The organism is Gilvimarinus xylanilyticus, assembly GCF_024195295.1.
GTDB classification, from domain to species: Bacteria; Pseudomonadota; Gammaproteobacteria; order Pseudomonadales; family Cellvibrionaceae; genus Gilvimarinus; species Gilvimarinus xylanilyticus.
Window position 1 is genome coordinate 1,729,428 of sequence record NZ_JAMFTH010000001.1, and the last position, 324,011, is coordinate 2,053,438.

The following is a 324,011-nucleotide window of genomic DNA, read 5'->3' on the forward strand; positions in this document are numbered from 1 at the left end:
TCCAGCCCTGTGCTTAGGCTTTCGCTCACCGCAATCACCTGCGGGGCAACCTGATCTATCACATCGATATCGCTAACTGATAAGGTGCCAGTGGCGGTAAGCTCGGTATTGCTCTCGGTAAGCGATGCACTGTCGCTATCGCCATTAGTTGTATCCAGCGAAATCACCGGAGCATCATTGGTGCCTATGATGTCTACGCTTATAATGTGGCGAGTTCCGTCAACAGTAGTAACCCAGAAGTGCTCCTGCCTGACTTCATCTCTTGCCAGGTATTGCACATCGGCATTGAGAACCTCGTAGGTCCAGGCGCCGCTCGCATTGATATCAAGATTACCCAAGACCTCGCCTTCGGGCTCTGGGGCAATTGTGTCGTCAATGGCGGTTTCATTTTCATCCAGATCAAAGCCTGTTAACTGGCCATCGTAAGTCAAAACCGGATCAGCGGTATCTTCGATAACCGTGCCTTCATCCCCACCGGTAATCACTGCGCCATCGTTGGTACCATTAATTGTAATAGTCACCACATGCTCACCAGTGGCTCCCTGTGAGTCTGTGACCACCACGGTGTAATCCAGAATTAATTGGTGCCCTTCTTCCAAGTAGTCGAAGGTTTCAATACCGCTGTCAAACGACCAGTTGATGGTGCCTTCGGTCTCACCACCTGCGATAACTTCACCAGCGTCCACCGAGAACATCGCCAAAATAGCCGCCACACTAAAAGTGCCCGACTGGCCGGTAATACTGACACCATTAACACTCGCCTCGTCGGCGTCGGTGACATCGACATCAGAGGCAGAGAGAGTGCCACTGGCTAAAAGAGGATCGTTAGTTTCGGTCAGCTCAGCCGAATCTGAATCTCCCTGTTCTACGGTTATAATCGGCGCATCGTTGACCCCGGTAATCGTTACCGTGACTTGTGCCCTTGTTCCATCAACAGTTGCAACTGAGAAAATCTCGACACGCTGCTCGTCAACGGCCAGATACTGGGTTTCAGCATTGGCAATGGTGTACTGCCACTGACCATTTTCATCCAAGCTCAAGCTACCCAGGTTATCACTCACGCTTTCGATAGAATTAGGGTCAAAAGCCGCTTCCCCAGCATCTGGATCTACCACGTCAAGCTTGCCACTATCAGTTAACTCTGGATCACTGTCATCCTCGGTAACATCACCAAGGTCGTCGCCAGTGATAACTGCAGGGTCTGATTCAGGAGTAACGGTAATATACACATGTGCAATGGCAGTTCCGCCATTGCCATCGTCTACTTCTACGGTAAACTCATCTTCTCCCACGTAATCCGGGCCAGGCTGGTAAGTAAACTGACCAGTGTCCGAATTAAATTCTACCTCACCAAACTCCGCAGGCTCGGTAATTGAGAAACTGAGAGTATCGCCGTCAATATCACTAGCGGTGATCCTCCCAGGAACCGGTGTATCCTCGGGTGTGGTCAGATATAAATCCTGGGTCACCGGCGGGTCGTTAACGGGGGTAACGTCAATATAAACCACAGCCTCGGCCGTGCCGCCATTACCGTCATCTACCAACACGGTAAACTGATCTTGCCCAACATAATCCGGACCCGGTTGATAATCAAAGCTGCCGGTGGTGTTATCAAAACTAACACTGCCATGATCCGGGGCATCGATCACAGTGTAGGTGAGCGTATCGCCGTCAAGATCACCGGCGGTAATACCACCGGGAATAGGCGTATCCTCAGGCGTAGTGAGATATAAATCCTGAGCAACCGGGGGATCGTTTACCGGGGTGACATCGATATAGGTCGTCTGGGTAACTGTCTGGCGACCATCACTGACACTGACCTGAAACTGATCCGGGCCGTGATAGTCTTCATCCGGCGTATAGACAAAAGCGCCAGTAGCCGGGTCGAGACTTACGGAACCGTGTTCAGGCTGAGTCAGTAACTCATAGGTCAAGGGCTCGCGATCGGGATCAAAGCCCGGGATATCACTATCGATGGAAGTATCTTCCGGGATAGTGAAATATAAATCTTCTGTCTCTGGGGGACGGTTGGGAATGATAGGATCTGGATCGGGGTCAGGATCGGGGTCTGGATCTGGATCTGGATCAGGGTCTGGATCGGGATCCGGGTCCGGCGTCTCATTAAAGTAATGACTTGCCTGCTGGGTGAGGTAACTGGAATCCAGCATTTGTATCGACACTGACGGGCGGAAACCGTCAAGATCTTCACCCACCCGCTTTAGAACAACAAGGTAATGTGCGCCATCAGAGGAAACTTGTTCATCGTTCTCGGGAGAATTATCCGAGGTACTGCGGGCAATTAAGGGGACACCGGCCAAATCCAAAATACGCGGAGCGTCATCAGAATCCTCGTTCGAATCTGCCCAGACCAGATGAACATTACCTGGGCCTCCGAACTCCCGGCCAATGCCGTCGCCAAAGTCAACATTTAAGATCGCATTGCGATCGAGAACAATCCGCCCCGGCTCTGTTAAAAGTTGTTCGGATTGCAATACGATGACACGCCCGTCTCCCGTGCGAAACCAAGCCTTACCATCAAGCTGCTTAATTTCCGCCTGAATTCCTTCCGCTGGCATACCTACCTCACCTTGGTTACCGTTTTTTCCGTAACCAATATCTTAATAGGTTTTACTGCTGAGCGCGAATAAGAGGACGCAAATAAACGGTTAACTGAACCCGATCTCTTACCTGGAGCTTTTCAAAGCACGCCCCCAGGTGCGCTTTAACGGTGCGTTCGGTAATATCTAATTGACGCGCCACTTCTTTATTACTGAATCCCTGAGCCACTAGCTCGGCGACGACGCGTTCACGATTGCTTAAATTACTAACATCCGGCAAGGGCGCTGGCACGGGTTTGGCGGGAGCTACCAGCTGCTGCATGAGTTCGCGTCCCAGCCATAAACCATCGTACTCGACCGCCGTTTTTACCTTAAACAGCAACTCTGGCGCGGCCATCGCATGGACATAACCGCGCGCGCCCAAGGAAATCAACTGGCGCGCTTCGCTGGCGGATTCGTTTAAGGTTAAAGCGACTACCTTCGCACCCAGATTACTGGTTAGGGTCAAGTGCTCGCGCCATGGACCATCTAACACCAACCAAACGAGAGTATCGGTGTTGACAGCAATGCTGCCGGGCTCGGCATTGGTATAAACCTTGGCATCGGTGAAGCCCGCCGTCCAACGCGCCGAGTGAATGGCAGATGTAGTGATAAATAGCGAATGCATTATCGTTCTGTTAGCGCGTTCTGCTTAGCTCGTAAAATAGGTTTGAGTAGGTACGAAAGAATGGTTTTCTTACCCGTTAAAATATCTACTTGCGCCGTCATACCGGGAATAATGGGCAGCGCTTGGTCAAAGCCGGCCTCTTTGGTCCTCACTCGCACAAGATAGTAAGTCTGATCATCTTCATCGGTAATGGTATCGGCGCTGATGTGCTCCAGTTCGCCGTCAAGACCGCCGTAAACGGTAAAATCGTAAGCGGTAAATTTCACCATTGCCTCTTGCCCAGGACGCAAAAACGCAATGTCTTTAGGGGGAATTTTCGCTTCAATTAATAACTGATCGTCCAAGGGCGTCATTTCTAACACTTCACTGCCAGGCTGTACCACGCCACCTTCAGTATTAATAAACAAACGCTGAACCGTACCGCGCACTGGCGCGCGAATATCGGCATACTTTAGCTTATCCGCCAAGCCGGTACTGGTCTCTGACAAGGTGGAAAGCTTAGCCAAAACTTCCGATAGCTCCACCCGCCATTCATTTTTAGCGGCCAGAGTAACCTGCTGAATTTTATTTTCCGCCTCGCTGATAGCTGCTAAGATTCGCTCGCGCTGGGCACGGGCTTGGTTAATTTCGCCCTGGGTATTAGCGACATCACGCTCCAGGCGAATAATTTCCACCTCGGAAATAGCTCCGCTGCCCAACAAGGGCCGAGTCACTTCAAGCTCGCGAGATGAAAGCTCGTAATCGCGCTCAAACTGAACCAAGCGCGCCTCAATTTCTCTCAACTCTTGCTGGCGTTGCGCCAATTGCGCTTGCGCCTGAGACAGCTGTTGCTGCAACTCCTCCAGATTGGATTGAAATAGCGTCTGCTCGTTCTCCACCAGTGCGGGCTCAGCCTCCAACACCTCTTGCGGTATTTTTAGGGGCTCGCCGCTGACCAAAGCGTTCAAACGCGCGGACTTTGCCCGCAAAGATAAATATTGCGCCTGATTTTCGCGCAGCGACGATAAAAATCGCGTGGAGTCGATACGCATAAGCACGGCGCCTTCCTCTACCACCTGCCCCTCTTCGACCAAAATCTCCTGCACCACGCCGCCGTCAAACGATTGCACAATTTGAGTTTGCCTGGAGGGAATGACTTTACCCTGGCCGCGCGCAACCTCATCAATTTCGGCAAAGGCCGCCCAGACAATAAGCGCAACAATGACCAGCAACATGCCATACAGTAAACCGCGAGCGCGCACCGGCGCCTGCTGAACCTGCGCCCAATCGGCATCCTCGATCCAATCGTTCGAGTGATCGCCGGTGGGAGACATCCACTTGGCCCATACCCGATCCACCAATCGACTAAAGGGCTGCCCCAATCGCCTAATCGAGCGACCGATAAAGTTAAAACGCTTTTGTTCGGAAGTGGCGCTCATCAGCTCGCTCTCCCGATTCGGCCCTGCTTGAGCGCTTCTACCACTTTTTCTTTGGGGCCATCAGCGACAATTTTTCCCGCATCCAAAACAATTATGCGATCCACTAAAGTCAGTAATGATGTGCGGTGTGTAATGACCAACATAGTTCGTCCCTGACTGTATTCGGCCAGGCGTTTTTTCAAGGACTCTTCGCTGGTATGGTCCATGGCCCCTGAGGGCTCATCCAGCAATAAAATTGACGGATCGTTAACCAGTGCGCGTGCTACCGCAACACTTTGACGCTGCCCGCCGGACAGTAACGAACCGCGCTCTCCCACCGGCATAGCCAAACCCTGTGGGTGGTTATTGATAAACTCCCCCAGACCACTGATATTGATCGCCTCCATCAGTCGCTCGTCACTGGCATTAGGGTCACCCATGGTAATATTGTCGCGCAGTGTTCCCAAAAACAAATGGGTATCTTGCGGGACATAACCGATGTTGTGTCGCAACTGGGCCGGATCGATTTGCCCCTGCTCGATATTGTCGATCAACACACTGCCAGAGGTAGGCGAGTAAAGCCCGGCAATGATTTTTTCAATCGTGGTTTTCCCTGAACCATTGCGCCCCAAAATGGCAACACGCTCACCCGGTTGCAAAACAAATGACACATCGCGCAATACGTCGCGCTCATCGTTAGGGTAACGAAAAGACACTTTATTGAACTCAACCCGCCCCTCAATGCTGGGCAGGCTAATCCACTGGGCCTCAGGAGGGCGCTCAATGGGCTTGTTCATCACCATATCGACACTCTCAAGGGCCGTGGCGGCCTGATGGTACTGCATCATCAGCGCAGCGCTCTGCCCCACCGGCGCCATAATCCGTGAAGACAACATATACGCGGCAATCAAACCACCCTGAGTCAGCTCGCCCTCGGTAATGAGATAAACGCCGACGATAATAATAGAGACCGCGACCAGCTGTTGCGCCCAGAGCGCACCGGATGTGACCGACCCCGAGAGAATGCGCATTTTCGTTGTAGTGCGAGACAGATAGACCGTGGCTCGCTCCCACAAATGCTGCATTTTGCCCTCGGCACTTAAAGACTTTAACGATTCCAGGCCATCCAAACTTTCCACCAGTACCGCGTTGCGATAGGCGCTGGCCTCCATACTGGACAAAGAAAGCTCGTGCATTTTTGCCTGTACGCTAGCGGCATACAATAGACAGAAGAGAACACCAATGGCAATGGGAACGACAAGCCACCAGGACGTAAGCAGACCAATGACGAGGGAAAATACGATAACAAAGGGTAAATCGACAAAGGCGATAATTGTGCTTGAGCCGATAAAAGCTCGCACCGACTCAAAGGCCTGCAGACCTGCTGCAAACGACCCCACCGAGGTCGGCTTTTCGGTCATTCGCATGCCCAATACCCGCGACATAATATTCGCCGACAAGGTGATATCAATCCGGCTGGCCGCTAAATCCACAAACCAGGCGCGCACCATTTTCATGGCGAAATCTGCACAGAGTACCAATCCCACGCCAGCGGCCAAGACCCACAGGGTTTCAATAGCAAAGTTGGGCACTACCCGATCGTAAACATTCATCACGAACAAAGGCATTGCCAAAGCAAACAGGTTAATCATAAAAGCGGCGAACAATACATCGCGGTACAACTTGCGATGCTCTTTAATCACCGCCCAAAACCAGTGGCCCTGAGGCGTTTTATGAATATCGGCGTTGCGCGATGAGAACTTGACCTTGGGGCGGCAATAGATAACTCGCCCGGTGTAGTCAGCCTCAAGCGACTCGATAGATTCTTCCACCGGTGATTGGGTCAGTTCTGGGTACACCACCTGAGCCGTACCTGACTCGGCATCCAGCGACAACAATAAGCAGGCCGTATTATTTTCCAACAGTAAAATGGCGGGCAGCAATGCCGTATTGAGCCTATCGAGCGGACGCCCCAGCAACTGACAACTCAAACCCGCCCTGGAGGCTGCGCGGGGTAGCAGAGAAGGCGTTAACTGCTCGTGCTGGAGCGGTAATCCCGCCAACAGTGTGGTAGCGGAAGCATTAATACCATGGGCTTTGGCCAGTGCCACTAAGCAAGCCAAAAGCGGTCCGCCCCGGCCTGAGGCACCCAGGCTTTCGCCTGAAACATCACTCATAAACGCGTAAATTCCTTAACGCGCCGCGGAGCATAAGCCGCGGCGCCAATCACAAAAGCTTTACTGACCGATAAACCTTACTTCGATTTCCATCAAATCGGTAGCCGGCTGTATACGACGATCTCCCGGTAAAGGTTGCTTTACTTTTGCGACTTCAATGCCATTGAGCAGCAGATAATCTTTAACCGCCGCCGCGCGGGCATTCGCCAAAGATTGATTAACCGCCGATGACGATGGGGACAAACTATAAGACACCCAAGCATCAGATACCGAGCCGCCCACTTGGAAGTCGGCTAAAAATTCGTCCAACCGCATTTTGCCCGAATCTGACAAAACACTGCTACCAGACGCAAACAGATCGGCCATCTCCATACTCACCACTTCGGTGGTCAGATTGGCATTGTATCCCTCGCTTGGCGAGATAGCCGGGCAAGCAGCAGAAGGTTCCACCGAGATACTGGCCAAGTCTTCGTCCAACTCGCTATTAAGCGGCATGGCTTCGTCGACAATGTCTAAGCTCTGGAGCAACTCGCCCGTTGACTCTAACACCTCGGCGTAAGCAATGTTTAAATCATGCTCACCGTTAACCAACGCGCGACTGGATTGAAAGTACTCATTCTCCGCGTCCAGCAAGTCCAACAAGGTACGCTGGCCAATCTGAAACTGCTCGTTATAGGCGGCTCGCACTCGGTTACTGGCATCGCGATGTTCGCGCAGTGATACCAGCTGCTCATTCAACTGCACCGTGTCGTTATAGGCAATTTGGGCCGTCTGACGCAGGTTGATACAGGCCTGATCACGCTGATCTTTCGCCGATGAGACTTCGGCAAGCGAGCGCTTTACCGCCGCGCGATCACTGCCGCCGCGAAACAGGTTGTAGGTAAGAGCCAGCTCTACCGCCGCTTCATCACCGAAATCGTCCGGGTCATAGCGATCATCGAATACCCCCAGGTTTTGCTCAGTGCCATAACGAGCGCGCAATTCAAGCTTGGGATAGTAGTTCGAACGCTCAACTGTAACCGCTGACTGGGCCGCCGAGATATTTTTAATCGCCGCATGGAAACCAGGATTACCCTGATAAGCGCTGTAGAGCACCTCTTTAATCGACGGCGGCAAAGGCTCATCGGTCAGACTGACAGGCACCAGGTATTCTGGAGGCAGTTCGCCCACTAAACGCAGATATTTGGCCGTTACATCATGCAAATTAGCCGCCTCGGTAATTAAGTTGGATTCGGCTAACGCAACCCGCGCCTGCACCTGGTCCAAGTCGGCGCGACGCCCTACGCCCTGATCGACGCGGTCTTGAATTTGGGTTTGAACATCCAGATGTTCTTGGTAGTTGGAGCGAGCCAAGTCAAGCAATTTGCGATAGCGCACCAGATGCTCGGCAATGGTAAAAGACTCAAGCGCTGTCTCGTTAACAGTATTTAGGAACTCCAGGTATCTCACCTGGCGAGTGTCGTCCAGCTCTGAGACCTGTCCCATGGTGCGAAAACCATTAAACAACAACTGTGTCACAGAAATTTCGGCGCGATTGGTCGTATAATCGTCTCGGTCGTCATAGTCGCGCTCCATTTTGCCAGTGCCAGCTGACAAATCGACCGACGGGAAATACCCCCCCCGAGCAGTGCCAACGTTGTGATCAGCCGCTTGGAAGGAGTGCAACGCTTCCCGAACTACCGGGTTAGTATCCAGCGCCTTGATAACCGCATCGCGGCTGCTGTAAGGGTTTTCATAGGCGTATGCCAATACCCCATCATAGTCATTAGTTGAAGCCTCTTGAGCCGAAGCCTGTAAAACTGTAACACTGGCCACAGCGGTACAGAGACAGACAGCAAACGTCCCTTTAAGTCGCGATATAGAAAAGAGCATGTTGAATTTCCCTCGTTAACGATCTCTTTTGATAATAGTATTGCATTATAAATGTAGCACTCTGGATTTCATTTGCGCTCAGACACCTGCAGTTTGACCGCGACTGCCCTACCTGAACTTTTGATTCAGTGGGTAAACAGATCGTCCGAATCTGCTTATTGATCCCTCTTAAAACGGGCGAACCCGTGAGGAAACCCGACTTTTAAGGGCTCCCACGAACCTCAATTCACGGCGGCGCATCCACACACCACCCACTAACCCGACAATCGTGGTGCCAGATTAATCGTTAGAAGGATTGGGTCGGAAAACAGCGCCGCCTTATAAGCTTAAAATCATAATATACGAATTGATATTACCAAACTACTACATAAGTGCAAATTACGTGCAATTACACGCCACAGAAACCCTAATAGGAAATAATAATGCCCCATCAGAGATGGGGCAGAAAGGAAGGCTTAATTTAGCTCATAACGGTCAATAATATCCCGCACTAAGCCGCTGCGGACAATGTCATCCCGCTCGAAGCGGTGTACAAACACCGATTGGAGGTCACTGAGCTTTTCAATCGCGTCCGATAAGCCGTTGGGGCCGCGGATATCGCTTTGCTCAACATCGCCGTTAATTACTACCTTGCAGTCCTCGCCGATGCGCGTCAAAAACATCTTCATTTGCGCGATGGAGGTATTCTGCGCCTCATCCAACACCACGAAAGTGCGATTATTAAAGGTTTTACCCCGCATAAACGCCAGCGGCGCTGCCACAATACGGCCGTGACGCAAACAGTAATCGACTGTGCCCGCGCCCAGGCGCTCGTTAAGAATATCCCGAAACGCGTCAATATAGACCGAGAACTTCTCATCCAGGGCACCCGGCAAGAAGCCTAACTGCTCACCTGCCTCGACGGCCGGACGGGTAAGGATAATACGTTCGATACGCCCCGACTCTAAGGCCTCGGCGGCCAGCGCTCCAGCGCAATAGCTTTTACCGGTACCGGCAGGACCAATACCAAAGGTTAGGTTGTGAGATTTGATTGCGTCGATGTATTGCTGCTGGGCGGAGGTTTGTGGTCGGAGAGGTTGGTTGGCACGCTGGGGGGCGTAGGCAGTTTCGAGTTGGCGGGAGGGGGATTTCATTTCGACGATGTTGCCGTCTTCCCGTCGCTGTTTGCGGCCCGATTTTCCCCGAGCCTTGTTGGCCTTGAAGCCGTTGTCATCCAGATCGTAGTGGTTGTTGCGTCGTGCGTGAGATCTTTTCGCCATGGAATTTGTCCCTTTCGGTGCAAAGTTAACAGTGGCGCATCGCGTGTGATGTAAAACTGTCTGTGCCCCGCGACGAGCCTTGCCAGATTACGCGAAGAAAAATCACTCCTTTGGTTGGATGCATGGATTATCCGGACATTAAAAACACAATATATGCCCTCGAAATCCATACTAAGCCCCATTTATTGTGTTGGTCAACGGTTTTTTAGCAAAACAACAACAGCGCGAAAAAAGGCACCAACAAATGTCATAAAGTTTTATTGTTAGTGTCATACGCCCTAAATAAACGCACCGAGCAAGCCCCTAATTGAGGCGTTTTGAGGGGTCCTGGCGATAAAAGCTGACATAGTTGCGATAGACGTCGGGATATTCGGCCCGCAGACGCACTGGCAACTCAAAAAACACCTCCGAGGTCACAGCGACAAATTCGGCGGCATTGGTGGCGGCGTAGCGGTCAATCGCACTGGTCTCGCCCCGCGAGAGCTTAGCGGTTAAATCATCAAAAGCCTGGCTAAAGCTTGCGGTCCAGTCTCGGCCCGACATCTCCGGCGGTAGAGGAAAGAAGCCATCGGCGGCGCCATTTAACATATCCAGCTTATGTACGAATTCGTGAATCACCAGGTTGTGGCCATCGATAACGCCCGCATCTGCGGTATCGTCCCAGGCCAACACCACCCCGCCGTGACTCCAGGCCTCGCCCAGCAAGTCGTGCTCGACCTCATGGGCAATACCATATTGATCGACCTGGGTACGCTTGGCGCGAAAGGCGGCCGGATACACCAGAACCGACGACCAACCCCGATACCAATCAATACCCAAGTGCAAAATAGGTAAACACGCCTGCAGGGCGATCAACAGCGCCATGTTGCCAGTCAGCACCTGCCCCTTAATGCCGATAAAATCTTTCTCGTGCATAAACACAATCGCCAACTCGCGCAGTTTATGCAATTCCGCATCGCTCAAGCCTTTTAACACCGGCAACTGAGATAGCACTTGCTGCCAATCGCGGGGGTCAATCGGGTTCTGGCGGATGATCCGCTTGCGCTTCCAGCGCTTGTACCATTGCAGCACGGGCTACTCCTTATTTATTTGACGGTGCAGGTTTGCGCCGCTTGCCGAGGTTTTTCTGGTCGCGCGCGCGTTTTTTTAGCTTAGGCTTATCGGCTTTTTTAGCGCTTTTTTTCTTTTTGGCTGCCTTAGCGCCCTGGCCACCGGCGGCCTTACCGCTGGATTTTACTTTTTTGGGGCCTTTGTAGTGAGCCTCGAATCCAGGCACAGTCATCAACTTGGCCGGCGCACCCAGGTGTTGCTCAATACTCGCCATTAAGTCCCAGGTATGAGCCGATACCAGCGATACGACCGTGCCCTCGCGCCCCGCGCGCGCGGTGCGTCCGGCGCGATGAATAAAACTGGGGACATTAAAGGGCAACTCGGCATTCACCACCAGTTCCACAGCGGGGATATCCAATCCACGCGCGGCCAGATCAGTACTGAGCAGCACCTTAGCTCTGCCCTGATTAAACGCCTGCAGTGTGAGCTTGCGCCGACGGGCATCAATATCGCCATGCAACAAAGCCACGTCAAAGCCAGCTGACTGCAAGACGCCGGCGAGGGTTTGGGCTCGCTCCTTTTTGTTGACGAAGACAATCGCCTGCCGGTATTCCACTTGTTGCAATAACGCCGGGAGTAGACGGGCAACATGGTCCGGATCATCCACCAGCACCTTGCGCTGCTCGCGCTGATCCGACTGAGACTCAATGGTGACAGTCTCTAACGTCTCAGGGTTGGTAATAACCTGGATAAAATCCAACACTTGCCGACCGCGAACCGTAGCCGAATAAATTAAGGTTTGCCGCTCGGGATTACAGGCCAAGGCAATTTGGGTCAGCGCCTCGGAAAAGCCCATGTCCAAGGTACGATCGGCCTCGTCGACCACCAGAAACTCCAGCCCCGATAAGTCCACCTCGCCCTTGGCCACATACTCGGCCAGACGACCGGGGGTCGCCACCAGAAAGTCCGCCGCCTGCATGTACTGACTCTGGGTCTGCTTGTGATCGCCACCCGTAACCGCCACCACATTCACCTGATCTTGCTCGCAGAGTTTGCGCGCCTCGCCCACAATCTGACGCGCCAACTCTCGCGTCGGGGTTAGCACCAAAGCCCGTACCTGTTTCTTCGCCTTGCGAGCCTGTAAAAGCTCCAACACAGGCAGCACAAACGCCAGAGTCTTGCCCGACCCCGTGGGGGCGCTCACCAAAACATCAGCCCCGTCCAAAACCGGCTCAATCGCTGCCTGTTGCACGGGAGTAGGCTCGATAATTCGTCTGGAGGACAGAGCCGCTAACAGAGGCGCGTACTCAATACCGGCAAATGAGGTTAACTCGGACATTTTTAAGACCACATAAAAAAGCGCCACACTCAGGGTGTGGCGCGGGATTGTGACAACATTAAACCGTTGCTTAAGGCTTTACGTCAAAGACGAGACAATCGAAATCATTACCCCCGCCGCCACGGCCGAGCCAATCACACCGGCCACATTGGGGCCCATAGCGTGCATCAGCAGGTAGTTTTGCGGGTTGGCTTCCAGACCGACTTTGTTGGAAACCCGGGCCGCCATTGGCACCGCCGATACCCCAGCCGAGCCAATCAGCGGATTGATCTTTTGTTTGACGAACATATTCATAAACTTGGCGGTCAATACCCCCATGGCGGTACCGATTGCAAAGGCGACAATCCCCAAAATCAGAATGCCCAAGGTTTTGGGGTCCAGGAATTTGTCGGCCGCCAACTTGGAACCCACCGACAGGCCCAAGAAAATCGTGGTGATATTGATCAGTGCATTCTGCGCCGTATCGCTCAAGCGCTCTACCACACCACATTCGCGCATCAGGTTACCGAAGCAGAACATGCCCAGCAGGGGCGCGGCACTGGGTAGAATCAACGCCACCAGAATCAGCAGAATCAGCGGGAATACGATTTTTTCCCGGCGCGATACTACGCGCAGTTGCTCCATGCGAATCACGCGCTCTTCCTGGGTGGTCAAAAGACGCATGATCGGCGGCTGAATCATAGGCACCAGCGCCATGTATGAATAGGCCGCAACGGCAATCGCACCCAGCAGCTCCGGCGAGAGAATGCTGGCCACGTAGATGGCGGTTGGACCATCGGCGCCGCCGATAATCCCGATGGCGGCGGCATCGGCGATGGAAAAATCAATCACCCCGGTCACCGACAGGCCCACAGCGCCCATCACTGTGGCAAAAATACCAAACTGCGCGGCGGCCCCCAAAAACAGAGTTTTGGGGTTGGCGAGCAAGGGGCCAAAGTCGGTCATGGCACCCACACCCATAAAGATCACCAGCGGAGCAACACCACTGCCAATGGCCACGCTGTAAAAGTTGTACAGCATGCCGTTGGCGTACCCCAAATCGGTGGCCAGGCGGTAAGCGTCGGCCTGAACCGCAGCGGGAGCCTGGTTATAGGCGGCGGTTAGCGCTTTGATACCGGCATCGGCCTGTTCGCCCAGCAATTGCGCCAACGGGCCCACCACCTCGGGGTAACCGGAGTAAAAGGCGTTTTCCACTGCAGACATTGCCAGGCCGCCGCCGGGTATATTGGCCAAAATACAGCCAAAACCGATGGGTACCAGCAATAGGGGCTCAAAACCTTTGCGAATCGCAAGGAACAACAGGCCCAACCCGATAAGCATCATAAAGGCCTGGCCCATATCCATATGATACAGGCCCGAGTCGTGCCAAAGACGTAAGAAATTCTGCATAGTCTTCTCTCAAATCCTCAGGCCGTTAGCTGATGCTCAGAAGGTTATCGCCGGCGGCCACTGCGTCGCCCGCCTGTACGTTAATGGAAGCCACGGTGCCGGCGCGGGGCGCACTGACTTCGGATTCCATTTTCATAGCTTCCAGGGTCAGCAGGGTATCGCCCTCGGCAACCAGGTCGCCGGGCTGCACCGCCAAACGCACAATAGTGCCGCCCAGGGGCGCGGGAACCGGTTCACCAGAACCACCGCCCGCGGGCGCTGCGGCAGGCGAAGCACCCGAACCACCGACCGGAGCCAGACCGGTAATGTCGCCGCCATTGTTGACAGTCACCGTGTATTTTTTACCTTCCACCTCTACGGTGTAGATCTCATCGCCACCGTCGGTGGTGGGCACAGAGCCTTCTTTGCCGGTCGGCGCCGGCTCAAAAGCATCCGGGTTGCCGCGATTTTGCAGAAACTTCAGGCCAACCTGGGGAAAGAGTGCGTAAGTAAGAACATCATCCACCTGGCCCTCGCCCTCGGTCAGGCTGATGCCCTTGTCTTTGGCCTCGGCCAGCAGCTCGTCGGTCAGCTTGCTAAACTCCGGCTCAATCAAATCGGCCGGGCGACAGGTAATCGGGTCTTTATCGCCCAATACCCGCTGCTGCAACTCTTTATTCACCTCCGCCGGGGCCGAGCCATACTCGCCCTTTAACACGCCTTCGGTCTCGCGGGTAATGGTTTTATAGCGCTCACCGGTTAATACGTTCATAACCGCTTGCGAGCCCACAATTTGCGAGGTGGGGGTTACCAAAGGGATATACCCCAAATCTTCACGCACGCGGGGTATCTCGGCCAGCACATCGTCCAGTTTGTCGGTGGCATTTTGCTCGCGCAGCTGATTTTCCATATTGGTCAGCATGCCGCCCGGCACCTGGGCTACCAGAATGCGTGAATCTACGCCTTTCAACGCACCCTCAAACTGGGCGTACTTTTTCCGCACTTCGCGGAAGTAGCCGGCGATATCTTCCAGCAGGTGAATGTCCAAGCCGGTATCGCGATCGGTACCTTCCAAGCTCGCCACCAGGGTCTCGGTGGGACTGTGGCCGTAGGTCATGGACATAGAGGAGATAGCGGTGTCGACATTGTCGATACCCGCTTCCACGCACTTGAGGTTAGTGGCGTGAGCCAGGCCGGTGGTGGCATGGCTTTGCATATGAATGGGGATAGAACAGCTTTCTTTTAAGCGCTTAACCAGCTCGTAACCCACATAGGGCTTGAGCAAGCCGGCCATGTCTTTAATGGCAATGGAGTCGGCGCCCATGTCTTCGATGCGCTTACCCTGTTCGACCCAGCCTTCCAATGTATGTACCGGGCTCAGGGTGTAGGCGATGGTCCCTTGAGCGTGTTTGCCCTGGTTTTTAACCGCCTTTAGCGCCGCTTCGATATTGCGCATATCGTTCATGGCATCGAATACGCGGAACACATCGACACCGTTGGTAGCAGCGCGCTCGACAAATTTTTCCACCACATCGTCGGCATAGTGACGATAGCCCAGCAGGTTTTGCCCACGCAGCAGCATTTGCATTTGCGTTTTGGGCATGGCCTTTTTCAGCTCGCGAATGCGGTGCCAGGGGTCTTCCCCCAAATAGCGGATACAACTGTCAAAGGTGGCGCCGCCCCATGTTTCGAGGGACCAAAAGCCTACGGAATCCAGCTTTTCGGCAATTGGCAGCATGTCATCCAGACGCATGCGGGTGGCAAATAATGACTGGTGCGCATCGCGCAGAACCACGTCGGTAATACCCAGTGGTTTTTTAGCCTCGCTCATGGCGTTTCTACCCCAAATTAATCTGTCTTAAACTTGTACATAGAGCGCAGTGCGCTATCACTTATGCGATTGTCGGTGTTGGCGAAGGGCCTGTTCAATCACCTTTTGAATACGCGGCTCCACCTGAGCGCCGCTGCTCGGACGCTCTTTCTTCTTCGGCTCGATAACAACCGGATCGGGAAAGTAGCGAAGCATCAGGCGGGACATAATGCCTGTAGCAATGACCAGTACGGTAAGGAACACGAGAACGGTTCCCATGCCATAAATCATCAGGTCCATGCCCTGCTGCAACAGTGTTTCTTGCATAGCGACTACCTTCTGCAAAGTTAAGCAGCCGGGCACCAGCGCCCAACTGCCCGCGAAAAACGGCCGTGCATTTTCTCTTATCTTTCATAAACTTACAAGACAAGCGCATAAGCACACTTTGCCACGGGGGAGCTTTAGGGGTAATTTTAGCGAAATTATCCGACTTTCACCCCAAATAAGCGCCACTTTACTGCAATATTTGGCACACCTAGCATCGAGCACATTCTCGTGTAAAATGCCGCCCCATTAACCAAGCTCGGCAAACAACTCCCCTATGCGCATTCATTTAGCCCCGATGGAAGGGGTCGTCGATTATTTAGTTCGCGATATGCTCACTCAGGTGGGCGGCATTGACCAGTGCGTAACCGAGTTTGTCCGGGTGGTGGACCAGCCCTTGCCGCGCCGGGTATTTCGCCGCATCTGTCCCGAACTGGAAAACGGCTGCCGGACGCCCGCGCGAACCCCCGTCAAATTGCAACTGCTGGGCGGCCAGCCGGATCCTGTGGCCGAGAATGCCAGGCGGGCCGTGCGAGCGGGGGCTCTATCAATCGACCTCAACTTTGGCTGCCCAGCCAAAACCGTTAACAAAAGCGATGGTGGAGCCTGCCTACTGCAAACCCCCAGCCGGGTGTTCGCTATTGTCGAGGCAGTGCGCCAGGCTGTGCCCGACGACATTCCCGTCAGTGCCAAAATTCGCCTGGGCTTCGCCGATCGCTCCAGCTATCTGGAAAATGCCATGGCCTGCCAGGAGGGCGGCGCCGACGAGCTAGTAGTGCACGCGCGCTCCAAGGTGGACGGCTACAAACCTCCCGCCTACTGGGACTATATAGGACGCATCAAACAGCGCCTGAGCATCCCGGTTATTGCCAACGGGGAAATCTGGTCGGTGGCCGACTACCTGAACTGCCGCACACAGTCAGGCTGCGATGACGTTATGCTGGGGCGCGGTCTGCTGGCCTGCCCTGACCTACCCCTGCAGATTAAAGCCCATTTGCGCGGTGAGAGCTATCGCGCCATGAGCTGGCTTGAGGCCTGCGAACTTCTGCACGATTACTATCGCACCAGCTTCCCCATTTATCCGCTCAAGCACGCAGGCAACCGTATTAAGCAGTGGCTGATGTACCTGCAATTCCACTACCCGCAAGCAAAAGCATTTTTTGAAGCCATTAAGCGCGAACGCGACCCGGATGCGCTAGAGCAAGCTTTTGTACGCCAACTTAGCGGTGATTGCGCTGCTCCAGACGCGGCTCTGACACTGCCGTAAACTGCCCATCGCGCCACTCAATCGCCTGGGTCGAGCCGTAGGGGCCCAGGGTTTTCATTTCATGCCCCAACTCAGCCAATCCCTTGCGCAACGATTCTGCCGCACTCTTTTCCAGGTACAAAGCATTAGGGCGCCATTGGTGATGAATTCTGGGGGTCGCCAAGGCCTCGTACAGGGGCAACCCCAAATCGATATGGTTAATAATACCCTGCACAACCTGGGTGATGATGGTGGGCCCACCGGCCGCCCCCAACGTCATAACCGGCTTGCCCTCACGCAGCACTAAAGTGGGACTCATACTCGACAGGGGGCGCTTACCCGGCGCAATGGCATTGGCCTCGCTGCCGACCAACCCGTAAATATTGGGCACGCCGGGCCGGGCAACAAAGTCATCCATCTGATTATTCATCACCACACCCGTACCGGGAATAACCACCTTAGAGCCAAAATCGGTATTGACCGTGGTGGTAATAGCCACCCAATTGCCCTCGCTGTCGGCGGTGGCGATATGAGTGGTGTGCTTATCAAATAAATCCACCTCGGCATTGGCCGGGGTGCCATGCCCGGTATCCGCGAGAGTCTTTTTAAGACTGATTAGCTTGGCCCGCTCGCGCGCATAGCGCTCGCTGATCAAACCTTTGGGAACATCCACAAAAGCCGGGTCCCCCAACCAGTAGGCACGGTCGGCAAAAGCGAGTTTCATCGCCTCGGCGATCAGGTGATAGCGACTGACGTTATCCAGCTTACGCAAATCAAAGGGCTTGAGGGTATTGAGAATCTCGGCCACGTGCACCCCGCCCGAACTGGGGGGACCGAAGCCGACAATTTCATAACCGCGATAATCGCTGCGCACTGGCTCGCGGCGGTGCATCTGATAGGCGGCAAAATCCTTGGCGTCGATCATACCGCCATTGTCATTCATCCACTTCTCAACCGCCCGAGCAAAGTCTCCGCGATAAAAGTAGTCCGCTCCCTGCTTGGCAAGCTGGCGGTAGGTTTGCGCCAAATCTTTTTGTATCAGTTTATGGCCTGCAGGCCAGGGCTCACCTTGAGGGCTAAGCAATACCTTAGCTGAACCCGAAAAACCGGCCAGTACCTCTCGGTGGCGCGCCAAGCGCTCGGCATAAATCGCATCAATGGCAAACCCCTGCTCCGCCAGATCAATCGCAGGCTGATATACTTTTGCACGCTCTAACGCGCCGCCTTTTTTGAGCATATAATCGTAGACGGCTACCGATCCCGGTACGCCAGAGGCCAAAGCTCCGGTGCGACTGAGCGACTTCACCACTTCGCCATCACGCACATACATCGCCCGCGACGCCTTTGCGGGCGCCATTTCACGGCCATCTAGCGCCTCTACCGAGCCATCGGCCCAGCGAACTATGGCGAAGCAACCACCTCCGATTCCCGAGTTATGGCCATCCACAACCCCCAGTGCCAGGGCCGCTGCCACAGCGGCATCCACCGCATTACCCCCCTTTTCCAGAACCTGCATGGCGGCCTCGGTGGCCCGGGGCTGCACAGTAGCCACGGCCACTTTACCGTCAGCACTGACCCGGGCATAACCCTCCATTGCCCCGTAAGCATTCAGCCCCAATGCCAGCCACAGCGCTATTAAGGTCGATCCAAAAACCTTCATGTTTTCTCCCACCTTGCCCCCAAAAGTCCAGAGTAACAAATGGCCAATACCAAAAAGCCCCCGCCGACAGCGAGGGCTTTTAACGCCAAACACGAGACAGGGGCCAGATCATTTAAACCCAAAAATGGTTGCCGCGCACACCCTCTAAGCCCATAAATGCGCTCAGCTTGCCGCGGCGCACCACGCGAAAACTGATAACCGAGAATAACAAGTACTGCTTAACCTTGCCCATAAATACCTCTACCACTTAGCTTTTTCACAAACAAAAAAAGCCCACCGGTTTAGGGTGAGCTTTTTATTATTGTTTGCTTTGGTAGTCGCTATTATAACGCACTTTTGTACGCTTAGTGATCGACCCTCCCAATTTGTCAGGCAAGAATATTTATCGATCAAACACTACTTATAAATATCAATTGATTTACGCAGATAGCGTCTGCCCCCAGCACACCAACAACCGATCTAACGATTAAAATTTTTCTGATATTTATAGCGTACTCGGGAGAATTGCATGGCGCGACCTCTAGCTCCCCTACAGGCATAAAAAAAGCCCAACCTTACGGTTGAGCTTTTCTTTATATGGCGCACTCGGGAGGATTCGAACCTCCGACCGCTCGGTTCGTAGCCGAGTACTCTATCCAGCTGAGCTACGAGTGCGTCGTTAGGAGGCGCGTATAGTAGGGTTTTAACCCCAGGCCGTCAAGCACTTCTGTAAAAAAATGCCACTTTTTTTAATCTCTTTTGCCCGGGAGATCAACAGGCAAACAACTTGTTGAGCAGTCGCACAAGACGAACAATTTATACGCAACTTACCCGGCTGACATAATCCGTCGAGGGTGTTTAACCTTCGGCGGTTCTTTATGTAGGGTGGTGAGGGAGGGATTAACTGGCGCACATCCATGTGCGCCACCCTTCGGGCGCCTCCGGCGGTGCCATTTGCTCCCGGCAAATGGTCGAACCCTCTTTCGGGCTCGAACGCCTCCCGCACAACCTTTTGCGCAATAAAAAACCGCCGGAGGTAATTCTACCTACGGCGGTTTCTATATATGGCGGTGAGGGAGGGATTCGAACCCTCGAACGGTTGCCCGTTACACACTTTCCAGGCGTGCGCCTTCGACCACTCGGCCACCTCACCATCAGCTTGGGTAACACGACAAACTGACGTTTATCGAAATACCGCTAGCACCTCTTACATCAAGTTTGCCCTGATTTAAGAGGGTCGCAATCCTACACAAACGCTTGTGTAAACGCAACGAGTTTAGGGCCAGTCTTGCAACAATGGTTCAGTCGCGAGGGGCTTGGGCGCGGGAATTTTATTCACTGGCGTTCCCAAATATAAATAGCCCACCAGCTCTTCGCTTTCGGCAAGCCCCAGCGCGCTGCGAACTTCGGGATGGTAGGCCATGTCGCCGGTGCGCCACATGGCCCCTAAGCCCAGAGCGAAGGCGGCGTTAATAATATTCTGGGCCGCCGCGCCTGCGGAGATGATTTGCTCTTGGGCGGGCACCTTGGGATGATCCTGCACACGGGCGATCACCAGCAGCAGGCAGGGTGCGCGCAAGGGCATCTTGCCCAGTTTTTCGCGCTGGGGTTGCCCCAGATCGGGCTTATCCTTCTCACCGGCGCGAATAAATACTTGTCCCAGCCTTTCTCGCCCCTCCCCTTCGATTCGCACAAAGCGCCAGGGGCGAATTAATCCATGATCAGCCGCTCGCACAGCCGCGTTTAACAGTATCTTCAGCTGCTCATCGGTGGGTCCCGGAGCCTGCAGCTTGGCAACCGAGGCACGCTGAGTTAGTGCGGCAATAGCATCCATAATTTTTCCACTTAGGTCATAATCAGGCGACAAGTTTAACAGCTAGAAGAGGCTGGGTTATAGCTAAGAGCGTCTATTTTCGAATAGCCTATAGCGAAGTGTTCTTTAGTGCCGAACCTGACATAGACGACTATAGGCAGTACTATATAAGATGTTGCACCGGATTCAGCCGGACGCGGTACTACCAGGCCCAGAACGACAATGATGACAGCCGATAACTCAAAAGCGTTTAATTCGAACTTACAACAGTACTATTTTCGCACCCTAATGTGTTTTGCCACTGGCGGCACTCTGGCAGCGATGATGGACTGGAAAGCCGTTAATTGGGTTTATATCGCAGCCATTGTTTTTTTACTCGGCTATGCCTACGGCAGCTACGCCTACACCAACCGCCAGGAAGGCGAAACCCAAATCAAAGCGCAGCGCTGGTTCTCCTACGCCGATGCGGCCATTATCGGCATTATCCTCAACCTGATTAACTTTTCTCTGCTACCCAGCATCTTGTTCTTGGCGATGATTCAATTCAACGCTCTGCTCCACGGTGGTTTGCGGCGCTGGCTGGAAGACAACACCGCGCTGGCCTGTGGCGTGGGCTTAAGCTTGCTGGTCCACAAGCCACAACTGATTTTTAACAGCAGCTTTCAAATCAGTGCGGTCAGCCTTATCGGTATTCTGACCTATTTTTTGGCTTATGCGCTTTATATGCATCAGCGCTTTCACCGTTTAAAGCTAAACAGCGAGAAATTACTCAACGAGCAAAAGTGGCATAAGATTCGTGCCTACAAGCTATCTCGCTATTTAGCCCCCGCTGTATGGCAAGCAGTCAACCAAGGGCGCGACGAAACCCTGCAGGCCGAACGCAAAAAGATCACCGTATTCTTTTCCGATATTAAAGACTTCAGTCAGCTGTCAGAAGAAATGGAGGCGGAAGCTCTCACCGAGCTTCTCAACCAGTACCTGACCGAAATGACCAAAATCGTCGCCCATTTTGGCGGCACTATCGATAAATTCATGGGCGATGCGGTTATGGTGCTGTTTGGTGATAGCACCAGCAAAGGGGTGAAAGATGACTGCCTGCGCTGCGTGCACATGGCCATTGCCATGAAAAAACGCATGAAATCACTTCAGCTAGAATGGTGGAACCAGGGCATTAAAAAACCTTTGCAGATTCGCATGGGCATCAATACCGGCTTTTGCACCGTGGGCACCTTTGGCACCTCAAGCCATCTGGACTACACCGTTCTCGGAACCCACGTGAACCTGGCCAGCCGCCTGGAATCAGCGGCCGACCCGGACGAAATTTTAATTTCCCACGAAACCTGGTCGCTGGTGAAAGACTCGGTACTGTGCCGCGATAAAGGGGAAATTACCGTTAAGGGCTTTAGCGCCCCGGTGAAGGTTTATCAGGTGGCCGGGCTTCGCAAAGATATGGGGCGCAACCAAACCTACTTCGAAGACCGCACCGAAGGCTTCTCAATGTACCTGGACCTGGATAAGGTCAAAAATTACGATAAAGATCGGGTAATCACCGCCCTGAAAAAAGCCGCCGACAAGCTCAACGACAAAATTATTGTCTAACCAGTCTTACCCGGGGCGCACTACCCGCCTCGCTACTGCGATAGGGGTTAATATCCAAGCCACCGCGCCGCGTGTAGCGTGCGTAAACCTCAAGTTTTTGGGGCCTGCAGCGGGCCATCAAGTCGCAGTAGATGCGCTCGACACAGTGCTCGTGAAAGTCCTGATGCTCGCGGAACGAGACGATATAGCGCAGCAAACCCGCAGGATCAATCTCGGCGCCGGTATAGCGAACCCAAACACTGGCCCAATCAGGCTGCCCCGTTACCGGGCAATTGGACTTTAACAGATCACTCTTCCAGCTGCGGCTGACCTCTTGCTCACTGCGCAGAGTTAACAAGCTCGAATTCGGCTGGTACTGACTCACCTCAATCTCTTGCTCATCCAGGCTTTGGGCCGCACTGAAAACCCCGGCGCTCACCGCGAACCCCGAGCCTAACGAAAACACCCGAACATCCACCCGAGCACCGGCGGCGGCGGATAAATCCCGCGCGATCAGCGCCTCCACCTCTGCCCGCGATTCAAATCGCGTCTGATTAAACGAGTTTAAATACAACTTAATAGATTTAGATTCGACGATATGAGGGCTCTGACAGGGCAGCACGAACTCTAGCAAAGCCACCTGGGGCAAGCCTTTGGGGTTTAACCAAGATAGCTCGTAGCCGGTCCAGACGTCCTCACCCATAAAGGGAAGCGCATCGCCCGACAAGCCTAAAAGCGAGCGCGAGTCGGCGCGGGCGATAGGAAACAACAGCGACGCGTCATACTCCGACACATAGGCAGAGGTTTTACCCAGAGGGCTATTGCTGATAGTCGCCATACAGATACCTTTTAATACCTAACCCTTAATTTTCTACGACCCACTAAGCGCGCAGGCGTTTACCGGATTTTAATAAGTGCAAACCCACCGCAAACAGCACCCCGGTAAAAAGTATTAACCCGATAAAAGCGTAGACAACATACTCCCCCCCGGCACCCAGCATGCCGTAGCGAAAAGCGCTTACCATATGCAAGATGGGATTCAACTGCGACACGCCCTGCCAAAAGTCGGGCAATAAATTAATGGAGTAAAACACCCCGCCCAGATAGGTAAGTGGCGTGAGAATAAATGTCGGCACAATCGAAATATCGTCAAAGGTGTTGGCGTAAACGGCATTAATAAAACCCGCCAGCGAGAAAAACAGCGAGGTTAAAATAATAATACTCACGGTCAGCGGCCAACTGTGCACCTGAATATCCGTAAAGAACAAGGCCACCGCCGTCACTAAAACGCCCACCATCAGGCCGCGGGCCATACCTCCGGCGCAATAACCCAGCAAAATAATTACATTGGGTGTGGGCGAAACCAACAACTCTTCAATCGAGCGCTGAAACTTGGCACTGAAAAACGACGACACCACATTGGAATATGAGTTGGTCAGTACCGACATCATAATTAAACCTGGCACCACAAACTGCATATAACTAATGCCGTCCATGGTTCCCACGCGCGAACCGATTAATTTACCGAAAATCACAAAATACAGTGACATGGTGATCACCGGCGGCAAAAGGGTCTGCACCCAGATGCGCGAGAATCGCTTTATTTCTTTGCGCACAATGGTGCTGAGCGCAACCCACTGAGCATTAATTTCCATGAGATACCTCCGCACGACTACTGGCAACCAGCGAGACAAACAACTCTTCCAGACGGTTGGCTTTATTGCGCATACTCACAATCTCATACCCTTGGCGGGTCAGCTCGGCAAACAAGTGGTTCAAACTCTGCCCCTTCTCTACCTCGACTTCAAAGGAATGCTCATCAATCCACTGCACATCGTGCCCTTCAAGCGTTGGCGCGCTCTGCAAATCACCGGCGACATCAAAAATAAACACCTCTTTATTTAAGCGCTTAAGTAAAGACTTCATGCTGGTGTTCTGAACTATTTCACCGTGGTCAATAATCGCCACATTGCGGCACAGGCTCTCGGCCTCTTCCAGGTAGTGGGTGGTGAGAATAATGGTCGTGCCTTCGGCGTTGATTTCGCGCAAAAACTCCCACATGGAGCGGCGCAGCTCAATATCCACACCGGCGGTGGGCTCGTCCAGAATCAAAACTCGCGGTTCATGCACCAACGCCCGGGCAATCATCAAGCGCCTTTTCATGCCGCCCGACAGCATACGGGCGGGCGTATCGCGCTTGTCCCACAACCCGAGTTTGCGCAGGTATTTATCCGCGCGCTCGGCCGCCTGGGCGCGGGGCATGCCGTAGTAACCACCCTGCTGCAGCACAATATCGCGGACTTTTTCAAACTGGCTGAAGTTAAACTCCTGCGGCACAATACCCAGCTCTTGCTTGGCAGCGGAGAAGTCGGTATCGATGTCGTGACCAAACACCTTTACCTCGCCCGAGGTTTTGCGCACCAGCGAGCAAATAATCCCAATAGTGGTGGACTTGCCTGCGCCGTTAGGCCCCAGCACCGCAAAAAAATCTCCGGCCTGCACCTCGAGGGAAACCCCTTTAAGCGCCTCAAAATTATTGCCGTAAGTTTTGCGCAGATTTTTTATCGAGAGCGCAGCTGTCATAATGACCCCTGAATTACCCACATTAACTGTGGCTTAACAAACATTTTGGAGAGAAGATGTCACTCACCCCGGCCGAAACCCAATACCGCGACGTTCAACGGCAACTGCTGGCACGCTTTATTCAAGCGGCGCAGCAACAACCGCCGTTTATTGACGATGACTGCGACGCCGAGTCACTGCACTATTTAAAGCAGCTTGAGTCCCTCCCTCAGCTAACGGGTACTGAATACGCCGAAACTGGCCAATGGGTTGTATGCCGCACCATTGCTGCCTACGCCCACCTGGTCCCTCTGCTGCCGCGCGACCTGCTGTGGCACTTTGGCGGCGACTGCTTACACTACATGCCCGACGAAGAAATCGATAAGTTCCAGCGCCTGGATGAACGGTTACATGAGGCCATTGGCAACGGACAAGATTTTAACTACGAGCAGGAGCGAGCAAAAATACTGGGCTTGCATTAAAGCCGCGAGAGTATAGCAGCTGAACGCTGAACAGTTTGGCGCTCGGCGCGGCCCCATTAAAGAAGCAAACGGGAAAATTCAGCCGCTTAAACCAAAAAAGGGCCAGCGCAAGCGCTGACCCTTTGAATTTGGAGCGGAAAAGGAGGCTCGAACTCCCGACCCCAACCTTGGCAAGGTTGTGCTCTACCAACTGAGCTATTTCCGCAATGGCGTCCCCTAGGGGAGTCGAACCCCTGTTACCGCCGTGAAAGGGCGGTGTCCTAGGCCTCTAGACGAAGGGGACTTAGGACTTAACCTATAACCTCTTTTAACATTGACACTACCTGCCCCAAAAAGGGGAAAGTGGAGCGGAAAAGGAGGCTCGAACTCCCGACCCCAACCTTGGCAAGGTTGTGCTCTACCAACTGAGCTATTTCCGCAATGGCGTCCCCTAGGGGAGTCGAACCCCTGTTACCGCCGTGAAAGGGCGGTGTCCTAGGCCTCTAGACGAAGGGGACAGCGTCTCGTCAAAAGAGGGGCGCATTCTAAGTACAGCTTGGCCACCTGTCAACACTTTCCGCTGTATTTTTTTAATGAGGCTAAACAACAACTTACAGCCGCTCAAGTAATCGCCAAAACGGCTAATGGGCAATCAACAGACAGGGTGCTGAGCCCCACACCCGTCGCGACCGGGCTGCAATAATAGCAAAAATGCTATACTCTCAAGGCTTTATACGCCAAACGGAATCTAATAATGACGCCCGTATATCTGATTGCCGGCCTGATTATTCTGCTTACAGCCCTGGCCTGCTACGTCTTTATTAGTCAGCACCTGACTAAAAAGCGCAAACAACAGCAGCGTGTGCTCAATGCCCTGCAAAAACGCCAACAACTGTTTAAACAACTGGTGGCCGGTTTTCCTCCCGGCTACCTCACCACTGAGCTCAATCAGTTTCTATACCGATCGCTGCTCAACAACTGCGAACAGCTGGCCAAACTGGCCCCCAAAGAAGATTACGATCAGCAGTTTCAGCACTACAGTAAGCAATTAGAAACTCAGCAAGCGTCTCTTTCAGGCAAAGTAAAGTTGGCCCCAGAGCAGCTCAACCAGGTACGCCCTCTACTGCAAGAACTGGGACGCTACATCGCCAGCCAAGCCGAAAAGAACCGCCTTGCCCCACCCCAAGCAGCCACTTATAGCCAGCAAATTCGCCGTCTGCTTCTGCAAAGCACCATTGAAAATTACAGCCAGCAAGCGAAACAGGCACTAAACGATCAAAAGCCCCGCCTGGCCATCCATTACTACACCTTGGCTCGTAAGCTTTTATTAAAAGAGGCGTCGCGGCAAAACGTGAAAAAGCAGGTCGAGCAGCTGAGCGCGATCATCAACAAGCTTGAAGCGCAGCAACCCGAACTCGCGGGCGGCACCGCCGCCGAGGCCGAAGACGAAGAACAAACCCGCAAGCAGTGGGAAGCGTTTGAAGAATCCGAAGACTGGAAGAAAAAACAGATTTACGATTGATCCTTATCAGCCAAATCGATAGACGCTGAGTTAATGCAGTAGCGCAGCCCAGTGGGTGCCGGACCATCGGGAAACACATGCCCCAAGTGGCTGCCGCAACGCTTGCACAACACCTCGGTGCGTCGCATACCGTGGCTGCTGTCAAAGGCCTCTGCTACCGCCTGCTCATTGGCGGGCGCGTAAAAGCTGGGCCAACCGCACCCGGCATCAAACTTGGTATCCGACGCAAACAATTTTTCGCCGCAGGCGCGACATAAATACTCGCCCTCGCGAAACACATCCCAGTACTCTCCGGTAAAGGGCCGCTCGGTGCCTTTTTCCCGCAGCACATGGTATTGCTCGGGGGACAAACGCTCGCGAAAGTATTGTTCGGTAAACTTATCGGATTCAGACATAACGATTTCCTTGACACAGGCGCCCGGCAAACCGGATGATTACCGGTTTCCAAACTAAAAAGCCTCACCCTCGGCGCCACATTCAATATTGGCAAGGCAGTTTACTGTAAATGAAGACGATTCAAAAATCCGACAAACTCAACGGCGTATGCTACGACATACGCGGGCCCGTGCTAGAGCACGCCTACCGGTTAGAAGAAGAAGGCCACCGCATTCTCAAACTGAACATCGGTAACCCCGCCGCCTTCGGTTTTGCCGCCCCGGATGAAATTATTCAAGACGTTATTTACAACCTGCCCAACGCCGAGGGCTATGTGGCCTCGCGCGGCCTGTTTGCCGCGCGCAAAGCGATTATGCAAGAGTGCCAAAAACTGCGCATTCCCAATGTGGATATCGACGATATTTACCTGGGTAATGGCGTCAGCGAATTAATTGTCATGTCCATGCAGGCGCTGCTGAACAATGGCGATGAAATGCTGATTCCCGCCCCCGACTACCCGCTGTGGACCGCCGCGGTCAACCTCGCGGGTGGTAAAGCTGTGCACTACTTGTGCGACGAGCAATCGGACTGGTACCCGGATATTGACGACATTAAGTCGAAAATTACCGACAAAACCCGGGGCCTGGTGCTGATCAACCCCAACAATCCTACCGGGGCGGTCTACAGCCAAGAGATTCTCGAGCAGCTGGTAAAACTGGCCGAAGAAAAAGGCCTGATTATTTTTGCCGACGAGATTTACAGCAAGATTCTCTATGACGACACCGAGTTTGTCCCCCTGGGGCGGCTGGTGCGCGACACCTTGTGCATTAGCTTTAACGGCTTGTCCAAGTCTTACCGGCTGGCGGGTTTTCGCGCCGGCTGGATGATTGTGAGCGGTGCCAAGCACAAGGCCAAAAACTACCTTGAGGGCATTGAGATGCTCGCCTCAATGCGGTTGTGCGCCAATGTGCCCGCCATGTACGCCGTACAGACAGCGCTGGGTGGTTATCAGAGCATTAACGAGCTGATTATCCCCGGCGGCCGCCTGCGCGATCAGCGAGATGCGGCGCTGGCGGCGCTGGCGGAATTACCTGGCGTGAGCTGCGTCAAACCCAAAGGGGCCATGTACTTATTCCCCAAGATCGACCTCAATCGCCACAAGATCAAAGACGATCAGCAGATGGTACTGGACTTTTTAATTCAGGAAAAAATCCTATTAGTTCAGGGCACAGCTTTTAACTGGCCCGATCGGGACCATTTGCGAATTGTCTTTTTGCCCCGCGAGGACGAGCTAACCCGCGCCATTGAGCGCTTGGGCGAATTTTTGGAACGCTACACACAGTAAGGGAGCGGGCATGGCCGATATCCATATCAGCGATTTTCACAAAGACGCCGCCCGCGCGCTCAACATGCTATACAGCAGTTTTCCGCGCAAGCTGACGATGTTTGTGGAAGATATTGCCGGACCCGACGCGCCGGATGAGTTCGGCCTGCACAGCCCCCGTCATATGGCGTGTTTGTCCTGCTTAATGTGGTTGGCGGACGAAGGCTATATTCGCTATGAGGACACCGTGCGCCAGGAGGCGGTGGACCAGGCCACTCTCACCCACAAGGGCTTTACCCTACTAAGCGCCTTAATTAGCTGTCGCTCGCGACTCGCTAATCACGCTACCCAGATTAACGCTCAACTTGAGCCGGTGTTAGAGCAAAGCGACATTGAGGGGGATTTTGCCCCTGCCATCGACTTGGTCAGAGCCGCGCTGCGCGGCGGCTCGTCCAACGCCGTGGACGCAATTATGCAGATCCTGTTGAATCGCTAAAGCCTGGCCCCGGGTAGTTATAGTGCAAGAGTTTTAGCTGGCGCTCGGGCTGGGCGTCGGGAAAGTCCGGGGAGCCCGGCAAGCGCTGAACAAATCGCGCTTCGGGGCACTCAGCAGCAAACAGCTCGCTCATAAACTCGGGGCCGAGCTCGGGAGCATTTAAACAGGCCAGCACCTCTCCACCTTCGGTCATTAGCTCGGGCACACGGCGCAGCAACTTGGCGTAGTCCCGGGTGGCCACAAAACTCCCCTTTTGGAAGCTGGGCGGATCGAAAATCACAATATCATAGGGGCCGGGGCGGCGAATCCGACTCCAGGACTTTAAGATTTGCTCGGGCAAAAACTGGCTGCGGGCTTTGTCCAGACCATTCAAATGGTGATTGTCTCGCCCGCGCCCCAGGGCCGACTTGCTCATATCCACGTTCACCACTTTGGTCGCACCGGCGGCCACCGCCACCACCGAAAACGCGCAGGTGTAGGCGAACAGATTGAGCACGCGCTTATCTTTCGCATGGGACTCTAACCACTGACGTCCCGGCTCCATATCCAGAAAAAAACCGGGGTTCTGCTGCCCCTGAAGGGCAAGTTTAAACACCAGCTCGCCCCGCCGGGCATACCAGGTCTCGGGCACTGAGCCCACCAGTTCGCGGGTGGGGGCCCCTTCGAGGTAGCGCTCTTGCAGCAGCACACAATTGGCCGCGCCCGCCAAAAGAGGCTGCAGCTCTGCCACCAGCTGGGCTACCACACCTTCCGATGGCTCGGCAAACAAGGTGATTAAAATGACCGGCTGGAAGTAATCCACCACCAGGGTTTCATAGCCCGGATAACATTGGCCCCGACCGTGAAACAGACGGCGGCTGTCCACCGCCGCATCGCGCTCAAAATCGGCCAATAAGCGTTCTATGCGCGCCTTATCGAGTATCACTAAATTTCTCCCACGGGGTAAATAACTTGCTGGCGGTAGCCGGTAGTGACAGGCAGTGCGCCGCTTAAGGCGCGATCGAGCGAGGGATTGTTGGTATCCACCAGCAGCGGCCTACCCTCTAGGGCTTTGAGTTTTTCCGGCGTAGCCACCAGCCAAATATTGTCGCGCCCGACCTGCTCGATAATATCCCACGCGATCTGCTGATTGCCGCGCCCGAAGATATGCCCCTGGCCGCCGATCGCAGTGACCATAATTCTGACCGGCCCAGCATGCGCCGCCAGAGCCTCGCGGATTTGTGCGGCGTTGACGTCCTTTTGCCGCAGCTGGTTGTCCAGCAGTAAATCCACCCCCAAAAGTGTGCCCTCGAGACCGAGCTGCTGCAAAATAACGTAGGTGGTGGAGCCCGGCCCGACCACATAAAGGGTTCCGGGGTCCAACTGCTCGATCACCCCGTCGGCGAGATCCAGCTGCGACAGTTCATCCACCTCGGCGCCGGCGTTTTTAACCTGCTGCAGGGCCTCGGGCACCTCGGGCACTAACAGCTCGCTGTAATGGCGAGCCCTGACCACTCCGCGCGCAAATGCCTGCTCGTCAATATCGCGCACTTCGCGCTCGATTAAAGGCGCCCAAAGCCCGTCGGCCAGGCGTTTTAACACCCGTCCGGCAGCCTCGGGACTGGTGGTGTAGACGCCCGAGTGAATTTTTACCCCGGCGGGCACCCCCAAACAGGGCACGGACAGGCCCACCGCATCGGCGATGTTGCGCGCCGTGCCGTCACCACCGGCCAACACCAGCAAGTCTATCCCCGCCGAGTGCATGGCCCGCGCCGCCCGAGCGGTATCCGCCGCCGTGCTTTGATCGGCTTGGGGAGCGCCCAGTATCTGTGGGTTAAAACCCAACTCGCGCAGCAAATTTGCACCCATGGAGCCGTCGAAAGCGAAAAAATCCAGTGTGTCCGAGTGCTCTTGCAAAGGCGCAAGCGCTCGAGCCATGCGCGCGGGAGCGTGGGGTTGCAGCCCACCGTGCCCGGCGCGTTCACGCACCAAAGCCAGATCGTCACTGCCTTTTAGTCCCAAGCTACCGCCCAGGCCCGCAAAAGGGTTAACAATAATGCCGAGTTTTAGCCGCGTCATACAAACGTCATACTTTAAGGTTAGGGTGGTCGCCAGATATGCGCTTTGCGCCTCTGTCAGTCATTTTCATTTGTTGAAATGAAATCCTAGGGCCGCTAGCGACTTCGCCAGCGGCTCTTTTTTTACCTTTCCCGCGACCTGATAATTGTGAAATTCGCGCCGGATGGCGTAGTGTTTGCGCAGCAAATCAAACCCCGCACCCAAATCGACTCCATGGTCCAAGTGCTGGCGGGCGAGTTTGCGCATGGCGCGGTCATCGTCTTCAATATCGTAAACTTGCGCCACTAAGTCACAGATCGCGGTCCAGTCGTCGCCCTCTAACTCGGCACTAAGGGTGTTATTAGCCACCTTGGGAGTCACCTGCGCCAGGCTGATCTGCTCGCTTAACCCGAAGTGACGGCAAAAGGCCTGATAAATCATCGAGGTGCCTGCCAATTTACCGTCAAAGCTGTAGCCGGCGATATGAGGTGAGCCCAGAGTGACCCTTTCGAGTAAGTCGGTGGAAAAATTGGGTTCTGTTTCCCAGACATCCAGCACCACCTGCAAGTCATCGCGCGCACGCAGTACCTGCAGCAGCGCCTGATTATCCACTACCGGCCCCCGCCCCGCGTTTAGCAGTACCGCCCCCGGGGGCAAGAGCTGGAGCTGCTCTTTACTTAGCAAATGCCGGCTGGGGTGAGGCCCGGAGGTGGTTAAAGGGGTGTGCATGCTGACAATATCCGCCTGCAGCACATCATCCAGCTCGGCCAAATCCGGGTTGTCGGCGGCGGTTAAAAACGGATCGTAGCAACGGCACTCTACCCCCTGGGCTTTAAGCGCCCGATAGAGCGCGCCGCCCACATTACCGCAGCCAATAATACCCACTGTGCGCTGGCGCCAGTCGATATTCATATAACAGAGCGCGGCGTAGACATACTCCACCACCGAATTGGCGTTACAGCCGGGCGCATTGGTAAAGGCAATATTCTGCTTGGTTAAATAATCCTGCTGCAGATGGTCCATGCCGATGGTGCAGGTACCCACAAACTTAACCTGAGAGCCCGCCAACAGAGCCTCATTAACCTTGGTGACCGAGCGCACCAAGAGCGCATCGGCATCGCGTACCTGCTCGGCGGTCATATTCCGCCCAGGCAAACGGACAATCTCGGCGTGGGGGGCAAAGAACTCTTCTACCAGGGGAATATTTTCGTCGGCGATGATTTTCATGCACTCAGTGTCCTGTATTCGTTGATTGTTCGGGCCCTGGCAATAAAGCTCGCGGGCCAGCCCATCGACCGACTAAACTCGGCAAAGGCCTCTAATTGGATGGGGCGCGCGACAAGCTCGCGTCGGTGATCGATTAATGGGACAGTATCCACCAGGGTCACCAGCTTCCGGGCCAGGAGGATTTGCGCCTGATAATCGATTAATTTTTGTCCTAAAGACCGGGCGCCGCGAATGGGATAAGACGCCACCGCTTCGGGATTTTGCAAAAGCGCGTCCAGACTGCCGGCAGCGGTTAGCAATGCGGCGGCGGTTTTTGGGCCCACGCCGGGCACACCGTCGATATCGTCAGAGCTGTCCCCCACCAGAGCCTGGAAATCGGCCATTTGTTCAGGGGGTACCCCAAAACGGCGTTCAATATCGTCCGGGTAGTGACGTTTATCGGCGCTGTAATCCCATAAAAAATCCTGAGGCCGGGCAATAATCTGGCTTAAGTCTTTATCGCGACTCAGCACGGCCACAGGCTCGGGGCCTGCGGCGCGGCAGACTCGCGACAAACTGGCCAACAAATCATCCGCCTCGTATTCCGCACTGGCAAAACTTGCCACCCCCAAAAGCTCGGTCACCTGGCGGCAGGCGTTTAACTGATAAGCCAGCGTCTCGTCGGGCAGCGCGCGCGAACTTTTATAAACAGGCGATAGCTGATGCCGAAACCCACTTTGTAAACTCTCGTCAAAGCAGGCCGCTACCCAGGGCGGGCTTTGCTCCTGCAATAATTTCAGCAAGAAACCCGTGTAGCCATAAGCCGCTTCGGTAGAAAAGCCTGTTTTAGCGCAAATCCAATTGGGCGGCAGGGAAAAATAATAGCGGAAAATATAGATGGAAGCGTCGATCAGACACACGGGGGCCGGGCTCAAAGACTCTCTCCCCGGAAATGCTGCTCATCCAGCAACCAGTTTCTATCTCGCTCAGGTCGATAATACTCCAGCAGCGCCTCAGCGAAGTTCCTCGCACGCGGGGCCAGCCCGTTATGACAGATAGCGATGGCCTGGTTAGCCACCGCCAGCTTAAACGCCCTGGAAGGGCCCAGGTTTTGCGTCAGGTTATCGGCACTGACTCTAAACCGCCAAGCAGCGGCGCGCGAAAAAATCCACTCCAGCGCCTGAGGCCGAGCCTCGACCCGCTCAAATTCCGCCTGCTGGTCGGCGCTGCGACCATCGGGAGCATACCAATAACCGTAATCCTCTTGGGCGCGACGCTGGGGGCCTGCCACACACCAGTGAGCCACCTCGTGCAGGGCGCTGGCGAAATAATTCTGGGTAAACGCTATTACTGCGGGTTGGTCACCCCGCGCCGGGGCATATAAAGGCTCGCTCGCGCCCCCACGCAACACGGTATTTTCGCTTGAGGCAAAGCAGCGATTAAATAGATGCTCCAAATCACGGCAATTATGGGTTATCTGTGGGGAAAAAGCGGTCAAAATCAGTAACTCGTTTAAACATTTACAAACTCTGGGGGTTTGCCAAGCAGAGCCAGAGCAAAAATTTACAGCATAGGTATTGTGTGCGGGCGTTTTAGCATATACCTTATGTAGTGATGGCGCGAAATATTTTCCGGTTAGCCTTCCCGACGACGCTTTCGGCGATGTCATGGCCTCATTCAGGAGGTGTATTATGAAGACCCCCGCTAAAAGCCACAATGACAATGTGGTCGACTTTTTCTCTGGCAAATCCTACCGCGAGCTGCACGACGAGCGTTTTATTCGCCTGTCGCCCGAGCTGGACGGTTTGGAGATGCTCTACTCCAACGAAAGCAATCCGGACAAGCTGTTCAGCTTAAAAATCCTCGCCTGGGGCCTGCGCGCCAACGGCGAAGTGGTGGGCCTGGTGCCCTGGCTTAATGACATTGTCGCCTGCACCGAAGTGTTTGACCCGTTAAACGGTCAGTGGGAAGGCTACTATGACGTGGGAATCGACGAAGTCTTCTTTGACGCTCCCATACACAAAATCATCGAGCTTGAAACCGCGGCCGAGTACTACGAGCTTGAGTGCGATAACGACGATGATGTGGTGCAAGAGCTGCCCGACACCATCGGCACCCACGCGGTTCTGGCCAACGAGACCACTCACCAGCTCACGCTGGTAGAAGTCGTTAGCTGGCGACTGCTGCACGACGGCAATATTTACGGCATGTTAACCGATGCCGATAAAGTCAGCAGTACACCGGTATTACCCGGCGACAAATGCCTGTACCCGGCGCAACTTAACGACGAGTTTCGCTACTTTTTTCAGCATCAGATCGCCAACAAGATCAAAGCCGAGGACCCCGAAGCTTTGGCCGCCATTTCCATTTTGGTCGAGGAAAATTAACCGCTTTTTGCCGGTGCCCTACTCACCTTCCTGTAGCCGAAGGGTGTAATAAAACACTCCTTCGGTCTCGCTTTGCTCCAACAACTCGTGCCCTAAAAACAGACAAAATTTGGGTATATCCCGGGTTGTTGAAGGATCGGTCGCTTTAACCTGAATAATTTGTCCCGCCTGCATATCCCGCACGGCCTGATGCAGCATCATGACCGGCTCGGGGCACAATAACCCGCTGGTGTCTAAAAGATTATCAATCTGGTGATTCATAGCGTTAGATCATCTATTAATTCTAAGTGGGCCGCTCAAGGTATTGCTAAACTGCATAGTAACAGGCAGCCCTAAGTTTACACGGTGCTCACAGCGATTCCCACGCCACCAACACCCCAGCCCGTTACTTTGCCAACCGCCTGTAGGCCTCACGCTCTATTGCCGAATTGGCGAACCAATACCGACAACCAAAGCACAGGGGCGACACTACTTTTGGGTTTTATGGCGTAGCGCACTGCGTGCGGGAGTTTGTCAGATGCCATCGTTGTACCTAAGTTCTCCACCCTCGGGCCCCGCGCCGACTGAGCTAAACGGCGACTGTCTGGCATTAACCGCGACTTTACTGCGCCCGCACCTGCCGGGGCTTGCCGATACGCTGTTAGCGCTGAGTCAAAAGGCGCGCAAAGAAAGGCACAAAGCCCTAACCAACCAGACGCTATACCAACACCTGGGGGCGGAAGGCATCAGCCAGGTGATCGCGCAACTGACTCATATGGGCAATCAATGGCTGGCCCAAGGTCGCAACCAAGCCAATTCTACCCAAGCTTTGCAGCAGGTTTTACGTCAGTGGATCGCCGTGGGCGAATGGTTGATAGAGCAGGCCCAACAATAACCCGGGCACGCCCGGCGTTTTGGATCTCCCACTGCGTTGCAGAATTTCCAGCTTGCGCGCCTTTAAACTCATGCGGCAAGGCTTCCCCCTCTGCGGTTTTGCGTTACAATAAAAATACACGGGCGCCGTTATTATAAAGGTACGCCTAGTTAAACCGGTAGAAAGGTTCGCAATGATTTACGTATTGGTTGAAAGACATATCGCCGACGGCATGGAAGGCAACTACGACCTGGCCGCGCAACAAGCATTAGAGGCCGCCCACCGGGCGCCGGGCTTTATTAACGGCGAGACATTGGAAGATATTCAGCGGCCCAACCATCGCTATTTACTCTCCAAGTGGCGTTCACTGCACGACTGGAAACAGTGGTATTACAGTGACGAACGCCACGAAACCCTCAATCAACTTAACCCTACCCTGGCGGATTTTGAGAAGATTACCCTGCTGAAAAAGTAATCAGCCGAGCAGACGCAAGTGCCCGGTAACCTCTTCGCGATCGTGATAGAGTTGCTTAAAAGCCAGCTCGGCTTTTAGGTCGTGCTCGGCGAATAAATCCAACAAACGATCGCGCAACTTAACCACCTCGGCATAGCGCTGTTTCATGGGCAGCTTTAAATTAAACACCGCCTCTTTAAACTGTCCGTCCAGCGCGCGCTCGCCAATCATATTCGCCACCCGAGCAGGCTTATCGGCAATATCGCACACCAGCCAGTACACCGGCTTTTTGGGCTGATAGATAAAACCATCCTCTAAGTGGTGGGTCACCTGCCCGGTTTCCATTAACGACTCGGCCATCGGGCCATTGTCCACCGCATCCACAAACATACCGCGGTTGACCAACTGCCAGGTCCAGCCACCGGGTGCCGCGCCCAAATCAATACCGCGCAAACCGCCTGTCAAGCGGGTATCCCAATCCTCTGCGGGAATAAAATGATGCCAGGCCTCTTCCAGTTTTAACGTGGCGCGGCTGGGGGCTTGCGACGGCTGACGCAAACGGGCAATCCCCATAGGCCACTGGGCGCTGTTCGCTACTGGCGCGACGCCTAAAAGCGCGTAATTGCCGGAAATAAACACCAGGTGCAGGCGCCAAGGGCTACCGGGTTTTAACAAGCCGCGTTTTTTTAACCCGGCGGCGAACGGCCTAGCGAACTTTTTGCTGAGCGCCGACATGGCTTTGCCGTCGTTGGTATCCAGAGTCTCTGTCCACCAATCACAGGCATTGGGTAAGGCCTCGGCCGCTGCCAGCAAAGGCGTCAGCCGATCGCTGGGGTCGGGTAGCTCTACCGCTGTGCCCGCAAACCACTGACGCACAAAAATAAGCTTGTAAAAAGCCAGTTTACGGATCAAGTCCAATGCCCCCTCGGGCTCGTGAGTCACATAAGTGACCAGAGCCGATCCTGCTTCGGCCTTGGGGTAACCGTATATCCCCAAGTCATTGGCGATGTCAGTAATCTCGGCGGCGCACTCCTTTTCAAAACCGGGCCGACAGTGCATATATAGGTGATTCAAAGTGTTTCTCCGGCGTGAATAGAGTGAATAAAGCGGGCCGCTTTGTTTGCCGCGGTATGAATATGCTGGGCGTGGGTAAAACCGCTTTTGACTCGCGGCTTTAAATCATGGTCACCATCTTCCAGCCATTCAATCTGTAAGTGTTGCGGCAGAGAATACGAGGCAGCATCGTCGCGACTGCCCAGTTTGTCCCGTGTGCCCTGAACAATCAATAAAGGGCATGGGGATTGCGCCAAAGGCTCCAGGCGCAATTTTTCCAGTTTGGCTGGCGGATGAAACGGATAGCCAAAACAAATCACGCCTTTAACCTTTTGCTCTGCGCTGGTAATGGCAGCCATTCGCCCGCCCATCGACTTGCCACCGATAAACACGTCGCCCTCCCCCGTGGCATCAAATTGCTGCAGCACCTGACGCCAGGTATCTATCAGCACCGGCTGGCGATCGGGAGGCCGCTTACTTCCGCCCTCGCGGCGCTGACGCATATAGGGGAACTCAAACCTGGCGACGCTCACCTGCAAAGCCACCAACTCAGTCGTTATCTGCTCCATGAAAACGCTGTCCATGGGGGCGCCGGCGCCGTGGGCCAGTACCAGTAAAGGAGCGTTATCGCCAGCGCGGTTAAATATCAGTTGGGGCTCAGTCATTCAGTAGCCCCGCCTCTTGGGCATCGCGTTTGGGCACCAGCGAGGTGGTCTCCAAAGCAGGATCAAATACAATAAAAATATCGCCGCGCTTTAACTGTTGCTGTAACTGCTGCACTTTGGTTTGCAGCTCAACTTCTTCAAAGCCGTACTCGGTCCCCTCGCGGGTCACGAATTCTTCTAAAAGAGCCTGTAAGGTATCGGCGGGCAAGGTTTGATAAGGTATGATCATAGCTATCTATACGGGGTTAGCCCGTGCAACAAGAATAAGGACTGGCCAATGAATCAGTATTTAGTGCTCACTGTCATCAGCGACGATCGTCCGGGGGTGGTACAAAAGCTCGCGCAAACCATTAGCGCCCACGGCGGTAACTGGCAAGAGAGCCGCATGTCGCACCTGGCCGGTAAATTTGCCGGTATTCTACAGGTTGCGGTGGCCGAGGAACATCACGCCGAGCTTCGCAGCGCACTTCTGGCCTTAGCCGGTGATGGCTTTCAGGTAGTGGTGGAAAACGCCAACCAGGGGAGCGACTCGTCTCTGCCCGCCTATCACTTTAGCGTGGTGGGGCCGGATCGCACCGGTATTGTGGCGGAAATCTCCAATGCCTTTGCCGAGCGCCACATTAGCGTGGACGAGCTGGAAACCGACTGCTCCAGCATGCCCTGGTCGGGCGAGCCGATGTTCGAGGCCACGGGCATTATCCATGTTCCCGCCCAAGTTGATTTGGACAATTTGCACGACCAGTTGGATGTAATTGCCGATGAGCTGGCGGTGGATATTCGCCTGGAGCAGCCCCCGGCGTCATAAACCGCTGATTAGCGCCCCTACCCAATAGGCCAGGCCAGCGGCAGCGCCACCTATGGCCAGGGTTTCAAGTGCCGAAATCCAGGCTGAACTGCCCACTTGGCGACCCTTAGCGGCGCCGACCAAGGCAAAGCCCACAAAGGTAAGAACAAGGCTAAAACGATAGGGGTGAGCCAGATCAACGCCCACCAGGCCCAACAAAAAAGGCAGCAGCGGCAAAGCTCCCAACAAAACAAACGCGCTTAAAGTGGCCAGCCCTGCTTTTAGGGGCGAGGCCTGCTGCAGGCTAAACCCGTGCTCGTCTTGCAGCATGGTGTCCACCCAGAGCTTTTTGTCATCGGTAATGGTGGCAACAATATCCTCAAGCTGCGCGCCAGAGAACCCTTTGGCCGCAAAAATCTGCCGTATTTCTTCGCGTTCGCCTTCGGGGTAGAGCTCGACTTCCAAGTGCTCTTGTCGTCGGGTTTTCTCTATGCGTTGATTATCGGCGCGTACCCCCAGAAAATTGCTGGCGCCCATACTAAAGCCATCGGCCAATAAATTCGCCAGCCCCAGCACCACCACAACCGACACCGAAAGCCCGGCACCGGCCACGCCCGCGACAATCGCAAAGGTCGTGATTAAACCGTCGATGGCACCGTAAATAAAATCGCGCAAATAGCTGTTGCCCGGCCCCTGAGAAAGTCGCCGGGCGATACGCTGAGGTTGATGAGACTGCACCAGTTGCTGGCGCAGCTTTGCCGATTTGGATTGAGCCATGCCCCGAGTATAGCGCAAGAGGACTGACAATAATTAACGCAATAGTGCCTTTAACTCGGGAATGCACGAACCGCAGTTGGTGCCGCATTTAAGTTTTTCACCCAGGGCCTCAACGCTGGCACAACCCCCTTTAATGGCCTTGGCAATCGTATTCTGCCCCACCTGATAACAGGAACACACCATGGCGCCTTCGTCTTCAACACCGCCACCGGGTATCCCCGCCAAAATGGCAAATCGAGTATTGGCATCAATCTCTTGTCCCAGCTGCTGTTCCAACCAGCGCATTTCGCGGGCCGAGGTTTTATCCGTGGCCGCACTGAAAACGACCTGCAAACGCCCACCGGTGAAGCCCGCCGCGCGGAAAAACTGTTGGCCAGAATCGCACACATCCACCCAATCATCGATATGGGGGAACTGATTTTTTACCCAGCTGGCCCAGTTATCCGGACACTCGCCATCCGCCAGACGGAATTTATAACCGCCATCAAGAGTAATTTTGGCCCAGTATTCACACGCCGGTGTAATGTCGTCAGCGCACACCAAAAAGCCATTCCAGGCCTGTTTAAATGGGCTGATGCGAACCGGGCTGTGTTTAAATTCGGGCTGCCCACAAATGGGGTCCACTACCGCGTTAACCAATGCATCGGCGCAGCTAGAGGCGGCGTATTTGCCGTTCCAGTGCATGGGGACAAACACCTCGCCCTCGCGCTGATCCGCGCTTTTTTTAACCCGCCCAAAATAGCGCTGCCCCTGATTGGCCAAAACGGCCAAATCGCCCTCAATTAACCCAAATCGTTCAATGTCCTCGGGGTGAATATCAATATAGGGTTCATCCACATGGCCCAGCAATTTGGCCGCCGTGCCCGTGCGCGACATGGTGTGCCACTGATCGCGTATGCGACCGGTGTTCAAAATTACCTGATCGGCCGCCGGGGTATTAACAGGCAGTCGCGCTTCAATAGGAATAAAACGCGCGCGACCGTCGGGGGTATAAAATCGGCCATCAGTAAATAAACGATCGGTGCCCTCAGGCGACTGGTCGGTTACCGGCCAACGCAAAGGGGCAAAGTTCTCGTAATCTTTTTTGTCGATTTCTTCCAGCGCCGAGATATTAAAACCCCGGCTATGGTTATTATCCAATCCGGACAGCGCAGCGTGCTCGCGAAAAATGTCGACTTGGTGGGAGTAACTAAAATGCTCGCCATAGCCCAGCTTTTGCGCAAACTGGCAGATAATCTCCCAGTCGTGTCGCGCCTCACCCGGCGCATTTAAAAAGCCTTTTTGCAGAGAAATACAGCGCTCGGAATTGGTTACCGTACCGTGCTTTTCACTCCAGGTGGTAGCGGGCAGGACTAAATCTGCCAGTTTGGCGGTATCGGTATTGCCAATACAATCGCTCACCATTACCAGGTCGCACTTTTCTAAGGCTTTGCGCACGCGACCCGCCTCGGGCATGGTAACCGCCGGGTTGGTGGCCATAATCCAGACGGCTTTAATCTTGCCCTCTTCAATAGCGCGGAACATATCCACGGCCTTCAGGCCCTCTTTGCGGGCCATATTCGGAGCCTGCCAAAACTGCTCCACCCGATGAATATCCTCGGGCTTATCAAAGCCCATATGGGCGGCCAGTTGATTCGCCAAGCCGCCCACTTCACGTCCGCCCATGGCATTGGGCTGGCCGGTAATGGAAAACGGTGTCGCGCCTGGCTTGCCGATTTTTCCCGAGGCCAGATGGCAATTGATTAACGCATTGCCTTTATCCACCCCCGACGAGGACTGATTAACCCCCTGAGAGAAAACCGTGACCACCTTGTCGTTTTGCGCAAACAACTGGTACACCTTTTCGACATCGGCGCGCTCTAGCTGACACAGATGGGCGGCGGCGGTGATATCCGGCACCTGTCCGCGCGCGGCCGCCAAGCTGTCGTCAAAGCCATTGGTGTGCGTATCCACAAAGTCCTGGTCTATGCCATTATGATCCGCCAGATAAGTTAACAAGCCGTTAAAAAAGTAGGCATCGGTGCCCGGACGCAAAGGCAAGTGAATATCGGCAATTTCACAGGTGGCGGTGCGGCGCGGGTCCAGCACCACAATTTTCATATCGGGCCGTTCTTCTTTGGCCTTGGCAATACGCTGGTACACCACTGGGTGGGCATAAGCAGTATTGGACCCCACCATTATCAACACATCGGTTTGTTCTAAATCTTCATAGCAACCGGGTACGGCATCTGAACCGAAGGCGCGCTTATGAGCCACCACCGCCGAGGCCATACACAGGCGCGAGTTGGTGTCTATGTTCGCGGTGCCCACAAAGCCTTTCATTAGCTTGTTGGCCACATAGTAGTCTTCGGTTAGCAGTTGGCCGGACAAATAAAATGCCACTGCATCCGGGCCGTGCTGCTCGATAATATCGCGAAACTTCGCGGCGCCATAATCAAGCGCCGTATCCCAATCCACCGGTTTGCCGTGCAGCATTGGGCTCAGCAAGCGGTCGGGCGAGCTCTGGGTTTCGTGCAGCGAAGAGCCTTTAATACACAGACGGCCTTTATTGGCCGGGTGCTGGTTATCCCCCGCTACCGCCACCACTTGGTTATCCGCCACAGCCGCCGTTACGCCGCAACCGACGCCACAATAGCAACAGGTGGTATTGACCGTATCGGATGCTATTAACTTCTCAGGCAAATTCATTAAGCGGCCTCTGTCTCGTCACTGCTATCTGGCTGTTCATTGGTTTGGTAAAAGGCGCGTCCCATCAACAAAAAGGGCGCGATCTCGGTCACGTCTTTTTTCTCGGTCAGCATAGAAAAGTAATCTTGACCGTCGCGGGCATCACCAATCAGTACCGCGCCTACAATGCGGTTATCGCGCAGCAGTAATTTGCGGTAAATGCCGGCCTTATCGTCTTGATAGACAAGCTCGCGGTGCTCATCAGTGGTTAGGAATTCGCCGGCGGAAAACAAATTAACCCCCGAGACTTTTAACTTAGTGGGCACCGGATTATTTTCAAAAGGGAGCTTGATGTTATTACACAGGCGCTCGGCCAGCGTCGTGCACTGCTGCCAGATTGGCTCTACCAAACCAAAAGTATCGCCTTTAAATTCCACGCATTCGCCTAGGGCGCTAATACTCTCATCAGAGGTGGCCATAAACGCATTGACCGCCACGCCGCGCTCACCTTTTAACCCTGCAGCCAGCCCCAACTCTTTGTTGGGAGTAATACCCGTAGCGATCACACACAATTTACAACTTAAGTGCTTGCCTGACTTAAACTCCGCGGCTTTTAACTCGTGGGTGCCGGTAAAGCGCGCGACCTCATCACTTAGCATAAACTCGATGTTTTTGGCTTCTAATGCACGCTTTAAGTAACCCGCCGCGATGGGGTCTAGCTGACGATTTAACAACCAGCCCGAGCGGTGTACCAGAGTCACCCGCAAGCCTTTTAACGCCAAACCGTAGGCGGCCTCTAGCCCCAACAGGCCACCGCCAATCACCAACGCATCGGTATCGGTTTTGCGGCCATGCATTTCGTGAAAGCGCGCCTTATTCAGCAGGCGGTCAACATCGCGTAAGGTTCGAAAACTGTAAATATTATCCAGCTGCTGATTTTCGGCGGGAATTTTCGCGGGGCGCGACCCCACCGCCAACACCAAGTGGTCGTAGCGCAAGCGATTGCCCTCGGTGGTTAACACACACTTTTGCGCGCGCTCGATCGCTTTCACCTGAACACCGCTAACAAAGCGAATACCCTGGTCCCGATACCAGCTGCTGGGTTTGCCGATAATCGCAGGCACATCGGTCTCCCCCGCGAGCACGGGCGAGAGCATAATGCGGTTGTAACTGCCCTGGCGCTCATCGCCAATCACGGTCACTTCAAAGCCGGAAATACCCCGCTTGATCAGCTCGTCTAAAAAACGACCTGCGGCCATACCATTGCCGACAATCAGTAATTTTTGCTTAGCCTTACTCAAATCTGCCACCTTTTGCTACCGGACGCACCAGAACTACCGACCCGAGCGCACCTTATTGGCGCCACCTGCAACCCACAAAACGCACCCCAATGGAGAGCAATAGCGTGCAAACGCACCCTAATCGTGCTCAGATTGCGCCATTACGGGGGTCCAATGGGTTTATGGGGGCAGCAGCAAAAGCCAGGCCAATCAACATAGACACTGACGACCGGGCACAGAGAAAAGAACCACGGCCTTAACCATCAACACTGGTAGAATACAAGCCTGTATCTAATGACGACCGAGAAAAGACATGTTTCATATCGTCCTGTTTGAACCCGAAATCCCCCCCAACACCGGCAACATTATCCGTCTGGCGGCCAATACCGATTGCCAAGTGCATCTGATAGAACCTTTAGGGTTTGTGCTGGACGACAAACGGCTGCGGCGCGCCGGATTGGATTATGGCGAGTGGCGCGACCTTAAAACCTATCCCAGCTGGGAGGCCTTTTTAGAGCGCGCACGGCCGGAGCGCATCTTCGCGCTAAGCACCAAGGGCCGTGCCCGTCCGGATCAAACCCCCTTCCGCACCGGAGATTATCTGCTGTTCGGCCCCGAGACCCGAGGCCTACCGGCGGAGATTCGCGAGTCGCTGCCCGCCGAACAGGTGCTGCGCATCCCCATGTGCCCGAACAGTCGCAGCATGAACTTGTCCAATGCCGTGTCGGTGATTGTCTACGAGGCCTGGCGCCAGCTGGATTTTGCCGGCGCCGCACTGCCTTAACGAACCGAATTAAAACCATTATCATGGGCGCCTTTTACAAGAGAGACGCTTTATGACCCGCATCCAAATTCTGGTGGGCTCGGAAATGGGCACCGCGGAAATGGTCGCTGCCAGCGCCAAGGATTACCTGGAAGGCGCAGGCTTTGACGCTGTGGTTAATCCACTGCCTGAGATTTCCGACATTACCGACCACCCGGACGATCTGCTGCTGGTGTGTACCTCTAACACCGGTGCCGGTGATCTGCCGGGCAATATCCAACCGCTGTACCTATCGCTCGTGCGCGAGTTTCCCGCCATCGCCGGGCGCCGCTACGGGGTGATTAACTTGGGCGACAGCAGCTACACCACGTTCGGTGAAGCTGGACGAGCCATTGACCACGCGCTCAGCGAGTTGGGCGCTGAACGCGTAGGCGAGCCTTTGGTTTTGGATGCCTGCAGTGGCGAAGACCCCGAGCAAGAGGCCCTGGACTGGCTACCCCAATGGGTCGCGCAACTATGAGTCGGGCCCCCATCGCGCTGTTTTACGGCAGCTCCACTTGCTACACCGAGATGGCCGGCGAAAAAATTCGCCAGGTATTGGGCGAGTCGCAAGTGGATATTTTCAGCATTACCGAGACCCCGATTATTGAGGCCGGCTTTTACTCGCGGGTGATTTTAGGCATACCCACCTGGGACTACGGCGAACTACAGGAAGATTGGGAAGACATCTGGGACGAGATTGACCAGGTAAACTGGCAGGGCAAGCGCGTGGCTTTGTACGGCTTGGGCGATCAGGTGGGCTACCCCGAGTGGTTTCTGGATGCCATGGGCTACTTGCACGCTAAAGTGGTCGCCCTGGGCGCCTCTGCCTGCGGTTACTGGAGCATAGAAGGTTACGAATACGAAGCCTCTAAAGCGCTTACCAGTGAGGGCACCCAGTTTGTGGGGCTGGCACTGGATGAAGAAAACGAATTTGACCTGACAGATGAGCGCATCCAAGCGTGGTGCGCACAAATAAGCCGCGAATTTGAGCTGTGAGTGACCGCCCCACTCTGGCAAACATAGAATGGGACGAGCAGGGTCAGCCTCTGTCCGCTGCTTTTGCCGATGTCTACTTCTCTCGTCACAACGGCTTGGCGGAAACCCGGCATGTGTTTATTCAGCACAACCATCTCGCTGCACGGTTTGCCGCCCTCGCCCCCGGAGCCCATTTTAGTATTGCCGAAACTGGCTTTGGCACTGGCTTAAATTTTTTGGCCGCCTGGCAGATGTGGCAAGAAACAGCGCCTGCCAATACGCGACTGCACTTTATCTCCTGCGAAAAGTTTCCCCTAACACGCGGTGACCTGGAGCGGGCCTTAAGCCTATGGCCCGAGCTGGCCACGCTAAGCCAGGCACTTATTGACGCCTACCCGGAACACCTGGGACCAGGCATACAAAGACTGCATTTCGGGGCGGTCAGTCTGACCCTGATTATCGACGATGCCGCTGCGGGACTTGCGCAACTGCTGCCCTGCCGTGATGAACGCTACCAAGAGACAAGCGCCAAAATCGACGCTTGGTTTCTGGATGGCTTTGCCCCGAGTAAAAACCCCGACATGTGGTCAGAGGCGTTGTTTAAGACCATAGGGGATTTATCCCACGCCGACACCACCGCCGCTACATTTAGCGCAGCCGGCGTGGTTAAGCGGGGTCTGCAAGCGGCGGGCTTTAGTATTGCAAAAGTTGCGGGTTTTGGCCGCAAACGGGAAATGATTCGCGCCCGGCGTGAACCACCACCCACCCCAATCGAACACTCGCGTCGTCCCTTCGAGCTGTTTCAATGCGCGACTCAGCCGCCCGATCTCAAGCAAGCCATGGTCATTGGTGCTGGCTTAGCGGGCTGCCATATCGCCCGCGCCCTGGCCGAACGTGGCTGGCAGGTGGCGGTGCTGGACACTCACACGCAACCGGCCAGCGGCGGTTCGGGTAACGCTCAGGGGGTGCTCTACAGTAAGCTGAGCCATAAAAACGACACCCTGCCGCGATTTAACTTAAGCGCCCTGCTCTACGCCCAGCGACACTACCAACCCTTTTGGCAACAAGGGGCAGGCATTGGCGAGGCCTGCGGCGTTTTACAGCTCGCATACAGCGCCAAAACTGGGCAGCAATACCGCGCCATTGCCGATCCCTGGCAACAGGAGCCTTGGCTAGAGTGGCTGGACGAAAAACAGGCGAGCGCGGCCGCAGGCGTTCAACTGGAACACGGTGGGCTCTTTTTCCCCCACAGCGGCTGGCTAAATCCGCCGGCAGTGTGTGGCGAATTACTTAACCACCCGCAAATTGACTATCTTGGCGGGCAAGCGGTCGCCACCTGCGACCGCATCAATGGCCAATGGCAGGCGCGCGACAGCGAGGGCGAACTTATCAACCAGGCACCCACCGCGGTCATCGCCTGTGCCCACTACAGTCGCGGGTTTGCGACCCTCGAGCATCTGCCCCTAAAAGCCATTCGCGGCCAGGTCAACTATTTGCCGCAAACCGGCGCCAGTGGCGAGCTAAAAACCGTACTCTGCGCCAAAGGTTATCTGGCCCCGGCAAGCGATGGACAGCACAGCCTGGGGGCAACGTTTAATCTGGGCGAGACCGACCTGACGCTGACACCCGCCGATCAAAGCAAAAACCTGGAGCATTTACAGGATTTTAGCGGCGCACTTGCCCAAGCGTTCGCCCCCTTTAGTGACCGCGACCTGCCCGGCCGCGCCGCCTTTCGCTGTACGACTCCGGATTATTTGCCCATCGTGGGCCCCGCCCCAGACGCTCAGGCGTTTGCGCGCGAATTGGCACCACTGGGTAAAAACGCTAGAGCCTATTTGGATAAATCAGCGCCCTACCACCCGGGGCTGTATGTAATGACCGGCTTCGGCTCGCGCGGGCTGGCCTACACGCCTTTGTGCGCGGAGTTTCTCGCAAGCTTAATGGCGCGCGAGCCCTGGCCGCTGGACCGCGAGCTGAGTAAAGCTCTGCACCCGGCACGCTTTTTATTGCGGCAAATGATTCGCGGTTGACTAGACTAGAGATAAAACCGCGCGAAGGAGTAAAGTATGCTCAGCAATCGACCCGCCCGCCCAACCGAGCAAGACGACAGCGGCGGTATTCACAATTATTACGAAAGGCCCGTGCTTGAAGAGATCCATAAGCAAAGTGAGCGGGCTCGCAATGGCGACCGGGATTTTATCGCCGATGTTGCCTGCGTGGCCCTCAACCATTTACCGCCGCGCTATATTCGCCACGACGTGGACATGAGCTTTTTTATGTCGCCGCTGGAATTTGATGAAATGAACGCGAAGGTAACCCAGGCCGTAAAAGAGGCCCTGGCCTTTGTAGGAACGCGCAGTGAGCCGCAAGCCTCCACCGGCGATAAAACCTAACGACCCGTTAAGTGCGCTCGGAAGATTCAACCGCCGCCGGATACATAATCTGCGAGCCACTGCCGCAGGCGATCACGGTGCGCATCGCGGTCTCGACGCTGACGTCGGGGGTTAACACCACACAATCGGCAGGCAAATGATAGACAAACCCCGAGGTGGGCACAGGCGCGGTTGGGACATACACCGTGTACTCGCCGGTGCCATGCTCGGCGGTGACAATACCCGTCACGCAAACCGGGCTCTGGGCACCCATAATGTAGGCGCGGCAGACCTTGCCGTTCAGAAGCGACGCATTTCCCTCACCGCCCATAATTTGTGACACCATTTCTCTGATGGTGCTGTAGCCCGGTGCGAGGCGCGATAACAAAGCATCCACCTTGCGGTGCAACCAGCGCCCCACCCCGGTTTTAACCAAAAGCCCAATGCAAAAGCATACCCCCAATACCAGGGCGACGCCCAATACATCGGCAGTGCGCGCGTTGACGGTCACATAATCGGCAAGCCAGGCACTTAAAGGCGCCACCAAGTCCACCACCAAGCGCACCAACCACTGCAGCAAAAAAATAAAAATGGTGATGGGCAGCACCACCGCCAAGCCGCCGAGCAGGGTTAAAATGACAAATGATCGCAAACGTCTCATGGACTAGCCTTGTTAATTGAGTACCGGGCGGTATTATGGCCAAACCGCGTTAATCATACTAGCTACCTATGCCGCATCCAGCTTTCTACCGCCTTCCCCAACTCAGCTTTATCGCGCTGCTGCTAAGCGCCAGTGCTTTGTGTGCCGAGCCTTTGAAATACACCGTGCTGCAAAAACTCGAGCGCCCCTCACCCGCCTTTACTCAGGGGCTGGAGTTTGACGGCGAGCATTTACTGGAAAGCAGCGGCTTGCGCGGCCAGTCTTTTGTTCGCAAAAGCGCTGCGCCGGGTTCTGACACCAAGCTCTGGCGGACGGACTTGGCCGACGCCTATTTTGGCGAGGGGTTAACGCTTTATGGCGACCGGCTTTACGTGCTTAGCTGGCAGGGAGAAACCGGCTGGATAATCGATAACCGAGACGGAACCATTCTGGAACAATTTCACTACCGCGGACAGGGCTGGGGTTTGTGCCAATCCCAGGATCACTTAATCCGCAGCGACGGCTCGGAGCATTTGTATTTTCATCACCCTAATGATTTCGCCCTGCAAAAAAGCTTAGCGGTGACCTGGAACAACAAACCGGTCAAACGCCTTAACGAACTTGAGTGCGCCGGGGGGCTGATTTGGGCCAATATTTGGCAAACCCCCTATCTTGTCGCCATCGACCCCGCCAGCGGTGACGTCGTACACCACTTGGATTTAACCGCCCAGGTCGAAGCCGAGGCGCGGCGCAACCGGGACGACGTACTAAACGGTATTGCCTACCACCGCGAGAGCAATAGCTTTTGGATAACCGGCAAGCGCTGGCGGTATATTTATCAGCTCGATATTGCACTGCCCGAGGCGTCTCCCTGACAGACGCATAAAATAGCACCAACGACCCTAACAGGGATAAACCTTAAATCCGGCGCCAAATTACCGTAGAATTGCGCCCTTAACCCATGCCAGCGCGAGCTATTATGGACAACACTACCGCCCAGTGTCCCAATCACCACCCCAAACGCGACTACAGTCACTGCAGTAACTGTCGGCTCAGCGGCATCTGCTTGCCTTTGGCCCTTGAGGTGTCAGATATCGAGCGCCTGGACTCAATCGTTCAACGCGGCAAACCTCTGCAGCGCGGCGAAGTGCTTTACCGAGCAGGCGATCCGTTTACGGCTATCTATGCCATCCGCTCGGGGGCGGTTAAAACCTCCCACAGCGACCGCGAAGGCCAGGAGCAGATTACCGGCTTTCACCTGCCGGGCGAGGTTATCGGTCTGGATGGCCCCGCTAACAACCGCTATCGCAATACCGCAATAGCGCTGCAGACGACATCAGTGTGCGCCATTCCCTTCCCTGAACTGGAAACCTTAAGCCGCCAGGTGCCCGGCCTGCAGCGCAACCTGCTGCAGCTGCTAAGCCGCGAAATCACCACCGAACAGCGCCAGTTTGGCCTGTTAGGCCATGCCAACGCCGATGGACGGGTAGCCGCACTACTATTAAGCTTTTCGGTTCGGCACGAACGCCATAAATTATCCCCCAGTGAATTTACCTTACCCATGGCGCGCGGCGATATTGCCAACTTTTTGGGGCTGACGCTGGAAACCGTCAGCCGGGTTTTTACCCGCCTGCAAAAGCAGAATGTGATTCACGCAAAAGGAAAAGACATCGACATACGCGACCTGGACGCCCTGCGCCAGCTCGCCCACAACCCCGAGGATTTGTAATGAGCACGCAAGCCGATTTAGCCGGTGCCTTCGCCGACATTGACGCCGCCAACCGCCAAGATCCCAACCTTGAACACGGCGAACCCAAAGAGCTGCTCTATTCCCGACGCATGAGCGAAACCCTGGCCGAGTTTGCTCCCCAGGCCTCGGCCAATCTGCAGCTGGCAGCCCGGGCGCAGCATATTGAACGCTGGATTTTGCCGCGCAGCGACTACCCTATGGATCGCGCTGGTTATAAAAAATGGCGCACCGAACTGGGCCGCCACCACGCGCAAAAAACCGCCGAGATTATGGCCGCGCGAGGCTTTAGCCAGGAGGACTGTGACCAAGTCTCTGATATGTTGCAGAAAAAACGACTAAAACGTGACCCCGAGGTTCAGGCTCTAGAGGACGTTATCTGCCTGGTATTCTTGCAACACTACCTGGATGACTTTGCCCGCAAACACGATAAAGCCAAACTGATCGATATTATTCGTAAAACCTGGAAAAAAATGTCGGAAGACGGCCATAAGGCCGCCCTAAAGCTGAGCTTTAGCCCCGAATCGGGCGCCCTAGTACAAAAAGCGCTGCAAGGTGACTAAAGTCGCCTTGCCACGGGCCAGCACAACAAGTGGAAAAGCATAGAAATTGAGCACCAAACGAAATAATAATTTTAAAATCTAGTCTGTATTGCAATAACATTGCCGAAATGAGGCCCAACGCTTGACCTGAAGGCGAAAGTCCTTTATACAAAAAGTGTGATTTAAATAACAAAAAAGATAATAAAAGGTGATGCTTTTATGAGAATTCTAACAATCCCACTCGCCTTGGCAGCGCTGGCCTTTTTTGCCGCTCCAATCTACGCCTGCGACGAAGACTGCAAAAAAGCAAATGCCGAGCAAGAACACGGAGTAAAGTTTGCCAGCTACCTAAACCAAGACTTTTGCCGCTCCACCCGGGCCGACTTTCTGATTCAGGACTATAAAAGTCTGGCGAAATATCGCGCCGATCAACTGCCGGGGGGACACAAAGGCGGGATGAACAATATTCGTAAAATGCTGGACCAGCGCGTCGACTGGTTGCGCGAATGCGACGACTACCTGCGTTTAACGGATCAGGGCCGGATATTTCGCGACCGCGACACCACCGATAAAATCTTCAAGGCCATGAAAGGCGTAAGCGAAGAGCTTAATAACCTAGTCTATAACGGTAGCCAAGACGTCATCGTGACCAATGGCCTGGATATTGCCGAACAGGACTTTGACCAAATGCTGCAATTGCTGGATCAGCATCGCACGCAAATGCAACTTCGCGGACAACTGGTTAATCTGTAGCGGCAGGAGTCGAGCGCTTTTTAAGCGACAAAACCGCCCGCTTGGGCTTGTCCGGATTGTCGGCAAACAGCCGTGCCTTGCGCTCCAGCTCTTGCGCAGTGCGGCTTTTCACTTTCACACTGGCTTCGCGCGCTTGGGCACCGGCGCCCGAATAACCGCCATTGCGAGCCGCATTGGCCAGAGCCTCAACGCCGCCACGCAGCAGGCGCGCCTGATCCACAAAGCTCATATCTTTAGGGAAATTACTGGGGTCTACCGACATGGGGTTTTGCGGATCGCCTTCAACGCGAACCACGCAGCCGCATTCATGCCGCGCTTCACCGGATGCCAGGTCGACATCCCAGGATTCAAAGTCCATTACTCTGACCTATATTTGAGTAAAAGATAACCCGCACCAGGGTGGTGATTACCGGTTGTCCGGCACGGGGGGGGAGAGATTACGCCCCTATTATGACACCTTTACGACACGGGGCGTCAAATTCGTCTATTGACCAAGCGCCTTTTCTTTGCGTTGACGCGCCGGCGGTTCGGCTCCAATATGCACCTCGTTGCGCTGGTTCGCCAGTTCAATTTGCTTTTGGCGCTCAGCAAAGCGGGTCTTTTGTTCGTCGGTCAAGGTATCGAAGCAGCGGGGGCAACAAACTCCTTTCATGTATTGCTCCGAGCGCTTCTCCTCTTCGGTAATCGGGTGCCGACAGCCAAAGCACTGATCGTAGGAACCTTTCTCCAGGCTGTGATTCACCGCTACCCGGTTATCAAACACAAAGCACTCGCCGCGCCACAAGCTGTCTTGCTCGGGCACCTCTTCCAGGTATTTTAAAATTCCGCCCTCCAGGTGGTAAACCTCGTCAAACCCCTGCTCTTTCATATAGGCAGTGGCTTTTTCGCAGCGAATCCCACCGGTGCAGAACATGGCAACCTTTTTGTGCTTTTGCGGGTCCAGGTTTTTCTCAACATAGTCGGGAAACTCACGGAAGGTCTCGGTTTCCGGGTCCACCGCACGCTCAAATGAGCCAATGGCGTACTCATAGCGGTTGCGGGTATCGACCACCAGCACCTCGGGGTCGCTGATCAGGTCGTTCCACTGGGCGGGTTTTACATAAGTGCCCACCACTTCTTTCGGGTCTATCCCTTCAACGCCCATGGTGACAATCTCTTTTTTCAGCTTTACCTTCATCCGGTAGAAGGGTTTGTCCTGGTGCAGAGATTCTTTATGCTCTAAATCCGCAAAGCGCGGATCTTTTTTAAGATAGGAAAGAAGACCATCGATGCCTTCGCGGGTGCCAGAGACTGTACCGTTAATACCCTCGGCCGCTAACAGCAAAGTGCCCTTGAGCCCCAGGCGCTCACATTCACGCAACAACGGCTCGCGCAGCCTCTCGTACTCGGGCAGTAAAACGAATTTATACAGGGCGGCAACAACAATTTCACTCATAGCGGTACAAATATCCGGTCGATCGGGTCATATTTCGGGGGCGGGATTATAGCCGGTTGTTTTTTATACAGCCAGCCCCTGCCTTGATCTGGCTCAAGAAAAGGTTACTTACCCCCACCCAGACAATTGGGCGATTCTGGCACCTGGGCCTCCTGCCACTCGGCGGGGGCGTAGGTATGCAAAGCCAGGGCGTGCACCGGGCCTGCCAGCTGCTCGCGCAATTCGCCGTAGACATTCTGATGGCGCTGCACCTGACGCTTACCGGCAAAGGCCTCACTCACCAGGGTGATTTTAAAGTGAGTTTCGGAATTGGCGGGCACATTGTGTTTATGGCTTTCGTTTTCTACGACCAAAACCTCGGGGGCAAAAGCCTTTTGCAGGGCTTGCTCAATGCTTTGCTGGACACTGTTCATAGAATTCTCCTGAACCTGAAGTAATGCGGGGCGGCATTGTACAACACCCTGACGGGGCTATTCGCCCCGATCGGGTATGGCGCGCGCCTGTTCCAGCTCCTGCTCCAAGCGCTGCCCTTCTTCGGCCCGGGGTTTGGCCCAGCGGGCCACCAACAAATACACCACCGGCGTCAGGTAAAGGGTAAAGACCGCCGCCAGACCCAGGCCGCCAAACACCACCCAACCGATGGAATAGCGCGCCTCGGCACCTGGACCGGTACTAAGTATAAGCGGCAGGCCCCCGAGCACGGTCGACATCATGGTCATCACAATGGGGCGCAAACGCACGGACGCGGCATGTTTGACCGCATCGATTACGCTCTCGCCCTTATCGCGCAGCTGATCGGCAAACTCCACCAGCAAAATACCGTTTTTGGCCATTAGGCCAATTAGCATTACCAGACCAATTTGCGAATATACATTGATACTGGTGCCTGTCAGCAGGAGCGCGAAAATAGCGGCTGCGACACCGAAAGGCACGGTGAGCATTACAATCAGCGCGCTGGTAAAGCTTTCAAACTGGGCGCAGAGCACCAAAAACACCACCACCAGGGCAATGATGTAAGTCATCATGACCTCTTGCGAGGTTTCATCCAGGGTCTCGGCCTCGCCCAAAAAGATTAAACCAATTCCCGGCGGCAGCTCTGTCTCTGCCAGATCGCGCAAATCGTTAACGGCCGATTGCAACGCATAGCCAGAGGCCAGATCAACGTCGACTTCAATGGCGCGGCGCTGTTTATGCCTGTCTAATTCCGCGGCTACTGCCTCTTCGCTTAACGAGACCACCGTCGACAGAGGTAGGAGCTTTCCGTCACGGGTACTCACGAACAGATTCACCAAGTCACCTGGATCGTTAATTTGATCACCGGAAGATTCCAAAATAATGGGAATGGCTTCATCGCCCACGGATAAATCCACTAAATCATAGCCATCCACCATCGCCCGGAGGGTTGTAGAGATGTTGTCCAAAGGAATATCCAAATCCGAGGCCCGGCGTCTATCAATAGTCACGGCCAATTGCGGCTGAGTGGGCTGAAAATTGATATCGGGCTGAGACAACCCCGGCAGCTGCTCTTCAATCTTGGCCACAAACGCTTCTACGGCGGTGAAAATACTATTATAGTCCGGCCCCACCAGAGCAAATTCTAGGCCGCCGCCCCCACCGTTAAGATCTAAACTATTCGTGGATCTGACACGCACATAGGAACCCGGGATTTCATTCATGGGACCGCTCAACTGTGCCATCATTTCCTGCTGGGAGCGCTCGCGTTCTTCCCAATCGACCAGGGGCAAGATGACCCGCCCCCGGTTGGGGTCATAGCGTCCCACGATACTAAACAGCTGCTTGGCCTCCCCGGATTCAAGCAGCGGCTGGACACGCTCTTCCATGGCCGCCACCTGGCGCTCGGTGTACTCTAACCCTGTCCCATCCGGGCCTGTGGCATCCACATAAATAACGCCGCGATCTTCCTCGGGCAGTAGCACTTGGTCGACATTGTGATACACCATCACAGCCCCCAGAATCACCAGCGCTGCCGCCACTAGTGCCAGCCACTTAAGCCTTAGCACAGCATCCAGCGAATCACTGTACCAACCGGCCAAACATCCGCCTACCGCTTGTAAACGGTCGCGAATAGCGTGAGGTTTATCACTGCGTTCGGGCACGATACGAGCCGCCATAGCCGGCACCAGCGAAAGTGCGACAAACGACGAAATGGCCACCGCAAAAGCCAATACAAACCCAAATTCACGAAACAGACGTCCGGCGGTACTCGGCAACATGGCAATGGGCACAAATACCGACACCAGCACGGCGGTGGTGGCAATAACCGCAAAAAATACCTGGCGGGTTCCCAATACCGCCGCCGCCCGAGCACCCAAGCCCTGATGCCGACGCCGCTGAATGTTCTCTAGCACCACAATGGCATCATCCACGACCAAGCCGGTGGCCAAAACGAGCGCGAGTAAAGTGAGAATATTGAGCGAGAACCCCATGGCCCAGATAGCTGCGACCGTACCGATCAAGGCGACCGGAATGGCAACACTGGGGATGAGAGTGACCCGCAACGAACCGATAAACAGCCAGATCGTCACCACGACTATGCCTACGGTCAGCATCAAGCTGACCAGTACTTCTTTCATCGCGCCGGTGATAAATTTAGCGCTGTCTTCGGTGACCACCATAGTGGAGTCGGTAAATCGCGTATTGAGACGGGCAACGGCTTTGTGCACCCGCTCGGCAATATCCAAAGTATTGGATTGCGATTGCCTCACAACCCCCAACCCCACCACGGGCAAGCCATCCAGGCGAACATACGAGCTGGCGTCTTCCGGGGCAAAAAACACTTGCGCCACATCGGACAGACGAATATCACCCCGGACGATCATCGACCTCAACTCGTCTTCTTCGACCGCCGAGGCATCGGCGCGTACCAACAGCTCCAAATCTCCCGAGCGGAAGCTGCCCGAGGGCACATCAAAGGGTGCCTCACGCAGAGCGTCAGCCACATCCCCCACCGATAAACCAAAGCTTGCCAAGCGGATAGGGTCCATGACCACCCGAAGCACTTTTTGGCGCTCACCAAACAGCACGACGTCGGCCACGCCATCAATGGAAATTAACTCTGGAATAAGATCCTGTTCGGCCCGGCGGGTAAGTTCAAGCTCGTCCAAGGTTTCACTCACCAACGCCAGGTTAATAATGGGGTTAGCATCCGGGTCTGCTTTCACCACAGTTAACGATTCCATATCCGGCGGCAGATCCCGCTCTACCTGGCTCACCGCCTCGCGCACATCCGACGCGGCGGCGTGCAGGTCCGAGTCTGGAGAAAACTCCACATGCAACCGCATGTTATTTTCTTCGCTGGACGAACGAATATTGCGTATACCCGAGACCCGAGCCACGGCCCCTTCCACGATGCTGGTCACCTCGGCGTCCATAGTTTCCGGCGAAGCCCCCGGGTAGACACCTCGCACCGATACCACCGGGCGATCTACATCGGGCAGCTCGCGCACTTCTACCGCCACCACGGCGGCAATGCCGGCAATCGCAACCAGTAGATTGAGCACCAGCACCAAGATGGGCCGGCGAATACTCAGACTCGGCAAATCCTCTTTGTGCAGTTGTTCGTGTTGATCACTCACCGGACACCTCTTTTGCGTCGGATTCCGATGCAGAAGCAACTTCTAATTCGACCACCTCAGCGATCTCTACCGGCTGGCCCTGGCGCACTTTTTGAATCCCTTCAAGCACCACCAGATCGCCTTCCTCCAGTTCCGTGTCAACCAGCACCCGACCGGCGCGGCGCTGCACAATAGTAGCGATCACCCGCTCGGCTTTGCCGTCAATCACGGCCCACACATAAGAGCCGCGCGCGCCCCACTGCAGAGAAATTTCGGGCACCAACACAAAGCGATTGCCCTGTAAGGTTAAATCGATACGAAAGCTCATCCCTGGGCGAAGGGCATCATCGGGGTTATCGACTTTTGCTCGCACCCGAAAAGTGCGCTCGGTATTGTCCACCCGACTATCAATTTCGATAATCTCCCCCGCTACGGCGACAGCATCGTTACGCCAAGCCGACAATTCGATGGCCTGACCTGGCTGAATTTGTCCGAGCAAAAGCTCGGGCAAGTTAAAGGTCACTAATAAGCGACTGCGATCATCCAAGGTGGTGACGACCGTGGAAGTGTCCACCCAGGCGCCCGGATCAAGATCGGTAAAACCAACATAGCCCGAAAAAGGCGCGCGAATCTCTTGATACTGTAGATCCACCGACGCCTGATCAACCGCAATCTCTGCCCGCGCCACCGCACTTTCAGCATCGTCCAAGGTGGACTTGGTAACCGCACCACTGTCTTTGGTTTGCTGGTAGCGAGTGAGCAAGCGGCGGGCGTCTTCTAGCTCTACTTCCGCGTTGCGCAACGTTAAGCGTTCGTTGCGGCTATCCAGCTCGAGCAGAAGCTGCCCCTTCTCGACCCACTGCCCAGGTTGAATGTGAACCTCTTCTACCTGCCCTGAGACTCGGGGACGCACGGATACAGAGCGAAAGGCACGGGAAGTTCCCACGGCTTGAACTTCCTGCATTTCGGGGGAATAAACCACTTTAGCGGCAATCACCGGCTGAGCGGAGCGTTTAACAGCAGAAGGGGTAACGTCAGAGTCCTGGCAGGCCACCACACTAAAGATCATTCCGAGGTAAAGGCTCAAGCGCACGATCAACGCATAGCGACTAGACACAGGCATACTGAACATCTTGTATTTGTTCTCCAGAGCAGACTAAAAACGGCTTTCGATTCTAAGGATTGCTTACCCACACTGCAGCAGCAGCTCCGTAAGGAACTGTTAACAGTGAATAGAAGTGAAAAACTCGGGTTGGTCGACCAATTTTCGTATAGGCTCGCCAATTAGCCCGGATCAATTGCTGGGCTCAGCCTCCACAGAAGGTGACGCGACCTGTCCTGACTTAGCCGGCCCGCCAATACGTTCGCGCAGATGCTGAACGCCGAGATAAAAGACCGGAATCAATAACGGCCCTAAAAATGAAGCAGCCAACATACCGCCAAAGGCCGTGCTACCCAACGCAATGCGAGACGCGGCCCCGGCGCCCGAAGAAAACATTAACGGCATAACGCCCAACACAAAAGATAACGCCGTCATCAGGACCGCGCGAAAGCGCAAATGCGCCGCGGTAAGTGCCGCATCAAAAATGCTCTTGCCTTCGCGCCTTTGTTCCATGGCAAATTCCACAATCAAAATCGCGGTTTTAGCGGACATAGCAATCAACAACACCAACCCTATTTGCGCGTAAATATTATTGTCCAACCCTACTAACTTTAAGGTCGCGAGCGCTCCGAAAAGAGAAATAGGCACCGACAACAACACCGCCACGGGGATGGTCCAGCTTTCGTACAGTGCTACCAGAAATAAATACACAAACAACAGCGCCAACGACATCAAGATGGGGGCTAAATTTCCCGCCTCCAACTCCTGACGCGACTGCCCCGCCCACTCGTATATAAACCCTTCGGGCAATTGTTCAGCCTGCTGGGTCATGGCGGCAATCGCCTGCCCCGAACTCAATCCGGGCGCGGCAGAACCACTGATTTTGGCGGAGCGATACAAATTAAAGTGATTAATTGTGGTGGGCCCCAAAATCGGCTCGATTGAGACCAAGGTCATTAAAGGTACCATTTCGCCTTTGGCATTGCGCACAAAGTAGTGTTGTAAATCATCGGGGCTCAGGCGAAATTCGCTGTCGGCCTGAATCATGACTCGGTAGGTACGTGAAAATTGGTTAAAATCGTTGATATAGAGCGAGCCCAAATTTGCTTGCAGTGTCATAAACACATCGCTAATCGCCACCCCCTGAGTTTTCGCCTTTAAGCGGTCCACTTCGACAAAAAACTGGGGAACATTCGCGCGATACGTGGAATAAACCTGACTCAGTTCAGGCGAGCTATTGGCCTGGTAAATTAGAGCGCCCATGGCCTGGGCCAATTCTGCCGGCGTTCGTCCCTGCATGTCCTGCAGCTGGAATTCAAAACCACTGGAAACCCCCAGACCGGGAATCGCCGGAAGGTTAAAAATCATCGCCTGGGCTTCAGACACTTGCCACAACTGCCCCTGCAAACGCTGCTGGATGGCCTCTACGCTAAGATCGTCAGACGTACGCTTGTCCCAGTCGTCCAGTACCGCAATTGCAAAGCCGGTATTAGACCCCACCCCACTTTGGATACTAAAGCCCGCGACGGTAATAACGTCTACCACCCCCGGGTCTTTACGAACGATATCGGTTACTTTCTCCATCACTTTTTCCGAGCGGGCGCTGGAGGCGGCATCGGGCAGCTGCACATCGACAAACAGATACCCCTGATCCTCCGAGGGCACAAACCCCGTGGGCACACTGGTAAACAGCCAACCCAAGGCCACCACAATAGTCATCAGGGCCAAACCGGCACGTCCGGCGCGCCGTAAAATAGCCCCGACCGTGCGCTGATAAATCGCAATGGTTTTGTTTAATCCGCGCTCGAAAGGCCGCAGCCAGCCAATAGACTGAGAATCCTTTTTTAACAGAACCGCGCACAACGCCGGACTGAGGGTTAGCGCATTAATTGAAGAAATAACCACCGCGCAGGAAATGGTCACCGCGAACTGTTTATACAAAACCCCGGTCATGCCCGGCATAAACCCCACGGGTACAAACACCGCCAGAAGCACTAGGGTGGTGGCGATAACCGGCCCGGTCACCTGCTTCATGCTTTTAACCGTGGCCTCTTGGATTGACAGGTCACCTTCTTTGAGAATGCGCTCGGTGTTTTCGATCACGATAATGGCATCGTCCACCACCACACCAATCGCCAACACCAAGCCGAACAAGGTAATGGTGTTAATCGAAAAACCCAGCGCCAGCATACAGGCGAAGGTACCGATCAAGGAAACGGGAATAGCCACCGTGGGCACAATGGTGGCCCGCCAATTCTGCAAGAAAGCGAATACCACCAGTACTACAAGCACTACGGCCTGCAACAAGGTTACCACCACTTCGTGGATCGAGCGCTCGATAAACCGCGTTGAATCATAGAGTACACTGAACTCTAAAGAATCGGGCATGGTCTGCGCCAACTCTTCCATCTTGGCATTCACTGCCTGCGCCACCTGGGTAGCATTGGCCTCGGGCAGCTGGTAAATCACCACAAACCCTGTGGCCTTATTATTCAGCTTGGCTTTAATGCCGTAGGTTTTAGAGCCCAACTCCAGACGCGCCACATCGCGCATGCGCACCATGGCGCCTTGCGCATCGGCGCGCAGTACGATATTGCCAAACTCTTCAGTTTCAATCAGCCGGCCCTGAGCCTGAATACTGTACTCAAAGGGCTGAGAGTCGGGAATGGGTGCCTGACCAAACTTACCCGCCGCGACAATCACATTCTGTTCTTGCAAGGCTGCGGCAACATCGGACACCGTTATATTGAGCGCGCTCATGCGCTCCGGGTTTAACCATATCCGCATGGCATAGGCTTTATCGCCCATGACATTCACATTAGAGACACCCGGCACCCGGGATAAGGGCTCGCGCAAAAAATTGGTGGCGTAATTACTTAAGTACAAGTCATCGATATGCGGGTGGCCTTCTTTGGCCAAAAGGTTAATACCCATCAACATATCGCTCGCCTGCTTGCGAACGTTAATGCCCTGGCGCCTTACCTCTTCGGGCAAAAATGGCTCAGCCAGTGACACCCGGTTTTGTACATTCACCTGGGCCATATCAATATCGGTGCCCGTGGCGAAGGTAATGGTTATATTGGCCGAGCCGTTATTCGAGGCGGAGGATTCAATATAAATCATATCCTCAACGCCGTTAATCTGCTCCTCCAGTGGCCTTAGTACCGAGTCTTCGACAACCTGGGCACTGGCACCCGGGTAAACGGCGTTCACCTGAACCTTGGGTGGCTTGATATCCGGGTACATGTTGACCGGCAGGTTGGCAATGGCCAGTAACCCCACCAGGGTAATCACAATAGAGATGACAAACGCAAACTTGGGACGATAGATAAACGTTTTGCTGATCATGGCCGAATCCCTTACTGACCGTTTTCAAGTGGCGCTATAGCGCCGGTGGTCGGATCTACCGCCCCCGCTATAGGCTTTACCTCTATCCCTACTCTTACTTTTTGTAAGCCGTCGATAATAATGCGATCGCCCGAGCTTAACCCCGCATCGACCGCCCACATGGGACCGATTCGCCGCCCCATTTCCACTACTTTTTGCGCAACAGTGTTGCCGTCATCGACCACTAATACGGTGTATCCCTCTTGGGTTGATTGCACCGCTGACTGGGGTATGACCACCTTATTCACTTTTTCGCGCCCCTCGACCAACAAGGTGACATACATACCAGGCACCACTAAACCATCGGGGTTGGGAAACTGAGCCCGCAAATTCACCGCCCCCATGGTGGGATCGATCTGGGTATCGGCAAAGGTTAAACTTCCCTCCTGAGCATAGACCTCATTGTTGGGCAGACGCAGAGAGATATCCAGTGCGGGCGCGGCACTGGCGGCACCCTCGCGTTGACGCTTTTGTAAATACGAAATATAGGCGCTCTCTTCGAGCTGAAAGTTCACGTAGATTGGATCGGCAGCCGACAACTCCACCAAGGTTCCACTGGAAGGCCCCACCACTGTTCCCACGTTGTAGTGGGTTTTACCCACCAACCCCGCAAAAGGTGCAGCAATTTTGGTGTAACCCAAGTTGATGCGGGCGGCCGCCAGCTGTGACTCGGCCGCTTTTACCGCTGATTGTGCCTGACTGGCAGCCGCTTTAAGTTTTTCCAGATCCTGAGCGCTCAAAAAACCTTCGGGCGCCAACTGTTGGCCCCGTTCAAACTCACCGGTCGTGCGCTCTACTTCACTTCGGGCGCGTTCAAGCTCGGCCTCGGCGCCCTGCACAGTGGCCACATAGGGTGCATCGTCAATGGTATAAAGTATTTGCCCCTCGGACACCATGGCCCCTTCGGTGAAGCCTCGGCGGGTCAGCTCACCTTCGACTCGGGCGGTAATTTGAACTGTGCGATGGGCTTGGGTACGTCCCACGAACTCGCGATAACTGCCCACGGGTTTTTCAGTCACCGTATAAACAGTCACTGCCGGCGGCGGCGCCGACGGAATTGACGCATTATCAGACTTAGAGCATCCACCCAGCCCCGCCAATAACAGTGCAATAGCCGCGATATACCCTCGATACGACATCCCCTCCGGTGCCAACAACTTTTTCATGGTATCCCTGTCCTTTAATTAACCCGCCGGTTATGACTCTATGCCTAGCCTGCATTATAGCTGGTTAAGCGTTGCCTCAACTGCCGACAAAGCGGTGATAGGCGACAATCCCCCAGACCACCACCAGCAAAATTAAGCTTAGTAGCACGACCGCCGAGGCGATATCCTTCGCTCGCCCGGACAGTTCATGCATTTCCGACCCGGTGCGATCCACCACCGCCTCGACCGCGGAATTAACCAGCTCGGCAATCAAAACCCAGAATACACTGGAAATGAGCAGTGCCAGCTCGATATGGTTTTGCGCCAATAAAAAAGCGCCGGGAATCAATACCAGCGCCATGGTGACCTCTTGACGAAAGGCCGCTTCAAACTTCCAGGCCGCACCCAACCCCTGTACTGAATAACCGAACGCATGAATCAATCGCGTCAGGCCCCGCTTACCTGGCTTCATTTGTCACAACTCCATCAAATATCTGTCACATAAGCGTCATGCAGCGGTGGTATCACTAAGCCGTCCCCACCGGTAACGCACAAACGGGTGAAACTATGAATGCTTTTTTGCAAAGAGTCCACCAGCTAGACACCCTGGCTTTTATGTGGCTCCACGTCACCAAGCAGTTTCCCTACCGGCGCACGGTACGCTGGATTTCGCGCTGCGGCGATGGCCCTTTGTATATTGCGATAGCGCTGGGACTGATCGCCGCTGACATTCCCCACAGCGATACATTTTTGTTTATGGGGCTCACCTGTTACACGTTGGATGTAGGCCTGTATTTGGTGTTAAAAAACGCCATCAAACGGGATCGCCCCGCCGTTAAAATTGACGTATTTGAAAGCTGGATTACTCCCTCGGATCAATTCAGCTTCCCCTCGGGACACACCGCCGCCGCCTTTGTGTTCGCCTACTTGGTGTTGCTGTTTTTCCCCGCCTTTGCGTTGGCCGCCTATGTCATGGCGTGTTTAATTGGCAGCTCGCGGGTGCTACTCGGGGTGCACTACCCCACCGATATTCTGGCCGGTGCCGCCCTGGGTACAGGCTGCGCTATGCTCGGTAGCGTGGCTTACGCAGGATTATGGGGATGAAAATACTCTACGGTGTACAAGGCACCGGCAATGGTCACCTTACCCGGGCGCGCTCGATGGCAAAGGCCCTGGCGCCGCACAATGTAACGGTAGACTGGTTAGTTTCCGGACGCCCCCGCGAGGCGTTATTTGATATGGACGCCTTCGGCGATTTTCGCTGTTTTAAAGGCCTGACTTTGCAAACCTTTAAGGGCAAGGTCAATATGGGAAAGACCATCGTTAAAAGCGATTTGTTACAACTTAAGCGCGACATCAACGCTCTGGATTTGAGCCATTACGACCTGGTGGTAAGTGACTTTGAGCCGGTCTCGGCTTGGGCGGCGCGCAAACAGGGCGTTCGCTCTATCGGCATCTCCCATCAAAATGCGTTTTTATACCCGATCCCCAAGCGCGCCAATAATATTTTTACCGACCTTTTTATGCGCTGGTTTGCCCCCACCGATGTCCCGGTGGGAACTCACTGGCACCACTTTGATCAACCCTTGGTGCCTCCCATTGTCGAGCCCTCGAGCCACCCGGTAACGCTTCGGGAAAAGCACATTTTAGTGTATCTACCCTTTGCCGAGCTGGATGATATTCTCGCGCTAATTAAACCTTTTTTGGGTTACCAGTTTTACGTGTACCACAAAGTCGCTCAGGCCGAGACCCGGGGGCACATTCACCTGTGCCCATTTTCTCGGGAGGGATTTCAGAACCATTTGCACAGCTGCGAGGGTGTTATCTCCAGCGCCGGGTTTGAGCTGCCAAGCGAAGCTATCAGTCTGGGTAAAAAGCTATTGGTGGAACCGGTGGCGGGGCAAATGGAGCAACAATCTAATGCCGTAGCGCTGCAATCACTGGGCTACGCCAGCACCGCGATGCGTCTAAGCGCGGCAAGTATCGCCCGCTGGTTGGAATTACCCGGATCTCAAGCCATTCATTATCCCAACGTTGCGGCGGCGCTGGCACAATGGTTCGTGGAAGATAAGGCGGAAAATCTGACAACATTGAGCGAGAAATTGTGGCGCCAAGTGCCTGGGGTCAGCGCACCGGAGCAAGCGCAGGAATATCAAGCCAGCCTAAGCCGCTGCTGATCATCGATAAGTACCGGTTGTAAACGGCTATCATGGCGGGTGACATGAGCGCGCCAGCGCACCAAGGCCCCGCCCAGCACTAAGCCGGCAATACCGGCAAGGGTAGTCAAACCCTCACCCGCCGCCAGAGCATCCGCGCCCAGGGTAAACAGCACCATCGCCACCAAAGGCAGTAAATACACCAGCATCGAGCCGTGGGCCACCACTTGTTCAGGCACTCCCAGCTCTATATTGTCGCCAATGCTGTAATTTTCGGCCGGGCGCCCACCGAGCGACACCCAAATAAAAGTGGTGTGGCCCGAGACTTTTTCCAATAGGCTTTGGCCGCAGCCTTTTTGGGCCGCGCAGCTGCCGCAGGTCGACTTGGCTATGGTTTCTACCCATAGGCCGTCCGTTTCTACGGCCACCACTTTTCCGGATTCAATCAGCATAACCTAAGGCCTGCAGTTACGTTTTCGGTGATATGGATTGACCAATGCGCTCGGCCACATCCGCTGGCACTTCGCCAATCACCGTTAACTGGAATAAATCGGCGCCCTGCTTTACCCCACCCAGATAAAAATTGGTAGCGCCGCGGCGGGCGCGCGCCTCTATGGCGACATCCTGCGCCGCCGGATCGAGAAACACCGAAAAGGTCGACAAACCATCGGTGTACATTAACATTTGAATCTTGTTGTTAACCTGACGCTGCCCCGCAAACTCAAAGCCTTCAGGCATCCAACCGAGTTGCCAGGTGGCCGGCTCGCGCTCACTCAACTCGCCACAACCAATCCAGCTGGCCGCCGAAACTTGATGGGAAATCGCCACATCAGCGCGCTCGGCAAACTGTTCGGGCGCCACATTGGTTTCCAGCTCCACATACTGAAACTGCTCCAGCGGGCGCTGTTTTTCATCCAACAAAATAGACTTGGTCACTAGCCCGGTTTCGCGGTCAATACCGAACAAAAACCCAAAGCGGAAAGGGTCGCGCGGCACAATGTGCAACATGGTTGTAGGCCTACCGGCAATCCGATCCAGTCCCAATAGGCGAAAATTGTAGAGCTTTTCCAACTCGGGGCGCTGGGCTTCCAGGTTTTTGGCGCGATTGGCCAAAAGCATTTCTCCGGTACTGCGACAATCGAGAGGTTTGTCGATCAGCGCCTCGCGCTCGGGCCCCTGCAGATAGTAAACCCGCTGATGCTCGACCCCATCGCGCACCCAATGCTCCAGACGAAAGCTATCGGTGCCGTTAGTGTCCTGGTGGGTAAAGGTGCCGCGATAATTGAGGTGGCGATGGTGCTCGGCCATGGTGGCCAGCAACTCGCTGACCGAACGAATGGATGCCTGCGCCGGATCGGCATTGTCGCCCGGCGAGGCGTCGGAGTTAGGCTGCGCTTGCACCGCGCTGAGGGAAAAACACCACAGCAGCAAAGCGCCGGTAAACCGGTTCATGTTTTACTCTTCGTCGATAAGGGGAACCCGCGCGTGTGGCGCCATCCCCGAAACACCATTAATAGCGGCCTGGTCAGTGTGCTGCTCAAGCAGCTGCTGTAAGTATACCCGAACCTGCTCGGCGGGAATTTGCACATCGGCGCGGCGTGGCTCTACCACCACTTGGCGACGGGGCACAGTCTGATACCCGGATTGAGCGCTCACCGGGCGAGCCGATAGCGCCGGGGCATTAAAGCCCACCGGCAAGGAAACATCCACCGGGGCGTGCTGATCGGCACTTGCGGTAGTCGCGCCAGCAGCACCAGAACTGGCACCTGCATCGGCCACCATAGCGCCTGCCTCAAGGGAGTCTTGCTGATACAGCTGGGCACCGATAATCACGGCGCCCGCCACGGAGGCGGCTACCGCAGCCCGGCCCAGCCCCAGCAGCCACTTGCTTTGCCCCGCCGAAGCTCGCAGCGGCGGCTCTTGCTCCAGGGCACTGGAAATACTGTCGGCAAAACCTGTGGGAGCCATTTGCTCTGGCAACTCTTTGCGCATAGCGGCGCTGGCAAGTTGGTAACGGGACCAGGTCTCGCGCACCGCCCGATTACTGCCGGAAGATTTAAGCACACGGGCCAGTTCTAGCTCGGACGCTTGATTATCAACCGCTGCCGACACGGATTCGGCCAATTGCTCTTCGAACTTGTCTGTCATGTTCGTCGTTACCTTTACCTGAAAGCTGCCTAGTGAGCGCACAAACCTAGAGGCGCGTGGCACTTTCTTATTGCCTAAATTGCGAGTGTTGAATGCTTTGTCATTACTGCAATCCGTCGCTTTGCAAATCCAAGTCTGAGCCCTAAAACCTTGGGGTAAATTCTGGCAGTGGCGCATTAAGCGTTGGCTAACATAGCGCAGCCCGCCGAGAATTACAAAGATTTACAAGCATCTGGGCTCTCTGACAGGCCGCTATGCAAAAGGTTCAGCTGGGGTTCAGTTTTTATGGACTATTTTCCAGCAACGGCTGAATATTTTTGTCGATTGCCTCGCGGGCCCGGAAAATACGCGAGCGAACGGTACCCACCGGGCAATCCATAATCGCAGCGATATCTTCGTAGCTCAGCCCTTCCATCTCCCGCAAGGTCACCGCCGAACGCAAATCCTCGGGCAGCTCGCTGATGGATTTATCCACCGCCCGTTGAATCTCTTCGCACATTAGGGCACTTTCCGGGGTGTCGGCGTCTTTGAGCAAATCCGAACCCGAGTAGAACTCCGCCTCGTCCACCTCGACATCGGATGAAGGCGGGCGACGCGAGCGCGAGACCAGATGATTTTTGGCGGTATTGATCGCAATGCGATACAGCCAAGTATAAAAGGCGCTGTCACCACGGAATTTCGCCAGCGCCCGGTAGGCTTTAATGAAAGCCTCCTGGGCGACGTCTTGCACCTCGGCCTGATCGCGGACATAGCGGCCGATAATGGAATAAATTTTATGCTGATACTTAATTACCAGCAGATCGAAGGCGCGCTTATCACCCTTTTGGACTCGCTCAACCAATTGCTGATCGGTATCCGGCGCCGATTGCGCAGTCATTCGTTAACCCCCAAAACGCCCGATTGGGTCGGGCGACACTCTTGTTCGCGCGTACTTTTCAGTAGCAGTCCGGCCCCAAGGCCTGTTGATAGCCCTTACATCGGGGCTTAGTACGCCATTTGCAATGGCCCATAGACAGATAGCACTTATAAGAAGTTCCGCTTTAATTATACGGTTTTATAACACTGATGGCTCCGGCGGGCCTCACAGGCGCGCGCAAAGCTCTTATTATCGATTCAGCTCTTGCTATACTGCGCGCTCAAACACGGCGAATTGGCTCTATGACTCAACACTATCATCACGACGTTCTTATTATCGGCTCGGGCGCTGCCGGGCTGACTCTGGCTCTCAGCCTGGCGCAGACCGCCCGAGTGGCGGTGCTCAGCAAAAATGCGGTCAATACCGGCTCCACCTGGTATGCTCAGGGCGGGATTGCAGCGGTGCTGGACGACCACGACTCCATTGAAGCCCATGTGGCCGACACATTGGTGGCGGGCTCGGGGCTGTGCCATGAAGACGCGGTGCGCTTTACCGTCGAGCGCTCCAAAGCCGCCATCGGCTGGCTGATCAATCAGGGGGTAGATTTTACCCGCGAACAAAACTCCGATGACTACCACCTGACCAAAGAGGGTGGCCACAGCCATCGCCGAATTATTCACAGCGCTGACGCCACGGGTAAAGCGGTGCATAGCACCCTTATCGAGCGAGTGCAGCAGCATCCCTCGATTGAAATTTTCGAGCACCACGTCGCGCTCAACCTGATCACTCAGGCCGACGCTGACTCTAAAAAGCTGCGCTGCACCGGCGCCTACGCCTTCGACAGCGCCGCCGACCATGTGCAAGTGTTTCAAGCCAAAACCGTGGTACTGGCCACCGGTGGCGCGAGCAAGGTGTACCTGTACAGCAGCAACCCTGACAGCGCCTCGGGCGATGGTATTGCCATGGCGTGGCGGGCAGGTTGCCGGGTGGCCAATATGGAATTTAACCAGTTCCACCCCACATGCCTGTACCACCCCAAAGCCAAAAGCTTTTTAATGACCGAAGCTTTGCGCGGCGAAGGCGCCTACCTGCGCCTGCCCAATGGCGAGCGCTTTATGCCCCGCTTTGACGAGCGAGCCGAGCTGGCCCCGCGCGATATTGTCGCCCGCGCGATTGACCACGAAATTAAGCGCTTGGGCTGCGACTGCGTCTACCTGGATATTTCCCACAAATCGGAAGCGTTTATCAGCGAGCACTTTCCCACGGTAAAAGCCCGCTGCCTGGAATATGGGATTGATATCACCCGCGATCCGATTCCGGTGGTACCTGCGGCTCACTACACCTGCGGTGGCGTGGTGGTGGATCGCAACGGCCAGACCGACTTAAAAAATCTGTACGCCATCGGCGAAACCTCGTTCACGGGCCTGCACGGCGCCAACCGTATGGCGTCAAACTCGCTGCTCGAATGCATTGTCTACGCGCAATCGGCTGCCGAGCATATTACCGCCCGCCTGGCGCAGGTGAACGAGCCTCAGCAATCCCCCAAGTGGGATGAATCGCGAGTGACCAACTCCGATGAGGACGTGGTTATCTCCCACAACTGGGACGAGCTGCGCCGCTTTATGTGGGACTATGTGGGCATTGTGCGCACCCACAAACGCCTGGAACGGGCCACCCACCGAATTAAACTGCTGCAAAAAGAAATTGCCGAGTACTACAGCAACTACAAAGTCAGCGGCGATTTGATTGAGCTGCGCAATCTGGCCACGGTGGCCGAATTGATTATTCGCTCGGCCATGGAGCGTAAAGAAAGCCGCGGCCTGCACTATTCGCTGGACCATCCGCAAGTGAGCGAGATCGCCCGCGATACCATACTGGTGCCCACCAACTTCGCCGCCCAGGACGTGATCGTCAATGCTTGAGACTCTGCCGCTGAGTCACTAACCACACCCGCAGCCGATGATAATCATCGGCTGCCATGGTATCGGGCAACACCAGCAGCCGGTAGCGCTTGCCGTCCCGGCCACAGAACTCCATGACGACCAAATGGGGCCAAAGCCTGGCCTCGGGCCGTGGCGTTACCGGGACTAACTCGCCCCCAGCCACAGCCAAGTGCCAACCGCGCTGATCCAGACGCAGCCGGGTCACCGCAACACCACCGAGCGCCCAGCGCGCACTGGCGTAGACGCCCGCAAGCAATAGCAACATAAAAAGACTGGCGGGGTTGAGCTGAATCAGTGAAGGGATATAGGCAATGACAATGGCTAAAACGATAGCCAGTGCAATAGCGGATACCAGACGCCGATAGATCGCGGAAGGATAAACATCGGCATCCAGATAAACGCGGCCGTGAAAGTGCCGCGGCAAATAGTGATTAGCTGTCGCGGCGCATACCGGTGTTGTCGCGGACAATTTGCACAATCCTTAGCAGCTCGGGGTCCTCGGGGTCGGAGCGGCGCATAAACCAGGCAAACAAATCCTGATCTTCGCAGGTTAATAGCTGCCAGTAGCGCTCTTTATCGGCCTGTTCCAATGTCGGATACACGTTTTCCAAAAAAGGCAGCAGCACCAAATCCAACTCCAACATGCCACGGCGGCTACCCCAAAACAGTCGATTGCGTTCCACTCGGTTCTCCGGATCGATTCAAACGCCGCCAGTATACAGCCATAGCGCTGGTCTCGACAGACCCGGAAAATCCGCAATAAAAACGGGGATCCGTGGCCAATTAGCAATTAGACACAGAACCCCGCCCTAGCAGGGGTTACTCGGCCTCAATCTTAATGGTACGAATCAGAGACTGACCGCGACGGTAAAACCGGATGGGAAGCAACTTATCTTCGGGCATCTCAGCTTCCAGGGCGTCATAGTCCGACAAATCGGACACCTCTTCATAGCCCAGCTGGACAATCACATCACCCGGGCGCAGGCCGGTGGCCGCCGCTGGCGAGTTAGGTTCGACCTGGCGCACCAATACACCGCCATCCAGATTCCAGCGTTCGCGGTAACGATCGTCAATTTCATCCAGCTTCAGCCCCAGGCGATCGGCACCCGAGGCGCCATTGCGCTTGCCTTTGCGTTCGCTGTCTTGTTCCGACTCGCGCTCACCCAAAGTGACATCCACGGTTTGTTTTTCGCCGCTGCGCATAATGGTCAGTTCTACCTCAGTACCGGGAGCGACCCGGCCCACCATCTGCGGCAGCATACCGTCATCGGAGACCTCTTCACCGTCAAAGGCGATAATCACATCACTGGGCTTTAACCCGGCCTGATCAGCGGGGCTGTCGGGCTCTACGTCGTTCACCAGAGCGCCGATGGGCTTTTTCAGACCAAACGAAATCGCCAGATCGCGATCTACACCCGAGATCATCACCCCCAGCCAGCCGCGCTCGACCCGGCCATCGTTCATCAGCTGCGCCACCACATCTTCGGCGACTTCCGAGGGAATTGAGAACGACAGGCCATTTGACCCACCCGAACGGCTGTAAATTTGCGAGTTAATACCGACGACTTCGCCGTCCATATTAAACAGCGGGCCGCCGGAGTTGCCGGGGTTAATCGCCACATCGGTTTGAATAAAGGGGATGTACTGGCTTTTATTCGAAGCAATAGAACGCCCCATAGCGCTGACAATACCGGCGCTGGCAGAGTAATCCAGCCCAAAGGGCGAGCCGATGGCCAGCACCCACTGCCCCACTTTCAGACTGTCTGCCTTGGCAAAGGTCAACTTGGGTAAATCCTCGGCTTCAATTTTAAGTAGCGCGAGGTCAGAAAGCGGGTCACTGCCAATCTCTTTGGCGATAAACTCACGCTTGTCGTGCAGGCGCACGGTCACCTCATCGGCGTTTTCAACCACGTGATTGTTAGTAAGAATATAACCGTCACTGGAGATCAAAAAACCCGACCCCATCGACTGAGCGTGACGCTCCTGAGGTGAAGGCTGAGGGAACCACGGCGGCAGCTGGCGCTGTTGTTCCGGCGAAAGCTGTCCGAAAGGAGAGGCCTGCGCGGTGACAGTTTTGCTGGTGGTGATTTTGACCACCGCCGGGGCATTTTTTTCAATTAAGTCGGTAAATTCGGGCAACGCTGCCTTTGCCATAACGGCTGACATCATAACGACAAACGCAACCAGGGTTTTACTCATCAACACTCTGCACTGCATGCACTTACTACCTCTGTGTTGTTAATACCAATTGCCGCCGCGAAACGGGCGGCTCGCAAAGTGGCATTTTTGACACAGTTAACAGACAAAAATTCCGCGCAGAGCAAAAAATTAAGGTTGAGCAAAGCCTGCTACTTGGCCCTAAGGTGACTGAGCCAGAGTCTCGCTCGGCGGCTCAAAGCGATCTACCCGCAGGGTGACCCGGCGATTTTGGGCCCGGCCCGCAGCGGATTGGTTTGAGGCGACCGGGTAGCGCTCGCCGTGCCAGCGAACTTGCAGCATGTCCTCGTGAATGCCCCGAGTGGTGAGATAATCCACCACAAACTCAGCGCGGCGCTGGGACAGTTCGAGGTTGTCAGCGCGAAGGCCCGAACCATCGGTATGACCATCGACCACAATGGTAGTGACATAGGGGTCCGCCAATACATAGCGAATCAAATTATCCAGCATCTCGCGATCGGCGTCGTTAAACTCGTCCGAGGCGCCATCAAAATGTACCGCGCTGCGACTAATTTGATCGTAATTGGCGGGCAATAAAGAGCTCAAGCAGGTTTGAAACTCGGCCAGCGCGCCGCGAAATCCCACCGGCTCGATGACAATATCGGCAAACTCACCGGTCTGATCCGGGCTCTGCTCAGGCCAGGGCTCACCGCGCAATAACAGTTGCTTACCCTCGCGCAGCTGGTTGAGTAAAAGCTGCGACTGCTGCCAGGGGTGAATGACGGGCTCGGCCCCCTCGGTTACCCGAGCGCTCATTAATGTCTGATGCTGACCAAAGGCCTGCCACGAGGGCGTCAAGGCGAACCACTGAGCCTCGCCCGGTGCCAATTGTCGATTGAACTGATCGAGGTAAAAGCGCTGCGTCTCGCCCGCGCGGCGCTCAAACACCGCCTGCCCCCACAGAGGCACGCGCTGATACAAACTACAGGCAAACATACTGGTATCGGCACGCCAGCGCGTTGTCTCTATGGGCCCGCTATAGGTTGCCGCCAGCGCGTGGGGCGCTGCTATTGTCCACAGCAATAGACACCAAAAGGTAGTAACTACGCGAGCAAAAAGGGCGCGCCGAAACAAAAACATAATAACCTCAACCAATATCTCCCAAAGCTTATCGGCCTCTAGCGGCTGCGCTTTAACGGCAATTTTGCTAGGATGCAGGGCTTTATCAGACAGTGATTATCCATGAGCCGAGAAATTACCCTCACCCGCCCCGATGACTGGCACATTCACCTGCGCGATGGCGACTCGCTGGCGCGCACCGTGGCCGACGCCAAGCGGCAGTTCCAGCGCACTATTGTGATGCCCAACCTGGTACCGCCCGTGCTTAACGCCGAGCAGGCGGTGGCCTATCGCGAGCGTATTCTGGCCCACAGCCGGGGCGAATACGAGCCGCTAATGGTGCTGTATTTAACCGATAACACCAGTGCCCAGGATATTCGCGACGCCAAGGCCGCGGGCGTCGTAGCCTGTAAAATGTACCCCGCCGGAGCCACCACCAACTCCGACTCCGGGGTAACGGATATCGCCAACATCTACCCCACCTTGGAGGAGATGCAGGCGCAGGGGCTCAAGTTTTTGGTGCACGGCGAGGTAACAGACACCGCCATTGATATTTTCGACCGCGAGAAAGTGTTTCTGGACAACATTCTCGCGCCAGTGGTGCGGGATTTTCCTGCGCTGAAACTGGTGCTGGAACATATCACCACGGCCGATGCCGCCGATTTTGTGCGCACCGCCTCCGCCAATGTCGCCGCGACCATTACCGCGCATCACCTACTTTACAACCGCAATCACATGCTGGTGGGCGGCATTAAACCACACTACTACTGCCTGCCGATCTTAAAGCGCAACACCCACCAGCAGGCACTCATTGAAGCGGCCACCAGCGGTAACCCCAAATTCTTTTTGGGCACCGACTCGGCCCCTCACGCTAAAAGTAAAAAAGAGGCGGCCTGCGGCTGCGCGGGAAGCTATACCGCCTACAGCGCCATCGAGCTTTACGCCGAGGCGTTTGATCGTGCGGGCCAACTGGACAAGCTGGAGGGTTTTGCCAGCCACTTCGGGGCCGACTTTTACGGTCTGGCACGCAATACCGACACCATCACCCTGACTAACACCCCCTGGCAGCTGCCCGAAACCCTGCCCTACCTGGACGAAACCATTGTGCCCTTGTGCGCCGGTGAAACGCTTAACTGGCAGCTAAAGTAAGGATTATTTGTGAAGCCCCAGCCCCCCGAGTTCGAAAAAGACAACGCCTCACCCATGGCTCAACGCTTTCGCGGCTTTTTGCCCGTGGTGGTCGACGTGGAAACCGGCGGCTTTAACAGCGCCCGTGACGCCCTGCTGGAAGTAGCCGCTGTGACCCTCGCCATGGACGACGACGGCCTATTGCGCCCGGACCAAACCCTCGCTTTTCACATCGAGCCGTTTGACGGCGCCAATATTGAACAATCGGCGCTGGATTTTACCGGCATCGATCTCGAGAGCAGCGAGCGCATGGCCGACCCGGAGCCCATGGCCATGACCGAGCTGTTGCAGGGCATCCGCCGCGCCGTGCGCCACAGCGGCTGCACCCGCGCGGTGATGGTGGGCCACAATGCCCACTTTGACTTGGGCTTTGTCAACGCCGCGATTGATCGCTGCGAGATCAAACGCAACCCATTTCACCCTTTCTCCTGCTTTGATACGGCAACCTTATCGGGTCTGGCCTTCGGACACACAGTACTGGCCAAAACCTGCCAGATCGCGGGCATTGAGTTTTCTAACAGCGCCGCTCACTCGGCCGCCTACGACGCCGAAAAAACCGCCGAGCTGTTTTGCCTGATCGTCAACCGCTGGCAGGACTTGGGCGGCTGGCCGCCACCCCTAACCTGAACACCGCCCCTAAACTGAAAGCAAGGGGCTAACCCTCTAGCGGTTAACACTTACCTCGGGCAGCGCTGGCGCCGTCAGGCTGCCACCCTCAGCCGGGGCAATCACCTCGGCTTCGCCCTTAGCCAGCAGCACGCCGTCTTGGTTGTGAACCTCGCAACCAAGGGTCGCCAACCGGATTCGAGCCTTTAATCCGATAACGGTCAGGGTAACTGTTGCCGTATCCCCCACCTTAATCGGCTGTTTAAACTGCAAGGTCTGGCTGCGATAGACCGAACCCGGCCCCGGTAGGCGCGTCGCTATAGCCGCCGATACCAGCGCGCCCAACCACATACCGTGGCCAATAGGCTCGCCAAAGGGGGTGGCCGCGGCGTATTCGGCGTCCAGGTGCACCGGGTTTACATCGCCGCTGGTAGCGGCAAACAGGGCGATATCGTCCGCGGTTAAGGTTTTTTGATAGCTGGCGGTCTGCTCCAGGGTCAAATCGGCAAAGGCGGTGGTGTGTAACTGACTCATAACTCTTGCTCTATCTCAAAAAGTCCTCATTGTACCCTTAAGCAAGCAAAAGCACGCTACCCACACCGGCTGCAAGTTGCTATGCTTGGCGACTCATAAAAAAGAGCCACAGGCTCATTCATTAACAGGGATACGCAGGAGAACCCATGTCCAAACAACAGAAGATGTTTGTCGTTGTCGATCCGAACGATGAACAGCATGTCGCCCTGGAACGCGTAAAAATGACCTCTCAGCTGCAAGAGGTTAAGCCTTTTGTCCATGTTTTCGTGGCCGTAGACGGCGATGCGGTCGACACCCGCGCCTACAACGCCAACCTGGTACGCGACCAAAGCTGGTTTGAAGACAATATCCGCGCGGTACTGACCGAGGCTGGGGTGGAGCACTTAATTGAGGTTTCCTGGTCATCGGAGTGGCAAGAATCCATTATGCAATCGGCCAAACGCGCCGATGCCGACCTGATTTATCTGCCGGTACACGCCAAAACCGCCAGCACCCGCCGCTTTTTGTTTACCGAATCCAAGTGGGAGCTGCTTAAAGGTGCCTACTGCCCCGTAGTACTGATTCGCCCCGACGCGCGCGACCAGCGCAAAACCGTATTGGCAGCGGTTAACTTCCAGGCCACCCGCGATGTGCAAATCGAGCTGAATGAAAAGATTCTGAACGCGGCGCGCTACATCAGCGGTGTGTACAACGCCGATCTGCATGTGGTTAACGGCTATATGGATTCACTCAACTACCCCGATCGCGGCCGTCTGGTCAAAGAGACGGGTCTGGCCGCCGACCACATCCACGTAGACCACGGCTACACCTCTGATGTGGTGTCGCAAATCGCCGAAGAGATTAACGCCGACTTGGTGATTATGGGGACCCTGGGGCAAAACGGCATGACCAAAACCCGTCGCGGTAACACTGCCGAGCGCTTAATTGACGCGCTGGATACTGACGTAATGGTGATTAACCACGGTTAATCCAGTCGACCACAAAAAAGCCCGGCGTGTCGCAACACGCCGGGCTTTTTGTGGCAATTATATTCAGCTTAAATAAAGCTGCGTACAAACGCTTCGATCTCGGCATCCTGGCAGCCGTCAAAGAAACATTTCTGGAAGCGCTCGCCACCCACGGCCTGTTTTACCAACTCAGGGTCCAGGGCTTTTAAACCGTCCAGATAGTTTTTCGCGGTTGCCTCTTTAACGCCATTCAAAATACCGGCGTTCTCCACCTGGCTCGCGCGACGCTCGGGCGGATACCCCAGCCCCGTTTCGCCAGTAAAGGCTTTCTCGAACATATAACGGATGTTCAGCTCGGCGCCCCAGCCAAAACCTTTAGCAAAAGGTATCGCCAGCGCATTACCGTTATTGATCTGGGCAAACAAATAGGCATCCGCCGGATCAATGCAGTAGCCGCAGCATACACCTGGGTAGGCGTTCAGCGACATCAGTGCGCCCTGACCGGTACCGCAACCACTGACCACAAAGTCCACCGCTTTGGAGTTGAGCAGCAAACTGGCGATAATCCCTAGGTGAATATAAGTCAGGCGATGGTCGTTATCGCCGTCCATACCCACGTTAAATACCTCGTGGTTTCGCTCCGCGCCTACCGCTTGCAGCTCTTTCAGGATAATCGGGTTTTTACCCGCCTGACTGAATTCGTTCATCAACGCAATTTTCATAACATCTCTCTCACGTAGTGCCTGGGAAAATAGGCCAACACCTTAACGGCCTGACAGGCTTTGGTCAACCATGTTGGCCTTACCACCTTGCAATAACGACAAATAAAGGCTGATTGCAAATTAGCCCCGGTGGGCTGATAATATAGGGCAGAACGCAGAACGCAGAACGCAGAACGCAGAACGCAGAACGCAGAACGCAGAACGCAGAACGCAGAACGCAGAACAGCTTACAGGCCATTGTTATGCAACAGTTACTGACCGGCGCCCGTATTTTTACCGGCGATCGTTTTCTCGACAACACGGCATTGGTTATCGACGACGACACCATTTTTTCTCTGCCCGAAAATGACAACGTTGTCCAAGACTTTCCCGAGGCCAGCCGCATCAATCTGAACGGCGGCATTCTGGCGCCGGGGTTTATCGATTTGCAGGTAAACGGCGGCGGCGGCGCTTTTTTTACCAACGACCCCAGCGTCCAGGCGCTGCGCACCATGCTGGACGGCCATCGCCCCACCGGTACCACCAGTATGTTGCCCACGCTTATCAGCAATACCCGCCCCACTCATCAAGCGGGGGTAAAAGCCGTTCGCGACGCGCAAGACCAGGGCTATAAAGGCATTTTAGGGGTGCATATAGAGGGGCCGTTTTTCGATCTGGACAAACGCGGTGCCCACAATGCCGACTATATTCGCCCTCTGGATCAAGGCGATCTTGATTGGCTGACCGATATTAACGACACACGTGTCATGCTGACCCTGGCGCCAGAGCACACTCAAGCGGGGCAAATCAGACAGCTGACAGAAGCCGGTATTATCGTCTGCGCAGGGCACACCAACGCCCATTACCAGCAGGTCACCCAGGCAATTAAGGAGGGCCTATCGGGTTTTACTCACCTGTTTAACGCTATGCGTCCGCAAACCGGCCGTGAGCCGGGCGTAGTGGGTGCGGCCCTGGACAGCGCGGATACCTGGTGCGGCATTATCTGCGACAACCACCATGTTCACCCGGCGTCAGTTCGCGTGGCGCTCAATGCCAAAACACCGGGCAAGGTGTATCTGGTCACCGACGCCATGTCTACTGTCGGCAGCGACACCAAGTCTTTTACTATTTACGGCGAAGAAATTTTCGAAAAAGACGGTGCCTTAGTCAATGCCGAGGGTCGCCTGGCGGGCAGCGCCATCGGCATGATCGACGCCGTGCGCATCGCCTATCGGGATATGAACGTGCCCCTGGAGGAAAGCCTGCGTATGGCTTCGCTCTATCCGGCCGAGTATTTAAAAATGGATCAAACCCTGGGGCGCATCGCCTCCAATTACCGGGCCGACCTGGTCCACTTTAACGAGCAATTTAATGTAACCGCCACCTGGGTGGCCGGCAGCATGCAATCACATCTACCAGCGGAGCAATAATGAAAGTCGTCATTTTAGAAAATGCCGCCCAAGTGGCCACTTACGGCGCCGGGTTATTTCAGCGGCAACTGCAAAGCAAGCCCGACTCGGTACTGGGGCTGGCCACAGGCTCGACCCCCGTAGCCCTTTATAATGAACTCATCGCCCTTAACCGCGACGGCGAGATCAGCTTTCAACATTCGCGCACTTTTAATCTGGATGAGTACCTGGGCCTGGCTGGCGACCACCCGCAAAGCTATCGTTACTTTATGAACGATAAGCTGTTTAACCATGTGGATATCGACAAGGCCAACACCCAGGTACCACCGGGCAATGCCGACGACCCTCTGGCCGCCTGCGCCGAGTACGAGCAAGACATCGCGCAGGCCGGGGGCATTGATATCCAGCTGTTGGGTATTGGGCGCAACGGCCATATCGGTTTTAACGAACCGTCCAGCTCACTGGCCTCGCGCACTCGCGTTAAAACCCTGACCCAGGCGACCATTGACGATAACGCCCGCTTTTTTAAGGCCGATGAATATCAGCCTCACCTATCCATTACCATGGGGATAGGTACCATTTTAGAGTCGCGCCAAGTCGTACTGCTGGCCACAGGCGCCGCTAAAGCGGCCGCCATTAAAGCCACGGTAGAAGGCCCCGTCAGTGCCGCCTGCCCCGCCTCGGCACTGCAGCTGCATCGCGATGCGGTACTTATTATCGACGAGGCGGCGGCCGCCGAACTGGATGACCCGGAATTCTTTAAACACATTGAGCGGGAAAATCAGAAGTTAAAAGCGGCGTTAGAAGCGAAGGGATAAACGCAGAACGCAGAACGCAGAACGCAGAACGCAGAACGCAGATAAAGTGTGTTAAAGCCTAAGCAAATTGCGATCTTTGTCACTAACTTAACACCTGGGGAGCCTCTGATTAAGTCCTCAGCAGCCTCTGGCTTACAGAGCTTTTCGAGGTCAAGGCGGCGAGCCGATGGCGTGCTGACGGCCCGGTGAGGTGAGCCAACGCAGAGATCGGAAAGCTCTGTAAGCCCCGAAGGGCGCGGCCAAAACGTCCATCCGCTGTGTTGCACTTCTTGCCAAGGGCTATGGCCATTGCCAGCGAAGCACGCCTTGCGGAGTGAACGTTTTGGACTCGCGCAGAGACTGCTGAGGACTTAATCAGAGGTTCCCTAGCATTAGAGCGCTTGTTCGATAAGTTTTCTGGTATTTGAATCAGGCATGTGAGTTCGTAGTAACATAGCAATGAAATTCACCAGAAAGTAAACGCCATGTCCGTTGTCGTTATCAGCCATCCGAGCTGTCTGGAACATCTAACCCCCGAGGGGCACCCCGAGTGCCCCGCTCGGCTGGAGGCGATTCACAACCAGCTGCTGACCAGTGGGTTAGAGTTTGCCGTGAGTGAGCGCGACGCCCTACCCGCCACCGACGCCCAGTTGCGCTCGGTGCACGATACCGACTATCTGAACAGCCTGGAAGGAATGCCCCCCGCCCGTGGCGTGCGCGTGTTCGGCGACGATATCTGGATGAGCCCCCACACTCTTACCGCTGCCCGCCACGCCGCCGGCGCGGGTGCCCAGGGCGTCGACCTGATTATGGCGGGCCAGGCGCAAACCGTGTTTTGTAACGTGCGGCCTCCGGGGCATCATGCCGAGCGCAACCACGCCATGGGTTTTTGCTTTTACAACAATATTGCCATTGCCGCGCGCCACGCGCTGGACCATTACCATTTGCAAAGAGTCGCCATTGTGGATTTTGATATCCACCACGGCAACGGCACTCAGGATATTTTTGTCGACGAGCCGCGGGTGCTGTTTTGCTCAAGTTTTCAACATCCGTTCTATCCGGGCACCGACGTAACCCCCAACCGCCGTCACATTGTTAATACACCGCTTAAGGCCACCGCCTCGGGGCCAGAATTTCGCGCCGCCGTCAGCGAGCACTGGCTGCCTGCCCTCGACGCCTTTGCCCCTGAAATGCTGTTTATCTCGGCGGGGTTTGACGGACACCTGCTGGATGACATGTCGTCGACCGGTTTGGTCGAGCAGGACTACCAGTGGGTCACCCAACAGCTGCGGGATTTTATGGATCGCCATAACGCTTGCCGGGGCATTGTCTCGATGCTTGAAGGCGGTTACGAACTGGGCGCCCTGGGCCGAAGTGTGGTGGCCCATATCAAAGCCTTGGGAAAACTCTAACGCCCGCCTGTCTGTAAAGCCTACAAAACGATTAGAAACTCGAATATTCGGCGCGCCCAAAAGAGCAGAGTGAAATTCACAATCGCGACTTTTGTCTGCAACATTCACGAACTTAGCCCAGTTAACCGCCACAAAATACAGCTGGCAAATTATTTGCAAATCTCCCGGTATTCTAGAGTCACTAACCCGGGAAACCTCCATGAATCAATCATCGCGCAAATTTCGCGACGCTCAGCCCAGTGCGCGCCCCACACTGGCGAGTGGCGTTTTGTACGCCCTGTTGTTTTTCACCTGTTTAATCCTCAGTGCGGTGTCGCTGCCGGGGGCGGCGCAAACGACCAGCAAAGACGCCCCTAATGTGGTGTTTGCGATTGTCAAAGAGCGCGCTGCCAAACTCGCCGAACAAGCCTATCAACAACCGAACTATCAAGTTCCTCAGGCTCTCAGCGAAATGAACTACGAGCAGTATCGCTCTATTCACTTTCGCCGCGAAGCCGGGCTTTGGCAGCACGACTCGCTGTTTGAAGTGCAATTTTTTCACCCGGGTTTTTACTACAACGAGCCGGTTAACATCACCACCGTCGATCGCTCGGGCACCCATGCACGCATTCCCTTTAAACCGGAGTTTTTTCGCTACGGCGATCAGGCCAAATCCGTTGCTGACGCCGTTAACAAAGATTTAGGCTATGCTGGCTTTCGCGTGCACTACCCCCTAAACGAAGCCGACCGCAAAAGCGAATTCATGGTCTTTCAAGGCGCCACCTATTTTCGTATCGTCGGCCCCGGCCAAGTGTATGGTATATCCGCCCGCGGCCTCGCGATCGATACCGCCGAAACCAGCGGCGAGGAGTTTCCGGTATTTCGCGACTTTTGGCTGATTCAACCCGACGAGAAACAAACCAACCTCACCGTCATTGCGCTGATGGACAGCCCGTCAATCAGCGGCGCCTACCGCTTCACCCTCAAGCCCGGCGCCCCCACTAAAGTGGACGTCGATGCCGCCCTCTACCCGCGCACCGATATTCACAAAGTCGGCGTCGCGCCTCTGACCAGCATGTTTTTTCACGGCGAGAACAGCACCACCTATGTTGACGATATTCGCCCCGAAATTCATGACTCGGATGGCTTGCTGTTACAAAGTGCCGACGACAGCTGGGTATGGCGTCCGCTCAGTAACCCCAAAACGCTGCGGGTATCCTCCCTGCAACAAACCAACCCCAAGGGCTTTGGTCTGTTACAGCGCGATCGCGACTTTAACAGCTACCTGGATGCCGAAGCTCACTACGCCGAACGCCCCAGCTTGTGGGTAACCCCCAAAGGCGACTGGGGCGAGGGCCGGGTGGAGATAGTAGAAATTCCCACCGATTCGGAAACCAACGACAACATCGTCGCTTACTGGGTGCCGGGCCAGCCCCTAAAACCCAAGCGCGAACATTTGTTTTCATACCAGCTGCGTACCTTTGAAGATCGCCTACCCGAACAAACCCTGGCGCAAGTTGAACGCACTCGTATCGGCTGGGCGGCGATTCCCGGCCAAGAGGAAGGCCCTCCGCGCGCGCATCGAAAATTTGCCATCGACTTTAGTGGCGGCGAGCTGACTAACATTTCTGCCGAGGCAGAGCTTGAGGCTCAAACAACCGTCAGCGGCGGCGAGATTACCGATGTCGTGGTGCAGTCGCTGCCCGCCCTCGGCACTTGGCGTATCGCTTTTACCTTAATACCCGAGGGTGAGACCCCGGCCGATATGCAAGTGTCCCTGTCCATGCGCGACCAACAGCTGAGCGAGGTTTGGAGCTATGTCTGGTATTCCGATGCTATCGAGTAAAATCTCTCCGCGCACCGATAGCCGCGCGATCCACATGCCGGGCACCACAGCGCGCCGGATATTGTTTTTTACCCTGGTCACCCTACAGGGCATTGTGGGTGTGGGAATGATGTTTGAAATACTGCGCCCTAACGATATCACCTGGCTTGAGATCAGCCTGTTAGGGTTGTTCAGCATCACGTTTTTATGGATTGTATTTGCCTTTACCAGTGGCGCTCTGGGCTTTGTGTTACAGCTGTTCAAGCGAGATCCACTGACTTTAAGCAAGCACACGGCTGTTCCCGAACCCCATGGCAAAGTCACCACCCGCACGGCGGTGGTGATGCCGGTGTACAACGAAGACACCGGCCGGGTCATCGCCGGGTTTGAGGCCAGCCTGCGTTCGCTGCACGCCACCGGCCAGCTAGAGGCTTTTGATTTCTATTTAATCAGCGACACACAAGACGCAGATATTGCCCGCGCCGAGGCCGGGGCCTGGCAACAGCTGTGTCAACGTCTGGGCCCCTTAAGCGAAAAAGTCTACTATCGCCGCCGGGTAGACAACACAGGGCGCAAGGTCGGTAACGTGAGCGATTTCTGCAGCCGCTGGGGCGATCGGTATGAATCCATGATTGTGCTGGATGCCGACAGTGTAATGAGCGGCGAATGTATGCTGTCTTTAGTGCACGCCATGGAACAAAACCCGAGTGCTGCGCTAGTTCAAACCGTACCCATCCCAGTGCGCCAAAACACCATGTTCGGCCGCTTTTTGCAATATGCCGCCGACTTGTACAGCCCTATGCTCGCCACCGGGCTCGCCTTTTGGCAAACCGACACCGCCAACTACTGGGGCCACAACGCGATTATCCGAATTGACCCCTTTATGCAGCATTGCGGTTTGCCAGAGTTAAAAGGCCGGGGGCCGTTTGGCGGCGACATCCTCAGCCATGATTTTGTCGAGGCCGCCATGCTGCGGCGCGCCGGGTGGGAAGTCATATTGCTGGCCGATTTGCGCGGTAGCTACGAAGAAGTACCCAGCAATATGCTGGACTACGCCACCCGCGACCGCCGCTGGGTGCAGGGCAATATTCAGCATATGGCTATTTTGGGTGGCAAAGGGCTGCACGGATTAAGCCGTCTGCACTTTTTGCAGGGCGCCATTGCCTATGTATCCTCGCTGTTGTGGCTGTGCATGCTTGCCCTTAGCAGCATTGACGCGGTGATGCGGGCCACGACCAGCAACCAGTTCTTTACCTCGGGGTTTCAGTTATTTCCCAACTGGCCCATCGCTAAAACGGGGCTTATTTTTTCGCTGCTTAGCCTGACCATCGCGATGCTGATACTCCCTAAAGTCTTCGGCGTGATTATCGCGCTGGTGCATCGCCGGGGCGAATTCGGCGGCGCCTTTAAATTAATGGGCGGCGCCCTGGTCGAGACAGCCTTCGCAATATTAATTGCCCCATTGATGATGGTGTTTCACGCCTACTTTGTGATTTCGGTGCTCGTCGGTCACAAAGTCAGTTGGAATGCCCAAGCCCGCGAGGGCCGTATGGTCCCTTGGCGCGAAGCCTTTGCTCACACCTTGCCCGCCACCGTGGTGGCATTGATATGGGGTGGCGTAACCTATGTGCTGACGCCGGTGTTTTTCTGGTGGATGACGCCGGTGCTGGCAGGCTTGGTGTTAGCCGCACCCATCGTGCGCTATAGCAGCAGCCTGCGTTTAGGCCAATGGTTGCGCTCTAAAGGAATTTTTATGACGCCGCCAGAAACGCACGAGCCCCAGGTATTGACCGAAGTAGCACGATTGCTCAACGAAGATAAAGGAAACTATCCAGACTGCCCCGAGCCCGCGCTACCCGCCTCACGGTGGAGGGAAATGCCTATTCAAAGTTTTTGATAGGAAATAGATAGTAGAGAGGTGGCGGTACCGTCACCTCTCTAGACCACGCGAGATAGACGACACATAGCGATACCGTTATGACAAATAGAGCTTTTGCTTGATCATCACATACGCCAGTCCTAAAAACGCACTGGCGGCCAACAAATAAAGACAGGCTGCAATCAGGCTGTAATGGGGAAGAACAATACTTGCGCCAACTAATGCTAGTAAAGCACTAATTATTAATAACCAAAGCCGCGTTTTACTCATCGTAAAACACTCCATCTCTGAAAGCCCATTAACCCGTCCAGATGCAGTATAGCCGGAATTTCAACATAATTATTGTGTCGGCTATTTCGGCGCCCAACGCACCCACAATCAAAAATTACCGATAACCCTACGCATTCTTGCGCCGGCGCTTGCGACGCGCGGCCTTGTCTTTCTCTTTTTGTTCGGCCTTGCGCTCGGCCTCTTCTTTGGCCTCGGCCACTTCGCGCGCAACCACCTCGGGGGTTTCCAAACTAATACGCCCCAGGTTGCCGCTACGAAAATCGTTTACCAATAACTGCGAGACTTTATTTAAATCGGCGCGACCACCGGCGCCCAGGCAACCTCGGCGGGCGGCGATCAGCTCTAGCACTTCCAGCTCGGAGTCCGGCAACTCGGTTAACCCATAGCGTTCGATTAATGCCTGAGGATAGGCCTGGCGCAGATAGTCCGCACCAAAGAAAGCGACGTCCACATAATCCAGCGCCGTATCTTTTATGGCGCCGGTAAAGGCTAAGCGGTAACTGCAGTTACGCACCAATTGCTTGGGCCAGAGGATGCCGGGTGTGTCCAAAAGCGCAAAATGCTCTTCAATCTCAATCGTCTGTTGGCGTTTGGTCACCGCCGGTTCATTGCCAGTTTTGGCTACCGCACGCCCCGCCAGGGTGTTGATTAAAGTGGACTTACCCACATTGGGAATCCCCAAAATCATCGCCTTTAATTTTTTTAAGCCCCGGGTTTTCTCGGGCACCAGTTTGCGGCATAAATCCGGCAGGGTGTGAATACGGGCGGGCTCCAGAGTGCTTACGGCGAGGGTTTTGGTTTGCTTTTGCTCATCCAAATACGCCTGCCACAGGGCAATATTTTCGGGGTCCGCCAAATCCGATTTAGTCAGTACCTTCACTACCGGTTTGTCACCGCGCAAACCGGCAATCAACGGATTTTCACTGCTAAAGGGAATGCGTGCGTCCAGCACTTCAATTACTAAATCGACTTTGGGCAAGACTTCGCGCATTTCCTTTTGCGCTTTGTGCATATGCCCCGGGTACCACTGCAAGGTCATGCCGCTACTCCGCTACCGTAATGCTTTCGCCGTTAAACGACACTTCTTGTCCGGCGGTGATTTTGCAGCGTTTACGGGTTTCAATAACTCCGTCCACGCTTACCATACCGGCATCAATCACCTGCTTGGCAACTGCGCCGCTTTCGACCCAGCCTTCGACTTTAAGCAGATTGTTGAGGGTAATAAATTCACTGCCCTCTAAGTGAAAGGTGTTACTCATAAATGGTTACCTTGGGAATAAAAATCGCGTTTGAGTTGCGAGAGTAATTGCGGCCAGAGCTCGCGCCAGGAGTTCCAGTTATGGCCGCCCTCTACCCGCACGGTATGCTCCGGCGCCAGCATATCGGCCAACAGGGCATTGGCGGTATAAAACTCGTCCTCGCGCGCCATGCCTAAATACCAGTGTTCGCGCATACGCGGGGTCTGTTGTTCCAGCCAGGGCCAGAGGTTCTTTTCTTCGTCCAGTGCCTGTGGCCTTGCGCTGGGTTCGAGCCGATGCTGATAGTATTCGGGCTCCCCCAAATACGGAGTCAGCAGCAGCGCCGAATCCAGCGGCGCTTTATCGCGCCAGTATAACAGAGTCCCAAAGCCGCCCAGAGACACGCCTGCCAAGTGAATATGACGGTAACCGGCATTTTTTGCGGGCGCAATCACATCCGCCTGTAAGCGGGTGAGCAAACTGCGCGAGCGATAGTAGTTAAAATGGGCATTGACCACCACCACATCCAGCGGCAGCTGCGCCTGCTTGACTTGCTCGATCAATCCCTCCCGCGCAAAGCGGTCTATTCCATCGCCCATACCGGGGAGCATAATCAGCAAATCAGGCGCGCGTGTCGTAGGCGCACTCGGCTGGTAAACATAGCCAGCCTCCGCCGGATAATGGGCTTGCTCGATAGGCGCTATCGGCCGCTGTAGATAGTAACAACCGGATAAGAAAGTCAGTAGACTCAGCCAAAAAAGGCGCTTAACCATAGATAATTTTCGCCCGCCGCATCTGGCGCGCCGCCCCCCATAGCGCCAGCGCAGTAACCGGTATCGCACTCAGCCAAAAGGCCAAATAGGCCCAGAACGGCGGCGCCTCGCCCAGCAACAATCCCTTCAACACGGTTTGCTGCCCCAGCATAGGCACCCACAAATGCCAGCCTTGATACAGGCCGGGGTTCGTCATCATAATAAAAAAGGGCACCATGGGCAGAATAATTAAAAAACCCATATAGGTTTGCGCGTCTTTAAACGAGCGCGACAATATCCCCAGCATTAACTGCAAACTACCGGCAATGCAGGCCACAGGCATAAGTGCCATAAATACCCCGAAAAGCGCCCCCGGCCCCACTGCAACCCGCAGTCCGATTTGATTAAAAGGGAGAAAATAGAGCGCCACCGCCAGCAATAATAAACACAACAGAACCACCGCCAAAGTTAGCAAGAGCGCTGCGGCCCACTTTCCGGCAATAAGTGTGGGAGCCGACACAGGGTTAATCAATAAGGCCTCCAGCGAGCGGCGCTCGCGCTCACCCGCAGTCATATCGGCGGCAAAACCCATACTGCCCATCATGGCGCACATTAACAGTAGCAGCGGCACACCGCTTAAGATCAAACCGCCCATTTGCTGATCCGTTGCGACATTGGCCTCGCGAATGCTTAAAGGATTTATCAGTTTGGGGCTTAAACCGCGCGCCAGCACGTTAAGCGCTGCCTGGGTGCCATTGTATTGGTACAGCAACTGCCTCACCTGTCCCACGGGCCCGTGTACATTTTGGTTGGAGGCGTTGTACACCAAAGTAGCGCTGCGGGGTTGGCGCGGGTTGGCGCTTTTGCTCGGGCTATCCAATATCAGCGCGTAGTCCACCTCCCCCTTTTCCACCTTCGGGTAGGGGTCGGCGTCTACCGGGTTAACGGTGATTTTATTTTCTCTTAACCAGGCAATCAGGGCCGGGTTATTACCGTAAGCGGTAATCTCTATATTGCGCTCTTCGGTGTTTTGAAAATGAATCGCCAAACCAATGCCCAACGCAAAAAAAGCGACCATATACACCGGCGGTAAAAAAGCGAGTTTCATGGCGCGTTTATCGCGCACCGCGTCTTTGATTTCTTTTAACCAAACCTGCAAAAATTGTTTACGCCACATGAGTCGCCTCCGACAAGCGCACAAACGCCTCTTCTAAACTCTGGGTTTGGGCCTGTTGTACCACCTGCTCTACACGCCCCTCAGCCACCAACTTTCCTCCGGCAATAATAAGCACCCGGTCACAGAGGTTTTCCACCTCGTACATTAAATGACTGGAAAACAACACCGAACGCCCGGCCGCTTTTTGCTCGCGCAACAAGGTGCGCACCGCGCGGGTGGTAATCACATCCAGGCCATTGGTGGGCTCATCCAATAAAATATACTTAGGCCGGTGCACAATGGCCCGGGCGAGTACCGTTTTCATACGCTCGCCCAACGAAAAACCATCGGCGTAGCGTCCGGCAATGCTGTTCATTCCCAGTATGTCGATTAACTCATCGCAGGATTCGGCCAATTCCGTTTCGCTCAGCCCCTGCAAACGGCCGAAGTACTCAATATTTTCGCGTGCACTTAAACGCTTGTACAAACCGGCGTTATCGGGCAACACCCCCAAAAGGCTACGGGCTTTTTCGGGGTGCTCTACAACGCTGGTGCCGTTAATCACAATATCGCCTGCGGTGGGTTCAACCAAGCCGTAAATCATCCGCATTAAGGTGGATTTACCCGCGCCGTTCAAGCCCAGCAGGCCGACAATTTCCCCCTCGCCCACGCATGCCGATAGATTATCCAGCGCCCTAAGCGAACCGAAGGTTTTGCTAACGTTATTAATTTCAATCATCGCGGTTTTCTCCGGTCCAAACTCCGTCACGGTAAGCAGGCATGGGGCGAATGGACTCTATGCACTGGCGCGATTTATCGCTCACCGCTAAATCGCGAATAAAATCGGTAACCACCCCCGCAGCGCAACTTTGCGTTGTGATGCCGTGATGCCCACCGGGGGCTACCAAATGGGTTGCCTGAGTTAAGCTTGCGGCTACTTGCTCACCCCACTTGGGTGGGGTAACCGGGTCGGCGGCGCCGGACAACAAGAGCGCGGGCACCGACGAGGCGACCGGCTGGTAATAGTCAGCGGGTAGCGGAGCGCGGGGCCAGAACTCGCAGGCCTGCAACATTACCTCAGCCAAATCCACGGTTAAAAATGTCGCGCGCTCGGGCAGCGGCCGTACGCCCGTATCTTCATTACACAAAATACTTAAGTGCATACCCATGGCGATATTCATGGTGTGCTCGGGGGCTAAAAACTGACTGACCAGCGAAGCCAGGGGCTGATAATCACCCTGCCCCGCCGCAAAGAGCGTGTAAGGTATCAAGCGGGCGCTTAAGCGGTCGTAAAGCGCGAGGCGCACAATGGCAGCCAGCTTATCCGCGTCCAGTAAAACCTGCTGAGGCGACCCGGTCAGCGGGTGCTCGATACTAAGCTCTACCGGTTGACGGGATAAGGTTTGTGCTAGATTCTCAGCGATTGCTTCTATATTGCCGTAACGACCGCCGCACTTTGCGTCCGCCAAACACTGGTCAGCCAGAGTTTGCAAGGCAGCGTTGGCGCTCTCGCCCATTCGGTAGGGCACCGAAAGGCTTACCGGTGCAAGCCCATCTAACACCACCGAACGTAAGGCTTGCGGATAGCGCGCCATATAACGAAGTGCCACCCGGGTGCCGTAAGAGCCGCCCCACAAATTAATGTGCGCGTACCCAAGCGCTTGGCGCACGGACTCCAGATCGTCAATAGCGTAGGGGGTGAGCACAAAAGGCGCCCGCTGCTTATGCGTCTCGGCGCACTGCTTTAGCTGCTTTAAGGTATGCGCTTCGGTATCGGCCGAGAGCTGACTGAGCGATAAATTCTGCTCCAGCTCGCAATTTAAGGGGGCCGACTGCCCGGTACCCCGTTGATCGACAAAGACAATATCGCGCTTTTTACGCAAATTAAAAAAGCTGGGGCCCAGTCGATCGGAAACCTCGATGGCGGACTGGCCGGGGCCACCGGCAATCACAAACACCGGATCCGGCTCGGCCACGGCACTGATGGCGGGCCAGCGTTTGATCGCCAGGGTTATGGTTTCGCCATCTGGGTGGTTCGGGTCTAGGGGCACCTCAAGCTCACCGCACTCGGCGCCGTTTACAACCGGTGGCGGAGCACCGACGTCTCGTGGGCACAGCGAAAGTTGAAGCGTTTCTTGGGTCCTAGTCGGGGAGTCGTTATCGCAGCCCGCCAATACCAAAGCGGCGATCAACAGACTTCCTTTTAATAATTGCGTCACTTGATATTCCTGTAGTGTTTTTCAATGAGTACTTTTAACTCGGGCAGCTTCACCCCCAGCTGTCGGGCCGAGCGTATCAACTCGGTTAACGGTTCCACCAATAAATCCTCGGTCGATGCTTCTCCATCACGCCAAGGCGCGACCTCCATGGGGCGGCCGCGTCTTCGCAGCAGCACCCCTTCCAGCTCCAACTGATTATACGCTTTGGAGACTGTCATGGGGTTGACCGCGTGAGTACCCGCCAATTCGCGCACCGAGGGTAGGCTATCGCCTGGGCGCAACTGCCCCCCGGCTACCAGCCTTTTAACCTGTTCCACCAACTGGCGGTAAATAGGCACCCCGGAACCCGGGTTTAAAATAAACACAGCGTCTCCTATAACGGCCAGCGGGTGCGCAGCTCTGTTAAATCAATACTCTGCCAGCGTTTGATACCGAAATATCGCAGACATAGGCAGGCAGGGGTTGAGATGGCCACAAACAGTAGAAATATTGGGTTACCAATTCCGTCCAAGGAACTGGATATACTGAAGTAGACACTCACCACAATTAACAGTACAAGCGACCCCAGTTTACTTAGCATACTATCCTGGCCATAAACCAAAAACAGCCAATAGCACACCAGCAGAGCAATGAGTAACGCGCTAACTGTCATCAGAATGACATTACTCATCGGTACAAGTCCCACCATAGCGAGAAATGTGTATACCACTGCAGCGGGTAGTAACGCTAAAGGTGATAAAAGCCATATCGAACGGTCCATAAAGCGGGCAAGCTGCGCACGACTATCGGGTAACAATAACCAATAGGCACGATAGCGACGACACATATTGGTGATAAGCCCAGCCACTATAAATGCCGGTATAAGAAAAATAACCGGCGTGTTGGTCACCAATTCGGCGTGCAATATATTTTCAATGGATCCGTCACCATTAACGTATTCCAGTACCCCAAAAAGAAGTACACCCGCTACGACCACTGCGCTCCCTGCTAGCACCACACCCGAGAACGGGCGATTGGTGTGCATTACTGTTTTGATGAAGTTGTAGAAACTATTGTTGTTAATACGAACATCGGGAAACAGTACAAAAGTCTGGCGCGACCGAAACAGCTGCAGTTTATCTTCCGGTTTCATTGTGATTCGGCCCTGCGTCGCAAACTTGTAAATAGCGACCCAACTACATAGCGACACGACTACAGCCGCCACTTCAAGCCCGGACACACCACCTGAAATCTGCAGAGACACCTGTTCCCAGGAGACAAAGTTACTCACCCCCATAAACACTAGCCAAGTCAATACAACAGCGACCTGGAAAAAAGCAATTAAGAAAAAGGTGCAAAGGCTGACTAGCGCCGACACCAGCAGCGCGATGCGTACAACCTCTACACTCAACTGCTGCTGAAAAAATGCCGTGGCCGTTAACGTCCACAAAGCCAATACCGTAGCGGCGATCTGCAACAGCATTTTTGCCGAGTCGCCACAAAGCATAAAGGCCCGGGCACTCAATAAGATGCGCATTCGCATTGGTACGATAAACAGCCCCATGCTGTAGGCCATAATTAAAAACCCCAAGCCATGGTATAGGGCTTTGTCAGCGCCCTTTGCCTGAAACACCGCACAAACCGAGAGCACCAATACAGATCCGACAAATATAAACCACTGCCAAGCACGGGGTGGCACCAGCAGATAACGTCCTATACCGAGGTAGCGTGCTAAATTAGTTTGCATAGGTTCCCCCGTGCCAATAGAGAAAGATATCCTCCAAAGACAAACCCGAGGCCTTTACCTGACTGGCGCCCAAGCTCAGCAACTGCTCCCGCTTGGCATCATTCCAGTCCTTAATCACCAGCTGACCACCGTGGGGTGAGTTCTGTGAAAAGAGTATCTGATCAATACCGATAACCGCTTTATCAGTCAGCGCGCCACTATAATCAACCCGAACCACAGTCTCATACAATGTATCCAGAGGCTGGTCACAAGTGAGTGTGCCGTTTTGCAGACACCACACCCGGCTTACAATACGCTCCATATCCGACACGATATGCGAGGAAAAAATAATCGCGGTATGTTCGCGACAGGCATAGTCCATTAGCTGCTGAAAAAACTGGCGCCGGGCAATAGGGTCTAGCGAGGCGACCGGTTCGTCCAGCACCAGCAGATCCGGGTTGTGGGCCACGGCTAGCACAATTGCAAGTTTTTGTTTTTGCCCTTCGGACATACGCCGGATGCGTTTCCCCTCAGACAGCTCCCATTCGGGCATCAGCTGTTTTAGTAAATCGTCATTCCATTCGGGGCGCAGCTGACGGTATAAATCAAACAACTGCTTAGGCGTCATTTCGCCGGGCAGCTCATCGCGCTGGGGCACATAGCCAATGCGCTGTTTGGTGGCGGGCGCAAGCTCGGTTGATTTTTCGCCCCACAACTGACATTGCCCAAACGCGGGCGCGCCAAAGCCCAAGAGCGTTTCCAGCAAGGTGGTTTTACCCGAGCCGTTTTTACCCAGCAGTCCAACCACATCCCCGGGCCGAACCTGGGTGGTAATATCCTGTAAGATCGTTTGCCCACCCAGCTGGCGCTGCAGGTTAGTAATTTGCACAGGAATTTTTAGAGTGTTGACCGAATTCATAGCGACGCCCCCAAGAATAGTAAGGCGACGTAAGACACCAGATTATTGACCGCGTGTAGTAACCAAGGGGTAAAGATTGATCCGGTACACTCGCGGGCCAAGCCCAAAATAACAGAGAATACCGCCAGTTGAATCAGCAACCAAAGGTTGTACTGCCCCACATGCAAAAGCACAAATAGCACGCTGGTAACCAGTAAGGTTCCCGCGAGCCCCAACCAACTGTGGCGCAAGGCTTTAAACATATAGCCGCGAAATATCAGCTCTTCCAGCAGTGGCGCGAGCAACACAATCACTAAAAACATGGGCCAGTGGAAGCGCTCCCCCATCGCCTGGGTAAAGGCATCCGCAGGCACATCGACCAGAGTGTGCATCACGCCGGCCAGCAACTGGTACACGGCCCAAATACCCAGCCATAATCCCACTTGGCGCCCGGTGACGCGCGTAAAAGCAAGGGTCTTGTCCCAGCGCTGGTCAGTAAAATTAGCGGCCCAGAAGATAATCGGCAACAAAAAAACAAATTGTGTGACATACACACCCGCCAAAACATCCGGGTTGTAAGCCTGGGAAGAAATCATTGCTTCAATATCGGCGGGGCTTAACTCGGGCTGGGCAGCCGCCATAAAAACGCCATAGCAAAAGAAAAACAGCAGCGCCGCCAAGGCGCCCACCGCTGCCATTAACAACAGCCAGCCAATAGCCCGGCCAGCGCGGGGGTAGTATTTCTCAGCCGCCTCGTGCGACGGTTCGACTTGATCCAAGGTTTGCATATCGCCCTCCATAGAGTGTTTTCTTATGTGTATTATACAAACAATACACCAATACACATGAGAGGGCAAAATAATATTTGTTCGGCGAAGGAATAAAATCAGGAGAAAGGAGAGAGAAGAGAGGGGAGCGCCCGCGATGAGCGCCCCTTTAGGCCTAGAGTGGCAGGCTTAGAATAATAGACCTAATCGATGGAGCCACAACAGTAACGCGGCTAGGGCTCCTTACCAAATGGCTTGGTAATTAACACCAGCTTGGGCAACAAAGTCAATGAACCCAAAATAGCGGCAAACATCGCCAGAGCCGTGAGCGAGCCGAAGTAGATAGACGGAATAAACTGTGACAGGGTCAGTATCAAAAACCCGACAATAATAATCACCGCCGTGTAAAACATCGCCCGCCCGATGGAGGCGTGGGAGTTATGCATGGCCTCTACATAATTGCCCGCCCGGGAAAACTCGTCGCGAAAGCGGTACAAATAGTGAATCGCGTGGTCCACCCCTACCCCCACGGTAATCGCGGCGATGGTGATGGTCATCATATCCAGCGGAATTCCCGCCAGGCCCATCCCCCCCAAAACCACGCCCGCGGCCAAGAGGTTGGGCAGCAACGAAATAATGGCAATGGTAAGCGAGCGGAACAGAATCAGGAACATCAGCATAATGCCCAGAAACACCGCGCCCAGGGTGACAATTTGTGACTTAAACAGGCTTTGCAACATGTTGTTGTAAAGCACCAGCATGCCGGTAAAGTGCACTTGCTCAGGCTTAAAGCCCACATCGTTTTGTGCATAGGCGCGAATTTGTTCTACCAGTTCCGCGCGCTGTAAATCGGGGCTGGTTTCTATCACCCGCAGGGTTAAACGCGTCTGACCATGCTCATCCGACAAATAAGGCGCCACCAAAAAGCTGCGAATATCGTCCGATAACATATTGCGCACCACGCCCAACTCAAAGTTATTCAAGCTGCCGCCGTTAATATCCTGCGCCACCTGATACATGGTGCACAGTGATTGCACCTTGCCCACCTCGGGCAAGGATTCTAAATACCGGTGCAGCTGGCATACATTGTCGAGCCCCACAGGGTTAAACCAGGCGCTCTCGATATTGCTTTGCGACTCGCTTTGCTCGCCAAAAGGGTCGCCGCCAAAGGGATCATCAAACTCATCACCGGCTGTGCTATCGCTTTGCTCGGCAAAGGGGTCGTCAAAACCAAACTCGTCGTCTTGGGCGGGCTCAGCGCTTTCATTTTTCGCTGCCGGCTCGGGTTCTGGCTCGGCGGGAGCGTCCAGCACAATATCCAGACTAATAGTGCCGCCCAGCTGCTGATCGATGACCGACATGCCCTGGTAAATTTCCGTGTCTTTGTGGAAATAGTCGATAAATTTATTTTCCACCTTCAGCTGGCTCATGCCGTAAACGCTAATACCACCAATTAACAGCGCGAGTATGACCACCAGTGCACCATGGCGCTCGGCAATGCGGGAAAAACGCAAGGTGGTTGCCGCCGACTGATCGCCTTTATCTTTAGGCTCGCCTTTTGACAACAGCATAAGCGCACTGGGCAAGAGCAAAAACGCCAGCACCAAGGCGTAACTAAGGCCGATGGTCATCATCCAGCCAAAGTCGATCACCGGGCGAATATCGCTGACCACTAACGAGACAAAAGCAACAATAGTGGTGAGCGCGGTATACAGGCAGGGTTTGGCCATTTGCCCGGCGGTTGCCATAACCAGCTCGGCCTGGGGCCAATCGGGATGGCGGGCGTGGAGTTCGCGGTAACGCACCACCAGGTGGATGGTAATCGCCAGAGTCATAATCAGCAGCAAGGCGACAAAATTAGACGAGATAACCGTCAGGCGCCAATCTACCCAACTCAGCAAGCCCAGCACCGTTACCACCGCCATGACACAGACGGCTAAAGGCAGTACCACAAAGCGCGTTTGGCGAAAAATAACCGCCAGCATCAGAATAATAAAAACAATAATCGCCGAGCCAAACACCACCAGATCACTGCGAATAAAGTCGATCATATCGGCGGTAATCATACTGACCCCACCCAGGAATACCTCGGCCCGGTCATCGTATTGGCTGAGGATATGGCGAATGGTTTCGACCCGTTGATGATCTTGCGCCATCAGCTCGGTACGGTAGGCGAGAAATTCGGCGCTCACGGTGTCCAGCCGTTGCTGTTCGGTCTCGCTCAATCCCTCGGATTTGCTTTTAGCGCGCAGGGCATCGCGCTCGCGCACCATCTCAATGTAGCGGTTATTGACCTCCAGGTTTAATTGTATCGCCGTGGTTTTTTCATCCGGTGAGAGTAAGGTGTCGCGATAAATAGGGCTTTGCAAAAACTCTTTTTTGGCCATTTCCATATCCACGCCCGGGCTTAGCAGCGTGCGGGTGGATTCCTGCTGCTCGGCCAGCGAGCGCATGGGGCTGTACAGCAAGGGCACGGTCAAAATAGAGTTTATGCTATTAACCCCCTGCACCTCGGCCAACTCGCCCTGCAGCTGTTGCAAGGTATCGAGTGATTGCTCAGAAAACATCGGCTGGTGGGGGGTGTAGGTCACCACCAGAAAATCGCCGCTTTGGTAGCGCTTATTTATCTGGCGAAAGTAATCCAGCGAGTTGTCGCTCTCTAATGTCAGCGAGTCGGCCGAGGCATCCAGTTTAAAATTGGGTAAGCCCATGGCGGCGACAATGGTCAGAGCGATAATGCACAACAATACCCAGCGCGGGTATTGGGTAATCAGGGTTCGGTAGGCAGAGGTGAGTAGCTTCATGCGTTCGAGCGGCTCCTTGGGATCAGACCTGTTGGCAAAGGCGTATTATGCGGTAAGTCGCGGTGTTTAGCGATCCGAGTGTCCCAAATCTCGCTCGGGGCTAAGCTGATCGCGAATCCGTTGTTTAAGCACTTTCGCCTCGGGGAACCCGCCGTCGCGCTGACGCTCCCACACCAACGTATCATCCAGCCAGATGGCAAACACACCACCAGAGCCCGGCTGCAAGCTCACCCGATCCAGCTCGTCCGGAAAAGTGCTTAATAGCTCCTGCTGCATCCATGCTGCGCGCAGCATCCAGCGGCACAGATTACAGTAATGAATAATGACCTGATTGCGAGCCTCGGGGGGCGCACTAAAATCGTTAAATGCCATGTCTATCTCCTTGTCGTCCACACCGCGAGGCAGGCGTAATCGGACGTAATCGCGTATTTATTGATTTTGCCGCAATATGGGCGAATCTGTGGGTTTTATCCGCAAACATTAACCCTCGGTTCATCGCGGCGCGTCGTATACCTCGTATTAGCGCGGCCCCATAAATGGCCGATTTATTCGCGCTGCGGCCGATAAATGTGCTGTATATCCACCCCTATTATTGTCGGGCGGGTTACTATTAAAGCCGTAGCAACTAGACCCGTAGCAAGAAGGTAACGGCAGGTAAAACGCTGACAATGACACCACCTTTCACCGCTGCCATCCCCAGGGCCCTCACTTACCCATCACCAAGCGGGCCCACTGGCGAGCAGGCGGTGGTCGCTCGCATGGGTAGACCGCGTAGGAGTCACTATGGTTCAAACGACGAAACACGCTATAGTAGAAAGGCAGGCGGTGCCAGTGCGCCTTCAATTGCTACTTTGATGCAATAAACAAGACTTTACCCATGGGCAGTGCAGAATCTACCGTGCAAGCTTCCGACTCATCGCAAATTGCCGCTCCCGCTTCAGAGCCCGCCTGGCAACTGGTGGCCGAGGGCAGCTGGTTGGCGGGCCAGATATTTACCATTGAGCCGAATAAACGCTACACCATTGGTCGCGCCAGCGACTGTGATATTGCCATTAACGGCTCGCACCTGTCGCGCCGTCACGCCGAAATTTCTCTGGTAGGCAGCGCCCTGCGCATTCACGATTTACACTCGGCCAATGGCACCTACCTGAACGAGAAACCCGTCGAGGACGACCTGGCCCATCACGGCGACCAGATGCGTCTGGATGTCTATCGTTTCCGAATTGTAAACCCGGCTTACGAGCCCCCGAAACCCCGCACTCCCACAATCACCGCCGGGGCACTGCCCCAGGTAGATCGCAAACCCCTGCCCTCGGCCCACAAGCGCTGGAAAACCAAACCCACCTCGCCCGGCAACCGCATTGAGCCTACCACAGAGAACAACTCGCCCGCGGCATTATGGCTAGTGCTGGGGGCTTGCCTGGCCGCAGCGGTAGTTGTGGGCGCCCTGCTGTTTGCCTGACACGAGTGTGGTAGAATCCCCGCCGCTAATGACAACCACACCGGAATATCTGCTATGAGCTTTGACAAGGTCCCCTCTGGCAAAAGCCTGCCAGACGATATGAACGTCATCATCGAAATCCCCATGAATGGCGAGCCCATTAAATACGAAGTGGATAAAGACAGCGACTGCGTGTTTGTCGACCGCGTACTGGGCACCTCAATGCACTACCCCTGCAACTATGGTTACGTGCCTCACACGCTGTGCGGCGACGGTGACCCGGTTGATGTACTGGTACTGTTAAATCACGCGCTGATGCCAGGCTCAGTCATCCGCTGCCGCCCCATCGGCGTGCTGAAAATGACCGATGAATCCGGCGAAGACGCGAAAGTACTGGCCGTACCCGTCGACAAAGTGACCCCGCTGTACACCAAAGTAAAATCCGTTGACGATGTACCGGAAATCACCCTGAAATCCATTGAGCACTTCTTTGAGCGCTACAAAGATCTGGAAGATGGCAAATGGGTGAAAGTCGACGGCTGGGAAGGTGTTGAAGCCGCCCGCGCCGAAATTAGCGACTCGGTAGAGCGTTACAATAAAGGCTAATCTCGAAAGGCTAATCTCGATGTCTCTTTGGGATTAGAATGAAGGCGGCTGCGGCCGCCTTTTTTGTGCCTGGAGTTTTGTGCGGACGACTACTGCAAACTCAGCCCACTGATATCCGGTTGGACCGGCGTTTTCTCATCTTTTAGCTGTCCCAAATCAGCACCGGCGGGGGCTAACTCTGCCTCTAACTCGGCTACCGCCACAGACGGCGCCTCCCGGCGCTCTTGGGGCGAGAGCAAATCCGCGCCTGGCTCCGAAAGTCCCCAATCATCCACCTCAAGCTCGGGCAGGGGCAGATCGTGGCGGGCGTCCTCGGGCAACATATTCTCGCCCGCTGGCGCCACGTCAAAACTAGGCACAGCTACCTCAGGCGCCGCCTGGGTGCGCCGCTCGGCTTGATCCAACAGCGGCCCTTCCGCCGGGCGCAAGGTGTAAGCCGCCAAATCAAGATCGACCGGCTCAGTGCGGCTTCGCTCGGTAGCGCGCAGCAAACTTACCCCTACAGGCGCCAGGGATAATCCGCGCTGCCGTGGTGCAGCGGCTTTAGGCTTAGCACGGTCTGCTGCCGAAACCACGGCCACCTCGGCCCCGGCCTTGCGCAATACTTGTTGGTACTTTTGCGCGGTGGGCTTATCCAGACCGCGCTTTACCGCTACTGGACGACCGCTAAACAGCGCTTCTATTTTCTGCGCATCGGCCTTAAACAGCTGCTGCAGACGCTGTTTGACCTCAACCAAGTTGGCGCCCAATACAATATCGCCGCGAAAAACCAGATCGAATTGTGGGTTGTTATCATCCATCGCCTTCCCTCGGGTCGCTACGAATAGGGTTGCTTTTACCTATCTTAGCACGAGCTTACACCGCAACGCTTAGTGCCAGAGCCCGGCAACTCTGGCTCATACCAAAATCACAAGCTCGCACCGAGTTAATGTGACAAAACGATCTGGATAGCGACCCCACCTAGGGCCATACTGAATGGCCCCAATAAGAGCAATCAGGAAGCGAGGGCAGCATATGCAACAAGCGGCCAAAACTCTGCCACAAGACCCCATCCGGGTTTCGGTGCTACAGCGAGTGGAGCGGGATATTGCCCATTTGACCGATAAAATCCACGCCCTTGAGCAACAACCCCACGCCAATGACCAACTGCTTGCGGCTTACCGTTTAATGCTCCAAACCCGTACCGAGGTGCTCGCCTGCCTGACCGGCAGCGATGATCACTACCACTGAATACTCAGTCGATTGAGTGATTCATATCCGCCGCCGGCTTGCTGGATTGGGCGCGACCGATCACGACAGCTGGCACCCCCACCGCCGTCGAGTGGGGCGGCACCGCCTCTAACACCACACTGCCAGCGCCAATCTTGGCGTACTCGCCTATCTCAATATTACCCAGTATTTTGGCCCCGGCGCTGATTAGCACGCCGCGCCCAATTTTAGGGTGACGATCGCCTTTGCTGTTGCCACTGCCCCCCAAACTTACCGCGTGCAGCATGGAAACATCGTCGCCCACCACCGCCGTTTCGCCAATCACCACACCCGTGGCATGGTCGATCATAATGCCGCAGCCAATGCGCGCGGCCGGATGAATATCCACACCAAAGGTCTGGGAAATGCGGTTTTGTAAATACAGTGCCAGACAGTGCCGCCCCTGGCCCCACAGCCAGTGGGCAAAGCGATAAGATTGCAGCGCGTGAAAGCCCTTAAAATACAACAGGGGCATCAGATACTGATTACAGGCGGGGTCGCGCTCGCAATAGGCTTCGATATCACGACACAGCGATAGCTCGATATGCGCATCCGCCGCCATGGCCGCACTGAACACTTCGCGCAACGACATCGCCGGCAGCGCCTGGGAATCCAGCAAGCTTGCCAGATGATAACTAATGGTATCGGCCAAACTGCGGTGATTGAGAATACTGGCGTGATAAAAACTGGCGAGCGCAGGCTCACCTTGCGCCAGCGCCTGGGCCTCTTGGCGAATGGTTTGCCAAATAATGTGGGGGGCTTCTACCGGTTCGGGCAAGAACTGTCTCCCATTCAAGGAATCAACGAAGCGCGCATATTCTCATATTTTATCGCACAGTTCATGCATCTGCCCGATCAGTTCGGCCCCCTCGCGGGCCAGCGCCTGACGGGTGCGCGAATCGGTCTCGGGCGGGCAATAGGCAAACAATTGCATGCCCGCTAAACGCGCCGCGCGTGCGCCGCTGGGTGAATCCTCGACGACGACACATTCACTTGGCGCATAGCCTAAAGTTTTGGCGGCCAGCAAAAAAAGATCCGGCGCCGGCTTGCCCTCGCTGACATCGGTAGCGCTAAAACGGTGACGCGGGAAAAATTCTATCAGGCCGGATTGAGTCAGCGATAACTGCATTTTCTCGTGGCGGCCGTTAGAGGCGACACAAAATTCAGTCCCTGTATTTTGCAAATGCTCAAGCACTGGTTTAATACCGGGAATGGGCTCCACGCCGCGCTCAAAAGCGCGCAGGGTTTCATCCTGCACCCGGGCCCAAAACTGTTCGGCAAAATCTAACCGCTCGGCCTCGGGCCAGCTGCAATAGGGCTCGTTATCGGCAATCAGTGCCGCTACCTGCTCGGCGCACACCGCAATGGATTTGCCGCGAAACAGGGCAAACACCTCTGCCACATTCACCTGCACCCCTAAAGGCGCCAGGCAATCGCGTAATACTTCGGCGCCCAGGGTTTCGGTTTCCACCAGCACGCCATCGCAATCAAAAATAACCAACATAACGACCGACTCTATAGTTTGCGTTTTACCCCAACTCGCTCTCGCAAGCGCTGTAAAAATACCGGCTCAAACACCAGTAGCAAAACTATTATGACCGAGTGCAAAACAGTCGTTAGGAGAAAAAAGTGTGGAATTGTAAAGTCCAGCTTACCCAGAAAAACAATCGCACTGACGGCAGAAGCCATCATAAATAAAGCATTCATAACATTGTTAACCCCGATAATCTGACCGCGATACTCAGGAAGCGACTGCTGTTGCATCATGGCCTGCAGGGGAACCGAATAGAGCCCCCCGGCCACGCCTAACAGCAACACATCCAGAACGATCCGCCCAAACAGGGGCCGCTGCAGCTGCTCTGCCAAGCCGAAAAGCTCGCCACCGGCAGAATACTGCGCGGCAAACTGTTGGCCGGCAAACGCCAAATCGGCGGAGAACACAGCAATTAAAGCTCCACCCAACAGGACCACTGCGGGATCAACTTTTGCCCGACTAAGACGATGACAAGCCAGCGCCCCGCTGCACACCCCCAGCAAGAAAGCCACCAGCAAACAGGTCACCACACTGCCCTCGCCCGCGAGCAATTCGCGGGTAAAATTGGGCAGCTGGGTCAGATAAACCGAGCCCAAAAACCAATACCACGAAAAGGCCAAAATGCTGGAAAACACGACCCGGGATTCGCGCGCGTAAACAAAGCTGCGTGCAAACTGACGCAGCGGATTACGCATTAGCGGCGGCGCATTGAGCGCCGCCGGGGCCGGCTCAATAAAACGGCTGCTGTACCAACCGCCCAGGGCGATTAGCACGCCCCCGACTCCGACCACCACGCCACCACTGTCAAATTGCATAACCACGGTGCCGGCAATTAAACCGCAAAAGACCGCCAGCGAGGTGCCCGAATGCAGCACGCCATTGGCAGCGGTTAACTGGGCGGGCTGTACCAGCTGGGGCACCAGTGAATATTTAACCGGACTAAAACAGGCTGACTGAATCCCCGTGCCCAACACCACCAGCAGCAAAAGCGCGGGGCTTTGCAGATAAAAAGCGACGCCCCCCAATAGCATAACGGCCACCTCGCCCAACTTGATCAGTCGCGCCAGCATGGCTTTATCCAGGCGATCGGCAAACTGCCCCACTAGGGGTGCAAAAAACAAAAAGGGCACGATCAAACAGGCCGCCACTACATTGTTGAGGACGTCTACCCCCTGCCCCCAGAGGCTCACGCCACTGTAGGTAAACAGCATCATCAAAGCGCTTTTATAAAAATTATCGTTAAAGGCGCCGCCAAACTGGGTCCAGAAAAGGGGGTAAAAGTGGCGATCAGTCAGCAGGGCTAACTGCTTGGGTTTAGCGGACGACATGAGCGGGCTCCAAGAGTACGTACTGACGGTAAATATCGTCCAGGTAATTCAGCACGACCGCTTTAAGCGCTATATCTGTCTTACTGAGACAATCACCTAACAGATCCCGAGTTAACACCTGGGCGTAGCGACGGGCTAAAGGGCGATAGCTGAGATGCCAGGGCTCGGGGGCGATGGCACCGTAATCGAACTGATAGGGGCGGTAAAACTCGGTGTCCGGCAAATCGATGTCCAACTGAGCGTGTAACCGCCCGAATACCCCCTCGGGCACGCACTCGGCGGGGGTTAGCTGCAAGCGGTAATCTTCGGGCATAGCGGCAGGGTCAAAGACATCCATATCAGTGCCCCAATGATGGCGCGAGGCACCGGGTAGCGCCGAATAGCGCAGTATCGCAAATAATTGCTCACGCTGGGATAAAGCCTGCATATCCACTTTACAGCCCCGATCATCCAGCACCGCGCGCTCGCCTCGGGCCTTGGCATTAAAAATCGCCAACTGACGATCAAAGCTGCGATAACCACTGGCCACCGCTAGGTCACAGCCGGTGCGAACACAAGCCTCGCGCAGACGCGTAAACGCGGTCAGCGTCTGGGGATGCAATTTTACGCTCCCCGCCAAGGTCACCAGATGAGCATCGTCCAAGCCCAGGGCTTGACGCTCGGTTACCGGTGGATCTTCGCTCATAAACCCTCTTTAGCCTCGCGCCAATGTGCGCTGGTGCATGTTTAGCTCGGGTCGCCCACAAAATGACCAGCAAGTGTTTGCAGTATCGAGTTAAGACTGTAATATAACCCGTGGCTATAAACGGACGCCAATTATAGCCCTCGAACAATAATAAGCCGTAACATAACAACAAATGGAGTCTTAAGGTATGGGTATTGAGCAAAGTGAATTGCTGCAGCTAAAAAACCTTGGGATGGCCTCGGTCAATATTCTTCGCGCCATCGGAATCAACAATTATCAAGACCTCAAAACCATTGGCGCCGTGGGTGCTTACCAGCGCATTAAAGAACGCGACATCAATGTTTCAAAAGTGATGCTTTACGCCCTGCAGGGCGCGCTTATGGATGTGCATTGGAACGACTTGCCTCCAGATATGAAAGCCGAGCTGGTGGCCGAAGCCGAAAGATCGGTAACCCAAAGCGCCTGACAAGTGGGCGTTGCTCGGGCGCCTCTGAGAATTCGCTCAGAGGCTCGCTAAAATAATAAGTAAAGCCGTAGAGTCGCAATTGCCCATCCTGCTATAGTAGTGACGGCGTCGAAGCATTGCAGTCGGCGCCCTGATCGATCAATGGCCCCGTCGGCCTTATAACAGAGATAGGCACAATGCATTTAGCCTCGAATGAATTTGAGGCCCTGGCGGAGCTGGGGCAAAAAATCACCCAAATCAGTCACAGTCTGACAGAGGATTTCACTCCCGAAGGCGAGCCTATTACCCTCGCAGGCAGCGACGATTTATTTGCCGGCACCTCGCCCACCCAGCTACTGCAAGTAACCAGCGGCCAGGTGCATTACCGTATTTCCGGAAAGCTGACACTGATCTATGGTCCGGGCGACATTCTGGGTTTGTCGCGCATGCTCAGCTTACCCGATGGAACCTATTCCAGTACCGACGCGCTCACCCTTCAGCCCCTTGAGCGCGATACCTTTATTGCCCATGTCTGTCGCGACGAAAAACGCCAGAAACTGTGGAGCTATTTTTTACTTTCGCAAACAAGCTGGCTCCAGCAAGCGCTGGCGCAGGAAATGCGCCAGGAGTATCAACCCCACGCCGGCTTCCTGCGCTTTGCCCCCGGCGAGACCATTATTGCCGAAGGGGACGAGGCCGACTTGGTGTACACCCTGCTGGAAGGCCGCGCCCACGCCGTATGCAATGGCGTGGTGGTAGGCGAAATTCACAGCGATGAAATCTTCGGCGCCCTGGCCGTGTTTACGGGGCAAAAGCGCATCGCCAGCGTCGTAGCCAACACTGACTGCACGGTGCTGACGGTACATAAAGAAGAGTTTATTGAGCTGGTCGAGCACCAACCGCACATTTGCATCGGCCTGATCGAGGAGATGGCGCAAAAAATCAAACAGCTAAACGAACAACTGGCAAGCCACGAAGCCTAACTCTCTCCTAACGACGGGCGTTTGCAGCACGGCTGCGCAAACGTCTGGCAAACAGCAGCTCCGTTTACAACGCCCCGTATCACACGCAACGGTTTGTCAGACCACCCGCCTGAGCTCGGGTGGCGATATGGCGTTGTTTAAACGCCAATTCCCACTTACCCGCAAGAAAAACCCAAGTCACTGTTGACAACCGTAATGATAATAATTATCGTTACATCACTGGCGACATTTGCTGCGGCAAGTGCCCAGGGGTCGGTCAATTTTCCTGCAAGTCAATTGTCTGATCTTCTCCTCCGGTTTTGCCCCACAAGGGTAAAACCAAAGGCACCTCGGTGCCTTGGCTAATCACGGTTGCTTGGGCCGCCTGCGGGCGGCCATTTTTCTTTTGCTCTCCTCCCCTATTGAAATATCGCCAACCGATGGCATATATCGGTCGATACAGCGGTAAACCTGAGGAGTCCCTAACCGTGATGCGAATTGGCCTGTTTTTACTAACCAACCTGGGCGTGCTGGCCCTGGCGAGCTTAACCCTTAATCTGCTGGGCGTTGACCAGATTCTCAATGAGTCTGGCACCGGACTGAATCTAACCAGCCTGCTGATTTTCTGCGCCGTATTCGGCTTCTCCGGCGCCTTTATTTCGCTGTTTTTGTCCAAGTTTATGGCCAAGCGCACCACCGGTGTTCAGCTGATTACCAATCCGCGCACCGCCGACGAACGCTGGCTGATGGAAACCGTTAAAGACTTGTCGCAAAAAGCCGGTATCGGTATGCCCGAGGTGGGAATTTTTCCCGCTAATCAAGCCAATGCGTTTGCCACTGGCTGGAACAAAAACAATGCACTGGTCGCAGTAAGTGCAGGGTTACTGCAACGCTTTGACCGCGAAGAAGCCCGGGCGGTGATGGCGCACGAGATCGGCCATGTGGCCAATGGCGATATGGTAACCCTGACCCTGATTCAAGGGGTGGTGAACACCTTTGTGATGTTCCTGGCCCGTATTATTGGCCACACCGTGGACAAGGTGGTGTTTAAAACCGAACGCGGTGTGGGCATTGGCTACTATATTGTCACGATTGTCGCCGAAATTATCCTGGGTTTTCTCGCCACCATGATCGTCATGGCCTTTTCGCGCTATCGCGAATACCGGGCTGATGCCGCCGGCGCTACCCTCGCCAGCCGCGAGGGGATGATTCGCGCTCTGCAACGGCTGCAAGCCGAAAGTCAGGCCGGCGCTCCCAGCCCCATGCCCAAAAGTATGCAGGCGTTTGGCATCTCCAGCGGTTTCCAGCAGTCGCTGGGTAAGCTGTTTGCCAGCCACCCGCCGCTAGAACAACGAATCAACACGCTGCGTCAGGGCCTATGAGAAAAGCTTTACCCGCAAGTGTGTTACTGGCCGGACTGCTGGCATGGGCGCTCACCCTGGGCGCCCATGCCGCCGTCCCTGAGTTTGCCACTGACGATGAACGCAACACCATTGAGATCTTCGAGTTTGCCAGCCCCTCGGTGGTCTACGTCAATCGCCTGCAGGTGGTGCGCGACCGCCGTTCGTTTGATCTGCTTTCTATTCCCAACGGGGCAGGCACTGGTTTTATCTGGAGCGAGGATGGCCATGTGGTCACCAACTTCCATGTGGTCGAAGGGGCGCAGCAGGTCTCTATTACCCTGCCCGATCAATCCAGCTGGCCCGCCGAGGTGGTGGGCTTGGCGCCCGACAAAGACTTGGCGGTGTTAAAGATTAAGGCACCCAAAAACAAGCTTCACGCCCTGCCCATGGGCGACTCGGATCAATTGGCGGTGGGCCGAAAGGTGCTGGCCATTGGCAATCCTTTTGGTCTGGACGCCACTCTTACCACCGGTGTGGTCAGCGCCCTGGGACGCGAAATAGAGGCGCCCAACCAGCGTAAAATCCGCAATGTGATTCAAACCGATGCCGCGATTAACCCGGGCAACTCTGGCGGCCCGCTGCTTAATTCCAAGGGCGAGCTGATCGGCGTCAACACCATGATTTACAGCCCCAGTGGCGCCAGTGCCGGTATTGGCTTTGCTATTCCGGTGAACATAGTCAAAGAGATTGTGCCCCAGCTAATCGAGCACGGCCGCCTGATTCGCCCGGTATTTGGGGTAGAGTTTGCCCCCGCCTACTGGGCCAGACGCGCCGGCGTAGATGGCGTACCCCTGTTGCATGTGGCGCCAGGGCTGCCCGCGGCGAAAGCAGGGCTAATTGGCGCACGCCGAGGCTCTTGGGGACGGGTAGAACTAGGGGATATTATTATCGCCCTCAACGAGACTCCTACCCCCAATCAGGATGAATTTCTAACCCTGTTAGAGCAGCACGAGCCGGGCGATACGCTCACCGTTCAATATGTGCGCAACGGCCGGGTTAAGCAGACTCAAGTCACCCTGGCCGAGCCGCAGCTATGACCGAACCCACTTATATTTGCGCGAGCAGTGACCTCACCGACGACACCAGTCGAGGCTATCGCTTAGAGGCCGTTAACCTATTGCTGGTGCGCAAAAAAGGGCAGGTATACGCCTATCGCAATCTATGCCCCCATGTTGCCATCCCGCTAGAGTGGCGCGAGCACGATTTTTTAACCGCCGACACCAGCCTAATCCAGTGCGCCAACCACGGCGCCCTGTTTACCATCGAAGACGGCCTGTGCATCAGCGGGCCCTGTAACGGCCAATCGCTGATACCCATAGCGGTGACGGAACGTGACGGCGGTATTTACCTGAAACCCTAAAGCAACACCGGCAGGGCGCGATCCAGAGCAATTTCACTGTTTTCGGGATCGATTCGGGCGCCGTAGGCGAGTACCTCTACCCCGGCATGAGCGGCCTCACGCAGGGTCTTACCGTAGGCCGGGTCAAGGTGATCCGCCGGGCTAACGCGCTCGATACCTGTGTGCTGCACGCAAAACAACAATACCGCCCGGTGGCCCTGCTCTACCATGCTTATCAGCTCGCGCAGGTGCTTGGTGCCGCGCGCACTCACCGCATCGGGAAACAGCCCCTCTCCCGGCGCCTCCATTAGCGTTACGCTCTTAACCTCGACATAACAGTCGGGACCATTGCCGGAGAGCAAAAAATCAATGCGCGATTTTTCGGCGCCGTATTTCACCTCGGCCTGTATTTGCGAATAGTCCGCCAGAGGTTCAATCAGCCCGGCATCCAGGGCTTCGCGCACCAAATGATTGGCGCGCCCGGTATTGATACCCGCCCAGTGACCGCTGGGCGTGGTGGCTACCTCCCAGGTGTGGGGGTATTTACGGGTTTTGCTGTCAGAGTGGGAATACCAGCAGGGCGAGCCCTCGCTGATGCACTCGCGCATCGAGCCGGTATTGGGGCAGTGAATCGTCAACGCCTGTCCCTCGGCATCGATAATATCCGCCAAAAAACGCTTATAACGTTTGACCAAAACACCCTTTTGCCAGGGTTTAACTGCTTTCATAAGCCTTTTCTGCCCCCAAATGGATCATTATAAAGCCCACAGGCCAACCACCGGACACAAATCTGCAAAAAATACTGGAACGGCTTTAACGAATCTGGTAGCTTCGCTTTCCTTCCGCCGGTACCGACCTTAGGCGGCACAGGAAAATTGGCGAAGCGTCGTGACGACGCGACAGTAACCAGTAAGCTGTCAGACAAAGTCTGCCAGGTTCTTCAGGAGATGAGAGGCGTTTCCCTATGCCCAACAGTTCAGCTCAAGCCGAAAGCTATACGCTGCGCACCTTTGCACCCTACAAAGAAAAGAAGGGTGAGGAGTACATGAATGAAAATCAGCTGGAGCATTTCCAAAAGCTGCTATTAGCCTGGCGTAGAGAGTTGATGGAAGAAGTCGACCGCACCGTAACGCACATGAAAGACGAAGCGGCCAACTTCCCCGACCCAGCAGACCGCGCCAGCCAGGAGGAAGAGTTTAGCCTGGAGCTGCGCACCCGCGATCGTGAGCGCAAGCTGATTAAAAAAATTGACAGCACCCTAGAGCTGATCGAAAACGAAGACTACGGCTTTTGCGACGCCTGCGGCGTAGAAATCGGCATTCGTCGTCTGGAAGCGCGTCCCACCGCCACCCTGTGCGTGGACTGCAAAACCCTGGACGAAATTAAAGAAAAACAAATCGGCGGCTAATCGCTCCCGATTAACGGCCGGGCTCGCCCCGGCCCGTTTTCCCTGTGGTGTTACCAACCTCCCCCTACACCGGCCGCTTTGCGCCCTCGCCGTCCGGCCCTTTGCACTTTGGCTCTCTCGTCGCCGCCCTGGCGAGCTACCTGGATGCCCGCCACCACAACGGCCGCTGGCTGGTGCGCATTGACGATATCGACCCGCCGCGCGAACAGCCGGGCGCCGACCGCCTTATTCTGCAAACCTTGGAAGCCCACGGCTTGCTCTGGGATGGCGAGGCCTTGTGGCAGAGTACACGCTCTCAAGCTTACCGAGAGCTGTTGGAACAATTGGCCCAGCAAGCGCTGATATACCCCTGCAACTGCACCCGCAAAGACATTAAGGCCATGGGCGGGGTTTACAACGGCCATTGCCGCCTACATTCGCCGGCAAGCACCTCCGATTGCGCTTGGCGCTTAAAGCTGTACGACCTGCCAGGCGCCCGTGGACAACTGCCCGACACCCTGACCTTTAAAGACCTACTGGCGGGCGAACAAACGCAAAACCTGGCGCGCGAGGTGGGCGATGCCGTGGTCAGACGCAAAGACGGCTTGTTTGGCTACCAGCTTGCGGTGGTGGCGGACGATATTCACCAGGGCGTTACCCATGTAGTGCGCGGCAGCGATCTTTTGCCTGTGACCGCGCGCCAGATTCGTTTTTTTGAGATACTGCAGCAAACACCACCGCAATACGCCCATGTACCCATCGCCTGCGGGCCGGACGGGCGCAAGTTCAGTAAGCAGAACCAGGCGCCGGCGTTAAATAACGACGCCGCGGGGGCAAACCTGTGGCAGGCACTGGTGTTTCTAAGGCAAAATCCCCCTCGGGAGCTGGCCCATAGCCCTCCCACTGAAATTTTGCCTTGGGCCGTTCAACACTGGCGACGCGACCTATTGGTCGGCGCCTCTTTATCAAAAACTGTGGAAGATTCATGAACAACCAGCGCCTGGTGATCCTGTTGTTGCTGATCGCCTATATTTTTTCTCCCACCCTGTTTACCTGGATTGTGAATCCCGAGGGCGCCTGGTACCGCCCCTACATTATGTGGGTGCTGGTGATTGTCATCGCCTACGCCGTGCAGGCACGTAAGAAGCCCTCATGACATTTGAACTGACCCACGTCGCCCTCATCTGCCTGGGCTATCTGCTGCTGATTTTCGGTATTGCCACCATTACCGAGCGGGGCTGGCTGCCCAAGCGACTCACCGAACACCCACTTACCTATATTCTGTCGCTGGGCATTTTTGCCAGTGCCTGGGCCTTTTATGGGGTAATCGACCTGGCCTTTCAGTTTGGCTATGGCGCCCTGGCTTACTACCTGGGCACCGGGGCGCTGTTTTTGTTTGCCCCGGTGGCGCTGGAGCCTATCACCGAGCTGGCGCGCCGTCACCAGGTGCACTCGCTCGCCGATTTATTGGTGTTTCGCTACCACAGCCACGGCATAGGCGCGCTGACCACCCTGTGTATGCTGCTGGGCATTTTGCCGCTCATGGCCCTGCAGATTCAGGCCATTGCCGATACCATGCATATTCTCACGGTCAGCCGCGATCCGGCGATTCCCTTAGTGGGCACCGGGCTCACCTTTAAAGACCTAATGGCCCTCACCTACTGCGGCATTCTGGCACTGTTTACGGTTTTATTTGGGTCTAACCGCGAACGCCACCGCGGCCTGATTACCGCCATGGCCTTCGAATCGCTGCTCAAGGTGTTTGCCCTGTGCGCCATCGGCCTGGTGGCGGTCTACGGCGTTTTCGATGGCTTTAGCGGCCTGGACCAGTGGCTGGAGCGCAACCCGGAAAACCTCGCCCTGCTGCACTCGCCGATTCGCGACGGCGCCTCGCACACCTTGCTGTTAGTGTTTGTCGCCACGGCGGTCACCATGCCCCATATTTTTCATATGGGTGTGGCAGAGAACCCCATTTTGCGTAACACCCGCACGGTAACCTGGGCATTTCCGCTGTTTTTGTTGTTTTTGGCGCTGCCCATATTCCCTATTCTGTGGGCCGGGTTTGAGCTGTCTGTACCCTTGCCCGCACAATACTTCACTCTGGGCGTACCCATTCTGACCGAGTCCCCCAGCCTCACGGTGCTGGCGTTTATCGGGGGCCTGTCGGCCTCTACCGGCGCCATGGTGGTGATCACCCTGGCCCTGTCCACCATGGTGATGAACCACTGGCTGCTGCCGTTTTTACGCCTGCGCCGCCGTCAGGATATTTACTCGCAGCTGGTGTGGCTCAGGCGTGCGGTGATCGCCGCGCTCTTTGTGGGGAGCTACTTCTTTTACTGGATGCTCGACAATCGCCAGAGCCTGTTTCACCTGGCCCTGGTGGCGTTTATCGAAACCCTGCAATTTGTACCGGGTATTTTTGCCATCGTCTTCTGGGCGCGTGGCAACCGCCGCGGGGTGATTGCGGGGCTGACCGCCGGAACTTTAGTTTGGATGGTGGGGCTGTTAATTCCGCTACTCACGGGGCTTGAGCAAATTTCCGTACCCTTTGGCGATGGCTCACTCAGCGTGGGCATCAGTCGCTGGAGTGAAATTACGGTCATTTCTCTGGGGCTCAACACCCTGATTTTTATCGGCGTATCGCTTTTGACCCGGCAAACCGAAGAGGAGGCCTACAGCGCCGAGCTGTGCGCGGCCGATGAACTCTCCCACCCGGTACGCCAGGCGCTGGATGTGCACTCGGCATCCGAGTTTAAAACCCGCCTGTCTAAGCCCCTGGGCAAGGTCACCGCCAGCCGCGAGGTCGACCTGGCGCTGCGTCAATTGGGCCTTAGAGTGTCCGAGCGCCGCCCCTATGCGCTGCGACGCCTGCGCGACCAACTGGAGGCCAACCTCTCGGGGCTGATGGGGATTCACGTGGCGGGCGAAATTATGGACAACCACCTGCCCTACAAGCTGGCCGAGGCCCGCGACACGGTGGACATCAACCTGATTGAAAACCGCCTATCGCAATATCGCAGCCACCTGACTGGTCTGTCAGCTGAGCTGAACAACCTGCGCCTGTACCACCGCAAAACCCTGCAGGAGCTGCCGATGGCGGTTTGCTCACTGGGTCGCGACAAAGAGATTTTGATGTGGAACCGCGCGATGGAAAAATTAACCGGGATTGCCGCCGACGACATACTCGGCTCGCACCTGGACAATCTGGTCGAGCCCTGGTGCGAGCTGCTGGGGAATTTCTCGGGCGGTGAAGACGCCCACCTATATCGCCACGAAATCACCCTGAATAACCGCCCCCACTGGATCAGCCTGCACAAGGCGGCCATTGAGGGTCCCATCAGCGGCCGACGCGGCTCCACCGCCAGCCAGGAGGATCAGGTTATTTTGCTGGAAGACGTGACCGAAACCCAGCTGCTGGAACAAGAGCTAATCCACTCCGAACGCCTCGCGTCGGTAGGCCGGTTGGCGGCGGGGGTCGCCCACGAAATCGGCAACCCCATTACCGGGATCGCCTGTCTGTGTCAAAACCTGCGCTACGAGTCGGAAAACCCCGACGTACTGGAAACCGCCGAGCAGATTCTCAGCCAGACCGACCGGGTTACCCGCATTGTTCACTCTCTGGTCAGCTACTCCCATAGTGGGCGCAATAAAAAAAGCGCCTATGAAGCAGTGGCCCTGCGCGACTGCGCCGCCGAGGCCATCGCCCTGCTGTCGCTGCAAAAAGACAAAACCGAGGTATTCTTCGACAACGACATCGCCCCCAACGCGATTGTCGCGGGCGATTTACAGCAGCTTATCCAAGTGTTTATCAACCTCTTGTCTAACGCCCGGGATGCCAGCGAGCCCAAAGGTCGTGTTATGCTAGCAAGCGACGAGGACGACAACGACATCACCCTCACGGTCACCGATGAGGGCGAAGGCATAGACCCGGAATACCTAGACCAAATTCTAGAGCCCTTTTTCACCACCAAGGATCCCGGCGAAGGCACGGGCCTGGGGCTTGCCATGGTGTACAGCATTATCGACGATCACGGCGGCAATCTGGATATTATCAGCCCCGCCAACCCGTCGACCCAGCGCGGAGCGCAAATCGTAATCAAATTGCCGCGTCACCTCGACTCTGTGATCACTCACACGGTCAGCGACGCTCCAGAGAAGGCCGATTGACGAGTTATGACCAAAATACTGGTAGTTGAAGACGAAGCCATTATTCGCACCGCCCTGCGCAAGTTGCTCGAGCGCAATAAATACGATGTCAGCGAGGCCCCATCGGTGCGCGAGGCCACCTCCAAGTTCACCCTGAGCGATTTTCAATTAATCATCAGTGACTTGCGTCTGCCGGGTGCGCCAGGGACCGACTTGATTAAACTCGCCGGCGATGTGCCCGTACTGATAATGACCAGCTACGCCAGCCTGCGCTCGGCGGTGGATTCTATGCGCATGGGGGCCGTGGACTATATCGCCAAACCCTTTGACCACGACGAGATGGTCAGCGCGGTTAAGCGGGTGATCGGCAAAGCCTCCCTGAAAGCTCAATCCCAGGCCAACCCCGAAAACAGCAAGGTCACCGGCATGATCGGCTCGTCCGAGGTAATGCAAAAGCTTTACTCACGCATTGCCAAGGTAGCCCCCACCGACGCCACCGTGTTAATTCACGGCGAAACCGGTACGGGGAAAGAGTTGGTGGCCCGCTCGCTACACGAGCAAAGCAAACGTCACAAAGAGCTGATGATTTCGGTCAACTGCGCCGCAATTCCCGAAACCCTGATCGAGTCGGAGCTGTTTGGTCACGAAAAAGGCGCCTTTACCGGCGCCGCCAGCACCCGCGAGGGCTTAGTCGCGGCCGCCGACGGCGGCACCCTGTTTCTGGATGAAATCGGCGAGCTGCCTTTGGAGGCCCAGGCGCGCCTGCTGCGGGTGCTGCAAGAGGGCGAGGTACGGCCTTTGGGGTCGGTGGAATCGCGCAAAGTCGATGTGCGCCTGGTGGCGGCCACTCACCGCGACTTGCGGGCATTGGCGCGCGAAGGCAAATTCCGCGAAGACCTTTACTTTCGGATTCACGTGGTCCAGCTGGAGCTACCGCCTCTACGCGAGCGCGGCAAAGACATACTCGCGCTGGCCGAAAGCCTGCTGACGCGTTACTGCCAACAATTTAACAAAGACAATCTCAAGCTCTCTCCCGAAGCCATACAGGCGATTACTACCTACACCTGGCCCGGCAATGTGCGCGAGCTGGAAAACGCTATGCAGCGCGCGGTCATCCTGTGTGAAGACGAACGGGAAATCAGCCACGATCTATTGGCCATTGATCTGGATCTGGTGCGCCTGGACGATGAAGAGGACGACGATCCCTACGCTCAGGCGGCCCGCGAAGCGAGTCGCAGCAAGCCCCGGCATATCGATCCCTCAGAAGATTTATCGCTGGAAGATTATTTCCAACGCTTTGTACTCGAGCATCAGGACACCATGAGCGAGACCGAGCTGGCCAAAAAGCTGGGCGTTAGCCGCAAGTGCCTATGGGAGCGGCGCCAGCGTTTTGGCATCCCCCGGCGTAAAGCGGGCAGCAAATAACCACTCCCCCCCTTTAATCACCCACCTCTCAGGCGGCCTTCGGTGCCGCCATTTGCGTTCCGCAGGCGCCACTAGCTGCACAATCCCCCTTTTTCATGTCACCCAACCAATCACACCTGGCGCCCAAATAAACTTCCCGGTTCACTCTTACGCCAAGGCGCTACCCTCACCCCCAAAATTGTTACGTCGCACAAGTTGTTACCCAATTCTCTAAGGCGTAACAAATACCCCTCAGAACTGTAACCGCTGGAAATAACAAAAAGTAATATACCCTAAAGTGAAAATACTAACCCTTTGATTTTATTGTATTTTACAACCTTGGCACGAGCAGTGCTTTATACTGCGCACATAACAACAACAAACAATAAAAACGCTCAACCAATAACAACAACAAACAATAAGAAACGAACAAGCTTTAATAACAACAATAAACAATTAGAAAAGAGATAAGTTCAATAATAAGAACAACAAATAATAAGAAACGTAGAATTTATAAAAACAACAACAAACAATAAGAAACGGAATAGCAAGAATAACAACAAACAATAAAAACGAACGTCTAATAAAAACAACAAGACGATAATAAAAACAAAGCGGAATGACTGACTAGGCACCGTAAAGGATCGCAAGTGATTTGGATTGGGCAAGGACGCAATGCTCTTCCTCAAGAGCTGACATTGTGCCGCCCACTCCTACGGGAAAGCTTCGGCTTTCCCGTTTTACTTTCCACTCCCAGCCATTTATCCCCTAATTGATATCCTCCTGATTTTGCGCAACTTTCACGCCATACATGGGCATGCTAAACTCTGAGCTTTACAGGACGACAAGCGCCTTAGGCGCCACTACCTCACACTTGCAGATCTCTCTATGCTAAAACGGCTGTTTAAACTCATTACCCCCAAAAGCTCATCCGCTCGCGCCAACCAACAGCCGCTTATTATTCCCCGCGACCAGCACAATGTGTCGCGCAAGCTGATCAGCCACGCCGCTATCAAGGTAATGAAACAGCTCAACCAGCACGGCTACGAGGCCTACCTAGTGGGCGGCGGGGTGCGCGATCTGCTGCTGGGCGGGCAACCCAAAGATTTTGACGTGGCCACCAACGCCAAGCCCGAGCAGGTCAAAAGCCTGTTTCGCGGCGCCCGTATTGTGGGCCGTCGCTTTAAAATTGTTCACGTGCGCTTTGGCCGCGAAATCATTGAGGTAACCACCTTCCGCGGCCACCATGAGGCGGCCCGCAACGAGCATGGCATGGTACTGCGCGACAATGTCTACGGCAGTGTTCACTCGGATGCGGTGCGCCGCGACTTTACCGTCAATGCGCTCTACTACTCGCTGGACGGCTTTGTCGTACACGACTACACGGGCGGCATCCAAGATCTGGAACATCGCTTACTGCGAATTATCGGCGACCCAGATACCCGCTACCAGGAAGACCCAGTACGCATGCTGCGCGCGGTACGCTTTGCCGCCAAGCTGGGCTTTACCCTGGAGGACAAAACCGCCGCACCGATTCGCCCACAGGCTAATTTGCTGGCTAATATTCCTCCGGCACGGCTGTTTGAAGAAGTGTTAAAGCTGTTTTTGGCGGGCTCAGCCACCGCTACTTTCCATTTGTTGCGTGAGTACAATCTATTCGGCCAACTGTTTCCCGGCACGGAAGAGATTCTCGCCACGGGCGACCCCATTGCCCTGGCACTGGTCGAGCAGTGCATGACCAATACCGATAAACGCATTCGCGCCGGAAAGTCGGTAACACCAGCCTTTATTTACGCCGCTTTGTTGTGGCCCGTACAACAGGCCCGCCTGGCCGAGCTGCAAAAAAACATGCCCAAAGGGCAGGCCTTTGCCGAAGCCGCCAGTCAGGCGGTGGGGCAGCAACTGGCGCGCACCTCCATTCCCAAACGCTTTTTAATCCCCATGCGCGAAATCTGGGATATGCAGCACCGCCTGACTCTGCGTGGCGGCAATCGCGCCTTTACCCTGGTAGAGCACCCGCGGTTTCGCGCCGCCTACGACTTTACTTTGCTGCGCGAAGACGCCGGCGAAAAACTGGGCGGCCTGGGCAACTGGTGGACTCAATTTCAGGCCGCCGACCAGGACGAGCGCCAGCGTATGGTGAGCGCGATTAAGCTGCCCAACGCCAAACGTCGACGCCGCGGGGGCCGTAAAAAAGGCGCAAAACCCCAGGGCGACTCATGACCCCCAGCGTGTTTTGCTACCTGGGGCTCGGTAGTAATATGGATGACCCCGAACAGCATATTCGCCGCGCCATCGACGAGCTGGAAACCCTGCCCGGAACACAGCTTATCAACGTCTCGCCCCTTTACCGCTCCAAACCTGTGGGACCGCAAGACCAGGACGACTTTATCAACGCCGTCGCTTGCATCAGCACGACTCTGGCCCCGCACGATTTGCTGCACGCGTTGCAGGCCCTGGAGCAAGCCCACCAGCGCCAACGCTTGCGCCACTGGGGGCCGCGCACCCTGGATTTGGATATATTGCTCTACGGTGAGCAAACCCTAAACGACGCCGACCTGAGCATTCCCCACACCCATATGTATGAACGCACCTTTGTGCTTATCCCTCTGGCCGATATTGCTCCGGGGTTAACCCTGCCCGATGGCCGTAATCTGGACCAGTTGGCCGGGGAGTGCGACCGCTCAGAGCTGGTAGTTCTGGAAACGGCACTATAGAATGAGCCCAGCCAAGTAGAGGAGCATAAGCGTGGCCGAGCTGTTTGAAAAACTGGCGCTTGATTTAAGCAATATCGACCTCCCCCGCTATATCGCCATTGAAGGACCGATTGGAGTAGGCAAAACAACCTTAAGCCGCAATCTGGCCCAGCTTTTTAACTACGACCTACTGTTGGAGCTACCCCAGCAAAATCCCTTTTTAGAACGCTTTTACCAAGACCCCAAGTCGGTTGCCCTGCAAACCCAACTGTTTTTCCTGTTTCAACGCGCGGGACAAATTCAGCAGTTGCGTCAGAGCGACATGTTCAGCCAGGCCCGGGTGGCGGATTTTTTAATGGAAAAAGATCAACTGTTCGCCCAGGTAACGCTGGACGACGACGAGCTGGCGATCTACCAACAGGTATACGAAAAACTCACTCTGGATGCCCCCCAACCCGACTTGGTGATTTACCTGCAAGCGCCCCAAGACGTCCTGCAAGCGCGCGTTAAACAGCGCGGTGTCACCTACGAGCAAAGTATTAGCGATGAATACTTGCAGGTACTCAACGAGGCCTACACGTCTTTTTTCCACTACTATGACGCTGCCCCGCTTTTAATTGTCAACGCACAGGATTTAAACTTGGCCGACAATCGCGATCACTTTCGCCAACTGGTGGAATACATCACCACCATCAAAAGCGGACGTCACTACTACAACCCCACCCCCGTGCTGTAACCGTGGAGCTACCCCATGCCCTATGTGCAAGCCGATAATTCCGGCGGACTGGAAAAGAAAGTCACTGTACAAACCCTGCACGCTATGCGCGGGCGAGAGAAGTTCGTCATGGTGTCACTTTACGATGCCCCCATGGCGGCGATGGCACAAAAGTGCTCGGTAGAGGTGGTTTTGATTGGCGATTCGCTGGGTATGACCGTACTCGGCTACGACAGCGTTATCCCGGTGACCATGGAGCAGATGATTTACCACGTAGAGGCCGTAGCGCGGGGCAATAATAAATCGCTGATTATTGGCGATTTACCCTTTATGACCTACGCCACCCCCGAGCAGGCGCTAACCAATGCCACCCGCATCATGCAGGCCGGCGCCCACATGGTAAAACTCGAAGGCGGTGTCTGGCTGGCGGACACCATTCGCATACTGACCGACCGCGGTATTCCGGTGTGCGCTCACATCGGTCTCACCCCTCAGTCGGTTCACAAGTTTGGTGGTTTTCGGGTTCAGGGTCGCGATCAGGCGCGGGCCGACACCCTATTAAACGATACCGAACTGCTGAGCGACTCGGGCGCCGACCTGCTACTGGTTGAGTGTGTGCCCGCCGAGCTCGGGAAAGCCATTACCGCCGCCTCTCGTATTCCGGTGGTGGGGATTGGCGCGGGCGCCGACACCGACGCTCAGGTGCTGGTTATTAACGACATCCTGGGCCTTACGCCGCAACCCCCTAAGTTTTCGAAAAACTTTCTGGAGCAAACCGGCAATATCCCCGCCGCCCTTAAGCAGTACCGCGACGATGTTAAAGCCGGCGCCTTTCCGGCGGTTGAGCATCAGTTTCAATAGCGCTTACCGCTATCAACGCCGTTTTAGTCCCGCGCCAGCTTGGCTATAGCGCCGGCCCCGGCGCAGTGCGGGTAAGTTTTTACGACATACAAGGCCACAGCGCGAGCTTTTTGCGGCTGCTTTAAGGGCCCGGCGAGTGCTTTGGCGACCCGGGTATAGACATCAGCCACCCGCTCATCTCGCGCCACCCGGCGATGTAGATTACCTACCAGGGATACCATTAATTCGTACTTGCCGGCTTTCTCCAGCGCTTGGCTTAACGGCGCCGCCAGCTCGAGATCATTTATCCGGTACTCAGAATCGTGTTTTCGGGCTTGCTCTACGAGCGTGACCGCCTCTTTGCTTTGTCCCTGGCGCAGTAACAAATCGGCAAAGTAATCGGTGTGTCCGGCAAGGGCATCACCATCATCCAACTGATACAACAACTTCTGATACTGCCGATGCAGGTCAATGTCGTCCCGACAGATATCCAGTAAGCCCCGCAAAGACTGGCGGGCGCGATCAAGTTCGCCAGCAGCCTCCAGCACCTTTACCTCCCCCAACGCCTTGGCCCGGGCAAAGGCGCTATCGCCGAGCGGGGCTTTTGCTGACTGCTCGCTCACACCGCCCAATCCGTACTGAAACATGGCGTAACCCAACAGGGCATGAACCACCAGAGCAATATACCCCAGGCCCAACAGCGCTGTGGGCCAGAGCCATTGCCCGGCGTAAGGCATCAGCACCCCGTAACCCAGTGCCCCTAAGCCACCCACGACAAAGGCAAGCATAGCGACAAGTGCGACATAAGGCCCGAGCCCCATAGATGCGACCAGGCTTCCGAAGAGCAGTGGGTTAAGCGCTTTAAGCAGATTCTTGTGCGCGGCCAAAGCCATGGTTATCGCAGGATATAACAAGCCCAATAGAAGCCCCACCCCAATGGCGGCGCGAACATCCACCCAGTACGCCAGGGCCCAAATCCCCGCCGCAAACAAGGCCAAAAGCCCCAAAAGCTGCCAAAACAGTCCCCGGGAATCCGGCTTTAGCATGTCCAATAAACTCGGCGGCTCCACCTGCCCCATAGCACGGGCATCCATTACCTGAAAGCAATAGCGCACCAGCAGCGAAGCGTAAACCCCACTGAAAACAGCGGCGGCCATACCAGCCCCCACCAGGTAGACCCCACCGGCTCCCAACAGCAACAGCAAAAGCGCACGCCAATAGAGTGGATAAACCAGCAAATAGGGCAATACCTGCCAAAACGGCAACTGCAGATGGGGCGCACGGGCGTCAATCAGCGGGGCATGGCAAAGAATACAAACGGGGCCGGCCTTGCCCCAGCGCGGATCATAACCTTCGGGAATGCAGCTATCGCTAAAGCACGCATCACAGTGCTCGCAAAACCAAGCGGCTTTAGCCCCTTTTATAAAATCGCATTTTTTTCGGGCCATAGTCCTTATTGGAATAATATGGTCGGAGCGAGAGGATTCGAACCTCCGACCCCCTCGTCCCGAACGAGGTGCGCTACCAGGCTGCGCTACGCTCCGACTGCCAAGCGGCCACAGGCAGGCCGCCGAGGAAAGAGGCGCGATTATAACGCAAGGTTTTTTCCTGTGTAAATGGCGCCAACAGCGCCTTTACCACCGGAAAATAAGCGTCAAGCAAGCCGCAAAACAACCCGGCATAAAAAAGCCGACGCCTTGGGGGAAGCGTCGGCAAACAAGACCATTCTAGGAGTAACTAAAAGGAAAGAACCTAGTGACCCTCAGGTCACTGCGGAGCTGAATCGGGATATTTCTAACTCCGGTATATTCAGTATTGCCCAAAATGGGGAAACTTCCACCCCGAGCGCACTCCCCATTTAAACCAATTAGAGATAGCCGCTCTAACATGAAGACGATAAAGCTATATACCCAACTTTTGGTAAGTCCAATTAAAAATAACCGACATACCACTTTATAATTAAACAGTCGGTCGTTCTCTTTATTCCAGCCTGAAACATCGTGCCAACTGTTTATAAAAATATTATATTTTGCGCCAAAAGGTTATTTTTTACGACAAATAGATATAAAAACCAAAAACTCATCTCATTTCTTAATGATCTGGCTTTACAGAATAGCTAACCAGAACTATTCTGCCTTACCAATCAGGCTTTACCAATAATAATTGCCTGACTGAGACCGTATCGGATACTTCTCGAATGTGCAGCCGCACATCCGTAAAAGTCAGATGTTCTCGGGTGTTGTACAGCGGACTCGCTAAGGACGTACTTCACACCGGATGGGCTTTTACCACTCCGCAACAATGCGATTCACGCAATCGGTCGGCAAACCTTGCCAGCTGGTAACTGATTGCGACATCAACCCATAACATAACAATGGTAATGTCCAATGAAAGTCTCTATGCGTAATATGCTCACACCCAGTGCCTTGGCGCTAGCGGTCGCGGCAACCAGTGCTCCGGCGCTGGCAGTCGACGGCTTTGCCACCCAGAACGGCGGTACTACAGGCGGCGCCGGCGGCAATATTGTCTACGCCACTACCGGCACCGAAATTCACGCGGCGCTGTGCAACCGCCCCTCCAGCGATACCCCGGTTATTATTCATGTGGAAGGCACCATCGACCACGGCAACACCAGCAAGGTGTCGGGCGATAGCTGTAACACTGCCGATGATAAAATCGAAATTAAAGAAGTCAGTAACGTCTCGATTATCGGCGTAGGCTCGGGCGCGCTTTTTGACGAGCTGGGGATTCACCTGCGCAGCGCCTCCAATATCATTTTGCAAAACCTGCACGTGCGCAATGTGAAAAAATCCGGCTCACCCACCTCGAATGGCGGTGACGCCATCGGTATGGAGAGTGGAGTCTCCAATGTCTGGGCTGACCACTTGACCCTGGAAGCCACCGGTGGGGAAGACGACGGTTACGATGCCCTGTTCGACATGAAAAATGACACCAAGTACGTCACCTTGTCTTACAGCACCTTGCGCAACTCAGGTCGCGGCGGCCTGATCGGTTCCAGCAGTGGTGATACCGGCAACGGCCCGGTAACCTTCCACCACAATCTGTACGAGAACATCGGCTCGCGCACGCCACTGTTACGCGGCGGCACCGCACACTCGTACAACAACTACTTTAAAGGCCTGGAGAAATCCGGTATGAACCCGCGCGTAGGCGGGCAAATTAAAGTTGAACACAACTATATTCAAGACTCTAAAGACCCGCTGGGCACTTTCTACACTAACGATATGGGCTACTGGGAAGTCAACGGTAACATCTGGGACAACATTGAGTGGACCGACGATGACGATGACAACCATCCCGCTGGTCCCAACCCCACATCGACTACCAGTATCAGCATCCCCTACAGCTACAGCCTGGATGCGGCCAGTTGCGTACCGCAAATTATTCAGGCTACTGCGGGCGCCTATACTGGGCTAGCGGTTTCCAATCCCGACGATGACTGTGACGTTACCAGCAGCAGTAGCTCCAGCCAATCCAGTGTACCCAGCTCCAGTTCCAGCTCATCAGAGCAGAGCAGCTCGGATGGCGGCGGTGGCAACCCAGGCGTCAACCTGTCTATCGGTGCGGGCTCGGACGGTTCCAGCAAAGGTTCAGGTACCAGCTACGGCAATGTTCGCGATGGTGACACATCCAGCTATTGGCAGCCCGAGGGCTCCTCGGGTGAGCGCATTTCAGTCAAGTGGGATAGCGCCACCAGCTTTAACACTGTCGTGATTCGCGAACTGAATAACGCCACCAACGCCTGGCGCCTAGTCAATGATGATACCGGTGCTGAGCTGGCCTCGGGCAACGGTCTCGGCAGCGACGCGGTCATTAACTTCGCCGACACCACCGCTACCAAGGTAAACCTGTACATTGACAGCGCCAGCGGTGCTCCGCAAATTGGCGAATTTGAAGTGTATAACGGCACTGTGGCGAGCAGTTCTAGCTCGCAGGAGTCATCGTCTTCGTCGTCGGCAGCGCCCGGCGAAGTTAACCTGAACGTTACTGCTTCGGGAGACACCGCGCAGCTAAGCTGGAACATCGAAAACATTGATGTTCGCAACCAAGAAGTTTATCGCGACACCGACCCTGACCCATCGGGCCGTTTGCGTATTGCCACCGGCATTAGCGGCAATACCTACACCGATGCCGGGCTGACTGATGGAACTTACTACTACTGGGTTAAATTGACCGATCAAAACCTAGAGACATACAACTCTAACGGCGATGACGCAGTAATCAGCACCCAGGCCTCCACCCTGACTCTGGAAGAGTCTGAAGGCTTTTGCGGTGTGGACGGCTCGGTTGATAACAATCACGCCGGCTACAATGGTGACGGCTTTTCCAACACCGAGAACACCCAGGGCACCGGTATTGAATGGTCTGTGGTAGTTCCTTCCGCGGGCAACTACCAGCTTAACTGGCGCTACGCCAACGGTGGCGATGATCGCCCCGGAAACCTGATGGTGAACGGTGTAACACAAACCAATGTCAGCATGCCCGCCACCAGCAATTGGGACGATTACACCGGCACGGGCACTGTCAACGTCTATCTGGACGCGGGCTACAACGATTTACGTTTGCAGGCTACTGGCAGTTCGGGTCTCGCGAACGTGGACAGCCTGAGCATCACCGGCAATTCGCCGCAAGCGGGCGACTGTAATGGCGGCGGCGCAAGCTCCAGTAGCGAGGCCAGCTCGTCGGAGGCCTCAAGCTCTTCCGAGTCCAGTGCTTCCAGCGAGCCAGTTGAGCTGGGTGACAACAAAGCCTCCGATGCCGACGGCAGCAGTAAAGGTGACGGCTCAAGCTACGGTAATGTGGTCGACGGTAACAGTGGTTCTTACTGGCAGCCGGAATCCAGCAGCAACGAAACCATTTCTGTGAAGGGCATTTCGGGCAGCTTTAACACCGTAGTGGTGCGCGAGCTGAACAATGCCACTACCAGCTGGTCGCTGGTTAATCACGACAATGGCCAAGTGCTTGCCACTGGCGGCAGTCTGGGCAGCGAAGCGGTTATTACCGGCTTCGGCGATGTCTCAGCCAGCAAAGTTAGCCTGGAAATTCACAGTGCCACTACGGCGCCACAGATTGGCGAAATTGAAGTCTACAGCGCGAGCGGCCACTACGATGGCTCTAGCAGCTCATCTGAGTCCAGCGAGCAAAGCTCCAGTAGCTCGTCTGTAGTGTCCAGCTCATCTTCATCGTCTAGCTCTTCGGACGTACCACCCCCCGAAACAGAGTTGTCCGATGACTGTGTTGCCATTGCCACCGATCCCAACGTCAACTGGCGCTCCACCTCACTGCAAAGTGACCAGGAAATCGTCGAGTGCTTGTCCAACTCGCTGGGTCGTGCGGTCGGTTACGGTGAAAACGCTTTGGGCGGTTACGATCCTAACGGCAACAGCCAGCTGACCGTGATCACCAAAAACGACTCACAAGGTCGCAGCGTTGAACAGCAGCTGTTAGATGCCGTTACCGGTGATAACCACAACTGGATTGTGTTCGATAAATACGACTTCGCCAACGAGACCGAAATCTCGATGCATCGCAACCACTGCTCTAACCCAGATGTACTGGATGCGATTGACGGCAATGAAGCGCAATGTATCGACTACCGTCAGTGGTGTGACGACAAAGGCATTTCCAATGCGAACTGTGCGGTTGAGTTTTATAACGATCGCCTGAACGATAAAGATCTGCCGATCCGCAACACTAAAATCGGTTCCAACAAGACGCTGGACGGTCGTCTGAGCAATGGTTACTTCCGCTTTAACGGTTTTGCCATTGGTAGCGACAGCTCGGGTCAGCCGGTGCAAACCGCCGAGAGCGTGATTCTGACTCACCTGGACTTCCGCGGTGCGGGCCATACCGAAGACCATGGTCTGGACCCCGACATGATCCGCAACACAGGTGCGTCCCACGACATCTGGATTCACAAAAACACCTTCGACACCACCGGTGACGCAGCGTTTGATGTGAAAGTGGGTGCCTATGACATCACCATCTCGTTCAACAAGCTGATCAACGTCAAGCGAGCCGCGCTGCATGGTTCCAGTGACAGCCGCGAAATCAATTCGCAAATCACCACCACCATGCACCACAATGCGTTTATCACCACCGATGATCACTATGACGATCTGGGTAACACATTGCGCCGTATCCCACTGATCCGTCGCGGCACCTCGCACATGTTTGAAAACTTCTTTATGAACTATCGCAAAGACATTTTAAGTGTACGTGTCGGAGCTACCGTTCTGTGGGAAGACAACATGGTGTTGATGAACCGGATCCATCAGGAGAAAGACGATGTGTATCGCGCTCTGGAAGAACGCGTTGAAGAACTGGCTCGCGATGTAGACGACGGCAACTTCCGCTCAGAAAACACCCGCGTATGGTTCTCGGATGCCAACTGTAACCTGGACCCGTCACTGGAGTTTTTGATTACTGACTCATCCGGCAGCGTGTCCGACCTTGCGCAAAACTATTCGCAAGCCTCGCGCGACGCCATCAGTGCTAACCACTTGGGATCGGGTCAAGAGCTGGCTGATTACGTCACCGCCACCGCGGGTAAAGAGGGCCGCGTGCCGTTTAACTCGCCGCTGGGTTACGACCCACTCTACGTACTGGGGTTAGGCAAGGTCGCTTGCCAATAAAACCATAGCGTTGTAAAAAATCCTCTTGTTGCCGGCCCATAGGGCCGGCTTTTTTTGCGACACTTAAAGTGGCAACCGAACACTGCAAAAATAATGAGAACAGTAATGGCTAAAAGATTACATCCACCCACACCAAAAGGTGGTCAGAGCTGGTACGGCGATCAGCCACCAACGCAGCCTTCGGTTCGTTTTGCGCGGGCCAAAATACCCCGGACTCCGCCACCACTAAATCAGAAGACGGCAACACATAATCCGCACGCATTCCCCAAACGGCGGTATGATGCCGACTGTGAGGGTTATCCGAACGCGCCTCGACACCACCGGCGCTTCCCGGGTTTGGATCGGTAACGCGAGGATGATGCAACAAAGCTTTTATCGCGTCTTTATGCCCATCGCCTTCGTGAGGCGAGGCGTTTAAATCGCCCACAATAACAAAACTCGAATCTGGGCTCAGCCCACCCGTGGCGCCACTATCGTCATACAGATAATTGGCCTCGGCGGAAATATAATCCACCCAAAGGCGCACTTCATCGTGATTGCGCTTGCCGTTGCGATCCTCCGGGCCATCAAATACCGGCGGTGTAGGATGGCTGGCTAGCAAATGCAAGGTCTTGTCTTCGATTTTTACCGGAATATCCCAATGGGATTTAGACGATAAGCGAAATTCATCCCAGGCTTCGGGGGAATAATAAGGCGAACCCTCGAGATTACGGGGCTCTAACGCACCGGGTAAATCTTTCCATTTAAAGCGCTGAAAGCTTCTCACCGCCGCCGTATCAATCGGGTAGCGACTGAGCAATAGCATCCCGTACTGCCCAGGGTAATAGCCGAACCCGTAGGTATCGGCGGGCGTTGACACCTTGCCGTCGCCATTTAAATCAAATGGAAAAGCCACCCCCGTATTGACACTGGCACTGTAAAAGTAAGGGTACTCAATCGCCTCTGCGCCCTGCTGGGGCCGCGCCAGGTAGTTATCTTGAAACCACTTCACAGAGTGTTCGGGGTTAGCGGTATAGTCGAATTCGTTTAGCAACACAATGTCGGGCCGTACCGTCTGAATAATCGCGGCAATGTTGCTAATCTGGGCATTATCGCCTCGCTGCAACTGGTCCAACAATACGTCCGCCGAGTTGGCTGAAGGCTTAGTGCCCTCTGGCAGATAATTGCTGGCATCCATACTGACATTAAATGTCGCTATGCGTATTGGCGTTTGCGTCATTGTAGAATCTTCGCTCACTTTTTGACTATGGCAGCCAGCTAACCCCAAGACTGCGCAAAGTAGTAGTGCTCTTTTTAAAGCCATGGCATATCGCTCTTGCAAAAGCGGCGGAGTTTACCTGAGCCAGATGACATCTGTGTGATTCGCCCTCGCTCCAAGTCTGTCACATTAGTGTCAGCAAGTCGTCACGAATCGGTCACTTAACTTTCGCATTCTTACGCTAACGTCCAGTGGCCTTATAACAAACACCGCTAATAATTCCAAAAAACACAGACGCGAAGCCCTTCAGCCAATGCCTGCAGGGCGAATAATCGTGCGCCCAGTTTGTATACAGGCCTACAGACCATGGAGCAACCAAACGGGAAACTATGCCATGAAAACAACATTTACTAAGCACACTTTAACACTCGCTGTCGCAGCCGCACTGGGGGGCTCACTGCCTGCTGTTGCACAGCAAACCAGTTCTTCTATCCAGGGCATCGTCCTGGACGGTAGTGGCGCACCGGTAGACAACGCCAATATTGTCATTGTTCACGAGCCTTCTAACAGCCGCAGCGAACTGGATGCGGGTGACTCGGGTCGCTTTAACGCCCGCGGCCTGCGCGTGGGTGGCCCCTACACGGTAGAGGTAACCTCAGAAGACGGCAACCGCATCATTCAAGATGTTTACCTGACCCTGGGCGATGCCTATCAACTGGAGATTGTTGTGGGCGGCATGCAAACCGAAGAAATTCTGGTCATGGGTAGTCTGCAAGAGCAAAACTACACTGTGGTCGGTCCCAACGCCGAGTTCAGCCTGCACGATCTGGAAACCGCCCCGGCCATTAACCGCGACCTGAAAGACGTGGTGCGTATTGATCCGCGCATCTATGTCGATGAAGCCTTTAACGACTCCATTCAGTGTGCCGGCGCCAACCCACGCTTTAACAGTCTGACCGTAGACGGCGTGCGTATGAACGATGCCTTCGGTTTAAACAGCAATGGCTACCCCACCGAGCGCATGCCTTTCTCTTACGATGCTATTGAGCAGGTTGCGGTTGAGCTGGCGCCTTTCGATGTTCAATACGGCGGCTTCAGCGCCTGTAACATCAACGCCGTTACCAAATCCGGTGACAATGAGTTCCACGGTTCTTTCTTCTACGACTACACCGATGACTCCATGCAGGGCGACTCGCTGGAAGGCGACGACATTGACGTGGCGCCTTTTGACGAACAGCGTTACGGTTTTACCTTTGGCGGCCCCATTTTGCAGGATAAGCTGTACTTCTTTACCGCCTATGAAAAACTCGAAGGTGTCGACACCTTTGGTCGCGGCAGCGCCGACGCCAATGTCGCCACTCCGGTTCAAGGCGTATCAGCCGAACAACTCGCCGAAATCGACCGCATTGCGCGCGACGTTTACGGCTACGATCCAGGTGGCTTCCCTTCTAGCCTGCCGGTAGAAGATGAAAAACTGCTGGTTAAAGTGGACTGGAACATTACTCACAATCAGCGCGCCTCTTTTACTTACAACTACAACGACGGTTTCTCTATCGCCCAGTCTGACGGCGACTCCAACGAGTTGGAATTCTCCAACCACTACTACGAGCGCGGCGCCGAGCTTAACTCGTACGTAGGCCAGCTGTTCTCTGACTGGACCGACAATCTGTCGACCGAAGTTAAAATTGGCTATCAGGAACTGGACAACCGCCAGCTGTCGCTGGGCGGCACCGAATTCGGTGAAGTGCAAATCAGCACCGAATACGATCACGACAACGACGGCAGCCCTTCCAGTGCCACCGTCTACATGGGTTCAGACGATTCGCGTCACGCCAACAAGCTGACCTACGAAAACCTGAACATGAAGTTCGCCGCCACCTACCGTCTGGATCACCAAACCCTGACCGTGGGCTATGAGCGCGAAAGCTTCGATGTATTCAACATGTTCGTACAAGAATCCGAAGGTGAATACCGCTTTAGCTCAATCGAAGACTTCGAGGCGGGCACGCCCAACACCATTATCTACGAGAACGCTGCCGGCACCAATGTCAAAACCGATGCCGCCGCCTCGTTCGAGTACGCCATCAATACCCTTTACCTGCAGGATGAAATATTCCTGGACGGTGGCGATTTACAAGTGATCGCCGGTTTGCGCTACGACTGGTACGAAAGCGATGACGAACCCGCGCAAAACTACGACATTTTGGCCACTTACAACATCGACAACCGCCAAAACCTGGACGGCCTGGATTTGATTCAACCGCGCCTGGGTTTTAACTGGAACCTGACCGACGCCTTCGAGGTACACGGCGGCATCGGCCTGTATTCAGGCGGCAACCCCAACGTTTGGATTTCCAACAATTACTCCAACGACGGCGTAACCCAAATTGAAGTCCAGGACACCAGCGGCACCTCAGTGTTTGATATGGACTTTAATGGTGAAGGTCGTCCCATCTACGATATTCCGCAAGACTTGTACGACGCTGTGGCCAATAACCAAGGCAGAAACGGCGGCGTAAACCTGATGGACCCCGACTTTGAAATTCCATCGTCCTGGAAGTACGCTCTGGGCACCAGCTACGCCTTTGATAACGACTTGGTTCTTTCGGCCGATCTGCTCTATAGCCAGTTTGAAGATGCCGCGATTATCTCGGATATCTCACGCGTACAAACCGGTACCGCCGTTGACGGTCGCCCCGTTTACGGCAGTATTGACGGTCGCAGCGAAGACTTTATGCTGACCAATGTTCAAGACTCCTACGACTCGCTAACCCTGTCCATGGGCGTTAGCAAGTACTGGGACTTTGGTTTAGAAGCGGCCTTTGGTTACGCCTACTCAGACGCCCAAGACGTAAACCCCATGACCAGCTCAGTGGCCTATTCCAACTACACCAACCTGGCCACGGCTGACCCGGAAAACCCTGGCGCCTATACGTCTAACTACAACATTCCCCATCGCTTTACCTTGAAGCTCGCTTACGAGCACGCCTTCTTTGGCGATTACGATACCCGCTTTACCCTATTCGGTAGCGCCAACGAGGGTCGCCCCTACAGCTATACCTTCAACAACGGTTTTGCGTTTGGCGACTCAACCGGCTGGGTATCGCGTCATATGTTGTACGTGCCCACCGGTATAGATGATCCCAACGTCGTGTTCGGCGAAAACTTTGACGTCGATGCCTTCTACGACTGGGTGGACGAGCAAGATCTGGATCGCGGCGAGATTATGGAGCGCAACGAAATCTACAGCGATTGGTGGGTTAAATTCGACTTTAAGATCGAGCAGCAACTGCCGGGTATTATGGATGGCCACAAGTCGTCGCTGTACATGGTGTTTGAAAACATCGGCAACATGCTTAACGACGACTGGGGCGTGCAATACGAAGCCAGCTTCCCACGCTCGCAAGCCGCCGTTGACATGAGCACCGACGACCAGGGCCGCTATGTTTACAACGAGTTCCTGGACCCCGCCGGCACAACCCGTGTTGGCGATGCGTCGCTTTGGAAAATGCGCGTAGGCGTTCGCTACGAGTTCTAAAGATCACCAATTGATTGGCTCGTCTGACGTCTGACGTCTGACGTCTGACGAAAAAATCTCAAGCCTAAAGGAAAAGCCTGTCACATGAGTGGCAGGCTTTTCCTTTTCATCAAACCTGAATGGCACTTACTTAACACCAAGTCCCGGTTTTTGTAACTCGCACGAAAGCATTACTGCCCGGAAAATGCCCGATAGATTGGGTTCTCTAAGCACATTGAGGGCTAATGACAACTGTAAACGGGTCTGAAGTAAAACCAGGGTTATCTACAAAGGCAAAAGCGTGGAGTCAATTGGGGTTTTCGCCCGTTTGCGACTGAGCCGAGTGCAAGCCTATTTTAGAGGGTAAGCAAACAGGACGTTTGCGTAAGTATCGCCAGGCCACGAAAGGCCTGTCGATACGGCCCGCTAAAATAGGCTGGATCGAGGGAACCCCGCAGGGGCCAGTTGTTGGGCGAGGTTTTTGGTTACTTTTTGCCGAAAAAAGTAACTCGCACCGCCCGGCGACACGGGCATATTGAAAGGAAAATGGCCATTTTAGCTAAGTGTTCTTGACAATAATGCGCGAAGGCAGGACTCCAAAGATCCCAGCACTTAAAATCACTAGCCCCCCGCTTTCGCGGGGATGACGAGACTTAAGTAAGAGCCATTCGCATCAGACCTCAGTCGTCAGACATCAAGCGTTTTCCCCTCCACAACAAGTACAGCGCCGGCAACACCATCAGCGTTAATACCAAAGTCGATAGCGCGCCGCCAATCATCGGCGCGGCAATACGCTGCATAATTTCCGAGCCCGCGCCATCGCTGAACATAATAGGCAGCAGACCCGCGAAAAGCGTACAGGCCGTCATCACAATGGGGCGCAAACGACGTCCGGCATTGTCGCGTATTGATTCCAGCAACTCGGCTTTGCTGGGCGTGGGCGTTTTTTGCAGCAGGCTTTGCCAGCCCTGCTCTAGGTACACCAGCATTAGCACGCCGATTTCCACCGCCACCCCCGCCAGGGCAATAAACCCCATGGCCACCGCCACCGACCAGTTGTAACCCAGTGCCAGCATTAACCAAACCCCGCCCAGTAAACCAAAGGGCAGGCTCGCGAGAATAAACAGCACTGGCACAAAGCGGCGAAAGTTAAGATACAACAGCAGAACAATCAGCATTAAGGTCACAGGCACTACCAGTGTTAAACGTTCGGCGGCGCGCTGCATATATTCGTACTGCCCGCCCCAACTCATCGCGTAACCCGGCGGCAAATCCAATTGCTCATCCAGCAATTGCTGGGCGCGTTTTACATACCCACCCAAATCTTTCGCCTGGGTATCCACAAACACCCAACCGTTTAAGCGCGCGTTCTCGCTTTTGATCATGGGTGGGCCGTCTTCAACTCGCACATCCGCGACATCGCCCAAGGTAATATTAGCGCCCTGGGCGGCCACCAGCGGCAAGCGCGCTATGGCATCCACCGAATTTCGGTAGCGCTCGGGAAACCGCAAACTCACCGGGTAGCGTGCCTCGCCGTCCACGGTTTGGATAATTTGCTCGCCGCCGATGGCGGTGCGCACCACCTGTTGCACATCGGCAATATTTAACCCGAAACGCGCCGCCTGGCGTCGGTTAATATCCACGGTAATATAGCGCCCCCCGGCCACCCGCTCGGCGTACACCGATGCGGTTCCCTCCACCGGCTCGAGCAGGGCCTCTATCTGCTCGCCCAGTTGATTGATAACGCTTAAGTCCGGCCCCGCAATCTTAATCCCCACCGGGGTTTTTATACCGGTGGACAACATGTCGATGCGGGTTTTAATCGGCATCACCCAGGCATTGCTTAAGCCCGGAAACTGAATGCGCTGATTCAGCTCGCGCTTGATCTCCTCCATGGTTATACCCGCACGCCACTCGCTTTGCGGTTTAAACTGAATAACCGTTTCAATCATCGTCAGTGGCGCGGGATCGGTGGCTGTGTCGGCGCGACCGATTTTGCCAAACACCGTATCCACCTCGGGAATGGTTTTAATCAGCTTATCGGTTTGCTGAAGCAGCTGGCGGGCCTCGCCGATAGACAGGCCCGCATAGGTGGTGGGCATGTACATTAAATCGCCCTCATCCAAAGGCGGCATAAACTCACTGCCAATCTGCTTGGCCGGGTAAAGGCCCGCCAGCATTATCACCGCCGCCAGCAACACGGTGGTTTTGGGAAAGCGCAGCACAGCCCCCAGCGCGGGCCGATAGACCGCCACCAGCAATCGGTTAAGCGGGTTTTTAGTTTCACTGACAATTTTACCGCGCACGAAAACGCCCAGCAGCACCGGCACCAGGGTAATGGCCAAGCCGGCCGCGGCGGCCATCGCGTAGGTTTTGGTGTAGGCCAAGGGGCTAAATAACTTGCCCTCTTGCGCCTCAAGCGCAAAAACCGGCAAAAAACTAACGGTAATAATCAGCAGCGAGAAGAACAGCGCCGGTCCTACCTCGCTGGCGGCGCGAGCGACTAATTGCCAACGCGCTTCGCCTTTGGGATTTTGCTTTACCAGATGACGATGTAAGTTTTCGATCATTACCACCGCGCCGTCGACCATGGCACCAATGGCAATCACCACCCCACCTAACGACATAATATTGGCGTTGATCCCCTGCGCATTCATAATGCTAAACGCGGCCAACAACCCCAAAGGCAAGCTCACAACCACCACCAGCGCCGAGCGCAAGTGGAATAAAAATACCGCGCAGACCAGGGCAACCACCAAAAACTCTTCGCCCAGCTTTTGGTATAAATTATTCACCGCGCGGTAAATCAGTTGGGAGCGATCGTAGGTGGTAACCACCTCCACCCCATCGGGCAAACTTGCGGCCAGATCATCCAATCGCGCTTTAACCCGCTCGATCACCTGGGCGGCATTTTCGCCACTTCGCATCACTACAATACCGCCCACCACTTCACCCTTGCCATTCAGCTCGGCAATACCGCGACGCATACTGGGCATTAAAGTAATCTCGGCAACATCGTCCAGGGTGAGCGCGGTACCCTGCTCACTCACCCCCAAAGGTACCTGGCGCAAGTCCTCCAGCGACTTTATGTAGCCGGTGGTACGTACCATATACTCGGCCTCGGCCATTTCAATGACCGAGGCCCCCGCCTCGCCGTTGGCTCGGGCAATCGCGGTGTGCACCTGCGCCAGCGGAACCTGGTAGGCACGTAGGCGCGCCGGGTCCACCTGAACCTGATACTGGCGATCCATGCCGCCAATGGTAGCGACCTCGCTCACGCCACTGACCGCCTGCAGCTCGTATTTCAAAAACCAGTTTTGCAGGCGGGTTAAGGCTTCCAAATCCTGTTGTCCGGTTTTGTCGACCAGGGCGTAGTTAAATACCCACCCCACGCCGGTGGCGTCCGGTCCCAACTCGATTGAGGCCGACTCGGGCAGTTCGCCGCTGACCTGGTTAACATACTCCAGCACTCGCGAGCGCGCCCAATATAAATCCGTACCTTCATCGAACAACACGTACACATAGGAGTCACCAAAAAACGAAAAACCGCGTACGGTTTTGGCACCGGGCACCGCCAGCATGGCGGTAGTCATAGGGTAGGTAATTTGGTCTTGTACCACTTGCGGGGCCTGCCCCGGATAGCGGGTTTTAATAATCACCTGCACATCGGACAAATCGGGAATCGCATCCACTGGCGTTTGGCGCAGTGAATACACACCCCCCGCAAACAGCATGGCGCTTAGTAATAACACCAGCGCCCGATTGGCAATAGACCAATGGATAATCGCTTTAATCATGATCCGCTTCCCCCTCGCCCACTGCAGGCGCCGAGTGGCCGCCATAATCCATAGTCTCGGCCTTGGCGCCCGAGGAATTCATGGTCGAATGATCCATGTGGGCGTGACTCATCGATTTATGCTCAGTGGCATTGTGATTCCTCTCGCCGTGCTGCATTGCACTGTGATCCATACCCGCGTGACTCCCCGCTTTCTCTGGCGGAACCGCATCTGCATTTAAGCGATCGAGCTCGACATGCACGCTGGATTCGGAATCAATTAAAAACTGCGCCCGGGTCACCACCCGGTCACCCTCGCTAAGCCCGTTTAGTATTTGCGTGTAGCCGCTGGCACTGGCGCCGGCCCTGACCGCCTGGGTGCGAAACACACCGGGACTTATTTCGCGCACCACGCGATCACCACGGCCGGTGCGAATAACCGCATCGCGCGGCACCACCAGCGCGGGCGCAAGGCTCGCGGCGTCAATTTGTACATCCACCAGCATATTGGGTTTTAGGCGTTCATCTTGATTGGCCACCACAATGCGGGCACGAGTAGTGCGGTTACCCACATCCAACACCGGGTACACGTAATCAATCTCGCCGCGCCATTGCTCGCCAGGATAGGCACGACTGGTTAAACGCACCGACTGCCCTTTTTGCAGCAACCCGGCCTGGCGCTCGAACACCTCGGCAATCACCCACACTTGCTCCAGCGGACCAATCGACATAGCGTTTTGCTGCAAGGTCACATAGCTGCCGTTGGCGACGCTCAGGCTGGCAACCACACCCGCCTGGGGCGCGTAGTAGCTGATGTCGGATTTGATCTTACCCGTGCGCTCAATCACCTCAATTTCACTGTCGGGGACGCCCTGGGCGCGCAGTTTTTCCCGCGAAGCATAGGTTAAACGCGAGTTATCGCCGGCCAGCGCCTGCAAAAATTCCTGCTGGGTATTGCGAATATCCGGCGAGTAAAAATCGAATAGCTTTTGCCCCCGGCTCACCGGGTCGCCCACCGAGTTAACGGCCAACCCCGACACCCAACCGGTGGCGCGCAAGTGCATATGCATAAGCGCCTGCTCGTCAAAGCTGACAAACCCTACCGCGTCTAGCGCGGGTGTTAACGCGCGCCTTTCGACCGCCACGGTTTTTACACCCAGCTGCTGCTGAACATGGGGCGAAATAGACACATCACCCGGCTCGGCAGACGTGTCGTCGGCATAGACCGGTACCAAGTCCATCCCCATGGGCGACTTACCCGGCCCGTCGCGCCGATAACTGGAATCCATGGGTGCCACCCAGTAAAGCGGTTGCGGTTCAGACGCCTGGTTACTTGCCGGTGCTGGGGCACTGGATTTTTCGGCAAACAATAGCCAACCGGCCGCTAAGCCGATAACCGCCGCCAGGGCGGCCGAAAACAAAATTTTCATAACACAAAACCTGATCAGTAAACGTTAAAGCTACCCAAATTTGGGGCGCAACTGTCCTGTATCAGGCGTGTATGGGGGGACGATAGAGAGGAGAAACCTCAGCAGCTCGGGCCATAACAGCTCGGGCGACAGGTTTTAATGAGTGCAATTGAATGGGGGGATAAAACGCCGCAGGCAGCACCGCCACACCACCGCAAACGCCGGGACAGCAGCACTGCTGAGTGCAGTGCTCGCTGTTCATATCGGCTGAGGCATCGACCAACTCCATGGAGTCGTGGCAATCTTGCATCGCCATCGAATCCATGGATTCGGGGGAGTGAGACATTTCGGACACAGGCACAGGCGCCGCAAAGCTAAACAGCCCCTGCGCCACCAAAACCATAATGATTAATGCCCGTAACATCATCTGCTTTTACCGTTCTGCGTTCTGCGTTCTGCGTTCTGCGTTCTGCGTTCTGCGTTCTGCGTTCTGCGTTCTGCGTTCTGCGTTCTGCGTTCTGCGTTCTGCGTTCTGCGTTCTGCGTAACAGTATAACCCCTACTCGCCCTCAGGCTTTACAAACTTTAGAGTCATACGATCACTTTCGCCGATCTCAGTATACTTATCCCGGTCTTTATCGCCGCCGCGCAGCGAGGGCGGCAAAGTCCAAACGCCGTGCTCATGTTTAGCGGTATCTTGGGGGTTGGCGTTTACCTCGCTTTCAGCGGCCAACACAAACCCGGCCTTCTCAGCCGCATTAACCACCACACTCTGCTTAATATAGCCGCTTTCTTCCTGGACTTTGTCCGAGCGCTCTTCGGGTAAGCGGTGATCCACTACACCTAAAATGCCGCCGGGTTTCAGGGCACGATAAAACGCCGAAAACGCCGCCAGCAGCTTTTCTTCACCGCCGCCGCGCATATACCAGTTGTGAGCGTTGCGGAAGGTCAGCACCATATCGGCGCTGCCAGCGGGGGCAATGTCGTACTGCTCTGGTGGGTTAAACACCGACACTTTGGTTTGATCATAAAGCTCGGGGTTAGCGGCCAGCTTTTCGCCGTAGTTTTCCCGCGAGCGCTTAAAGTAGCCAATTTCACTGTCGGGGTTAAAATGCGCGGCGTAAAACACGCCCTCGTCGCGCAGATAGGGGGCCAGAATTTCAGTGTACCAGCCACCGCCGGGCCATATCTCTACCACGGTCATGTCCGGCTCGATACCAAAAAACGCCAGAGTTTCACCCGGGTGACGGTATTCGTCGCGGGCGCTGCTTTCCGCGCGGTGCTCACCCGCCAGTACATCTTGCAGGGCTTCATCGTCTGCGGCCGCCCAGCTACTGGCGGTTACCGTCAATACGGCCAGGGCCGTTTTTATACTGTTTGCTACACCCATGCTTAACTCCTTTGTGTGGTCTTTGCGTTAACCTACCACAGCCGTGGCGGGCAACGAATGCTTTTTCAGTGAATAATAGTTAATCGGCACCCGGTCGTTGTGCTCGTCCAGGCAAAACCCGGCCTGCGCGAACAGCGCCTGTTTATCCAGCCCGTGCCAGGCCTTAATAAAAGGCTCGTGTACCCGCGCGGCCATGCGCTTAAAATAAACATGGCGCCAGCCCGCCCGGCGCATTAAAAGGCGCCAGGGTATGGGCCCCAACTGCCGCGCCGAGGGCTCTGCCACCAACAACCGCCCTCCCGGACGAAGCACGCGATCTATTTCAGCCAAAGCCTTGGCTATGTATTTTGGGGGCATTTCGTGAAATAAAAAGCATACCGTCACCGCATCAAAGCGCTGCTCGCAAAAGGGTAAGCGCTCGGCCGCTGCCTGGTAGAAGTTTACCGCCGGAAAATCCGTCGCCGCATGCTTGAGCATATAGGGCGATACATCTACCCCCCAGACGTCTTTAACCCCCGCATCCACCAGCGCTGCCGCCAGCTTGCCCCCACCGGTGCCCACATCCAACACCGCATCGCAATCCGCCAGCTGCTGCGCCATTACCCGGCGCTGCCTGGCCATATGCCCCAGCATCATCCGATCAAAACCAGTAATATAGCCGCGCGAGATACGGTGGGAGTAGTTGCCATTGGGCAGGTTGTGAAACTCCTGCAAGGCGTATTTGGGGATGCCCGCGCGCAGAGGGTCATCGGGCGCCAGCTGCACCGGCTGGGGCTTACCCAAAATAGAGCGCGCAAACTGCAACCAGCCTCTGGGGCGGGTAAAGTTGATCTCATCGGCCCAGGTGGATGCCAGCGACAGGTTAGCCCAGTCGGGTGTGACAGGATCGATAGAATGTTCGGTTGTCATGTTAGGGTTAGTTCTCCACAATAGCCCCTAGGAAAGGGAGCTGCCCTGTCCGTCGAGACAAGACATTTGCACGTTTCAGCCCGTACTGAACATGCAAAGGGTTTTGCAATAGCCTGCCAAGCAGGCAGGATAAAAGCCGAATAGGCAAAAATCCAGCACTGGACTTATTACCACCCGAGAAGGAGACTCTTATGAAACAATTCCGCCTAGCGCTCACCCTAAGCGCCTTGCTTGTCGCCCCCCTTACCCTCGCCGATGAAATAACCGATGCGGTAGACGAAGCCGTGAGCGCCTACGAGAATGGCCAGCTGTCCGAGGCCGTCAGCCAGCTGGACTATGCCGCCGATCTGATTCGCCAACAAAAAGCCGAGGCCATTAAAGCCGTATTCCCTGAGCCGTTAAGCGGTTGGGACGCCTCTGACATTGAAAGCGAAGCCGCCGGCGGCATGATGATGGGCGGCGGCATCAGTGCCGAGCGCGAATACAACAAGGGTGATGCCTATATCACCATCGACCTGGTCACCGACTCCCCCATGCTGCAAAGCATGATGGGCATGCTCAACAACCCCTCACTCATCACCATGAACGGCGGCAAACTGATCAAAATTCAGGGCCACAAAGCCATTTTGAACGCCCAAGACCCGGAGATCATCCTGATCATCAACTCCAACGCTATGTTCACCCTAAGCGCCAACGGCGACAGCGTGGATGAGCTGAAAGCTTATGGCGAGGCGTTGGATTTGGATGCTCTTTAAACGGGGAATGGTTAACGGAGGACGGAGAACGACGGAAAACACCAATGACCCGCTCCTCGTTCTCCGTCAACCGCACCCCGCACTCCGTTTCACCCCTTGTATCCAGCCCTCCCCGGCCCTACAATAGCCGGCCCTGTGGAACTTGGCTGTCATAGCCTTGTCATACAGGTGAGTGTCGCGGCTACCGCCGCACCCAGTTTTTGGGGGCGATTTGGATTCGACGCCGGTGACAAAACTCAAGGTGCATGTCGTGATGGTAGCGAATCACGTTAATCCCAAGCTGCATTTTATTAGTTGCCAACGACGACAACTACGGTGCCCAATTAGCTGCGTAAGCAGTTGATGAAGCACTTCTAGCGGTACGCCGCTAGCGGTCTGTAACAAGGTGCCAGTACCGCGTTGCAGACTGTCATACAGAACTGGATAGCTTTACTGTTCGGATCGTGGCAGTAATGCGAAACCTAAAGCGAACTCGCTCGCCGCACCCTGCCCGTTGGGTCGCGGATGAGTTAAATTAATTAACGGAATCTAAGCATGTAGATCCGCGAGCGGAGTGCCGGCGGACGGGGGTTCAACTCCCCCCGCCTCCACCACACACCAATCCTAGGGCATCCTAGGAAGTTCACGAAAGCCGCTACCCACAAGGGTTAGCGGCTTTTTTATGCCCTTTCCTATCCTATTCGATCCGTTGACATCCGGGGGCAACAGGGGGCAACATTGGGGGCATCTTGTAAAAGCTGATACCTAGGTACCCCCAGATGCCCCTAACAGTCATTACTGTTCGTAATGCTAAGCCTGGCGTGAAGCCAGACGGCACCAGTGTTTCCGGCCCATACCGCATAAGTGATGCTGGGGGCATGTATTTAGAAGTTGCCCCCAATGGCAGTAAGCGTTGGCGTTTAAAGTATCGCTTTGCTGGTAAAGAGAAACGTATCTCGCTGGGCGTGTATCCAGATGTGTCGCTGGCCGATGCCCGCAACGCTCGGGACGACGCCAAACGACTTCTCAAGCAAGGGGTCGACCCTAGCGCAGAACGCAAGGCCCAAAAGCGGTCCTTGCTTCAAGAGCACACCAACAGCTTTGAGAAAATTACCCAACTGTGGCTGGAACGCCGCGGCCAAAAGTCGGATAGTGGTGATAAACGTTTAAAGTCACTGCTAGAGCGCGATATTCTGCCCTACCTTGGCAACCGCCCCATTACAGACATCACCCCCAAAGAATTACTGACCGTACTGCAAAAAATTGAACAGCGCGGTGCAATTGAAACGGCGCACCGCGCCAAGCAATACGTAGGGCAAATCTACCGCTTCGCCATAGCCTCAGACCTGGCAAATTCTGACCCAAGCCTCACGTTGGCAGACGCACTAAAAAGCCCTAAAGAGCAACATTTTGCCGCCATTACTAACTCGAAAGACCTAGCACCACTGATTCGGGCCATTAACCACTACAGTGGCGGGCCCGTGGTGTCAGCGGCGCTCAAGCTCACCCCCAAGCTTTTCTGCCGGCCGGGCGAACTGCGGCAAATGCTTTGGAAAGACGTGGATTTCGACAACGCCATTGCACAGGTAACAGTCAACAAAGACAAAGCCCACGAAGATACCCACCTAATCCCCTTGTGCACTCAGGCTATTGAGATTTTAAAAGAACTCCAGCTACTCACAGGAAAGGGTGACTACGTCTTCCCCAGTGCTCGTGGCCGCAGCCGCCCCATGAGCGAAAACGGTGTGCGTACCGCCTTGCGGTCACTGGGCTATACCAACGAACAACAAAGCGTGCATGGTTTTAGAGCCACAGCCCGCACTATTTTGGATGAAGAGCTGGAATACCCCGAAAAGTGGATTGAGGCCCAACTAGGCCACGCCGTAAAAGACCACAATGGCCGCGCCTACAACCGCACAGGGTTCCTAAAGCAGCGCCGCGAAATGATGCAGGCCTGGGCAGATCATCTTGAGAACATGAATTACAATAGGAGCGTAAAGTGAGTCATTACACGCTTAAAGAACTATTGGCATTTCCGATAGCTCAAACTGAAAGTGAACTTGAGTCTTTATTCGGCGACGAGCTGTTCGAGCAATATGAATACTATAGAGAAATCACAGACCTTATTGATCACTTGCGCTGCACTGAATATTCGAGACAACGAGATGCAGATATTGAGAAATTGCAGAAAAAAATAGCGCTATTCGATTCCCTCGCTGAACATCTATTTACCGGGGTGGCATCTGAGGATCATTCAGCCCCTAGAAACCTTATCGCCCGAAGGAAGAAAAAAGTTGACTTGAGCTCCGACCACGCTATTGAAAAAGTATATGCCATAGCGGATCACATTGCTGCCATACCAGGGGCTCTCACACTCCCACAATTCAAGAATCAAAAAAGCTTAACGACTGCCGCCCAATACATAACCGAGGCCTCTGTAATACTCACAAAAAAAGCAGCTAGCAATCCTCACGGGAGGGCTGAAACTCTCATCAACCTCTACAACAAACATTTTCCCGACTCTGAAGACGGCCGTATGGTTTTTCGGTCCAGACGCTTAGCTGCTTACCTTCAAGAACTTTTCTACCTACAAAAAAACTAATTTTGTCAAAAATGTCATTTTTGCAAAATTGACACCCCGTCATCACTAGGATATGTCCAAACCCATCACATAGGACTTATCCATGTTTGATCACGAAAGCAATAAACCTCGCAAGCCCCACGGCTTCTACCGCCTACCTGAAGTTCTGGAAATAATTCCCGTTAGCAAATCCACTTGGTGGGCCGGAATTAAGGCAGGACGTTACCCTAAGCCCGTAAAACTCTCCCCCGGAACCACTGCATGGCATTGCGAGGCCATTCATAGGCTCGAGGCATCACTTACTCAGTCAGAGGGGGAGTTCAAATGAAACGCTACCACTTCGAAGTTGTTCAGATCACCCGCACCCCTGTTTCTGAGCTTGCCGATGACAAGCATGAGGCCGAGCTTAGCATTCGCTATGGCCTGGGGGACTTTGGCCAACCGACGACAGAATCGACCATTCAATTCGTGAAAGCTGTGGAGGATGAAAAGAATGCTGTTTCGTAAACTCTTCACTCTATCGAGCGCGCCCCTTAGGGGCGCTAAAGCCGCTTATAAAGCACTACGCCGTGCAGGTTACTCACGTATTGAGCTGGTACTGGGGCTTATCATCCTAAGCCCCTATCCACTGTTTTGGATGAGCACCTGGCCAGTCTTTCAACCGTAGGGGGCCACATGGCAACATTTATTGCATTCACCGAAAAGAGCCGGTTTTGTGGCGGCTTTCACAAGTGCCAACGATGGGCGCTTGAGCAAGCCTGTAAACACCAAACTCTTGTAAAAATCGCCAAGGCCCGTTCCGGCGAGAAGCACGCCCACATAGTGGGCGAAGCATCTACCACAGGCATACGGTACCTTATTTCACGTCACACCATCGCGGTTAAAAAGCTCAGGTTACTCAATGAGCAAAAAGAAGCCTAATCAAACTGAGCGGCCTGGGCGGTTTATTCGTCGCCACCATGAATGGCTGAAAAGCCCCGCCTACAGAGACTTAGACTGCAGGGCGCGCTGCTTACTGGAAGAGCTCCAAATGATATATGCACCCAGTAAGAACGGGCAACTCACTCTAAGTCATAAGCAAGCCAGAGAGCGGCTGAAAATCAGCAAGGAAGCGACAACCAAAGCCTTTAAGGCGCTAGCGGAACACGGTTTTATTGAATTAATGGAATGCGAATACTGGACCCAAAGAAAAGCACGCGAGTGGCGGCTCACCTTTGAAGGTATGAACGGGAAAATGCCTACTGATGACTGGCAACGCTGGGAGGAAGACAAGCCAGTATTTCTATTACCCAAAGGCCGCAAAAAATCATAGTGCGGCTTTTACCCTTGACAAAACCTTGACTGAGTCTTGCAAACTGCAACAAATCGTAACCTCGGGGCCTCGCGAGACCGCCCGAGAGACGCTAGCCTATAAGGCTCTCCTCCGTACGCCAAAGGACCCTTTCAGAAAAGCCGACAACACACGTATCGTACACACTCAAAATCTGATCAACACTCAAATTTAGCTGTTCCCCAACGGGTTGCTTTTCCAGTATTTGCTGTAGTTCTTCGACACAAAAAACAAAGCGCTTACAGTCACCCTCAACGGCCGCCTCTAACGCTTGTTCCCACTGCTCACAAGCAATAGGGTTGGTGCTTCTGCAATAATAAGCCGTGTTGAGAAAATCGCTTCCCTCGAGCTTGCTACCCACTGCCTCCCGAAGGACATCGCCCAGCTGTTTAACCTCGGCGGAAATTGCCTGCTCCACCAGCACCTGGCTCATGCCTGACAAGCTCAATCCACAATTATCTTGCGTGGCGCGCATAAAGATTGTTCGGGCAAGCTCTTGATACTCATCGCGTATAAGCGCCTCTACCACGTCATCATGAAGGGCTAACCCGAGTGCTTGCATTTGATCCTTGGGTTCAAGTGACTGCATCGCTCGTGGCCCTAGCGTACAACGTCCATCAAGCGTTCATAGCTGTCCACTACGTCGTATTTCACTTTATCTTGCTGGGTGTGGTTTTCCAATTCGGCAAAGAACTTTTTGGCGCAGTCGATTTTGGTCTGTTCTAGATCACGCAGTTTGAGTGAGTCCAGGGTGCCCTTGGTTTCGGCCACAAAGTAAATGTGCTTTACGCTGCCCTCTTTAAACGATATAGCCCAATCCGGGTTGTAGTCACCCACTGGGGTGGGAATAGTAAAGCCCCTGGGCAGTTTGGCGTACACCACCACTTCGCTACTGGTATCCAACTGGGTAACAAAGTCGTGCTCTACTTGCGAATCCACCACGGCACGGTCGTATACATGGCGCTGCAGTAAGTCCGTCGCACGGCTAAAGTCCTGGCCGGTTTGCGCTTTGGTGAATATATCGGTTTCGTAGTGATCATCCACTGCGTTGTAGCTGAGCTTTTCAATAATCACTGCCGCTTTTTGGGTTTTAATCAGGCGGCTGGCTTCGCTGATAAACTGCTCGGGGTTTTGTTTGAATTGGTCAAAGGTTGCTTTGTAAATACCCGTGAGTATTTCTGCCACCGTGCGCCGGGTAAGCTCGGCCTCTTCGCTGATTTTACCTAGTAAGTCGTATTTCACCTTGGAGTGAACAGAGTGTCCCTGCTCGGTGGTAGTTTCGGATACTTTAAACCCTTTGCCTGCCGTTAAGCTGCTAGCAGTCAGGTCATTCGTTTGCGCGCCTGTTTGCACCACATACTGCAGCGGCGTTACGCGAAGCTCCTTGTTTAAGTAATCAATACATTTGGCAATAAGCTCTGCAGAGTCGAAATCCACCCGGTACACCGCCTTGCGGTTGATGCGGGCCCATAGCTCTTTAAACGCTTTTTTATCGAAATTGGCGTTCAGATTATTGCTCTTTATTTTGCGGCCGTCGGTGGTATCTGGCAGGTTGCGGCTGCTAAATACGCTGTCAATCAACTCAAACACACTGGCTTGATAGGCCTGCAAGTCATCGGGCAGCTTTGCCAGCTCGCCCTTATCTTTGGCCTCGTGATAAGTCTCGCTGATTTGATCCTGGTCGTCCGTATAGTCATTCTTGACCAGATAACGGTAAATCTGCCTTGCCAGGTTATCTGACACCTCCAGCTCGACCTCATCAATTCTCAACACCTTGCCGACAAAGTAATCCATATCGGCTTTCTTGGGCCGAGATGTTAGAGTGTCGGCAATCTCTTTTTGCAGGCCGGCGACAAAGTCGTTGTAGCTTTCGCTGGCAATCACGGTGAGTACATTCACCTCATGCACTATAGCAGGGTGGTCGATACGTTCGCCGGTTTTGTCCACCGCCAGGCGCAGGCCACGGCCCACCTCTTGCCGGCGGCTGATGGTGTTGTCGCTGTGTTTGAGCATGCACATAACAAACACATTGGGGTTATCCCACCCCTCACGCAAGGCGGAGTGAGAGAAGATAAACCGAGTATCCTCCTCTAAGGACAGCAACCGCTCTTTGTCCTTCAGAATAAGGTCGTAGGCGTCTACGTCATCCGACAGGCCTTTCATCTCCCCTGACTTTTTCACCGCCGGGTCTATCAAGCGTTTTTTCTTGTCGATAGAGAAGTAACCATTATGGGTTCTATCTGGGGCGATACGTTCCAGGTACTCACGGTAGGCGTGGTTATCCAGGGGTAATTCCGACAGTACCTCTTTGCGCAGCAGGTCGTATTCTTCTTCAAAAATACGGGCGTATTCGCCTTTCTCGTCTTCCGCGCTGTAGTCGCGGTATTTGGCCACTTCGTCAATAAAAAACAGTGAGAGCACCTTTACGCCCTGCTCATACAGCTGCTTTTCTTTGTCAAAATGGGCGCGTATGGTCTCGCGTATTTGAATACGGCGCATGTCGTGTTCGGATATATCGCCGCTGGCATTGCCCGCCACCAGCTCCAGGCCGTTGCTGAACTCTATGGCATCTTTGTTGTAATCAATCTGGCTGACGCTAAAGCCCTTGTACTGCTCCAGCCCGCCGCTTAACTCCAGCAGATTATCCCGAAAGCGCACCTTCTTTACCTGGCGCTTGATGTCGCCGCTTTTTATCTTTACCTCCATATCCAACCGGGCGACAGGCGCTTGCGGGGATATATCGATTCCTTCAAGGTACAGGTAGGCATTGGTACCCGACAACCCACGAGCCTGAACGCCCTTTACCGCAATTTTCTTAACCAGCTTTTGGTTGTAGGCGTCCACCGCATCTAGCCGGTGTACCTTTAGGTGGTTGGTTTTATGGGTAGCGGAATAGCGCAAAATTATCAGCGGGTTAAACTTGGGCAAGGCCTCAAGCGTCGCCTTACCTTCCATTTTTTGCGGCTCGTCCAGTATTAAAATGGGCCGATTGCCGGCGATTACATCAATCGGCCTGCGGCTTTGAAAGTCATCCAGCTCGTCGTAAATGCGGCGGTTATCTTTGCCGCTGGCATTAAACGCCTGAATATTAATTACCATTACGTTAATTCCGGCATCGGAGCTAAAGCTTTCCAGCTCGTGCAGGCGCTTGGAATTGTAGGTAAAAAAACGTGCCTTTTTGCCGTAGCTTTGGCTAAAGTGATCGGCGGTAATGCTCAGCGTTTTCTGCACCCCTTCACGAATGGCAATGCTGGGCACCATGACAATAAACTTGCTCCAGCCGTAACGGCGGTTCATCTCAAAAATGGTTTTAACGTAGCAATAGGTTTTGCCCGTGCCCGTTTCCATTTCTACATCCAGGTTTATCGGTGCCCCTGGTTTGTAGCTCTTTTTAACAGGCTTTCCCTTGTCGTCGGTAAAGTCTGTCAGGCTTTTCGATACCGCCAGGTTTTGCTCACGCTGTACCTTTTGGATTCGCGCCAACAAGGTTTCGCTACTTAGCTGAATGTCGGCATTTTTAAAGCCACTGTCATCGGCAGGCTCAGTTTGTTGGTACAGGTCCGACTGCTCCGGCCCTTGGGCAGGCCGAGCCGTGCCTTTATCGAGGGTATAGCTAATACCATCTACTCGGGGCTGGCCGGTAAAGCATTCCACCACGGCATCCACCGCAGCGGTTTGGTAAGGTTGTACTTTAAATTTCAGCTTCATAATCTACTCAGTGTTTACAGTGCGTAAAGGCTATTCCATTCCTAAATCAAGGCTAAATAACCTTGACCTCGGTATGGGGCGAATACTGCTTAAACAACTGAGTGACATTGATTTTTTGACTGTCCGAGCTAAAGGATAGATCCCGGAACACTGCGCGTATTGGCTGGCATTTAGCCAGCTCTTCAATGAGGCTTTCGCTTATATCTGAATCAAAACACGCAACTAAGGCATTTTCGTCAACATAGAAAACATTGTACTCACCCACTTTGTCGGCACGAACTGGAAGAGCTAAATCTACCCCCGAATCTATCAGAACTTGAAATAGCAAATCTTCACCTGAACGGTCAACATTGATGTTATCAAGCGCATCAAAAAGGCCTTTCTGAGAAACTGAACCGGGTGAATGAAACACATTTTTAAAACTTGACGAGTCGATAAAAAATGATCGATACCCCAGGTACTCACTATCCTTTAATTCTAGATCTCCCTTTATGAGATTCTCCTCAAAAGCATTAATTCTTGAACGACAAATATCTGCTATGGAAACTCCCTCTTGAGCACGCTCAGGGAGCTGTACTAGAATCCACTTTCTATCACCACCATCTTCTAAGTTTCTCTCTCCAACAGCTTGAGCCGTAGTCCCAGAACCAGCAAAAAAATCCATAACAATTGCTGATTCATCTTTGTTTGTAGAAATTTCTATCATTCGACTTATAAGTTTTACCGGCTTAGGTGTAACAAAAATCTGGTCTCCTGACTCAGCCGACATCAACTTGCTTAGTTGCTGTTTGGCGTTTCGGGTACTTCCTACCTCTTTCCAGTGCCAGTAAGTCTGAGGAATAACACCATTCCTAACTTCCGACAAAAACTTCTTTACGCCAGGACGATTTGTGCCATCCTTACCCCACCAAATTCTATTATCGTTATTTAACTCGTCAAATTTATCTCTTGATACCCTCCAGTAACTTCCTGCTGGAGGTCCAGGTATCACATTTCCAGAGGGGGTAGTTATTTCATAGATTCCTTTACTATAAAAGTTCCGCGCAGCCAGATCCCCTAACAGCCAAGGTCCTCTAGGGTCATTATCCGGATTTTGATACCTATCTACCATCTTTCCACTTCGAGGAAGAAGATTTGGCCTCCAAATTTCAGAATTTTTTGAATAGAGAAGAATGTAATCGTGATCCTCACTCAAATATTTCGCTGAATTTTTTGGACTATCCATTTTGTGCCAAATGATGGTCGCAATGAAGTTCTCCGATCCAAATATTTCATCACATATAGACCTAAGGTTATGATTTTCATTATCATCAATACTGATGAATATCGCTCCATCATCAGATAATAGTTTTCGAGCCACCTTAAGCCTCGAGTACATCATAGAAATCCAATCGGAGTGAAATCTTCCATTTGACTCTGTATTGGAAACAAGCTTTTTATTCAGCTCATCTTCTTGCCCGGTCAGCTCTAAGTACTCAGAACCAGAAATCTTGTAGTCATCGTCGTAAATAAAATCACGCCCGGTGTTATAGGGCGGATCGATATAGATCATCTTTACCTTACCGAGGTAGGTTTCCTGGAGTAGCTTTAATGCCTCCAGATTATCACCTTCGATAAATAAGTTCTGGGTAGTATCAAAATTAACACTTTTCTCCCGACAAGGGCGCAAGGTTTTGGTAATAGGCGCATTGGCGGCCAACAGCGCCTCCCGTTTGCCCGGCCAGTTTAGGTGATACCGCTCTTGCGGCCCCTCCACAACGGAATCACTCAACTCCTGACGCAATTGATCAAAATCCACCGCCAGGCGCAGCTTGCCGTTGTTGTCTTTGGCTTCGGTGACGCAGCCCGGAAACAGTTCGCGAATTTTCTCAATATTGCCTTGGGTTAAATCGGGGCTGTGCATTTTGAGTTTTTCGTTATCGTGGCTGTCCGCCATGGTAGTGCTCCTAACGAGGCTGCAAGGTTTAGGCTTTGCTGCCACCTTTTAATGTTTGAAGGTATTGAACCAGTGTATGAATATGGGTACTGGGGTTGTCTGTGTTATTCCCTTCGGCCTGACGTAAAGCCCGCTCGGCATTCGCTATGGCAAAAGGAAGCTGATCGATTAACTCGGCAAATACACCCCGCGTACCTTTGGTGTAAGCTGGCATATAGTTTTGCAACTGTTTGAGCACTTGCGCCCCTGCACTGTTGCCTGGCAGATTGGCATAAGGCCGGGTGTTGGGCCCAAAGTGCAGCAACAACCAGTACTCAAAACATGGGACTGAGGTTACCGCTTGCAACGCCCCTTTGGGCGTGAACTGCTTAATTTGGTTGAGTGCACCCTGGTAATTAGGGTGTGCGTCTTTATCAAACACGCAAAAGACTTTATCGAACGGGTCACCCGCATCGCGCTCTTCACGGTAACGTTGCTTGGCGTGGCTAACAACGCTAAGCGGGTCTGAACCGCACTCGCCGGTTATTTCGACATTAGCGCCGTTTAGGCCATAGTAATCTTTTACGCCATTAAAGTAGTGGGGCTCGGTTTTCTCGCCTTCGCAGACAATCAACACCTTATCGTAAGGGTCGCGGCGTGCACGGCGGCGCGAGACCTGTTTGGCCGAGCGCGCCCTGCGTTTATGAAAAAGATCATCCGTACCCATATCAGCCTTGAACATCCAGCGGGCGAATATAGGGCAAAGCACCATAACGGCCTGAAAAGTACGCCAGCTCTAGATTCTCGCGCCCTTTGCGGGGGTTAAAATCGGTTAACGGATACAGGTGCGAGGCTTGCTGGTCGTCTTTCTCGCAAAACCAGATTTGATCACGCCGGAAAACCTCTTGATTTAAAATTGAGGTTTCATGGGTGGTAAACACCAGTTGCGCGTTTTTAGGGTTGGTTTTATCGCTATGGAATAACTGCACCAAAAACTGCACCAGCTTTGGGTGAAGGTTATCGTGCAGCTCATCAATAAACAGCACATAGCCATTTTTAAGACTGTCTAACCAGGGGCCGGCAAAAGCAAAAAGCTTTTGTGTGCCGTCGGATTCGTCTTCAAAATCAAAGATAACATTGTCGCCTTCGGCTGTTTTATGCACCGTGCGAATATTAATAATCTCCTTGTCCTGCATCTCGTTAAGTAGCGCTTTTTTCATATACTCCGGCATTTCTTCCGGCAGTGTTTTAGGATCTAACGGATTACTTTCGACAAGTACATCGTCAATATTTAAGTCCGCGGCGCGCAAAAACTCCATCACTTTGGACTTTTCTTCTTTTTCACACAGGGAAACACTAAAAGCGGCATTCCATCCTTGTACGTTGGTCATACGCAGCGTACTGCGGAACCAGTCGTAAATGGGCTGCAATTGTTTGCTGTTGAGTTGCACTGCTGAAGATAGAAACAAAGCATTATCGCGGGTGCTACGCTGCCATAGCTGCTTTTCGCCGGTTAGGTTATTGCCCAAGTCCCACTCGTGTTGGCCCGCCTCGTCATTCCAGGCGCGGGCAAACCAGCGTTGCGCTCGGCCTTTGGGGTAAGCAAACAGCCATTCTTCGTCAATACGCTTTTCGGTGGCGGTAAAGCCGTATTGATACCGTACGCCGTCTACCAGAAAGATGACTTCAAACTCGCACGGGGCAGACAGTGTGGCGCGACTAAGCCGATAAGGCGCTACGGGCAGTTTATCGCCGCGTTTCAGGTTAGTGGCCGAATTAACCACAATATCCTTCATGGCCCGAATGGCCTTTAGGAAGTTGGATTTACCGCTGGCATTGGGGCCGTAGATAGCCGCCGAGCGCAGTAGCTCAAACTCGTTGGCCGCTTTAGCGGTAAAGCTGTTGGTGGCGGCCATTTCGTCGCCATTGCCCCGGGCGAGGGTGAAGGTTTGCTTGTCGCGTAAAGACCGGTAGTTGGTTACGCTAAACTCGATGAGCATCAGAATCTCTCTGGCATTGTATTTGGGGGAATTTTGTCAAAAATAGCAAACAAAAGCTTACACTTCCATATTAAACCGCCATTTTTGACAATATTTACCATAAATAATCCTGTAGAACCGATAGAGCCCGTTTTAAGTTGCTCTAAGCGCCACTAACGACTCTTGCCTGGTGCGAAGTTCGCGGTTTAGCTCCACCTTGCGATTAAACTGCACCTGGCGCTGCAGCTGCCCCTGTAAGCGCTCTATTTGCCGCTCCAGCGCTGCTATTTGCTCAAACCGCTCTGCTGCTTGCCATAGGGTTTCGCCCGCCTGTAAAGGCTCTGGCAGTATGGGGGCCAGCATTTGCTGGTACAGGCCGCCCAAATTAACGGCAACCGGTAGCGGCTGGCGCGGGGCGTCAGCCGCCAGCCAGTCGCTTTGGTAGTAAATAGCCGGCGCTTTGAGCTTACTTTCGCTTACCTTAGCCGTTGATTTTATGGCCGCCATTACTTGCCGACCCCGCGCACCGCGTACCTCAAAAATCAGCGGAAAGCTGATGGCTTTATCGATACAGGCCAACACGGCCTCGGATACCTCTGCCCCTTTGGGGTGAAGCTCCAGTATTTGCACCTCACTCACCCGACGGCTGGCGGGTAAATTCAGGGTGTCGGGCGACAGCTTATGCCGCCAGATGATTTTATCCACTTCATCCACCAACGCCTGGCGCAATGCCGTTTTGGGTTTGGCGTACTGGTATATTTTGGTTTTAGGTAACACCCGGCCGAAATAAGTGGTTTTGGGGTAGTCGAATAACACCGCAGCTACTCCTTAGTCGCCTGCCGCAATATCAACTGCCTGCACCGCAATAAATGCCACTAACTCAAAATCATCTTGCCCCTGCACGGCATTCACCAAAGCTGTAGTGCTACCGCTGGTGAACAGGCTATCCAGGTCTTTGTCAGCTTTCAGTTCGACCATAGAGTTAATGGCGTGGTTGAGCAGCTCGGTACAGTGCTCCATTTGCCGACCATCCTCAGTCAGCTGATTAAAGGGCCTATAGGCGCTGGGTACGGGTTTATCTTGGCCTTTGCAAGCGCTGCGCATTAAATCTAGCAAGCGCTTGGCATCAAAGTGACTGGCGAGAATGTCGCCCTGCTCATTGATATAAATTAAATAATACGGATGCAGGCGGTTGTGCTGATCCGCCACGGGGGCTTTTTTGCGGCTTTTCAAAGCGAACATTAACCCCGGCTGTAGCCCTAACTGTGGATTAGCCGGCACTACGGCATGTAACCCTTTGGGTACGCCTGATAAATCACCATTGGCTTTGACGTAGTTAAGTAAATCCATGCGAAAGTCGTTGAGGCCCAGGTCGGTAATGGATATGCCGGTGCGCACGTCTTCCAGCTCTATCACTTCATCTTGCAGCTTACGCAACTGTTCGCGGCGGTAATTTACATCGTTAGCTTGAGCGGTCAGTACGTTGTCGTCGCCGGTAGCGGTAACGTCCAAAATAGTCATGCGGCTTTCGACGCGGTCTTTTAGATTGATGTACTCATCCAAGGTAATGTCGGGCCAGTAATTCACCAACTGGATGCTGGCATTGGGGGAACCTATCCGGTCGATCCGGCCAAAGCGCTGAACAATGCGCACCGGGTTCCAGTGAATATCGTAGTTGATTAGATAATCGCAATCCTGCAGGTTTTGCCCTTCAGATATGCAATCGGTAGCGATAAGAATATCAATTTCGGCGGGCTCGTCCGGCAATATTTGTGCTTTATTTTTTGACTTAGGGCTAAACAACGTTAGCACCTCTTGCAGATCGTAACCCTTGCGGCCAGACTTTAACGTTGAACGCGGGTTACCGGTACCCGTCACCTCGGCTAGGTGTAACCCCTGCTCTACGGTAGGCAAACTTTGGGCGAGCTGCTCGTAAAGGTAATCGGCGGTATCGGCAAAGGCCGTAAAAATAAGCACCTTGCGATTGCCAGGGTTAATGGGGTTTTGCAATTTATCACGTACGTGCTGCTGCAGGTGCTGGAGCTTTGCGTCTTCGTCTGGGGTAACCTTCTGCATGTTGCTATACAGCGCTTGAATAATTTCCCGGTCGGCGCGAAGCTCTTGGCCCCAGCTGAGTAAGTCCATGTCTGCCAAATTGATTTTTACCTTACCACCCACGGTTAAACCATCTGGCATGGCAATGTCGTCGTCATCGCCTTCCAGATCATCCAGAAGGCCACTCCAATCCCCCACACCGGTATTGCCAGGCTGATCACCGCCGGCCTCAAAGGCATCAATTTTATCCAGCGTGGATTCAATAATGCCAAGCAGCTTACCTAAGGTTAACCGGAAAGCATGTACGGAGCTTTCCAGGCGCTTCAATAGATTGGTGGTCATCAGTGCCTGCAGGCTTTTTTCCCGATCTACTTGCTTGAGCTTACCGCGGCCATCATCTACCTCAGTATCGTAAAGCTTTTCGTACTTTTTGATGCGGCTAGGCAATATGTAGCTAATAGGCGCGTAAACCGCGAGTTTAAGCAGCACCAATTGTTCGACGATTTGATTCAAATTCATTACGTCGCCGCGGCTGGTAATGGGACGGTTGAATGAGAGAGGGATACGTCGCTCTGGAAATTGGCCTATTTCACTGGTGTCGTAAAAGGTTTGTATATGCTTGCGTGAGCGCGCAATGGTGACACTATCCAACAGTTCAAAAAAATCAAAACTGAGTTCATCCAATATAGCCTGAGCCGTGCGGTGCTCAGGCTCTAACTCTTGCCAACGGTTAAAAGCGGCTTGAGCGTTTTTAAAGATAGTGTCAATTGAATTGCCTGAGTGCAGGTGTTTGCTAAAGGCTTCTGTATCGCCCTCGTAGGCCAAGGCAAGCTGGTTTTTTAAGTCGGTAAAGCGGTTATTAACCGGGGTCGCTGAAAGCATTAGCACCTTGGTTTTAACACCTTCACGCACCACTTGGCGCATCAGGCGCTCGTAGCGGGTTTCACGCTCTTTTACCGCTGGGTTGTTACGGAAGTTGTGGGATTCATCAATCACCACCAAGTCGTAGTTACCCCAGTTAATCTGGTTGAGCTTCATACCGAAAGATTCGCCCGAGTGGCGGCTTAAATCGGTATGGCAGAGAACATCGAAGTTGAAGCGGTCTTTGAATAAGATATTGGTTTTCAGGTTACCCTTAAAAGCCAACCAGTTGTCAGCCAGCTTTTTGGGGCACAACACCAATACGGAGCGGTTGCGCAGTTCGTAATATTTAATAACCGCCAGGGCACTAAAAGTTTTACCTAAACCAACGCTGTCGGCCAATATGCAGCCATTGTAGGTTTCCAGCTTGTTAATAATACCGGTAGCGGCATCGCGCTGAAAATTAAACAGCTTATTCCAGATAACCGTATCCTGATAACCGGTACGGTCATTAGGCAGCACGTCATCGTCAAGCTCTTGCAGGAATTCGTGAAAAATATTGAATAGAATTATAAAGTAAACCCGCTCGGGGGAATTCTCTTGATAGACAGATTCAATATGCTCGCAAATGGCCTCAGTAACGTCCTGAAGCTTTTCTTGGTCGTTCCATAATTGGTCAAACAAGGCCATGTACTGCTGTGTCATAGCCGAGTCGGTTACTTTATGCACAAAATTAGAGACGGCATCACCTTTTTTGTACCCCAAGTCGACCGCGGTAAAGCCATGTAGCGGCATATAAACCGTGCTGGCGCTTGGGCTTTGCGCGTAGATGTACTGCTGCATTGGAGCACTTCCCACACTCGACTTAAACCGCGCTTTCTGGCGCAGCCACTGTGCGCACTCTCGGGCAACCGCGCGCTGGGTTAGTTGATTTTTAAGGTGAATTTCAAATTCACTACCGTACAGACTGCTCTCGCGTCCTTGCTTGGGAATATAGAATTCGCGGCGCTGCTTGCTGATTTTGTCGGTTACCGCCTCGGGCACAAAAGTTGGGGCAGTGAAAATAAACTCGAGGCTTTCCACCCCCGCCAGCTCTTTTTTGAGTGCTTCGTAGGCATAAATAGAAAAGCTCGAGGCGGCAATTTTTAGTTTGCTCCCCCTCCCTAATACCCGTTTTAGATCAGTGCCCAACAGGGTGTTGATGTTGTCGATCATTGTATCCACTGACATTGCTCCGTACCTGGTGCCTACCCGTTGGCGCAGCTTTGGCGCCCGAACCTACTTAGATCAAGTGAGGCATTGTAGCGCGTATTGGATGGGAATGGATGAGATGTGACCGATCACACAACTGGTCAAATATTGCACAAAGCTCTTTGTTATTCGATTTTCTCGGTCCTATATTCAGGACAGTGTGTACCCTATTTCAGGACACTTGCAATGTATCTCGCCAAAAAAACGGCTATCACTGGCGTTACTAAAAACATAAAAATGATTACAATTCAAAGACTTATAGATAGCTATGACTCCTGAATACAGGACACTTTTGACGCAAAAGCGTCCTAAATCGCGGCACTCCTATAATTTACCAAGGGGTGGAATCCTATTCTCAATGGCTTATAAAGCGATTCTGGTCTGAACGGCCTATTAAACTTCCAGGTCAGCCAGCATGTTATAAAGGCTCCTCTGACCAATCTGTGTCATGTTCAAATTGAATTTTTACGAAGACAGGCTCATCAGATGCTCGCTGACCTACCAAAAGCCGCTCGAATTATTTCGAATGCCGATAGTTTAATAATTTGTGCTGGTGCTGGCATGGGCGTGGATTCCGGTTTACCAGACTTCCGCGGCAATAGCGGCTTCTGGAAGACATACCCGGGGCTCGCAGCCAAAGGTGTACGATTTGAGGAGATTGCCAACCCTTCCGCTTTTTTAGAGTACCCGGAGCTTGCATGGGAGTTTTACGGCCATCGTATTCGGCTATACCAAAATACGCAGCCACATAGGGGCTTCAGCATTCTTAAACGCTGGTGCGACGAGAAAGCCGGAGGTGGCTTTGTGTATACCAGCAACGTAGACGGACACTTTCAAAAGGCCGGCTTTAGCGACCACCAGGTAAACGAATGCCATGGCTCTTTAGAGTATCTCCATTGCTCTGTACCTTGCGGTAATCACTTGTGGGACACACCTGATTCTATCGATACAAAGAAACCTCCCGCCTGCCCCAAGTGCGGCGAGGGGGCACGACCTAATGTACTCATGTTTAACGATTGGGGCGCAATACACAACCGTATCGAGGACAAATACGAAGCCTTTGAGCAATGGTATGGTTCGGCAAGTGAGCCGGTAGTGATTGAGTTGGGGGCTGGTACGGCCATCCCCAGTGTTCGGCGCTTTGCCGCTTCCCTAGAAATACCGATTGTGCGCATCAACCCACAAGATCACCGAATTCACGCACCACACATAGGGTTAAAGTTGGGCGCACTTGAAGGCCTGAAACTAATCGATCGCACAATAAGAAAATGGAATTAATTGATATGAAAAGTACATTCGAAAAGCCTCACGAAATACCTGGTTATTGTCGCGAGGGCTCCACCTTACTATGGAACGGTAGTATAACTGTCAACGCCAAGGCGCTGCGCTATTTAGTAGAGGACGCAAAGGTGGGAATCCGTGTATTCGAACTTCTATCAATAGCGCGACCTGGTGAACTATTAAACTATTTACTTCTCAGCTTTGACGAAAGTAATCCAAGTTTACTGGCGAACATCAAAAGCTCTCTGAAGCAGTATTCAAGCGGTCTTTACACTGAGGTTCGCGATCAAAATCAGAATTTATATCTGCCTCTCACAGCTCTAGACAAAAGGTTTGGTCTTGAACTATCTAGCTCTAGCGACCTGCACAGAGACTGGCAAAACTCCAGAACACTCACGCCTTTTTGGAATGATTACTTAACCGATCTCTTTCAGTTGATTAAAGCGGAGCAAAATAGCATATATAAAAGTCCCGACCCGCTTATACGGGCCGAAATATCACTTATTGAGGCAATCGCTCACCCCCAACAGTTTGTTCGGGCCCTAGACAGGCAGCCGATACTAAGAACGAATCAACCTTACATAAGAATGCCAGAATCACTTGTTGAACGGCTCATTGAGTTAGTTGATCAATATAGTATCCAATCGGTGTCGGCTGAGGAGGGCGGCTATGTTTTTTGGCATGAGCTTCTAAAACGACAGATAAGCCTTGGCACTGAAAATTTAGAGCTTCGCTGCGGATGTGATCACCCAAAACCTCCTTTCATCGCGAGCCACGTTGGTGGCGCAATTGACAATGGTGTTGAGGCCGAGCTAATGGTTCGCCCCAGCTGGAAGGCAGTAACCGCTGAGCAATGCGAAAAGAAACAACAACTCCCTTACCCCGCAAAAGTCTTAGTGACAGAGCAGGACTGGCCAGGCATGACATTTGTAGACCACGAGCGTATCGAGGGGTGGAATATTTATATTGATAGGGCCTGGCGAATCAAAAAGGAAAATAAGGATTTAGTAAGCGAAACGAATCACTAAGGTAGTAATTTCAAAGCAATGAAACACACGGGAGGGTTCCGCCCGCCCTCGTAGCCCATCAGGAGGCTGCCACCTTTGCGCAATTCTGCCGTTTTAAAGACCTGATCTCGGCAGAAAAACCGAACGTAAAGCGCCGTGCGCTTCACTATTTTATGCCAACACCATATATTTGACCAAGCCCCGCCTTCGTTCTAAACTGCATGTGGTACTGCCAAGCGCTAGGGTTTATTCAATGGCTGAGAATTGGGTAAGACACCGTAAAAGGCAGTGGGTAGCCAAACCCAGCGGCGTAATGCGCGACGCCGAGCCTATGGTCCAATTGGGTTGGGGGCTTACCGTGGGGGTCGACTCGCCGGCTTAGGAGTTGGATCTGCAAAGCCCGTTGCGCCGGACGCATTAGCAGGAACGGGGTACCTGCTCCAACCTATTTAGAACATTTAGCGCTTCAAAGAATTCCGCTCTGCCCTTGTGCTATTGGGCAAAACTTGGATGCCTTATTACTGGCTAAGTTTTGCTAAGGCTAAATACCCTTAGCAAAACCTTAGTACCTCACCCAAAACCAGATAAAATCGGATATACGAGCCAAACTAAAAACCGGACTTATCTGGACTTTTTTAGCGGTCACTTTTTCACCCTGGGGGCAACTATGGGGGCATCACTTGAGAACACCAGACACATAGTTTTTATTAATCAATTGGTTACACCCACTTTTCAGTAGACCCCGCCTCCACCAAAAAGCAAAAAGGCCCCACCCCGAAAGGAGTGGGGCCTTTTTCTTTTTCGGCGGGTAGAGTTCAAAGTACCCCCGTAGGGGGTTCACTAATTCGTCGGGAACGAATTAGGGCAGCTTCAGCTGCTGCGAAGCAGAGAGGGCCAGGGAAGGCCCAAATCCACTCCCCGCCTCGGCAACTGCCCCTGCGCTGCTCTACCTCCCGCATCCTTGCAATCTCGACCACATTAAGAGATCTCGGCTTTATTGGGGGTATTTTTGGGGGTATCCTGAAATTCTTTCCTCAAGATACCCCCAAGCGGTAGCAACAAAGGTAATCACAATGGACATCAAACCCATTAAAGCTGATGCCGACTACCAAACGGTATTAAAAGAAATCGAAAGTCTGATAATGGCAGGTCATAACACTCCCAAAGGTGAAAAGCTGGATGTAATGGTCACGCTGATTGAGGCTTATCTATAAAGCTAAGCACTCTCCTATGGATTTGCCTGCCCCCGTGGAGGCCATCAAGTTTGAAATGGAACGTAAAGGCTTAACCGCCAAAGACCTAGAGGCCATAATTGGTAAAAGCAATCGCGTTTACGAAATCCATAACCACAAGCGCCCCCTCACACTGAAAATGATTTGGAAATTGCATACAGGATTGGGCATTCTGGCAGAATGCCTTGATTAAACCACCGCAGGTGCGCGCGTCTTAGTTGATACTAACTAAAAGCGCCCACGCCTAAACATGAATTCGCTCACGCTCAACATAAAGCCGAAGTTCTGCACGCAGTGCCTGTTGTGTGACCAAATCTACCGAACAACCAAGCAAATCTTCCAAGTAGAACTGAACCCCAAAATAGCGCTTGGCGGTCGCCGGCCCATCGAAGTTGACTACAATATCACTGTTCTCGTGAGCATCATCGCGGGCGGTAGAGCCAAACAGATAAAGCTCGCTTACACCAAACTGGCTTTGCAACTCAGTCTTACAAGAAGTTAGCAATTACAACGCTTTTTCACTGTTCATAGAGTAATCCTATGAACAATGCGATCACTTTATTGAAAGACACTAATCCACATCGCACTTTACCGCGTGTTGGAACAGGTTGTTGTCTTGAATCTTTTTCGCCACCACCTTTGGCACCATGGTTTCCCAGCCGGGCTGATGACACACAATTTTCTTGAGCACATCGGGTGAGAAAATCGAAAGGTATTCCTCGTTGTAACCCTCAATCTGGGCTATACAACCTCGATTGACCAGATAGTCATACAAAGGGCTCTGCTTCTCTGGAACTCGCAAGTTGTTTACCTTAGCCAGCGTGCCCGTTTCCGGGGCTTTGAAGGGGTAAATATACAATTTAAGGTTGTTTTTAAACAGTCGGCCAAAGCCTTCTAATATGCCACCGGCCAAGTGGTCGTAATAATGCTCCTCGAACAGCTCACACAAACTATGCGCGCCCATGGTTAAACCAATGCGGCGGTTGGTGTAACGAGCCAAATACGCCGCCAGGCGATAATACTCTGGAAAGTCAGATATCAGCACGGTGTAGCCCGTCGCCTCTAACACCTCGGCGCGGCTGATAAAGTCTTGCAGGTCAATTTCATCGCCGGTGTGCAAATTGTTCATGGTGATTTCCATAATCGCCAAAGTCTCACCCGGCTCTATGTCCTCCTCTTTTTCAAAATCCTGCAGCGCAGCATTTAACATATCCAGGTTTACGTGTGTCACCGGCCTAAAGCGCCCGCGCTCAACCAGCAACGGCCGCTTACGCAAATGCTCGGACGGCTGTAAAACACTGCCATCGGCGGCAAACATGGCCGCGCCGCTTAGGCCGAGCTGCACTAAGCGCAAACTGATAATTCTATTATCCACCTCCGCAAACGCATCCCCCACAAACTCCACCATGTCAATTTCAATGCGGTCGGTACTTAAGCCATCCAGCAGAGACTTTACTAATTTTTCCGGGTCGTCACTTAAAAAACAGGCACCGTATATTAAATTAACGCCCACAATACCCAGGGCCTCCTGCTGTAATGAGTTTTCGTTATCCAGCATGCGCACATGAATAATAATTTCACTGGGCGGCGCGAGCGGGCTTGCCTGAAAACGAATACCCAGCCAGCCATGACATTCGTTGGTGCCGTGAAAGTTGCGGGCCGAAACGGTGTCGGCAAACGAAAAAAAGGCCGTTGATTCACCCCGGTCGGCGCTCAAACGCTCCAGGTTTAAATCGTATTCATAGCGCAGCATGGCCTCTAAGCGTTCACGGCACACATAGCGGGCGCATTTACCGTAAATCGCATCGCTCACTTTCATGTCGTAGGCCGATATGCTCTTGGCGATCGTACCGGCGGCACCACCGGCCTGGAAAAACCAGCGCACCACCTCCTGGCCGGCGCCAATCTCGGCAAAGGAGCCATAGCGAGAATCGTCGAGGTTCACCTCTAAGGCTTTACTTCTAGGCTGTGTGGGGCGTTGTGTCATTGGGTCACCTTTTAGGGCATGAATTTTAGATAGCACCTTTTGCGAGCATAGGACTTTAAGAGTTCTTTTACCTACCTGAGCAAATAAGCGTAGCCGAAAACCTCTCCCGCCACCGCTTTGGGGTTATGACCAGAGTCAAGAACCACTCAGGGCACCTTAAATTCAGAATTTCGACGAGGTTCACGCCTTAAAGAACCAACAAACGTGCCAATCCGCACCCATTAGCTGGCCCAGATTTCTGCGGCAGGGCCAAGAGCAACGGTACCGATGTTTGCTCCGCGAGGTGGAGCTAACAGGCGGATGGTCCCCGGCAAACAAGCCCAGAGCTTTTTTATGGCGTGAATTTTTAGCATAGCGCTATCAGATTAATGAGGTTAACCAGCGGTGATACTGCACTGGGTCTTAGGACAACGCGCGACACTGGCGCTACCCAATCCGAATGCGATTGCGCCCCTCGCCTTTCGCGCGATAAAGCGCCTGATCGGCGTGGCGCAAAATAGTATCTATGCTTTCGCCCGGCTTGCAGTGATAGGCGCCGATGCTGACACTGAGCGGCGAGCCGGTGGCGGCACTTTCGGTGGCGATGGTACTGCGAATCCGCTCCGCCACCTGTTTTAAGGTGTCTTGATCGCTGGGATCCATAATCACCACGAATTCATCGCCACCCCAGCGTCCGGCCTGGTCATAGGGGCGGATGGTCGCGCGCAGCCACAGCGCTATACGACGCAGTACATCGTCGCCGTATTGGTGGCCGTGTTTATCGTTAATGGTTTTAAAGTGGTCAATGTCCAGCCACAACAGACCAAAGTTTTGCTGTTCGCGCTCGGCCCGGGCAATCATATCGTGCAGGGATTCATCTAAGCCGCGGCGGTTTTTAAGTTCGGTAAGCGGGTCGATGCGGGCCTGACGGTGCAGCTGCTCGGTGCGGTGAGCCACTCGGCCTTCCAGCTCTTGGGTGTTGTGGCGTACGCGCTCGGCCATTTTTTCAAAGTGGTCGGCCAGCTGGCCAATTTCGTTGTCGGGCTTAGGCAAATACGGCAAATCGTAGCGGCCATCACGCACCCGCTTAACGGCGTGCTCCAACACCGCTACCGGACGCAGTACCCGCGCCTGAATTACCCAGTAAAATACGCCCAAAGTCACCAGCAAGGCCACGATAAATACCACCACCAACGGCCAGAACTCGCGCTTGGGCAGCAGTACACTTAAATCCAGCAAGGTAATTTCAAACCAGCCTATAGTAGGCAAGTAAGCAACCCCCGCCAGGTGCTTTTTACCGTCTACCATCACGAAGCCACTTTCAACCATCCCGGGGGCGCTGCCCTGTTTTTTGAGCATGGCGAGCATACCCAGCATTTGTTGTTTATCCTGTGGGTCTTCAAACAGCAAATCGACGGTTTTCTTTTGTCCCTCGGGCTTGATAATGCTGCCAAAGTCGATGTAATTGCGGTCGCGGTATAACTGAATGGCGCCGTTGTAGTCGGCAAACAAGGTGGTAATCCCATCCTGGCCGATGTCGACAATATCCTGCAGAAAGTTGTCCAGATTAAGCCCGGTACCCACCATGGCGATGATATCGCCCCCGGCATCGCGCACCAGCACGTCAATCCAGAGCTTGGTGACGCCCAGCTGGGTGTCGGGGTTAACGTTTAGATGAAAGTCTCGCCCCTCTTCAACTAGCTGAAAAAACCAGGCATCGTCGGGCTTTTCGGGGTCCAGCACATAGCGAAACTGCTCGCCCGCGTAGTCGTTTTGAGCGTTGTTAAAATAGTAGCGGCGATTTTCGATAAGCGCGACAAAATAACTTTTATCGCTAAAGCCCCCGCGAAAGTTTTCCAATTCATGCAAGGCTTTATTTTGCAGGGTTTGGTTATCGGGCTGGGCGGCCCACTGAATTAAACTGGGCGATCGGGCCAGCTGCTTGGCCAAGCCTATTTCGCGCTCCAGCGAGCTGAGCAGACGGGCGCTGTCGTAGCGCACTTGTATTTCGGTGACCTGGCGGCCCCAGCGCTCGATGATCGAATCGGTCAGCTTCTGGTAAGCCAGCCACGAACCAACCCCCGCCGCTATAATCAGGGTGGTGGCGAGGGACAAAATTCGGGTACTGAGACTCAACGATGACTTCCTGCAATGATCATTTAAACGCCATTACACCAGAGTACGCGCCATTATTCTATGGTCTTTTATAGCACAGGGCGGCCCCCTTGGCCCACTCGGGCTTTACCGCTACCATGGGTCTTTTCTTTTAGGAACCTACCTCATGGCCGAGTTTCGCACTGTTAAGTCGTCGCAGAATGTACTCAAAGAACTGATGATTCCCTCCTACGCCAATTTTGGCGGCAAGGTCCATGGGGGCATTATTTTGTCGCTGATGGATAAAATTGCCTACACCACCGCCGCCAGCCACTCGCGCAGCTACTGCGTAACGGCTTCGGTGGATTCGGTGAATTTTATGAGTGCGGTGGAGGTGGGCGAGCTGGTGACCCTAATGGCCTCGGTGAATTATGTGGGGCGTTCGTCCATGGAAATTGGCATTAAGGTGGTCACCGAAGACTTTAAGCGCGGGGTAAACAAACACACCAACACCTCTTACTTTACGATGGTGGCGGTGGACGAACAGACCCGCAAACCGGTGCAGGTGCCCGGCTTAATTTTGCAGGAAAAAATTGAAGTGCGACGCTTTATTTGGGGCAAACTGCGCAAGCGCCTCAAAACCCAGTACCGCGAAGCATTTCACTCCATGCCTAGCGAAGCTGACATCGAGCGCGAGCTGGACCAGCTTACCGATGACAATTGTAAGCTAGCGCTCGACCCCAGCGCCCTTAACGCGCGCGATTAAGACATTAGTGAGCCGGCGGCACACGGTCTTTAAGCGCCTCAGAAAAGGCCCTGGACAAAGCCGCCGTGGTCACACCCACCATCAACACTCCGTTTAACGCCTCAAGCGGGCCCAACAGCTCGTGCTTGGGCGACATAACAATATCGCCATAACCCAAGGTGGCAAAATTAACCGCCGAGTGATACACCGCGACCGAGAACTCTTCGAACTCACCCAGGCCATAAAACAAAGTGCCCCAGGCGATCACCTGAATTATATTGCCCGCAATAAGAATCGCCATCATACCCGCAGTCACACGCATGGACGACGCAAAAGAGGCTGTCACCATATGTTCGCGTTTGGCAAAAAAACGCAGCGCCACTAACACCAACAGCCCCTGTAAAAACAGGCAGACCACCATCATGGAAATACCCAGCGCAAAGTTCATTAACATACCGACTCCTTAACGTGTTTTCGCGTACCGCGCCAATGTTCCAGCAGTGCCATAGAAAGTGATGCGTAAACCGCCACGGCTAAAAACAATGCAATGCGCACCCAAAAGGCTTGGTAAACATCTTTACCATTAGCGCTGTCCTGTACCGCCGCACCCAATAAAATAATCATGGTGGTCATGCTGGCCACCCAAAACGACGATTTAAAACGCGTGCGCCTCACGCCATAGGCGCCGCTGGCGAAGAGTAAACACGCCAGCAACATCCAGGCAAAATAAAACCACAGCGATACCGCCAAACTCAGGCAGCTCCACACCACCACAGCAAACAATCCGCCCAACAAGGTGGAGCCAATCATTTCACGGCTGGACTCGCGCAAGCGCGATTGCGATACCTCGCGACCCAATAAAATACTTTTAATAGTCAGCGGTAAATACAGGGCCGGATTGGTCAGTGTTAAAACGAACGCGGGCATAACAATCGCCGTGGCGCGCCATGCCAACCAGCGCAATTCGGCGGGGGAATCGGGCGCAGGCGCGGGCGACGGGCTGGGGTCTTCGGGGAAAAACGGGTACACCAGCCACTGCCCCACTACCGCCATAGCAATACCCACCACCAGCGTCGAAATAAGGGCCGAGGCCAAGGCGGTGCTGATGCTGCTGGCCGCCGGGATAACGGTTAAGCCCATGGCCAGCAAAGTGCCAATGGCCGCCTTGCCCGGCAGCATGGCGATGCGGTTACTGACAAAAAGCCCAGCGACAATAATCATCAGCGCGGGCAGCGGAGCGTGCTGCAATAGCGGCCCGATAAAGATCCCCACCCCCAAGCTGACCATGACTGCGATCAGTAACATCAGCAATTGCTTGGGCCCAGGGGGCGGTGCAGGCTTGGCCGATAGAATGACTACAAATAACGGGGCCAAAAACGGAAGCGCCAGGCCCCAACCATAAGCGGCGGCCAGCACCACACTAGTGGTAATGGCTAAACGGTAAGTGCGCCGCGCCGCCAAGGGCATGGGCGGCCTGTGCGAGCGGGCGAAAAAACGGGCCAAAGCGCGCATGGTTTACGCCCGATTAATACGCAAAAGACAGCAAGCTAAGCAGGCGAATGTACAACTTGCCCAGCAACCCCAAAAATCCGTGCCCCTCGGTGTAGGCAATAACCGACGCCTGCCCACCAATACGCAACTGCTTAATGGCATCGGCTGAAAGCGAGCCGTCAAACTCGACCTGCACCGGAAAGCGCTGAGCCTGGCGCAGCCAGTCGCGATTGTTCTGCACACTGGGCAGAGCACCGGCGTGGGTGGGTTGCCCGGCACTAATGCCTACCCCAATACTGCGAATGCGCCCTTTTAGTACCCGCCCGGGCATTGAATCCAATAGAATTTCTACCTTAGTGCCGGGCGTTAAATGGCCCAGATTGTTTTCGGTGAAATCGGCGTTAATCCAGACATCTTCAATCGCGACTAACGTAAGTACCGGGTTACCAGTGCCGGCAAACTGCCCCACTTCGGCGCGCAGGTCGGTGACCACGCCACCGGCTTCAGCGGTTACGGTGGTGTTGTTTAAATCCAGAGTGGCTTTGTCGACCGCCGTTTGCGCGGTTTGCAATAACGTATTCGATTCTGCCGAGTCGCCGCCTTTTTGTTCAATGGCGCGCTGAATATCGGCGCGCGCGGCTGCGACCTGGGCTTTGGCTTGCTCCAGACTCGCCTCGGACATTTCCAAGCGGCGCGCGGAAATGGTGCCGGGATCAGTCTCGCGCAGACGTTTTAAACGCTTATAGTCTTGCTCGGCTTTTAACTGGCCCGCCTCGGCGGCACGCAAACCGGCGCGCGCTTTTTCTACCCCGGCATCGCCCGCAGCCACCTGGTTTTGGGTATTGTTTAAATTCGATTGCGCCTGCTGCAGGGCTATTCGGTACTGCGACTGATCAATGGCAAACAGCTTTTGCCCGGCTTCGACGCGTTCATTGTTGCTCACCCAGACATCGGTAAGCACCCCGGCCACTTTGGGCGCCACGCCCACCACGTAACCCTGCACCCGCGCCTGCGAGGTATAGGGGGTAAATCGATCGGCCAGTAAATGCCACACCAGTAGCAAGATCACCACGGCTAAAAAAATCAGCGCGCCGCGCGACACTGCTTTAGCACTGCTGGACTGATCGGAAGAAGCGGGCTGGTTCATTGTGTATGTCCTTGTTCGGGTTCGGGCGGTTGGGCCAGCGAGTCTTGCAGCAAATCGCCCCAATCGGTGCGCTGCTCCATAGTCTCGCGCATTGCGTCGGGAATTAGGGTTTCGATACTGGCCTCTTGCCAGCCGCCACCCAAGGCCTGATACAAATTGATAATGGCCGCGATATGATCGCCGCGATTACTGACCGCGCGGTCGGCCTGACGAAAGGTGCTGGCCTGGGCGTCGAGCACGCGTTGAAAGTCCGAGTAACCTTCCTGGTAACGCCGCGAAGCAATGGCCAACGAGCGCTGGGACGCGTTGAGGGCGTCGTCCAAAATTTGCTGGCTCGCCTGGGTTTGTGCCACCCGGCTGGCGGCATCGTCAATTTCACGGGCAGCGTTTAAAACACTCGCGCGGTAGGCTTCCAGAGCCTGCTGTAAGCGGGCATCCTGAATGCGGACATTATTTTTAATGCGCCCATAATTAAAAATATTCCAGCTTAACGAGGGGCCAGCGGCCACGCTGATCACATCGTCGACAATATCAATGTCGTTACCGGACCAACCCACGGTGCCAAACAGCGACAGCGACGGATATAAATCCGCCTGGGCAATGCCTATTTGCGCCGACTGAGCCGCCGCCTGCCAGGCAGCGGCACGCACATCGGGGCGCCGCAGAATAAGCTGGGCCGGAATACCCGCCACCGAATGGGCATCTACCTGGGGTAGAGTGCTGTCAATGTTGTCCAGCTCGGGCAGATCGCCGGGCGCACGGTTGAGCAGTGCACTCAGAGCATTGCGCTGTTGCTGCAACGCCAGCCGCAAGCCGGGAATAGTCGCCTTGGTGGATAAATACTGGGATTTGGCTTGCTGTAAATCCAGCTCGGAGTCCTGTCCCTCGCTGAACAGCTGTTCGGTTATGTCGTAGCTGCGCTCTTGCAGGGTTAGATTATTCTGCGCAATTTCAATGCGCTGCATAGTGGCCTTAATACCATAGTAAAGGCTAGCCACCTGAGCGGCGAGTAAAACCTGAGCATCGCGCTGGTTGGTTATTGACGCAAAATAAGCGGCGTCGGCCGACTCCACCCCGCGGCGGAAGCGCCCCCAAAAATCCATTTCCCAGCCAATATTAAACGCCGCCTGGCTGGTGGTGAAATCGCGGTACTCACCGCCACCGCGTTTTTTCCCCGCGTAAGCGCCCTGGGCAGTCAGCTGCTGAACCTGGGGGTATTGCGCCCCACTGGCCACGCCCGCCAAAGCCCGACTTTCGAGGATACGCAAACCGGCGATTTTCAGGCCCGGACTTTCGGTCCGCGCTTTAACAATCAAATCATTCAGCACCGGATCGTTAAAGCGCGTCCACCACTGGCTTAAATCCGCATTCACCGAGCTGCCGGTGGGTGACGGGTAAAGCTCGGGCTGCCACTGGGCCAGCCAGTCGACCTGGGGTTCTTTGTAGTCAGGGCCCAAGGGGGCGCAGGCGCTTAGGGTTAGCAAAGCACCTGCGGCAAGCGCACAGGCGTTAAAGCGCCCGCAGCGCAAAAAGTTAATCACTGACTGTGTTTGATTCTGGCTCGACACTGTGCCCCTCGTTAACCCAGGCCATAAACACTTGATAGCTGACCGCTAAAATTACGGCCCCAATAAACAAACCAATTAGGCCACTGACAAACATACCGCCCAGCGCTCCCAGCAAAATCACCGGCATAGGTGCGGCAACGCCACGCCCTAACAACATGGGTTTTAGGACATTGTCCGCCAGACCACTGACAATTAAATAGAGGGTTAGCAGAATGTTGGCGATAAGGCCGCCATCACCCGCCATCCACAGCCAGGCGACCACCGGAATCACGAATATGGCGGCGGGCAACTGAATGATTCCGCACACCAAGACTGCCAACGCCAAAAGGCCCGCAGCGGGTATACCCGCAAGCATAAAGCCCACCCCCAGCAACAGCGCCTGAATAAAGGCGACGCCAATAACCCCAACTGCTACCGAGCGCACGGTGGCCACGCTAAGCACATGCAATTCTGCACCGATTGTAGGGCCGCAGATGCGATTAAAAATTTTACCCGTGGTAGCACCGCCTGGGCGCGAGTACGCCAGCATGATACCCGCCACAATAAAGGCTGCTAAAAATGCCAGCGAAGTCGTCAAGACGCCACCTAAAATCGACATCGCCTTGTGGGCATATTCGCGAATTTGGGCTTCGTACTGCACCACAAAACCGCGCAAATTTTCTGAAGCGGCGCGCCAGGCAGCGTCCAATTTTTCCCCCACGACAGGCCAGCCTACGACGTTGTCGGGCGGCTCGGCGATCTGCAAGGTTCCGCTCACCGCCTGCTGGTAAAGATTGTGCAAATGATCCATAAAAGACATGGTCAGCATTACCGTCGGAGCGCCGATCACCAGAACGATACCCAACACCAAAAGTGTGGCGGCGCGGCCTTCACGGCCGCCCACTCTGGGCAAAATTTTGCTGTAAACGGGAAACAGGGCAATGGCCAAAATCATGCCCCAGAGCAATAGCGCCAGAAAAGGCTGCAAAACAGCAATTGCCAAATACGCCATAAAAACAATAAGCCCCAGGCGGATGGCTGTATCAATCAGCGGGGGAGAAGAGGGTTTCATAGAAATTTTACATCCGTATTTGAGTGATTAAGGGTCCTTTATGCCAAGGCGGCACTGAAGACTTGTATGATAACCGGCGAAGGCCGCTTAGCGGAAGCGGCGAGCGCTACTTACTCTAAAGCGGTAAAGCATAGACCAGTTGGGCGGCAGTCGCTATCGCGTTACTGCTATGAAATAAAACGGAAGCTATGTGGACTGCGGTGAGAAAAGCAACAACCCCGGACATTAACCCGGGGCTGTCATGTTGGGTTACTCGGGGTGAACAACTTCCACGGCCACCATGCTGCTTATGGTGGCCACCAGGGCATCGCCCACTTGCGCGGCCTTTAAATTTGCGGGGTTGCGGGCGACAAATTCACGCACCTGACCTTCGACGTTGCGCAGCTTGAAGGTGTTATCTTCAAGGTCTATGGCCTCAACCATAAACACGCGCACCTGGGTTTTACCCGCCAACATGCCAGGCAATTGCCCCTGCTCGGCGCGCTCGGCAATTTCCAGCAGTCCTTCACCGGCATCTAAACCTTCACCGTCAATCAACTCCAGAGTCAACTGTTCGGTGTAGGCCGCCAGAACCTCATCGCCCTTTTGCACCTGATCTAGGTTTTGCACCTGCTCACCGATGACCAGCGTCATTTCCTGATCGGCGGTGGCCAAGGTAACCTCGCGGCTTTCTTGATCAATGGAAACCACCGTAGCGCTTAGCTCGGCCTCTTCGGTCAGCACAATAAAGGGCTTTTCACCATAGGCGGCATCCATTTCAGCCTCGGCTTCTTCCATCTCGGCTTCGACTTCGGCGGCGGCTTGGGCCACGGCGGCTTCAGCCTCTTCGACCGCTTGCGCGGTGGGCTCGACCACTTCTTTTTCCACAGTCTCTTGTGCCTGTTCAACACTGGAGGTTTCGTTTTGTTCGCTACAGGCGGTTAAAACGCCCAGGGCAAGAAGGGTGGCAATACTGGTGGCAGTGCGTAATGACTTCATACAATCCTCTCCGATGGATAACAGTGAGCCCGGTAAGCTCGGTCACGACTGAGTATAAAGAGATTACTCATGCAAGAAAAGCGACAGCCAGAGGCTAGCGCGATAAGCACAAAAACTGAGAAACGGTCATCATCCTTGCCCGCGGGGCGAGGCCGCCACCCTGAGCAAGACGAACTCCCGCGCAGGGCGAAACCCGTGAATCTAAGGAGCCCGCTCCAGACGGATTAAGATGCACACAGTGAGTAGGACTAGCAGCAACTGTGTTCTAAGTCGTCGTGGGCTAGTAAGGCACAGAGCGATTATCGCCTTTAAACTGCGAGCAACCAATCGGCGGCACCCGGCCCTACCTCAACGCCTTAACTCAGGGCCTGAAAAGCCTGAACTTCGGCCCCTGAGCCTAAAATCACCGGCACCCGCTGGTGCAGGCTCTCAGGGTCGACATCTAAAATGGCCTGCTCCCCAACGACAGCGCTGCCACCGGCCTGCTCGACCAACATCGCCATAGGATTGGCCTCGTACAACAATCGCAATTTGCCGTTGTGAACCTTACTTTGCGTATTAGCCGGATACAAAAAGATTCCGCCGCGCATTAGCACCCGGTGCACGTCGCCCACCATGGCGCCGTTCCAACGCATATTAAAGTCTTTGCCCCGGGGGCCGTCCGCGCCCGCCTGCAAATTCGCAATATACCCCTGAACCACAGGCGACCAATGACGCTGATTGGCCATATTGATCGCAAACTCATTGCATTCGGGCGCAATACGCAACTCGGCTTCGGTTAACTGGTACTTCTGCTGGTCGGGCACAAGGGTGTATAAACGCGAGGGGCCGCCCGTAGTTAACGCCATTTGCGTGGACGGACCGTAAAGCATGTAGCCGGCGCACACTTGCTTGCGACCGGGCTGGGCAAACTGGGCATCGCTGTCGCAGGCGACGTCATCGCGAGCGGGATAGACGGTAAATATAGTGCCAATTTGGCCATTGATATCAATATTGGACGAACCGTCCAACGGATCAAACGCCACAATATAGGCACCACCGTGATTGGCGCCAACAACATCATCCTCTTCTTCAGAGGCAACCGCTCGCACCTGAGGCAGACGAAGCAAGGCCTCTTTAAGCAGGTCATTGGCAATCACATCCAGCTTTTTCTGGGTTTCGCCCTGAACGTTTTGTTCGCCGGCACTGCCCAGCACTCCGGCGAGTGCCCCTAAACGCACCTTGGCCGAAATACTCTGGCTTACCTCAGCCAGGGTTTGCACCAGCTGGGCCAGCTCACTGGGCACCTTGTCGTCGGCCAATTGTTGGGCTAAATCAGTCACTACTTTTATCCTTATCTTTGCGGGTTTAAACCCTATAACTTACGCGGGCACAGCGTCGTTGGCAATGGCGCAAATTTGCGCAAAGTGCTCGGGGTCCAAACTGGCGCCCCCTACCAGCAAACCATCCACGTGGGGTTTGGCCAACAGCTCGGCGGCGTTATCTTTTTTCACGCTGCCACCGTATAAGATTTGTACCGAATCGGCAGCCTCGGTACCTAAAATGGCGATTAACTCCTGGTGGATATACTCGTGTACCTCCTGCACCTGTTCGGCAGTCGCCGCCTTACCGGTACCAATCGCCCAAATTGGCTCGTAGGCAACACACAGGCGCTTACCACTTAGCTCTAATCCGGGCAGCGCTTGGTGCAGCTGACGGTAGAGAATATCGTGGGTTAGTCCCAACTCGTGCTGCTGATTATTTTCCCCCACACACAGAATAGGCATAACCCCGGCAGCCAGAGCGCGTTCAATTTTGGTGTGACAGGAAGCATCGTTTTCCAGAAACATCTGGCGGCGTTCGGAGTGGCCGATCAGGCAAAAGTCGGCCCCCACCTCTTTAAGCATTTGCGCCGAAGTTTCGCCGGTAAAAGCGCCCGAGGCGAATTTACTGACATTCTGACTGCCCACCATGATTTTGGAGTTGCGCAAAAAGCTGACCATATCGCTGATATACACATAGGGTGGCGCAATACCAATTTCCGCCTTAAAGCTTTGATTTAAAAATGACGCCACCGAGGTACAGATTAGATCGGTGCCCCCATTTAACTTCCAGTTCGCTACCACGAGCGGAGCGCGTTTTTTCATCGAGCAGGTTCCTCAGTTCTTTATTGTCAAACCACAAAACAAAATTGGGCTTACCAATTTATTCTATATTATTTTATTGGCCTATCCAAACCAATTTTAAATCTGTGCCGCATGATAGGGCAAAATTGGTCGACAATCAGGTACTTTTAGCCAGAAAAGCACCACTTTCTATTAAAAACAGGATTAATATTTCCGGTGCCAGTGATTTTCGCGAGGGATTACAAAGCGTTCGCCCGTCAACACCCACGAAACCGATTACAGTATTTATCACACAATTTGGTCTTACCAATAGTCAAAGGGACCACAGCCTTCGAAACTGAGCCGCCTGACGCTTAGAAATGGCTACCTCAAGGCCGTTACCCAAGGTCACCGCAAACCCACCGCTTACAGCGGGATCAATAGTCGTGATATAGGCCGTGTTGATTACCCAACTGCGGCTGGCACGAAAAAACTGATCCTCGGCCAAGCGTTCAGCAATGGCACTGATGGGCCGGTAGACACAGGGGCTCGCACTGGCCAGATGCACTTTGGTGTAATTCCCCATAGCCTCAAAGGCGAAGACTTCGGCCAGGCTAACAAAAAAACAGCGTTCGCCGTCTTTAATGAAGATACGCTGATGGGTGGATAGTGGGCGTGCCTCGGGCGCATTTTGTACCTTACTTAACGCAGCGCGCAGCCGTTCTTGGCGCACGGGTTTGAGCAAGTAGTCCAGAGCGTTAACCTCAAACGAGCGCACGGCAAACTCATCAAAAGCCGTTACAAAAATAACCGCAGGAACGTTAGACACCTGCTGCAAAACATCAAAACCAGTACCGTCGGGTAAATCAATATCCAACAGCAAAAGGTCAACAGCTTCGCGCGCCAATAAATCCACAGCCTCGGCAACACTGGCCGCCTCTAAAATCGTATGCGGGTCGGTTATATCAACTAATTGCTGCTTTAATTCCAGACGTGCCAAACGACTGTCATCCACAATCGCTATGCGCATTGAGACGGGTCCTGTTCAATGGGCAAGGATAATCTTACCTGAACGCTATCAGTGCCCTGCCCTCCTGTGCGTTGAAAATTTAACCAGGCTGATTTCGGTGGATACATAAGCGCTAAGCGTTTTTCAATATTGCGCAAACCGATCCCAGGCTCAGCATCGACATTATCGCTATTTTGCGAGGGACAGGGGTTTTGCAATTCAATCATTAATGTCGCGCCCTGTAATGCCACGTTCAAATAAACGGTTCCGCCCTTTTCCAGCTTACTGATGCCGTGCTTGATGGCGTTTTCTACACAAAGTTGCAGCAACATACGCGGAATTAATAAAGTGTTGGCCTCGGGGTCTACCTTCGCTTGGAATATCAGTCGCTCTTCAAAATGTAGCTGACACAGCGCGATGTATTCTTGTACCACATCCAACTCTTCGCCCAGACTGACCTTACTGTTGTTATCCCGCTGTAAATTATAGCGCAGCATGTCGGCCAATTGCGCCAAAGCCTCGCGGGCTTTGGCGGGGTCGTCCAAAATCATGGCACGGATATTATTGAGAACGTTAAATAAAAAGTGAGGGCTTAGCTGTTGGACCAGTACATCCATTTGGCTGGAGGCAAGCGCCTGGTTGCTGTCGCGAAGCTGACGAGCTTTCACAATGGTGAGGTAACAGGCGCTCCATAACAGCAAGGCGGTAATCATATTGATCGCGTTGCCCCAAAACACCATTTTAAAAACCAAGGCCTCCTGCCCCGGTGCAACCGGATCGGTAATACCCGCCTTTGCCAGCGCGAGGACAAAAGCGACCAGGGCGAGGCCTGCCGCCATACCCCCCAGCAGCGACTGCAATGCCAGATAGAGCATTTGCCAATAAATGGCACGCTCTTTCAACCAGCGCTTGAAGCCTGCGCGCATCAAATGTGAAAAGCCCGCCGCCGCGCCAATCAGAACTGCGCCGTACAAATACTCAAACGGAGTAAAAAAGGGCCTAAAAGAAATCGCGAAGGTGAGGCCAATGTATAAAGCAAGCCAACCAACCGCCTGATAAATCGGATAAAAAATACTGTTCATAAATCAGTTAAACATAGGCTCAAGATTTTTTTGACTCAAGGCAATTGACTGATTGTTTAACAGCACCATTGCTCGCGAACCGTCCAGATAAAATCCGATGACACTGCTAAACCCCGCGGTCATCCCGCCGTGCCAGGCATAGTCGCGCCCTTTGGAGTCCTGCTCTATCATCCAGCCCAGCGGGTGCGGGCAACACTCACCGAGGGTCTGCGCGGGGTTGAGCATGGTGGCCAGCAGCGGACTATCATCGCAGGCAAGCTTGAGCATTGCCTGCAAGTATTTCACCATATCATCCAAATTAGAGATCACCGCGCCGGCACCTGCCAAAGCATCAAAATGCCAGGGCGCGACCGGTTCATCCATCACATTGTATCCCTGGGCTAACCTGGGCTTATCACGCTGTGCACTTAGGGCCACATAGGTGTTGCTCATACCCAGAGGAGCAAATACCCGGCCCTGGAGCAATTGTTCAAAACTGACTTTTTCTTCGCGGGCCAGAGCCTGACCTAAAACACCATAGCCAAAATTGGAATACAGATACCCTTCCCGATTAAGGCTGACGTTTTGCAAGGCACTTTGCAGCAGCTGATCATCATAAAGAGCATAGGGGTCGGTAAAAGATTCGGCACTGGAAAGCATATTTTCAGGAAGACGGGGCAAGCCACTGTGGTGGCTCGCCAAATCAACCAATGTTATTGGGTCTTTGACCTCTGGCCAGTAATCGCCAACTTGACTGGCGGGGGTGATCCGACCGTCACGTAACATTTGCGCGAGGGTATAGGCCACCATGGTTTTGGTGTTAGAGCCAATCTCGTACAGGGTATCGGCATTGTGATCGGCAAAAAACTCGGTGTCGACATGATCGCGGGTAATCACGGCCTGCGCGCCGCCGTGCTTACCCGCCTGTGGCTTTGGGATGGCGGACTGCGCCTCCTCGCCCGGCTTTTCTTTGCGTAAGTTAAGGGGCCGCTCCAAGCCCTGCACAAACGTGCCGCGGTAGGCACCGTCTTTAAAATCGCCCTTGTAGCTCGCGTGAATCATGGGCGATTCAAAGCTTACACGATTTTGATCAATATTCAGGTTGGTCAAAGGGATGGTGTAAGACTGCTGGGCTGGGCTGTCCAACGTGCCTACAAAGCCCTCGGGTAGCACGGCAACATTGAGCACCAGCGGCAAGCTGGCACTGCCGTCAATGACCAAATCTCCGGTATAGCGCCCCTCTAATGCCATTCTTTCACGATCACTCGCACCCAGCTTTTGTAAGCTAATAGGAACCGCTTTGCCTTGCTTAAAAGTGCCGTGCAACTGACCATTTTTTAGTTGACCGCGAAAGCTGGCATTGAGCTCTTTTTTACTAAAGCTGACCTCGGTGCCCGCTAAACGATACTCGGTGGGCGCCATGTCGTAGCTACCCTGATTGGGACTGTCCAGAGTGATGTGACCATTATTGATATTGACCCCAAGCGCCAAATGCACGCCCTGAGGAAACTCCAGCAAGCCGCGCCAGCTACCGTTCAGCTCGGAGGCATAGTCATCGGTTTGCGCCTGAACACTGGCACATGCAAAAACGCCAAGGCCGATCAATATTAAACTCTTTTTAAGTAATGCGTTCATCATCTATCTCCTTGATTTCATCCCGTTCAGAGTAACGTGTCTGGGCCTTATATTGAGCGACTCTATGTCCAGCGGGCGCTGCGCGTGTTGAACGGCTAGCGCACATGACGGGTTTCTGGTAAGGTTCGCCGCTTTTTTGACCACCTCCAATTGCGGGTAGTGCGCCGATTCCCTATGACCTTTCCGGAACTGAATATCGCCCAAGCGGTGGGCTTTGTCAGCTTTTTATTGGGCATTGCCTGTTTTTATCAGCGCGATGACCGCCACCTTAAACGGGTGATGGTGGCCATGAACCTCAATCACGCCCTGCACTTCGCGCTTTTGGGCGCGACCACAGCCGTTTTGAGCGCCCTGCTTTCGCTCGTTCGCACCTCTCTGGCGCTGCATACCAGCTCGCGTGTGGTCGCCTATGCTTTTATCGGCATCACCCTGGGCTGGGGGCTATACTTGGCCGACGCCTGGTACGACCTGTTCCCCATTATCGGCAGCTGTATTGGCACCTACACGGTGTTTTGCTTGCGCGGTATCGCCATGCGGTTTGGTTTTTTACTGGGCGCCTGCTGCTGGCTAACCAACAATATTATTGTGGGCTCGATTGGCTTAACGCTATTGGAGATGACTTTGATTGCGGTCAATCTTAACACCATCCGGCGTCTGTACCGCGAACGAGCGCTCGCCCAAAAGCTGGAGCATGGGTGCAGTGACTGAGTCCATGGCTACACCACTCTTACTGTTTGGTTTACTGAGCTTGCCTTTGATCGGTTTGTGTTGGCGCCAACTGAGCAACCCCCGTTGCCACGGCTTTTATCGTTTTTTTGCCTTTGAGACTTTACTGGCATTGGCACTGCTTAACCTGCACCCCCAAAATATCCAACTGTTCACCCCCCTGGGTATTGCCGCCGGTTTTTGTATGAGCGGCTCACTGGCCATGGTTTTAGTGGGGTTAAAACAATTGCAACAAGGCGGACGCGACGAGCGCCAAAAGCCGGAAAACTTTGCTTTTGAGAACACCCGTATACTCGTGACCTGGGGCATCTACCGCTATATTCGCCACCCGATGTACTCATCGCTTTTACTGTTAGGCGTGGGAATATTCTTGCAGGGCGTCGGGCTCGTTTCCTCAGCTTTGCTGCTGGTGTTAGTGATTTTTGTGGGGTTGACCGTGCGGGTGGAAGAGGCCGAGAATCTCGCGTTCTTTGGTGACAGCTACCGCGATTACAAACGCCGCAGCAAAATATTGATTCCGGGAGTGCTTTAGCAGGCCGTTTTTCTGGCAAGCATTAACTGCGCATCACCCATTCGCGAGCTTGGGCGGGGCGGTAGCATCAGCCGATACCACCCGGTTACGGCCCGAGGCTTTTGCTTGGTAGAGCGCATCATCGGCCTGGCGGAACAGCTCATCCAAATTGTTATCGCTCAGGGTAGAGACACCAAAGCTCGCGGTAATATGCACCGCACCACCAACCAAGGTGTTCGCTAAGCGACCGCGAAGATTTTCGGCCACCGACTGCGCCTGCAGCAACTCGGTGTTAGGGCAAATCACAATAAACTCTTCCCCGCCCCAACGGGCCACCAAATCCGTTTGTCGTACGCTATGGGTAAAGGTTTCGGCAACCACCTGTAGGACTTTGTCGCCCATATCGTGGCCGTGTTTATCGTTGATGGTTTTAAAGTGGTCAATGTCCACCATAATCAACGACAAGGGAGTGCGCTTGGCCCGCCAGTCGTTCAAGCTGCGGTAAAGCACTTCGCGCACCCCCAGGCGATTTGCTACACCGGTTAGAGCGTCAGTTTTGGCCAACTCTTCAAATTTTCGATTTTTAACATTGAGTAGGCCGTTAATCTTTTGTAGCTCAGACTGATAGCGAGCGTGTCGCTGCAATTGCAGATTAAGCGTCACCACGCGTATCAATAACACCAGTACAATGGCTGCACTCCAGATAACCACCAAGGCTCGGTACAGTGTTGACTGCCGAACAATAGGACCACTCCAAGAAATACTCTCTAGCTCAAAGCGATGCTCGCCAGAGCGCACATCAGAACCGGTTTGTATTTCAATAAACAACACATCATTAAAATCGGGGTGGGACAGCGCCATGGGGATGCTTTTAGAAGTGATCCACCAATCGGCCACCGAAAAATCTTTGAGTCTGAAGGTATAAGCCCCTCTGTTGAGGCTGTCGACATCCAACTCAGCGCCATTGTATTTTGTCGTGGTTAAATCACCGACTACGTAGTAGTGAGGGTGGCGATTACGCAAGTACAAACGCACGCCGTTAGCGCTCCCCTCATAACGCAAGTTAAGTGTCATAGATTCGTAGATCGATAAATCCAATCCCTTGCCATCGGGTCCGACTAACGCAATTTGAAAACTGCAAAACGGGTCTTCAAATCCCGCGCGCAAACTGCACTCCCATGCATTGGCCTTTTCGAGCATAGTCGCGCGACTGTTGCCACCAATGACCGCATCGCTAAACACCGCGGTTTGAAACTCAGATAAAGGCAATTGATACTCACGAGTAATCCACTGCTTCGGCATCATCAAAATCGCCACTGACAAAATCGCCAGTAACGCCAGCCCAAGGTCGGTCGGTGATAAATAGTCGCGCAGCTTAGATGCCATTCAGCGGAAGCCTTTGGTGAATACCCTTTGTTGATTTGAGCTTAGCTTAAACAACTCGCATTATAATGGATAATGCGCCACCCTCTTTATACGTTTTAACTATAAGTTTCATGTGTGGGGTTTACTTGGTTATAAAGCGCCCCGACCCACAGGGCGCTTGAGTATTAATCCCTAAGCTCGGTAAGGGTTTTCTTAAAGAAAGCGCCCTGCTCGGAGGGGGTAAAATCCCAGTCGTTGATTAGGGTGGGTGACCAATCGGGGTCAAACACCCAGGCGGTCCAGCCGATGTCCCGCGCCTCCATAAACTCCACCACGCGGGGGCCGTAGGTACCCTCGTTATGAATAACCGGCACATGGGCGCCATAGCCGTCTTCTTTTACCCAACCCAGCTCGGTGGCAAGCACCGGGTAGCTATCGGCGACAAAACCCCACTGCTGCTGCCAGGCATCAAAGTAGTCTTGCTTGGTATCCTGCGCGGGCTTGGCCTTTTGCGGATAGGGATGAATGGCATAGGCAATGCCCTCGCGGCGCACGGGCTGGTCGGGAATAAAGCTTAGATCGTAGGCCCAGTTAAAACCGCTGACCAGGGGGATAATGTTTTGATCGTAGACGTGTACCAAATCAATCAGCTCTTCATGAATGGCACGCAACCCTTCCCAGCTGGCTTTACCCAGGGACTCGGCGCCATTGCCAATAAAATCGTGGGTGGGCTCGTTATACAGCTCATACACGGCCATGGTGGGCACCCCGCGATAGCGCAAGGCCACCTGCTGCCAGAATTTGCGGGTTTCATCCATGGTGGTTTCGTACATAGGGTGCTGGTATAGATTGGCCTGGATATTACCAATCAGGTGCCAGTCGAGAATAATGTACAGCTCGTGCTGGTTGGCCCAGCGCACGGCTTCATCCAGGCGGGCAAAGTACCAGTCTTGCCCTTGCCGCCGCCACGCCATGGGGTGAATGGGAATGCGCACGGCATTGGCACCCCAGTCGGCCACTTCGGCAAATAGGCGCTCGGACCACTGGTCGTCGTAGTCCAGTTTGGCCGGGTCGGCAATATTCACGCCGCGCAGATTTACAGTGTCACCCGCCGGGTTGACGATTTTATTGCCCTGCACACTTAGCAAGGCCTGCGGTTTACTCAGGCTATCGGCATCAAACGCCGTGGGATAGGGGATATTCCAAAACTCGGCCTCGGATACCTGGGCATCGGTAAAGCCGTGGTTTTGATCCAGGCTTTTATCACTGGGGTTAGAGGTCTGGCTGGCGCAGGCCACCAGCAAGCAGGAGCATATCCCTGCAAGGGTCATCTTAGATAGTGTCATGGTCTCGTCCGTTTTTTTATTGTCTGTGTGTGACGGCAATGGGCGTGCCGCCGCCAGATCGAATATAGGTAAGATTCCCCTGGGCCGCAAGCGGGACTTGCTTCGAGCGATAGAGTCGCCCCCAGCGCCCCGCATCCTACAACCTGGCAATCATAGTTGCCGGGGTAATAGGGCGCGGGCACTAACTGGGCGAGAAATATGGTCGTTTGCTTATTGTACCGAGGTGCTGTCGCTGATTTGTTCTGCCTCGGCGGTTACCTGAATAGCGGCTAAATTTTCTGCGGTATCCTGCTCGTAGCGTTTGGCCGCCGCGGCTATGCGGCTGACTGTACCATCGGTAATCCAGCGCTTAGCCCGCCCGGCATCGCCCAACGGGGTGCGCTTGCCAAAGGAATTTAGGAACACCATCGCCGTTGGCTCGCCCTCGATTTCGGTCACCATCACCAGACAGCGGCCGGCGTCGGACAGATAACCGGTTTTGCTCAGTTGCACATCCCAGCGACTGCTGCGCACCAGAGGGTTGGTGTTAGCGTAGTAAAGCGAATAGCCGGGTCGGGTGAACCAGACGTCCTTTTTAGCGCTGGTGGAAGCCTCGCGAATGCGGGGATATTGATAGGCCGCCTGCAGCATTTTCAGCAGATCATCGGCGCTGGAAACATTGTCGCTGGATAAACCGCTGGAGTCGACAAACCGGGTATCGGTCATCCCCAGCTCGCGGGCCTTGGCGTTCATGGCGGCAATAAAGGCATCGTAACCGTCGGGGTGATGCCGGGCCAGTAAATAAGCCGCGTAGTTTTCGGATGACATTAAAGCGATATCCAATAAATCGCCCCGCCGGGCCGCCGACCCCGGACGTATGCGCGAATAGGCGTTGGCGGCAGCGGGAAAGTGGCGATCTTCGACACTGACCCGCTCATCGAGCGACGCCTTAGAATCCAAAACGACCATCGCGGTCATCACTTTAGTGACCGAGGCAATGGGCATGACCCAATCGGCCCGCTTACTGTAGGCGACAGAGTCGCCCGACAGGGGCGCCACCTTGGCACTCACCGAGGCCAATTCAAGCTCCGAGGCCCAGCCCCCCAGCGACACACCCAATAAAAACACGGCAGTAACAATTTTGACGATTCGGTTGCTCATAATGCTTACAGTGACTCAGCTCATAAAAGCGACAGGTTAACATGATTAATCCGCCAATTCCGGCTCTGACGCACACCCCGCGCTTGCCCAACCCGGACCCAGCCCGCAAAATAGTCGCGCGGGCAACGGCTGCTCCTACCGGGACACCACAACTTAACGCCCCACCCCTCACTTAATGGAGTATGAGTATGAATAAATTATTAATCGCCGCCCTGACCCTGTTTTTTGCCGTATCGGCACACGGGTTTGATTTAAACGACGTCGATAAAGCCCTGGGCTCGAATTCCGAGTCGGCCATGCCCAGCGGGCTTGTAAACAACCTGACCGAATCTTTAGGGGTTAGCTCGGATCAGGCCGCGGGCGGTACTTCGGCCCTGTTGGCTCTGGCGGCGAATCAGTTGTCGGGCGAGAATGCCGCGGCGCTGGGCGATATTCTTCCCACCGGCGGCAGCGGCGGCTTAAGCTCGCAGCTGATCGGCCAGATCACCAGTATGGATAGCGTAAAGTCGGTGTTTAATACTCTGGGCATGGACCCGACCATGGTGAATCAGTTTGCACCGATTGTGCTGGATTATGTGGGCAATAATGGCGGTAAAGAACTGCTGGGCTCGCTGAGCTCTCTGTGGGGCCAATAGAAACACCGGGGCTGCACTCGCGGCCCCGCTTGCGATAAAACTAGCGACTGACAGTCTGAGGTTGGGCCGATGCACTGGCGGGCGTAAAAGTCACTTCCACCCGACGGTTCTGAGCCCGCCCCGACTCTTCATCATTACTGGCCACAGGCTGGGATTCGCCCAAGCCATCAACTTGCCACTGGGTGGCCCCAGCGCGCTGCATTTGCAAATATTCCACCACACTCTCAGCGCGCTGACGGGATAGCGTCTGGTTGTACCACTCGGGCCCTTGCGCGTCGGTGTGACCTTTGACCCCGGCGGTATATTCCACGCCCAGTTCTCTCGCGTCGTCGATCACCCCCAACAACTGAGTCTTAGCCAGCGGCTGCAAGTCGGCGGAATCAAACTCAAAGTGCACGGCAACTATTTGCGGACCCAGTTCTGCCGAAGAGTCCGACGCCGGCTCGGTTGTATCGGGTTCCGCCTGAGCAAAAGGAACGACACAGGCGAGAAAAAAACACCAAACGATAGGTTTACATTTTGCCATTACACACTCCTCAATTATTTTACCCATTGAGCAATGCGAAGCCTGTGCCAACCGATAAAAGCCTCAGAGCAAGGGTAAACAGGCTTACCAATCGGACAATAGAAGCAGGGACCGAGTAAAGTTTACGCCCAGGTGTAAATTTGTCCGGCGCGGACTACCAATCCAAAAACACATCTTTAGGATCGAAACGATAATCCACCGCCGAATCGGATTTGATATGGCGCATGGCGTTAATATCGCGCTGAGCCCGCAGCGACCACATGGGATGCTCATCGCTTAAGTATTCATATCCCTGGTTCTGTAACTGCCGCGCCACAGCCCGGCGCGCGCCTATGGCTTGCTCCAGCCGCTGGTAGGGCCCTTGCAGGCTACTTTTGTCGGGCTGCGGGCCACTGCCGGCGTAGGCCAGCAGCGTGGCAATGTCGTCGTCATCGCGGCGCAGGTGAAGCTCCACCCGCCGCTCCCGATACTGTAAAACCAATGGGTCAGGGGTGTCGGGGATATCGGACATTAAACGAGCCCTCGTCTGGCGTTACAGATGCTCTTGCAGAAACGGCAAGATGTCTTGTTTTAGCACAGGCACGGCATGGGTATCAAAGCAGCTGCCCAAGACTTCGATACAGCCGGTATCCATATAAGCGTGATTATTCCCTTTATAGATTTTAAGGCTCGCACTTTGCCCGGCGGCCTGTAGCTTATCGACATAGGCCTTTACCGCTTCGGGTGGTGTGGTGGTGTCCACGCTACCCACGTGATGGAATTGCGGCGGTAAACGGTACTCATCGCTTGGGGGAATATTGTAAAGCGGCGAGACGGCGCGGTAGTGCTCGGGGTGGTCGTCGGGATTAACCTCGTCGCCAAAAATACCGCGGGCCTCGGCGTTGGCAAATTGCCAAAACATATTTTGCGATGATTCAAATCCATTTTGCGCGGCGGCATACAAATCAAAGGCGCCGTAACTCACCACCGCCGCCTGTACTTTTAAGCCATCGGCCGCGGCCACCTGTTCGGCGGTTTTACCCTCGGGCAACCAAGTGGGGTTAAAACCCAAACTGTCACCGGCAAAACCGTCGCTTTCCAGGTTGCGCCCGGCGGCTAAGATCATACTGGTTAAATGCCCGCCTGCACTGTCGCCGGTAATGGCAACACGATTGGGGTCACCACCATAGTTGCCAATATGCGCTTTTACCCACAGCAAGCCGCCGAATACGTCTTCGACGATTTCATTCATGGTGGTGGTATTGCCATTATCCGGCAGCAGGCGATAGTTCATATTCGCGACCACATAACCGCCGTGTTCGGCCAAATACTGGCTCATGGCGTCCATCACGCTTTCGTCATTAACCAGCCAGCCACCGCCGTGGTAAATCACCACCACCGGCCGGCTCTCGGCATCGGTTTTAGGGGTATAGATATCCAGTTTTAATGAGCGATCGCCAGCGACAGCCCACTCAATATCATCGTGCTTTTCAACCGAATAAGTGTCGCCATAAACCAGTGTGCTACAACTTAGCAGTATGGCGGTTAACAGATAAAAACGGTTTTTCATGGCAAACTCCTGAGCGCGTTATTATGTTTGTGAATGGCTTTTACCATAGCGAGGCGATCGATCTCTCGCCAGAATTTTTGCACCTCTTTACCCGTCTTGCTGGTTTGCCATCTGCATAAAAGCCGCCACATAATCGGTGTTTTTATCGGCCTCGCGAACGCCCAGGTAAATATGCTTGGCCACGCCGTCGCGCCCCAGGCTTATGGGTACTATCGGTAGATTCTCGGCATATTCCTCTACCAACCAGCGCGGCAAAGCCGCCACCCCGCGCCCGGCAGCCACGGTATGCAGCATAATATCGGTGGTTTCAATGGTTTTGTGGCGTCTGGGGGCCAAGCCCGCCGGCATTAAGAAGTGGCTGTAAACGTCCAGCCGCTCCAAAGGCACAGGGTAGGAAATCAATACTTCATCAACCAGCTGTTCGGGTAGCACATAATTATTCGCTGCCAGGGGGTGCTCGGCGCCAACCACCAACACCTGCTCGTAGGCAAATACCGGGGTAAAGGACACACCGGGCTTGTGCAGCGGATCGGGGGTGACCAGCAGATCGATATCATGGCCAAACAGCGCCGCCATACCGCCAAACTGAAACTGCTGTTTAACATCCACATCCACCCCAGGCCAGGCTTTTAAGTAAGGGCCCACTATCTTTAATAGCCACTGATAACAAGGGTGACACTCCATACCGATACGCAGGGCGCCCCGCTCCCCCGCTGCCATTTGGCGCAACACCTGTTCGGCGTGTTCAAACTGGGGTAACAGGCGATTGGCCAGCGACAGCAGGTATTCACCAGCGGCGGTCAGACGCAGCCTGCGCCCCTCCTTCTCCCACAGCTCAATTCCCAGGCGCTGTTCCAGCTTTTTGACTGAGTGGCTCAGCGCCGACTGCGTCAGGTGCAAGCGCTCGGCCGCACCGGTTAAAGTCCCTTCGCGCTCAACCGCGCGCAGCAAAGCCAGGTGGTGTCGCTCTAACATTTCATGAACTCAGGTAATCATTTGATACCAATACTACCACTTTTGGTCATAATTCGTGGTCAGCTCATTAACTAGATTCTGCCAGATAGTCGTAGCTCCTTCGATCGGTGCAGCTAATACTAAACGAGTAACAATTGCCGTCTATACTTAGCGGCTCCGCTATTTATTCGAGGTGTTCGTGAGGTTTTCCGCCACTTTTTTTCTGCTTGCGACTGCAAGCTCACCTGTTCCCGCCGATTGGTCCATTGATCCTTCACTGATCGCCTTTGGCGATGTATACGCTATACCCGAGCACCATCTGGAGGCTGCTGATAATGATGCGGACTTGTGGCTGCGCAGGCTCTATTTAACCCTGGACTTAACACCCGCCGAGTTACCCGTTAGCCTTCGCTTGCGCAGTGAAACCAACGGCCCGGATCATATTGCCGAGGGCGATGACTTCAGCAACCAGTTAAAGGATGCCTACCTTGCATGGGACATCCATAGGCATCAGGTTATCTTCGGTAAACAGAGCGCGCTAACGTTCCAACGCATCGAATCATTTTGGCAATTCCGTTCGCTGGAGAAAACCGCGCCGGATTTACAGGGCATTACCAGCCGAATTTTTGGTCTGGGCGTTAATGGCCCGCTGTTTAGCGATAAGATTCGCTATGCGATTGCAACCTCTACCAGCGCCACCCTGGGTGTAGACCACGCCCAACAAGCCAAATACCAAGCATCGCTCGACGTAAAACTAACGGAGCGGCTATCGCTAGAACTGTATGCCGATGGGCTAAAAAGCGAGCATGAAACCCCCAGCGCCAATACCGAGCAAGTGTTTATTCGCTGGCAGGACGACAAAACCCGTATCGGTGCGCACTATACCCACCGCGACTCACGCGGCGGCAACAATACCCCCGGCGATGTCGAGCTCTTCTCAGTATTTGCCTCAACCTCGGCAACGCCCTGGCCACTCATTGCCCGTGTAGACCGCTTGCTTAAGCCCAGCGCGCGCGGCGAAAACATCGACTATATGCCGTTTTCTCCCGAGTCCAAGTCCACCCTGTATATTCTGGGAAGCGAGTACCGGCTCTCACCTGAATTTCGCTTACTGCCCAATATTGAGTATGTGGATTACGACGGGGATATAACGAGCGATTGGTATCTAAAACTCACACTGGAATTTTCCCTTTAAGGAAAGAACAGTTCGGGTTTAGCCTTGCCAGAGATCAAGACATTGTCGCTAACTAACGGCAAGACAACGGCCACACTGCTGACGAAAAACTCGGTATACGAATGTATCAAACTGTAAAGTTAGTACACGCACACGAACTTCACTCCGACTTTTGCCTCCAACTCCGCACTCTGGAATCGCCAACAATAAGTGGAGTGCATCCTATGCTTGTAAAACCGAAAACCGATTTAAACCTTACACAAACCAGCCGTCGTCACCTACTAATGGGATTAGGTGCAAGCCTGGCTGGTGCGGGGCTGGCCGGATGCGGCTCTGGCAGCAGTAACGACACGGGGGCCGCAAATGCAAGCAGCTCATCCAGTATAAGCACGGGGCAAGGCAGTTGTGTGCTAATTCCACAAGAAACTGAAGGCCCCTATCCACTGTCAGCAATCCTCAGCAACTCGGCTTATGTTCGCGGCACTATTCACGAAGACAAACCAGGCATTCCGCTCACGTTAAAATTTAATTTAGTAGACATCAATAACGGATGCGAAGCTTTTCCCTATGCGTCTATTTATGTCTGGCACTGCGACAAAGACGGGCTTTACTCCGGCTATTCTCAGCCGGGCGCCAATACCATCGGCGAAACTTTCTGCCGAGGCGTGCAAGACGTAAATCAAAACGGCGAAGTGACTTTCCACACCATTTTCCCCGGTTGGTATGCGGGGCGACTAACGCACATTCACTTTCAAGTATTTCTCTACAATGATACGGCCTCGGTCGCTACCGCCACCTCTCAACTGGCGTTTCCCGATGACGTAGTTGAAGCCGTTTATAACTCTGATCTCTATCGTGAGAAAGGACAAAACACGTCGGTGCGATCATACGCTGAAGACGGCATTTTTGCCGATGGCATTGAGAGCCAGCTTGTCAGCATCAACGGTTCGGTAAGCGATGGATACACTGCGACACTGACCATAGGCGTCGCAGTAAATTAGCGGCAATTGTATTGAAAGCCATAGCGAGCGGCCTATTCGCGGGCCGCTCGCATAATAACTCTTCGAGAGTTACATTGCCGCCTGACGGCTGGAGCAGTGCGAAAAAGAAAAAACCAATCGAAACCACACTTACCACCGCCAAACCATGGGCCATGGTCAAGCCCCACAGAACAGTGATATCGCTTGACGCATATTCTGCACTTCTAACATCCAGGGAAGCTGTCTAACGGCGCCCACTCGGGAAAGTTGGCACGAAAACCACAAGCACTGCCATGACCAATGCCGTACTCAACTTTAATTAAGTTCCAAGCTCCAAACTCCAAGTTTCAATGCCAAGACCAACATTCAAACCAAGCCCCGCCAACGCTCCCTCAACGCCAGCGCTTTAACCACAGCGCGACCACGCTTAACAAAAAGGTGGTTGGGAACGTACATAGCGACAGAGTACCTTTAACGTCCACTAATCGCAGCTGTTAACCACCTCACCCGAAAACTCTACCGGGGTATCGGAAGCCTCAATCGCGATAAAACAATAGGGGTAAGTGAGTGCGCCATCGGCGCCGCAGGTTTGCGGTTCGCCTTCGCGGTAGTTCACCTGAAGTTTCTCACCCCGGTCTTCGATGTTAATCACATCAATGCTGTGGCCGCTAGAGGACTTTACCCCAGCGTGAAGTACGACCACACGATGGGTTTCAAAGTTAACCTCGGGCGCCTCGTCTTGCGCGTTCAAATCGGTTGCCAAGTATCTTTCACGGTAGGCGTGGGGGTCAGTTAACACGTCAAAATAGGGTTCGGTATAGCTTGTATGCGAAGCCACCGCGGGGCAATCAAGTCGCGTAAAGTTTACCTCGGGCGATTCATCAGAACCGGAACCACACCCAACCAGCAATGCCAATAACAAACCACCGATTAAAAAATTGTACAAAGACCTTTTACGACTCATAAATCCCTTTCTCCATTCATTAAAAAATCCATCCAAGAATGCAACGGTAAAATTAAAACCTGAACGGTTAAATCTTCTTGTTAAAAACACTACCCACCAGAGCCAATAAAAACATCGCGAGCAATCCGGCGCTTACCAGGGCCAAACCATGGGCCATGGTCAAACCCAAAAACACTGGCGGCGTGGCCTGACACATATCCTGCACTTCGAACATCCAGGGCATCCAGGTATCCAGCGGCGCCCAGGTGGGGAAGTTGGCTTTAAAACCGCAGGCGCTGCCGTGGCCGATATTGTATTCGACTTTTATCAGGTTCCAGGTCTCCAGCGCCAGGCCCAGACTTAACCCCAAACCGGCCAGCGAGCTGATCACCCGCCCCCAATGCCTGCGGGTTAAGCCTAGCGCCAGTAGGCTTAACAAAAACAGTGCTGCCACCCAGACGCGCACATAAATGCAAAGCTCGCAGGGGTAATAGTGTTTGACATGCTGAAAATACAATGCCCCAGCCTCAAGGCCGAGCATTAGCAGCGCGACAGCGAGCCAAAACTTACGGCAGGCTGCCGCACTCAATAATCTGCTTACCAACCTTCTACTCATACTTTAGTATCCATTTATTTGATAACCCCACCTCAATCGAGCAGCGTCCGGTAGGTGGTGACCTGCTTTATGCTCTGGCCTTTGGCATTGGTGAAATCAAATATATCGCACTGGCGATACTGTGTATTTCCAATGTTAAGTCGGGCATTAACCGCCCCACTTTTGCCGAGGGTAATAACATGGGTAATCGTCACTGAACCGGGCGGCTGTCGCTGTGTTAGATAAACGTGGATATCTTCGCCGGTTAGGGTTTGCCCGTCCGCCAAATGCCACACACAATCGTGGCTCAACAAAGTTGAAGCCGCCTTGGTATCCCCCACCAGCAAGGCTACGGCGATAGTTTCCACCCGCTGGTTTTTGGGTGAATTTTTACACTGACCACTGAGAATAATTTCGAGTTTCATTCACTGGTCTCCCGCACAATTACGGCCCTGACGCAGCGCAGAATGCCGTAATCATAGGCGCCGTCCAGCGCTTCATAGACGGGTTTGAGTTTAAAAGGTTCATCGTCGTGGGCGAGCATGGCATCAAAGATGGCGTCCAGCTCCTGCTCGGGCAGCTCCACCACCTCGGCCACATCCAGCTGCCCCTGCTCTATCAGCCCCGCCAAATGGCCGTAGACCGTAGTTTCGGTAATGTCGCGCTGGCGGGCGATATCCGCCACCCCCATGCCCGCTTTAAACAGGGCAAAGGTCTCGTGTTCGGTGGCTTTAACATTGGCGGCACTGCCGGCGTACTCGGCCAGGTTTTCCACATGTTCGGTAATCGCGGCGACAAAGTCCTCGCCATAGTGCTCAAGCTTGCTCGCCCCAACCCCCGAAATGCGCCCCAGGGCTTCGTTGCTTTGGGGCTGGTGGCTCACCATTTCCATTAAGCTGGCATCGTGAAAAATCATGTAGGGCGGTATGCCCTGCTCGTCCGCCAAAGTTTTACGCAGGCTGCGCAGCTTGTCCCACAGAGCTTTATCGGGACCACTCAGATTAGCCCCGCCACTGCTGCGGGCGGCCTTGCGTTCACCGGCGACTTTAATATCTTTGCGCAGCTGAATACTCTGCTCGCCCTTTAGAAGCGGACGGCACTTTTCCGTGAGCAGCAACCCGCCGAAACCGCCCACATCTACCTGCATATGGCCGCGAGCCACCAGCTGGCGAAACACCGAGCGCCATTGGTTGGCATCCAGCTCTTCACCGATACCAAAGGTGCTGAGTTTTTGGTGATTAAACTGGGTGACTTTGGCATTGTCTTTACCCAGCAGCACATCAATCAGATGGTTCACCCCAAAACGTTGGCCGGTGCGGTAGCAGACACTTAGGGCTTTCTGCGCCGCCACAGTCCCCTCGAAAGTTTCCGGCGGCGTCAGGCAGGTGTCGCAATTACCACATGATTGATGATCGGTCTCACCAAAGTAAGACAGCAGCGCCTGGCGACGACAACTGGTGATTTCACACAAGCCCAGCATGGCATCCAGCTTGTGGTGCTCTACCCGCTTGTGTTCGTCGGTACCCTGGGACTGACTGAGCATTTGCTTCAGCTTAATCACATCTTGTACACCATAGGCCATCCAGGCGGTAGCGGGCTGACCATCGCGCCCGGCACGGCCGGTTTCCTGATAGTAAGATTCAATGCTTTTGGGCAAATCCAGGTGAGCCACAAAGCGCACATCGGGTTTATCAATACCCATCCCAAAGGCGATGGTGGCCACTACAATCACACCGTCTTCGCGCAGGAACCGCTCCTGGTTCTGCTGGCGGGTGGCCGAGGGCAACCCCGCGTGATAGGGCAAGGCGGTATAACCCTGGGCGCTTAACCAGGCGGCGGTTTCCTCGACTTTGCGCCGGGACAGACAATACACAATACCGGCATCTGTGGGGTGCTCATTGTGCAAAAAACGCAGTAACTGCTGGCGCGCATTCTGCTTTTGCTCAATGCGGTACTGAATATTCGGCCGGTCAAAACCGCTGACAAACTGCGCCGCCTGCTCTAACTGCAAGCGGCTGACAATTTCCGCGCGGGTGCGATCATCGGCGGTTGCGGTAAGAGCAATACGGGGTATTTGCGGAAACTGCTGGTGCAGCAGGCTCAGCTGTAAATAGTCGGAACGAAAGTCGTGCCCCCACTGCGACACACAGTGAGCCTCGTCAATCGCGAACAGCGACACCGGCAGGCGCTGCAGTAGCTCCAGGGTGCGCGGCTGAATCAGACGCTCGGGGGCGACATAGAGGATTTTTATATCCCCCGCCTGCAGGCCCTGCTCCACCGAGCGCACCTCATCCATACTGAGGCTGGAATTTAAATAAGCCGCACTGACCCCCAGCTGCCCCAGGGCGTCCACTTGATCTTGCATCAGCGCGATCAGCGGCGATACCACCACCGCCACGCCGTCCCGCACCAGCGCCGGAATTTGATAGCACAGGGATTTACCGCCCCCCGTAGGCATTAACACCAGGGCGTCGCGCCCGGCAATGAGGGTATCGATAATCTCGGCCTGCTGACCGCGAAATGCGTCATAGCCGAAGGTATTTTGCAGGGTATCTAGAGCAGCTGAATTCATCCGTGAGAGTCTACCAGTTTGCTAGGCAAAAATCGGCAAGTCCTGCACCTACCGGTGTCCTGTCCGAGAAGTTAGCTCAATTATGTAACCCACGCAAAGATGGCTAGCCCCAGTCCAACCCCGGCTTTCGGCCATGACATTTGTATGACACGCCCCCGATACGCTTTCAATCACCACAGTGGCACCGTAATATGACACGTGAATTAGCCGCGCCCTGGGCGGCCTTATAAAACTCAACCGGAGCCCGGCATGGTGTTAACCCCGGCCATTACCGACAACCTGCACTTTCTGATCGCCGAGGTCAAAACCCACCTGGGACATTTGCAGAGCTTTTTTGCCCACGGCACGGTTGCCAACGCCCACCGCTTGCTGGAGCGCAGCGGCCACGCCTACAACCTTAACTTGCGGGTACAGAACGCGTGCATGAAGCACATTGCCCTGCAAAGCAATGAGCACTCCATGAGTTACCGCGCCGTGGGCCGCATTGCCAACGAGCTGGAGCGCATTGCCGAACTCGCGCGCGAGTGTCTGCAACAAATGAACTTTTTGCATACAGGCGCCCGGCTGGACTTAAGCGTTTTCACCCCGCTGCTGGAAAAGGTTGATAAAAGCATCGACTTAATCTCCCGCGCCCTCAAGGACCGGGACACCCAGCTGGCGTTAAAACTGGGTAAAACCGAGCGCAAACTGGAAAAGTCTTACAAAAAACTCGTCAGCCAGTACACCCGCCAACTCAAAAAGAAAAAACATACGGAAGATCTGGTCAGCGGATTGTTTATTGCCCACGCCATTGAACAAATGGGCGATGCTTTGCTCAACATCAGCGATTCAATTATCTCGGGGCATATGGGCCAGCCCTTGGATTTACAGCGCTACAGTTCGCTGCGCGATACCATTAACAACTGGTTAGAGGAAGACCTGGCCACGCAATTGCGCGTAACCCCTCTGGCCGAGACCCGCTCGGGCAGCGGCATCAGCACCATCGACAACCCCAGCGACGAAAAATGGCAGCGATTGGTGTACAAAGACGGCAGCAAGCGCAAGCTAAAAGAAGAGCTGCAAGGCGTCAACCGCTGGCACGACGTCTATCCAGGCGTCGCCCCGCATATTCACACCTATCAAAAACAGGGTGACAATGCCGCCCTGATTATCGAGCACTTAAACGGCGAGACTTTTGAACAACTGGTGATTAACTCACCGCAAAAGCGCCGCAAAAAAGCAATGACCTGCTTAAAGAAAACCCTTAACAATATTTGGCAACAAACCTATACCGCCGAATCTCACCCGGCGCATTTTATGGCGCAAACGCTCAAGCGCTTACCCGATGTGTACAGCGTGCATCCCCAGTTCAAACAACAGCGCCAATACCTGGGCGCGCACCCCATAGAAAGTTTCGATGCGTTGGTAAAAAAGGCACAAAAAAAAGAAGAAAAGCTAATCGCGCCTTTCAGTGTTTTTATTCACGGCGATTTCAACGTCGACAATATTATTTATGACCCAGAGGCGGGGAAAATTAACTTTATCGACCTGCACCGCTCCTGCCATATGGACTATGTGCAAGACGCCTCGGTATTTATGGTGTCCAATTATCGTTTGCAGGTATTGGACGAGCCAGTGCGCCGCCGCATTCGCGACCAGGTAGAACAGTTTTACGTCATCGTGCGCGGCTTTGCCGATAAACACAACGATGACACTTTTGAAATTCGCTTAGCTCTGGGGCTGGCGCGCTCATTTGTCACCTCCACCCGCTTTATTCTGGACCACACCATGGCGACGCGAATGTTTTTAAAAGCTCGCTATCTGCTGGAACAAATTAATCAATTGTCGCGCAAGCAAATACGCGACTACCGTGTGCCACTCAGGGAGTTGTTTAGTGACTGATTCACGCACGCTAAAAATTGCTGTGGTGGGCCTGCCCGGCAAATGGTCCACCGAAGTGCTGGCGGACGCCATTGAGGCGCGCACCGGATTCCGCCTGGTGGTGGATATGCAAGCGGTGACCCTGGATTTAGCCCAACAGCGGCTGAATTACCGGGACACCAACCTGTGCCAGCTGGACGGTATTGTGGTAAAAAAAATCAGCGCCGAGTACAGCCCTCACACACTCGACAGGCTGGAGCTTTTGCGGGTCGCCGAAGCGGCGGGAGTTAACGTTTTTAGCCCGGCCGAGAACATTCTGCGTCTTATCGACCGACTCAGTTGTACCGTTACCCTGAGCAACCACAATATACCTATGCCCCCCACCATTCTTACCGAGTCTACCCAGCAGGCGTTGGCGGCGGTGGAAGAATACGGCGAAGCGGTGTTTAAACCCCTTTATTCCACCAAAGCGCGGGGAATGGAAATAATCAAAGCCGCAGAGGCCGACAAAGAAAACGCCATCGCCCGCTTTGCCGCGCAAAACCCGATGATGTACATTCAACAAAAGCTGAATTTAAGTGGGCGGGATTTGGGCATGGTGTTTTTAGGCGGCGAATATCTGGGCAGCTACGCCCGCCAAGGGGCGGGAGATAGCTGGAATACCACTATTCACAGTGGCGGCAAGTATGCGCCTGCCACCCCAGACGCCGAGATTATTCAGCTGGCCCAACGCGCCCAAAAACCGTTTAACATGGACTTTACCACTGTGGATATTGCCGAGACCGACACCGGCCCCGTGGTCTTTGAAGTCTCCGCCTTTGGCGGGTTTCGCGGCGCCAAAGAGGGCATAGGCATTGATGCCGCCAGCCTCTACACCGACTATGTAATAGGAAAGCTTTATGGGTGAGGCCAAACATCAGCCGCAAGACACAACGCAGGATTTTTTAGGCTGGCTGCAAAACACCAAGGGTGCCGCCGAGCACTCACTAAGCCTTGCCCTACCCGGCGCCCAGCTACAGGTAAACTGCTCAGACGCCTTCACCGCGAGTACCCTGCGGGCGTATTTTCAGCCCTGGCTCACGGCACCCAGCGCTTTACCCGCAACCACGGTGACCATTATCGAAAGCCAGCCGGTGGGCCAAGAGTTACCCTGGCTTGACTGGACTCGCGAGGCGGGCAAGACAGGCCGGAAAGATACGTTTATTGATGCACCGGGCGTTCGCCTGATTCGCAAATACCGCACTGGCATGGTGTTTTTACAAGCCCCACGCAATCCCATCGCAATAGGCCCGGCGGCAAAGAATATAAACCAGGTCGTTAACTTTATTAACAATCAAGCCATAAACGCCCTGCAGCAAGACGACTGGCTGATTGGCCACGCCGCAGCGGCCAGCTATAACCGCCAGGCTATTGCTATTGCCGGGTTCTCCGGGGGCGGAAAATCTACCAGTATGCTGCAGCTGCTGGAGCACCCGGCGGTTAACTTTGTCAGCAATGACCGAATATTTATCCAGCCCCAGGCGCAACAGCTGATGCTAACGGGAGTGGCCAAAATGCCCCGGGTCAACCCGGGGACTTTGCTGCACAACCCTCGCTTACTGGCACTGCTAAGTCCCGCACAACAACACCGCTATAAAACGCTCGCACCCGAGCAATTGTGGGAGCTGGAAGAAAAGCACGACGTTATGATTCCCGCCCTCTACGGTAAAGCGGATAACCCCCGCATAGACAATAGCGCTACCCTGGGTGCGATCATGTTGCTAAACTGGAATCGCGCCGAACAATCAGCTTGCCGCATTCAGTCAGTGGATATCGAAGCCCGGCAAGATTTACTCCCCGCGCTGATGAAATCGCCTGGCCCTTTCTACCAAGACCGCCAGGGTAACTTTCACCCCAACGCCCAGGCGCCTCAACCTTACCTTGAGCGGCTGAAACACACCCAGGTGTATGAAGTCAGCGGTGGTGTGGATTTTACCGAACTACGGGATTTTTGCTGGCAGCTGTGGGGCATACCCAGGAGCGCACCGTAATGCGCGCTTTTGCCCTGATCCGCCACGGCGACTACCGGCAAAAAGCCAATACGCCCAGTGCACACCAGCCCTATCCACTCACCCCCGCCGGAGAAAATCAGGCGGAGGCCTGCGCCGAGCAACTAAACGCTCTGGCGGCGGAACTGGAACTAAACATAAGCTCCTGCATTCATACCTCCCCCCTGCTGCGCGCCTGGCAAACCGGCGACATTATTCGGCGCCGCTGGGGCGACCCTAATATTCAGCTGCAGCAAACCCAGGCCTTAAGCGAACGCTGTGTGGGCAGTGTGGCCAACTTAACCATTGCCGAAATAGAACAACTGCTGCGCGCCGACCCGCGCTACCCCCGCCCGCCGCTAAACTGGAAAGCCCGCAGTGACTACTGCCTGCCCTTCCCCGGGGCGGAATCCTTAAACCAGGCGGGCAAGCGCGTGGCCGACTATATTAATCAATTGTGCGAAACAGCCCCGGCCCATAGCCTGACCCCGCTGGTGGGCCACGGTGCGGCCTTTCGCCACGGTGCCTGTGCGCTGGGCATATTAAGCCCAGAGGATGTTGCCCGCCTCAGCATGTTCCACGCCCAAGCGGTTATCATTGCCCAAACGGACGCCGGTTGGATTCATTTGGCGGGCCAGTGGAAGCCGCGTCCCTCACCACGGGAGTTTACCGACTGAGCATGAAAGCTATACCGTCCAATACGCGCAAAGCTTGCGCCACGCTAAACCGCTACCAAGGGGAAAAGTGGCTGCCTATGTCATTACCTGACGAATGCCGGCCCTGGCTGGACGAAGGGAAACACGCTTTTCGCCAGCATAAAAAGGGCCGCCGTCGGGCTCGTCACGCTATTGATCAGCTGGTGTCGCAGTACCCTTGGCGCTGGCCCAAGCGGCGGATCATTTTTATCTCAGACTTGCACGCCGATGCCGATGCCCTGCTGGCTTCTCTAACCGCCAGTGGCGGGGTAAAGCGAACCGGCAAAGGTGATAAACACTTCAAGCTGACCGCGCGAGGTAAAAAATCCGTTTTCATTTTTGGCGGCGACTTTTTCGATAAAGGGCCCAGTAATTTGCGCCTGTTGCGAGTGCTAAAGCGTTTAATGGATCAAAAGGCGAAGGTGAAACTCCTGGCGGGCAACCACGATGTACGGGTACTGTTTGGCATGCGCACAGCGGGTCAGGCCGCCGACGTAGAAAACGGCCATTTTTTTGTCCGGATGGGCGCCAAAGCCATTCCACTTCTCAAAGAAATTCGCGATCAGTACCTGAGCGGCAAGAATGCTCTGGACAAAACCCCCGATACAAAACAGTGTCGTCTGCTGTTATTGCCCCAACAAACCTGGTTTGCGGGCTTTAAAGAGACAGCTCAAGTGCGTTTATCACCTCAGGCCTGCGAGCGCGAGCTGGTTAAAATAGAGAAAAAATCGGCCGAGTTTGAAGACCAGTGCCACAAGGCCGGGTTAACTCTGCGCGAGGTATACGCCAGCGCCCTGCTCTGGAAAAAGTTGTTTCTAAAACCCAAAGGGGAGTTTTACTGGTTTTACCAGAACCTAAAGCTCGCATTAAAACGCGGCAGTTTTCTGTTTGTTCACGCCGGGCTTGACGACAACCTCGCCACGTTAATCAGTCAAAGTGGCCTACGGCCTTTAAACAAAGCCTTTCAAAAACAGCTAAACGGTGCTCCCTTTGACTTTTACTATGGCTCGCTCGCCAACAGCATTCGCACCAAATACCGCGCGGTCGACCACCCGCTAAGTAAACATGGCGCCCGGCGCGCTCACACCGCGGGCATTCACGCCATTGTGCACGGTCACCGTAATTTGCACCGGGGCCAGCGCTTGGCGCTGCGCCGCGAACTGCTGCATATTGAATGCGACATTACTCTGGATAAACACTCGCGCCAAAAAGAGTCTTTGCGGGGGTTGGGTGCGGGTGCGACGATTATTGACCCTCGGGGTTTTGTCGCCGGGATCAGCACGGACTGGCCGGTTATTAAAGTGTTTCACCCGCAAATGGAATCACAAGCATGAGCCGAGAGAAGAACAGCTTCCGTCACGAGTCACTGCAAGACACACAATCGATTCGCAACTTACTACAGGCATTAATGGATGGTATAGACGCCGGCGAGCTTTCGTTTAGCGAAGGCAAGGACACCTTAACGTTAACCCCTCAAGGGTTAATGCAAGTTAAAGTCACCGCCCAACGCGAAGACGCCTACAATCGAGTTAACCTGCGCGTTAGCTGGCACGAACAGAGCGACACCGACAGCAAGCAAAAAAACTTGAAGATTAACGGCAAAAGTATCCGCAAGTGACCGCTCGACGCTGCGCAGGACAGACTATTAACCCCACCTCTTATTGACCCCATAAATGCCGTATGGCAGTGCGAAAAGACGGCTCGGTAATCTTGCCATGAGTGGTTTGATAGCGTTCGCGCTCAACCGATAAACCGCTAAAATCGCGCTCGGCCAGCAAAGCTGCAAACTGACTGACAAACTCGTCGTTTCCCTCGGGCAGCGCGCTGGATAAGAATAGCTTAGCGTCAAGTTCATCACTTGCAAGATAGCGGTTGTCTAGCAACTGCTGGGTTTCGTGGGGATGCTGATAGAAACTGGCATCAAAGGCGAGAAGGTTATAAAAAGCAGGGTCTACCACATCGTCCATCAACATCGCTAAACCGCTAAACACGCCGCCAAAAGACGTCCCTAGCAAAGTGCGCTGGCCCGGCTCAACCCGTAAACCGGACTCGGCAAAGGGAATCAGCTCGTGCACTAAAAACCGGAAATAATCGCGCGCGCCCGGCAACAAATAGTCAATTCGGCGACGATCTTCCGGCCCTTCTGCGATGGCCACCACAATGGCCTCTACCCCCTCGTCTTCCAGTAAATAGGGAATACCTGGAAACAGTACCTGACCATCCAGTACATAGATAACGGGGTAAGTATGCTCAGCGCCCTCATAACCCGGCGGCAGGTAAATATGAATCGGATATTCAATACCGGTAATCGCCGAGGTAAACAGAGCCTCGCGATGCACATTACCGCGCAGCAAGCTGTAATTTTCATCGCCGCCGTCAAAGTCTTGAACCGTCGACTCATCCTGCGGATCCAAGGGCGATGCACTGGCCATGGATGAGCTGCTTGATTCATCCACAGGTGTCGTCGGTGCAGACGAACCCCCAGCGCCCGATGACGACCCACTACCGCCACAGGCGGTCAATAGGAGTATTAGAGTGGTTACAAGCCATGGCTGTATGTATTTCATTAATGCCTCAGAGAGTTCAAACACCACCGGATGTGGCACCTTGATTATTCCCAGACCTAACATCGAGCAACTCGCCTGCTTACGCAAAAAAAATGATTAATGCGCCACATTGGTGCGAAGGCTGTCCCAAGCCATACTCTAAGCCTGCCTTAAAAAATATGATTTATGCGCCAAAAATGGGCCGCAGAGGTTCGCGATCAAATCGCAGACCGGTACGAGTCCTTCCTGATTGACTGAAGACGTTTAACTGAAACGCGGAGGGGGGCTCTTAACCCTGTGATATTCCATCAACCCACTGGAATTACAGTCGAATAGCTCCGATATCTCTAAGCAGAGATTGGTAGGAATAATAAAGCATAAAAAACTGATCGTAAAATAACCAATCTGGATAGTTGTCACTCAAAACAACATTATCAGATATAAGACCTTTTGGACTTTAAAGCGAGGACTGACTCGTAGAGACGCAAAAGCCCCATCGCGGGGCTAGAGAAAAAACGGAAAATAACCCAGGGCAGCTCCATCTGCCCTGGGTTATCGCTATTGGGCAGCGGGCGCGACACACATACTGTGAACTCGCAGGCTACTAAGTGCTCCGACTACCGCACCCTTAGAAATCTCTACCCTGTCGAATTCCTGACTGGTAGACATCATCAATAGATGCTGGTCGGGGTTATTAAACAAGCCCAGCAACTGCAAGCCCAGCAAGCCGCTAGCCCCGCCTGATTCCTGCTCGGAACCGTTGAGGTAAGTGGTTACGGTAACGTTGCTTAGAACGTCCGCCTCCAGCAATGTGTCTGCAGATGAAACCACTACCCCTACTCGACGATTACCGGGATACGACGTGGCGGTATCCTCCGCCGCCAGATGCACCGCCGCCGCAACGGCCACAGGTGTGGACATAGTCGCATAGTTATTCAGGTCGCTGTCTTCGATGTTACTGCTGTTGTTTACTCCGCAGCCAACACACGCGAGTCCGGACACACCAGTGTGCACAGTAATGTTCGGATCAACCATCGGCTCATAGAGCTTGCCAGGTGCGCAGGCAACATTCTCGGTAGCGTCACATACATCCCCGATACCGTCGCCATCAATGTCGGATTGATCGGCGTTGGGGGTAGCCGGGCAGTTATCCGAGCCGTTATCAACACCGTCATCATCCAGGTCATTATCGCAGGCATCGCCAATACCATCACCGTCGGTATCCAGCTGGGACGGATTGGCCACCAGGGGACAGTTATCGGCATCATCATCGGTGCCGTCGCCATCCTGGTCATCATCGCAGGCATCGCCCATACCATCGCTATCCATATCCGCTTGGTCGGGGTTGCTGACCAGTGGACAGTTATCACCACTGTTCATAATGCCGTCGTTATCGCGGTCATTGTCGCAGACATCCCCCACGCCATCACCGTCAGCATCCGCCTGGTCAGCGTTAGCGATTAGCGGACAGTTATCGGCTGCATCGGCAATACCGTCGCTATCACTATCGGTAAGGCTGTCACAAGCATCGCCTATACCATCACTGTCGGCATCCGCTTGGTCACTGTTGGCCGTATCGGGGCAGTTATCGGCACCATTGTTAACACCGTCACCATCTCGATCACTGTCACAGACATCGCCGAGCGTATCAGCGTCACTATCCAACTGATCGGCGTTGGCAATGGATGGGCAATTATCCGAACCATCGTCGATACCATCGCCGTCGCTGTCGGTGTTGGTATCACACGCATCGCCAATACCGTCGGCATCAGTATCCTGCTGATCGTCATTGGGAGCTTCGGGGCAGTTATCCGCGCCGTTGGCGATTCCGTCACCATCCAGGTCACTGTCGCAGGCATCACCTACGCCATCGCTATCCCAATCGCTTTGATTGGTGTTGGCGGTGCGGGGGCAGTTATCACTTTCATTGGCGATGGTGTCGCCATCCAGATCACTGTCGCAGGCATCGCCCACGCCATCACCGTCCAAATCATTTTGGTTGACGTTAGCCTGAGCGGGGCAGTTATCCGCACCATTGTCGATACCGTCATCGTCGCGATCGTTATCACACACATCACCCACGCCATCACCGTCTAAATCAGACTGATCGGTATTAGCAATGAGCGGGCAGTTGTCAACATCATCTTGTATACCGTCATTATCGGTATCGGAGTCGTCGACTCCGTCACAGGCATCGCCTGTGCCGTCATTGTCACTGTCGACTTGGTTTGCGTTAGCAGTTATCGGGCAATTGTCCTGATCGTTGTCAACGCCGTCACCATCGACATCGGAGTCGCACACATCGCCAGTGCCATCGCCATCGCGGTCTTGCTGATCAATGTTGGCAATCGCCGGGCAATTATCCTGATCGTCATTGACTCCATCACCGTCGGTATCTGTGTCGTCCTGGCTGTCGCAGGCGTCACCGGCACCATCACCATCGGAGTCGGCTTGACCGGCGTTGGCAGTTGCAGGGCAATTGTCTGAGCCGTTATCAACACCGTCGCCATCGGTATCATTGTCACAGACGTCACCAATGCCGTCGCCGTCACTGTCCTGCTGTGAGGCGTTAGCATTAACCGGACAGTTATCATTTTCGTCATCGATGCCGTCGCCATCTGTGTCAACCGGATCATCGTTGGGTGTGCTGTCACAGGCATCGCCAATGCCGTCACCGTCACTGTCGGTCTGATTGGGGTTGGCAATGAAAGGGCAGTTATCCGCAGGGTTATCGGTACCATCCCCGTCGCGATCTGAATCGCAGGCATCACCTATACCATCGCTGTCCTGATCGAGCTGATCAACATTGGCATTGAGCGGACAGTTGTCTTGCCCATTGGGTATCCCGTCACTGTCCCTGTCGAGGTCACAAACATCCCCGACACCATCACCATCGGCATCCAGTTGATCGGGGTTGGCATCGGCCGGGCAATTATCTACAGAGTCGTTGACATTGTCGCCATCGTCATCGCTGTCACAGCTGTTTCCCAAACCATCTGTATCGCTATCAAGCTGTAGCGTATTGGGTGTGAGCGGACAGTTATCACCCGAGTCAGACACCCCGTCATTATCAGCATCGATGTCGCATACATCGCCGACCCAATCATTGTCGCTATCGGCTTGTTCGGGGTTACTGTCAAATGGGCAGTTATCAGTACCATCGTCAAAGCCGTCACCATCAGCATCGGCGTTTTGATCGCACGCATCGCCTATACCGTCAGAGTCAGCGTCACCTTGGTCAGCGTTATTGTCGCGCGGACAGTTATCCTGCGTATTGTCGATACCATCGTTATCAATATCGGTATCGCACAGATCTCCCGCCGCATCGGAATCCATATCACTCTGCGAGGTGTTAGCCAACGAGGGACAGTTGTCGTTATCATTTTGTACACCGTCGCCATCACTGTCGCCATCGCAAGCATCACCCACCCGATCGCCGTCGGAGTCCTGTTGATTCACGTTAATCAATAAGGGGCAGTTATCTTCTCCATCGTCAATACCATCGCCGTCATCGTCTTGATCACATGCATCACCGATATTGTTTTGATCGGTATCGCGCTGATTCATGTTGGCAATGGCCGGGCAGTTATCCAAAATATCGTTGACACCATCACCGTCTGAATCGACACCCGTTTCGTTATTACAGGCATCACCCCGACCGTCGTTATCAGAATCGTTCTGATTGGGATTAGCTACGTCGGGGCAGTTGTCATCTTCATCGACAATTCCATCGTCATCGGAATCACTGGGAATATCTATGGGATCTGGCTCTTCAAAGCCTTGAGAGCTACTGGAGGAAGACTGATTGCTTGGCGGAGGATTTGAGGTTCCACCCCCACCTCCACCGCAGCCGTTTAGGAATAGACAAATAATGCTTATTAGAATCGCAGACCTAGTCATATTTAATCCCTCAAATCATTTTTTCTTCACTAACCACCCGTGAAGCAATAGTAACCACTGATAATTGTGCGGCTGAATTAAGCGACAACACTCATTGGATTTTAGTAGAGATCTGGAAATTCAAGACAAGAGGGATAGATAAAAAGCGCATTAACAGATAAAAGGCTATAGCCTGAAGGAAAAACAGGAGAAAGTAAGGGAAGGTTTCGTGGTTTTAATAAGTTTTACGAATATTCAAAAATTACTAAATAAAAAAAAGTCTAAAAACAGACCCGTAAAAGCGGGCCTGCTTCACATTTTATTTACCAAACATACCCTTAAAAGCATTGGCCAAATCGGCGGGGTAAACCACTGTCTTGCTGTTGTCCGAGGTGGACAGCTCACCGATCGATTCAATGTATTTCTCACCCAACAGATACATAACGGGTAACTCATCGCCCCCTTTCACCGAGTCGGTCACCAGTTGAATGGATTTTGCCGAAGCATTGGCCAGGACGATCTTAGCCTCACCGTCGCGCTTTGAGGCCTCAAGACGGCCGTCGGCTTCCAAAATAGCCGCTTGCTTTTCACCCTCGGCTTTGGTCACTGCGGCGCGACGTTGTCGTTCAGCGGCGGCTTGCTCTTCCATGGCCTGCTGCATGGTGGGCGATGGGTTAATATCCTGAATTTCCACGGTCTTTAAAATAATGCCCCAATCGGCAATATCATCGGAGATGGAAGCTTTGAGCTTCGCTTTAATTTGATCACGCGATGACAGCGCCGAATCCAATGCCATCTCCCCGATAATCGAGCGCAGCGATGTCTGAATTAAATTTTGAATGGCGATAATATAATTCTCTACGCCGTAAACGGATTTTTCGGGGCTGACAATATTAATGTAAGCCACGGCGTTAGCAATGATGACCGCATTGTCCTGGGTAATCACATCCTGAGACGGAATATCCAGTACGATATCTTTGGTGGTGACTTTATAAGCCACAGTGTCGAAAAACGGAATAATAAGATTTAAGCCAGGGGTTAAGGTGGTGTGGTAGCGGCCTAAACGCTGCACCACATCTTTGCGCCCCTGGGGCACAATACGAACCCCGCGGGTGATAACAACAAGCGCTAAGACGACAATTGCGCCGACAGTAATTAATGCATCCATGATTTTATCCTTATACTTTAGGTGTAACGATCAGATCGTTGCCGGAGAAGTCCATCACCATAACGCGATCGCCCGGCTGCAATTCGCTGGTACAAATAAAGCGCCACTCGTCCTCGCCCAGCACCGGGGCTGAAAAACGCAAAGTGCCACGCTGATTAGAGGCAGTGTAATTGAGCACAGTGCCAATTTGGCCCACGGCTTTTTCCATAGCCATGCCCGACAGGGTTTTGTCTTTCATGCGCGGGGCGACCCATTTAAACCAGGCCAGCAGAGAGAGCAGGGACAGAATGCCCCAAAGAAGTAATTGTACCGCCAGAGAGAGCGGCACCAGCCAGGTTACCAGCCCCACCACAATGGCACTGACACCCAACCAGAGCATAAAGAAACTGGGTAAGAGTATTTCTAACGCCGCCAGGGCGATACCCAGCACCATCCAGATCCAGGGCGCGAGCCCGGTTTGCAGCCATTCACCCATAGGGTATCTCCTTGCTTATTTTGACAAGGAGTATACCCCAGGGCTAAACCAAACCCCTACTCCGGGCGTAAAATTATTGCTCGCTGCCGGCGTGTAATTCGAACCATACCCAGCGTGGTTGCACATGGCAGACATCCTCGGACACCACGATGCCAGTCTGAGTCTGAGAGGCATAGCCATCGAGCGTCGCGGTAATGGAATAAGTCCCGGCCCGCTCGGGCACGCCGTCAAAAGTACACCCTCCCGGCCAAGCTTGGCGGGTGTTAGGCGCCAGGGTTTCGCTATAGTCGCCATCGGTAGCCACCACTTGGGCGGCACAGGCATCGGTCTCACCCTCGCCGGTCCACAGCTCTACCCACAAGCCGTCGCGGATCTTCTCGGTACAGGCAATGGGCTCGCCGCCAATGGGGCCACTGGGTGCATCGGCCGCGCCCCATTGGGTATACCAAATATGATTATCGTGGGCATAGTAAACGGCATCATTGTGTAAGAGTCCGCGCCTCACCCCGCCACCGTAATCGTATCGGTCATTACCCGCCGCCTCGGCAATTAAGGTGCCCTGATCCAGCATCACACCCTCGGCGCCATCCAAGCCTTGCAAAGACAACATCTGCAAGCCACTGTACTGCCAGCCATTCTCCGCGCTGTTTACGCTGACCGGAAAAGAAACACGCATATCACCCTCGCCTACCGGCAAGAAGTTAAGCGCGCGCAAGTCGTAAAGGGCTTCGCTGTGGCTGCCCCGCTCGCCGATTAGCATTTCGCCCACAAGCTTGGGTGTGCCACCGGCCACCTTCACCAACTGCGCCTTGAGCCCTTGGGTCCAACCGGTCTGGTTATCGGCGTCCTGCCCCAGGGTAAACAGATAGTCATCGTTAAGCGGATGAATATAAGTCGCAAAACCCGGCACTTCTAACTCACCGCTGATTTTAGGATCGGCGCTGTCGGACAAATCCAGCACATAGAGCGGGTCGACTTGCCGAAAGGTCACCACATAGGCGGTGGAGCCGGCAAAACGCACGGCATAAATATCTTCCCCCGGCTTGCCAATAGGATCGGGGCGAGCGCTGTTGGGTAATTCCGCCAGAGTGTCAAAACCCGAACCCGACTGACGTAGAATGCTGAGGTGATGGGTGGGCTGATTCCAGTCGCCCCGCGTGGTCACCACCCGCAGGTCGCCTTGGTATTCATTAACCCGGTAAGGTGCGTCGCTGCGAATACTGCCCGGCACACCGCCAGTGGCGCTGTAGCTGGCGCCGGAATCGGTTAAATCAAACTTGTGGATAATGGTGCGGCGTTCACTCTGGCGCCAGTCATAAGACGTTAAGTAGAGTGCATTGGTGCTCATGGTCATGGAATCAACGCCGGTGCTCAAGCATTCACTGGACACAATCTGCTGAGCGTTCAAATCAATGGCGGTAATATTCACCATGGAAAAAAAGCCGTGCTCGGGCTGGGTATCACTCGAGGCATAACAATCGTCACTTAACGGAGCTTCCAGATCGCCCTGCCGGTACTGAGGCAGCAACTCGGTAAATTCCACCCGACTTAAAGCGGTCTCATTTTCGCTGCGAGCTTGGCCTTCAACCTCTTCAAACTGCAGGGTTTCCAGCCAGGGGTCATAGCGGGTAATCACATAAAGGGTGTCCCCCAGACGACGACTGTCGATTAAAGAGCCATCTAAAGAGATAGCCGTCGCGAGCATAGGCGCTGAGGGCTGATTGACATCGACAAACTCAATTTTTAACTCACTGTTTCTGGGGCCTGGCCAAATAGCGCTATCCGCGGCTGAAAACTCAATACCCCAGCCCGGCAGCACAGGCTCCACCTGTCTGCGCTGGCTGCGCATAGCTACCAGGTGCGAGGCAAGCCCATTGTCCTTTTGCAAATAAAGCGAGTAAGCCGGGCCCCACGAAGAGTCATCAAAACTGTAGGTTCCAACAATGGTCGCATCGGGGATGTCCGGGTCGGTCGAGACAATTTGCACACCTGGCAACTCGCCGTTGTAACTGCTGGGCTGATAAGCGACAAACCAGTGCTGGCCGTCATACTTGGCGACGTCGGACTCGCCTACCCCGTCGATATGGACATTGGTATCGGAGTAATTATCGTTGCCAGTATCCGCCTCAGGGGGGCCGGCGGAGAAGTCCACCGTGCCGTCACCGTTCTCGCCCTCGTCCCTCACTCCGGTCTGCAATCGCAGACCGTTTTTCACCAAGCGTTCAAAATCTTCACCCGCTAAAAGCGTCAAAGGCGCCTCGCTGGGCTCGCTGAGCTTGAGCTGGGTATAATCGACAGGTTGATCCGGCCCTCCCGGATCAATAGGGCTAGTGGTATCCGTGCTGGATGACGAGCCACCACAGGCCGTTAAAGCCCCAGCAATGAGTGTGGGAAAAAGTATTGAGCGCATGTTACACCTTCCTGGTATTTGTTTATCTTCCCAGCATAACCAAAAAACGACAAGATTCTGTGTGATTTTGTAATCACAAACGAGAGCTGAAGAGCACAGGCTCAGGCCTTTGAGTGAGCACTGCGCCGCTTGCAAAACCAATAAATGCGCATGCCCAACAGTGTCAGGGTAATCAAGCCGTAAATTACCGCTTCAAAGTAGCTGGAACGAACCTGCCAGAGCACATGCACCCAGCCGAGAGCAAGGGCTAAATAAACCAGCCGATGCAGTTTGACCCAGTTTTTCCCCAGTCGCCGCATCATCCCCTTGGTGGAGGTCACACCCAAGGCGATTAAAATCAGCACCGCCGGCATGCCCGCGGTGATATAGGGGCGTTTGACCATTTCAGAGAAGAAGCGGGACAAATCCAGCCCGAGAATAAACGTTAGATAAGCCGCCACATGACAGAGCGCGTAAAACAGCGCAAACAAACCCAGCATCCGCCGGTGCACCATTAGCCAACGCCATTTGGCCAACTTAACCAGCGGGCTAACCGACAGGGTGGTAAACAAAAAGTAAATTGTCCACTCGCCGGTAAACAGGACAATCGTTTTCGCCGGGTCCGCCCCCAACTGCTGCGTCGCAGTGCGATAGACAAGCAAAGCAAAAGGCGTGAGCGAGAGGGTAAAAACAAGCAGTCTACGCCATAAGACCGGCATCAATAGAATCTCCTGATTTCGCGTCGGACGTCCGACGTCTGACGTCCGACGCTTTTCGTTCACCGTAAACCGTCCGCCGTCCTCCGGCTCAAAACTGTTTCCGCAAATCCATCCCACGATAAAGCTGCGCCACTTCATCCCCATACCCATTAAACATCTGGGTATCGATAATATTGGGGCTAAACAAGCCGCTGGGCAGGCGCCGTTCGGTAGCTTGGGACCAGCGCGGGTGGTCGACATTGGGGTTCACATTGGCGTAAAAGCCATATTCGTTCGGCGCCCGAACATTCCAGCTGGTGGCGGGCTCTTTTTCGGTAAACTCGATTTTGACGATGGACTTAATACTTTTAAAGCCGTACTTCCAGGGTACGACTAGGCGCAATGGCGCACCGTTTTGATTGGGCAGTACCTTGCCGTATAACCCCACGGCCAAAATAGTGAGCGGGTGCATAGCCTCGTCCATACGCAGCCCCTCGCGGTAAGGCCAATCGATGGTGCTAAAGCGGCTGGCCTGCTCCGGCATCTGCTCTTTATCCATCAAAGTGGTAAAGGCGACGTATTTGGCACGGCTGGTGGGCTTAAACTGTTTGAGCAATTCACCCAGCTCAAAACCGACCCAGGGGATGACCATAGACCAAGCCTCCACGCAGCGCAGGCGATAAACGCGCTCCTGTAAGGTCACCTTCGCCAGTAAATCCTCTAAATTTACACTGCCGGTTTTTTCGGCGTGCCCGGCAATCTCTACCGACCAGGGGTGTGGCTTGAGGCTTCCACTGTGCTTGGCGGGGTCTGATTTATCATACCCAAACTCGTAAAAGTTATTGTAGCTGGTGACATGCTCGTAGGGCGTGAGTTCGTCAGCCACCGGATCGGGGGAAGCTTTGGCTTCGGCAATTCGCCGGGACAGCCATTCGGGGCCCTGACGCACGGGCGAGTCAGTAACAAAACCGGGCTTAGCAACTGCCACCGGAGCTGCCGCCAGCGCCCCAGCCCCCAGGGCAAGCCCCATAAAACGCCGCCTATCACGGTAGACGGACTCGGGGGTGATTTCACTTTCTTTAATATCGGATGACGATTTAATTAACATAAGCATTCACTGCGTTTATTCAATGTCAGTTTGTAGACTGCGAAGCAGCGCAATTGTTACACGCCGTTATTGGTTATACGATACTGGCCGTTAAATCGATGCATTCGGGACCTGCGAATATGTGTACGGAAACCACCATAGCGCACATTTACCAACAACACTCCAGGCAGGTGCTGGCAACCTTAATTCGGCTGTTAAACGACTTTGATTTAGCCGAGGAGGCGCTGCACGACGCCTTCGCCAGCGCCCTTAAACAATGGCCAGCAGAGGGCATGCCCGAGAACCCCACCGCCTGGCTGGTTTCAACGGGACGCTTTAAAGCCATCGACAAGCTGCGCAAATTCAACCGCGAAGCGGCCTTGCCACCAGAAATCATCGAGCTTGAGGCGCAAGAGGGAAACACCGATGAGCCACACCTGGCGGATGATCGTCTGCGATTGATATTTACCTGCTGCCATCCGAGCCTTAGTCCCGAGGCGGCTACCGCTCTGACCTTGCGCGAAATATGCGATTTGTCCACCGAAGAGATAGCCCGCGCCTACCTGACCAAACCCGCCACCATTGCCCAGCGCATTGTGCGCGCCAAACGCAAAATTCAAACAGCGGGGATCCCCTACGAAGTACCGGGCAAACAGGCGTTACCCGAGCGTTTGCCCCGGGTGCTGCAAGTGGTTTATCTGATTTTTAACGAAGGCTATCACACCAGCGGCGGCGCTGAGTTGCTCTGTCAGCAGCTGGCAGAAGAGGCGATTCGCCTGGGGCGCCTGATCGCTGAGCTATTGCCCGAGCCAGAAGTGCTGGGCCTTTTAGCCCTGATGCTACTGCAACACAGCCGCCGCGATGCCCGCTGCGATGCCCAGGGAGATATTGTGTTGCTGCAAGATCAAAATCGCCAGCTGTGGCATCAAAACCTTATCGCCGAAGCGCTCACCTTGGTGCCCCGTACTCTGGTTGGCCGAGCCACCGGCCCCTATGCGCTGCAAGCTGCGATAGCAGCGCTGCATGCCCAGGCTAGCAGCACCGAAGCAACCGACTGGCAGGAAATTCACGGTCTGTACCACGTTCTCTACTCACGCAACCCCACCCCAGTGGTTGCCCTAAACCTTGCGGTGGCACAAGCCATGGCCGGAGAGACAGAGCAAGCCCTGACGACGATGACCCAACTGGCCGAGAATCAGCTAACCGACTACTGTCCTGCCCACGCCGCCCGCGCTGAGTTATTGCTGCGCTTAGGTCATATCCGTGAGGCAGCCGCCAGCTATCGCCGGGCTCTGCAACTCTCTACCCAAACACCAGAGCGGCGCCATCTACAAAAGCGTTTGCAAGAGTGCGAAGAAAAATAAAGCTCTCGTGTCGATCAGACCACAGGTAAAACGACTAGAGTCTGTAAAAGCGTCATAACCCGATAAGCTGAAGGACCCAATCATGAAATACCTCTGCCTGGTATACAGCGACGAGCAAGACCTGCACAGCCTGCCCGATAGCCCCGAAGATCGCGAATGCGCCGCCTACGCCCAGTCTTTAGTCGGCAGCGGGCACTTGCTCGCCGGCGAGGCGCTGCAAAGTGTCAATAACGCCACCACTGTGCGTGTGCGCGGTGGTGAAGTGCATATAACCGACGGCCCCTTTGCCGAAACCAAAGAGCAACTGGCGGGCTTTTATATGATTGACGCCAAGGATTTAAACGAAGCGCTGCGTATCGCCCAGGGCATTCCTCCCGCCCGGGTGGGCAGTATAGAAGTGCGACCCGTGCGCCAACTGCAAGTTGATTAACGGCCTTTAAGCGACAAATAAAAGCCTGGCTCGGGTCGAATGAGCATTCGCTCAACCGACTATTAACCAGGTAATTGAGATTGCTCGCGCTCGCCTTCGGCGAGGTCAGCGCATCCTGCGCCGCTGTTAACCCGACAATCATAATTGCCGGATGAATAGTTGAGGCTTTCCACACATTTAAACGGAGGTAAGCGCAATGCCCGATAAAATTTTTGTTAACTTCCCGGTCAAAAGCCTGCCCACCAGCATCGAGTTTTTTCGCGGCCTGGGCTTTGATTTCGACCCGCAGTTTACCGACGACAACGCCACCTGCATGATTGTCAGTGACAATATTTATGTGATGCTACTGACCGACAGCTACTTTAAAACCTTCACCCCTAAACAGCTGTGCAATACCCGCGACCAGATAGAAACACTGGTGGCGCTTTCCTGCGCGAGCCGTGAGGAAGTGGATCATTTAGTGGAGCGAGGCATTGCGCTGGGTGGGCGAGAGCCGCGCGCAGCCATGGATCACGGCTTTATGTTCCAGCGCACCCTGGAGGATTTAGACGGCCACACCTGGGAGCTGTTTTATATGGACCCTGAACATCTGCAAAAACAATAGGAGCCTGCCATTATGCAAAGCCTAACCCCCTATGTTTTTTACAACGGCGACTGTCGCGCGGCGTTTGAGTTTTATCGCGATATTCTGCAAACCCCCATCGACGCCATAATGACCTATGGCGAAGCCCCGGGCGGATCGCCTGTCGCCGATGACTACAAAAATAAAATTATGCACGCCAGTATGAAGATAGGCGCCTCGACGCTTATGGCCTCGGATGCGCCGCCGGGCAACTATCAAAAACCCCAGGGTGTATCCATCTGCCTGCAAACCGATACCGCCGCCGAGGCCGAAACGCTCTATGGGGCATTAAGTGCGGGCGGCGAGATTCAAATGCCCATAGAAAAAACGTTTTGGGCGGAGCGCTTTGGCGCTTTTACCGATAAGTTTGGTATTAAATGGATGATCAACTGCGACCCGGTTGAGTAAGCTCAGTCCCAGTACGGCAAATTTTGCTCGCGCTTGCCGACGTGTAAAAACACTTCCGGTTTACCGTCGGCGCCCGAGTATTGCGCCATAACACCAAACTTACCGCTGTCGGGGTATTCGGCTAACTCGGGGGTTAAGCGGGTACTTACCGCTAAAAAGCGCAGCGATGATTTGCCAGTATTTATGATTTGATGGGCCGTTTCTGGCCCGCCGGCGGGGCAGGCGATTATATCGCCGGTTTTTATGGGGTGGCGCTCCGCGCCCAAGCGAACAACGCCTTCGCCTTCGAGGATAAAAAACATTTCCTCATTCACTCTGTGGCAGTGATAGGGAAATGCGCTTTTACCGGATTCAACCTCGGTGAGGTTATAGCCGAGCTGTTTGGCTCCCAGCTGAGGCCCAAGGTGGGCCATAGTCGCTCCATAGCGGTTACAGGTCTCGCCTTCGGGAGCCATTCCCGGCGGCATAGCACGAGTGGTGATATCAGCAATGTTAATAATGTTTGGCATATTCTGGTTCCTTCGCGATATGCGAGTCGATGGCTGTGGAAGCGTTTAAAGTTGATCCGCCTAGGCTATCGACAATGGCACGCGCCTTATCCCGCACTAAGGTGATTAACTCAGGCGGGCTTTCCAGCTGCGCGCCGGGCAAAAAACCCATCACCCGGCTGGCGGCCATAGACAGATCGGCGCTTTTAAAGGTGACGGTCACGGCGCCGTCGGCGTGTTCCATCAGCGAATCCCAGCAGCAGGGGTGGTCTTTGGCCACCAGCGCCTGGGCGGGGGGAAATGACAAGACCACATCGAAGGACTCGGCATCCAGGGCATTCGGGTTGAAATGCTCATCGGCATCAAAATCGGCGGGCCTTACGAAGGTCTCGGCTAAGGTTTTTACCGCTTCGATTCGATCTACCCGGAATGACCGCAGCGCGCCGCGCAAGTGGCAAAAAGCCAGGCAATACTGTTGCCCCCAGCTGTACACCAGCGCGTAGGGATTAATCGTGCGCCGCTCCGTGCTGAGCTGACCGCGTCCGCGATAGGCGATTTGTATACGGTTTTGTTCGTGCACTGCCCTGTACACCGTTTGCAGCGTATCGTCGTCAACGCTGGGGTTAATCCGCGGCATACCCCGGGTTAGCAGACTTTCCTTGGCCCAGTTGATATCCGCCAACTGGGCCTCGGGCAAAACATTGGCAATTTTGGTCAGGGCACTCTGGGCCGACGGGCGAAACAGCTTACCCCAGGCGCGGGCGACCATTTCGGCGCCCAGGCAAACCGCCACTGCCTCGTCGGCCGAGAACATAAGCGGCGGCATTCGATAGCCCCGCACCAGCGAATACCCCCCGTGGGTGCCACGCTCGGCGTACACGGGCACGCCCATCTCCTCCAGCATGCCAATATAGCGCTGGATGGTGCGGACCGACACCTCAAGCTCTTCGGCGAGCTTAGAGGCGGGCAAATTAGGCTGGCGCTGCAGCGCCATAATCAAGTGGATTAAACGGGTCGCGGTGTTGGCCATGAAAAATCCCTAAATAAGTTTTTTAACCTTACCCAGTATATACGTCAGATTATGACGTATATCGGATTTAACTTAGGGCGGAAGGATTACCTTGAACCAAAGGATGTAAAATATGCCAGCTCAGCCACAGATACCGAACCTAAGAGACGTTGAAGCACAGACCATGCGGGCCGAGTTGTTTGCCCTGGCTTTGCAACTGGGAGATCCCAGCGCATCGTCGGCCAGGCTAAACGCCACGTTTATCTGGCTACACGAGCGGTTGTTAAAACACCTACACACCCTCAACGACAAGCTGGAAACGGCGCTGCGCGATTATGACCCAGTGCTGGCCAACCGACTGGAGGACGGCGCTTTGCGCCTAACGGCACTGTTGCAAAAACTAACGCCACGGTTTGCCGAGCTACAGGCCGGCGAAGGTGCAGACCTAAGGCAGGAGCGCTATAGTCTGCATCTCGACTGGAATCTGCTGCTGGCGGAGTACTTGGTGCACCTGGACCTACAGGCGCGTGTGTCCCACTTACTCCAGCCCGGTACCGAGTACTGCCTCTCAAGCTTGGCACTGCCCGACCCACTGGCCCACTGCCGTGAGCGAGTGCGCCAGTATCAGGCCTGCCGGTAACCCTACTTAAGGAGAAACTGTGAACCCCATTATCGAGATACGCGGTATCCAAAAAACCTATGCGTCCGGGTTTCAAGCCCTGCAACCGATTGACTTAAGTATCGAGCGCGGAGAGATCTTCGCCCTCTTGGGCCCCAACGGCGCGGGCAAGACGACCCTGATCAGCATTATCTGCGGCATTGTTAATGCCTCGGGCGGTCAGATCACAGCTGACGGCCTGGACATCCAGCGCGATTACCGCCAAGCGCGCCAACGCATCGGCCTGGTGCCACAAGAGTTGGCGGTGAATATTTTCGAAACCGTCTGGAACACCGTCAAATTCAGCCGTGGTCTGTTTGGTTGCGCGCCCGACGATGACTACCTGGAACAACTGCTCCGTCAGCTGTCTCTGTGGGATAAAAAAGACAACCCCATTATGGCGTTATCCGGCGGCATGAAACGCCGAGTGCTGATTGCCAAGGCTCTCGCCCACGAGCCGCGCATTTTATTTTTGGATGAACCCACCGCCGGGGTCGACGTAGAACTGCGCCGGGATATGTGGGCCATGATCCGTCGTCTGCGCGAAGACGGCGTGACCATTATTCTGACCACCCATTACATTGAAGAGGCCGAGGACATGGCCGACCGCATAGGCGTCATTAATAAAGGCCAATTAATGCTGGTTAAAGAAAAACACGCGCTCATGCGCGACCTGGGCCGCAAGAGTTTGACCGTGCATTTAAATGCCCCGCTTGCTCAACTGCCGCAAGCACTAGACCCAGCAGAAGTGGAGTTGAGCGCAGACGGCACCGAACTCACGTACCAATACAATACCGCCCGCGAAAACACGGGCGTGGCCCCCTTGCTACAACAACTGGCCGAGGCGGGCATCGGTTACTCCGACCTGTCGACCAAACAGAGTTCGCTGGAAGAAATTTTCGTCTCGCTGGTGGAGGAAAAAGCGTGAATACATATGGAGTTAAAGCTATTTACTTGTTTGAGCTGGCGCGTACCTGGCGCACCTTAATGCAATCCATCGCCTCGCCGGTATTGTCTACCTCGCTGTATTTTATTGTGTTTGGCTCGGCCATCGGCTCACAGATTGTGTCCATTGACGGTATCAGTTACGGCGCTTTTATTATTCCGGGCTTGGTCATGCTGACCATTCTGACCGAGAGCACATCTAATGCCTCGTTCGGCATTTATATGCCGAAATTCAGCGGCACCATTTACGAAATTTTATCGGCGCCGGTATCCGCGTTTGAAATTGTGGCGGGTTATGTGGGCGCGGCCGCCACCAAGTCCATTATTCTGGGGCTGATCATTTTGCTCACGGCGCGGTTATTTGTGGATTATTCGATTGCTTACCCGTTGCTGATGCTGCTGTTTCTGGTGCTTACCTGTGTCACCTTTGCGCTGTTGGGCTTTTTAATCGGTTTGTGGGCCAATAGTTTTGAGCAGCTGCAAATTATCCCCATGATGGTCATTGCCCCGCTCACCTTTTTGGGCGGCACCTTTTACTCCATCAGCATGCTGCCGGAGTTTTGGCAAAAGGTCACCCTGTTAAACCCGGTGGTTTACTTGGTCAGCGGCTTTCGCTGGAGCTTTTACGGCAGCGCCGATGTTCACATTGGTGTCAGCCTGGCGATGATCACCCTGTTTATCGCCATCTGCAGCGGCCTGATTGCCTGGGTTTTTCACACCGGGTACAAGTTAAAAAGCTAAGGTCTTCCGCTTATTTTTTCGAATAGGAAAAGTATAAAAAATGCAGTTTGGTGGCGACCTGTAAACACGATAAAGATCAGAACACGCGGTAAATACCTCCCTGTAGCTCTGCTCCAGCGTCCATGCTGGAGAAGGTTCTGATCTTTACCGCGCTTACAGGCCTTCGCGTGTACATTTGGCTTAAAGCCCGAAACTTTTTATCCTGCATACGTATTCATAAAAATGAATACGTATGCAAATTTCTGCCTGGGATTTCCTGGCGTAATCTCTCCCACTCCAATAACCATAAAATACGGAGAGTTTATCCATGCGCTCTATTACGCTTGGCGTTTTTATCAGCGCCGCTATGCTCAGTGCCTGTGGTGGCAGTGACAGCGACGACCACTCGGTCTCATCCAGCAGTATCGAATCTTCAAGTTCCTCCAGTGTATCTTCCTCCAGCGTGTCCAGTTCTTCCAGCTCGGTGCCGAGCATGGAGTTGCCGGTCGCGCTCAACGATACCCAGGCCATCGTGTTTTATTCCCGCGAGGATGGAAACTACGACAACTGGGGCTTGCACTTGTGGAATAACGCCGCCTGCGACGCACTGGCGGAATCAGCGGTAGAAGGTGTCACCTGGGACACCCCCATGGCCCCCACAGGTATCGATGACACCTACGGCGCTTACTATGTTTTGGACCTGGCGCAAGCGGCGAGCGATGGCGGCTGCGTAAACTTTATTGTGCATCAAGGTGACAATAAAGCATTGGGCGAAAGCGACTTAACACTCGATTTAGAACGCGGCAATATTGCCCTTACCCAGCACGGTTTAGCCAGCATTGAATACCCGCAAGACGACAGTGGCGAAGCGCCTTTGCCCTTTACCTTAACCGACACCCAGGCCGCTATTTTTTACACCCGCGCCGATGGCGAATACGACGGCTGGGGCCTGCACTTGTGGAACGGCGGCGACTGTAACGCCCTGGCGGACAACAGCGTTAACGGCATCACCTGGGATAACCCCATGCCCGCCAGCGGCGTCGATGTCGAGCGCGGCGCGTACTTTATATTGGATTTAAACAACCCCGGCGGTTGCATCAACTTTATTTTGCACAAGGGCGACGAAAAAGCGCTAGGCGACGCCGATTTGGCGATGGATTTAACCCAAGGCAATATCGCCTACACCGAGCACGGCTCCAGCGCTATTGTTTACCAAGGCGAAGAAGGCCCTGCGCAAATTACTCTTTCAGGTTACGCCGCCCACTGGGTAGACGCCGACACCCTGGTCTGGGATGCCCCCGCTAATGCCAGCCGCATTATGTTGCACGCCGACAGCGCGGGCGACATTAACGTAAGCAATAATGAACTCAATGGCGGTACAGGCATTGAATTAACCGCGGGCGAACTCAGCCCCGCCAGCGCGGAAAAGTTTCCTCATATTTCCAGCTGGCAAGCATTTAAAATTCCGGTTAACGACATCAACACCCAGGATTGGCTGGCCGGTGAACTGGTAGCCAGCGCCTACGACAGCGACGGCAATTTACTCAAAGCCACCAGCGTACAAACACCGGGGGCGCTGGATGCCTACTTTATCACCGACGCCAAACTGGGCAGTTGGATTGAAGGCGGTAATACGCACTTTGCCGTTTGGGCACCCACCGCGCACAACATGACACTGGAGATTTTTGCCACGGTAAGCGATGATCCCAGCGCAACCCACACTATGGTCAAAACCGATGGAGGCGTGTGGGAAACGACGGTAGAAGGCGACCTGCACGGTCAGTATTACCGCTACCGGTTCGATGTCTACCACTACTTAACCGATGCGGTAGAAAACCTGACCACCACCGACCCTTACGCCCTTAACCTGTCCAGCAACAGCACTCTGGCGCAGGTGGTGGATTTAGACCGCGCCGACACCCAGCCCAGCGGTTGGAGCAATCACAGCGTGCCGCCACTGGCCGCGCCTGAAGACTCAGTGATTTACGAGGTGCACATTCGCGACTTCTCGGCGCTCGATACCAGCACCCCCGAAGCCCATCGCGGTAAATACCTCGCCTTTAGCGCTGCCGACAGCGCGCCGGTTAATCACTTGCGCGATTTACAGCAAGCGGGGCTGAACACCATTCACCTGCTACCCACCTTTGATATCGCCACCGTCAATGAAGACGAAAGTATGCGGGTGGACATCACCGATACCGTGGGCGACTTATGTGCGCTGAATACCAACGCGGCTATCTGCGGTTCCGCCGACAACAGTGCAACCATAGAGTCGGTGCTAGCGGGCTTTGACCCCACCGGCGCCGAGGCGCAAGCGCTGATGAATGATCTGCGCGGGCTGGACTCGTTTAACTGGGGCTACGACCCCTACCACTACACCGCCCCCGAAGGCAGCTACGCCACGGCAAGTGAAGGTTTTGCACGCATCGTAGAGTTTCGTCAGATGGTGCAATCGCTGCACGAGATGGGCCTGCGCGTGGTCATGGACGTGGTCTACAACCACACCAACGCCTCAGGCTTGGGTGAAAAATCCGTGTTGGATAAGTTAGTGCCCGGCTACTATCACCGCCGCAACGAATTATCCGGCGCGGTAGAAATGTCATCGTGCTGCGACAACACCGCCAGCGAACACGAGATGATGGAAAAGCTGATGGTGGACTCGCTGGTGGTCTGGGCCGATGCCTACAAAATTGACGGCTTCCGCTTTGATTTAATGGGCCACCATATGCGCGAGGATATTCTCGCCGCCCGCGATGCCGTGCAAGCAGTGGATGCCGACAGCTACTTTTACGGCGAGGGCTGGAACTTCGGCGAAGTAGCCAACAGACGCCGGGGTGTTAACGCCATTCAGAACAATATGGCGGGTACTGGCGTAGGCAGCTTTAACGACCGCATTCGCGATGCAGTACGCGGCGGCGGTCCCTTCGACGGCGGCGATGACATTCGCCGCAACCAGGGCTATGGCACCGGGCTGTTCCACTACCCCAACAACTTAAATTCGGGCGCCGAGAGCGAGCGAAATGCATTAACGGATTTAACCGACCGTTTGCGGGTAAACCTGGCAGGCAGCCTAAAAAGCTACCCACTGGTGGATCGCAACGGCAACCCAACCACCGGCGGCGAGGTGCCCTACTTTGACCTGAAAGCCGGCTACACCGAAGACCCGCAGGAGAGCATTAACTATATCTCCAAGCACGACAACCAAACCCTGTGGGATAACCTGCAATACAAAGCGCCCAGCGCGTTAACCGCGGCCGAGCGTGTGCGTATGCAGAACTTCTCGCTCAGCGTGCCTATGCTGGCTCAGGGCATTCCGTTTATCCATATGGGGGTTGACCTGCTGCGCTCTAAATCCATGCAGCGCGACAGCTACGATTCCGGCGACTGGTTTAACCGCGTGGATTTTACCGGCCAAAGCAACAACTGGAACGTGGGCCTGCCCCGCGAGGACAAAGACGGCAGCAACTGGCCCCTAATTGGTGAGATTATCGCGGATGAACAGGCCGCGCCCTCGGCGGAGCATATCGACACCGCGCGCCAACTGTTTCAAGAGTGGCTCGCCATTCGCGCCAGCTCGCCACTGTTTCGGTTGCGTAACGCCAGCGAAGTTGAGCAAGTGCTTGCATTTCACAACACTGGCAGCGATCAGCTACCGGGAGTCATTGTTATGGCCCTCACGGACGAGCTGGAACGCGACCCTAACTACGATGCAATAGTCGTGGTATTCAACCCGAGCTCGCAGCCGGTGAGCATTGCCAATCCTTTAACGGGTGATTTCACCTTGCACCCGGTCCAGCGTAACTCTGTAGACGCCGTTACCAGCGGCGCATCAGTTATAGGATCAGAGCTTTCAGTACCCGCCTTGACCACCGCCGTATTTACTAACCCCTAGTAGTTACTCGCAGCGCTGGGCTGAACCTTCATTGAGTTCAGCCCAGTTGGTGTGATTCCATTTTATTAGACATTCACACTTTTACGCTATAATTGCTAAAACTCATAAGCACTTAGCGCGTACTCATGCGAGATTCCTCTATTCCCACAGGTACCACCAGTCGGCGGTTGTCCATCTCCCGCACCTACTATCTCATCATCTCCCTAGTTGTAGGCGTTACGGCCCTCGCAAGCGGCTACTATATAGATCGGCTTAATTATGAAAACCATCTGCATCAAGTCAGGGCTCAAACCCAAGACGATTTGGCACTGCTAAGGGCCAGGCTCGAAGGCAATATCAGCGCGAGCGTACAAACGGTGCAAGGGTTAGTCGCCGCCATCCAGGTTAACCCAGAGATGTCGCAAGACGTCTTCAGCCACTACGCGGAGCATCTATTTGGCAGTAACAGCTTACTCAGAAATATTGGTGGCGCTCCCGGTTTAACCCTCTCGCTTATTTACCCCTACGAAGACAACAAAGCAGCGCTGGGACTGCGTTATTTAGACCACCCTCAGCAAAAGCTAGCCGTACAAAAAGCCATAGCCTCCGGAAAAATGATCATTGACGGCCCGTTAGAGCTGTTACAAGGCGGCCAAGGTCTCATCGGCCGCATTCCCGTTTACGATGACAAGGACCAGTTCTGGGGCATCGTCTCGGCGGTTATTGATCTTAACGCACTCTATCGCCACAGCAATTTAGACCAACAACAGGGGATAGACATTAGCATCCGGCGGGAGGAATCAACTGCCGCTTTTTGGGGGTCCGACACCATTGCCCAAAATGATCCGGTTACGGCCTATGTGGATTTACCCGGAGATCGCTGGCATTTGGCGGCGATTCCCACTGGCGGTTGGCCAGAGCAAGCCCCCAACAGTACCGCCTTGCGCCTCGCTATATTCTTAGTGGCCTGCTTAATTCTTGCACCGCTCTTGTGGGTTATTTATTTGCATGAACTGCGCCGCGGCGCCGAACAGCGATTACACACCTTATTCAACTTCTCGCCACTCGCATTATCGCTGCACGACTATCAAAGCGGCGAGCTCTTAGACGCCAATCCAGCGTTACTCCAATACTGTGGATACACTCACGACGATTTGCGGCAATTGACCGTGTACGATCTAATCACCGAGTCTGACGCCGACAAACTACAACAATTGCGCACTCGTTTACGTGACAAAGGAAAGTTCGGCCCCGCCCAACTTCAATATCGACGCAGTGATGGTCAAGTATTAACGGTACAGTTAAGTAGCGTGCTGGTAACAGATCAACAAGGAAACCAACTGGTCTGGAGCATTGCCGAAGATATTAGCGAGCAACTGGAGCAAGCGCGAAAACTTGAAGAGCAGCGCCGACAACTGGAACTTGTGATCGACAGTACCGAAGTGGGCATTTGGGACTGGGATATTCCCAGCGGCAAAGTAGCCTTTAACGAGCGCTGGGCCAACATTATTGGCTATAAGCTTAAAGAGCTAGAGCCGATTAGCATTCAAACCTGGCATAAAAATGTCCATCCGGACGATTTGTTAACGTCAACAAAAAACTTAAAGCTCCACTGGAATGGGCACAAAAGAAAATATACCTGTGAATGTCGTATGCGTCATAAAGATGGTCATTGGGTATGGGTAAATGATACTGGCGAAGTGGTCGAGTGGAGTGACGACGGAAGCCCCAAACGCATGGTTGGAACACACTTGGACATCACAGAACACAAAGAAGCACTTCACGCCATCGAGTTGTCACAACGGGAGCTAAACCAATACTTTGAAAACGCCAACTCGTTTCTTTGCATCGCAAACACTGAGGGCATGTTCGAACGAGTAAACCGGCACTTTACCAAAGCACTCGGCTACTCTGAAAAAGAGTTTCTACTCACTCCCATTGTTGATTTTTTACATCCAGACGATATCCAACCCACCACCGATGCGTTACAGAATCTGATCAGCGGAAAGGTTATTAATTCATTTAAAAATCGTTACCGTCACCGCAACGGACATTACATTTCACTGCTGTGGAGCTCAAACGCGGACTCAGAAACTGGCAAGCTATACGCGTCCGCGATTGACATTACCGAGCAGGAAAAATACGCCAAAAAAATCGAGCGACAAAGCGAAATGCTTGGAGCCATGAGCGAGCTGGGCAAGATTGGTGCCTGGGAAGTCGACTTAATAAAAGGAACCGTTTACTGGTCTGAGATGACCAAAAAAATCCACGAGGTCCCTGAAGAGTATCAACCAAACATGGAGACAAGCATAGAATTTTACAAGGCCGGGGAAAATCGAGAACGAATTAAACAACTGGTTGAAGTCGCTATTCAACAAGGCACACAGTTTCAGGACGAATTAATTCTTGTCACTGCCAACAACCGGGAAAAATGGATTTCCACCACGGGAAAGGCAGTAATAGAAAATGGCCAATGTGTGCGTATGTTTGGCTCGTTTCAGGACATACACGAACGAAAGCTAGCCGAGTTCGCCTTACAAAGCGCCAAAGTAGAAGCAGAATCTGCAGCGCGTTCCAAAAGCGAATTCCTGGCAATGATGAGCCACGAAATACGCACTCCGATGAACGGGGTTCTGGGAATGCTCAATCTCTTGCGAAACTCTAACTTGGATGAGCCCGACCTGCACAAAATACATATCGCAACTACCAGTGCAGAATCATTGCTGTCTATTATCAATGACATACTGGACTTCTCGAAAGTTGAAGCGGGAAAGCTAGAGCTAGAACAAACGGATTTTGAACTGAATCAGTTTCTTGATGGTTTCTGCCACACCATGGCCATGAGAGCGCAAAATAAAGGTTTAGAGCTGGTAATCGACAAAGCAGATTTAACCCACACAAGTGCTAAAGGAGATTGTGGGCGTTTACAACAAATACTGACCAACTTAGTTGGCAATGCCATTAAGTTCACACATCAAGGCAGCATTTACATACAGTGCCAAAGCTACATGAATAATGGCCACTTGCACTTTTCAACGCGAATCCATGACACCGGCATAGGCATTCCGGAAGATAAAATTCAACAACTTTTTGACCCTTTCTCTCAGCTTGATGCGTCCACTACCAGACGATTCGGCGGCTCTGGCCTAGGTCTGGCAATTTGCCGTCAGTTAACGCACTTAATGCATGGCGATATCACTGCTCGAAGTGTCGAAGGAAAGGGTTCTACCTTTGAGTTTACCGTGCGCCTTGGGCTTGCGTCGAAAGCGTTATTCCGCGCACCCGATTTATCCGTTAGCCCGCCGAAGGTATTGATTCATACCCCAAGCGCCCTGCTCGCCGATAGCCTCAAACGACAATTTCAAACTTGGGGGGTATCGGTATGTTTAAGCAACGACAGTGAAGACCTTCCACAAGTCCCCGAAGGAGGATTTGATCTCGGCCTGATAGACAGCAAATGCTCAGACAGGGTTTTAGCCCAGCTAATTGAGTGGCGAGAGAAAAAGTCCATATCACTCCTCACCTCGATGATTGGCCTTAGCGAGGCCTTCAAAAGACACCACTTTGACCGCTACTTGTACAAACCTGTCAGCACCGCAAGCCTGATGCAGCTGGTCGGTGACATATGCCCACACCGAGGTTTTCTAGATGCGGAGCCCCTGACAAAAGACCCACAAAACAGCAAACCTGCAGATGATTGGCCAGAAAACACACGCATCCTGTTGGTGGAAGACAACTCTATCAATCAGCAGGTGGCAAAGCTCATGCTGGAAGAGCTTAATTTGAGCGCCGACTGTGCCGGCAATGGCCAGGAGGCCTTAGTGGCCCTGCGCCAATCGCCCGCTCAACACCCCTACACGCTAATCCTCATGGACTGCCAGATGCCGGAAATGGACGGTTTTGAAGCCACCGAAGCCATCCGCAGGGGCGATGCCGGTGAACGCTATCGCAGTACACCAATCGTTGCTCTGACCGCCAATGCCATGCAGGGGGATCGGGAGCTGTGCCTGCAAAAAGGTATGAACGACTACCTGAGCAAACCCATTCAGGCGCAATCACTTAACTCGACATTGCAGCACTGGTTGCAACACCAAAGCCAGCAGCAATCGCCCCCCACCTTACCCGAAAAAAACGCCGGAGTTGCCATTTGGGATCAGGGTGATGCGCTAAAAAGTGTATTTAATAAGAAGGATTTTTTACAGAATTTGCTCAGCCAGTTCATTCACACAGCACCTGATAAACTCCGCACTTTTGAGGGAGCATTGAATGAAGACGACACTGATGCGATTAATCGACTGGCTCACAGCTTAAAAGGCAGCGCCGGTCAGCTTAAGGCCCATCGTTTACAGGATATATGCCAGCGGATCGAATTCGCTGCACAAGAGCAAGATGTAAAGCTCATTAACTCCTTGAAATCTGAGTTCACCTCGACCTTAGAAAGAACACTGGATGCCTTTCAAGAGTTTATTGAACCCGATCCAGAATAAAAAAGGCGGCCGATTGGCCGCCTTTTTATCCTAAAATATTCACGACATTGTTATGACTCACGCTTTTTGCTGGGTGAGATCCATTCGCCCAACTTCACCACGACGACATAAAATAACGGCACGAAAAAGATCGCTAAAAAGGTTGCCGAAATAATCCCGCCGAGAACCGCGGTACCAATGGCGTTCTGTGCCCCGGAACCGGCACCGGTGCTAATTGCCAGTGGCGTAACACCCAAGCCAAACGCCAGCGAGGTCATAATGATGGGACGCAAACGCATCCGCACCGCTTCCATCGTTGCCTTAATCAGATCCATACCGTCTTCGTACAAATCTTTGGCAAACTCCACAATCAAAATTGCGTTTTTCGCCGACAAGCCTACGGTGGTTAGCAGCCCCACCTGGAAGTAAACGTCGTTAGACAAGCCGCGACCCATGGCAAACAACAGCGCACCGAGAACACCCAACGGCACTACCAGCATCACCGAGAAAGGCACTGACCAACTCTCGTACAACGCGGCCAGACACAGGAACACCACCAGAATCGATAAAGCGTAAAGCAGTGGCGCCTGATCGCCAGATTCGCGCTCTTGCAATGACATACCGGTCCACTCAAAACCAAAGCCCGGAGGTAATTGCGCCATCAGCCCTTCCATCACCTCCATTGCCCGACCCGAGCTAACACCGGGAGCACCCTGGCCCTGAATATTCACCGAAGATACGCCGTTATAACGCTCTAAGCGCGGCGAACCGTACACCCAACGCCCGGTAGAAAAAGCCGAGAAAGGCACCATGTCGCCTTCGTTGTTGCGCACATACCAGTTGCTGACATCCTCGGGCATCATCCGAAACGGCGCATCGCCCTGCACGTAAACACGCTTGATACGACCATTGTCGATAAAGTCATTCACATAGGATGCCGCCCAGGCTGTGGAGAACACACTGTTAATCTGGTTGATTGACACACCCAGAGCCGAGGCCTTTTCAAAGTCGATATCCAGCTTAAATTGCGGGGTATCCTCCTGACCATTGGGGCGCACGCCCACCAACTCTTGCTCCTGACTGGCCATACCCAGCAGTTGGTTGCGCGCGTTCATTAAGGCTTCGTGGCCCTGCCCGCCCAAATCTTTCAGCTGCAGGTTAAAACCCGTCGAGGTCCCCAACTGAGTGATTGCCGGCGGCGCAAACGCAAACACCATGGCCTCTTTAATGGTCGAGAAATATCCCATGGCGCGACCGGCCAGTGATTGCACATCCTGACCATCGTCGGTGCGCTCATCCCAATCGCGCAGCTTCACAAAGGCAATACCATTGTTCTGACCGCGGCCACTAAAGCTAAACCCGATAACCGAGAACACCGACTCCACTACTGCCTCTTCCTGGTGCAAGTAGTAATCTTCAACCCGGTTCATCACATCAATCGAGCGTTCTTTGGTCGCGTTTACCGGCAGAGTCATTTGGGTAAACATAATGCCCTGATCTTCGTCGGGCAGGAACGAGCCCGGCAGACGCCCGAACAATAGCCCCAGGACTACCACAATGGCCAGATACACCACCATAAAACGGCTTTTACGCCCCAGAATACCTTTTACACTGTTCTGGTAACCGGTGGAGGAGCGATCAAAAAAGCGGTTAAACCACCCAAAGAAGCCTTTTTTGTCGTAGTGCCCGTCGCTGGTGGGTTTAAGCATGACGGCACACAGCGCAGGTGTCAGCGTCAGAGCCACCACCACCGACAGCACCATGGCCGAGACAATGGTAATGGAGAACTGACGGTAAATAACCCCGGTGGAGCCGCCAAAGAAGGCCATGGGGACAAACACCGCCGACAGCACCAAGGCGATACCAATCAGTGCGCCGGTAATCTGATCCATGGATTTTCGCGTGGCCTCACGCGGGGGTAATTTATCCTCGTGCATCACCCGCTCGACGTTTTCCACCACCACAATGGCATCGTCCACCAACAGCCCGATGGCCAGCACCATAGCGAACATGGTCAAGGTGTTAATGCTAAAGCCAAAGGCCTCCAAAATCGCAAAGGTCCCCAGCAGCACCACGGGAATAGCAATGGTGGGAATCAAAGTGGCGCGGAAGTTCTGCAAGAACAGATACATCACCAAGAATACCAGCACCACCGCTTCAATCAGGGTGTGTACCACCCCTTCAATGGACAGCTTTACAAAAGGCGTGGTGTCATAGGGGTAAACCACCTCAACCGAATCGGGAAAGAATGGTTCGAGCTCGGCAATACGCTCGCGTACACCCTCGGCCGTTTGCAGCGCATTGGCGCCCGAGGCCAGAGTAACCGCCAGCCCCGTAGCCGATTGGCCGTTGTACTCGGTTTCAAACTGGTAGTTTTCGCCCCCCAGTTCTACCCGGGCCACATCGCCCATCCGCACCTGCGAGCCGTCTTCGTTTACCCGCAATAAAATATTGCGAAACTGCTCGGGTGTTTCCAGACGCGACTGCACCACAATGCTGGCGTTTACGTCTTGCCCCGGTAGCGCTGGCGCCCCGCCCAGCTCACCGGCGGCAATCTGCACATTTTGCGCGCGAATAGCGGTGACCACATCCTCGGTGGTCAGTTTGTAGGTAGCCAATTTGTCGGCGTTCAGCCAAATACGCATGGCGTACTGAGAACCAAAAATGGTGATGTCACCTACCCCGCCCACACGGCTTAAGGGCTCACGAACGTTGGCCGCCACATAGTCGGCCAAATCGTACTTATCCAGACTGTTGTCATTAGAAACAAAGCCCAATACTAACAGGAAGCCAGCCGAAGACTTATTAACGCGGATGCCCTGCTGCTGCACTTCCTGCGGCAACAAAGTCATAGCGCCTTGCAGCTTATTCTGCACTTGCACCTGGGCAATATCTGGATCGGTACCGGCATCAAAGGTAATGGTAATTTGACCCACGCCCGATGAATCGCTGGTGGATGACATATATTGAACGTTATCAATACCCGTCATATTCTGCTCGATGATCTGCACCACCGAGTCCTCTACCACCTTGGCCGAAGCGCCCGGGTAAGTAGTGCGAATCTCCACCGATGGCGGCGCCACCTCGGGGTACTGCGAGATAGGCAGAGTGTTGATCGCCAACAACCCCGCGAGCATAATAATAATCGAGATCACCCAGGCGAATACCGGGCGATCGATAAAGAACTTCGCCATGATTTACTCCCCTTGTGCGCTGCCCGCTTCGACAGTGGTTACCGGCGCACCCGGACGAATTTTCTGCAAGCCGGCGACAATCACTTTGTCACCCGCACTCAAACCACTCTCTACCAACCAATCGCTGCCTACCGAGCGGCTCGCCTCTATCGGGCGCGGCTCAACCACACCCTCGGCATTAACGGTCATAACGCTGGCATTGCCTTCGCGATCACGTCGCACGGCGCGCTGAGGTACCAACACCGCGTTACTACGCTCACCCTCGGCCAAGTGAGCCCGCACAAACATACCGGGCATCAACATACTGTCGGGGTTGGGGAAGAGTGCGCGCACCACCACCGTGCCCGTGCTTTCATTTACGCTGACATCGGAAAACTGCATTTCGCCCTGATGGGGATACTCGGTGCCATCTTCCATCACCAGTTGAACCTTGGGGGTTTCGTCGCGAGAAATAACGCCGTTTTGCACATCGCGGCGAATTTGCAAAATTCGGCCCGCCGACTGAGACACATCCACATAAATCGGGTCGAGCTGGTTAATGGTGGTCAACACCGCCGCCTGCTGCGCCGACACCAGTGCGCCCTCGGTAACACTGGAAATACCAATGCGACCGCTGATCGGCGCATTCACCTCGGTGTAGCGCAAATCAATTTCAGCGGTGCGCAGGGCCGCCTCGGCCACGGCCAAATCGGCCTGTGCCGATTCGTAGCTGAACAGTGCGTCGTCGTAATCCTGCTGACTCACCGCTTTTTCGGAGAGCAAGTTTTCGTAACGCTTTTGGCGCGCTTCAGTAGTAGACAAGTTAGCTTTAGCGCGGGTTACCTGCGCCTTGGCGTTGGCGACAGCCGCTTCATAGCGTGCGGCATCAATCTGATACAACTGCTGCCCTGCCTCTACATAGGCACCCTCGGTAAACAAACGCTTTTCAATAATCCCGGTTACCTGGGGACGAACCTCCGCTTTACGATAGGCGACGGCGCGCCCAGGCAGCTCTGCGCTTAGGTCAACCGCTTGTTCTTTAAGCGTGACCACGGTCACTTCCTGCGGCGGCGCTGATCCGGCACCACCCGCGCCGGCGGGGGCGTCTGACGATTTTCCGCAAGCACTGAGTAAAGCCATAGACAAGGCCAAGGCAATCACAGACCGGCTTGCCCGCGTCGCCTCCGTTCCGAATAAATGTGACAACATTTGCTGCTCCTTTGTGGCGGGACCTGACACGCCCGCAAATAAAACCATTAAAATCTGAAGCCAGAGTGAACAATCGTTCATTATCAGGCAAATTGAGGTGGGCTGGTAAGCCCGTTTAACAAAACTTTAGTGATGCTGCCTAATCGCGTCCCACCCGGCATCAATTACCGCTGCCAGCTCGCTAGGCCCCACACTGACAATACCCAGGTGATGGCCCCGCGCCAACGCACACAGGGGGTCAATACACAGCGCCGATAACAACTCATCCGCCAGGGGTTTGAGTATCCCGCGCTCGCGGCCTACTTGGTAAAAATCACACAGCGGCTGAAATACCGCCAAGACTTGATCGCGACGCTGAGATAGAGGCTGTTGTTCGCCCTCGCGGTGAGGGAACAGCAAATCCGGAGGCATGGTGTCAAACTGGGCTTTACTCAGCATAATTTCGGGACAGCCTCGGTGAAATTCCCACAAATTTTCCATCATCCGGCGGTACTGGTCGTACAAGGGTAGCGAGGGGTCGTAATTAACAAAAAGGCGCCGCGCCACCTCGGCGATAATATCCTGATGAAGCTGCCGAATGAGGTCATTCTTATCTTCAAAATAGAGATAAACCGTGCCCGCCGCGACGCCGGCCTTTTCTGCCAACTGCTTGATCGAAAAACCATGCAAACCTCGCTCGGCCAAGAGGCACAAGGTCGCGTGAAGAATAGCGCGGCGTTTACATTCAGCCATAGTAAGGATAACCCGGGACAAAAATGAACAATCATTCATTCTAACGCTCAAAGCGGCCCAGGTAAAGGATAAGCGTGCGGTCAATTAGGGTGAAAAGCAGCGGGAAGAGCGTGCAGCCCCGTTGGGGCTGCCTCGCAGACACTTACAACGGCTTGTACTTGAATTTTTGGCCACTCAGTGCGGCCTCGTACATCAAACCGCCCTTGGCGTGAGTGAACACCGCCATACCATTGCTGTATGCGGCCTTTTGCATACCGGCATCGTCTGAGGTGCCCGATGCGCCCACACCGGCACCAGTCGTACCGGCCGTGGCATTCGCACTGGCCGTAATGGCGACTGCGCTGGCCTGGGCACCAAATTCAAAGTTACCCGACTGAAAGTTTTCCAGATCTTCTTTCGTTTCAAAGAAAATTACTTCGCTGAACGCCTGTCCGCCTAATTGGGCACCAATACTCAGCTGCGTCATACTGGCATTACCCACATGCGTTCCCTGCGAGTACACCCGCCCCTTGCCGTGGGCGCCCCCAATACCGATACCGGCCTTGCCAATCGTTGGGAAGAGCGCGTAGCCATAGGCACTGCTAAAAAAATCATTCACCTGAGCGGATTCTTTAAACGCAGCCATTGCATCGGCGTACTTTTCCTCGTCTTCGGCGTTTACCACCGAAACCGTCAACCCCATTAAAACCGCCACAAACCACGTCATATACTGTTTCATGCTTAAGCCTCCAAATTGCTTCTCATAAAAGTGCACAAACGATTTTGTGCACCACCAATCATTGACGAAACAAAAGTCGTTTACAAGGACACAGTGCATAAAATATCTTAATAATAATGACAAAGGTATTTATTGACGACAAAGCCATTGACTGGCCCACCCAGCAACCCTTACTGGACGTTTTGCGCCAGCAAGGTTATCCGGTGGCCTTTAGCTGTCGCTCGGGGGTGTGCCAATCCTGCCAGGTGCGTATTACCCAAGGCACACCACCGGCGGCGGCGCAAGCGGGGCTGACCGTGGCGCAAAAAGAAAAACAACTGGTATTAAGCTGTTGCTGCTACAGCGAGCAGGATTTGGGCGTTAGTCTTTATGATCCGCGTGAGGAACAAGTCACTGCCGAGGTCCTATCGGTAACGTCCCTGGCAGACGATATTATTGAACTGCGCCTGCGCGCGCCGGTAGCGTTTCACGGCGGCCAATATATGACCCTGTGGCGCGACGCCCAAACCCCACGCAACTACTCCATTGCCAGCGCCGCGGACGATGACCACTTAAGCTTCCATATTCAAGTACGCCCCGACGGCCAGTTTAGCCGTTGGGCGAAACAGCTTAGCCCCACCGACCACTTGTCTATTTACGGCCCCCTGGGGGATTGCCACTACCAACCGGAACACAGTGAGCGCCCTCTGTTACTAGCCGCTTGCGGTACGGGTATCGCTCCACTGTATGCCGTTGCTCGCGAGGCGCTCGCTAAAGGTCACTCGCATAATATTCATATTCTCTACGCCGCCCGTTCGGCCGCGCGTCTGTATTGGCGAAAACCGCTAGAACAGCTCGCCCAAAACCATGCGCAAGTGCGTCTTGACTGCCTTATTTTAGAAGACCCGAGCGAGGGCAAACGTAAACCAGCTAACGTGTACGAGTTTGTTCGCTCAGAGCTGACCGGGCTGCAGAACCACCAAATATTTCTATGCGGCGCACCTTCGTTTGTCCAGAAAATGCGCAAGCAATGTTTTATGGCCGGCGCACGTCCCCGCCAGGTTTGCTTTGACGCGTTCGAGGCGGGCCGCTAAAGCATCTCCGCCACGCACGATTATGCTAAGTACATTTCCGACGGCAATAAGGCTTAAGAGCGGTTGCCCTCAAGCAACTAAAAACGAGCTGACGACCTCTGACTGAGACCGTCGTGGCAGCGCTTTACACTCGCCTATCCCCTGCAAAACCTGTAGAATTGTCAGACGAAACTTGATGCAACGGCAGAGCACTCATGTCGTTTGTTCACCAACCTTACAGGGGCTGCGGGATTGACTGCTGCTATGAAACCTACGATAAAAGACGTTGCCAAACTCGCCGACGTATCTTTTAAAACCGTATCCCGCGTCATCAATAACGAAGGGTCGGTTGGCAAGGAATTGCAAGACCGGGTCTGGAAAGCGGTTAAACAGTTAAATTACCGCCCCAATCTGTCCGCGCGCGGTCTGCGCGGTGCAGCGTCATCCATCGGTTTTATCTACGACAACCCCAACAGCAACTACGTCATCTCGATGCAAAAAGGGATTTTGGATGAATGCCGCGAGCAGGGCTACGAACTGGTTATTCACCCCTGTGACGCCACCAGCCCCAAGCTGGTGCAAGAAGTACTGGAGATGATCGACCGCAGTCGGGTCGGCGGTCTGGTATTGACGCCGCCTATTTCTGAAAATGCCGAGGTCTTGGCGGCTGTTACCGAGCGCAAAGTAAAAATAGTGCGAATCGTCTCTGGCTCAAGCGCCCCGGATAATAAATCCCCCTGCATTTACATCGATGACCGCAATGCCGCCTACGCGATTACCGATCACCTGATCAAACTGGGCCATACCGATATCGCCTTTTTGGGCGGTGACGAAGAACACCAATCGAGCGGTGAACGTAAAGCGGGATACCAAGCCGCTTTGCAAGACAATGGTATAAAGTACAACGCTAAACGCTTTATTCCCGGCAGTTATTCATTTGAATCGGGCGTAGAGCGCACCCGCAAACTACTAACCGGACGGGGCGCCAACCCCACGGCTATTTTCGCCTGTAACGATGAAATTGCCGCTGGGACACTGTTTGCCGCACGCATTGAGGGTATTGATGTGCCCCGCGAGCTGTCCATCGCCGGTTTCGAAAACAGCCCTTTTTCGCGCCAAGCCTGGCCCAACCTCACCACCGCAGCACAGCCCACCAGCACCATTGCGCAAAAAGCGGCCTCGCTATTGGTAAAATCGCTGCGCGCCAGCAAAAAAGTGGAAAGCGAAGGCTTTTACCCCGAGTTAATAGTACGCGAATCGAGCTGCCCACCGCCGAAATAAACATAGCGGGGTACGGGGTACGGGGTACGGGGTACGGGGTACAAAATTAAATTCGTTCCGCTACCCGTCAACCATTCCCCGCTCGCCCATCAAATTGAAATTACAATTTTGCGTCTATCCAACCACCAAGCAATTGCCCACAAAACTGCCACGTGCAGCAACGCAAATACTAGCGAGGCATTGTAAGGGTTTAAAAAACCATTAAAAAATTCAAAAATAGCCTGATACAAAGACACGCCATCGACGCTGAATAAATAATAGGTTTTCACCCAGACAATACTCAGCACATAAATAAACAGCGGGTTCTTCCCCAGCAGGGTAAAGCTTTTTAAGACAGGCACGGCGGGCGGTAACTTTTCCAGCCACACCAACGCCAATAGCGTGAGAATGCCGGCGCCCGAGGTAAGCAAAACAAACGAGCTGGTCCATAAGGACTTATTAATCGGAAATACCTGATGCCAGAGTAGAGCCCCTAGGATAGCCGCCACCCCCAAGCCGAATAACGCAAGCTGCGCGCGCTGTTTGTTATCACTGGCAATAAGAATCCGCGCGGCCTCAAAACCCATTAAAACATTCACGATAGCGGGCAAGGTACTCAACAACCCCTCAGGGTCAAAAGCTACGCTCTTGCCTTGCCATAGGTGTTCAGCACCCAAGAGCGCCAAATCAATCTGCCGAACCAGGTTTCCCGTTAAAGAATAGGGGTCGGCGGCTATGTTGAGCAGCCCCCAGTAACCCACCAGCAAAACAGCACTCACCGCCAAACGCCAGGCACCGGGCAACCACACAAAAAACGCAGCCGCGCAATATGCCAGCGCTATGCGCTGCAACACACCCAATATACGCAACTCATCCAACGCGCCCGTAAAAGGGTAAGCATTAAGCAACAGACCGATTAAAAACATCAGTGCCGTACGCTTGAAAATTTTCACCGCTCTTACGGATTTGGCCACCGCTTGCTGAGAGCGGTTAGAGAAGAACATGGCCGAGCCGACGATAAACAAAAAGAACGGAAAGATATAATCGGTAAAGGTGGCGCCATGCCAATCGGCGTGCAGCAGTGGCGAGTACACGTAAGACCAGGAGCCGGGTGTATTCACTAAAATCATTAAAGCCAAGGTCAGGCCACGCATCGCATCGAGCGCTATGTAACGCTGTTTTGCCATATACGCCTCATTATTGTTGGAATTCGCAGAAAGCCCAGGCGACACCCGGGCCAATAGGAATGGAAAGAAACCGCTAAGGCGCCGCCGCCACTTGCTCAGCGTTAAAACGACTGCGCGCAAAATGGGCTGCACCGAATTCGGGCTGGTTTAGGGGCTCGGACATGCGCGCCGCTAAATCTTGATCCATCCAGTCGACAATACGTGTGGAAACACCGCCCAACATCGCCATGCGCGGCGGGTTCAAGGCCCACAGTTTGCGTGCCACCTGGTTCAGGTATTCCGCGCCCGTGTGGACAATATTCAGCGCAACGGTATCCCCTTGCTCAGCGGCGGCGAATACCAGCGGAGCAAGCTTGGCATAATCACTGGATTTGGCGCCGTTCAAGCGCTCGACAATCATAATACCGCGCGCCTGTAACTGTTCAGCCACCAACTCGGTCATCGCGGTGGCGGGGCCCAACTCATCCGAATCGAGCAGCACGGCCTTTACGCACTCCAATCCCATCCAGGCGCCACTGCCCACATCACCACAAGGAAAACCGTGCGCACCCAGGGTTAGCGACTTACCGTCGACATAGGCAAAACCGCACGATCCGGTGCCCGAAACAATGACTGCGCCATTGTCTTGCTCGTGAGCGGCAATACAGGCGATATGTAAATCGGTCGTTAGGTACTGGGCTTTATAGGGATGCTCCCACTGCTCCACCACCTGAAATAAGCTGGGTAGATTCACTCCCGCAAGACCGAGACCGGCAACCACCCGCGATTTATCTTGCGCCGTGAGGCCCGCATTACGCAGCGCATTATCCGAGGCATTCACAATCGACTCCAGCGCGCGCGCTACCCCGTGGTAGGGATTAGACGGACCACCATTGCCAACGCCTAGCACCTGGTTATCGGCGTTCAGTAATACCGCGCGACATTTGGTGCCACCACCGTCAATCCCCAAATACAAAGTTTCGCCGCTACCAGGCTGATTGCCCATGTTTACCCTCTTTTATTTTGATCGACTCCCGAGAGTCAAACCCCGGCTTAAAACGCCCAGGCTAACCGTCAATTCTAAAACGCTTTAGGCTCTGGAAAAAGGCGGTTGGTGCCGCGTGTGCACCAACCGCAAGGAGAGCCATGATAGATGATACTTACAGTCCCTGCGTATCGCGCGATGCCATCCCTATCATCGCGATTTAGGGTGGGCCTCCAAAATGCCCATAATGAAAGCCCACCACCAAATTCGGCACGATCAACATTGCCTGGACGACACCCGGACAACGTTGTCAATATGAAAAACTTTAGCCACACCAGACAACGTTGTCAAGCGTATAGTGAAATAAAAGTTTCTGATGACGCCACTAGGGGGCGAATTGGCGGGTCAGGTGGGGCAAATACAAGTAAACCCGCCCCACGCTGAATATCGATTACAGGGTAAACGCCTGGACACTGTCACTGTAAAAGGTAGGCACATACACAATATGGGTATCCGGATCATAGCCGATATCGGCGGTATTGACCTGAGGATCGCGAGTATCGCGTAGTTGGGTAATGGCACCGTCTTCAGACACGCGGTAAATTAACCCGGCCCAGCAAGACACTAAATAACCGCCATCAGCCAATGGCTCTACCCCGTCGGCCTTTTCCGCAAAGCCCTGGGCAACCACCTGGGGCTCGCCATCACTCACCTGATAAAGCGTATCGCCAGCACCGATCAAGAGGCTGTCGCCATCAAACGTTAGGCCATTGGCATTGTCGATCTCTTCCAGGTAGAGCTCCATTTGCCCATCGAGCAGCCGGTGCACCTTGCCCGTGCGCGTGTCCGAGACAAATACCTGCCCGGCGTCATTCGCCGCCACATCATTAAGAAACACCGCGCCCTCTACAGGGTAAGAGGCCTTGAGCTCTCCTTTTTGCAGGTCTATAGCCCGCAACTGGGTAATATCCGCCACATACAGAGTATTTTCCACCACAGCCATGCCCTTGGGGGCATCCAAACCGCGAACAAAATTCTGATCCACAATCTCGCCATCTAAGCTCAACAAAGCGATACCGCCCTGGCCATCAGCCTCGGTAGAATCACCTTCAATTTCTGAAACCAGCAGCTGCTTTCCCTGGGGACTGTGCCACAAGAGCACGGACTCTGGAGTACGAAGGCCTTCGGTCTCCCACGCGGGCGCACCCAGCTGATCACCCGCCACTGCCGACAATGGCAGTAAACTTATTGCCAAGGGTAAAAGTTGACGCATAGCACTCTCCTTTTCGTTGTTTAGCGTTCAATTGTAACCAATTTCCATTAAAAAACCCGCCGGAGCGGGTTTTTATGCTTTGTCGTTGGGGCTATACGTTATTACCGTCCGGTTCAGATGACTATTCCGTCTGATCGGCCTGCTCGGTCTCATCTTGCCCATCGGTATCGTCCCGCTCCTCTCCATCGTCCGGGTTGTCTCCATCTGCCGTATCATCCATGCCGCTTTCAGGGGGCATATAGGCGACACACTCTTCCACCAAGTTAACCTCCTGAACCACCGGGTGCACCTTCACCTCAGAATCGGTCACTTCAAAGTCAATGGTTGTGGCGTCAAAGGCATATTCCCAGCGAACCACGGTTAAGGCATCTTCGCACACTTCAATCTGATCGAAGAACTTCAAACCTTCCTCTTCCAAATCGGCCGATTCAGGCAACTCAAAGCTGATGCTGCGACCTTCGGCATCGGTAGCCACAATCGGCTGGAGCATCAAGCGCACCTGATCCAGCTCACCGGCGGGCACTCTTACAGGGGGAAGCATCATGGTCTGAACCACTTCGCCCGTTTCTTCATCTTCTAACTGACGTTCCTCTTCCAGTAAATCGATGTCGTAGGCCTCGGCTAACACACTCACCTGCCCTATTCCCTGGTCATGCACACGAATATCATCGAGTGTGGTGATCAGTGAGTCGAACAACTCCGTCTCTACGGCGGGCACGACAAAGGCCAACCAGCCTGTAGGCCCGGTATAGGTTTCAACCGCTTCGGAATCACCCTCTTGTTCGTCGCCAGCCTCCGCGGGGCAATCCGACTCCACGCTGTCAATTTTAACCACCGGACGTAGCATAAATTCGTCTTTGCCCTTGTTATAGCGCAGTGACTTGAGGGCATCAAAGTCGAACACCAAATCCGTTTCGCCCCCGGCACATAAGTCAAACGGGCGGTTAACCTTCACCGACCCGCTGGGCACAAACACATCGTACTCTTCGCCCTCGCTCACAACGACACCGTCCGATACCGACAGTCGCAACTGAGTGTACTTGCCCGCCGGCAACTCCAGCTCGCCCATCAGAGTCGTAAGACCATTTTGATAATCCAGTAAATCTAGGGTGCGCGGCTCGTTCAGCACGGTGAAAGGAGCCTCTCCGGTGGTGTGAACGGTGATGTTATCAATAGTGACCACAGCCGATTCAATGGCCGGATTAGGGGCGTCGGTCAGATGGATTCGCAGCTGAGTCATATCATTGCTTATCGATTCTCCCGCCTCAGGGACCACCACAGCCTGAGTATCCGGCGCATCCACGGCAGCCGATTCGGTAACCACCGACTCATCCGGCGAACCTTCCGACCCCGCTGGAGCGGTTGTATCGCTGCTGCCGGAACCTCCGCAGGCAGTCAATACCGTGGCAGAACTTATCAGTAGCGCAAAAAGCGAACGATTCATGACTAATCTCCGTTGTTAATTATGGATAGTGCTGCAGCCTAGCTTAAGAACACCTTCTTCAATGCCCATTAGGTCGCGGAACTCACAATCACTCATGAGAACGTTATCAGAGCGTGACATTGATCACGCGACTCTCCACCAAGCGAGGCCCCTCCCTCCAAGAAACGCCTCATATTCGCTTACCCGGATGCCGCAGTGATGCAGCACCAGTGGTACACTCGCTCACCTTCGTTTCAACTCAACAGATAAGCAATCTATGTGGTATAAAAATTTACGTATTTTTCGTCTCGGCGAAGCCTTTGAACTCACCCCCGAACAACTGGCCGAGAAACTGGAGCCCGCGAGCTTTATCCCCTGCGGAAAAATGGAGGTCTCGCGCTACGGCTGGGTTTCCCCCCTAGGGCCGGAGGGCGTCAGCCTGACCCACGGCGCGGGCGGTTATATTGCCCTGTGCGCCAAAAAACAGGACAAAATCTTGCCCGCGGGAGTGATTAAGGAGCAGCTGGAAGAAAAAGTGCGGGACATACGCGCTAAAGAGCATCGCCCGGTAGGCCGCAAAGAGCGTGACACCTTAAAAGATGAAATAACCTTTTCACTGCTGCCCCAGGCCTTTACCAAATCCAGTCTGTGCCACGGTTTTATCGACACCCGCAACCACTTGTTGGTGGTAGATTGCGCCAGCGCCAACAAAGCCGAAGAGTTTACCAGCGCCCTGCGCGACGCGTTGGGCTCGCTGCAGGCCACGCCGCTTAACCCCAAACAGCCTGCCAGCAGCGTAATGACCAACTGGCTAAAAACCGGACAACCCGAAGGAGAATTTACCCTGGGGGACGAGTGCGAGCTGATTGCCAGCAAAGACGAGCGGGTGATTCGCGGTAAAAAGCTGGACTTGCTCGACGATCAGATTACCCAGCATTTGGACACTGGCATGTTTGCCAGCAAACTCGCCGTTAGCTGGAAAGAGACGGTAAACTGTGTAATTGATGACCAATTCACCTTTAAACGTGTTAAATTTTCTGACGAGCTGCTAGAGCGCGCCGGGGATCGCAACCCCGAAACCTTAGCCGAGCAGTTTGACAACGAGTTTGCCATTATGACGCTGGAGCTAAGCGCGTTTATTCAAGCCGCCCTGAACGCCTTTGGCGGCGAAGACACGGTATAGGAGTTAATCATGCAACTGTACGGAAGCTACACCTCACCCTTTGTGCGCCACTGTCGCATTGTGTTGTTAGAAACCGAACTTAAATGCGAGTTCGTAGAAACCGACGCGGCCGCCAGCGCGCAAAAATCGCCCAGCAAAAAAGTGCCCTTTTTACACGACGGCGATATTCAGCTAACCGATTCCACCTCAATCTTAAAATACCTTCGCGAAAAGTCTGGCGACACTTATTTTAGCGATATTGCCGCCTATGACGTGTTCTGCTTGGTCAATACCGCTATGGATGCGTGTGTCAACTTGTTCTTTTTGGAAAAAGAGGGGCTTACTCCAGCGCGCAGCGATTATTTAAAACGCCAACAGGCAAGAGTAGACTCTATTTTCACCGAGCTCGAACAAATACCGCTGCCTCACAATGCCCCCTACAATGATATGGAACTGCGCTTAGGCTGCTTTCTCGCGTGGGGTATTTACCGGCAGCGCTTTAGCCTGGGAGAATACCCCAAGCTTGCCCACTTTTTAGAAGCCTTAAACAACTACCAACCGTTTCGCGACACTGCACCACCGTCACTGTAGAAAGCCTTTGCGCATCGCCAAACATGTAGCGGTGCTGGACGCCTTCGGACACATTCGTTATTCTCGTTCTACATTTTTCGTGCAGGTTAATAATGTGTCCCACAGCCAAATAAAACACCTGATCATTGTCGGAGGAGGCACTGCCGGATGGATGGCGGCGGCCTCGATCAGCTGTCAACTGTCCAGCTTTAATATACAAGTTACGCTGATTGAATCAGAGGACATTGGTACCGTGGGTGTGGGGGAAGCTACGATTCCCAGCATTCGCAGCTACAACGACTCGCTGGGCATTGATGAATTGGATTTTATTAAAGCCACCCAGGCCACTTTTAAACTCGGCATAGAGTTTCGCGACTGGCGCGAAAAAGGCAGCCGTTTTTTTCACCCGTTTGCCGATTACGGAATCGATTTAAACGGCGTCGCCTTTCACCACTACCTGAGTCGAGCCCGCCAGTGCGGGCTTGAGGCCGATCCGGCAGTCTACTCCTTTGCCACTCAGCTGGCCTGGCAAAACCGGTTTGCGCAACCCCATGCCAATCCGCCTTCGCCCCTGGCCGAATACGGCTACGCCTATCACTTTGATGCTGGACGCTACGCGCAGTTTTTGCGGGCCTACGCCGAAAAACGTGGGGTTACTCGCGTAGAGGGGAAAATTGCCACCACGCAATTACACCCCTACAACGGCGACATTGACTCGGTGACCCTTGAGGACGGCAAAGTGATTGACGGCGACTTCTTTGTCGACTGCTCGGGCTTTCGCGGTTTATTGATTGAACAGGCCCTGCATACCGGCTACGACGACTGGCGCCAGTGGCTACCCTGCGACAGCGCCATTGCTGTACAGAGCGACAAAGCCGATACATTAACCCCTTACACCCGCACCACTGCCAAAGACGCGGGCTGGCAATGGCGCATCCCGTTGCAGTACCGCACCGGCAATGGTTATGTATATGCCAGTGCGTTTTGCGATCTAGACGAAGCAGAGTCGACACTGTTCGAAGGATTGGATACGGCCGCCCTGACCGAGCCGCGGCGGTTTCAATTTGTGACGGGTAAGCGTAAAAAAATCTGGCACAAAAACTGTTTCGCTCTCGGTTTGGCCTCGGGCTTTTTGGAACCCCTGGAGTCTACCAGTATTTCGCTGATCCAAACCGGCATCAGTAAACTGTTAGAGTTTTTTCCTCACAATGGTATTGTCCCCGCCGACCAGAACGAGGTAAACCGCCAGCACAGTCACGAGTTCGAACGCATTCGCGATTTTTTAATTTTGCACTACAAGGCCACGGCGCGGCGCGACACACCCTTTTGGCAGCACTGCCAGCAAATGCCCGTACCCGATTCGCTGCAGCATAAAATGGATGTTTTTCGCAGCCGAGGCAAAGTGGTCATGCTGGACCCCGAGGCCTTTGAGCGCGACAGCTGGGTCACTATGTACCTGGGGTTTCACAAATTTCCCGCCGATTACGACCGCCGCGCCGATGCATTAAGCCAAGAACAACTTATTGAGCAGCTGAAAAAAATGCGTCAGGTCGTTACCCAAGCTGCCACTCAGCCATTAAGCCATGAAGAGTTTATTGAGCGTCACTGCGCAGCCCTCGACCCTGACTAGGGTTTTTCGGCGGCGCAGTTGGCGGCAATAAATTCATCGTGGCTGGACACACCGGCCACTGCCTCGGCCACCGAGCGGCGCATGCCTGCCAGAGCTTTTTGTAAATACGCCGGGTCCAGCTGTTTCACCCGCTCATCGTATTGCTTGGGGTAAACATTAAAGCCACTGTAAATGGCCAGCCAGCTGGGTGGGCCAAAGATCTCTATAGGATAGCGGATCAAATCGCCCTTGTTTTTAAAGGCTTCTAACTTGTCCGCCAGAGTTTCGGGGATCTCCATGTCGCGGCACTTGCGCCAAAACTCTCCGTCATCTCGCTGGTTAAGCTTATAATGGAGGATAATAAAGTCCCGCACTCGCTCGTACTCCTGGGCGGTTAGGTCATTAAACTCTTGCACCAGAGCGTCGGTAAAAAAAGGGCCGCGAAACACCCGGCGGATTTTTTCAATCGCGGTTTCGACTAACGCAATACTGGTGGACTCCAGAGGTTCCAGAAAGCCTGCCGCCAAACCAACAGCCACCACATTTTTATTCCAGGCCTTTTTCCGGCGCCCTGCAACAAACTGAAAAGGTTTAGGCTGGGTGATAAGCTCGCCTTTTATATTATCAACCAAAGTCGCGGCCGCCTCGTCGTCACTGATGTAATCACTGCAATAAACGTGGCCATTGCCTTGGCGATGCTGCAGGGGGATTTTCCACTGCCAACCGGCAAGGTGGGCCTGGCTAACGGTATAGGGTGCAGCTTCTCCGTCACGAACACTCTGCACGGCGACGGCGCGGTCACATTTAAGCCACTGGCTCCAACCCTCATAGCCTGTGCGCTGGGCCTGCTCGATCAACAAACCCGAAAAACCAGAACAATCCACATATAAGTCGGCGCTTACTTGCTGACCGTTATGCAAATGCAGAGCCTTGACGCTAGCGTCGCTATTTATTTCTACGCGCTCGATTTTCTGATCGATATGAGCAACGCCATTTTCCGTGGCATAATCGCGCATTAATCGAGCAAAAAGCGCGGCATCAAAGTGCAAGGCCCAATCAAAGACCGACAACTCCGACGGAGGCTTGGGGGACGGCTCGATAAATTTATGATGTTTCGCCAGCTGCACGCCCAAAGAATAGTCCGACAGGTCTCCGGCTTCGCCCAGTTCGCGCAAGCGCATCCAATAGTGGTGAAAGTCGATGCCATTAGCCTTCTGACCGTACAAGCCAAACGGATGAATAAACCGGCTACCGGCCTTGTGCCAATCGCGAAATTCGATACCCAGCTTACAAGTCGCCTGACAAGCGCGCATCACTTCCAGATCATTCATCCCCAACTCAGCGTAAAAACGTCGCAGGGTGGGAATGGTTGCCTCGCCCACCCCCACGGTGCCAATATCAGAGGAATCGATCAGCGTAATAGCGATATCGGTTTTACTAAAGTGCTTAGCCAACCGCGCCGCGGTCATCCAACCTGCAGTGCCACCGCCGACAATGGCGAGGGATTTAACATTATTATGTGCCAAAAGCGCAGCCTCACATTACAAATTCAACTACAGCATAAATAAAAAAACCGCCGCTAAAAACCCTAAGGTTTTACGCGGCGGCCAAAAAGCTCAAGGTGCCCCATGGGGCACCGTTAAACCAACCTAACGTTAGAAGTTTACGCGAGCACCCAGTGCCCAGCGCGCTTCGTAGATATTCTGGAAGGCTTTCTGATCAGAGAACTCAACATAAGTCTGTTGATACTCTTCCAGAATGTTAGACCCGTTAACATAAACGTCAATATTGTCCGTGACATACCAGGTAACGTTCATATCCAACTGACCATAATCGTCTTGATACAACGCTTGCGCGCCAGTTGCGTCATTACCCTGCGCGATCAAGCGAGGCGAACGGAAGTTGTAAGCCAAACGTGCCGCCAGCGTATCATTCTCGAACCAGCCCACAACGTTATACGTATCTTCCGAGTTATTCACGAAAGGCAGCTCTTTGCCGTTCACGCCTGTCGCGTCTTGCGAACTATCAGAGTAGGTGTAGTTAACGTCGAAGCCGAAGTTAGACATAAAGCCGTCGGTAATATCACTGAAGGCCATTTTTGCCTGCAGCTCCACACCGCTTACGCTACCGCCCGAGCCCTGAGTGGGACCCTGGAAGGGCCAAGGACCACGATTGATACCATCGGCATCTGGCTCATCCAGGTAGGTTGTCCCCGTCTGAACAAAGCTATCGATATCGATATCAAACAAAGATGCACCCAGCATAGACGCGCTGCCCAGGTACCATTCAATCGCCAAGTCCATATTTGTGGCGCGGGTTGGATCCAGAGTCGGGTTACCGTTCAGGTCACCACCGTTAACGCGCATACAGTTACAGTCTTCGTTAAATACGCGACCTACTGATTTGGCGCCACCCCAGGTCAACAGGTCCAGAGGCTGCATAGTTTCACCGTATGACGCGCGCAAGATCAAGTTTTCGCTAAGGTCATACGCCAGGTTCAGGCTAGGCAGAACATCAGTGTAGCTACGCTCGGTAACCACATCGCCTGCGTCATAGCTAACGCCCGAATGCGGTACGGCGTCGCCAGTCACATTCTGGATAACGGTCAGATCGGTTTCGATCACTTTAACACCTAGGTTACCGTGCAGGTTACCCATCGCAAAGTTCACATTACCAAAGTAGCTGAATTCATCCAGCGCCACTTTGTACGACTGGCCGGGTTGAATGTATTTGGTCTGCTCGCCAAACGCCTTGGTTTGGAAAGCCAAGGTATCATCCAGGGCTTTCGGATCTACCGCCCATACACCGGGAATGCCTTCGACCGGACCGAAATCATCAATCCAAACGACATCACTATACTGATCGATACGAGTCGGCATCAGCAAGGTATAAGGCTCGAAACGATCTTCGTAACCGATAATGTTTTCATCCTCATCCAAGATTGGATCTTGAACGCGATTGCCGTCTTCATCCAGTACAAATTCGCCTTGCTGCAAACTCATATCACAGTCAGTGTCATTGGCAAACTGATCCACAGCTTTCCACTGTGCCATACAGCCGGTATCGGGGAAGGTGGCAAAATATGAAAACACATCGTGGTCAACCGTGCGCTCGCTTTGACGCAAACCGAAGTCAACGCTTGTTACAAACGGCGTATCATCAAACTCGTAGTTCCACTTGGTGCTGAAAGTATTGATTTCGCCTTCATCATCAGTGTTGTTTTCTGAAGACATAGCGCCCACGTGGTAGGAATCAACGCTGGCCATGTACTCGGCCACAGTCATTTGCCCCTGGCCACCGTCAACCACTTGATCAAACCCACTGAATACTGGGTGCTCACCCGAGGCATCGTATTTGATCAGGAAGTCATCGTCTTCGATGCCGCCGGGGGCATACTGAATAAAACAACCACCGTCTTCACCCACATAGGCGCCTTCGATAGCATTGGTGCCATCACAATACTTTCCGGGAACCAAGCCGCCGGGGCCGGTTACCAGAGTGCCCTGATCAATGCTCAGCATGTCACCTTCAGCATAGCCGTGACGCATGCTGGCGGTGGCTTCGGCGCGAGTCACGCGAACCTGACCGGTTAACGGGCCACCATTGTCAAAGTTTAATTCTACGCTGGCGTTCTGAGACTCCTCGGTGTTGCGGTTAACCTGCGAGAAAGACTGCAAACGGTAGGGGTTAGCGTAAAAAGAGTTAATAGTATTCCAAGACTGGGGCTCACCCTCCTCTGGAGTGCCTTCGTTGGGGATAAAAGTAAACTCATCGCCCAATAAACCAGCTTCAGTTTCGTATGCGTAACCGGTAAAAGTCTGCCAGCGGTTATTGTGAGAGAAGCCCGCACGACGGTTAAAGCGGTCCTGCTTGCTGTAGAAGTAATCCGCTACCAACTCAACACCATCGGTCAGCTGCGCCTGAAAAGACACATTGGCGCCATCGCGGTTACGCTCTTCTTCTTTGTGGAAAGCAGCGAAACCCTGAGGCACGACGTGATAGGTGTTGGGATTAACCGCTGGAGTGCTCCAGGTATGGTTGCTGTTAGTCGCACCAATACCGCCGTTTTCAGAGGTATCAAAGTAACCGTTAAAGTCGGTTGCCAAGTTTTTCTCGGTAGTAACGCCACTGACCAACACACCCCAGTTTTGCGCGTTGTAGGCAATCAAGCCATTAACGGTGGGGTCGTACTCTTCACTGATTGAGCCGTGATCCAATTCGGCGCCACCGGAGAAGGTCCAGCCTTCGTCCAGATCAAACGGACGGCGGGTTTTCAGGTCGATAACACCGGAAATACCCTGAGCGCTAACATCGGCACGGGGCGACTTATAAACTTCAGCGCCAGAGAACAGCTGCGAAGGCAAGTCACCAAAATCGGCGCTGGACGAGTCAATCGTAGTTGCACTCAAAAACACTTCGCCGTTAAGCATGGTGCCGACGTTGTCCAAACCGCGAATCTGTACCGGGCCACCCTCACCAGCCGTGCGCTCTACCTGAATACCGGGAATACGCTGCAGCGAGTCAGAAATGGTTACGTCGGGGAGCTTGCCGATATCTTCAGCAGAAATGGCGTCAACGACCGAAGTGGCGTCGCGCTTGGTGTTAATCGCATTTTGCTGCGATGCGTAAACACCTGTTACCACAACTTCTTCAAGCATTGGCTCAGACTCTTGCGCCTGTGCCGTATAAGCGGATGCTAACAGGCAGGATGAAATACTGGTTGCCAGTAAACTTCTGCGAAACTTGCCTTGGTTAGATTCCATAACTGTCTCCTCACTATCGTTGTTTTGTTGTATTGCGAAGCCTAATTGGGAGCATAAAATTATTGGCGCTAACGCCTGTCCCAGCCAGCCATTTTTTTGTTGCTTTAACCTCAAACTAGAGCCAGCAGCTTAAACGCTACTTTTGTTCTGCGAGCACCCCAGGCGACATTTTTATTGACTTAACACTGCATCCGGGCCCGCCAGTGTAGTTTTACACCCACCTGGACAACGTTGTCAACCCTGTTGGTATCGTGAAAAACACAGCCACAATCTCTCCCTAAAAACTTCAAAGAATCAGATATTACCTTTAAACATCAATACATTAGAGTGACGAACTGGTCAGAAAATGATGTTTTTAGGGACAAATAAAAAGGCAATTAATGACAACGTTGTTTAAACAATTTTAGGAAATGCGCCCTATGGCAGGCGCATTTATCGATTAATCTCTTAGGGTGCCGGCACACTCGTGGGACGACTAAACTGCTCGCCCAGCCGTGCGCGTACCCAAATGCCTTCATCCGGCTTGGAGGGCGACTTGGACACCCAGGTATCTCCGCCATCCTGGCTGTACTCGTGGCTCACCCCCGGTAGCGCATTGTTAACCCGAAGCTCATCACCTTGCCATTGCGCCCCCGGCGGCGGCAGATAAACCCCCACACCGGCGCGCTGCATACGGGGCAATTCACGATAGATGAGAGCCGCCAAGAAACTCGTGTAATCGGCGCGGCGGGCTTGACTATCGCCGGTTTCTTCCCAATCGGCTTGGTGCCAAGCGCGCTCAGCCAGCGCCAGCAAACGCGGATAAAGCATCGGCTCTAACTGATCGGCTGAGCGTATGGTTTCACTCCACACCGCGCCTTGCATACCGATAATATTCTCCGGCTTTTGCAGCGCTGGTAACGGCCTGCCCACCAGTGCCTCCAGGTTTTTAATGGCAACACCATCGCGGGTGTAGTCGGCATTGGCGTATAAGTCGTCAGGCAGATAAGAAAAAACTTTATTCAGGCTAGTGGCGCGGGCAGCCCAGTAGTAGCCGCGTTCGGCCGGGTGCACCTCGTAGGGGTGATCGAAATACAAGTGCGTGGCTGAGGTTAGCACCACTTGGTAGCCGTTATTGGCCAAACGGTAGGCCCGGTCGGCAACGCCCCACTCCCAGATATTATCCCAGGCGTTGGCAATGACCTTGTCATTCACAAACTGCTCGCGATTAAAGGTGTTGGTGCGGTCGTACATCAGGCCGTCTTCCCACCCCATTAAGTCCATACCGCGCTGCTCGGCCAGCTGAGATACGCGACTGACAAAATAAGGCTTTAAGTCCGCGGGCCCGGCCACCCCCAGTTGCTGCGTAAACAGCTGTTCACATACGGGCGAGCGGGTCCATGAGCCTTTCCCTACTTCGTCACCGCCCATATGAAAAGTGTCCAGCTTTAGCCCCGCCTCGCGGTACATTTGCTGCAGCTCGTACATGACCTTATCGATAAAGGCGTAGGTGGATTCTAAACAGACATTCACCGAGTTATCGGTATAGTTTTGCACGGTTAAGTACTCGGATTGATCTTCCGGGTCCGACAGCAAATACTGGCGCGCGGCCTGTTCCTTGCCGGCCTCCAGCAGCTGCTGGTAACGCGCCTCCATGGATTTAATCGCGGCGCGGGCGTGCCCCGGCATATCGATTTCGGGGATCACCTCGATGTGGCGCGCCGCCGCATAGCGCAAAATCTCGATAAAGTCCGCGCGCTTGTAATATCCATTACCCGAACCCGAGGTATGGGGGCCGGTACCCAGCTGGGTAAGCAGGCAGCGCTGTTCACTTAAATCAAAGCAACGCTGCGCGCCGATATCGGTCAGCTGGGGCAAACCCGGTATCTGCAGGCGCCAGCCTTCATCTTCGGTTAAATGCAGGTGCAGCTTATTCAGCTTGTAACGCCCCATTTGCTCAATCAGACGCAAGGTAACCGCTTTGCCGTGAAAGTTGCGCCCCATGTCGTAGTGCATTCCGCGCCAGGCGGTTCGCGGGCTGTCACTGATAAGCGTATTATCCACCCGCACGTCGCCGTCGTCGCGGTACATCAACGCCAGTAAGCTCTGCGCACCGTAAAAGGCACCCGCGGCATCCCGACCGGCAATCACAATGTGCTCGTCGTCTACCTGCAAGTGGTAAGACTCGGGAGCCACGGGAAGCGAAGAATTTTTATCAGCTTGGGTCGCGACACGCAGGTAAATCGTCGGCCCCTCGGCCGCCAGATGATCGGCCGCCATGGGCAATGAGAACCCAAAGTGCGCCTGCAGTCGCTGGTTAAAATATTCGGCCTCGGACTTTAATCCACCCGCGTAACGCAGCTGCCAGGCACTAGACAGCTCTGCGCTGCCGCGGCGGGTTTTGACCGATTGCGGGGCGGGGATAATACGGTTTTTTGCTGCCTCTGGGTCTAATTCAGGCAAATCGGCATTGGCCTGAAACCGGCTTTGCGCCGAGGCAATGGCAAACTGATCGCGCGCACTGCGTTTTTGCTGTGGGGCGGTGGCGATGGGCTCGACAAACGCCTGGATATTTTCGGTATCGGTGTTGGTAAAGACCTCGGGCTTTAAACCTTCCATCACCAAAAAGGCCCGTGGCATAAAATCGGTATAACTCACCATATGGGCGGCGGCGAGATAGTCCACTTCCAGCGCTTCACCCGCTCCCAACCCATCAAAAGATGGCCCAGGTAGAAGTCGGTGCAAATCGCCCTGAACATGCTCTATCGTCACGTTCTGCCCGGCGACGGCTTCCAACTTTCGCACCGAGTGAAAGTACACCGCCCAATCGCTGGCGGGCAGTGCCAGCTGGCTATGGTTATGCAAAGTAAGACGCATATGCTTACCCCGCTCGTCTACATTGGAGACTACCGCAAACCGGACACTGGTAGCCTGGGTAAAATCGGCCAGCTGGGCCTGCGTCCAATCCACCGCCTGAGCGACTAACGCCCCGCACAACAGTAAAGAAGCCATTAGATAACGCATACACAATTCCTCTGCGGCCAAACCATCACCGCGCTGTTTTTATTGAAATGACAACGTTGTCCACTCTAGCAGAATTAAAGTAAAAGACCAGCCCCGAACTCAGAGCATGACAGATCGACACTCAATGGCGTATGTGTCCGGCCAGAGGCAAGAATTGAGTAAATCCGAGGCGGAAATGGAGTGGCGGGCACGCGGGTTCAGAACCTTCTCCGGTCAAGCCCCGGAGAAGGCACACCGGCAAGACGGTGAAACACATGTCGTTGCTAGCAAGGCCGAAGCCGAAAGATCGCACTGAGGCGATTAAACCTGAAAAAACTTCGCCAGAGCTTTACCGGGGTCTTGCTGGCGCATAAAAGCCTCGCCCACCAAAAAGGCATTCACGTTTTGAGCACGCATGGCCTGTACATCCGCTGGGGCTAAAATGCCGCTTTCAGTCACCACCAAGCGATCGTCGCCGATGTGCTCCAGCAAGTCGTAGGTGGTGTTAAGGGTTACCTCAAAGGTGTGCAGGTTGCGGTTGTTAATGCCAATTAAACGGTTGGGCAGCGCCAATGCCTGATCCAGCTCGGCGCGATCGTGCACCTCGACCAATACATCCAACCCTAAATCCAGGGCAAACTGGTTTAGCTCGCGTAGCCGGGCTTCAGACAGCGCCGCGACAATTAACAGCACGCAATCAGCGCCCATGGCGCGAGCCTCCAGCAGCTGGTATTCATCCACCAGAAAGTCTTTGCGAATGACCGGCAAAGATACCGCCGCGCGGGCTTGCTGCAGATAGGCATCGGCGCCCTGGAAGAAATCCACATCGGTCAGCACCGACAAACAGGCCGCGCCCCCGGCCTCGTAACTTTGCGCCAGCTCGGCGGGCACAAAGTCTTCGCGAATCACACCTTTGCTGGGCGAAGCTTTCTTAATTTCGGCGATTACGCCGGACTGACCAGCATTAATTTTATCTTCCAGTGCTTTGACAAACCCGCGGGTCGGCCCCTGCTCCGAGGCACTTTTCTCTAAACTCGCGGTACCAAGCTGCGCCTTGCGCTCGGCAATTTCTTCCCATTTGCGGGCAATAATCTTCTTTAAAATGGTCGGCGTATCGGTCACGGTTACAAATCCTGATTACATTAAAAGCACTGGGTAAAGGCTACCAGCTCTTGCAGCTTTTCTCCGGCAAGGCCCGAGCCTATGGCGTCCTGCGCCATAGCCACACCCTCGGCCAGGGTATCGGCCACACCACTCACATAAATAGCCGCGCCCGCATTTAAGGCGATAATATCGCCAGCTTTTGCGCCGGTTTCATTGGGCTTGCGCCCCAGGGCGCTGCGGATAATATCCAGCGATTGTTCGGCGCTCTCGACCCCCAAGCCAATCAGGCTTTGGCTGGCAATGCCAAAGTCCTCGGGCTTAATTTGGTATTCGGTTACCTTGCCTGCCTTAAGTTCAGCGACATGGGTTTCCCGGGCCAGTGAAATTTCATCCAGGCCGTCGGCGGCATGCACCACCATGACATGCTCGCTGCCCAGACGGCCCAACACCTCGGCCATGGGGGCGCAGAGCTTATCGCTAAACACACCAATGACCTGACGCTTCACCCCAGCGGGGTTGGTCATGGGCCCCAGCATGTTAAAGATTGTACGCAGCCCCAGCTCTTTGCGCGGGCCAATAGCGTGCTTCATGGCGCTGTGATGGGCGGGGGCAAACATAAAACCCACCCCTAACTCTTGTACGCAGCGGGCCACTTGCTCGGCCGACAAATTTAAATTCACCCCGGCGCTTTCCAGCACATCGGCGCTGCCGGTAGAGCTGGAAACCGAGCGATTGCCGTGCTTGGCCACACTGGCCCCGGCCGCCGCCACCACAAAGGCGCTGGCGGTGGAAACATTAAACAGATTGGCGCCATCGCCCCCGGTGCCGCAGGTATCCACCAAGTGCTCCGCCTGAATCTCTACCCCGGTGGCCAGTTCGCGCATCACCGTGGCCGCGCCGGTAATTTCATCCAGGGTCTCGCCCTTCATGCGCAAGCCCATCAGCAAGGCGCCAATTTGCGCTTCGGTGGCTTCGCCGGTCATCACCTGGCGCATCACCTGAATCATGTCATCGGTGTTTAGGTCTATCTGCTCGACGATTTGCGCGAGCGCCTGCTTAATATCCACATTATTCCCCTCTGTTTGATGCTTGCCCCGAATGTAAAAAGTTGCGCAGCAGTGCGTGGCCCTGAGCGGTTTTAACGGACTCGGGATGAAACTGCACCCCTTCCAGCGCCCACGAGCGGTGCCGAATGCCCATAATCTCGGGCGTTCCACTGGGGGCGTTCGCCGTCGCGGTTATCTCAAAGGCATTGGGCAGCGACTCGGGTTGCACCACCAACGAATGATAGCGGATGACCTCAAGCGGTTGACTCAGGCCCACGAACACCCCGGCTCCAGAGTGAGAAACGGCGCACGCCTTGCCATGCATCACGCGCTCGGCCTTTACCACCCGGGCACCAAAAGCCTCGGCAATGCTCTGGTGGCCCAAACACACCCCCAAAAGCGGAATTTTACCAGAAAACCGCCGAATAACCTCGAGGGAGATGCCCGCATCCACGGGTTTTCCAGGCCCCGGGGATATCACCAGATACTGTGGCGCCCAATCGGCAATCTGCTGAAGGGTAATGGCATCATTGCGATGCACCGATACCGGAACCCCTAACGCCTCAAAGTAGTGAACCAAGTTGTAGGTAAAGGAGTCGTAATTGTCGATCATCAAGAGCATGACGAGGCCACTGCGGTTGGGATCAGCGAATGCTAGGCGCTCGGGCGGGCAAATTCAATAGAAGGTGATGCCCTTACAGTCTATTACTACTTTCACCCCGCCCGTTCGGGTATCATGGCGGGCTAATTTACGACAGGAAACATGCGCGCAAAATGAAGATATTGGTTACCGGCGGAGCAGGCTTTATCGGGTCTGCGGTTATAAGGCACTTGATTGAGAATACGCCCCACCAGGTGGTTAACCTGGACAAGCTGACCTATGCGGGCAACCTGGCATCAATCGCCGATGCCGCCCTAAGCGAGCGCTATACATTCGAGCAAGTGGATATTTGCGATAGCGAGGCCATCGCGGCCGTGTTTACCCAACACCAGCCCGACTCCATTATGCACCTGGCGGCCGAAAGCCATGTGGATCGCTCCATCAATAGCGCAGGCGAGTTTATCCACACCAATATGGTCGGCACCTACACTCTGCTGGAACAAGCGCGACGCTACTACACCAGCTTAAATACTGAGCGCCAGGCGGTGTTTCGTTTTCATCACATCTCTACCGATGAAGTCTATGGTGACCTTGAGGGCACCGACGACCTGTTTACCGAACAGACAGCCTATGCGCCCAGCTCGCCCTATTCGGCGAGTAAAGCCAGCTCGGATCATTTAGTGCGCGCCTGGCAGCGTACCTACGGCCTGCCCACGCTGGTGACTAACTGCTCCAACAACTACGGCCCCTACCACTTTCCGGAAAAACTGATTCCCCACATGATTCTCAACGCCCTGGCGGGCAAGCCCTTACCCGTTTATGGCGACGGCCACCAAGTACGCGATTGGCTGTATGTAGAAGACCACGCTCGGGCACTGGTGAAAGTCTTGCTGGAGGGTGAGATCGGCGAAACCTATAATATTGGCGGCCATAACGAAAAACGCAATATTGAGGTGGTGAACCTGGTCTGTGAATTATTGGAAGAATTGGCCGGGGAACAAAAACCCCAGGGCGTTAACCAATACCGCGACCTGATTACCTTTGTAAAAGACCGCCCGGGGCACGATTTACGCTACGCCATTGATGCCAGCAAAATCGAACGCGAACTGGGCTGGGCGCCCGCCGAGACTTTTGAAACCGGGATGCGTAAAACCGTGACCTGGTACTTGGACAATAAAACCTGGTGGGAAAGCGTATTAAACGGCTCCTACCAACTGGAACGTATAGGATTAAATCCATGAAAGGCATTGTATTGGCCGGCGGCAGTGGCACCCGCCTGTACCCCATCACCCAGGGTGTTTCCAAGCAGCTGATTCCGGTGTACGACAAACCGATGATTTACTATCCGCTGTCTATTTTAATGCTGGCGGGTATTCGCGATATTTTGATTATTACCACCCCCGAGGATCAATCCAGCTTTAAGCGATTGCTCGGCGATGGCTCGCACCTGGGCGTGAACTTTGAATATATTGTTCAACCCAGCCCCGACGGTTTGGCACAGGCGTTTATTCTGGGGGAAGAATTTATCGGCGATGATTCGGTGTGCCTGGTACTGGGCGATAACATTTATTACGGCCACCACCTTAGTGAAACCCTGCAAAGCGCCGCGGCCAATGCTGACAATAATCAGGCCACGGTCTTTGGCTACCATGTGAATGACCCCGAGCGGTATGGCGTGGTGGAGTTTGATAAACAGGGCAACGCCATCAGCATTGAAGAAAAGCCCGAGCAGGCAAAATCCAATTACGCCGTCACCGGGCTCTATTTTTATCCCAATGATGTCATCGCCAAAGCCAAAGCGGTAACCCCCTCCAAACGCGGTGAACTGGAAATCACCAGTGTCAACCAAATGTATTTGGACGAGAACCGTTTAAAAGTGGAGTTAATGGGGCGCGGCTACGCCTGGCTGGACACGGGAACCCACGAAAGCTTACTGGAAGCGGCGCAATTTATTGAAACCATTGAGAAACGTCAGGGCTTAAAAGTCGCGTGTATTGAAGAAATCGCCTACGAGTTGGGCTACATCAGCCGCGACCAACTCTTGCAACTGGCTACACCTTTGGCCAAAAACCAATACGGCCAGTACTTAATCCAGCGCGCCAACGAGGAGCAACAACTGTGAAGATTACCCCGCAGGCAATCCCCGAGGTCCTGCTGATTGAGCCCAAGGTGTTCGGCGATGAACGCGGCTATTTTTTTGAATCTTTCCGTCAGGATATTTTTGAGCAGGCCACCGGCTACCCGGTTAATTTTATCCAGGACAACGAATCGTTTTCCGCCCGCGGCGTACTGCGCGGATTGCATTACCAACAAGCGCCCTATGCCCAAAGCAAACTGGTACGAGTCATAGCCGGTGAAGTGATTGACGTAGCGGTAGACATCCGTGTGGGCAGTCCCACCTTTGGCCAGCATGTAACGGCCAGATTAAGCGGCGAAAATAAACACCAGCTATTTGTGCCGCGCGGCTTTGCCCACGGATTTGCGGTATTAAGCGAAACCGCGATCTTTGCCTACAAGGTGGATAACCTATACGCTCCCGAGCACGACAGCGGAATCCATTTTGCTGACCCACGTATCGACATCAACTGGAATCTTGAGAGCGACGAGATTCAAACCTCGGAGAAAGACCGGGTACTGCCCAGCCTGGAGCAAAAGCTGGCCAGTGCGCCGCAAACGCTGTTTAACTACCGCGACAATTTGTACGAGTAACTTATGCGAACTTTGGTGATTGGCGCTAACGGGCAATTGGGCCTGGAATTAGCCTACCTAATCGGCACGGGCAACTCAGACTGGACCTTTTGGCGACGCGAGCAACTGGATTTAACCCAGACAGACGCTATTGCCAATGCCATAACAGAACACCGGCCCGAACTTATCATCAACTGCAGCGCCTACACCGCCGTAGACAAAGCCGAAAGCGAATCCGAGCAGGCAGATACCATTAATCATTTGGCGGTTGCGCAAATGGCCCAAGCCGCCAAGGCTTTGGATGCAACGCTGATACACGTATCGACCGATTATGTGTTCGACGGCACACATTACAAACCTTATACACCCGACCATCCCACCAACCCTCAGGGCCAATACGGCGCCAGCAAGCTCGCGGGTGAGCAAGCCTTTATCGCCAGCGGCGCACGGGGCATTATTATTCGTACCAGCTGGGTGTATAGCGCCTTTGGCAATAACTTTGTTGGTACCATGCTGCGCCTCGGGCGCGAGCGGAATTCACTGAATGTGGTCGCCGATCAAGTAGGCAGCCCCACCTGGGCGCGCGATTTGGCCCGTGCGGTTTTGCACGTTCGCCAACACCCCACGATTACCGAAAAACGCGGCGCAATCTATCACTACAGCAATGCCGGTGTATGCAGCTGGTACGATTTTGCCACCAGTATTATGGATATTGCTGGGCTTGATTGCGCCGTCAGCCCCATTCCATCAGAGGCCTACCCCACCCCGACCCAGCGCCCCCATTTCAGTGTTTTGGACAGTCGCGCGATCGTAGAGGATTTTGACGTAACACAACCCCACTGGCTGGCGTCGTTCAAGCTGGCCTTACCCGAGTTTGCGCGTTAACCGATGATCAGTGTCTGCATGGCAAGCTGCGATGGCGAGCGGTTTATTGCCGAGCAAATCGATTCCATATTATCGCAGCTGAGCACGCGCGATGAACTGATTATCGTAGATGACTGTTCGCAAGACCAAACGCTAAAAGTGATTAACAGTTTCAACCGCGACCCGCGCCTTAGGCTGCAACAAACCCCGCAACGTACAGGCCATGTGGATAGCTTTGCGCAAGCCATCAGCCTGGCACAGGGCGAGTTTATTTTTTTAGCAGATCAAGACGATGTTTGGCCCGAGGGCCGACTCGAGCGAATGGTTAAGGCCTTTACTGAGCCTGATGTTAATGTCGTAGCAGGCAACTTTTCGATGATTGATGAAAACCGACGCCCGCTAGGACCACCGCAGGTTCGGCTGCTCGCGCGCTACAATGTTGCCCCCTGGCGCAATATACTGGGAATTTTGCTAGGTCGTCGGGCCTACTACGGCTGCTGCATGGCCTTTAGGCGGCCTCTTTGCCGTGAGCTTTTACCCATCCCCCGGTCTATTGAATCTCACGATTTATGGATCGCCATGGTGGGCAATAGGCAAAACTCGGTAAAACACCTGGAAGAGTCTGTACTGCTTAAGCGCGAGCATGAAACCAATGTCTCAAGCCCAATCAGACGCCCGTGGCCGGTGATTATTCGCTCGCGACTGGGAATGCTAAAAGCGCTGCTTACGGCTTTACAACGCGCCAGGAAGCCAGCAACAAATAACGCAGGGTAAAGTACAACGAAGAGCCAAAAGAAAACTGCTCTTGCTCACGGTAGATGCGCCAAAAGAAAGGAATCACTTTAAGCTTATTGGCCGACAGTGAATTTTTGTGCATGCGATAGCTCACCAGCACTTTGGGCATGACGGCGGCGCGGGCCCCGGCACGAATCAAGCCCAGCCAATAGGCGTAGTCCTCGTGACCCATTGATGGAAAGCGCTGCTCTTGGGCCCAGCGAGCCCTCATCAGTACACTGGAGCACACCAACGTATTATGAATCAATAGTGACTCAAAGGTTACTCGCGAAGTCGGTCTTCGGTAACCGGTTTGTTCGCCATCTGCGTTAATCACCTTCACCCAGGTGCCACATAAATCCAGCTGTTGCTCAATTAAATATGCCAGCTGATGCTCCAGCTTGTTAGGGGACCAGACGTCATCGGCATCCAAAAACGCAATAAACTCACCCCGTGCGCTGTCTAACCCCAAATTGCGGGGCGCGGCCGGGTTGCCGGTATGATCAGTCGTTGACAATAACCTTATGCGCGCATCAGACTGGGCGTACTCACGGGCTAACTCTCGGGTGCGGTCGCTGGAGCCGTCATCGACGATGAAAAGCTCCCAACGTACGAAGGTTTGCTGTCGTACAGAATCCACCGCCTCGCCCAGAGTATTGCGACTGTTATAGGCCGGCATAATCACGCTGATCAGAGGTGTTTCCTCTTGCTGTCGCGCTGTCTCTGCCGACACGCCAGTGCTCCTAGTCCGATAAGATTCGTTGAATTGCCGGTCGGGCTGCCTCGGGAGAAAAGTGAGCCTCCAGATTGGCGACTCCGCCAGCGGAAATCACGCGCCATAGTGTAGCATTTTTATAAACTTTCGCGATAGCAAGGGCGAATTCCTCGCCATTTTCTGCTATCAAACAGTCTTTACCGTCTTCGGCATGCATACCCTCTACGGCACAGGTTGTGGCAACGACGGGAATAGCATAGTTCATTGCCTCATTGACCTTGCCTTTCACCCCTGCTCCGTAGCGTAGCGGTGCAATCGACACTCTCGCCCGGGTTAATTCGGGCTCAATGTCTTCCACAAACCCCAAAACCCGTAGCGATGGATGCGCCTCTAAGGCTTTAATAGAATCGGGCATATGGCTGCCGATAATCGTGGTTTGCACACCGGGCAGTAGCGTTTCCAAATGAGGTAACACTTCGGTGCTGTACCACTGCATCGCATCAATATTGGGGGGGTGGCGGAAACCGCCTACAAATAAAATGCCCTCGCGCTCGGTGTAGTCGGGGCGCGGCGGCTTGATTGAATGAATATTAGAGACAATTTCAACCCGTGCGTCCGGGGCAATCTCAGCCAATAGCTGTTTTTCAAACTCGGACACCACTAAAGTAATGTCACTGTCGCGAATTAAACCAAGCTCTTTACGCTTGGTCTGGGTCGCCTGCGCAAGCAACGCCTTATCTTGGTTGAGCGTACCTTCGCGCTCTTCACGCACAAAGTGTAAATCCACTGTGTCAAAAATCAGCTTAGCCTGGGGCGCAACCGTGCGCACTAAAGACGCATACTGCGAGGCGATATAATGCCGACTGATAAACACCGCGTCTAAATCAGCGCCGCGCTGACGCAACACCCGCCGCACTGAACCGGCCCAGTCGCCAAACAGGACCTCCACCCCCAGCGCATTCAATTGGCGTACAACTTTTTCGCGGTATTCCAGATTATCGGCAATAAACGTTACATGGTAGCCCTCACCGCACAATATTTGCAGCAGGTTCAGCATACGAATAGAACCAGAGTCCTGATCGGGAGTAATCATGCAGGCCTCTATCACCAGCACATTGCCCTTACAGTAGCGGCGACTCTGATTCTCTGGATCTACGGCATTGTCGTTGTGCGTATCCAGTACACTTTGCCAGCGCTGATAGAATTTTTTACCGTTACTCACCTGATAGGCTTTTACCCCACTGGACTCATCGGTACCGTGACTAACGCCTTCTAAGTGAAACACCTCGGCTGCTGGCTGATAAAGCACCCGCAGGCCCTGTTGGCGAATCTTAAACGCCAAGTCAGTGTCTTCGTAGTAGGCGGGTTTGTAATACTCATCAAAGCCCCCCAGCTGAGTAAATAAATTGCGTTTTAGCGCGAGCACCGCCCCCGAGCAGTAGTCCACCTCACGCACATAGTTAAAGCGCGGGTCATCGGCGCGCTGATTTCGGCCCCAGTTCCAGCCGCTACCATCACGCCAGATAATACCTCCCGCCTCTTGCAGGCTGCCATCGGCGTTCAACAGCTTTGCCCCCACCATGCCGACATTCCCATGCTGGTCGAAGGTATTGACCAAGGCATCCAGAGCACCCGTCGTCAAAAGCGTATCGTTATTCAACAACACCAGATACTCACCGCGCGCGGCCTGGGCGCCCATATTGCTGTTGCCCACAAAACCTTGATTTTGCTCGGCACGTACAATACGCACTCCCTCCACCATTGCGAGGGCCTTGGCAGCAGGCTCGGGGGAACAATCGTCCGCGAGAATTACCTCAAAGGTCTGCGTCGGAGGGTTTTCAGCAATACTTTTCAAACACTGATAAGTCGTCTGGTGTTGTCCATAAACGGGAATAACAACTGATACCACGGGCTGCTGCGAGGTCGCCAGCGTCAGAGATGGCAACTCGCCCAAGGGCTCCAACGCCTTCTGTACGGCCTGCACCCGCTCCTCGGCCTCTTGGTTTAGCTGCCCCAAGCCTTGCTGTTGAGTTAATTGCTCGCGGGCCTGATAGCCCAACATGCCCGCGATGTCGCGCCACTGCCCCCTCCGCAACATGGAGAACAAACGCTGATAGGATGCTGGGCGGAATAAGTGACGCAGCACCACCTTTAACACGATTAACGCCTTTTTAAGCCCGCGCTTTAGCACGCGTAAAGGTCGGGTAACCTTCCAGGAAAAACTGTTAAGCAGCGCGTCTCGCTCACCAATAGCGTTCTGAATATCGGCGCGAGCGCGACTTAGCTGTGCTTCTAAATGGTCAATATAGCCCTGAGCCTGACGCCCCTGCTCCTGAAAATGCTCGATACTATCTTTGGCTTGCTCCAGGTTATCCCGATACAAGGCGAGTGATTCATCGGCCGCATTTTTTTCCACCTGAAAGCGGTGATCCAAAGCTTTATAGTCTTCTTGGGCGTCCAACAAATCCACTTTCAAACGATCCAGCTCTGCCAAAGACGCCCGAAATTGCTGCATCCCCGCCACTTCTTCTTCGCTATCGGGAACCACCTGTAATCTTCGAGCAACTTCTTGTAGCACGCCAAAATGGTGGGTCTGTAAACCAAAATGCAAGAGCGATTTTATGGGCTTGTCTGGCGCCGGCGCCGGCGCGGGGAAGGTTTGCAAAAGCTCGATAAGCGCTAAGACATCGGTTAAAGGGGTTACCTGATCGTTTTGGATAGGCTTTAAGTACCACTTGCCATAGGCGTCAACGGTATCGATAAAATCTTCAGGCTCTTCAGACCGGTAACCCACCGATTGCTTTAATACAGCCAACCACTCATCCGCAGGGGCTGTTGGGGGCAGCAGATGATGGGCCGGATAGTAGCGCAAACGCTCTCCGAGAGCACCAATATTCGCGCTGACAATGGGTGCACCAGATGCCATGGCCTGGCTTAATGTAAAGCTATAGGTTTCAGGCACTTGGGCCGGAAACCAGATAGTATCGGCTTTTTCCAATGCCAATAATTCTGATAACTTTTCGGCTTGGTAGTTGCCCCGAATAATCACCGGGGCCTGCGTAGGCTCGGTGGGATAACCCAGTAACACTATATGCAACCAGGGCGCCTGCTTTTGCGCCAACAGGGCCAACTGCTCAACCAGCTCTAACCCCTTCTCTGCAGATAGCGCCCCTAGCACCACCACCTTATAAGTACGCGGTGCACAAGTCACCCGTTCAGGGTGCGCTTGGATAACGGTATGCGCTTGTGGGTAAGCGTCTTTTAGACTAGATTCTAAAAAAGCCGAAGGCAAGATAACCCGCTCTGCAGCATCGACCAAGGGCCTTATAATAGCTTGACGCTCAGCGTCGTTTTGCGGCCAGCTGGGGTCATTACAATAAGGGCCGGTTTCAGCCTGATGATAAAAGCGCGATGTTAAATAAGCGTCGTGAACTGTGATATCCAAGGGACACCCCAGCCTCTGGATTAACGCAAGAATATCCACCGACCAGCCATGTAAATGATGGAGGTGAACACGACATATGGGCAAAGCCGTGAGCCACAGATGCCAGGCATTTAATGTTTTAGCACCGAAACCCGCCGTGTGAATAAGAGCAGGCGTGGCATTTGCTGGGTATAAAGCCACATCCACCCGGCCTTCGCCCAAACCATGTAGCACCACCACATTTAGCCCTGCTAGAGCAATCAACTGCTGAACGTGTTGCTCAACACCGCCCCCCCAGCCGTGGGTGACAAACAAGACGGTTGCCGCCTCCGAACGGAGTATTGAGTCTAAAGCCTGCGCGGCCTGGGCGGGAATATCGGTGGTTGTGTCCATTAATAGCCAAATTAGTTACTGCGCGAGCGGTACTCTTGCGCGCGCAGCGCCCAAAGCGCTGCGGCCGCCTCACCGCCCCGACGATAAATTTCGGCATCTATTCTATCGCGAAAAGGGCGAATGGGGTCTTGCTGAATAAACTTTTTAACATCATCAAAATAACCGGGGTAGCGCTCGGCAATAACCTTTTCTGCATTAGCAACCAAAGCCTGCTTCTGGTCACTAAAACTAACGCCACCCTCGTGATACACAAAACAATCAGGAGCCAGAAGGTGCTTCCACCCGTTCGCACTGGCCCTTAAGCAAAAGTCGTTTTCTTCGCCATAGCCTTTACCAAAGGCCTCTTCGTCAAAGTAACCGACATCATCAAGACAATCGCGGCGGATGTACATACAAAAACCTACGCCGGTGGGAAGCTCTGGGCAATCTCCACTGGCCACTTCAGCACAAATACCCTGCATAGACATGACACTCAAACCGGGCAACAATGCATTATCGCCTTTGCTTAGCGGGTAGGAGCATACAGTAGCGTTATTAGAAAACGGGGTTACAGTTCCCACCTGGGGACTGCGGTACGCTGCCTGCCTTAATGCGCTAAGCCAACCTGCACTCACAATAGTATCGCTGTTCAACAGCACGACGTCCTTTGCGCCAGCCAACTGCATCCCTTTATTCACGGACCCTACAAAACCAAGATTACGATCATTCTCACTCAGGATAATCAAATCATGAGAAGCCAATTGGCGACAATAATCTCGAACAGATGAATTGGGTGAACTATCGTTTATCAGAACAATATTCGCTCCCACCAATCCATTTAAAAGCACCGACTCAAGACACTTTTTTGTTTGCTTCAGCCCTTGATAAACCGGTACGATAATGGAAATCTCTCGCTCACTTGCCATCAGAGCTTCCTAAGCTTCAAAGTGGCATTATCATCCCAAGCCCATGTTTTATTAACATTCCACAGCTGTTCCGTTCTTTCAACCAACTGTGTATTTAATATTCTTTGCTCCAACAAGGCTCTTTGTAGCTCACTGACATGCTCAGTTGTCGCAACCCCCAGAGTAGCCAAGGCTTTTTGCCACCAGGATAGCTTAAACTCGACCGCAACACTCTGCGCGTCAATTGAAGGCGGGGAAATTGGAAAAGGATAAACATCATGCGGCTTATCGTCGTAACTGGACCACTCTACGCTCAACCCCTGCGCTCGAGCCATGTTCGCTATAAGCTCCGGGTGATAAAAACGGACATGCTCCGGGTCACGCCAAAAACCCAACAACTGCGATCGGATTGATTCTGGATCGGGAAACGTAAAAACAGCAACGCCACCAGACATCAACAACCGTGATACGCCAGCCAAAAGCTTTTCTACCTGCTCTATCGGTAAATGCTCGACAAAATGGGAGCAATAAACTCCGTCAAAATTACCGGCATATTGTTCAACCAGCTCAACAGCATCAACCTGATGAAACTTCAGGCCGAGAGCCTCTCCATATTTCACCAAACCGGCATTGCGCTCGACACCAACGGCGGGAATATTTTGAGCGCGCAAAACATCCAAAAAAATCCCCACTCCCGCACCTAAATCCAACACATTAGTACAGCCAGAAAAGTGCTTGGCATCAACACTTTGCATCTGCCATAAAAGTGGATGATCCCGTAGAACCATCTCGTAAACCGTGTAATCAAAGGCCCCGCCGGCTTTAACCGGCGAACTAGAGGCTTCTACAGCCTCATAAAATTCGGCTTGCGATGAATATAGCTTTGTAGAGGGAATTTCTAGGAGAGACGACAGTTCTTGTAGCCGCTGCGTTGGGGACTTACACAAAACGCCTTCACAGGCCCCAAAGCACGCTCGAGCCCAACTCAATTCATTACCCGTAAGGCTGAGGAGTTGAGAAACACATTCATCGCTTAGATCAAACCAAGCCGACACATTCAATAGCGCCGCCACCCTAGGTAAGTCTAGGGTGGCGCCAGAGACTTCATGTACTACCAACGCTTTGAACGCGTTGGAAACCAGTTTTTGTGCAACAGGGTAGTTTAACGCCTGGACAGAAAAGCTGCTTTGAATCAACCGACAACCTTCCTTGACAAAATAACCCTGCCCCTCGCTGAAAGACCAAGCACAAAACGCCGATGGACTCGGATCAGACGAGTACTGAAAATACATTCTCGTGTCAAGACTAGAAAAAGCCTGATGAATCAAAGGCCGCACATGCAAAACTGTCTCTGTAGGCATTTCTACGACCTCGCCACAACTCCAAGCAACTAAACTACAACACAGAATCAATTAACATGAGCAACCTAAGGCACAAAATTCGCCTTAAAGCGCCTTTGAGAGATCACTGAGGATAATACCACCACTCACCACCAATATAGATCCACTTTTCTTTAAACGGTCGGGTATTCTTCAGCTTAATGCGTTGCATTTGATAGGTAACTTTCGTTGTAACCACACAAGACTCTTCCGATTCACAAGAGACGTCATCAACTGCAGCCTCTAGCCAGTTACTTGCTCCGGCAATTTTCGGGCGATAAGCATGAAATGGAACACTACCCCGGTATCCCGGAGACAAATAGGCGTACGCTTCCTCGAAATCGCCCCCTACCAGTGCATCTAACCTCTCCTGAGCTCGTGCGGCAACCCGGTCCTCCTTGGGCTTTGGATTAAGAGCACTGCAACCTATTGCAAGAAACAAAAACCAAATAACTAATATATTACTAAATTTATTCACCTAAACCCCTATTTCAAATTTCAGGATCAACCAACTTCGAATCATCTATCAGCTGCTGAAAAGCTTCCAGCCCTTTCATACGACTTCGCATTTCTGCTGTCACATCACGCATATCCTGGTCTGTCTTCATTACATGTGGGGTAATAATGACAAGCAGCTCCTGTCGCTCATCATCAATTGTTGTCCCTCCAAACATCCAGCCAATCACAGGCAAATCGCTAAAGAAAGGTAACCCAGCTTTCTTACTATTCTTTGAGTCGCTAATCAACCCCCCCAATACAACTGACTCCCCTGAACGAACCGCAACCTTGCTACTTATAGAGCGCTCAAAAAAAGTTGGAGTTTGAGTCTCTCCTTCTGATCCATTATCCGTGACAGACTGCTGAAGCTCCATAGTCACCAATCCGCCAGCGTTTACCGATGGTCTTACATCCAGCTGCACCCCGGTATCGCGATAAGAGATGTTTTGCGTAGACCCGTAGTTACCTTCGGTTGTGCTGGAAAGCACCGGTGTAGAATCACCCACCTGAATTGAAGCAGACTGATTATCCATTACCATCAACGAAGGCGTGGATAAAACCCGGATCAAATCTTTATCGGCTAATGCACTCAGAACACCTTGCACCTGCCCCATTGCCTCGCTAAAAACATAACCAAAGTTAGGCAATGCCGCCGATACGGCTCCGTCAGCACCTACCGACAGACCAACATTACCTTGTCCACTGAACCCTCCTCCAAGTTCGTTTTCAAAATACCACTCCAAGCCGTACTGAAGCCTATCTGTTAATCGCACTTCAATAATACTGGCCTCGATCAGAACCTGTGATGGCATAACGTCTAGACGCTTGAGGGCGCCTTCTATTTTTCGATACTGAGGACCTGAAGCATAAACCAATAGTGAGTTATTAACCTCATCCGCGACAATGCGGGCATCATCTCCCAGCGAGTAGCTAGAAGCCCCAGAGCGAGCCGACCGGTTGCTATTTGACCTCGAAGCACCAGTACTTTCGCCCTTATCACCTGAAGAAATAGTAGATGGGGTTAACCCAGGCGCAATACCAGAGTTGCCAGAGCTACCACTGCCGCCACCGCCACCAAATACACTACTAATTAGCTGAGCCAGATGACTCGCCTGAGTATTCTGCACGGCATAGACGTAAAGTTGGGGCTCGGCGCCTTGTGCCGGAGCGCGGTCTAATCGCTCAATCCAAGTTTGCACTTGGGCAAGTAAGTCCTTTCTCGGAGTAACGACTAAAATAGCCCCTAAAGACTCCAGTGATGCCGTGCGAATTAAACCGCTTAGCGGGCTAGTTTTGTCTCCTGTAGAGGTAGCCATCAAAGTCGCTAGCGCGGCCTCGACTTCATCTACAGTGGTGTATTCTATAGGAAACACCCCTACGGACATGCCCGCCAAGTAGTCAACATCGAACGTATCGATAATATCGAGCCATCCCTGCAGCTGTGAACTCATCCCTCCAAGCACCAATAGATTACGAACTGAATCTACCCGAACAAATGCCGTGGGCGGAGCAACCGGCTGAAGAATCTCCGCCATTTGTGCAGCGCCAATGTATTGCAATGGCACAATGACATTACTATAGCCAGGCTGCAGTGTTTTACTATTCTTGTAGGCAGGGTTTGTGGTATTAAAACTCTGGCGCGCAGTAACCAAATAAAGACCATCCTCGCGCTGAACCAGGGTTACTCCATTAGCGGCCAGCATGCTTTCCAGAATACCCATCAACTGCGTTCTTGCTATTGGAGACTGCGTTCTTAATGTAACCGCTCCGGGGATTTTTCCGTCTACAATGTACTCCTGACCAAGTATATCGCCTAAAACACCATGGACGACATCCTCCAAGGGAGTACTTTCAAAGTTTAGCGACACCTTATCACCAGCTAAAGGTACAATCTCTGTCGCCAAAGGCATCGAGACAGTTTGATCAGTTCCCTGATAAACTTCTGAAAGCCATACTTCTGGGGAATCACTTTGTTCGTCTTCCGTTCCCCCAAAGACGGGCTCTTCACTCTTTGCTTTATTCACATCTTGTTGCTCTTTGATGTCAGCATCATCGGCATCAACTGGCTCATTACTCACCTGAGCGCAAGACGAAAGCAATACCAAGACAACCGCCACGGAAATCTGAGATACGTGTTTTGATCCGTTAGAGACGGGTAATTTGAACCTATTAATCATTCTATCTCCGAAAATCGGCCATTATCACCAAGCCAATCACTGGGCAATGGTGCCCGCTGTTTAAACTGAATTTCCTTAACATTTTCTTGCTCTTTAGAGGTCTGCTCCAAAACAAACTTAGCTCGATCAGAAGTCACTTCGACTAGCCGCCATCCACTAAAAACCTCATTGAGAGCTAACCGCGAAACACTGCCGTCAACTTTAATCACAACACTAGACGCGTCACCCGCCGCCCACAAACCTAAAACTTGAGCTTTTTCTAAAGCATTGTTAGGCTTTTCTTGTACAGGCTCTTCTTTTGGCTCTTGAGGTGGAACATAAGGGGTTCTCCCAGCCCAGAACAGTGGGCGACCTATAATCGGCTCATATGAAGCGTCTTGACTCACACTAACTACTTCTATCGGAGTCAAATAGGAAAGGCGAGGAGTTTCCGGCAGAATATCAACACTTTTGAAGCTTGACAGCTTCGTAACACCTGTCACTAAGCCGACAAACACCCAAAAAGCCACCATACATCGCTTAATGATTTGATACCTCAAAGCCCACTCACCCCTGCAACATTACGAAGCTACTAAGCACAATCGAAACGTCCAGCTCCTGATCATCCTCATTGCGGCGACGCTCAGGGGCAAGATCGACTGTATCAATCACCACTAAAGGCCTATGGCTCTCCAAGCTTGCCAGTAAATCCACCAATGGCTCCATTCGGCTTTTGGCTATTAATCTTACCCTTATGCGAACCAGCCCCTCCTCTTCTAAGGCGGGCATCACCTGACTTCCACTCACCTCTACCCCCGCGCGCTCAAATAACTGCCGCATAGACTGCTGCATATTATTGCCTTCCGCAGACGGGTCTCCAGATGCGGCATAAATCAACTCCGAAAGCTCACGTTTTGCCGATCGTGCCGCCATAGAAATCTGATCTTCAGCTTCTATCAACCCTTTAAGCCTTGCAATTTGAGGCTCAATGCGAGACACATCCTGCCGAGTGGCTACTGCGGCCGAAAGGAAGCTAAAGCCAATCAGAATCACACAAAAAACTACAACTCCCAAAACACCCACTATTATCCATTGTGAGGGGGTAAGGCGCTTATGAAACATCATCTAGAACCCCCAGCATCGCCTGATAACTTCAACTCTAAACGCACGCGATCAATATCATTTCGCCCCACCTGACGGATGGCTGAGGTAGGCTTAACCGACGTAAACTCATCTCCGTCGGTTAATTGCTTAATAAGGTTAGCCGCATTATCAGAATAAGCATCAATTTTCACGGTCGATCCAAAGTGCTCGTAGCCTGCCAACCATGAATCATCGCCAAACCCAACACTCAACGCTTTGAGAGGCATAAGAGGTTGAGCCGCCATTCGGAGCTGATCCTGCAAATACCTCAAGCGAGAGTTACTTTCTAACAACTCAGCCCGGTGCGTCATGACGGTAACCGCCTCTTGGCGACTTGAGTTTAACAATTCCTCCGTCTTTTCCAAACGATCGTACTGGTAAACCATTGGCAAAGCCATCAAAACAACGAGCGATGCTATGCTAGCGACAGACATACCAAGGACGGCCATTAAACGCTTTTTGTACAATAAGTTTCGCTTATGTTCACCAAATCCCTCAAAAACCAGCGTGTCCGCCTCTACTTCAGCCCATACTTCATAATCATCAACAGAGGCGCTGGGCGAAACTTGGTGAATCTTCGACATTACTATTGTACGGCTAGCTATTGCCAACCATAACTCTATTGCCTTTTCGCCCTCATCATTTACCCGGATGGCTCTAACCGTATCTTCGGGTAAAAATGGGCTAGAGGCTAACATTTCAGACTGTACTATTTGGCCTATATTGAACAATGCTGCTCTCGGCAACACTACTTTTTTTACAAGTATTTGTGACTCTGGAAACACCAGAGCATCAACCTGATGGTCCAATTCAGAACCTTCAAAGGACTTGCAAGGGCTAAGCCTAAGCACACTTACATCCACATCGAGGAATTTACGGACAGGCGAATGATAGTCCAAGAACACCGATCGCCAAGCTCCGCTAATAGCTTGAGCGAGGTAACGCAGGTCAAAGCCAAAAAGCTCCCATTGATTGCGACTTGCCAAGGTTACCCCCTTTGAAACTCTATGCTAGACACCTCAAAAGGAGTCCAACTTCGATCAACATTACCATTACCTAACACCCACATGCTGCGTTGATAAATCTTTCCATCGGGAAGCTTAACCCTTACATCTACACGCCCCCCACCACGCATATCGAACCGCTCTGCCGTATCCACCGCCCCTCCATCATTATCTATATACTCTGCTCCGCTACTGCTCAAAAACAAAGAGGCTGCGTTTCCGGCATTTGGCTGACTTCGATTACAGCCAAGACATGAGAACCACTTGATTTTTTCATATACAAGCCTAGAAACACCCTCCGCAGCCATCACGTCTTCCATAACGAAAGCGACGGGGCCTGATTCTCTGCTATTCTGTCCCTCGCTTGGTGCTCTCCACTTCAGAATCGACTCAACCAAGGGCTGCGCTCTTGCCTGGAGCCCAACTGAATTAAAAAGCTCTTCAAGCAGAATTTGATCAGCATTGAGCAAATCGACAAATACACGACTCGGGATAAACCTCACCCTTCCGGTAAACCCTGCCAATTCAACCCAACCTTCAATACTTGCCTCAGCAGAGGTATCCCTCTTGACCGAACCTGCAGTAATAAGTCGAACCACTCCCTGAGCTGTGCTGTTGACCTGAGCCTGTGCATGATAAAGCCTAACTGTCAGCATATCTTGCTTAGATAGCCCCATAACTCCAGCCACCAGAAGAGCTAAAGCAGCTACAAACCAAAGTAACATCGCCAAAGCTAAACCACGCTGTCCACCACGGGGGTTCACGATTTTACCCTCCCGAAAGGTACGATAATCTCCGGCCAATACTTCTCTTTCACCTTGATAGTTATACGAACCGCCTCAGGTACAGAGTTAGCATCATTTTGCTTGAAATCACTCCAATCTTGGACCCATGGAGAAAAGGGGCTTTCTCTATAAGCCAACGAGAACTCGTTTACGCCCTCAAGCAAAACATAACTTAAATCATCCTTATTCCACGCGGGCCTATCAGTTCCAGACCGAAACTGGATCAATAGCTTTTTCTGATCTTGAAGCAATCTAGCAGCCCATAAACCTTCGCCATCAGACGCAAATGCAGGCATCGGCATCAACCATTGGATATCTGTTTGACTCCCATAAAAAAACCGTCCGACTGGCCTACCAAACTGAACAACCTCTATAGGCTCCGCGCTTTCTAAAGCTCTCCGTATAAACTGACTAAACCCCACAAGACTTGCGGTTCCTTCCACCCTATCTTGTAGCTTCATCTGTGTGTCCGCCAATGTTCTCATACCTGTAATGGTAGCTAGCACAATCAGCGATAAAATGCTTATTGCAACAACTACCTCTACAAGAGTAAAACCCCGACTCTTTGAGATCATCTGTGAGGTTCCTTTACTGGCACAACTGATGAGAGGTGGACGTCTTTCTCCTTGCCCCATCTTACCCAGATATCAATATATTTATATGTGACTTCACGGCCATTCAGATCAAACACAGGCTTTGTAGATACCTGCCAACGATAACCATCTTCTGTAGAACCACTAGCACTAACTCCTTCCGGGTCTACAACACTGTAATTCGCCAATAACGACTGGGCCATGGTAACGGCGTAAGCGTAATCCTCTGTCGTACTGATACTGCGCGTAGCGCCACCAGCGGCTTGGTACAGCATGCCTAGGCTAATACCCAAAATGGCTACTGCCACGACCATTTCAAGCAACGAGAAGCCGATTTGCCGTGGTAAATTATTCATGGCTCAACAACCGATTGCTCCACTTTGCCTAGCAACCACCCCACATGCAGGCGTATCCAACGGTCATTACGGCCAATGTTGATTGTACCACCGGTAGAGCTGCCATCGCCGTAGTACTGGATCACCGCTTGGGTGTCATCCTCCGACAACTCCGCGGCGGTTTCCGTTTCCAGGTCAATAAATTCCGGCAGCTCGAGCAAAGGTTTGTCGCTGTACAGGACGGTTTTATCGCGCGGTGAAATGACCACATTGACCGGCTTCCCCGTCACCATGGCGCTGTATCGGGCTGAATCAAGCGCACGCCTGACGTCACGCACCGCCTCGCGGTACTGCATCGATTGGTACATTTTATACGAGGCGGGACCAGATACGGCTAACAACAAACCCGCTATACTCAAAGCGATTAGCAGCTCTAACAGAGTAAATCCAAGAGCCCTGTTACCGTCGCGCATGACAATCTTTAACGGGCTTGCCAGTTCCCGATATCAGCATTGTCACCGTCCCCACCGGGACGGCCATCAGCGCCGTAGGACAGAACATCAAAATCCCCGTTTTCGCCGGGATATTTATATTGATAGTCGTTATTCCAGGGATCTAGCGGCAACTCGTTACGACGCAAATAGGGACCATCCCACCCCGCAACACCCGGGTTTTGCACCAAAGCCTCTAAACCTTGTTCGGTTGTAGGCAATTTGCCGGTATCCAGCATATAAATTTCCAGTGCCTGCTCAAAGTCACGCACCTGAACCCCGGCAGTGTCTGTTTTTGCGCCACCCAACTGGTTAAGCACCTTAGGGCCTACCAGACCGGCCAACAAACCAATAATAGCCAGCACCACCAATAGCTCTACGAGGGTAAAACCTGTTTGACGTTTTTTCATATTGCTACTCACTTTACATTACACAGCCAAGTCATTGACCGACAAAATGCCCATTAAAATGGCGACAATAATAAACCCAATCATGCCGCCCATTCCCAAAATAAGCAGGGGCTCTAGCAAGGTTAGGCTGCGCTTAATACCCGCCGAGACCTCGTCGTCGTATACCCTGGCCAACTCTAACATCATATCGCCCAGCTGGCCCGACTCCTCGCCCACGCGAACCATTTGCACCACCATGGGGGAGAAGTCGCCACTATCTTGCAAGGCCTGCGAGACCCGGCCCCCACCCTTAACCGCCGGCGCGAGGCCTTCTAACGACTCTCTGACCACAGTATTAGAGACGGTTTCCACCGAGATGTTAATTGCTTGGAGCACTGAGACACCGCTTTCCAGCAAAGTTCCCAGGGTGCGGGCGAACCGAGCCACTTGATATTTTACAACCACACTGCCAAACACCGGTAACTTTAATAATTTAGTGTCCAGCCAAGTTTTGCCCTGGGGGTTCCGCAACCAACGGCGCACAAAGTACACCGCCAACCCCGCCAACAGGACCAAGTAAATACCATTATTTTTAATTGCCTCGCCACCGGCAATAACCAGCTCGGTCACCAGTGGCAGGGATTCTCCCATATCGGCAAACAGTGCCTCAAACTGCGGCACCACAAAACCCAACATAACCAGCACCGACAATACCGACACTACCGCCAGGATTGCTGGATAAATAAGCGCTGACACAACGCTAGAGCGTACCTGCTTGGCGTTTTCCAGCTGGGCAGCCAAACGCCCCAGCACCGCCGCCAGATTACCGCTGGCCTCGCCCGAGCGGATCATACTGACGTAAAATTCGTCAAACAGCTCGGGTTTTTCGGCCAGGGCAACACTAAAACCTTTACCACCTTTTACCGTGGCCAGAATGTCTTCATAAACCTGTCTGGCGGCCGACGTGGCCGCCATATCAATAAGTACCTTTAAGGCTCTATCAATCGGCAGGCCTGCACGCAACAGCACCGCCAATTCGCTGGTAAAAGACAACACCTGGTTTTTGCCAAAAGCTTTTTTGCCACCCGAGCCCTGCTTGGCAGCCGACTCTACACTAATAACCACCAACCCCTGGCTGCGTATGCGGGTAGCCGCTATCGCCTCGGTCGGGGCGTCTACAACCCCCTGCGCCAGGCTACCGTCGCGCTTTGCGGCTTTATAGGAGAATTCAGGCATAAGAACCTAGACTAAAACTATTGGAAGGACTGCATGGTAGCAGAAAGGCGGCCTTAAGGTTAGGCAACCTCGGCCGTTTCGGTCTGGTCTTGAGTAACGCGCAGCACTTCGTCCAACGAGGTAATACCCTGGGCCACTTTGCTTAACCCATCTTCATATAGGGTGCGCATGCCGGCGCGGCGAGCTGTGGCGTGCAACTCGGTGGCATCGGCACCCGACTGAATGGCCTTATGCATGGCACCATCCATTACAAACAACTCGTGAATACCCGTACGGCCTTTATATCCGGATTGCTTACACTCCGGGCAGCCTTTTGCCTCGCAAATATGGGTTTGCCCCTCTGCCAGGTAGCTTGCCAAGCCAGTTTGCTCCGCTTCACCCTCGTAAAGCGGTCGCTCAACCTTACAATGCCTGCAAAGAGTACGAATCAGCCGCTGAGCCATTACGCCATTGACCGATGAGGTAATCAAATAGCGCTCAATACCCATATCCTCCAACCGGGTTATAGCGCCGGCAGCGGTATTGGTATGCAAGGTAGACAACACCAAGTGCCCTGTCAGGGCGGACTGAACGGCAATTTGCGCGGTTTCGCCATCGCGCATCTCACCAATCATAATAACGTCGGGGTCCTGGCGCAAAATCGCGCGCAGAGAGCGAGCAAAGGTCAAATCGATCTGAGATTGCACCTGTATCTGGTTAACCCCGTCTATTTGATACTCAACGGGGTCCTCTACGGTAATAATTTTGAGTTCGCTGGAATCCAGGCTCGATAGCGACGCGTTCAGAGTAGATGTTTTACCCGAACCGGTCGGTCCGGTCACCAACAATACGCCATGCGGGCGGTGCAAAAGCTCTTTAAAGCGGGCCAGCGTATCGTCCGCAAACCCCATACTGTTAAGGCTTAAATTTACTCCATCGCGGTCAAGCACACGCATAACAATGCTTTCACCGTGCACGGTAGGAATGGTAGACACCCGCAGATCAAGCTCGTGCCCTTTTACACGGGTCATAATACGGCCGTCTTGAGGCAAGCGCCGCTCGGCGATATTCATATGGGATAACAGCTTAATACGAGACGCCAAAGCTGGCGCCAGACTCAAATCCGGGGGGTCTGAAGCCTCCTGAATGACACCATCCACACGATACCGTAGGTGGAGCTTTTCTTCGAATGGCTCTAGATGAATATCTGAAGCCCCGAGACTAAGCGCACTTTGAATAATATGATTCACAAGCCGGATAACAGGGGCTTCACTAGCCAGGTCCTTTAAATGCTCTACAAATTCACCATCGTTTGCCAACTCGGCAATATCGCTAATATCATCCTGCTCGTTTTCGTCATCGCCCCTGTTAGATAAGCAGGCCTGAATATCGGCCTCTAGCCCCAGACATATCAGAGGCTCAAACCCCAAAGCCAGAGATAATGCCTTACGCAAATACTTGTCCTGGGGAACCAGAGCGGCCAGCACTACCTCATTCGCGTTTTTAACCGGCACTACATTATTTAGCTCCCAGAACTCCTCAGACACCCCCTCAACCACTACCTTGTGAGCGGGATACTCACTCGACTCGAGCAGCGAAATATTTAACTGCCTCGCCAGGACTCCTGAGACATCTAGATCCGACGCCAAGCCGAGCTGGACAACAACTCGACCTAACAACCCGCCAATCTCAGCCTGGGCTAGCAAGGCCCGCTCGATATCCCGAGCAGATACTTTGCCCTCATGAACCAAAAGCTCTCCGAGTTTCACAAAACGCCTCTTTTACTTAGATATAACGTCATACTCTTGGGCCAAGGCTTGCAAAGCCTTCACGTTCAATTCCACGTCTCGCTGCATGCTGGCCTCTCGCACCAAACTTTCTCTAGCCAGCGCCTTATAACGCGCAGTCAGTGCTTGGTTAATTTCCCCCTCTACCTCAGAAAACTCTAAAAGGATTGGCGCTAATTTTTTATTTAGCTTAATCAGGTGAAACCCATAGCGCGTCTTGACCGGTTCGCTCACCTCTCCCTCAACGAGAGAAAACGCCTTTTCCGAAAAAGGACCTACCATTTCTGAGTACTCAAACACCCCAAGCTCACCGCCATTCTGGCTTACACTCGGATCATCAGAATATTGTTTGGCGAGATCATTAAAGTCTGCGCCCGTATTCAGTTTTTTTCGTATATCCAAAGCAAGGGCTTCAGCCTCCTCTGCTGAACGGTCACCATTGACAGCCACCAGTATATGGGCGGCGTCAACTCGTTCAGGAGTCATATACTTGTCTTTTTCAGCGATGTACTTCTCCTTCGCACTAGCGGAAAAATCAACGTCACCAAGATACTCTTGAATATATTGATCTTGATAATTAGTAACCAATGCCTGGGTTCGCGCATATTCAGCCTGCCATGCCAACTGACTCTCATCCAACGCTACATTCGCTTTTTCTGCATCAGCGGCCATCAATCGCAAGGTCAGCAAATTGTTTGCTATATCTTTAATCTTCTCTGGACTGGCCAATATTCCGTACTGCCTACCCTTTGGAACCCTAAACTCGACATAACGCTCGATATCTTCAACGGTAATTGTCACATTACCGCTGGAAACGAGTACTGTTTCATTTTCTGCAGCCCAACTCGGACCACAAAAAAAGCCCCAAGCGATAATGACAAAACTATTCACCAAAGCATTCGTTCTCATACTACCCTCAGAACATAACATAAAAAAAGCGGCCTCTAGGACCGCTTAGTAAGCAAATAATTCCGTTCTACTATTTGGTGCCGCGAACACTTTGAGCCACAATACCGGTACAGCCAAGCTTAGGGTAACCGCAAGTAGAGGTGTCATAGCTGAAGTTAACATAATACTTCGAGTTCAAATCCAGCGCGCAGTACTGATTGTGTCGGTAAGTTTGCGTAAACTGCATACGTGCCAATGTATGCCTGCTCGAACAGACTTCAACTCTGGGAACATTCAACGGCTCGCCGCCTGGACATTCGGAAAACCACATCTCACGTAAAGTACCACTAGTCCAGGACTTACCGTTAAAATCAATCGAACCATAAAAGTTGGGGTTTGAACCAGTTTCAAAAGGTACAGCAATCACTTTGCCATACGGAGCCGTCACATCAGACGCACCGTGACTTATACCAAAAGTAAAAACATCTGAATCGATTACAACATTTGCAGGCACACTGCAATCTCCCCCAGCATCTACAGAAGAGCTGGAAGAAGACGCTACGCTAGAGGACGAACTACTAGAGGACGATGAACTGGCAACCGATGAAGAGTTACCGGTAGACGAGCTAGAACCGTCGCCTGAAACCCCGGTAACAACAATATTACCACTACCATCAACCGTTAATGAATCAGCAGCCGTGTAACTGACCGACGTGCCATCTTGAAACTCAATGGTTAGTTTGGCCGCTTGTGCAGACAGCCCGGCCATACCCACAGCAGCCGCCAAAGCAGCTATTTTAAGCTTTTTCATATTCACCCTCTTAACAAAAACAATGCTTTTGATTTAATCAAATAATTATAGGCATACAGTGCAACCAGTGTCTTTATAATACAAGCACCAAGTAATAACTAAAAGCCCTATTACCCTACATTTAATACCGCCGGTCAAAAAATATACCCCAAACAAAAAAGCGCGACCACACGGCCGCGCTTTTATTTCACTACATCAAGAAATGCAAGTTAGGGAGCAGTTTGTTCCGCTTCCTCAATTACAGTCTTGTGGTCAACCAGACCGGCATAGTTAGACAGAACCGCACCGTCTTCCAAAGTACCGTTTACGTACTTCTGAACAGCAAAACCGACGGTTGGCAAGCCCAGCAGATCAGAAGAGCCTGACAGAACACGCGGCTCATCTTCTGAGTCCATACGCAGGTCGAAGCGAGCCCAGCCGTTGTTAAACTCTGGGTGGAAGCCATAAGCTACACGCTCAGAAGGGTACAGAACCGGGGTATAACCTTCACCGCTTTCTACATCACCGTCGGGACCAATAAAGGTAATAACATTGGCCTCAGAGCACAATGCAAAACCTTCAATCTCTACAGTTGGCGGCGGAGGCGCAGGAGAGAAGTCAATGTCGCCAGTGGTTGGATCAACCGCAGGAATTTGCTCTTCGCGGTCCCAGTAATCCACATTGATTTCTTCACAAGCACCCGCACCTTCATCACTGGTTTCCCAAATATTCAGGAAGGGGGCGATTGGCTCATCATCCGGAGTATTGTATACAAAGGCACGCTTCGTGGGCATGGTAACAACCCAGTCAGTGCCAGCTGCCAGAGTCGGCTCCATAACATAGTCGTTAATGATTTCAGCATGCATCAGAGCTGCAGAAACAGCTTCCCAACCCGCCAGTTCGTTGCTTGCGCTAGAGGTCCAATCAGTCGCAGTAGAACCGTTCAAAATAACCGCGTTAGCATGGGCCTGGCCTAAGTTAGGCAAGGTGCTGCCAGGCTGCTGATGGTTTGGAAACTTAAGATCAAGCTCGCTACCGGTACCGCTATACACATCATCCAGCGCAGTCGCACTGTAGGTAGCTGCAGTACCTTCCGGAACATTAATAATGGTGCCGTAACCGTACAGACCGCCAGCAATAGCGTCCATATAAGCCGCGTCCACTACAGTGGTAGTGTCTGAGCCATCCAGAGCAGGCGCCGTATTGCCAATCTGAACAAAGTTATTGTAGATGGCAGATGCAGAATCAGAACCCGCATTCTCGTCGTACCAGTTACCAGTACCGGTAACGCCTTCAGCGTAACCTTCACCCAAAGTACCATCTTCCAAGAAGGCAGCAACCAGGGCATCACAGTCGGCAGGCGAACCATTGGAGCCGTGCAGAATGTCTGCTTCAGCGCCGAAAACGCTATCCAAGGCGTCTGTACCGTCGGTCAAATCATCTTCAATAACGCCCATTTCGATGATTTCAACGTAACCTTCACGGGTACGAGACAAGGTTTGCGGACCGCCATCACCTTCTGCCTCTTCACCAGTTACGCCAGTGTATTCAAACTGACGGAAGGGCTCGCCATCCGAAGAGATGCCGGGAACGGTGCACGAAGTATCGGCGGTCTTAACCATTGCACCTTCGCCGTCTTCAGTGGTGGTAACCACACCAGACCAGTGATCGTAGGGAGACAGGTACAAGTTAAAGTCAAGAACCTCAGCAGAGTTCATCGCTTCCAAGAAGCGTACTTTTACCGCCTTGGTGTAAGCTGTGGTGTTAACAACATTGATGTAGGTATCCTGGCCACCTTCAACGGTGTAAAAAGGATAGATCAATGATTCACCAGAGCCCTGGGGGCTAACAAAAGCAGCTTGAGCAGTGCCAGCCGCACCAGCCAGTCCCGCCAGCATTGCCAAAGGTAGAAGTTTTTTCTTCATTTCTAGCTCCTAGATTTACAAAGTATCGTATTGTTTTCTGTTAGCGGGCAAAGCCCTACAAACTCGATTTACCACCAGCACATGACCGGCCAGATGCTCGACGAACACCCAATCGCGTTCTAAATTACCACACCCCACAAACCATAACAATAGCTTAAAAGTATGATTCATGAGGCAAAAGCCCTTTCATATGGCGCTTTTTTCAAACTTAGACCAGCGTCACATGCCGAAACTGCCAAGTAACCAGTGGCCACGAGACCTAACTTTTACCAGACGCCAGCAGTTTACCTGCAGTTTTGGCTAGTGGGAAGGCCCTAAACAAAAAAAATAAACCCCACTTAACCAAAGCACGCCAAGCACTTAGGCTTACTCCTTAAAGTGGCGAATTATCAGCCTTTGCCGCCTCAGCGGCAACCCTTAACTGCGATATGACCGCTCCATAGTCCCGCGCCCCGAATATCTCAGACCCCACCACAAAGGTATCGGCCCCGGCAGCCGCCACATCCGCAATATTACTCACTTTGACACCTCCATCAACTTCAAGCCGCACGGCCAGGCCAGCCTCGTCAATCATTTGACGGGCCACTGCCACTTTGTCCAGCACATAGGGTATAAAAGCCTGCCCCCCGAACCCCGGATTAACCGACATTAACAACAGCATATCCAGCCGCCCCAGCACCTGACGGGCAACCTCGACCGGAGTCGCCGGATTAAGCACTAGCCCCGCCTTGCACCCCAAATCGCGTATCAGTGCCAAGGATCGGTCCAGGTGACGGGTTGCCTCTGGGTGAATACTAATAAAGGAAGCACCTGCCTTGGCAAACTGCTCAATCAGCGAATCGACCGGCTCCACCATCAAGTGAACATCAATCGGCACAGAAACACCGTAATCACCCAGAGCCTGACACACCATTGGCCCAACGGTTATGTTAGGCACGTAGTGATTATCCATAACATCCAAGTGAATCAGATCTGCACCAACCTCTATCACACTGTCACACTCTTGCCCCAACCGGGCAAAATCGGCACTTAATACCGACGGTGCGATTAACACCTCGCCAAAGCGAAAACCCATACCCCCCCCTAATGAAGAATCTTTTACAACTAAACACTGCCAGCATACAGGGTACCCTAACCAAATATTGGCCAATCATTAGTCCAGCAGATAGCTCCTGCGCCAACGTAAAAAGGGCGATTCGATATATCGAAAGCTCAAATACCCTACAGGCCACATCAGCACAAACGCTAACAGAGACCAAAGCACAGCGACATAAAAATTGCCGATACTCATAATATGACCATCAACCCAATCCGCAGCCCGAAACACTATAAAAAAGTGAAAAAGGTAAATAGAATAAGAATAAGCGCCAATTTTAGCGACCACACCGGACACGCCTGCTGGCCTGGGCCTAAATGAGCCATCATACCAGGCTATCAACACAGCCCAAGCCACCCCCTCCAAGGCGGGAAGATATACCCAAACCGCATTCGGCGACGGGTAAGAAGGCTGAAGGTAAAACCCTCCACGCCAATCAAACCACGCATAAAACGCCGCGAATAACAACAATATACAGGTTACCCGAGCGTGCCGCCCTACAAACCAATGCCGATAACGATAGGCAACCATACCCAGCAAGAACTGATCTACCCGCCCCACTAACGTCCAATATGCGAGACTTTGCACCTCACCACGCTCGAACCACAAATACGCTCGAACCACTATGGCACCCGCCACGACTAACAATAAATACCACCCCCGGCGCGTCGCTAACGCCAAAAACACAGGCAAAAGTAAGTAAAAGTGAAACTCTACCGTAATAGACCACCCCCCATTGGGCAGCGTGGGATAAATCACCCCTTTATAAACGGCTCGCCACAAATGAATTAAACTCTCACCCGCCCACCATTTGGTAAAGGCAACCACTGCAATCACAAACACCAACAAAGGCAAGAGTCGAATAGCTCGATTCCACAAGAACCAGCCGTAATGTAGACGCCTCCCCTCCAGCAATTTGGCAAACAGGTAACCACTAAGCCCCATAAAAAGAGCGACTCCGGTATGCCCTTCATCTAACAGCGCAAAGGGGAAAAACGCGGGCACCCCCTCAAACGGAACTGGATCACCACTTGAGGAATGCAAGAAGTGCCAAGCAAAAACCATAAAGGCTGCAAGCGCACGAACTTGATCGAGCGCTATGTAATGTACCCCTGTAGATGACCTCAACTCTCCCCCACTTGCACACTAATGCGATGTCATAACTGAAGCATTTTAACCGATGCCGACGGCTAGTCTACCCAAACCATACGTGTCGCACAGCCTGGACGTCCGTGATACGATAGGACGCCGGGTGGGGTAAAGGCCTTCTTCTAAACTGACGATGTGTCATGCGCACCCTTGACCTCAACACTCACTTACACATATAGCCGCACCTTAGGGTCACCCTAACCATGCGGCAGGATAGCAGCTATGGCATTTCCACGCTTCAGCGGTTATAAAAGCTTCCCTCGCACCCCTCAAGATCAACCGACAGGTTAAGGCAAGCCAGCTCTGACCGCCACGTTTCATCAGCCCCTTTAACTATCTTCCTTACCAAAAGACCTGCAATTAAGTAAAAATACTGAGAGTCTCGCACAAAATGATAAAACAACACAAAGTAGCGATAGTTATGCCTGCGTATAACGCCAGCAAAACCTTAGAACAAACCTACCGAGAAATTCCTTTGGATGTGGTGGACATTGTCATACTAGTTGACGATGCCAGCCAAGACGACACCCAGGCGGTTGCCCGTAAGCTCGGGATTGAGCACATCATCACCCATCAATCTAATAAAGGTTATGGCGGCAACCAAAAAACCTGTTACGCCACAGCTCTTGAGCTAGAGGCGGACATCATTATCATGCTGCACCCCGATTATCAGTACACCCCCAAGCTGATTACCGCAATGGCGTCTATCATTGCCGAAGGAGTTTTCCCGGTAGTGCTAGGATCTCGTATTTTAGGGGGTGGCGCATTAAGCGGGGGGATGCCGCTTTATAAATACTGCGCTAACCGACTTTTAACGGCACTTCAGAACATAAGCACTGGGGCCAAGCTATCTGAATATCATACGGGGTATCGAGCCTTTTCGGCCAATGTTATCCGCAACCTGCCGCTACAAGAGTACAGTGATAATTTTATTTTCGATAATCAAATGCTTTCGCAAATAATCGAACAGAATCATACCATTGGCGAGATTACTTGCCCAACAAGATATTTTGACAACGCCTCATCTATTAAGCTGGGGCCAAGTGTTCGTTATGGGCTGGGGGTTATTCAGGTATCACTGTCGCACTTGTGGCGCAGGATGAACCGAAAAAACCTTAACAGGCAAAACGATGCTTAACAGTCAAGAAAAAAAGGGCACCATGCACTGGGCCTGGCTGGTTACAATTATAATCGTGGGCGCCGCCGGAGTGTGGTTCCGAGCGTGGCAACTACCGATACAATTGTTGGCCGACGACGAATGGCACGCTTTAAACAAGCTTATAAAGTCGGATGCTTGGGGAATATTTACTTCGTTTGGCCGGGCAGACCACAGCATCCCGGTCACCCTCTATTACTACGCCATTTCACAGATCACACCGCTCACAGAAAATATTATGCGGTTTCCTATGTTACTGGCCGGCCTAGCTCTGCCTGTGACTGCGCCATGGCTTATGCGACGAATTTTGTCAAGGCCAGAACAAGCCGTGTTGTTTATTTTATTGACACTTTCTCCCATCTTAATCTACTACACACGCACCGCTCGCCCCTATGCGCTGTCTACTCTATTGGCGTTTGCCGCCGTCATATGCTTTTATGTTTGGGTACAAAAACCGAAGCTTATTTACGCCCTAAGCTATTTAACTTTGTGTAGCTTATGCGCATGGATGCAACCGGTAACCTTAGCCTTACTACTATCACCTTTTGTGTTCTACGGACTAAAAAGCATTCACCGGTGGGCCAAGCACCACGACAAAAGGCTATTTATACGACTGCTCGGTTTGGGATTGGCGCAATTGAGCACTCTAACTGTCCTGCTAGGGCCGCCGGTGTATTACAGCATTAACGATATTGCAGGTAAAACTGGTGTCGACTCACCCACTGTTCACAGTGTTATAGAGACCTTGAAGCTACTCACCGGCAGCAAATACGCCCTGTACATGGGGATATTTATAGGGTTTTCGGGGTGGGGTGTACTTATCTTGAGCAAAAGGCAGCGAGAGCTCACACTTTATTTGGTCATTTGTTCGGCTTTATCGCTGGGCGCCATTCTATGTAGTGGTGCGGCATGGATTCAACACCCACTAGTAACAGCCCGCTACTGCTTGCCCATGCTGCCCATAATGGCTATTTTTGCCTCCGTGGGCTTAAGCAATACCTTACGATTTTCACTGAAGCACTCACCGATGAAAACGCCACTCATTATTGCCATTCCCGTGTTAGTTTATCTAAGCGGCCCTCTAGCACAAACCTATTCTGGCCCGATTAATCAATTTACCGGCCACATGGGCTACCAGTTTGATTACAACTGGAAGAATAACACTTACAACAAAGTGCTTGATAATCGACCCATTTCATCTTTTTACTATCAGCTAGGGCAAGAACCGGAAAAATCGTTGCAACTAGTTATTGCCCCCTGGTTTTTAGAATGGCACTACAACCGCTGGTATATTGACCAAGCAGTGCACAACCAATTGGTTGCTGCAGGATTTGTTGAAGGTTTTTGCGGTAAACTTTTTTACGGTGAATACAGCAAGAATACTCCCCAAGTAAAACTCACTAATGCTGTACACGTAACCGCGCTGGCAGAAAAGTCGCGTGGCTACGACTATTTTATTTATCATAAAAGCGCGTCGCGTATTGATCAAAATGTTAGCAAGCATCAAGATTGTGAGGCTAAAGTCTTAGAAAGCTTTGGCAAACCTACTTACGAGGATGATCAAATCCTGGCTTATAAGCTGGATGAGGCCAAATGAGAGAGAAGCCCCACATATTCTTTAAAACTTTGTTTCTGCTAAGCTTGACATGCTTTGCCTTAGGGCTCGCGCTATCAGGTATTGCCTCTGATACGATAGCGAGCAAGGCCGCTAACTGGACGGAATTTGCACGCTTAAACCCGATGATTTTTGGCGCAATCTTCACGTTTTCATTTGCCTGTCTGGTAACACTCGGGCTCCCGGGTGGCGCCATCATGAGTGTACTAAGTGGATATTTTTACGGACCTGCCATAGGGTTTGGCATCTGCCTGTTCAGCACCATGATTGGCGCCTTGCTTATCGACCTCCTAGCTAAACAGGCAAATATCAAAATTGAAACACGCTTCCTCTCCCAGCAACGTCAAACAGCAATCGCGTTTATTCAACGGCGAAAGAGCATCGCCCCTTTACTCATTCGGATGGTTCCGGTACTACCTTTCTATATAGCAAGCCTATTGCTGACGTACTCTGGGGTTGGGTTAAGAACAAACTTGGTTGCCACTGCGGTCGGAGGTGCGCCCAGTGCGCTCGCCTTTACCATTATAGGCGATGAAATCAATAACCTATCCTTTCCACAAACACTATCTATACTTAGCCTTTTCAACAGCCCAATGTTCGTAACCCCTTCGATATTATTAATAGCACTAGCTCTAGCGGCTGCTTTCATCAAGCACCTTGCTCAAAAGAATAAGGGTTAACGCACTATGCAAAACACGCAATTTTCCAGTCTTCAAAAACGCAAGATACGCAGCAATATATAAAGCATGATTCCACCCCTCTCTGGTCGACTTTTTCGAACAATACCGGAACTTGGCGAACATCCAAGCACTTATAAGACACAAGGCGCACCACCCCAAACAACACACACCCACCAACTCAGAGTAAAAAAATGAAACCTACTCCTCCACTAAATCTATTATTGAAGCAGGCAGAGAACCTCTATAAAAGCTCCTTTTTCGCTAATGTAATTGCCAGCCATTTAATACATACAAAGATCGGCACTGAGTCTACCTTAACAGTTCATCGTAATGATCAGATGCTCATTCACTCGCTAAAACACCACTGCGATGCCAATGCATCTGTAAGCCAATACTACAACGTAGCCCTCCAACAGTTCGACACTGTCAGGCAAATATTAGATTTTGTATACCCTCGCACAGCAGACAGTATTAAGTTCTTGGATTTTGCATGTGGGTATGGGCGTCTTTCCAGGCTATTAAGTGAATATATCCCCAAAAAAAACCTCCACGTTAGCGAAATTCAAGAAGAGGCGCTTAGATTTGTCGGTGAGCAATTTGAGATAAAAACCTTTCCATCCGCTGCCTCTCCGGAAGATTTTAGCATTGACGAAAATTATCAAGTAATCTGGGTAGCTTCGCTATTTTCCCACCTTCCAGAGCACTTATTCAAACACTGGCTAAGCAAGCTATATTCGTTGCTAACACCAGACGGGATTCTTTGTTTTAGTGTACACGACGAAAGCCTTCTACAGGGAACTCGCGCTATACCTAAGAATGGAATACTGTTTATGGGTGAAAGCGAAAATGACAGTCTCGATAGAAATATTTACGGAAATACGTTCGTCACAGAGCAATTTATTACAAACACAATTACCGACACACTCCCAGGCTCACCTACCGTATACCGACTCCCCAAAGCACTTGCTCACGAGCAAGATGTCTACGTGTTAGGCGGCACTTCAGTCAATGATTTAACCAGCCTTGATCAGTTCCGACGAGGCCCCTGGGGCTGGGTCGATGAAAGAGTTATCAGCGAGGGAGGTCTGTACCTACGGGGCTGGGCGGCATCAATCGACGATGGAGTGCTAGACAATGTGAAGATCACTATTAATGGCCAAGTATTTAACTGTGCTACCGGCCAAAGCAGACCAGATGTGGTCAAGGCTTTTAATGATAGGCGGCTCGAGCACTGCGGCTGGGAGTTTCAGTTAACACAACAAGAGCTTGAGAATCATGAAAATATTGAGGTGACTGTTTCAGCGATTAGCCGTTTGGATGAGCGAGCTTTACTTTACGCAGGAGTGCTGACAAACGAATTCGCGGTAAACCAAGCCAAGTCCAAGCAAGGAGCTCTAAAACAACTTAAAAGCTGGCTACACATAATAAAGAACTAACAACACAATGTTGAACTATGAAAACTTAAAGCTTTTGAGCTGAATCTCTGGCAACCAGAGCCCGCAACCGCTCCACCGTCCCCACATCGCTCCAGGCGCCCAAATATACCTCCGCCCCCAGGCGCTTGCTCACCATCGCGCTGCGAAACACCTCGGCCAGACCAAAGGCGGCGGTGTTGGCAGGGTAAGCCAACACCAATTCAGGGGTTAGCAGGCTGATACCCGCAAAGGTGTAACCGCTACAACTGTCGTCTAAGGGGACCAATTTCCCCTCTTGGATACCAAAATCGCCTTGGGGTTTAAAGTCTGGGTTGGGCACCAGCACCAGGTGGCCCTGCTCGCCAGCGGGCAAGCGGTGCCGAACCAGCGGGGCTAAGTCGTAGTCGGTAAAAATATCGGCATTAATTAACACGAAAGGCTCGCGCCCCAGCAGCTTGGCTGCGTGCACAATGGCGCCGCCGGTTTCCAGGGGCTCGGGCTCTTCGGAGTAGACCACGTTCAGCCCCCAGCTGCTGCCGTCGCCGATGTGGTCGCGAATCATATGCCCCAGGTATGAGATATTAATAATCACCTCGGTCATACCGGCGCAGGCAATACGCTCCAGATGCCACTCAATCAGCGGCTTGCCGCGTACCTCAATAAGAGGTTTGGGTTTGTGATCAGTGAGGGGCCTCATGCGTTTGCCCAGGCCAGCGGCCAGAATCATGGCTTTCATGATACGGTCGCCCCTACTTGGGTGGCGGGCTGTACATAATGTGCTTGGAGCATAGTTTCTTCTATATACCAGCTGTGTCGCTGGCATTGGGGCAACACGCGGTTATGCAACCAAACCTCAAACTCACCCAACTGGCCTCGGTGCGCCGCGCAGGTTTCCAGTACATAACCCAACACACGGGGTAGATCGGGCAGGTAACCTGGCTTGCCGTCACGCAGGTCCAAGCGGGCAAAAATGCCCAGTATTTTAAGGTGGCGCTGCAGCCCCATGAGTTCAAAATCTTGCCAAAAACTGGCACATTGCGCTGTTGTTAGCAGGCCTGAATCGCGCGCCATGTCGCCGTACACTTGGGCCCAGCGTTTTACGTCATCCGCGGGCAGGCGCAGGTAGGCATCTTTTAACAAAGACACAGCGTCGTAAGTCAGAGGCCCTACCACCGCATCCTGAAAGTCAATGACGGCGCACTGCCCCTGGGCCAGTATGATATTGCGGGCGTGATAATCACGGTGCATCAACACCTGGGGCTGAGCCAGGGCGTGCTGGGCCAGAGTGTCGAAAAGCTGGTCGAGCAGGCGATTATCGGCAGCGGCTAATTCAATGCCCAGCAATTGAGCCAAGAACCATTCGCGAAAGATCTCCAGCTCACGCAGAATAAAGTCGCGGTCGTATACCGGCACCTTTAACGCTTGCAAAGGTGTTTGCGCCATTGCGAGCAAGGTCATTAAAGCTTCGCCGTAAAGCAGCGGCGCAGTGTCTTGGGAAATGTCATCCGCCAGCAAGTTTAGCCCTAGGTTTTCTACTAACAAAAAGCCTTTGTCAACATCGACGGCCTTTAGATGCGGCACTCTTACCCTCTGAAGGCGCAGCTGCTCGGCCATATAGACAAATTGAGCCACCTTTTCGGTCTCGGGCGGGGCGTCGACCGCCAACCAGTTCTGACTTTGAGACAATTGAAAATATCGCCTACCTCCCGCATCGCCCAGCAGGGGGATCAACTCGCCAGGCGAGCCCAACTGCTGAGTCACCCATGCTTGCAGGCGGGCCAAACGCTTTTCATTTGATTTTATTGGGGTCACAACTTGGTCATCCATCACAATCAGTAGGGCTTTTTTAGCGCATTTACGCAGTCGGGAACAAGAGGCAGTAACAAATTAGTGTTCTAAGGCTGTTATACAGTAGAATTAGTCGCTGGTGCTTTTCCCAGGCATTGGGGTTTCAATGCGCGGCATTCTCAGCGTTTGCATACCTAGCAATGGCAGGCGACCCAAAGGGCTCGCACCCTGAGCAAGCACATTAATCGTGCCCGGCACATGGCGATAGTTTGAGAGCAATAAATGGCAGTTAAAACTCCAAAATTCGGACCTTTAAAAGCGTTGGTCGCCCTGATGGCGGCTGTTGGAACAAGCGCCCAGGCGGCTCCTGAGGGCGCCTCGCACAGATTGGACTGGGTGCCGCTGGAGGAGCTGCCCCCCGAGGCAGTAGATGCTCTGCCCAGGGGGTGCTGCGGAGCCTACATCAGTCCCTATCAAACTGTCGGCAACGGCACTGGCATAAGCCTGGGAGAAATCCCCATTCAGGTTGAAGCCAATCGCTCTAGCGCCAGTGGCGAAAATATTATGCTGCTGGAAGAAGACGTGGTGATCTCTCAGGGCCCTCGCTTGCTAAAAACCGACCGTGCCTGGATTAACCAGACACAAAAAACAATTGAGCTGGACGGCAATATTACCCTGCGCGAGGATGGTTTGCTGATTTACGCCGACTCAGCCAAAGTGAATACGGCCAACAAAGACGCCAATCTGCGCGAAGCCGAGTTCGTATTGCACCAAGCCCGCATTCACGGCGAGGCAAAAAAGCTGGATAAATTTGGTGACCGCCTGATTCGCCTGACAGACGGCAGCTTTACCACCTGCGAACCCGACGACGAATTTTGGAAGATTCGCGCCAGCGAGCTGGAAATTGACAATGTCGACAACATGGGCACGGCGCGTCACGCCCGACTGGAAATTAAAGATATTCCAGTGCTGTATGTTCCCTACTTGATTTTCCCAGTGGGGGACGAGCGCCAGAGCGGGCTGCTATTCCCGACCTTTAGCACCAGCCAGCGCAATGGCTTCGAGTACTCACAGCCAATTTACTGGAATATCGCGCCACAAATGGACGCCACCTTTACCCCCACCTATATGCAAAGACGGGGCATGCTGTGGGGCGGAGAATTTCGCCATTTAAACAGCTTTTTTGAAACAGAGATCGCCGGTGCTTACCTGGCTGACGACGAGGGCGGCTACGACCGCCAAGCCGAAAATGACATCGCCACGGGCGAGTTAACCCCCGAAGAAGCCTACCCTCACAAGGGCGACGAGCGCTGGATGATTCGTGTGGACCAATCGGGAGGCAAGACCTCGCGCCTGAAAACCCGCATCAACTATACGGAAATTAGCGATGTCGATTATTTAAGGGACATTACCACCAGCGATATCGATATTGAGCATCAGTCTAACGTAGAAAAATTCGGCGAGATCAGCTACGCCGCCGACGCCTGGCGCCTGGGGGCTTACGCCCGCGAGACCCGCTACCTGAATGAAATCCAGCAAAAGCCCTATAAAGAGCTGCCCCACGTTTTTGCTTTGGGGCAGTACCGTTTGGGCGATTGGCAAATCACCCTGGACAACCAATACACCGAGTTTGATTTGACTCGTTATTATAAACGTCCTACTCAACGTTTGGTGGTGGGCAGCCGCCTTAACACCGACTACAACCTCGCTTGGGATAAACGCTGGCGGTGGGGCTTTGTAACCCCCAAAGTAGGAGTAAAAACCCTAAGCTACGACCTGCAGCAAGCCGATTACGATCCCAGCGGGCCCGAGCCATTACCGGCCACCAACACAAGCTCGCCCTCACTGGTAGTCCCCCAGGCCAGCCTCGATATGGGTTTATTCTTTGAACGTTTTGGCAACCTGGGCGGCAATGATTACATTCAAACCTTAGAACCGCGCGCTCTGTATTTTTACAGCGATTACGAAGATCACTCGGACATCTACCACCCGTTGAACGACGTGAACGCGCCCATCGAATTTGATGCACGCTATATCAAATTTGACTACAACCAGCTGTTCCGCACCACACGCTATACCGGTTATGACCGTATTGACGATGCCAACCAGCTGGCACTGGGTGTCACCAGCCGGTTTTTATCCGCGCGCACTGGTGAGGAGTATTTCAGCGTAGGCGTGGGACAAATCCACCGCTTTAAGGCCCCCAAAGTCGCGCTTCGCCCCAATAACCAACCGGTCGAGGAAACCTACGAGTGGTCTGAGTTTGCCGGTCGTGTCACGGCACGCGTGAGCGATCGCTTTAATTTTACCGGCGATATTCTCTATAACCAAAACGAAGACTATATGTCCAGCTCCAGCGCCGTGCTGGAGTATGCCGACGAAGACAACCGCTTGGTAAGCCTAACTTACCGCTATATGCGCCGCGTGACCGACATCCCTGAGGGGCAGGAGCCCAACCCGGATGTTATTTACGATCGCAGTATGGACCAGGTGGATTTGGCCGCCTATTTGCCGGTGTCGAACAATTGGAGCATTATGGCGCGCGCCAACTACGATTTTACCTTCGATATGGAACTCGACACCTACGCGGGGCTCGAATACAGCGACTGCTGCTACCGGGTGCGGGTCATGTGGCGCAAGTGGCTTAACTTTGACTACAACACCGGCAACACCCTCGAGACCGTAGACAGCAACGACTACGACTACGGCTGGATGGTGGATTTGCAGTTTAAAGGCCTGGGCAGTATCAGCGACCGCATTGGCAGCCTGCTGGGCAAAACGGTACTGGGCTATGAACAACGTGAAGACAACTTTTAAAACGCAGTGAAGTGAATATGCAAACAAACACCATAAAAACCGGATTCCGGCACACCCTGGCCACCTTGGGATGCACCCTATTGCTCGGTCTGGGAGTCCCTAGCCATGCCGAAACCGAAATCATTGACCGGGTTATTGCCGTAGTCAATGACGGTGTCGTGTTGCAAAGCGAATTCGACGAGCGCAAAGGCGCCGTTATGCAGCGGCTAGAGGGCCAGTATCAACAGCTGCCACCCGAAGATGTGCTTAACAAACAGATTATGGATCAGCTGATTCTGGAGCAATTGCAACTGGAGGAAGCGGGCCGCTATGGCATCGAAATCCCCGATCAGCAACTGAACGATGCCCTGCAACAAATTATGGTCAGCAACGGCCTGAACAGCATGGACGAGCTGGCCGCCAGCTTGGCCAGCGATGGCATGACCCTGGCCCACCTGCGCGAAAAGGTGCGCCGTGACCTGCTGTTAAACCAGGTTCAACAAGGCGTGGTAAACAACCGTATTCGCGTCACCGATCAGGAAATCGACAACTTTCTTGACTCCAGCGACGGCAAGTTCGCGACATCGCCCGACTTTCACTTGGGGCATATTCTAATCAGCGCCTCATCCTCCGAGGGCGCCGAGCAGGTCGAAGCCGCCAAAGAGGAAGCTCAGTCGATCTATCAGCAACTGCAAGACGGCGCCGACTTTGCGCAGCTGGCCATCACCTACTCGGACGATCAAACCGCGCTGGAAGGCGGCGATTTGGGCTGGCGCAAGTTGGCCCAGCTGCCCGAGCTGTTCGCCGGCGTGGTGAGTGAGCTTAAAGTGGGCGAAGTGAGCGAGCCAATCCGCTCGGGCGCGGGCTTTCACATTCTCAAAAATCTGGAGCAACGCGGTGGCGGCGAGCAGCTGGTGCAGCAAACCAAAGCGCGCCACATTCTGATCAAAACCAGCGAAATCATGGATGATCAGACCGCCCAGGAAAAGCTAAACGAGCTTAAACAACAAATTGAAAACGGCGCCGATTTTGCCGAACTGGCACGGGAAAACTCCGAGGACATCGGCTCCATGCTCAGTGGCGGTGACCTCGGCTGGGCCAATCCGGGCACCTTTGTACCCGCTTTTGAAACGGCCATGGGCGAAACCGAGATTGGCGATATTGCCGGACCTTTTAAAAGCCAATTTGGCTGGCATATTCTGCAGGTGGTCGATCGTCGCCAAGAAGACTTAAGCGATGTGGTCATTCGCAACAAAGCCGCACAAATGATGCGCGAACGACGCTTTAACGAAGAACTGCAAGTGTGGCAGATCGAACTGCGCGACAATGCCTACATTGATATTAAAGACGAAACTCTGGAGGATGCGGAGGGTTAATGACAACCGCACCTTTACGTATTGCCCTCACCCCCGGCGAGCCGGGGGGCATTGGCCCCGACCTGGCCCTGAGCCTCGCCCAGTCTGACCAGACACACGATATTGTCGCCATCGCCGACCCGGCGCTTCTGGCCGAGCGCGCCCGCCAGCTGCAAATGGACGTAACTATTTGCGAAGTGAGCGCCCAGGCGCCAGCCGCGCCCGCCCCCCAAGGCCAGCTGAACGTGCTGCCGATCGCCCTGCAGGCACCGGCCCAGGCGGGGCAACTAAACCCTGCCAATGCCCGCTATGTGCTGGACACACTAGACGCCGCCATCGACGGCTGCACTGCCCACCACTTTGACGCCTTAGTCACAGGCCCAGTGCACAAAGGGGTCATTAACGAAGCGGACATCGCTTTTAGCGGCCACACCGAGTATCTGGCCCAGCGCACCGACACCGAGCTGGTGGTGATGATGCTGGCCACCGAGGGGCTACGCGTGGCCCTGGTGACCACTCACCTCCCCCTAAAGGATGTGGCAGCGGCTATTACCCCCGAGCGGCTGGAGGCCATCACCCGCATTCTGCAACAAGACATGCAGCGTAAATTTGGGATCGCCGAGCCCCAGATTTTGGTGTGCGGGCTAAACCCCCACGCTGGCGAAGGCGGCCACCTGGGCCGCGAAGAGATCGAGGTTATTGAGCCGGTGTTAGAGCGCTTGCGCCGCGAGGGCTTTGCCTTAAACGGCCCCCTGCCAGCGGATACCCTATTCACCCCCAAATATTTACAAAATGCCGACGCAGTACTGGCCATGTACCACGACCAGGGGCTGCCGGTTCTTAAATACAAAGGCTTTGGCCAGGCGGTTAACATTACCCTGGGCCTGCCCATTATTCGCACTTCGGTGGACCATGGCACCGCGCTGGATCTGGCCGGTAGCGGCCGGGCCGACAGCGGCAGCCTGCATACCGCCCTTAACTATGCCTGCAATATGGCGCAGGCACGTGGACACCTGACAAACTCATGAATTACACCCCGGGCAACCCCCACCGCGCGCGCAAGCGCTTTGGGCAAAACTTTCTGATCGATCACACCATTATTCAGCAAATCGCGCGCTCGGTAAGTCCCAAAGCGGGTGAAATCATTGTGGAAATTGGTCCGGGCCAGGGTGCGCTGACCGAGCCCTTAGCCGAGCGCGCCGAAACCCTTCACGTCATTGAGTTGGACCGGGACTTAGTGCCCTGGCTTAAAGTGCGCTTTGAAAAGCATCCGGGCTTTCGCTTGCATCAAACGGATGCGCTTAAATTTGACTTTGCCCAACTCGCCGAAGCCGACAAACCGCTGCGTATTGTGGGCAACCTGCCCTACAATATCTCTACCCCGCTTATCTTTCACCTGATTAGCTACGCCGATCAAGTGAAAGACATGCACTTTATGCTGCAAAAAGAGGTGGTTAAAAGGCTTGCCGCCGCCCCCGGCGAAAAAGCCTATGGACGGCTGTCGGTAATGGTGCAGTACTACTGCCAGGTCAACTGGTTGTTTGATGTACCACCGGGCTCGTTTGACCCGGCGCCCAAGGTAGATTCAGCCATTGTCCGCCTGGCGCCCTACAAAACACTCCCCCACCCGGCACGCAATATTAAAACCCTGGAAAAACTGGTGACCGCCGCGTTCGGGCAGCGCCGTAAAACCCTGCGCAATGCGCTGAAAACCTGGCTGGGTGCTGAGCAGCTGGAAGGCTTACCGGTGGATATAACCAAACGCGCCGAGGCTCTCAGCCTGGCCGATTTTGTCGCCCTAAGCGACGCCATAGACGATCGATTAAACGAAGGACCATGAACGAGATACACATTGAAGTTGAAACCGGCTATTTACCCGAGCAATCGGCTCCCGAGCAAAGCCGCTATGCATTCCGCTACACCATTACCATCCACAACCACGGCGCGCAATCGGCGCAACTGGTAAGCCGCTACTGGCGTATTACCGACGCCGACGATCAGGTGCAAGAGGTCAAAGGTCAGGGCGTGGTAGGCGAGCAACCCACCATCCAGCCGGGCAGTTCATACCGCTATACCAGCGGCGCGGTGCTGCAAACCGAGGGCGGCACCATGGAGGGCAGCTACCAAATGCGCCACGCCGATGGCGGTGAGTTTGAAACCCCGATTCCCGCCTTTGCGCTGGTACAGCCGGGCGCACTCCATTAAAGTTGGGAAACTATGAGTACTTACGCTGTCGGCGACATTCAAGGCTGCCTGGAGCCGCTGCAACGGTTGCTTGATCAGGTAGCTTTTGACCCCACCTATGATCGCCTGTGGGTCGCGGGCGATATGGTTAACCGCGGCCCCCGCTCGCTCGCCACCCTAAGGTTTTTACACGGTTTAGGCGACTGCGTTACCGCCGTGCTGGGCAACCACGATCTGCATTTTCTGGCGGTGGCCTATGGTCACAAAAAGAAAGGCTCGTTCGATACTCTGGATGCTCTGCTACAGGCTCCCGACCGCGACGAATTGATTCACTGGCTACGCCACCGCCATCTACTGTATACCGACGCACAGCTGGACTACACCATGGTACACGCGGGCATTCCCCCCATCTGGACACTGGGTCAGGCCCAGGCGCTGGCCCGGGAAGTCGAGGCGGTGCTGCAAAGCGATTATATTGACGCGTTTCTGGCCAATATGTACGGCAACAAACCCAACCGCTGGCGCAACCGACTGCTGGGCTACGAACGCCTGCGGGTGATTACCAATTACTTTACCCGTATGCGCTTTTGCACGGTCGAGGGCGAGCTGGAATTTGATAACAAGGCGGCACCGGGACGGTCACACCAGCGCGGCTTCCTGCCCTGGTTTGCGCACACTGACCACCAATGTCGCCGCGAGCGCATTGTCTTTGGCCACTGGGCGGCTCTGGAGGGGCGCGCCGACGCCCGCAATGTTACCGCACTGGACACCGGTTGCGTCTGGGGGGGCTGTCTTACCGCTTTGCGTTTAGAGGACGGCCAGCTGTTTCGCACCCAATGCAGTGACGAAGACGTGTAAACGTTATCGCGGCGCCACTTCCACGCGGTTGCGGCCGCGCTCTTTGGCAAGGTACAAGGCTTTATCAGCGGCTTTAAACAGCGCATCCACGCCCTCACCACCTTTAAGGCTGGCAACGCCAAAACTGGCGGTCACCCGGCCTATCTCAGCAAAATCCTGTTGGGCAATTAAATCTTTTAGTTTGCGAGCGACATGCTCGGCGTAATTCATTCGAGTATTGCGACACACCAGCACAAACTCTTCGCCGCCCCACCGGGCAAATAAATCTGTGGCGCGAATATGCTCGTGCACCAGCGCCGATATTTTTGTCAGTACCAGGTCACCGGCTGCGTGACCGTATTGATCATTCACCGCTTTAAAGTGATCGACATCCATCATCACAATAGAAAAGGGCTTGCGGCTGTGACGCCACTCCCACAGCCCCTGCTTTACCGCCTCTTCGATTCCCTGACGATTAAATGCCCCGGTTAAACTATCGGTTTTAGCCAGGGTTTCCAGTTCGCGGCTGCGGCTATCCAACAAGGCATTTACTTCAATCAATTCCTGTTCACGGCGCTTGCGCTCGCGCAACTCACCGGTCAGGCGCAGCACGCGATAGAGCAAAAACACCAGCACTAGCAGGGCCCAGACTATAATAATGGCGAGATACCAGTCGGCGGTCCCATAGCGCTGCCCTATCAGCTCGATACGGTGCAGGGTGAAGTTCTGCTCACCTAATCTGTGGGTCGAACCACTTTGAATTTCAATGCTTACCAGATTATCGAACTGTGGGTGACTCAAATTGGGGGGAATATCTTTCTCACGAAGCCACCAATTAGCCACAAAAAAATCGCCAAAGCTCAGCTCGTAAAAACCCTGAGGGGAGCTGGCGGCAAACTCTACCTGGTTATACTTGGTGGAAATATTATCGCTGACAGTACTGTAGCGCGGGTCGAAATTACGCAAAAACACCCTTACCGACTTGTTCGTACCCTCGTAATCCAACCACAGGCGAACTGTGCGATAGTCGCTCATGTCCAGGCCCTGCGAGCGGCTTTGAGTAAGAAAGATCTCCATCCCGCAATAGGGATAGGGATTGCCGGCATTCAGATCGCAGCGCCACTGCAGCGCACCATCGGGGTTTTCCAGCAACTGGGTTTGGGTGGCGCCGCCGGCAATGGCATCGCCATACAGGCGCACATTGGACTGCGAATGAGGCTCAAGCACCACGGTTTCGCGCAACAGCCAGTCTTGCCCGAAGATCGCTAAAGCAGTCAGGCATACCAAAACCAACAGTGCTTTTTCAAGCCGCATTTTGTTATTCATGGGCAGTACCCAATGGGTTCATTGTTATTATTGATCACTCTGTGTAGTAGAGCACAGAGTATTAAACTTAACCAACCACAAATACCTAAATGACAAGCGAACGCCTAATTTACAACTATATGGCGTATAAAATAGCATGAACGCGCCCCTCAGGGGAGCGGTTCTCCTCCCCGAGGGGTATCTAGGCAACCTACTTGTCGATAGATCGGCCTGGCGTCGGCGCATTCTGCGCCGTTATTAACCTGACAATCATAGTTACCGGGTTAAGAGTCTTCGCGGTTAGACCTTGCACCGCCGTTTAAATCTCTGGGTCCCAGAGCTCGTCAAAACCCAGCTCGTCGCGCAGGCGCCTTTTTTCCAGGCGATCTTCCAGGCGCCGGCGCATTTCCAGTTGGCGTTGGTTGCTGTCCTTAATACTGACCGGCTGCTCCTGCGCCCGATCTTGCTCTTGTAGGTCCATCAAGGTGTCGTCATCGTGGTCTACAGTCATCTTTAATACCTCTCACGAAAAGCCCAAAGCGGATACTCCGCAACCATAAAACCTGCGCTATTTATCACAGTTTTTGAAAAACGCAAAAGCTTTTTATTGCTCTCTAACCCGGTATTACTTTGAACACTAAACGCTGTCCCAAGACAGCCGTATTACGGTGCGGTTAATAGCTGCTATAGTTGCAAGCACGTTGATTATTTAACCGAGAGAATGGCATGAGTAAAACACAGAGAACCTGCGTTGGCTGGCGTGAATGGGTGTGTTTTCCGGATTTTGGGGGCTTTCATGTAAAAGCCAAAGTGGATACTGGGGCCAAGACTTCGGCGCTTCATGCTTTTTTTGTGGAGCCCTTTACCCGCGATGAACGCCAGTGGGTGCGCTTCGGCCTACATCCCAAACAGGGCACTGACGAGCCCGAAGTCATCTGCGAGGCACCGGTAAAAGACCAGCGCACAGTCACCGACTCGGGTGGCCACAAAGAAGAGCGCTACGTGATAGAAACTGCGATACAAATAGACTCGTCCACCCATCTCACGGAACTCACCTTGACTAATCGCGAGTCAATGCTGTTTCGTATGCTGTTAGGACGCAACACCCTGGCGGGCCATTTTCAGGTAGACCCGGAACAATCGTTTTTATGCGGCGGCAGCAAAGAAAACCATGAGGCCCCATAGGCCCAGACTGACGCGCACATTCACCCAATTTAATTAGGACTCTAAATGAAAATTGCCATTTTATCTCGCAACAAAAACCTCTATTCCACTCGCCGCTTGGTCGAGGCCTGCGAAGAGCGCGGGCACGAAGCTCACATCATCGATATCCTCAAGTGCTATATGGACATTACACCCTCCAAGCCCGCAATGTGGTACAAGGGCGAGCAACTCGAGGACTTCGATGCGGTGATTCCGCGCATTGGCGCCTCGGTCACCCATTACGGCCTGGCTGTAATTCGCCAATTTGAGATGATGGGAGTTTACTGTCTGACCGAATCGGTCGCACTGGGACGCTCGCGAGATAAACTGCGCGCCTTACAGCTGTTATCGCGCAAGGGCATTGGCCTGCCCCGCACCAGCTTTGCCCACAATGTTCACAACACCAAAGAACTGATTAAACTCGTGGGCGGCGCCCCGCTGGTGGTTAAATTGTGCGAGGGCACTCAGGGCCGGGGGGTAGTGTTAGCGGAAACCGCCAAAGCCGCCGAGAGTGTGATTGAAGCCTTCCGCGAACTGCGTGCCGAATTTTTGGTGCAAGAGTTTATTAAAGAGGCCGGCGGCAGTGATATCCGCTGCCTGGTCATTGGCAACAAGGTGGTCGCCGCCATGCAGCGCACCGCCCCCGATGGCGAGTTTCGCTCCAACCTGCACAGAGGCGGCAGCGCGCAGCTGATCAAGCTAAACCCCAACGAGCGCAGCACCGCGATCAAGGCCGCGCAAACCATGGGTCTGAAAATCGCCGGGGTGGATGTGCTGCGCTCCTCGCGTGGGCCGCTGATTATGGAAGTAAACTCCTCGCCCGGACTTGAGGGTATCGAGGGCGCAACCAACAAAGATGTCGCCGGTGCCATTATTAAGTTTATTGAAGAAAATGCCCGCCCTCACGCCAACCGCACCAAAGGTAAAGGATGAGCAGTACCCGTAACCAAACGGTAACCATTGGCGGTCAGGAGATCGCTCCGGGGGAACAAAAAAGTGTCGACATCCCCCTGGCCGCCATGTACACCCACACGGATGTGGGACTGACCGTACATGTGATTAACGGCAAGCGTCCGGGCCCGTGTTTACTTTTAACCGCCGCAGTACACGGCGACGAAATTAACGGCGTCGAGATTATCCGCCGGGTGCTGGGCATTAAAGAGCTGAACAAGATGCGCGGCACCCTACTCGCGATTCCGGTGGTAAACGTGCACGGTTTTTTAAATCAGGCGCGCTACCTGCCCGATGGACGAGATTTAAATCGCTGTTTTCCCGGCAGTGAAAAGGGCTCGCTGGCCGGACGCGTCGCGCACACCTTATCCAATGAAATACTGGACCATTGCACCCACTGCATTGACTTGCATACCGGCGCTCGCCACCGCACTAATTTGCCACAAATTCGGGTGGACTTAAGCGGCGAAGAAACCCGCCAACTGGCTATGGCCTTTGGCTCACCGGTTATTCTGGATGCCAAATTGCGCGAGGGTTCGCTGCGCCAAACGGCGGCAGATAAGAATATTCCGCTGCTGTTATACGAAGCCGGCGAGGCGCTGCGCTTTGACGAATTTAGTATTCGCGCCGGCACCCGCGGGGTGATCAACGTAATGCGCGAGCTGTCCATGCTGCCGCGTAAATCCCGTGCCCGTAAAGTCTCGGAGGTCGCCATTGCCGACGACAGCCGCTGGGTACGCGCACCGTCCAGCGGGGTCATGCGCACCATGGTTCGCCTGGGTGCGAGGGTAAAAAAGCGCACCATTTTGGCGTACATTACAGATCCGGTGGGCTTAACCCAGGTGCCGGTTTATTCCCCGGCCGAGGCCATTGTGATTGGTCTAACTCACCTGCCCCTGGTACACGAGGGTGAGGCCTTGTTTCACTTAGCCAATTACAGTAAAAAAATTCACCAGGTCGCCGACCAGGTGGTGGACTTTCACGATACCTTCGGTACCGCCGAAGACGATGAAGAGCCGTTCTTTATCGGCGAGGATGAGTCGTTAGAGAATGAGTAAATATGCAAGCGCCGCTTATTTCTGGATCCCCGTTCACACAGGGATGACCACGGCAAAAAAATAGGATGAATAACGTTACTGCGGCTAAGCAAGGCTCGGCATAGTGACAACGTTATTATTAAGGTCAAATTCACCCGCGCGATTAAAGTGGCTTTCAAACTGATCCGCGGGTAACGGTTTAGCATACAAAAAGCCCTGGGCCTGGTCACAGCCCTCGGCCAGCAACCATTCGGCCTGATGCACCTTCTCGACCCCTTCGGCGACCACGGTTAACTGCATATTGTGAGCAAGGCCGATTATCGATCGGGCAATGGCCGCATCATTTTGGTCTAGGGGCAAATCAAATACAAAACTGCTGTCAATTTTAAGCTTTGCCAAAGGAAAACGCTTTAAATAAGCCAGCGATGAGTAGCCCGTACCAAAGTCATCAATGGATAACTGCACCCCCATCTGATTCAGCTGATTCAGCTGGTTGATGGTTTCACCCGCATGTTCCATGGCGCAACTTTCGGTAATTTCCAGTTCCAAGTATTCGGCGGGCAGCTCGGAGTGGCGCAACACACTGGCGACCTTACCGGGAAAGTCGCGCTGACGAAATTGCCGAGTGGATAAATTAACCGCCACCCGGGGCACGTTTAAGCCCGCATCTATCCATTGTTTCTGCTGTACACAGGCAGCTCTTAGCACCCACTCGCCCAAAGGCACTATGAGCCCGGTTTCTTCGGCGAGGGGGATAAAGTGCGCCGGTGATACCAGGCCCCGTTCGGGGTGCTGCCAACGTACCAGTGCCTCGACCCCAGTGAGGCAACCGCTGGCCAGATCAAACTGCGGTTGATAGTGCAGGGTTAACTGCTCCAGTTCAATCGCACGGCGCAGGTCGTTTTCCAGCAGTAGATAATTAACCGCCGAGGCGCTCATACCCTTGGCGTAGAACTGACAATTATTCTTGCCCGCCTCTTTTGCCTTGTACATAGCAATATCAGCGTTCTTTAGCAATTCGTCGGCCTGCTCCCCATCGTTGGGAAAGACGCTGATGCCTATGCTGGCGGTAATAGAGATATCGTGGCCGGCAATTTCCATCGGACGGGCCAGCTGCGCCAGGAGTTTATTCGCCACAAAGCGCACATCATCCAAATCGTGCAATCCTTCCAGCAGCACCACAAACTCGTCGCCACCCAGGCGCGCTACCGTATCCATATCCCGCACCGATTCATTCAATCGTGCGGCAATCGACTTAAGCAACAAATCACCCGAGTCATGACCCAGACTGTCGTTAATGTTTTTAAAACGATCTATATCCAACAGCATTAAGGCCAGCTGCGACTCGGAACGTTTAGCGCGGGCCAGACCGTGATGAATACGATCGTAGAACAGCGAACGGTTGGGCAGCGAGGTCAGGGCATCGTGAAACGCCATGTAATTTAAACGCGACTGCTGCTCTCGCAGGGCGTTCTCGGCCAGCTTGCGATCGGAGACATCGGTGCAGATAGTGCACACACCAAAACTATCGCCGCTCTCATCGCTTAAAGGGAACTTGACCATTAAGTAGGTATGCAAGCTGCCGTCTTTGTGCAGCAACTCGACCTCGGTTTCAAAGGGCTTGCCATGATCCAGCGCCGCCGCCTCAACCGACTTTAAGGACTCGACTAATTCAGAGGGGTAAATTTGATAGGCGTTTTTACCCACCAGAGAACCCTCACCAATATTCGCCAGCTGTTTGTAGTGTTCGCTGGCCATCACCACATTGCCATTCAAATCTTTCACCGCAATCAGCGCGGGCGAATACTTTAAAATTGCGTTTAGGTAGGTTTCACTGGCCCAGAGTGCCTTTTTCGCAGTGCGCGCGTGTTCTAGTTGAGCGTCAAAGTCCTTGCGGTCTAACAGCTGCCTTACCACTAAAGAGCTCATCAGCCAGTGGGGCTCTGCGTGGCTTAACTCAGCTGTCAGCTCACTCTCGGGCAGCTCCGACTCAATGTAGTAGGCCGCTATGCTGTCACCACACTCGTCAATCGGATAGATCGCCGCGCTGGCAATATTGCGCCGACCGCATTCAGCGGCACCTAAAAAAGCTTGCTCGGGAAGGGAAAAACTTTGCTGAATAAAGCTGATAGGCAAATTGCGCGATTGCGCCAGAGGAGTCGATAAGCCGTGCACATCCAACTCACCACGAGCGTTGCGCAGCGCCAGCGCCTCAAGCGATAGCCCAGAGGCATCGCGCACCACCAAAGCCACACGACGGATGTGCTTGCGCGAGGCCAGTAAAGAAGCCAAACGCTCTGCAATCTCTTTGTGGTTTAACCGCTTACACAGCTGCTGATACTTTTTGATCAGCGCTGCAGCGCCCGGTGTTGCTTGCATACTCATCCAAAGCAGTCGGTGTGCTGTCGCCAAAGCAGTGCCACCTTCTGAGGCTAGATCGCAGACCCGACGACCTCAGAGTTGTGTGGGCAACCGCCACCCTAATAACCGCAATTTATTAGAAACCTAGTTTTTAGGCAAGCTTCATTGACTTTTTTGTATTTTCGACCCAAATTCGATCAGAAATCACGCACACATAACGTGCCCCAAAGGTCATTTTGCATGCAAAACCAACCGAATCTTAAGCGCGCCCGTAAAAAAGGGCGTTACGTCAAATAACCCAGCAATTACGATTGTCGGGTTATTAGCGGCCCAGGATGCGCCGACGCCGCCGAAGGAGAGCGCCCGTTTTAAGGAGCCTCTGATTAAGTCCCCAGTGGCCTCTGGCTTACAGAGCTTTTCGAGGTCAAGGCGGCGAGCCGATGGCGTGCTGACGGCCCGGTGAGGTGAGCCAACGCAGAGATCGGAAAGCTCTGCAAGCCCCGAAGGGCGCGGCCAAAACGTCCATCCGCTGTGTTGCACTTCTTGCCAAGGGCTATGGCCATTACCTGCGAAGCGCGCCTTGCGGAGTGAACGTTTTGGACTCGCGCAGAGACCGCTGGGGATTTAATCAGAGGCTCCCTAAATCTGCGCCGCGGGGAAAAGCATGCTTAAAGACCCAGAGCTTCCAGGGTAGCAATCAACTGATCCATTTCGCTGTCAGAACCAATACTAATCCGCAAATAATCGCTGACGCGTGCCTTGGCAAAATAGCGGACTAAAATTTTGTGCTCACGCAGCGCTGCGGCCAAATCTGCCGCCCCATGGCTGGCCGGGGGCTTGGCCAAAACAAAATTGGCCTTGGAGGGCAAAACGCTAAACCCCTTGTCCTGCAAAACCTGGGTAAGCCGCTCGCGGGTGGCGACCACTTTGTCGCGGCACTGGGTAAAGTAGCCCACATCGTCCATGGCGGCCGTAGCGGCTGCTTGGGCTATAGCATCCAGCGGGTAGGAATTAAACGAGTTTTTCACCCGTTCCAACGCCTCAATCAACACCGGCTGCCCCATCGCAAAACCCACCCGCATACCGGCCAGGGCACGCGACTTGGAAAAGGTTTGCACCACCAGCAAATTGGGATATCGATCGATAAGCGCGACCGCAGACTCTGCGCCAAAATCGACATAAGCTTCATCCACGACCACCACCGAATCCGAGTTGTTCTGCAGCAGGGTTTCAATGGCCTGCAAGGGCGTTTCCAGCCCCGTGGGCGCATTGGGGTTGGGGAAAATAATGCCGCCGTTGGGCTGATTATAATCGCTCAGATTGACCGCGAAGTTCTCATCCAGCGGTACCGGTTTGGCTTTGATGCCAAACAGCTGGCAGTACACCGGATAAAAACCATAGGTGATATCCGGGTAGAGAATCGGCTCGTCCTGCTGAAAGAAGGCCATAAAGGTTTGCGCCAGCACTTCGTCAGAGCTATTGCCGGCAAACACACAATTGCTGTCAATTTGATAATAACGGGCAATCGAGTCGCGCAGGCCGACGGCATTGGGATCGGGGTAATAGCGCAGGCGGCTAATCAGGTTTTGGGTGATCGCCTCGGCTACCTTGGGTGAAGGGGGGTATGGGCTCTCGTTGGTGTTCAGCTTAATCAGCCCTTCGATTTGCGGCTGCTCGCCCGGCACATAGGGCTCAATGCTGCGTACCACTTCACTCCAGTATTTGGACATGCAAACTCCGATCAAAAAGAAAGCGAGTATATCAGAGCGGCCAAATCGAGTCGCAAGGGTTGAAAAACCTATCCGATAAACTCGACACCTGAATTTGCTGGTATTATCTGCCGCTGCCGCTAACTTTCTTGTTCAGGAGCCGTCATGCTAGACCACCTACCCCAGTTGCAACCCGATCCGATTCTGGGCCTGAGCGCCGCCTACCAAAACGACACCAACCCTAAAAAAGTCGACCTGGGCGTGGGAGTCTATAAAACCGAGGCGGGTGATACCCCGGTGTTGCAGTGTGTCGCCGAGGCAGAGGCCCAACTGCTGCAAACCCAAACCAGCAAATCCTACACCCCGCCGGCCGGGATTACCGGCGCCAACCGCGCCGCTGCCGAGCTGGCTTTTGGCCGCGAGCATCAAGCCCTTACCGATAAGCGCGTAGGCACGGTGCAAACCCCGGGCGGCTGCGGCGCCCTGCGCCTGGCCGCCGAGCTGATTGCCCACGCCAATCCCGACGCCACTATCTGGGTCAGCACCCCCACTTGGGCGAACCATGTCCCGCTGCTAACCAGTGCTGGGCTGCGCTTAAAAGAATACCCCTACTACAACTTTGCCGAACACCGCATCGACTTCGACGCCATGATGGAAACCCTGCAACAGGCGGGGGAAAATGACTTGGTGCTTTTACACGCCTGCTGCCACAACCCCAGCGGCGCCGACTTGAGTCAAAGCCAGTGGCAGGCAGTGGCAGAGCTTGCCAGCAAGCAAGGCTTTACGCCGTTTATCGATATGGCCTACCAGGGTTTTGGCCAAGGCATAGACCAGGATGCCTACGGGGTGCGGCTACTGGCGGACACCCTGCCCGAGCTGGTGCTGGCCACCTCGTTTTCTAAAAATCTGGGGCTGTACCGCGAGCGCGCCGGGAGTTTGAGTGTCGTCAGCGCAAACGCCACTCAGGCCCAAGCGGTGCTGAGCCAGACGTTAAGCATCGCCCGGGGGTTGTACTCTATGCCGCCATCGCACGGCGCCAGCATTGTGGATTTGGTCTACCACACCCCCGAGCTTCGCTCTCAGTGGAAGAGCGAATTAACGGGGATGCGCGAACGCATTGCCGGATTGCGCGAACAACTTGTTGGCGAACTTAATGCCCGCCAAGACAAACAGCGTTTTGATTTTATCGCCCGCGAGGCGGGCATGTTCAGCTTTTTGGGCTTGAGCGTCGCGCAAGTCACCCGCCTGAAAAACGAGTTTAGCGTTTATATGACCGACAACAGCCGTATCAATGTGGCCGGAGTAAACGCCCATAATCTCGCCTATCTGGCCGACGCGATTGTAAAAGTGCTCGATTAATCCTCGCCGTTATCGCGCGAGGGCGGCAGCGCGCCGGGAGCAATTTTCATTACCGCGCGCTGCAACATTAGCGAGTTAGGATAGGTAACCGTATTGCCATCGTCCATCCGGACAATTACATGGAACATAGTGATTTCGCTGATCACGCCATAGTAGTGAGCATCAGGGTCCAGCACCTGAATGCGATCCCCCACTCGGTAGGGAAAGCCGAAAAAGATAATCACGCTGGCGGTAATGTTGCTCAAAATCGACCATTGGGCAAACAGCGCTATCCCCACCACCGCAAATATCGACGACAAAAACAAAGATACATCGCCATAGCCCAACCCCAACAGCAGGCAAACCACCACCACCGCGCAAAACAACAGCGCGAAGTGGGTGATTTTATTGATGTATTCAACCCGGTATTCGGTCACGGCGCGCTTGCGGGCCAACTCGACCACCACGCGATCGAGCAGACGCGACATCAGTAAAAAGAACACCACAACGGCGGACACTAAAGCGATCTTGAATAACATTATTCACCTGTACACGAAGACTCAACAACGGCCTATACTACCAGCAGCCAGCCCTGTGTTGGCACTAATTCATCCCCTAAGCCAAGGACTGTTATGCGCTGTATTGCCCATCGCGGAGTCGCGGGCCCCACTACCCCGGAAAATACCCTAGCCGCCGTGACGGCCGCGCTGGCGCTGGATGTCGATGGCATTGAGGTTGATCTGTGGTTTTATCACGGCCGTTTCTGGATGACCCACGACAGTCTCTGGCCGGGCGAGCACCGCCGCTTAAGCGCGTTAAGCCACGGCGAGCTAACCGGACTGCGCCACCCTAACGGCGAACCACTCACCGACCTGCCGGTGCTTCTGGAAACCGTTAAAGATCGCTGCTTATTAAACCTTGAGTTAAAAAATTCAGGCGGAGCCGAACATTTGTGCGAGGTGTTAAACACCTTCACCCGGGAGACTGGAATCACCGCCGAGCATATTGTGATTTCAAGTTTTAACCACCATGAGCTGGCTGTTTGCCAAAAGCTGATGCCCGAGATCAAGCGCGCGCCTCTAATCGCCAGCTTACCACTGGATTATGGCGCCAGCCTGGAAACGCTGGCACCCTACTCGATTAACACCTCGGTAGAGTTACTGGAACCTGAACTCACTCGCCACATTCAGCGGCGCGGGTACCAACATTGGGTGTACACCGCCAATACCGCCGACGACTGGCGCGAGCTGCAAAGCCTGGGGGTCGATGCCTGCTTTACCGACCGGGCGGCCGCGCTTAGGGAATACCTCGGCGCATCACAGTCACCCATTGTTTAGCGATGCGCGCCTGGCGCACGCTCTGCCACTGGCGTTTGCGATAAAACTCGGTGTGCTCGCGAGCGATCAGCCAGACACTGTTATGCCCCAAACTTTGCACACAATCGAACACACTCGCCATCAAAGCTTGCGCCACCCCCGCCCGCCGGTGTTCCGGTAAGACATAGAGGTTGCTTAACCACAAAGGCACATCCACCGCAGGAGGGCCAATGTCGGTACTGACGTGATAGCTAATCAGACTAACGCAACCGATAACCTGTGAGTCGATGCTCGCAACCCAAGTACGGGGCACACCCGGCTCGGTCGCCAAATGCGCTTTAAGTCGTTCTAAGCGGCGCGAGTAAAGGCTGGTTAGCCCCTGACGCAAACACTCGCTATGATGCCAGCGCGCCACCAGGGGCAAATGCTGGGGCTGAGCCGCCAGGGGCTCAACCCGCAGAGGAGACTTTGGGGAGACGGCCATTAGGCCTGAACGTCAAACCACTGCACATCTTCGCCGTGGGCCTGTTTATCGGCGTGATAACTGGAGCGAACCAAGGGGCCACAGGCGGCGTGGGTAAAGCCCATCTCTTTGGCAAGCTCGGTGTACTCGGCAAACTCGTCCGGGTGCACATAGCGGTCAACCGGCAAATGGTCTTTAGACGGCTGCAGGTACTGACCGATGGTGATCATATCAATGTTGTGATCGCGCATATCGCGCATCACCTCAAAGATTTCTTCTTTGCTCTCACCCAGGCCCACCATCAGACCCGATTTGGTCAGCACATCGGGGCGACGCTTTTTGTATTCCGCCAGCAGTTTAAGGCTCCACTTGTAGTTGGCGCCCGGGCGGGCCTGACGGTAAAGGCGCGGCACGGTTTCCAGATTGTGGTTAAACACATCCGGCGCCTCTTTTTCCAGAATATCCAGCGCGGGCTCCATACGGCCGCGAAAATCCGGGGTCAGAATCTCTACCTGTAACTTGGGCGAACGTTCGCGCGCCTCGCGGATACAATCGGCAAAGTGACCCGCACCACCGTCGCGCAAATCGTCGCGATCCACCGAGGTGATCACCACATACTTGAGGCGCATTTCGGCGATGGCTTCGGCCAGGTGCACCGGCTCGTGGGAGTCCAGAGGGTTGGGCTTACCGTGGCCCACATCGCAAAAGGGGCAACGACGGGTGCAGATATCACCCATGATCATAAAGGTGGCCGTGCCGCCCGAGAAGCACTCGCCCAAGTTGGGGCAGTTGGCCTCTTCGCACACCGACGACAGGTTATTTTTACGCAGCAGCTTTTTGATGCGGTCTACTTCCGGCGAGGCGGCTACTCGCACCCGAATCCAGTCGGGTTTACGCGGGGTTTCGACCGCATCGGAGGCAATGACTTTTACCGGAATACGCTCTACCTTGTCGGCATCGCGCAGCTTCTCCCCCTGCTTGTGGCGGCGGGTTCGCTTTACCGGTTCTATCTCGGGAGTCTGTGTGGTCATAGATAACTCGCAGGTTTCAGGGGTGGATCTCACCCCGGGAATATTCAGCGGCCGGTATTATACCGGTTTTGGCGCCCACTTTCTGTACAAGGTGCGCGACAAGCCCGTCACCGACGTCGGCGATAGCCGGCGCCTTGGGTAAAAGGCGGGCCATATCCACCATAGCCAATCCGGCATAACCGCAGGGGTTAATCTGGGCAAAGGGGGTTAAATCCATATTCACATTAAGCGCCAGACCGTGAAAACTGCAGCCACGGCGCACCCGCAAACCCAGCGAGGCTATCTTGGCACCGTCAATATAGACACCGGGCGCATCGGGCTTGGCGTAGGCGTCGATACCGTAATCGGCCAACAGCGTTACCAAGGTGGATTCCAGCAGAGTCACCAGATCGCGCACCCCCAGCTTGTAGCGGCGCAAATTCAACAGCGGGTAAGCCACCAGCTGGCCTGGGCCGTGATAGGTCACCTGGCCGCCGCGATCGGTCTGCACCAGGGGAATGCCCTCTACCGCCAGCAAGTGTTCAGGCTTGCCCGCCTGGCCCTGGGTAAAGACCGGTGGGTGCTCCACCAGCCAGAGTTCATCCGGGGTGTCGGTATCGCGATGGTCGGTAAAATCCGACATGGCGCGCCAAACCGATTGGTAATCACGCACGCCCAACTGGCGCACGATAATCGTGCTCTCGCTCATCACAGCACGATTTTGGTGGCCGGGTGGGCCTTAAGATCCCGGTGAATCGCCTCTAACTGATCGGCACCGGTTGCGGTGATGTACACAGTAACCGACTGCCAGCGGCCTTTGCCACTGTCTTTAATGCGAATACGCTCGGCATCAAATCCCGGGGCGTGGGCAGTCATTACCTCTATTACCAGGGTCTGCAGGGCATCGCCCGCCTCACCCATGATTTTAATAGGGTAGTCGGGACAGGGAAATTCAATTTTGGGAGGTTCTTGAGAAGTCATGCGGCCTCAACACAATGTAATAAGGCCGCATTATATCAGAATTAGGCGTGTGCTTAGCTCAGCAGGCCTTTAATAAACAGCTTAATGGCATCGATTATCCGGGCGAAAAATCCGGCTTCCGGCACAGCCTCGACGGCCACCGCAGGCACTTCGGCCAGGGTTTCACCGTTTAAGGTCAAGGTAACCATACCCAGTTGCTGACCGGCGGTGACCGGTGCTTTAAGGGTTTCGCCCAGCTGCAAGTTCGCTTCAATGCTGCCGCGACTGCCCCGGGGAATGGTTAAGCGAATATCCTTGGCGACCGTGAGAGCCACTTGATCGGATTCGCCATACCAGATGCGCGCGGTCTCCAGCTCGTCACCGGCACTGTACACAGTGGCATTTTCAAAGTAGCGGAATCCATAGGCCAGCAGTTTCTGGGTTTCAGCGGCGCGCGCGTTTTCGCTGCTGGTACCCATAACCACCGAGATTAAACGCATATCGCTGCGCTGAGCCGAGGCCACTAGGCAGTAGCCCGCCGCCTCGGTGTGCCCGGTTTTTAAACCGTCCACCGACTCGTCGCGGAACAGCAAGCGGTTGCGGTTGGGCTGGTTAATGCCGTTGTACTCGTAGTATTTCTCGGCGTACAGCGGGTAATAGGTGGGGTGATCTTCAATAATTGCTTTGGCCAGTAACGCCAGATCGCGGGCACTGGTCAGGTGTCCCTCGGCGGGCCAGCCGGTCGAATTCACATAGTGGGTGTTGTTCATATTCAGCAGCTTGGCCGTCTGATTCATCACATCGGCAAAGGCATCTTCGCCCCCCGCGACATGCTCAGCCAAGGCCACACTGGCGTCGTTACCCGACTGAATAATCACCCCGCGCAGCAAATCGATCACCGGCACCTGGGTGCCTTCGCGAACAAACATTTTCGAGCCGCCCATTTTCCAGGCGGCCACGCTGATGTTCACCATATCCTGCTCGGCCAAACGGCCGTGATCCAACTCGTTGGTCACAATATAGCTGGTCATCATTTTAGTAAGGCTGGCCGGCGGCAGCTGCTGATCGGCATTGTGCTCCACCAGCACTTCGCCGGTTTCGGCGTCCAGCAATAAATAAGCGGTCGCAGCCAGCTGCGGCGGTGCGGGAATAAGCACCTGCTGGGCGCTGGCCGAAAGCGTAAAAACAAGGGCGGCGATGACGGCAATAGTTTTGGCAAACATGAAATATCTAATCTGGTTGGTGGATAACAGCGAAATATCTTACCCCAAAGGGACGCGTCAGTCTTGCACGACGTGACTGGAATATACACCAGCCTCGGGTAAACGCGCGCGAACGCGGGTCACAGCTTGCTGGTTAGCCAGGGGGCCGATACGCACCCGGTAGAGCGCCTTGGCCGCCATAAACTCACTGATAAACACCCGCTCGCCGGTGGCCGAGGCGACTTTGCGCTGTAGCGCCTGGGCGGACTGGCGGGAGCTGAACGCCCCCACTTGTAAGTAGACGCCGTCGGCTTGGCTAGCCGGACGGTCGTCGGGCTTGAGCGGTGGCGGCGGGGTATCGCCCGGCATCACAATCTCCACTTCTACCGGGCCGGTACCCGTTTGGCTAATGCCTAAGCGCTGCGCAGCGGCGTAGCTTAAATCGATAATGCGGCCTTCGTGAAATGGCCCCCGATCATTCACCCTTACCACCACACTGCGGCCATTTTCTAAATGCGTCACCCGCACATACGAGGGAATAGGCAGGGTCTTGTGGGCGGCGGTCATGGCGTACATGTCGTACACCTCGCCATTGGAGGTATCGTGACCGTGAAATTTTTCCCCGTACCAAGAGGCATAACCCCGCTCTTTGTAGCTGGATTCGTCCTCAATTAAATAATAGGTTTTACCCAAAACAGTATAGGGGTTTTTATTGCCCGCCCGAGTGCGGGGCTCCACTTTGGGCACGGCATCGGGCACATGGGACATATCCACGGGGCGATCCGGCCCCTTATCTTGATCCATGTCATAGCGCGAGCTGGGCTTATTAGAGGAACAGCTGATCAACAAAGCACTCAGTAAGACCCAGCCGAATACGGGCTTGATACTAATCATCCTCGGACTCCAGCTCTGGACGCATCTGACGGTAAATTCCCTGGGCCAACTGATGTACCACCATTGCGTACATGGCGCTGCGATTGTAACGGGTGATGACGTAAAAATTATTAAAGGTCAACCAGTACTCAGCGCCACGAACGCCCTGTAGCTCAATGACTGACGCGGACGCATCGGCGGGCACCGATTGCACGGGCGCAAAGCCCAAATCCTGCCAGTGGGCGGCGGTTTGTTCGGGTTTATCAATAGGCTTGGGCAGAGCTGGAATGGTTTGCGGGGGACGCGCCCGCACCGTCACGAAAGCGCCCCGCTGCCAACCGTGCTCGGCGAAGTAGTTGGCGACACTGCCAATGGCATCCGTGGTGTTATTCCAGATATCCGGCCACTCATCGCCGTCAAAATCCACCGCGTAGTGGCGGTAGCTGGAGGGCATAAACTGACCATAGCCCATGGCGCCCGCGTAAGAGCCTTTGTTTATCAGCGGGTCCTTGCCGTGCTCGCGCATCAAAATCAGGTAGTTTTCTAACTCGCTGGTAAAAAAGGGACTGCGAGGGGGATAGTCAAAAGCCAAGGTGCTCAGGGCGTCCATCACCCGGTGTGACCCCGTGATACGGCCGTACAAGGTTTCCACACCGATAATCGCCACAATGTACTCGGCGGGCACACCAAACTCTTGCTCCGCCCGGCGCAGAGCATCGCGATTGTCACGCCAGAATGTTACTCCGCCATCGATTCGCGCGGGCTGGAGAAATATTTTGCCGTACTCGGCCCAGGTTTTGGTTTTTTCCGCCGGCCGTGCAATCAACTCTAAAATGGTGTCTTGCTTATCCACTTGCGCAAACAGTGCCCGCAATTGCGCGGCATCAAACTGATGTTTTTCCGCCATCATCTGAATAAACGCATCCGCCTCGGGACTTTTGCTGTAATCGGCCAGCGCAGGCAGGCCCAACATACAAACGGATAATGCCGCCCACCATTTTATTATCTTGTGCAATGCTTTTACTCCAATTTAGCGAATCACTTTGCGCCTTTCGGTGGCGATAGCCATCAATATACCAAAGCCCGTCATCAAGGTGACAATGGAAGTCCCGCCCTGGCTCACCAGCGGCAGGGGCACCCCCACCACGGGCAAAAGCCCGGACACCATACCGATATTGACGAACACATAGACAAAGAATGTCAGGGTAATGCTGGCCGCGAGTAAGCGTCCAAAACTGTCCTGAGCGCGAATGGCGATGGTTAAACCGCGCAGCACAATCAGTAAGTACAGGCCCAGCAGAATCAGCACACCCATTAGGCCAAACTCTTCGGCCAAGACCGCAATAATAAAATCCGTGTGCCCTTCGGGCAGAAAATCCAAATGGGATTGGGTGCCCTGCAGCCATCCTTTACCCGGCACGCCACCGGAACCAATGGCCGTTTTGGACTGGATAATATTCCAGCCCGCCCCCAGACGATCCGCCTCTGGGTTCAACAGGGTTAGCACGCGTTTTTTCTGATAATCGTGCAAGACAAATTGCCACAAAGGCCATAGGCTGGCGAGCATGGCCGCCACCGCCGCAAAAATATAGCGCCAGGATAAACCGGCAAAAAACAACACCATTAACCCCGATGCGGCCACCAAAATCGAGGTGCCTAAATCTGGCTGTTTAACGATAAGCACCACCGGTATCGCCACCAGCACCAGGGTAAAAAATACATGCTTAAACACCGGCGGCAGATGCCGTTGCCCCAAATAAGCCGCTATCGCGATGGGCATGGCGAGCTTCATAAACTCCGAGGGCTGAAAGCGAAAGCCGCCCAGGCTCAGCCAGCGCTGAGCACCCTTGGCCCCCACCCCTACCAAAATAACCGCCACCAACAGCCCTACCCCGGCCACGTAAGCCCAGGGGGCCAGGCGACGCATAAAGTGCACCGGTACCTGCGCCACCATAAACATCGCGATGTAGGCCAGCACAAAGTAAATGCCCTGGCGTTTAATGGTTGCCATGGATTGGTCGCCCGCACTGAACAGCACCACCAGCCCACCGCCGGTGATAATCAGCAACAATAACAACAGCCAAAAATCCACATGCAAACGCTGCTGCAACCGGTCGCGCTTGCGCAGCGCGCGGTCTGATTCGGGCAAACGACGCAAAAAATCCTGATGGGGCATTAGGGCTCCTCGGCCTGATTGTCGGCATCGAGCAGCCAGGCGTCGAACACCTTGCGCGCCACGGGCGCCGCCGCCCCCGAACCGGATTCGGCATTCTCAACCAGTACCGCCACCGCAATCTGCGGATCGTCATAGGGCGCAAAGCCGACAAATAATGCGTGATCGCGGTTGCGCTCACTCAAGGCTTCCGAGTCGTACTCTTCACCTTGGGCAATCGCCACCACCTGGGCGGTACCGGTTTTACCCGCCATGTGATATTCGGCGCCCTGACCAATCCGCCGGGCGGTGCCACGGGTGCCGTGTATCACCTCTTCCATGGCCTCTAAAATGGCGTCCCAGTGGGCGTCATCCACCTGCACTTGATTGATCAGTTCTGGCTCCACCGTCTCGCCCCCGACACTGGCAACCATATGGGGTCTATAGTGGGCGCCGCGACTGGCCAGGGTGGACACCATCACCCCCAGTTGCATAGGGGTTGCCAACACATCGCCCTGACCGATGGCGACATTCAGGTTATCCCCCGGATACCAGGCCACCCCGCGCGCGCCCCGCTTCCAATCTCGCGAAGGCCAGATTCCGCGCCGCTCGTTGGGCACATCCACACCCGTTTTCTCGCCCATACCAAACTGATAACCAAAGGCATGCATTTTATCGATGCCCATATTGTGGCCCAGGTCGTAAAAGTAGGTGTCACAGGATTCCGCGATCGCCTGCTTTAAATCCACTTTGGTGCCATGGCCCCGGCGCTTCCAGTCGCGGTACAAGCGACTGCTGTTAGGCAGGCGGTAAAACCCCGGGTCGTAGACGGTGTCCGAGGGGGTGACAATATCGTAGTGCAAACCCGCCATGGCAATCACGGGTTTAACCGTGGAACCCGGCGGATACTGTCCCTGTAAAAAACGATTAAACAGCGGCAAATCGCGGGACTGATTGAGCTCGCGATAGTCCTTAAAACTGATGCCGGTGACAAACAAGTTGGCATCGAAGCTGGGGGCACTGACCGCAGCCAGCACGCCGCCTGTTTTTACATCCACCGCCACCACAGCGCCGCGATGGCCTTCGAGCGCCTCAAAGGCTTTTTGCTGTAGCTGAGTATCCAGGTGCAACACCAGGTCTTTACCGGGCTTGGGGTCACTGCTTTCCAGCACCCGCAGCACTCGCCCCCGGGCGTTGGTTTCCACGTTTTGGTAGCCAACCGTGCCCAGCAGCTCGTCCTCGTAGGAGCGCTCTAGGCCGTTTTTGCCGATGGAGTGGGTCCCCGCGTAACGCTGGTGCTGCTCTTCACTGAAAGAAGTGAGTTCGCGCTCGTTAATTCGCCCCACATAGCCAATGGTGTGGGCGAACAGCTCGGCGTGGGTGTAATGGCGAACCAACTGCGCGTGCACCTCGACCCCGTCCAGGCGGTATTCATTGACCGCCAAGCGGGCGATTTCTTCTTCGGTCAGGTTGTAGCGCAGTGGCACTGCATCGAAGGGGCGCCGGCGCTGACGCAACTGATCGTTAAACTTTTCGATGTCCGTGGGGCTGACCTCCACCAACTCGCCCAGCACCGACAGGGTACGGCCCAAATCATCCACCCGTTCGTGGACGATGGATAAGGTATAACTGGCGCGGTTCTCGGCCAATAGCTCGCCATTGCGATCGTAAATTAACCCCCGGGTGGGGGGAATAGGCAGCACATGCACCCGGTTGCGGTCCGACTGGGTGACATAGTCGTCGTGATGGGTAACCTGGAGGGAGTAAAAGCGCACCACCAATACCCCGGTAAGCACCACAATGATCACGGCGGCGAACAGTGCCCGGCCAAAAAACAATCTGGCTTCGCGGTGGTGATCTTTAAACTGGCGGGCTTCTGACATGAGAGTGGAGCGCGAAACCTATTATTTATTTATGATACGGATGGTGATTGATAACAGTCCAGGCGCGATACAGCTGCTCCATTAACACCACCCGCACAATCGGGTGCGGCAGGGTCAGGGCCGACAGCGACCAGCGCTCATCGGCGCGCGCCAGCGCCTGGGGCGCCAGACCGTCGGGACCGCCGATTAACAGGCAGACATCCCGGCCGTCCATGCGCCAGTTTTCCAGCTTACCGGCCAGCTGCTCGGTGCTCCAGTTGCGCCCTTTTACATCCAGCGCGATCACTTTATCAGTGCGACCAATGGCCGCGAGCATTGCCTCGCCCTCTTTTTCCATGGCGCGGTTAATATCGCTGTTTTTTCCCCGCGCGCCCAGCGCCAGCTCGATAAGCTCGACGGGCATATCCCCCTTGGGCAGGCGCTTGGCGTATTCGGCAAAGCCCTCCTGCACCCAGGCGGGCATGCGGGTGCCTACCGCAATCAGCTTAACGCGCACCTATTAGTCCTTCGAGCGGCTCGCCGGTTCCACCGACCAGAGTTTTTCCAAATCGTAGAACTCGCGAGTTTCGGGCATCATCACATGCAGGACGATATCGCCAAAGTCCACCAGCACCCACTCGCCACTTTCCAGCCCCTCAACCCCCAAAGGCTGAAACCCGGCCGCTTTGGCATCTTCGACGGCATTCCCCGCCAGAGATTTCACATGGCGATTTGAGGTACCCGAGGCGATCAGCATGGTATCCATGACGTCGCTCTTGCCGCGCACGTCCACTTCTTGTACATCTCGCGCTTTCAGATCGTCCAGCGCTTCTAACAAAATTGGCATTACAGAATCAGACATAAGTTTTCCAAGGTTGTGCGATCAATAGGTTTTATCGACCGGGTCGCCCGCGCCGTACAAACCGCGCTCGGCAATATAATGGCGCACCGCCTCGGGCAGCAGGTAACGGGTCGAGAGCCCCTGCGCCGTTAGTGTGCGAATTTCGGTGGCGCTGATATCCAGCGCCCGTATATCCAAATGGACCACAAAGCCGTGACTGGCTTGCTCCAAGACTTTAGTCGCGGCGCCATGCTCGCGATCAAAGTCCGCCAAAGGGCCGCTTTTCGGCATTTGGTATCCGGGTCTGTCCACCACCACCAAGTGCCCCAATTGCAGCAATTCTTCCCAGCGGTGCCAGCGCATTAAGCCCAAATAGGCATCCAGCCCCATAATCAGCGAGATAGAGGCCTCGCCCCCCTGCTCGGCGCGCAGCTGGGCCAGAGTGTCCACCGAATAGGATGCGCTGCCGCGCTCGAGCTCGCAGGTGTCCAGAGTGAGTGTGGGGCTGCCTGCGATCGCCAACTCCACCATGCGCGCCCGGCGCCGGCTGGCGACGCTTGGGTCTTCGCGGTGCATGGGGATATGGCAGGGCACCAGCCGCATCTGATCAAAGCTCACTTGCTGAACCAGATCCAGCGCCAAGCGCAGGTGCCCGTGATGTATAGGATTAAAAGTGCCGCCAAATACGGCAATTTTACGACGCATTAGTGGCGAATTTGTCCGTCGCCAAACACGATCCACTTCTGCGAGGTCAGCCCTTCCAACCCCACCGGCCCACGGGCGTGGATTTTATCGGTAGAAATACCAATTTCGGCGCCCAGACCATATTCGAAACCGTCGGCAAAGCGCGTCGAGGCATTAATCATCACCGAACTGGAATCCACCTCGGTAATAAAGCGGCGCCCCCGGGTATAATCTTCGGTGACGATCGACTCGGTATGCTGCGAGCTGTAACGGGCAATATGAGCCATGGCCTCGTCCAGCGAGTCCACCACGCGAATGGCCAGAATAGGCGCCAAATATTCGGTGGCCCAGTCTTCGTCAGTCGCCGCCTGGGCGTCAATAATGGCGCGGGTTTTGTCGCAGCCGCGCAGCTCAACGCCCTCGGCGTTATAGGCCTCGGCCAAACGCGGCAGAATATCCGCCGCGACTGAAGCGTCTACCAACAGAGTTTCCATGGCATTGCACACCCCATAGCGATGGGTTTTGGCGTTAAAGGCAATGGCAAAGGCTTTATCCAAATCGGCTTTGGCATCGATGTACACGTGGCAGATGCCGTCTAAGTGTTTAATGACCGGCACCGAGGCCTCGCGGGAAATGCGCTCAATCAGCCCCTTGCCGCCGCGCGGTACAATCACATCGACAAACTCGGGCATGGTAATCAGCGAACCCACGGCGGCGCGATCGGTAGTTTGTACCACCTGCACACAGGCCTCGGGCAAGCCCGCTTCGCGCAAGCCACGGCCAATACACTCGGCGATGGCGCGGTTAGAGTGAATCGCCTCACTGCCGCCGCGCAAAATAGCGGCATTACCCGACTTCAAGCACAGGCTGGCGGCATCAATGGTGACATTGGGGCGGGACTCGTAAATAATCCCCACCACGCCCAAAGGCACTCGCATTTTGCCTACCTGAATACCGCTGGGGCGAAAGCTCATATCGGTGATTTCACCACAGGGATCGGGCAGCGCCGCTACCTGACGCAAGCCCTCGATCATACCGTCGATAGTTTGGGGCTTAAGCGCTAAGCGATCCACCAATGCTTCTTCCAGACCATTGGCCCGCCCGGCATCGAGATCTTTTTCGTTTTCGGCCATCAAATGGGCGCGGTTAGCGTCCAGCTCGCGGGCCATGGCCAGCAGCGCTTCGTTCTTTACGCCGGTGCTGGTCGCAGCCAATGCGCGCGATGCGGCGCGGGCCTCGCGTCCCACCTGAGCCATATATTCTGTGACAGAAACCTTATCCAACATGTTAAACCCGTGTACTTTGGCAAAATTTGCGGCAATTATACCCGCAAGCGCCCCTGTAACACTATGCTTCAGCTGCGGTTAAGGCTACCGCTTTACCATTACGGAACTGGCCAGCAAACCGCGCCTGCCTCTACAATGGGTGTTCGACTCACCATAGGTTTTTATTTGATGAAACGGCTGCTTTGTCTCACCGCTTGCCTGTTTAGCCTATACGCTCAGGCCGCTCCGCTCAGTCTGCCCCCCAGTAGCGTTCCAGCTAGCGTGCAACCTTGCGCTATTAGCGCCGCTCAAGCGGGAAAGATTGCGCGCAAAACCTTTGGCGGCAAGGTTATTGACATTAAAGCCGTCCAGCACAAAGGCCGGGCCGTTTTCCGGGTTAAATTACTGCAAAAAAACGGCCGCATTCACTCTGTACTGATCGATGCCAACAGCGGCCAACCCCTAAAATAACACCCCGGAGCCGACCATGCGCCTACTGATAGTCGAAGACGATGCCAACCTAAACCGGCAAATTGGCGAGCAAATGCAGGCTGCGGGTTTTGCCTGCGACCACAGCCACGACGGCCGCGAAGCGCTGTACTTAGGTGAAGAGTACGACTATGACCTGGCCATTATCGACCTGGGACTGCCCGAGCTGGACGGTATCAGCCTGATCCGCCAGCTGCGCGAGAAAAACCGGAACTACCCCATGTTAATTCTCACCGCCCGGGATGCCTGGCAAGACAAGGTTGAGGGGCTAGAGGCCGGTGGCGATGATTACTTAACCAAGCCCTTTCACCCCGAAGAGCTGCGCGCCCGGGTGCAGGCCCTGTTGCGCCGCGCCCACGGACTGGCTCAGAGCAAAATGCATTTTGGCACGCTCACCATCGACACTGACGCCAAGGCCGTTACCCTAAATGACCGGGCCGTAGAACTAACCGGCTACGAGTACAACACCCTGCTGCAACTGGCCCTCAATCGCGGCAAAACACTATCCAAAGCCCAATTAACAGAGCACCTTTACGCTCAGGATTTTGATCGCGACAGCAACACCATCGAGGTGTTTGTAGGGCGGCTGCGCAAAAAGCTGGACCCGGACGGGAGCCTGAACCTGATCAGCACCCAGCGGGGGTTGGGCTATCGCTTTAACCTCGAACCCACGGATTCATGAAACCGGCTACCCTCAAGGCGCGCCTTTCTCTGGGTACCCTGTTGGCACTGCCGTTGTTACTGCTGATTACCGGAGCGGCGCTGGATAAAGCTGTGCGCAATAGCTTAATCGCGGCCGAGCAAGTGCGCCTGGAGCGCTATTTCTATCTGTTGTTTTCCGTCGCCGAGATGCGCGGCGCCGAGCTTGAGCTACCCTCCACCCTTATCGAACCCGACCTGGAACAGCCTAGCTCGGGCCTGGCCGCCTTTGTGTATCGCGCCGACGGCTCGCTAGTGTGGCGCTCGGGCTCCAGTGTATTAAACGAAAACCTGCCCGCGCTGGGCGATTTTGGCCCCTACCCCCGCCCCGGGCAAATGCAAATCAGCCAGCGCCGTCACCAAAACAGCCAGGCCTTTTTCGCCAGCTTTGACGTGCTCTGGGAAACCGCCAGCGGCGCCACCCTACCTTTTCGTTTTGCTCTGGTACATACGGGCGAAAGCTATTACAGCGCCTTAAGCGCTTTTCGCACCACCATGATTCGATGGCTGCTGGCCGCATTGGTGGTGATGATTCTGTTACAAATCGGCCTGCTTAGCTGGGCTCTGCGGCCGCTGCGCACCCTGGCGCAATCGCTGAGCAAAATGCAAAGCGGTGAAACCCGAACCCTAACCGGCCGCTACCCCCACGAAATTCAGCGGGTGGTGGACCGCCTAAACCGGGTACTGCAAAGTGAAGCCCGGCTGCGCAAACGCTACCGCAACAGCCTGGGCGACTTGGCCCACAGTCTAAAAACCCCCTTGGCAGTGCTGCACAATGCCAACGCCCCCCAGGGTGCCGAAGACTACGCCCGACAAATTAGAGAACAGGTAGAGAGGATGGACCAAGTGGTGAAATATCAATTACAGCGCGCCGTTAGCGAACACAGCCAGGGCAGCCAAACGCAAGTATCGGTGATTAACGTGTGCGAACGACTGGGTAAATCATTGCAGAAAATCTATCGCGACAAAGGCATCAGTTTAGCGCTGGATATCGACAAACACACACGCTTTGTCGGCGATGAGCAAGATCTGATGGAAATTATGGGCAACCTGCTGGACAACGCCTTTAAATACGGCCACAGCCAGGTAACCGTAAGTGCGAAAGTTAAAGACGCGAAGCTTCTGATCAATGTCGATGACGACGGAGACGGCATTGCCGAATCACTGCGCGCCAGCTCGGTAGAGCGAGGCCAGCGGTTGGACACCTCCAAGCCCGGCCAGGGCATTGGGCTGGCGATTTGCGCCGATATTGCGGCGGGGTATCACGGTGGGCTGGAGATTGCCCGCTCACCCATGGGTGGGGCGCGTTTTACTGTGGCTTTGCCGGGGGCCGTTGCTCGGTCGGATGACTGACGCAGAACGCAGAACGCAGAACGCAGAACGCAGAACGCAGAACGCAGAACGCAGAACGCAGAACGCAGAACGCAGAACGATAGCGTGATGGTTTGCTGAAACAACGGCCCATTGAAATGGTCGTTTTAGGAGAACTTATTACATAAAAAAGGGCAAACCGAAGTTTGCCCTGACAGCTCATGCTCACTGTTTGTTGCCGCGCTTAAAGCGCGGCTTATAGTCGTTCTGGCTTGCTTAGAATTCGATAGGCAGGCTCAGAGAAACGATAAATTTCGCATTGTCATTAGGGCCGCCTTCGTCTTCAACCGGCACACCGACGGTAAAGCTCAGGTTGTCGTTGAATGCGTAAGACAGGTCAACGTGTGAGTATTCTGTTCCATCAGTAAAGTCGTGCTGACCGTAAAGGAGACCGAAGTCACCCATGGTAACTGCTGCAGTGGCATACCAGTAGTCTTCATCACCTTCGATATTGTCGTAATAGGTAAAGTCAACCGGACCAAAACCAACACTGGCCACAACTTCCATCAAATCGCCAGGATTGGTATCTGTCTCGGGGTACACGTAGGACCAAGCGCTAACGTCAAAACGGAAATCACCCATTTCGGCACCGTAACCGGCGTAAATGTCATACTCGGTACCCAGGGCGGCGTCACCTGACGAGCCCCACAAACCGCCGTAGAAACCACCGGCACTGACAGACAGATCCCCCGAGATAGCCGCATCGCCGGCCCCCAGATCCATACCACGCCAGTAGTACATGTTGGCAGCACCTACCGAAGCGGATACTTCAGCCGCACTGGCTGAAGGTGCTACCGCACTCAGGGCAATAGCAGATGCGGCAACGGCGCTGGCCAGTACTTTTTTGTTCATCATCTTCATGAAATCTTCCTCTAGTTTCTAATGGCAGTAATCTTCTTTTTGGTAGCTATCGGCGCATTTGCGTATTAGCGCTCGGCGCATCGACTTAGCTTGCCCGTGTTATAGCGAAGACCAAGCCAACTTAAATTTTCCCTTTAATTTCATAAACTTACTTAAAAAAACACTCAAAACCTGGATTTTACCGAACAGCCGAAGCACTACAAGCGTGCATAAGCGAATCCACTTTTTCGGCGATCGCACCAAAATGAAACATTCGTAAAAAATAGCCTTTTTACAATGCCTTCGCTGACGCATAAAACCTTATGTCAAACAATACGTAATTTGCCTTATGGGTAAAAAATTCCATTTTCCGTTCTCTCCTTAAGCGTTAGTCGATACCATAGCAAGATGACCAAAACACCCTCCTCTACACCGGCCGATTTCCAAACCTATCTGGTGGGCGGCGCCGTGCGCGACCGTCTGCTGGGCTACCCTTTCAGCGAAAAAGACTGGGTGGTGGTGGGGGCCACCCCCGAACAGATGACCGATCAGGGCTACAGCCCCGTAGGCAAAGACTTTCCGGTGTTTTTACACCCGGTCACCAAAGAGGAATATGCCCTCGCCCGCACCGAGCGCAAAACCGCCCCAGGCTACACCGGGTTTAGCTTTTACTGCGCCCCAAGCGTCACTCTGGAAGACGATCTGAGCCGCCGCGACTTAACCATTAACGCTATTGCCCAGAGCGAGTGCGGCGAGCTAATCGACCCCTACGGCGGCGAACAGGATCTAAAGCACAGGCTGTTACGACATGTCTCCCCCGCTTTTAGTGAAGACCCCGTGCGCATTCTGCGGGTGGCCCGCTTTGCCGCGCGCTATCACCACTTGGGGTTTACCGTTGCCGATTCCACCATGGCGCTAATGCGCGAGATGGTTCAAGCCGGTGAAGCCAATCACTTGGTCGCCGAACGAGTTTGGAAAGAGCTGGCCCGCGCCCTAGGCGAGCAAAATCCCGAGGTTTTTGTACAGGTTCTGCGCGATTGCGGCGCCCTGGACAAGGTAATGCCCGAGCTGGACGCCCTGTTCGGCGTACCTCAACGGGCCGAGCACCACCCCGAAATCGACACCGGCATTCACTGTCTGATGGTGCTCCAACAAGCTTGCAAACTGACTGACAGCGTAGCGGTGCGCTTTGCCGCACTAATGCACGATTTGGGCAAGGGCGTTACTCCCAAAGATGTATTGCCCCGCCATATCGGTCACGAAGTAAAAAGCCTGCCGCTGGTTAAGGCCCTCTGCCAGCGCCTGGCCGTACCCAACGACTGCCGCGACCTGGCCTTGATAACCGCCGAGTTTCACACTCACTGCCACCGCGCCCTGGAGCTAAAACCCAGCACCGTGCAAAAACTGTTTAAGCGAACTGACGCCTACCGAAAGCCCGAGCGCTTTAACCAGTTTTTACTGGCTTGCGAGGCCGATTCACGCGGGCGCACCGGCTTTGAGAACCGCGATTATCCGCAACCCGACTATCTGCGCACAGCCTTAGAGGCGGTTAAAGAAATCGATATCCAGGCCTTAATACAGCAAGGCTATCAGGGCGCCGAGCTGGGCCAGGCCATTGAGCAGACGCGAATCAAAATACTGCAACAAGTAAAACAGGATTATCCCCATGACTGACGCCCCCGTGGCACTGATAACCGGTGGCGCCCGCCGCATCGGCGCGGCCATTGCCGAGCACTTGCACCGAAAAGGTTGGCGCATTGTGATTCATTACCGCCACTCGGACCGAGACGCCCGTGCGCTAAGCGAGCGTTTGAACCAACAGCGCGCAGACAGCGCCATCACCGTGGCGGCCGACTTGGCGCAAATGCACGAGATACAGCGTCTCGCCCAACAGGCCCAGACCCACTGGAGCCGTCTAGACGCGCTAATCAATAACGCCTCCAGCTTTTATCCCACTCCCTTAAAAAGCGCCAGCGAGCAGCAGTGGGATGACCTATTCGCCAGCAACTTAAAGGCGCCCTTTTTTCTCAGCCAGCAATTGACCGCCGCTCTGGCGCAGCATAACGGTGCGATTATCAATATCGCCGATATTCACGCCCAGCGGCCTTTAAAACACCACAGTATTTACTGTATGGCCAAAGCGGGGAATGTCATGCTTACCCAAACCCTGGCGCGCGAGCTGGCCCCAGAGGTACGAGTGAATGGCATTGCACCTGGGGCAATCGCCTGGCCCGAAGACGCCGCCGAGCTCGACGCTGCCGCGCAGCAATCTATACTGGAGAAAATAGCGCTGGAGCGCACCGGAGAGCCGCTGGATATCGCCCGCAGTGTGGCATTTCTGTTAACCGATGCGCCCTACATAACCGGCCAGATACTCGCGGTTGATGGCGGCCGCACCTTGCAACAATAACGCGCAGGAATTTCTATGATTAAAACCATTTGGCTGACCGAGCACAACGAACGCTTGGTAGGCGGGGAAGAGCAAATTGAGCTGTGGCGCGAAAGCGGTGAAGGCTACTTGTGGGTAGATATTCTGAGCGAGAACACCCGCGCCGAACGCGATTTACTGCTGTCGCTGGACTGCCACCCCCTGGCCGTCGAAGACGCCCAGCGCGAACGCCACCCGCCCAAGACCGAAACTTTTGAGAATCAGGTGGTCACCCTGTACCGGGGCATTACGCACTTTGATGAAAAGCTCAATGTCGAGCTGGTGCCGATTGCGCTCTTTGCCTCAGAGAAATGCCTGATCAGCGTTCACCAGGGCAAATCCATGAGCATACAGCAGCACTGGAATGACACCAGCGGTCAGTTACTTAAGCAGCCGGCAGTGCTGGCCACCCGAATCATGCACTATTCCATTGGCCGGTTTCTGGACGCGGTGCTGACCTTTGAGGAACGCATTAACGAGCTGGAAGACGCCATGCAGGACAACCCCAACGACTCGGCCATGCGCACCCTCATTGCCTACCAGTCGCGCCTGCGCAAATTAAAACGGGTATTTAACTACCACGAGCGTATCGCCCACACCCTGCTCAAAGAAACCCCCGACCTGTTCCTGCAAACCGAGCCGGATATTATTCACGCCCTGCAGGATTTATTCGACCGCTGCGAGCGGGTGCACAGCCTGTCCACCATGTACTATGAAATCTGCGGCGACTTAATTGACGGCTATCTCTCGCTAAGCTCTCACCAGCTAAACAACACCATGCGGGTACTGACCGTCATTACCGCCATCTTTGTGCCGCTTACCTTTATCGCAGGTATTTACGGGATGAACTTCGACCACATCCCCGAACTGCACTGGGAAAACGGCTATTTTATAGTGATGGGATTGATGGGTTTAATTGGCGCGGGATTGCTGGTGTTGTTTAGAAAATTGCGGTGGTTGTGATGATGACAGCTTGACGTCTGATGTCGGACGTCTGACGCTATTTGGGAACGCGGAACAAAATTATCGCGTTTTTGGCACATGCGCTGTCAAGTTTTTTGTCAACATTCCTAAAACATAAACCTCACAATAAAAAGGGGCAAACCACGAGGTCTGCCCCTTCTTTTGCGTCCAGCATTCCGCGTCTGACATCCGACCTCCGACGTCAGACTTTCCCTACCATCGATATCTCCTCCCCCCGCCACTCAAACGCCACGGGCCAGAGCTTTTGCGCACTTTGATCATAATCCTGCCACAGCTCGCGGTAGCTGCGCTTTAAAGAGGGGTGGCGGGTGTCCGGGGCCAGCTCGGCCATAGGCAAAAGGACAAAAGCATTTTTGGTGATTTCGTCGCGGGGCAGTTCCACGCCCGCCTCTTCACCCACAAAATCATCCACAGTGAGAATATCAATATCCAGGGTACGGGGGCTGAACTTGGGGCCCTGGCGGTTGCGACCATTATTGTCTTCAATCTGTTTCAAATGCGCCGACAGTTCGCCGACCGGCAGCGAGGTATTGATCCCCACCACCAGATTGAGAAAATTGCTGCCGTCAAAGCCCACAGCCTCACTTTCGTACACAGTGGAGATGTCTAAAGCCCCAAACTCCGACGCCAGCGCGTCCAGGGCCGCCGTAATATGGCGGTAGCGATCAATGTTACTGCCCAGGCTTAAATAGACGCGGCTCATGCCGGCTTTTCTCCGCGCTCGATAATCAGGCCCACATCCCGAGCGCCGCGCAAAGCGCCGGGCTTACTCAGGCGCAAACGCAGCCAGGGCACGTTAAATTCATCGCGCACCAGGGCGGCAATCTCTTCGGCCAGCGACTCCACCAAAAGGGCGCTGCGATTTTCCACGTGGGCGATAATGCGTTTGGAAACAGCCTTATAATTCAGCGCGTATTCAATATTGTCGGTCTCGGCGGCGCGGCGAATATCGGCGGCCATTTCCAAATCGACGCTCACGGTCTGGCGCACTTCGCGCTCCCAATCGTAAATACCGATAATGGTTTGAATCTGTAAGTCTCTAATATAGACGATGTCCATGGCGCTCTCTGTGTCAGTCAATCAGTAGGCGAAATCAAATGGGCGGCAAGCTATCCAGCGGCCAGCGCGGGCGCACATTAATGGCGAGCCCCTCGGTCTGCCCTGCGGCCAAACGCTGGGCACCGGCGTAGGCGATCATGGCGCCATTATCGGTGCAGAACTCGTGGCGGGCGTAAAACACCTGAGCGCCTATTTTGCGCAGCGCCTGCTCCAGGCCCGCACGTAAACGTTTATTGGCCGATACCCCACCGGCAATCACCAAGCGCGGGTAGCCGGTTTGCTCCAAAGCCCGGCGGCATTTAATCACCAGTGTGGAGACCACCGCCTCTTCAAAAGCCCGAGCGATATCGGCGCAGGTTTGCTCATCGGGCAAGCCGTCCGGCCCCTTGTGCTCGGCCACGGTATTTAAGGTATAGGTTTTAAGCCCCGAAAAACTAAAGTCGAGCCCCGGGCGATCCACCATAGGGCGGGGAAAGGTAAACCGGCCCAGGGTGCCGGATTCGGCCAAGCGGGCTACATGGGGGCCACCGGGATAGTCCAAATCCAGCATCTTCGCCGCTTTATCAAAGGCCTCGCCCGCGGCATCGTCCAGCGACTCGCCCAACAGCTGATACAGGCCAATCCCCCCTACCTTAACCAACTGGGTATGGCCACCGGATACCAGGAGGGCGACAAAGGGGAACTCCGGCGGCTGCTCTTCCAGCATGGGGGCCAGTAAGTGGCCCTCCATATGATGCACGCCAATCGCCGGCACCTTCCAGGCGTAGGCCAGCGAACGCCCCACACTGGCCCCTACCATTAAGGCCCCCACCAAACCGGGGCCAGCGGTATAGGCAATGCCTTCTACTTGGCTGACATCCGTTTGGGCGCGGGCGAGCACGTCTTTAATAAGCGGCAGGATTTTGCGCACATGATCCCGCGAGGCCAGCTCTGGCACCACGCCACCATATTCACTGTGCAGCGCTATTTGGGAGTATAAATCGTGCGCCAACAACCCCTCGCGGGTGTCGTAGAGCGCAATTCCGGTCTCGTCACAGGAGGTTTCTATCCCCAGTACTCGCATACTTTTCGCCCGTGTGCCTTAAAAGCCCGCTATCATATAGATCCGCCAGGGCTGGGGCCAGCCAAAGGAGTAAAAAACCCGCAAGAAGCGCTTGCAGGTGTCAGCTTAAGTGTATAGAATCCCGCACCCTTAGAACGTTAGACATTTTTTGTTCAACCAAAGGTAAAAGCATGCCTTCAGTAAAGATTAAAGAAAACGAGCCGTTTGACGTCGCTCTGCGTCGCTTCAAGCGCGCTTGCGAAAAAGCTGGCGTATTGTCCGAAGTTCGCAGCCGCGAGTTCTACGAGAAGCCCACTGCCGTTCGCAAACGCAACATGGCGGCCGCGGTTAAGCGTCACGCTAAAAAAGTACAGCGCGAGTCTCGTAAGTTCCAACGCCTGTACTAAGCCGGTGCCGACTGCCTGCGGGCAGTTGGGCCTAAGCTCTGCTTAAAAGGGTATTTTATGGCGTCTGAGCTAAAAACCCGCATTAACGACGAGCTAAAAACCGCCATGCGCGCTAAAGAAAAAGCGCGCGTGGCGGTTTTGCGTCTGGTAATGGCGGAATTTAAACGTATCGAGGTCGATGAGCGCATCGAGCTGGACGATGCCCGCGTGCTCGCGGTACTGGACAAGATGCTCAAGCAGCGTCGCGACTCGATCACCCAGTACGAGCAGGCAGACCGCCCCGAGCTGGCCGAGCAGGAAAAGAGCGAAAGCCTTGTGATTCAAGAGTTTTTGCCCCAACCGCTCACCGATGCCGAACTGGATGAGATTGTCGACAAAGCCATCGCTCAAACCGGCGCCAGCGAAATGCGCGACATGGGCAAAATCATGGGCCTGATTAAACCCCAGGTACAGGGCCGTGCCGATATGGCCGATGTCAGCAAGCGGATTAAAGCTTCTTTGGGTTAATACCGCGCTCGATAGGCGCGGCTCATAAATTGCCGTAAACTCGCTCCATGAGCCGCATCCCCCAGTCTTTTATCGATGAACTGCTGGACCGCCTCGATATCGTCGAGGTGGTGGATCATCGCGTCAAACTAAAAAAGACCGGTAAAAACTACGCCGCCTGCTGCCCCTTCCACGACGAAAAGACCCCCTCGTTTACCGTCAGCCCCGACAAACAGTTCTATTACTGCTTTGGCTGTGGCGCCAGCGGTAATGCCGTGGGCTTTTTAATGGACTACGAGCGCCTGCCCTTCCCCGAGGCTGTGGAACAGCTGGCGCATCTGTGCGCCATGGAAGTCCCCAAAGAGGAAACCTCGCCTGCCGTTTCCAAGCAAGAGCGCCTGCGAAAACGTCTTTACGAGCTACTGCAAAAATCCAGCGACTTTTACCAACAGCAACTGCGCGAACACCCGGGCCGCGCCAAAGCCGTGGACTATTTAAAAAGCCGGGGCCTCGATGGCCGCATTGCCCGCGACTATGGCATTGGCTACGCCCCGCCGGGCTGGGACAACCTACTCAGCAACCTGGGCACCAGTGGCGAAGCCCGCGAGGGATTACTGACCTCGGGCATGCTGATTCAGCCGGAAAACACCGACCGGCTTTACGATCGCTTTCGCTACCGCATTGTTTTCCCCATACACGACACCCGCGGCCGGGTCATCGGCTTTGGTGGGCGGGTACTGGGCGACGACAAACCCAAATATTTAAACTCTCCGGAAACCCCGGTCTTTCACAAAGGGCGCGAACTCTACGGCCTGTACGAGGCCCGCGAAGCCTACCGCAACCTGCCCCGCCTGCTGGTGGTAGAAGGCTATATGGATGTGGTCAGTCTAGCGCAGTTTGGCATCCGCTATGGGGTCGCCACCCTGGGCACAGCCTGCGGCGAAGAGCACTTAGAGCGCGCCTTTCGCTACACCAGTGAAGTGGTGTTCTGCTTTGACGGCGACAGCGCCGGGCGCCGCGCGGCCACCCGCGCCCTTGAAGCGTCCCTGCCCGCAATGACCGACGGCCGCCAGGTAAAGTTTTTGTTTTTACCCGAAGGCGAAGACCCGGACACCCTGGTGCGGCAAGTGGGGCCCGAGAAATTCGAAAACATGATCGATATGGCGGTGCCGCTGGAGGACTACCTGTTCGACGCCGCCGCCGAGGGTATTAACATTCGCACCATGGAAGGCCGCGCGCACTTAAGTAAGCGGGCCGCCCCCCTGCTGGCCAAACTGCCCAAAGGTGTCTTCCGCGAGCTGATGTTCGACTCGCTCGCCAATCGCACAGGTCTTAATCGCAGCACCCTGGAAGAGCTGGTGGAAACGCCCGAGGCCCTGCCCAGCGCCGCCCCGGCGCCGGAACCGGAACCCGTGGCACGGGTGCGGGTCGATGAGCTGCAAGCGCCACTGGAGGACATCCCCCCACCTCAGGATCACGACTACCCGCCGCCGGTTGATATTCCCGCCGAGGTTTACGACGAGCGCCCGCAGGCAGAAGCTGCCGCCCCGCGCGAGCAGGCGCCCAGCCGCTATTTGATGCCGCCGCACCACAAGGCCATGGCGCTGCTGCTGGCCCACCCCGAGCTGGCCGAAACCGAGCCCGAACCCAGCTTTTGGCTCAATCAGGACAACATTGAGCTGCGCCGCCTGGGGCGATTGCTAAAATTACTGCACGAGCGCGGCCACTATCAGCTACCGCATATTTTGGGGCACTGGCGCGCCAACTTTGGCGAAACCGAGTGCGATCGCTTAGCCGCCATTGCTGGCAACGACCTACTTCATTCGGCTGCCAGCTTGACCCGCAACGAGAGCGACACCGAACACAGCTACAACGCCCGCGCCGCGCTGGAGTCCAGCCTGGGCAAAATGCGCGAAATACTGGCCAAAAGCCACCGCGACCAGGCATTGGCCAGGCTGAAACATGCCGATGCCAACCAGCTGACGCGCGAAGAAAAAGCCGCCCTGGTGGCCCAGGCCATCGGCCGGGAAAAGTAAACTTTTTTCTTGCTTAACCCCCTTATTTTCCTTGAAATTCCTAGAACTGCCACCATCGTTTAGGCTATAATCCCGCGCTTGCTTTTTAACTGCTACTTTCAAAGGTTTCGAATGGCTGACGACGCTAAACAGCAACAGTCTCGCATCAAAGAGCTCATTGCTCGAGGTAAAGAACAGGGCTACCTGACCTACTCCGAAGTGAATGACCACCTGCCCGAGGATATTTCAGATCCCGATCAGGTCGAAGACATCATCCAAATGATCAACGACATGGGCATCCGCGTGTTTGAACAGGCGCCCAATGCCGATGATCTGTTGATGGCCGATGGAGACTCCTCCGCAGACGAAATCGCCGCTGCCGAAGCCGCCGCCGCGCTCGCCGCCGTAGAGACCGAGGCCGGTCGCACCACTGACCCGGTGCGCATGTACATGCGCGAAATGGGCACCGTGGAGCTGCTGACCCGCGAGGGCGAAATTGCCATTGCCAAGCGTATTGAAGAAGGTGTGCGCGAGCTGATGCACGCCATCGCCCACTGGCCCGGCTCGGTACAGCAGGTCATCGACGAGTACGAACTGGTCGAAAAAGAAGAGCGTCGCCTGGCCGATGTGATTATCGGCTGGCTGGACCCTTCGGACGAAATCCCCACTGCGGGCTCTAGCCCAGCTAAGTCTTCCGACGATGACGACGACGAAGAATCCACCTCTGGCGTTGATCCGGAAGAGGCCAAAGAGCGCTTTGGCGCCCTGAAAAAGCAGCTGGCCAAAACCGAAAAAACCATTGAGAAACATGGCCGCGATAGCAAACAAGCGGAAAAAGAGCTGGCTGCTTTGGGCGAGATTTTCAAATTCTTTAAACTGCCCCCGCGTCAGTTTGACCCCATTTACATTGTGGTACGCGATATTCTCGACCGCGCCCGCCGCGAAGAGCGCGCCATTATGGATTTTTGTGTGCGCAAAGCGAAAATGCCCCGCAAAACCTTTGTTAAAGAGTTTCCGGGCAACGAATCCAACGACCAGTGGGTCAGCGAAATCGGTGGCAAAAAGCGCGACTACTCAGAGCGCCTGCTATCGTTTGAGCCGCAAATTGTGCGCGCGCAGCGCAAGCTGCAACAGGTGGAAGAAGAGAGCGGCCTGAGCCTGGCCGCCATTAAAGACATCAATCGCCGCATGTCCATTGGCGAGGCCCGCGCCCGCCGCGCGAAAAAAGAAATGGTCGAGGCCAACCTGCGCCTGGTTATTTCTATCGCGAAAAAGTACACCAACCGCGGCCTGCAATTCCTCGATCTGATTCAGGAAGGCAACATCGGCCTGATGAAAGCGGTAGACAAATTCGAATACCGCCGCGGCTACAAGTTTTCAACCTACGCCACCTGGTGGATCCGTCAGGCCATTACCCGCTCCATTGCGGATCAGGCCCGCACCATTCGTATTCCGGTGCACATGATAGAGACCATCAACAAGCTGAACCGCGTCTCGCGTCAAATGCTGCAGGAGATGGGTCGCGAACCCACCCCCGAAGAGCTGGGCGAGCGCATGGAAATGCCCGAAGATAAGGTGCGCAAGGTTCTTAAAATTGCCAAAGAGCCCATCTCCATGGAGACCCCCATCGGCGACGATGAAGACTCCCACCTGGGCGACTTTATTGAAGACACCACCATTGTCTCGCCCGTGGAATCGGCCACCAGCATCGGCCTAACCGAATCCACCCGCGACGTCCTGGCAGGCCTGACCGCCCGCGAGGCAAAAGTACTGCGCATGCGCTTCGGTATCGACATGAACACCGACCACACTCTGGAAGAAGTGGGCAAACAATTCGACGTAACCCGCGAGCGTATCCGTCAGATCGAAGCCAAGGCACTGCGCAAACTGCGCCACCCCTCGCGCTCCGATCACCTGCGCAGCTTTTTGGACGAATAAGGGATTTACAAGAATTCGGAGCTGGCTATAATGCCGCTCCGGAACGCAGAACGCAGAACGCAGAACGCAGAACGCAGAACGCAGAACGCAGAACGCAGAACGCAGAACGCAGAACGCAGAAC

291 protein-coding genes, 7 tRNA genes, 1 other RNA gene and 1 pseudogene are annotated in these 324,011 nt (G+C 54.0%); 118 read left to right on the top strand and 182 right to left on the bottom strand.

The annotated features are described in order from the left end of the window. The 11 genes from M6D89_RS07475 to M6D89_RS07525 all read right to left on the bottom strand — a co-directional run. Positions 1-2,576: Ig-like domain-containing protein (locus tag M6D89_RS07475; protein WP_253967393.1), on the bottom strand; the 2,576-nt coding region annotated here is incomplete at its 3' end. A 52-nt stretch (positions 2,577-2,628) separates the two neighbouring features. Further along, the gene (locus tag M6D89_RS07480) at positions 2,629-3,225 is read right to left on the bottom strand and encodes a response regulator transcription factor (RefSeq protein ID WP_253967394.1); all 597 of its coding nucleotides are present in this window, start codon (positions 3,223-3,225) and stop codon (positions 2,629-2,631) included. Beyond that, positions 3,225-4,643, bottom strand: a complete 1,419-nt coding sequence (locus tag M6D89_RS07485; protein ID WP_253967395.1) for an HlyD family type I secretion periplasmic adaptor subunit — start codon at positions 4,641-4,643, stop codon at positions 3,225-3,227. Before M6D89_RS07485 ends, M6D89_RS07480 begins: the two co-directional genes overlap by 1 nt. After that, positions 4,643-6,799: a type I secretion system permease/ATPase gene (locus M6D89_RS07490; protein ID WP_253967396.1), complete on the bottom strand. Its 2,157-nt coding sequence runs from the start codon at positions 6,797-6,799 to the stop codon at positions 4,643-4,645. The genes M6D89_RS07485 and M6D89_RS07490 overlap by 1 nt, the downstream gene beginning before the upstream one ends. 60 nt (positions 6,800-6,859) lie before the next feature. Continuing rightward, entirely contained in the window at positions 6,860-8,614 is a 1,755-nt protein-coding gene (locus M6D89_RS07495) for a TolC family outer membrane protein (RefSeq protein WP_253967397.1), read from the bottom strand. Between the two features lie 512 nt (positions 8,615-9,126). Beyond that, entirely contained in the window at positions 9,127-9,930 is an 804-nt protein-coding gene (locus tag M6D89_RS07500; protein WP_253967398.1) for a PhoH family protein, read from the bottom strand. Between the two features lie 303 nt (positions 9,931-10,233). After that, complete coding sequence (locus tag M6D89_RS07505; protein ID WP_253967399.1) at positions 10,234-11,001, bottom strand: M90 family metallopeptidase; 768 nt, start codon at positions 10,999-11,001, stop codon at positions 10,234-10,236. 10 nt (positions 11,002-11,011) lie between these two features. Continuing rightward, positions 11,012-12,319: a DEAD/DEAH box helicase gene (locus tag M6D89_RS07510; protein WP_253967400.1), complete on the bottom strand. Its 1,308-nt coding sequence runs from the start codon at positions 12,317-12,319 to the stop codon at positions 11,012-11,014. Between the two features lie 78 nt (positions 12,320-12,397). Further along, complete coding sequence (locus tag M6D89_RS07515; protein ID WP_253967401.1) at positions 12,398-13,708, bottom strand: sodium ion-translocating decarboxylase subunit beta; 1,311 nt, start codon at positions 13,706-13,708, stop codon at positions 12,398-12,400. 25 nt (positions 13,709-13,733) lie between these two features. Then, complete coding sequence (gene oadA / locus M6D89_RS07520) at positions 13,734-15,518, bottom strand: sodium-extruding oxaloacetate decarboxylase subunit alpha (RefSeq protein ID WP_253967402.1); 1,785 nt, start codon at positions 15,516-15,518, stop codon at positions 13,734-13,736. A 57-nt stretch (positions 15,519-15,575) separates the two neighbouring features. After that, positions 15,576-15,824: an OadG family protein gene (locus M6D89_RS07525; RefSeq protein ID WP_253967403.1), complete on the bottom strand. Its 249-nt coding sequence runs from the start codon at positions 15,822-15,824 to the stop codon at positions 15,576-15,578. A 274-nt stretch (positions 15,825-16,098) separates the two neighbouring features. Here M6D89_RS07525 and M6D89_RS07530 point away from each other — a divergent pair, with 274 nt between their 5' ends. Further along, on the top strand, positions 16,099-17,088 hold the full coding sequence (locus M6D89_RS07530) for a tRNA dihydrouridine synthase (protein WP_253967404.1): 990 nt from the start codon (positions 16,099-16,101) through the stop codon (positions 17,086-17,088). Here M6D89_RS07530 and ggt read toward each other — a convergent pair. The 4 genes from ggt to M6D89_RS07550 all read right to left on the bottom strand — a co-directional run bounded on the left by ggt (position 17,042) and on the right by M6D89_RS07550 (position 20,540). Further along, positions 17,042-18,727: a gamma-glutamyltransferase gene (gene ggt / locus M6D89_RS07535; protein ID WP_253967405.1), complete on the bottom strand. Its 1,686-nt coding sequence runs from the start codon at positions 18,725-18,727 to the stop codon at positions 17,042-17,044. The two genes, M6D89_RS07530 and ggt, sit on opposite strands and share 47 nt — an antisense overlap. A gap of 577 nt (positions 18,728-19,304) precedes the next feature. Next, positions 19,305-19,381: transfer RNA gene (locus M6D89_RS07540), tRNA-Arg, on the bottom strand. A gap of 390 nt (positions 19,382-19,771) precedes the next feature. Further along, a tRNA-Ser gene (locus tag M6D89_RS07545) sits at positions 19,772-19,859 on the bottom strand. Between the two features lie 123 nt (positions 19,860-19,982). Next, complete coding sequence (locus M6D89_RS07550) at positions 19,983-20,540, bottom strand: nitroreductase family protein (RefSeq protein ID WP_253967406.1); 558 nt, start codon at positions 20,538-20,540, stop codon at positions 19,983-19,985. Between the two features lie 201 nt (positions 20,541-20,741). Here M6D89_RS07550 and M6D89_RS07555 point away from each other — a divergent pair, with 201 nt between their 5' ends. Continuing rightward, on the top strand, positions 20,742-22,118 hold the full coding sequence (locus tag M6D89_RS07555; protein WP_253967407.1) for an adenylate/guanylate cyclase domain-containing protein: 1,377 nt from the start codon (positions 20,742-20,744) through the stop codon (positions 22,116-22,118). Here the strand turns inward: M6D89_RS07555 and queF are convergent. Genes queF through M6D89_RS07570 form a run of 3 tightly spaced genes read right to left on the bottom strand, consistent with a single transcriptional unit; the run spans position 22,108 to position 24,680 of the window. Further along, positions 22,108-22,935, bottom strand: a complete 828-nt coding sequence (queF, locus tag M6D89_RS07560; protein ID WP_253967408.1) for an NADPH-dependent 7-cyano-7-deazaguanine reductase QueF — start codon at positions 22,933-22,935, stop codon at positions 22,108-22,110. The genes M6D89_RS07555 and queF overlap by 11 nt on opposite strands. Positions 22,936-22,978: 43 nt before the next feature. Continuing rightward, positions 22,979-23,752, bottom strand: coding sequence for an ABC transporter permease (locus tag M6D89_RS07565; protein WP_253967409.1), 774 nt, complete (start codon positions 23,750-23,752; stop codon positions 22,979-22,981). Further along, complete coding sequence (locus M6D89_RS07570) at positions 23,742-24,680, bottom strand: ABC transporter ATP-binding protein (RefSeq protein WP_253967410.1); 939 nt, start codon at positions 24,678-24,680, stop codon at positions 23,742-23,744. The genes M6D89_RS07565 and M6D89_RS07570 overlap by 11 nt, the downstream gene beginning before the upstream one ends. Before the next feature lie 56 nt (positions 24,681-24,736). Between M6D89_RS07570 and M6D89_RS07575 the strand changes: the two genes are divergently transcribed. Then, positions 24,737-25,141 carry a PA2817 family protein gene (locus M6D89_RS07575; RefSeq protein WP_253967411.1) on the top strand — a complete coding sequence of 135 codons (405 nt, stop codon included), beginning with the start codon at positions 24,737-24,739 and terminating at the stop codon, positions 25,139-25,141. Positions 25,142-25,270: 129 nt separating this feature from the next. On the opposite strand, the gene M6D89_RS07580 is transcribed toward M6D89_RS07575, so the two are convergent. From M6D89_RS07580 to M6D89_RS07595, 4 genes are all read right to left on the bottom strand, one after another. Beyond that, positions 25,271-25,346: transfer RNA gene (locus M6D89_RS07580), tRNA-Gly, on the bottom strand. Positions 25,347-25,348: 2 nt separating this feature from the next. Further along, positions 25,349-25,424: transfer RNA gene (locus M6D89_RS07585), tRNA-Glu, on the bottom strand. A gap of 60 nt (positions 25,425-25,484) precedes the next feature. After that, a tRNA-Gly gene (locus M6D89_RS07590) sits at positions 25,485-25,560 on the bottom strand. 2 nt (positions 25,561-25,562) lie between these two features. Beyond that, positions 25,563-25,638: transfer RNA gene (locus M6D89_RS07595), tRNA-Glu, on the bottom strand. 236 nt (positions 25,639-25,874) lie between these two features. Here M6D89_RS07595 and M6D89_RS07600 point away from each other — a divergent pair. Then, entirely contained in the window at positions 25,875-26,642 is a 768-nt protein-coding gene (locus tag M6D89_RS07600) for a hypothetical protein (RefSeq protein ID WP_253967412.1), read from the top strand. Here M6D89_RS07600 and msrB read toward each other — a convergent pair. Then, entirely contained in the window at positions 26,633-27,037 is a 405-nt protein-coding gene (gene msrB, locus M6D89_RS07605; RefSeq protein WP_253967413.1) for a peptide-methionine (R)-S-oxide reductase MsrB, read from the bottom strand. The two genes, M6D89_RS07600 and msrB, sit on opposite strands and share 10 nt — an antisense overlap. Positions 27,038-27,147: 110 nt before the next feature. Here msrB and M6D89_RS07610 point away from each other — a divergent pair, with 110 nt between their 5' ends. Beyond that, entirely contained in the window at positions 27,148-28,362 is a 1,215-nt protein-coding gene (locus M6D89_RS07610; RefSeq protein WP_253967414.1) for a pyridoxal phosphate-dependent aminotransferase, read from the top strand. Between the two features lie 10 nt (positions 28,363-28,372). Next, a complete protein-coding gene (locus tag M6D89_RS07615; RefSeq protein WP_253967415.1) occupies positions 28,373-28,837 on the top strand; it encodes a hypothetical protein in 465 nt (154 codons plus the stop codon). Here the strand turns inward: M6D89_RS07615 and M6D89_RS07620 are convergent. The 5 genes from M6D89_RS07620 to M6D89_RS07640 all read right to left on the bottom strand — a co-directional run bounded on the left by M6D89_RS07620 (position 28,812) and on the right by M6D89_RS07640 (position 33,578). Continuing rightward, complete coding sequence (locus tag M6D89_RS07620; protein WP_253967416.1) at positions 28,812-29,762, bottom strand: class I SAM-dependent methyltransferase; 951 nt, start codon at positions 29,760-29,762, stop codon at positions 28,812-28,814. The genes M6D89_RS07615 and M6D89_RS07620 overlap by 26 nt on opposite strands. Beyond that, positions 29,762-30,895, bottom strand: coding sequence for an ATP-NAD kinase family protein (locus M6D89_RS07625; protein ID WP_253967417.1), 1,134 nt, complete (start codon positions 30,893-30,895; stop codon positions 29,762-29,764). The genes M6D89_RS07620 and M6D89_RS07625 overlap by 1 nt, the downstream gene beginning before the upstream one ends. 66 nt (positions 30,896-30,961) lie before the next feature. Beyond that, positions 30,962-32,101, bottom strand: coding sequence for a 4-phosphoerythronate dehydrogenase (locus M6D89_RS07630; RefSeq protein ID WP_253967418.1), 1,140 nt, complete (start codon positions 32,099-32,101; stop codon positions 30,962-30,964). Next, positions 32,098-33,015, bottom strand: coding sequence for a 5'-3' exonuclease (locus M6D89_RS07635; RefSeq protein WP_253967419.1), 918 nt, complete (start codon positions 33,013-33,015; stop codon positions 32,098-32,100). The genes M6D89_RS07630 and M6D89_RS07635 overlap by 4 nt, the downstream gene beginning before the upstream one ends. Beyond that, entirely contained in the window at positions 33,012-33,578 is a 567-nt protein-coding gene (locus M6D89_RS07640) for an elongation factor P hydroxylase (protein WP_253967420.1), read from the bottom strand. Before M6D89_RS07640 ends, M6D89_RS07635 begins: the two co-directional genes overlap by 4 nt. A gap of 193 nt (positions 33,579-33,771) precedes the next feature. Here M6D89_RS07640 and M6D89_RS07645 point away from each other — a divergent pair, with 193 nt between their 5' ends. Next, positions 33,772-34,467 carry a hypothetical protein gene (locus tag M6D89_RS07645; protein WP_253967421.1) on the top strand — a complete coding sequence of 232 codons (696 nt, stop codon included), beginning with the start codon at positions 33,772-33,774 and terminating at the stop codon, positions 34,465-34,467. A gap of 18 nt (positions 34,468-34,485) precedes the next feature. Here the strand turns inward: M6D89_RS07645 and tusA are convergent, their stop codons facing one another. Continuing rightward, entirely contained in the window at positions 34,486-34,728 is a 243-nt protein-coding gene (tusA, locus tag M6D89_RS07650; RefSeq protein ID WP_253967422.1) for a sulfurtransferase TusA, read from the bottom strand. A 256-nt stretch (positions 34,729-34,984) separates the two neighbouring features. Between tusA and M6D89_RS07655 the strand changes: the two genes are divergently transcribed. Next, positions 34,985-35,341, top strand: a complete 357-nt coding sequence (locus M6D89_RS07655; RefSeq protein ID WP_253967423.1) for a hypothetical protein — start codon at positions 34,985-34,987, stop codon at positions 35,339-35,341. A gap of 172 nt (positions 35,342-35,513) precedes the next feature. Then, positions 35,514-35,795, top strand: a complete 282-nt coding sequence (locus M6D89_RS07660) for an antibiotic biosynthesis monooxygenase family protein (RefSeq protein ID WP_253967424.1) — start codon at positions 35,514-35,516, stop codon at positions 35,793-35,795. Here the strand turns inward: M6D89_RS07660 and rlmM are convergent, their stop codons facing one another. From rlmM to M6D89_RS07675, 3 genes are read right to left on the bottom strand one after another with little or no spacing between them, the layout of a single operon-like run. Further along, on the bottom strand, positions 35,796-36,848 hold the full coding sequence (gene rlmM, locus M6D89_RS07665; protein WP_253967425.1) for a 23S rRNA (cytidine(2498)-2'-O)-methyltransferase RlmM: 1,053 nt from the start codon (positions 36,846-36,848) through the stop codon (positions 35,796-35,798). Further along, positions 36,845-37,492 (bottom strand): alpha/beta family hydrolase, encoded by a 648-nt coding sequence (locus M6D89_RS07670; RefSeq protein WP_253967426.1) that lies wholly within the window; start codon positions 37,490-37,492, stop codon positions 36,845-36,847. The genes rlmM and M6D89_RS07670 overlap by 4 nt, the downstream gene beginning before the upstream one ends. Then, positions 37,485-37,721, bottom strand: coding sequence for a YheU family protein (locus M6D89_RS07675; protein WP_253967427.1), 237 nt, complete (start codon positions 37,719-37,721; stop codon positions 37,485-37,487). The genes M6D89_RS07670 and M6D89_RS07675 overlap by 8 nt, the downstream gene beginning before the upstream one ends. Positions 37,722-37,769: 48 nt before the next feature. Here M6D89_RS07675 and M6D89_RS07680 point away from each other — a divergent pair, with 48 nt between their 5' ends. Beyond that, positions 37,770-38,297 (top strand): glycine cleavage system transcriptional repressor, encoded by a 528-nt coding sequence (locus M6D89_RS07680; RefSeq protein WP_253967428.1) that lies wholly within the window; start codon positions 37,770-37,772, stop codon positions 38,295-38,297. Here the strand turns inward: M6D89_RS07680 and M6D89_RS07685 are convergent. The 3 genes from M6D89_RS07685 to M6D89_RS07695 are packed head-to-tail and all read right to left on the bottom strand — an operon-like array spanning position 38,292 to position 43,030. Beyond that, the gene (locus M6D89_RS07685) at positions 38,292-39,053 is read right to left on the bottom strand and encodes a VIT1/CCC1 transporter family protein (protein WP_253967429.1); all 762 of its coding nucleotides are present in this window, start codon (positions 39,051-39,053) and stop codon (positions 38,292-38,294) included. The genes M6D89_RS07680 and M6D89_RS07685 overlap by 6 nt on opposite strands. Before the next feature lie 33 nt (positions 39,054-39,086). Then, the gene (locus M6D89_RS07690) at positions 39,087-41,741 is read right to left on the bottom strand and encodes a nitrate reductase (RefSeq protein ID WP_253967430.1); all 2,655 of its coding nucleotides are present in this window, start codon (positions 41,739-41,741) and stop codon (positions 39,087-39,089) included. Next, complete coding sequence (locus M6D89_RS07695; protein WP_253967431.1) at positions 41,741-43,030, bottom strand: NAD(P)/FAD-dependent oxidoreductase; 1,290 nt, start codon at positions 43,028-43,030, stop codon at positions 41,741-41,743. The genes M6D89_RS07690 and M6D89_RS07695 overlap by 1 nt, the downstream gene beginning before the upstream one ends. A 283-nt stretch (positions 43,031-43,313) precedes the next feature. Here M6D89_RS07695 and trmL point away from each other — a divergent pair, with 283 nt between their 5' ends. From trmL to M6D89_RS07720, 5 genes are read left to right on the top strand one after another with little or no spacing between them, the layout of a single operon-like run. Next, positions 43,314-43,784, top strand: a complete 471-nt coding sequence (trmL, locus tag M6D89_RS07700; RefSeq protein ID WP_253967432.1) for a tRNA (uridine(34)/cytosine(34)/5-carboxymethylaminomethyluridine(34)-2'-O)-methyltransferase TrmL — start codon at positions 43,314-43,316, stop codon at positions 43,782-43,784. Between the two features lie 52 nt (positions 43,785-43,836). Continuing rightward, positions 43,837-44,283, top strand: a complete 447-nt coding sequence (locus M6D89_RS07705; protein ID WP_253967433.1) for a flavodoxin domain-containing protein — start codon at positions 43,837-43,839, stop codon at positions 44,281-44,283. Then, complete coding sequence (gene fldB / locus M6D89_RS07710; RefSeq protein WP_253967434.1) at positions 44,280-44,801, top strand: flavodoxin FldB; 522 nt, start codon at positions 44,280-44,282, stop codon at positions 44,799-44,801. Before M6D89_RS07705 ends, fldB begins: the two co-directional genes overlap by 4 nt. Then, positions 44,798-46,810, top strand: a complete 2,013-nt coding sequence (gene mnmC, locus M6D89_RS07715; RefSeq protein WP_253967435.1) for a bifunctional tRNA (5-methylaminomethyl-2-thiouridine)(34)-methyltransferase MnmC2/FAD-dependent 5-carboxymethylaminomethyl-2-thiouridine(34) oxidoreductase MnmC1 — start codon at positions 44,798-44,800, stop codon at positions 46,808-46,810. The genes fldB and mnmC overlap by 4 nt, the downstream gene beginning before the upstream one ends. A 36-nt stretch (positions 46,811-46,846) precedes the next feature. Continuing rightward, a complete protein-coding gene (locus tag M6D89_RS07720) occupies positions 46,847-47,173 on the top strand; it encodes a late competence development ComFB family protein (RefSeq protein WP_253967436.1) in 327 nt (108 codons plus the stop codon). A gap of 7 nt (positions 47,174-47,180) precedes the next feature. Here the strand turns inward: M6D89_RS07720 and M6D89_RS07725 are convergent, their stop codons facing one another. Beyond that, positions 47,181-47,813 (bottom strand): DUF502 domain-containing protein, encoded by a 633-nt coding sequence (locus tag M6D89_RS07725; RefSeq protein WP_253967437.1) that lies wholly within the window; start codon positions 47,811-47,813, stop codon positions 47,181-47,183. A gap of 68 nt (positions 47,814-47,881) precedes the next feature. Here M6D89_RS07725 and M6D89_RS07730 point away from each other — a divergent pair, with 68 nt between their 5' ends. The 4 genes from M6D89_RS07730 (at position 47,882) to M6D89_RS07745 (ending at position 50,834) form a co-directional block, all read left to right on the top strand. Continuing rightward, entirely contained in the window at positions 47,882-48,667 is a 786-nt protein-coding gene (locus M6D89_RS07730) for a glutaminyl-peptide cyclotransferase (protein ID WP_253967438.1), read from the top strand. A 104-nt stretch (positions 48,668-48,771) separates the two neighbouring features. Next, a complete protein-coding gene (fnr, locus tag M6D89_RS07735; protein ID WP_253967439.1) occupies positions 48,772-49,521 on the top strand; it encodes a fumarate/nitrate reduction transcriptional regulator Fnr in 750 nt (249 codons plus the stop codon). Next, positions 49,521-50,102 (top strand): DUF4202 domain-containing protein, encoded by a 582-nt coding sequence (locus M6D89_RS07740; RefSeq protein WP_253967440.1) that lies wholly within the window; start codon positions 49,521-49,523, stop codon positions 50,100-50,102. The genes fnr and M6D89_RS07740 overlap by 1 nt, the downstream gene beginning before the upstream one ends. Before the next feature lie 198 nt (positions 50,103-50,300). Further along, positions 50,301-50,834 (top strand): hypothetical protein, encoded by a 534-nt coding sequence (locus tag M6D89_RS07745; RefSeq protein ID WP_253967441.1) that lies wholly within the window; start codon positions 50,301-50,303, stop codon positions 50,832-50,834. Here the strand turns inward: M6D89_RS07745 and M6D89_RS07750 are convergent. The 8 genes from M6D89_RS07750 to M6D89_RS07785 form a co-directional block, all read right to left on the bottom strand. Next, entirely contained in the window at positions 50,824-51,192 is a 369-nt protein-coding gene (locus M6D89_RS07750) for a hypothetical protein (RefSeq protein ID WP_253967442.1), read from the bottom strand. The genes M6D89_RS07745 and M6D89_RS07750 overlap by 11 nt on opposite strands. A 126-nt stretch (positions 51,193-51,318) precedes the next feature. Further along, entirely contained in the window at positions 51,319-52,269 is a 951-nt protein-coding gene (gene trhO / locus M6D89_RS07755) for an oxygen-dependent tRNA uridine(34) hydroxylase TrhO (RefSeq protein WP_253967443.1), read from the bottom strand. Between the two features lie 104 nt (positions 52,270-52,373). Continuing rightward, positions 52,374-52,682, bottom strand: coding sequence for a BolA family protein (locus M6D89_RS07760; RefSeq protein WP_253967444.1), 309 nt, complete (start codon positions 52,680-52,682; stop codon positions 52,374-52,376). A 57-nt stretch (positions 52,683-52,739) separates the two neighbouring features. Then, positions 52,740-55,865 carry an efflux RND transporter permease subunit gene (locus tag M6D89_RS07765; protein WP_253967445.1) on the bottom strand — a complete coding sequence of 1,042 codons (3,126 nt, stop codon included), beginning with the start codon at positions 55,863-55,865 and terminating at the stop codon, positions 52,740-52,742. Further along, positions 55,858-56,967, bottom strand: a complete 1,110-nt coding sequence (locus M6D89_RS07770; protein WP_253967446.1) for an efflux RND transporter periplasmic adaptor subunit — start codon at positions 56,965-56,967, stop codon at positions 55,858-55,860. Before M6D89_RS07770 ends, M6D89_RS07765 begins: the two co-directional genes overlap by 8 nt. Before the next feature lie 171 nt (positions 56,968-57,138). Then, positions 57,139-60,294, bottom strand: a complete 3,156-nt coding sequence (locus M6D89_RS07775) for an efflux RND transporter permease subunit (RefSeq protein ID WP_253967447.1) — start codon at positions 60,292-60,294, stop codon at positions 57,139-57,141. A gap of 11 nt (positions 60,295-60,305) precedes the next feature. After that, on the bottom strand, positions 60,306-61,499 hold the full coding sequence (locus M6D89_RS07780; protein WP_253967448.1) for an efflux RND transporter periplasmic adaptor subunit: 1,194 nt from the start codon (positions 61,497-61,499) through the stop codon (positions 60,306-60,308). Positions 61,500-61,575: 76 nt separating this feature from the next. Then, positions 61,576-61,950, bottom strand: coding sequence for a diacylglycerol kinase (locus tag M6D89_RS07785; RefSeq protein WP_253967449.1), 375 nt, complete (start codon positions 61,948-61,950; stop codon positions 61,576-61,578). 95 nt (positions 61,951-62,045) lie between these two features. Between M6D89_RS07785 and M6D89_RS07790 the strand changes: the two genes are divergently transcribed. Together M6D89_RS07790 and M6D89_RS07795 are read left to right on the top strand one after the other, a co-directional pair. Continuing rightward, complete coding sequence (locus M6D89_RS07790) at positions 62,046-62,582, top strand: phosphatase PAP2 family protein (RefSeq protein ID WP_253967450.1); 537 nt, start codon at positions 62,046-62,048, stop codon at positions 62,580-62,582. After that, positions 62,579-63,655: an MJ1255/VC2487 family glycosyltransferase gene (locus tag M6D89_RS07795; protein ID WP_253967451.1), complete on the top strand. Its 1,077-nt coding sequence runs from the start codon at positions 62,579-62,581 to the stop codon at positions 63,653-63,655. The genes M6D89_RS07790 and M6D89_RS07795 overlap by 4 nt, the downstream gene beginning before the upstream one ends. Here M6D89_RS07795 and M6D89_RS07800 read toward each other — a convergent pair. From M6D89_RS07800 to rpoE, 4 genes are all read right to left on the bottom strand, one after another. Further along, positions 63,631-64,086 (bottom strand): SoxR reducing system RseC family protein, encoded by a 456-nt coding sequence (locus tag M6D89_RS07800; protein WP_253967452.1) that lies wholly within the window; start codon positions 64,084-64,086, stop codon positions 63,631-63,633. The two genes, M6D89_RS07795 and M6D89_RS07800, sit on opposite strands and share 25 nt — an antisense overlap. A 16-nt stretch (positions 64,087-64,102) precedes the next feature. Beyond that, complete coding sequence (locus tag M6D89_RS07805; RefSeq protein WP_253967453.1) at positions 64,103-65,086, bottom strand: MucB/RseB C-terminal domain-containing protein; 984 nt, start codon at positions 65,084-65,086, stop codon at positions 64,103-64,105. 3 nt (positions 65,087-65,089) lie between these two features. Beyond that, complete coding sequence (locus M6D89_RS07810; protein ID WP_253967454.1) at positions 65,090-65,782, bottom strand: sigma-E factor negative regulatory protein; 693 nt, start codon at positions 65,780-65,782, stop codon at positions 65,090-65,092. 283 nt (positions 65,783-66,065) lie between these two features. Further along, entirely contained in the window at positions 66,066-66,659 is a 594-nt protein-coding gene (rpoE, locus tag M6D89_RS07815; RefSeq protein ID WP_253967455.1) for an RNA polymerase sigma factor RpoE, read from the bottom strand. 281 nt (positions 66,660-66,940) lie between these two features. On the opposite strand from rpoE, the gene nadB reads away from it, so the two are divergent. After that, positions 66,941-68,560, top strand: coding sequence for an L-aspartate oxidase (nadB, locus tag M6D89_RS07820; RefSeq protein WP_253967456.1), 1,620 nt, complete (start codon positions 66,941-66,943; stop codon positions 68,558-68,560). On the opposite strand, the gene M6D89_RS07825 is transcribed toward nadB, so the two are convergent. The 4 genes from M6D89_RS07825 to M6D89_RS07840 all read right to left on the bottom strand — a co-directional run bounded on the left by M6D89_RS07825 (position 68,550) and on the right by M6D89_RS07840 (position 71,821). Further along, on the bottom strand, positions 68,550-69,050 hold the full coding sequence (locus M6D89_RS07825; protein WP_253967457.1) for a protein YgfX: 501 nt from the start codon (positions 69,048-69,050) through the stop codon (positions 68,550-68,552). The genes nadB and M6D89_RS07825 overlap by 11 nt on opposite strands. Continuing rightward, entirely contained in the window at positions 69,013-69,264 is a 252-nt protein-coding gene (locus M6D89_RS07830) for an FAD assembly factor SdhE (protein ID WP_472924528.1), read from the bottom strand. Before M6D89_RS07830 ends, M6D89_RS07825 begins: the two co-directional genes overlap by 38 nt. A 136-nt stretch (positions 69,265-69,400) precedes the next feature. After that, positions 69,401-70,780 (bottom strand): Do family serine endopeptidase, encoded by a 1,380-nt coding sequence (locus M6D89_RS07835; protein WP_253967458.1) that lies wholly within the window; start codon positions 70,778-70,780, stop codon positions 69,401-69,403. A 159-nt stretch (positions 70,781-70,939) separates the two neighbouring features. After that, positions 70,940-71,821, bottom strand: coding sequence for a MotY family protein (locus tag M6D89_RS07840; protein WP_253967459.1), 882 nt, complete (start codon positions 71,819-71,821; stop codon positions 70,940-70,942). Between the two features lie 159 nt (positions 71,822-71,980). Here M6D89_RS07840 and pyrC point away from each other — a divergent pair, with 159 nt between their 5' ends. Together pyrC and rnt are read left to right on the top strand one after the other, a co-directional pair. Next, complete coding sequence (pyrC, locus tag M6D89_RS07845; RefSeq protein WP_253967460.1) at positions 71,981-73,006, top strand: dihydroorotase; 1,026 nt, start codon at positions 71,981-71,983, stop codon at positions 73,004-73,006. A gap of 54 nt (positions 73,007-73,060) precedes the next feature. Next, the gene (rnt, locus tag M6D89_RS07850; RefSeq protein WP_253967716.1) at positions 73,061-73,672 is read left to right on the top strand and encodes a ribonuclease T; all 612 of its coding nucleotides are present in this window, start codon (positions 73,061-73,063) and stop codon (positions 73,670-73,672) included. Positions 73,673-73,708: 36 nt separating this feature from the next. Here the strand turns inward: rnt and M6D89_RS07855 are convergent, their stop codons facing one another. Continuing rightward, positions 73,709-74,185 carry a MaoC family dehydratase gene (locus M6D89_RS07855; protein WP_253967461.1) on the bottom strand — a complete coding sequence of 159 codons (477 nt, stop codon included), beginning with the start codon at positions 74,183-74,185 and terminating at the stop codon, positions 73,709-73,711. Positions 74,186-74,331: 146 nt separating this feature from the next. Between M6D89_RS07855 and M6D89_RS07860 the strand changes: the two genes are divergently transcribed. Beyond that, entirely contained in the window at positions 74,332-75,153 is an 822-nt protein-coding gene (locus tag M6D89_RS07860; protein ID WP_253967462.1) for a universal stress protein, read from the top strand. A gap of 68 nt (positions 75,154-75,221) precedes the next feature. Here the strand turns inward: M6D89_RS07860 and M6D89_RS07865 are convergent, their stop codons facing one another. After that, the gene (locus M6D89_RS07865; protein WP_253967463.1) at positions 75,222-75,854 is read right to left on the bottom strand and encodes an RpiB/LacA/LacB family sugar-phosphate isomerase; all 633 of its coding nucleotides are present in this window, start codon (positions 75,852-75,854) and stop codon (positions 75,222-75,224) included. A 242-nt stretch (positions 75,855-76,096) separates the two neighbouring features. Between M6D89_RS07865 and nagA the strand changes: the two genes are divergently transcribed. From nagA to mdoH, 5 genes are all read left to right on the top strand, one after another. Beyond that, on the top strand, positions 76,097-77,263 hold the full coding sequence (gene nagA / locus M6D89_RS07870) for an N-acetylglucosamine-6-phosphate deacetylase (protein WP_253967464.1): 1,167 nt from the start codon (positions 76,097-76,099) through the stop codon (positions 77,261-77,263). After that, on the top strand, positions 77,263-78,060 hold the full coding sequence (gene nagB / locus M6D89_RS07875) for a glucosamine-6-phosphate deaminase (RefSeq protein ID WP_253967465.1): 798 nt from the start codon (positions 77,263-77,265) through the stop codon (positions 78,058-78,060). Before nagA ends, nagB begins: the two co-directional genes overlap by 1 nt. A gap of 464 nt (positions 78,061-78,524) precedes the next feature. Next, positions 78,525-79,451, top strand: coding sequence for a histone deacetylase family protein (locus M6D89_RS07880; protein ID WP_253967466.1), 927 nt, complete (start codon positions 78,525-78,527; stop codon positions 79,449-79,451). 199 nt (positions 79,452-79,650) lie between these two features. After that, positions 79,651-81,276, top strand: a complete 1,626-nt coding sequence (locus M6D89_RS07885) for an OpgD/OpgG family glucan biosynthesis protein (protein ID WP_253967467.1) — start codon at positions 79,651-79,653, stop codon at positions 81,274-81,276. Next, on the top strand, positions 81,248-83,152 hold the full coding sequence (gene mdoH, locus M6D89_RS07890; protein WP_253967468.1) for a glucans biosynthesis glucosyltransferase MdoH: 1,905 nt from the start codon (positions 81,248-81,250) through the stop codon (positions 83,150-83,152). Before M6D89_RS07885 ends, mdoH begins: the two co-directional genes overlap by 29 nt. Before the next feature lie 78 nt (positions 83,153-83,230). On the opposite strand, the gene M6D89_RS07895 is transcribed toward mdoH, so the two are convergent. The 13 genes from M6D89_RS07895 to M6D89_RS07955 all read right to left on the bottom strand — a co-directional run bounded on the left by M6D89_RS07895 (position 83,231) and on the right by M6D89_RS07955 (position 95,336). Beyond that, positions 83,231-83,404 (bottom strand): hypothetical protein, encoded by a 174-nt coding sequence (locus tag M6D89_RS07895; RefSeq protein WP_253967469.1) that lies wholly within the window; start codon positions 83,402-83,404, stop codon positions 83,231-83,233. Between the two features lie 127 nt (positions 83,405-83,531). Then, positions 83,532-84,464 carry a ribosome biogenesis GTPase YlqF gene (gene ylqF / locus M6D89_RS07900; protein WP_253967470.1) on the bottom strand — a complete coding sequence of 311 codons (933 nt, stop codon included), beginning with the start codon at positions 84,462-84,464 and terminating at the stop codon, positions 83,532-83,534. Positions 84,465-84,468: 4 nt separating this feature from the next. After that, positions 84,469-84,684, bottom strand: coding sequence for a ribosome-associated protein YbcJ (ybcJ, locus tag M6D89_RS07905; protein ID WP_253967471.1), 216 nt, complete (start codon positions 84,682-84,684; stop codon positions 84,469-84,471). Further along, complete coding sequence (locus M6D89_RS07910; RefSeq protein ID WP_253967472.1) at positions 84,681-85,436, bottom strand: alpha/beta hydrolase; 756 nt, start codon at positions 85,434-85,436, stop codon at positions 84,681-84,683. Before M6D89_RS07910 ends, ybcJ begins: the two co-directional genes overlap by 4 nt. Beyond that, positions 85,429-86,592 carry an ABC transporter permease gene (locus M6D89_RS07915; protein ID WP_253967473.1) on the bottom strand — a complete coding sequence of 388 codons (1,164 nt, stop codon included), beginning with the start codon at positions 86,590-86,592 and terminating at the stop codon, positions 85,429-85,431. Before M6D89_RS07915 ends, M6D89_RS07910 begins: the two co-directional genes overlap by 8 nt. Then, positions 86,582-87,310 carry an ABC transporter ATP-binding protein gene (locus M6D89_RS07920; RefSeq protein ID WP_253967474.1) on the bottom strand — a complete coding sequence of 243 codons (729 nt, stop codon included), beginning with the start codon at positions 87,308-87,310 and terminating at the stop codon, positions 86,582-86,584. The genes M6D89_RS07915 and M6D89_RS07920 overlap by 11 nt, the downstream gene beginning before the upstream one ends. Beyond that, complete coding sequence (locus M6D89_RS07925; protein ID WP_253967475.1) at positions 87,303-88,790, bottom strand: alpha/beta fold hydrolase; 1,488 nt, start codon at positions 88,788-88,790, stop codon at positions 87,303-87,305. The genes M6D89_RS07920 and M6D89_RS07925 overlap by 8 nt, the downstream gene beginning before the upstream one ends. After that, entirely contained in the window at positions 88,787-89,155 is a 369-nt protein-coding gene (locus M6D89_RS07930; protein WP_253967476.1) for a GntR family transcriptional regulator, read from the bottom strand. The genes M6D89_RS07925 and M6D89_RS07930 overlap by 4 nt, the downstream gene beginning before the upstream one ends. Before the next feature lie 8 nt (positions 89,156-89,163). Next, positions 89,164-90,516 carry a hypothetical protein gene (locus tag M6D89_RS07935; protein WP_253967477.1) on the bottom strand — a complete coding sequence of 451 codons (1,353 nt, stop codon included), beginning with the start codon at positions 90,514-90,516 and terminating at the stop codon, positions 89,164-89,166. Further along, positions 90,506-91,414, bottom strand: a complete 909-nt coding sequence (locus M6D89_RS07940) for an ABC transporter ATP-binding protein (RefSeq protein ID WP_253967478.1) — start codon at positions 91,412-91,414, stop codon at positions 90,506-90,508. The genes M6D89_RS07935 and M6D89_RS07940 overlap by 11 nt, the downstream gene beginning before the upstream one ends. Further along, on the bottom strand, positions 91,411-92,181 hold the full coding sequence (locus M6D89_RS07945; RefSeq protein ID WP_253967479.1) for a CPBP family intramembrane glutamic endopeptidase: 771 nt from the start codon (positions 92,179-92,181) through the stop codon (positions 91,411-91,413). The genes M6D89_RS07940 and M6D89_RS07945 overlap by 4 nt, the downstream gene beginning before the upstream one ends. 212 nt (positions 92,182-92,393) lie before the next feature. After that, the gene (locus tag M6D89_RS07950) at positions 92,394-94,964 is read right to left on the bottom strand and encodes an efflux RND transporter permease subunit (RefSeq protein ID WP_253967480.1); all 2,571 of its coding nucleotides are present in this window, start codon (positions 94,962-94,964) and stop codon (positions 92,394-92,396) included. A 66-nt stretch (positions 94,965-95,030) separates the two neighbouring features. Then, positions 95,031-95,336 carry an Rdx family protein gene (locus M6D89_RS07955; protein ID WP_253967481.1) on the bottom strand — a complete coding sequence of 102 codons (306 nt, stop codon included), beginning with the start codon at positions 95,334-95,336 and terminating at the stop codon, positions 95,031-95,033. Between the two features lie 505 nt (positions 95,337-95,841). On the opposite strand from M6D89_RS07955, the gene M6D89_RS07960 reads away from it, so the two are divergent. Next, positions 95,842-96,426: an FHA domain-containing protein gene (locus M6D89_RS07960; protein ID WP_253967482.1), complete on the top strand. Its 585-nt coding sequence runs from the start codon at positions 95,842-95,844 to the stop codon at positions 96,424-96,426. A gap of 54 nt (positions 96,427-96,480) precedes the next feature. Further along, on the top strand, positions 96,481-97,011 hold the full coding sequence (ppa, locus tag M6D89_RS07965; RefSeq protein ID WP_253967483.1) for an inorganic diphosphatase: 531 nt from the start codon (positions 96,481-96,483) through the stop codon (positions 97,009-97,011). Positions 97,012-97,100: 89 nt separating this feature from the next. On the opposite strand, the gene M6D89_RS07970 is transcribed toward ppa, so the two are convergent. Beyond that, entirely contained in the window at positions 97,101-97,811 is a 711-nt protein-coding gene (locus M6D89_RS07970) for a hypothetical protein (RefSeq protein ID WP_253967484.1), read from the bottom strand. Positions 97,812-98,025: 214 nt separating this feature from the next. On the opposite strand from M6D89_RS07970, the gene M6D89_RS07975 reads away from it, so the two are divergent. Continuing rightward, positions 98,026-98,241 (top strand): hypothetical protein, encoded by a 216-nt coding sequence (locus tag M6D89_RS07975; RefSeq protein ID WP_253967485.1) that lies wholly within the window; start codon positions 98,026-98,028, stop codon positions 98,239-98,241. A 4-nt stretch (positions 98,242-98,245) separates the two neighbouring features. Here the strand turns inward: M6D89_RS07975 and cysE are convergent, their stop codons facing one another. Genes cysE through M6D89_RS07995 form a run of 4 tightly spaced genes read right to left on the bottom strand, consistent with a single transcriptional unit; the run spans position 98,246 to position 101,806 of the window. Beyond that, positions 98,246-99,037, bottom strand: a complete 792-nt coding sequence (gene cysE, locus M6D89_RS07980; protein WP_253967486.1) for a serine O-acetyltransferase — start codon at positions 99,035-99,037, stop codon at positions 98,246-98,248. Between the two features lie 42 nt (positions 99,038-99,079). Then, on the bottom strand, positions 99,080-99,763 hold the full coding sequence (locus M6D89_RS07985) for an HAD family hydrolase (protein WP_253967487.1): 684 nt from the start codon (positions 99,761-99,763) through the stop codon (positions 99,080-99,082). Between the two features lie 11 nt (positions 99,764-99,774). Beyond that, entirely contained in the window at positions 99,775-101,121 is a 1,347-nt protein-coding gene (locus M6D89_RS07990) for an MFS transporter (protein WP_253967488.1), read from the bottom strand. Beyond that, positions 101,108-101,806 carry a M15 family metallopeptidase gene (locus M6D89_RS07995; protein ID WP_253967489.1) on the bottom strand — a complete coding sequence of 233 codons (699 nt, stop codon included), beginning with the start codon at positions 101,804-101,806 and terminating at the stop codon, positions 101,108-101,110. The genes M6D89_RS07990 and M6D89_RS07995 overlap by 14 nt, the downstream gene beginning before the upstream one ends. Before the next feature lie 187 nt (positions 101,807-101,993). On the opposite strand from M6D89_RS07995, the gene M6D89_RS08000 reads away from it, so the two are divergent. The 5 genes from M6D89_RS08000 (at position 101,994) to M6D89_RS08020 (ending at position 105,976) form a co-directional block, all read left to right on the top strand. Continuing rightward, complete coding sequence (locus M6D89_RS08000; protein WP_253967490.1) at positions 101,994-102,272, top strand: TfoX/Sxy family protein; 279 nt, start codon at positions 101,994-101,996, stop codon at positions 102,270-102,272. Positions 102,273-102,448: 176 nt separating this feature from the next. After that, complete coding sequence (locus tag M6D89_RS08005) at positions 102,449-103,234, top strand: Crp/Fnr family transcriptional regulator (protein WP_253967491.1); 786 nt, start codon at positions 102,449-102,451, stop codon at positions 103,232-103,234. 467 nt (positions 103,235-103,701) lie between these two features. After that, positions 103,702-104,595: a protease HtpX gene (gene htpX / locus M6D89_RS08010; RefSeq protein ID WP_418930342.1), complete on the top strand. Its 894-nt coding sequence runs from the start codon at positions 103,702-103,704 to the stop codon at positions 104,593-104,595. Next, entirely contained in the window at positions 104,592-105,653 is a 1,062-nt protein-coding gene (locus tag M6D89_RS08015; protein ID WP_253967492.1) for a S1C family serine protease, read from the top strand. Before htpX ends, M6D89_RS08015 begins: the two co-directional genes overlap by 4 nt. Then, positions 105,650-105,976, top strand: coding sequence for a Rieske (2Fe-2S) protein (locus tag M6D89_RS08020; RefSeq protein ID WP_253967493.1), 327 nt, complete (start codon positions 105,650-105,652; stop codon positions 105,974-105,976). The genes M6D89_RS08015 and M6D89_RS08020 overlap by 4 nt, the downstream gene beginning before the upstream one ends. On the opposite strand, the gene sfsA is transcribed toward M6D89_RS08020, so the two are convergent. Further along, the gene (gene sfsA, locus M6D89_RS08025; protein WP_253967494.1) at positions 105,973-106,683 is read right to left on the bottom strand and encodes a DNA/RNA nuclease SfsA; all 711 of its coding nucleotides are present in this window, start codon (positions 106,681-106,683) and stop codon (positions 105,973-105,975) included. The two genes, M6D89_RS08020 and sfsA, sit on opposite strands and share 4 nt — an antisense overlap. A gap of 236 nt (positions 106,684-106,919) precedes the next feature. Between sfsA and dksA the strand changes: the two genes are divergently transcribed. From dksA to panB, 9 genes are all read left to right on the top strand, one after another. After that, the gene (gene dksA / locus M6D89_RS08030; RefSeq protein ID WP_253967495.1) at positions 106,920-107,363 is read left to right on the top strand and encodes an RNA polymerase-binding protein DksA; all 444 of its coding nucleotides are present in this window, start codon (positions 106,920-106,922) and stop codon (positions 107,361-107,363) included. Positions 107,364-107,407: 44 nt separating this feature from the next. After that, complete coding sequence (gene gluQRS, locus M6D89_RS08035) at positions 107,408-108,331, top strand: tRNA glutamyl-Q(34) synthetase GluQRS (RefSeq protein ID WP_253967496.1); 924 nt, start codon at positions 107,408-107,410, stop codon at positions 108,329-108,331. Next, positions 108,328-108,498, top strand: a complete 171-nt coding sequence (locus tag M6D89_RS08040) for a hypothetical protein (protein WP_253967497.1) — start codon at positions 108,328-108,330, stop codon at positions 108,496-108,498. The genes gluQRS and M6D89_RS08040 overlap by 4 nt, the downstream gene beginning before the upstream one ends. Then, positions 108,495-111,509, top strand: a complete 3,015-nt coding sequence (locus M6D89_RS08045; protein WP_253967498.1) for an ATP-binding protein — start codon at positions 108,495-108,497, stop codon at positions 111,507-111,509. The genes M6D89_RS08040 and M6D89_RS08045 overlap by 4 nt, the downstream gene beginning before the upstream one ends. Positions 111,510-111,515: 6 nt before the next feature. Further along, positions 111,516-112,913 carry a sigma-54-dependent transcriptional regulator gene (locus M6D89_RS08050; protein ID WP_253967499.1) on the top strand — a complete coding sequence of 466 codons (1,398 nt, stop codon included), beginning with the start codon at positions 111,516-111,518 and terminating at the stop codon, positions 112,911-112,913. 867 nt (positions 112,914-113,780) lie between these two features. Next, a complete protein-coding gene (pcnB, locus tag M6D89_RS08055) occupies positions 113,781-115,115 on the top strand; it encodes a polynucleotide adenylyltransferase PcnB (RefSeq protein ID WP_253967500.1) in 1,335 nt (444 codons plus the stop codon). Beyond that, positions 115,112-115,609 (top strand): 2-amino-4-hydroxy-6-hydroxymethyldihydropteridine diphosphokinase, encoded by a 498-nt coding sequence (gene folK / locus M6D89_RS08060; protein ID WP_253967501.1) that lies wholly within the window; start codon positions 115,112-115,114, stop codon positions 115,607-115,609. The genes pcnB and folK (M6D89_RS08060) overlap by 4 nt, the downstream gene beginning before the upstream one ends. A gap of 31 nt (positions 115,610-115,640) precedes the next feature. Further along, positions 115,641-116,324 (top strand): deoxynucleoside kinase, encoded by a 684-nt coding sequence (locus tag M6D89_RS08065; RefSeq protein ID WP_253967502.1) that lies wholly within the window; start codon positions 115,641-115,643, stop codon positions 116,322-116,324. Positions 116,325-116,339: 15 nt separating this feature from the next. After that, a complete protein-coding gene (gene panB / locus M6D89_RS08070) occupies positions 116,340-117,164 on the top strand; it encodes a 3-methyl-2-oxobutanoate hydroxymethyltransferase (protein ID WP_253967503.1) in 825 nt (274 codons plus the stop codon). Positions 117,165-117,187: 23 nt separating this feature from the next. On the opposite strand, the gene M6D89_RS08075 is transcribed toward panB, so the two are convergent. Then, entirely contained in the window at positions 117,188-118,591 is a 1,404-nt protein-coding gene (locus M6D89_RS08075) for a tetratricopeptide repeat protein (RefSeq protein WP_253967504.1), read from the bottom strand. A gap of 19 nt (positions 118,592-118,610) precedes the next feature. After that, a tRNA-Pro gene (locus M6D89_RS08080) sits at positions 118,611-118,687 on the bottom strand. 855 nt (positions 118,688-119,542) lie between these two features. On the opposite strand from M6D89_RS08080, the gene M6D89_RS08085 reads away from it, so the two are divergent. After that, a complete protein-coding gene (locus M6D89_RS08085; protein WP_418930343.1) occupies positions 119,543-123,799 on the top strand; it encodes a pectate lyase family protein in 4,257 nt (1,418 codons plus the stop codon). Positions 123,800-123,908: 109 nt separating this feature from the next. Here M6D89_RS08085 and M6D89_RS08090 read toward each other — a convergent pair whose 3' ends face one another. Continuing rightward, positions 123,909-125,018: an endonuclease/exonuclease/phosphatase family protein gene (locus M6D89_RS08090; protein ID WP_253967505.1), complete on the bottom strand. Its 1,110-nt coding sequence runs from the start codon at positions 125,016-125,018 to the stop codon at positions 123,909-123,911. A 373-nt stretch (positions 125,019-125,391) separates the two neighbouring features. Between M6D89_RS08090 and M6D89_RS08095 the strand changes: the two genes are divergently transcribed. Then, positions 125,392-128,535 carry a TonB-dependent receptor gene (locus M6D89_RS08095; RefSeq protein WP_253967506.1) on the top strand — a complete coding sequence of 1,048 codons (3,144 nt, stop codon included), beginning with the start codon at positions 125,392-125,394 and terminating at the stop codon, positions 128,533-128,535. A 659-nt stretch (positions 128,536-129,194) separates the two neighbouring features. Here M6D89_RS08095 and M6D89_RS08100 read toward each other — a convergent pair. From M6D89_RS08100 to M6D89_RS08120, 5 genes are all read right to left on the bottom strand, one after another. Continuing rightward, a complete protein-coding gene (locus M6D89_RS08100; RefSeq protein WP_253967507.1) occupies positions 129,195-132,311 on the bottom strand; it encodes an efflux RND transporter permease subunit in 3,117 nt (1,038 codons plus the stop codon). Then, entirely contained in the window at positions 132,304-133,719 is a 1,416-nt protein-coding gene (locus tag M6D89_RS08105; RefSeq protein ID WP_253967508.1) for an efflux RND transporter periplasmic adaptor subunit, read from the bottom strand. The genes M6D89_RS08100 and M6D89_RS08105 overlap by 8 nt, the downstream gene beginning before the upstream one ends. Positions 133,720-133,780: 61 nt before the next feature. After that, positions 133,781-134,125, bottom strand: a complete 345-nt coding sequence (locus M6D89_RS08110; RefSeq protein ID WP_253967509.1) for a hypothetical protein — start codon at positions 134,123-134,125, stop codon at positions 133,781-133,783. 131 nt (positions 134,126-134,256) lie between these two features. Then, entirely contained in the window at positions 134,257-135,087 is an 831-nt protein-coding gene (locus M6D89_RS08115) for a class I SAM-dependent methyltransferase (RefSeq protein ID WP_253967510.1), read from the bottom strand. A 27-nt stretch (positions 135,088-135,114) separates the two neighbouring features. Beyond that, a complete protein-coding gene (locus M6D89_RS08120; RefSeq protein WP_253967511.1) occupies positions 135,115-135,996 on the bottom strand; it encodes a class I SAM-dependent methyltransferase in 882 nt (293 codons plus the stop codon). Positions 135,997-136,187: 191 nt separating this feature from the next. Here M6D89_RS08120 and M6D89_RS08125 point away from each other — a divergent pair, with 191 nt between their 5' ends. The 8 genes from M6D89_RS08125 to M6D89_RS08155 all read left to right on the top strand — a co-directional run bounded on the left by M6D89_RS08125 (position 136,188) and on the right by M6D89_RS08155 (position 140,623). Next, entirely contained in the window at positions 136,188-136,751 is a 564-nt protein-coding gene (locus M6D89_RS08125; RefSeq protein WP_253967512.1) for a hypothetical protein, read from the top strand. A 202-nt stretch (positions 136,752-136,953) separates the two neighbouring features. Next, positions 136,954-137,344, top strand: a transfer-messenger RNA (tmRNA) gene (ssrA, locus tag M6D89_RS08130). Positions 137,345-137,509: 165 nt separating this feature from the next. Then, a complete protein-coding gene (locus M6D89_RS08135) occupies positions 137,510-138,733 on the top strand; it encodes a tyrosine-type recombinase/integrase (protein ID WP_253967513.1) in 1,224 nt (407 codons plus the stop codon). Beyond that, positions 138,730-139,332 carry a hypothetical protein gene (locus M6D89_RS08140; RefSeq protein ID WP_253967514.1) on the top strand — a complete coding sequence of 201 codons (603 nt, stop codon included), beginning with the start codon at positions 138,730-138,732 and terminating at the stop codon, positions 139,330-139,332. The genes M6D89_RS08135 and M6D89_RS08140 overlap by 4 nt, the downstream gene beginning before the upstream one ends. Positions 139,333-139,414: 82 nt before the next feature. Continuing rightward, a complete protein-coding gene (locus tag M6D89_RS17465; RefSeq protein ID WP_418930344.1) occupies positions 139,415-139,639 on the top strand; it encodes a helix-turn-helix transcriptional regulator in 225 nt (74 codons plus the stop codon). Further along, positions 139,636-139,818 (top strand): hypothetical protein, encoded by a 183-nt coding sequence (locus tag M6D89_RS08145; protein ID WP_253967515.1) that lies wholly within the window; start codon positions 139,636-139,638, stop codon positions 139,816-139,818. Before M6D89_RS17465 ends, M6D89_RS08145 begins: the two co-directional genes overlap by 4 nt. A 168-nt stretch (positions 139,819-139,986) precedes the next feature. Further along, positions 139,987-140,232, top strand: a complete 246-nt coding sequence (locus tag M6D89_RS08150; protein WP_253967516.1) for a hypothetical protein — start codon at positions 139,987-139,989, stop codon at positions 140,230-140,232. Continuing rightward, the gene (locus M6D89_RS08155) at positions 140,213-140,623 is read left to right on the top strand and encodes a hypothetical protein (RefSeq protein ID WP_253967517.1); all 411 of its coding nucleotides are present in this window, start codon (positions 140,213-140,215) and stop codon (positions 140,621-140,623) included. Before M6D89_RS08150 ends, M6D89_RS08155 begins: the two co-directional genes overlap by 20 nt. 91 nt (positions 140,624-140,714) lie before the next feature. On the opposite strand, the gene M6D89_RS08160 is transcribed toward M6D89_RS08155, so the two are convergent. The 7 genes from M6D89_RS08160 to M6D89_RS08190 form a co-directional block, all read right to left on the bottom strand. Then, a complete protein-coding gene (locus M6D89_RS08160; protein WP_253967518.1) occupies positions 140,715-141,230 on the bottom strand; it encodes a hypothetical protein in 516 nt (171 codons plus the stop codon). 11 nt (positions 141,231-141,241) lie between these two features. Continuing rightward, positions 141,242-144,349: a type III restriction-modification system endonuclease gene (locus tag M6D89_RS08165; protein WP_253967519.1), complete on the bottom strand. Its 3,108-nt coding sequence runs from the start codon at positions 144,347-144,349 to the stop codon at positions 141,242-141,244. Between the two features lie 52 nt (positions 144,350-144,401). After that, a complete protein-coding gene (locus M6D89_RS08170; RefSeq protein WP_253967520.1) occupies positions 144,402-146,285 on the bottom strand; it encodes a site-specific DNA-methyltransferase in 1,884 nt (627 codons plus the stop codon). A 28-nt stretch (positions 146,286-146,313) separates the two neighbouring features. After that, complete coding sequence (locus tag M6D89_RS08175; RefSeq protein WP_253967521.1) at positions 146,314-146,991, bottom strand: RloB family protein; 678 nt, start codon at positions 146,989-146,991, stop codon at positions 146,314-146,316. A gap of 1 nt (position 146,992) precedes the next feature. Then, positions 146,993-148,264, bottom strand: coding sequence for an AAA family ATPase (locus M6D89_RS08180; RefSeq protein WP_253967522.1), 1,272 nt, complete (start codon positions 148,262-148,264; stop codon positions 146,993-146,995). 132 nt (positions 148,265-148,396) lie between these two features. Next, positions 148,397-149,059: a DUF4391 domain-containing protein gene (locus M6D89_RS08185; protein ID WP_253967523.1), complete on the bottom strand. Its 663-nt coding sequence runs from the start codon at positions 149,057-149,059 to the stop codon at positions 148,397-148,399. 12 nt (positions 149,060-149,071) lie between these two features. Beyond that, positions 149,072-152,389, bottom strand: a complete 3,318-nt coding sequence (locus M6D89_RS08190; RefSeq protein WP_253967524.1) for a helicase-related protein — start codon at positions 152,387-152,389, stop codon at positions 149,072-149,074. A 507-nt stretch (positions 152,390-152,896) separates the two neighbouring features. On the opposite strand from M6D89_RS08190, the gene M6D89_RS08195 reads away from it, so the two are divergent. The 5 genes from M6D89_RS08195 to M6D89_RS17515 all read left to right on the top strand — a co-directional run bounded on the left by M6D89_RS08195 (position 152,897) and on the right by M6D89_RS17515 (position 156,123). Next, positions 152,897-153,688: an SIR2 family NAD-dependent protein deacylase gene (locus M6D89_RS08195; RefSeq protein ID WP_253967525.1), complete on the top strand. Its 792-nt coding sequence runs from the start codon at positions 152,897-152,899 to the stop codon at positions 153,686-153,688. Continuing rightward, on the top strand, positions 153,679-154,719 hold the full coding sequence (locus M6D89_RS08200; RefSeq protein WP_253967526.1) for a hypothetical protein: 1,041 nt from the start codon (positions 153,679-153,681) through the stop codon (positions 154,717-154,719). The genes M6D89_RS08195 and M6D89_RS08200 overlap by 10 nt, the downstream gene beginning before the upstream one ends. A gap of 232 nt (positions 154,720-154,951) precedes the next feature. Then, positions 154,952-155,080: a hypothetical protein gene (locus tag M6D89_RS17285; protein WP_256504482.1), complete on the top strand. Its 129-nt coding sequence runs from the start codon at positions 154,952-154,954 to the stop codon at positions 155,078-155,080. 691 nt (positions 155,081-155,771) lie between these two features. Continuing rightward, complete coding sequence (locus M6D89_RS17510) at positions 155,772-155,912, top strand: hypothetical protein (protein WP_472924529.1); 141 nt, start codon at positions 155,772-155,774, stop codon at positions 155,910-155,912. Positions 155,913-155,928: 16 nt separating this feature from the next. Then, positions 155,929-156,123, top strand: a complete 195-nt coding sequence (locus M6D89_RS17515) for a helix-turn-helix domain-containing protein (protein ID WP_472924530.1) — start codon at positions 155,929-155,931, stop codon at positions 156,121-156,123. 51 nt (positions 156,124-156,174) lie between these two features. Here the strand turns inward: M6D89_RS17515 and M6D89_RS08210 are convergent, their stop codons facing one another. The 3 genes from M6D89_RS08210 to M6D89_RS08220 all read right to left on the bottom strand — a co-directional run bounded on the left by M6D89_RS08210 (position 156,175) and on the right by M6D89_RS08220 (position 160,032). After that, positions 156,175-156,435: a nucleotidyltransferase family protein gene (locus tag M6D89_RS08210; protein WP_253967527.1), complete on the bottom strand. Its 261-nt coding sequence runs from the start codon at positions 156,433-156,435 to the stop codon at positions 156,175-156,177. Positions 156,436-156,501: 66 nt separating this feature from the next. Continuing rightward, positions 156,502-157,917, bottom strand: coding sequence for a hypothetical protein (locus M6D89_RS08215; RefSeq protein WP_253967528.1), 1,416 nt, complete (start codon positions 157,915-157,917; stop codon positions 156,502-156,504). 426 nt (positions 157,918-158,343) lie between these two features. After that, complete coding sequence (locus tag M6D89_RS08220) at positions 158,344-160,032, bottom strand: sensor domain-containing diguanylate cyclase (protein WP_253967529.1); 1,689 nt, start codon at positions 160,030-160,032, stop codon at positions 158,344-158,346. 145 nt (positions 160,033-160,177) lie between these two features. On the opposite strand from M6D89_RS08220, the gene M6D89_RS08225 reads away from it, so the two are divergent. Beyond that, on the top strand, positions 160,178-160,756 hold the full coding sequence (locus tag M6D89_RS08225) for an acyl-CoA thioesterase (RefSeq protein WP_253967530.1): 579 nt from the start codon (positions 160,178-160,180) through the stop codon (positions 160,754-160,756). A 4-nt stretch (positions 160,757-160,760) separates the two neighbouring features. On the opposite strand, the gene M6D89_RS08230 is transcribed toward M6D89_RS08225, so the two are convergent. The 11 genes from M6D89_RS08230 to M6D89_RS08280 all read right to left on the bottom strand — a co-directional run bounded on the left by M6D89_RS08230 (position 160,761) and on the right by M6D89_RS08280 (position 172,762). Then, a complete protein-coding gene (locus tag M6D89_RS08230; RefSeq protein ID WP_253967531.1) occupies positions 160,761-161,189 on the bottom strand; it encodes an ion channel in 429 nt (142 codons plus the stop codon). Next, positions 161,183-162,247 (bottom strand): DUF2955 domain-containing protein, encoded by a 1,065-nt coding sequence (locus tag M6D89_RS08235; RefSeq protein WP_253967532.1) that lies wholly within the window; start codon positions 162,245-162,247, stop codon positions 161,183-161,185. Before M6D89_RS08235 ends, M6D89_RS08230 begins: the two co-directional genes overlap by 7 nt. Before the next feature lie 13 nt (positions 162,248-162,260). Continuing rightward, a complete protein-coding gene (locus tag M6D89_RS08240) occupies positions 162,261-163,373 on the bottom strand; it encodes an HlyD family secretion protein (RefSeq protein WP_253967533.1) in 1,113 nt (370 codons plus the stop codon). Next, positions 163,370-164,941 carry an efflux transporter outer membrane subunit gene (locus M6D89_RS08245; RefSeq protein WP_253967534.1) on the bottom strand — a complete coding sequence of 524 codons (1,572 nt, stop codon included), beginning with the start codon at positions 164,939-164,941 and terminating at the stop codon, positions 163,370-163,372. The genes M6D89_RS08240 and M6D89_RS08245 overlap by 4 nt, the downstream gene beginning before the upstream one ends. After that, positions 164,907-165,992 carry an AI-2E family transporter gene (locus M6D89_RS08250; RefSeq protein ID WP_253967535.1) on the bottom strand — a complete coding sequence of 362 codons (1,086 nt, stop codon included), beginning with the start codon at positions 165,990-165,992 and terminating at the stop codon, positions 164,907-164,909. Before M6D89_RS08250 ends, M6D89_RS08245 begins: the two co-directional genes overlap by 35 nt. A 249-nt stretch (positions 165,993-166,241) precedes the next feature. Next, positions 166,242-166,970, bottom strand: a complete 729-nt coding sequence (locus M6D89_RS08255) for a hypothetical protein (protein WP_253967536.1) — start codon at positions 166,968-166,970, stop codon at positions 166,242-166,244. 356 nt (positions 166,971-167,326) lie between these two features. Further along, complete coding sequence (locus M6D89_RS08260) at positions 167,327-168,292, bottom strand: class 1 fructose-bisphosphatase (RefSeq protein WP_253967537.1); 966 nt, start codon at positions 168,290-168,292, stop codon at positions 167,327-167,329. Positions 168,293-168,331: 39 nt separating this feature from the next. Next, the gene (tpiA, locus tag M6D89_RS08265; RefSeq protein WP_253967538.1) at positions 168,332-169,096 is read right to left on the bottom strand and encodes a triose-phosphate isomerase; all 765 of its coding nucleotides are present in this window, start codon (positions 169,094-169,096) and stop codon (positions 168,332-168,334) included. A gap of 292 nt (positions 169,097-169,388) precedes the next feature. After that, entirely contained in the window at positions 169,389-170,084 is a 696-nt protein-coding gene (locus M6D89_RS08270) for a LytR/AlgR family response regulator transcription factor (RefSeq protein ID WP_253967539.1), read from the bottom strand. Further along, complete coding sequence (locus tag M6D89_RS08275) at positions 170,075-171,145, bottom strand: sensor histidine kinase (RefSeq protein ID WP_253967540.1); 1,071 nt, start codon at positions 171,143-171,145, stop codon at positions 170,075-170,077. The genes M6D89_RS08270 and M6D89_RS08275 overlap by 10 nt, the downstream gene beginning before the upstream one ends. A 3-nt stretch (positions 171,146-171,148) precedes the next feature. Beyond that, a complete protein-coding gene (locus M6D89_RS08280; protein WP_253967541.1) occupies positions 171,149-172,762 on the bottom strand; it encodes a serine hydrolase domain-containing protein in 1,614 nt (537 codons plus the stop codon). Between the two features lie 171 nt (positions 172,763-172,933). On the opposite strand from M6D89_RS08280, the gene M6D89_RS08285 reads away from it, so the two are divergent. Continuing rightward, the gene (locus tag M6D89_RS08285) at positions 172,934-173,467 is read left to right on the top strand and encodes a YgjV family protein (protein ID WP_253967542.1); all 534 of its coding nucleotides are present in this window, start codon (positions 172,934-172,936) and stop codon (positions 173,465-173,467) included. A gap of 4 nt (positions 173,468-173,471) precedes the next feature. Next, positions 173,472-174,017, top strand: a complete 546-nt coding sequence (locus M6D89_RS08290) for a methyltransferase family protein (protein WP_253967543.1) — start codon at positions 173,472-173,474, stop codon at positions 174,015-174,017. Positions 174,018-174,050: 33 nt separating this feature from the next. Here the strand turns inward: M6D89_RS08290 and M6D89_RS08295 are convergent, their stop codons facing one another. From M6D89_RS08295 to pbpG, 3 genes are all read right to left on the bottom strand, one after another. Next, positions 174,051-175,382 carry a GGDEF domain-containing protein gene (locus tag M6D89_RS08295; protein ID WP_253967544.1) on the bottom strand — a complete coding sequence of 444 codons (1,332 nt, stop codon included), beginning with the start codon at positions 175,380-175,382 and terminating at the stop codon, positions 174,051-174,053. A 164-nt stretch (positions 175,383-175,546) separates the two neighbouring features. Then, entirely contained in the window at positions 175,547-176,707 is a 1,161-nt protein-coding gene (locus M6D89_RS08300; RefSeq protein WP_253967545.1) for a glycoside hydrolase family 5 protein, read from the bottom strand. 210 nt (positions 176,708-176,917) lie between these two features. After that, positions 176,918-177,847: a D-alanyl-D-alanine endopeptidase gene (gene pbpG / locus M6D89_RS08305; protein ID WP_253967546.1), complete on the bottom strand. Its 930-nt coding sequence runs from the start codon at positions 177,845-177,847 to the stop codon at positions 176,918-176,920. Positions 177,848-178,035: 188 nt separating this feature from the next. Between pbpG and M6D89_RS08310 the strand changes: the two genes are divergently transcribed. Further along, positions 178,036-178,482 carry a DUF2780 domain-containing protein gene (locus M6D89_RS08310; protein WP_253967547.1) on the top strand — a complete coding sequence of 149 codons (447 nt, stop codon included), beginning with the start codon at positions 178,036-178,038 and terminating at the stop codon, positions 178,480-178,482. Between the two features lie 40 nt (positions 178,483-178,522). Here the strand turns inward: M6D89_RS08310 and M6D89_RS08315 are convergent, their stop codons facing one another. From M6D89_RS08315 to M6D89_RS08330, 4 genes are all read right to left on the bottom strand, one after another. Next, positions 178,523-179,008, bottom strand: a complete 486-nt coding sequence (locus M6D89_RS08315; RefSeq protein WP_253967548.1) for an OmpA family protein — start codon at positions 179,006-179,008, stop codon at positions 178,523-178,525. Positions 179,009-179,162: 154 nt separating this feature from the next. After that, positions 179,163-179,519: a PA4575 family protein gene (locus M6D89_RS08320; RefSeq protein WP_253967549.1), complete on the bottom strand. Its 357-nt coding sequence runs from the start codon at positions 179,517-179,519 to the stop codon at positions 179,163-179,165. A gap of 21 nt (positions 179,520-179,540) precedes the next feature. Next, on the bottom strand, positions 179,541-180,557 hold the full coding sequence (locus tag M6D89_RS08325) for an alpha/beta hydrolase (RefSeq protein WP_253967550.1): 1,017 nt from the start codon (positions 180,555-180,557) through the stop codon (positions 179,541-179,543). An 87-nt stretch (positions 180,558-180,644) separates the two neighbouring features. Next, positions 180,645-181,532 carry a LysR family transcriptional regulator gene (locus tag M6D89_RS08330; protein WP_253967551.1) on the bottom strand — a complete coding sequence of 296 codons (888 nt, stop codon included), beginning with the start codon at positions 181,530-181,532 and terminating at the stop codon, positions 180,645-180,647. 178 nt (positions 181,533-181,710) lie between these two features. On the opposite strand from M6D89_RS08330, the gene M6D89_RS08335 reads away from it, so the two are divergent. Together M6D89_RS08335 and M6D89_RS08340 are read left to right on the top strand one after the other, a co-directional pair. Continuing rightward, a complete protein-coding gene (locus M6D89_RS08335) occupies positions 181,711-182,706 on the top strand; it encodes a hypothetical protein (protein WP_253967552.1) in 996 nt (331 codons plus the stop codon). Positions 182,707-182,909: 203 nt separating this feature from the next. Beyond that, positions 182,910-183,686: an intradiol ring-cleavage dioxygenase gene (locus M6D89_RS08340; RefSeq protein WP_253967553.1), complete on the top strand. Its 777-nt coding sequence runs from the start codon at positions 182,910-182,912 to the stop codon at positions 183,684-183,686. 460 nt (positions 183,687-184,146) lie between these two features. On the opposite strand, the gene M6D89_RS08345 is transcribed toward M6D89_RS08340, so the two are convergent. From M6D89_RS08345 to recQ, 4 genes are all read right to left on the bottom strand, one after another. Beyond that, a complete protein-coding gene (locus tag M6D89_RS08345) occupies positions 184,147-184,629 on the bottom strand; it encodes a protease complex subunit PrcB family protein (RefSeq protein ID WP_253967554.1) in 483 nt (160 codons plus the stop codon). Between the two features lie 67 nt (positions 184,630-184,696). Next, positions 184,697-185,224: a disulfide bond formation protein B gene (locus M6D89_RS08350; RefSeq protein WP_253967555.1), complete on the bottom strand. Its 528-nt coding sequence runs from the start codon at positions 185,222-185,224 to the stop codon at positions 184,697-184,699. A gap of 32 nt (positions 185,225-185,256) precedes the next feature. Continuing rightward, positions 185,257-185,628, bottom strand: a complete 372-nt coding sequence (locus tag M6D89_RS08355) for a nuclear transport factor 2 family protein (RefSeq protein ID WP_253967556.1) — start codon at positions 185,626-185,628, stop codon at positions 185,257-185,259. Beyond that, positions 185,625-187,775 carry a DNA helicase RecQ gene (gene recQ / locus M6D89_RS08360; RefSeq protein ID WP_253967557.1) on the bottom strand — a complete coding sequence of 717 codons (2,151 nt, stop codon included), beginning with the start codon at positions 187,773-187,775 and terminating at the stop codon, positions 185,625-185,627. Before recQ ends, M6D89_RS08355 begins: the two co-directional genes overlap by 4 nt. 249 nt (positions 187,776-188,024) lie before the next feature. On the opposite strand from recQ, the gene M6D89_RS08365 reads away from it, so the two are divergent. From M6D89_RS08365 to M6D89_RS08390, 6 genes are read left to right on the top strand one after another with little or no spacing between them, the layout of a single operon-like run. Further along, positions 188,025-189,656: a PhoU domain-containing protein gene (locus tag M6D89_RS08365; RefSeq protein WP_253967558.1), complete on the top strand. Its 1,632-nt coding sequence runs from the start codon at positions 188,025-188,027 to the stop codon at positions 189,654-189,656. After that, positions 189,649-190,542 carry a GAK system ATP-grasp enzyme gene (locus M6D89_RS08370; RefSeq protein ID WP_253967559.1) on the top strand — a complete coding sequence of 298 codons (894 nt, stop codon included), beginning with the start codon at positions 189,649-189,651 and terminating at the stop codon, positions 190,540-190,542. Before M6D89_RS08365 ends, M6D89_RS08370 begins: the two co-directional genes overlap by 8 nt. Beyond that, a complete protein-coding gene (locus tag M6D89_RS08375) occupies positions 190,535-191,665 on the top strand; it encodes an HprK-related kinase B (RefSeq protein ID WP_253967560.1) in 1,131 nt (376 codons plus the stop codon). The genes M6D89_RS08370 and M6D89_RS08375 overlap by 8 nt, the downstream gene beginning before the upstream one ends. After that, the gene (locus M6D89_RS08380) at positions 191,665-192,339 is read left to right on the top strand and encodes a histidine phosphatase family protein (protein WP_253967561.1); all 675 of its coding nucleotides are present in this window, start codon (positions 191,665-191,667) and stop codon (positions 192,337-192,339) included. The genes M6D89_RS08375 and M6D89_RS08380 overlap by 1 nt, the downstream gene beginning before the upstream one ends. 2 nt (positions 192,340-192,341) lie before the next feature. Continuing rightward, a complete protein-coding gene (locus M6D89_RS08385) occupies positions 192,342-193,691 on the top strand; it encodes a metallophosphoesterase family protein (protein ID WP_253967562.1) in 1,350 nt (449 codons plus the stop codon). After that, positions 193,688-193,975 (top strand): amphi-Trp domain-containing protein, encoded by a 288-nt coding sequence (locus M6D89_RS08390; protein ID WP_253967563.1) that lies wholly within the window; start codon positions 193,688-193,690, stop codon positions 193,973-193,975. The genes M6D89_RS08385 and M6D89_RS08390 overlap by 4 nt, the downstream gene beginning before the upstream one ends. 40 nt (positions 193,976-194,015) lie before the next feature. Here the strand turns inward: M6D89_RS08390 and M6D89_RS08395 are convergent, their stop codons facing one another. From M6D89_RS08395 to msrP, 7 genes are all read right to left on the bottom strand, one after another. Continuing rightward, positions 194,016-194,813 (bottom strand): alpha/beta hydrolase, encoded by a 798-nt coding sequence (locus M6D89_RS08395; RefSeq protein WP_253967564.1) that lies wholly within the window; start codon positions 194,811-194,813, stop codon positions 194,016-194,018. Positions 194,814-195,461: 648 nt separating this feature from the next. After that, entirely contained in the window at positions 195,462-198,803 is a 3,342-nt protein-coding gene (locus M6D89_RS08400) for a thrombospondin type 3 repeat-containing protein (protein WP_253967565.1), read from the bottom strand. A 298-nt stretch (positions 198,804-199,101) separates the two neighbouring features. Beyond that, positions 199,102-199,950, bottom strand: a complete 849-nt coding sequence (locus M6D89_RS08405; RefSeq protein ID WP_253967566.1) for an SPFH domain-containing protein — start codon at positions 199,948-199,950, stop codon at positions 199,102-199,104. 10 nt (positions 199,951-199,960) lie between these two features. Then, the gene (locus tag M6D89_RS08410) at positions 199,961-200,425 is read right to left on the bottom strand and encodes an NfeD family protein (protein WP_253967567.1); all 465 of its coding nucleotides are present in this window, start codon (positions 200,423-200,425) and stop codon (positions 199,961-199,963) included. Between the two features lie 73 nt (positions 200,426-200,498). Further along, complete coding sequence (locus M6D89_RS08415) at positions 200,499-202,835, bottom strand: beta-propeller domain-containing protein (RefSeq protein ID WP_253967568.1); 2,337 nt, start codon at positions 202,833-202,835, stop codon at positions 200,499-200,501. Positions 202,836-202,936: 101 nt separating this feature from the next. After that, positions 202,937-203,533, bottom strand: coding sequence for a protein-methionine-sulfoxide reductase heme-binding subunit MsrQ (locus M6D89_RS08420; RefSeq protein WP_253967719.1), 597 nt, complete (start codon positions 203,531-203,533; stop codon positions 202,937-202,939). A gap of 88 nt (positions 203,534-203,621) precedes the next feature. Then, positions 203,622-204,620, bottom strand: coding sequence for a protein-methionine-sulfoxide reductase catalytic subunit MsrP (gene msrP / locus M6D89_RS08425; RefSeq protein ID WP_253967569.1), 999 nt, complete (start codon positions 204,618-204,620; stop codon positions 203,622-203,624). Positions 204,621-204,739: 119 nt separating this feature from the next. On the opposite strand from msrP, the gene M6D89_RS08430 reads away from it, so the two are divergent. From M6D89_RS08430 to M6D89_RS08445, 4 genes are all read left to right on the top strand, one after another. Further along, positions 204,740-205,963: an RNA polymerase sigma factor gene (locus M6D89_RS08430; protein WP_253967570.1), complete on the top strand. Its 1,224-nt coding sequence runs from the start codon at positions 204,740-204,742 to the stop codon at positions 205,961-205,963. 82 nt (positions 205,964-206,045) lie between these two features. Next, complete coding sequence (locus tag M6D89_RS08435; protein ID WP_253967571.1) at positions 206,046-206,393, top strand: YciI family protein; 348 nt, start codon at positions 206,046-206,048, stop codon at positions 206,391-206,393. Between the two features lie 196 nt (positions 206,394-206,589). Next, positions 206,590-206,997 carry a VOC family protein gene (locus M6D89_RS08440; protein ID WP_253967572.1) on the top strand — a complete coding sequence of 136 codons (408 nt, stop codon included), beginning with the start codon at positions 206,590-206,592 and terminating at the stop codon, positions 206,995-206,997. A 12-nt stretch (positions 206,998-207,009) separates the two neighbouring features. Continuing rightward, positions 207,010-207,423, top strand: a complete 414-nt coding sequence (locus M6D89_RS08445; protein ID WP_253967573.1) for a VOC family protein — start codon at positions 207,010-207,012, stop codon at positions 207,421-207,423. A 2-nt stretch (positions 207,424-207,425) separates the two neighbouring features. Here the strand turns inward: M6D89_RS08445 and M6D89_RS08450 are convergent, their stop codons facing one another. Further along, a complete protein-coding gene (locus M6D89_RS08450) occupies positions 207,426-207,932 on the bottom strand; it encodes a cupin domain-containing protein (protein ID WP_253967574.1) in 507 nt (168 codons plus the stop codon). Next, entirely contained in the window at positions 207,916-208,941 is a 1,026-nt protein-coding gene (locus M6D89_RS08455) for a helix-turn-helix transcriptional regulator (RefSeq protein WP_253967575.1), read from the bottom strand. The genes M6D89_RS08450 and M6D89_RS08455 overlap by 17 nt, the downstream gene beginning before the upstream one ends. 112 nt (positions 208,942-209,053) lie before the next feature. On the opposite strand from M6D89_RS08455, the gene M6D89_RS08460 reads away from it, so the two are divergent. From M6D89_RS08460 to M6D89_RS08480, 5 genes are all read left to right on the top strand, one after another. Continuing rightward, the gene (locus tag M6D89_RS08460; protein ID WP_253967576.1) at positions 209,054-209,560 is read left to right on the top strand and encodes a hypothetical protein; all 507 of its coding nucleotides are present in this window, start codon (positions 209,054-209,056) and stop codon (positions 209,558-209,560) included. A gap of 19 nt (positions 209,561-209,579) precedes the next feature. After that, the gene (locus tag M6D89_RS08465) at positions 209,580-210,506 is read left to right on the top strand and encodes an ABC transporter ATP-binding protein (protein WP_253967577.1); all 927 of its coding nucleotides are present in this window, start codon (positions 209,580-209,582) and stop codon (positions 210,504-210,506) included. After that, on the top strand, positions 210,503-211,264 hold the full coding sequence (locus tag M6D89_RS08470) for an ABC transporter permease (protein WP_253967578.1): 762 nt from the start codon (positions 210,503-210,505) through the stop codon (positions 211,262-211,264). Before M6D89_RS08465 ends, M6D89_RS08470 begins: the two co-directional genes overlap by 4 nt. 307 nt (positions 211,265-211,571) lie before the next feature. After that, a complete protein-coding gene (gene pulA / locus M6D89_RS08475; RefSeq protein WP_253967579.1) occupies positions 211,572-215,135 on the top strand; it encodes a pullulanase-type alpha-1,6-glucosidase in 3,564 nt (1,187 codons plus the stop codon). Positions 215,136-215,260: 125 nt separating this feature from the next. Next, entirely contained in the window at positions 215,261-219,601 is a 4,341-nt protein-coding gene (locus M6D89_RS08480; protein ID WP_253967580.1) for a PAS domain S-box protein, read from the top strand. Positions 219,602-219,651: 50 nt separating this feature from the next. Here M6D89_RS08480 and M6D89_RS08485 read toward each other — a convergent pair whose 3' ends face one another. The 4 genes from M6D89_RS08485 to M6D89_RS08500 all read right to left on the bottom strand — a co-directional run bounded on the left by M6D89_RS08485 (position 219,652) and on the right by M6D89_RS08500 (position 225,412). Beyond that, positions 219,652-222,774 carry an efflux RND transporter permease subunit gene (locus M6D89_RS08485; protein ID WP_253967581.1) on the bottom strand — a complete coding sequence of 1,041 codons (3,123 nt, stop codon included), beginning with the start codon at positions 222,772-222,774 and terminating at the stop codon, positions 219,652-219,654. Between the two features lie 3 nt (positions 222,775-222,777). Next, positions 222,778-223,893: an efflux RND transporter periplasmic adaptor subunit gene (locus M6D89_RS08490; RefSeq protein WP_253967582.1), complete on the bottom strand. Its 1,116-nt coding sequence runs from the start codon at positions 223,891-223,893 to the stop codon at positions 222,778-222,780. A gap of 195 nt (positions 223,894-224,088) precedes the next feature. Next, positions 224,089-224,694 (bottom strand): TetR/AcrR family transcriptional regulator, encoded by a 606-nt coding sequence (locus M6D89_RS08495; protein ID WP_253967583.1) that lies wholly within the window; start codon positions 224,692-224,694, stop codon positions 224,089-224,091. A 142-nt stretch (positions 224,695-224,836) separates the two neighbouring features. Beyond that, entirely contained in the window at positions 224,837-225,412 is a 576-nt protein-coding gene (locus M6D89_RS08500) for a YSC84-related protein (RefSeq protein WP_418930345.1), read from the bottom strand. Between the two features lie 116 nt (positions 225,413-225,528). Between M6D89_RS08500 and M6D89_RS08505 the strand changes: the two genes are divergently transcribed. Both M6D89_RS08505 and M6D89_RS08510 read left to right on the top strand, forming a co-directional pair. Further along, positions 225,529-226,485, top strand: coding sequence for a 2Fe-2S iron-sulfur cluster-binding protein (locus tag M6D89_RS08505; RefSeq protein ID WP_253967584.1), 957 nt, complete (start codon positions 225,529-225,531; stop codon positions 226,483-226,485). Positions 226,486-226,728: 243 nt separating this feature from the next. After that, the gene (locus M6D89_RS08510; protein WP_253967585.1) at positions 226,729-227,745 is read left to right on the top strand and encodes a LacI family DNA-binding transcriptional regulator; all 1,017 of its coding nucleotides are present in this window, start codon (positions 226,729-226,731) and stop codon (positions 227,743-227,745) included. An 89-nt stretch (positions 227,746-227,834) separates the two neighbouring features. Here the strand turns inward: M6D89_RS08510 and M6D89_RS08515 are convergent, their stop codons facing one another. From M6D89_RS08515 to M6D89_RS08530, 4 genes are all read right to left on the bottom strand, one after another. After that, entirely contained in the window at positions 227,835-228,911 is a 1,077-nt protein-coding gene (locus tag M6D89_RS08515; RefSeq protein WP_253967586.1) for an acyltransferase family protein, read from the bottom strand. Positions 228,912-228,984: 73 nt separating this feature from the next. After that, a complete protein-coding gene (gene nagK, locus M6D89_RS08520; RefSeq protein ID WP_253967587.1) occupies positions 228,985-229,896 on the bottom strand; it encodes an N-acetylglucosamine kinase in 912 nt (303 codons plus the stop codon). Positions 229,897-230,326: 430 nt separating this feature from the next. Then, positions 230,327-231,148: a GTP-binding protein gene (locus M6D89_RS08525; RefSeq protein ID WP_253967588.1), complete on the bottom strand. Its 822-nt coding sequence runs from the start codon at positions 231,146-231,148 to the stop codon at positions 230,327-230,329. Positions 231,149-231,269: 121 nt separating this feature from the next. Next, complete coding sequence (locus M6D89_RS08530; protein ID WP_253967589.1) at positions 231,270-232,592, bottom strand: DUF4382 domain-containing protein; 1,323 nt, start codon at positions 232,590-232,592, stop codon at positions 231,270-231,272. 256 nt (positions 232,593-232,848) lie between these two features. Here M6D89_RS08530 and rdgC point away from each other — a divergent pair, with 256 nt between their 5' ends. The 3 genes from rdgC to M6D89_RS08545 all read left to right on the top strand — a co-directional run bounded on the left by rdgC (position 232,849) and on the right by M6D89_RS08545 (position 235,933). Continuing rightward, the gene (rdgC, locus tag M6D89_RS08535; protein WP_253967590.1) at positions 232,849-233,754 is read left to right on the top strand and encodes a recombination-associated protein RdgC; all 906 of its coding nucleotides are present in this window, start codon (positions 232,849-232,851) and stop codon (positions 233,752-233,754) included. Positions 233,755-233,763: 9 nt separating this feature from the next. Beyond that, entirely contained in the window at positions 233,764-234,324 is a 561-nt protein-coding gene (locus M6D89_RS08540; RefSeq protein WP_253967591.1) for a glutathione S-transferase family protein, read from the top strand. A gap of 94 nt (positions 234,325-234,418) precedes the next feature. Next, the gene (locus M6D89_RS08545) at positions 234,419-235,933 is read left to right on the top strand and encodes a tryptophan halogenase family protein (RefSeq protein WP_253967592.1); all 1,515 of its coding nucleotides are present in this window, start codon (positions 234,419-234,421) and stop codon (positions 235,931-235,933) included. Here the strand turns inward: M6D89_RS08545 and M6D89_RS08550 are convergent. From M6D89_RS08550 to M6D89_RS08575, 6 genes are all read right to left on the bottom strand, one after another. Then, entirely contained in the window at positions 235,930-237,438 is a 1,509-nt protein-coding gene (locus M6D89_RS08550) for a tryptophan halogenase family protein (RefSeq protein WP_253967593.1), read from the bottom strand. The genes M6D89_RS08545 and M6D89_RS08550 overlap by 4 nt on opposite strands. A gap of 129 nt (positions 237,439-237,567) precedes the next feature. Further along, positions 237,568-240,675: a TonB-dependent receptor gene (locus M6D89_RS08555; protein WP_253967594.1), complete on the bottom strand. Its 3,108-nt coding sequence runs from the start codon at positions 240,673-240,675 to the stop codon at positions 237,568-237,570. A 447-nt stretch (positions 240,676-241,122) separates the two neighbouring features. Continuing rightward, entirely contained in the window at positions 241,123-243,678 is a 2,556-nt protein-coding gene (locus M6D89_RS08560) for a family 20 glycosylhydrolase (protein ID WP_253967595.1), read from the bottom strand. A gap of 300 nt (positions 243,679-243,978) precedes the next feature. After that, on the bottom strand, positions 243,979-244,779 hold the full coding sequence (gene trpC / locus M6D89_RS08565; RefSeq protein WP_253967596.1) for an indole-3-glycerol phosphate synthase TrpC: 801 nt from the start codon (positions 244,777-244,779) through the stop codon (positions 243,979-243,981). Between the two features lie 20 nt (positions 244,780-244,799). Continuing rightward, positions 244,800-245,828, bottom strand: coding sequence for an anthranilate phosphoribosyltransferase (gene trpD, locus M6D89_RS08570; protein WP_253967597.1), 1,029 nt, complete (start codon positions 245,826-245,828; stop codon positions 244,800-244,802). Position 245,829: 1 nt separating this feature from the next. Then, the gene (locus tag M6D89_RS08575; protein ID WP_253967598.1) at positions 245,830-246,429 is read right to left on the bottom strand and encodes an anthranilate synthase component II; all 600 of its coding nucleotides are present in this window, start codon (positions 246,427-246,429) and stop codon (positions 245,830-245,832) included. A gap of 152 nt (positions 246,430-246,581) precedes the next feature. On the opposite strand from M6D89_RS08575, the gene rfbB reads away from it, so the two are divergent. Genes rfbB through M6D89_RS08600 form a run of 5 tightly spaced genes read left to right on the top strand, consistent with a single transcriptional unit; the run spans position 246,582 to position 250,734 of the window. Continuing rightward, on the top strand, positions 246,582-247,649 hold the full coding sequence (gene rfbB, locus M6D89_RS08580) for a dTDP-glucose 4,6-dehydratase (protein ID WP_253967599.1): 1,068 nt from the start codon (positions 246,582-246,584) through the stop codon (positions 247,647-247,649). Next, entirely contained in the window at positions 247,646-248,530 is an 885-nt protein-coding gene (gene rfbA / locus M6D89_RS08585) for a glucose-1-phosphate thymidylyltransferase RfbA (RefSeq protein WP_253967600.1), read from the top strand. Before rfbB ends, rfbA begins: the two co-directional genes overlap by 4 nt. Next, positions 248,527-249,117, top strand: coding sequence for a dTDP-4-dehydrorhamnose 3,5-epimerase (gene rfbC, locus M6D89_RS08590; protein ID WP_253967601.1), 591 nt, complete (start codon positions 248,527-248,529; stop codon positions 249,115-249,117). Before rfbA ends, rfbC begins: the two co-directional genes overlap by 4 nt. A gap of 3 nt (positions 249,118-249,120) precedes the next feature. Beyond that, positions 249,121-249,981: a dTDP-4-dehydrorhamnose reductase gene (rfbD, locus tag M6D89_RS08595; protein WP_253967602.1), complete on the top strand. Its 861-nt coding sequence runs from the start codon at positions 249,121-249,123 to the stop codon at positions 249,979-249,981. 3 nt (positions 249,982-249,984) lie between these two features. Beyond that, a complete protein-coding gene (locus tag M6D89_RS08600; RefSeq protein WP_336297540.1) occupies positions 249,985-250,734 on the top strand; it encodes a glycosyltransferase in 750 nt (249 codons plus the stop codon). Here M6D89_RS08600 and M6D89_RS08605 read toward each other — a convergent pair. The 22 genes and pseudogenes from M6D89_RS08605 to M6D89_RS08705 all read right to left on the bottom strand — a co-directional run bounded on the left by M6D89_RS08605 (position 250,685) and on the right by M6D89_RS08705 (position 273,752). Beyond that, a complete protein-coding gene (locus M6D89_RS08605) occupies positions 250,685-251,467 on the bottom strand; it encodes a glycosyltransferase family 2 protein (RefSeq protein ID WP_253967604.1) in 783 nt (260 codons plus the stop codon). The genes M6D89_RS08600 and M6D89_RS08605 overlap by 50 nt on opposite strands. A 10-nt stretch (positions 251,468-251,477) precedes the next feature. Further along, positions 251,478-255,266, bottom strand: a complete 3,789-nt coding sequence (locus tag M6D89_RS08610) for a glycosyltransferase (protein WP_253967605.1) — start codon at positions 255,264-255,266, stop codon at positions 251,478-251,480. Positions 255,267-255,277: 11 nt separating this feature from the next. Then, the gene (locus tag M6D89_RS08615; RefSeq protein WP_253967606.1) at positions 255,278-256,171 is read right to left on the bottom strand and encodes a glycosyltransferase family 2 protein; all 894 of its coding nucleotides are present in this window, start codon (positions 256,169-256,171) and stop codon (positions 255,278-255,280) included. Beyond that, positions 256,171-257,511, bottom strand: a complete 1,341-nt coding sequence (locus M6D89_RS08620; RefSeq protein ID WP_253967607.1) for a class I SAM-dependent methyltransferase — start codon at positions 257,509-257,511, stop codon at positions 256,171-256,173. Before M6D89_RS08620 ends, M6D89_RS08615 begins: the two co-directional genes overlap by 1 nt. Before the next feature lie 103 nt (positions 257,512-257,614). After that, a complete protein-coding gene (locus M6D89_RS08625; protein WP_253967608.1) occupies positions 257,615-258,007 on the bottom strand; it encodes a hypothetical protein in 393 nt (130 codons plus the stop codon). 13 nt (positions 258,008-258,020) lie between these two features. Then, a complete protein-coding gene (gene gspD, locus M6D89_RS08630) occupies positions 258,021-260,204 on the bottom strand; it encodes a type II secretion system secretin GspD (RefSeq protein ID WP_253967609.1) in 2,184 nt (727 codons plus the stop codon). Continuing rightward, positions 260,201-260,743 carry a hypothetical protein gene (locus M6D89_RS08635; RefSeq protein ID WP_253967610.1) on the bottom strand — a complete coding sequence of 181 codons (543 nt, stop codon included), beginning with the start codon at positions 260,741-260,743 and terminating at the stop codon, positions 260,201-260,203. Before M6D89_RS08635 ends, gspD begins: the two co-directional genes overlap by 4 nt. A 7-nt stretch (positions 260,744-260,750) precedes the next feature. Next, positions 260,751-261,308 (bottom strand): type II secretion system protein GspM, encoded by a 558-nt coding sequence (gspM, locus tag M6D89_RS08640; RefSeq protein WP_336297541.1) that lies wholly within the window; start codon positions 261,306-261,308, stop codon positions 260,751-260,753. Next, entirely contained in the window at positions 261,305-262,312 is a 1,008-nt protein-coding gene (locus tag M6D89_RS08645) for a hypothetical protein (protein ID WP_253967611.1), read from the bottom strand. The genes gspM and M6D89_RS08645 overlap by 4 nt, the downstream gene beginning before the upstream one ends. A gap of 2 nt (positions 262,313-262,314) precedes the next feature. Continuing rightward, on the bottom strand, positions 262,315-263,094 hold the full coding sequence (locus M6D89_RS08650; protein ID WP_253967612.1) for a hypothetical protein: 780 nt from the start codon (positions 263,092-263,094) through the stop codon (positions 262,315-262,317). Next, on the bottom strand, positions 263,091-263,576 hold the full coding sequence (locus M6D89_RS08655; protein WP_253967613.1) for a type II secretion system protein GspJ: 486 nt from the start codon (positions 263,574-263,576) through the stop codon (positions 263,091-263,093). The genes M6D89_RS08650 and M6D89_RS08655 overlap by 4 nt, the downstream gene beginning before the upstream one ends. Before the next feature lie 39 nt (positions 263,577-263,615). Continuing rightward, a pseudogene (locus tag M6D89_RS17470) lies at positions 263,616-263,750 on the bottom strand (PulJ/GspJ family protein); the annotation flags it as partial. Beyond that, on the bottom strand, positions 263,687-264,064 hold the full coding sequence (locus M6D89_RS08660; RefSeq protein ID WP_253967614.1) for a prepilin-type N-terminal cleavage/methylation domain-containing protein: 378 nt from the start codon (positions 264,062-264,064) through the stop codon (positions 263,687-263,689). The pseudogene M6D89_RS17470 and the gene M6D89_RS08660, both read right to left, overlap by 64 nt. After that, positions 264,061-264,516 (bottom strand): prepilin-type N-terminal cleavage/methylation domain-containing protein, encoded by a 456-nt coding sequence (locus M6D89_RS08665; protein ID WP_253967615.1) that lies wholly within the window; start codon positions 264,514-264,516, stop codon positions 264,061-264,063. Before M6D89_RS08665 ends, M6D89_RS08660 begins: the two co-directional genes overlap by 4 nt. A gap of 8 nt (positions 264,517-264,524) precedes the next feature. Beyond that, positions 264,525-264,944, bottom strand: a complete 420-nt coding sequence (gspG, locus tag M6D89_RS08670) for a type II secretion system major pseudopilin GspG (protein ID WP_253967616.1) — start codon at positions 264,942-264,944, stop codon at positions 264,525-264,527. 18 nt (positions 264,945-264,962) lie between these two features. Next, entirely contained in the window at positions 264,963-266,159 is a 1,197-nt protein-coding gene (locus M6D89_RS08675; protein WP_253967617.1) for a type II secretion system F family protein, read from the bottom strand. A gap of 59 nt (positions 266,160-266,218) precedes the next feature. Further along, positions 266,219-267,907: a GspE/PulE family protein gene (locus M6D89_RS08680; protein ID WP_253967618.1), complete on the bottom strand. Its 1,689-nt coding sequence runs from the start codon at positions 267,905-267,907 to the stop codon at positions 266,219-266,221. Positions 267,908-267,919: 12 nt separating this feature from the next. Further along, positions 267,920-268,834, bottom strand: coding sequence for a peptidylprolyl isomerase (locus M6D89_RS08685; RefSeq protein ID WP_253967619.1), 915 nt, complete (start codon positions 268,832-268,834; stop codon positions 267,920-267,922). 70 nt (positions 268,835-268,904) lie between these two features. Continuing rightward, on the bottom strand, positions 268,905-269,624 hold the full coding sequence (locus M6D89_RS08690) for a hypothetical protein (RefSeq protein WP_253967620.1): 720 nt from the start codon (positions 269,622-269,624) through the stop codon (positions 268,905-268,907). Between the two features lie 209 nt (positions 269,625-269,833). Next, positions 269,834-271,528: a hypothetical protein gene (locus tag M6D89_RS08695; protein WP_253967621.1), complete on the bottom strand. Its 1,695-nt coding sequence runs from the start codon at positions 271,526-271,528 to the stop codon at positions 269,834-269,836. Positions 271,529-271,901: 373 nt separating this feature from the next. Further along, on the bottom strand, positions 271,902-272,603 hold the full coding sequence (rpe, locus tag M6D89_RS08700) for a ribulose-phosphate 3-epimerase (protein WP_253967622.1): 702 nt from the start codon (positions 272,601-272,603) through the stop codon (positions 271,902-271,904). A 78-nt stretch (positions 272,604-272,681) separates the two neighbouring features. Continuing rightward, positions 272,682-273,752 carry an acyltransferase family protein gene (locus M6D89_RS08705; RefSeq protein WP_256504487.1) on the bottom strand — a complete coding sequence of 357 codons (1,071 nt, stop codon included), beginning with the start codon at positions 273,750-273,752 and terminating at the stop codon, positions 272,682-272,684. Positions 273,753-274,164: 412 nt separating this feature from the next. On the opposite strand from M6D89_RS08705, the gene M6D89_RS08710 reads away from it, so the two are divergent. The 4 genes from M6D89_RS08710 to M6D89_RS08725 all read left to right on the top strand — a co-directional run bounded on the left by M6D89_RS08710 (position 274,165) and on the right by M6D89_RS08725 (position 278,660). Then, the gene (locus M6D89_RS08710; RefSeq protein WP_253967624.1) at positions 274,165-274,911 is read left to right on the top strand and encodes a glycosyltransferase family 2 protein; all 747 of its coding nucleotides are present in this window, start codon (positions 274,165-274,167) and stop codon (positions 274,909-274,911) included. After that, positions 274,904-276,526, top strand: a complete 1,623-nt coding sequence (locus M6D89_RS08715) for a hypothetical protein (protein WP_253967625.1) — start codon at positions 274,904-274,906, stop codon at positions 276,524-276,526. Before M6D89_RS08710 ends, M6D89_RS08715 begins: the two co-directional genes overlap by 8 nt. Beyond that, positions 276,523-277,224 carry a TVP38/TMEM64 family protein gene (locus tag M6D89_RS08720; RefSeq protein WP_253967626.1) on the top strand — a complete coding sequence of 234 codons (702 nt, stop codon included), beginning with the start codon at positions 276,523-276,525 and terminating at the stop codon, positions 277,222-277,224. Before M6D89_RS08715 ends, M6D89_RS08720 begins: the two co-directional genes overlap by 4 nt. A gap of 191 nt (positions 277,225-277,415) precedes the next feature. Next, a complete protein-coding gene (locus tag M6D89_RS08725; RefSeq protein WP_253967627.1) occupies positions 277,416-278,660 on the top strand; it encodes a class I SAM-dependent methyltransferase in 1,245 nt (414 codons plus the stop codon). Between the two features lie 25 nt (positions 278,661-278,685). Here M6D89_RS08725 and murU read toward each other — a convergent pair whose 3' ends face one another. Both murU and M6D89_RS08735 read right to left on the bottom strand, forming a co-directional pair. After that, a complete protein-coding gene (gene murU, locus M6D89_RS08730) occupies positions 278,686-279,375 on the bottom strand; it encodes an N-acetylmuramate alpha-1-phosphate uridylyltransferase MurU (RefSeq protein ID WP_253967628.1) in 690 nt (229 codons plus the stop codon). Further along, complete coding sequence (locus M6D89_RS08735) at positions 279,372-280,451, bottom strand: aminoglycoside phosphotransferase family protein (protein WP_253967629.1); 1,080 nt, start codon at positions 280,449-280,451, stop codon at positions 279,372-279,374. The genes murU and M6D89_RS08735 overlap by 4 nt, the downstream gene beginning before the upstream one ends. A gap of 258 nt (positions 280,452-280,709) precedes the next feature. Here M6D89_RS08735 and M6D89_RS08740 point away from each other — a divergent pair, with 258 nt between their 5' ends. The 6 genes from M6D89_RS08740 to M6D89_RS08765 are packed head-to-tail and all read left to right on the top strand — an operon-like array spanning position 280,710 to position 287,620. Beyond that, entirely contained in the window at positions 280,710-283,244 is a 2,535-nt protein-coding gene (locus M6D89_RS08740; protein WP_253967630.1) for an LPS-assembly protein LptD, read from the top strand. Positions 283,245-283,261: 17 nt separating this feature from the next. Then, a complete protein-coding gene (locus M6D89_RS08745; RefSeq protein ID WP_253967631.1) occupies positions 283,262-284,599 on the top strand; it encodes a peptidylprolyl isomerase in 1,338 nt (445 codons plus the stop codon). After that, the gene (gene pdxA / locus M6D89_RS08750; protein ID WP_253967632.1) at positions 284,599-285,606 is read left to right on the top strand and encodes a 4-hydroxythreonine-4-phosphate dehydrogenase PdxA; all 1,008 of its coding nucleotides are present in this window, start codon (positions 284,599-284,601) and stop codon (positions 285,604-285,606) included. The genes M6D89_RS08745 and pdxA overlap by 1 nt, the downstream gene beginning before the upstream one ends. Then, complete coding sequence (rsmA, locus tag M6D89_RS08755; RefSeq protein WP_253967633.1) at positions 285,603-286,418, top strand: 16S rRNA (adenine(1518)-N(6)/adenine(1519)-N(6))-dimethyltransferase RsmA; 816 nt, start codon at positions 285,603-285,605, stop codon at positions 286,416-286,418. Before pdxA ends, rsmA begins: the two co-directional genes overlap by 4 nt. Beyond that, on the top strand, positions 286,415-286,783 hold the full coding sequence (gene apaG, locus M6D89_RS08760; RefSeq protein ID WP_253967634.1) for a Co2+/Mg2+ efflux protein ApaG: 369 nt from the start codon (positions 286,415-286,417) through the stop codon (positions 286,781-286,783). Before rsmA ends, apaG begins: the two co-directional genes overlap by 4 nt. Positions 286,784-286,795: 12 nt before the next feature. Further along, complete coding sequence (locus M6D89_RS08765; protein ID WP_253967635.1) at positions 286,796-287,620, top strand: symmetrical bis(5'-nucleosyl)-tetraphosphatase; 825 nt, start codon at positions 286,796-286,798, stop codon at positions 287,618-287,620. A 3-nt stretch (positions 287,621-287,623) separates the two neighbouring features. Here M6D89_RS08765 and M6D89_RS08770 read toward each other — a convergent pair whose 3' ends face one another. Both M6D89_RS08770 and M6D89_RS08775 read right to left on the bottom strand, forming a co-directional pair. After that, positions 287,624-288,925, bottom strand: a complete 1,302-nt coding sequence (locus M6D89_RS08770) for a GGDEF domain-containing protein (RefSeq protein WP_253967636.1) — start codon at positions 288,923-288,925, stop codon at positions 287,624-287,626. Positions 288,926-289,223: 298 nt separating this feature from the next. Continuing rightward, a complete protein-coding gene (locus M6D89_RS08775) occupies positions 289,224-289,415 on the bottom strand; it encodes a PA3496 family putative envelope integrity protein (RefSeq protein ID WP_253967637.1) in 192 nt (63 codons plus the stop codon). 215 nt (positions 289,416-289,630) lie between these two features. Here M6D89_RS08775 and M6D89_RS08780 point away from each other — a divergent pair, with 215 nt between their 5' ends. Genes M6D89_RS08780 through M6D89_RS08790 form a run of 3 tightly spaced genes read left to right on the top strand, consistent with a single transcriptional unit; the run spans position 289,631 to position 292,116 of the window. Continuing rightward, positions 289,631-290,089 carry an ATP-dependent zinc protease family protein gene (locus tag M6D89_RS08780; protein WP_253967638.1) on the top strand — a complete coding sequence of 153 codons (459 nt, stop codon included), beginning with the start codon at positions 289,631-289,633 and terminating at the stop codon, positions 290,087-290,089. 45 nt (positions 290,090-290,134) lie between these two features. Next, the gene (gene rimK / locus M6D89_RS08785) at positions 290,135-291,040 is read left to right on the top strand and encodes a 30S ribosomal protein S6--L-glutamate ligase (protein ID WP_253967639.1); all 906 of its coding nucleotides are present in this window, start codon (positions 290,135-290,137) and stop codon (positions 291,038-291,040) included. Next, positions 291,037-292,116, top strand: coding sequence for a succinylglutamate desuccinylase/aspartoacylase family protein (locus tag M6D89_RS08790; RefSeq protein ID WP_253967640.1), 1,080 nt, complete (start codon positions 291,037-291,039; stop codon positions 292,114-292,116). The genes rimK and M6D89_RS08790 overlap by 4 nt, the downstream gene beginning before the upstream one ends. Positions 292,117-292,200: 84 nt before the next feature. On the opposite strand, the gene M6D89_RS08795 is transcribed toward M6D89_RS08790, so the two are convergent. Together M6D89_RS08795 and hisC are read right to left on the bottom strand one after the other, a co-directional pair. After that, positions 292,201-294,474: a putative bifunctional diguanylate cyclase/phosphodiesterase gene (locus M6D89_RS08795; protein WP_253967641.1), complete on the bottom strand. Its 2,274-nt coding sequence runs from the start codon at positions 294,472-294,474 to the stop codon at positions 292,201-292,203. Between the two features lie 650 nt (positions 294,475-295,124). Further along, positions 295,125-296,186 (bottom strand): histidinol-phosphate transaminase, encoded by a 1,062-nt coding sequence (gene hisC / locus M6D89_RS08800; protein ID WP_253967642.1) that lies wholly within the window; start codon positions 296,184-296,186, stop codon positions 295,125-295,127. A 144-nt stretch (positions 296,187-296,330) separates the two neighbouring features. On the opposite strand from hisC, the gene M6D89_RS08805 reads away from it, so the two are divergent. Further along, the gene (locus tag M6D89_RS08805; RefSeq protein ID WP_253967643.1) at positions 296,331-297,524 is read left to right on the top strand and encodes an amino acid aminotransferase; all 1,194 of its coding nucleotides are present in this window, start codon (positions 296,331-296,333) and stop codon (positions 297,522-297,524) included. On the opposite strand, the gene M6D89_RS08810 is transcribed toward M6D89_RS08805, so the two are convergent. Beyond that, on the bottom strand, positions 297,521-298,042 hold the full coding sequence (locus tag M6D89_RS08810) for a mechanosensitive ion channel domain-containing protein (RefSeq protein ID WP_253967644.1): 522 nt from the start codon (positions 298,040-298,042) through the stop codon (positions 297,521-297,523). The two genes, M6D89_RS08805 and M6D89_RS08810, sit on opposite strands and share 4 nt — an antisense overlap. Positions 298,043-298,135: 93 nt before the next feature. On the opposite strand from M6D89_RS08810, the gene M6D89_RS08815 reads away from it, so the two are divergent. After that, positions 298,136-298,840, top strand: a complete 705-nt coding sequence (locus M6D89_RS08815) for a glycerophosphodiester phosphodiesterase (protein ID WP_253967645.1) — start codon at positions 298,136-298,138, stop codon at positions 298,838-298,840. Here M6D89_RS08815 and M6D89_RS08820 read toward each other — a convergent pair. The 13 genes from M6D89_RS08820 to M6D89_RS08880 are packed head-to-tail and all read right to left on the bottom strand — an operon-like array spanning position 298,800 to position 310,152. Beyond that, positions 298,800-299,303 carry a GNAT family N-acetyltransferase gene (locus M6D89_RS08820; protein ID WP_253967646.1) on the bottom strand — a complete coding sequence of 168 codons (504 nt, stop codon included), beginning with the start codon at positions 299,301-299,303 and terminating at the stop codon, positions 298,800-298,802. The two genes, M6D89_RS08815 and M6D89_RS08820, sit on opposite strands and share 41 nt — an antisense overlap. Continuing rightward, the gene (gene lipA, locus M6D89_RS08825) at positions 299,303-300,313 is read right to left on the bottom strand and encodes a lipoyl synthase (RefSeq protein WP_253967647.1); all 1,011 of its coding nucleotides are present in this window, start codon (positions 300,311-300,313) and stop codon (positions 299,303-299,305) included. Before lipA ends, M6D89_RS08820 begins: the two co-directional genes overlap by 1 nt. Positions 300,314-300,329: 16 nt before the next feature. Next, positions 300,330-301,001 carry a lipoyl(octanoyl) transferase LipB gene (gene lipB / locus M6D89_RS08830; RefSeq protein ID WP_253967648.1) on the bottom strand — a complete coding sequence of 224 codons (672 nt, stop codon included), beginning with the start codon at positions 300,999-301,001 and terminating at the stop codon, positions 300,330-300,332. After that, the gene (locus M6D89_RS08835) at positions 301,001-301,273 is read right to left on the bottom strand and encodes a YbeD family protein (protein WP_253967649.1); all 273 of its coding nucleotides are present in this window, start codon (positions 301,271-301,273) and stop codon (positions 301,001-301,003) included. Before M6D89_RS08835 ends, lipB begins: the two co-directional genes overlap by 1 nt. 53 nt (positions 301,274-301,326) lie before the next feature. Further along, positions 301,327-302,475 carry a D-alanyl-D-alanine carboxypeptidase family protein gene (locus M6D89_RS08840; protein ID WP_253967650.1) on the bottom strand — a complete coding sequence of 383 codons (1,149 nt, stop codon included), beginning with the start codon at positions 302,473-302,475 and terminating at the stop codon, positions 301,327-301,329. A gap of 57 nt (positions 302,476-302,532) precedes the next feature. Continuing rightward, on the bottom strand, positions 302,533-303,348 hold the full coding sequence (locus M6D89_RS08845) for a septal ring lytic transglycosylase RlpA family protein (RefSeq protein WP_253967651.1): 816 nt from the start codon (positions 303,346-303,348) through the stop codon (positions 302,533-302,535). Next, positions 303,341-304,342, bottom strand: a complete 1,002-nt coding sequence (gene mltB, locus M6D89_RS08850; RefSeq protein WP_253967652.1) for a lytic murein transglycosylase B — start codon at positions 304,340-304,342, stop codon at positions 303,341-303,343. The genes M6D89_RS08845 and mltB overlap by 8 nt, the downstream gene beginning before the upstream one ends. 15 nt (positions 304,343-304,357) lie before the next feature. Next, on the bottom strand, positions 304,358-305,503 hold the full coding sequence (rodA, locus tag M6D89_RS08855) for a rod shape-determining protein RodA (RefSeq protein WP_253967653.1): 1,146 nt from the start codon (positions 305,501-305,503) through the stop codon (positions 304,358-304,360). Next, positions 305,503-307,362, bottom strand: coding sequence for a penicillin-binding protein 2 (mrdA, locus tag M6D89_RS08860; RefSeq protein ID WP_253967654.1), 1,860 nt, complete (start codon positions 307,360-307,362; stop codon positions 305,503-305,505). Before mrdA ends, rodA begins: the two co-directional genes overlap by 1 nt. 25 nt (positions 307,363-307,387) lie before the next feature. Continuing rightward, positions 307,388-307,858 (bottom strand): 23S rRNA (pseudouridine(1915)-N(3))-methyltransferase RlmH, encoded by a 471-nt coding sequence (gene rlmH, locus M6D89_RS08865; RefSeq protein WP_253967655.1) that lies wholly within the window; start codon positions 307,856-307,858, stop codon positions 307,388-307,390. A gap of 3 nt (positions 307,859-307,861) precedes the next feature. Beyond that, entirely contained in the window at positions 307,862-308,203 is a 342-nt protein-coding gene (gene rsfS, locus M6D89_RS08870; protein WP_253967656.1) for a ribosome silencing factor, read from the bottom strand. A gap of 21 nt (positions 308,204-308,224) precedes the next feature. Then, positions 308,225-308,887, bottom strand: a complete 663-nt coding sequence (gene nadD, locus M6D89_RS08875; protein ID WP_253967657.1) for a nicotinate-nucleotide adenylyltransferase — start codon at positions 308,885-308,887, stop codon at positions 308,225-308,227. Continuing rightward, positions 308,887-310,152 (bottom strand): glutamate-5-semialdehyde dehydrogenase, encoded by a 1,266-nt coding sequence (locus M6D89_RS08880; protein WP_253967658.1) that lies wholly within the window; start codon positions 310,150-310,152, stop codon positions 308,887-308,889. Before M6D89_RS08880 ends, nadD begins: the two co-directional genes overlap by 1 nt. A gap of 168 nt (positions 310,153-310,320) precedes the next feature. Between M6D89_RS08880 and M6D89_RS08885 the strand changes: the two genes are divergently transcribed. The 3 genes from M6D89_RS08885 to M6D89_RS08895 are packed head-to-tail and all read left to right on the top strand — an operon-like array spanning position 310,321 to position 312,672. Beyond that, positions 310,321-310,602: a PepSY domain-containing protein gene (locus tag M6D89_RS08885; RefSeq protein WP_253967659.1), complete on the top strand. Its 282-nt coding sequence runs from the start codon at positions 310,321-310,323 to the stop codon at positions 310,600-310,602. Positions 310,603-310,618: 16 nt separating this feature from the next. Then, entirely contained in the window at positions 310,619-311,302 is a 684-nt protein-coding gene (locus M6D89_RS08890) for a response regulator transcription factor (protein WP_253967660.1), read from the top strand. After that, positions 311,299-312,672, top strand: a complete 1,374-nt coding sequence (locus M6D89_RS08895) for an ATP-binding protein (protein WP_253967661.1) — start codon at positions 311,299-311,301, stop codon at positions 312,670-312,672. The genes M6D89_RS08890 and M6D89_RS08895 overlap by 4 nt, the downstream gene beginning before the upstream one ends. Positions 312,673-312,906: 234 nt before the next feature. Here M6D89_RS08895 and M6D89_RS08900 read toward each other — a convergent pair whose 3' ends face one another. After that, a complete protein-coding gene (locus tag M6D89_RS08900; protein ID WP_253967662.1) occupies positions 312,907-313,551 on the bottom strand; it encodes a TorF family putative porin in 645 nt (214 codons plus the stop codon). Positions 313,552-313,938: 387 nt separating this feature from the next. Between M6D89_RS08900 and M6D89_RS08905 the strand changes: the two genes are divergently transcribed. From M6D89_RS08905 to M6D89_RS08915, 3 genes are read left to right on the top strand one after another with little or no spacing between them, the layout of a single operon-like run. Then, complete coding sequence (locus M6D89_RS08905) at positions 313,939-315,204, top strand: multifunctional CCA addition/repair protein (RefSeq protein ID WP_253967663.1); 1,266 nt, start codon at positions 313,939-313,941, stop codon at positions 315,202-315,204. Continuing rightward, the gene (locus tag M6D89_RS08910) at positions 315,197-315,940 is read left to right on the top strand and encodes a pteridine reductase (protein WP_253967664.1); all 744 of its coding nucleotides are present in this window, start codon (positions 315,197-315,199) and stop codon (positions 315,938-315,940) included. The genes M6D89_RS08905 and M6D89_RS08910 overlap by 8 nt, the downstream gene beginning before the upstream one ends. Positions 315,941-315,955: 15 nt before the next feature. Then, entirely contained in the window at positions 315,956-316,921 is a 966-nt protein-coding gene (locus M6D89_RS08915) for a magnesium transporter CorA family protein (RefSeq protein ID WP_253967665.1), read from the top strand. A 202-nt stretch (positions 316,922-317,123) separates the two neighbouring features. Here the strand turns inward: M6D89_RS08915 and folK (M6D89_RS08920) are convergent, their stop codons facing one another. The 3 genes from folK (M6D89_RS08920) to tsaD are packed head-to-tail and all read right to left on the bottom strand — an operon-like array spanning position 317,124 to position 319,064. After that, the gene (gene folK / locus M6D89_RS08920; RefSeq protein WP_253967666.1) at positions 317,124-317,645 is read right to left on the bottom strand and encodes a 2-amino-4-hydroxy-6-hydroxymethyldihydropteridine diphosphokinase; all 522 of its coding nucleotides are present in this window, start codon (positions 317,643-317,645) and stop codon (positions 317,124-317,126) included. Continuing rightward, on the bottom strand, positions 317,642-318,001 hold the full coding sequence (gene folB, locus M6D89_RS08925) for a dihydroneopterin aldolase (protein WP_253967667.1): 360 nt from the start codon (positions 317,999-318,001) through the stop codon (positions 317,642-317,644). Before folB ends, folK (M6D89_RS08920) begins: the two co-directional genes overlap by 4 nt. Positions 318,002-318,035: 34 nt before the next feature. Continuing rightward, a complete protein-coding gene (gene tsaD, locus M6D89_RS08930; RefSeq protein ID WP_253967668.1) occupies positions 318,036-319,064 on the bottom strand; it encodes a tRNA (adenosine(37)-N6)-threonylcarbamoyltransferase complex transferase subunit TsaD in 1,029 nt (342 codons plus the stop codon). A gap of 170 nt (positions 319,065-319,234) precedes the next feature. Here tsaD and rpsU point away from each other — a divergent pair, with 170 nt between their 5' ends. The 4 genes from rpsU (at position 319,235) to rpoD (ending at position 323,889) form a co-directional block, all read left to right on the top strand. Then, positions 319,235-319,450 carry a 30S ribosomal protein S21 gene (rpsU, locus tag M6D89_RS08935; RefSeq protein WP_215976076.1) on the top strand — a complete coding sequence of 72 codons (216 nt, stop codon included), beginning with the start codon at positions 319,235-319,237 and terminating at the stop codon, positions 319,448-319,450. 57 nt (positions 319,451-319,507) lie between these two features. Continuing rightward, positions 319,508-319,957, top strand: coding sequence for a GatB/YqeY domain-containing protein (locus tag M6D89_RS08940; protein WP_253967669.1), 450 nt, complete (start codon positions 319,508-319,510; stop codon positions 319,955-319,957). Between the two features lie 47 nt (positions 319,958-320,004). Continuing rightward, entirely contained in the window at positions 320,005-321,972 is a 1,968-nt protein-coding gene (gene dnaG / locus M6D89_RS08945; protein ID WP_253967670.1) for a DNA primase, read from the top strand. A gap of 111 nt (positions 321,973-322,083) precedes the next feature. Next, a complete protein-coding gene (gene rpoD / locus M6D89_RS08950; protein ID WP_253967671.1) occupies positions 322,084-323,889 on the top strand; it encodes an RNA polymerase sigma factor RpoD in 1,806 nt (601 codons plus the stop codon). The last annotated feature ends 122 nt before the right edge of the window (positions 323,890-324,011 follow it).

Coding starts and splice junctions, on each gene's coding strand:
- M6D89_RS08365 (WP_253967558.1), top strand. CDS start 188,025: ATGGTGTTAACCCCGGCCATTACCGACAACCTGCACTTTCTGATCGCC.
- M6D89_RS08075 (WP_253967504.1), bottom strand. CDS start 118,591: ATGGCCCGAAAAAAATGCGATTTTATAAAAGGGGCTAAAGCCGCTTGG.
- M6D89_RS08780 (WP_253967638.1), top strand. CDS start 289,631: ATGAGTAAAACACAGAGAACCTGCGTTGGCTGGCGTGAATGGGTGTGT.
- M6D89_RS08160 (WP_253967518.1), bottom strand. CDS start 141,230: ATGCAGTCACTTGAACCCAAGGATCAAATGCAAGCACTCGGGTTAGCC.
- M6D89_RS07860 (WP_253967462.1), top strand. CDS start 74,332: ATGTCCAAACAACAGAAGATGTTTGTCGTTGTCGATCCGAACGATGAA.
- nadB (WP_253967456.1), top strand. CDS start 66,941: ATGACTCAACACTATCATCACGACGTTCTTATTATCGGCTCGGGCGCT.
- M6D89_RS07810 (WP_253967454.1), bottom strand. CDS start 65,782: ATGACAGACAAGTTCGAAGAGCAATTGGCCGAATCCGTGTCGGCAGCG.
- M6D89_RS08280 (WP_253967541.1), bottom strand. CDS start 172,762: ATGATGAACGCATTACTTAAAAAGAGTTTAATATTGATCGGCCTTGGC.
- M6D89_RS08250 (WP_253967535.1), bottom strand. CDS start 165,992: ATGAAACCCTCTTCTCCCCCGCTGATTGATACAGCCATCCGCCTGGGG.
- M6D89_RS08690 (WP_253967620.1), bottom strand. CDS start 269,624: ATGAAAAAGCTTAAAATAGCTGCTTTGGCGGCTGCTGTGGGTATGGCC.
- M6D89_RS08125 (WP_253967512.1), top strand. CDS start 136,188: ATGAAACAATTCCGCCTAGCGCTCACCCTAAGCGCCTTGCTTGTCGCC.
- M6D89_RS07675 (WP_253967427.1), bottom strand. CDS start 37,721: ATGATCATACCTTATCAAACCTTGCCCGCCGATACCTTACAGGCTCTT.
- folK (WP_253967501.1), top strand. CDS start 115,112: ATGACCCCCAGCGTGTTTTGCTACCTGGGGCTCGGTAGTAATATGGAT.
- M6D89_RS08600 (WP_336297540.1), top strand. CDS start 249,985: ATGATCAGTGTCTGCATGGCAAGCTGCGATGGCGAGCGGTTTATTGCC.
- M6D89_RS08815 (WP_253967645.1), top strand. CDS start 298,136: ATGCGCTGTATTGCCCATCGCGGAGTCGCGGGCCCCACTACCCCGGAA.
- M6D89_RS08515 (WP_253967586.1), bottom strand. CDS start 228,911: ATGGCAAAACAGCGTTACATAGCGCTCGATGCGATGCGTGGCCTGACC.
- M6D89_RS07885 (WP_253967467.1), top strand. CDS start 79,651: ATGAATCAATCATCGCGCAAATTTCGCGACGCTCAGCCCAGTGCGCGC.
- M6D89_RS07685 (WP_253967429.1), bottom strand. CDS start 39,053: ATGGCTCAATCCAAATCGGCAAAGCTGCGCCAGCAACTGGTGCAGTCT.
- M6D89_RS08325 (WP_253967550.1), bottom strand. CDS start 180,557: ATGAAAAACCGTTTTTATCTGTTAACCGCCATACTGCTAAGTTGTAGC.
- msrB (WP_253967413.1), bottom strand. CDS start 27,037: ATGTCTGAATCCGATAAGTTTACCGAACAATACTTTCGCGAGCGTTTG.
- M6D89_RS08155 (WP_253967517.1), top strand. CDS start 140,213: ATGAGCAAAAAGAAGCCTAATCAAACTGAGCGGCCTGGGCGGTTTATT.
- M6D89_RS07625 (WP_253967417.1), bottom strand. CDS start 30,895: ATGACGCGGCTAAAACTCGGCATTATTGTTAACCCTTTTGCGGGCCTG.
- M6D89_RS08190 (WP_253967524.1), bottom strand. CDS start 152,389: ATGTCAGTGGATACAATGATCGACAACATCAACACCCTGTTGGGCACT.
- M6D89_RS08695 (WP_253967621.1), bottom strand. CDS start 271,528: ATGAAGAAAAAACTTCTACCTTTGGCAATGCTGGCGGGACTGGCTGGT.
- M6D89_RS07500 (WP_253967398.1), bottom strand. CDS start 9,930: ATGGCGAAAAGATCTCACGCACGACGCAACAACCACTACGATCTGGAT.
- M6D89_RS08810 (WP_253967644.1), bottom strand. CDS start 298,042: ATGTTATTCAAGATCGCTTTAGTGTCCGCCGTTGTGGTGTTCTTTTTA.
- tusA (WP_253967422.1), bottom strand. CDS start 34,728: ATGAATCACCAGATTGATAATCTTTTAGACACCAGCGGGTTATTGTGC.
- M6D89_RS07740 (WP_253967440.1), top strand. CDS start 49,521: ATGAGCACGCAAGCCGATTTAGCCGGTGCCTTCGCCGACATTGACGCC.
- M6D89_RS08685 (WP_253967619.1), bottom strand. CDS start 268,834: ATGAGAACGAATGCTTTGGTGAATAGTTTTGTCATTATCGCTTGGGGC.
- M6D89_RS08900 (WP_253967662.1), bottom strand. CDS start 313,551: ATGAAGATGATGAACAAAAAAGTACTGGCCAGCGCCGTTGCCGCATCT.
- ggt (WP_253967405.1), bottom strand. CDS start 18,727: ATGAAGGTTTTTGGATCGACCTTAATAGCGCTGTGGCTGGCATTGGGG.
- M6D89_RS08655 (WP_253967613.1), bottom strand. CDS start 263,576: ATGAAGCTACAAGATAGGGTGGAAGGAACCGCAAGTCTTGTGGGGTTT.
- M6D89_RS08505 (WP_253967584.1), top strand. CDS start 225,529: ATGACAAAGGTATTTATTGACGACAAAGCCATTGACTGGCCCACCCAG.
- M6D89_RS07785 (WP_253967449.1), bottom strand. CDS start 61,950: ATGAAGCCAGGTAAGCGGGGCCTGACGCGATTGATTCATGCGTTCGGT.
- M6D89_RS07880 (WP_253967466.1), top strand. CDS start 78,525: ATGTCCGTTGTCGTTATCAGCCATCCGAGCTGTCTGGAACATCTAACC.
- M6D89_RS08725 (WP_253967627.1), top strand. CDS start 277,416: ATGAAACCTACTCCTCCACTAAATCTATTATTGAAGCAGGCAGAGAAC.
- M6D89_RS08790 (WP_253967640.1), top strand. CDS start 291,037: ATGAGCAGTACCCGTAACCAAACGGTAACCATTGGCGGTCAGGAGATC.
- M6D89_RS07800 (WP_253967452.1), bottom strand. CDS start 64,086: ATGCTGATTGAATCCGGAAAAGTGGTGGCCGTAGAAACGGACGGCCTA.
- M6D89_RS08240 (WP_253967533.1), bottom strand. CDS start 163,373: ATGAACCAGCCCGCTTCTTCCGATCAGTCCAGCAGTGCTAAAGCAGTG.
- M6D89_RS08890 (WP_253967660.1), top strand. CDS start 310,619: ATGCGCCTACTGATAGTCGAAGACGATGCCAACCTAAACCGGCAAATT.
- M6D89_RS08020 (WP_253967493.1), top strand. CDS start 105,650: ATGACCGAACCCACTTATATTTGCGCGAGCAGTGACCTCACCGACGAC.
- M6D89_RS08005 (WP_253967491.1), top strand. CDS start 102,449: ATGCATTTAGCCTCGAATGAATTTGAGGCCCTGGCGGAGCTGGGGCAA.
- M6D89_RS08380 (WP_253967561.1), top strand. CDS start 191,665: ATGCGCGCTTTTGCCCTGATCCGCCACGGCGACTACCGGCAAAAAGCC.
- M6D89_RS08390 (WP_253967563.1), top strand. CDS start 193,688: ATGAGCCGAGAGAAGAACAGCTTCCGTCACGAGTCACTGCAAGACACA.
- M6D89_RS07615 (WP_253967415.1), top strand. CDS start 28,373: ATGGCCGATATCCATATCAGCGATTTTCACAAAGACGCCGCCCGCGCG.
- folK (WP_253967666.1), bottom strand. CDS start 317,645: ATGAGCCGCGTCTATTTAAGCCTGGGCAGTAACATTGATCGCTACCGC.
- M6D89_RS08485 (WP_253967581.1), bottom strand. CDS start 222,774: ATGGCGAAGTTCTTTATCGATCGCCCGGTATTCGCCTGGGTGATCTCG.
- pulA (WP_253967579.1), top strand. CDS start 211,572: ATGCGCTCTATTACGCTTGGCGTTTTTATCAGCGCCGCTATGCTCAGT.
- M6D89_RS08460 (WP_253967576.1), top strand. CDS start 209,054: ATGCCAGCTCAGCCACAGATACCGAACCTAAGAGACGTTGAAGCACAG.
- M6D89_RS07940 (WP_253967478.1), bottom strand. CDS start 91,414: ATGAATTCGGTCAACACTCTAAAAATTCCTGTGCAAATTACTAACCTG.
- M6D89_RS08095 (WP_253967506.1), top strand. CDS start 125,392: ATGAAAACAACATTTACTAAGCACACTTTAACACTCGCTGTCGCAGCC.
- M6D89_RS07610 (WP_253967414.1), top strand. CDS start 27,148: ATGAAGACGATTCAAAAATCCGACAAACTCAACGGCGTATGCTACGAC.
- M6D89_RS08820 (WP_253967646.1), bottom strand. CDS start 299,303: ATGGCCGTCTCCCCAAAGTCTCCTCTGCGGGTTGAGCCCCTGGCGGCT.
- M6D89_RS08400 (WP_253967565.1), bottom strand. CDS start 198,803: ATGACTAGGTCTGCGATTCTAATAAGCATTATTTGTCTATTCCTAAAC.
- M6D89_RS08165 (WP_253967519.1), bottom strand. CDS start 144,349: ATGAAGCTGAAATTTAAAGTACAACCTTACCAAACCGCTGCGGTGGAT.
- lipB (WP_253967648.1), bottom strand. CDS start 301,001: ATGAGCGAGAGCACGATTATCGTGCGCCAGTTGGGCGTGCGTGATTAC.
- M6D89_RS08345 (WP_253967554.1), bottom strand. CDS start 184,629: ATGAGTCGTAAAAGGTCTTTGTACAATTTTTTAATCGGTGGTTTGTTA.
- M6D89_RS08405 (WP_253967566.1), bottom strand. CDS start 199,950: ATGGATGCATTAATTACTGTCGGCGCAATTGTCGTCTTAGCGCTTGTT.
- M6D89_RS08320 (WP_253967549.1), bottom strand. CDS start 179,519: ATGTCCGATATCCCCGACACCCCTGACCCATTGGTTTTACAGTATCGG.
- trhO (WP_253967443.1), bottom strand. CDS start 52,269: ATGAGTGAAATTGTTGTTGCCGCCCTGTATAAATTCGTTTTACTGCCC.
- M6D89_RS07790 (WP_253967450.1), top strand. CDS start 62,046: ATGAATGCTTTTTTGCAAAGAGTCCACCAGCTAGACACCCTGGCTTTT.
- M6D89_RS07960 (WP_253967482.1), top strand. CDS start 95,842: ATGGGCAGTGCAGAATCTACCGTGCAAGCTTCCGACTCATCGCAAATT.
- M6D89_RS08440 (WP_253967572.1), top strand. CDS start 206,590: ATGCCCGATAAAATTTTTGTTAACTTCCCGGTCAAAAGCCTGCCCACC.
- M6D89_RS07750 (WP_253967442.1), bottom strand. CDS start 51,192: ATGGACTTTGAATCCTGGGATGTCGACCTGGCATCCGGTGAAGCGCGG.
- rpoD (WP_253967671.1), top strand. CDS start 322,084: ATGGCTGACGACGCTAAACAGCAACAGTCTCGCATCAAAGAGCTCATT.
- msrP (WP_253967569.1), bottom strand. CDS start 204,620: ATGTTAATTAAATCGTCATCCGATATTAAAGAAAGTGAAATCACCCCC.
- M6D89_RS08765 (WP_253967635.1), top strand. CDS start 286,796: ATGAGTACTTACGCTGTCGGCGACATTCAAGGCTGCCTGGAGCCGCTG.
- M6D89_RS07555 (WP_253967407.1), top strand. CDS start 20,742: ATGATGACAGCCGATAACTCAAAAGCGTTTAATTCGAACTTACAACAG.
- M6D89_RS08385 (WP_253967562.1), top strand. CDS start 192,342: ATGAAAGCTATACCGTCCAATACGCGCAAAGCTTGCGCCACGCTAAAC.
- M6D89_RS08895 (WP_253967661.1), top strand. CDS start 311,299: ATGAAACCGGCTACCCTCAAGGCGCGCCTTTCTCTGGGTACCCTGTTG.
- M6D89_RS07995 (WP_253967489.1), bottom strand. CDS start 101,806: ATGAGCGAAGATCCACCGGTAACCGAGCGTCAAGCCCTGGGCTTGGAC.
- nagA (WP_253967464.1), top strand. CDS start 76,097: ATGCAACAGTTACTGACCGGCGCCCGTATTTTTACCGGCGATCGTTTT.
- M6D89_RS07865 (WP_253967463.1), bottom strand. CDS start 75,854: ATGAAAATTGCGTTGATGAACGAATTCAGTCAGGCGGGTAAAAACCCG.
- dnaG (WP_253967670.1), top strand. CDS start 320,005: ATGAGCCGCATCCCCCAGTCTTTTATCGATGAACTGCTGGACCGCCTC.
- M6D89_RS08285 (WP_253967542.1), top strand. CDS start 172,934: ATGACCTTTCCGGAACTGAATATCGCCCAAGCGGTGGGCTTTGTCAGC.
- rpsU (WP_215976076.1), top strand. CDS start 319,235: ATGCCTTCAGTAAAGATTAAAGAAAACGAGCCGTTTGACGTCGCTCTG.
- M6D89_RS08940 (WP_253967669.1), top strand. CDS start 319,508: ATGGCGTCTGAGCTAAAAACCCGCATTAACGACGAGCTAAAAACCGCC.
- M6D89_RS17285 (WP_256504482.1), top strand. CDS start 154,952: ATGGCTGAGAATTGGGTAAGACACCGTAAAAGGCAGTGGGTAGCCAAA.
- M6D89_RS08660 (WP_253967614.1), bottom strand. CDS start 264,064: ATGAATAATTTACCACGGCAAATCGGCTTCTCGTTGCTTGAAATGGTC.
- rodA (WP_253967653.1), bottom strand. CDS start 305,503: ATGCCCCATCAGGATTTTTTGCGTCGTTTGCCCGAATCAGACCGCGCG.
- M6D89_RS07855 (WP_253967461.1), bottom strand. CDS start 74,185: ATGAGTCAGTTACACACCACCGCCTTTGCCGATTTGACCCTGGAGCAG.
- M6D89_RS07760 (WP_253967444.1), bottom strand. CDS start 52,682: ATGAACAGTGTCCAGCAAAGCATTGAGCAAGCCCTGCAAAAGGCTTTT.
- pbpG (WP_253967546.1), bottom strand. CDS start 177,847: ATGAGCAACCGAATCGTCAAAATTGTTACTGCCGTGTTTTTATTGGGT.
- M6D89_RS08330 (WP_253967551.1), bottom strand. CDS start 181,532: ATGTTAGAGCGACACCACCTGGCTTTGCTGCGCGCGGTTGAGCGCGAA.
- M6D89_RS08495 (WP_253967583.1), bottom strand. CDS start 224,694: ATGGCTGAATGTAAACGCCGCGCTATTCTTCACGCGACCTTGTGCCTC.
- gspD (WP_253967609.1), bottom strand. CDS start 260,204: ATGATTAATAGGTTCAAATTACCCGTCTCTAACGGATCAAAACACGTA.
- rpoE (WP_253967455.1), bottom strand. CDS start 66,659: ATGACTGCGCAATCGGCGCCGGATACCGATCAGCAATTGGTTGAGCGA.
- M6D89_RS08000 (WP_253967490.1), top strand. CDS start 101,994: ATGGGTATTGAGCAAAGTGAATTGCTGCAGCTAAAAAACCTTGGGATG.
- M6D89_RS08045 (WP_253967498.1), top strand. CDS start 108,495: ATGACATTTGAACTGACCCACGTCGCCCTCATCTGCCTGGGCTATCTG.
- M6D89_RS07630 (WP_253967418.1), bottom strand. CDS start 32,101: ATGAAAATCATCGCCGACGAAAATATTCCCCTGGTAGAAGAGTTCTTT.
- M6D89_RS08340 (WP_253967553.1), top strand. CDS start 182,910: ATGCTTGTAAAACCGAAAACCGATTTAAACCTTACACAAACCAGCCGT.
- M6D89_RS08530 (WP_253967589.1), bottom strand. CDS start 232,592: ATGAATCGTTCGCTTTTTGCGCTACTGATAAGTTCTGCCACGGTATTG.
- M6D89_RS07775 (WP_253967447.1), bottom strand. CDS start 60,294: ATGATCAGCAAAACGTTTATCTATCGTCCCAAGTTTGCGTTTGTCATC.
- M6D89_RS08310 (WP_253967547.1), top strand. CDS start 178,036: ATGAATAAATTATTAATCGCCGCCCTGACCCTGTTTTTTGCCGTATCG.
- M6D89_RS08355 (WP_253967556.1), bottom strand. CDS start 185,628: ATGAAACTCGAAATTATTCTCAGTGGTCAGTGTAAAAATTCACCCAAA.
- M6D89_RS08215 (WP_253967528.1), bottom strand. CDS start 157,917: ATGACACAACGCCCCACACAGCCTAGAAGTAAAGCCTTAGAGGTGAAC.
- M6D89_RS07480 (WP_253967394.1), bottom strand. CDS start 3,225: ATGCATTCGCTATTTATCACTACATCTGCCATTCACTCGGCGCGTTGG.
- M6D89_RS07655 (WP_253967423.1), top strand. CDS start 34,985: ATGCCATCGTTGTACCTAAGTTCTCCACCCTCGGGCCCCGCGCCGACT.
- panB (WP_253967503.1), top strand. CDS start 116,340: ATGCCCTATGTGCAAGCCGATAATTCCGGCGGACTGGAAAAGAAAGTC.
- M6D89_RS07720 (WP_253967436.1), top strand. CDS start 46,847: ATGCTCAGCAATCGACCCGCCCGCCCAACCGAGCAAGACGACAGCGGC.
- M6D89_RS08845 (WP_253967651.1), bottom strand. CDS start 303,348: ATGATTAGTATCAAGCCCGTATTCGGCTGGGTCTTACTGAGTGCTTTG.
- M6D89_RS08295 (WP_253967544.1), bottom strand. CDS start 175,382: ATGGCATCTAAGCTGCGCGACTATTTATCACCGACCGACCTTGGGCTG.
- M6D89_RS08420 (WP_253967719.1), bottom strand. CDS start 203,533: ATGCCGGTCTTATGGCGTAGACTGCTTGTTTTTACCCTCTCGCTCACG.
- tpiA (WP_253967538.1), bottom strand. CDS start 169,096: ATGAAAAAACGCGCTCCGCTCGTGGTAGCGAACTGGAAGTTAAATGGG.
- rnt (WP_253967716.1), top strand. CDS start 73,061: ATGGCTCAACGCTTTCGCGGCTTTTTGCCCGTGGTGGTCGACGTGGAA.
- tsaD (WP_253967668.1), bottom strand. CDS start 319,064: ATGCGAGTACTGGGGATAGAAACCTCCTGTGACGAGACCGGAATTGCG.
- M6D89_RS08315 (WP_253967548.1), bottom strand. CDS start 179,008: ATGGCAAAATGTAAACCTATCGTTTGGTGTTTTTTTCTCGCCTGTGTC.
- fnr (WP_253967439.1), top strand. CDS start 48,772: ATGGACAACACTACCGCCCAGTGTCCCAATCACCACCCCAAACGCGAC.
- M6D89_RS07510 (WP_253967400.1), bottom strand. CDS start 12,319: ATGTCCGAGTTAACCTCATTTGCCGGTATTGAGTACGCGCCTCTGTTA.
- M6D89_RS08410 (WP_253967567.1), bottom strand. CDS start 200,425: ATGGGTGAATGGCTGCAAACCGGGCTCGCGCCCTGGATCTGGATGGTG.
- M6D89_RS08740 (WP_253967630.1), top strand. CDS start 280,710: ATGGCAGTTAAAACTCCAAAATTCGGACCTTTAAAAGCGTTGGTCGCC.
- M6D89_RS08195 (WP_253967525.1), top strand. CDS start 152,897: ATGCTCGCTGACCTACCAAAAGCCGCTCGAATTATTTCGAATGCCGAT.
- M6D89_RS17465 (WP_418930344.1), top strand. CDS start 139,415: ATGTTTGATCACGAAAGCAATAAACCTCGCAAGCCCCACGGCTTCTAC.
- M6D89_RS08235 (WP_253967532.1), bottom strand. CDS start 162,247: ATGCGCGCTTTGGCCCGTTTTTTCGCCCGCTCGCACAGGCCGCCCATG.
- M6D89_RS08275 (WP_253967540.1), bottom strand. CDS start 171,145: ATGAACAGTATTTTTTATCCGATTTATCAGGCGGTTGGTTGGCTTGCT.
- recQ (WP_253967557.1), bottom strand. CDS start 187,775: ATGAATTCAGCTGCTCTAGATACCCTGCAAAATACCTTCGGCTATGAC.
- M6D89_RS07955 (WP_253967481.1), bottom strand. CDS start 95,336: ATGGCATTTAACGATTTTAGTGCGCCCCCCGAGGCTCGCAATCAGGTC.
- M6D89_RS07680 (WP_253967428.1), top strand. CDS start 37,770: ATGAATCAGTATTTAGTGCTCACTGTCATCAGCGACGATCGTCCGGGG.
- nagK (WP_253967587.1), bottom strand. CDS start 229,896: ATGGGCAATCAGCCTGGTAGCGGCGAAACTTTGTATTTGGGGATTGAC.
- M6D89_RS07670 (WP_253967426.1), bottom strand. CDS start 37,492: ATGACTGAGCCCCAACTGATATTTAACCGCGCTGGCGATAACGCTCCT.
- trmL (WP_253967432.1), top strand. CDS start 43,314: ATGTTTCATATCGTCCTGTTTGAACCCGAAATCCCCCCCAACACCGGC.
- M6D89_RS08910 (WP_253967664.1), top strand. CDS start 315,197: ATGACTGACGCCCCCGTGGCACTGATAACCGGTGGCGCCCGCCGCATC.
- M6D89_RS08525 (WP_253967588.1), bottom strand. CDS start 231,148: ATGCGTCAACTTTTACCCTTGGCAATAAGTTTACTGCCATTGTCGGCA.
- M6D89_RS08775 (WP_253967637.1), bottom strand. CDS start 289,415: ATGACTGTAGACCACGATGACGACACCTTGATGGACCTACAAGAGCAA.
- rsmA (WP_253967633.1), top strand. CDS start 285,603: ATGAATTACACCCCGGGCAACCCCCACCGCGCGCGCAAGCGCTTTGGG.
- M6D89_RS07725 (WP_253967437.1), bottom strand. CDS start 47,813: ATGAGACGTTTGCGATCATTTGTCATTTTAACCCTGCTCGGCGGCTTG.
- M6D89_RS08615 (WP_253967606.1), bottom strand. CDS start 256,171: ATGGCAAGTGAGCGAGAGATTTCCATTATCGTACCGGTTTATCAAGGG.
- M6D89_RS08510 (WP_253967585.1), top strand. CDS start 226,729: ATGAAACCTACGATAAAAGACGTTGCCAAACTCGCCGACGTATCTTTT.
- M6D89_RS07970 (WP_253967484.1), bottom strand. CDS start 97,811: ATGGATGATAACAACCCACAATTCGATCTGGTTTTTCGCGGCGATATT.
- M6D89_RS08795 (WP_253967641.1), bottom strand. CDS start 294,474: ATGCAAGCAACACCGGGCGCTGCAGCGCTGATCAAAAAGTATCAGCAG.
- M6D89_RS08115 (WP_253967510.1), bottom strand. CDS start 135,087: ATGGGTGTAGCAAACAGTATAAAAACGGCCCTGGCCGTATTGACGGTA.
- M6D89_RS08170 (WP_253967520.1), bottom strand. CDS start 146,285: ATGGCGGACAGCCACGATAACGAAAAACTCAAAATGCACAGCCCCGAT.
- nagB (WP_253967465.1), top strand. CDS start 77,263: ATGAAAGTCGTCATTTTAGAAAATGCCGCCCAAGTGGCCACTTACGGC.
- M6D89_RS08480 (WP_253967580.1), top strand. CDS start 215,261: ATGCGAGATTCCTCTATTCCCACAGGTACCACCAGTCGGCGGTTGTCC.
- rdgC (WP_253967590.1), top strand. CDS start 232,849: ATGTGGTATAAAAATTTACGTATTTTTCGTCTCGGCGAAGCCTTTGAA.
- M6D89_RS07530 (WP_253967404.1), top strand. CDS start 16,099: ATGCGCATTCATTTAGCCCCGATGGAAGGGGTCGTCGATTATTTAGTT.
- ppa (WP_253967483.1), top strand. CDS start 96,481: ATGAGCTTTGACAAGGTCCCCTCTGGCAAAAGCCTGCCAGACGATATG.
- mrdA (WP_253967654.1), bottom strand. CDS start 307,362: ATGTCAGAAGCCCGCCAGTTTAAAGATCACCACCGCGAAGCCAGATTG.
- sfsA (WP_253967494.1), bottom strand. CDS start 106,683: ATGAAAGCAGTTAAACCCTGGCAAAAGGGTGTTTTGGTCAAACGTTAT.
- M6D89_RS07525 (WP_253967403.1), bottom strand. CDS start 15,824: ATGCAAGAAACACTGTTGCAGCAGGGCATGGACCTGATGATTTATGGC.
- M6D89_RS08555 (WP_253967594.1), bottom strand. CDS start 240,675: ATGGAATCTAACCAAGGCAAGTTTCGCAGAAGTTTACTGGCAACCAGT.
- M6D89_RS07945 (WP_253967479.1), bottom strand. CDS start 92,181: ATGCAAACCTTGGATCAAGTCGAACCGTCGCACGAGGCGGCTGAGAAA.
- M6D89_RS08135 (WP_253967513.1), top strand. CDS start 137,510: ATGCCCCTAACAGTCATTACTGTTCGTAATGCTAAGCCTGGCGTGAAG.
- M6D89_RS08805 (WP_253967643.1), top strand. CDS start 296,331: ATGCTAGACCACCTACCCCAGTTGCAACCCGATCCGATTCTGGGCCTG.
- fldB (WP_253967434.1), top strand. CDS start 44,280: ATGAGTCGGGCCCCCATCGCGCTGTTTTACGGCAGCTCCACTTGCTAC.
- M6D89_RS08375 (WP_253967560.1), top strand. CDS start 190,535: ATGGGTGAGGCCAAACATCAGCCGCAAGACACAACGCAGGATTTTTTA.
- M6D89_RS08620 (WP_253967607.1), bottom strand. CDS start 257,511: ATGCCTACAGAGACAGTTTTGCATGTGCGGCCTTTGATTCATCAGGCT.
- dksA (WP_253967495.1), top strand. CDS start 106,920: ATGCCCAACAGTTCAGCTCAAGCCGAAAGCTATACGCTGCGCACCTTT.
- gspG (WP_253967616.1), bottom strand. CDS start 264,944: ATGAAAAAACGTCAAACAGGTTTTACCCTCGTAGAGCTATTGGTGGTG.
- M6D89_RS08840 (WP_253967650.1), bottom strand. CDS start 302,475: ATGTTTGCCAAAACTATTGCCGTCATCGCCGCCCTTGTTTTTACGCTT.
- M6D89_RS07795 (WP_253967451.1), top strand. CDS start 62,579: ATGAAAATACTCTACGGTGTACAAGGCACCGGCAATGGTCACCTTACC.
- M6D89_RS08540 (WP_253967591.1), top strand. CDS start 233,764: ATGCAACTGTACGGAAGCTACACCTCACCCTTTGTGCGCCACTGTCGC.
- M6D89_RS07985 (WP_253967487.1), bottom strand. CDS start 99,763: ATGTTGGTTATTTTTGATTGCGATGGCGTGCTGGTGGAAACCGAAACC.
- nadD (WP_253967657.1), bottom strand. CDS start 308,887: ATGCGTCGTAAAATTGCCGTATTTGGCGGCACTTTTAATCCTATACAT.
- rpe (WP_253967622.1), bottom strand. CDS start 272,603: ATGGGTTTTCGCTTTGGCGAGGTGTTAATCGCACCGTCGGTATTAAGT.
- M6D89_RS07935 (WP_253967477.1), bottom strand. CDS start 90,516: ATGCAAACTAATTTAGCACGCTACCTCGGTATAGGACGTTATCTGCTG.
- M6D89_RS08290 (WP_253967543.1), top strand. CDS start 173,472: ATGGCTACACCACTCTTACTGTTTGGTTTACTGAGCTTGCCTTTGATC.
- rfbA (WP_253967600.1), top strand. CDS start 247,646: ATGAAAGGCATTGTATTGGCCGGCGGCAGTGGCACCCGCCTGTACCCC.
- M6D89_RS08015 (WP_253967492.1), top strand. CDS start 104,592: ATGAGAAAAGCTTTACCCGCAAGTGTGTTACTGGCCGGACTGCTGGCA.
- M6D89_RS08665 (WP_253967615.1), bottom strand. CDS start 264,516: ATGCGCGACGGTAACAGGGCTCTTGGATTTACTCTGTTAGAGCTGCTA.
- M6D89_RS08770 (WP_253967636.1), bottom strand. CDS start 288,925: ATGAATAACAAAATGCGGCTTGAAAAAGCACTGTTGGTTTTGGTATGC.
- M6D89_RS08560 (WP_253967595.1), bottom strand. CDS start 243,678: ATGCGTTATCTAATGGCTTCTTTACTGTTGTGCGGGGCGTTAGTCGCT.
- apaG (WP_253967634.1), top strand. CDS start 286,415: ATGAACGAGATACACATTGAAGTTGAAACCGGCTATTTACCCGAGCAA.
- M6D89_RS08450 (WP_253967574.1), bottom strand. CDS start 207,932: ATGCCAAACATTATTAACATTGCTGATATCACCACTCGTGCTATGCCG.
- M6D89_RS08905 (WP_253967663.1), top strand. CDS start 313,939: ATGACCAAAACACCCTCCTCTACACCGGCCGATTTCCAAACCTATCTG.
- M6D89_RS08835 (WP_253967649.1), bottom strand. CDS start 301,273: ATGACTTCTCAAGAACCTCCCAAAATTGAATTTCCCTGTCCCGACTAC.
- M6D89_RS08270 (WP_253967539.1), bottom strand. CDS start 170,084: ATGCGCATAGCGATTGTGGATGACAGTCGTTTGGCACGTCTGGAATTA.
- M6D89_RS08100 (WP_253967507.1), bottom strand. CDS start 132,311: ATGATTAAAGCGATTATCCATTGGTCTATTGCCAATCGGGCGCTGGTG.
- lipA (WP_253967647.1), bottom strand. CDS start 300,313: ATGACCACACAGACTCCCGAGATAGAACCGGTAAAGCGAACCCGCCGC.
- M6D89_RS08745 (WP_253967631.1), top strand. CDS start 283,262: ATGCAAACAAACACCATAAAAACCGGATTCCGGCACACCCTGGCCACC.
- M6D89_RS08435 (WP_253967571.1), top strand. CDS start 206,046: ATGAAATACCTCTGCCTGGTATACAGCGACGAGCAAGACCTGCACAGC.
- folB (WP_253967667.1), bottom strand. CDS start 318,001: ATGGACATCGTCTATATTAGAGACTTACAGATTCAAACCATTATCGGT.
- M6D89_RS17515 (WP_472924530.1), top strand. CDS start 155,929: ATGGATTTGCCTGCCCCCGTGGAGGCCATCAAGTTTGAAATGGAACGT.
- M6D89_RS08230 (WP_253967531.1), bottom strand. CDS start 161,189: ATGTTAATGAACTTTGCGCTGGGTATTTCCATGATGGTGGTCTGCCTG.
- M6D89_RS07950 (WP_253967480.1), bottom strand. CDS start 94,964: ATGAAGCTACTCACCTCTGCCTACCGAACCCTGATTACCCAATACCCG.
- M6D89_RS07660 (WP_253967424.1), top strand. CDS start 35,514: ATGATTTACGTATTGGTTGAAAGACATATCGCCGACGGCATGGAAGGC.
- hisC (WP_253967642.1), bottom strand. CDS start 296,186: ATGTCCAAATACTGGAGTGAAGTGGTACGCAGCATTGAGCCCTATGTG.
- M6D89_RS07570 (WP_253967410.1), bottom strand. CDS start 24,680: ATGACAGCTGCGCTCTCGATAAAAAATCTGCGCAAAACTTACGGCAAT.
- M6D89_RS07575 (WP_253967411.1), top strand. CDS start 24,737: ATGTCACTCACCCCGGCCGAAACCCAATACCGCGACGTTCAACGGCAA.
- queF (WP_253967408.1), bottom strand. CDS start 22,935: ATGGCGACTATCAGCAATAGCCCTCTGGGTAAAACCTCTGCCTATGTG.
- M6D89_RS08915 (WP_253967665.1), top strand. CDS start 315,956: ATGATTAAAACCATTTGGCTGACCGAGCACAACGAACGCTTGGTAGGC.
- M6D89_RS08880 (WP_253967658.1), bottom strand. CDS start 310,152: ATGTTGGATAAGGTTTCTGTCACAGAATATATGGCTCAGGTGGGACGC.
- rfbB (WP_253967599.1), top strand. CDS start 246,582: ATGAAGATATTGGTTACCGGCGGAGCAGGCTTTATCGGGTCTGCGGTT.
- M6D89_RS08110 (WP_253967509.1), bottom strand. CDS start 134,125: ATGATGTTACGGGCATTAATCATTATGGTTTTGGTGGCGCAGGGGCTG.
- M6D89_RS08050 (WP_253967499.1), top strand. CDS start 111,516: ATGACCAAAATACTGGTAGTTGAAGACGAAGCCATTATTCGCACCGCC.
- M6D89_RS08090 (WP_253967505.1), bottom strand. CDS start 125,018: ATGACGCAAACGCCAATACGCATAGCGACATTTAATGTCAGTATGGAT.
- M6D89_RS17510 (WP_472924529.1), top strand. CDS start 155,772: ATGGACATCAAACCCATTAAAGCTGATGCCGACTACCAAACGGTATTA.
- M6D89_RS08300 (WP_253967545.1), bottom strand. CDS start 176,707: ATGACACTATCTAAGATGACCCTTGCAGGGATATGCTCCTGCTTGCTG.
- M6D89_RS07730 (WP_253967438.1), top strand. CDS start 47,882: ATGCCGCATCCAGCTTTCTACCGCCTTCCCCAACTCAGCTTTATCGCG.
- M6D89_RS08455 (WP_253967575.1), bottom strand. CDS start 208,941: ATGGCCAACACCGCGACCCGTTTAATCCACTTGATTATGGCGCTGCAG.
- M6D89_RS08180 (WP_253967522.1), bottom strand. CDS start 148,264: ATGCTCATCGAGTTTAGCGTAACCAACTACCGGTCTTTACGCGACAAG.
- M6D89_RS07645 (WP_253967421.1), top strand. CDS start 33,772: ATGAAGACCCCCGCTAAAAGCCACAATGACAATGTGGTCGACTTTTTC.
- pyrC (WP_253967460.1), top strand. CDS start 71,981: ATGAGCCGAGAAATTACCCTCACCCGCCCCGATGACTGGCACATTCAC.
- ylqF (WP_253967470.1), bottom strand. CDS start 84,464: ATGACCTTGCAGTGGTACCCGGGGCATATGCACAAAGCGCAAAAGGAA.
- M6D89_RS08500 (WP_418930345.1), bottom strand. CDS start 225,412: ATGAAACAGTATATGACGTGGTTTGTGGCGGTTTTAATGGGGTTGACG.
- M6D89_RS08415 (WP_253967568.1), bottom strand. CDS start 202,835: ATGCGCTCAATACTTTTTCCCACACTCATTGCTGGGGCTTTAACGGCC.
- M6D89_RS08175 (WP_253967521.1), bottom strand. CDS start 146,991: ATGGGTACGGATGATCTTTTTCATAAACGCAGGGCGCGCTCGGCCAAA.
- M6D89_RS08885 (WP_253967659.1), top strand. CDS start 310,321: ATGAAACGGCTGCTTTGTCTCACCGCTTGCCTGTTTAGCCTATACGCT.
- M6D89_RS07485 (WP_253967395.1), bottom strand. CDS start 4,643: ATGAGCGCCACTTCCGAACAAAAGCGTTTTAACTTTATCGGTCGCTCG.
- M6D89_RS07920 (WP_253967474.1), bottom strand. CDS start 87,310: ATGATTGAAATTAATAACGTTAGCAAAACCTTCGGTTCGCTTAGGGCG.
- M6D89_RS08225 (WP_253967530.1), top strand. CDS start 160,178: ATGGCCGAGTTTCGCACTGTTAAGTCGTCGCAGAATGTACTCAAAGAA.
- M6D89_RS07690 (WP_253967430.1), bottom strand. CDS start 41,741: ATGAATTTGCCTGAGAAGTTAATAGCATCCGATACGGTCAATACCACC.
- M6D89_RS08720 (WP_253967626.1), top strand. CDS start 276,523: ATGAGAGAGAAGCCCCACATATTCTTTAAAACTTTGTTTCTGCTAAGC.
- M6D89_RS08610 (WP_253967605.1), bottom strand. CDS start 255,266: ATGGACACAACCACCGATATTCCCGCCCAGGCCGCGCAGGCTTTAGAC.
- oadA (WP_253967402.1), bottom strand. CDS start 15,518: ATGAGCGAGGCTAAAAAACCACTGGGTATTACCGACGTGGTTCTGCGC.
- M6D89_RS08255 (WP_253967536.1), bottom strand. CDS start 166,970: ATGAAGTCATTACGCACTGCCACCAGTATTGCCACCCTTCTTGCCCTG.
- M6D89_RS08445 (WP_253967573.1), top strand. CDS start 207,010: ATGCAAAGCCTAACCCCCTATGTTTTTTACAACGGCGACTGTCGCGCG.
- pcnB (WP_253967500.1), top strand. CDS start 113,781: ATGCTAAAACGGCTGTTTAAACTCATTACCCCCAAAAGCTCATCCGCT.
- M6D89_RS08490 (WP_253967582.1), bottom strand. CDS start 223,893: ATGGCTTTACTCAGTGCTTGCGGAAAATCGTCAGACGCCCCCGCCGGC.
- ybcJ (WP_253967471.1), bottom strand. CDS start 84,684: ATGAGTAACACCTTTCACTTAGAGGGCAGTGAATTTATTACCCTCAAC.
- M6D89_RS08040 (WP_253967497.1), top strand. CDS start 108,328: ATGAACAACCAGCGCCTGGTGATCCTGTTGTTGCTGATCGCCTATATT.
- M6D89_RS07745 (WP_253967441.1), top strand. CDS start 50,301: ATGAGAATTCTAACAATCCCACTCGCCTTGGCAGCGCTGGCCTTTTTT.
- rsfS (WP_253967656.1), bottom strand. CDS start 308,203: ATGTCTGATTCTGTAATGCCAATTTTGTTAGAAGCGCTGGACGATCTG.
- M6D89_RS07565 (WP_253967409.1), bottom strand. CDS start 23,752: ATGGAAATTAATGCTCAGTGGGTTGCGCTCAGCACCATTGTGCGCAAA.
- M6D89_RS08085 (WP_418930343.1), top strand. CDS start 119,543: ATGCGTAATATGCTCACACCCAGTGCCTTGGCGCTAGCGGTCGCGGCA.
- murU (WP_253967628.1), bottom strand. CDS start 279,375: ATGAAAGCCATGATTCTGGCCGCTGGCCTGGGCAAACGCATGAGGCCC.
- gspM (WP_336297541.1), bottom strand. CDS start 261,308: ATGATGTTTCATAAGCGCCTTACCCCCTCACAATGGATAATAGTGGGT.
- M6D89_RS07600 (WP_253967412.1), top strand. CDS start 25,875: ATGACGCCCGTATATCTGATTGCCGGCCTGATTATTCTGCTTACAGCC.
- M6D89_RS07915 (WP_253967473.1), bottom strand. CDS start 86,592: ATGTGGCGTAAACAATTTTTGCAGGTTTGGTTAAAAGAAATCAAAGAC.
- M6D89_RS08145 (WP_253967515.1), top strand. CDS start 139,636: ATGAAACGCTACCACTTCGAAGTTGTTCAGATCACCCGCACCCCTGTT.
- M6D89_RS08350 (WP_253967555.1), bottom strand. CDS start 185,224: ATGAGTAGAAGGTTGGTAAGCAGATTATTGAGTGCGGCAGCCTGCCGT.
- M6D89_RS08430 (WP_253967570.1), top strand. CDS start 204,740: ATGTGTACGGAAACCACCATAGCGCACATTTACCAACAACACTCCAGG.
- rfbD (WP_253967602.1), top strand. CDS start 249,121: ATGCGAACTTTGGTGATTGGCGCTAACGGGCAATTGGGCCTGGAATTA.
- M6D89_RS08675 (WP_253967617.1), bottom strand. CDS start 266,159: ATGCCTGAATTCTCCTATAAAGCCGCAAAGCGCGACGGTAGCCTGGCG.
- M6D89_RS07910 (WP_253967472.1), bottom strand. CDS start 85,436: ATGGTTAAGCGCCTTTTTTGGCTGAGTCTACTGACTTTCTTATCCGGT.
- M6D89_RS08105 (WP_253967508.1), bottom strand. CDS start 133,719: ATGAAAATTTTGTTTTCGGCCGCCCTGGCGGCGGTTATCGGCTTAGCG.
- rimK (WP_253967639.1), top strand. CDS start 290,135: ATGAAAATTGCCATTTTATCTCGCAACAAAAACCTCTATTCCACTCGC.
- M6D89_RS08575 (WP_253967598.1), bottom strand. CDS start 246,429: ATGCTCTTGATGATCGACAATTACGACTCCTTTACCTACAACTTGGTT.
- M6D89_RS07770 (WP_253967446.1), bottom strand. CDS start 56,967: ATGCCTGTGTCTAGTCGCTATGCGTTGATCGTGCGCTTGAGCCTTTAC.
- M6D89_RS08715 (WP_253967625.1), top strand. CDS start 274,904: ATGCTTAACAGTCAAGAAAAAAAGGGCACCATGCACTGGGCCTGGCTG.
- M6D89_RS07835 (WP_253967458.1), bottom strand. CDS start 70,780: ATGAGTAAAACCCTGGTTGCGTTTGTCGTTATGATGTCAGCCGTTATG.
- M6D89_RS07705 (WP_253967433.1), top strand. CDS start 43,837: ATGACCCGCATCCAAATTCTGGTGGGCTCGGAAATGGGCACCGCGGAA.
- M6D89_RS08150 (WP_253967516.1), top strand. CDS start 139,987: ATGGCAACATTTATTGCATTCACCGAAAAGAGCCGGTTTTGTGGCGGC.
- M6D89_RS08710 (WP_253967624.1), top strand. CDS start 274,165: ATGATAAAACAACACAAAGTAGCGATAGTTATGCCTGCGTATAACGCC.
- M6D89_RS07490 (WP_253967396.1), bottom strand. CDS start 6,799: ATGAGTGATGTTTCAGGCGAAAGCCTGGGTGCCTCAGGCCGGGGCGGA.
- M6D89_RS07975 (WP_253967485.1), top strand. CDS start 98,026: ATGCAACAAGCGGCCAAAACTCTGCCACAAGACCCCATCCGGGTTTCG.
- M6D89_RS07990 (WP_253967488.1), bottom strand. CDS start 101,121: ATGTCGTCCGCTAAACCCAAGCAGTTAGCCCTGCTGACTGATCGCCAC.
- M6D89_RS08200 (WP_253967526.1), top strand. CDS start 153,679: ATGGAATTAATTGATATGAAAAGTACATTCGAAAAGCCTCACGAAATA.
- M6D89_RS07515 (WP_253967401.1), bottom strand. CDS start 13,708: ATGCAGAATTTCTTACGTCTTTGGCACGACTCGGGCCTGTATCATATG.
- M6D89_RS08120 (WP_253967511.1), bottom strand. CDS start 135,996: ATGACAACCGAACATTCTATCGATCCTGTCACACCCGACTGGGCTAAC.
- M6D89_RS07895 (WP_253967469.1), bottom strand. CDS start 83,404: ATGAGTAAAACGCGGCTTTGGTTATTAATAATTAGTGCTTTACTAGCA.
- mdoH (WP_253967468.1), top strand. CDS start 81,248: ATGTCTGGTATTCCGATGCTATCGAGTAAAATCTCTCCGCGCACCGAT.
- M6D89_RS07550 (WP_253967406.1), bottom strand. CDS start 20,540: ATGGATGCTATTGCCGCACTAACTCAGCGTGCCTCGGTTGCCAAGCTG.
- pdxA (WP_253967632.1), top strand. CDS start 284,599: ATGACAACCGCACCTTTACGTATTGCCCTCACCCCCGGCGAGCCGGGG.
- M6D89_RS07780 (WP_253967448.1), bottom strand. CDS start 61,499: ATGAAAAAGTTGTTGGCACCGGAGGGGATGTCGTATCGAGGGTATATC.
- M6D89_RS07805 (WP_253967453.1), bottom strand. CDS start 65,086: ATGAACCGGTTTACCGGCGCTTTGCTGCTGTGGTGTTTTTCCCTCAGC.